Source organism: Gordonia sp. LMA484 (assembly GCF_058129505.1).
The window spans coordinates 5,407,626-5,868,998 of the sequence record NZ_CM176700.1; the positions used below are offsets into that span (position 1 = coordinate 5,407,626).

Annotated in this window: 396 protein-coding genes, 3 tRNA genes and 6 pseudogenes (2 of these 405 running past the window's edge); 207 read left to right on the forward strand and 198 right to left on the reverse strand. The window is 66.1% G+C overall.

Going from position 1 to position 461,373, the window contains the following annotated elements; genetic code table 11:
• From pks13 to glf, 12 genes are all read right to left on the reverse strand, one after another.
• Nucleotides 1-3,473, reverse strand: partial view of a polyketide synthase Pks13 gene (gene pks13, locus AC4AMJ_RS24020; protein ID WP_489915178.1) — the 5' portion only. 1,936 nt of this gene lie to the left of the window's left edge; 3,473 of the gene's 5,409 nt are visible here — the first part of the coding sequence; the start codon lies at nucleotides 3,471-3,473; its stop codon lies beyond the left edge, outside the window.
• Between the two features lie 24 nt (nucleotides 3,474-3,497).
• Nucleotides 3,498-5,399, reverse strand: coding sequence for a long-chain-fatty-acid--AMP ligase FadD32 (gene fadD32 / locus AC4AMJ_RS24025; protein WP_489898668.1), 1,902 nt, complete (start codon nucleotides 5,397-5,399; stop codon nucleotides 3,498-3,500).
• 251 nt (nucleotides 5,400-5,650) lie between these two features.
• Entirely contained in the window at nucleotides 5,651-6,637 is a 987-nt protein-coding gene (locus AC4AMJ_RS24030) for an LLM class F420-dependent oxidoreductase (protein ID WP_489915181.1), read from the reverse strand.
• A 170-nt stretch (nucleotides 6,638-6,807) separates the two neighbouring features.
• Nucleotides 6,808-7,791, reverse strand: a complete 984-nt coding sequence (locus tag AC4AMJ_RS24035; RefSeq protein ID WP_489918503.1) for a cutinase family protein — start codon at nucleotides 7,789-7,791, stop codon at nucleotides 6,808-6,810.
• 18 nt (nucleotides 7,792-7,809) lie between these two features.
• Nucleotides 7,810-8,355 carry a DUF732 domain-containing protein gene (locus AC4AMJ_RS24040; RefSeq protein WP_489898665.1) on the reverse strand — a complete coding sequence of 182 codons (546 nt, stop codon included), beginning with the start codon at nucleotides 8,353-8,355 and terminating at the stop codon, nucleotides 7,810-7,812.
• A 254-nt stretch (nucleotides 8,356-8,609) separates the two neighbouring features.
• Entirely contained in the window at nucleotides 8,610-10,112 is a 1,503-nt protein-coding gene (locus AC4AMJ_RS24045) for an alpha/beta hydrolase-fold protein (protein ID WP_489915183.1), read from the reverse strand.
• A gap of 264 nt (nucleotides 10,113-10,376) precedes the next feature.
• Nucleotides 10,377-11,366, reverse strand: a complete 990-nt coding sequence (locus AC4AMJ_RS24050) for an alpha/beta hydrolase (RefSeq protein ID WP_489898664.1) — start codon at nucleotides 11,364-11,366, stop codon at nucleotides 10,377-10,379.
• 340 nt (nucleotides 11,367-11,706) lie between these two features.
• Nucleotides 11,707-14,028 (reverse strand): arabinofuranosyltransferase AftB family protein, encoded by a 2,322-nt coding sequence (locus AC4AMJ_RS24055; protein WP_489915185.1) that lies wholly within the window; start codon nucleotides 14,026-14,028, stop codon nucleotides 11,707-11,709.
• Nucleotides 14,015-14,935 carry a decaprenyl-phosphate phosphoribosyltransferase gene (locus AC4AMJ_RS24060; protein ID WP_489898662.1) on the reverse strand — a complete coding sequence of 307 codons (921 nt, stop codon included), beginning with the start codon at nucleotides 14,933-14,935 and terminating at the stop codon, nucleotides 14,015-14,017. Before AC4AMJ_RS24060 ends, AC4AMJ_RS24055 begins: the two co-directional genes overlap by 14 nt.
• Before the next feature lie 65 nt (nucleotides 14,936-15,000).
• Nucleotides 15,001-15,576, reverse strand: coding sequence for a phosphatase PAP2 family protein (locus tag AC4AMJ_RS24065; protein ID WP_489898661.1), 576 nt, complete (start codon nucleotides 15,574-15,576; stop codon nucleotides 15,001-15,003).
• Nucleotides 15,557-17,491 (reverse strand): glycosyltransferase, encoded by a 1,935-nt coding sequence (locus AC4AMJ_RS24070; RefSeq protein WP_489915187.1) that lies wholly within the window; start codon nucleotides 17,489-17,491, stop codon nucleotides 15,557-15,559. The genes AC4AMJ_RS24065 and AC4AMJ_RS24070 overlap by 20 nt, the downstream gene beginning before the upstream one ends.
• Nucleotides 17,492-18,766: a UDP-galactopyranose mutase gene (glf, locus tag AC4AMJ_RS24075; protein ID WP_489898659.1), complete on the reverse strand. Its 1,275-nt coding sequence runs from the start codon at nucleotides 18,764-18,766 to the stop codon at nucleotides 17,492-17,494.
• 155 nt (nucleotides 18,767-18,921) lie between these two features.
• Between glf and AC4AMJ_RS24080 the strand changes: the two genes are divergently transcribed.
• Genes AC4AMJ_RS24080 through AC4AMJ_RS24100 form a run of 5 tightly spaced genes read left to right on the forward strand, consistent with a single transcriptional unit; the run spans nucleotide 18,922 to nucleotide 22,749 of the window.
• Nucleotides 18,922-19,671, forward strand: coding sequence for a glycosyltransferase family 2 protein (locus AC4AMJ_RS24080; protein ID WP_489898658.1), 750 nt, complete (start codon nucleotides 18,922-18,924; stop codon nucleotides 19,669-19,671).
• Nucleotides 19,668-20,624, forward strand: coding sequence for an acyl-CoA dehydrogenase family protein (locus AC4AMJ_RS24085; RefSeq protein ID WP_489915189.1), 957 nt, complete (start codon nucleotides 19,668-19,670; stop codon nucleotides 20,622-20,624). Before AC4AMJ_RS24080 ends, AC4AMJ_RS24085 begins: the two co-directional genes overlap by 4 nt.
• Nucleotides 20,621-21,397: a PIG-L deacetylase family protein gene (locus AC4AMJ_RS24090; RefSeq protein ID WP_489898656.1), complete on the forward strand. Its 777-nt coding sequence runs from the start codon at nucleotides 20,621-20,623 to the stop codon at nucleotides 21,395-21,397. The genes AC4AMJ_RS24085 and AC4AMJ_RS24090 overlap by 4 nt, the downstream gene beginning before the upstream one ends.
• Entirely contained in the window at nucleotides 21,394-22,032 is a 639-nt protein-coding gene (locus tag AC4AMJ_RS24095; protein WP_489898655.1) for a class I SAM-dependent methyltransferase, read from the forward strand. Before AC4AMJ_RS24090 ends, AC4AMJ_RS24095 begins: the two co-directional genes overlap by 4 nt.
• A gap of 42 nt (nucleotides 22,033-22,074) precedes the next feature.
• Entirely contained in the window at nucleotides 22,075-22,749 is a 675-nt protein-coding gene (locus tag AC4AMJ_RS24100) for a GAF and ANTAR domain-containing protein (RefSeq protein ID WP_489898654.1), read from the forward strand.
• 16 nt (nucleotides 22,750-22,765) lie between these two features.
• Here AC4AMJ_RS24100 and AC4AMJ_RS24105 read toward each other — a convergent pair whose 3' ends face one another.
• From AC4AMJ_RS24105 to AC4AMJ_RS24115, 3 genes are all read right to left on the reverse strand, one after another.
• Nucleotides 22,766-24,301: a SpoIID/LytB domain-containing protein gene (locus AC4AMJ_RS24105; protein ID WP_489915192.1), complete on the reverse strand. Its 1,536-nt coding sequence runs from the start codon at nucleotides 24,299-24,301 to the stop codon at nucleotides 22,766-22,768.
• 159 nt (nucleotides 24,302-24,460) lie between these two features.
• On the reverse strand, nucleotides 24,461-25,012 hold the full coding sequence (locus AC4AMJ_RS24110) for an RNA polymerase sigma factor (RefSeq protein WP_489898652.1): 552 nt from the start codon (nucleotides 25,010-25,012) through the stop codon (nucleotides 24,461-24,463).
• An 18-nt stretch (nucleotides 25,013-25,030) separates the two neighbouring features.
• The gene (locus AC4AMJ_RS24115; protein ID WP_489898651.1) at nucleotides 25,031-25,426 is read right to left on the reverse strand and encodes a hypothetical protein; all 396 of its coding nucleotides are present in this window, start codon (nucleotides 25,424-25,426) and stop codon (nucleotides 25,031-25,033) included.
• Between the two features lie 245 nt (nucleotides 25,427-25,671).
• Here AC4AMJ_RS24115 and AC4AMJ_RS24120 point away from each other — a divergent pair, with 245 nt between their 5' ends.
• Nucleotides 25,672-26,199 carry a hypothetical protein gene (locus AC4AMJ_RS24120; protein ID WP_489915194.1) on the forward strand — a complete coding sequence of 176 codons (528 nt, stop codon included), beginning with the start codon at nucleotides 25,672-25,674 and terminating at the stop codon, nucleotides 26,197-26,199.
• Between the two features lie 34 nt (nucleotides 26,200-26,233).
• Here AC4AMJ_RS24120 and AC4AMJ_RS24125 read toward each other — a convergent pair whose 3' ends face one another.
• The 4 genes from AC4AMJ_RS24125 to AC4AMJ_RS24140 form a co-directional block, all read right to left on the reverse strand.
• Nucleotides 26,234-27,379: a hypothetical protein gene (locus AC4AMJ_RS24125; RefSeq protein ID WP_489915196.1), complete on the reverse strand. Its 1,146-nt coding sequence runs from the start codon at nucleotides 27,377-27,379 to the stop codon at nucleotides 26,234-26,236.
• Between the two features lie 219 nt (nucleotides 27,380-27,598).
• Nucleotides 27,599-28,282, reverse strand: a complete 684-nt coding sequence (locus tag AC4AMJ_RS24130; RefSeq protein WP_489915198.1) for a type 1 glutamine amidotransferase domain-containing protein — start codon at nucleotides 28,280-28,282, stop codon at nucleotides 27,599-27,601.
• Nucleotides 28,283-28,417: 135 nt separating this feature from the next.
• On the reverse strand, nucleotides 28,418-29,386 hold the full coding sequence (locus tag AC4AMJ_RS24135) for an alpha/beta hydrolase (protein ID WP_489915200.1): 969 nt from the start codon (nucleotides 29,384-29,386) through the stop codon (nucleotides 28,418-28,420).
• 131 nt (nucleotides 29,387-29,517) lie between these two features.
• Entirely contained in the window at nucleotides 29,518-30,105 is a 588-nt protein-coding gene (locus tag AC4AMJ_RS24140; RefSeq protein ID WP_489915202.1) for a TetR/AcrR family transcriptional regulator, read from the reverse strand.
• A 184-nt stretch (nucleotides 30,106-30,289) separates the two neighbouring features.
• Here AC4AMJ_RS24140 and AC4AMJ_RS24145 point away from each other — a divergent pair, with 184 nt between their 5' ends.
• From AC4AMJ_RS24145 to AC4AMJ_RS24160, 4 genes are all read left to right on the forward strand, one after another.
• The gene (locus AC4AMJ_RS24145; RefSeq protein ID WP_489915204.1) at nucleotides 30,290-31,216 is read left to right on the forward strand and encodes an acetoacetate decarboxylase family protein; all 927 of its coding nucleotides are present in this window, start codon (nucleotides 30,290-30,292) and stop codon (nucleotides 31,214-31,216) included.
• Between the two features lie 352 nt (nucleotides 31,217-31,568).
• Entirely contained in the window at nucleotides 31,569-32,789 is a 1,221-nt protein-coding gene (locus AC4AMJ_RS24150; protein WP_489918504.1) for a succinic semialdehyde dehydrogenase, read from the forward strand.
• Between the two features lie 45 nt (nucleotides 32,790-32,834).
• Complete coding sequence (locus tag AC4AMJ_RS24155) at nucleotides 32,835-33,767, forward strand: NAD-dependent epimerase/dehydratase family protein (protein WP_489915206.1); 933 nt, start codon at nucleotides 32,835-32,837, stop codon at nucleotides 33,765-33,767.
• On the forward strand, nucleotides 33,764-34,204 hold the full coding sequence (locus AC4AMJ_RS24160; protein WP_489915208.1) for a nitroreductase family deazaflavin-dependent oxidoreductase: 441 nt from the start codon (nucleotides 33,764-33,766) through the stop codon (nucleotides 34,202-34,204). Before AC4AMJ_RS24155 ends, AC4AMJ_RS24160 begins: the two co-directional genes overlap by 4 nt.
• A 636-nt stretch (nucleotides 34,205-34,840) precedes the next feature.
• On the opposite strand, the pseudogene AC4AMJ_RS24165 reads toward AC4AMJ_RS24160, so the two are convergent.
• From AC4AMJ_RS24165 to AC4AMJ_RS24180, 4 genes and pseudogenes are all read right to left on the reverse strand, one after another.
• Nucleotides 34,841-36,490, reverse strand: a pseudogene (locus AC4AMJ_RS24165) (ATP-binding cassette domain-containing protein); the annotation flags it as partial.
• Between the two features lie 116 nt (nucleotides 36,491-36,606).
• Nucleotides 36,607-38,430, reverse strand: coding sequence for an Hsp70 family protein (locus AC4AMJ_RS24170; protein ID WP_489915210.1), 1,824 nt, complete (start codon nucleotides 38,428-38,430; stop codon nucleotides 36,607-36,609).
• A 68-nt stretch (nucleotides 38,431-38,498) separates the two neighbouring features.
• The gene (locus tag AC4AMJ_RS24175) at nucleotides 38,499-39,938 is read right to left on the reverse strand and encodes a GTPase (RefSeq protein WP_489915212.1); all 1,440 of its coding nucleotides are present in this window, start codon (nucleotides 39,936-39,938) and stop codon (nucleotides 38,499-38,501) included.
• Complete coding sequence (locus AC4AMJ_RS24180; protein WP_489915214.1) at nucleotides 39,935-41,770, reverse strand: dynamin family protein; 1,836 nt, start codon at nucleotides 41,768-41,770, stop codon at nucleotides 39,935-39,937. Before AC4AMJ_RS24180 ends, AC4AMJ_RS24175 begins: the two co-directional genes overlap by 4 nt.
• 220 nt (nucleotides 41,771-41,990) lie before the next feature.
• On the opposite strand from AC4AMJ_RS24180, the gene AC4AMJ_RS24185 reads away from it, so the two are divergent.
• On the forward strand, nucleotides 41,991-43,256 hold the full coding sequence (locus tag AC4AMJ_RS24185; protein ID WP_489898644.1) for a DUF7373 family lipoprotein: 1,266 nt from the start codon (nucleotides 41,991-41,993) through the stop codon (nucleotides 43,254-43,256).
• 148 nt (nucleotides 43,257-43,404) lie between these two features.
• Nucleotides 43,405-44,769: a peptidoglycan recognition protein family protein gene (locus tag AC4AMJ_RS24190; RefSeq protein ID WP_489915216.1), complete on the forward strand. Its 1,365-nt coding sequence runs from the start codon at nucleotides 43,405-43,407 to the stop codon at nucleotides 44,767-44,769.
• A gap of 4 nt (nucleotides 44,770-44,773) precedes the next feature.
• Here the strand turns inward: AC4AMJ_RS24190 and AC4AMJ_RS24195 are convergent, their stop codons facing one another.
• From AC4AMJ_RS24195 to AC4AMJ_RS24225, 7 genes are all read right to left on the reverse strand, one after another.
• Nucleotides 44,774-46,360, reverse strand: a complete 1,587-nt coding sequence (locus AC4AMJ_RS24195; protein WP_489915218.1) for a DUF222 domain-containing protein — start codon at nucleotides 46,358-46,360, stop codon at nucleotides 44,774-44,776.
• A 476-nt stretch (nucleotides 46,361-46,836) separates the two neighbouring features.
• Nucleotides 46,837-47,694 carry an HAD family hydrolase gene (locus AC4AMJ_RS24200; RefSeq protein WP_489898641.1) on the reverse strand — a complete coding sequence of 286 codons (858 nt, stop codon included), beginning with the start codon at nucleotides 47,692-47,694 and terminating at the stop codon, nucleotides 46,837-46,839.
• Nucleotides 47,691-48,464, reverse strand: coding sequence for a lysophospholipid acyltransferase family protein (locus tag AC4AMJ_RS24205; RefSeq protein ID WP_489915220.1), 774 nt, complete (start codon nucleotides 48,462-48,464; stop codon nucleotides 47,691-47,693). The genes AC4AMJ_RS24200 and AC4AMJ_RS24205 overlap by 4 nt, the downstream gene beginning before the upstream one ends.
• 26 nt (nucleotides 48,465-48,490) lie before the next feature.
• A complete protein-coding gene (locus tag AC4AMJ_RS24210) occupies nucleotides 48,491-49,261 on the reverse strand; it encodes a lysophospholipid acyltransferase family protein (RefSeq protein ID WP_489915222.1) in 771 nt (256 codons plus the stop codon).
• Between the two features lie 29 nt (nucleotides 49,262-49,290).
• Nucleotides 49,291-50,265, reverse strand: coding sequence for an AraC-like ligand-binding domain-containing protein (locus tag AC4AMJ_RS24215; RefSeq protein ID WP_489915224.1), 975 nt, complete (start codon nucleotides 50,263-50,265; stop codon nucleotides 49,291-49,293).
• A gap of 12 nt (nucleotides 50,266-50,277) precedes the next feature.
• Nucleotides 50,278-51,357, reverse strand: coding sequence for a phenylacetaldoxime dehydratase family protein (locus AC4AMJ_RS24220; protein ID WP_489915226.1), 1,080 nt, complete (start codon nucleotides 51,355-51,357; stop codon nucleotides 50,278-50,280).
• Nucleotides 51,350-52,381 (reverse strand): carbon-nitrogen hydrolase family protein, encoded by a 1,032-nt coding sequence (locus AC4AMJ_RS24225; protein WP_489898636.1) that lies wholly within the window; start codon nucleotides 52,379-52,381, stop codon nucleotides 51,350-51,352. The genes AC4AMJ_RS24220 and AC4AMJ_RS24225 overlap by 8 nt, the downstream gene beginning before the upstream one ends.
• Nucleotides 52,382-52,651: 270 nt before the next feature.
• Here AC4AMJ_RS24225 and AC4AMJ_RS24230 point away from each other — a divergent pair, with 270 nt between their 5' ends.
• Complete coding sequence (locus AC4AMJ_RS24230; RefSeq protein WP_489915228.1) at nucleotides 52,652-54,277, forward strand: Rieske 2Fe-2S domain-containing protein; 1,626 nt, start codon at nucleotides 52,652-52,654, stop codon at nucleotides 54,275-54,277.
• A gap of 99 nt (nucleotides 54,278-54,376) precedes the next feature.
• A complete protein-coding gene (locus tag AC4AMJ_RS24235) occupies nucleotides 54,377-54,958 on the forward strand; it encodes a TetR/AcrR family transcriptional regulator (protein WP_489915230.1) in 582 nt (193 codons plus the stop codon).
• Between the two features lie 15 nt (nucleotides 54,959-54,973).
• Here AC4AMJ_RS24235 and AC4AMJ_RS24240 read toward each other — a convergent pair whose 3' ends face one another.
• Nucleotides 54,974-55,834 (reverse strand): DMT family transporter, encoded by an 861-nt coding sequence (locus AC4AMJ_RS24240; protein WP_489915232.1) that lies wholly within the window; start codon nucleotides 55,832-55,834, stop codon nucleotides 54,974-54,976.
• Nucleotides 55,835-55,937: 103 nt separating this feature from the next.
• Here AC4AMJ_RS24240 and AC4AMJ_RS24245 point away from each other — a divergent pair, with 103 nt between their 5' ends.
• The 3 genes from AC4AMJ_RS24245 to AC4AMJ_RS24255 all read left to right on the forward strand — a co-directional run bounded on the left by AC4AMJ_RS24245 (nucleotide 55,938) and on the right by AC4AMJ_RS24255 (nucleotide 59,392).
• Entirely contained in the window at nucleotides 55,938-56,363 is a 426-nt protein-coding gene (locus AC4AMJ_RS24245; protein ID WP_489915234.1) for a DUF1801 domain-containing protein, read from the forward strand.
• A gap of 177 nt (nucleotides 56,364-56,540) precedes the next feature.
• On the forward strand, nucleotides 56,541-58,625 hold the full coding sequence (locus AC4AMJ_RS24250) for an MFS transporter (protein ID WP_489915236.1): 2,085 nt from the start codon (nucleotides 56,541-56,543) through the stop codon (nucleotides 58,623-58,625).
• A gap of 248 nt (nucleotides 58,626-58,873) precedes the next feature.
• Nucleotides 58,874-59,392 (forward strand): hypothetical protein, encoded by a 519-nt coding sequence (locus tag AC4AMJ_RS24255; protein ID WP_489915238.1) that lies wholly within the window; start codon nucleotides 58,874-58,876, stop codon nucleotides 59,390-59,392.
• Between the two features lie 15 nt (nucleotides 59,393-59,407).
• Here the strand turns inward: AC4AMJ_RS24255 and AC4AMJ_RS24260 are convergent, their stop codons facing one another.
• The 3 genes from AC4AMJ_RS24260 to AC4AMJ_RS24270 are packed head-to-tail and all read right to left on the reverse strand — an operon-like array spanning nucleotide 59,408 to nucleotide 62,112.
• The gene (locus AC4AMJ_RS24260) at nucleotides 59,408-60,346 is read right to left on the reverse strand and encodes an EamA/RhaT family transporter (RefSeq protein ID WP_489915240.1); all 939 of its coding nucleotides are present in this window, start codon (nucleotides 60,344-60,346) and stop codon (nucleotides 59,408-59,410) included.
• A 13-nt stretch (nucleotides 60,347-60,359) separates the two neighbouring features.
• Nucleotides 60,360-61,616 (reverse strand): serine--tRNA ligase, encoded by a 1,257-nt coding sequence (serS, locus tag AC4AMJ_RS24265; RefSeq protein ID WP_489898628.1) that lies wholly within the window; start codon nucleotides 61,614-61,616, stop codon nucleotides 60,360-60,362.
• 10 nt (nucleotides 61,617-61,626) lie between these two features.
• Entirely contained in the window at nucleotides 61,627-62,112 is a 486-nt protein-coding gene (locus AC4AMJ_RS24270; protein ID WP_489915242.1) for an ankyrin repeat domain-containing protein, read from the reverse strand.
• 65 nt (nucleotides 62,113-62,177) lie between these two features.
• Between AC4AMJ_RS24270 and AC4AMJ_RS24275 the strand changes: the two genes are divergently transcribed.
• Together AC4AMJ_RS24275 and AC4AMJ_RS24280 are read left to right on the forward strand one after the other, a co-directional pair.
• Entirely contained in the window at nucleotides 62,178-63,461 is a 1,284-nt protein-coding gene (locus AC4AMJ_RS24275; RefSeq protein WP_489915244.1) for a septum formation family protein, read from the forward strand.
• A gap of 4 nt (nucleotides 63,462-63,465) precedes the next feature.
• Complete coding sequence (locus AC4AMJ_RS24280; protein ID WP_489898625.1) at nucleotides 63,466-63,816, forward strand: metallopeptidase family protein; 351 nt, start codon at nucleotides 63,466-63,468, stop codon at nucleotides 63,814-63,816.
• A 4-nt stretch (nucleotides 63,817-63,820) separates the two neighbouring features.
• Here AC4AMJ_RS24280 and AC4AMJ_RS24285 read toward each other — a convergent pair whose 3' ends face one another.
• Together AC4AMJ_RS24285 and pheA are read right to left on the reverse strand one after the other, a co-directional pair.
• Nucleotides 63,821-64,483, reverse strand: a complete 663-nt coding sequence (locus AC4AMJ_RS24285) for a histidine phosphatase family protein (protein ID WP_489915246.1) — start codon at nucleotides 64,481-64,483, stop codon at nucleotides 63,821-63,823.
• Nucleotides 64,483-65,433 (reverse strand): prephenate dehydratase, encoded by a 951-nt coding sequence (gene pheA, locus AC4AMJ_RS24290; protein WP_489898623.1) that lies wholly within the window; start codon nucleotides 65,431-65,433, stop codon nucleotides 64,483-64,485. Before pheA ends, AC4AMJ_RS24285 begins: the two co-directional genes overlap by 1 nt.
• 153 nt (nucleotides 65,434-65,586) lie before the next feature.
• Here pheA and AC4AMJ_RS24295 point away from each other — a divergent pair, with 153 nt between their 5' ends.
• Nucleotides 65,587-66,342 carry a DUF2470 domain-containing protein gene (locus tag AC4AMJ_RS24295; RefSeq protein WP_489898622.1) on the forward strand — a complete coding sequence of 252 codons (756 nt, stop codon included), beginning with the start codon at nucleotides 65,587-65,589 and terminating at the stop codon, nucleotides 66,340-66,342.
• 34 nt (nucleotides 66,343-66,376) lie between these two features.
• Nucleotides 66,377-67,186: a CPBP family intramembrane glutamic endopeptidase gene (locus AC4AMJ_RS24300; protein ID WP_489898621.1), complete on the forward strand. Its 810-nt coding sequence runs from the start codon at nucleotides 66,377-66,379 to the stop codon at nucleotides 67,184-67,186.
• Between the two features lie 23 nt (nucleotides 67,187-67,209).
• Here the strand turns inward: AC4AMJ_RS24300 and AC4AMJ_RS24305 are convergent, their stop codons facing one another.
• Nucleotides 67,210-67,899, reverse strand: coding sequence for a DUF4873 domain-containing protein (locus AC4AMJ_RS24305; RefSeq protein ID WP_489915248.1), 690 nt, complete (start codon nucleotides 67,897-67,899; stop codon nucleotides 67,210-67,212).
• Entirely contained in the window at nucleotides 67,896-68,840 is a 945-nt protein-coding gene (locus AC4AMJ_RS24310; RefSeq protein ID WP_489915250.1) for an AurF N-oxygenase family protein, read from the reverse strand. The genes AC4AMJ_RS24305 and AC4AMJ_RS24310 overlap by 4 nt, the downstream gene beginning before the upstream one ends.
• A 163-nt stretch (nucleotides 68,841-69,003) precedes the next feature.
• On the opposite strand from AC4AMJ_RS24310, the gene AC4AMJ_RS24315 reads away from it, so the two are divergent.
• A complete protein-coding gene (locus tag AC4AMJ_RS24315) occupies nucleotides 69,004-70,446 on the forward strand; it encodes an LCP family protein (protein ID WP_489915252.1) in 1,443 nt (480 codons plus the stop codon).
• A 105-nt stretch (nucleotides 70,447-70,551) separates the two neighbouring features.
• Nucleotides 70,552-71,097, forward strand: a complete 546-nt coding sequence (locus AC4AMJ_RS24320; protein WP_489915255.1) for a ferritin — start codon at nucleotides 70,552-70,554, stop codon at nucleotides 71,095-71,097.
• A gap of 22 nt (nucleotides 71,098-71,119) precedes the next feature.
• Here the strand turns inward: AC4AMJ_RS24320 and AC4AMJ_RS24325 are convergent, their stop codons facing one another.
• From AC4AMJ_RS24325 to AC4AMJ_RS24345, 5 genes are all read right to left on the reverse strand, one after another.
• Nucleotides 71,120-72,040 (reverse strand): DUF5926 family protein, encoded by a 921-nt coding sequence (locus AC4AMJ_RS24325; protein ID WP_489898616.1) that lies wholly within the window; start codon nucleotides 72,038-72,040, stop codon nucleotides 71,120-71,122.
• A gap of 124 nt (nucleotides 72,041-72,164) precedes the next feature.
• Nucleotides 72,165-72,971, reverse strand: a complete 807-nt coding sequence (locus AC4AMJ_RS24330) for a glycerophosphodiester phosphodiesterase (protein ID WP_489898615.1) — start codon at nucleotides 72,969-72,971, stop codon at nucleotides 72,165-72,167.
• The gene (locus tag AC4AMJ_RS24335; protein WP_489915257.1) at nucleotides 72,953-73,906 is read right to left on the reverse strand and encodes a DUF4328 domain-containing protein; all 954 of its coding nucleotides are present in this window, start codon (nucleotides 73,904-73,906) and stop codon (nucleotides 72,953-72,955) included. Before AC4AMJ_RS24335 ends, AC4AMJ_RS24330 begins: the two co-directional genes overlap by 19 nt.
• An 83-nt stretch (nucleotides 73,907-73,989) precedes the next feature.
• Nucleotides 73,990-74,325: a rhodanese-like domain-containing protein gene (locus tag AC4AMJ_RS24340; RefSeq protein WP_489900704.1), complete on the reverse strand. Its 336-nt coding sequence runs from the start codon at nucleotides 74,323-74,325 to the stop codon at nucleotides 73,990-73,992.
• 416 nt (nucleotides 74,326-74,741) lie between these two features.
• Nucleotides 74,742-75,590: a S49 family peptidase gene (locus AC4AMJ_RS24345; protein ID WP_489898613.1), complete on the reverse strand. Its 849-nt coding sequence runs from the start codon at nucleotides 75,588-75,590 to the stop codon at nucleotides 74,742-74,744.
• A gap of 53 nt (nucleotides 75,591-75,643) precedes the next feature.
• On the opposite strand from AC4AMJ_RS24345, the gene AC4AMJ_RS24350 reads away from it, so the two are divergent.
• On the forward strand, nucleotides 75,644-76,396 hold the full coding sequence (locus AC4AMJ_RS24350; RefSeq protein ID WP_489898612.1) for a VOC family protein: 753 nt from the start codon (nucleotides 75,644-75,646) through the stop codon (nucleotides 76,394-76,396).
• Nucleotides 76,397-76,418: 22 nt separating this feature from the next.
• Here the strand turns inward: AC4AMJ_RS24350 and AC4AMJ_RS24355 are convergent, their stop codons facing one another.
• Both AC4AMJ_RS24355 and msrA read right to left on the reverse strand, forming a co-directional pair.
• Nucleotides 76,419-77,489: a winged helix DNA-binding domain-containing protein gene (locus AC4AMJ_RS24355; RefSeq protein WP_489915259.1), complete on the reverse strand. Its 1,071-nt coding sequence runs from the start codon at nucleotides 77,487-77,489 to the stop codon at nucleotides 76,419-76,421.
• A gap of 3 nt (nucleotides 77,490-77,492) precedes the next feature.
• Nucleotides 77,493-78,197: a peptide-methionine (S)-S-oxide reductase MsrA gene (gene msrA / locus AC4AMJ_RS24360; RefSeq protein WP_489915261.1), complete on the reverse strand. Its 705-nt coding sequence runs from the start codon at nucleotides 78,195-78,197 to the stop codon at nucleotides 77,493-77,495.
• Nucleotides 78,198-78,360: 163 nt separating this feature from the next.
• Between msrA and AC4AMJ_RS24365 the strand changes: the two genes are divergently transcribed.
• Together AC4AMJ_RS24365 and AC4AMJ_RS24370 are read left to right on the forward strand one after the other, a co-directional pair.
• Nucleotides 78,361-78,513, forward strand: a complete 153-nt coding sequence (locus AC4AMJ_RS24365; protein WP_489898609.1) for a hypothetical protein — start codon at nucleotides 78,361-78,363, stop codon at nucleotides 78,511-78,513.
• A gap of 182 nt (nucleotides 78,514-78,695) precedes the next feature.
• The gene (locus tag AC4AMJ_RS24370) at nucleotides 78,696-79,325 is read left to right on the forward strand and encodes a superoxide dismutase (RefSeq protein ID WP_489898608.1); all 630 of its coding nucleotides are present in this window, start codon (nucleotides 78,696-78,698) and stop codon (nucleotides 79,323-79,325) included.
• A gap of 342 nt (nucleotides 79,326-79,667) precedes the next feature.
• Here AC4AMJ_RS24370 and AC4AMJ_RS24375 read toward each other — a convergent pair whose 3' ends face one another.
• Together AC4AMJ_RS24375 and AC4AMJ_RS24380 are read right to left on the reverse strand one after the other, a co-directional pair.
• Nucleotides 79,668-80,417 carry an energy-coupling factor transporter transmembrane component T family protein gene (locus tag AC4AMJ_RS24375; RefSeq protein ID WP_489915263.1) on the reverse strand — a complete coding sequence of 250 codons (750 nt, stop codon included), beginning with the start codon at nucleotides 80,415-80,417 and terminating at the stop codon, nucleotides 79,668-79,670.
• Nucleotides 80,414-82,471, reverse strand: coding sequence for an ABC transporter ATP-binding protein (locus AC4AMJ_RS24380; protein WP_489918505.1), 2,058 nt, complete (start codon nucleotides 82,469-82,471; stop codon nucleotides 80,414-80,416). Before AC4AMJ_RS24380 ends, AC4AMJ_RS24375 begins: the two co-directional genes overlap by 4 nt.
• A gap of 262 nt (nucleotides 82,472-82,733) precedes the next feature.
• Between AC4AMJ_RS24380 and AC4AMJ_RS24385 the strand changes: the two genes are divergently transcribed.
• The 3 genes from AC4AMJ_RS24385 to AC4AMJ_RS24395 all read left to right on the forward strand — a co-directional run bounded on the left by AC4AMJ_RS24385 (nucleotide 82,734) and on the right by AC4AMJ_RS24395 (nucleotide 84,964).
• Complete coding sequence (locus tag AC4AMJ_RS24385) at nucleotides 82,734-83,258, forward strand: peptidase (RefSeq protein WP_489898606.1); 525 nt, start codon at nucleotides 82,734-82,736, stop codon at nucleotides 83,256-83,258.
• Between the two features lie 114 nt (nucleotides 83,259-83,372).
• Nucleotides 83,373-84,092 (forward strand): TMEM165/GDT1 family protein, encoded by a 720-nt coding sequence (locus tag AC4AMJ_RS24390; protein WP_489898605.1) that lies wholly within the window; start codon nucleotides 83,373-83,375, stop codon nucleotides 84,090-84,092.
• Nucleotides 84,093-84,202: 110 nt separating this feature from the next.
• Nucleotides 84,203-84,964 (forward strand): SDR family NAD(P)-dependent oxidoreductase, encoded by a 762-nt coding sequence (locus tag AC4AMJ_RS24395; protein WP_489898604.1) that lies wholly within the window; start codon nucleotides 84,203-84,205, stop codon nucleotides 84,962-84,964.
• Nucleotides 84,965-84,968: 4 nt separating this feature from the next.
• On the opposite strand, the gene AC4AMJ_RS24400 is transcribed toward AC4AMJ_RS24395, so the two are convergent.
• From AC4AMJ_RS24400 to AC4AMJ_RS24410, 3 genes are read right to left on the reverse strand one after another with little or no spacing between them, the layout of a single operon-like run.
• A complete protein-coding gene (locus tag AC4AMJ_RS24400) occupies nucleotides 84,969-86,114 on the reverse strand; it encodes an MAB_1171c family putative transporter (RefSeq protein WP_489915265.1) in 1,146 nt (381 codons plus the stop codon).
• 1 nt (nucleotide 86,115) lies between these two features.
• Nucleotides 86,116-86,634 (reverse strand): hypothetical protein, encoded by a 519-nt coding sequence (locus AC4AMJ_RS24405; RefSeq protein WP_489915267.1) that lies wholly within the window; start codon nucleotides 86,632-86,634, stop codon nucleotides 86,116-86,118.
• 27 nt (nucleotides 86,635-86,661) lie between these two features.
• Nucleotides 86,662-87,234, reverse strand: a complete 573-nt coding sequence (locus AC4AMJ_RS24410; RefSeq protein ID WP_489898601.1) for an XRE family transcriptional regulator — start codon at nucleotides 87,232-87,234, stop codon at nucleotides 86,662-86,664.
• Between the two features lie 276 nt (nucleotides 87,235-87,510).
• Between AC4AMJ_RS24410 and AC4AMJ_RS24415 the strand changes: the two genes are divergently transcribed.
• Complete coding sequence (locus AC4AMJ_RS24415) at nucleotides 87,511-88,443, forward strand: hypothetical protein (RefSeq protein ID WP_489915269.1); 933 nt, start codon at nucleotides 87,511-87,513, stop codon at nucleotides 88,441-88,443.
• Between the two features lie 5 nt (nucleotides 88,444-88,448).
• On the opposite strand, the gene AC4AMJ_RS24420 is transcribed toward AC4AMJ_RS24415, so the two are convergent.
• A complete protein-coding gene (locus AC4AMJ_RS24420) occupies nucleotides 88,449-90,101 on the reverse strand; it encodes a TM0106 family RecB-like putative nuclease (protein WP_489898599.1) in 1,653 nt (550 codons plus the stop codon).
• A 183-nt stretch (nucleotides 90,102-90,284) separates the two neighbouring features.
• On the opposite strand from AC4AMJ_RS24420, the gene AC4AMJ_RS24425 reads away from it, so the two are divergent.
• Both AC4AMJ_RS24425 and AC4AMJ_RS24430 read left to right on the forward strand, forming a co-directional pair.
• On the forward strand, nucleotides 90,285-90,977 hold the full coding sequence (locus AC4AMJ_RS24425; RefSeq protein WP_489898598.1) for a DUF6474 family protein: 693 nt from the start codon (nucleotides 90,285-90,287) through the stop codon (nucleotides 90,975-90,977).
• Nucleotides 90,978-91,069: 92 nt separating this feature from the next.
• Complete coding sequence (locus tag AC4AMJ_RS24430) at nucleotides 91,070-91,699, forward strand: histone H1-like repetitive region-containing protein (RefSeq protein ID WP_489915271.1); 630 nt, start codon at nucleotides 91,070-91,072, stop codon at nucleotides 91,697-91,699.
• 58 nt (nucleotides 91,700-91,757) lie between these two features.
• On the opposite strand, the gene AC4AMJ_RS24435 is transcribed toward AC4AMJ_RS24430, so the two are convergent.
• From AC4AMJ_RS24435 to lysX, 6 genes are all read right to left on the reverse strand, one after another.
• Nucleotides 91,758-93,845, reverse strand: coding sequence for an ArnT family glycosyltransferase (locus tag AC4AMJ_RS24435; protein ID WP_489915273.1), 2,088 nt, complete (start codon nucleotides 93,843-93,845; stop codon nucleotides 91,758-91,760).
• Between the two features lie 261 nt (nucleotides 93,846-94,106).
• Nucleotides 94,107-94,907 carry a cyclase family protein gene (locus AC4AMJ_RS24440; RefSeq protein WP_489915275.1) on the reverse strand — a complete coding sequence of 267 codons (801 nt, stop codon included), beginning with the start codon at nucleotides 94,905-94,907 and terminating at the stop codon, nucleotides 94,107-94,109.
• A gap of 14 nt (nucleotides 94,908-94,921) precedes the next feature.
• Complete coding sequence (locus AC4AMJ_RS24445) at nucleotides 94,922-96,097, reverse strand: PQQ-dependent sugar dehydrogenase (RefSeq protein ID WP_489918506.1); 1,176 nt, start codon at nucleotides 96,095-96,097, stop codon at nucleotides 94,922-94,924.
• Between the two features lie 207 nt (nucleotides 96,098-96,304).
• A complete protein-coding gene (locus tag AC4AMJ_RS24450; RefSeq protein WP_489915277.1) occupies nucleotides 96,305-97,858 on the reverse strand; it encodes a succinic semialdehyde dehydrogenase in 1,554 nt (517 codons plus the stop codon).
• Nucleotides 97,859-97,868: 10 nt separating this feature from the next.
• Nucleotides 97,869-98,435, reverse strand: coding sequence for a ribonuclease E activity regulator RraA (gene rraA / locus AC4AMJ_RS24455; protein ID WP_489915279.1), 567 nt, complete (start codon nucleotides 98,433-98,435; stop codon nucleotides 97,869-97,871).
• A 54-nt stretch (nucleotides 98,436-98,489) separates the two neighbouring features.
• The gene (gene lysX, locus AC4AMJ_RS24460) at nucleotides 98,490-101,888 is read right to left on the reverse strand and encodes a bifunctional lysylphosphatidylglycerol synthetase/lysine--tRNA ligase LysX (protein ID WP_489915281.1); all 3,399 of its coding nucleotides are present in this window, start codon (nucleotides 101,886-101,888) and stop codon (nucleotides 98,490-98,492) included.
• 59 nt (nucleotides 101,889-101,947) lie between these two features.
• On the opposite strand from lysX, the gene AC4AMJ_RS24465 reads away from it, so the two are divergent.
• On the forward strand, nucleotides 101,948-102,160 hold the full coding sequence (locus tag AC4AMJ_RS24465) for an RNA-binding S4 domain-containing protein (protein WP_489898590.1): 213 nt from the start codon (nucleotides 101,948-101,950) through the stop codon (nucleotides 102,158-102,160).
• A 386-nt stretch (nucleotides 102,161-102,546) separates the two neighbouring features.
• Here AC4AMJ_RS24465 and AC4AMJ_RS24470 read toward each other — a convergent pair whose 3' ends face one another.
• Nucleotides 102,547-103,389 carry a cutinase family protein gene (locus AC4AMJ_RS24470; protein ID WP_489900702.1) on the reverse strand — a complete coding sequence of 281 codons (843 nt, stop codon included), beginning with the start codon at nucleotides 103,387-103,389 and terminating at the stop codon, nucleotides 102,547-102,549.
• A gap of 176 nt (nucleotides 103,390-103,565) precedes the next feature.
• On the opposite strand from AC4AMJ_RS24470, the gene AC4AMJ_RS24475 reads away from it, so the two are divergent.
• Nucleotides 103,566-104,000, forward strand: a complete 435-nt coding sequence (locus tag AC4AMJ_RS24475) for an SRPBCC family protein (RefSeq protein WP_489898589.1) — start codon at nucleotides 103,566-103,568, stop codon at nucleotides 103,998-104,000.
• Nucleotides 104,001-104,026: 26 nt separating this feature from the next.
• Here the strand turns inward: AC4AMJ_RS24475 and AC4AMJ_RS24480 are convergent, their stop codons facing one another.
• The 4 genes from AC4AMJ_RS24480 to gltB all read right to left on the reverse strand — a co-directional run bounded on the left by AC4AMJ_RS24480 (nucleotide 104,027) and on the right by gltB (nucleotide 112,723).
• Nucleotides 104,027-105,235, reverse strand: coding sequence for a TetR/AcrR family transcriptional regulator (locus AC4AMJ_RS24480; protein ID WP_489898588.1), 1,209 nt, complete (start codon nucleotides 105,233-105,235; stop codon nucleotides 104,027-104,029).
• Nucleotides 105,236-105,449: 214 nt separating this feature from the next.
• On the reverse strand, nucleotides 105,450-106,643 hold the full coding sequence (locus tag AC4AMJ_RS24485; RefSeq protein WP_489898587.1) for a cation:proton antiporter: 1,194 nt from the start codon (nucleotides 106,641-106,643) through the stop codon (nucleotides 105,450-105,452).
• A 13-nt stretch (nucleotides 106,644-106,656) separates the two neighbouring features.
• Complete coding sequence (locus AC4AMJ_RS24490) at nucleotides 106,657-108,111, reverse strand: glutamate synthase subunit beta (RefSeq protein WP_489915283.1); 1,455 nt, start codon at nucleotides 108,109-108,111, stop codon at nucleotides 106,657-106,659.
• The gene (gene gltB / locus AC4AMJ_RS24495; protein WP_489915285.1) at nucleotides 108,104-112,723 is read right to left on the reverse strand and encodes a glutamate synthase large subunit; all 4,620 of its coding nucleotides are present in this window, start codon (nucleotides 112,721-112,723) and stop codon (nucleotides 108,104-108,106) included. The genes AC4AMJ_RS24490 and gltB overlap by 8 nt, the downstream gene beginning before the upstream one ends.
• A gap of 382 nt (nucleotides 112,724-113,105) precedes the next feature.
• Between gltB and AC4AMJ_RS24500 the strand changes: the two genes are divergently transcribed.
• Nucleotides 113,106-114,092 (forward strand): alpha/beta hydrolase, encoded by a 987-nt coding sequence (locus tag AC4AMJ_RS24500; RefSeq protein ID WP_489915287.1) that lies wholly within the window; start codon nucleotides 113,106-113,108, stop codon nucleotides 114,090-114,092.
• Here the strand turns inward: AC4AMJ_RS24500 and AC4AMJ_RS24505 are convergent.
• Nucleotides 114,076-116,262, reverse strand: a complete 2,187-nt coding sequence (locus AC4AMJ_RS24505; RefSeq protein ID WP_489915289.1) for a DUF2254 domain-containing protein — start codon at nucleotides 116,260-116,262, stop codon at nucleotides 114,076-114,078. The two genes, AC4AMJ_RS24500 and AC4AMJ_RS24505, sit on opposite strands and share 17 nt — an antisense overlap.
• Nucleotides 116,263-116,357: 95 nt before the next feature.
• Here AC4AMJ_RS24505 and AC4AMJ_RS24510 point away from each other — a divergent pair, with 95 nt between their 5' ends.
• The 3 genes from AC4AMJ_RS24510 to AC4AMJ_RS24520 all read left to right on the forward strand — a co-directional run bounded on the left by AC4AMJ_RS24510 (nucleotide 116,358) and on the right by AC4AMJ_RS24520 (nucleotide 118,906).
• On the forward strand, nucleotides 116,358-116,996 hold the full coding sequence (locus AC4AMJ_RS24510) for a response regulator (protein ID WP_489898582.1): 639 nt from the start codon (nucleotides 116,358-116,360) through the stop codon (nucleotides 116,994-116,996).
• Nucleotides 116,980-118,245 (forward strand): sensor histidine kinase, encoded by a 1,266-nt coding sequence (locus AC4AMJ_RS24515; RefSeq protein WP_489915291.1) that lies wholly within the window; start codon nucleotides 116,980-116,982, stop codon nucleotides 118,243-118,245. Before AC4AMJ_RS24510 ends, AC4AMJ_RS24515 begins: the two co-directional genes overlap by 17 nt.
• A gap of 181 nt (nucleotides 118,246-118,426) precedes the next feature.
• Nucleotides 118,427-118,906, forward strand: coding sequence for a hypothetical protein (locus AC4AMJ_RS24520; protein WP_489898580.1), 480 nt, complete (start codon nucleotides 118,427-118,429; stop codon nucleotides 118,904-118,906).
• A 68-nt stretch (nucleotides 118,907-118,974) separates the two neighbouring features.
• Here AC4AMJ_RS24520 and AC4AMJ_RS24525 read toward each other — a convergent pair whose 3' ends face one another.
• Nucleotides 118,975-119,841, reverse strand: a complete 867-nt coding sequence (locus AC4AMJ_RS24525) for a LysR family transcriptional regulator (protein WP_489898579.1) — start codon at nucleotides 119,839-119,841, stop codon at nucleotides 118,975-118,977.
• Nucleotides 119,842-119,935: 94 nt separating this feature from the next.
• Between AC4AMJ_RS24525 and AC4AMJ_RS24530 the strand changes: the two genes are divergently transcribed.
• Both AC4AMJ_RS24530 and AC4AMJ_RS24535 read left to right on the forward strand, forming a co-directional pair.
• A complete protein-coding gene (locus AC4AMJ_RS24530) occupies nucleotides 119,936-121,153 on the forward strand; it encodes an MFS transporter (RefSeq protein ID WP_489915293.1) in 1,218 nt (405 codons plus the stop codon).
• 36 nt (nucleotides 121,154-121,189) lie between these two features.
• Nucleotides 121,190-121,546 (forward strand): hypothetical protein, encoded by a 357-nt coding sequence (locus tag AC4AMJ_RS24535; protein ID WP_489915295.1) that lies wholly within the window; start codon nucleotides 121,190-121,192, stop codon nucleotides 121,544-121,546.
• Nucleotides 121,547-121,572: 26 nt separating this feature from the next.
• Here the strand turns inward: AC4AMJ_RS24535 and AC4AMJ_RS24540 are convergent, their stop codons facing one another.
• The 3 genes from AC4AMJ_RS24540 to AC4AMJ_RS24550 all read right to left on the reverse strand — a co-directional run bounded on the left by AC4AMJ_RS24540 (nucleotide 121,573) and on the right by AC4AMJ_RS24550 (nucleotide 124,176).
• Nucleotides 121,573-123,228 carry an HNH endonuclease signature motif containing protein gene (locus AC4AMJ_RS24540; RefSeq protein ID WP_489915297.1) on the reverse strand — a complete coding sequence of 552 codons (1,656 nt, stop codon included), beginning with the start codon at nucleotides 123,226-123,228 and terminating at the stop codon, nucleotides 121,573-121,575.
• Nucleotides 123,229-123,388: 160 nt separating this feature from the next.
• Nucleotides 123,389-123,631: a hypothetical protein gene (locus AC4AMJ_RS24545; protein ID WP_489898575.1), complete on the reverse strand. Its 243-nt coding sequence runs from the start codon at nucleotides 123,629-123,631 to the stop codon at nucleotides 123,389-123,391.
• A complete protein-coding gene (locus tag AC4AMJ_RS24550; protein WP_489915299.1) occupies nucleotides 123,631-124,176 on the reverse strand; it encodes a hypothetical protein in 546 nt (181 codons plus the stop codon). The genes AC4AMJ_RS24545 and AC4AMJ_RS24550 overlap by 1 nt, the downstream gene beginning before the upstream one ends.
• A gap of 191 nt (nucleotides 124,177-124,367) precedes the next feature.
• Here AC4AMJ_RS24550 and AC4AMJ_RS24555 point away from each other — a divergent pair, with 191 nt between their 5' ends.
• Complete coding sequence (locus tag AC4AMJ_RS24555) at nucleotides 124,368-125,168, forward strand: PIG-L deacetylase family protein (RefSeq protein ID WP_489915301.1); 801 nt, start codon at nucleotides 124,368-124,370, stop codon at nucleotides 125,166-125,168.
• Here AC4AMJ_RS24555 and AC4AMJ_RS24560 read toward each other — a convergent pair.
• The 3 genes and pseudogenes from AC4AMJ_RS24560 to AC4AMJ_RS24570 all read right to left on the reverse strand — a co-directional run bounded on the left by AC4AMJ_RS24560 (nucleotide 125,165) and on the right by AC4AMJ_RS24570 (nucleotide 128,705).
• On the reverse strand, nucleotides 125,165-125,584 hold the full coding sequence (locus tag AC4AMJ_RS24560; RefSeq protein WP_489915303.1) for a DUF779 domain-containing protein: 420 nt from the start codon (nucleotides 125,582-125,584) through the stop codon (nucleotides 125,165-125,167). The two genes, AC4AMJ_RS24555 and AC4AMJ_RS24560, sit on opposite strands and share 4 nt — an antisense overlap.
• A gap of 261 nt (nucleotides 125,585-125,845) precedes the next feature.
• Nucleotides 125,846-127,369, reverse strand: a complete 1,524-nt coding sequence (exaC, locus tag AC4AMJ_RS24565) for an acetaldehyde dehydrogenase ExaC (protein WP_489898571.1) — start codon at nucleotides 127,367-127,369, stop codon at nucleotides 125,846-125,848.
• 156 nt (nucleotides 127,370-127,525) lie between these two features.
• Nucleotides 127,526-128,705: pseudogene (locus tag AC4AMJ_RS24570) on the reverse strand (MalY/PatB family protein).
• 84 nt (nucleotides 128,706-128,789) lie between these two features.
• On the opposite strand from AC4AMJ_RS24570, the gene AC4AMJ_RS24575 reads away from it, so the two are divergent.
• Together AC4AMJ_RS24575 and AC4AMJ_RS24580 are read left to right on the forward strand one after the other, a co-directional pair.
• Nucleotides 128,790-129,596 (forward strand): LLM class F420-dependent oxidoreductase, encoded by an 807-nt coding sequence (locus AC4AMJ_RS24575; RefSeq protein WP_489898570.1) that lies wholly within the window; start codon nucleotides 128,790-128,792, stop codon nucleotides 129,594-129,596.
• Between the two features lie 56 nt (nucleotides 129,597-129,652).
• Complete coding sequence (locus AC4AMJ_RS24580; RefSeq protein ID WP_489915305.1) at nucleotides 129,653-131,677, forward strand: TPM domain-containing protein; 2,025 nt, start codon at nucleotides 129,653-129,655, stop codon at nucleotides 131,675-131,677.
• Nucleotides 131,678-131,684: 7 nt separating this feature from the next.
• On the opposite strand, the gene AC4AMJ_RS24585 is transcribed toward AC4AMJ_RS24580, so the two are convergent.
• Nucleotides 131,685-133,061 carry an NAD-dependent succinate-semialdehyde dehydrogenase gene (locus AC4AMJ_RS24585; protein WP_489915307.1) on the reverse strand — a complete coding sequence of 459 codons (1,377 nt, stop codon included), beginning with the start codon at nucleotides 133,059-133,061 and terminating at the stop codon, nucleotides 131,685-131,687.
• A gap of 188 nt (nucleotides 133,062-133,249) precedes the next feature.
• On the opposite strand from AC4AMJ_RS24585, the gene AC4AMJ_RS24590 reads away from it, so the two are divergent.
• The gene (locus tag AC4AMJ_RS24590; protein ID WP_489915309.1) at nucleotides 133,250-135,340 is read left to right on the forward strand and encodes a PhoX family protein; all 2,091 of its coding nucleotides are present in this window, start codon (nucleotides 133,250-133,252) and stop codon (nucleotides 135,338-135,340) included.
• 141 nt (nucleotides 135,341-135,481) lie between these two features.
• On the opposite strand, the gene AC4AMJ_RS24595 is transcribed toward AC4AMJ_RS24590, so the two are convergent.
• The gene (locus tag AC4AMJ_RS24595; RefSeq protein ID WP_489898565.1) at nucleotides 135,482-135,706 is read right to left on the reverse strand and encodes a PLDc N-terminal domain-containing protein; all 225 of its coding nucleotides are present in this window, start codon (nucleotides 135,704-135,706) and stop codon (nucleotides 135,482-135,484) included.
• A gap of 57 nt (nucleotides 135,707-135,763) precedes the next feature.
• Here AC4AMJ_RS24595 and AC4AMJ_RS24600 point away from each other — a divergent pair, with 57 nt between their 5' ends.
• From AC4AMJ_RS24600 to AC4AMJ_RS24610, 3 genes are all read left to right on the forward strand, one after another.
• A complete protein-coding gene (locus AC4AMJ_RS24600) occupies nucleotides 135,764-136,237 on the forward strand; it encodes a MarR family winged helix-turn-helix transcriptional regulator (protein WP_489898564.1) in 474 nt (157 codons plus the stop codon).
• 78 nt (nucleotides 136,238-136,315) lie between these two features.
• The gene (locus AC4AMJ_RS24605; RefSeq protein WP_489915311.1) at nucleotides 136,316-137,533 is read left to right on the forward strand and encodes an MFS transporter; all 1,218 of its coding nucleotides are present in this window, start codon (nucleotides 136,316-136,318) and stop codon (nucleotides 137,531-137,533) included.
• A gap of 180 nt (nucleotides 137,534-137,713) precedes the next feature.
• Complete coding sequence (locus tag AC4AMJ_RS24610; protein WP_489915313.1) at nucleotides 137,714-139,309, forward strand: DUF222 domain-containing protein; 1,596 nt, start codon at nucleotides 137,714-137,716, stop codon at nucleotides 139,307-139,309.
• A 26-nt stretch (nucleotides 139,310-139,335) separates the two neighbouring features.
• On the opposite strand, the gene AC4AMJ_RS24615 is transcribed toward AC4AMJ_RS24610, so the two are convergent.
• The 6 genes from AC4AMJ_RS24615 to AC4AMJ_RS24640 are packed head-to-tail and all read right to left on the reverse strand — an operon-like array spanning nucleotide 139,336 to nucleotide 144,633.
• Nucleotides 139,336-139,683, reverse strand: a complete 348-nt coding sequence (locus tag AC4AMJ_RS24615; protein WP_489915315.1) for a carboxymuconolactone decarboxylase family protein — start codon at nucleotides 139,681-139,683, stop codon at nucleotides 139,336-139,338.
• Between the two features lies 1 nt (nucleotide 139,684).
• A complete protein-coding gene (locus AC4AMJ_RS24620; RefSeq protein WP_489915317.1) occupies nucleotides 139,685-140,269 on the reverse strand; it encodes an RBBP9/YdeN family alpha/beta hydrolase in 585 nt (194 codons plus the stop codon).
• The gene (locus AC4AMJ_RS24625) at nucleotides 140,266-141,588 is read right to left on the reverse strand and encodes an MFS transporter (RefSeq protein ID WP_489898558.1); all 1,323 of its coding nucleotides are present in this window, start codon (nucleotides 141,586-141,588) and stop codon (nucleotides 140,266-140,268) included. The genes AC4AMJ_RS24620 and AC4AMJ_RS24625 overlap by 4 nt, the downstream gene beginning before the upstream one ends.
• 36 nt (nucleotides 141,589-141,624) lie before the next feature.
• Nucleotides 141,625-142,677, reverse strand: a complete 1,053-nt coding sequence (locus tag AC4AMJ_RS24630) for a beta-keto acid cleavage family enzyme (protein ID WP_489915319.1) — start codon at nucleotides 142,675-142,677, stop codon at nucleotides 141,625-141,627.
• A 57-nt stretch (nucleotides 142,678-142,734) separates the two neighbouring features.
• Nucleotides 142,735-143,619 carry a TauD/TfdA dioxygenase family protein gene (locus tag AC4AMJ_RS24635; RefSeq protein WP_489915321.1) on the reverse strand — a complete coding sequence of 295 codons (885 nt, stop codon included), beginning with the start codon at nucleotides 143,617-143,619 and terminating at the stop codon, nucleotides 142,735-142,737.
• Nucleotides 143,620-143,658: 39 nt separating this feature from the next.
• Nucleotides 143,659-144,633, reverse strand: coding sequence for a quinone oxidoreductase family protein (locus tag AC4AMJ_RS24640; RefSeq protein ID WP_489898555.1), 975 nt, complete (start codon nucleotides 144,631-144,633; stop codon nucleotides 143,659-143,661).
• 192 nt (nucleotides 144,634-144,825) lie between these two features.
• Between AC4AMJ_RS24640 and AC4AMJ_RS24645 the strand changes: the two genes are divergently transcribed.
• On the forward strand, nucleotides 144,826-145,821 hold the full coding sequence (locus tag AC4AMJ_RS24645; RefSeq protein ID WP_489915323.1) for an AraC family transcriptional regulator: 996 nt from the start codon (nucleotides 144,826-144,828) through the stop codon (nucleotides 145,819-145,821).
• A gap of 46 nt (nucleotides 145,822-145,867) precedes the next feature.
• Here AC4AMJ_RS24645 and ggh read toward each other — a convergent pair whose 3' ends face one another.
• On the reverse strand, nucleotides 145,868-147,211 hold the full coding sequence (gene ggh / locus AC4AMJ_RS24650) for a glucosylglycerate hydrolase (RefSeq protein WP_489898553.1): 1,344 nt from the start codon (nucleotides 147,209-147,211) through the stop codon (nucleotides 145,868-145,870).
• A gap of 74 nt (nucleotides 147,212-147,285) precedes the next feature.
• Here ggh and AC4AMJ_RS24655 point away from each other — a divergent pair, with 74 nt between their 5' ends.
• The gene (locus AC4AMJ_RS24655) at nucleotides 147,286-147,966 is read left to right on the forward strand and encodes an SDR family oxidoreductase (protein WP_489898551.1); all 681 of its coding nucleotides are present in this window, start codon (nucleotides 147,286-147,288) and stop codon (nucleotides 147,964-147,966) included.
• 4 nt (nucleotides 147,967-147,970) lie between these two features.
• On the opposite strand, the gene AC4AMJ_RS24660 is transcribed toward AC4AMJ_RS24655, so the two are convergent.
• Both AC4AMJ_RS24660 and AC4AMJ_RS24665 read right to left on the reverse strand, forming a co-directional pair.
• Nucleotides 147,971-148,360: a nuclear transport factor 2 family protein gene (locus AC4AMJ_RS24660; protein WP_489918507.1), complete on the reverse strand. Its 390-nt coding sequence runs from the start codon at nucleotides 148,358-148,360 to the stop codon at nucleotides 147,971-147,973.
• A 142-nt stretch (nucleotides 148,361-148,502) separates the two neighbouring features.
• Nucleotides 148,503-148,877 carry a winged helix-turn-helix transcriptional regulator gene (locus tag AC4AMJ_RS24665; protein ID WP_489915325.1) on the reverse strand — a complete coding sequence of 125 codons (375 nt, stop codon included), beginning with the start codon at nucleotides 148,875-148,877 and terminating at the stop codon, nucleotides 148,503-148,505.
• Between the two features lie 108 nt (nucleotides 148,878-148,985).
• Here AC4AMJ_RS24665 and AC4AMJ_RS24670 point away from each other — a divergent pair, with 108 nt between their 5' ends.
• Nucleotides 148,986-149,351, forward strand: coding sequence for a DoxX family protein (locus tag AC4AMJ_RS24670; protein ID WP_489915327.1), 366 nt, complete (start codon nucleotides 148,986-148,988; stop codon nucleotides 149,349-149,351).
• Between the two features lie 29 nt (nucleotides 149,352-149,380).
• Here AC4AMJ_RS24670 and AC4AMJ_RS24675 read toward each other — a convergent pair whose 3' ends face one another.
• The gene (locus tag AC4AMJ_RS24675; RefSeq protein WP_489915329.1) at nucleotides 149,381-150,556 is read right to left on the reverse strand and encodes a thiolase family protein; all 1,176 of its coding nucleotides are present in this window, start codon (nucleotides 150,554-150,556) and stop codon (nucleotides 149,381-149,383) included.
• Between the two features lie 96 nt (nucleotides 150,557-150,652).
• On the opposite strand from AC4AMJ_RS24675, the gene AC4AMJ_RS24680 reads away from it, so the two are divergent.
• Together AC4AMJ_RS24680 and AC4AMJ_RS24685 are read left to right on the forward strand one after the other, a co-directional pair.
• On the forward strand, nucleotides 150,653-151,123 hold the full coding sequence (locus tag AC4AMJ_RS24680; protein WP_489898548.1) for a winged helix-turn-helix transcriptional regulator: 471 nt from the start codon (nucleotides 150,653-150,655) through the stop codon (nucleotides 151,121-151,123).
• A 41-nt stretch (nucleotides 151,124-151,164) separates the two neighbouring features.
• Complete coding sequence (locus tag AC4AMJ_RS24685; RefSeq protein ID WP_489915331.1) at nucleotides 151,165-151,731, forward strand: dihydrofolate reductase family protein; 567 nt, start codon at nucleotides 151,165-151,167, stop codon at nucleotides 151,729-151,731.
• A gap of 1 nt (nucleotide 151,732) precedes the next feature.
• Here the strand turns inward: AC4AMJ_RS24685 and AC4AMJ_RS24690 are convergent, their stop codons facing one another.
• Nucleotides 151,733-152,920 (reverse strand): acyl-CoA dehydrogenase family protein, encoded by a 1,188-nt coding sequence (locus AC4AMJ_RS24690; RefSeq protein ID WP_489898546.1) that lies wholly within the window; start codon nucleotides 152,918-152,920, stop codon nucleotides 151,733-151,735.
• 62 nt (nucleotides 152,921-152,982) lie between these two features.
• On the opposite strand from AC4AMJ_RS24690, the gene AC4AMJ_RS24695 reads away from it, so the two are divergent.
• Nucleotides 152,983-153,315 (forward strand): TfoX/Sxy family protein, encoded by a 333-nt coding sequence (locus tag AC4AMJ_RS24695; protein WP_489898545.1) that lies wholly within the window; start codon nucleotides 152,983-152,985, stop codon nucleotides 153,313-153,315.
• Nucleotides 153,316-153,472: 157 nt separating this feature from the next.
• Here AC4AMJ_RS24695 and leuS read toward each other — a convergent pair whose 3' ends face one another.
• Entirely contained in the window at nucleotides 153,473-156,397 is a 2,925-nt protein-coding gene (gene leuS, locus AC4AMJ_RS24700; RefSeq protein WP_489915333.1) for a leucine--tRNA ligase, read from the reverse strand.
• A 97-nt stretch (nucleotides 156,398-156,494) separates the two neighbouring features.
• Here leuS and AC4AMJ_RS24705 point away from each other — a divergent pair, with 97 nt between their 5' ends.
• Genes AC4AMJ_RS24705 through AC4AMJ_RS24715 form a run of 3 tightly spaced genes read left to right on the forward strand, consistent with a single transcriptional unit; the run spans nucleotide 156,495 to nucleotide 158,763 of the window.
• Nucleotides 156,495-157,022, forward strand: a complete 528-nt coding sequence (locus AC4AMJ_RS24705) for an SdpI family protein (RefSeq protein WP_489915335.1) — start codon at nucleotides 156,495-156,497, stop codon at nucleotides 157,020-157,022.
• Between the two features lie 6 nt (nucleotides 157,023-157,028).
• Complete coding sequence (locus tag AC4AMJ_RS24710; RefSeq protein WP_489915337.1) at nucleotides 157,029-158,039, forward strand: bile acid:sodium symporter family protein; 1,011 nt, start codon at nucleotides 157,029-157,031, stop codon at nucleotides 158,037-158,039.
• A gap of 58 nt (nucleotides 158,040-158,097) precedes the next feature.
• A complete protein-coding gene (locus AC4AMJ_RS24715) occupies nucleotides 158,098-158,763 on the forward strand; it encodes a helix-turn-helix domain-containing protein (protein WP_489898541.1) in 666 nt (221 codons plus the stop codon).
• Between the two features lie 287 nt (nucleotides 158,764-159,050).
• Here AC4AMJ_RS24715 and AC4AMJ_RS24720 read toward each other — a convergent pair whose 3' ends face one another.
• Nucleotides 159,051-161,093 carry a CocE/NonD family hydrolase gene (locus AC4AMJ_RS24720; RefSeq protein ID WP_489915339.1) on the reverse strand — a complete coding sequence of 681 codons (2,043 nt, stop codon included), beginning with the start codon at nucleotides 161,091-161,093 and terminating at the stop codon, nucleotides 159,051-159,053.
• 101 nt (nucleotides 161,094-161,194) lie between these two features.
• On the reverse strand, nucleotides 161,195-161,842 hold the full coding sequence (locus tag AC4AMJ_RS24725; protein ID WP_489898538.1) for a YqgE/AlgH family protein: 648 nt from the start codon (nucleotides 161,840-161,842) through the stop codon (nucleotides 161,195-161,197).
• 51 nt (nucleotides 161,843-161,893) lie between these two features.
• Here AC4AMJ_RS24725 and AC4AMJ_RS24730 point away from each other — a divergent pair, with 51 nt between their 5' ends.
• Nucleotides 161,894-163,222, forward strand: a complete 1,329-nt coding sequence (locus AC4AMJ_RS24730) for an MFS transporter (RefSeq protein WP_489918508.1) — start codon at nucleotides 161,894-161,896, stop codon at nucleotides 163,220-163,222.
• On the opposite strand, the gene AC4AMJ_RS24735 is transcribed toward AC4AMJ_RS24730, so the two are convergent.
• Entirely contained in the window at nucleotides 163,182-163,763 is a 582-nt protein-coding gene (locus AC4AMJ_RS24735; protein ID WP_489915341.1) for a hypothetical protein, read from the reverse strand. The genes AC4AMJ_RS24730 and AC4AMJ_RS24735 overlap by 41 nt on opposite strands.
• Before the next feature lie 66 nt (nucleotides 163,764-163,829).
• Between AC4AMJ_RS24735 and AC4AMJ_RS24740 the strand changes: the two genes are divergently transcribed.
• Entirely contained in the window at nucleotides 163,830-164,921 is a 1,092-nt protein-coding gene (locus AC4AMJ_RS24740) for an aminotransferase class V-fold PLP-dependent enzyme (protein ID WP_489915343.1), read from the forward strand.
• Here the strand turns inward: AC4AMJ_RS24740 and AC4AMJ_RS24745 are convergent.
• Entirely contained in the window at nucleotides 164,915-166,441 is a 1,527-nt protein-coding gene (locus AC4AMJ_RS24745; RefSeq protein ID WP_489915345.1) for a glycerol-3-phosphate dehydrogenase/oxidase, read from the reverse strand. The genes AC4AMJ_RS24740 and AC4AMJ_RS24745 overlap by 7 nt on opposite strands.
• A gap of 10 nt (nucleotides 166,442-166,451) precedes the next feature.
• A complete protein-coding gene (locus tag AC4AMJ_RS24750; RefSeq protein ID WP_489898534.1) occupies nucleotides 166,452-167,057 on the reverse strand; it encodes a TetR/AcrR family transcriptional regulator in 606 nt (201 codons plus the stop codon).
• 20 nt (nucleotides 167,058-167,077) lie between these two features.
• On the opposite strand from AC4AMJ_RS24750, the gene AC4AMJ_RS24755 reads away from it, so the two are divergent.
• Entirely contained in the window at nucleotides 167,078-168,010 is a 933-nt protein-coding gene (locus AC4AMJ_RS24755; protein WP_489915347.1) for a diacylglycerol/lipid kinase family protein, read from the forward strand.
• A 15-nt stretch (nucleotides 168,011-168,025) separates the two neighbouring features.
• Here AC4AMJ_RS24755 and AC4AMJ_RS24760 read toward each other — a convergent pair whose 3' ends face one another.
• Entirely contained in the window at nucleotides 168,026-169,459 is a 1,434-nt protein-coding gene (locus tag AC4AMJ_RS24760; protein ID WP_489898532.1) for a CCA tRNA nucleotidyltransferase, read from the reverse strand.
• Between the two features lie 146 nt (nucleotides 169,460-169,605).
• Here AC4AMJ_RS24760 and AC4AMJ_RS24765 point away from each other — a divergent pair, with 146 nt between their 5' ends.
• The 3 genes from AC4AMJ_RS24765 to murJ are packed head-to-tail and all read left to right on the forward strand — an operon-like array spanning nucleotide 169,606 to nucleotide 177,468.
• On the forward strand, nucleotides 169,606-170,751 hold the full coding sequence (locus tag AC4AMJ_RS24765; protein WP_489915349.1) for an NUDIX hydrolase: 1,146 nt from the start codon (nucleotides 169,606-169,608) through the stop codon (nucleotides 170,749-170,751).
• Nucleotides 170,642-173,590 (forward strand): hypothetical protein, encoded by a 2,949-nt coding sequence (locus AC4AMJ_RS24770; protein WP_489915351.1) that lies wholly within the window; start codon nucleotides 170,642-170,644, stop codon nucleotides 173,588-173,590. The genes AC4AMJ_RS24765 and AC4AMJ_RS24770 overlap by 110 nt, the downstream gene beginning before the upstream one ends.
• Complete coding sequence (gene murJ / locus AC4AMJ_RS24775) at nucleotides 173,587-177,468, forward strand: murein biosynthesis integral membrane protein MurJ (RefSeq protein ID WP_489915353.1); 3,882 nt, start codon at nucleotides 173,587-173,589, stop codon at nucleotides 177,466-177,468. Before AC4AMJ_RS24770 ends, murJ begins: the two co-directional genes overlap by 4 nt.
• Here the strand turns inward: murJ and AC4AMJ_RS24780 are convergent.
• Entirely contained in the window at nucleotides 177,452-178,393 is a 942-nt protein-coding gene (locus tag AC4AMJ_RS24780) for a sterol desaturase family protein (RefSeq protein ID WP_489915355.1), read from the reverse strand. The two genes, murJ and AC4AMJ_RS24780, sit on opposite strands and share 17 nt — an antisense overlap.
• Before the next feature lie 145 nt (nucleotides 178,394-178,538).
• On the opposite strand from AC4AMJ_RS24780, the gene AC4AMJ_RS24785 reads away from it, so the two are divergent.
• From AC4AMJ_RS24785 to AC4AMJ_RS24810, 6 genes are all read left to right on the forward strand, one after another.
• Nucleotides 178,539-179,270 (forward strand): TetR/AcrR family transcriptional regulator, encoded by a 732-nt coding sequence (locus AC4AMJ_RS24785; RefSeq protein WP_489915357.1) that lies wholly within the window; start codon nucleotides 178,539-178,541, stop codon nucleotides 179,268-179,270.
• A gap of 135 nt (nucleotides 179,271-179,405) precedes the next feature.
• Nucleotides 179,406-179,966 (forward strand): RNA polymerase sigma factor SigM, encoded by a 561-nt coding sequence (sigM, locus tag AC4AMJ_RS24790; protein ID WP_489898526.1) that lies wholly within the window; start codon nucleotides 179,406-179,408, stop codon nucleotides 179,964-179,966.
• Nucleotides 179,967-180,110: 144 nt separating this feature from the next.
• On the forward strand, nucleotides 180,111-180,992 hold the full coding sequence (locus AC4AMJ_RS24795; RefSeq protein ID WP_489915360.1) for an anti-sigma factor family protein: 882 nt from the start codon (nucleotides 180,111-180,113) through the stop codon (nucleotides 180,990-180,992).
• 154 nt (nucleotides 180,993-181,146) lie between these two features.
• Nucleotides 181,147-182,151: a thioredoxin-disulfide reductase gene (trxB, locus tag AC4AMJ_RS24800; protein WP_489898524.1), complete on the forward strand. Its 1,005-nt coding sequence runs from the start codon at nucleotides 181,147-181,149 to the stop codon at nucleotides 182,149-182,151.
• A gap of 41 nt (nucleotides 182,152-182,192) precedes the next feature.
• Entirely contained in the window at nucleotides 182,193-182,531 is a 339-nt protein-coding gene (trxA, locus tag AC4AMJ_RS24805; RefSeq protein ID WP_489898523.1) for a thioredoxin, read from the forward strand.
• A gap of 208 nt (nucleotides 182,532-182,739) precedes the next feature.
• Entirely contained in the window at nucleotides 182,740-183,918 is a 1,179-nt protein-coding gene (locus AC4AMJ_RS24810; RefSeq protein WP_489898521.1) for an N-acetylmuramoyl-L-alanine amidase, read from the forward strand.
• 21 nt (nucleotides 183,919-183,939) lie between these two features.
• Here the strand turns inward: AC4AMJ_RS24810 and AC4AMJ_RS24815 are convergent, their stop codons facing one another.
• The 9 genes from AC4AMJ_RS24815 to rpmH all read right to left on the reverse strand — a co-directional run bounded on the left by AC4AMJ_RS24815 (nucleotide 183,940) and on the right by rpmH (nucleotide 191,221).
• Nucleotides 183,940-184,788: a hypothetical protein gene (locus AC4AMJ_RS24815; RefSeq protein ID WP_489915362.1), complete on the reverse strand. Its 849-nt coding sequence runs from the start codon at nucleotides 184,786-184,788 to the stop codon at nucleotides 183,940-183,942.
• 141 nt (nucleotides 184,789-184,929) lie between these two features.
• Nucleotides 184,930-186,012, reverse strand: coding sequence for a ParB/RepB/Spo0J family partition protein (locus tag AC4AMJ_RS24820; RefSeq protein WP_489915364.1), 1,083 nt, complete (start codon nucleotides 186,010-186,012; stop codon nucleotides 184,930-184,932).
• 99 nt (nucleotides 186,013-186,111) lie between these two features.
• Entirely contained in the window at nucleotides 186,112-187,059 is a 948-nt protein-coding gene (locus AC4AMJ_RS24825; protein ID WP_489898518.1) for a ParA family protein, read from the reverse strand.
• A 143-nt stretch (nucleotides 187,060-187,202) separates the two neighbouring features.
• Nucleotides 187,203-187,910 carry a 16S rRNA (guanine(527)-N(7))-methyltransferase RsmG gene (gene rsmG, locus AC4AMJ_RS24830; protein ID WP_489898517.1) on the reverse strand — a complete coding sequence of 236 codons (708 nt, stop codon included), beginning with the start codon at nucleotides 187,908-187,910 and terminating at the stop codon, nucleotides 187,203-187,205.
• Between the two features lie 228 nt (nucleotides 187,911-188,138).
• Nucleotides 188,139-188,828: a Jag family protein gene (locus AC4AMJ_RS24835; RefSeq protein ID WP_489898516.1), complete on the reverse strand. Its 690-nt coding sequence runs from the start codon at nucleotides 188,826-188,828 to the stop codon at nucleotides 188,139-188,141.
• A 116-nt stretch (nucleotides 188,829-188,944) separates the two neighbouring features.
• Entirely contained in the window at nucleotides 188,945-190,270 is a 1,326-nt protein-coding gene (gene yidC, locus AC4AMJ_RS24840) for a membrane protein insertase YidC (protein ID WP_489898515.1), read from the reverse strand.
• Nucleotides 190,271-190,273: 3 nt separating this feature from the next.
• The gene (gene yidD, locus AC4AMJ_RS24845) at nucleotides 190,274-190,606 is read right to left on the reverse strand and encodes a membrane protein insertion efficiency factor YidD (protein ID WP_489915367.1); all 333 of its coding nucleotides are present in this window, start codon (nucleotides 190,604-190,606) and stop codon (nucleotides 190,274-190,276) included.
• Entirely contained in the window at nucleotides 190,603-191,025 is a 423-nt protein-coding gene (gene rnpA, locus AC4AMJ_RS24850; RefSeq protein ID WP_489915369.1) for a ribonuclease P protein component, read from the reverse strand. The genes yidD and rnpA overlap by 4 nt, the downstream gene beginning before the upstream one ends.
• A gap of 52 nt (nucleotides 191,026-191,077) precedes the next feature.
• Entirely contained in the window at nucleotides 191,078-191,221 is a 144-nt protein-coding gene (gene rpmH, locus AC4AMJ_RS24855; RefSeq protein ID WP_489898513.1) for a 50S ribosomal protein L34, read from the reverse strand.
• A 498-nt stretch (nucleotides 191,222-191,719) separates the two neighbouring features.
• Here rpmH and dnaA point away from each other — a divergent pair, with 498 nt between their 5' ends.
• The 10 genes from dnaA to AC4AMJ_RS24905 all read left to right on the forward strand — a co-directional run bounded on the left by dnaA (nucleotide 191,720) and on the right by AC4AMJ_RS24905 (nucleotide 204,637).
• Nucleotides 191,720-193,237, forward strand: coding sequence for a chromosomal replication initiator protein DnaA (dnaA, locus tag AC4AMJ_RS24860; protein WP_489915372.1), 1,518 nt, complete (start codon nucleotides 191,720-191,722; stop codon nucleotides 193,235-193,237).
• Between the two features lie 1,073 nt (nucleotides 193,238-194,310).
• Entirely contained in the window at nucleotides 194,311-195,480 is a 1,170-nt protein-coding gene (gene dnaN, locus AC4AMJ_RS24865) for a DNA polymerase III subunit beta (RefSeq protein ID WP_489898511.1), read from the forward strand.
• 63 nt (nucleotides 195,481-195,543) lie between these two features.
• Complete coding sequence (gnd, locus tag AC4AMJ_RS24870; protein ID WP_489915374.1) at nucleotides 195,544-196,470, forward strand: phosphogluconate dehydrogenase (NAD(+)-dependent, decarboxylating); 927 nt, start codon at nucleotides 195,544-195,546, stop codon at nucleotides 196,468-196,470.
• A gap of 1 nt (nucleotide 196,471) precedes the next feature.
• On the forward strand, nucleotides 196,472-197,695 hold the full coding sequence (gene recF, locus AC4AMJ_RS24875; protein ID WP_489915376.1) for a DNA replication/repair protein RecF: 1,224 nt from the start codon (nucleotides 196,472-196,474) through the stop codon (nucleotides 197,693-197,695).
• Nucleotides 197,692-198,249, forward strand: coding sequence for a DUF721 family protein (locus AC4AMJ_RS24880; protein ID WP_489898508.1), 558 nt, complete (start codon nucleotides 197,692-197,694; stop codon nucleotides 198,247-198,249). The genes recF and AC4AMJ_RS24880 overlap by 4 nt, the downstream gene beginning before the upstream one ends.
• Before the next feature lie 320 nt (nucleotides 198,250-198,569).
• Nucleotides 198,570-200,645 (forward strand): DNA topoisomerase (ATP-hydrolyzing) subunit B, encoded by a 2,076-nt coding sequence (gene gyrB / locus AC4AMJ_RS24885; RefSeq protein WP_489898507.1) that lies wholly within the window; start codon nucleotides 198,570-198,572, stop codon nucleotides 200,643-200,645.
• Nucleotides 200,646-200,753: 108 nt separating this feature from the next.
• Nucleotides 200,754-203,237 carry a DNA gyrase subunit A gene (gene gyrA, locus AC4AMJ_RS24890; RefSeq protein WP_489915379.1) on the forward strand — a complete coding sequence of 828 codons (2,484 nt, stop codon included), beginning with the start codon at nucleotides 200,754-200,756 and terminating at the stop codon, nucleotides 203,235-203,237.
• A gap of 85 nt (nucleotides 203,238-203,322) precedes the next feature.
• Complete coding sequence (locus AC4AMJ_RS24895; protein WP_489898505.1) at nucleotides 203,323-204,216, forward strand: DUF3566 domain-containing protein; 894 nt, start codon at nucleotides 203,323-203,325, stop codon at nucleotides 204,214-204,216.
• Between the two features lie 210 nt (nucleotides 204,217-204,426).
• Nucleotides 204,427-204,500: transfer RNA gene (locus AC4AMJ_RS24900), tRNA-Ile, on the forward strand.
• Between the two features lie 61 nt (nucleotides 204,501-204,561).
• Nucleotides 204,562-204,637 (forward strand) — tRNA-Ala (locus AC4AMJ_RS24905).
• A gap of 246 nt (nucleotides 204,638-204,883) precedes the next feature.
• Here the strand turns inward: AC4AMJ_RS24905 and AC4AMJ_RS24910 are convergent.
• From AC4AMJ_RS24910 to AC4AMJ_RS24925, 4 genes are all read right to left on the reverse strand, one after another.
• A complete protein-coding gene (locus AC4AMJ_RS24910) occupies nucleotides 204,884-206,104 on the reverse strand; it encodes a hypothetical protein (RefSeq protein ID WP_489915381.1) in 1,221 nt (406 codons plus the stop codon).
• A complete protein-coding gene (locus tag AC4AMJ_RS24915; RefSeq protein WP_489915383.1) occupies nucleotides 206,010-206,528 on the reverse strand; it encodes a hypothetical protein in 519 nt (172 codons plus the stop codon). Before AC4AMJ_RS24915 ends, AC4AMJ_RS24910 begins: the two co-directional genes overlap by 95 nt.
• 3 nt (nucleotides 206,529-206,531) lie before the next feature.
• Nucleotides 206,532-206,960, reverse strand: coding sequence for a hypothetical protein (locus AC4AMJ_RS24920; RefSeq protein ID WP_489915385.1), 429 nt, complete (start codon nucleotides 206,958-206,960; stop codon nucleotides 206,532-206,534).
• A 460-nt stretch (nucleotides 206,961-207,420) separates the two neighbouring features.
• The gene (locus tag AC4AMJ_RS24925; protein WP_489915387.1) at nucleotides 207,421-207,615 is read right to left on the reverse strand and encodes a hypothetical protein; all 195 of its coding nucleotides are present in this window, start codon (nucleotides 207,613-207,615) and stop codon (nucleotides 207,421-207,423) included.
• Nucleotides 207,616-208,001: 386 nt separating this feature from the next.
• Between AC4AMJ_RS24925 and AC4AMJ_RS24930 the strand changes: the two genes are divergently transcribed.
• From AC4AMJ_RS24930 to AC4AMJ_RS24965, 8 genes are all read left to right on the forward strand, one after another.
• Nucleotides 208,002-209,525, forward strand: a complete 1,524-nt coding sequence (locus tag AC4AMJ_RS24930) for a type I restriction-modification system subunit M (RefSeq protein WP_489915389.1) — start codon at nucleotides 208,002-208,004, stop codon at nucleotides 209,523-209,525.
• Nucleotides 209,522-210,652: a restriction endonuclease subunit S gene (locus tag AC4AMJ_RS24935; RefSeq protein WP_489915391.1), complete on the forward strand. Its 1,131-nt coding sequence runs from the start codon at nucleotides 209,522-209,524 to the stop codon at nucleotides 210,650-210,652. The genes AC4AMJ_RS24930 and AC4AMJ_RS24935 overlap by 4 nt, the downstream gene beginning before the upstream one ends.
• Nucleotides 210,649-212,475, forward strand: a complete 1,827-nt coding sequence (locus AC4AMJ_RS24940) for an AAA family ATPase (protein ID WP_489915393.1) — start codon at nucleotides 210,649-210,651, stop codon at nucleotides 212,473-212,475. Before AC4AMJ_RS24935 ends, AC4AMJ_RS24940 begins: the two co-directional genes overlap by 4 nt.
• Nucleotides 212,472-213,566 (forward strand): 5-methylcytosine-specific restriction endonuclease system specificity protein McrC, encoded by a 1,095-nt coding sequence (gene mcrC / locus AC4AMJ_RS24945; protein WP_489915395.1) that lies wholly within the window; start codon nucleotides 212,472-212,474, stop codon nucleotides 213,564-213,566. The genes AC4AMJ_RS24940 and mcrC overlap by 4 nt, the downstream gene beginning before the upstream one ends.
• 69 nt (nucleotides 213,567-213,635) lie before the next feature.
• The gene (locus tag AC4AMJ_RS24950; RefSeq protein ID WP_489915397.1) at nucleotides 213,636-214,088 is read left to right on the forward strand and encodes a hypothetical protein; all 453 of its coding nucleotides are present in this window, start codon (nucleotides 213,636-213,638) and stop codon (nucleotides 214,086-214,088) included.
• A gap of 58 nt (nucleotides 214,089-214,146) precedes the next feature.
• Nucleotides 214,147-217,596 (forward strand): DEAD/DEAH box helicase family protein, encoded by a 3,450-nt coding sequence (locus tag AC4AMJ_RS24955; protein WP_489915399.1) that lies wholly within the window; start codon nucleotides 214,147-214,149, stop codon nucleotides 217,594-217,596.
• Nucleotides 217,593-218,162 carry a hypothetical protein gene (locus AC4AMJ_RS24960; protein WP_489915401.1) on the forward strand — a complete coding sequence of 190 codons (570 nt, stop codon included), beginning with the start codon at nucleotides 217,593-217,595 and terminating at the stop codon, nucleotides 218,160-218,162. The genes AC4AMJ_RS24955 and AC4AMJ_RS24960 overlap by 4 nt, the downstream gene beginning before the upstream one ends.
• Before the next feature lie 24 nt (nucleotides 218,163-218,186).
• Nucleotides 218,187-218,597: a hypothetical protein gene (locus AC4AMJ_RS24965; protein WP_489915403.1), complete on the forward strand. Its 411-nt coding sequence runs from the start codon at nucleotides 218,187-218,189 to the stop codon at nucleotides 218,595-218,597.
• 49 nt (nucleotides 218,598-218,646) lie between these two features.
• Here AC4AMJ_RS24965 and AC4AMJ_RS24970 read toward each other — a convergent pair whose 3' ends face one another.
• The 4 genes from AC4AMJ_RS24970 to AC4AMJ_RS24985 all read right to left on the reverse strand — a co-directional run bounded on the left by AC4AMJ_RS24970 (nucleotide 218,647) and on the right by AC4AMJ_RS24985 (nucleotide 221,956).
• Nucleotides 218,647-219,780: an HNH endonuclease gene (locus AC4AMJ_RS24970; protein WP_489915405.1), complete on the reverse strand. Its 1,134-nt coding sequence runs from the start codon at nucleotides 219,778-219,780 to the stop codon at nucleotides 218,647-218,649.
• Entirely contained in the window at nucleotides 219,777-220,508 is a 732-nt protein-coding gene (locus AC4AMJ_RS24975) for a glycosyltransferase family 2 protein (protein WP_489915407.1), read from the reverse strand. Before AC4AMJ_RS24975 ends, AC4AMJ_RS24970 begins: the two co-directional genes overlap by 4 nt.
• 608 nt (nucleotides 220,509-221,116) lie before the next feature.
• Complete coding sequence (locus AC4AMJ_RS24980; protein WP_489898504.1) at nucleotides 221,117-221,719, reverse strand: hypothetical protein; 603 nt, start codon at nucleotides 221,717-221,719, stop codon at nucleotides 221,117-221,119.
• A gap of 105 nt (nucleotides 221,720-221,824) precedes the next feature.
• A complete protein-coding gene (locus AC4AMJ_RS24985) occupies nucleotides 221,825-221,956 on the reverse strand; it encodes a hypothetical protein (RefSeq protein ID WP_489898503.1) in 132 nt (43 codons plus the stop codon).
• 145 nt (nucleotides 221,957-222,101) lie between these two features.
• Between AC4AMJ_RS24985 and AC4AMJ_RS24990 the strand changes: the two genes are divergently transcribed.
• The 3 genes from AC4AMJ_RS24990 to AC4AMJ_RS25000 all read left to right on the forward strand — a co-directional run bounded on the left by AC4AMJ_RS24990 (nucleotide 222,102) and on the right by AC4AMJ_RS25000 (nucleotide 225,173).
• Complete coding sequence (locus AC4AMJ_RS24990) at nucleotides 222,102-222,968, forward strand: DUF8176 domain-containing protein (RefSeq protein ID WP_489915409.1); 867 nt, start codon at nucleotides 222,102-222,104, stop codon at nucleotides 222,966-222,968.
• A 157-nt stretch (nucleotides 222,969-223,125) separates the two neighbouring features.
• Nucleotides 223,126-224,352 (forward strand): hypothetical protein, encoded by a 1,227-nt coding sequence (locus AC4AMJ_RS24995; RefSeq protein ID WP_489915411.1) that lies wholly within the window; start codon nucleotides 223,126-223,128, stop codon nucleotides 224,350-224,352.
• Between the two features lie 104 nt (nucleotides 224,353-224,456).
• Nucleotides 224,457-225,173, forward strand: a complete 717-nt coding sequence (locus AC4AMJ_RS25000; RefSeq protein ID WP_489918509.1) for a hypothetical protein — start codon at nucleotides 224,457-224,459, stop codon at nucleotides 225,171-225,173.
• Nucleotides 225,174-225,732: 559 nt separating this feature from the next.
• Here AC4AMJ_RS25000 and AC4AMJ_RS25005 read toward each other — a convergent pair.
• The 3 genes from AC4AMJ_RS25005 to AC4AMJ_RS25015 form a co-directional block, all read right to left on the reverse strand.
• Entirely contained in the window at nucleotides 225,733-226,299 is a 567-nt protein-coding gene (locus AC4AMJ_RS25005) for a hypothetical protein (protein ID WP_489915413.1), read from the reverse strand.
• 24 nt (nucleotides 226,300-226,323) lie between these two features.
• Entirely contained in the window at nucleotides 226,324-226,821 is a 498-nt protein-coding gene (locus AC4AMJ_RS25010) for a DUF4190 domain-containing protein (protein ID WP_489898499.1), read from the reverse strand.
• A gap of 684 nt (nucleotides 226,822-227,505) precedes the next feature.
• Nucleotides 227,506-227,679 (reverse strand): hypothetical protein, encoded by a 174-nt coding sequence (locus tag AC4AMJ_RS25015; RefSeq protein ID WP_489898498.1) that lies wholly within the window; start codon nucleotides 227,677-227,679, stop codon nucleotides 227,506-227,508.
• A gap of 124 nt (nucleotides 227,680-227,803) precedes the next feature.
• Here AC4AMJ_RS25015 and AC4AMJ_RS25020 point away from each other — a divergent pair, with 124 nt between their 5' ends.
• Both AC4AMJ_RS25020 and AC4AMJ_RS25025 read left to right on the forward strand, forming a co-directional pair.
• Nucleotides 227,804-228,334, forward strand: a complete 531-nt coding sequence (locus tag AC4AMJ_RS25020) for a peptidylprolyl isomerase (protein ID WP_489898497.1) — start codon at nucleotides 227,804-227,806, stop codon at nucleotides 228,332-228,334.
• On the forward strand, nucleotides 228,331-229,275 hold the full coding sequence (locus AC4AMJ_RS25025; RefSeq protein ID WP_489900696.1) for a rhomboid family intramembrane serine protease: 945 nt from the start codon (nucleotides 228,331-228,333) through the stop codon (nucleotides 229,273-229,275). Before AC4AMJ_RS25020 ends, AC4AMJ_RS25025 begins: the two co-directional genes overlap by 4 nt.
• A 31-nt stretch (nucleotides 229,276-229,306) precedes the next feature.
• Here AC4AMJ_RS25025 and AC4AMJ_RS25030 read toward each other — a convergent pair whose 3' ends face one another.
• Complete coding sequence (locus AC4AMJ_RS25030; protein ID WP_489915415.1) at nucleotides 229,307-229,810, reverse strand: PH domain-containing protein; 504 nt, start codon at nucleotides 229,808-229,810, stop codon at nucleotides 229,307-229,309.
• A gap of 112 nt (nucleotides 229,811-229,922) precedes the next feature.
• Nucleotides 229,923-230,213 (reverse strand): cell division protein CrgA, encoded by a 291-nt coding sequence (gene crgA / locus AC4AMJ_RS25035; protein WP_489898494.1) that lies wholly within the window; start codon nucleotides 230,211-230,213, stop codon nucleotides 229,923-229,925.
• 211 nt (nucleotides 230,214-230,424) lie between these two features.
• Here crgA and AC4AMJ_RS25040 point away from each other — a divergent pair, with 211 nt between their 5' ends.
• Complete coding sequence (locus tag AC4AMJ_RS25040) at nucleotides 230,425-231,102, forward strand: aminodeoxychorismate/anthranilate synthase component II (RefSeq protein WP_489898493.1); 678 nt, start codon at nucleotides 230,425-230,427, stop codon at nucleotides 231,100-231,102.
• Nucleotides 231,103-231,256: 154 nt separating this feature from the next.
• On the opposite strand, the gene pknB is transcribed toward AC4AMJ_RS25040, so the two are convergent.
• The 7 genes from pknB to AC4AMJ_RS25075 all read right to left on the reverse strand — a co-directional run bounded on the left by pknB (nucleotide 231,257) and on the right by AC4AMJ_RS25075 (nucleotide 240,909).
• Complete coding sequence (pknB, locus tag AC4AMJ_RS25045; RefSeq protein ID WP_489915417.1) at nucleotides 231,257-233,176, reverse strand: Stk1 family PASTA domain-containing Ser/Thr kinase; 1,920 nt, start codon at nucleotides 233,174-233,176, stop codon at nucleotides 231,257-231,259.
• A 105-nt stretch (nucleotides 233,177-233,281) separates the two neighbouring features.
• Nucleotides 233,282-234,670: a serine/threonine-protein kinase gene (locus AC4AMJ_RS25050; protein WP_489898491.1), complete on the reverse strand. Its 1,389-nt coding sequence runs from the start codon at nucleotides 234,668-234,670 to the stop codon at nucleotides 233,282-233,284.
• Nucleotides 234,670-236,175, reverse strand: a complete 1,506-nt coding sequence (locus AC4AMJ_RS25055) for a peptidoglycan D,D-transpeptidase FtsI family protein (protein ID WP_489915419.1) — start codon at nucleotides 236,173-236,175, stop codon at nucleotides 234,670-234,672. The genes AC4AMJ_RS25050 and AC4AMJ_RS25055 overlap by 1 nt, the downstream gene beginning before the upstream one ends.
• Nucleotides 236,172-237,599, reverse strand: a complete 1,428-nt coding sequence (locus tag AC4AMJ_RS25060; RefSeq protein ID WP_489898489.1) for an FtsW/RodA/SpoVE family cell cycle protein — start codon at nucleotides 237,597-237,599, stop codon at nucleotides 236,172-236,174. Before AC4AMJ_RS25060 ends, AC4AMJ_RS25055 begins: the two co-directional genes overlap by 4 nt.
• Complete coding sequence (locus tag AC4AMJ_RS25065) at nucleotides 237,600-239,069, reverse strand: PP2C family protein-serine/threonine phosphatase (protein WP_489898488.1); 1,470 nt, start codon at nucleotides 239,067-239,069, stop codon at nucleotides 237,600-237,602.
• On the reverse strand, nucleotides 239,066-239,536 hold the full coding sequence (locus AC4AMJ_RS25070; protein WP_489898487.1) for an FHA domain-containing protein FhaB/FipA: 471 nt from the start codon (nucleotides 239,534-239,536) through the stop codon (nucleotides 239,066-239,068). Before AC4AMJ_RS25070 ends, AC4AMJ_RS25065 begins: the two co-directional genes overlap by 4 nt.
• 176 nt (nucleotides 239,537-239,712) lie before the next feature.
• Nucleotides 239,713-240,909 carry an FHA domain-containing protein gene (locus AC4AMJ_RS25075; protein WP_489898486.1) on the reverse strand — a complete coding sequence of 399 codons (1,197 nt, stop codon included), beginning with the start codon at nucleotides 240,907-240,909 and terminating at the stop codon, nucleotides 239,713-239,715.
• 469 nt (nucleotides 240,910-241,378) lie between these two features.
• Between AC4AMJ_RS25075 and AC4AMJ_RS25080 the strand changes: the two genes are divergently transcribed.
• The 4 genes from AC4AMJ_RS25080 (at nucleotide 241,379) to AC4AMJ_RS25095 (ending at nucleotide 244,620) form a co-directional block, all read left to right on the forward strand.
• Nucleotides 241,379-241,464, forward strand: a tRNA-Leu gene (locus AC4AMJ_RS25080).
• A 232-nt stretch (nucleotides 241,465-241,696) separates the two neighbouring features.
• Nucleotides 241,697-242,404 (forward strand): hypothetical protein, encoded by a 708-nt coding sequence (locus AC4AMJ_RS25085; protein WP_489915421.1) that lies wholly within the window; start codon nucleotides 241,697-241,699, stop codon nucleotides 242,402-242,404.
• Nucleotides 242,405-242,611: 207 nt separating this feature from the next.
• Nucleotides 242,612-243,421: an alpha/beta fold hydrolase gene (locus tag AC4AMJ_RS25090; protein ID WP_489898484.1), complete on the forward strand. Its 810-nt coding sequence runs from the start codon at nucleotides 242,612-242,614 to the stop codon at nucleotides 243,419-243,421.
• A gap of 359 nt (nucleotides 243,422-243,780) precedes the next feature.
• Entirely contained in the window at nucleotides 243,781-244,620 is an 840-nt protein-coding gene (locus AC4AMJ_RS25095; RefSeq protein WP_489915423.1) for an SDR family NAD(P)-dependent oxidoreductase, read from the forward strand.
• A 133-nt stretch (nucleotides 244,621-244,753) separates the two neighbouring features.
• Here the strand turns inward: AC4AMJ_RS25095 and AC4AMJ_RS25100 are convergent, their stop codons facing one another.
• The 3 genes from AC4AMJ_RS25100 to AC4AMJ_RS25110 form a co-directional block, all read right to left on the reverse strand.
• Nucleotides 244,754-245,329, reverse strand: coding sequence for a class F sortase (locus AC4AMJ_RS25100; protein WP_489915425.1), 576 nt, complete (start codon nucleotides 245,327-245,329; stop codon nucleotides 244,754-244,756).
• Nucleotides 245,330-245,354: 25 nt separating this feature from the next.
• Nucleotides 245,355-245,948 carry a hypothetical protein gene (locus AC4AMJ_RS25105; protein WP_489898481.1) on the reverse strand — a complete coding sequence of 198 codons (594 nt, stop codon included), beginning with the start codon at nucleotides 245,946-245,948 and terminating at the stop codon, nucleotides 245,355-245,357.
• A 136-nt stretch (nucleotides 245,949-246,084) separates the two neighbouring features.
• Entirely contained in the window at nucleotides 246,085-247,536 is a 1,452-nt protein-coding gene (locus AC4AMJ_RS25110; RefSeq protein ID WP_489915427.1) for an RNA polymerase sigma factor, read from the reverse strand.
• 1,369 nt (nucleotides 247,537-248,905) lie between these two features.
• Between AC4AMJ_RS25110 and AC4AMJ_RS25115 the strand changes: the two genes are divergently transcribed.
• The 3 genes from AC4AMJ_RS25115 to AC4AMJ_RS25125 are packed head-to-tail and all read left to right on the forward strand — an operon-like array spanning nucleotide 248,906 to nucleotide 251,698.
• Nucleotides 248,906-249,730, forward strand: a complete 825-nt coding sequence (locus tag AC4AMJ_RS25115; RefSeq protein ID WP_489915429.1) for an SDR family oxidoreductase — start codon at nucleotides 248,906-248,908, stop codon at nucleotides 249,728-249,730.
• Between the two features lie 48 nt (nucleotides 249,731-249,778).
• Nucleotides 249,779-251,044 (forward strand): acyl-CoA dehydrogenase family protein, encoded by a 1,266-nt coding sequence (locus AC4AMJ_RS25120; protein ID WP_489915431.1) that lies wholly within the window; start codon nucleotides 249,779-249,781, stop codon nucleotides 251,042-251,044.
• Nucleotides 251,045-251,065: 21 nt separating this feature from the next.
• The gene (locus tag AC4AMJ_RS25125) at nucleotides 251,066-251,698 is read left to right on the forward strand and encodes a TetR/AcrR family transcriptional regulator (protein ID WP_489898477.1); all 633 of its coding nucleotides are present in this window, start codon (nucleotides 251,066-251,068) and stop codon (nucleotides 251,696-251,698) included.
• A 545-nt stretch (nucleotides 251,699-252,243) separates the two neighbouring features.
• Here AC4AMJ_RS25125 and AC4AMJ_RS25130 read toward each other — a convergent pair.
• Nucleotides 252,244-253,746, reverse strand: coding sequence for an AMP-binding protein (locus AC4AMJ_RS25130; protein WP_489915433.1), 1,503 nt, complete (start codon nucleotides 253,744-253,746; stop codon nucleotides 252,244-252,246).
• A 14-nt stretch (nucleotides 253,747-253,760) separates the two neighbouring features.
• Entirely contained in the window at nucleotides 253,761-254,720 is a 960-nt protein-coding gene (locus AC4AMJ_RS25135; RefSeq protein WP_489915435.1) for a phosphotriesterase family protein, read from the reverse strand.
• A 130-nt stretch (nucleotides 254,721-254,850) separates the two neighbouring features.
• On the opposite strand from AC4AMJ_RS25135, the gene AC4AMJ_RS25140 reads away from it, so the two are divergent.
• From AC4AMJ_RS25140 to AC4AMJ_RS25185, 10 genes are all read left to right on the forward strand, one after another.
• Nucleotides 254,851-256,296: a sulfatase family protein gene (locus tag AC4AMJ_RS25140; RefSeq protein ID WP_489915437.1), complete on the forward strand. Its 1,446-nt coding sequence runs from the start codon at nucleotides 254,851-254,853 to the stop codon at nucleotides 256,294-256,296.
• 101 nt (nucleotides 256,297-256,397) lie between these two features.
• The gene (gene stf0, locus AC4AMJ_RS25145) at nucleotides 256,398-257,195 is read left to right on the forward strand and encodes a trehalose 2-sulfotransferase (protein ID WP_489915439.1); all 798 of its coding nucleotides are present in this window, start codon (nucleotides 256,398-256,400) and stop codon (nucleotides 257,193-257,195) included.
• Nucleotides 257,192-258,169: a sulfate adenylyltransferase subunit CysD gene (cysD, locus tag AC4AMJ_RS25150; RefSeq protein ID WP_489915442.1), complete on the forward strand. Its 978-nt coding sequence runs from the start codon at nucleotides 257,192-257,194 to the stop codon at nucleotides 258,167-258,169. The genes stf0 and cysD overlap by 4 nt, the downstream gene beginning before the upstream one ends.
• Nucleotides 258,169-260,085 (forward strand): adenylyl-sulfate kinase, encoded by a 1,917-nt coding sequence (gene cysC / locus AC4AMJ_RS25155; protein ID WP_489915444.1) that lies wholly within the window; start codon nucleotides 258,169-258,171, stop codon nucleotides 260,083-260,085. The genes cysD and cysC overlap by 1 nt, the downstream gene beginning before the upstream one ends.
• A 150-nt stretch (nucleotides 260,086-260,235) precedes the next feature.
• Nucleotides 260,236-261,723 carry a class I adenylate-forming enzyme family protein gene (locus AC4AMJ_RS25160; protein ID WP_489915446.1) on the forward strand — a complete coding sequence of 496 codons (1,488 nt, stop codon included), beginning with the start codon at nucleotides 260,236-260,238 and terminating at the stop codon, nucleotides 261,721-261,723.
• A 446-nt stretch (nucleotides 261,724-262,169) separates the two neighbouring features.
• Entirely contained in the window at nucleotides 262,170-264,023 is a 1,854-nt protein-coding gene (locus AC4AMJ_RS25165) for a DUF3556 domain-containing protein (protein ID WP_489915448.1), read from the forward strand.
• Entirely contained in the window at nucleotides 264,020-265,444 is a 1,425-nt protein-coding gene (locus AC4AMJ_RS25170) for a phytoene desaturase family protein (protein WP_489915451.1), read from the forward strand. The genes AC4AMJ_RS25165 and AC4AMJ_RS25170 overlap by 4 nt, the downstream gene beginning before the upstream one ends.
• A gap of 3 nt (nucleotides 265,445-265,447) precedes the next feature.
• Nucleotides 265,448-266,707, forward strand: a complete 1,260-nt coding sequence (locus tag AC4AMJ_RS25175) for a PucR family transcriptional regulator (RefSeq protein ID WP_489898467.1) — start codon at nucleotides 265,448-265,450, stop codon at nucleotides 266,705-266,707.
• A 51-nt stretch (nucleotides 266,708-266,758) separates the two neighbouring features.
• The gene (locus tag AC4AMJ_RS25180) at nucleotides 266,759-267,613 is read left to right on the forward strand and encodes an SDR family oxidoreductase (protein ID WP_489915453.1); all 855 of its coding nucleotides are present in this window, start codon (nucleotides 266,759-266,761) and stop codon (nucleotides 267,611-267,613) included.
• Between the two features lie 49 nt (nucleotides 267,614-267,662).
• Nucleotides 267,663-268,250, forward strand: coding sequence for a histidine phosphatase family protein (locus tag AC4AMJ_RS25185; protein WP_489915455.1), 588 nt, complete (start codon nucleotides 267,663-267,665; stop codon nucleotides 268,248-268,250).
• Between the two features lie 348 nt (nucleotides 268,251-268,598).
• Here the strand turns inward: AC4AMJ_RS25185 and AC4AMJ_RS25190 are convergent, their stop codons facing one another.
• Entirely contained in the window at nucleotides 268,599-269,237 is a 639-nt protein-coding gene (locus AC4AMJ_RS25190; protein ID WP_489898464.1) for a TetR/AcrR family transcriptional regulator, read from the reverse strand.
• 102 nt (nucleotides 269,238-269,339) lie between these two features.
• Here AC4AMJ_RS25190 and AC4AMJ_RS25195 point away from each other — a divergent pair, with 102 nt between their 5' ends.
• The 10 genes from AC4AMJ_RS25195 (at nucleotide 269,340) to AC4AMJ_RS25240 (ending at nucleotide 280,011) form a co-directional block, all read left to right on the forward strand.
• On the forward strand, nucleotides 269,340-270,752 hold the full coding sequence (locus tag AC4AMJ_RS25195; protein ID WP_489915457.1) for an NAD(P)/FAD-dependent oxidoreductase: 1,413 nt from the start codon (nucleotides 269,340-269,342) through the stop codon (nucleotides 270,750-270,752).
• A 790-nt stretch (nucleotides 270,753-271,542) separates the two neighbouring features.
• Nucleotides 271,543-272,067 carry an MSMEG_0572/Sll0783 family nitrogen starvation response protein gene (locus AC4AMJ_RS25200; RefSeq protein WP_489915459.1) on the forward strand — a complete coding sequence of 175 codons (525 nt, stop codon included), beginning with the start codon at nucleotides 271,543-271,545 and terminating at the stop codon, nucleotides 272,065-272,067.
• A 20-nt stretch (nucleotides 272,068-272,087) separates the two neighbouring features.
• Nucleotides 272,088-272,987 (forward strand): carbon-nitrogen hydrolase family protein, encoded by a 900-nt coding sequence (locus AC4AMJ_RS25205; RefSeq protein WP_489915461.1) that lies wholly within the window; start codon nucleotides 272,088-272,090, stop codon nucleotides 272,985-272,987.
• Complete coding sequence (locus tag AC4AMJ_RS25210; protein WP_489915463.1) at nucleotides 272,980-273,303, forward strand: MSMEG_0570 family nitrogen starvation response protein; 324 nt, start codon at nucleotides 272,980-272,982, stop codon at nucleotides 273,301-273,303. The genes AC4AMJ_RS25205 and AC4AMJ_RS25210 overlap by 8 nt, the downstream gene beginning before the upstream one ends.
• Nucleotides 273,300-274,583, forward strand: a complete 1,284-nt coding sequence (locus AC4AMJ_RS25215; protein ID WP_489915465.1) for an MSMEG_0569 family flavin-dependent oxidoreductase — start codon at nucleotides 273,300-273,302, stop codon at nucleotides 274,581-274,583. The genes AC4AMJ_RS25210 and AC4AMJ_RS25215 overlap by 4 nt, the downstream gene beginning before the upstream one ends.
• A gap of 10 nt (nucleotides 274,584-274,593) precedes the next feature.
• Nucleotides 274,594-274,998 carry an AMP-binding protein gene (locus AC4AMJ_RS25220; protein ID WP_489915467.1) on the forward strand — a complete coding sequence of 135 codons (405 nt, stop codon included), beginning with the start codon at nucleotides 274,594-274,596 and terminating at the stop codon, nucleotides 274,996-274,998.
• A 429-nt stretch (nucleotides 274,999-275,427) separates the two neighbouring features.
• Nucleotides 275,428-276,483, forward strand: a complete 1,056-nt coding sequence (locus AC4AMJ_RS25225; protein WP_489915469.1) for an MSMEG_0568 family radical SAM protein — start codon at nucleotides 275,428-275,430, stop codon at nucleotides 276,481-276,483.
• A gap of 4 nt (nucleotides 276,484-276,487) precedes the next feature.
• Complete coding sequence (locus AC4AMJ_RS25230; protein ID WP_489915471.1) at nucleotides 276,488-277,924, forward strand: MSMEG_0567/sll0787 family protein; 1,437 nt, start codon at nucleotides 276,488-276,490, stop codon at nucleotides 277,922-277,924.
• Between the two features lie 21 nt (nucleotides 277,925-277,945).
• Nucleotides 277,946-278,905 carry a carbon-nitrogen hydrolase family protein gene (locus AC4AMJ_RS25235; protein ID WP_489915473.1) on the forward strand — a complete coding sequence of 320 codons (960 nt, stop codon included), beginning with the start codon at nucleotides 277,946-277,948 and terminating at the stop codon, nucleotides 278,903-278,905.
• Between the two features lie 5 nt (nucleotides 278,906-278,910).
• A complete protein-coding gene (locus tag AC4AMJ_RS25240) occupies nucleotides 278,911-280,011 on the forward strand; it encodes an MSMEG_0565 family glycosyltransferase (protein WP_489915475.1) in 1,101 nt (366 codons plus the stop codon).
• A gap of 35 nt (nucleotides 280,012-280,046) precedes the next feature.
• Here AC4AMJ_RS25240 and AC4AMJ_RS25245 read toward each other — a convergent pair whose 3' ends face one another.
• The 3 genes from AC4AMJ_RS25245 to AC4AMJ_RS25255 all read right to left on the reverse strand — a co-directional run bounded on the left by AC4AMJ_RS25245 (nucleotide 280,047) and on the right by AC4AMJ_RS25255 (nucleotide 283,249).
• Nucleotides 280,047-280,766 (reverse strand): GntR family transcriptional regulator, encoded by a 720-nt coding sequence (locus AC4AMJ_RS25245; protein ID WP_489915477.1) that lies wholly within the window; start codon nucleotides 280,764-280,766, stop codon nucleotides 280,047-280,049.
• A 57-nt stretch (nucleotides 280,767-280,823) separates the two neighbouring features.
• On the reverse strand, nucleotides 280,824-281,960 hold the full coding sequence (locus AC4AMJ_RS25250; RefSeq protein WP_489915479.1) for a TIGR03364 family FAD-dependent oxidoreductase: 1,137 nt from the start codon (nucleotides 281,958-281,960) through the stop codon (nucleotides 280,824-280,826).
• Between the two features lie 104 nt (nucleotides 281,961-282,064).
• Nucleotides 282,065-283,249: an alkaline phosphatase family protein gene (locus AC4AMJ_RS25255; protein ID WP_489915481.1), complete on the reverse strand. Its 1,185-nt coding sequence runs from the start codon at nucleotides 283,247-283,249 to the stop codon at nucleotides 282,065-282,067.
• Nucleotides 283,250-283,332: 83 nt separating this feature from the next.
• Between AC4AMJ_RS25255 and AC4AMJ_RS25260 the strand changes: the two genes are divergently transcribed.
• Nucleotides 283,333-286,695 carry a DEAD/DEAH box helicase gene (locus AC4AMJ_RS25260; RefSeq protein ID WP_489915483.1) on the forward strand — a complete coding sequence of 1,121 codons (3,363 nt, stop codon included), beginning with the start codon at nucleotides 283,333-283,335 and terminating at the stop codon, nucleotides 286,693-286,695.
• Nucleotides 286,696-287,382: 687 nt separating this feature from the next.
• Here AC4AMJ_RS25260 and AC4AMJ_RS25265 read toward each other — a convergent pair.
• The 5 genes from AC4AMJ_RS25265 to AC4AMJ_RS25285 form a co-directional block, all read right to left on the reverse strand.
• Complete coding sequence (locus AC4AMJ_RS25265; RefSeq protein ID WP_489915485.1) at nucleotides 287,383-288,534, reverse strand: Rv3169 family protein; 1,152 nt, start codon at nucleotides 288,532-288,534, stop codon at nucleotides 287,383-287,385.
• Between the two features lie 58 nt (nucleotides 288,535-288,592).
• On the reverse strand, nucleotides 288,593-290,320 hold the full coding sequence (locus tag AC4AMJ_RS25270) for a PEP-utilizing enzyme (RefSeq protein ID WP_489898444.1): 1,728 nt from the start codon (nucleotides 290,318-290,320) through the stop codon (nucleotides 288,593-288,595).
• Nucleotides 290,317-291,513 carry a hypothetical protein gene (locus AC4AMJ_RS25275; protein WP_489915487.1) on the reverse strand — a complete coding sequence of 399 codons (1,197 nt, stop codon included), beginning with the start codon at nucleotides 291,511-291,513 and terminating at the stop codon, nucleotides 290,317-290,319. The genes AC4AMJ_RS25270 and AC4AMJ_RS25275 overlap by 4 nt, the downstream gene beginning before the upstream one ends.
• Entirely contained in the window at nucleotides 291,510-291,890 is a 381-nt protein-coding gene (locus AC4AMJ_RS25280) for a PEP-utilizing enzyme (protein WP_489898442.1), read from the reverse strand. Before AC4AMJ_RS25280 ends, AC4AMJ_RS25275 begins: the two co-directional genes overlap by 4 nt.
• A gap of 117 nt (nucleotides 291,891-292,007) precedes the next feature.
• Nucleotides 292,008-292,787, reverse strand: a complete 780-nt coding sequence (locus tag AC4AMJ_RS25285) for a helix-turn-helix transcriptional regulator (protein ID WP_489898441.1) — start codon at nucleotides 292,785-292,787, stop codon at nucleotides 292,008-292,010.
• Nucleotides 292,788-292,976: 189 nt separating this feature from the next.
• Here AC4AMJ_RS25285 and AC4AMJ_RS25290 point away from each other — a divergent pair, with 189 nt between their 5' ends.
• From AC4AMJ_RS25290 to AC4AMJ_RS25345, 12 genes are all read left to right on the forward strand, one after another.
• Nucleotides 292,977-293,681: a PEP-utilizing enzyme gene (locus AC4AMJ_RS25290; RefSeq protein ID WP_489898440.1), complete on the forward strand. Its 705-nt coding sequence runs from the start codon at nucleotides 292,977-292,979 to the stop codon at nucleotides 293,679-293,681.
• A 9-nt stretch (nucleotides 293,682-293,690) separates the two neighbouring features.
• Complete coding sequence (locus AC4AMJ_RS25295; RefSeq protein WP_489898439.1) at nucleotides 293,691-295,202, forward strand: hypothetical protein; 1,512 nt, start codon at nucleotides 293,691-293,693, stop codon at nucleotides 295,200-295,202.
• On the forward strand, nucleotides 295,199-296,197 hold the full coding sequence (locus tag AC4AMJ_RS25300; protein WP_489915489.1) for a class I adenylate-forming enzyme family protein: 999 nt from the start codon (nucleotides 295,199-295,201) through the stop codon (nucleotides 296,195-296,197). The genes AC4AMJ_RS25295 and AC4AMJ_RS25300 overlap by 4 nt, the downstream gene beginning before the upstream one ends.
• Nucleotides 296,106-296,699: a class I adenylate-forming enzyme family protein gene (locus tag AC4AMJ_RS25305; protein WP_489918510.1), complete on the forward strand. Its 594-nt coding sequence runs from the start codon at nucleotides 296,106-296,108 to the stop codon at nucleotides 296,697-296,699. The genes AC4AMJ_RS25300 and AC4AMJ_RS25305 overlap by 92 nt, the downstream gene beginning before the upstream one ends.
• Nucleotides 296,692-297,300: a hypothetical protein gene (locus AC4AMJ_RS25310; RefSeq protein ID WP_489898437.1), complete on the forward strand. Its 609-nt coding sequence runs from the start codon at nucleotides 296,692-296,694 to the stop codon at nucleotides 297,298-297,300. Before AC4AMJ_RS25305 ends, AC4AMJ_RS25310 begins: the two co-directional genes overlap by 8 nt.
• The gene (locus AC4AMJ_RS25315; protein WP_489915491.1) at nucleotides 297,297-299,039 is read left to right on the forward strand and encodes a pyruvate, phosphate dikinase; all 1,743 of its coding nucleotides are present in this window, start codon (nucleotides 297,297-297,299) and stop codon (nucleotides 299,037-299,039) included. Before AC4AMJ_RS25310 ends, AC4AMJ_RS25315 begins: the two co-directional genes overlap by 4 nt.
• Before the next feature lie 92 nt (nucleotides 299,040-299,131).
• Nucleotides 299,132-299,671, forward strand: coding sequence for an acetyl-CoA carboxylase biotin carboxyl carrier protein (locus tag AC4AMJ_RS25320; protein ID WP_489918511.1), 540 nt, complete (start codon nucleotides 299,132-299,134; stop codon nucleotides 299,669-299,671).
• Nucleotides 299,664-301,106, forward strand: a complete 1,443-nt coding sequence (locus AC4AMJ_RS25325) for an acetyl-CoA carboxylase biotin carboxylase subunit (protein ID WP_489915493.1) — start codon at nucleotides 299,664-299,666, stop codon at nucleotides 301,104-301,106. The genes AC4AMJ_RS25320 and AC4AMJ_RS25325 overlap by 8 nt, the downstream gene beginning before the upstream one ends.
• Nucleotides 301,103-302,602, forward strand: a complete 1,500-nt coding sequence (locus AC4AMJ_RS25330; protein WP_489898433.1) for a carboxyltransferase — start codon at nucleotides 301,103-301,105, stop codon at nucleotides 302,600-302,602. Before AC4AMJ_RS25325 ends, AC4AMJ_RS25330 begins: the two co-directional genes overlap by 4 nt.
• Nucleotides 302,602-303,039: a Zn-ribbon domain-containing OB-fold protein gene (locus tag AC4AMJ_RS25335; RefSeq protein ID WP_489898432.1), complete on the forward strand. Its 438-nt coding sequence runs from the start codon at nucleotides 302,602-302,604 to the stop codon at nucleotides 303,037-303,039. The genes AC4AMJ_RS25330 and AC4AMJ_RS25335 overlap by 1 nt, the downstream gene beginning before the upstream one ends.
• Nucleotides 303,036-304,172, forward strand: coding sequence for a thiolase family protein (locus tag AC4AMJ_RS25340; protein WP_489898431.1), 1,137 nt, complete (start codon nucleotides 303,036-303,038; stop codon nucleotides 304,170-304,172). Before AC4AMJ_RS25335 ends, AC4AMJ_RS25340 begins: the two co-directional genes overlap by 4 nt.
• 16 nt (nucleotides 304,173-304,188) lie before the next feature.
• On the forward strand, nucleotides 304,189-305,361 hold the full coding sequence (locus AC4AMJ_RS25345; RefSeq protein WP_489915495.1) for a tyrosine-protein phosphatase: 1,173 nt from the start codon (nucleotides 304,189-304,191) through the stop codon (nucleotides 305,359-305,361).
• A 33-nt stretch (nucleotides 305,362-305,394) separates the two neighbouring features.
• On the opposite strand, the gene AC4AMJ_RS25350 is transcribed toward AC4AMJ_RS25345, so the two are convergent.
• Nucleotides 305,395-306,039: a TetR/AcrR family transcriptional regulator gene (locus AC4AMJ_RS25350; protein WP_489898429.1), complete on the reverse strand. Its 645-nt coding sequence runs from the start codon at nucleotides 306,037-306,039 to the stop codon at nucleotides 305,395-305,397.
• 66 nt (nucleotides 306,040-306,105) lie between these two features.
• Between AC4AMJ_RS25350 and AC4AMJ_RS25355 the strand changes: the two genes are divergently transcribed.
• The 5 genes from AC4AMJ_RS25355 to AC4AMJ_RS25375 all read left to right on the forward strand — a co-directional run bounded on the left by AC4AMJ_RS25355 (nucleotide 306,106) and on the right by AC4AMJ_RS25375 (nucleotide 310,012).
• Nucleotides 306,106-307,437: an FAD-dependent oxidoreductase gene (locus tag AC4AMJ_RS25355; protein ID WP_489915497.1), complete on the forward strand. Its 1,332-nt coding sequence runs from the start codon at nucleotides 306,106-306,108 to the stop codon at nucleotides 307,435-307,437.
• 17 nt (nucleotides 307,438-307,454) lie between these two features.
• The gene (locus tag AC4AMJ_RS25360; protein WP_489898427.1) at nucleotides 307,455-307,970 is read left to right on the forward strand and encodes a winged helix-turn-helix transcriptional regulator; all 516 of its coding nucleotides are present in this window, start codon (nucleotides 307,455-307,457) and stop codon (nucleotides 307,968-307,970) included.
• Nucleotides 307,971-308,038: 68 nt separating this feature from the next.
• The gene (locus AC4AMJ_RS25365; protein ID WP_489898426.1) at nucleotides 308,039-308,551 is read left to right on the forward strand and encodes an SRPBCC family protein; all 513 of its coding nucleotides are present in this window, start codon (nucleotides 308,039-308,041) and stop codon (nucleotides 308,549-308,551) included.
• Complete coding sequence (locus AC4AMJ_RS25370; protein ID WP_489915499.1) at nucleotides 308,551-309,615, forward strand: LLM class flavin-dependent oxidoreductase; 1,065 nt, start codon at nucleotides 308,551-308,553, stop codon at nucleotides 309,613-309,615. Before AC4AMJ_RS25365 ends, AC4AMJ_RS25370 begins: the two co-directional genes overlap by 1 nt.
• A gap of 10 nt (nucleotides 309,616-309,625) precedes the next feature.
• Nucleotides 309,626-310,012 (forward strand): VOC family protein, encoded by a 387-nt coding sequence (locus AC4AMJ_RS25375; protein WP_489915501.1) that lies wholly within the window; start codon nucleotides 309,626-309,628, stop codon nucleotides 310,010-310,012.
• 301 nt (nucleotides 310,013-310,313) lie between these two features.
• Here the strand turns inward: AC4AMJ_RS25375 and AC4AMJ_RS25380 are convergent, their stop codons facing one another.
• The 7 genes and pseudogenes from AC4AMJ_RS25380 to AC4AMJ_RS25410 form a co-directional block, all read right to left on the reverse strand.
• Nucleotides 310,314-312,059, reverse strand: a complete 1,746-nt coding sequence (locus AC4AMJ_RS25380; RefSeq protein ID WP_489915503.1) for a DUF3556 domain-containing protein — start codon at nucleotides 312,057-312,059, stop codon at nucleotides 310,314-310,316.
• A 60-nt stretch (nucleotides 312,060-312,119) separates the two neighbouring features.
• A complete protein-coding gene (locus tag AC4AMJ_RS25385; protein ID WP_489915505.1) occupies nucleotides 312,120-313,163 on the reverse strand; it encodes a 2Fe-2S iron-sulfur cluster-binding protein in 1,044 nt (347 codons plus the stop codon).
• Nucleotides 313,160-313,849, reverse strand: coding sequence for a TetR/AcrR family transcriptional regulator (locus AC4AMJ_RS25390; RefSeq protein WP_489898421.1), 690 nt, complete (start codon nucleotides 313,847-313,849; stop codon nucleotides 313,160-313,162). Before AC4AMJ_RS25390 ends, AC4AMJ_RS25385 begins: the two co-directional genes overlap by 4 nt.
• Before the next feature lie 29 nt (nucleotides 313,850-313,878).
• Nucleotides 313,879-315,366, reverse strand: a complete 1,488-nt coding sequence (locus AC4AMJ_RS25395; protein WP_489915507.1) for a pyruvate, phosphate dikinase — start codon at nucleotides 315,364-315,366, stop codon at nucleotides 313,879-313,881.
• The gene (locus tag AC4AMJ_RS25400) at nucleotides 315,363-316,196 is read right to left on the reverse strand and encodes an SDR family oxidoreductase (RefSeq protein WP_489898419.1); all 834 of its coding nucleotides are present in this window, start codon (nucleotides 316,194-316,196) and stop codon (nucleotides 315,363-315,365) included. Before AC4AMJ_RS25400 ends, AC4AMJ_RS25395 begins: the two co-directional genes overlap by 4 nt.
• Nucleotides 316,193-317,638, reverse strand: a complete 1,446-nt coding sequence (locus tag AC4AMJ_RS25405) for an aldehyde dehydrogenase family protein (RefSeq protein ID WP_489915509.1) — start codon at nucleotides 317,636-317,638, stop codon at nucleotides 316,193-316,195. Before AC4AMJ_RS25405 ends, AC4AMJ_RS25400 begins: the two co-directional genes overlap by 4 nt.
• Nucleotides 317,635-318,833: pseudogene (locus AC4AMJ_RS25410) on the reverse strand (cytochrome P450). The gene AC4AMJ_RS25405 and the pseudogene AC4AMJ_RS25410 overlap by 4 nt, the downstream one beginning before the upstream one ends.
• 175 nt (nucleotides 318,834-319,008) lie before the next feature.
• On the opposite strand from AC4AMJ_RS25410, the gene AC4AMJ_RS25415 reads away from it, so the two are divergent.
• Together AC4AMJ_RS25415 and AC4AMJ_RS25420 are read left to right on the forward strand one after the other, a co-directional pair.
• Nucleotides 319,009-320,511 carry an AMP-binding protein gene (locus AC4AMJ_RS25415; RefSeq protein ID WP_489915511.1) on the forward strand — a complete coding sequence of 501 codons (1,503 nt, stop codon included), beginning with the start codon at nucleotides 319,009-319,011 and terminating at the stop codon, nucleotides 320,509-320,511.
• On the forward strand, nucleotides 320,508-321,134 hold the full coding sequence (locus AC4AMJ_RS25420) for a MarR family transcriptional regulator (RefSeq protein ID WP_489915513.1): 627 nt from the start codon (nucleotides 320,508-320,510) through the stop codon (nucleotides 321,132-321,134). The genes AC4AMJ_RS25415 and AC4AMJ_RS25420 overlap by 4 nt, the downstream gene beginning before the upstream one ends.
• Before the next feature lie 62 nt (nucleotides 321,135-321,196).
• Here the strand turns inward: AC4AMJ_RS25420 and surE are convergent, their stop codons facing one another.
• Nucleotides 321,197-321,970, reverse strand: a complete 774-nt coding sequence (gene surE / locus AC4AMJ_RS25425) for a 5'/3'-nucleotidase SurE (RefSeq protein WP_489915515.1) — start codon at nucleotides 321,968-321,970, stop codon at nucleotides 321,197-321,199.
• Between the two features lie 249 nt (nucleotides 321,971-322,219).
• Here surE and AC4AMJ_RS25430 point away from each other — a divergent pair, with 249 nt between their 5' ends.
• The 7 genes from AC4AMJ_RS25430 to AC4AMJ_RS25460 all read left to right on the forward strand — a co-directional run bounded on the left by AC4AMJ_RS25430 (nucleotide 322,220) and on the right by AC4AMJ_RS25460 (nucleotide 329,427).
• Nucleotides 322,220-323,953: a PEP-utilizing enzyme gene (locus AC4AMJ_RS25430; protein WP_489898413.1), complete on the forward strand. Its 1,734-nt coding sequence runs from the start codon at nucleotides 322,220-322,222 to the stop codon at nucleotides 323,951-323,953.
• 353 nt (nucleotides 323,954-324,306) lie between these two features.
• A complete protein-coding gene (locus tag AC4AMJ_RS25435; protein WP_489915517.1) occupies nucleotides 324,307-325,398 on the forward strand; it encodes a phosphotransferase in 1,092 nt (363 codons plus the stop codon).
• Nucleotides 325,391-326,449, forward strand: coding sequence for a TIGR03857 family LLM class F420-dependent oxidoreductase (locus AC4AMJ_RS25440; protein WP_489915519.1), 1,059 nt, complete (start codon nucleotides 325,391-325,393; stop codon nucleotides 326,447-326,449). The genes AC4AMJ_RS25435 and AC4AMJ_RS25440 overlap by 8 nt, the downstream gene beginning before the upstream one ends.
• Nucleotides 326,450-326,458: 9 nt before the next feature.
• A complete protein-coding gene (locus tag AC4AMJ_RS25445) occupies nucleotides 326,459-327,310 on the forward strand; it encodes an SDR family oxidoreductase (RefSeq protein ID WP_489898410.1) in 852 nt (283 codons plus the stop codon).
• A gap of 24 nt (nucleotides 327,311-327,334) precedes the next feature.
• Nucleotides 327,335-327,691, forward strand: a complete 357-nt coding sequence (locus tag AC4AMJ_RS25450; protein WP_489915521.1) for a hypothetical protein — start codon at nucleotides 327,335-327,337, stop codon at nucleotides 327,689-327,691.
• Nucleotides 327,688-328,824, forward strand: a complete 1,137-nt coding sequence (locus AC4AMJ_RS25455) for a phosphotransferase family protein (protein ID WP_489915523.1) — start codon at nucleotides 327,688-327,690, stop codon at nucleotides 328,822-328,824. Before AC4AMJ_RS25450 ends, AC4AMJ_RS25455 begins: the two co-directional genes overlap by 4 nt.
• Before the next feature lie 9 nt (nucleotides 328,825-328,833).
• Nucleotides 328,834-329,427: a histidine phosphatase family protein gene (locus AC4AMJ_RS25460; RefSeq protein WP_489915525.1), complete on the forward strand. Its 594-nt coding sequence runs from the start codon at nucleotides 328,834-328,836 to the stop codon at nucleotides 329,425-329,427.
• A gap of 40 nt (nucleotides 329,428-329,467) precedes the next feature.
• On the opposite strand, the gene AC4AMJ_RS25465 is transcribed toward AC4AMJ_RS25460, so the two are convergent.
• A complete protein-coding gene (locus tag AC4AMJ_RS25465; protein ID WP_489918512.1) occupies nucleotides 329,468-330,085 on the reverse strand; it encodes a GyrI-like domain-containing protein in 618 nt (205 codons plus the stop codon).
• A 576-nt stretch (nucleotides 330,086-330,661) separates the two neighbouring features.
• Between AC4AMJ_RS25465 and AC4AMJ_RS25470 the strand changes: the two genes are divergently transcribed.
• The 4 genes from AC4AMJ_RS25470 to AC4AMJ_RS25485 all read left to right on the forward strand — a co-directional run bounded on the left by AC4AMJ_RS25470 (nucleotide 330,662) and on the right by AC4AMJ_RS25485 (nucleotide 336,264).
• Nucleotides 330,662-333,001 (forward strand): TPR repeat domain-containing protein, encoded by a 2,340-nt coding sequence (locus AC4AMJ_RS25470; RefSeq protein WP_489915527.1) that lies wholly within the window; start codon nucleotides 330,662-330,664, stop codon nucleotides 332,999-333,001.
• Nucleotides 333,002-334,260: 1,259 nt separating this feature from the next.
• Nucleotides 334,261-334,761 (forward strand): hypothetical protein, encoded by a 501-nt coding sequence (locus tag AC4AMJ_RS25475; protein ID WP_489915529.1) that lies wholly within the window; start codon nucleotides 334,261-334,263, stop codon nucleotides 334,759-334,761.
• 8 nt (nucleotides 334,762-334,769) lie between these two features.
• Complete coding sequence (locus AC4AMJ_RS25480) at nucleotides 334,770-335,597, forward strand: hypothetical protein (protein WP_489915531.1); 828 nt, start codon at nucleotides 334,770-334,772, stop codon at nucleotides 335,595-335,597.
• Nucleotides 335,598-335,769: 172 nt separating this feature from the next.
• Complete coding sequence (locus tag AC4AMJ_RS25485; RefSeq protein ID WP_489915533.1) at nucleotides 335,770-336,264, forward strand: hypothetical protein; 495 nt, start codon at nucleotides 335,770-335,772, stop codon at nucleotides 336,262-336,264.
• Between the two features lie 89 nt (nucleotides 336,265-336,353).
• Here the strand turns inward: AC4AMJ_RS25485 and AC4AMJ_RS25490 are convergent, their stop codons facing one another.
• Nucleotides 336,354-337,076: a GNAT family N-acetyltransferase gene (locus tag AC4AMJ_RS25490; protein WP_489915535.1), complete on the reverse strand. Its 723-nt coding sequence runs from the start codon at nucleotides 337,074-337,076 to the stop codon at nucleotides 336,354-336,356.
• Between the two features lie 326 nt (nucleotides 337,077-337,402).
• Between AC4AMJ_RS25490 and AC4AMJ_RS25495 the strand changes: the two genes are divergently transcribed.
• Nucleotides 337,403-337,747: an AMIN-like domain-containing (lipo)protein gene (locus AC4AMJ_RS25495; RefSeq protein ID WP_489918513.1), complete on the forward strand. Its 345-nt coding sequence runs from the start codon at nucleotides 337,403-337,405 to the stop codon at nucleotides 337,745-337,747.
• Nucleotides 337,717-337,848: an AMIN-like domain-containing (lipo)protein gene (locus AC4AMJ_RS25500; protein WP_489918514.1), complete on the forward strand. Its 132-nt coding sequence runs from the start codon at nucleotides 337,717-337,719 to the stop codon at nucleotides 337,846-337,848. Before AC4AMJ_RS25495 ends, AC4AMJ_RS25500 begins: the two co-directional genes overlap by 31 nt.
• Nucleotides 337,849-337,935: 87 nt before the next feature.
• Here the strand turns inward: AC4AMJ_RS25500 and AC4AMJ_RS25505 are convergent, their stop codons facing one another.
• The 4 genes from AC4AMJ_RS25505 to AC4AMJ_RS25520 form a co-directional block, all read right to left on the reverse strand.
• The gene (locus AC4AMJ_RS25505; RefSeq protein WP_489915537.1) at nucleotides 337,936-339,711 is read right to left on the reverse strand and encodes a penicillin-binding transpeptidase domain-containing protein; all 1,776 of its coding nucleotides are present in this window, start codon (nucleotides 339,709-339,711) and stop codon (nucleotides 337,936-337,938) included.
• A gap of 69 nt (nucleotides 339,712-339,780) precedes the next feature.
• Complete coding sequence (locus AC4AMJ_RS25510; protein ID WP_489915539.1) at nucleotides 339,781-340,713, reverse strand: serine hydrolase; 933 nt, start codon at nucleotides 340,711-340,713, stop codon at nucleotides 339,781-339,783.
• Complete coding sequence (locus tag AC4AMJ_RS25515; RefSeq protein ID WP_489915541.1) at nucleotides 340,710-341,594, reverse strand: LysR family transcriptional regulator; 885 nt, start codon at nucleotides 341,592-341,594, stop codon at nucleotides 340,710-340,712. The genes AC4AMJ_RS25510 and AC4AMJ_RS25515 overlap by 4 nt, the downstream gene beginning before the upstream one ends.
• A 65-nt stretch (nucleotides 341,595-341,659) precedes the next feature.
• Entirely contained in the window at nucleotides 341,660-343,414 is a 1,755-nt protein-coding gene (locus AC4AMJ_RS25520; protein WP_489898397.1) for a SulP family inorganic anion transporter, read from the reverse strand.
• Between the two features lie 287 nt (nucleotides 343,415-343,701).
• Here AC4AMJ_RS25520 and AC4AMJ_RS25525 point away from each other — a divergent pair, with 287 nt between their 5' ends.
• The 8 genes from AC4AMJ_RS25525 to AC4AMJ_RS25560 all read left to right on the forward strand — a co-directional run bounded on the left by AC4AMJ_RS25525 (nucleotide 343,702) and on the right by AC4AMJ_RS25560 (nucleotide 353,011).
• Entirely contained in the window at nucleotides 343,702-344,100 is a 399-nt protein-coding gene (locus tag AC4AMJ_RS25525; protein WP_489915543.1) for a hypothetical protein, read from the forward strand.
• 342 nt (nucleotides 344,101-344,442) lie between these two features.
• Nucleotides 344,443-345,747 (forward strand): quaternary amine ABC transporter ATP-binding protein, encoded by a 1,305-nt coding sequence (locus AC4AMJ_RS25530; protein WP_489915545.1) that lies wholly within the window; start codon nucleotides 344,443-344,445, stop codon nucleotides 345,745-345,747.
• The gene (locus tag AC4AMJ_RS25535; RefSeq protein ID WP_489898394.1) at nucleotides 345,744-346,619 is read left to right on the forward strand and encodes an ABC transporter permease; all 876 of its coding nucleotides are present in this window, start codon (nucleotides 345,744-345,746) and stop codon (nucleotides 346,617-346,619) included. The genes AC4AMJ_RS25530 and AC4AMJ_RS25535 overlap by 4 nt, the downstream gene beginning before the upstream one ends.
• A 49-nt stretch (nucleotides 346,620-346,668) precedes the next feature.
• On the forward strand, nucleotides 346,669-347,658 hold the full coding sequence (locus AC4AMJ_RS25540) for a glycine betaine ABC transporter substrate-binding protein (protein ID WP_489898393.1): 990 nt from the start codon (nucleotides 346,669-346,671) through the stop codon (nucleotides 347,656-347,658).
• A 481-nt stretch (nucleotides 347,659-348,139) separates the two neighbouring features.
• Nucleotides 348,140-349,417, forward strand: a complete 1,278-nt coding sequence (locus AC4AMJ_RS25545; protein ID WP_489915547.1) for a lipase family protein — start codon at nucleotides 348,140-348,142, stop codon at nucleotides 349,415-349,417.
• 152 nt (nucleotides 349,418-349,569) lie between these two features.
• Nucleotides 349,570-350,949: a DUF1731 domain-containing protein gene (locus AC4AMJ_RS25550; RefSeq protein ID WP_489915549.1), complete on the forward strand. Its 1,380-nt coding sequence runs from the start codon at nucleotides 349,570-349,572 to the stop codon at nucleotides 350,947-350,949.
• A 297-nt stretch (nucleotides 350,950-351,246) separates the two neighbouring features.
• Entirely contained in the window at nucleotides 351,247-352,470 is a 1,224-nt protein-coding gene (locus AC4AMJ_RS25555) for an IS4 family transposase (RefSeq protein WP_489915551.1), read from the forward strand.
• A gap of 253 nt (nucleotides 352,471-352,723) precedes the next feature.
• Nucleotides 352,724-353,011, forward strand: coding sequence for an SHOCT domain-containing protein (locus AC4AMJ_RS25560; RefSeq protein WP_489915553.1), 288 nt, complete (start codon nucleotides 352,724-352,726; stop codon nucleotides 353,009-353,011).
• A gap of 298 nt (nucleotides 353,012-353,309) precedes the next feature.
• Here the strand turns inward: AC4AMJ_RS25560 and AC4AMJ_RS25565 are convergent, their stop codons facing one another.
• From AC4AMJ_RS25565 to AC4AMJ_RS25575, 3 genes are read right to left on the reverse strand one after another with little or no spacing between them, the layout of a single operon-like run.
• Nucleotides 353,310-353,978 (reverse strand): hemerythrin domain-containing protein, encoded by a 669-nt coding sequence (locus AC4AMJ_RS25565; protein WP_489915555.1) that lies wholly within the window; start codon nucleotides 353,976-353,978, stop codon nucleotides 353,310-353,312.
• Nucleotides 353,979-354,035: 57 nt separating this feature from the next.
• Nucleotides 354,036-354,509, reverse strand: coding sequence for a luciferase domain-containing protein (locus AC4AMJ_RS25570; protein WP_489898388.1), 474 nt, complete (start codon nucleotides 354,507-354,509; stop codon nucleotides 354,036-354,038).
• A gap of 1 nt (nucleotide 354,510) precedes the next feature.
• On the reverse strand, nucleotides 354,511-354,930 hold the full coding sequence (locus AC4AMJ_RS25575) for a VOC family protein (RefSeq protein WP_489898387.1): 420 nt from the start codon (nucleotides 354,928-354,930) through the stop codon (nucleotides 354,511-354,513).
• Between the two features lie 106 nt (nucleotides 354,931-355,036).
• On the opposite strand from AC4AMJ_RS25575, the gene AC4AMJ_RS25580 reads away from it, so the two are divergent.
• On the forward strand, nucleotides 355,037-355,690 hold the full coding sequence (locus AC4AMJ_RS25580; RefSeq protein WP_489898386.1) for a TetR/AcrR family transcriptional regulator: 654 nt from the start codon (nucleotides 355,037-355,039) through the stop codon (nucleotides 355,688-355,690).
• Nucleotides 355,691-355,738: 48 nt separating this feature from the next.
• Here the strand turns inward: AC4AMJ_RS25580 and AC4AMJ_RS25585 are convergent, their stop codons facing one another.
• From AC4AMJ_RS25585 to AC4AMJ_RS25620, 8 genes are all read right to left on the reverse strand, one after another.
• Nucleotides 355,739-356,137 carry a type II toxin-antitoxin system VapC family toxin gene (locus tag AC4AMJ_RS25585; RefSeq protein ID WP_489898385.1) on the reverse strand — a complete coding sequence of 133 codons (399 nt, stop codon included), beginning with the start codon at nucleotides 356,135-356,137 and terminating at the stop codon, nucleotides 355,739-355,741.
• Complete coding sequence (locus tag AC4AMJ_RS25590; RefSeq protein WP_489915557.1) at nucleotides 356,134-356,367, reverse strand: type II toxin-antitoxin system Phd/YefM family antitoxin; 234 nt, start codon at nucleotides 356,365-356,367, stop codon at nucleotides 356,134-356,136. Before AC4AMJ_RS25590 ends, AC4AMJ_RS25585 begins: the two co-directional genes overlap by 4 nt.
• A gap of 162 nt (nucleotides 356,368-356,529) precedes the next feature.
• Nucleotides 356,530-358,152, reverse strand: a complete 1,623-nt coding sequence (locus tag AC4AMJ_RS25595; protein ID WP_489915559.1) for a long-chain fatty acid--CoA ligase — start codon at nucleotides 358,150-358,152, stop codon at nucleotides 356,530-356,532.
• A 511-nt stretch (nucleotides 358,153-358,663) separates the two neighbouring features.
• On the reverse strand, nucleotides 358,664-359,485 hold the full coding sequence (locus AC4AMJ_RS25600) for a hypothetical protein (RefSeq protein ID WP_489915561.1): 822 nt from the start codon (nucleotides 359,483-359,485) through the stop codon (nucleotides 358,664-358,666).
• An 88-nt stretch (nucleotides 359,486-359,573) separates the two neighbouring features.
• On the reverse strand, nucleotides 359,574-360,296 hold the full coding sequence (locus AC4AMJ_RS25605) for a hypothetical protein (protein ID WP_489898380.1): 723 nt from the start codon (nucleotides 360,294-360,296) through the stop codon (nucleotides 359,574-359,576).
• Nucleotides 360,297-360,435: 139 nt separating this feature from the next.
• Nucleotides 360,436-361,590: a protein kinase domain-containing protein gene (locus AC4AMJ_RS25610; RefSeq protein WP_489915563.1), complete on the reverse strand. Its 1,155-nt coding sequence runs from the start codon at nucleotides 361,588-361,590 to the stop codon at nucleotides 360,436-360,438.
• A 158-nt stretch (nucleotides 361,591-361,748) separates the two neighbouring features.
• Nucleotides 361,749-362,027 (reverse strand): hypothetical protein, encoded by a 279-nt coding sequence (locus AC4AMJ_RS25615; protein ID WP_489898378.1) that lies wholly within the window; start codon nucleotides 362,025-362,027, stop codon nucleotides 361,749-361,751.
• A 585-nt stretch (nucleotides 362,028-362,612) separates the two neighbouring features.
• On the reverse strand, nucleotides 362,613-363,599 hold the full coding sequence (locus tag AC4AMJ_RS25620) for a GmrSD restriction endonuclease domain-containing protein (protein WP_489915565.1): 987 nt from the start codon (nucleotides 363,597-363,599) through the stop codon (nucleotides 362,613-362,615).
• A 348-nt stretch (nucleotides 363,600-363,947) separates the two neighbouring features.
• Between AC4AMJ_RS25620 and AC4AMJ_RS25625 the strand changes: the two genes are divergently transcribed.
• The 3 genes from AC4AMJ_RS25625 to AC4AMJ_RS25635 all read left to right on the forward strand — a co-directional run bounded on the left by AC4AMJ_RS25625 (nucleotide 363,948) and on the right by AC4AMJ_RS25635 (nucleotide 366,673).
• Nucleotides 363,948-364,679, forward strand: coding sequence for a DUF8548 family protein (locus tag AC4AMJ_RS25625; RefSeq protein WP_489915567.1), 732 nt, complete (start codon nucleotides 363,948-363,950; stop codon nucleotides 364,677-364,679).
• Nucleotides 364,680-364,748: 69 nt separating this feature from the next.
• A complete protein-coding gene (locus AC4AMJ_RS25630) occupies nucleotides 364,749-365,393 on the forward strand; it encodes a TetR/AcrR family transcriptional regulator (protein ID WP_489915569.1) in 645 nt (214 codons plus the stop codon).
• On the forward strand, nucleotides 365,390-366,673 hold the full coding sequence (locus AC4AMJ_RS25635; RefSeq protein ID WP_489915571.1) for a glycosyltransferase: 1,284 nt from the start codon (nucleotides 365,390-365,392) through the stop codon (nucleotides 366,671-366,673). The genes AC4AMJ_RS25630 and AC4AMJ_RS25635 overlap by 4 nt, the downstream gene beginning before the upstream one ends.
• A gap of 54 nt (nucleotides 366,674-366,727) precedes the next feature.
• On the opposite strand, the gene AC4AMJ_RS25640 is transcribed toward AC4AMJ_RS25635, so the two are convergent.
• Nucleotides 366,728-368,302, reverse strand: coding sequence for a PucR family transcriptional regulator (locus AC4AMJ_RS25640; protein WP_489915573.1), 1,575 nt, complete (start codon nucleotides 368,300-368,302; stop codon nucleotides 366,728-366,730).
• 192 nt (nucleotides 368,303-368,494) lie between these two features.
• Between AC4AMJ_RS25640 and AC4AMJ_RS25645 the strand changes: the two genes are divergently transcribed.
• From AC4AMJ_RS25645 to AC4AMJ_RS25660, 4 genes are all read left to right on the forward strand, one after another.
• Nucleotides 368,495-370,117 carry a purine-cytosine permease family protein gene (locus AC4AMJ_RS25645; RefSeq protein ID WP_489915575.1) on the forward strand — a complete coding sequence of 541 codons (1,623 nt, stop codon included), beginning with the start codon at nucleotides 368,495-368,497 and terminating at the stop codon, nucleotides 370,115-370,117.
• A 58-nt stretch (nucleotides 370,118-370,175) separates the two neighbouring features.
• The gene (locus AC4AMJ_RS25650) at nucleotides 370,176-371,702 is read left to right on the forward strand and encodes an amidohydrolase family protein (RefSeq protein WP_489915577.1); all 1,527 of its coding nucleotides are present in this window, start codon (nucleotides 370,176-370,178) and stop codon (nucleotides 371,700-371,702) included.
• A gap of 767 nt (nucleotides 371,703-372,469) precedes the next feature.
• Complete coding sequence (locus AC4AMJ_RS25655) at nucleotides 372,470-373,318, forward strand: hypothetical protein (RefSeq protein ID WP_489915579.1); 849 nt, start codon at nucleotides 372,470-372,472, stop codon at nucleotides 373,316-373,318.
• Nucleotides 373,319-373,330: 12 nt separating this feature from the next.
• The gene (locus tag AC4AMJ_RS25660) at nucleotides 373,331-373,804 is read left to right on the forward strand and encodes a hypothetical protein (protein ID WP_489915581.1); all 474 of its coding nucleotides are present in this window, start codon (nucleotides 373,331-373,333) and stop codon (nucleotides 373,802-373,804) included.
• 57 nt (nucleotides 373,805-373,861) lie between these two features.
• Here AC4AMJ_RS25660 and AC4AMJ_RS25665 read toward each other — a convergent pair whose 3' ends face one another.
• The gene (locus AC4AMJ_RS25665; RefSeq protein WP_489915583.1) at nucleotides 373,862-375,130 is read right to left on the reverse strand and encodes a PucR family transcriptional regulator; all 1,269 of its coding nucleotides are present in this window, start codon (nucleotides 375,128-375,130) and stop codon (nucleotides 373,862-373,864) included.
• A 251-nt stretch (nucleotides 375,131-375,381) separates the two neighbouring features.
• On the opposite strand from AC4AMJ_RS25665, the gene AC4AMJ_RS25670 reads away from it, so the two are divergent.
• The 4 genes from AC4AMJ_RS25670 to AC4AMJ_RS25685 are packed head-to-tail and all read left to right on the forward strand — an operon-like array spanning nucleotide 375,382 to nucleotide 379,408.
• Entirely contained in the window at nucleotides 375,382-376,761 is a 1,380-nt protein-coding gene (locus AC4AMJ_RS25670) for an MFS transporter (protein ID WP_489915585.1), read from the forward strand.
• 54 nt (nucleotides 376,762-376,815) lie between these two features.
• Nucleotides 376,816-378,711: an alkyl/aryl-sulfatase gene (locus tag AC4AMJ_RS25675; protein WP_489915587.1), complete on the forward strand. Its 1,896-nt coding sequence runs from the start codon at nucleotides 376,816-376,818 to the stop codon at nucleotides 378,709-378,711.
• A gap of 11 nt (nucleotides 378,712-378,722) precedes the next feature.
• Entirely contained in the window at nucleotides 378,723-379,103 is a 381-nt protein-coding gene (locus AC4AMJ_RS25680) for a YidH family protein (RefSeq protein WP_489915589.1), read from the forward strand.
• Entirely contained in the window at nucleotides 379,079-379,408 is a 330-nt protein-coding gene (locus tag AC4AMJ_RS25685) for a DUF202 domain-containing protein (RefSeq protein ID WP_489915591.1), read from the forward strand. Before AC4AMJ_RS25680 ends, AC4AMJ_RS25685 begins: the two co-directional genes overlap by 25 nt.
• A gap of 29 nt (nucleotides 379,409-379,437) precedes the next feature.
• Here AC4AMJ_RS25685 and AC4AMJ_RS25690 read toward each other — a convergent pair whose 3' ends face one another.
• From AC4AMJ_RS25690 to AC4AMJ_RS25700, 3 genes are all read right to left on the reverse strand, one after another.
• Nucleotides 379,438-379,911: a TY-Chap domain-containing protein gene (locus AC4AMJ_RS25690; RefSeq protein ID WP_489915593.1), complete on the reverse strand. Its 474-nt coding sequence runs from the start codon at nucleotides 379,909-379,911 to the stop codon at nucleotides 379,438-379,440.
• Between the two features lie 171 nt (nucleotides 379,912-380,082).
• A complete protein-coding gene (locus AC4AMJ_RS25695) occupies nucleotides 380,083-381,303 on the reverse strand; it encodes a DUF6880 family protein (RefSeq protein ID WP_489915595.1) in 1,221 nt (406 codons plus the stop codon).
• Between the two features lie 68 nt (nucleotides 381,304-381,371).
• Entirely contained in the window at nucleotides 381,372-381,944 is a 573-nt protein-coding gene (locus tag AC4AMJ_RS25700) for a TetR/AcrR family transcriptional regulator (RefSeq protein WP_489915597.1), read from the reverse strand.
• Nucleotides 381,945-381,980: 36 nt separating this feature from the next.
• On the opposite strand from AC4AMJ_RS25700, the gene AC4AMJ_RS25705 reads away from it, so the two are divergent.
• The 5 genes from AC4AMJ_RS25705 (at nucleotide 381,981) to AC4AMJ_RS25725 (ending at nucleotide 385,726) form a co-directional block, all read left to right on the forward strand.
• A complete protein-coding gene (locus tag AC4AMJ_RS25705; RefSeq protein ID WP_489915599.1) occupies nucleotides 381,981-383,000 on the forward strand; it encodes a DMT family transporter in 1,020 nt (339 codons plus the stop codon).
• A 129-nt stretch (nucleotides 383,001-383,129) separates the two neighbouring features.
• Complete coding sequence (locus AC4AMJ_RS25710; RefSeq protein WP_489915601.1) at nucleotides 383,130-384,023, forward strand: hypothetical protein; 894 nt, start codon at nucleotides 383,130-383,132, stop codon at nucleotides 384,021-384,023.
• A 583-nt stretch (nucleotides 384,024-384,606) separates the two neighbouring features.
• On the forward strand, nucleotides 384,607-385,038 hold the full coding sequence (locus AC4AMJ_RS25715) for a hypothetical protein (RefSeq protein WP_489915603.1): 432 nt from the start codon (nucleotides 384,607-384,609) through the stop codon (nucleotides 385,036-385,038).
• A gap of 28 nt (nucleotides 385,039-385,066) precedes the next feature.
• The gene (locus tag AC4AMJ_RS25720; RefSeq protein WP_489898362.1) at nucleotides 385,067-385,330 is read left to right on the forward strand and encodes a type II toxin-antitoxin system Phd/YefM family antitoxin; all 264 of its coding nucleotides are present in this window, start codon (nucleotides 385,067-385,069) and stop codon (nucleotides 385,328-385,330) included.
• 3 nt (nucleotides 385,331-385,333) lie between these two features.
• Nucleotides 385,334-385,726 carry a type II toxin-antitoxin system VapC family toxin gene (locus AC4AMJ_RS25725; RefSeq protein WP_489915605.1) on the forward strand — a complete coding sequence of 131 codons (393 nt, stop codon included), beginning with the start codon at nucleotides 385,334-385,336 and terminating at the stop codon, nucleotides 385,724-385,726.
• Between the two features lie 202 nt (nucleotides 385,727-385,928).
• On the opposite strand, the gene AC4AMJ_RS25730 is transcribed toward AC4AMJ_RS25725, so the two are convergent.
• On the reverse strand, nucleotides 385,929-386,129 hold the full coding sequence (locus AC4AMJ_RS25730) for a hypothetical protein (protein ID WP_489915607.1): 201 nt from the start codon (nucleotides 386,127-386,129) through the stop codon (nucleotides 385,929-385,931).
• Nucleotides 386,130-386,482: 353 nt separating this feature from the next.
• Between AC4AMJ_RS25730 and AC4AMJ_RS25735 the strand changes: the two genes are divergently transcribed.
• The 4 genes and pseudogenes from AC4AMJ_RS25735 (at nucleotide 386,483) to AC4AMJ_RS25750 (ending at nucleotide 389,343) form a co-directional block, all read left to right on the forward strand.
• On the forward strand, nucleotides 386,483-386,677 hold the full coding sequence (locus tag AC4AMJ_RS25735) for a hypothetical protein (RefSeq protein ID WP_489915609.1): 195 nt from the start codon (nucleotides 386,483-386,485) through the stop codon (nucleotides 386,675-386,677).
• Nucleotides 386,678-386,686: 9 nt separating this feature from the next.
• Nucleotides 386,687-386,959: pseudogene (locus tag AC4AMJ_RS25740) on the forward strand (hypothetical protein); the annotation flags it as partial.
• Between the two features lie 150 nt (nucleotides 386,960-387,109).
• On the forward strand, nucleotides 387,110-388,357 hold the full coding sequence (locus tag AC4AMJ_RS25745; protein ID WP_489915611.1) for a TY-Chap domain-containing protein: 1,248 nt from the start codon (nucleotides 387,110-387,112) through the stop codon (nucleotides 388,355-388,357).
• Between the two features lie 221 nt (nucleotides 388,358-388,578).
• Entirely contained in the window at nucleotides 388,579-389,343 is a 765-nt protein-coding gene (locus AC4AMJ_RS25750) for a hypothetical protein (protein ID WP_489898357.1), read from the forward strand.
• Between the two features lie 671 nt (nucleotides 389,344-390,014).
• Here the strand turns inward: AC4AMJ_RS25750 and AC4AMJ_RS25755 are convergent.
• The 4 genes from AC4AMJ_RS25755 to AC4AMJ_RS25770 all read right to left on the reverse strand — a co-directional run bounded on the left by AC4AMJ_RS25755 (nucleotide 390,015) and on the right by AC4AMJ_RS25770 (nucleotide 393,062).
• Nucleotides 390,015-390,428, reverse strand: a complete 414-nt coding sequence (locus tag AC4AMJ_RS25755; RefSeq protein ID WP_489898356.1) for a hypothetical protein — start codon at nucleotides 390,426-390,428, stop codon at nucleotides 390,015-390,017.
• A 543-nt stretch (nucleotides 390,429-390,971) separates the two neighbouring features.
• Nucleotides 390,972-391,364 carry a hypothetical protein gene (locus AC4AMJ_RS25760; RefSeq protein WP_489915613.1) on the reverse strand — a complete coding sequence of 131 codons (393 nt, stop codon included), beginning with the start codon at nucleotides 391,362-391,364 and terminating at the stop codon, nucleotides 390,972-390,974.
• Nucleotides 391,365-391,390: 26 nt separating this feature from the next.
• Complete coding sequence (locus AC4AMJ_RS25765) at nucleotides 391,391-392,323, reverse strand: hypothetical protein (protein ID WP_489915615.1); 933 nt, start codon at nucleotides 392,321-392,323, stop codon at nucleotides 391,391-391,393.
• A gap of 88 nt (nucleotides 392,324-392,411) precedes the next feature.
• Entirely contained in the window at nucleotides 392,412-393,062 is a 651-nt protein-coding gene (locus AC4AMJ_RS25770; RefSeq protein WP_489915617.1) for an Ltp family lipoprotein, read from the reverse strand.
• Between the two features lie 449 nt (nucleotides 393,063-393,511).
• Between AC4AMJ_RS25770 and AC4AMJ_RS25775 the strand changes: the two genes are divergently transcribed.
• The 4 genes from AC4AMJ_RS25775 (at nucleotide 393,512) to AC4AMJ_RS25790 (ending at nucleotide 398,324) form a co-directional block, all read left to right on the forward strand.
• Complete coding sequence (locus AC4AMJ_RS25775; protein WP_489915619.1) at nucleotides 393,512-396,169, forward strand: winged helix-turn-helix domain-containing protein; 2,658 nt, start codon at nucleotides 393,512-393,514, stop codon at nucleotides 396,167-396,169.
• A gap of 81 nt (nucleotides 396,170-396,250) precedes the next feature.
• On the forward strand, nucleotides 396,251-396,472 hold the full coding sequence (locus AC4AMJ_RS25780; protein ID WP_489898350.1) for a DUF8691 family protein: 222 nt from the start codon (nucleotides 396,251-396,253) through the stop codon (nucleotides 396,470-396,472).
• Nucleotides 396,469-397,239 carry a DUF4386 domain-containing protein gene (locus tag AC4AMJ_RS25785; RefSeq protein ID WP_489915621.1) on the forward strand — a complete coding sequence of 257 codons (771 nt, stop codon included), beginning with the start codon at nucleotides 396,469-396,471 and terminating at the stop codon, nucleotides 397,237-397,239. Before AC4AMJ_RS25780 ends, AC4AMJ_RS25785 begins: the two co-directional genes overlap by 4 nt.
• Before the next feature lie 128 nt (nucleotides 397,240-397,367).
• Nucleotides 397,368-398,324, forward strand: a complete 957-nt coding sequence (locus AC4AMJ_RS25790) for a DUF808 domain-containing protein (RefSeq protein WP_489915623.1) — start codon at nucleotides 397,368-397,370, stop codon at nucleotides 398,322-398,324.
• Between the two features lie 75 nt (nucleotides 398,325-398,399).
• Here the strand turns inward: AC4AMJ_RS25790 and AC4AMJ_RS25795 are convergent, their stop codons facing one another.
• Nucleotides 398,400-399,077 carry an NADPH-dependent F420 reductase gene (locus AC4AMJ_RS25795; RefSeq protein ID WP_489915625.1) on the reverse strand — a complete coding sequence of 226 codons (678 nt, stop codon included), beginning with the start codon at nucleotides 399,075-399,077 and terminating at the stop codon, nucleotides 398,400-398,402.
• A 1,041-nt stretch (nucleotides 399,078-400,118) separates the two neighbouring features.
• Between AC4AMJ_RS25795 and AC4AMJ_RS25800 the strand changes: the two genes are divergently transcribed.
• The 5 genes and pseudogenes from AC4AMJ_RS25800 to AC4AMJ_RS25820 all read left to right on the forward strand — a co-directional run.
• Nucleotides 400,119-400,442, forward strand: a complete 324-nt coding sequence (locus tag AC4AMJ_RS25800; protein WP_489915627.1) for a WXG100 family type VII secretion target — start codon at nucleotides 400,119-400,121, stop codon at nucleotides 400,440-400,442.
• On the forward strand, nucleotides 400,439-400,732 hold the full coding sequence (locus AC4AMJ_RS25805; protein WP_489915629.1) for a WXG100 family type VII secretion target: 294 nt from the start codon (nucleotides 400,439-400,441) through the stop codon (nucleotides 400,730-400,732). Before AC4AMJ_RS25800 ends, AC4AMJ_RS25805 begins: the two co-directional genes overlap by 4 nt.
• A 5-nt stretch (nucleotides 400,733-400,737) precedes the next feature.
• Nucleotides 400,738-402,087 carry a hypothetical protein gene (locus AC4AMJ_RS25810; protein WP_489915631.1) on the forward strand — a complete coding sequence of 450 codons (1,350 nt, stop codon included), beginning with the start codon at nucleotides 400,738-400,740 and terminating at the stop codon, nucleotides 402,085-402,087.
• The gene (locus tag AC4AMJ_RS25815; protein WP_489915633.1) at nucleotides 402,087-402,605 is read left to right on the forward strand and encodes a hypothetical protein; all 519 of its coding nucleotides are present in this window, start codon (nucleotides 402,087-402,089) and stop codon (nucleotides 402,603-402,605) included. The genes AC4AMJ_RS25810 and AC4AMJ_RS25815 overlap by 1 nt, the downstream gene beginning before the upstream one ends.
• A 519-nt stretch (nucleotides 402,606-403,124) precedes the next feature.
• Nucleotides 403,125-403,283, forward strand: a pseudogene (locus tag AC4AMJ_RS25820) (IS3-like element ISMyma3 family transposase); the annotation flags it as partial.
• 50 nt (nucleotides 403,284-403,333) lie between these two features.
• Here the strand turns inward: AC4AMJ_RS25820 and AC4AMJ_RS25825 are convergent.
• The 5 genes from AC4AMJ_RS25825 to AC4AMJ_RS25845 form a co-directional block, all read right to left on the reverse strand.
• Nucleotides 403,334-404,740, reverse strand: coding sequence for a plasmid pRiA4b ORF-3 family protein (locus AC4AMJ_RS25825; protein WP_489915635.1), 1,407 nt, complete (start codon nucleotides 404,738-404,740; stop codon nucleotides 403,334-403,336).
• Nucleotides 404,741-405,167: 427 nt separating this feature from the next.
• Nucleotides 405,168-405,368 (reverse strand): hypothetical protein, encoded by a 201-nt coding sequence (locus AC4AMJ_RS25830; protein ID WP_489915637.1) that lies wholly within the window; start codon nucleotides 405,366-405,368, stop codon nucleotides 405,168-405,170.
• Between the two features lie 170 nt (nucleotides 405,369-405,538).
• Entirely contained in the window at nucleotides 405,539-406,261 is a 723-nt protein-coding gene (locus tag AC4AMJ_RS25835; RefSeq protein WP_489915639.1) for a hypothetical protein, read from the reverse strand.
• A 94-nt stretch (nucleotides 406,262-406,355) separates the two neighbouring features.
• Nucleotides 406,356-407,432 carry an HNH endonuclease gene (locus AC4AMJ_RS25840; protein WP_489915641.1) on the reverse strand — a complete coding sequence of 359 codons (1,077 nt, stop codon included), beginning with the start codon at nucleotides 407,430-407,432 and terminating at the stop codon, nucleotides 406,356-406,358.
• A 6-nt stretch (nucleotides 407,433-407,438) separates the two neighbouring features.
• Complete coding sequence (locus AC4AMJ_RS25845) at nucleotides 407,439-408,005, reverse strand: hypothetical protein (protein ID WP_489915643.1); 567 nt, start codon at nucleotides 408,003-408,005, stop codon at nucleotides 407,439-407,441.
• Between the two features lie 13 nt (nucleotides 408,006-408,018).
• Between AC4AMJ_RS25845 and AC4AMJ_RS25850 the strand changes: the two genes are divergently transcribed.
• The gene (locus AC4AMJ_RS25850; RefSeq protein WP_489915645.1) at nucleotides 408,019-408,177 is read left to right on the forward strand and encodes a hypothetical protein; all 159 of its coding nucleotides are present in this window, start codon (nucleotides 408,019-408,021) and stop codon (nucleotides 408,175-408,177) included.
• Nucleotides 408,178-408,313: 136 nt separating this feature from the next.
• On the opposite strand, the pseudogene AC4AMJ_RS25855 reads toward AC4AMJ_RS25850, so the two are convergent.
• The 7 genes and pseudogenes from AC4AMJ_RS25855 to AC4AMJ_RS25885 all read right to left on the reverse strand — a co-directional run bounded on the left by AC4AMJ_RS25855 (nucleotide 408,314) and on the right by AC4AMJ_RS25885 (nucleotide 422,042).
• Nucleotides 408,314-409,667 (reverse strand): annotated as a pseudogene (locus AC4AMJ_RS25855) (ISL3 family transposase).
• 26 nt (nucleotides 409,668-409,693) lie between these two features.
• The gene (locus AC4AMJ_RS25860; RefSeq protein ID WP_489915647.1) at nucleotides 409,694-409,984 is read right to left on the reverse strand and encodes a hypothetical protein; all 291 of its coding nucleotides are present in this window, start codon (nucleotides 409,982-409,984) and stop codon (nucleotides 409,694-409,696) included.
• A 103-nt stretch (nucleotides 409,985-410,087) separates the two neighbouring features.
• On the reverse strand, nucleotides 410,088-410,492 hold the full coding sequence (locus AC4AMJ_RS25865) for a hypothetical protein (RefSeq protein ID WP_489915649.1): 405 nt from the start codon (nucleotides 410,490-410,492) through the stop codon (nucleotides 410,088-410,090).
• A 131-nt stretch (nucleotides 410,493-410,623) separates the two neighbouring features.
• Nucleotides 410,624-413,983 carry a Swt1 family HEPN domain-containing protein gene (locus AC4AMJ_RS25870; protein WP_489915651.1) on the reverse strand — a complete coding sequence of 1,120 codons (3,360 nt, stop codon included), beginning with the start codon at nucleotides 413,981-413,983 and terminating at the stop codon, nucleotides 410,624-410,626.
• Between the two features lie 18 nt (nucleotides 413,984-414,001).
• Nucleotides 414,002-415,807, reverse strand: a complete 1,806-nt coding sequence (locus AC4AMJ_RS25875; protein WP_489915653.1) for a hypothetical protein — start codon at nucleotides 415,805-415,807, stop codon at nucleotides 414,002-414,004.
• Nucleotides 415,804-418,572 (reverse strand): DUF1156 domain-containing protein, encoded by a 2,769-nt coding sequence (locus AC4AMJ_RS25880; RefSeq protein WP_489915655.1) that lies wholly within the window; start codon nucleotides 418,570-418,572, stop codon nucleotides 415,804-415,806. The genes AC4AMJ_RS25875 and AC4AMJ_RS25880 overlap by 4 nt, the downstream gene beginning before the upstream one ends.
• 59 nt (nucleotides 418,573-418,631) lie before the next feature.
• Complete coding sequence (locus tag AC4AMJ_RS25885; RefSeq protein ID WP_489915657.1) at nucleotides 418,632-422,042, reverse strand: helicase-related protein; 3,411 nt, start codon at nucleotides 422,040-422,042, stop codon at nucleotides 418,632-418,634.
• A gap of 125 nt (nucleotides 422,043-422,167) precedes the next feature.
• On the opposite strand from AC4AMJ_RS25885, the gene AC4AMJ_RS25890 reads away from it, so the two are divergent.
• On the forward strand, nucleotides 422,168-424,819 hold the full coding sequence (locus AC4AMJ_RS25890) for a DEAD/DEAH box helicase (protein ID WP_489915659.1): 2,652 nt from the start codon (nucleotides 422,168-422,170) through the stop codon (nucleotides 424,817-424,819).
• A gap of 313 nt (nucleotides 424,820-425,132) precedes the next feature.
• On the opposite strand, the gene istB (AC4AMJ_RS25895) is transcribed toward AC4AMJ_RS25890, so the two are convergent.
• From istB (AC4AMJ_RS25895) to AC4AMJ_RS25930, 8 genes are all read right to left on the reverse strand, one after another.
• The gene (gene istB / locus AC4AMJ_RS25895; RefSeq protein ID WP_489915661.1) at nucleotides 425,133-425,891 is read right to left on the reverse strand and encodes an IS21-like element helper ATPase IstB; all 759 of its coding nucleotides are present in this window, start codon (nucleotides 425,889-425,891) and stop codon (nucleotides 425,133-425,135) included.
• Nucleotides 425,892-425,951: 60 nt separating this feature from the next.
• Nucleotides 425,952-427,502 carry an IS21 family transposase gene (gene istA / locus AC4AMJ_RS25900; protein ID WP_489915663.1) on the reverse strand — a complete coding sequence of 517 codons (1,551 nt, stop codon included), beginning with the start codon at nucleotides 427,500-427,502 and terminating at the stop codon, nucleotides 425,952-425,954.
• 407 nt (nucleotides 427,503-427,909) lie between these two features.
• Nucleotides 427,910-428,692 (reverse strand): IS21-like element helper ATPase IstB, encoded by a 783-nt coding sequence (gene istB / locus AC4AMJ_RS25905; protein ID WP_489915665.1) that lies wholly within the window; start codon nucleotides 428,690-428,692, stop codon nucleotides 427,910-427,912.
• Nucleotides 428,689-430,215: an IS21 family transposase gene (istA, locus tag AC4AMJ_RS25910; protein WP_489915667.1), complete on the reverse strand. Its 1,527-nt coding sequence runs from the start codon at nucleotides 430,213-430,215 to the stop codon at nucleotides 428,689-428,691. The genes istB (AC4AMJ_RS25905) and istA (AC4AMJ_RS25910) overlap by 4 nt, the downstream gene beginning before the upstream one ends.
• Nucleotides 430,216-430,889: 674 nt before the next feature.
• A complete protein-coding gene (locus AC4AMJ_RS25915) occupies nucleotides 430,890-431,144 on the reverse strand; it encodes a hypothetical protein (protein ID WP_489915669.1) in 255 nt (84 codons plus the stop codon).
• 58 nt (nucleotides 431,145-431,202) lie between these two features.
• Nucleotides 431,203-435,216, reverse strand: coding sequence for a DUF3427 domain-containing protein (locus AC4AMJ_RS25920; RefSeq protein WP_489915671.1), 4,014 nt, complete (start codon nucleotides 435,214-435,216; stop codon nucleotides 431,203-431,205).
• Between the two features lie 515 nt (nucleotides 435,217-435,731).
• Nucleotides 435,732-437,165 (reverse strand): hypothetical protein, encoded by a 1,434-nt coding sequence (locus tag AC4AMJ_RS25925; protein ID WP_489915673.1) that lies wholly within the window; start codon nucleotides 437,163-437,165, stop codon nucleotides 435,732-435,734.
• Nucleotides 437,162-438,235, reverse strand: a complete 1,074-nt coding sequence (locus AC4AMJ_RS25930; RefSeq protein WP_489915678.1) for a hypothetical protein — start codon at nucleotides 438,233-438,235, stop codon at nucleotides 437,162-437,164. Before AC4AMJ_RS25930 ends, AC4AMJ_RS25925 begins: the two co-directional genes overlap by 4 nt.
• Nucleotides 438,236-438,310: 75 nt before the next feature.
• Here AC4AMJ_RS25930 and AC4AMJ_RS25935 point away from each other — a divergent pair, with 75 nt between their 5' ends.
• On the forward strand, nucleotides 438,311-438,922 hold the full coding sequence (locus AC4AMJ_RS25935; RefSeq protein WP_223372938.1) for a hypothetical protein: 612 nt from the start codon (nucleotides 438,311-438,313) through the stop codon (nucleotides 438,920-438,922).
• Complete coding sequence (locus tag AC4AMJ_RS25940; protein ID WP_489915691.1) at nucleotides 438,919-440,580, forward strand: ATP-binding protein; 1,662 nt, start codon at nucleotides 438,919-438,921, stop codon at nucleotides 440,578-440,580. Before AC4AMJ_RS25935 ends, AC4AMJ_RS25940 begins: the two co-directional genes overlap by 4 nt.
• A gap of 685 nt (nucleotides 440,581-441,265) precedes the next feature.
• Here AC4AMJ_RS25940 and AC4AMJ_RS25945 read toward each other — a convergent pair.
• The 3 genes from AC4AMJ_RS25945 to AC4AMJ_RS25955 form a co-directional block, all read right to left on the reverse strand.
• On the reverse strand, nucleotides 441,266-441,457 hold the full coding sequence (locus tag AC4AMJ_RS25945) for a hypothetical protein (protein WP_489915693.1): 192 nt from the start codon (nucleotides 441,455-441,457) through the stop codon (nucleotides 441,266-441,268).
• A 66-nt stretch (nucleotides 441,458-441,523) separates the two neighbouring features.
• Nucleotides 441,524-441,838 carry a hypothetical protein gene (locus tag AC4AMJ_RS25950; RefSeq protein WP_489915695.1) on the reverse strand — a complete coding sequence of 105 codons (315 nt, stop codon included), beginning with the start codon at nucleotides 441,836-441,838 and terminating at the stop codon, nucleotides 441,524-441,526.
• Nucleotides 441,839-441,967: 129 nt separating this feature from the next.
• A complete protein-coding gene (locus AC4AMJ_RS25955) occupies nucleotides 441,968-442,147 on the reverse strand; it encodes a hypothetical protein (RefSeq protein ID WP_489915697.1) in 180 nt (59 codons plus the stop codon).
• A gap of 13 nt (nucleotides 442,148-442,160) precedes the next feature.
• Here AC4AMJ_RS25955 and AC4AMJ_RS25960 point away from each other — a divergent pair, with 13 nt between their 5' ends.
• The 3 genes from AC4AMJ_RS25960 to AC4AMJ_RS25970 are packed head-to-tail and all read left to right on the forward strand — an operon-like array spanning nucleotide 442,161 to nucleotide 447,818.
• A complete protein-coding gene (locus AC4AMJ_RS25960) occupies nucleotides 442,161-443,666 on the forward strand; it encodes a PD-(D/E)XK nuclease family protein (protein ID WP_489915699.1) in 1,506 nt (501 codons plus the stop codon).
• 1 nt (nucleotide 443,667) lies between these two features.
• Nucleotides 443,668-446,904, forward strand: coding sequence for a UvrD-helicase domain-containing protein (locus AC4AMJ_RS25965; protein WP_489915701.1), 3,237 nt, complete (start codon nucleotides 443,668-443,670; stop codon nucleotides 446,902-446,904).
• Nucleotides 446,901-447,818 (forward strand): HNH endonuclease, encoded by a 918-nt coding sequence (locus AC4AMJ_RS25970; protein WP_489915703.1) that lies wholly within the window; start codon nucleotides 446,901-446,903, stop codon nucleotides 447,816-447,818. The genes AC4AMJ_RS25965 and AC4AMJ_RS25970 overlap by 4 nt, the downstream gene beginning before the upstream one ends.
• A 74-nt stretch (nucleotides 447,819-447,892) precedes the next feature.
• Here the strand turns inward: AC4AMJ_RS25970 and AC4AMJ_RS25975 are convergent, their stop codons facing one another.
• A complete protein-coding gene (locus AC4AMJ_RS25975) occupies nucleotides 447,893-448,282 on the reverse strand; it encodes a hypothetical protein (protein WP_489915705.1) in 390 nt (129 codons plus the stop codon).
• Between the two features lie 187 nt (nucleotides 448,283-448,469).
• A complete protein-coding gene (locus tag AC4AMJ_RS25980) occupies nucleotides 448,470-449,042 on the reverse strand; it encodes a hypothetical protein (RefSeq protein ID WP_489915707.1) in 573 nt (190 codons plus the stop codon).
• A gap of 80 nt (nucleotides 449,043-449,122) precedes the next feature.
• On the opposite strand from AC4AMJ_RS25980, the gene AC4AMJ_RS25985 reads away from it, so the two are divergent.
• The 8 genes from AC4AMJ_RS25985 to AC4AMJ_RS26020 all read left to right on the forward strand — a co-directional run bounded on the left by AC4AMJ_RS25985 (nucleotide 449,123) and on the right by AC4AMJ_RS26020 (nucleotide 458,193).
• Nucleotides 449,123-450,775 carry a nuclease-related domain-containing DEAD/DEAH box helicase gene (locus AC4AMJ_RS25985; RefSeq protein ID WP_489915709.1) on the forward strand — a complete coding sequence of 551 codons (1,653 nt, stop codon included), beginning with the start codon at nucleotides 449,123-449,125 and terminating at the stop codon, nucleotides 450,773-450,775.
• Between the two features lie 838 nt (nucleotides 450,776-451,613).
• A complete protein-coding gene (locus tag AC4AMJ_RS25990; protein ID WP_489918515.1) occupies nucleotides 451,614-452,357 on the forward strand; it encodes a FadR/GntR family transcriptional regulator in 744 nt (247 codons plus the stop codon).
• A 152-nt stretch (nucleotides 452,358-452,509) separates the two neighbouring features.
• Complete coding sequence (locus AC4AMJ_RS25995; protein ID WP_489898295.1) at nucleotides 452,510-453,553, forward strand: ABC transporter substrate-binding protein; 1,044 nt, start codon at nucleotides 452,510-452,512, stop codon at nucleotides 453,551-453,553.
• Nucleotides 453,550-454,446 (forward strand): ABC transporter permease, encoded by an 897-nt coding sequence (locus tag AC4AMJ_RS26000; RefSeq protein ID WP_489915711.1) that lies wholly within the window; start codon nucleotides 453,550-453,552, stop codon nucleotides 454,444-454,446. The genes AC4AMJ_RS25995 and AC4AMJ_RS26000 overlap by 4 nt, the downstream gene beginning before the upstream one ends.
• A gap of 40 nt (nucleotides 454,447-454,486) precedes the next feature.
• On the forward strand, nucleotides 454,487-455,230 hold the full coding sequence (locus AC4AMJ_RS26005; protein WP_489915713.1) for an ABC transporter ATP-binding protein: 744 nt from the start codon (nucleotides 454,487-454,489) through the stop codon (nucleotides 455,228-455,230).
• Nucleotides 455,227-456,567, forward strand: coding sequence for an amidase (locus tag AC4AMJ_RS26010; RefSeq protein WP_489915715.1), 1,341 nt, complete (start codon nucleotides 455,227-455,229; stop codon nucleotides 456,565-456,567). The genes AC4AMJ_RS26005 and AC4AMJ_RS26010 overlap by 4 nt, the downstream gene beginning before the upstream one ends.
• Nucleotides 456,564-457,253 (forward strand): aspartate racemase/maleate isomerase family protein, encoded by a 690-nt coding sequence (locus tag AC4AMJ_RS26015; protein WP_489915717.1) that lies wholly within the window; start codon nucleotides 456,564-456,566, stop codon nucleotides 457,251-457,253. Before AC4AMJ_RS26010 ends, AC4AMJ_RS26015 begins: the two co-directional genes overlap by 4 nt.
• Complete coding sequence (locus AC4AMJ_RS26020; RefSeq protein ID WP_489915719.1) at nucleotides 457,246-458,193, forward strand: polysaccharide deacetylase family protein; 948 nt, start codon at nucleotides 457,246-457,248, stop codon at nucleotides 458,191-458,193. The genes AC4AMJ_RS26015 and AC4AMJ_RS26020 overlap by 8 nt, the downstream gene beginning before the upstream one ends.
• A 61-nt stretch (nucleotides 458,194-458,254) precedes the next feature.
• On the opposite strand, the gene AC4AMJ_RS26025 is transcribed toward AC4AMJ_RS26020, so the two are convergent.
• Nucleotides 458,255-458,752 carry a PH domain-containing protein gene (locus AC4AMJ_RS26025; RefSeq protein WP_489915721.1) on the reverse strand — a complete coding sequence of 166 codons (498 nt, stop codon included), beginning with the start codon at nucleotides 458,750-458,752 and terminating at the stop codon, nucleotides 458,255-458,257.
• 100 nt (nucleotides 458,753-458,852) lie between these two features.
• On the opposite strand from AC4AMJ_RS26025, the gene AC4AMJ_RS26030 reads away from it, so the two are divergent.
• Both AC4AMJ_RS26030 and AC4AMJ_RS26035 read left to right on the forward strand, forming a co-directional pair.
• Nucleotides 458,853-459,194: a hypothetical protein gene (locus AC4AMJ_RS26030; RefSeq protein ID WP_489915723.1), complete on the forward strand. Its 342-nt coding sequence runs from the start codon at nucleotides 458,853-458,855 to the stop codon at nucleotides 459,192-459,194.
• A 3-nt stretch (nucleotides 459,195-459,197) separates the two neighbouring features.
• Entirely contained in the window at nucleotides 459,198-460,553 is a 1,356-nt protein-coding gene (locus AC4AMJ_RS26035; protein ID WP_489915725.1) for a hypothetical protein, read from the forward strand.
• Nucleotide 460,554: 1 nt separating this feature from the next.
• Here the strand turns inward: AC4AMJ_RS26035 and AC4AMJ_RS26040 are convergent, their stop codons facing one another.
• A protein-coding gene (locus tag AC4AMJ_RS26040) for an IS630 family transposase (RefSeq protein WP_489895452.1) crosses the window boundary here: on the reverse strand, nucleotides 460,555-461,373 show its 3' portion. It continues 267 nt past the right edge of the window; the window shows 819 of its 1,086 coding nt (coding positions 268-1,086); its start codon lies beyond the right edge, outside the window; its stop codon occupies nucleotides 460,555-460,557.

Genomic DNA, 461,373 nt, shown 5'->3' on the forward strand with positions numbered 1-461,373 from the left:
TGCACGGTCACCGACGCACCCCCGGGGTGCGGGCTCAAGGTGGTCGTCAGGGTGCCCGACGACGGCGTCTCGCCGTGGGTGACGACCGCGCCCACCGACACGTCGGCCATCACCTGCGCCGCCGCGGCACGGATCAGCTCACGGGCATCGGTGACCGCGGAGGCGTTGACCTCCCAGGCGTGGCGACCGTCGGGAAGTGCGACATGAGAGCCGGGCACCTTGCCGTTCGATCCACCCGACGACAGCTCCGCCTTGAGCCAGAACTCCTTGCGGTCGAACCGGGTACGCGGGATGTCGCCGAAATCGCCTGTGCCGAACAATGATCCGACGTTGACCGGATGTCCGTGCACGTAGAGCTTCATCAGGGCGTTGACGAGACCGAAGCTCTCGTCCTCCTTGCGACGCAGGGTCTCGATCAGCTCGGCGTCGTGCAGGCCGGCCGAGAAGGTCACCGCGGCAACAGAGATGAGCACGGCCGGGTTCGGCGACAGCTCGAGGAACGTGCGGTGCCCGTTCTCCACCGACTTGGCAATGGCCTGGCTGAACCAGACGCTGTGCCGCAGGCCCTTGGTGAAGTAGTCGATGGTGTGCACCGGCTCGTGTCCGGGACGGTAGAACGTCTCGCGGTCGACGGAGCTGTAGAGACCGACGGTCGGTTTCAGTGGCTCGATTCCGGTGAGCTCGTAGGCGAGTTCGCCGAGCAGCGGGTCCATCTGCGAGGTGTGGCTGGCGCCCTTGGTCTGCAGTTTGCGACCGAGCTTGCCCTCTTCCTCCGCACGCGCGACGATCGCGTCGACCTGGGACTCCGGCCCGCCGATCACGGTGTGCGTCGGTGCCGCGTAGACGCAGATCTCCAAGTCGGGATAGTCGGCGAGGACGTCGTTGATGTCCTCGGCGCTGTACTCGACCAGCGCCATCAGGCGGATGTCGTCGCCTTGCAGCATCGACTCGCCCTCGCCCATCAGACGCGAGCGCTGGCAGATCACCCGGGTGGCGTCTTCCAGCGACAGGCCGCCACTGATGTAGGCGGCCGACGCCTCACCCATCGAATGCGGCACCAGCACACCGGGTTCGGCGCCGAAGTGCCGCAGGGTGTCGGCGAGTGCGACCTGGATGGTGTAGATGCCGACCTGACTGGTCTCGATGCCGTAGGTCTGCTCGTCGTCGACGAACATCTCGGCGATCGAGTAGCCGAGCTCGTTCTGCACGTACTCGTCGACGCGGTCGACGTACTTGGCGAACACCGGGTTCTCGGTGTAGAGCTGCTTGGCCATCTTGCGGTGCTGCGAGCCGAAGCCGGACAGCAGCCACACGGCGGATGCCGCGTCGGGCGAATCCGCCACGTACACCAGCGGATTGCTCTTTCCGTCGGCGATCGCGCGGACACCGGTGATCGCGTCCTCGTGGGTGCGGGCCATCACCACCGACCGTGACCGGCCGTGGTTGCGATGCGCCAGTGACCGCCCGATGTCGGCGAGCGGAGTGGCTTGTCCGGCATCGGATTCCAGCCACTCCAGCAGGTCCGCGGCGGCCTTGCGACGCCGCGACGGCAGGAAGCCGGAGATCACCAGCGGCACCACGGAACCCTCGGCGGCGCACGGGGCGAAACCGGCGGCCGGGTCGGTCACGACCTCCTCTGCGGGAGCATCGTCCTGCTTGGCCGCCGCGGCGAGGATCGCACGCTCGGCCTCGGTGAGGTACTCGTCGTCGTCGAGATCGAGGTCGGGGTCGTCGGTGGGCTCCGCGGGTCTCGATACGGTCGCTCCTTCGTCGCGGCTTACTCGACCAGCGGAAGGGGCGGAGGGATCCAGATCCGACGGCAGCACCTCACGCACGACGACGTGGGCGTTGGTGCCGCCGAAACCGAAACCGGAGACGCCGGCGATGGCGTTCCCGGAGTAGCGCGGCCAGTCGGCGGCCTCGGCCACCACCTTGAGTCCGGTGGCGTCGAACTGGATGTAGGGGTTGGGGCCCGAATAGTTCAGCGACGCGGGGATCTTGTCGTGTTGCATCGACAACACGACCTTGGCCAGTGCACCGGCGCCGGCTGCGGACTCCATGTGCCCGAAATTGGTCTTCGCGGAGCCGAGCAGCGCGGGTGCGCCGACGACGCGACCGCGGCCGACCACCCGGCCGAGCGCGTCGGCCTCGATCGGGTCGCCGAGGATCGTGCCGGTGCCGTGCGCCTCGATGTAGTCGACGGTGCGCGGGTCGATCGCGGCGTCGGTGTACGCGTCGCGCAGCACCTCCACCTGGGCTTCCGGGTTGGGCGCGAACAGCCCGTTGGAGCGGCCGTCGGAGTTCACCGCGGAGCCGGCGATGACGGCGAGCACATCGTCACCGTCACGTCGGGCGTCGGCCATCCGCTTGAGCACCACGAGTCCGCCACCCTCGGCGCGGATCATGCCGTCGGCGTCGGCGGAGAACGCCTTGATGTGGCCGTCGGAGGCCTGTGCGCCGACGTTGTCGAAGCCGAGCGTGACAGCCGGGGTGATGATCATGTTGACGCCGCCGGCGAGCGCGACCTCGGTCTCACCCGAACGCAGGCTGCGCACCGCCTGATGGACCGCCACCAGCGACGACGAGCATGCGGTGTCGATGGCGATCGACGGGCCGTGGAAGTCGAAGAAGTAGGAGACCCGGTTGGCGACGATGGAGGTGGCCGTACCGGTCAACGCGTATGCGGCGGTCTCCTGGGCGCCCTCGCCCAGTCCGAGCGTCGCGAGCATCTGATAGTCGTTGGTCGAGGTTCCGATGAACACCCCGACCGGACCGCCCTTGAGGTCACTCGCGGGGATGTGGGCGTGCTCGAGGGCCTCCCAGGTCAACTCGAGAGCGAGACGCTGCTGCGGGTCGACCATCTCGACCTCGCGCGGGCTCATCTGGAAGAAGTCGGCGTCGAAGCCCTTCACGTCGTCGAGGTAGCCACCCCGCACGTTCGACGACTCGATGATCTCGGCGATCCGCGGGTCCGACCGGAACTCGGTCCAGCGGTCGTCGGGCAGATCGGTGATGCCGTCGACACCGCCGATCAGCGCATCCCAGGTCGACTCCGGCGTCGCCCCGGCCTTCGGGAAGCGGGTCGCCAGACCGACGATGGCGATGTCGTCGTCGGCGCTGCGGTCACGCTGCCAGAAGGTGTCCGCACCGTCGTCGAGGCCCTCGTCGGGATCGCCCTCGATGATCCGCTTCGCCAGCATCGCGATGGTCGGGTGGTTGTAGGCGGCCGTCGCGGTGAGGATGACGCCGGTCTTGTCCTCGACGTCGGCGGCCAGTGCCACCGCGTCCCGGGACGACAGCCCGAACTCCTCCATCGGCCGGTCGTCGGAGATCTGATCAGCCGGGATACCGGTGGCCTCCGACACCCAGGAACGTAGCCAGTCACGCAACTCGGCGACGGTCAGATCGCCGGCTGTCTCCCCGGCGGTTCCGGCGGTTGGGTTGGTGGACTCTTCGGTATTCAGTTCAGACATCGCTTCCAGACTACTGTTCGGGGTTTATTCGGCGTCCGGGAACGCGGTCTGCTTGTAACCGCCGCGCAGGCTGCCGTCAATGTAGGCGGTACGGGTGGCCCGGCGGGCGATCTTGCCGCTCGAGGTGCGGGGAATCGATCCGGCCGGGACCAGCAGGATGTCGCGGGCCATCACACCGTGGCGGGCCGCGATGGCGGCGCGCACGGTGTCGGCGATCTCCTGCGGGTCGTGACGCTTGCCCGGGCCCCGCTCGGCCACGATCACCAACTGCTCGGAGGCGTCGTCGGCGTCGAACTTCAGACCACTCGTGGACTGCTCGAAGACGACGGACGGCAGCTGATTCGACGGCACCGAGAACGCGGCCACGAATCCCGGACGCAGGCTCGAGCTGGCCTCCTGGGCGCTGTATTCGAGATCCTGCGGGTAGTGATTGCGGCCGTCCACGATGACCAGGTCCTTGACGCGGCCGGTGATGTAGAGCTCGCCGTCCAGCCAGACGCCGTAGTCGCCGGTACGCATCCACGTCGCATCCGGCCCGGCGCCCTCGGTGTGGCTGCCCTCGGGGAGCTTCACCTCGATCGTGTTGTCGAAGGTCTCTTCGGTCTCTTCCGGCTTGTTCCAGTAGCCGGCGCCGATGTTGAGGCCGTGCAGCCAGATCTCGCCGACGTGGCCGTCCGGCTGCTCGGTCGAGGTGTCCGGATCGACGATCGCGGCCCACTGGCTCACCGCGACCTGACCGCACGACACCTGCGCGACGGCGTTCGGCGCGTGCTGGTCGACGACCTTGAACTGACCGGCGTTGAGTTCGTCGCGGTCGACGTAGATGACCTTGGCCTCGTTCTCGCGCTGTGTCGCGGACACGAAGAGCGTGGCCTCGGCCATGCCGTAGCAGGGCTTGATCGCGGTCTTCGGCAGGCCGTACGGCTCGAATGCGTCGTTGAACTTCTTCATCGAGCTGACCGTGACCGGTTCGGAGCCGTTGATCAGGCCGATGACGTTGGACAGGTCGAGTTCCTCGCCCGGCTTCGGCAGCCCACGGACCGCGGCGTGCTCGAACGCGAAGTTCGGCGCCGCGGCGTAGGTCTCCGCGCCGTCGCTGGCCGCCGCGAGTTCCTTGATCCACCGGCCCGGGCGCCGGACGAAGGCCTGCGGGCTCATGATGGTGATGTAGCGGCCGCCCAGTGCGGGCAGGATCACCGTGAGCAGCCCCATGTCGTGGAACATCGGCAGCCAGGTGACGCCGCGCGCGTTGCGGTCGATCTCGATCGTGTCGTAGATCTGCAGGACGTTGGCGGCGACGGCCTGGTAGGTGATCTCCACGCCGGCGGGCACGCGGGTGGAACCCGAGGTGTACTGCAGGTAGGCGACCGTGTCCTTGTTGTGGTCCTTACCGGCGACCGGCGCGACCCAGCTCGACCCGACCGAATCCGGTACCGCGTCGACGGCGATGACCCGGGGACGCTCCTTGGCGGGCAGCGGCTTGAAGAAGTCGCGGACGGCCTCGGCGGACTTGGTGGAGGTGAGGATCGCCGTTGGCTTGCAGTCGCCGAGGACGGCGTGCAGGCGGTCGGTGTGGCCGGGCTCGTCCGGCGAGAACAGCGGAACCGCGATGTTGCTGGCGTAGAGCGCGGAGAAGAAGCCGATCACGTACTCGAGCGACTGCGGCGCCAGAATCGCCACCCGATCGCCCGGCTTGGTGACCTGTTGCAGGCGTGCGGCGACCGCGCGCAGGCGCTTTCCGAACTGGGCCCAGGTCAGATCCTGGGCCTCGCCGTCGCGCTCGCGGCTGTAGTCGATGTAGCGATAGGCGAGGGTGTCCGCCTCCTCGCGCACATTGCGTTCGACATAGTCGACGAGCGTGGCGTCCTCGGTGAAATGCAGTTGTCCGTTCTCATCGAGGAACTGCTCAAATTCTGTGTTCAGCATCCATTACTCCTGTGGCCCCCACGTGGACCGCGCCTTCCCCCGAACCGTCGACACTCCCCCGATATGCCACGGCCTACGCCATCCACGCCCGTCGGTACTACCGCGGTCACGGTAGTCCAAATCGTTACCTGTTCGAAAAACTCATCATCGTCAACTGCACCTTCACACTCCCGCAATCCGGACATGACGCACTTCTCGCAAGCGGTTCAGGCCCGTTCACCTCGCCTTATGCGGTCAAGCCGTCGGCAATCCTACTCTCCCTTGAGAAGCTGGATGACGGGCGCGAACGCATCCATCTGGGTCGGGAAGACGCCGACGTAGGACATCGAGGTCCGACGCCGCACCTCACGGATCTGATCGGCGATCTCCTCGAACGTACCCATTGCCAGGTACGGCGAATGGAGGACATCGTCGACGGTGAACTCGGCGTCGCGCTCGATGTTCGGCGGGTACCCCTGGTCGAGCGCCTTGAGGGCCATCTCGGCGGTCGCCTCACGGTCGTCGGTGATGACGATGACCGCGATCGTCCAGTTCAGTTCGATGTCGTCGAACCGGTCCCCGGCCGCCTCACGGATGGCCTCGACGCGTTCGGCGGTCTTGCCGATCGTCATGTCCGACAGCCGCATCTTGCCGTCCCGGGTGGTGCTCGGCGCGACGGAGATGATGTCGGCGTGCTTGGCGGCCAGTGCGAGCATCTTGGGTCCGCCACCGCCGACGGCGATCGGCGGCCGCGGGCCCTGCCGCGGTCGCGGACTGCCCTCGAGTCCGTTGATCTGATAGAACTCGCCCGCGAAGTCGACCGTCTCGCCCCGCATCAGGCCGTCGAGAACGGTCAGCGCCTCGTCGAGGCGGCGGATGCGTACACCCGGCGACTCGAACTCGATGCCCGCCTTGACGAACTCCTCTTTCATCCAGCCCGCGCCGATACCGAGCTCGAGGCGCCCTTTGGACAGCACGTCGATGGTGGTGGCCTCCTTGGCCAGCAGCGCCGGGTGACGCCACCCGTTGGCGAGGACCGACGTGGCAAGACGGATGGTCGTGGTGGCCTGGGTGAGCGCGCCGAGCGCGGCGATCGGACCGACCTGATTGCCCAGGTGGTCGGGCACGGCGAACGTGTCGTAGCCGTACTCCTCGGCGGTCTGCGCGAGCTTCACGAACTTGCGGGCGCCACCCTCGTCCTTGTTGCCTTCACCGCCGGCGCCGAACCGGAACTTGCGCAGGTTCCCGGTTTCGCTCATCAACTGTCTCCTCATGCGCGTTCGCGCTCGTCGTGGTGGGCACGCGCCCGATCGCCCCCACACGTTAATGCAGCGTCAGGGCACCACCAAACGAATCGTGGACAGAACGTGACCGGCGACCGACAACGCCACAATTGGGACCTTTGACCCAGTCCCGCGCCGCTGTGGGCCTAATTGTGTTTCGGGTGTGGTGCGTTCTGGATCACGTCGTCGGCCCAGCCGTACATCCATTGGGTGGCGGTGGTCCCGTCCAGCGACCAGTATCGCGGCGTCGCGTAGAGGGCGTGCACCGGGTTGTTGATGGCTCCGGCGAGCTGTCCGACCGCGCCGATCGGGTTGGTGACCGACGGCGAATCACAGATGAGATCGCCTGGCGCACAGATTGACTCGACACGGTCGCGGAGCTCGCCGAAGCCGCCGTCGCGGGGACCGGTCATGGTGATGCCGGGCACCAGCTTGCCCATTCCGGCAAGCGCGACCTCGGCTCCGACACCGTCGGGAGACGGACCGATGTCGTTCTGTTCGCCCGGCTGTCGACGACCGTCGGCGATGAGTCCGACGCCCAGGACGAGGTCCTGATCGGACGGATCGAGCACCCCGCGGCCGTTACCGATGTTGCTGGCGAGGTCACCGGCGATGACCGCACCCTGGGAGAAGCCCATGATGACGTAGCGCGTCAGCGGGCAGTTCTTGTTGGTGGAGATGATCTTGCCTGCCGCCCGCTTGTATCCCTGCGTGCGTGAGACGTTGTAGTCGGCCTGCCGGTCGCCGAGGTTCGTCGGATTCCGGAACTGCGCGATGTAGGGCACCGTGTAGACGCTGGTGCGCGAGGACGGGTACTGGTCGGCCAGCTCGCTGGAGATCCGCAGCATCAGGGAACGCGGATTGGCGGTCGGGTTGTATGGGTCATCGCCCGCCGATGACTCCCAGGTGCCCGGGATCACCAGGGTCAGCACATCCGGGCAGTCGGCCGACTGGGCCTCGGGACGCTCCTTGCTCGGAGTCGTCGTCGACGGTCCCGGGCCGATCGGGATGCGGGGCGGCCCCGGCTGCAGCAGGACGATCACCAGCACCACGATCAGGATGATCGCGAGGATCGCGAGCAGGCCGAGGAAGATCAGCAGTCGTGGCAGTCGCCGCTTGGGGCGCTGCATTCTCCGTGCACTCACGTATCAGCAGTAGTGCTCGTCAGCAGCTTTGATGACCTTGTCGGCCTTGGCGTTCGCCTCGGCCACCGTCTTGGTGCCCGGGCCCACGGAGGCGGTGACGAATGCCTTGACGGTCACCGGGTCGGTGCCCTTGCGCCGCTCGTTGCACACGTATTCGGCCATGGTGAGTGCGACGGAGTTGTCGGTGTCGCCCATGAAGGTGACGTTCTGCGACTTGAGGGCGGCGAGATACGCCTGGCCCTTCGCGCCCACCTGCTGGCCGTTCGGGCCGGGGAAGCTCTTGGGGACGTCGGTGCTGGGGTCGGGTGCGGTGGCCGGCAGCGCGGTGCCGACGGACTCGGACTGCTTCTGCGCCTCGGTCGACGTCGGCGCGGCGGTCGCGCTCGACGTCGCCGACTGGGCGGTCGTCGAGTACATCGAGGTGGTGGTGACCGGATTGCTCGTGATGGGGGCGGTCGCCGTCGAGTCGTCGGCACACGCCGACACCGAACCCAGCGTCAGCGCGAGTCCGGCCCCGGCGATCGCGAGTTGCAGCAGCTTTCTGGTCATCGTCACTTTCCTCATCGCGCCCGGACGGCGTCCTCGTCGACTGCCGCCCCGGCCCACACACACGGGCTGCGGTGGGACTCGCCGCTCGACGACCCACCTGGCGTCAGGCTACAGCCTCGCGAGGTCGCCCCACGCGCAGCGACCCGCCCGACCAGCGGAAACGTCGCGATTCCTCAGCGAAGTTTCAGGCCCGACGACGGCTGCGCTCAGTTTGGCTCCGAGACGCCGCCGCGGGCCCCAGTCGGGACGGGCGGTCACTTGGTGACCTTGGCCCCGTCTTTCGCGGTCCAGACGATCTTGCCGTGCTGGAAGGTGTTGAACCGGCCCTTGCCGTCACGGGTGGGCAACTCGTCGCTGGTGGGCAGACCCAGCTTTCCGCCGGGACCGCCTGCCCCGACGTAGGCCCCGCCGATGCCGCCGCCGACGATCTTCGGGCCCTTCGGTCCGGTGATGATCCGGCCGCCACGGAAGTCCTGGGCCTTGCCGCCCGGGACCCCGTAGACGGGGGTCAGACACTCGCCCAAGGTCGATTTGTTGGGTCCGTAGGTCTTCGGGAACCCGGCGCGGCAGGCCGGGTGGTCACCGTTGAGGCCGAGCGCCGCGGCCGCCTGCGGCCACGACTGCTGCATCTCGAACTCCCAGTAGGGCCAGGTGTGGGTGCCCGACGGCCGATAGACCGCCTGCCCCGGGATGCCCAGCTGGTTCAGCTTGATCGCGAACTGTTGCGACGTGACGCGACTGAGGATCTCCAGGCCCACGCCGGAGTAGTTGGTGGCGAGCATCGGGATGTCGGAGGGCTTGTCGTGGGGGCCCACCATGCCGTTGCCGGAGGAGATGTAGAGGCTGGTGCCGCGCAGCTTGTCGGCGAGCAGATACGGATCGTGTTCCTTCCACGCCGGATCACTCGGGGGACCGAACATCTTCATCGAGTCGTAGCCGCCGCCGTCACGCAGCGCGAACTGGATCGCCTGCGGCATGCCATAGGAGGTCATCTGCAGGATGCCGGAGTACGACGCCACGTACTTGTAGAAGCCGGGGTTGCGCGCGGCCAGTATCACCGCCGCGGAACCACCCATCGACAGCCCCTGGATGCCCCGCACGTCCGTGGACCGCCACTGCCCTTCCAGGATGGGCGGGAGCTCCTGCTGCAGGAACGTCTCCCACTGGTAGTTCTTGCCCTTGTCCGGTTCCTTCCAGTTCGTGTAGAAGCTGGATTCGCCGCCGATGGGCAACACCACGTTGACGTTCTTGTCGCGGTAGAAGTCCTCGATGTCGGTGTTGATGATCCAACCGCTCTGGTCCTCCTGCGCCCGCAGCCCGTCCAGCGTGATCAGCTGCGGGAACCTCGCTGTCGGCTTGGACCACCAGTCCCGCGCCAGCAGGATCTGCACCTGGATGTCGGTGTCCATCGCCGGGGAGTGCACCCACAGGGCCACGCGACGATCGGAGTACCAGAAGGTGTTGGTCACCCGGGCCGGCTGATTGGTGGCCGCCACGGTCTTGGCCGCAGGCGGCGCGGGCGCGGCAGGCGCCGCGGGGGGTGCAGCAGGCGCCGGGGGTGCGGCAGGCGCCGGGGGTGCGGCAGGCGCCGGGGGTGCGGCAGGCGCCGGGGGTGCGGCAGGCGCCGCGGGGGGTGCGGCCGGGGCACCCGGCTGCGGTGCCGGTGCGGCGCCGGCAGGCACCCCTGGCGCCGTGACGACGAGCACCGCCGCGGCAGCACCTGCCAGACCCATCGCGACACGACGGGGGGCCGTCATGTCGCGTCCCCACCCACCGCGCGTCTGCGGACTACGGACAACTCGCCAGTTCACCCTCGGGACTCCTTCACACCACCTGAGCAACACGGCGTTCAACCAGGTGAGTGTGTAACTCTTTCCCCAAAAGTCACAGCAGCCTCACAAACAACAGAACGCCCTACGTGTTTCTTACACGTAGGGCGTTCTGTTTTGCGTGCGCCACGCTGTTACGCGTGGGATTTCTGTGACTGCTGTTGCGTGGTCAGGCGTCCGACCGGCGCAGGGTCAGCGGAAGAACCCTCGGTTCTTCGCGTTCCACAGCATGTCCTGCCAGTAGCCCCAGGCGTGGGTGCCGTTGGCGTCGTAGGTCATGACCGGCAGTCCCTGCAGCGCCGCAGCCGCCTCGAAGGCCTTGGCCTGCGTGAACGCGAGCACCTCGAGCGTCGAACCCTTGAACAGGTCGTCGAACACGTTGGGCAGGGCGTTGTACTGACCGAACAGACCGTTGCCGGAGCCGACGAAGATCTTCATCCCGTGCATGCGGTTGATGTTCATGAACGGATCGTTCTGAATCCAGCGCGGGCTCCACGGCGGGCCCCACATGCAGTCGATGTTCCACGGCTTGGGATCGACATCGAACATCGCCAGGCGCAGCGCGGCACGCATGCCCGGTGCGTTCAGGAAGTTGTAGCCCGACAGCGATGCGGCGCGGTCGAAGTTGCGGCGGTTCTGCGCACCGATGACGAGTGCGGCGTTACCGCCCATCGACAGACCGGCGATCGCGTACTTGCGGCCGGCACCGACCCGGTAGCCACGCGCGTCGAGTGCGCGGACGAGGGTGTTGGTGATGACGCAGTTCCACTTGTAGGTGTACTTCTGGCCGTTGAAGTTGCTCGGCGCATCCCAGTCCGAGTAGAAGCTGGCCGGACCACCGATGGGCTCGACGACGTTGACGCCGGAGCGCACCATCTCCTGGACGTTGGTGTTGATCTCCCAGCCGCTGTAGTCGTACTGGGCGCGCATACCGTCGAGGAGGATGACGGTCTTGTAGTTGCCCGGACGCTTCCAGGCGCGCACCTTCACGTTCGGCATGCCGCAGCCGTTCACATAGAACTGCTCGCGGCCGACCGACGTGCCCCCGATCCGTGCGTCGGCCTGTCCGGCACCGCCGACGACGCCGGCGAGTCCGATCACTGTCGCGATCGCGATGAACGCGGCGATGTACCGGTTGTGCGACCGGCCGGTCATCCGTGGCGTGGCAGAAGCTTCACGCATCGACTGATTTCTCCCTCTGTCATCCACCGGACCAGGGAAATCCTCCCCGATCCGCCGGATCCGTTTACGACACCCGGCCGCTGTCCTCCCCCGAACCGATGCCGCGAGCGAGGCGAAACCGCTCGCGCAACAGCCGATATTCGGCGTTCGGCACCGTTTCGGGAGCCTATTGCATACCCCCAACGCTGACAAACCATGTGATTGCACTCACACTCGCTCGTCAGCGAAACGTTATGTGGCCAGAGCCCGGGTGCCCTGGTCACGTTGATCTATCGACCAGGTCGGCGCGAACGTTACCGATTCGAGATGTTTCCGGGCAAACCGGCAGGGTTTACCCCGCTCAGCGTGGGTTGATGCGGGGTGGCATCTGCAGCCCACACCGCGCGATCTCGTACTCGGGGTCGCGTTCGATCCGATAGTCGGTGAACTTGAAGGCCTCTTTGAGGTTGAGCTTGAACCGCTCGAACGTCCACGGCGCCTCGAACGACTCGAATCGGGACTTCGTCTCCTTGCAGGTCAACGCGACCTGGGCCTCCCGGACCGTGTCCTCGTCGAGATAGCCGGGAAGGACCGGTTTGCGCGGATAGGCGCCGGCCTCGGCCACCACCCACTCCGACGGCAGGATCTTGTCGTGCCCGATGCGGCCGTCCTCGAGGCGTTCGGTGTGCGCGGCGAGCGGATAGGCGAGTCCCATCTGATCGATCACGCGGACGTCGAGCGGCGCATTCATGCTCGTCATGCCGAGGTTGAGGAAGTACACGGTCAGCTTGCGCTTGTCGGGCGCGATGTTGCCGGGCAGCTTCGCGATGTACCACTCGTCGTAGTTGAACGACGGGAGGATGACGCCGCCCTCGTCGTGGAACTTGTCGATCCACTCCACCATCGCCCGGACGCGCGGATAGTCGAGGTAGTCCTCGGCGGTCACCGGGTTCTCGTTGCCCATGTTGGTGACGTAGAAGCGGCGTTCGTCGACGATGCCGCTGCGGCCGATGTCGATGCCGGCGTTCGGCAGGACGTTCTCGTGGACCACGACGGCCCAGACCACCGTGGTCACCCACATCGCGCTCAACAGCAGTGAGCCGACGAGTTGCAGGCGTGTCCGACGCCGACTGTCGCCGCGATCGGGGGTTCCGTCGGCGCGATCGAGGGTTCCGTCGGCGCGATCGAGGGTTCCGTCGGCGCGATCGAGGGTTCCGTCGGCGCGATCGAGGGTTCCGTCGCCGCGATCGAGGGTTCCGTCGCCGCGATCGGGGGTTCCGTCGCCGCGATCGGGGGTTCTGTCGAGGTCAGGTTCGTCGGTGTCGGTATCCCACGACGGGCGGTCGCCGGCGGCGTCGTCGGCGGTGCGGGAGCGACCAAAGGCCTCGCGGAGATGGGCCGGGATCGTCACCGGCAGCACCATCAGCGGCAGCAGGAGCGTGAACAGTGGCACCAGCAGCACGCGGCCGTGCATGAAGTCGCCACCCTGACGGAGCCAGTAGATGCCGCCGATCAGTCCGGCGACGAGGAAGACCACGACCACCGCGGTCGGGGTCTGCAGGGCCACCGACCACCGACCCAGTCGGGACGGCAGGTTCGTGTCGGACTCGGCGGCATCAGTACCGGCGGCATCAGTACCGCCGGCGTCGGGATCGGCACCCTCGGCAGCACGTCGCTGCCGCGCCAGGCGATGACCGCCGGCGATCATGATCCCGGCGATGATCGCGAGGATCACCGGTAGCAGCAGGGCGTAGGGGCCGAAGAAGTTGCCCAGGTAGACGAAGCCCTGATGCCACTTGGAGCCGCTCGCGTCCTTGGCGACCGCAGGGTTCGGTACGAGCAGCGCGTAGTACCCCATCCGGAAGATCTGATAGCCGACCGGCAGCACCGCGGCGGCGACGATCATCGCGATCCGCATCTTCCACGACGTCGGGGCCAGCACCACCATCACCAGCACCAGGCCGCCGAGGATGGTGAGCTCCGGTCTGATCAGCGGGGCCAAACCCGCGGTGAACGCCAGGGTCACGGTGGCCGCACGCTGCCAGGCCGTCGCGCTGCGTCCCGGTCGGCGGCTCCACGCCACCAGCTGACACCACAGCACGGCCACCCAGAACACACAGAGACCGTTTTCCAGTCCGCTCGTCGCGAAGTCACGGGCGGGCGGCAGGGCGATGTAGACGATCGCGCCGAACGGCAGCAGCAGTGTGAGTCCGTCGCCGGTGATCCCACCGAGCCGCGTGCGATAGAGGCGGGCGGTGCCGTACATGGCGATCGGGATGGCCGACACCGACAAAACCAGCGCCACCCACAGGGCGACGTATTCGAGCTGACCGTCGGTCACCCACGCCCAGAACCACAGCAGATAGGTCCACGCGGTCGAGGTGTTGGCCTCCACCCGCTCGCCCGCGTTGAACACCGGACCGTTGCCGGCGAACAGATTGCGCAGCGTGCGCAGGACGATGAGTCCGTCATCGGCGATCCAGCGCCGTTGCCAGACCCCGATCGTGAAGAAAGTGGTGACGGTGACCGCGCCGATGAAGAAACTGATGGCCGGAACCCACTGCCGGGGGCCCCACGCCTTCAGCCCACGCCCGGGACGCTTCGCGGCATCGTCCGTGCTGTCGACGGAGTCGGAGATGCTGTCGGCAGATTCCTCGGCGTTGGTGACGTCAGTTGACTGCATAGACCGCGACACCCACGCATACTATCCAGGCGACGGCGAGCAGCTGCAGCACGCGGTCGCCGAGCGCGATCTCCTCGGGTTCACCGGCCTGGCCACCGTCGATGTCGACGGCGTAGCGAAGGATGGCGATGGTGAACGGCACCATCGAGACGGCGTACGCGACGTTCGTGTCGTGGCCGGAGTTCTTGTCGAAGGCCCACAGTCCGTAGAAGATCACCACGGCGGTGGCCGACAGCGTCCAGACGAAGCGCAGATAGGTGGTCGTGTAGTACTGCAGCGCCTTGCGGATCTTGGCGCCGGTGCGTTCGGCCAGCTGGAGCTCGGCATAACGCTTGCCTGCGGCCATGAACAGCGAGCCGAACGCCATCACCAGCAGGAACCACTGGGACAGCGCGATCTCGGCCGCCACACCACCGGCGATGGCACGCAGCAAGAAGCCCGACGACACGATGCAGATGTCGATGACCGGCTGATTCTTCCACCCGAAGCAGTAGCCGAGCTGGATGCCGAGATAGATCGCGATGACCACCGCGGTCTGCCAGTTCGCGACGAACGAGACCGCGAGGGAGGCCACCGCGAGGACCGCGGCGAGTCCGTAGGCCGTCGGCACCGGCACCACTCCCGCGGCGATCGGACGGAACCGCTTGGTCGGGTGGTTGCGATCGGATTCGACGTCGCGGGCGTCGTTGATGAGATAGATACTCGACGCGACCAGGCAGAACGCGACGAACGCGATCGCGACGGGTCCGAGCACATCCCCTTCACCCACGCTGCCCGCGGCCAATGGCGCTGCCAGGACGAGGACGTTCTTGACCCACTGGCGGGGGCGGACGGCCTTGATCAGACCGGTCGCCAGATTCTTCGGCGGTGCCAACACCGGTTCGTGCTCGATCGGCTCTTCGCTCATGTCCTCGGGCTCATCTCGTTCCTGGCTCGCGTCTTCGCGACGGTCGTTGGCGATGGGCGGGTCTACTACCCGCGATCGTTTGTCGCGAACAGTCTGTCACCCGCCGCGACGGCGGCCGCGCTCGCCGCTCCGATCGCCGCCCCCGCGAGGACATCGGTCGGGTAGTGCACACCGAGGACCAGTCGCGACACCAGCATCGGCGGGACGATTGCGGCGGGCAGCACCGCCGGTGGAAGCCCGGCAGCGCGACCGATGAGGATCGCGGCCGCGGTCGTCGAGGTGGCATGCGACGACGGGAAGCTCAGTCGGCTCGGCGTGGACACTCCCACCGTGATCGAAGGATGGTCGGGGCGGGGCCGGCGCACCACACGTTTGATGATCACCGAGGCCGCGTGCGCGCCGAATGCGCCGACACCGGCTTCGATCCACCGCCGCCGGGCTTCGGTGTCCCCGCGCCGGTGCGCCCACGCGGCACCCGCGCCGGCGATCGCCAGCCATCCCAGAGAATGTTCACCGAAGTGGGAGAGGCCCCGCGCGGCCGGGACCGCGCCCGGACGATCCACGAGGGCCGACTGGATCCGTACCAGGGCGTCGGCTTCACCCGACGCCGGTGCGATCTGCTCAGTCGATTCCGAAGACACGCGCCCAACTCTCCTGACTCGTCAGTTCCTGGTGCTTGTCGCGATAGGTCTCGCGCAACGTCGGGAACCGGTCCTTCAGCTCACGGACCAGCGACGCCGACTCCTTGGCCAGGGCGATCATCTTGTCGCGGTCACGCTTGCGATAGACCACACCGCGGCCGTCGGCGGTGGTGACGGTGACGCCGTCGACCCGACCGAGACTGAACCAGCGCGCCTCGACGGGCGGGTAGTTGGCCTGTGGCACCTCGTGGTGGCGCGGGTCGGCCGGGCGGGCGTTGCGGGCCATCGCCGCGGCCAGTGACTTGAGTTTCGCGACCTTGCCCTCGGGGACGTTGGTGCCCAGGTGCGTCGCCTGACCGCTCGTGCGCGGCAGCTCGGTCGCCGACGGCAGGACCACGGCGTCCGGATACTGTTTGCGCATCTCGGCGATCTTCGGCAGCGCGGTCGGCAGCAGACTCCGGATGTGGTCGGGTCCGGCAAGGAAGTCCCGGATGGCCTCGTTCTGGATGGCCACCGTCGAATACTCCAGGCACAGAAGATGTTTCGCCGTCGCTTTGACCATGGATTTCAGGATGCCGTCGATCGGGCCGTCCTTGGTGAGCGACGCCACCACGAGCCGGTTGCGCAGATGGAAGTACGCCTGCCAGTCGATGGCGTCGTCCTTGTCGCTCCACGCCATGTGCCAGATGGCGATCCCGGGCACCGTCGCGGTCGGGTAGCCGGCCTTGGCCGCGCGCAGCGCGAACTCCCAGTCGTCCCACTTGATGAACAACGGCATGGGCAGGCCGATCTGTTCGGCGCACTCCCGCGGGATCATGCACATCCACCAGCCGTTGCCCTCGACGTCGATGCGCCGGTGCAGGTTCTTGGAGTTCTCCCGGTCGCGCAGAGGGTATTTCGCGAAGTTGTGGTCGTATTCGACGAAGGGCGCGGCCGTCCACATGAACTTGTCGCGGTTGATCACCTCGCCCATGCAGTGCAGGTGGCTGCGGTCCTGCAGGTTGAGCATCTGCCCGCCGACCAGCATCGGCGTCTTGGCGAACCGCGACATGGCCAGAGCCCGCAGGATCGAGTCGGGCTCGATCATGATGTCGTCGTCCATGTACAGGACATACGGAGAGTCGGTGCGCCGCAACGCCTCGTACATGATGCGCGCATATCCGCCCGAGCCGCCGAGGTTGGGTTGGTCGAAGATGTTCAGTCGATCGCCGAGCGCGGCGGCCGCCTCGGTGTAGCCGGGGGCGTCGACCACCTTGCGGGTCCCCTGGTCGGGCATCATGACCGCGTCGATCACCTCGTCCACCAACGGATCCGAGGTCAATGCTGCCAGCGCGCTGACCGCGTCGTCGGGCCGGTTGAACGTCGGGATGCCGACCGTGACCCGTTTGGTGTCATCCCCGGTGGGGCTGTCGATGGCCGCATACCAACCGGCGGCGACGATCTCGGTGTCGGTGTCGGTGGTGATGTCGAACCAGATCCAGCCGCCGTCCTCGAACGGACCCAGGTCACATTCGAATTCGATGACGCCGCGGCCGGATTCGTCGGTGGTGATCAGGTCGCCGTCGACCGCAATCCGTGAGCCGTCGATCTTGGACCGGTAGATGTCCACGCGTGCGGTCCCGATGACCTCGACGCGCAGCACGACCGAGGTCAGGATGCTCCAGCGGCGCCAGTAGGCCGCGGCGAACGCGTTGAAGTAGGTCTCGAAACTGACCTCCGACTCGGCGCCGAGCACGACCGAGGTGCGGCTGGGGGCGTGTGCCCGTCGCGGATTGTCGCCCGACTCCACGAGATACAGGGAACGGACGTCGATGGGCTCACCCGGGCGCGGCAGGATCACCCGCTGCAGAAGGGTTTTCGCCTTCGACGCCGGTCCGGCATCGTTCGACGTGGTCTGCGCGTCGGTCACGGTCATCTACTCCGCCTCTTCGTTTCGGCCCGCTCGCTTGGCTCCCGGTGCCGGTTCACCCAGGGGCACACCGTCGGTGAGGTGCGGCGCCAGGGTGTTGTCGAACATGGTGAGCGCGCTGGCGATCGCCATGTGCATGTCCAGATACTGATAGGTGCCCAGTCGCCCGCCGAACAGCACGTTGTTCGCCGCGGTCTCGGCTTGTGCCAGATCGCGATACGCGGCCAGCTTGGCGCGGTCGTCAGGGGTGTTGATCGGGTAGTACGGCTCGTCGTCGGCATCGGCGAAACGGCTGTACTCGCGCATGATGACGGTCTTGTCGGACGGATAGTCATTCCGCTCCGGATGGAAATGGCGGAATTCGTGGATACGCGTGTACGGGACGTCGGGGTCGTTGTAGTTCATCACCGGGGTGCCCTGGAAGTCGCCGGTGTCGAGGACCTCGGTCTCGAAATCCAGGGTTCGCCAACCGAGCCGACCGGCCGAGTAGTCGAAGTAGTGGTCCAGCGGTCCGGTGTAGACGACCGGCGCGGATGGTGACGCGGCCCGCAGCTCGTCACCGACGTCGAACCAGTCGGTGTCCAGACGCACCTCGATGCGGTCGTCGGCGGCCATCTTCTCCAGCCACGCCGTGTAGCCGTCGACCGGCAGTCCTTCGTAGGTGTCGTTGAAGTAGCGGTTGTCGAAGGTGTAGCGGACCGGCAACCGGGTGATGTTGCCCGCCGGCAGCTCCTTGGGGTCGGTCTGCCACTGTTTGGCGGTGTAGTGCTTGACGAAGGCCTCGTAGAGGGGGCGGCCGATCAGACTGATCGCCTTCTCCTCGAGGTTCTTGGCGTCGGCGGTGTCGATCTCGGCGGACTGCTCCGCGATCAGTGCGCGCGCCTCGTCGGGCGTGAAGTAGCGGCCGAAGAACTGCGACACCAGACCCAGCCCCATCGGGAACTGATAAGCCTGTCCCTGATACATCGCGAACACCCGGTGCTGGTAGCCGGTGAAGTCGGTGAACTGGTTGACGTAGTCCCACACCCGCTTGTTGGAGGTGTGGAACAGATGCGCACCGTACTTGTGGACCTCGATGCCGGTCGTCGGCTCCGGCTCGGAGTATGCGTTGCCGCCGAGGTGCGGCCGACGCTCGACGACCAGGACCTTCTTGTCGAGCTGGGTTGCCGCCCGCTCGGCGATCGTCAACCCGAAGAACCCGGAACCGACGATGATCAGATCGAAAGACGCACCTGGGGTGCCGTCGACCCGACTGCTCGAGTCCTGACTATTGCCTGCCACGGAAGTTCAGGGTAACGGACCCACCCTGAGTAATCGCCGTGCACACGGCGCGGCCGGGGTGGGCCGGTGACGAAAATCCCGATCGCGGCTATCCTGGGTCATCGACCTGGAGCCCTTGGGTCCGAAACTCCATCGAAGATCGTCAGGGGCTGCTTGTGTCCGAAATCTCTCTTCCGCGCGACCGTTCCCCCATCGAGCGCGTAGCCGTGGTGGTACCCGCCCACGACGAGGAACGCCTCCTGCCCGCCTGTCTGGCCGCGCTCGAGGCCGCATCCGCCGAGGTGAACGTCGAGGTCACGGTGATGGTGGTGCTCGACGCGTGTACCGACTCATCGTCCCGGCTCATTCCGCCGACCGTCGCGACGATGTCCATCGCGGCGCGATCGGTCGGCGCCGCGCGCCGCGCCGGATTCGCCGCGCTGTTGAATCCCGACACCGACCCGCACACCTGGTTCGCGACGACGGATGCCGATTCCGAGGTGCCACCCGACTGGATCGTGTGCCATCTCGCATCCGCCGGTGCCGGGGCCGACGCCTTTGTCGGCACGGTCACGCCCAAGGACTGGGACACCTGGCCACCCGAGCTGGCACCCATGTTCGCCGAGCGCTATGGCGCCGACGAAAGCCACTACCACGTGCACGGCGCCAACCTGGGCTTCCGGGCCGAGCTCTACCGACGTGTCGGGGGGTTCGCGGCGCGAACCGGAGACGAGGACGTCGACCTCGTCCGGCGCCTGGCGTCGGCCGGCGCCCGGGTGCACCGCAGCTCTTGCTCGCCCGTGCAGACCTCGACCCGACGTGACGGTCGCGCCGACTCCGGCTTCGCCGCCTACCTGCACCGACTCGAGATCGTGAGTCAGGGGAACAACCGACGGGCGCGGGCGCAGGCGGAGGTGATCCGATGAACTGCGATGTCCCCGCCCTCGCCTTCCGCGTGGCGACCGAGAGCGGCCTCGACGTCCCGCTCCCTGCACGGGGTGAGACGGCGCAGCGGTTGCGGGTGCTGACCGATCTGTGTCACCGCGACATCTCGATGGGCCGGCTGGTGGAGGCCCACCTCGACGCCGACGCGATCCTCGCCGAGATCGTCGGCGAGCGGGTCGGCCCCGGCGAGTTCTGGGGCGTCTGGGCCGCCGAGCCACCCGAGCCGCAGGTCGTCGCCGAGAAGCGCGGTGAGGTGTGGGAACTCTCCGGGACCAAACCCTGGTGCTCCGGGGTCATCACGTGCACTCATGCGCTGGTCACCGCGCGCCAGGGAGATCAACGCGCACTGTTCGCGGTGGATCTGCATCAGAACGGCGTCCGTCCGGAACGCGGAGGTTGGGTGGCGACGGGTATGCGCGCGACCGAGACGGGCACCGCGCAGTTCGATCGGGCCGTGGCTCGTCCCATCGGGGATCCGGGCGAATACCTGGATCGACCCGGATTCTGGCACGGCGGCGTCGGGGTGGCGGCGTGCTGGCTCGGTGGGGCGCGCAAGGTGGCGGGCAGCCTCTACTCGGCGGCCGCCAAACGCCGCGACGACGACCTGGTGATGATGCATCTCGGGGCTGTCGACGCCCTGCTCGCCGACGGCCACGCGGTCCTCGAACACGCCGCGACCCAGATCGACATGGCCCCCAAGGACGAGGTTCTCGCACGACGGTTGGCCCACCAGGTCCGCTGGTCGATCGAACAGATCGCCACCGCGGTCATCGACCGGGTCAACCGTGCGCTGGGCCCCGCACCGCTGGTGCATCGCCGCGAACACGCGCAAGCGGTCGCCGATCTCGGCATCTACCTACGGCAATCCCACGCCGACCACGATCTCGTGACTCTCGGTCGACTGGCCGCCACGGAGGAACAACTGTGCCGATGACCGAACCGACCACCCGAAACGGCCTGGCGGAGACCCCGGTCGCCTCCGACGGCACCCCCGAGGCGGCGTGGCAGTGCTGGTTCGATGCCGCGAGTCCCTGGCCGACGGTCACCGTCGACGTCGAACGCCTCGTTGTGGTGGGTGCGCATCCCGACGACGAGGTCCTCGGCGCCGGCGGCATCATGGCCGCGGCCGCAGCCGCCGGAGTGGAGGTCGTCATCATCTGCATGTCCGACGGTCGTGCCTCACATCCCGGTTCCCCGACGCTGTCGCCCGAACAGCTGGCGGGCCGGCGCCACGTCGAGCTCGACACCGCCACCGAGTTGTTGGGGCTCGGCCGGCCCCGGTGGTTCGGGCTGACCGACGGGGCGCTGGAGCAGGCGCATCACACGATGGCGGGAATCATCGAGGCCGTGATCGACGAGAAACCCGACGTGGCGACCACGGTGCTGTCAGTCTGGTCACATGACGGTCATCCGGATCACGACGCGGTCGGGCGCAGTGCGCTCGAGGTGGCCCGTCGGCGCGACCTCCCGCTCTGGATGTATCCGATCTGGATGTGGCATTGGGCCGAGCCCGGCGACCCGGCCGTCCCGTGGGATCGGATGCGGACACATCACATCGATCCGGCGATACTCGCGGTGAAACACGCCGCGATCCACGCCTTCGACACACAGGTTCGCCCGCTGTCCGACGATCCGGCCGACGAGGCCGTCCTACCGCCGCACGTCCTGGCCCACCTCATCCGGCCGTGGGAGTTCGTGCTCGTATGACCGGGTCATCCGAATCGGGTGAGATGTCACGGCCGTTGCCCGACAGCTACTTTCACGAGATGTATGCGAACAGCGATGATCCCTGGGGATTCACCGATCGCTGGTACGAGCGGCGCAAGTACGCGCTGACCCTCGCCGCCCTCTCCCGCGAGCGCTATCACCGGGTGTTCGAACCGGGGTGTTCGATCGGCATCCTGAGCTCCGAGCTCGCGATGTTCAGCGACCACCTGCTGTGTATGGATCTGAGTCCGCGGGCCGTCGAACTCGCGACGCGGCGTCTCGCCCACGTCGGCAGTCGCGCGACGGTGACCACCGGCGACATCATGACCCATTGGCCGGACGGTCAGTTCGACCTGATCGTGCTCAGCGAGGTGCTCTACTATCTCCAGTCCGCCGACCTGCACACCGTGGTCGAGCGTCTGCACCGCTCGCTGAGCGCCGATGGCGAGGTGCTTGCGGTCCACTGGCGGCGCAAGGTGTCCGAGTACCCCCGATCGGGCGACGACGTCCACGACTTCCTGCTCGCCTCGTCACTGCACCATCGTGGCGGCTATCGCGACGAGGACCTGCGGCTCGACCTCTTCACCCGCGAGCCGGTCCCATCGATTGCGGCACGCGAAAATCTCGTACCCTGAGCTGTACGAATTCGGGTGGGGGATGGTGGTGGAGGAGTCGGTATGAATTTCGATCAGACAGCCCGGATGGCGGAGATCGTTCGCGAGTTGCGCGAGGAGAGCAACGACACCGAGGCGGTGCTGCGCAAGATCTCCAAGACCGCGGTCGACTCGGTGCCCGGCGCCGAGTACGCCAGCGTCACACTGGTCACCAGAGGTCAGATCGAGACACCGGTCATGGTCGGCGATCTCGCGGGCAAGTCCGACGATCTGCAGCGCGAACTCCATGAGGGGCCATGCGTGCGCTCGGCCATCGACGACACCACTGTTTTGGTCGACGACATGCGTCACGAGCAGAGGTGGCCGCGGTTCGCCGCCTCGGCCGTGGAGTTGGGCATCGGATCGATGGCCTGCTTCTGCCTCTACATCGACGGGAACGATTTCGGCGCGCTCAACCTGATCAGCACGACGACCCACGCGTTCGATGTCGATGCCATCTCGGTGGGGCAACTGTTCGCCGCGCACTGCGCCACCGCCTTCACCGCCGTTCGGGAGAAGGAGCAACTGCTCACCGCGCTCAGCACCCGCGACGTCATCGGTCAGGCGAAGGGGATGATCATGGAGCGCTACCGCATCAACGCCGACGAGGCGTTCCGACTGCTGGCCCGGCTGTCGCAGGACAGCAACGTGAAGCTGGCCGAGGTGGCCAAGCGGATCGTCGAGGCCGGACCGGAGTAGCAGCCGATCGTGGGGCTCACCCCAGCCGGTCGGACCTCGGGAAACCGATCACCGGTTGTCCGCCACGCGCCAGATAGTCCGCGAGACCCCGACCGGTCAGCGCGTGTGCGCCGGTGTTCTGGCTGAAGAACATGAGCCCGCGCTGGAACAGCTGCACCACGCCGTTGCCGTCGGGGGTCAGGTTCGGGACGCCGATGGCCTGACCGAGCGGTCCGGTGATCCCGCCGAGCTGGTCGTACTTGCCGTTGAGCGCCTGGGTACCGACGCTGAGCAGCTGCGAGGAACCCGGGAGCAGGCGGTCTGGGAGTTCCATCAGGCTGCCGAGGTCCAGCGAGCCGAGCGGCCCACCGCCGTCGGGGCCGGTGGGCGGCGTGACGATCTTGGGCTTGAGTGCCTGTCCCTTCACGGCGAACCACGACGACTTCAGCTGCAGCCGGGTGCGGGCATCTTCGCCGCTGACCTCGACCGTGCGCGCCGACCCGACCGCGCGGACCTTGATCGCCCGCCCGCTCTCCGGACCGAGGCCGTTGGCCTCGATCACCTCGAGGCTGCGCAGGGCCCCGACGCCGAACGCGGCACCGACGCTGCCGGCGCTGACCGTGGCGGTCCAGTTGTGGTTCGGCGACGCCGAGTCGCCGTCGTCGCGGACCGCCGGAAAGCGTCCGCCCGCCGTGTAACCACCTGTGGACGAAGAGAATTCGGTGAACGCAGGTTTGCCACCCTGCAGCAGGATCTGACCGGCGGTCGCATCGGCGGCGCGATTGGTCCGCGGATCCTCGCCGGCCACACCGCCATACACCTGCGAGTTCTGGGTGTCGTCGATCTTCTTGCCGCCGGCGATCGCCGCCAGCGCATAGGTCCGCGCCGCCACCGCCTGCGCCTTGAGCGCCTCGGCACCGCCGGAGTCGGCCCACTGCGGCATGCTCTCCTTCGGGATCACGCCCTTGACGTAGTCATCGATGTGCAGGCGGTTGGCCACGCGGCCGCCGTCGAATCCGAGGGCGCCACGGTAGGCCTGGTTGGAACCGCAGAATCTGAGGAACTCGCCCGGCGGTCGGCTCGGGCCCATGGTGATCGGTTCGACCCATTGCGCCGGGACCGACCGCACGACACCGCCACCGCATCCGTTGGTGATGGTGGCCGTGGCCCCGGACAGGCTGACCGCCTGTCCGGGAGCCACCGTTTGGCCACCGACTCGCATCCCGGCGTCCGCGTGCACATTCACCGAGTTCTTCCCGGTCAGAGCGACCGTGATCTCGGGCCTGTCCACCTTCCCCGCGGTGGTGCCGCCGTAATAGTGGCGCAAAATCTGAGATGCCGACCATCCCTTGCGGGCGTAGCCGTACGCACCCCACTGCCCCATCCCGCGCCCGTGCCCGAGGCCGTGTCCGATCAGCGTCAATTCCGACCCGGCCGAGAGGGTGACCCTCTCGGAGGTGAACGTCGGCGCGACCACGGCCACCAGACCGCCGACCAGCAGCACCGGGATGAACCCGATCGCAGCCAATGACAGCGATCGGGCCCGGGTGTGCCGAGGGCGTGCTCTGACCAACGTCTCGCGAGACCTTCCGTGAGCGTGAGCATCGGGAACAACACCATCCCGTTAAGGATGTTGCTGATGTGACTGTTGTGACAGTAGTTAAGAGTTGGTCAAAACGACAACCCCAGGGGATAACAACCGCATCACGAGTTGTCAGTGGGTGGCGGCGGGTCAGTTACTCCCGACGTGGTCGGCCATGATCTCCGCGAGTTGGGTGCGGGCGCGGTTGAGTCGCGACTTCACCGTCTGCACGCCGACGCCCTGGTGCACGGCGATGTCGGCGTAGGTGAGGTCGCCGAACTCGCGGAGCACGACCGCCTCGCGGAAGTCGTCGGGCAACTGGGCCAATGCGTCGCGCACGGCGTCGCGCAGGGCCACCCGCTCGTCGAACGCCGGGCCGTCCGGGTCGTCCAGCGTGACCTGCTGGTCGGGGTCGGTGAAGTCGGTGATGGTGGTGTTCGACTTACGGCTTCGCACCACCGAGAGCGCGTTGTTGGCGGCGATGCGGTGCAGCCACGTGGAGAAACGCGCCTCGCCGCGGAACTTGTGCAGGTTCTGCCAGGCCGCGACGAGCGTGTTCTGCAGGGCGTCCTCGGCGTCATGCGGGTTGCCGCAGATGTTGAGGCACACCGCCCACACATGGTTGCGGTGTGCGCCGACCAGGTCGGCGAAGGCGCGCTGGTCGCCCTCACGCGCCCGCATCAGCAGAACGGCCTCGTCCATCACGTCCCCCAACCCGATTCAGAGATCGACGTGACCGTCGTGTGAGTCGTGCCCGCCGTCATGAAAGTCGCCGCCCGGCGCATCATGGTGGTGGTCGGTCAGGTCGAGTTCCGGGTCGTCACCGTGATCGACGTCCGCGGAACCCGACGCGTCATCGGCGACTGGTTCGTCGGGGCTCGCCGGGGCGTGCTGGTGGCCGGGCTCATCGGGGACCAAGCCGTCGAGGACGTCATCATCGCCACCGTCCCCGACGTCCGGCGGCACGTCGTCCATGTCCGGCACGGTGTCGGGATCAGCCGACGCTGAGGGGTCGAACGCGGCCTGCATCGCGGTGTCCCACGCGGCGGCCGGCGGCGGTGTGAGAGTCGTGGGGTCGATGCCGAGCGAAGCCAGAATCGACGGCTCCTCCTGCATGTGACCTCCCCCCGGGTGTGAGTTCCTCGCCGTCACCAGATGGTGACCGCTCTCAGATCTGATGCTACGGGGCCGCCACGATGTTCCCGATTCGTCGTCGGGAAAAACGCCGGGAACATTCTCGCGACCTGCGTGCATCAGATCCGTGTCACGTTCACACCGACCGAGAGGACGACCTCATGTCCGGTTCCCCGTTCCAGTCTCACCACGCCACTTCCCCGACCGCCCCCGACCAGGACAGGGTCGTGCACACCACCGACAGCCAGGGGCACGACGTCATCGTGCAGTACGACGAAGCAGGAAATGTGGAACTCGTCGCCGCCGACACCGACGGCGACGGCACCATCGACACGGCGGCGGCGCGCGGCGCGGACGGGACCGTTCTGGTGGCCAAAGACTCCGACGAGGACGGTCAGGCCGACACGATCACGCACCTCGACGCCACCGGCGACATCACCCGGGTCGACTCGCTCGAGGACGGCCGCATCGTCGCATCCACCCTGGATTCCGACGGCGACGGTCGGCCCGACACCGTTGTCGCCGACACTAACCGGGATGGCATGGCCGACACCGTCGCGGCCGACACCGACGGCGACGGGCACCTGGACGCCTATGCCGCCGACACCGATGGTGACGGGCACTTGGATTCGTATTCCCACAACAGCTACGGGTCCCCGGACAGCTACGGGTCCCACGACAGCTACGGCGGCGGTACCAGCCCGCACGACAGCTACGGCGGGGACGACTCAACCGATCACAGCAACGTGCTCTGAGGCCGGCCGGTCGAACGACGCCGGATCGAGCTGGTCAGTGGGGGACCGATGCCGCCTTGCCGGTAGCCGACCGCCGCATCCCGGGTTGCGGTATCGCGGGCACCACGGCCGGCCGGAGCGCTTCGGGCACGACATAGGTGTCGGACTCGACCGTCAGCCACCCCTCGTCGACGAATTTGGACAGCTGGGAATGCAGGGCGCGCACGAGCGGCTCGCTGTACCCCAGCTTCTCCACCCAGCCGTCGATGTCGGCGGGGCTGGTGGCCGAGTTCGTACAGCCGGTGAGAATGACGGCAGCCAAACTGTCGTAGAACTGTTCGGCGAACTCTTCGACGTCGTCGGGGAACACGCTCTCGATCCAGACGGTCAATGCGCCGCGCAACGCCTCCACCGGCGCCTCTTGCCATGTCGCTGCGCTCCACTCCGGGGTGGCTCGAACCGTGTTGACCTCGATCAGTGCCGTCGCCTGCGCATGCAGCCACAGGTTCCGCAGGGGGCTGTGATTGCTCATGCTCGTGCGATCGGGCGGCATCTCGAGTCCGAGTGCTGCCGCGAGTTCGCGGGCGGCCGCCGGTCTGAGCCACCGATTCGGTGTGGTGGGTTGTCCGTCGCCGAGCCAGTCGAGCAGCACCGTGATCCGCGCCAACGGTTGGGTGGCCAACAGCGCTGCCCGTTCAACGGCCTCGTCGACGGGCGCGATCTCAGTGGTGCCCAATGACAGCCCCACCGCGGCGGTCAGCCGCTCCTGGGCGTATGTGGGTGCATCGGGATCACCGGTCCACCGACCGTGGTCCACCAGGAAAACCGCCAACATCATTCCGGCGTACGCGACGAAACGCGCCTGATCGAGCTCGATCGACCCCGCCTCGACCATGAGTTCGATGAAACTCCCCATCGCGTCGACATCGTCGATCGTCCACCCGGTGGTATCGAACTCCGGATTCTCGCCGGCGGCCGCGGCCAGCAGGATCTCGAGTTGGACCAGGAACCCGTCGAGGGACGCGGCGTCGCCGACAGAGAGCTCGGCGGCCGCCCACTCGCCGAATCCGGCCGGGATCAGCGAGGGTGGCGACGACTCGGGGCGCCCAGACAACGGCACCACGTTGGAGTCGTCCCTGGCTGCCCGCTTGGCCTTGCGACGATCGCGGTTCTGCTGCTTCTTCGACCTGTTCTTCGACATCACATCGCACTCTAGTTATGCGGGCGCCCTGCGATAAGGCTTCCAGAGGTCCACGGACGGCCCTCTCGCGACGCGCTTAACAGGCGGGTGGGCACAAGAAGGTCGCCGGCCCCAAAGGGTGCATTGAGAATCCGGCAGCGTTCATAAATCGCATCACATGAATGTGATCGCAATACTGGTAACACTGCATATTCGGTCACTGCATATTGAGCGTGGATGTCAGAGCAGTGCGGCGACCTTCTGGGCGGTTTCTTTGGCGGAGCCCGGATTCTGGCCGGTGACGAGGTTGCCGTCGACGACGGCGTAGGAGACGAACGGTAGTTTGGCTTTTTCGTAGAGGGCGCCGCGCTGTTTGGCGGCTTCCTCGGCGTTGTAGGGCACGAGCTTGTCGACTCGAGCGAGTTTTTCTTCCTGCCAGGCGAACCCGGTTATCTTCTTGCCGGCTATCAGATAGGAACCGTCGGAGAGTTGAGTGTTGAGCAGGCCGCAGTAACCGTGGCAGACCGAGGAGACGATACCGCCGCGTTCCCAGATCCCGCGGGTGATGCGTTGCAGGCCGACGCTGTCGGGGAAGTCGTACATGACGGCGTGACCGCCGGTGAAGTAGATGGCGTCGTAGTCGGCGGCGTCGATCTCGTCGGGGCAATGGGTGTTGTGCAGCAGCGCCATCTTGGCTGGGTCGGCGCGCCAGGCTTTGGCGGTCTTGTCGTAGTTGGGGAACTTCAGTGCACGCGGTTCCAGCGGTACGACGCCACCGGCTGGGCTGACGAGGGTCTGCTCGAAACCGTGCTTTTCGTAGACGTGCCAGGCGTGGGTGAGTTCGGAGAGCCACAAGCCGGTCGGGTGTTCGGGGTCGTCATAGTGGCCGACGTTGGTGACGACGTTAAGAATGCGTGTGGGCATGCTGCCCTCCCTCTGGTGTGGTGTGGCTCGGAATGTCGCCGGGTTGCCGTCGCTGAACGCGCCGGTGTTAAGTCGTGCCCGAAGCGATGCCCTGAGTCGGGGTTGCCTGACTCGGGACATCGCGAGAGCGGGGTCTTACTGCAGAGCGGTTTTCAGCGCGTCGATCGCGAGGCGTCGGGCAACGTTGGCGCCCTTGGTGTTCCGCAGGCTGTCCAGGAGTAGGAAATCGTGGACCATGCCGGCGACCCGTACCGAGGTGACGTCCACGCCGGCCTCGCGCAGCTTGTTGGCGTACTGCTCACCCTCATCGCGAAGTACGTCGGCCTCGTCGGTGATCACCAGTGTGGGGGGAAGGCCTTGCAGGTCGTCGAGGGAAGCCTGTAGGGGGGAGGCGTATTTTTCGCTACGTTGCGCTGGGTCGGTGGTGTAAGCGTCCCAGAACCATTGCATCCCAACGCGGGTCAGGTAGTAGCCCTCGGCGAACTGGAGATAGGACGGGGTGTCGAAGTCGGCGTTGGTGACCGGATACAGCAGAATCTGGGCTTTGAGGTCGATGCCGCCGCGGTCTTTGTTCATCAGTGCGAAGACCGCAGACATGCATCCCCCCACGGACTCTCCGGTGACTGCGATCCGGGAGGTGTCCAAGCCGTGCTCGGCGCCGTGGTCGAGCACCCACTGGCCGACGGCGTAGTTCTGCTCGACCTGTGTGGGGTAGCCCTTCTCTGGGGCCCTGTCGTAGACCGGAAAGACCCCGGCTGCGCCGGCGCCGACGGCGAGTTCGCGGAAGAGGCGGTCGTGGGTGTGTTCGTCGCCGAACACCCAGCCTGCGCCGTGGATGTAGAACACCACCGGAAGCGGCCCGTCGGCACCTTTGGGACGGATGATGCGGGTGCGGACGGTTCCCCACTGTCCGGTATCGACGTCAACCCACTCCTCGTCGACCTCGGGGCGTTCGACACCCTCACCGCTTTGCAAGTCGGACAGTATCTTTCGGCCCTGTTCCGGCGGCACTTCATAAATGCGGGGATGCGGATCGGTCTGGTCACACAACTCCTTGGCCTCGCGTTCGAGGACGGGGCTGATGGGGGGTGGCAGGTCAGTCATCGTGGTCTCTTCCGTGTGTTGGGCACGTGCTGGGACTCTGCGAGAGCTCGACACACGCAGATGTGTGCAGCGCTCACATGGAGGCTAACGCGGCCACGGAGGGGAGTCAACGGGGCTCCATCCGGTGCTGGTTAGTCAGTGCCCGCCGACTGGGCCGAGAGGACGGCGATGAGCGACGAACGCACTTGGGCGACGGTGTCGTCGATCGAGAGGTTGGTGAGTTTACGGTCGAGATAGAGGCAGGCCATGCCGTGGACCAGGCCCCAGCCGCCGAGGGCGAGATCGATGGGGTCGGAGTCGGGGAAGACCCCGGTGATGGCCGCGGCCAGCAGCTCGTGGACCGCGGCGGCGGCCTCGACGCGTTCTTCGCTTTCGTGGTCGCACTCGTTGCCGAACATCAGGCGAAACAGAGCCGGGCGGCGCAGCGCGAACTCGACGTAGGCCGCGCCGAGGTCGGCGAGTTCTTCCGCGGTGCGCGGGAGGCCGCGATCGCGGGACAGGTCGTCTTTCAGGTCGCGTAGCCCCTGGGCGGCGAGGGCGGATTCGAGGGCATCGCGGTCGGGGAAGTGACGGTAGGGGGCGGTCGCGGAGACCCCGGCCTCGCGGGCGACCGCCCGGATGGAGAACGATCCGCCACGTTCGAGCATGTCCATCGCTGTGGTCAGTAGCGCGGAACGCAGATCCCCGTGGTGATAGCTCTTCTTGGTACTAGCGGACATTGCCGACCCTCCTTTCCTGGTCATTGTGCTTGTCCCTCGTTTCCGGTCATCACGTGGACGGTCAACGTCCTCTCGCTATCTGGTCATCCCGGTGGGAGTCGGTCGCCCATCGAGGTCATGTTGACGCTGCACACATTGGACTCTACCTTGGATGTAAGCGTTGTACACATTCAAAGGAGTTGCGATGACACCGTCAAAGCCCGAGCCGAACAACGAGACTGTCGAGGTGGCTCTCGGCGGCCATACGGTGAGCGTGCCCAAAGGCGGGCTGTATGACCGCTACCGCATGGACACCGACCTGGACGAGGTCGCCCAGGACCCGCGGGTGCGCAGTGTCGACTTTTTCCGGACCTTGCCGAAGACCGAGGTGCAGTCGGCGATCGGACCCACCCGGACCCCGAACTTCTACTACTCGATGTCCCGGGCGCAGATCGTCTACCTCGCCCCGACGAAAGCGCTGAGATCCCGGCTCCCTGCAGAACTCGATCCGCTGCAGATCGCCCCGGGCCTCGGCCTGTTCTCGGTGGTCTTCTTCCGCTACGACGTATGCGACATCGACTTCTACACCGAGGCCACCGTCGGCATCGCGGTACGCCCCGCCCGCCATGGCAGCCTGGCGACCGTCGACGCACTGTCGGCACTGGCCAACGACGCGATGCACGCCTACGTCTTGTCGCTGCCGGTCAACACCCAGATCGCGCAGGTCCGTGGACACGACGGTTACGGATTCCCCAAGTGGGTCACCGACATCGACGTCGACATCGACCACCGCGAGGTGGCCGCGCGGGTGGCCAACGACCAGGGCGGCACCGACATCGCGTTGACGGTGCCCACACCGCAGCAGAAGACGGCCCCCAGCGGCACCAGTGTGTCCACGCTGATCTCCTACACCCAGCTCGGTGGCGCCTGGAACGCGACGCTGAGCCAGACCAACACGCTCTCCGCCGGTAGTCGGCTGCTGCCCCGCGATGTCAGCCTCGAACTCGGCTCGGGACGTCTGGCCGATGATGTGCGCTCCTTGTCGCCGATCACGCCGCTGCGCCTCGACGTGGCCACCGAGTGCCAGAACGCGCTGCACATCCCCGTCCCGGTCTCGTTCCCCGCGAAATGAGTAGCCCAGTGGTCACCTCCGCCATCACCCGACACGTCGACGCGCACCGACTGACCTCCCTGACCCGCCGCGTGCAGGCGGCTGATCCCGAAGCTGTTCTCGAGGTCACCAACGCCATGACCGGCGAGGTGCTCGGCACCATTCCGCATTGCGCGCCGGCCGATGTCGTCGCCGCTGCGCAACGCGCCCGCACCGTGCAGAAGGCATGGGCGAAACGTCCGGTCGAGGAACGGGCCGCAGTGTTGCTGCGTTTTCACGACCTGGTCCTCGACCGCCAGGATGAGGTTCTCGATCTCATTCAGCTCGAGAACGGCAAAGCTCGGCGTCACGCGTTCGAGGAGATCCTTGATGTCTGCATGGCCTCCAGGTACTACGCCAGAACCGCCGCGGACTACTTGAAACCCAAGCGCCGCAAGGGGGCGCAGCTGGTGCTGACCAAAGTGTGGGAACTGCATCACCCGAAGGGTTTGGTCGGGGTCATTTCCCGTGGAACTACCCGCTCACCCTGGGTATCAGTGATGCGCTGCCGGCACTTGTGGCGGGCAACGCGGTGCTCACCAAACCTGATGTGCAGACCCCGTTCTCCGCGCTGTGGGCCGTTGAACTTCTGGAAGAGGCCGGCATGCCGGCCGGTCTGGTGCAGGTGGTCACCGGTAGGGGAGCCGAGCTGGGCACGCCGATCATCGAGAACTCCGATTTCCTCATGTTCACCGGCTCCACGGCCGTGGGTCGCACGGTCGCCGCCCAAGCCGGTGAGAACCTCATCGACTGCTCGATGGAACTCGGCGGCAAGAACGCGCTACTCGTGCTCGATGACGCCGACATCGACAAAGCCGTCGCCGGCGCGGTGCGGGCGTGCTTTTCCAACACCGGCCAGCTCTGTATCTCCATGGAACGCATCTACATCCCCGACGTGCTCTGGGACGAGTTCACCACCAGGTTCGCCGCGGCGACCACGGCAATGACACTGTCGGCCGACATCGACTACTCCGCAGACATGGGCTCGCTGGTGTCGAAGAAGCAGCTCGACACCGTCGTCAATCATGTCGAGGACGCGCTCGCCAAGGGTGCGCGCGTACTCGCCGGCGGGCGACCCCGACCCGACCTCGGCCCGTACTTCTACGAACCGACCGTCCTCACCGACGTCGACAACACCATGACGGTCTTCGACCACGAAACCTTCGGGCCGCTGGTGTCGTTGTACCGCGTCACCGACGAAGACGAAGCGATCGCCAAAGCCAACGCCAGCGAGTACGGACTCAATTTCAGCGTCTGGACCTCCGACGAGCAGCGCGGCTACCGCGTGGCCGCACGGCTGCAGGCCGGCACCGTCAACGTCAACGACGCCTACGCCGCGGCCTGGGGATCGATGGATGCCCCGATGGGCGGGATGAAAGCCTCCGGCCTCGGCCGCCGCCACGGCGAACACGGCATCCTCAAATACACCGAGTCCCAAACCATCGCCACCGAACGGCTCATCCCCGTCGGGGCCCCCGACGGCATGAACGCCGGGCGCTACGCCCAGGTGGCGACGCTGGCGCTGCGCCTACTCAAACGCATCCCCGGCGTGTAGCGACACCGTTACGCACCCTTCGTAATCCATCGAGTTGAGGAACCCATGCACACCGTCCTTGGAGCCAACGGCCAGATCGCCCACGAGCTCACCCGCTACCTGCATGACAACATCACCCACGACCTGCGGCTGGTCAGCAGAAACCCGCGCAAGGTCCACGACACCGACCAACTCGTCTCCGCCAACCTGATGGACGCCGAGGCCACAGCCACAGCGGTCAAAGGCAGCGACATCGCCTACCTGACCGTCGGGCTGCCCATCGATTCCGCGCTGTGGGAACAGCAGTTCCCGGTGATGATGGCCAACACGATCGCCGCATGCCAACAGCACGGCACCAAGCTGGTCTTCTTCGACAACACCTACATGTACCCACGAACCTCCACCCCGCAGGTTGAAGACACCGAGTTCCGTCCCGTCGGGCGCAAAGCGACTGTCCGCGCACGCATCGCGACCATGCTGCTCGAAGAGATGGGCAAGGACACGATCGAAGCCGTCATCTGTCGAGCACCGGAGTTCTACGGACCCGGAAAAACCCAGAGTCTCACCAACTCCGCGATCTTCGACCGCATCAAACAGGGCAAACGACCGCTGGTGCCGGTCAGTGCGCACACCCGACGCACCCTGATCTGGACCCCGGACGCCAGCCGCGGCATGGGTTTGATCGCCAACACCCCCACCGCCTACGGCCAAACCTGGCATCTGCCGGTTGACCCGCACCGACTGACCTACCAGGACATGATCGAGATCGCCGCCGAGGTCACCGGCCACGATATCAACTACCTCACCATCCCCAAGAAACTCTTCGCCCTCGGCGGCCTGATCAACCAGTCCGTGAAAGAAGCCGCCGAACTGCTGCCGCGCTACCGCGACGACAACATCTTCGACTCCACAAAATTCGCCACCCGCTTCCCCGACTTCCCCGTCACGACCTACCGCCACGGCATCACCGAACTCCTCACCGAGAAGGCGGCCTCATGAGTCTCAGTTACCGGATGAAAGACCGAGCGTCGAAGCTGATGAACGCCGCACACCGGATCGTCCTCCGCGTCAGTGGCAACCGACTGTTGGCCAACCCCTTCGGGATGCCCGTCGTCGAGCTACACACTGTCGGACGGCGCAGTGGCCAGCCGCGCTCGTGCTACCTCACCTCACCGGTGCACGACGAGTCTCGGATCGTGCTGGTGGCCTCCAAGGGAGGCGATGACCGCAACCCCGACTGGTACCACAACCTCATGGCCCACCCCCGCGCCGAGCTGACCGTGCACGGACAACGACGCCACATCCGCGCCCGGGCCGCCGACCCCGACGAAAAAGCGGAACTCTGGCCGCGAATCGTCACCGCCTACCGCGGCTATGCGAACTACCAGAAGCGAACCGACCGCGATATTCCGGTTGTGATCTGCGACCTTCTGTGATGGCAGAAGGCTCAGACGCCACGCGGCCCTGGCCGGAACGCGCAATGCCAAGGCAGGAGTCACACGGCGCTGCAGGCGGTTCATCCGGACTGTTTCATCTGATGCATCATTGATTCATCCAGTGCATCATCGACGCCGAGTCCACAGGTTACCGCCTCGAAGCCACGCGACAACTAGGCCTGGCCTGGACCTCCGCAGCTCGCCGATGCTGATGAGCAAATCTCGAAGACCGCTGCCACCCAGCGGGCTTCGTGACAACGGTCATCTCCACGGAGTAGGGCCGACGTGATGCATCTGATGCAATATGCAGTTTTCGCAGCATAGGAAATCGTTATGGGCCGACCAAGGCGACGTCTGCCCTACGTCCGCACACTCCACCCGTACATTAGAGTCGTCATGCCCCGCGATTGCGAAGTTCCTTTGAAAATACCTGCGCCGTCAATTGTTTAAGGTGGACTTTGCATGGGCACCAACGCCCAGAGCAAGGGATGACCATGCTCCCAAAACATGAGAGCAACCCGAACTTCTGGCGGTGGGCACCCACCACACTCCAAGCGTTCAGACTTCTGGACGGCCGGGTGGGCACGGTCACCGTGATCGACAAGTCGAGTTTTTCCGCCGGGCGCCGCATCACCCTCATCGGCGGACCTGCAGCCTCGTCATCGTGTAGGTGACCAGGATCGTCGAGATCAGCAGCAGCGCACTGTAAGCGAGTACCGCGTTGAGGAGTGTGGGCGACCAGATCAGCGCACCGTCGACCTGTGGGGCGAGAGGTGCGATGCTTCTCAGATCGACGGCGCCGGCCGCGGCGGCGTAGCCCCAGTAGGAGGGCAGCACCCACGAGAACTGCGCGAGCACCGGCGCGGTCAGCCGAAACAGACCGCCGCAGAACACGAGTTGCGTGATCACCAGGATGACCAGCGGAGGCATCGTCTGTTCGGTCGAGCGGGCCGTGGCCGAAAGAGCCAGTCCCACCATAACGCTCACCACGGCGAGTGCGGCAACGGCGCAGAACAGTTCGACGGGAGCCGCGCCGACCACACGTGAATCCGGAATTCCCTTGCCGACAAAAGTAATCGCCACCATGGCCGCGGTCTGTGCCGCCGCGATACCGGAGAACACGACGATCTTCGCGGCCAGGTATGCGCCGGGTCGCAACCCGACCGCTCTTTCACGCTCGAAGATGTCACGTTCGCCCACCAGATCACGGATGGTGAGGGTGGTGCCGGTGAATGTGGCTCCGACGACGAGGATCACCAGGATCTGCAGCGCCTCCCCCGCGGTCTCGGCGGCGCTGTTGACACCGAAGCCGGCCGATCCGGGAATCACGAGAGTGAGCAGCCCCAGCACGATCGGCATGACGGTGAGAAAGGTCAGGTATCCCGGATCGGCCGCGACCAATCGCGCCTGACGTCGGATGATGGTGCCGCACTGTCCGATCGCGCTGCGTCGGGGGCCGTCACGATGCGGTACGAATCCGGAACGGTCCACACTCCGCGGCGTCCGCCGGGTCCCCGGCGCCGCACGGATGAGATGGCGTTGGTGGGCGAGCGCCGGATGGGCGGCGACGAACGCGAAGATCTCCGCCCAGTCCCCGGTGCCCATCGCCACGGCCAGCTCGTCAGGGCGGCCGTGGAACGCGACCACGCCACCCGGCGCGAGCAGCAATACCTGATCGCACATCGCCAGATGGGTCAGTGAGTGGGTGACCACCAGCACGACCCGCCCGGCATCGGCGAGCCGACGCAGAGTGGCCATCACCTGCCGATCCAACGCCGGATCGAGGCCTGAGGTGGGCTCGTCGAGGATCAGCAGCGACGGACCGGTGAGCAACTCGAGCGCCACCGATGCCCGTTTGCGTTGTCCGCCGGAGAGCTTGTCGATACGGGTGTCCAGGTGGTCGCTCAGGTGGAGCTCGGCGAGTACGGCGGCCACAACGGCCGCCCGCCGCGCCGCGGACATGTCCCGCGGTAGGCGGAGTTCGGCGGCGAATGCCAAGGCCTGACGGAGTGTGAGTTTGCGGTGCACCACATCCTGCTGTGGCACCGCACCGATCCGGGTCCGCATGGCGTCGTGGTCGCCGTGCACGTCCCGGTCGGCGAAGGTGACCTGCCCGGTGGTGGGTGCGGCAGATCCGGCGATGATTCTGGCGAGCGTGGATTTCCCGGCGCCGGAAGGACCGATGACCGCGGTCAGCGTCCCCGGCGTGGCGGTGAAACCGATGTCATGCAGCAGGGTCTTGCCGCCGTCGACGGTCAGGCCGATACCACGCACCGACAATCCACCGGTGTTGCCGATCGTGAGCACGGCGGGCCCCCTGAAAGATGTGCGCGGTCTGATCTCACCGGATCAGACGGCGGCAGGCCCCGGAAATGTTCCGCGGCGTGCAATCAGGCCCGGTGTCAAGCGATCAGCCCGGACCGGCTCAGGAACGTCCGGCCCTCGGCCTCGGACCCGACGCCGAAAACATTGACGATCAATGCGGTCGCCTCACTGGCGTAGTCGACGATGTAGTCACCACTCACCGACGACTGTGGACGGACCTCCGCGGCCGCGGTGCGTTGCGGATCCTCGACGAGCGTGCCCTTACCGGCGGAATAGACGCCGTTGCGGATGTTGACGATACGTTCCTTCGCCTCGGCGGGGTCGGCGTAGACCACCATGAAGTACGAGAGTGGTTCGGGGCCGGCGAGTTCGGCGAGTGAACTGTCCTCGGCGAACCGGCACATCACTTTCAGCGCGTCGTTGGAGCTGAATCCCTGTTTGCGGCAATCGGTCACCGACGCGCGCAGCGGGCCGGGCAGCAGGCCCATCAGTTGGTCCTCGTCGGTCACGACTCCGGTGGGGCCGCCGGCGGCGTCCGTGGCGGTGTCCGACGCGCTCGACTGTGCGGCCGCGCCAACGGGCGGGTCGTCGCCCCCCGAGTTCACCAGGGCGATCGTGCCGACAGCGATCCCCACCACGGCGACGACGGCGACGGCGGCTGCGGCGATCCGCCCCCACCGCCGACGCCGCTGCGGTGACCCGCCGGGCGGCGTTGTGAACTCGGGAGCCCGCACCGGCGCCGGCTGACCAGGGCCGCGCGTCGGCGGGTGCGGCGGTGCCGGCCACCCCGACGCCGGATTCCCGCGCGGCGCCGCCTCGGCGCGTGCGGTCAGCAACGCACCCTGGGCGACAACGGTTTTCGGGTCGTCGAGCGTCGCCACCGGCCCGAGATCGCCCAGCCGCTGCTGGATCAGCGGAATCCGGGAGGAACCGCCGGTCAGATACAGCGCGGTCAGTTGCCCGGCGTGGGTGATCCCCGCGTCGAGAAGCGTCGCCCGCGTCAGCTGCATCGCCTGGTCGACGGCTCGGCCGATGAGTTCGTCGAATTCGTCGCGGGTGATCTGGAGTGTCGTGCGTCCCGAAGGCGTGGGCACGGTGATGGTCGCCGACGGTGCCTCCGACAACAACTCCTTGCCACGGCGGACCGAGTCCTGCAGGGCCTGCAGTACATCGACCGGTGCCTCACGGCGCAGCCATGCCACGAGATCCGGATCGCGTTCGCCGAGCCGCTCCTCGACCCACCGCTGCACGAGCGCATCGAGGTTCTTGCCGCCCAGACCGTTGTCGCCGCGCGCCGCGATCACTTGGAAGGCGCCGTCGGCGGTGACGGTGAGCACGGCGATGTCGAGAGTGCCGCCACCGAAATCGAACACGGCGATCTTGGCGCCCGGCTGCATCGCGTGTGACCGCGAGTAGTGGGCGGCGGCAGCGCGCGGTTCGGAGATGGTGGTGATGGTCGACGGATGGATGCCGACCGCGGCTGCCGCGTCGATCAACACCCGGATCTGCTGATGGGCCCACGCCTCCGGATGCGTCAGGACCAATTGTGCCGGAGGCGCGCCCGCGTGGGCCGCCTTGCCGCGCTGGATGATCGCCCCCATGACCGCCGACACCAGGACGTGGGTCGGCATGATGTGGCCGTTCACCGTGCAGGTGGGGTCCGCGCCGATCAGGCGTTTCGGTGACGCGACGAAGGCGGCCGGATTCTGTTGCGCCGCATCGACCGCGGCATCACCGACGATGATCCGGTCGGGAGCTGCGACGAACACCGACGACGACATCAGGTTCCCGGCGTGCGACAACGCGAGCGTCTCGATGGCGCCGCTCGTCGCGCCCGAGTGCGCGGCGGCGGAGTTGGAGGTGCCGAAGTCGATGGCCAGGGTCCAGGCGGCGAAGGACATGGGTTGGTGGTTCCTGTGTGTCGGTGGCTGGGTGGTCACGATTTCGGGGCTGTCACGAGTTCGGGCTGTCAGACTGTCTGGCCGGTCAGCGGGGTGTAGGTGCGGACGAGCGTGACGATGGCGGCATCCTCGGCGGCCGAGCTGGTCGCCAGCGATCGCTGCTGGACGAGCGCCAGGCGCCGGCGAGCCTCGGTCGCCACCAGCTGCGGCGGAGCGTCGTCGGGGAGACCGACCCGCCCCGGCGGGGATGTTGCGGTGAGGATGGTGCGCAGGTCGTCGGTGATCGCCGCCAGTGGGTCGGTGCGCAGCATCCGCTGATAGTCCTCGAGCACGGCGACGGGATGCAACGAAGGCGACGATCGCAGCTGCGCGGCCAGGGACCGGATCTCATCGCGCGCCGGATGCGTATACGCCAGCTGATCGAGCCGCGCCAGGATGCGATGTGCCCGGTGCAGCACGGCGAAGCGCGTGGTCGAGGCGTCGAGGGCGTGGCGGAACCCGCCGATCCCGGAGCGCTCGACGAGCCAGGCGTTCAGGGCGGCGGCACCGCCGGTCGCGATCTGGCGCCCGTTGAGCACGCCGTACTCACCCAACAGCGCGAGTAGCTGCACCCTCAGCGCCGGGGGCACCTGGCCGGTCCATTCGTCGGGCCCGTCGCCGTCGAAGGCCCGGACGACGTCGAGCGGCCCCAGCCCGCGCAGCCGTGCCAGCGCATCCGTCAGTTGCTCGGTCAGCATCCCGGTGTGACTGGTCTGGGCCATCAACCCGGAGAGCGGGACCACGGTGCCCACGGTGGCGGCCAGCCGGTCCGCCATCCGTGCCGCGTGCTCGGTGGCGTGGGTCAGCGGGTCACGTCGTCCGAACGCCCCTTCGCCGAACGAGTCGGCGCGCGAGAGCACTCCGAGCATGTTCAGCGGTGTGAAGGGCAGCCGGGAGAGGAAGTCGATCTCGTCGGCGCGCGGCGCCGCGTCGAACAGGAAGACCGCTGCGTCGGCGTCGATCGATGCGACTCTGGTCTGCTCGAATCCATCGATCATGACCCGTCGCGTCGCGGCGTCGTTGGCGACGGTCAGAGTCGACAATCCGGGTGTGTCGATGAGGGTGAGACGGCGCAACGCCGCCGACGGGAGCCAGCGGTCCACGAACGCGATGTCGGGCGTCTCCAGGGGCAGCGGGGCCGGCCGGTCATGCGGAACCGCCACCGGATGACGCCGCCCGTCGATCCCGACGACCTCCGCGCGCGATGGCGAACCGTCTTGATAGACGGTCACCGCGTTGGTGGCCTCAAGCGCGGCCGTCTCGGCGACCGGTGCCCCGATCAACGCGTTGACCAGGGTTGATTTACCCGCTTTCAACCGTCCGACGATCACCACCCGCGGCGGCGACCACAGGATCGTCCCGATCGCGTTGGCGTGGCCGACGAGATCACCGCCGAGTGCGGCCAGCTGATGCAGGCCGCGATCGAGGGTGCTGTGGACAGGGTCGTGATTCGGATGCACGACAGTCACCGCCCGTCCGTCAGCAGCTGGTCGGCGGCGGCGATCCGCTTGTCGATGATCTCCAGGTTGGTGGTCAACCGCTGGATCGAGCGTTCGCGTGCGGCCGCGTCGGCCGAGGCCGCCTTCTGCACCTCGGCAATCGTCGTCTGCAGGTGCTCGATACTGGTCCGGAGATAGTCGCGATAGCGGATGACGATCTCGGGGCGCGACTGCGCGACGGCGCCGTCCAGCAGCCGGCCGGTGGCCGCCTTGGTGGTTGCGATGGTCTCGCGCAGCCAGCTCAGCAGGTTCGACTTGCCGGCACGGATGGCCCGGAAGCTCAGGTTGACCCCGACCCACACGGTGCCCACCACCACTCCGACGCCCATCAGCGCCGACAGCCCGAGCAGTCCGCCGAGGGTCGACCCGCCGACCACTCCCATGGTGAGCAGCGTCGGGTCGAGCAGCCCGTGACGTTTGTTGCCCACCTGATGGGCTTCGATCTTCTTGCCCTGCATGGACGTGACGATCCGCGCGCTCAGCTCTTCCCAGACGCTCGGGTCGTCGGCGAAGCGTGGCGCGATGATCTCGTCGTGCAGCCGTTGCAGGAAGGCCGAGAACGTTTCGACCATCGCCACCTGCAGATCTGCCTGCATGTCGGCGGTGAACTTCTGCTCGCTGCGGCGCAGCACCTGCATGCCGTGGGTGTTGATGTAGGTCGTCCACTTGTCGCGCACCCCGTCGAGACGACGCTCCAGGTCGTCGATCGCCGACTGCCGCAGCAGGGTCAGGTCGCGGGCCAGGTACTGCTCCCACTGCCGCGACTGCTCCTGCAGATCGGACAGGCGTGCGACGTCGGCGGTGAGGTCGGGCAGGGCGTTCGCGCCGGTGCGCACGGCGTCGAGTTCGCGGGCGACCCGTGTGCGCACCGACCGCAGACCTTCCAGGCAGGTGCGCACCGCATCCAGCTGCGGCAGTGCGGCGCCGGCGTCGAGGCGCCGGACGATCTCGGCGCGCAGCGCGGCGATCCCACTGTCTGATTCCAGCCGATCCCGGACGACCGGATCGGTCGACTCGGCGGCCATCACCGCGAGCAGGCTGGAGACCCCGAGCACGGTCACCGGCCGCTGCAGCTGGTCGGCGAGGATTCGTGAGTTCTCGTCGACGATCTCCCGCCAGCGCCGCAGGTTCTTGTCCGTCTTCGTGACGACCACGACGACCGAGTCCACGGTGGTGGTCGCCTCGCGCACGAATGCCATCTCGGGGGCCGTCAACGGGCTCGACGCATCACAGACCAGCACGAGGACGCAGGCCTGCTGGGCGGTCTGCGCGGCCAGCCGCGTCAAACCTCCGTCGAGGCCGCCCACTCCGGGGGTGTCGATCAGCGTCACGTCCGACATGCGGGCGTCGCGAACCGCGAGCGCCGCCGCCGTCGGCAGCTCCTCCACGTGGGGATCGCGGACCCGCGCACCGTCGGTGGTCACCCACTGGGCCAGGTCGGCCGCGTCGATCGTCCGGGTGCCGGTGGGCAGGAACAGTTCGGCGGCCAGCTCGGTCGGCAGGTCGGGGTCCGGGGTGACACCCAGCGTCACCGACGACGTGACGTCGACGCCCACCGGACACAGGTCCCGGCGACCGACCAACGCGTTGACCAGGGAGCTCTTGCCGCGCTGGACTTCTCCCACCACGACCACCGTGCGCTCCTGCACATCTCGGTTCAGCTTGGCCACCGCGACGTCGGCGAGAGTGTCCATCTGATAGGCGCGCAGCACCTTCACCGCGCCGTCCACCACACCGGACGCGGCGGCCGCCCGGGTCGACGCGGACTCACCCATCGAAGACTTCCCCTTGTCGGCATCCACCGGCCCCGTAGTCTACCCAGACGAAAACTCCCAGGTCATTCGCTCGGTGCACGAGGGCATGCCCTAATCTGCATCCCGAATGCCCGTCCGTTCCCGCGCGCCGCGTCGGGAACCTTTTCATCGGCCATCGCATCACACTGGGGACAGCACTTTACAGAGGACGGCGCACCGGTCGGCGCTCCACGATTCGCCGGCCGACGCTCCAGAGGGGAACGACCACATGACAAGTGTGCAGACGACTCTGCGATGGTTGGCGATGGCGGCGGCCGCCTTGGCGATCGCCGCGTGCACCACCGACGGCACGCCGACGAGCGAGGTGCACAACAAGGCGGCCACCAGCGCTGCCGAACCCTCCATCGACGTGGCCGCGCTGGACACCGGCACCTATCCGACCGATCCGCGACCACCGTTCGGCAAGGCGAGCACAGACAACATCCTGCAGGTGGAGGGCCAACGAATGGCCCAGTTCATCGTGGTCCCGTTCGAGATCGACGAGGACCTCACCAAATCGATCCTGCCGACGATGGTCATCACCGGGCGCCGGAATCTGGGTCTCGTCCTCGCGCAGGAGACGGCCGAGGTGCCTGCCAACGAGAAGATGATCGGCGGATATGTGACCACCGCGGCCACACCCGACGACAGTCTGCGCGCCGGTACCAAACGCAGCATCAACAACATGGTGGTCCGGTACCTGACGGCGGCGGACGCCAGTGCAGCGGCACAGCAGATGGCCGACTCTGCTGCTGCGCAGAGCGGCGCGAAAGTCGGCCGGCTGGCCGGGCTTCCGGACACCCTCGTCATCTCGCGGGACTCGCCCGACGGCAAGGTGATGATGGCGTTCACCCCGCACAAGACCTATGTGCTCTACCAGTGGTATCAGACGACCGCAGCGCAACAGGACAAGATCGAGCCGACGATCCGTAAGGCGCTCGGACTCCAGTCCGCGCTCATCGACCAGTTCCCGGCGACGCCCACCAAGGCCGAGGCGGCCGCACGCGGGATCACCGGCTCGTCCGCTCCGCTCGTCGACCAGAATCATGTGCTCATCTATGCCCTGCCGTACTCCGACGCCGAGCTGAAGAAGGCCGAGAGCAACGTGCCGGGTGCGAGTGTCCGTGCGGTCTACGGCCCGCGCGGGATGGCGCACACCAGTACCGATCCGGTGACCGACTTCAACGTCCTCACCGAGGTCGGCTCCACCGCCAACGCCGTCGAGCGCTCGACCGTCTACCGGGCGACGACGCCGGATGGAGCGGACAAGATCGTCGACACCTTCTTGTCGTCCAACCGCAACCAGGGCTGGACCGACATCCCGAGTCCGCCGGGACTGCCCGTGGCGAAATGCCAGAGCGGGAAGGTGTTCTACTGCATCGTCCCGGAGGGCCGCTACGTCGGAGCTCTCGCCTCGACGAGCAAAGAGGATGCCTACCAGCAGATCTCGGCGCAGTACGTGATCCTGACGAAGGCGGATCAGGGGGCCAACTGAGAGGCGGCGCTGGTGGCACCGAACCGGACCACCTGCTGACCATGCCCTTGGTCACACCAGCCCCTCAGATAACAACCGCATCACGAGTCACATCCTTTCGGCGCGCGCTGCGGGCTTAGCGAGGTCGAGGCAACCACGATGGCACACCATGCGCCGTTTCCGTCCCAACGCCCGCCCGAAGCACTCCGTCGTGCTGGCGACGGTCGCAGCCGCGATCGTCGCGAGCCCGTTCGCCGTGGTCCTGTCCGGTTCCGATCCACGCCCGACCGATCGGCATCGCGCGGTGCCGCCCACCTCGATCGACCAGGTGGGGCTCGCCGACGTCCCGTCGGTGGTGCTCGACCTCGCCGAGTCCGGCCTGTCGGCCGCGGGTGTGCGACTTCCCGAGATCGAACCGGACGGCCGAGGGGTCGGCGCAGCGGTCAAGCACATCGTCCGCGACACCCCTCTCAAGATGGTCGCATTCACCTGGGAGCGACCGGTCGATGCGTCGATGATGCTGCGCGCCAAGAAGAATGATGACACCTGGGGTGACTGGATCGACCTGGAGCCGGTCGAGGCGGCCGGTCCGGCATCGCCGGAGCACCCGATGGGCACCGAACCGGTGTGGATCGGCGATGCCAAGGAAGTTCAGCTCGCGGTGACCGACGAGGGCCTGACGATCCCCGCTGCGATCCCGGCCGCCGATTCTTCCGGTGGTGACCTCGCCGAGCTGGGGATGGGAACTGCGAGCGAGGTGATCCGCAAGCTTCTCACCACCGCGATGTCGACGATGTCGGCGAACCTCATCAGTCCGGAGGGGTTGTTGTCGCTCGGATCATCGCTGTTGACACCCCTACTGGGCGGGCCCGCGGTGGTGGCGCGGGCGCAATGGGGCGCCGACGAATCGATTCGCTGTTCGCAGCCGACGTTCTCGCCGGCGGTGCGGGGTGCGATCGTTCATCACACCGCGGGGAGCAACGACTACACCCCGGAGCAGTCCGCGGAGATCGTACGTGGCATCTACGCGTACCACGCACGCACCCTGAACTGGTGCGACATCGGCTACAACGTCCTGGTCGACAAGTACGGTCAAGTCTTCGAGGGTGCCTTCGGCGGCCTCGACCGCAACGTCGAGGGCACGCACACCGGCGGCTTCAACAAGTCGACCGTCGGGGTGTCGATGATCGGCAACCTCGATCAGGTCGCCCCCACACCTGCGATGACCAACGCGGTCGGCAGTTTCCTGCGATGGCGGCTCGGCAAGGCCGGGGTGAACGGTCTCGGCAGTGCGCAGCTCACCGCGGAACCGTTCACCGACAGCAAGTTTCCGGCCGGTGCCGTCACCAACCTCCCCGCCATCAGCGGGCACCGCGACTACAACAACACCAGCTGCCCCGGCGAATTCGGGCACGCCGCACTGACCGCGATCCGCGCGATGGCCGGCGGTGCGCCTGCCCCGGAGCCCGCGCCGCCCGCCACGCAGCCGGCCGCGAAGGAACCGGCGCAACCGGTCGCACCGCCCGCCGCCTGAGCAATCAGTCGGTCTCGTCGCGCTCGCGTCGTCGGCGGTTGCGCATCCGTTCTTGTCGTCTGCGGTTGTGTTTGGCTGCCAGTCGGGTGATCGGTCGGGTGGGTGGGGTCGGTGGTGGGGTCGGGGCGTCCGCCGATCCCGCGGGTGCGCCGGGTGGGTCGGGTGCGGCGAATCCGATGCGGAGTAGCCCGGGGAACAACGCTTCCATGGTGTTGGGGTCACCATCGATGATCAGGCCTTCGGGGGTGGTGAACTCGGTGCGTAACCGGCCACACCGGTCGCGGTACTGGTCATCGACCCAGGTGCCGAACGTTTTGATGAGGTGGAAGAACCGATCTTTGATGTTCAGATTCTCCGGCACCGTTTGCCCACCCGCGGCGGGGTGGGCGTGGTCGTATTCGGCGACATGCTCCACATCAGCCCCCGGAGCGAACGCCGCGGTGTCGGTGCCGGGGACCACACTGTAGCCATCCCGAATCCGGATGTAGGTATCCAGCGCGGTCGAGGGCCGGTACGGGTTCGACGGCAGATGCGCCGGCAGGGTGTAGGTGCCGTCCGGATTCCGCGGCGTGCCCGTGGGCACCAGAGGTTTGACGATCGCATCCGGACGCGCCGCCAACTCGCGGACGTGCTCATCAGAGATCACCCCGTGCCCGGCCATCCACCCCGCATGCGCGGCCTCACCATTCAGAGTGGATTCGTCGCACACGACATGGATGACAATCTTCGCGTCCACCGGCGGCACCGTACCCGGTTCCGGGATCTGGGCGGCACAGTCCTCACGCCCGCACCGGCATTCGAACCGGGTTCCGGACAGCAACGCGAACATCGCATCCGAGGCCCGTTGCTGCTTCGAGCGCGGATCGTGTTCACATACTGCGGCAGCCAACGCGGTGACCGCGGCGGCGGCGATGCGCACATTCTCCGCCGCCATCGAGGCGGTGATGGTTGCCATGCCGTCGGGTTGAGGGGTGGTCCACATGCGGCGCTGGGCCAGGGCGCGGCGGCGGTGTTCGCGGACCGCATCCGGGTCGTGGCGAAACACGATCCGATCGACCATGTCGCGCAGCCGTTCGGCCGACCACGCCCCGCGATGCAGATCGAGTTCGGCGGCGATCTCGGCATCCACATCGGGCATGGCGTCATGCCCGGTCAACAGGTCGGTGCGGGCGATGATCGAGGCCACCCGCGCCGGCGAGATCTGGCCGTGGCGCAGCCGTTCGGCCACCTGGGGGAGCCGATCACGCAGGGCCAGTGCGTCGCGCACCAGCTGTTCGGCTTTCGACTGGGAGATGCTCAACGCCAACGCGATCCGGGCGGCACAGTCGGCGAACCCGTCGACCACCAACAGATCCTCGGGGCGCGGCTGTTCACCGACCACACGCTGGTGTAGTTCGGCGGCCAGCTGATAGTTGTGCCAGGCCAGATACGCGACACCGCGCTGGGTGGCGGCCATCGACCCGAGCAGGTCGTTGGTGTCGGCGTCGCCGATCTGTTCGGCGTGCAGACGGCCGGTGAAGATCGTCGCGAGGTCGGGCCAGGGGGAGGCCTCACCCCACCACGGCGACAACGCCCAATCCGAACCCGACACCGCACAACACCTTTCAGAGAGATGGACACGGCGAAACCACACGTCCCACATATCTCTGAAAGTGACCGACCCCCAGTGGGGTTGGTCCGGCATCACATCACTGCTTCGATTTCGCTGGGTTTCAATCTACGACATCGGTCCGACAAGAATGATCGACGCAGGTCAGGGCGGGTATCACCGGGTCTCGATACGCATCCTCGCCTAGAGCGGCTCGGAGGCTACTCGACCAGCGAAACGGTGCCCTCGACCAGCGAAACGGCACCCCCCAGCGAAAAGGGGCGCGCCCGAATCAGTGAAACGGCACCCCCAGCGGAAAAGGAGCGTGCCCGAATCAGCGAAACGGCACCCCAGCGAAAAGGGGCGCGCCCGAATCAGCGACCCCCGGCGGAAAGGGGCACCCCCGACCAGTCACGTGGGTGCCCTTACTGCTGCGTATCGAGATCGACCAGCCTGGGGAGTGACTGCCGGTACAGCCGCTACCCGAACCACCGCTCGAGCACCTGCGCGACTCCGTCGTCGTTGTTCCCGACGGTGATCTCGTCGGCGGCGGCGAGTGCAGCCGGGTGACCGTGACTCATGGCCACCCCGTGGTCGGCCCAGGTGAGCATCTCCACGTCGTTGGGCATGTCGCCGAATGCCACGGTCGCAGAAGCGGACAGACCCGCCACACCGATGATCTCCCGCAGCCCCGATGCCTTGTGGGTCTCTGGCACCGACAACTCGATCAACCCGTTGTCGGTGGAGAAGGTGATCTGGGCAAGGTCGCCGACGGCGTCCTTCAGCAGTGCAGCCATCTCGTCGCTGCGCATATCCGGTTGCCGGACAAGCAGTTTCACCGCCGGGTCGGTGTACACCTCGTCGTCACCGACCTCGATGTGGTCGGGGTTGAGCCAGGCGTGGCGGTACCCGGAGGTCGCGACGAACGGCGGGGTCGCGGCGTCGTAGGCCGACCGACCGGCCCGCTCGGCGGCAATGCCACACCCGGGTATCCGCTGGTAGGCGCGTTCCACGAGCTTCTCCAGCGTGGCCGGTTCCAGGGTCGCCGCGGAGATCACCCGATCATGCTCGACGTCGTAGAGGATGGCGCCGTTGGCGCAGACCGCATACCGGACACGCGCTGCCGTGCCGGTGAACTGGTCGGTGATCTCGGCGATCCAGCGCGGCGGACGTCCGGTGGCGAGCACGAACTCGGCTCCCGCGTCGACGGCCGCACCCAGCACGTCGATGGTGCGGCGCGACACCCGATTCTCGTCGTCGATGAGCGTTCCGTCCACGTCCGATGCGATCAGCGTCGGAGGGCCGAAACCTTCTGCTGTCGCCAATGATTCGCTCACCGGCGACCCTGCGCCTTCTGCGCACGGGCGGCTGCCTTCGCTGCGGCTTCGGCGTCCTCGATCACATGCGCCTCCTCCGGCGTCGGTGCGGTTCCCCCGAGCCGCGACGGTACCCAGAAAACCCCGGCCGGGTGCGGTCCGTACGCGTCCTGGACCTCCATCAGCAAGGTCGTCATCGCATCGCGCAGACGGTCGGTGGCTTCGTGCGGATCCTCGTCCGGACTCACGGTGAGATGCTCACCGTAGCGGACCGAGATCGGGATGTGGGCGCGTCCCATCTGACGCTTGCCGGTGGTGGTCTTCGTCCACTGCCGCTGCGCGCCCCACACGATGGCCGGCACGATCGATACCGCCGCCTCCGCGGCCATTCGCACCGCGCCCGTCTTGAACTCCTTGAGCTCGAAGCTGCGACTGATCGTGGACTCCGGATAGACCGCGACGATCTCCCCGTCCACGAGCTCGCGCACCGCACTGCGATAGGCATCGGCGCCCGCCGACCGGTCCACCGGGACCGTCTTGGTGTGGTTGACCAGGAACCGCATGATCGCGACGTCCATCACCTCGGATTTGATCATGAACCGCGTGCGACGACCCGCCCGATACAGTCCGAGCGCCACCGGGAGGAAGTCGACGTAGCCGGTGTGGTTGACCGCCAGCACCGCACCACCCGTCCGCGGGACGTTCTCGAGTCCCGAGAACCGCAGGTCCACGGCCTGTGCCCGTGCCAAGCCGTGCGCGATGACCTCCAGGGTCCGGTAGACCGGTTCCATAGCGGCAAGAATATCTGCCCGCCGGCTCAGGAATTCCCCTCCTGGGCTTCCCGCTGCGCCCGCTTGGCCGCGCGCTCCGCCTGCTCCTCGGCATCCATCCGGTTGGCTTCCTCCAGCGTGGGGGCCGAGCCGCCCAGCCGCGCGGGCACCCAGTATTCGCCCTTCGGATGCTCCCCGTAGGCGTCCTGCAACTCGAGGAGTTTCGCGTTCATCGTCTCGTGCAGCTGTGCGGTGATCGCGTCGGGATCGCCCACCGGCTGGATCGGTTCGGCGACTCCGATCATGATCGTGACGTTGCTGCGGCCGAGATTCTTGGGATGCCCCTTGGTCCACACCCGCTGTGCTCCCCAGATCACCGTCGGGATGATCGGGGCACCGGATTCGAGTGCCATCCGCGCCGCACCGGACTTGAACGCCTTCAGCTCGAAACTACGACTGATCGTCGCCTCCGGGTACACGCCGACGAGTTCGCCCCGCTTGAGGTAGTCGACCGCGGCCCGGTAGCTCTCCGCGCCGGCACCCCGGTCCACCGGGATGTGCTTGAGCGACCGCATGATCGGTCCGGTGATCTTGTTGTCGAAGACCTCCTTCTTGGCCATGAAGCGCACCTTGCGCCGCCCCTGCAGGAACGCGGGGATGCCCGCATAGGTGAAGTCCAGGTAGCCGGTGTGATTGATGGCGATCACACCCGCACCGTCCTTGGGCACGTTCTCCACACCCGACACCTTGAATTTCAGTCCTTCGGCCAGCCACAACAGGCGTGCGGTGGTGATCACAGTGTCGTAGACGGGTTCCATGCGTCGAGCTTAGCGAGCGGGGAAGGCCCTCATCGGCGGCCGTTGCGACAATGACTGGGCGTGGAACCGAAACGATTCTTGAACGCGCGGCTGAAGTGGGCCGAGTCCACGAATCCCCACCGCGACGCCAGATAGCCGATCGTCTGGTGGGCGTATCGAGAATCCTCGAGATCCCTGCGGACGCCGTCGAGGCGCTGCGCCCACATCCATTCGGCGGGGGTGTGGGCCTCACCGGCGAACGCGCGATGGATCGACGACACCGACATGTGGAGCTGCTCTGCCAGAGACGCCACCGACAGATCCGGGTCATGCAGCCGGAACATGATCGCCTTCTTGATCCGCTCGAGCCGCTCGGTGCTCCCGAACCCACCGTCGTCGTCTCGCCCGGCGAGGTCGGCGAGCCCGGCGATCAACAGGTACTCGACGCTCCGCGCAACGGCCTCCGCCGAGGTCGGGCCCAGTTCCTCGTCGGTCATGATCGTGTCGATCATGTCGACCAGCAGGCGCCCCGCACCGCGTCGGCCGCTCACGGTCCGTGCGGTCAGATCGGCGGCGTCGTCGACGACGGTGCGCAACGACGCTCCCGGCAGCATCAGCACGAACTGGGCGAACTGGTCATCGAACAGCAGCTGATAGGGCCGGGTGGTGTCGTAGAGCGCGAAGTCACCGGGGTTCAGTGTCGCGGCACGGTCATCTTGGACGATCAGCCCGCAACCCCTGAGCTGCACGCTGACGAGGAAGAAATCGTCGGCCGCCCGCGAAATCCCCCGTGGTGTCCGGATGACGTGCTGGGGTGTCCCGCGCACGTGCGAGACGCCGAGTTGGGCCAGCGAGTGCGAGTCGATCTGGCCCTGCAGCGACCGACCGCCGTCGGGCGCCGTGCAGTCCAGCGACACGTACGTCTGACTGATCGCGTCGGTCCAGAAATCGAGGCGATCGGCGACGTCGACATCGTCGGTGCGCACCGCGCTCGGTCGGGACGCGGGTGTGCTGTTCGCGATCATCACGTGCCTCGATCACTCGACGGATCGTGCCAGTATCCCGCCGCCCACGCCGGCCAGCAACCCGGATCGGGGGTGGCAGTTCCGGTATTCGAAACGTTGATCCGCGGCAGCCACCACTGCCACCTCGTGATTGAGACGCAGCCGCGCATCCGGCCCCAGCCGACCGAGATGGGACAGTGCGGCGGCGAAGATCCGTTGATGGGTCGGATGTGACCGGGCCCAGCGCTCCAGGTCGTCGAGCCCGCGCCACATGCTCAACCCGAACGTCTTCTCCGTCGGACCACCCGATTCGTCCAGAACGGTCATGTACCGGTTTGTCAGGCAACTGACCTCACGACCGCCGCGGCCGGCGAGGAAGTCCATGCCGGCACGTAGCGACGGTTCGACGTCCTCGAGGTACATCGCCCGCTCACCGGCATCGGTGTCGGTCCAGTCCTGCCCGGATCGGATGAGGCAGAGATTGTCGAGACCCGCGACGTGTCGGACACCGTCGACCTCGTGCACCCGGAGGTCGACGCTCGAGCTCTCCAGCTGGTCTGTCTGGGCAGCCGGGATGCGGTCACGCATCCCGCCCCAATACCCGTGATCGGCGATCTCGTCACTGAGCCCGAGGGCGAGGTGGGCGACGCCGTCTCTCCGCGCCGTCGACGAGAAGAGTGTCTCGAAACGATCGCTCGGGGGTCGAATGACCTCCAGGAAGAATCCGGCATCCGACGACCGTTCCAGCCGGACCCAGTCATCGCCGCCGGCGCGCATCCACCGATCGTGAACGCCGGGCTCGGACCAGTACGCGATCACGATCTCCTCGATATGGCCCTCGGGGTCGGTACGTGTCGCGCGGTCGACGTGTCCGGGGCCATCCGGCCCGGAAACGAGCGAGTCGAGGGTCTCGACGGCGGCGATGACCGATGGTGGACGTGTACCTCGATACTGGACACCGAGCACCGCCATCACCATCTGACCGAGCTCGGGCGCGAACCTGGCCGAATACGACGGATAGGGCGGCGCGAATCCGGCGGGCTGGTGGACCGGGCACGTCCGGCTCCGCCGCAGGTGCGCGGGTATCGCACTGTCGAGTCGCGGATCAGGCACTTTCGACCGCCTGCAGTTCCGGCATCACGTCGACCAGTCCGCTCCCCCGACGCTCCGGCACCGCGACACCCGCGGTCAGCACACGGTCACCGGGAGTCTTGTCGAGCCACAACCTGGTCACATCGGGACGCGAGTAGTGCCCGGCAGGGTCGGCCGCGGCCTTCGCGAGCGAGATCATGCCGAGGTCGATGTCGGCGAACAGGACTCCCTCGGCATCGGCGGCAAGCGGTTCGGCGATCGACTGGCCATCCGGCGCGAAGATCCGTGCGTGCCCGCCGCCGGCGGTCAACATCGCCCGCTTGGCCTCGTCGGTGCACAACAGGTCGATCATCTCGTCGGAGACCGTTGCACACGGTGCGACCACAAAGCACCCGCCCTCCACGGCATAGATCCGGCTCGCGGACGTGTTGACCTCGGCACCGAGTGCGTATGCGGCACCTTCGTACAGCGAGAAACTCGGCCAGGCGCCGACATGCACCTGCTCGTTCTGCGCGTACATCGCATATTTGGACAACGGCTGGAGGTGTTCCCAACAGCACAGGGCACCGAGTCGTCCGAGGTCGGTCTCGTAAACGCTCAGGTCCGACCCGTCTCCTTCGCCGAACACCGTCCTCTCGACGTGGGTCGGCTTGAGCTTGCGACGGGTGGCGACGGTCTGCCCGTCAGCTCCGATGATCCATTGGGCGATGTACAGACTGGCATCTCGCCGTTCACTCAAACCCATGACCACGGTGATGTCGTTGTCGCGCGCCGCGTCGGCCAGACGCTGCGCCTCGGCGCTGCCATACTCCAGGGAGTTGTCGAAGTACCGCTGGGTGAACTGAAGGCTCCAGGCCGGCGCATCCAGCCAGATCTGCCACGGATAGCCGGGGAGGAACGTCTCCGGGAACGCGACCAATCGGGCACCACCGGCTGCGGCCTGCTCGATCAATCCGATGGATTTGTCGATGGTGGCGTCGAGGTCGAGGAATACGGGTGAGGCCTGGACCGCGCCGACGCGGTAGGCGGGATGACCGAGAGACATGGGATTTCCTTTCGATGGCCTGATCGGCTGCGACACCGAAACTAGCCCGAGAATTCGGCCCCGATTTGTCTGCGTGTGTCGCAAATCTTGACCGACAGTCGCAGCGGCGACGTCGGAAACACGCAGGTAACCCGCGGTAATTCAACCGATATCCGCGGACGGTCCCGCGCCCGCCTGATTCTCGGTTCGCGCGCCACCGGCGCTAGTGTGGTGGGGCGATTTGTCTCGGACCACCACCTGACCCGGTCCGAGCGTTCAGGAGGCGAGAAGTTGCAGATCACAAGCGTCGGACACGCCGGTTTCCACATCCAGACCAACGCCGGTTCGATCCTGTGCGATCCGTGGGTCAATCCCGCCTACTTCGCGTCGTGGGTGCCGTTCCCCGACAACTCGGAGCTGGACTGGAAGGCGCTCGGCGACTGCGATTACCTCTACGTCTCGCACCTGCACCGCGATCACTTCGACGAGCGCAATCTGCGCGAGAACATCAACAAGGACGCCACGGTCCTGTTGCCGGACTACCCGGTGCCGGATCTCAAGCGTGAACTCGAGGCCCTCGGCTTCCACACTTTCGTCGAGACCACCGACTCGGTGAAGACCACCGTCACGGGCGACAAGGGTTCGCTCGAGGTGATGATCATCGCGCTGCGCGCACCGGCCGACGGCCCGATCGGCGACAGCGGTCTCGTCGTCTCCGACGGTGAGACCACATGCTTCAACATGAACGACGCCCGCCCGATCGACCTGGACGTGATCGGGGACGCGTTCGGGACCGTCGACGTCCATCTGCTGCAGTATTCGGGCGCCATCTGGTACCCGATGGTCTACGACATCCCACGCAAGTCGAAGGCGAACTTCGCGGCGCAGAAGCGCCAGCGTGGCATGGACCGGGCACGCTCCTACATCGAGCAGGTCGGTGCGAGCTGGGTGGTGCCGTCGGCGGGGCCGCCGATGTTCCTCGACGACGATCTGTTCGCCCTCAACGATTTCGGTTCCGGTGTCGCCGACGGCGAGAGCGCACGTCCCGGCGACGTCACATCGATCTTCCCCGACCAGGAGACGTTCCTGGAGCAGATGCGCATCCACGGCACCGACGACGGCGAGAAGCATCGCGGGCTGATGATGATCTCCGGCTCTGTCGCCGACTTCACCGGGTCCACGCTGAACGAGATCTCCCACCCGTATCCGCCCGGCGAGGTCTTCGGCGAGAACAAGCAGGCCTACCTGGAGAAGATGAAGGAGAAGTTCGCGCCGGTCATCGCCGCCGAGAAGGCCACCTGGGCGTCGGCCGACGGTGATCCGCTGCTGCCCGCGCTGAAGGAACTCTTCGAGCCGATCATGGCCCAGTCGGACCTCATCTGCGACGGCATCGGCTACCCCGTCGGACTCGTGCTGAGCGCCGCGAGCGGGCCGGCTGCGACCGGCGCCGAGACCGTCGTCCTCGACTTCCCCAACCGGATCGTTCGTGAGCCGAAGGAAGGAGAGGGCAAGTACCGCTACGGGTTCCGGATCGCGCCGGAGTTGGTGCGGACGGTGCTGCGCGACGACGAACCCGACTGGGTCAACACCATCTTCCTGTCCACCCGGTTCAGCACATGGCGCATCGGCGGTTACAACGAGTACCTCTACACCTTCTTCAAGTGCCTCACCGACGAGCGGATCGCCTACGCCGACGGCTGGTTCGCCGAGGCACATGACGATTCGGCATCGATCGAGAAGGACGGCTGGGAACTTCAGCGACGTTGCCCGCATCTGAAGGCGGACTTGTCTAAATTCGGTGTCATCGAGGGTGAAAAACTCACGTGCAATCTGCACGGCTGGCAGTGGGATCTGCCCACCGGGCGGTGCCTGACGTCCAAGGGACACGAACTACGGGCCGAGCGACTCGGCCCCTGACCGCCGAAGAAGAACAAGACAACGAGTCCTCCAGTGGCGCAACGCTCTTATCGGGGCCGTTCAGTGACCGAACGGCAGACCGACCGTAGGGATCGGTTCATGGCCGCGGCACTGGACGTGTTCGGGACCCAGGGGTACGTCCGCGGCACCGTCTCGGCGATCTGCGCGGCCGCGGGCCTGTCGCGACGCCAGTTCTACGAACTGTTCGACAGCCGGGAAGACCTGCTGCTCGCGGTCTACGACATGATCCACGCCGAGGCCCGCCGCGCCGTCATCGCTGCCTTCACCGCCGTCGACGATCCGGAACGCTCGATCGGGGATCGCACGCGACCGGCCGTCGCAGCGTTCTTCGATTCGGTGGCGACCGATCCCCGGCGCATGCGCATCGCGTTCGTGGAGGTCGGGGGTGTGAGCGCACGCGTGGAATCCCACCGCATGCAGACCCGCGAGGGGTGGACCGAGTTCTTCGCGACGGCGGCGGAAGAGTTCGTGGGTCTCGACGGCAACGGGTCCGACTACGGATTCGCCTACGAGGCCGCCGCGTTCATCGGCGCGCTGACCGAGGCGGGCCACCTCTGGGCGAGCAGCCAGCGCCGTCCCGACCGCGACACCGTCGTCGACATGCTCGTCACCATCCTGGTGGCGCTGGCCGCGCGACAGGCACCCCCAACTGCCGGGTGAACCGGCCCTCGAAGGTCAACCCTGCGGCACCGCCGGCGACGACGCCACCACGACAGCGCCGACGACCGCCGCGATGAACGCGATCACCGCGACGGGCTGCCACCCGGCCCGCGTGGTATCACCCAACAACGCGATGCCCACGGCGCCCGGCACCACCGTCTCCCCGACGACCAGTGCGGCGGCCGCCCCGTTCACCGAACCGGTCTGCAACGCGACGGTGAAGAGGTAGAAGCCACCGGCGGCGCAGATCGCCACTGCGTAGGCGGCCGGGTCGCCGAGCAGATCCGACACCGAGAACGGGTCGAGGCCGTGGACGATCCGCACCGCGACCGCCATCACGCCGAACAACACACCGCCGAGCAGTCCGGCGACGACCGCGATCCGAGCTCCCACCCACCTGATCAGTGCGAGTCCGCCGGCGAGCAACACCATCCCCACCAGCAGCACCGTCCAGTGCAGCCACGCGCCGTCGTGGCCATGCCCTTCGTCGGCGGAGACGAGTCCCAGCACGGTCAGGGCGATCACCACCACCGCGACGGCGACGCGGTCGCGCGCGCGGAGGCGGATGCGCAGGAACACGGCGGCCAGCACGGCCGTCACCACGAGGTTCGCGGACACGATCGGTTGCGCCAGGAACAGGGGCAGCTCGCGTGCGGCCACGAGATTGCCCACGAACCCGAGGAGGTCGAGGGCCATACCCGTCAGGAACCAGACCGTGACCACTGCGGCCAGGGTCGATTGCATGGTCGGTGGCGACTCCGGCCCACCGGGATGCGTCTCCGGCTCGGCGACACTGTTCGCCCCGTACGCCTGCAACACCGATGCGGTGCCGTAGGCCAGCGCAGCGAGCACGGCCGCGAGGATGCCGATGATCATCGGATCAGTATCACCTGCGGCGGACACCGCTACTCCGCAATGGCGCCACGCCATCTGCGATAGCGTCAGACCGACACCTAGTGAAGCTGGCCAGGAGAAAGTCATGAAACCGACGGGTGGTGACCCTGCCGACTTTCTCGCCTCGGTGACCCCGGCCAAGCGCCGCCGGGACGCGGAGACAATGACGGCGCTCCTCCGCGACGTCACCGGCCACGAACCACAGCTGTGGGGATCGATCGTCGGCTTCGGTTCGTGTCATTACCGCTACCCCACCGGAACCGAGGGGGACTCGCCCATCATCGGGTTCGCGGCGCGGAAGAAGGCGACCACCGTCTACCTGCTCGACGGCTTCGACGCGCACGCCGACCAACTGGCCGCACTCGGGCCCCACGACACCGGGCGGGCATGCCTCTACCTCGCCGACGTCGACGCCACCGACAGGACGGTTCTCCTCGCCCTGCTCAGCCACTCCTATCGACGGATCCTCGAGAACACCATCGACGGCGTGGAGTTCACGATCATCGATTGACTTCCGTTTTGCCCGCCTCGGCCACCACCGCGGTGATCTGAGACGCACACCACAAATCGGCGGGTCGGGAACAACGGCCCTCGGGAACCGGTTGCCGGTGAACATGACTTGTCCCCCTCGATCAGCGGTCGTTCCATGCGAGAAGCCACGGTCACGCGACGAGGGTGGGGACCTCTGATGCGCCAGGGTCCCCTCGCCGGGCGCTATCCGGCCGTGGCCATCATGGTCACCTTCGCGCTCATCCCGTACCTGGCACTGTCGGCGGCGATCGAGCCCCTGATCCCGACGATCACCGGACAACTCGACATGTCCGCACAGGCGATGAGCCTCGCCACCGGTCTCGGCAATGCGGCGTATGCGGCCGGGACCGTCCTGGCGGTGCAACTGGCCCAACACCTCCCACAGCGACGCATGCTCCTTGTCTACGCGGTGGTGCTGGTGGTGGGCGCCGTAGTGTCGGCCGGCGCCGTCAACGGCGCGATGCTCACCGTCGGCCTGATCTTCCTCGGTCTCGCGACGAGCATGCTGCTCATCGCCGCGGCGCCGTCGCTGACGATCGGCTTCCCGAAGAAGCAGTTGCGGCACACGGCGATGATCATGAACATGTGTGTCTTCGGGGCGGTCGCGATCGGCCCGTTCATCGGCGGTGTCCAGTCGGCGGGAAATGAATGGCGACCGCTGTTCTGGATCATCGCGGGAGTCGCGCTCCTCGCGCTCGTCATGGCGGTGCTGACCTTCGACGACGCTCCGCCGGCCGACCCGAGCGCGCCGCGCGATCTCCGTGCCATCGGCCTGGCCGCCGCCGGATGCGTACTCGCGTTCGTCGGTGCGTCGCAACTGACGAGTCACGCACTCACCGATGTCGCGGTGTTCGTCCCCATGCTGCTCGGCCTGGCTCTGATCGTCGGGCTGATCGTGTACCAGTTCCGCGCCCGTCGACCGCTGCTCACCGTGCGGGCGGTGCTGACCAGCTCCATCCCGGTGGCCGGCGTGGGTCTGGCATTGTTCGCGGCCGCGGCGTCGGTCGCCGCCACCGCCCTGACCGCCAACGCATTGATGCAGGACCTGAGCGCGTTCCGGGTCGGCTTGCTGTACCTACCCGAACTCGGTGGCGCGATCGTGATGGCGGTGGTCTTCGGGATCGTCATCACCCGGCGCGCGATGCACTACCTCCCACTGGTGGGCATGGTGCTGCTGGCGGCCGGCATCCTGGTCTTCCAGCTCGCCCTTCCCGGCAACCAGCCACTGGTCCTGCTCGGTGCGTTGCTGACCGGCCTCGCGCTCGGTGCGACGGTGGCTCCTGCGCTGTTCGTGACCGGCTTCTCCCTGCAATCCAACAGCCTGCAGCGGGTGTTCGCGATCATCGAGCTCCTGCGCGCCGTGGCCGCGTTCCTGGTGGCGCCCATCCTGGCCCATATCGCATTGACGGCGGCCCCGGATCCCGCCGTCGGGACCGGTTACGCCCTCTGGATCGGATTCGGACTCGCCATCGCCGGTGCGGTGTTCGGTTTCGCGATCTACGCGTTCAGCGGTGCCCGGCCCCAGACCCCTGACCTCGATCGATTCCTCGACGGCGACGCACCGGCCTGGTATTCACCGCCCTTGCTGGCACGACTGCGCGGGACGAGTGCATCCGAACCCCACGTGGTCGCGCCGAGGACCGACCGCGCCGTGGCCGCGACGGCAGACACTGTTCGCGATCTCGGGTCGGCAGGACCGATCGTGTTCGCCTACGACGGCAGCGACCTCGCGAAGTCGGCGATCACCGCGACCGCCGATCTGGTCGCGCCCGGGCGCGACGCCGTGGTCGTCTGTGTCTGGCAACCCGCCGACGTCGGCTTCACCCCCGACGTCGGCGAACCGTTCGATGCCAACGACGCCCACCAGGTCGCTCAGGTCGCCGAGCGGACCGCCGCCCGCGGTGCGCGTCTGGCCGAGCAGGCCGGCTTCCGGGCGCGCGGTGTCACCGTCGAGTCCGCACCGATATGGCAGGGCATCGTGCGTGCCGCCCGTGATGCGGGTGCGCATGCCATCGTGATCGGGCCGCATCGTCGCAGTGGTTTCATCGGGCACCTCCAGGGCAGCGTCTCAGCAGCCGTGGCGGCACACTCCGACATCCCGGTGCTCCTCGTGCCGGCGGTGGCCTGCGGTGACGTCGACAACACGGCCGCCCTGGCCGATATGTCGCAAATGACCGAAACTGTCGGCCACCGAACGACATTCGCCACATCGTCGGTCGCCACGCAGCGAACAGACGCATAGGCGCGCCGCGACTCTCCGTCCAGGCTCCGATCTTCAGCGTCTTTTCAGGTCCGACACACCGCGCCTCACCTGCGCGGACACCGGACGATCAGCCGGGTGGGCGGCATCCGCTCGGCCCGGGGACCCGTCGACGTCGGTTTCAGCGCCTACGGTGGAGAGAGCGGGACCCTGGGGAAACCGCGCCAGGTCGGGACTCGGAAGAAGGTCGGGAACACCACACGGTCGGGAACACAACAAGGAGGCATGACATGAAGAGATCAGCTCGATTCACCGCCACCCTGCTCGCCGCCTCGGGCCTTGCCGTCGCCGGGACAACGCTGTCGGCAGCCACCGCACCCGCGGCCGAACCCGCCTCGCTCAGCATCAAGGGCGACCTGGAACTGACGCCGACGCTGCACCTGTTGCGTATCGACGCCACCGGCAATCGGACCGGCAACGGCCAGACCTCAGGCGACTACAAGGCCACCGTGCTCAACGGCAGCGACCCGACACCGATCGAGGTCTCCGGGCCGATCACCTGCATCTACGTCAAGGGTGACACCGCCTCACTGGTGTATCCGATCAGCGACATCAAGCCGCTCGGCCTGCCCGCCCAGTTCAAGGATGTCGCGGCCGTCCAGATCACCGTCCGCAAGGGCACGAACGGCAAGAGCGACATGGTGGGTGTCAATGGACCGATGATGACGAGCAGCTTCCAGGGATGCTCGCCGACGGCCACCCCGTTCGCCTTCTCGGGTGACATCACGACCACACCTGCACAGCCCTGATCCGGGGCGACCGGTTCACCGCGGCGGAGCGATCTCCCTCGGCGGATGCCCGTAGCCGGCCGGAAGATTGACGGCGTCGGCCGATTCCACCGCGGTGACCGCACCGGAGGACGCCATCACGACTCCGCCGGCGACCGCCGCGACGAACGCGATCAGCGCGACCGGACCCCACCCGGCGCGGGTGAGATCGCCCAGCACGAGAATGCCGACGGCTCCGGGCAGGACGGTCTGGCCCACCACGAGGGCCGCGGCCGCACCGTTGACCGATCCGGTCTGCAGCGCCACCGTGAACAGGTAGAAGCCGCCGATTCCGCTGAACAACAACGCATACAGGGCCGGGTCGGTGAACAGCGCACCGACGTCGAACGGCCCGAGACCGTCGACGATCCGGGACGCGATCGCCATGCAGCCGAACACCGCGCCGGCGATCAATCCGGTGGCGGCGGCGATGTGCTTGTGCAGCATGCGCATACACAGCAGGCCGAGCCCGAAGAGGATCGGTCCGGCGACCAGCACGGCCCAGTGCATCCACCGCTCGTTCTCCGTGCCCTCGCGCCCGGCCGAAACGGCGAGCAGCACAAGCGACCCCACCACCACCGAACCCGCGATCCAGTCGCGCATCGTGAGTGAGACCTTGAGGACCACCATCGCCAGCAACGCGGTCGCGACCAGTCGCGCCGAGATGATGGTCTGCGAGAGGAACAGTGGGATCAGGCGCGCCGAGAGGATCGTCGACACGAATCCCACGATGTCGAAGACGAATCCGATGAGGAACGGGACCGTGAGCATCGTCGCGAGGGTCGACCGCAGTGAAGGATGCGCCTTCGACGACAGCCGGCGTTCCTCACGGACGGCTGCGCGCTGGGCCACCTGATCGGCGCCCAACGCCTGCAATACCGCCGCGGCGGCGAACGAGAAGGACCCGATCACCGCGACGATGATCCCCGCGGTCATGGCCGGCGCCGGCTCACTGCGGGGTGAGGCGTTCGGTGCCGACGTACCGGGCGAGCTCCGGCGGGAGTAGGACCGAGCCGTCCGGTTGCTGATGGTTCTCGAGGATCGCGACCAGCCAGCGCGTGGTCGCCAGTGTGCCGTTGAGCGTCGCCGCGACCTGCGGTTTGCCGTTCTCGTCCCGATAGCGGATGGCGAGTCGGCGCGCCTGGAACGTCGTGCAGTTGGATGTCGACGTCAGCTCACGGTAGGTGTTCTGCGTGGGCACCCAGGCCTCACAGTCGAACTTGCGCGACGCCGACGATCCGAGATCGCCTCCGGCGACGTCGATCACCCGGTAGGGCACGTCGATCGCGGCGAGCATCTCCTTCTCCCAGGCGAGAAGCTTCTGGTGCTCGGTCTCGGCGTCCTCGGGTTTGCAGTAGATGAAACCCTCGACCTTGTCGAACTGATGGACGCGGATGATGCCGCGGGTGTCCTTGCCGTAGCTGCCGGCCTCACGCCGGAAGCAGCTCGACCAACCCGCGTAGCGCTTGGGTCCGGCGGACAGATCGAGGATCTCGTCGGAGTGATAGCCGGCCAGTGGCACCTCGGACGTCCCGACGAGGTACAGGTCGTCGTCGGCCAGGTGATAGATCTCGTCGGAGTGCGCGCCCAGGAAGCCGGTCCCGGCCATGATCTCCGGCCGGACCAGCACGGGCGGGACCATCAGCGTGAAGCCGTTGGCGACGGCCTTCTGCGCGGCCATGTTGAGCAACCCCAGCTGCAGCAGGGCCCCCTGACCGGTGAGGAAGTAGAACCGCGAGCCGGAGACCTTGGCGCCGCGTTCCATGTCGATCAGGCCGAGCGCCTCGCCGAGCTCCAGATGGTCTTTGGGGTTCTCGATCTCACGCGGCTCACCGACGTGCTCGAGAACGATGTAGTCGTCCTCACCGCCCGCCGGCGCGCCCTCGGCGACGACATTGGAGATCGCGCGGTGTGCCTCGGCGGCCGCGGCGTCGGCGTCGTGCTGGCGTGCGACGGCGGCCTTCACCTGCTCGGCGAGTTCCTTGCCCTTGGCCAGCAATGCCGTCTTCTCGTCGCCCTGCGCTTTGCCGACCTGCTTGCCGAGCGCCTTCTGCTCGGACCGCAACGCGTCGGCGTCGACGATGGCTGCGCGGCGTGCCGCGTCGGCGTCGAGCAGCGCGTCGACCAGGCCGGGATCCTCACCTCGGGTTCGCTGCGACTGGCGCACGAGGTCGGGGTTCTCACGAAGAATCTTGAGGTCGATCACGTCTGAAACCCTACTGGAGGCGCTCAGGCCCGGGTTCGACCCGCTCGTTGCCGGCCGGCTCGTCGTCTGGCTGCCAGAACCGCACGTAGTCGGCGCGCCCGAACATCTGGGCGGCGGCGTGCGCGGTCGGGGCCCCCGCATACGGATCGGCGCCGGCCCGCACCAGGGCCGCGACCACCTCGTCGTGGCCCTTGAACACGGCGCCGGCCAGCGGCGTCTGGCCTTTGTCGTTGGCGACGTCGGGGGCGGCACCGTGGGCGAGCAGCACCGCCACCGTGGGTGCCGAACCGTGGTACGCGGCCAGCATCAGCAATGAGTCGCCGGCCTGGTTCCGCAGGTCGACCGGCACGCCGGCATCGAGGTAGGTGCCGAGGGTCTCCGCGTCTCCGGCGCGGGCCATGTCGAAGAGTCGGCCGGCGAGTTCGGCGATGTCGTCGGGCACGGCCGGGTCGGCGCCTGCGGGGCCGTCGGGGGTCTGCGGGGTCACCACCGCCATCCTAGTGACCTCTCGCCCGCCGGCGAGGTACTCAGCCCGGCCGACAGCAGGCATGATGGATCCCGATGAACGCCGACGACGACACCCCACCGCCCGGGGCCGACGACGACTGGGTGAACGTGCCAGCCGACATCGATGGCGCAGGTGCCGACAGTGACAGCACCGACAGTGACAGCACCGGCAGCGACAGCACCGAGAGCGACCCGACCGCACACGACACCGTCCCACCGGATGCAGAACCCACGGACGCCGACGGACACGGCGACGAGGGGTCGAGACAGCGCGGCTGGCGCAGTTCTCTCCTGGCCAACCCGGTTCGTCTGATGCTGTCGGCCGTCGTCATCGGAGCCATCGTCGCCGGGGCGGTCGCCCTGGCCATGGGTGTCTTCAACGACAGCGGCAGCGTCGGCGGCACCGACATCGGTGAGAACGAGCGGCTGGCCGAGAACGCCTTCACCCAGTCGGTGCGCGGCGACTGCCTCGACTGGCCGGCCGGCGATCCGGGCAATCCGACCAAGGTGGCGTGCGACGCCACACACCGCTTCGAGGTGGCCGGCCCGCTGGACACGTCGCTGCTGCCGGGCTCGGAGTTCGGTGAGAGCGCGGTCTGGCCCGGTACCGAGCGTTTCGCCGCCATCCGCGACGAGCAGTGCCCGGTCATCGTCGACGGCTACCTCGACGGCCGGCTCGACCCGCAGGGCCGATTCTCGGTCGGGATGATGTACCCGTCGCAGGTGCAATGGGACAAGGGCGCCCGCGAGTTGCGCTGCGGCCTGCAACAGACCGGCAAGGACGGGACGGCCGACCAGTTCGTCGGGCGGGTCGCCGAGCAGGATCAGTCGTTCCAGTGGCCACCCGGCACCTGCATCGGGATCGATCCGGCGACCAAGAAACCGACCGGTATCACCGTGAACTGCACCGAGGCGCATGCGTTCCAGACCACCGGCACGGTGGTGCTCGCCCCACGCTTCGGCAACGCGGTGTCGGGCAAGCCGTGGCCCGGTGTCGAGGCACAGAACGACTACCTGAGATCGATCTGCCCGGTCCAGGCCACACGCTTCGTCGGCGGCAAGGACAAGCTGGACGCCACCACACTGAACGTGCAGTGGTCGGTGCTGTCGGAGCCGAGTTGGCTGGCGGGCAGTCGCACCGTCGTCTGCTATCTGGGTCTGCCCGACGGTGGCGGCTTCGCCACGCTCGTCGGCGATGCCCGCTCCACCCTGCTGATCAACGGCAAGCTGCCCATCCCGCCGCCCCAGGCGCCGCCGGGTCGTGCGCTGCCCACCCCGGTCCCGCTGCCGCCGGGAGTCCAGCCGAATCCGGAAGAGGTGCCGGCACCGGCCGGGTGACGTGATGGCCGTGCGCATGTCCGACGAGGATTTCGACGGGCTGGTGTCCGACGCGCTCGACACCATCCCGTCCGAGCTGACCGACAACATGTCGAATGTGGTGATCCTGGTGGAGCCCCACAACCCCGAGGAGCCCTCGATCCTCGGCCTCTACCACGGTGTGGCGCTGACGATGCGCGATCACGAGTACGGCGGTTTCCTGCCCGACACCATCACCATCTATCGCGAACCGATCCTGGCCATGTGCCACACGCGTGATCAGGTCGTCCACGAGGTCGCGGTGACCGTGATCCACGAGATCGCACACCACTTCGGGATCAGTGACGACTGGCTGCACGCCAACGGGTGGGGCTGACGGGTCAGCCCATCGGGTCGGTGACCAGCGGCTCATCGATGCGCGGGCCGAACGGGCCGGTGACCGCGCCCCACCGGTGCAGCCGCCACAGTCCGTCGACGTACTCCAGTTCGATGGAGCCCGTGTTGCGCAGGTGGGTGCCCGCAGCGAACGACGGGTCGACGCCGGCCAGCCGGGCCGCGATCAACCGGATCGCTGCGCCATGGCTCACCACGTAGACGTCGCGCTCGCTTCCGCCGACGAGGTGACGGCCGGTCAGGTCCTCGATCACCGGCAGATACCGGTCATAGACCATCGCCAGCGACTCCCCGCCCGGGATGCGTGCCTCCAGATCACCGTTGTGCCACCGCTCGACGACGTCCTTGAACACGCCGTGCGCGTCGTCGTCGGACCGATCCTCGAGCTCGCCGACCTGCACCTCGTGAATCCCCTCGACGACCTCGAGATCCACATCCCAGACCGACCCGATGAGCTCCGCTGTCTGCTGGGCGCGACGGGCCATCGAACTCACCAGCGCCACCTCGCCGCGCAGCGGATTCTCCAGACCGAATCGAACACCCTGGCGCACACCGAAATCCGTGAGGGCCGCACCGGGCAGTGCCGTGTCGAGCCGCCGCATCACATTCGAGGTGGTCTCACCGTGGCGGACCAGATGAAGACGCGCCACTAGTCGACCTCCCCCCGCCGCAGCCGGGCGAACCACTCGACGCTCTCCGACGTGTCCGGCGGACGCGCACCCGTACCGCGGTGGGTCGGCCACGATCCGAGATAGACCACCCGCTCGCACCGCCGGTGCAGCGCACGCAGGGCCTCCCCCACGGCGTCGTCATCGATATGCCCGACCGCATCGAGGTAGAAGCGGTACGACCCGGGGACGTCGCGGCGGGGCCGCGATTCGATTCGGGTGAGATCGATTCCACGCGAGGCGAATTCGTCCATCGCAGTCATCAGGCTGCCCGGCACGTTCGGGAGATCGAGGATCACCGAGGTACGGTCCGAGCCGGTGGCGGCCGGCGGCGCACCGGGAGCGCCGAGGAGCAGAAAACGGGTGTATGCGTCGTCGACGTCGGCGACACCGTCGGCGAGGACCGTGAGTCCGGAGAGCTCCGCTGCGAGCGAGGTCGTCACCGCGGCGTCGGCGCGGCCCTCGGCGACGTCGGCCGCGGCCGCCGCGTTGGACGCCGCGGTGACGAGTTGCGCATTGGGATAGAGCTTCTCGACGGATTCGCGTACCTGCGCCGCCGCCACCGGATAGGCCGCGACGGTACGCACCTCGGTCGCCGCCATCGCAGTCCGCGCGCCGATCGTGAACGCGACGTCGAGGATCACCTCCGCGAACACCTGCACGCGTCCCGCGGTCCCCGGCCCGGGCGGGACCAAGCCGTCGGCAGTGGCGGGGACGGCACCCTCCACGGAGCTCTCGATCGGGACACAGCCGAAGTCCGCCCTGCCGCTGCGCACCATGGCGATGGTCGCGGCCGGACTGCCGGCCGCGATCTTCTCGACGTCACCCACCGGCCGCGGCGCACTCTGCGCGGGCAGGCGGGTCGCCAACAGTTCGTCGAGGGCGATCTCGGTGAAGGTCCCCGAAGGACCGAAATAGGCGAACACAGACACGACAGAATCCTAGTCGAGCGCGCGGTGCGCACAGTCCGGGTCAGGATCGGTGCGGTTCGAAGTATTGACGCACTCGGACATGCCACTTAGGTTAGGGTTACCTTCATTGCACGACCCGATCAGTGTTTTGCACAGCCGAGAGCGAGAAACGAGATGACGCACGCAGTCACCGACAGTCCTTCGGACGCCGAATTGATCCAGACCGCGTGCCGCCGGATGAGCGGCGCAACCCTCGCCGTCGAGGGTGCCGAGACCACCCCGGTCAACGTGGTCCATCTGTTCGAGTCCCAGGCGTTTGTGCTGGTCCCGTCCGACGGCGAGGCGATGCTTCTCGCCGGAGAGTGCTCCGATGGGCTACCGGCCATGGTCGAGGTCACCGACTGTGCCCCGATCGATCTGCGGGAACGCGTGCGGTCGCTGGTCTGGCTCAATGGCCATCTACATGCCGTGCCCGTCAACCTCGAGCGCGATCTCGCGCTGGAGATCGCCTCCGAACACCCCGACGACGGTCTCCTCGACATCGGACACGGCTTCTCGATGCTGCGCCTGCAGGTCGGCAATGCCGTCATCGCCACGTCGTCGGGCGCGGCCTCGGTGTCGGCCACCGAACTCGCCGATGCGGCGCCGGACCCGTTCTGGGAGTACGAGGGCGACTGGATCGCACATCTCGACTCCGACCACGCCGACCTCGTCGGCCAACTGACGCGCCGACTGCCTCGGGATCTTCGGGACGGACGCGTCCGGCCGCTCGGACTGGACCGCTTCGGAATCCGGTTCCGCATCGAGGGGCCCACAGGCGACTCCGATGTCCGCATCCCGTTTCCGAGGCCGGTGGCCGACGTCTACGAACTGTCCATGGCGTTGCGCAGTCTCGCCGGATGCCCGTTTCTCAACAGTCTGCCGGAGTGAGACCCTCCCACCAGCCCGAAGTACGCTGTGCCCCATGCGTGCCTCGCTGCGAACGGTGCTGAACCCGCCTCGTTCGAACGCCGTCGCCGTCGTCACCGACCGAACCGAACGTCGCGCGATCGTCATCGAGCTCGTGATCGTCGGCGTACTCACCTTCGGATTCTCGGCGCTCTCCGCGGCGCTGTCGCTGATCGAGGCACAGTTGTCCGGCGGCATCGGGAACACCACCGTGGCACTCAATCCGTCGAGGTCCGACCTGGGCTGGATCGACTTCACCCGCCAGCTGATGAGTGCCCTGCGACTGTTCGCGATCGGCGGCCTCGGCATCTACCTCCTGTGGCGCAGCGGGATCGGCCTCGGGCGCGTCGGGCTCGGTCGCTGGGCACCGCGACGCGACATTCCGGCCGGCGTGGGGCTCGCGGCGTTGATCGGACTGCCGGGCCTCGCGCTGGTCGCCATCGCCCGCGCACTGGGCGCCAACGCTCATCTCGTGCCCAGCGAGGTCGACGGAGTGTGGTGGCGCTGGCCGATCCTCATCCTCATCGCCATCGGCAACGCGGCGGCCGAGGAGATCATCGTCGTCGCCTACTTCATCACCCGACTACGCCAGCTCGGCACATCCGAGAACGTCTCGCTGGCCGCCAGTTCCGTGTTACGCGGCGGGTATCACCTCTACCAGGGCGTCGGCGGCGGAGTGGGCAACATCGTGATGGGGCTGGTCTTCGGCCGGTTCTTCCAGATCACTTCGCGTGTCTGGCCGTTGGTCATCGCGCACGCGGTCATCGACATCGTGGCCTTCGTCGGATACGCACTCTTCGCCGATCACCTCGGTTGGGTGACCTGAGCACTCACCGGGTCCGATCCGGATCAGACCACCAACGGCTCCCGCCGATAGGGCGGGTCCCCGACCCCGACCACTCGCACCGCGCCGGACGGGGTGATCTCCGACAGTCGCGCATCGACAGGCTCACCGCCATCCACCGAGACCTGGACCGTGACGACGCGATCTTCCTTCCACCGTCGCGCCTGCTCACCGAAAACGGTTCCGGCCCAGTGATATCGGCCATCAAGTGGGTCGACGTGACCGACGATTCGCACGCGCGTGACGATCTCGTCTCCCCCGTCGCCGGAGAGCACGGCCTCGCCGTCGAAGACCTCGTCATCGATCGACGGCGCACCGGGCCAGTCGTAATCGTCGGGGCGGAATCGGCGTAGGCGACGCCGGAGTTCCCTCGGGGAGCGGCGCATGACCCATTCATCCTCGATGGGCCGGCGGACGGCCACCGACCGCGCATCCGACATCGCGAGATACTCGATCGCCGCGACGACGTAGCCGAGGGCTGCATCGTCGGCGAGGAACAACTCCCCCGGACGGTCGGCAGTGGCGACGCCGAGGTAGCTGCCGGAGGGTGCCACCTTCTCGTGTATTGCCAGACCGCTGTGGCGGCCCTCGTCGACGACCTCGATCGCCAACGGACTGCGGCTGATCCGGGCACGCAGTCGCTGCGTCAGCGGACCGTGACCGGTGAGTGCGACCCGTGTCGCGTCGGGCGTCATGGCAGGAAACCGCCACGCCGCCAGCACATCCGGGAGAGCCGACTCATCAGTCCCGCCTCCTCCAGAAATGCAGCGAGCGAGGCGAATCCGCGCACCTGGGCCTCGTGGAAGTGCGGGTTGGACCGAGCCGCCCGGGCGGCGGCGCGACCGTCGAGCCCGGCCCGTCGATACATCGACGGATTGGTGAACAGTCGCCGGAACACCGCACCCGCGATCGCATGACCGTTGCTCGCCACGAATGTCTCCCAACGGGATCGTGTCGGCTTGCGGCGCATGATGCCGTCACGGGCGAACCCGATGTGGCGTGCTTCCTCGGCGACATGAACCTGCATCAACCGGGCGACCAGCGGCTGCATCTGGGGGTCGTCGAGCATCTCGCGCTGCAGCGCGTCGAAGATCTCTTCCCCGACGAGCGCGGCCACCCACAACAGGCTGCCGCGCAGCGCGTACGGGAGCAGCGCCATCGCGGTCCGTTCCCACAACCGCATGGAGAACGGACGCGCGCCCGACCACTCGATGGCGCGACCGAACATCACCATGTGCCGGCATTCGTCGCCCATCTCCGTCAGGGCGTAATGCGTGGCGGCCGACGCCGGGTCGGCGGCCATCAACCGCGTCAGCAACGTCCGGTTGAGCAGGTTCTCGAACCAGATACCGACGGACAGGATGTTGGCCAACTCCTGCCTCGACACCTCGATGCGCTGCTCTTCGGAGAGCCCGTCCCAGATCTCTGTCCCGACGAGCGTCAGGACCTTCGGCGGCAGGAAGTAGCGGCCCGCCTCGGGGTCACGATCCCACTCCAGATCGACGATGGGGTCGTACGACCTCTTCACCGACCCGTTGATCAGGCGCTGCGCAATCGCCTCCCGCCCGCCGGTATCGCTGCTCGCCGCACCTGCGTCGCGCCGGCCGGCCCTGCCCCACTGCGTGGCCACACTCATCTCGCACCTCCTGATTCAGGAAAGCCCTGTGACCTCCGACACTAGGAGCGGCTGGTCTATGTGTCAACAATCACTGTCACACTCTGTACTGTTGTCGTCAGGGCGTGCGGTTCCGTCGGCGGGATCGGGAACGTGCGTGCGTTTGGTGCGTACATTGGTTGGGATGAACGAGCCCGAGCCGCCGATGATGCGCCGGCGCGAGGCCCCTCCGGGCCCCGCCCCGCAGCGTGGCGACCCTGCTCGACGTGGCGCCCCTGAACCCCGCCGGATGCCCCCTCCCAGCAGCGAGAACGACCCGACCCGTCGAGTTCCGCCGCGCCGCAATCCGGCGCCCGGGCCGCGCACGTCCGCACCCCCGGTCCCGCCCGAGCAGACCGCCCACCTGCGCGACCGACGGCCCGGCGACGTGCGCTATCAGCCGCCCCAGGCGTGGTCGGATGCGCCCGGGGCAGGGCCGCGCCAGGCGGGCGGCTCGAGGTATGCCCCACCCCAGAAGCCCGAACCCATCCCGGCGGGTCAGCGGTCACAGCAGGCGCCGCACCGACCGGCGCCGAGCGACTCACCCCCACGCCGCTCCTCGGGGAGCGCCCCACCTCGCACACCGGGTTCCCGGTCCGCGACTGCCGCGCCGAGCAAGCCGCGCAGGCGCCGACGCCGACTGCGGGTCGGGCGTCTGCTGTTGGTCGCGTTGCTGCTCCTGGTGGTCGCGTCTGTCGGCCTGGTCTTCTACTACGACTCCAAGCTGAACCGCACCGACGCGCTGGCCTCCTATGCCGGTCGCCCCGGCGACACCCCGGGTACCACGTGGCTGATCGTCGGGAGTGACTCACGAGCCGATCTGAGCGACGAACAACGTTCCCAGCTGTCCACCGGCGACAGCGACGGCTCGCGCACCGACACCATCATGATGGCGTACAAGCCGTCGAGCGGTGATCCGATGCTCATCAGCATCCCGCGCGACCTCTATGTCCCGATCCCCGGGCAGGGATCGCACAAGATCAACGCCGCCTTCAACTTCGGTGGCCCGCAACTGCTGGTCCAGACCGTCGAGCAGCTCACCGGTGTGCACATCGACCACTACGCGGAGATCGGCTTCGGCGGATTCGCCTCGGTGGTCGACGCGGTCGGCGGCGTCAATCTCTGCCTCGACCAGGCGCTCAACGACCCCAAGGCCGGATTGAACCTGCCTGCCGGATGCCAGGATCTCAACGGGGAGCAGGCCCTCGGGGTGGTCCGGACCCGGGCCTTCCCCAACGCCGACCTCGAACGCGTCGAGAACCAGCGCAAGTTCCTCAGCGCGCTGATGGCCAAGGCAACCAGTCCGGGGGTGCTGCTGAACCCGTTCCGGCTGATCCCGTTCGTGAACGGTGCGGTCGATGCCGTCACCGTCGATGAGCACGACCACATCTGGAATCTGCTGGGCCTGGCCTGGATGCTGCGCCACCCGATCAGGACCACCACACCCACCGGTGGTGGCGAGTACACCTCCGACGGTGACTCGCTCGCCGTCGGCGACAACACCGAGCAGTTCTTCACCTTCATCCGCAAGGGCGTGTCCGTACCCGAGGATCTGATCTCCGATCAGGGTGGGGTCATCGGCGGCTGAGCACTGGTCGTGACGGATCGGTCCGTCGCGGAATGATGGTGAGGCTCAACTCAGTTAGCCTGAACTGAGCTGATCGGACGATTTCCGGTTTCCTAGGCTGGGTCCATGACCGCCACCACCGATGAGTCCGTGTTCCACAAGCTTCTCCACGACCAGATCGGCAACGAATTCGCCGCCGCCCAGCAGTACATCGCGGTCGCGATCTACTACGACGGCCAGGACATGCCCCAGTTGGCCAAGCACTTCTATGCGCAGGCCGTCGAGGAACGCAATCACGCAATGATGCTCGTGCAGTACTTCCTCGACCGCGACATCGCTGTCGACATCCCCGGAATTCCTGTGCCGTGCAACAGCTTCGCCGACTACCGGGCTCCCATCGAACTCGCCCTCGAACAGGAGAAGACGGTCACCGAGCAGATCGTGGACCTCGCACGGGCCGCACGCGACTGCGGCGACTACCTCGGCGAGCAGTTCATGGGTTGGTTCCTCGCCGAACAGGTGGAGGAGGTTTCCACCATGACCACCCTGCAGACGATCGCCGAACGCGCACAAGGCAATCTGTTCGACCTCGAGAACTTCGTGGAACGCGAGATCAACAGTGCCACCTCGGGATCCGCGGCACCGCCGGCGGCGGCCGGAGGAAATCTCTAGGTCTCCCCCGGGCATCCCGGGGTCAGCGCAGGGTGACCTGCCGGCCCCGGATGCCGTCGCGGGACCGGAGTTCGGCCGTGCTGAGATCGTCGGTCACCGTGAGCGCGTCGCTGAGCCATTCGTCGAACTGATCCAGCCCGGCCGCCCACTCCTCGTGGTGGAGCTCGTTGTCGAGGTCGAACACCGGGACGAGCAGCCCATGGGTCCGGAACGAGCCGGCGAATCGAGAGCCCTCACCGAGGGTCAGGTGCCCCGCGGCATGCAGCCGGGCCAGCGCGTTCATCAGGTCGTCCTCCGGCTCCGGCCGAACCCAGCGGAGGTGGGCGCGTTCACCCGCGTCGACCCACCACGGGGCGCCGATGCCGCTCTTCGCGGTCAGGCGTGCGCTCGGCATGATCGAGTCGTTGGCCCGCTGCAGCATCTCGGAGATCTCGCCGGGAACGTCGGTGCCCGGCGGGAACCACCATCCGAAGTCGTCGTGGACGATGATGTCGAGCCGGGCGTCGGGGGCGATCACGTCGGTCAGCGGATCGGCTGTTCCCAGTGGCACGTAGTCGGTGTTCGGCTCGGCCGTTTCGGCCCATCGCACCGCGTCGGCGAGCTCGCCGGCGACATCGTCGGACTCCCAGTCGGTTTGCAGTGCGACGATGGCTTCCGGTCCGTCATCGGTCTCCCGGACCAGAGCCCGTACCGCTCCCGGAAGGATGGTGGCGAGGACGATGTCGCGATCCACGTCGTCGGTCAGGGACTTCGCGTCGAGGGTCGCGGTGGCCGAGGCGACGAACGCCCGCAGCGCAACGAGGTCACATTCGGCATCCATCCCGGCGAACGGTCGCGGTGGTGGCGCCATGGCCGCCAGCTGGCGTTCCTTGCGCGCGGCGACCCGCTCGGCGCGATTGCTTCCCGGCCGCGGACCGCTGCCCCGTTTGCTCTTCTTGCCCATGGCACCACCTTCTCATGGGGTGCTCTCGAGCAGATCCCGGGTTCCCTCGGCGCGATCCCGGGTTCCCTCGGCGCGATCCCCGGTTCCGTCGGCGCGATCCCGGGTTCCGTCGGCGCAGCTTCGCTCAGTCGACGGTGACGAGCCAGTCGCGGACCTTCGCCGGCCGGTTGGTGGCGAGCCAGCGGACACCGAGATCTGCGCACAGCTGTACATCGGGCAGTTCGTCGACGGTCCAGCAGTACGTCACCCGGCCCGCGGCCGCGGCGCGGTCGACCAGATCGGGATACTGCCGCAATGTCTCCACCGACGGTCCGATCCCGGTCGCACCCACCGCCGTGGCGGCACTACCCCCGAGCAGCCGGGCGGTGTCGCCGAGCAGGATCGTCGGCAGCATCGGTGCGTGCCGACGAATCCGCCAGACTCCGGCGGAGGAGAACGAGATGACGACGGCGCGACTGTGATCGGCCGACGGCGGGGTGCCGACCTCGAACTCGTGGAGCAGTGCCAGGAGTTTCTGTTCGACCAGGCTGCCGTAGCGAACCGGGTGTTTGGTCTCGATGAACAGCCGCACCGGCCGACGCCAGTCGAGCGTGAGGGTGATCAGTTCGCGCAGGGTCAGCACCGACGTCGGTTTCCCGGACGGATGCCAGCTGCCGAAGTCGAGTTCACGCAGCTGCGGCAACGACATCTCGCTGACCGCGCCGGTGCCGTCGGAGGTTCGGTCGACGGTGCGGTCGTGGACGCACACGAGTTCGTGATCGCTGGTCAGCCGGACGTCGCATTCGAGTCCGTCGGCGCCCTGGGTGAGCGCCAGCTCGTAGGCCGCCAACGTGTGCTCGGGCAATTCCTCGGAGGCGCCGCGATGTGCGACGACCGCCGGTTTGCCCGACCGCGAGATCTGTTCGGCCCCGGTCACGCGACCGCCACCCATCGGCGCGATGGCACCGGCTCCTCGTCGGCCGACCCGAATGTCGCCGTGAGTCGCTCGGCGAGCCACCACGCGAAGACGGCCGAGCACAGCGCCGAGAACGTCACGGCGGCCAGGCCATTGGCGCCGGTCTGGATCGAGCCGGAGAACCGGGCCACTATCCGGGTCACCACGGCGAGGATCGCGATGGCATTCACCAGCGTCCACGCCACCCACACTCGGGTGAGTCGGCGTCGGGTGCGTTCGGCCTCCAGGTCGTCACGCAGCATTGCGACCTCGTGCAGCAGGAGACCCACACCCGCGACATTCACCAGGGGCACCGCGGCCAGGATCGCGATCTGCCATCGTGGCCGCGGATCCCGCCGATCGTGTCGTGCGTAGGCGTCGCGGCGGAGGTCGATCACCCAGCGCGCGAACACCACGCTGGTGTAGACGAAGAATCCGAAGGACAGCAGTCCCCCGAAGATCACCAGCGTCGAGGTGAGCCAGTCACTCCACGCCGGCACCGGCATCGACCTGTTCACCACGAGCAGGATGTACCGCGCGAGATGGGCGAGGGCCGCCACCCCGAGGGCGGCGGCGAGCAGCTGCAGAGCGCGCACCAGCGCCGCCATGAGCGTCTCGCCACGCGACTCGGTCACGTCGGCCGGCACCGGCGCGTCACGCAGACCCCACCGCGGGACATAGACATAGCGCGGGATGGGTCGCGGGCCCTCGCCGGCACCCGTGCGGCGGCGCGCCGGGATCGCCTCCGGAGGACGCCGGGCGACCCACCGAACATGTCGGCTGCGATACAGCCGGCCGCTGCGGGGACCGCTGGGCGGCGGCATGGGCCGCTGAGGCGGCCCAACCGGGCGCGCAACGTCATCGCGGACGGGTGCCGCATCCCGAGGGACCGGGGGTGTCGACGACGCGCCGAGCAGCTCGGAATCGAGCACGCGCAACGGCCCACCGCATCGTGGACAGTGTTCGCGGCCCGGACGATGCGGCGCCTGGATTCGGCACCGCGGACAGAGGTCGATCATTCCGACCCTGTGCTCCCCGTCTCCACGGGCTTGCCGTGCTCCACCCACGCCAGCATGCCGCCGCGCACGCAGCTGCCCTCGTAGCCCAGTTGATCGAGGTACTGCAGCACGCGCATCGACCGTCCACTGGAATGGCAGACGACGAGGAGGTCGGCGTCGAGGTCGATCTCCCCGAGGCGGGACGGTACGTCCCCGAGCGGGATGTGCAACGCGCCTCGCACATGGCCCGAATCCCACTCATCGTCCTCGCGGACATCGAGCAGGACCCGGTCGACCTCGTCGGTGAAATCGTTCGGAAGCTCCGTCACCGGTACTTGCCGGATGTCGCCCATGCTCACCGAACCATGGTGGCACAGCGACGCCGGGGACGGCACCGCCTGTGCACAACCCCGATCCGCGCGATGTCGAGTTGACTGGCCGAACACCGGCCCCACACCACTATGCAGACCTGCATATAACTATCCACATGCCGCTTTGCAGAATTGGCCCGAAGTGTGCATCGATGACTGTCAAGCTGTGGATGAGACTGTGGAAACTGTGGAGAAACCGCCGACTACCAGCGGGTAGTGTGTGACCGCCCTCACACCAGATGTGATGCGGCTCACCGGTTCAGTTGCGCGCGACAACACATTCTTCAGCAGAGTGCAGACATGCGTCACAACCAAAGGATTTTTCCGATCGCCACAACGCCTGTGGATAACTTGGGGAGAACCATTCCCGCACATCCGTCTCGCGGTCCCGCACGCGCTCAGCGCAGGTGGGTCACGATTCCGCGATCGAGCGCGGTGACGACGCCTGCGACCGCGCTCTCCACGACCCCGTTCACGCTGACCTGCCCGCCGACGAGGCGCGCCAGGAGTGGCTTCGGCGCCTCGACGACGGTGATCTCCGCATCCGGATAGCGCTCGGCGATGACCGAGCGCATGACACCGATCGCATCGACGAGGCCGACTTCCACCGCGCGCCCACCGACCCACATGTCGCCGCTGAACAACTCCTCGTCGGGAGCACGGAGCTTCTTACCGCGCCGCTGCCGCACCCAGCCGATGAACGCTTCGTGCAGTTGCCCCTGCAGCCCCTTGAGCCATTCGACGTCCTCGGGCCGTTCCGGCGAGAACGTGTCGAGGCGGGCCTTGTTGTCGCCGGCGGTGTAGAGCCGGCGCTCGACGCCGAATCGCTGCAGGACGTCGGACAGACCGAACCCCGACGACACGACCCCGATGGAACCGATCATCGAGGTGTGGGCGGCGAAGATCTCGTCGGCGGCACACGCGATCCAATATCCACCCGAGGCGGCCACGTCCTCACAGAAGGCGAGTACCGGAACACCCTTCTCCGCGGACAGCTGACGAATGCGCTCGGCGATGTACTCGGACTGGGCGGGCGATCCACCGGGCGAGTTGATGACCACGACCACCGCCTGGACGTGCTCGGTGCCGAACGCCCGCTTGAGGACGGGCTCGAGGCTGTCGGTGGTGAGCCCGTGTCGGCCCATCCCACCGGCCCCGATCGGACCGTCGAGACGTACGACGGCGACCTGGTCGGCACGCGACCGGGATACACGCTTGGCCAGCTTCTGCCACGGTCCACCTGTCATAGCGCCGAGTGTAATGCGCCGACAGGACCGGGCCCGGACTCTAGACTTTGCGCGTGCAGATCCGATGGCTCACCGCTTTCTTGGACTTTCCGGCCGCACAGTTCGGTGCCGAGGTCACGTTCTGGCGGGCGATCGCGGGCAGTACCGTCTCACCGCCCCGAGGCGACCACCGCGAGTTCGCATCGCTGGAACCGTTCAACGGGGACCCGCACCTGCGGGTGCAACGGATCGACAAGGGACCCGGCGGAATCCACCTCGATCTGCATGTCGAGGATCTGCCGTCCGCCACGCACGAGACGATCGCCCTGGGCGCCACCATGGTTCGCGAGATCCCCGGAGCCGGGTACGTATCCTTGGCGTCGCCGTCCGGCTTTGTGTTCTGCCTGGTCGAATGGCAGGGCGAATCCGAACGGTCCCGACCCATCCGCTGGCCCGGCGACACGATCAGCCTCATCGACCAGGTGTGCATCGACGTCCCCCACGACCTCTTCGAGGACGAGATCGGGTTCTGGTCGCGCCTGACCGGGCGCGAGCCCCGATCGACCAGCCACCCCGAACTCGTCCGCCTGACCCGCGACCCCGCGCTCGCCATCGGAATCCTGCTGCAACGCAACGGAGCAGAGGACACCGCGACGACCGCCTCCGGCCATCTCGACCTGGCCGCCACCGCCGTCGAAGACGAGGTCATCCGGCACGAGGACTGGGGTGCGCAGGTGCTCGAACGTCTCCCGGACTGGACCGTGATGCGAGATCCGGTGGGGCGCAGATACTGCATCACCAGCCGCAACCCCCGGACCGGGGAGTGAGTGCGGCCCCGGCCCGCGCAGATCACTCCCCCTTCGCGCAGAATCGTTGCAGCCGTTCGACTTCGGTCTCGAGCTCGGCACTGACCCCGCGCGGCAGGTCGATCATCATGTCCGTGGTGACCGATCCGTCGACGATCGCCCAGGTCCCGGCGAGACGTCCGTCGACGAGGACGAATCCGGGCGAACGGCCGTTCGGGGTGCGGATACTGTCGTAGCGGTCGTCGTCGGCGATCCGTCGGCGATCAGCCTGTGCCACAAGGACATTGTCATAGGGAGCGAGCAGCCGGACGGGAGCCGGCACATCCTCGGCCACCACGTCGAGGCCGTCGAGGTCGAAGAGCTGTTCACCGTCCGGGCCGGTCAGCTCCACGAGCTCCCAGTCCGCCGCCATCTCGTCGATCAGCGGGCGCAGCCGGGTCAGGCCGCACCACGTCTGGATGCCCTTCACCGTCGCCGGACCGAAACCCCGCAGATAGAGCCGGATCAGGTCCTTGCGCGCCTCATCCCCGACAACGGCGGGCTCGCCCGGTCCGGCCCAGTCGTCGAAGAGCTGGTAGGTGGGCGCTCCCACACCCCGCCAGAGGCCTCGCGGGGGGATCTGCACCAGCGACAGCCCACACCGCGCGACGGTTGCCAATGTCGACGGTTGGTTTCCCGGATAGCGTTGCGCCAGTTCGCGTCCGAGATCGGCACCGGAAACCGCGCGTCCGGCCAGCAGTTCCAGCGCCGCGCCGAGCACCCGATCGACGCTGGTGCCGGTGAGTCGACGGCCGTGCAATGCCATCCCCGCGTCGAGAACCGGCTGGGCGACCGGCCGAATCCACCGCGCGTCCTCGGCGTCCAACACGAAGACCGTCGACCGGAGCAACGCCATCCGGACGACCTCACGGCCCGCGAGCAGATCGTCGAGTTCGTTCGGGTCGAAATCATCGATACGCGACCATAATCCGAAGAAGGGCGCCTTCGGTTCCTGTGCCTGCAGGCCGACACAGCGGTCCAGCACCTCGATCGCATCCTCGTCCACGCGATCGAGCAGGTACTGACGTCGCAGCAGCGTCCGGTTCCACTGACGCAGTGTGATCGATTCGGCCACCGATCACGCGGCCGGGTAGTGCAGACCGGTGGCGGCGTGGCATCGATAGCCGTGGGGATTCTTCGCCAGATACTGCTGGTGATAGTCCTCGGCGTAGTAGAAGTGGCCGTCTCCGGCCCCGGCGAGGGGCGTGATCTCGGTGGCGATCGGGCCCAGACCCGCATCGTGGAGCACCATGCCGAATTTCTCGGCCGTCGAGGAGGCCAGCTCGGCGTCCTTGTCCGACAGTGTGTAGATCGCCGACCGATACTGGGTCCCGACATCGTTGCCCTGTCGCATCTCCTGGGTCGGATCGTGTGATTCCCAGAAGATCTTGAGCACGGCCTCGAGGTCGATGACCGCCGGATCGAAGACCACCAGCACGGATTCGGTGTGGCCGGTCCGCGCGGTGCAGACCTCCTCGTAGGTGGGGTTGGGCGTATGGCCGCCGGCATAGCCGACCGCGGTGGTGTACACCCCGGGCACCTGCCAGAAGATCTCCTCGACCCCCCAGAAGCAGCCCCCCGCGAGGATCACCGCCGAGAGACCGTCGGCGAACTCACCGATCCCGTTGTCCGCCGGATCGCCCGCCCCCCGCAGCGGATGGTGCAGCAGCAGGTGTTCATCGGCCACCGGGACACCGCTCGCCCTCCCCGGCAACGCCTCGTCGGCGGAAATGAGTTCTCGCTTGTGCGATCGCGCGGAAAAAAGCTGGTCAAGCCAAGACATGGCGCCAATCGTACGCTCGCTGTCGGCCGCCACGGGTTGATGGATCTGCGCTGGTCTGCCTATCATGACCCCCACGCCGGGGTTGTGATCGTGATCACTCGCCGGCGCCGGCCAGTCCAGTACGCGGCGTCCGCGCCACGATCTCTGCCGACGAAGGGTGTTCATGGCAACGCACGCGAGTTCTGATCTCCGCCGGGCCCTCGGGCCGCGGCAGAACATCCCGCGTGCGAACTACGATGTCCGGTCTGCGTGCATCGGAACCGCAGCCAGCATCGTCGGACTCATCGCTCTGCTCATCGTGCTGATCGCCATCTGAGCGCCCGTCCCACACCTCGGTCCGCGGACCGATACTTCAACCGCACTTGAACCCGATTGTGCCGCAGTGTTTGCAATCCCCCATGTAGTGGGTAAGGGTGGAAGTACTCGCGTGACCGGCGTTCGGACGCCGCGATTGAGCGCGCAGAGTGAGTAACGAGCAAAACCTCAGAGAGGAATATCGTGGCTGAATACACCTTGCCGGATCTCCCGTATGACTATGCGGCACTGGAGCCGCACATCTCCGGCAGGATCATGGAGCTCCATCACGACAAGCACCATGCCACCTATGTGAAGGGCGCGAACGACACCCTCGAGAAGCTGGCCGCGGCCCGCGACGACGAGAGCATCGCCGGCAAGGTCTACGGACTCTCGGCAACCCTGTCGTTCCACCTCGGTGGTCACACCAATCACTCGATCTTCTGGAAGAACTTGTCGCCCAACGGTGGCGACAAGCCCGAAGGCGACCTCGCGGCCGCCATCGACGACCAGTTCGGGAGCTTCGACAAGTTCCGGGCCCACTTCACCGCAGCCGCCACCACCCTGCAGGGCAGTGGCTGGGCCATCCTGGGCTACGACACCATCGGCGGCAACCTGGTGGTCCTGCAGCTCACCGATCAGAGCGGCAACATCCCGGCGGCGATCATCCCGGTCGTCATGCTCGACATGTGGGAGCACGCCTTCTACCTCGACTATCAGAACGTGAAGCCGGACTACGTCAAGGCCTGGTGGAACGTCGTGAACTGGGCCGACGCCGCAGAGCGTTTCGCCACCGCGAGCAGCCAGGGCAAGGGACTCGTCGTCCCGGCCTGATCTCGTACCACACAACCGCCGTCGCGTTCGGACACCGAGCACGACGGCGGTTCTGCGTTATGTCACCGATCAGTGAGAAGGCCCGGAACCGTCCGCAGGGTTGCGGCGCCCTTCGTGACGCATCGCTCGTTCCTCGCGAGGCTCCTCAGGGATCGGGTGGTGACGCATCGCTCGTTCCTCGCGAGGCTCCTCAGGGATCGGGTGGTGGCGCATCGCTCGTTCCTCGCGAGGCTCCTCAGGGATCGGGTGGTGACGCATCGCTCGTTCCTCGCAAGGCTCCGCAGAGAGCGGTTGGAAGGTCTCGCGTATCGGTCACCCGCTGATCAGCGACGACCGGATGGCTCACAGCACGATCGTCAGTGTGATCGCTCCGGCACAGGCGATCCCGACGATCACGAGGACCAGCGCGTCCACCCGTCCGGGGCGCGACTGATAGGCGGTGAGGCGGCCTGTACCGCCACGGGCCGTGATCGCCTCGGCCATCTCCGAACTGCGCCGCAGCGCGCTCGACATCGCAGCGGTGACCATGTCGACGACACCCATCTCGGCAGCCGGGTGGCCGCTGCGGGCCGGGGCCGACGGGCGCAGCCGATGCGCCGCCCGCAGCATCCGCAACTCGTCGATCAGAAGCGGGAGACCACGCAGGCACAGCGCGATGGCCACCGCCCACTCGTCGACCGGCAGGCGCAGCCACCGCAACGGCCGCATCAACGTGGCGATCGCCGGCGCGACCTCGGCCATCGGCGTCGTCCAGATCACCAGGATGGAACTCGCGAGCAGCACCAGACCCAGGGTGACCGCACGGAGGTAGACCACCAGCGCCGCAGGCCCGAACATCAGATTCAGGACGCCGCCGGCCAGGATGAGGCCCCAAAACCACCATGGCGGACGGGGTATGGCGCCCAGCGGGATTCCCGCGGTGATCGCGGTCAGCACCACGACCGCTGCCACCAGCCCCAGCGCAGGCCACGAGGGCAACACCCACGTCATCAGCCCGAGCGCCATCACGACGAGCAGTTTGGTGCCCGCCCACAAGCGATGTACCAGCGAGTCGCCGGGCACCTGCCGCAAGGGAACCGTCTGCACGCTCATTCCACTGCCTCCCTGGAACCGGGTCGCAACGATTCGGCCGGTCGCGGCTGCGGCAGCATCGCGAGCGTGCCGTCGGACAGCTGGACGCGGCGATTCACCACCGAATCGAGATCGGTGAAGTCGTGGGAGATGATCACGATGGTCAACCCGTCGGCGCGCATCCGTGCCAGCATGCCGACGATCTCGGCGCGCGCGTACGGATCCACACCGGCCAGCGGCTCGTCGAGGATCAGCACCTTCGGCCGCCGGGCCAGGAGTCCGGCCAGGACCACCCGACGCATCTGCCCGCCGCTGAGCGCGTCGATCCGCCGTGCGGCCATCTCGCGCGGCAACCCGACGGATTCGAGTACCCGCGCGACCTCGGCGGTGCCGACCTCGATGCCGCCTGCCGCCATGATCTCGTCGCCGACGGTCTGCTTCTGCAGTTGCAGCCGGGCGTGCTGAAAGGCCAGTGCCACATCGCCCACCCGGCCCGCGACGGGCTTCCCGGCAAGGGTCGCGCTACCCGATGTCGGCGCGATGAGGCCGGCCATCACCCACGCGAGGGTGGTCTTGCCGGAGCCGTTGCCGCCGACGACCAGCACGCCGTCGCCCCGGTTCACCGTCACCGAGACATCCCGCAGCGCGTCGACCGCCCACGGTGATCCCGGCAGATAGGTGTACCCGACGTGCTCGAGCGCCAGCAGCGGCTCCCCGGCCCCCGGTGGGGCGCGGTGGCCGCGACGATCCAGTGGTGCCGGCACCACCGGTTCCTCGACCGCGCCGGGCCGTGGAACCCAATCCGGCGGATGCGGGATCACCCGGCCCTGATGGAGATGGATGATGCGGTCCGCGGCGGCCGCCTCCGCGCCGCGATGTGTGATCAGCACGACCGACATCCCGCGCCTGCGGGGCAGGTCGGCGAGCAGGGTGAGGAGTTCTTCGCGGCCGGTCGGGTCGACCATGGAGGTCACCTCGTCGGCGATCAGCAGCGCGGGGTCACGGGCGAGCGCGGCCGCGATCGCCAGCCGTTGCTGCTGGCCACCCGAGAGATCCGAGGTCTCGCGGCCCCCGAGCCCGGCGAGTCCGACCTCCGCGAGCAGGGCCTCGGTGTCCACGTCGACGCCGGGCGGCAGGCCCCAGACGACGTCGTCGGCGACGCGTGACCCGAGCATCTGGGTCTCCGGCCGCTGCAGCACCATCGCCGTGCCGCCGTGGCGTCCCAGCCCGGCCGCACCGGGGCGGTGCACCGATCCGCTCGTCGGCGCACGGCCTGCCAGCACCTTGGCCAGCGTCGACTTCCCCGAACCGTTGGCGCCGACGACCGCGACGAACTCGCGCTCGGCCACGGCGACCGTGACGTCGTCGAGCACCAGGGGCCCGTCGGGTCGATAGCGGAAACCGATGCCGGACAGGGTCAACGGCAACGGCGCCACATCGGACACCTCGATGTCGGAGTCGCCGGCGTCCAGGGTGTCTTCGCTCGGCACGTCGGCCAGACGCCCGATCACACCACCGAGCAGCCACCACGCCACCGCGAGCGAGAGCACGGCACCGAGTGAACCCGACACCCACATCCAGACCCACCAGTAGTCGACCATGCTGGTGCCGAGCCGGTCGACCGCGTCGGCGACACCGCCGAGTGCGGGGACACTGTCCAGCAGCTTCACCAGGCCGCCGATGGTGTTCCCGAGCGCCTCGAGGGCCAGAGTGCGCAACGGGACCAGCACGAGCAGCAGCAGCACCGACAGCCCACCGATGAACGGCGCCGCGACCAGGCTGGCGAGCATGAAGGTCCCGAGGCCACGTCCGCGTCGTTTGATGTCGCCGACGATGCCGCCGACGATCGCCGAGCCGAGCACGGTGGCCGCGGCACCGGTGCCCGCCATCGCGAAGCTCACGCCGGTGGTGGCCACCGACGCCGCGATCAGCGCCCTCGGGCGGGTGCGGGCCGCGACGAGTGCCAGCGGCACCGGCGCCAGCAGTCCGACCGCCGTTGCCAGGGGCACGACCGCCGCCACGACGATCGCCGCGACCGTCAATCCGCCGAAGATCGCGATCGATGCCATCTCCATCGGGCGCAGCGGTGCAGAACTTCTCACCTCATCCAGTGTGCCTGGTGCCGCCGACACATCCGCGCGCGGTGACGTGGCTCATCCGCTCGTTCGGACGCGGCCCGGGTTACGGCGTGTAAAAGAACCGTCACAAGAACCGTGTTCGAGTTGTCATCCGCCCGGCCGGGGTGGATTCTTCTTCCACAGGATCCACTGCGATCTGTGGGTCCTCGTCTCGGAGTTCGATCCTGGGTTCGGGCCTTGTGGCAGAGGGAGATCAGAGATGACGACTTCCATTCCGATCGGTTTGACGCCGTTCCACTTCGAGGGGGAACTCAACGGCATCCTGATCTCGGGACGCTGGCCCGAGTCCACGTTGGAGTGGACGCAGACGCTGGTCGCGTCGGTGCGGATCGCGTGCCGCCCCGGATTTCTCCCGACGACCACGATCTTCGGCGTCGTCGAGGAGCGTCCCGACGATGCCGAGGCCGACGCTGTCGGGATGATGGTCGCGGTCGGCAACGTCGTCGACGACAGCTTCGTCGAGGCCGGACGCTTCCTGACCAACCCGCCGGCGCTGGTCATGCTGCATCCCCCGTCACAGACCCGGCCGTCGCTGCCCGAGTGCTCACAGGTCGCGTCCGGCTGTGTGCTGCTGCCCGGCCTCCCCGAGCTCGGTCTGGAACACCGTGCCGGGTGGGCCGAGGCCGAGGCCGACGGCACGGTGGTGAACCTGCGCAACCAAGTCGGTATCGATCCCAACGCCGACCCCGACACGGCCGTCCTCGCGATGCTTCTGGCCGCCTGACCTGCGCAGAGAGAGTTAGGGTCGCCAAACTTTCAAATTTGAGCCTCCCACCTGCGGAAATACGGCCATGCAATCTGTTGCAGAGCCGAGTGTGGGCACCCTAACCTGGTCCACATGATTGCTGCCCTGTTGCTGAGCTTCGGCGTGATCTTCGTCGCCGAACTCGGCGACAAGTCACAGCTGATGGCGATGACCTACGCCCTGCGCTACCGGTGGTGGGTGGTGCTGACGGCCATCACCGTCGCCACCACCGCGGTTCATGCGGTGTCGGTGTTCTTCGGCCACTTCCTCGGCATGTCCATCCCGTCGGACCTCATGTCGATCCTGGCCGGGCTGGCGATGCTGGTCTTCGGGCTGTGGACGCTGCGTGGCGATCACCTCGACGACGACGAATCGAGCAAGGCCGACCGGGTGGGCAAGTCGGTGTTCTTCGCGGTCATGTCGTCGTTCTTCCTCGCCGAACTCGGCGACAAGACGATGCTCGCGACCATCACCCTCTCGACCAACAACGACTGGCTCGGCGTGTGGATCGGTTCGACCATCGGGATGGTCGCCGCGGACGCCCTGGCCATCGCGATCGGCGCCCTGCTCGGCAAGCATCTGCCGGAGCGGATCATCGCCCGCGGCGCCGCCGTCCTGTTCTTCGCCTTCGCCGCCTGGCTGCTGTGGGAGGGACTCTCCGACGCCGCGACCGTCACCGTGATCGCCACCCTGAGCGCGGTCGTCGTGCTGATCGGCATCGGTGCGGTCTACATCCGGCATCTACGCCGGAATGCGGCCGCCGACGATCGTTCTCCTGCGGCCGACGAGGACTCCCGAACGATCGCTCGGTGATTTCGGGGGCTGCAACCCGACCGTGACGTCGACGTGTCTAGGGTGATCGGTGACACGACACCCCGCACCCGCCACGCCACCCCGGCCGGTGCCGCCCGAAAGGACTCCTCATGGACGTTACCGGCTCATCCGTACTGGTCACCGGCGCAGCGTCGGGGCTCGGCGCCGCCACCGCCGCTCACTTCGCCGCCGCCGGGGCCCAGGTGTACGGACTCGACCTACAGCCCGGGATCGACAAGGCCGAACCGGTGGGCGGGGTGACGCTCCTGGCCGCCGACGTCACCAGCGAGATCGACGTGAAAGCCGCGATCGACACCATCTCCGATTCCGGCTCACCGCTGCGCGTCGCGGTCAACTGTGCCGGTGTCGGATGGGCCGCGCGCATCCTCGGGAAAGGCGGACCGCACGACCTGAGCCTCTTCCAGAAGATCATCAACATCAACCTGGTCGGGACCTTCAACGTGATGCGACTGGCCGCCGAGCAGATGTCGAAGGAGTCGGTCGTCGACAACGACGGCCAGCGCGGCGTCATCATCAACACCGCCTCGGTCGCCGCGTTCGAAGGACAGATCGGCCAGATCGCCTACGCCGCATCCAAGGGCGGTGTGCACGCGATGACCATCTCGGCCGCCCGCGACCTGGCCCGCGCCGGCGTCCGCGTGTGCACCATCGCGCCGGGAACCATCAAGACACCCATGCTCGCCGGCGTCACCCCGGAATTCCAGCAGACACTCGCCGAGGCGATCCCGTTCCCGCAGCGCCTCGGTGAGCCCGACGAATACGCGCAGCTCGCCGAGATGATCGTCGCGCACAACTATCTGAACGGCGAGACGATCCGCATGGACGGCGCGATCCGCATGGCCCCGCGCTGACCGGTCACGCGACCGGCTGCGCGGCGACCGCGCTCGACAACCGCTTCAGCGGCGCCGCATCGGCCTCGAGGTCCGCGCCGCCCGGCACCACGTCACGCACCGGCCCACGGGCCCGCCCCACGATCCGATACTCCTCGACCGCCGCCCAGAGCATGTCTGCTCGGGCGGCGTCGTCGACGATCTCGAAATCCTCGGTGAGGTACGGACTGAGCTGAGTCAGCGCATCCCGGATCTCCACGACCCGCCGATGGAACACCATCGACGGCGGCGGCGACGCACCGAGCGGCAACACCACCTCGGGTACGGCGTCGGTGACCAGCTCCCACAGCGGGAGCAGGGCCTGCGCATCGCGAAGATGTCGCCGTTTCGACGTGATGGTCCGCCACCGGGCGTGCAGCATCGGATAGCTGATCCCGATGAGGAACGCGACCACCCCGACCACCGAACACACCCGACTGACACCCAGCAGCCACCCGGCCACATACCACCTGGTGGCGGCGCCGACGATGAACACGATCTGCAGCGCGACCCCCAGGGTGAGGAACACCAGTCCGCCCAACAGCACCGCCAGCGACGTCTGCAGATAACCCGTCGCCAGGTCCAGGAAACGTCTGATGCTCCGCACGCACGCGATGAACCCGTAGGTCAGATATCCGCTGGCGATCAGCACGAACAGCGCGTAGGCGACGTTGCGGGCCGTCCACGCCGAGAGTTCCTCGGTGCGCAGGCCCACCGGCATCACCAGCATCGTGATCTGCAGACCGACGAGGGCGACCACGAGCGGCACCGCTTCGATCCCAGCGCGGCGCTCCCGGCTGGAACGGGCCGACGGTTTCCCTCCCGGGAACGTCCGACCCGCTCGCTTCGCTCCCGGCGCCGGGAAGAAGAACACGACGATCAGCGCGGCAACCCCGACGGCGAGCAGACCGCGGAAGAGCACGCGCGCGGCGCCGGTGAAGACGACGTCGTCGACGGCTGCGGTGACGTCGTCGCCGGACACCACGAAGGCGAGGGTCAATGCGGCGATCGCCACCGTCATCGCCACCGCTTGCAGGCCGCCGCCATCCCGGCGGATCTGTTCCAGTCGCCAACACAGTGCGGCGGCGAAGATCACCGCGGCGATCGTGTTGAGTACACCGACGACGATCACGCTACAACCACCCCTTGTGGCCACCCAGCAGCCGCTGGATGCCGCGGAGATCGGCGTTGTCGGTCGTGGTGCCCACGGTGTCGGCGGCGTCGGCGGCCCAACCGAGAATCAGCGTCGCGAGCATCTCGGCCTCCCACTCCCGGTCGTCGGCATAGCAGGTGCGGCGCAGGGCGTCGTCGGAGTCGCTGTCGGACGGAGCTGTGAGAGCCGACGCGGACACCGCACCCAGCATCTGATGCCCGGCGATGAGATGGGCGAACTCGTGGATCACGATCTGATCCTGATGCAGGCGCGAGGTGTTCGCCTGATAGAAGAAGTAGTCCGCGTCCTCGGCGGCCAGCCAGACACCGTTCGGCATCCCGGCGGGAAGCGGATGGGCGATCAACCGGATGGGACGTCCGCGGCGTGCGCCGTGGCGATCGCAGAGCTGCGTCACGTCCAGCGGTAGATCGAGGTCGAGACCCCTCAGCGTGTCACGACACAGCGCCCGGAGTGCGCGGAGTGCGCGTCGACTTCGCATGCCACCCGGAGTTCGGCCGCTACGGCCTCAGCTGTTTCTCGACTGCCCGCCGACGACACGGAGGCGTGCGTCCTCGGACGCGTCGGCGATCCCGGCGGCGATGATATCCGGCGGATCCTTCGGCAGGCCCTGCTGCTCACGCAGCACCTTGATCAACTCGTTGACGATGGTGACCGAGTCGCTCGACAACCCGGCCAGGCGGAACGCGGCGAGCTGCACATTGGTGTCGGCCTGCAGACGCATCAGGTCGATCTCATCGCGGGTCCGCTGGGCCGCGCGATCCTCGAGGAAGTAATGCACATCCACCCCGAACGCAGCGGCGATGCCCTCCACCGTGCGGAAGGAGGGCGACTTCGCCTTGCCCGAACGCAATTGACTCAGATAGGACTCGCCGAGACGGAAGCCGCGCTCGGTCGATCGCGCCGCGATCGCCTTGGCGCTGTACGCCCGGCCGTTCGGTCCGGGAACGGTACGGAACAGTTCCTCGAGGCGGCGGGCGAACAGACCCGGATCAACCGTTCCGATCTGCTCGTCGCCGACCGCCCCACCCTCGGTTCGACGTTCGCCATGAACAGGCATTTCCGCACCTCGTGATGTCATTGTTCTCCCCGGCAAATTCAAAGCTCCTTGAACTTGCAAACATTAAAGACCGGCGTGCATCGTCAATGCAACGCTCGCCTACGCTCAGAACGTACCCGACCACATCGTGCATGCGTATCACCTGTGCCAACGATGTAACGATTACCTAGTGTGGCATTGTTCACACTCGATCGTAAAGATCGTTTGGTGGGGCAAATCGGACGTTGCCGGTAGGTGAACTCCAGGGGGCGTCCGGCACCGCGCGTTCTCGTGTATGTAACCAGAGCAGGGGGCGGAATGACACATCGCGTAACGCAGACCACAGCACGCCGCCGCCGTGCGGGGGCGTGGGGTGCCGTCGTCGCTGTGATGGTGGTCGCACTGCTGAGTCTTGGCGTGGGCGTTGCCTTCTCGTCTCCGGCAACCGGGTCGGATTCGTCCCGTTCAGGTGAGGACGGTGCGGGCGGCGGGCACGGTTTTGGCGGGCACGGTTCTGGCGGGCAGGGTTCGGGCGGGCACGGCAGCGGTGGCCATGGCAGCGGTGGCCACGGCGGGCATGCGGAACATCCCGGGAAGGACGACCCGCCGTCGGAACCGACCGGCACCGCCGACCCGACCAAGCCAACAGAGCCGACCGACCCCACCGACCCGACGGAACCAAGCGGCACCACCGAGCCGACCGGTTCCGCCGGGCCCACAGCTCCGGAGACCACCGGCCAGTCCCCGACCACCGACGACGCAGACACGGGACGCGACGTCGTGATCCCGCCCCGACCACCGCTGTTCACCCCGAATCCACCGACTCGCGGGGTGATGCCAGGGACCGGCGGAGGGGAGCCGACATCGACGATCACCGCGACATCGACGATCCCCCGCCCTTCGACCACTCATCCGACGGCCGCCGGATCAGGTGCGGGCGGATCGGGCCCGGGCGAATCCGACACGGGCGGCTCAGACACGCGTGCCGTGCCGACCGTACCGACCGCGAGCGAGACGTCACCGGGAACCGCAGCGGTCGATCCACCACTCGCACCGCCCGCTCCCGACTCCGCGGGCGCGACTCGCGCGGCACCGGCTCCTGCGCCGGTGCCGACCGTGCACGCCGATCCGGCGACCACAGCACGTCGCATCATCGTCGGGCTGGCGCCGGGCGCGCTGCTCCTCCTCGGCGCGGTGGCACTCCTGGGCAGCGGGTCGTTCCTGGAGGCTCTCCGGTCCTCCCGGCCGTGACCGGGTCACGCGGTGCCGTGCCTCCGGAACTCGAGCACCTGATCCTCGTGCGGGACCTCGTCTCGCGCGCGCAGATCGATCCACTCGCGGAGCGCCTTCGTCGCCCGGACGTCGTCCTCGTTGTATTCGAGCAGACGCTCACGCTGTGACGGATCGACCGGTGTACCACCGAGTCCGACCGCTTCGCGGTACCAGTCCATCGACGCCTCGCCGCTGGCCTCGGCGTCGCGCCAGCCGAATCCGGCGACCGGTGCCACACGCTTGAGGCCTTTGCCGTTGGGGCACACGAAGTTGCGGCCCACCGCCTCGTAGATGTCCACCCAGTCGTCCGACGCGATGAACGCCTCGACGTCGTCGCGACTGGGAACTCCGGGTGCGCCGGCGAACCGGGTGGCCGACGAGAGCAGCCACCGGTTCTCGGCCTGTTGCGAATAGCAGTATGCGGCAAAGGTTTTCCCTGCCGCTCGGGCGGCCTCGCGTTCCGCGGACAACCAGGTCCAGAACTCGGCGAACGATCGGCCCTCATCGGCCGTCGGCAGGGGCTGCCAGGTCACGAACGCCCGATAGCGAACCGGGCGCGACGGATCGGTGTTGTCGGTCAGCAAGGTGCCCCACATATAGGCACCCAGCTCGCCGTAGCTCTCCATGTCGACGTCGACCTCGACGTCGGCGCGCGCAACATCAGGTTCGTCGAGCCGACGGATCAGCGGAATGCCGGTCAGCCAAGCGATCGCGTTGAGCACGGCGTCATCGAACCGTGCGTTGCCCGGCCATTCGGCCGGGGGGCGTCCGTCGTAGTGGGCCAGCTGATCGATCGTGGTGATGCCGGCGTCGGCCAGGATGCGGCTCTGGTTGCCGCCGACCACCAGACTCACATCTCGGCGTTGCTCGAGTTCGGGTCCACATCGCGCCCACCACGGGCAACTTCGGCACTCCCCGATCCGCAGGGGTGTGGTGGCGATGCGCTGTTCGGCGATCGCCATGCGTCGCCGGAAGGTCTCGGCGTAGTCGGCGAGCAGGGGCGCCATCTCATGGACGACGATGCAGTCGGCGTCGAGGCCGATCACCCCCGCCCGCAGCTCCTGCGGTTGTGTCGACGTCGCGAGTCCGAGCTCGACCATCATGGCGGTCAGCTGCGCGAGTCGTAGCTGGTCGCGACGATTGTTGCGACCGTTGCGGGTCGGGTCGAACGCGGGTGCCCATGTCCACACCGGGCTGGTGACGGTCCCGTTGCCGTTGCCGTTGCCCGCCTTGGCCTCGTAGCTCACGCGATGGTTCACGACGATCACGGGCACGTATCCCGCACCGTCGAGGATCAGCAGTTCGGCGTGGCCCCGACGCCCGACGTCCCGGTCGGTGGGCAGGGTGGCGTTCCAGATCCAGGCCGCCTTGTCGGCGCACGCGGCCAGCGTCGCCTCCACCCGCTCGGAGTGCGTGGACTCGGGATCGATGATCACGACGGTGCCGGGTGGCTGATCACTGTGCAGGCCGCGCACCATCTCGCGGACGCCGGCACGATGGTCGGCGGCCGCGTCCTTGCGGCGTTGCGCCTCCGGCGTGTCGGGCCGGGCCCGGACCATGTCGGGATGTGACTGGTCCAGCGACAGCCGATGTTCACATCCGGCGAGATCGCGCGCATGCAGCACCACCGTGGCCACTCGCCCGTCCTTTCCCGACCCACTCGCCGCGCGTCTGCGCTCCGCGTGCACCGACGTGTTCGCGCGGGTCCGCCCCGTACGAGCCTATGTAATGCTTGTAGCGATGCACTCGACGCCCGCTCGGTGTTTCCCCGACCGTCGGGTCCACAGAGCCGCGAAACCACACAGGAGGTAGGTCCTCAGATGGGATTCTTCTCGTCGGACGGCAAGACCCGTGCCCAGCGCAAGGCCGAGGCCAAGGCGCTCAAGACCAAGGCGAAGCTGGAGGCAAAGCTCGAGGCCAAGGGCGCACGGAAGTCGGAGAAGGCCCGTCGTCGCGCCGAGCGGAAGTTCCGGACCAAGGAGCTCAAGCAGGAGCGAAAGAACACGAAGGCGGCCGGAAAGGCGCAGGTCAAGGCGTCCAAGGCGGATGCCAAGGCCACCGCCGCCAAGGCCAAGGCGGCAGCCGACGCCCAACGGTTCAGTCCGGTGAGCGTCAAGCGCTATCTCACCGTCGCCCGTCTGGTGTCACCGATCGTCGTGCCGATCGCCTACCGTGCCGCGGTGGCCGCCCGGGGCCAACTGACCGCGCTGCAGGCGAGCCGGGCCGGCGTGTCACCGGAGGTGCTCCGGCAGTTCTCCGGGCACGGCGCCACGTTGTCGGCACGCATCAGCACAACCCGGTCGGCGCTCGAGAAGGTCGCCACCAAGGACTCCTCCGACGAGGGGGCGGCGTTCGTCTCGGCGATGGGCACCCGCCTCGACAACCTGGCGATCGCGGTCGACGCCGCCGAGGCGATGCCGTCGTCTCAGCGCCGCACCGCGCACCAGTCGATCGAGTCGGAGCTCGAGGCCATCGACGCCGACATCCTGGCGCGACTGGGCGTTCACGCCTGATCCGCGGTCGGCAGGTGAGGCCATCGATCCTCGACATAGGATGAGGCCCTGACCCGCCGCAACGATCAAACGCGCAAGGGAGCGTGACACGGATGACCAACCCCGGCCCGAACAACACCCCGAACGAGAATGATTCCGACGGTGAATCGGCCGGAGAGACGTCGAGCGAGGTGACGGGGACGTCCGCGACTGCGCCGCCCGCGACCTCGGGGGCCGCCGAGCAGAACGGGCCGGCCGGAGACGCGAGCGACGTCGGCGCGCCCACACCCGCGCCGGTCAAGAAGACGCCCGCCAAGAAGGCCGCTGCGAAGAAGGCCGCGACAAACAAGGCGCCCGCGAAGAAGGCCGCAGCCAAGAAGACGCCGGCCAAAAAGGCCCCGTCAAAGAAGGCACCGGCCGCAAAGGCCACCGCGAACAAGGCCGGCGCGAGCAAGGCCACCGCGAACAAGGCCACCGCGAACAAGGCGCCGGCGAAGAAGTCCGCCTCGACCGGGCCGTCCGGGCCCGCATCCACGGCACCGGCGTCACCGCCCTCGCGACCGTCGCCTGCCGTGGTGGACGTGGTCGCCGAATCGGATGCGCGGCAGGCCACCTTCGCCCAGTTACGCGCCGGCGCTCCGTCGGAGTTGCCGCGCGAGAACCGGACCCTGCCGATCCTCGCCGCCGGTGTGCTCGGCGGTCTGCTGCTGATCGTCGTCGCGGTCCTGCGCCGACGACGCTGACCACACACCGAAACCGCCCGTGACGCACATGCGTCACGGGCGGTTTCGTCTGTTGGGATCAGATCAGCTGGTAGACCGTGGTCCCGCCGACCGTCGTCGCGGTGTAGTTCTGCGCAACCCAGGTGGCGATCTCGGAGTTGCCGCCGGGGCCGCCCTGGCCCCCACCGACGTAGTAGGCGATCTTGCCGTCCTGCACGTACTGGATGAACTGCTGCAGCGTCGGTGCGGGGTCTCCGCTCCATCCGCCGATGGCCATCACCGCTGTGCCGGTGGCGATCTCGATGCCGGCCGCGGACTGCGAGCCATTGGTCGCCGCCGCCCAGGTGGTGTTGGTCGACTTCAGCAGGTTCACCAGTTCGGTGTTCGACGAGATGTCGCCACCCATACCGCCGCCACCCATACCACCGCCACGCCGGCCGTCCTGCGTCGTGCCGGCTTGCGCCTGACCCGTCGGGGCCTGACCTGTCGGGGCCTGATCTGTTGACGAGCCTGAGTGCCCGGTCGTCGACGACGTGGTGCCGTTTCCACCCGGTCCATTGGTGCCGCCGGGCATTCCGCCGCCCGGACCACCCATACCGCCGCTCTCCGTCGAGGTCTGCACCGCGGTCGGGATCGATCCACTGTGCGGGGTCGCGGCGGTGGCGATGGCGAACCCGACACTGCCACCGGCTCCGGCCAGCGCACCGACGATGATCGCTCCGGCCACGGCCTTGCGCCATGCCATCACGCTCCCGACCAGCATCACGATCACGCTGATCGCGGTGGCGGCGCCGATGAGCCAGCGACACCACTCGGGTCCGAAGTCGTTGCGGTTCAACAAGACGATCGACCACCAACCGGCGAGCCCGATCAATCCGGCGAGGGCGATCCGGCCATCCCAGTTGTCCCGACGGCGCCACGCGAACACGCCGCCCATCCCGATCAGCACACCGATCGCCGGCGCCAGGGCCACGGTGTAGTACGGGTGGATGGTGCCGCTCATGAAGCTGAAGATCAGTCCGGTGACGACGAGCCAGCCGCCCCAGGCGACGACCGCGCCGCCCTCCACGCGGGTGAGTCCGTTGGTGAACCGGAAGATCGGGAAGCTGCGCAATCCCAGGTAGACGGCGAAGGCGAGCGCGAGCAGCGCCACCGGCAGCAACCAGGAGATCTCGTTGCCCATCTCGGAGCTGAACAGCCGGTCGAGTCCGGTCGAGCCACCGAACGATCCACCGGCCTGCCCGCCACCGCCGGGACCGCCCCCGGCAGCTCCACCGCTGATGCGTCCCACGCCGTTGTAGCCCCAGACCAGGTCCATGAAGGTGTTGTCGGTCGACCCACCGATGTACGGACGCGCCGACGCGGGTACCAGGATCGTGGCCAGCACGAACCAGCCCGCGGACGCGATGAGGGCGACGGTCGCAGCGATCAGATGACCGATCCGCTTGAGCCAGCCGTTGTTCGCGAACAGCAGGTAGGCCAGGCCGAAGGCCGGCAGCACGAGCAGCCCCTGCAGCATCTTGGTGAGGAACGCGAAGCCCAACGCCACGCCCACCAGGGCCAGCCAGCGGCCCGAGTTGGTCCCGATCGCCCGGGTCAACGCATAGCCCGCGGCCACCATCAACAGCACCAGCAGGGCATCCGGGTTGTTGAACCGGAACATCAGTGCGGCCGCCGGGGTGAAGGCGAGCACGGCACCGGCGATCAGGCCCGCGGCGGTGCCGTGCCGCGGATCGGCGAAGGTGCGTCGCATCGCGCAGTAGACCAGCGCCACCGCGGCGACGCCCATCAGTGCCTGCGGCACGAGTACCGCCCAGCTGTTCATCCCGAACAGCCGCACCGATAGGCCGGTGACCCACAGTGAGGCCGGCGGCTTGTCCACGGTGATGAAGTTCGACGAGTCGAGCGAGCCGAAGAACCACGCCGTCCAGCTCTGCGATCCGGCCTGGGCGGCGGCCGCGTAGAACGTGTTGGCATACCCGCTGGCCGCCAGGTTCCAGAGGTAGAGCACGGCCGTCGCCACCAGCAGGCCGGTAAGCGCGAACGGGCTCCAGCCCACGGCGCGCTTGGGTCGCGGCCTGTCCGCGACACGTCGGCCTGCAGTCCCGGCCGGGGGCGGCGGTTCGCCGGGCGTCGATGCGCCCGGACGTTCCAGCACTGTGGTCATGGGGTCCTCCTGTATCGGATGTCTTGATCCCACAGTGGGCCCCGGGCCTCCCGCCAGGCTGGACGGTGCCTGGGAGAAGCCTGTGAGCGGTACCCGTCCGTCTCTGCCTGGTTCGCCTCTACCCGTCCGCCCCTGCCCGTCCGTCCGCCCCTGCCCGTCTGTCCGCCCCTGAAAACCGCCCTCAGCAGGGCCGAGGTCGGCGTATCGCCGACCTCGGCTCGCTCACGGGTGGTTTTCGGCGAACTTTGCGGGGAGAAATGCTCAGTGCACAGCCAACACCCGGGCCGGGCCACCGGTGCCGCCGGCGAAGCGGGGCGCCCCGACCACCACGGTCGCCCCGGCGGCGGGCACCGATGACAGGTTCGCCATCGCCTCGACGGCATAACGACCGGCGCCCAAGATCGCGGTATGAGCACCAACCGAGTCCTCGAGGTCGATGCTCAAGGTGTCGGTCCCGATCGCCACCACCCCGCGCTCGCGAACGAGCATCGTCACCGCGTCGGCATCGAATCCCGGCGCATCGACGCCGCCGGTCCGTGGTTGCCATCCGCTGTACAAGGCGACCAGAGCGCCCGCCGGAATCCGGCCGTGCTTCGACTCGTAGGCCTCGATGTCCTTCTCGGTCAGCGTGGTCCGCCGATTTCTCCGCGCACGTGCGGCGATGCTGATCACGGCGAGAGGTGCGAGCAGATCTCGAGCAGCAATACGGTCGACGGTGATCCCGTCACCGATCTTGTGTGCGGGCGCGTCCACGTGCGTTCCAGAGTGTTCGGAGAACGACATCCACCGCGTCGCGAATCCCGAATTGCCGGGACCGACACTCGACGTGGGCAGCGACACCACCGGCGCGCTCCCCGGCCAGAGCGGGAAATCGTTCGACAGGACGTGAGTCAGATCGACAACTTGTACCGACGGAGCCGCGTTCGCGCGACCGGACGACGATCCGATTGCGGCCATCCCGGCCACGCCACCGGCGACACCACCTGTCATCCGCAATGCGTCACGTCGCGAAAAGCGTCGAGCCTCCTCGTGGGCCTGCCGAACCACCTCGTCGTCACACATGTTTCCGCCTCTGTTCAGCCTGCTAATCGCATCCGCAGGATCCGGTCGGAGCCACCGTTGTCGGTGGTCACCAACAGCGAGCCGTCTCGATCGATGGCGAGTCCGCGGAACCGCCCATACGTGTCCTGCTGGGCATTGACGGTTCGGACGACCTGGGTGCCCGCATCGTCGAGTGTCACGAACAGCAGGTGCTTGCCCTTCTGCGCCGCGATCACCACCGCGCCGTTCAGCGCCCCCCATCCGCTCATGGGCAGGAAGGTGAGGGCCGGGGTTGCGATCGTCGGCTTCCCGGATCGCCATACGGCTCCGACCGCTCCCGGGACCCGCTGCGGGTCGGTCATCGGCACCGATTCGTCGTAGATGAAGGGCGTCCGGTCCGGCTTGTACCCGTAATTGGCTCCGGCCCGCAACAGATTCAGTTCGTCGTCGGTGTCGGTCCCCTGCTCGATCGCATAGACGCGCCCGGTCCCCGGCTGGATCTCCACACCTTGGACGTTGCGATGTCCGAGAGTGTAGATCCGACTACCCGGATTCGGGTTCCCGGCGGCCGGCGTGCCGTCGGGATTGATGTGTAATACCTTGCCGCCCAACGATTTGCGGTCCTGGGGGTTGGTCGGGATGGCATTGTCTCCGGTGCCTATCCACAGGGTGCCGTTCGCCGCGGCGGTCAGCCCGCAGCCGGCGTGGCGGCCCGCCGCAGTCAGCGGGATGCCGGTCAGCACCGTGCGTTCTCGGACCATCACCGACCAGTCGTTGCTCACACGCCAGGCGACGACGTTGATCACCTGACCGGTATTGGGCCACGGCAGCGGAAGATTCGCGACCGACCCCGGGATGCTCGGCGCGAACGCCGATGTCGTCTCTGCCTGGCAGGAATAGACGCGGCGGGTCTGTCGGAAACGTGGATCGAGCGCCAACCCCATCAGGCCGGCCTCTTTCACCGCGAACAGGTGCGAGAGATCCGCGCGTACCGTCTTGCTCTGTCCCCCGGGCATCACCGCGACGAACCTGCCGGAACGTTCACCGGTGAGGATGACGCCGTCGGGACTCAGGGCCAGGTCCCACGGGTGGTCGAGTCCGGACGCGACCGTCGACACCGACAGCGGTGGTGCGGCACTGGCCTGACCGGGCGCGCCGAGCGCGGTCGACAGCGCCGCGCAGAGGGCGCCGACCGCAGCGGCGCGGGCCATGAAAGAGCGAATCCGGCGTCCGGTCACGCAGCCACCGTAACCCCCCGACGCTCGCACCCGCGGCCGAAAACCACCCGTGAGCGGGCCGAGGTCGGCAAATCGCCGACGTCGGCCCTGCTGAGGGCGGTTTTCGGGGGCGGGCGTGAGCTGAGGGCGGTTTTCAGGGGCGGGTGCGTGCTGAGGGCGGTTTTCGGGGGCGGGCTACCCTCAGCGACCGGGCAGGTACTTCAGTGCGCGGACCGCGTACGGGGTCACCGCGCGATAGATGCCCTGCGGGACACCGGGGGCCCGGTCGATGCCGATGAAGCGTTGCTCGGCGACGGTTTGCGGCTCGGTGTACTTGAGCAGACCCTCCTCGCCGTGGCGGCGACCGACACCGGAGATACCCATGCCGCCCATCGGGGCCGCCGTGGAACCCCATGCGGCGGCGTAGCCCTCGTTGATGTTGACCGTGCCGGCCCGGAGTTGGTCGGCGATCTCGTTCGCCTCGGCACTGCTGCCGGCGAAGACGCACGCGTTGAGTCCGTAACGGGTGGCGTTGGCCAGCTTGATCGCCTCGTCGGTGGAGTCGACCGGATAGATCGACACGACGGGCCCGAAGGTCTCGTCGGCGTAACAGGTCATGTCGTCGGAGACGTCGGCCAGCACCGTCGGCTCGAAGAAGAACGGACCGAGGTCGGCGCGCCGACGTCCCCCGGCGAGCACCTTCGCGCCCTTGCCCACCGCGTCCTGCACGTGTGCCTCGGCCGTGTCCACCTGAGCCGCCGACGCCAGCGATCCCATGTCGGCGGAGAAGTCATAGGTGGCGTCGAGCGTCATCGCGGAGACGTGGGCGGCGAACTTCGCAGTGAACTCGTCGGCGATCTCCTTGTCCACATAGAGACGCTCGATCGAGATGCACAGCTGACCGGAGTTGGAGAAGCATGCCCGCGCAGCACCTTCGACCGCCCGGTCGATGTCGGCCCGCGCGGTCACGATCATCGGGTTCTTGCCGCCGAGTTCGGCCGAGAAGCCGATCAGCCGGCGTCCCGCCTGCTCGGCCAATGCCGCGCCGGTCTCCGACGACCCGGTGAACATCACGTAGTCTGTGTTCGCGACGATCGCTTGTCCGACAACAATTCCCGGCCCAGGAACCACCGCGAACAGCTCGCGCGGCAGACCCGCCTCGTAGAGGAGTTCGGCCAATGCCAGTGCGCAGTAGGGGGTCTGGCTGTCGGGCTTGATCACCACACCGTTGCCGGCCAGCAGCGCTGCCACCGCATCGGAGACCGCCAGCGTCAGCGGGTAGTTCCATGGGCTGATCACGCCGACGACACCCTTGGGCTGATACCGCACCCGCACACTCGTCGCACCGGGCAACATGCCCTTGACCTTGCGCTCGGCCAGTGTCCTGGGGCCGGTGGTGGCGTAGTGCCGCGCCGTGAGCGCGACGTCGAGCACCTCCTCCTGCGCGTAGATGCGCGCCTTGCCCGTCTCTGCCTGCGCGATGTCCATCAGCGCGGCGGCGTTGCGGTGCACCAGTTCGGAGAACCGGCCGAGCACCTCCGCCCGTTGCTCGGGGGTCTGCTTCGCCCAGCCCTCCTGGGCGGCCCGGGCCCGCGCGACCGCGGCCTCGAGATCCTCGGCGGTACCGATCGGGATGGTGGCCATCTCCGCTCCGCTGAACGCCTCCAGCACCGGGCGGGTGGGGCGGGCGTCGGCATCGTCGATGGCGACGATGGCTGCGAGGCGACGGAAGTAGTCTCCGGTGGGCTTCGGCATGGGTTCTTCCTCAGCTCTCGCTCGGGGCGGGTTGGGTCTCGACGACAGGTGTGTCGGCAGCTGTCTCGTCGGCAGCGTTCTCACCGGCAGCGGTCTCGTCGGTGAGGAGCACGATCCCGTCATCGTCGGAGTAGACGATGTCGCCGGGGTGGAAGGTCTCTCCGCCGATGGTCAGCGGGATGTCGCGGTCGCCGACGCCGGTCTTGCTGGACTTGCGCGGGTTGGTGCCCAGCGCCTTCACCCCGATCTCCATCTCGCCGATCGCCTTGGCGTCGCGGATCGCGCCGTTCACGATGATCCCTGCCCACCCGTTCGAGCGGCCGAGCTCGGCGATGATGTCCCCCACCAGTGCGGTGTGTACCGACTCCGCGCCGTCGACCACCAGCACGCCGCCGGGGTTCGGCTCGGACAGGATGGACTTGAGCAGCGCGTTGTCCTGGAAACACTTGACCGTGGTCACCCGGCCGACGAACTCCCGGCGGGCGCCGTACTGGGTGAACTGGGTGTCGCAGCTACGCACGAGGTCGCCGATCTCGTCCACGAGGTCGGCGGTCGGCGTGAAGGTCAACTCGGTCATGCCGCCCAGTTTAGGCCGAACACCGGGTAGATGTTACCGGCGGGTACAGCTAGATCACTCCTGGGGCTTCGCCAGCGGGAACGCCAGCGATTCGCGGATCGACTGTCCGGTGATCAGCATGACGACCCGGTCCACGCCGACGCCGAGGCCGCCGGTCGGCGGCATCGCGTACTCGAGCGCCTGCAGGAAGTCCTCGTCGAGCTCCATCGCCTCCGGATCACCACCGGCCGCCAGGATCGACTGGTCGGTCAACCGCTTGCGCTGCTCCACCGGATCGGTCAGCTCGGTGTAGGCAGTACCCAGCTCCACTCCCCACGCCACCAGATCCCACCGCTCGGCGACACCCGGAATGGATCGGTGCGCCCGTGTGAGCGGCGACGTCGATGTCGGGAAGTTGGTGTAAAAGGTCGGGAAGGTGGTCCGGTCCTCACCGAGGTGTTCGTAGAGTTCGAGCACGATCTGTCCGGCGTCCCAGTCCGGTCGATGGGCGATGTCGAGGCGATCGCAGATCGCGCGCAACACCTCCGCCGACGTCTCCGGCGTCACCTCCTCGCCGGCACCCTCGGACACGACGTCGTGCACGGTGCGCACCGGCCACTCTCCGGAGATGTCGATGCGTTCTTCGTTTCCGTCGGCATCGGTGCGCACGATGACCGGTGCACCGTAGGCCACGGTGGCGGCGTGCTGGATCATCTCCCGCGTCAGGTCGAGCATCTTCAGGTAGTCACTGTGCGCCTCATATGCCTCCAGGCTGGTGAACTCCGGGTTGTGGCTGAAGTCGACACCCTCGTTGCGGAAGTTGCGACCGATCTCGAAAACCTTCTCCACACCGCCGACGCAGAGACGTTTCAGATAGAGTTCCGGCGCGATCCGAAGGTAGAGGTCCAGATCGTAGGCGTTGATGTGGGTCTGGAACGGTGTCGCGTTCGCACCGCCGTGGATCTGTTGCAGAATCGGCGTCTCGACTTCGAGATACCCTCGCGCGGAGAGGAAGTCGCGCATCGACTTCACCACCGCGCTGCGGGTCGCGAGTAGTTCGCGGGTGCGCGGGTTGATCGCGAGGTCGACGTAGCGCTGCCGCACCCGCGCCTCGGGGTCGGTGAGACCACTCCACTTGTCCGGCAGCGGCCGCAGACACTTGCCGTTGAAACGCCACGCGTCGATGAGGATCGACAGTTCACCGGAGCGGCTCGCCCCCACCACACCCCGCGCCTCGATCAGGTCGCCGAGATCGACGTCGGCTCCGAAATCCGGTGTACCGGGGATCAATCGGGCGTTCTCGACCAGGACCTGCACCTGCCCCGACCAGTCGTGTACGTCGGCGAACACCACCTTGCCGAAGTCACGCAACCGCGTGACGCGCCCTGCGATGGTGACCACGGTGCCCTCCGGCGCGGCGACCGCCGCAGCGATCGAGTGCGTCGGCGCGTCCGCGGGCGGATACGGGTCGAAACCCTCGTCGATCAGCCGTTCCATCTTGGCCAGGCGCACCCGTACCTGTTCGGGACGATGCACGTCGACGGTGGTCTGATCGGCCTCGGCCGCCAGCTGGGCGACGAGGGCGTCCACGTCGATGCCCGCCGGGATCGCCGACGTCCCCTCGGTGTAGTGGCGGGCACGCCCGAATCGCGGGAGCCGGACGAATCCCTCGGTGACGATCGCGGCGAGACCCACCCGCGGCATCATCCGGCTGTCCTCGTAACAGAGGTAGCGCGGTTGCCACTCCGGCCGATACTTGGCGTTGGACTTGTAGAGCGACTCCATCTGGAAGAACCGCGATCCGAACATCAGGACCGAATACGTCGCACGCATCGCCGGCCCCGCCCCGATCTCGGCGCCGTGCTCGAAGAAGGCCCGGAACGTGGCGAAGTTGAGCGAGATCTCGGTGATGCCGTACTGCTCCGAGTTCTTGGCCAGCTCGGTCACCATGGTCTCGACGATCCCGTTGACCGAACCCCGGTCCCGCCGCATCACGTCGAGTGACACGCCGCTGCGGCCCCACGGCACGAACGACAGCATCCCGACGACCTTTTCCGCCGGGGTCCCCTCTCCGTCGACCGCCTCGACGAGGAGGCAGTCACCGTCGGACGGATCGCCCAGCCGGCCGAGCGCCATCGCGAACCCGCGCTCCTCGTCGGTGTCGCGCCAGGCGTCTGCTCGGGCGACCACCTCGGCCATCTCCGCCTCCGACAGTTCGCTGTGCCGGCGGACCCGCATCGTGATGCCGGCTCGCTTGGTGCGGGACACCGCCTGGCGCACACCCTTCATCGCGGGACCGTTGATGCTGTAGCCGCGGGTGTAGATGATCGCCTCGTCGCCGATGTTGAGTGAACCGAACCCGGCCGCGTCGAAGGCCTCCGCGCCGCGGCTGCTCGAGCCCATGGCGGCCGGATGCCAGCCGTAGCGTTCGCAGAGCGCGAGGAACTCGGCGACCGCGTCCCCCCACGACTCGGGGTCTCCGATCGGATCACCACCGGCCAGCCCCACCCCCAGCTCGACGCGATATGTGATCGCGGCGCGACCATCCGGCGAGAAGACCACCGCCTTGTCGCGCCGGGTGGAGAAGTAGGCCAACGAGTCGTCGTCGTTGAATCGTGTGATCAGCGCGCGGATGAGTCGCTCGTCATCGGCGGTGATGAGTGATTTCAGGCGCACCGACCGGAACAGCACCATCGCCGCCGCGATCAGCGCGAGCGCTCCGAAGAGTCCGAGCAGCCCGTTGACCAACGGGAGCGCGTGTCTGCCCTGAAACGCCGGTTCCTGATCCACCGCACCGAATGCGACGACCCGGTTCACCGCGTAGGGCAGCCGGTCGGCGCGGGTCAGGGTGTGCGGGAACAGCCACACCAGGCCCCACCCCAGCAGCGAGCCGATGATGAGGCCGACGATGAGCACGCCGAGTGCCCGGAGCACCGCGCCGCGTCGGACCCGGGTGTAGAACTGGCGGCGGGCGAGTAGCAGATACACGAATGCGGCGAGGTCGATGGCCAGGCCGATCCACAGGTTGATGCGGTCGTTGCCGGTGACGTCGAGCTCGTCGGCGAGCGCGGGCACCAGATAGATGGCGTTGCCGATCATGAACAGCGCTAGGTAGACGACGCAGATCCACCACGCCATCCGCTTGCGCATCGACAACGAGAAGGCCACCAGCGCCAGCACGAAGGCCCACGCGAAGCTGGTGTCGGGCAGCGTGACGATGAACGTGTCGACGTAGTCACGCGGGACGTGGATGAGACGCCGGATGATGGGGAACAGGCTCGTCAGCAGCGCGACGGTCGCCATCACCCCCACGACGGTTCCGGCGACGCGGGGAGCCGCGCGGCCGAAGCCGCGGGGCGACCGGATCTGTTCGATGAGGTCGCGTGAACGGCGTTCCGCCGCGGAGCGTTCAGGAGGCGAGTCGTCGAGTGCGTGCTCGACGACGTCCGGCCCGGGCGGGATATCCAACGTCATGGCCTAAACGTTAAGGTCCCGGCTCGCTCAACCGGCCGAGGTTGGGCAAGATGTCGGGGATGGATGACGTTCCGATTCGTGACGACTCGATCCGGTTGGGCCAGTTCCTCAAATTGGCCAATCTGATCGAGTCGGGCGCGGAGGCCAAGGGTGTGATCGCCGACGGATTGGTGTCGGTGAACGGCGAGGTGGAGACCCGTCGGGGTCGGCAGTTGACGCCCGGGGATGTGGTGGAGGTCGGCGGCCTGCAGGTGCGCGTCACCCGCGGGTGAGGCGCTACGCGTCCAGCATTCGGATGATCAGGCCTGAAGCCGGCGGAGTTCGGCCGGGGTGATGAGGCGTTCCGCTTCGGCGGGGAACATTCGTGCCGAACGTCCGCGACCGAGTCGGACTACGGCGATCGAGCTCAGCTTCGAGCTTCGGCGGGGACTTGAGGACGCATTGGACAACCTCATGACCAATCACTTCCCTGTTTGTTACATCGGACTCGATCTTCGGCTTACTGTAGTGGCTCGGAGGTCCGCACCCAAGCTCTACGACCAGTGATGTCAGTCATTCATGTACATCGATGATCGCACGCACAGCGTTACCTCGCTGGTAGCGACGCCCGCTGAGCGGAACACGGATCCTCCGGCGCCCCGGATGATCTCGCGGTGTGCTACGCGAGCCGTGCCAGGTAGTTGTGCGCCCACCCGACCGCGGTCACGCCCGGTCGCACTCCGAACGCCGCGTAGTTTCCGTGTGCCCCCGACTGCAGGAACTGGTTGAACGACCGGATCTGCTCGCGTGCGCGGGCGTTGCCGAGTTCTTCGACGATCTTGCCGGGCCCACCGAGCGTCATGAGCTCGGCGACGATGACCCCGGCCTCGCGCTGGTATTGCGCGATCTGGCTGGGCGTGGGATCACTCGTCTCGGCGAGATAGCCGGCGATGCGGGTGATGTAGTAGTCGCGGGGGACGTTGCAGTAGAGGTCGGAGGGTTCACAGATCGTGAACGCCCGCGGTGCGAGCCATCCCATGCCGTTCAACCTGGGGCCGCCGCTACCCTGTCCGGTCAGGGGTGGACCGATCAGATTGTCACGTGTGGAGCGCCGCGGATCGGCGATGAGCACGACCCCGGCGACCTGCCCCGGTCGGATCGCCGCACGACCGGTGCCGATCTCGGACGCCAGGTCACCCGCGGCGTCGGCGCCCTGGCTGTAGCCGGTGAGTGCGATTCGCGTGCGCGGACACCGCCGCAACATGGTGACCGCCAATCCGGTCGCATTGGCCACGGCCTGCGCCTTCGACTTGCCGTAGACGGCCTTCTCCCACGGAAACGCCGTCGCGTCATATCCGACGAATTGCACACGCGTCTCGGGTCCGAGGCCGGACGTGACGTCGCCCATGATGCCCGGACTCGCGCCGTTCGCCCAGGTGCCGGGGATCGCCAGAACATAGAGTCTCGGACATCCACCGGGTGCAGCGCTCACCGTCGGCGCCACGAGCACTGCGGTTCCCATCGCCACCACCACGGCCATCGCCGCTGTCACGAGTATTCGCAGCAGACGCATAGTCGCCCCTCCCAGTCGCGCCGGCACGCGTCGTCTCCAGAGTTTAGGGCGTGACCCATCCGCTGTCGGCGCGGTGCCGAATGATCAGAGAAAGCTGCTGGTCGTCTTGATGCAAAGGAGCCATTGTGGTCGACGTGACCCGGACGTTCACCGTCGAACGCACGCGCGAGGACGTCGTCGCGTACCTCCGCGATTTCGCCAATGCCGCCGACTGGGACCCCGGAACCCAACAGTGCGAGCAGATCGGTACCGACCCGATCGGCCTCGGCACCCAGTGGCTGAACACGTCGAAGCTGTACGGCGTCACCACGTCTCTCACCTACGAGCTGATGCGCGACGAACCCGACCGCCTGGTGTTCACCGGCCGGAACAAAACGGCCACGTCGACCGAGGACCTGATGTTCGGCACCGCCGGTGATGCGGCGACGATCATCACCTATCACGCACATGTGCAGTTCAATGGTCTGGCCCGGTTGGGCGACCCGCTGGCACAACTCGCATTCACCCGCCTTGCCGACTCGGTCGAGCAGCAGATGCGACGGGCGTTGACGCGCGTCTGACCGACAGGTCGCACACGAGGCGTCCGTCAGTCGATGACCGGCGACTCGAGCACCGCCTTGGCCAGGTAATGGGCATCGGCAGGCAGAGTCGGGCCGCGCAGGACGTCGACGCGGACGAGTCCGTTGACCACTCCGAGCGCGAGGTCGACGAGTGTCTGCGCCTCGTCCCCGTTCAATTCCGGGCGGCACATCTGGAGGAGCCTGCGCCATTCGCCGATGTAGTCCAGATAGGTTCGGGTCAGCGCCGCCAGTTCTTCGCCGTCGAGCATGATGGTGTGCGACAAGCACACCGCGATGAGATCCCAGTGTGCTTGTGCGAAACGGGCATAGCCGGCCAGCAGTTCGTCGAGAGCCTCGAGAGGATCGGCGGTCTGGACAAGGACATGGCCCAACTCCAACCACATCGCATCGAAGGCGCGATGGAGTCCGCAGACCAGGATCTTGCGTTTGCTGTCGAAATGGTTGTAGACACTCGGTCCGGCGATCCCGACCGCCTCACCGATGTCGTCGAGGCTCACATTGGCGTACCCGTGCACGGCAAACATCGTGATCGCCGTGTTCAGCAGCGCCTCGCGCCTGGCCAGCGGCAACAGATGTCCGACTCCGTCCACGGGTGTCGGACGGCTGTCGAAGAACGCCGGCGACTGATGCACTGGACCGCGGCGTTGGCCGGCTCGCACAACGGCATTGGCAGCCGACAGCAGCATTCGCGGACTGTCCCCGGGCGGCACCGGCAGCTCCCGGTGGCCGGGCCAGTTCACCACCGAGAGCACCGCCCACGCCGTGACATAGGGCGTCACCGAGTCGAGTTCGGCGTCGCGTGCGGTGACCTGGGTCAACCGTTCGGCGATTCGTTTGATGCGGATACGGAGTGCGTCTCGTTCGGTGGGACACAGATGGCCCTTGTCCCTACTCCAGAGCAGATCGAGGGCCTGTGAGTCGGTCGCGACATACACGAGGCTGCGGGTCATCTCGAACGGATCGTCGATGTCGGCGATGGCGTCCTCGTACCGGCCCACGGATTCGTCGAATGCGGCGACCAGCAACTCGTGCTTGTTGCGGTAGTGGCGGTACAGCGCGCTCGGCACGATGCCCACTCGCGCCGCGATGTCACTCATCCCCACGGCGTGGTACCCGGACGTCTCGAACAACTCCGCCGCGGCGGCGAGAATACGCTGTTTACGGTCCTTCGGACGGGTACGCCGGTCCGTACGGTCCGCGGGCGCTGTGGTCAATTGATTTCCTGTCGGTCGAACGCCCTACATGCCCCCAGAACTGGGGTCATCCTCACCACTGTGCCCTAGTTTTGGCATTTCGGGTACGACCGAGAGGGATCCTGTGTCGCCCGCGACCAAATCGGCATCTTGCCGGCGGCCTGGTTGCAGGTCGATAACTATTCCAGACTATTGATTCCGCGTTGCCCACCGGTGGTGTAAAGACGCGACTTTGCTACCGGGCCCCGGCATGCGGGGGCGCCACAGGTTCCTCGTGCAACAACTTGGCGACAGGGGTGTCGGTGGCGCTGTGCGCCGCGATCGAGAGAATGACCGTAGCGGTCACCAGCGCGAAAACGTCGGTTGCCGAGTCGATTCCCGACGACAACACCAGCAGTCCGTAGACCACGCTGGCGAAACCCTTGGGCCCGAACCACGCCGCGGCCAGTCGTTCGTTGCGGGGCAGACGGGTGCCGATGAGAGCCAGCATGACCGGGACGGGACGTCCCACCAGCAGCACGAGGGCAGCGAACACCCACCCGGAGGCACCGACGGATCGCAGCAACTCCGCCGTGATCAACGCACCGAAGGCCAACAGCGCCGCGTTCTTCGCCAGCTCGCTCACCAGTTCGCCGACCGGAGCGAACGACTCCGACGCCGCCGGGCTGACCGTGGCCAGCGTGATCCCGGCGGTGAAGGCCGCGATGTAGGGATTCGCCCCGAACTGCATCGAGGCGACATACAGCAAGACCGCGATGGCCAATGGCCCCACGGACGCGGCACGCGGCGTCACCCCGAACACCGGCAGACGCACCAGCGCCGCCCCGATGAGCGGCGCGAGAACACCCAGCGCCACGCCCAGCAGGATCTCGAGAACAACCGCACCCACCGAGGTCTCCTCGCCGGTGAGCTCACCGCCGAGCGTCCCGATCAGCACCAGCACCACAGGCAGTGCGAGCCCGTCGTTCAAGCCGCTCTCGATGTTCAGCAGGCTGCGCAGCCGCCCGGGCACGTCGTCGCGGCCCACCAGTGCCGCTGCGAAAACCGGGTCCGTCGGCGCCAGAATCGCACCGAGCAGCATCGAGGTGGTCCAGTCCAGCCCCACCAGCCAGTACGCCAGTGCGCTGACGACGAGAAAGGTCAGCGGCATGCCGATGAGCAGGGCGCGAGTGGGATCGGCCCACTGCGTGCGCAGTTTCGACAGCGGCGCCCGCTGGCCGTCGGCGAACAGCACGGCGAACAGGGTGGCCGACGCGATGTCGCGCACCGCGTCGGTCCCGAGGTGTTCGGCGTCGAGTACCAACGGTCCGGCCACCAGTCCGGCCGCCAGAAAGATGCCCGATGTCGACAGCGGGCTGCGGGCCGACAGGTTCGACAGCAGGACCGCAGCCAGCAACGCCACACCGAACGTCGTGGCGAATGCCGTCATCGTCTGGCTGGGATCAGCGCTGCGCGACCTGCGTCGGGTAGATCGGTGCCGGCAGGTCCGAGTGGCCGGCGAGGAACGCGTCCGCCGCCGCAGCAGCTGCGCGGCCTTCGGCGATGGCCCACACGATCAGCGACTGGCCCCGCCCGGCGTCACCGGCGACGAAGACACCCGGCTGACCGACCGCGGCGAAGTTGTCGTCGCGCTTGATGTTGCCCCGCTGGTCGTACTCGACGCCCAGCTTGTCCAGCAGGTCGGCGCGTTCCGGTCCGACGAAGCCCATCGCGAGGAGCACGAGGTCGCATTCGAGCTCGAAGTCAGAGCCCTCGACCTTCTCGAACTTGCCGTCGCGCATGGCCACTTCGTGGGCACGCAGGTGGGTGACCTTGCCGTTCTCGCCAGCGAACTCCTCGGTGTTGACCGAGTAGACGCGCTCGCCGCCCTCCTCGTGCGCCGACGACACGCGGTACATCAGCGGGTAGGTCGGCCACGGGGTGGACTCGGCACGCTCGATCGGCGGCTTGGGCATGATCTCGAACTGGTGCACGATCTCGGCACCCTGACGCAACGAGGTACCCAGGCAGTCGGCACCGGTGTCGCCACCGCCGATGATGACGACCTTCTTGCCCTTCGCGGTGATCTGGCCGTCGACGGTGTCGCCGAGCTGAATCCGGTTGGACTGCGGCAGGAACTCCATCGCCTGGTGGATGCCGTCGAGCTCGCGTCCCGGGATCGGCAGGTTCCGGCCGATGGTCGACCCGTTGGCCAGCACGATCGCGTCGAAGTCGGCGCGCAGCTGTTCCACGGTGATGTCGACGCCGACGTTGACGCCGGTCTTGAAGACGGTGCCCTCGGCCTCCATCTGCTCGAGACGGCGGTCGATGTGGCGCTTCTCCATCTTGAACTCGGGGATCCCGTAGCGCAGCAGCCCGCCGATCCGGTCGGCCCGCTCGAACAGCGTCACGTCGTGCCCGGCCCGGGTGAGCTGCTGGGCGGCGGCGAGACCGGCGGGTCCCGAACCGACGACCGCCACCGACTTGCCGGTCTTCGTCGACGGCGGGATCGGGGTGACCCAACCGTTCTCGAAGGCGTTGTCGATCAGCTCGACCTCGACCTGCTTGATGGTCACGGCCGGCTGGTTGATGCCGAGGACGCACGACGCCTCACAGGGCGCCGGGCACAGCCGCCCGGTGAACTCCGGGAAGTTGTTGGTGGCATGCAGCCGTTCGATGCCCTCCTGCCACCGGTCCTTGTAGACCAGGTCGTTCCACTCGGGGATCAGGTTGCCCAGGGGGCAACCGTTGTGGCAGAACGGGATACCGCAGTCCATACACCGGCTGGCCTGCGTCTGCAGGTCCTTGTGGTCGAAGTCGGTGTAGACCTCTTTCCAGTCCAGCAGTCGCAGCTCGACCGGGCGGCGGTCGGGCAGGTCCCGCTCGGGGTGCTTGAGGAATCCTCTGGGGTCAGCCACGTGCGGCCTCCATGATCGCTTCGTTCACGTCTCGTCCATCGCGTTCGGCCGCGTCGATCGCCAGCAGCACACGCTTGTAGTCGCGCGGCATCACCTTGGCGAACCGCGACTTCGCCTCGTCCCAGTCGTCGAGGATCGCGGCGGCGACGGGCGAATCCGTCTCGGCGCGATGCTCGTTGACGATGGCGGCCAGGAACTCCACGTCCTCGTCCTCGAGCGGCTCGATCTCGACCAGTTCGGCGTTCAGGTTCGCGGCGAGCTGGTTGTCGGGGTCGTACACGTAGGAGACGCCGCCCGACATGCCGGCCGCGAAGTTGCGTCCGGTGGCGCCGAGCACGACGACCCGACCACCCGTCATGTACTCGCACCCGTGATCACCGACGCCTTCGACGACCGCGGTCACGCCGGAGTTGCGGACACAGAACCGCTCGCCGACCACACCGCGGAGGAAGATCTTGCCGCTGGTCGCACCGAAGCCGATGACGTTGCCGGCGATGATGTTGTCCTCGGCGACAAAGCCTTCCGGGGCGTTGCGGGCCGGACGCACCACGATCCGACCGCCGGAGAGTCCCTTGCCGACGAAGTCGTTGGCGTCACCCTCGAGGCGCAGCGTGATGCCCTTCGGGACGAAGGCGCCGAAGCTGTTGCCGGCCGACCCGGTGAAGTCGATCATGATGGTGCCGTCCGGCAGTCCGTGTGCGCCATAGGCCTTGGTGACCTCGTGACCCAGCATGGTGCCGACGGTCCGGTTCACGTTGGTGATCTTCGAACTGAAGGACACCCGCGTTCCGTGATCGATCGCCTCCCGACTCTGCGCGATCAGCTGCTGATCGAGCGCCTTGTCCAGGGAATGATCCTGGACGCCCGAGCAGTAGAGATCCTGGTTCATGAACGGCGATTCCGGCGTCGACAGGATCGACGTCAGATCCAGCTTGCCCGCCTTCGACGAACCCCAGTGCGCCAGCGCCTTCTCGGTGTCGAGGGCCTCGACGTGGCCGACGGCCTCCTGCAGCGTCCGGAAGCCGAGGCGGGCCAACAGCTCCCGCACCTCTTCGGCGATGTACAGGAAGAAGTTCTCCACGAACTCCGGCTTGCCGGTGAAACGCTCACGCAGCAGCGGATTCTGGGTCGCGACACCGACGGGGCACGTGTCGAGGTGGCAGACCCGCATCATGATGCAGCCCGACACCACCAGCGGCGCGGTGGCGAATCCGAACTCCTCGGCACCGAGCAACGCGGCGATCACGACGTCGCGGCCGGTCTTGAGCTGACCGTCGACCTGCACGACGATGCGGTCGCGAAGACCGTTGAGCAGCAACGTCTGCTGGGTCTCGGCGAGACCGATCTCCCACGGCGCACCGGCGTGCTTCATGGACGTCAGCGGGGTCGCACCGGTACCGCCGTCGTGCCCGGAGATGAGCACGACGTCGGCGTGCGCCTTGGAGACGCCCGCCGCGACGGTGCCGACACCGACCTCGGAGACAAGTTTCACGTGAATCCGAGCCTGCGGATTCGCGTTCTTCAGGTCGTGGATCAGCTGGGCGAGATCCTCGATCGAGTAGATGTCGTGGTGCGGCGGCGGCGAGATCAGTCCCACGCCCGGCGTCGAACCACGCACCTCGGCCACCCATGGGTAGACCTTGTGCGGCGGGAGCTGGCCGCCCTCACCGGGCTTGGCGCCCTGCGCCATCTTGATCTGGATGTCGGTGCAGTTGGTCAGGTAGTGCGAGGTGACACCGAACCGGCCGGACGCGACCTGCTTGATCGCGCTGCGGCGCCAGTCGCCGTTCTCGTCGTGGTGGAAGCGACGCGGATCCTCGCCGCCCTCACCGGAGTTGGACCGGCCCTTGAGCCGGTTCATCGCGATCGCGAGGGTCTCGTGCGCCTCGGCCGAGATGGAGCCGAAGCTCATCGCGCCGGTGGAGAACCGCTTGACGATCTCGCTGACGGGTTCGACCTTGTCGATCGGGATCGGGTCGCGGTCACCGAAGTTGAAGTCGAACAGCCCGCGCAGCGAGGCCATCTTGGCCGACTGGTCGTCGACCATCTTGGTGTATTCCTTGAACACCTTGTACTGCCCGGTGCGGGTGGCGTGCTGCAGCTTGAACACGGTGTCCGGGTTGAACAGGTGATATTCACCCTCACGGCGCCACTGGTATTCGCCGCCGACCTCGAGCTCGCGGTGGGCGCGCTCGGTCGGGCGGTCGCTGAACGCCAGGGCGTGGCGGGTCGCGACGTCGTCGGCGATCTCGTCGAGCCCGATGCCACCGAGCTGGCTGTTCAGGCCGGTGAAGAACTCGTCGACGGTTGGCTGCGACAGGCCGATGACCTGGAACAGCTGGGCGCCGGTGTAGGAGGCGAGGGTGGAGATACCCATCTTGCTCATGACCTTGAGCACGCCCTTGCTGGCAGCCTTGATGTAGTTCTTGCGGGCGGTCGCGAAGTCGAGGTCGCCGAGCATGCCCCGCTCGACCATGTCCTCGATGGACTCGAACGCCATGTACGGGTTGACCGCCGCCGCACCGAAGCCGACGAGCGCGGCAACATGGTGCACCTCACGGCAGTCCCCGGACTCGATGACGAGGCCCACGCGGGTGCGGTTGCGTTCCCGCACGAGATGGTGATGCACCGCCGACGTCAGCAACAGCGACGGGATCGGCGCGTAGGTCTCATCGGACTCGCGGTCCGACAGCACGATGATCGTCACCCCGTCGGCGATGGCGGCGCTGACCTTGGCCCGGATCTCGTCGAGGGCCTTGCGCAGCCCTGCGCCACCCTCGGCGACCGGATACAGGCCGTGGATGTGGGCGCTGCGGAAGCCGTGCACATCGTTTTCCTCGATGCGGACCAGCTTCGCGAGGGTGTCGTTGTCCAGCACCGGCTCGGGCAGCACGATCTGGCGGCACGATTCCGGGCCCGGATGCAGCAGGTCGGCCTCGGCACCGATGGTGCCGCCGACGCTGGTGACGACCTCTTCGCGGATGGCGTCCAGCGGCGGGTTCGTGACCTGCGCGAACATCTGCTGGAAGTAGTCGAACAGCATGCGGGGACGCGCCGACAGCACCGCGACCGGGGTGTCGGTGCCCATCGATCCGATGGCCTCGGCGCCGGTCTTCGCCATCGGCGCGACCAGCAAATTGAGCTCTTCGTTGGTGTACCCGAACACCTGCTGACGCAGCGTCACGCGGTCGTGTGCCATGTGCACGTGCGGCAGCGGTTCGACGTCGTCGATGTGCACCAGGCCCTTGTCCAGCCAGTCCTGATACGGGTGCTCGCCGGCGAGCTCGTCCTTGATCTCCTCGTCGTCGACGATACGGCCGGCTGCAGTGTCCACCAGGAACATGCGGCCGGGCTGCAGACGCAACTTCTGCACGACGTCGGCGTGGTCGATGTCGAGGACACCGACCTCCGACGCCATCACGACGAGACCGTCCTTGGTCACCCAGATGCGGCTGGGACGCAGACCGTTGCGGTCGAGCACCGCACCGACGACGGTGCCGTCGGTGAAGCACACCGACGCCGGGCCGTCCCACGGCTCCATCAGCGCCGAGTGGTACTCGTAGAACGCCCGGTGCTCGGGCTTCATCGACTCGTGACGCTCCCACGCCTCGGGGATCATCATCAGCACCGCGTGCGGCAGACTGCGACCACCGAGATGCAGCAGCTCCAGGACCTCGTCGAACCGCGCGGTGTCCGAGGCACCCGGGGTGCAGGTCGGGAAGATCTTGTCGGCGACGTCGGCGGCTGTGACATTTGCCCCGCTCGCTGCGCTCCCGGCGGCGCCGAACGATGAGGCGTCGATCAGCGCCTCACGGGCGCGCATCCAGTTCTCGTTACCGGTGACGGTGTTGATCTCACCGTTGTGCGCGATGCGCCGGAACGGGTGGGCCAGCGGCCACGACGGGAACGTGTTGGTCGAGAAGCGCGAGTGCACCAGACCGAGCGCGCTCTCCACCCGCGAATCCTGCAGGTCGAGGTAGAACTCGCGCAGCTGCGGCGTGGTCAGCATGCCCTTGTAGACGAAGGTCTGGCCCGACAGGCTGGGGAAGTAGACGGTCTCGCGGCCCGGGCCGTCGGCGCCGGCACCCTTGTTGCCGAGTTCGGCCTGCACGCGCTTGCGCACGACGAACGCCTTGCGCTCGAGGTCCATGCCCTCGGCCCCGGCGATGAACACCTGGCGGAACGTCGGCATCGCGTCGCGAGCGAGAGCACCCAGCGAGTTCTCGTTGGTAGGCACCTCGCGCCAGCCCAGCAGGCTCAGGCCCTCGGCCTCGATGATCTTCTGCACACCCTCGGTCGCGGCCTTGGCGTCCTCGGAGCCCTGGGGCAAAAACGCGATGCCGGTGGCATACGAGCCCTCGGCGGGCAGCTCGAAGTCGACGGATTCGCGCAGGAACCGATCCGGCACCTGGATCATGATCCCCGCACCGTCGCCGGTGTTCGGCTCGGCGCCGGCGGCCCCGCGGTGTTCGAGGTTCACCAGCGCGGTGATCGCCTTGTCGACGATGTCGCGGCTGCGACGCCCGTGCATGTCGACCACGAAGGCGACACCGCAGGAGTCGTGCTCGTTCGCCGGGTCATACAGCCCCACGGGGCCCGGAGCATGCTTCATAAGTTCGCCTCACTCTGTGCGCGACGCTGCGCACGCATTCACCCTCGTGTGTCCTCAGTCCTCGAGGACACTTCACGTCTGTTGTTGGGGACGCCGACCATCGGCCCTGGTGAAACCCTCCCGAATCCTAGGGCTGACCTGGGAGTTCCCGGGGTCACATGGTCGTGTCCGTGCCAGCGCCGTTGCTGGCGGCGCACCCGGTCCGATCGGCTCGTCCCGGCACCACCCTGCTTACGCGAAAGCATTGTCAGCCATTTTCTCACGGCGGGTACCGAGTATCGAAATCCGGATAGCACAACTGTGACAATTGCGCAGCTCATGCTGGGTGAAACGATGCCCCGCGGGTGCCCGATCGTCTACCGTCGACGCTGTGGTCGCGTCCATGCCCGAACAACGTTGGCAACCGGTCGGCCCGGGGTCATTCCGGTCCCGTGCCGTGAACGGCTACCTTACCCGGGTCACCGCGCCGATGATGGCGGCCGGCATGCGTCGCTCGGGACCCTCACCGGCGATGATCTCCGCGATGCGACCCGGTCTGAACCGCTCCCTCGTGGCGCTGTCCCCCGTTCCCGCCGGAACGAGGATCGAGACCGTTCGGGAGATCGTCGACGACGGCCAGGTGCGCGGGGAGTGGGTGGCGGCTCATCCCGGGTCACTGACACCGGACCGGCCGGCCGATTCGACGATCGTCTACTACCTACACGGAAGTGGTTACGTCGTCTGTTCGGCCCGCACGCATCGCGGACTGGTCGCACGGCTGTCCAAGCGGACCGGTTTCTCGGCCTTCAGCCTCGACTACCGCCTCGGGCCCGAGTACGCCTTCCCGGCGGCCGGTGACGATGCGATCCGCGGCTACCACTGGCTGCTCGCACAGGGGTACCGGCCCGAACGGATCATCGTGGCGGGTGATTCCGCCGGCGGACATCTGGCCCTGGATCTGCTCGCGGACAATCATCGGCGTGGGATCGGCCAGCCGCGCGGGCTGGTGCTGTTCTCTCCGCTCTATGACCCCACCTTCGAGCTGGCCGTCGCGAACCAGCGCCGCGGGGTACATGATCCCATCATCGAAGCTGTTTCGTCCCAACGGATTCTGCGGCTCTACACCCGTGGCGCGGCGGCCGATCACCCACGGATGCGGATCACGCTGGCCCCGGAGATGGCGGTTCCGCCCACCCTCATCCAAGTGGGTGCGCGCGAGGTGATGGGCGACGACGCGCGCGCCACCCATCGCGCGCTCCGAGACGCCGGAGGTGATGTGCGACTACAGGAATGGCCCGGACAAGGCCATGTGTTCCAGATGTTCCCGTTGTTCTCCCCCGAGTCACGGCAGGCGTTGGGAGAGGCCGCCGCATTCATGATCGGGTGTTGATCCGCAACCGCCGCCCACGAATCCGGCCTGCTTCCGATCCGTACCCCTGACGGTCCGCTGCTCCGGCGAGCTGCCGGTCGAACGGCGTGGCCCAGTCGGCGGCGATCTCCTCGTCGAGCGCCGCCAGTCTCTGCTGCAGCGGTTCCTGCTGGTCTTCGCCGCACTGTTCGGACAATGTCTCGAACACTGCCCGCAGTCGTCGCTGCACCTGGATGGAACCGTGTCCGTAGTGCCGGATCTGATCGGTGCCGATCGCCACGAAGTCGCCCCAGGTGCGCCGGTGGCCACCGATCATCGTCAGGCTGTCGCGGTGTTCATCGGCGCGTACCCGCGGCGCGAGCATGAGCAGGAGATCCTCGGTGTGGTCGAGTGCCTGCACCGCGCGGCTCGGATCGTTGATCGCCGGGGACAGGGCCTTCAGCGCGACGTCCGAGATCGCTTGCAGCGCTGCGGCGGGACTCACCGACGGTCGGTGCGTGTCGCCGAACAACAGGCACGAGAGCAGTTGGTGCGGACGGACTTGTCGGTCGTCGCCGACGATCTCGAACACGCCCGCGTTGTGCGGTACGTAGTCGCCGATCCCCACCAGCAAGTCGACACGGACGCCCCAGCGGACCGCCAACCGCTGGAGCCGAACCAGATCGATCGCGAGCAGGATCCGACCGAGCGTGGGGGCGTGACGCAAGGTGACGGTCATGCTCACCGGGCGGGCGTCGTCGTCCACCGGCACATCGTCGTCGTCGGGGTGCTCGCCGTCGGTGGGGTCCTCGCCGTCGGTCCCCGTTCCGTCGTCCGGATAGAGGCGGGTCACCGCGGCCCGTCCTTCGGATTCGATCCACCGCAACAACTGTGACGAGTTCAGGATGCTGCCGACCTTGCCGACCAGGACGATGAACATGAACGTGCTGGCGAGCGTGAGGACGATCGCGATCGTGGTCGAGATCGCCGGCGCCTGCTTCTGGTCGGAGACGGTGCTGAGGTCCACCGCGACGATCAGGGTGAACGCGAAGGTCGACAGGAACAATCCGACGGATGCCCGCATCACCCGATCCTGCTGCAACATCGGGATGACCCGCACCGAGATCTGGGAGGCGCCGAACTGCATCGCCAGGGTCACCGCAGTGAAGACCAGACCGGTCAGCGTCGCCATCGCGCCGGCGATGACCCCCAGGAGCGTCGCCGTGGTCCCGGCGTCGAGCACCTGGAGGCCGAACGAATCGTCGGCCCCGATGGTGATCAGCCCGGCGACTATCGCCACCATGACCATGACCGTCGGCAATCGCCACGGTGGCGCCCGCTTCAGTTCACGTTTGGTTCGGCGCCAGCGCAGCGTCGCCGCGATGCGGTTCGGTCCCTTCGGCGCGACCGGCACGGTCGCCACGGGGGTCGCCTGCGGTGGAAGGGGTTCCGGAATCCCAAAACGCCCGGCGACCGCTTCCTGCACGACGATCTTCCATCGCACCACCGGCTCTCGGTACCTGTGCTCGCGCCGGATCGATTTCTCCATCGTGGCGGCCCGGCCCGAGTAGCGCCAGCGCGCCCACGGCGAATGCGGTCGGGCCACCCGAATCGCACCCACGAACAACAGCAGCGGGAAGAACAGGCCGATCAGCCCGGTCCAGATCTTGCCCTTCAGGAAGGTGATGGTCGCGAGTGCCACGTTCATCGCCACCGCCACCAGCGCTCCGACCCGCGTTGCGGCGTCCGCCGCATCGTTGAACTGTCCCACCGCGTCGTTCACCCCGAACGGCTGCAGCCCCACCAGGAACAGGAGACCGATGGCGATGCCGACGAAGACCGCGTCGATCGAGGTCCGGCCCTCTTCGGCCCAGTAGACGTCGCGCAGGTGCAGCAGAAGCGCGAATTCGTCGAGGACGAGCGCTGCCCCGATACCGAACAGCGCTGCGAGGATGCAGTCGACGACCGGGGTGCGGAACGGGTCCACGGCGACGAATCCGAAACCGGACAGCAGCATCAGCATCATCCCGAAGAACACGTGATGTACGTGCACACCCCCGGGCGTCACGTTGCCGGGCCACCAACTCACCTCCGCGCGGATCATCCGCACGCTGAACCGGATGAACAGGAAGGTGAGGATGAAGGCGACCAGCAGGAAGAACAGCGGCAGGCGCCCGCTCTCGACGATCGTCCGATCGAACCAGGCGCCCATGGTGGAACCCTACTGCGCGGCACGGTATCGGGCCGGTGAATCCGATGGCGGCTGATTCAGCGCCGATCGGGCCGCGACCACCCTATTCTGAGCCGATGGACCGCCTCGTGACCGTGGTCGTCGTCGACGACCATCCGTTCTTCCGCGACGGGGTGGCGCGCGGCCTGGCCCAGAGCGGACGGGTACGCATCGTCGGCGAGGCCGGCGACGGAGCGAGCGGACTCGAGGTGATCCGCCGCGAGCAACCCGACGTGGCGGTCGTCGACTACCAGATGCCCGGCATGACCGGCGTCGAGGTCGCGCATGCGGTCGCCCGCGACGCGCTCGGTACCAAAGTGCTGCTGCTGTCGGCGATCACCGACGGCCCAATCGTGTTCCAGGCGCTGCAGGAAGGCGCCGCGGGGTACCTGGCGAAGGACGCGGACCGCGACGAGATCGTCGGTGCGGTCACCCGGGTGGCGAAGGGCGAGACGGTGGTTCCCGCCGAGTTGGCCGCGGGGTTGGTCGGCGAGATCCGGATGCGGTCACAGTCGGACGCGCCTGCGTTGTCCGAGCGAGAGCGGCAGGTGCTCAACGGGTTCTCCCGCGGGCTGTCGATCCCGCAGGTCGCCGCCGAGCTCTACATCGGCGCGTCGACGGTGAAGACCCACACCCAGCGCCTGTACGAGAAGCTCGGGGTGTCCGATCGCGCCGCGGCGGTTGCCGAGGCGATGCGTCGTGGCCTCCTCGAATAGCCCGGCGCCGCTGCTCGGCCTCGCCGAGCTCGCCGACGAACGACGAATCGACACGATCCTTGTCGCTCACGCGCTGCAGGGCATCCGGATTCAGGTGTTGCTGCGCCTGCTGTTGGCCGGGTTCGTGGTCGCATCGGTGGCGTTGGAGCCGCCGATCTACTCGGCCGAACTCTGCATTGCGATCGCGATCGCCTACCTCGTGTGGTGTGGCCTGGGTGCGGTCCTCGTGCCACGCGGCGGAATGCTCGCGATCCGATTCTCCTGGCTCACTCTGCTCGTCGATCTGCTGGCGCTCATCACCGTCACGGCCGTGGCCAGTCAGTCGGACCAGATCAGCTGGACCACCGATGTTCTGGTGACCGGATTCGCCATCGTCCCGATGATCGCCGCGATCGGTATGCGTCCGTTGGTCTGTGCGGCTGTGGTGGTCCCGACGGTGGTGGCCTATTTCGTGGCGAACGTGATCGCACGCGTCCCCAATGGGCGCCCGTGGTCGGTGATCCTGCTCGACACCTTGGTCATCGCGACTCTCGCACTCGGTGCGGTCCTGTTGTCGCGGCTGCAACGTTCGCGGGTCGTGACCATCGGTTCGTTGGCGGCGCAACGCAGCCGACTGCTCGACGATGTGATGCAGATCGAGGAGCGCGAGCGTCTCGAGCTGGCCGAACACCTGCATGACGGCGCACTCCAGTACGTGCTGGGAGCCCGTCAGGAACTCGCCTCGCTGACCGATGGGCCTCCCGACCCGGAGATCGTGCAGCGGATCGACGAAGCGCTGCGGACGTCGGCGCGGTTGCTGCGCTCCACACTCGGCGAGCTCCATCCGGCGGTTCTGGAGCAGGCGGGACTCGGCGGCGCGCTCGGCGACCTGGCCGCGTCGGTGGAAGCCCGTACGGCGCTGACGATCTCCATCGACACGGTCGGCTGGCCGCAGGGTTTGCGATCGTCGGCCGACGCCGTGCTGTTCGCGTCAGCGCGCGAGCTGCTGACCAACGTGGTCAAGCACGCGCGGGCCACGACGGTCGAATTGACCGCCGAGGTCGACGATGGCCGGGCGCGCGTCGTGGTGATCGACAACGGTGTCGGCATCGACACCGGAGTTCTCGACGGGCGGTTGGCGGACGGGCACATCGGTCTGGCGTCGCGGCGGGTGCGGCTCGAAGGGCAGGGCGGTTCGCTGACGGTCGCCCGTCACCCCGCCGGGGGCACGGTCGCCATCGCCGAGATGCCGCTGCCCGAGCCCCGCTGAAACCGGATCAGGCGAGGCACCCGACCGCTGCCGGTGTCCCCCGATCGGTGAACGTCGGCGTCAACCGGTGTATCCGCTGGTCGGCGGAGTTTCGCGAGGACCTGTTCACGGGAGAGTTCTAGGTGTCACCAGGACAACCCAGTCCACACCGGACATCAACACACCACCGAGGGAGAACACCATGAACACCACCACCCGCCGCATCGCCGCCACCACCGCCGGAGTCGCCGGAATCGCCGCCGTCGTCGGCATCGGGCTCGCCGGAGCGGGCGCCGCCAATGCCGGCACGATGCCCGTCACCCACCCGGGTGAGCCGACGATCGCGATGACCATCACCAACCACACCGACAAGCCCGAACACTTGATCAGCTCCGGTACCAGCGGCAACGGCGTCTGGGTCAACGGACCGAAGCAGACGCTGGCGCCCGGTGCGAGCGAGACCATCACCGCGGTCGCCCCGCAGGGCACCAAGCTCGCGGTCAACGTCGCCTACCGGATCGGCGTCGGCGGCCCGACCGCCACCTACGAAGTCCTCAACTCGCAGTCCAACACCAACACCGGTACCAGCGGCATCTCCGGTCCACACGCCGCCCAGTACTCGTTGGACCATCACTTCACCAGCCACTACCCGGCCACCAATGTCGGCTTCGACCTGTGGTGAGAGGAGGACGCCCACTTGCCACACCCGGAACGCAGGCCCGCGACGATCACCGTCGCGGGCCTGCGTCGTCAGCCGACTCCGCCGATCACGAAGTCCCGAAACCGGGCTGCCGCATCGGGTAACGGCCGCGGCCGGAACCACGTGAGCCCGATCTCGCGGGACTCCCCCGCCAACGGGATCAGCACGACGTCACCGCTGCGATCGGCGTCGTCGACCGGCACCACACCGATGCCCAGCCCGGCGCCGACCAGCCCGGTGATGGTCGCCAGCTCGGCCGACTCGAACGTGATCGTCGGCGCGATGTCGGCGGCGGCGCAGAGCTCGTCGAAGATGCGCCGCATGCCGTATCCGCGTTGCATGACGATGAATTCCTCACCGGCGGCCTCGGCGAGTCCGATGCCCACCCGATCGGCGAAGCGATGGCCCCGGGGGACGACGAGCGCCAGCTTCTGCTGGGCGATCGCAAACCACGCCATGTCGGTGCGCATCGGTCTGGGCGACACGATCGCGAGGTCGGCATCGCCGCCGGCCACATGATCGACGACCGTCGCCGCCGCATCCTGGGTGAGGGTGAACCGCGCCCGCGGATTGGTGTCGCGGAAGCGCTTGATCAGGTCCGGCACGAGTGCGATCCCGAACGAATGCAGGAATGCCAGCCGCACCGCACCGTGGGCGGGCGTGCGGAGGTCGTCGATCTCTCGTCGCGCCGTGTCCAGCTGCACTCGGGCGCGGCGCGTGCGCTCGAGGTAGATCTGGCCGAAGCGGTTGAGCACGAGGCGGCGCCCGTGCCGATCGAACAACGCGACCCCGACGTCACGTTCGAGGCGGCCGACGAACCGGGACAGCGTCGGCTGCGACACGTGGATCTGCTCGCCGGCGGCGGTCAGGTTCTCCGCCTCGGCGATCGCGATGAACCAGTCCAGTTCGTCGTGCATCCAGCGATGCTACCTGCTGCTATTCAGATATGAATGTACTGAGCACCATCGATTCATTTTGAGCAACAGCCGGTCGGTGTGACGCTGGATCTCGATGACCACTACCGCCTCTGTTCAGCACCCGACCACCCGGCACGCACTCGGGTCGCCGGGATACCGTCGCGCCACCATCGCACTGTTCGCCGCCGGGATGACGACATTCATGGCGCTCTACTACGTACAGGCACTGTTGCCGGAGTTGTCGGATCATTTCGGCGTCTCACCAACAAGTTCAGCACTCGCCGTGTCGCTGACCACCGGATTCCTGGCCGTCGCGATCATCCCGGCCAGCGTGTTGTCCGAACGGTACGGCCGGGTGCGGGTGATGGTGACCTCGGCGCTGGCCGCGTCGGTCATCGGGATCGCCCTGCCGTGGTCACCGACGATGGAGGTGCTCCTGACCGGACGTGCCCTGCAGGGTGCCCTGTGCGCCGGGGTTCCGGCGGTCGCAATGGCCTATCTCGCCGAAGAGGTCGACGGCGCGGCGCTCGGCACAGCGATGGGCCGCTACGTCGCCGGCACCACCATCGGCGGATTGACCGGCCGACTCATTCCGGGTTTCGCCGCCGACATCGTCTCCTGGCAATGGGCACTGGAGATCGCGTGCTTGGTATCGCTCGGATTCGCCCTGGCCTTCTGGCGCACCGTGCCCGCGTCGCGGTTCTTCACCCCACAGCCGGTTTCCCCGAAGACGACCTTACGTAACCTCGCTACTCACCTGCGCGACCCCGGCCTGCTGCCGCTGTTCGTCCTGGGCTTTGTGCTGATGGGCGGATTCGTGACGGTCTACAACTTTCTGGGCTATCGCCTGCTGCGGGCACCCTTCGACCTCAGCCAGGCGGTCGTCGCCGCGGTTTTCTTCATGTATCTCGCGGGTACGTTCTCGTCGACGTACGCCGGACGAATGGCCGATCGCCTCGGTCGGCGGCAGGTCCTGATCGTCTCGGTCGCCACCATGCTCGGCGGTCTCGCGCTCACAGTGCCGGATCATCTTTCGCTGGTCCTGGCCGGGATGCTCCTGTTCACCGCAGGCTTCTTCGGCGCCCACTCGGTCGCCAGCGGGTGGGTGTCCGCGCGGGCCACCGAGCATCGCGCCGAGGCGTCATCGCTCTACCTCTTCCACTACTACCTCGGCAGCTCCGTGGTGGGTGCGCTTGGCGGACTGGCGTTCTCGGCATTCGGGTGGGCGGGCGTCGCGGCGTATGTGGGAGTGCTCGCGGTGATCGGGTTCGGATTGGCGATCGCCAGCGGGGATGCTCGCGCACCGCAATGATCTCCAGCCAAAGGACTTCCAGCTAAGGTCCGTTGGATGGATGCGATCGCTTCGAAGCAACGGAACCAGCCTGCGCCGCCGGCCGTGGTGTTCGACGACCTGATCTCACCGAACAGGCAGCCGAGTCGGCCCTGGTTGCATCTGCTCGATGACGAGATCCCTCCTGTCGTGCTGGGTTCAGAACGACCCTCGCATGTGGTGTGGTCGTCGCTGTGGACGACGCGGCTTGATGCGCAAGTTGTGTTCGACCTGAGTGCGAACCGTGGTGGCACGGACCTGCGGTGGACGTTGCTCGTCGAACCCCCGGTTCCTGACGATCGCCAGTTCCGCCACTTGTGTCAGCGCATCGGCACCCTGATCAACGCCAACCTGCGATACACGTACGGGCAGTGAGAAACCCATTGAGCTGACCCCGGAGCTCAGAACGGTGGTGGGTTCTCTTTGTTCCAGCGGTCCATTTCACGTTTCTCCGCACGCTTGATCTTCGCTGCGCGGTGGGAGCGGATGGCGTCGATGCGTTGTCGGGCAGCGTCATCCGGCGGTCGGGGCTTGCGGGACAGGGACGCGAACAGGTCGGCTCCGGTGAAGGCGTTGCCCAGGTAGGTGTGACCGGTGGGTGATTGGAAGAACACCTCGCCAAGGGGATCGTGGTAGTCCCGCCATCCGACCGCGAACGTTTTCATTCGGTGATGAAATCGGCACAGCGGCTTGAGGTTTCGTGGTTCAGTCCGCCCGCCGTCGGCGAAGGGGATGTCGTGGTCGACGTCGGTGTGGAAGGCGGGGTTGTTGCAGCCGGGGAAACTGCAGCACAGTTCGCCGGATCGAATCAGGTCGGCGACCTTCTTGCTCGGGGCATACCGATCGATCTGCACCACATCCGATGTCAGACCGGGCGCAACATAGGAACGCCGCGCCTCGGCCAGCAGCGCGCGGGCGGTATCGGCGTCGATCACCCCGTGACCGTCGAGGAACGCGGGGTCGTCATCGTGGCCGAGCAAGGTGCTCAAGTTGACCACGATGTGAAACGCCGGGCGCGGTGCCACAGCACAATCAGCCGGATCGGCCCCGGAGTCAGACGCGGCAGGCGGATGTGCGTCGGCCGCTTCGGCTTCGGTCTGGGCCTCAGCGCCTGTCGCGATACTCGTGCCGGCGCCGGTGTCGGTGTCCGAGCCACTATCGGTGCCGGTGTCAGCCCCCGAGTCGCTGTCAGGGGCGGTGTTCTCGTTGTCGGGCGTGCACGCCTCGCACCGGCAGGCGAGAGTGGCAGCACCATTCGCCAGTGCGACCAGCGCATCGGCGCGGCGTTGGCCGGCGCTGCGGGGATCGTCGGGGTGCACGGAAGCAGCCATCGCGCTCAAGCGAGCGTCGACGGCGGCTGCCTGCTCGGCGGGTAGGGCACCGCCGATGCGCGATTGCCCGGGGGTGTGGCGGTCCGGGCGCACACTGATGTTGCGGTCGGAGTCCACCAGCTCACGGCGCCGACGGGTGGCGGCGGGATCGTGGGTGGCGATGTGTTTGTCGATCATCGCCAGGAACCGCGTCATCGACATCGGTTCGCGGGTTTCGATGTCGGCGGCGATGATCTTGTCGAGCACCTCGAGTTTCTCCGGGTCGCACAGCGCGGTGCGACGCACGACTGCCAGAAAGCGGGTGAGGTCGATGCGGCCGGCGCCGAGAGTGCCACCGATGAACGGCAGCTGGTGGCGCAGTACGCTACCGGCTTCGATGAGTTCCCGCGCCCGCGCCGGTGGCACGGTCAGCGCGGCGCCGACCTCGGCGATCGCCGCCTCGAGCCCAGTGGGACCGAAACGGGCGCGGGGGTTCTCCCCGGCAGCAGCCCGCTGGGCGAGGCGCTCGAGGTTGGCCAGTGAGGTCGACCCTTCACCGAGCCCTGCCGCGAGCCGCACGAGGTGATCTTGTTCGCGTTCGTCGTGGATGAGGCTGGCGGCCTGCAACATACGGTAATCGGCGGCCGCGCGCACGGCGTTGCTGTGATGGAGCACCTCGACCAACTCCGTGGCCGAGTGCTGCTCATCGTCGGCCATCTGGGCCAACACCGGTGCGCTCGATTGCATGACACCAAGTTATCGGCACCCACCGACAAGATCGGTCCGCTCGGCCCATCCGCGACCGCCTGTGGAGAAATGCGCGACAGGACAACCGAAACCACACACCGGAGCCAACCGTACCTGCGCCGCCTGCATCAGTTGCTGCCGTCTGTAACGCCGGAGACGCTCACGTCCAGTGCTCCGTGATCGCCTCGATCACCGCGATGATGGCATCGGCGTCAGCGTCCGGCGCACCGTCCGCCTGCACGTGAACGTCCTCCCCGAGCAGGTCGATGATGTGTTCGGCGTACCGCTGGTCAGGGTCGGCCCGGGACTCCAATTCGGCGACGGCGTCCGGACCTGCGTGTGCGAGAACACTCGTGCGGATACGTGCCCGCTGGTCATCGGTGAAAGGTTCCAGAAACCGCATCAGTGCCTCCATCCCGCCCGGTTGCGGGGCCAGCATGTCACGACCTGGCCGTGATTGTTCAGCACCACCGTCGCATTGCGGCCGATGTACCGAAAGGTCGTTCCGTGTCGGCCGGCTTGCCGCACGACCCGCTGTGGATGACGGACCGCATCGCGGAGTGCGGCGTCGTTGACACCGTGACCGTCGCGACCGAGTCGGTTCTGCTGACCGTGTTCGGTGTAGCCGGTGATCTGCTTGGGCGCGGCCGGCGGTAGCGCCGGACGATGCTTGGCCGGCGGTAGCGCCATGCACCGGGCCCGCCATCTCGCCTGTTCGGCCCGCAACGCGGCGGCTTCCGCGTTGTAGGCATCTGACTGCGCCTGCTGCTGCGGTATGCGGAAAACGTGCGGCCGCGCGTTGTGCGCCTGTATGCGTGCCGCCAACGACTGCCCCTGCTGGGCACACGACGCAGACGGCGCGGCATCCGCGACGGCCGCGACCGTCGGCGCACCGGAACACAGCAGACCCACGAACAGGAGTACGACCACCCACACACGACGAGTCACCCTGGGCCACCTCTTCGATTCAGAAGTATTGCGGCAGAGGCATCTTGGATGATGCATGCCGGATACCGGCGGACCGCCGATCATCTGGGAATGACCGTAGCGGCGGCGGCGCGGCAGCGGCATCGTTCACGCGACCGATCGTCCGCCCGACCGACCCCGGGAACAAAAGGCACGGGTGGAATGATCGAGCCGTGAGCACAATCGTCTTCGTCCATGCCCATCCCGACGATGAGGGCACGGGCACCGCAGGCAGCATGATCCGAGCGTCGCGCGAGGGTCACCGGGTGGTCGTCATCTACTGCACCGACGGTGATCCGGGCGACGTCCCCGACGATCTCGCGCCCGGCGAGACGGTGGCCAGCCGACGACGCGGTGAGGCAGAGGCCTCGGCGGCCATCACCGGCACGGCACGGGTGGAGTGGCTGGGCTACGCCGACTCAGGGATGACGGGCTGGGCCCAGAACAACACCGACGGGGTCTTCGCGCGCGCGGACGTCGACGAGGCCGCGCAACGTCTGGCCGACCTCTTCGACGACGAGGGCGCCGACGTCGTCGTCGGCTATGACTGGCACGGCGGCTACGGCCATCCCGACCACATCATGCTGCACCACACCACGCGTGCCGCGGTGGAACTCGCGGCGAAGCGACCCCGCTACCTCGAGGTCACGATGAACCGGGATCTCATGCGACAGCTCTTCATCCTCACCACCGAGATGGGCATGGAGGGATTCGACCCCGACACCGCCGGCGACGACGGCAATCCGATCGGCACACCCGAGGCCGAATTGCACTGGGCCGTCGACCTCGGCGATGACGTGATGACCAAACGCGAGGCGCTCGCCTGCCACGCCAGTCAGAGCGACGTCAAACAGATCCTGGCCATTCCGGTCGAGGCCTTCCCGATCGGATTCGGCACCGAGCATTACATCGAACCCGGCCGGCCACCCGGCATGGTGCGGGGCTGGTGGCTCGACGACGTGCCGACCGGTTAGCCCAGATCGGCACCCCGTCGCGGCGGGCACGCCTCGAGCCAGGCATTCTCCGTCTCATCGAACACCCGCGAACGGGCAAGGAACCGAACGCCTTCCGGCGCTTCGAGACTGAAGCCGGCGCCGCGCCCTTTGGTCACGTCGATGATCATCTGGGTGTGCTTCCACAGCTCGAACTGGTCGCCGTTGATCCAGACCCGGACATCGGGGATCGGCTCGGCGAGTTCGATCTCGCCGACGAGCACATCCCGTTGCCCGACTCGGTATTCGCCTGCGGGATAACACATCGGGGCAGAGCCGTCACAGCATCCACCGGACTGATGGATCATGAGTCCGCCGTGCAGCTCCGACAATTTCGTCAGGAGCTGCACGGCGGCGTCTGTGGCGACCACCCGATCAGGACCGTTCTGTTCTGACACGGGGATCAAACCTCTGCTTTCTGTTACGTTGCGGCCCTTCGTGACGCTCGGCTGGCGCCTCGCTCCTCAGGGACCGTGGGGCTGCCCGCGCAAGCTCCCCCAACCGATCCCTGAGGAGGTCCGGAGCGCTAGCGCTGCGCTAGCGCAGGACCGTCACGAAGGGCCCTTCGTGACGCATCCTCGCAAGCTCGGAGGCTCCTCAGGGACCGGGGGCAGCGCATCCTCCCAAGCTCGCTGCTCAGGGACCGGGTGAGTCTTGGATCAGAAGAAGCCCTTCGCATTCTGCGCATATCCGACCAGCAGGTTCTTGGTCTGCTGGTAGTGCTCGAGCATCATGAGGTGGGTCTCGCGACCGATGCCGGACTGCTTGTAGCCACCGAATGCGGCGTGGGCCGGGTAGTCGTGGTAGGTGTTCGTCCACACGCGACCGGCCTGGATCTCGCGGCCCGCGCGGTATGCGGTCGCACCGTCGCGGCTCCACACACCGGCACCGAGACCGTAGAGGGTGTCGTTGGCGATGTGGATGGCGTCGGCGTAATCCTTGAACGTCGTCACCGCGAGCACCGGACCGAAGATCTCCTCCTGGAAGATCCGCATCTTGTTGTGCCCGTCGAACACGGTCGGCTTGATGTAGTAGCCGCCCGACAGGTGACCGCCGAGGTCGGCCGGCTCACCACCGATGAGGACCTTGGCACCTTCCTCCTTGCCGATCGCGAGGTAGGAGCTGATCTTCTCGAACTGGTCGTTGGAGGCCTGGGCACCCATCATCGTCTCGGTGTCGAGCGGATCGCCCTGCTTGATCTGACTGACCCGATCGACTGCCTTGGCGATGAACTCGTCGTAGATGTTCTCCTGGATGAGCGCGCGGCTGGGGCAGGTGCAGACCTCGCCCTGGTTGAGCGCGAACATCGAGAAGCCTTCCAGCGCACGGTCGAGGAAACCGTCGTCGCTGCTCATAACGTCGTCGAAGAAGATGTTGGGGCTCTTGCCGCCCAGCTCCAGCGTGACCGGGATGAGGTTCTCCGACGCGTACTGCATGATCAGGCGGCCGGTGGTGGTCTCACCGGTGAACGCGATCTTGCGGATTCGGTTGCTCGATGCCAGCGGCTTGCCGGCCTCCACGCCGAACCCGTTGACGACGTTGAGGACGCCGGCAGGCAGCAGGTCCGAGATGAGGCTGATCAGGTAGAGGATCGACGCGGGCGTCTGCTCGGCGGGCTTGAGCACGACCGCGTTTCCGGCGGCCAGCGCGGGGGCCAGCTTCCACACGGCCATGAGGATCGGGAAGTTCCAGGGGATGATCTGGCCGACGACGCCCAGCGGCTCGTGGAAGTGATAGGCGACCGTGTCCTCGTCGACCTCGGAGATCGAGCCCTCCTGGGCGCGCAGCGCACCGGCGAAGTAGCGGAAGTGGTCGATCGCCAGCGGGATGTCGGCGGCCAGGGTCTCGCGGACGGCCTTGCCGTTGTCCCAGGTCTCGGCGACGGCGATCTTCTCGAGGTTGGCCTCCATGCGATCAGCGATTCGGAGCAGCACCAGCGAGCGCTCGGCAACCGAGACCTTGCCCCACTGGGGTGCGGCCTTGTGAGCGGCGTCGAGGGCGAGTTCGATGTCCTCGGCGGTCGAGCGGGCGACCTCGCAGAACGTCTTGCCGTCCACCGGGGAGGGGTTCTCGAAATACTGTCCCTTCACCGGCGGGGTCCACTGACCACCGATCCAGTTGTCGTAGCGGGACTCGTAGCTCATCACCGATCCATCGGTTCCGGGCTTTGTGTAGACGGTCATCTGTTGTGCTCCTCAGTGTGTTCCGAGTTGAGGTGACGGGTTGTCACACGGGCCACGAGCGGACCCTCATGTGATCTGGTGCACACACTAGGAGCGGGGTGGTTGCACCTGCGTTGCAGCGACGTACGCAACGTTGCAACCAGACCTACGCGCTGGTCAGAGGCGTGATCGTGGCGCGACGACCGACGTGATCCGTTCCAGCGCCTTGGTGAGCAACTCCGGTGAGCACCCGACGTTGAGCCGCGCGAACCCGCGTCCCTGGCTGCCGAACGCCGGTCCCGAATGCAGCGCGACGCGGCCGCGCTCGAGGATGGCGGCCGCAGGGTCGTCGCCGAGCCCGGTCGCGCGCAGATCCAGCCACGCGAGGTAGGAGGCCGACGGACGGTGCAGCAGCACACCGGGCAGATGCCGCGCGATGTGTTCCTCGAGAAGGTCCAGGTTGCCGACGATGACGTCGAGGGTGTCGTCGAGCCAGTCGTCGCCCTGGGCGAATGCCGCCTCGCTACCTGCGCGGCCGATGATGCTGGTTCTGAACCCGACCTCCTCCGGCTGCCGGTCGATCAGTGCCCGGGCGCGTTCGGACGCCGTCACCGTCAAGGCGCACTTGGCGCCCGCGATGTTGAATCCCTTGCTCGCCGTGCGCCGCGACGCCGACGTCGCGTGCCACGTCATTCACCGCGAGGAACGGCGTGTACTCGGTGCCCGGGTGGACCAACGGCGCGTGGATCTCGTCGCTGACCACGACGGCGTCGTACTCGGCGGCCAGATCTGCCAGCCGCGCGAGGTCGCCGGGCGGATGAATCAGGCCCAGCGGATTGTGCGGATGACACAACAGCACCGCCCGCGCACCGGCGTGCAACGCCTGCTCGATCCCCGGCAGGTCCAGGTGCCAGCGGGCAGCATCTTCCCCGTCCGCGTCGAAGCACAGCGGCACCTCGCACAACTGGCCGCCCGCCTCGGGGATCAGTTCGAAGAACGGTGGATAGACGGGCGGAGTGATGATGACCGGATCTCCCGGCTCGATCGCCACGCGTAGCGCCTCCACGATCACCACGCTGACGTCGGTGGTCAGCCGCACGTCGGCGGGTTCCACATGCCAGTCCCAGCGACGTCTGGCGAAACCGCTGAACGCCGTCCCCACCTCGCCGGTGCCGCCGCAATAACCGACGTCGGATGTTCGTATCTGCGCCGTCATCGCGTCGGCCACCACCGGGGCGAGCGCAAAGTCCATCTCCGCGACGAACATCGGGATCACGTCGTCGGAGTAGGTCCGCCATTTCGCGCTTGTGCGCCGTCGCAACTCGGCGAGTTCGGGTGTCACCGTTGCTCTCGTCACCAGTCCCTGCTTACCACCGGCGATCGCGCACTCCCACCCGAATCGGACAGTGACGGGTCCGCCGACTTTGGGCAGACTGGGCACATGACCTTCACCGCACGTGATTTCCCCGTCCGTATCGGCCTCCAGCTGCAGCCGCAGCACGCTCCCGAGTACTCGATGATCCGTGACGCCGTGCGCCGCGCCGAGGACATGGGCGTCGACATCGCCTTCAACTGGGATCACTTCTATCCGCTGTACGGCGCTCCCGACGGCGAGCACTTCGAATGCTGGACCATGCTGGGCGCGTGGGCCGAGCAGACCAGTCGCGTCGAGATCGGCGCCCTGGTCACGTGCAACTCCTATCGCAACCCGGAGTTGCTCGCCGACATGGCGCGCACAGTCGACCACATGTCCGGTGGCCGCCTCATCCTGGGCATCGGGTCAGGCTGGTTCCAGAAGGACTACGACGAATACGGCTACGAGTTCGGGACCGCCGGAAGTCGCCTGAACGACCTGGGTGAGTCACTGCCGCGGATCGCCGACCGTTTCGGCAAACTCAATCCGAAGCCGACGCGCGACATCCCGGTGCTGATCGGTGGCGGTGGCGAGAAGAAGACGTTGCGGCACGTCGCCGAGTACGCGAACATCTGGCACTACTTCGTCGACGTGCCGACCTATGAGCGCAAGTCCGCGATCCTCGATGAGCACTGCGCGGCCGTCGGCCGCGACCCCTCGGCCATCGAACATTCCGCCGGTGTCCGAGCACGCACCGCCGACGATGCGGTTCGGGAGGCCGATGAACTCGTCAACGCCGGGATCTCGCTGATCACCGTCGGGTCGTCCGGACCCGACTACGACCTGTCGGCACTCGAGGCCGTCTGCAAGTGGCGCGATTCGCAGAACGGGTAGCGCGACCGGATGACGGGGGTCCGAGCCTGTCATGTCCGGCCGATAGATTGGTACGCATGCCTGCCTCTGCCACGCTCATCCGTCGGCTGGGCCTGACCCTCGTCGTCCTCGGTCTTGTCGCCCTGATCACCCCCGGTCTGTTCGCTTCCGTCCCTGCGCACGCCGAACCGCCCACCCGGTTACCCACACAGGTGGTCGACTCGGCGAACGTGCTCACCACCGCGCAACGCAACCACCTGCAGAACTCGATCGATCAGCTCTACACCGACCACGAGGTGCAACTCTGGGTTGTGTACGTGCGCAACTTCGAGGGAATGTCGGCCGAGCAGTGGGCGCAACAGACCGCAGCCACAAGCGATCTCGGCGACCGTGACGTTCTGTTGGCGGTGGCCACCGACGATCGCGCCTACTACTTCAACTCGGCCGAGGCCATCGACGAACTCGACCAGAACGCGCTCGACGACATCGCCCGCGGCGACATCGTCCCCGCGCTCAAGGACAACAACTGGGCCGGTGCCGGCGAGGCTGCCGTGACCGGGATCTCGTCGGCCATGACACCCTCGCACACCGGACTCATCACTGCGGCAACCGTCGGCGGGGTCGCGATCGTCGGCGGAGCGGGGGCGCTGCTGTACACCCGCCGTCGCAGACAGCGGCGCATCGACGCCGGTGTCGAGGCCATGCGGGAACAGGAACTCACCGGCGACCAGCTCGTCGAACAGCCGCTCGAGGTACTCGACCCGTGGTCCCGGGAGGTCCTGACCGACACCGACAACGCGATCCGCACCAGCGAGGAGGAGCTGGCGCTCGCGATCGGTGAGTTCGGTGAGGCCGAGACCGCTCCGTTCTCGGCGGCACTCGCCGAGGCCAAGAAGGGTCTGGCGGATTCGTTCGCGGTGCGCCAGCGCCTCGACGACGCGATCCCCGAGACACCGGACGAACAGCGCGCCATGCTCGTACAGATCATCACCACCTGCACCGACGTCGACGCCGCACTCGACGCCGAGGTGGAGAGCTTCGACGCCATGCGCAACCTGCTGATCAACGCCGACAGCCGACTCGCCGAGCTGACACAGAAGCTCGTCGCGGTCCGCGCACGGATCGAGACGTCGCAGACCAGGCTCGACGAGCTGATCGCCAAACACGGCGAGACGGTGCTGGCCTCGATCGAGCACAACGTCGCGCTGGCCCGTGAGGAAGTGGACTTCGCCGAGCACAGTGCCGACCAGGGACGCGAGGCGGCCGCTGCGCCTGCGGGCGAGCAGGGGCCGGCGGTGGCCGCCATCCGCTCGGCCGAAGGAGCCATCGACCAGGCGAACAAGCTACTCGACGCCATCGACAACGCCGATCGCAACATCGCTGCCGCGCACACCCGGATGCCCGCGCTGATCGAGGAGGTCGACGGCGAGCTCGCCGAGGCGGCCGCGCTCACCACCGATGGCGGGCCGGATCTGGCGACCGCGGTGTCGACCGCGACGACCGCACTGGCCAATGCCCGTGACAGGTTTCACGACGATCCGCTGGGCACCTTCACCGCGCTGGCCGATGCCGACGCGGATCTCGACGATGCACTCGACGCCGCACGGTCGGCCTCGGCGGAGCGGCAGCGGCGTACCGAGCGGCTGAACGCGGCCATCACCTCGGCGGAGGCCAGGGTCTCGGCCGCAAGCGATTTCATCGCGACCCGGCGCGGCGCCATCCAATCCGTGGCCCGTACCCGGCTCGCCGAGGCGCAGCGCCTGCTCGGGGTGGCCACCGACACCGCCGCCACCGACCCGGCAACCGCGGCCGCCACCGCACGCCGGGCGGGCTCTCTCGCCGACCAGGCGTTGATGGCGGCCCAGGGTGACGTCGCACAGTGGCAGCAGAGCCAGACCCCGCACCAGTCGGGACCGTCGGTCGGCGGCGCCGTCCTGGGAGGCATCCTCGTCGACAGCTTCCTGCGCGGCACTCTCGGGGGCGGCGGACGCGGCTGGGGCGGGGGCGGCTTCGGCGGGGGCTACGGCAGCGGTGGCCGCAGCCCCGGCTCGTTCGGTGGGTCAGGCTCGTCCGGCCGGATCGGGGTCGGCGGGCGGTTCTGACGGTCGGCTACCGCCGCGAGGTGCGGCGCAGCCGTGTGTTGACGAACTCGCCCAAGCCCCAACGGCCCAGCTCACGTCCGTAGCCGGAGCGCTTGACTCCGCCGAACGGCAGGCCGGGCAACGTGGTCCCGTGCTCGTTCACAAAGGCCATCCCGACGTCGAGGCGGTCGGCCACCTGCTTGGCCTTATCGAGATCCGTGCTCCACACCGATCCGCTCAGTCCGAACCCGACGTCGTTGGCCAACGCCACCGCCTCGTCGACCGACGACACGCGGTAGACCATGCCGACCGGACCGAAGATCTCCTCGGCGTAGGCATCCATGTCGGGCGTGACGTCGGTGAGTACGGTCGGCTGGAAGAACGCACCGTCACCCTCGATCGGTCGTCCACCGGTCCGCAGGGTCGCCCCTTGCTCGACGGCGTTGCTGACCTGGTCGGCGATGGTGTCACGGGCGGAGATCGACGAGAGCGGCCCCACGTCGGAGTCCGGATCCGACGGATCGCCCACGGTCGCGGACTCGAACCGGGCGACGAGCGCCTCGACGAAGTCGTCGTAGAACTCGTCGAGCACGATGAAGCGCTTGGGTGAGTTGCACGCCTGTCCGGCATTCGAAAGACGCGCCGCAGCAGCTATTTTCGCCGTCCGCGACAGGTCCTCCGTGTCGAGGACCACGAACGGATCCGACCCGCCCAGCTCCAGCACGGACTTCTTGAGGTGCTCCGCGGCAACCTTCGCCACCGCAGCTCCGGCCGCCTCGCTGCCCGTCAGCGAGACACCGCGAACAGCCGGATCGCCCAGTAGCTCGGCGATCTGGTCACTCGAGGCGTAGACGTTGACGTAGGCGCCCTCGGGTACGCCGACGTCGTGCAGGATGTCGGCCATCAGCTGGGAGGAGGCGGCGCAGATGGACGCGTGCTTCAGAATGATGGTGTTGCCCAGCAACAGGTTCGGCGCCACGAACCGCGCGACCTGATAGTAGGGGTAGTTCCATGGCATCACGCCGACCAGCGGCCCGACGGGACGCCGCTGTACCAGCGATTCCTGTGCTCCCTGCGGATCGAGTTGCTCATCGTCGAGCAGTTCTGGTCCATGCTCGGCGTACCACCGGTAGATGTCGGCGGCGAGTTGCACCTCGCCGGCCGCCTGTGCGGCAGGTTTGCCCATCTCGGTCGTGATCGTCGCGGCGAGTTCGTCGGCGCGCTTCTCGTACAGCTCGGCTGTGCGCGTGAGCGCGGCGGCCCGGTCGGCAACCGGGGTCTGACTCCAGTCGGCGTACGCGGCGAGCGAACGTTCCGCGACGGCGTGGACCTCGTTGTCGGGCAGGCCCGCGAATTCGCGTTCGGTCGTGCCGGTGGTGGGATTGGCCGTCATATATGTACTCACAGAACACCGTCCTTTCCGTTGACGGTCGGTGTTTCCTGATTGCGCTTGGTTGAACCCGGGGTGCGGCGGTCTCCCGCCACGCCCTGTTTGCTTCAGGTTCATGCGCACCTGCCCGTGCGTTTCACTCGCATACCTAACGTTCGGGCAGTCTCGTCCAGCCTACAGAAAGCGCCCGGGAAGGCTCTATCGTGCGTATTCCGTTGCAGTTGTTCGCATCATCAGGGGAACAGGTCGGCCGCTCCGCGCGTGCGCGGGCCACCTGTCGCTACAAATGCGGCGAGGCGTGCTGGCATCAGCCTGGCAACACCAGCGACAATCCATACTTTCGGGACATGCTGCGCGCCAGCGCATCTCGTCGAGCAGTGCTGCGATCGTCGGCCGGTGCGGCCGTCGCTGTCGGCGCCACATCCGTGCTCGCCGCATGTGGTGCAGGCGACTCGTCGGACACCTCGCCGACCTCGTCGTCGCCGGCAGACACGACCGCACCGCCGGGAATGAATTTCACACCGGTGCAACCGAACACCAAGGATGCCCTGATTATTCCCGACGGGTACCGACAGCAGGTCGTCATCGCCTGGGGCGACCCGGTGCTCCCCGGCGCGCCCGCGTTCGACGTCGCGAACCAGACGCCCGAGGCCCAGGCGATGCAGTTCGGCTACAACAACGACTTCGCCGGCCTGATCCCCGTCGACGGCGTCTCGGGACACCACTACCTCGTCTGCAACCAGGAATACACGACCGAGGAATTCATGTTCCCCGGCTACACGGGCGAACCCACCGAACAGCAGGCCCGCACCTCGATGGCCGCGCACGGCATCACGGTGGTCGAGGTCGCCGCCACGCCAGGCGGCGGAGCATTGACTCCGGTTGTCGGACAACGCAATCGGCGTATCACGGCGACGACGCCGATCCGACTGACCGGCCCGGCCGCCGGCAGCGAGTACACGCGGACAGCCGCGGATCCCACCGGTACGACGGTCCTCGGCACCATCGCCAACTGCTCGGGCGGACTCACTCCGTGGGGCACCATGCTCTCGGGCGAGGAGAACTTCAACAACTATTTCAGCAACGTCTCCGCGGTGACCGATGCCACCACCAAGGAGCGCCTCGACCGCTACTCCTTCACCGACGACGCCGACTACCACCAGTGGGGTCGTTTCGACAGCCGGTTCGATCTCGCCCAGGAACCCAATGAGGCCAACCGCTTCGGCTACGTTGTCGAGGTCGATCCCCACGACCCCGCCTCGACGCCGGTGAAGCACAGCGCGCTGGGCCGTCTCAAGCACGAATCGGCGACGATCCACGTCGTGGGCTCCGGGCCCGAGGAAGGCACGGTGGTCGCCTACAGCGGCGACGACGAGAGGTTCGAGTACATCTACAAGTTCGTCTCCGGTCGGAAGATGAAGACCGGCCTGTCTGCGGCGGCACGGTCGCACAACCTCGGCATCCTCGACGAGGGAACGTTGTACGTGGCGTCGTTCACCGGCAACGACCCGGCCGCCATCGACGGCAGCGGGAGCCTCCCATCCAGCGGCTCCTTCGCGGGCAGTGGCACGTGGCATCCGTTGCTGACCGTCAACGCCGACGGTTCGGCACGTTCGCATGTCGCCGGCATGAGCCCCACCGAGGTGGCCGTCTTCACCCGGATGGCTGCCGACAAGGCCGGTGCCACCAAGATGGACCGCCCCGAGGACATCGAACCGCACCCCCGGACCGGCAAGGTCTATTGCGCGCTGACCAACAACTCCAAGCGCGGCACCGACGGCGAGGCCGCCGCCGACTCGGCCAACCCTCGCAACGAGAACAAGAACGGCCAGATCATCGAGATCACCGACAACCACGCCGGCACCGACTTCACCTGGGACCTACTGCTGGTGTGCGGCGACCCGGCCGAGGCGGACACGTATTTCGGTGGGTTCGACAAGACGAAGGTCAGCCCGATCTCCTGCCCCGACAACGTCGCTTTCGATCCGCACGGCAACCTCTGGATCTCCACCGACGGCAATGCGCTCGACACGAACGACGGCCTCTTCGCGGTGGCGCTCGACGGTGAGCAGCGTGGCATGACCAAGCAGTTCCTCACCGTGCCGATCGGCGCGGAGACCTGCGGCCCGATCGTCGATCAGGATCGCGTGATGGTCTGCGTGCAGCATCCCGGCGAACTCGACGACCATTCCGCAGACAACCCGGGGTCGCATTGGCCGGACGGCGGCACCACGCAGCCACGTCCCGCAGTGGTGGCGGTGTGGCGCGACGGCGGCACCCCGATCGGGGTGTGACCGGAGCCTGAACCACCGTGCGTCACCACCCGGTCCCTGAGGAGCCTCCGAGCCTGCGAGGATGCGTCACCACCCGATCCCTGAGGAGCCTCCGAGCCTGCGAGGATGCGTCACGAAGGGCAACCCTCGGTCAGACTTGGCTCAGTCGCCCTTGCGCCCGATGACGAAGTAAGCGATCGGCCCGAAGTAGTTCACGAAGCTCAGGCCCACCCACAGCGGTTTCGGGCCCTTGACCTGCGCTGCCGGGCGACGCTTGAGATCGCGCAGGGCCGCGCCCTGCAGGGCGAACTGCACGATTGCGCCGACGATGATCAACGCGCGCGAACGGGGCGGGAGCTCGGAGAACCGCTTCTTCGGACCTGTCATGCACTTCACAGTAGTCGTCGCTTTTATTTCGAGAGCCTAAGTATTAGGCTTGCGAATGTGTCTGATTCCGAGGTCTCCGCGTTGGCGGTCGCACTGCGACCGACAGTGACCAGGCTCTACCTGTCCCTGCGACGTCGCACTCCCATCCAGGAGTATTCCGCCGCGCAGGCGTCCGCGCTGTCCGTTCTGCTCGACGACGGACCGATGCGCATGGGAGCACTCGCCGAACGCGAGTCGATCCGCATGCCGACCGCCACCGCGCTGATCGACGGTCTCACCCGCAACGGACTCGTCGAACGTCGTCCCGACCCCGCCGACCGCCGCGCCGTCATCGTCGATCTGACCGACCATGGCCGCGCTGTTCTCGACCAGGTGCGCGGACGTCGCGACAGCATCCTGACCGCTGCCCTCGCCGAGCTCAGCGACGCCGACCGCGCGGCGCTGGCCGCCGCCGCCCCCGCGCTGGCAGCACTCCGCGAACAACTCGATGCCCTCCCGGCACACGCCGGAGCGACGACATCGACCGAATGATCCAGAGGAACACATGACAGTCATCGACAACCGTGGGTGTCACCGACACCACCGGCCGAACACCACGAGCCCTCCCTGATGGAGACCTTTCGTCAGCAACCGCGCACGGTCTGGGTGACCGCGTTCGCCGCTGTCATCGCCTTCATGGGAATCGGTCTCGTCGACCCGATCCTCAACTCCATCGCTGAAGCGCTCAATGCGCCGCCGGAGAAGCTGACCCTGCTGTTCGGTGTCTATGTCGGCGTCCAGTGCGTGGCCATGCTGCTGACCGGTTGGGCCGCTTATCGATTCGGGCCCAAGCGGACTCTGAGCGTCGGTCTGACGTTCATCGTGATCGCCGCTTGTGTCTCGGCCTTCGCGAGCGGCATCGATCAGCTCATCATCTACCGGGTGCTGTGGGGCCTGGGCAACGCGTTGTTCATCGCGACCGCTCTCGCCTTCATCGTGTCGGCGGCCAAGGGCAGCCAGCACGGCGCCATCATGCTCTACGAGGCGGCCCTGGGCGTCGGCCTCGCCGTCGGCCCGCTGCTGGGAACCGTACTGGGCGAATGGAGTTGGCGTGCACCGTTCGCAGGCACGGCGATCCTCATGCTCATCGGCGCCATCCTGTGTGCCGTGATGCTCCCGTCGGATGGACCACGGACCAACCGCGTCCCCGTACGGATCGTCGACCCGCTCAAGGCTTTACGTAACCGCACCCTGCTGATCACCTCCATCGGTTCGGCGTTTTACACGGGAGCCCTGTTCACCGTCATCGCCTGGGCGCCGATCGCCATGGGTCTGCGGCCGATCTACGCCGGCCTCGTCTTCTTCGGCTGGGGCCTGTTGACCGCACTCGCCGGGGTGTTCATCGCACCTCGACTCGCCGACCGGATCGGGCAGAAGGGCGGCGTGATGTCGGCGATCGCGGTCTATGCGGTCGTGATGTCGCTGGCCGCGATCGGCGTTCTCGCCGGCCACGTCTGGTTGATCGGGCTGGCCGTGATCCTGTCCGGCTTGCCGTCCGGTGTGCTCAACACACTCTTCACCGGCGTCGCGATGTCGTCGGGCGACGCCTCGACCCCACGCTCCGTGTCGAGCGCCGGCTACAGCTTCCTGCGCTGGGGCGGTGCGGCCGTGTCCGCGGTGCTCGTCGCCCACCTCGCCGACTGGTTCGGTTCGGTCGCCGCGCCGTTCTGGTTCGCCGCCGCCTACTGTGTGGTCGCTGTCGCGGCCGTCAGCTTCGTCCGCAGCCAAGCCGCCGACAGCCATGAGGTCGACGAGCAGGCCGCGCTGATCGGGGCCGAGGAGTACTGAACCCTCCGACCCTCCTGAGCTGCGTCGATCATTTTTGTCGGACCGGTGTCGTAGATTGGGTGTCAGCGAAATCGAAGCAGTGATGTGATGCCGGATCGGCCCTGTAGGGGTCGGTCACTTTTCAGAGATATGTGGGACGTGTGGTTTCGCCGTGTCCATCTCTCTGAAAGGTGTTGTGCGGTGTCGGGTTCGGGTTCGGGTTCGGAGTGGGCGTTGTCGTCGTGGTGGGGTGAGGCCTCCCCCTGGCCCGACCTGGCGCCGATCTTCACCGGCGGTCTGCACGCCGACCAGATCGGCGACGCCGACACCAACGAGCTGCTCGGGTCGATGGCCGCCACCCAGCGCGGTGTCGCGTATCTGGCCTGGCACAACTATCAGCTGGCCGCCGAACTACACCAGCGTGTGGTCGGTGAACAGCCGCGCCCCGACGATCTGTTGGTGGTCGACGGGTTCGCCGACTGCGCCGCCCGGATCGCGTTGGCGTTGAGCATCTCCCAGACGACAGCCGAACAGCTGGTGCGTGAGGCACTGGCCCTGCGTGATCGGCTCCCCCAGGTGGCCGAACGGCTGCGCCAGGGCCAGATCTCGCCGGCGCGGGTGGCCTCGATCATCGCCCGCACCGACCTCCTCACCGGGCAGAACGCCATGCCCGACGTGGATGCCGAGATCGCCGCCGAACTCGACCTGCACCGCGGGGCGTGGTCGGCCGAACGGCTGCGCGACATGGTCGATCGGATCGTGTTTCGCCACGACCCCGACGCGGTGCGCGAACACCGCCGCCGCGCCCTGGCCCAGCGGCGTATGTGGACCACCCCGCAACCCGACGGCATGGGCCAGATCACCGCCTCGATGGCGGCGGAGAATGTGCGGATTGCCGCCGCCGCCGCGGTCACCGCGTTGGCTGCGGCCGCCTGTGCGCACGATCCGCGCACCACGCAGCAACGCGCGTCGGATGCGATGTTCGCGTTGCTGTCCGGAACCCGGTTCGAGTGCCGGTGTGGGCGCGAGGACTGTGCCGCCCAGATCCCGGAGCCTGCCACGGTGCCGCCGGTGGATGCCAAGATCGTCATCCACGTCGTCTGCGACGAATCCACCCTGACCGGTGACGCCGCGCATGCCGGGTGGATGGCCGGGCACGGAGTCATCTCTGATGAGCACGTCCGCGAGTTGGCGGCCCGCCCGGACGCGATCGTCAAACCTCTGGTGCCCACGGGCACCCCGCAGAATCCGGACGGCACCTACACCCTGCCCGCACATCTACCGTCGAACCCCTACCGGCCCTCGACCGCGCTGGATACCTACATCCGGATTCGGGATGGCTACAGTGTGGTGCCCGGCAACGACACCCCCTCCTTCGCTCCGGGGGCTGATGTGGAGCATGTCGCCGAATACGACCACACCCACCCCGCCGCGGGTGGGCAAACGGTGCCGGAGAATCTGAACATCAAAGACCGGTTCTTCCACCTCATCAAAACGTTCGGCACCTGGGTCGATGACCAGTACCGCGACCGGTGTGGCCGGTTACGCACCGAGTTCACCACCCCCGAAGGCCTGATCATCGCGGGCGACCCCAACACCATGGAACCGTTGTTCCCCGGGCTTCGGCGTGTCCGCATCCAACCCCCGGACCCACCCGCACCCGCCGTATCGGCGGACGCCCCGACCCCACCACCGACCCCACCCACCCGACCGATCACCCGACTGGCAGCCAAACACAACCGCAGACGACAAGAACGGATGCGCAACCGCCGACGACGCGAGGCCGACGATCAGTAGGACTACTGATCGTGGCCTCCCGCTGCCTACTCGCTCTCGTCGAGAAGGATCGGCAGTCCGACGTTGAGCGAATGGATGCCGACCGTGGTCGCCAACTTCAGCACCTCCAAAACCTCCCGCCGGGTGACGCCGAGATCGAGCGCGGCCCGGATGTGGCGACGCAGGCCCGGCGCGTACAGGTGGGTGCACGCGGCGTCGACGGCGATGCAGAGCAACTGAACCTCCCGGGGCGACAGCACCCCGCTCTCGTAGGGCTCCATCACCGACGTCATGTAGTTCTCGGTCCACTCGGGATCGAGTTCGTCCAATCCTGTCCACAGCTCGTTCCACGTGCCATCGGCCTTCATTTGCTCGACGATGCCCGGCTCCGCCATGTCACGCAGGAACTTCGGCCGTGCTGTGCTCGATCAATTCCTGTACCAACTCCACCGCACGTGGCCAGCGACCGTAGCCGGCTGCTGGGTTGAGGTGGCCCACCTTCCCGAGGTCGACCAGCCTGCTCCCCCAGGTCTCGGCCATGCCGGTGACCCGCCGGTATCCGCCGAGTGCGTCGTTGCGGCTCGCGGCCACGATGCTCGGGAACGGTAGCCGCCGACGCGGGATCGGTGGCCATCCACCGAGTTCGATGTCGGCGAGTGTCGGATAGCCCTCGGGCAGTGGGAGTTCCAGGTCAGCGGGGGTCACGAGCAGTGCCCCCTGGATGCGTCGGCTGGGTCGTTGGGCCCAATGGACGGTGGTCAGCACGCCGGCGCTGTGTGCCACGAGCAACACCGGCCCATCGACCTGCTGGAGGACGTCGTCGAGCGCAGTCACACGTGCGGCGCGGCTGAGCTTGTCACGCTCCAGCGGCGGTACGGTCAGCACGTCGTCGAGCTCGGCGGCGAGGTGCGTCTGCCAGTGATCGGCGACATGGTCACGCAGTCCCGGCACGATGACCACGGTCGGCTGCTTCGCGTTCACGCGGCACCGCCGATTGCTGCGAGCTTCCGCAGGCCCAGCGGATGCAGTCGTCGTCCGAGGACGAGCGCGGCGATCGCGATGACGTAGACGAACGGAGCCACTTGCAGCGCCCCGATCAATCCGAGGCGATCGGCGAGGACGCCGACGATGAACGGGCCCAGCGCGAGTCCGAGCAGATTGTTCGCGACGGTCAGCGTGCCCATTGCCGAGGCCCGCACCGAAGAGTGGGTCAGGTTGGCGACCATCGCCGCGGTTGGCCCCGACGATCCGGCGGAGAAGAACGCTCCGATGCCGACGAACACGAGTTGCGCTGTACCGCTGGCCATACCGAAACCGACGGTGAGACAGATCAGTGAGATGGTGCAGAAGCCGATGGCGGCGAACCATTTGCGGGTGATGTCATCGCGGCCGATCCGATCGGTCACGATGCCGCAGACGATCATGCCGCTGCCGATCAGCAGGATCACCGCCGCGGCCGCGACTCCGGCCTTGTCCGGCGCGAGACCGTAGTACCGATTGAAGAAGCTCGGCATCCAGGCCAGCAGGATTGCGGCCGTGAACATCTGCAGACCGCCGCCGATGTAGGCGCACAGCACGGCGGGATTGGTGAACAGGCTGGACACAGGTGCACGGAAGCCCTTGGGCGGTGCCGCGGACGTCCCGGCCACCGGGTCGTCGGCGGCATGGCGAGCCAGTTTGTCTTCGGTGACCAGTGCACGGAAGAGCGCCACCAGGATCAGTCCCAGGATGGCCATCGCCATGAACGACCAGCGCCAGCCCAGGTGAACGGCGATCACTCCGCCGAGCGCGACGCCGAGCACGGAGCCGAACGAGCCGCCGGCCATGAACGAACCGCTGAGCGTGGCGTGCACACGCGGCGCGAACACGCTGAGCACCACCGCGATACCGACACTGCCGTACGCGGCCTCACCGACCCCGACGAGGAACCGTGCACCCAGCATCTGCTCGTAGTTGGCGGCGACCGCACAGAGCACCGTGGCCACCGACCACAACGCTGCCATCACCACCAGGCTCCGGACCCGACCCCATCGGTCGGCCAGCAGCGACAACGGCAAGGTCAATAGACCCACCATGAGGGCGACGATGCTGGTCAGCGATGCGAGTTGGGAATCCGCGAGGGACCATGTCTCTTTGAGAAACGGGAAGACGGCGCTGAGCACCTGCCGGGACATGTAGTCCGACAGCAACAGTCCGAACGTGAGCGCGAAGACGATCCACGGGTACTTCCGGGATCGGGACGAGGCCGGCGCCGGGGTGGCGTCGTCGACCTGGTCGGTGACGGTGGCGGGGGTGGTCATGGGGTGCTCCTGGGGTGGGCTGGGAGAGAGGCCGGGTCAGCCGTGCTGGGTGAAGCCGACCTGGCCGGGGCGGCGGTTGGGGGCGTAGCCGAGCTTGGCCAACGTCTCGTCGGCGTCGCGGTAGGTGTCGCCGATGCGGTAGATCTCGCGGGCCTCCTTGCCGGTGGCCACCTCGCGTCCGAGTTCACCGGCGATGCGGACCAGCTGCTGGATCTGCTCGACCGAGGTGAACTTCTGGCCGACGCGGCCCCAGATGGTGTCCTCGTTGCCGCACCGGGTGTGCAGGCCCATCGCCATGGCCATGGTGTTGACCGGGAGCACCGACCGCATCAGCGTCTCCAGCGTCAGGCAGGCACCGTCGGGGACCCGCTGGATGAAGTTCATGATGTTGTACGGATTCGGGCCGTCGAAGCCGCCGCCGATGCCGACCCAGGTGAGATTCAGCGGACCGGTGTAGACGCCACGGCGGATGAGGCGTTCGACGGTTTCCAGCTGCGGGATGCTGGACAGCTGGAAGTGCGGCTGGATGCCCGCGGCCTGCAGGCGGCGCAGGTGCTCCTCGACCCATTCCGGTCCGGCCGGCACCGTCATCTCGCGGTAGGTGGCCGACAGTTCCGGCCGCTGCAGCGAGGTGCCGGCGATGTCGTCGTCGGTCATCAATTCCATGATGTTCATCTGGCTGGTGTTGATGGCGATGGTGACCTGGTCGGGCGCCGGGTCGAGCTCGGCCAGCATGTGGCGGGTGTCGTCGGAGAGCCACTTGGCGTCCGCGCCATCACCTTCGGGGGCGAACGAGATCGATCCGCCGACCTGCAGGATCATGTCCGGCACCGCTTCGCGCAGTCCGCCCAGCAACTCGTTGAACTTCGACATCCGCTTGCTGCCCTTGCCGTCGAGCTCACGTACGTGGATGTGCAGCACTGTGGCGCCGGCCTCGTAGCAGTCGACCGCCTTCTGGACGTGCTCATCCATGGTCAGCGGCAGATCCTCACGGAAGTCGTCGAGTTCCCATTCCGGGCCGTAGGGCGCTGCGGTGATGACCAGCTTCTCCTGGGTTTCGGGGAAGAGGGCGTCGTCGTGGAAATGCATTGGTTTCTCCTTGGATCAGGTTGTGGAGGTGGTTGTTTGGGGTTTGGGGAGGACGTGTCAGAACGGTCGGTCGCCGACGATCCCGGCGCGTTCCATCTTGCGGACGGCCGGCCAGTAGTCCTGGACGGCGTAGTGCTGGGTGCAGCGGTTGTCCCAGATGGCGATGCTGTTCTCGGTCCAGCGCCAGCGCACCTGGTATTCCGGGATCGTTGCCTGACTCATCAGGTACTGCAACAGATTTCCCGCCCCGGGGGCGTAGTCGATGCCGAAGCGAACGTGGTCGGAGGTGTGGTAGTTGACCAGATGCGTCGTGAACGAGTTGACGAACAGAATCGGGTCGCCGGTCTCCGGATGCGTACGGACGACCGGGTGTTCGGCGTCCGGGAATCGGCTGTGCAGCGCGTGTCGCTGCTCGATCGGCATCCGGGCGCCGAAGCTGGCCTCGATGCTGTGCCGTGCACGCAACCCGGCGATCTGGTGCTTCACCGCCGCCGGCAACCGGCGGTAGGCCTCCACCATGTTGACCCAGATCGTGTCGCCACCGACCGGCGGCGCCTCGACACAGCGCAACACCGATCCGAACGGCGGGTTCTCCCGCCAGGTGGCGTCGCAGTGGAAGGCGTTCTCGAAATGCTCTGGCGGACTGTCGAGGTCCTTGTAGATGCGAACCAGACCGGGATGGTCGGGGTCGCTGCCCAGGACCGGATGATCCTCGAGCGGCCCGAACCGCTCGGCGAGTGCGACATGCTCGGCGCGGGTGATGTCCTGGTCGCGGAAGAAGAGCACCTTGTGTTCGAGCAGCAGCGAGCGGAGCCGGTCGAATTGGGTGTCGTCGCGGGAGACCTCGCCGAGGTCGATGTCGAACACCTCCGCCCCGAGGGAGCAGGTGAGCGGTTGGACCCGAAACGGGGTCTCGACCGACTCACGGAGTGCGGTTGTCATGATTCGTCCTTTCGGTTCAGGCGAATTGGCTGGTGAGTTTCAGAGGGTGAAGACCGACGACCCGACACTGCGGCCGGCTTCCAGATCGCGATGTGCGGTCACGGCGTCGGCGAGGTCGTAGCGCTGGTTGATGTCGATGGTGATTCGTCCGGCGCCGACATGGGAGAACAGTTCGCCGGCGAGTGCGGCCCGCTCGGCCGGATCGGCGATGTAGTCGGCGAGCGCCGGCCGGGTGACGAACACCGAGCCGTTGACGGCCAGCTGCATCGCGTCGATCGGCGGGATCGGGCCCGATGCGGTGCCGAAGCAGACGAGGAGTCCGCGTCGCGCAACCGATTTGAGGGATGACTCGAAGGTGGTGGCGCCGATACTGTCGAACACGACCGGGACACCGGCACCGTCGGTCAGCTCCCGGACCCGGCCGGCGACGTCCTCGCGGGTGTAGATGATGGTCTCGTCGCACCCGTGCTCGCGGGCAACGGCAGCTTTCTCCTCGCTGGAGACGGTCCCGATCACCCTCAGCCCCAACAGTTTCGCCCACTGGGTGAAGATCAGTCCGACTCCGCCGGCAGCGGCGTGCAGCAGCACCGTGTCACCGGCGGCCAGCGGCCAGATGCGGCGCAGCAGGTACCCGGTGGTCAGTCCGCGCATGGTCATCGCCGCGGCGGTGTCGAAAGCGACGTCGTCGGGCAACGGGATCAGATGCTCGGCCGGCATGACTCGCTCGGTGCTGTAGGCCCCGAGGGGGCTTCCGGTGTAGGTGACCCGATCGCCGGCGGACACCGACGTGACTCCCGAACCGACCTCCTGCACCACGCCGGCGGCCTCCACACCCATTCCGGCCGGCAGCGGCGCCGGGTACAGCCCGGTACGGAAGTAGGTATCGGCGAAGTTCAGGCCCACCGCCTCGTGGGCGATGCGGACCTCACCGGGGCCCGGTGTTCCGACCTCGACTGTCTCCCAGCGCAATACGTCGGGTCCGCCGACCTCGTGGAAGCGTACGGCCTTCGCCATGTTTTCTCTTCTCCTCTCGGCCCTCGTCGTTCGAACGCGTCTGGTTGGAACGCCTTGATCGGGGCCCATCTGATGTGGCGGCCATTTCGTCCGACCGCTCACTGTGATGGAGACAACATTACGAGAGTTCGACCGCCATTGCTTTTCCTCAAGGGACACCCCGCTGTGCATTTCGGGACATACACTGGCGGTGTGAAACCCCTCGCCCGCTACGCCGCACTGAACAACTACGTGGAACTCGGGCACTCGTTGGGTCTCGATCCGGCACAGCTCGTGCGGGACGTCGGACTCGACCCCGCGAGTCTCGCGTTGCAAGATCGGTGGGTGCCCGCCGAGGCGATCGCCGAACTACTCGAACGATCCGCCGCCGCCTCGGGCCGTGCCGACTTCGGTCTCGCGCTGGCCCGGTATCGCCGCCTCGGCAACCTGGGTCCGTTGAGCCTCGTCATCCGCGAGGAGCCCGATGTACGGAGTGCGCTGCGGGTGTTGATCAGGCATCAGCACATGTACAACGAGGCGCTGCGGACGCGCCTGAGCGAGGTGGGCGGTGTCGCCACACTCGCCACCACCGTCGATGTCGGCGGTAGCGGTGACGTCCGGCAATCGGTGGAGCTCGCCGTCGCCGTCCTGTTCGGGCTGCTGCAGGGATTCATCTCCCCGCAGTGGCGTCCGCTGGGCGTCGCGTTCACCCACACTGCGCCCGACGATCCCCGCGCGCACGATCAGTTCTTCGGCACCACTGTCCGGTTCGATCAGGACTTCAACGGGATCACCTTGTACACAAAGGATCTCGATACCCCCAACGCGATGGCGGATCCGGAGCTGCACCGTTACACGCAGGAACTCCTCGACGACTTCGCAGCCTCCCCCGAGCCCGACACCGCGTATCGGGTGCGTGAACTCATCGAACTACTGCTACCGACGGGACGCTGCTCGGTCGATCAGGTCGCCCGAAGTCTCGGCGTGGATCGCCGCACCGTCCACCGACGGCTGCGTGCCGAGGGCGAGACGTTCTCGTCGGTCCTCGACTCGACCCGGGTGGGCTTGGCCCGTCACATGGTCGGCAGCGATCGCCATTCGCTGACCGAGATCGCCGACCTCCTCGGGTTCTCCTCCCCCGGCAACTTCTCCCGGTGGTTCCGGCAGCGATTCGGACAGAGCCCGAGCGAGTGGCGCCGGGCCGCCTGAGTCAGTCCAACCTGAGTCAGTCCCGCCTGAGTCAGTCCAACCCGAGTCAGTCCAGCCAGTCCAGCACCGATGCCGCGGTCCAGCTCTGCTGCATGCTGCCCAGCGGTTCGCCGGTGAACGGTTCGTAGTACTCCGCGAAGGCACCGTCGGTGGCCTGCCGTAGCCCTTCCTCACGCAGCCGCGCGGACCGTTCGGTCCAGCCGCGGCGCGCGAACGCCCAGCTGAACAGCCACGTCATCACCGGCCACACCGGCCCGCGCCAGTACTCGCGCGGACGGAAGTCCATGGAGATCGGCGACGTCGACGGCGGAACCGCGTAGCGCAGGTCGGGATGACCGCAGAAGCGTGGGCCGTCGAACAGCCGCAGCAGCGCGCGTTCACGTTCCCGGGAGAGCCCACCGCAGATCAGCGGCGCGAAGACCGCGATGGTCTCGGTGTTGATCCAGGAATCCGTCCGTAGGTCGTAATCCCGTGCCGCACCGTTGCGTTCGTTCGCCGAGGCCACCACGCCGGCGCGGAAGCGATCCGCCCACGCACGGAGGTCACGCACATCGGAACGAGGCTTCGAGTAGTCCTCGCCGATGGTGGCGAGCACATCGCACGCGACGGCGAAGATCGCGCTGACGAAGACGTCCTCGACCGCGAAGTCCATCACCTTCGGCAACAGATCGTCGTCGTAGTTGGCCCGCTTCATCTGTTCGACGAGCCACAGGTACCGGTCGTATTCGAGGTTCGACGGCCGCATCGACAGATCGCCGCCGACGTGATCGAGGTCGGCGCGGACGTAGGACGGCAGATCGGCGCCGGGCACCACATTCGCGTACGGGCGGTCCCAGCGCGGCGAGTTGTCCATCCCGGATTCCCAGCCGTGGAAGATGGTGACGCGGCCGTTGCCGTGCGGGTCGCGGGCGTGCGCGAGCCATCGATGCCACCGCACCAGCGACGCCCATCGCCGGTCGATGAACTCGTTGGCGACCGCTCGCGTCGTGCGCCCGTGACGGCGGGAATGGTCGAGGATGCGCTGGACCGCGATCGCATGCACCGGGGGCTGGGTGATGCCGGAGGTGTCCGGGGCATCCGGGGCGCAATTGGCCAGCCGCGCACATTCCCATCGCGCCGGACCCGGGAAGTAGCCGTCGCGACCGTTGGCGAACACGATGTGCGGGATCATGCCGTTCGCCCACTGCGCCGACAGCAGCGTATCCATCTCGATGACCGCCCGCTCCACCGACAGCGGCGCCAGCCCGACGGTCACGAACGCGGCGTCCCAGCTCCACATGTGGGGGTACAGCTTGGGTGCGGCGCTGGTCATCGTGCCCAGGTCATTGCCGCGCAGCAGGTACGCCGCTCGGGCTGACAACTGCGTCGGGGTGAATCCATACCGTGCCACGCGTCGATTCTGCCCTGCTGACGACGTCGTCGCGCACCGAGTGTGCGCGGATGACGCCCTTGTAGCCTGGCGGTGTGTCGACTGCTTTGATAACCGGGGCCAGCCGCGGCCTCGGCGCGGAGATCGCCCGCCAACTCGCCGGAACCCATGACCTGCTGCTCGGCGGTCGCCCGTCGGCCGAACTGGACGCACTGGCCACCGAGCTCGACGGTGCCAGCACATTCGGAGTCGAGCTCACCGACTATGAGGAGGTGGAGGCGGCGGTCGAGGCCATCTCCTCGCTCGACGTCCTGGTACACAACGCCGGCGTCGGGAGCAGCCTCGAGACGATCGCCGACACCCCGGTCGAGGAATGGCATCAGGTCCTCGAGGTCAATCTCGTGGCGGCGGCCGAACTGACACGACTGTTGCTCCCCGCACTGCGCGAGGCGCACGGGCACGTGGTGTTCATCAACTCCGGCGCCGGCCGCCGTGCGAATCCGCGCTGGGCTCCCTATGCGGCGAGCAAGTTCGGCCTGCGCGCCCTTGCCGACGCACTGCGTGCCGAGGAACCCACGCTACGTGTGACGTCGGTGTTCCCCGGCCGCATCGACACCGACATGCAGCGCGACCTCGTCGCGATCGAGGGCAACGAGTACGACCCGTCCAAGTTCCTGAAGACGTCGACGGTGGCCGCGGCCGTGGTGCACGCCATCACCACGTCGGCCGACGCACATCCCGAGGAGATCGTGCTGCGGCCGACGGGGCGCGGCTGACGCGCTACAGCTGCTTCAGGTCCGACTGCTCCCACACCGCACGCATCGACGACACCTTGCCGTCGGCGTTGAACACCATGATGTCGATCGGGGCGATCTCGAACTTCATCCCCGACGTCCCGGTGACCAGGGTGAACTCGAAGACCGCGGTATCGCCCGCGATCTTGCGCCACTTGAGCGTCGCCGTACGCTCGTCCATCCCGGTGATGACCGAGTAGAACTCGATCAGCTGCTCACGGGTGGTGCGCAGGTCCGCGCCGATCGGATCCTCGACGGTCGCGTCCGGTGCGTACAGATCGGCGATCTGCTCGGCCGTGCCCGAGTTCAGGAGATCGACGTATGCGTCGACCGTCGCGTTGATCTTCTCGCTGAGGGTTCCCTGCTCCACCGTCATCATGCGCCTTTCGTCGAAGTAGAACGTGTTCTATTTCGACGACGGTAGCACTCCCACAGGGCGAATGGATCGGAGATCCGCGGTCCGGCGTCGGGCACGGCTCGACCGCGGATCGTGTACACCCTTGTCGAATGTCTACGAGTCAGGAGCGCTGGTCGTAGGTAGACCGACTCACCTTTATGTCGGAGCGGTGGTCGCGGGCCCACTGGGCAAGTCCCACGGCATGCGGAAGCAGGGAACCTGCGAGGTCCGTGAGCCCGTACTCGACTCGCGGCGGGACCTCGGGATGCGCCGTGCGCGTGAGTAGACCGTCACGTTCGAGATTCTTCAGATTCAACGAGAGCATGCGCTGCGAGATACCGGGTATGCGCCGGTGGAGCTCGGTGAAGCGCAGCTGTCCGTCGTTGAGGGTCGCAAGGATCAGTAATGCCCATTTGTCAGCGATTCGGTCCATCAATCCGCGAACCGCCGCGCCTTGATCGCCGATGATGACGCAGAGCGTGTCGGACCGGGACATGGCACCTCCACTGGGACCGATTACACGCGTGTGCCTTTTGTAAGGCCTCTGATTCTGTCGAAGAATCAACGTGCCCACAACACGCAACCCGACAGCCGGAGGTTTCCGATGATCATCGCGTACTGGACTGTGGGTGGGCTCGTGTCCCTGTTCTACCTGTATTCGGGCGGCATCAAGGTGATGCGTTCAAAGGAACAGTTGCGGCCGATGATGTCCTGGGTCGACGCCATGTCCCTGAAGCAGGTCAGGGCGATCGGCGCGCTCGAGGTGGCCGGCGCGGTGGGCCTGATCTTGCCACCGTTGACCGGTATCGCCGCGTGGCTCGGACTTGCCGCAGCGATCTGTCTGGTCCTGCTACAGGTCGGCGGCATCACCCTGCATGTACGCCGCGGCGAACTCAACGTGCTCGGCCTGAACGTCGTGTTGCTCGCAGCCGCCGCGGTGACGGCATGGTTGGCGACGGTGTGGCTGTGACCAAACGCAGCCACACCGTGGCTGCCCTATCAGTAGATGACCCGCTCGTAGATCGTCGCGTTGGCCAGACCGCCGGCTTCGCACATCGTCTGCAGGGCGAACCGCTCATCCCGCTGCTCGAGCGCGTTGACCGCGGTCGTCGCCAGCCGCGCGCCGCTGGCACCGAGCGGGTGGCCGAGGGCGATGGCGCCGCCGTTGACGTTGACGCGGTCGAGGTCGACGCCCAGTTCCTTGGCCCACGCCAGCACCACGGGCGCGAACGCCTCATTTACCTCGAACAGCCCGATGTCGCCGAGATCGAGTCCGCTGCGGGCGAGGATCTTGCGTGTGGCAGGGATGATCGCGGTCAGCATCAGCAGCGGGTCGTCGCCCGCGACCGCGAACGAATGCACCCGCGCCCGCGGCTGCAGACCCAGTTCACGCGCCTTGTCCTCCGACATGATGAGCAGAGCGGCGGATCCGTCGCTGATCTGGCTGGCGTTGGCTGCGGTGATGTTCCAGCCGATCTGCGGGAAGCGTGCCGCCATCGCCTCGTCGTAGTACGCGGGGCGCAGCCGGGCGAGGTCCTCGAGGGTGCTGCCCACACGGATGCCCTCATCGGCAGTCAGTCCCACGATCGGCGCGATCTCGTTCTCGAACAGACCGTTCTTCGTCGCGACGGCCGCGCGGTCATGCGACCGCAGGGAGAACTCGTCGATCTCCGCGCGCGAGATGCCCCACTTGGCCGCGATCAGCTCGGCGGAGATGCCCTGTCCGACAAGACCCTCCGGATAGCGTTCGTCGAATGCGACACCGTTGAGATCGCTGGTACCCGCGACGGCCGACCCCATGGGTATGCGCGACATCGACTCCACGCCGGCGGCCACCACCACGTCATAGGCCCCGGAGAGGACGCCTTGCGCAGCAAACGCGATGGCCTGCTGCCCGCTACCGCACTGGCGGTCGACAGACACGCCGGGGACCGACTCGGGATACCCGGCCGCGAGTAGCGCTCTGCGGGCGATGTTGAAGCTCTGCTCCCCGACCTGACTGACCACACCGGTGACGACGTCGTCGATGAGCCCCGGATCGATTCCGGTGCGGTCGACCAAGGCGGACAGGCTGTGCGCCAGCAGGTCTACGGCGTGGACGTCATGCAGCGCGCCGCTGGCCTTACCCTTTCCGATCGGCGTGCGGACCGCGTCGACGATGACTGCATTCGTCATGGAACTACCTCCAAGTCAGGGCTGACTTTTGTCGGCCATAGTCACGTGATACGCCGCTGACTATGGTTCTGTCAAGTCAGATGTAGGATGGTTCACATGATGACGTTGACGGGTGCGTTGGCCGACCGGGACTCCTGGCAGGCAACGGGATGCTCGATCGCGAAGGCCTTCGACATCATCGGCACGCGGTCGGCGATCCTGATCCTGCGCGAGGCGTTCTACGGGGCGACCCGGTTCGACCAGTTCGCCCGACGGGTCGGCATCACCGACGCCGTGGCATCGGCGCGACTGAAAGAGCTGACCGAGGCCGGCGTATTCGAGAAGGTGCCCTACCAGGAGCCCGGCCAGCGGGTTCGATATGAATACCGGCTGACCCAGATGGGTCGCGATCTCATGCCCGTGGTCGTCGGCCTGATGCAGTGGGGCAACCGTTACCTACAGCCCGACGGCGCGCCGTTGCGGTTGAGCGACAACGCCACCGGGGAGTCCGTCACCGTCGATGTGCGGACAACGTCGGGAGCCGAGGTCGACGACGTCGATGTGCGGGTGGCGCGGCGGTTCCGCTGAAAGTCGCGATGAGTTCTGCCCGCGGGTGCAGTCTGACCTACATGGGCAAACTCATCTATGGCTTCAACGTGTCGGTGGACGGGTACATCGCCGACGCGCAAGGCAACTTCGACTGGTCCGAACCGAGCGACGAGCTGCACCAGTACTGGAACGACTTCGAGCGAAACACCGCCTTGTCGTTGTACGGGCGACGACTCTACGAATTGATGTCGGAGTATTGGCCGACCGCCGACCAGGACCCGGACGCGGGCCCGATCATCGTCGACTTCGCACAGGTCTGGCGAGACATGCCCAAGGTCGTGTTCTCGCAGACCCTGGAGTCCGTCGACTGGAACTCCCGCCTCGAACGCGGCGACCCGGTCGAGGTGGTGACGAAGCTGAAAGCCGAGACGGACGGCCAGATGGAGGTGGCCGGCGCGACACTGGCCGCGCCGATCGTGCAGGCCGGGTTGGTGGACGAGTTCCGGATGGTGGTCTCACCCACCGCCGTGGGCGGTGGCCTTCGGTTCTTCCCGACGCTGCCGTCGTGGATCTCCATGTCACTGGTGGAGAATCGCACCTTTCCGGGCGGCATCGTCCTGCTGCGCTATGCGGTGAAGCGGGACTGATCTACTTCAGATCCGCACTCGACTTCCCCAACACGCGCCGCGCGATGATGAGCTGCTGGATCTGCTGAGTGCCCTCGAAGATGTCGAGGATCTTGGCGTCACGCGCCCACTTCTCCAGCAGCATGGTCTCCGAGAAGCCTGCGGTGGCACCGACTTCGACGGCCTTGTTGGTGACGTCGGTGACCATGCGACCGGCCTTGGCCTTCGACATGGACGCCTCGCTGGAGTTCGGCTCTTTGTTGTCGGCCATCCATGCCGCCCGCACCGTGTGCAACCACGATGCCTCCCAGTCGGATTCGAGACGGATGAACTCGCAGACCGTCGCGTGCTGGGCGGCGGCGGGCCTGTCGTAGTCGATCGTGTGTCCGGCTTCTTCGAGCATGCGCCGCAGTTCCTCGAGCGCGGCCCGCCCGAGTCCGATGGCCATGGCCGCGACGAACGGGCGCGTGTTGTCGAAGGTCTGCATGACCCCGGCGAACGCCTTGCGGGTGTCCACCTCGGGCGAGCCGAGGAGGTTGTCGGCGGGCACGCGGGCGTTCTCGAAACGGATGACCGCGGTGTCCGACGCCTTGATGCCGAGCTTGTGCTCGAGCCGCGCGACGGTCACACCCTCGGTGGTCATCGGCACCACGAAGCTCTTGATCGCCGCCCGCCCGGCGCTACGGTCGACGGTGGCCCACACCACGACGTGGTCGGCCCGCGAGCCGGCGGTGACAAAGATCTTCTCGCCGTTGATCAGGTAGTCGTCGCCGTCCCGGGTAGCCGTCGTCGACACCGCTGCCGAGTCGGAGCCGAAGCTGGGTTCGGTGATCGCCATCGCCGCCCACACACCGGAGAACTTCTCGAGCTGTTCGTCGTTGGCGACAGCGGAGATGGCGGCGTTGCCCAGGCCCTGACCGGGGATCGAGAGCAGGAGGCCGACGTCGCCCCAGCTCATCTCGCTCGCGGAGATGAGCGAGCGCATGTTGGGACCGTTGACGACGTCGGAGGCGGGCTCGTCGGTATCGGAGGATCGTTCCTGGTCACGCGACTTCTTGGCCAGCTTGCCCAGCTCGTCGAGCTCCACCGGGTATTCGTGCTCGGCCTTGTCGTACTTGCGCGAGATCGGCCGGAAGATGTGCTCGGCCGCCAGGTGGGTTCGCTCGAGGGTCGAATCGAACTTCTTCGGCAGCTCCAGGTTGATCGCCATGACCCTACCTTACTCAGCGGTAAGTTCTTTTCCAACCCCCGTTGAGGACATACCCTGAACCGGTGACCTACGACGACGATCTCGCCTACCGGATTCGCGGCATGCTGGCAGCCGAGTGCGGTGTGGACGAGAAGTCCATGTTCGGGGGTCTGGCCTTCCTCATCAACGGCAACATGGCCATCGCGGCCAGCGGGCAGGGCGGCCTCATGGTGCGAGTCCCGCCCGATCAGACCGAGGTGCTCCTCGAGTTCGACCACACCGCGCCCATGGTCATGTCGGGCCGCGAGGCCCGCGGCTGGTTGCGCGTCTCCGACGACGGCATCCGCACCGAACGCCAGCTGCAGCGATGGGTCACCATCGGCTCCGACTACGCCCGGAAGCTGCCGCCGAAGTAGATCTCGACACGGCCCCTCGCCCGGAGCTCGGAACCTAGATCAGCGAGTCCAGGCGGGAGTCACCCACCACTGGACGCTCGGCAGGATTCACCCCCGCTCGTCGAGTAGCGAGCGAGCCCCCGGGGCGAGCCTGCGTACCGAGACCCGGTCCCGATCGCTACGGGACGACGTTGACCATCCGCCCGGGCACCACGATCACCTTGCGGGGTTCACCGTCGAGCAGGGGCACGATCTTCTCGTCGGCCAGAGCGACGGCGCGCACGGTCGCCTCGTCGGCATCCGCGGCGACGACGATCCGGCTGCGCACCTTGCCCTTCACCTGGATCGGGATCTCGATGGTGTCCTCGACGAGCCACTTCGCGTCGGCTTCCGGGAACGGACCGCGCGCCAGCAGTGACTGCTTGCCGAGCCGGTGCCACAATTCCTCGGCGATGTGCGGCGCCAGCGGGGCCAGCATCACGACCAGCGGCTCCACGGCCGCGCGGGGTGCGCCCGAGCGTTCGAAGTTCTTGGTCAGGTGATTGGTCAGCACCGTCAGCTTCGCCACCGCGGTGTTGTTGCGCAGCTCGGCATAGTCCTCGCGGACACCGGCGATCGTCTTGTGCAACAGGCGGTTCGTGTCGTCGTCGAGCTCGGCGTCGGTGCAGCGGGACGCCCCGGTCTCCTCGTCGACCACCAGGCGCCAGATCCGCTGCAGGAACCGCTGGGAGCCGACGACGTCCTTGGTCGCCCACGGGCGCGACTGATCCAGCGGACCCATGAACATCTCGTAGACACGCAGGGTGTCGGCCCCGTAGTCGCGGCAGATGTCGTCGGGCGTCACCGAGTTCTTGAGCGACTTGCCCATCTTCCCGTATTCCTGGGTGACCGGCTCGCCGTCGTAGAAATACCCGCCGTCGCGCTCCTCGACACCCTCGGCCGGCACATAGACACCCCGCGAGTCGGTATACGCGTAGGCCTGGATCATGCCCTGGTTGAACAGCTTTCGGTACGGCTCGCGGCTGGTCACATAGCCGAGGTCGAAGAGCACCTTGTGCCAGAAGCGCGAGTACAGCAGGTGCAGCACCGCATGCTCGACGCCGCCGATGTACAGGTCGAGGCCACCCGGATCGTCCGGACCGTGCAGCTTCGGCCGCGGACCCATCCAGTAGGCCTCGTTCTCCTTGGCGCAGAACGTGTCCGAGTTGGTGGGGTCGATGTAGCGCAGCTGATACCACGAGCTGCCCGCCCACTGCGGCATCACGTTGGCGTCCCGGGTGTAGGTCTGCAACCCGTCGCCCAGGTCCAGTTCGACGGTCATCCAGTCGGTGGCCTTCGCCAACGGCGGCGACGGCTCGCTGTCCGCGTCCTCCGGGTCGAAGGAGACCGGCGCGTAATCGTCGACCTCCGGAAGTTCCACCGGCAACATCGATTCCGGCAGAGCGTGGGCCTCACCGTCGGCGTCGTACACGATCGGGAACGGTTCGCCCCAATATCGCTGACGCGCGAACAGCCAGTCGCGCAGCTTGTACTGGATGGTGCCGGTGCCCGCTCCCTGGGCCTCGAGCCACTCGATCATGGCGGCCTTGGCCTCCTCGACCGCCAGACCGTCGAGGAAGCCGGAGTTCACCGCGGGACCGTCGCCGATGTAGGCCTCGGTCTCGATGCCCTGCTCGGAACCGATCACCTCGCGGATGGGCAGCCCGAACACGGTCGCGAACTCGTAGTCGCGCAGGTCGTGGGCGGGCACCGCCATGATCGCGCCGGTGCCGTAGCCCATCAGCACGTAGTCCGCGATGAACACCGGGATCTGCTCGCCGTTCACCGGATTGGTGGCGAAGGAACCGGTGAAGACACCGGTCTTCTCCTTGTTCTCCTGCCGCTCCAGATCCGACTTCGCCGCGATCTGTGCGCGATACACCTTGATCGCCTCGGCCGGACTCCCGGCGCCGCCGGTCCACCGATCGTCGGTACCGTCCGGCCAGGCCTCGGCCGTGAGCGAGTCGACCAGCTCGTGCTCGGGAGCCAACACCATGTAGGTGGCGCCGAACAGGGTGTCGGGTCGGGTGGTAAAGACCTCGATGGCGTGTCCGCCCGCGGCCGTGTCTGTTCGGCCCGCTCCCGGCACCGGGAAGGCCACCTGCGCGCCGCGCGAGCGTCCGATCCAGTTGCGCTGCATCGTCTTGACCTTGTCCGGCCAGTCCAACAGATCCAGGTCGTCCAGCAGACGGTCGGAGTAGGCGGTGATGCGCATCATCCACTGCCGCAGATGCTTGCGGTACACCGGGAAGTTGCCGCGATCGCTGCGGCCGTCCGTGGTGACCTCTTCGTTGGCGAGCACGGTGCCCAGCCCCGGGCACCAGTTGACCAGCGAGTCGCTCTGATACACCAGCCGGTGGGAGTCGATCACCGCGTTGCGTTCTGTTCTGGTCAGCGACGACCAGTCGCGCCCGGCGAATTTCTCGTCGCCGTCGAGCGTCCGCGTGCCCGAGTCGAACTCGCCTATCAGCTCGGCGACGGGACGGGCCTTGCCCTGATCGGCGTCGTACCAGGCATTGAAGATCTGCAGGAAGATCCACTGCGTCCACCGATAGAACTCGACATCGGTCGTCGCGACCCGTCGCCGCTCGTCGTGTCCCAGCCCGAGCCGTCGGATCTGGCCGAGGTAGCGCTCGATGTTCGCCTCGGTGGTGGTGCGCGGGTGCGTACCGGTCTGGACCGCGTACTGCTCGGCGGGCAGACCGAAGGAGTCGAAGCCCATGGTGTGCAGAACGTTCTTGCCGGTCATCCGCTGGTAGCGGGCGAAGACGTCACTGGCGATGAAGCCGAGGGGATGTCCGACATGCAGTCCCGCGCCCGACGGGTACGGGAACATGTCCTGGATGAAGAGCTTGTCGTCGGCGTCGGCGCCTGCCCCGCCGAATGCAGAGAGGTCGCCGGCCAGCGGTCCGACCGGGTTGGGCGCCTCGTAGGCGTGCTGGTCTGCCCAGTTGCGCTGCCACCGGGCTTCGATCTCACCGGCGAGCTCGGCGGTGTAGCGGTGGCCGGGCACGCCGACCGCGCCGGGGGCCGTCGCGGTACGGGCAGAATCAGCTGAAGTCACCCGACCAGCGTAAATCGTGGCGTGAACCACGAGCCAACGGGTGGTCGCCACGAGTGAGCGCCGACCGGTGAATTCTGCAGCTACGACGGTCGGTCGTATGGTTGTCGATGTGAACGTCCTGCCTGTTGTCGCCGCCGTGATCGTCTTCGTGCTGGCTGCGATGTGGCTGGTGGTCGGGCTGCTCGGCATCACCGGTCGACTGCGCCGCAACCGTTTCCTCGGTGTCCGCGCCGACGAGTCCATGCGCTCTGAGCAGGCATTCACCGTCGCCAACCGGGTCGCCGCACCCGGTCTGCTGACCGCTGCCGCCCTGCTGGTCCTGGGCGGAATCCTGACGCTGGGCATCGACGGATTGTGGTCCCTGGTGTTCGCCGGTGTCGCGCTCGTCGCCGCGGTGTTCGTCGTCGGCCTGGTCAGCGCCTACGGCGTCCGTGCCGCCGCAGCCGTCCCCGCCGAGGACGACGGCTGTGCGTGCTGTTCCTCACACGAGAGCGCGGCAGATCCCGCCGGCGACACCGCCGCAGCGAAGGCCACCGACGCCGACCATGCCGCCGACTGCGGGACCTCGAGCTGCGGCGCATGCACCCTCCGTGGCGTGTGCTCGGCCGAATCGGCCCAGGCCTGAGCCTCTGTGTCGTCACCGCTGAAGGTCGCTCGCGACCTCCTCAACCGCTCCCCGATCGACGGCTTCATCCTTGCCATCCTGACCGCGGTCATCGTCGCCGCATTCCTGCCCGCCCGCGGTGATGCCGCCGACGTGCTCGACTGGGTCGTCGTCATCGCCATCGCGCTGCTGTTCTTCCTGTACGGCACCCGCCTGCACCCGCGGGAGGCGCTCGAGGGCCTCAAGCACTGGCGGCTGCACCTGACGATCCTGTCGTTCACATTCGTGGCGTTCCCGATCATCGGGCTGGCGATCAAACCGATCGTCGAACCGATCGTCGGCGCCGACCTGTACGCCGGCCTGCTGTTCTTGTGCCTGGTGCCGTCCACGGTGCAGTCCTCGATCGCCTTCACCTCGATCGCCCGCGGCAACGTGCCGGGTGCGATCGTCAGTGCGTCGGCATCCAACATCATCGGCGTCGTGCTGACGCCGCTGCTCGTGGTCGCCCTGATGACCACGGAGAACGGCGTGCAGATCGATGCGACGTCGGTGCTGAAGATCGTCCTGCAGATCCTCGTCCCGTTTATCATCGGCCAACTCGCGCGGCCCTGGGTCGGTGGTTTCTTCGGCCGGCACGCCCGCGCGACGAAGCTCGCCGACCGCGGTTCGATCGTGCTGGTGGTCTACTCGGCGTTCAGCGAAGGCGTGCGTGAGGGCATCTGGTCGATCGTCGATGCCTGGCAGGTCATCGCGGTCGCAGTGATTTCGCTGATCCTGGTGGTGTTCATGCTCGTGGTCACCCGCTGGGTGCCCCGGCGGCTCGGGTTCAACCGCGAGGACGTCATCGCCATCCAGTTCTGCGGCACCAAGAAAAGTCTCGCCACCGGTCTGCCGATGGCGACCGTGCTGTTCGCCGGGTCCACGGTCGGGCTGATCGTGCTGCCCCTGATGATCTTCCACCAGATCCAGCTCATCCTCTGCTCATGGTTGGCCACCCGCTACGGCCGAGAGGCGGACGCGGCAACGGCCGCGCAGTGATCAGCTTCGACCCTCGAATGTTCACTGCGAGGAAACTAAAGTTCGCTAGACTACCCGCATGAGTGCCGACGTTTCGAAAACCGTCCGCGACACCGGCGACCCCGCACCCATCCAGCGTGAGGTCATCGGCGAGCCCCCGACCGGCGGAGACCTCGAGGCCGCGATCGCCCACCAGGTCCGGTTGCTGCGGCGCAATGCGGGGATGTCGGTGGCCGACATGGCGGCCAAGGTCGGGATCTCCAAGGCGATGCTGTCCAAGATCGAGAACGCCCAGACGTCGTGCAGCCTCTCCACTCTGGCCCGGCTCGCGGCGGGTCTCGATGTCCCGGTCACCTCGCTGTTCCGCGGCGCCGACGTCGAGCGGGAATCCATCTACACCGAGGCAGGCAAGGGTGCGGTCATCGTCGGCCGTGGCACCCGCGTCGGCCACCACTACGAACTCCTCGGCACCCTGCGCGGACAACACAAGCGCCTGGAACCCGTACTCGTCACCCTCACCGACGACAGCGAGGTGTTTCCCCGCTTTCAACACCCGGGCACCGAGTTGCTCTACATGCTCGAGGGCGTCATGGTCTACGGCCACGGCACCGCCGAGTACACCCTGAGCCCCGGCGACTGCCTGCTGCTGGACGGCGAGGGCATCCACGGCCCCCACGACCTGGTCCAGCTGCCGATCCGGTTCCTGGCCGTCACCGCCTATCCGGATAACCACGAGACGCAGTGACGGGGTGGGTGCCGGCGTGTGGCGCGCGCGTCGGCCCTTCGTGACGCATCCTCGCAAGCTCGGAGGCTCCTCAGGGACCGAGGGGGACCGCATCCTCGCAAGCTCGGAGGCTCCTCAGGGACCGAGTTGGACCGCGTCCTCGCAAGCTCGGAGGCTCCTCAGGGACCGAGGGGGACCGCATCCTCGCAGGCTCGGAGGCTCCTCAGGGACCGAGTTGGACCGCATCCTCGCAAGCTCGGAGGCTCCTCAGGGACCGGGTTGGGGACCGGGACCGAGTAGGACCGTGATCACCCCACCGGCGCCGACAGCGGCAGATTGACGAAGCTCGGCCGGGTCGGGTCGAGCTGGATGTGCTCGGGCCGCAGTTTCGACTCGTTCAGCAACGGGCGCAGCGGGAGGCCGCGCGGCAGGTTCATCGCGAACACGTCGACCCGCAGCCGATGCCCGGGCCGGATCAGCGCCTCGGTCGGCAGCAGCCCGATGTCGAGGGAGACCGGCCGGCCGGGGGTCACCCTCTGCCGGGACGCCAGCGTCAAGTCGTAGAACGGATCGATGACGTCGCCGTTGGGCGCGAACTGCGACTTCGACCGGTCGTAGTCGCGCAGTGACGCCATCACCTGACCCGAACTGATGACCTTCGACGTCCCGTCGGGCGCAACGTCGTTCAGCGTCGCCGTCCAGTAGCCGTCGGTCGCGTCCATCACCGTGTTCAACCGGACATTCGTGTAACCGGACACGCTACGCGTGGTGCGCATCGGTGCCGTGGTGAACGTCAACGCGTTGCGCTCCGCGATCCGGGCGTCGTTCGCGCAGAACGGGAAGAACGCGGTCGCGCCAGCCATCTGCTGCGCGGAGTCCCGCGAGCACAGCGTCAGGATTCCGGGCGAGATCGTCATCCGGCCTCGTGACGCCGGCACGTCGGTGGTCAGGCTGCCATCGCGAACCGCGTACGGGGCGGTGCCGCTGGGGCGGTCACCGAGGTAGAGCCGCTGCCGGGTCATGCCGGCCCGGGGGAACTGCTGCGCGGTGATCCACGAGTCGCCGACCTGCTTCAGGTTGACCGGCCCGTACGAGTCGATGCCGTTGTCGATGCCCTTGAGCCACTTGTCGAACCAGGCCTTCTGGAGTACATCGAGGCGCGGCGGTTGGGCGCGATGACCCTGCCCGCCGCCGATCGTCAGGTGATACCCGTCGCCCATGATGAGCTGTTTGCGGCCCGGCGACAACGGGATCTTGTTGTACATCCGGACTTCGCTGTTGGTGAAGAGGTCGAACCAACCGCCGTAGATGAACGTCGGCGTGCTGATCCGCTCGGCATGGTCGAGCCACGCCTGCCGTGGTTCGCCCGTCGTCGTGAGTAGTTCGCGCAGTTCCGGCGGAACCGACGCGATGTCGGGTGTCAGGAGCGCCGCGAAGAGCTGCGGATAGAACGTGAACGGGTCGGAGACGCGGTCGGCCAACCACTTCCAGTCGAAGGTGCCGTTCAGCATCGACGCCACGTTGGGGACCATCTTCGTCGTGTTGACCAAGGTGAGCCACATCGGCAGGAAGCCGGCGCCGAGAGCACCGCCGGGTGCGACGATGTCGCGGATGAGGTCGCCGCCCGGTTCCACCGGGAAGATGGCCTTGAGCGCCTTCGGGTTCTTGTTGGCGGCCTGGATCTGGTTGATCGCCGAGTACGAGACCCCGGACATGCCCACCTTGCCATCGGAGAACCGTTGGCGCGCCGCCCAGTCGATCACCTCGGTGGTGTCCTGCTGTTCCCGGTTCTGAAAGACGTTCCACGTGCCCTGCGAGAAACCGGTCCCCCGCACGTCGACGACGACCTGCGTGTAGCCGCTGCGCACGAGGTCGTAGTCGACCATGAAGGTGCGTGCGCCACCGTCCTGGAGCGCCTGGGTGAGCTGGGTGATGTCGGCGAAGTCGCGCAGCGGCGAGGACACCTGGGCGATGGTCGACACCAGCTGGGTCAGGAACGGCCCGAGCACCGGATGCTGGGTCACCGCGGACCCGACCGCGGTGATCAGCTTGGTGTACGGCGTCATGTTGACGATCACCGGAGTGCGCCTGGCCGACGCCCGCCCGGCCTTGTCGGCGGGACGGTACACGTTGGCGCGCAGAATCGTTCCGTCACTCATCCGGATCGGGACATCCCACGTGACGGCGACGCCGGGATAGGGCTGCGGCCCGTCGTGCGAGGCGACCCACCGGGCGGCGGCAGCACCTCCGGACGGCGGCGGCGCCGCTGTCGCCGCCGGGATCACCAGCCCCGACACCAGTAGCACCGATGTCAGGACACCGACAATTCCCGCGATCTTTCCCACCCGCACGCCACAAACCCCCCGGTTGTCGAACAAGCGAGGAAAAGGTAGCAGAGATTGTGGCGTGCGTCACCCCTGGGGTTCAGGATGCCGGTTCGAGGTGCCGCAGGTCAGTTGCGCGTGAGGTCGAGCGGGTGCGTGGCGAGCAGCGGCATGGGCCACGGCTGCCGCCGGAGCACCGCACCCCAGAGGTCGGTGGTGGTGGGTGCGACGATGTCCCCCGGCAGCGCCGAGGCGAGCATCCAGCTGTCCTGTTCGAGTTCGGCGTCGAGTTGGCCGATACCCCAGCCCGAGTAGCCCGCGAACAGACGGACCGATTCGAGAACGTCGGCGAGTGCCTCCGGGTCCCCGTCGAGGTCGACGAGGGCCACCCGGCCGTCGACCGGACGGATCGCGTCGTGGCCGCTGATGTCGGCGCCGTGTTTCACCACGCCGAGACACAGCGCGGCATCCTGCTTGACCGGGCCGCCGACGAACAGCGCCCGTGGCGATGCGGCGAGCTCAGACCACTGCGGGAGCAGATTGTGCACCGCGGTCTGACTCATCCGATTGAGGACGACCCCGAGACTGCCGGCCTCGTTGTGCTCCATCATGTAGATGACGGTCCGGGCGAATGTCGGCTCGAGGAGATCGGTGGACGCGAGGAGAAGGGTGCCCGGCCGGACCCGGCCGACGGACGGCAGATCCCGTGCCGCACCCGCAGCGCCCTCCGAGTAGAACTCGGGGGTCGGTTCCTCTGACTCGTCGCCGCCGGCCACCTTCACATCATGGCATGGACCGACCCTCCAGGTCGGTACTCTGGATCAGTGATGTCAGTGTCTCCGCATACCAACCCCGGTCTGCGGGGCTTCATACGCTCGCTCGGGCACTCGCCAGGGCTGGGGCGGCTGTTGGCGGTGCGCCTGACCAGTCAGATCACCGACGGTGTGTTCCAGGCAGCACTGTTCGGAGCGATCCTCTTCAATCCCGAGAGGCATGCCGATCCGCTCGCCGTGGCGGGCGGTCTGGCCGTGCTGCTGCTCCCCTACTCGATGATCGGCCCGTTCGCCGGCGCCCTCCTCGATCATTGGGACCGACGCAATGTCCTGATGTACGCCAACATGATTCGCGCTGTGCTGATCTCCCTCGTCGCGCTGTGCATCGCAACGGGTGCGAGCGACACGATCGTGCTGATCGGGGCGCTCGCGGTGACCGGTGCGAGTCGCTTCGTGGCGTCGGGCCTGTCCGCATCCCTGCCCCATGTGGCACATCGCGACGTCATCGTGGCGACCAACGCACTGTTCACCACCCTGGGCGCGGGCATGCTCGCGGTCGGGGCCGGTTTGGCCGCGGTGCTGCGCGCCCTGTTCGGTGCGGACAACTCCGGCAGTGCTCTCACCACTCTGGGCGGGGTGGCCATCGCACTCATCGCGGCCGGCCTCGCGCACGGTTTCGCGCGACTCCAACTGGGCCCCGACGAACCCGACGACCCCGGCCGGTCGGCCCTGCACGCCGTCACGGTCGGACTGCTGCACGGCGCCCGGGCCGTCGCCCGATCACGGACCGTGTCGGCGGCTCTGTCGGCGATCGGGGCGCACCGGCTCGTCTTCGGCATCAACACCCTGATGCTGCTCGTACTGAGCAAGCAGGCCGGGGCCGGCGACGGCCTGGCCGGGCTCAGCGTGGTGGCCGGTTTCACCGCCGGCGGTGCGTTCCTCGCCGCCGTGATCACCCCGATCTCGGTGGAGCGATACGGCCGACGGTTGACGCTGGTGACCGCCCTGTCGCTCGGGGCCGTCGCAGAGGTCTCACTGATCACCTTCAACCCGGTGGTGCTCTGCATCGGAGCCTTCGTCCTCGGCCTCATCGGCCAGGTCGCCAAGCTGTGCGGCGACGTCGCGATGCAGGTCGACATCGGCGACGCCGTGCGCGGGCAGGTCTTCTCCGTGCAGGACGCGGTGTTCAACATCGCCTACGTCGGCGCGGTCACGCTGGCCGCCTTCGCGATCCCGCCCGACGGGCGGTCGGTGGGGCTGCTGGTCTTCGGCGTCGTGCTCTACCTGGTCGGCGCCGTCGTGGTCCGCTTCCTGCACACCCCTCCCCATCGACATCGGTCGGTCAACGGTGATCGAATCGAGGCGACCGGTCGTCATAGCTGACGTCGGCGCGCCCGTCGCCGTCGTCGTCGACGAGCACCCGGTCGTAGCGGCCGTCACCGTCGGAGTCGACGTAGAGCCGGTACGCCACCGGGACACCCGCCCGCCGCGTGCCGACGATCTCGACGTCGGCGGCCCCGTCACCGTCGAGGTCTCGGGACACCACGACCGTCTCCCCGCCCGGGTCGGGTTGCGGCTGGGGTTTCGGTTCCGGCGCAGGACCGTCCCCCACCCGGCCCGCCGGCGGCGGGATCTCCGGTTCGCCACGGCCGGGTGGTCCGGTCCGCCGGCCCCACACCCCGTTACCCGAGTCCCGGAAGAAGGCGTCGGGTCGGCCGTCGTCATCGCGGTCCAGTGCCGCGACGTCGGCGGATCCGTCGCCGTCGGTGTCCCACATCGCATCGTCCCGCAGCCCGTCACCGTCGAAATCCAGCCACACCGCGTCCGGCTGCCCGTCGTGGTCGAAGTCGGCGTCGGCGGACGACACCCAGGACGTGGTGTGCCCGTCACCGGTCCCGAAGAGGTAGTCGATCGCCGAATCCATACCGATTCGACGCACCGCGCCGCCCGCTGGTTCCCTGCTCGACCCCGGCCGGTAGGTTCTGGGGCTATGTACGTGAGCGATCTGGGTGAACAGTGGCGCCGCGCTCGCCTCCGTCCCGAAGTCGTCCACCTCGACTCGGCCGCCGCCGCCCGGTCGTCGAATGCGGTCATCGGCACCATCTCCGCGCACCTGTGGCGGGAGTCCGAACGCGGCTCGTACGTCGCCGCCGCGGACCGTGCTGAGGAGATCGCCCGCGACATGCGCGACCTCGCGTCACTGATCGGACACACCTCTGACGAACTCGCCTTCCGAGAGAGCGCCCGCGCCGCGCTGCGCGCACTGCTCACCTACTGGAATCTGCCGATCTCCACCACCGTGTGGGTCGCCAAGAACGAGTTCGGTCCCAACCTCGTCGAGTTCGAGCGTCGCGGCTTCGCCGTCCGGCCGCTGCCCGACGCGGACATCGTCGGCCACGTCGACACCGACGCCCTCGAGAACATGCTGCAGTTCGAACAGCCGGACTTCATCCACATCTGCCACATCGGTTCGATGTCGGGCATCGTGCAGCCGGTCACCCGGATCGTCGAGATCGCGCACGCCGCCCGGGTTCCGGTGGTCGTCGACATGGCGCAGTCGGCCGGCCACACGCCGACCGTGACCGGCGCCGACGTCGTCTACGGCACCAGCCGCAAGTGGCTGGGCGGCCCGCGCGGTGTCGGGTTCGTCGCCGTCCGCAAGGACGCCCTTCGGCCGGTGGAGATCGAGAGTTCGGAAGCCTTCGTCGCCGGTCGACTCGGACTCGGGGTGGCGGTATCCGAGGTTCTCGCCGTCGGCCAGCAGCGCGTGTTCCGTGAGTTGTCGGCCATCGGCCGCTACACCCGGGAACGGCTCGACGGGATCGGCAGCTGGGAAGTGCTCGAACCCGCCGACGAACCGTCGGCGATCACGACGCTCGCGCCGCCGCCGGGCTGGCAACCCTCCGACGTGGCCGCCGCGCGCGACAAGCTCCTGTCCCTGGGCATCCTGGTGACCTGCGCCGATTCCTGGCGCGCCCCGCTCGCCACCGAACAGTCGGTGCTGCGGATCAGTCCGCATCTCGACGTCGAACGCGAGGATCTCGACAAGCTCGCCGACGCCCTGCGGACGATGGGTTACTGAGCCACCGACCCGACGATCTCCTCGACCGCCGGCCGGGCGCGCTCCGCGTCGGTGGCGACCAGCCCGATGCGGGTGCGCCGGTCGAGCACGTCGTCGGCACTCAGCGCGCCCTCGTGGGTCACCGCGAACTCCACCTCTGCCCGGGTGACGTCGAGGTCGTCGGCGATCAGGTCCAGCGGGCGCTCGACGCTCGCCGCGGACACGACCTTGGCTGCCTCCGAACCGAATCGGGCCACCAGAGAGGCCGGCAGACCAGGTCGGCGCGGTATCCCGGCCGCACCGATCAGCGGAGTGGTCGCGGTGACGCATCGGCCTGCCGTCAGACCACCGGCCTCGATCGCGGCGTCGACCGCGTCCTGGGCCATGCGGCGGTACGTGGTGAGTTTCCCACCGAGCACGCCGACGAGCGTACCGTCGGCGACCTGCACCCGATGCCGACGGGACAGATCTGCGAGATCTCCTGAGCCCGAGTCACTTTCGGCGGCGATCAACGGACGCAGCCCGGAGTAGGTACCGAGGATGTCGGCGCGGGAAACCGGTTGTGCCAGCACAGGGTTGACCGCGTCGATGAGGTAGTCGATCTCGTCGTCGGACGCTTCGGGCACATCGGGGATCGGTCCGGGCGCGTCGACGTCGGTGAGGCCGACGTACACCCGGCCCAGCTGTTCGGGCAATGCGAAGACGAATCGGGAGATCGATCCGGCGACCGGGATGGTCAGGGCACCTGCCGGATTGCCGAAGGTGGCCGCGTCGAAGACCAGGTGCGTGCCGCGACTGGGCCGCAGTCGCACCGACGGGTCGATGTCGCCGGCCCAGACCCCGGCAGCGTTCACCACCGTCCGTGCCATGACGTCGAAAGATTCACCGGTGCGCGTATCCGTCAGTCGCGCACCGGTTCCGGTGACCCGGTCGGCACGCGTGTGGGTACAGATCAGCGCGCCGAAGACGGCGGCTGTGCGGGCCGCCGCGACGACGAGCCGGGCGTCGTCGACGAGCTGCCCGTCGGTGTTGGCGAATCCGCCGCGCAGTCCGTCCCGCGACGTCGCGGGACACAATGCCAGCGTGTCGTCGACGGACAGCCGCGACGGTCCGGGCAGGACCGACGCCGGGGTACCGGCGACCCGGCGTAAGACGTCGCCGGCGCGGAATCCGGTGCGGATCAACGCCGAGGTCCGCCGGGACCCGACGTCGGGCACCACCTGTGACAGTGGCCGGATCAGATGCGGTGCGATCGCGGTCATCAGGTGATGCCGCTCCACCGCACTCTCATGCGCGATGGACATCTGGCCACCGGCGAGGTAACGCAGTCCGCCGTGTACGAGCTTGCTGCTCCAGCGCGAGGTGCCGAAGGCGAGATCATGGGCGTCGACGAGAGCCACCCGCAATCCGCGGGTCGCGGCGTCGAGGGCCACCCCGACCCCGGTGATCCCCCCGCCGACGACGAGTACGTCGAGCGGCTGATCGTTGTCCGCCAACGCTGCGAGCCACGCGCTGCGTTGGCCGGCGTTCAGCGCGGTCACCGCATCACCGTCACGTTGCCGTGGGTAGGTCTGTGTCGGGTCGGCGCAGATACGACGACAGTGCGTGATGGAGTTCGCGGCTCCACTCGTCGCCGAGGATCGACTCCACCAGCGCACGGGACTGGACCGCCGACTGGGTGATCAGCAGGACCATGGACGCCATCTTGTCCGGATCGCCGTCGCGGACCTGCCCGCGCCGCTGCCCGTGCGCGATCGCGTCGGACAGGATGTCGAGGACGCCTTGCTGACTGGCGCCGAGCCGGTCGAAGACGTACGGCGTCATGAAATCGCGTTGCGATCGCCACAGGGCGTCGACCAGCGCGTCGTCGCGCAACGCCGCGGCCACCCGGACCACGAGGTCGATCGTGGCGTCGAACTCGGCGGTCCGCAGAGGCGTGGCCTCGGTCACCGCACTCACGATGCCGAGCACCTCACGGGTCAGCAGGGCACGGGTGATCTCGTGCATGTCCGGCCAGCGTCGGTACACCGTGGGTCGACTGACCCCGGCCTCACGCGCGACCTCCGCAAGAGTCACCTTGCGACCATCGTTGCGGATCAGGCACTCCCGCGCGGCGTCGAGAACCTGGTCACCGATGTCTGGTTTACAGATTGACATGATATGTAACATCGTAACCTATGGGCTCCACACCCCACGACCATCGCGTCGGCCAGATCGCGGTTCTGGCCAACCCGCACGCGCGCAACGGCGCCGGGCGGGCGGTGGCCGATGCCGCGATCGCGGAGTTCTCCTCGCGTGGCGTGAGGGCCGAGCTCGTGATCGGCCGCGACGCGCGCGATGCGGCCGAGCAGGCCGGTAAGGCCGCCCGCGGCGATGCCGACGGAATCGTCGTGGTGGGTGGTGACGGCACGATCCGACTCGCCGTCGAGGCGACCTTCGGCACCGGCAAGCCGATCGGGGTCATACCGGCCGGATCGGGCAACGACGTCGCCCGCAACCTGCACATACCGCTCGACGACCCGGCCGCCGCGGTCGCGGTGATCGCCGAGGGACACACCCAGACCGTCGACCTGGGCCGGGTGACGTTCCCGGACGGCCGCAGCGCCCTGTTCACGACCGTCGCCGCAACCGGATTCGATGCGTCGGTGACCGCCCGGGCGATCGAGATGTCGTGGCCGAAGGGACAGTCGCGCTACACGCTGGCCGCGATGCGCGAGCTCGTCGGACTGCGTACCCGCCACTACGACGTGCGCGTCGACGACACCTCGATCGACGACGACCTCGTGTTCGCCGCGATCGGCAACACGACGTCATACGGCGGCGGCATGCAGATCACCCCCCACGCGTCGATGACCGACGGGCTCCTGGACCTGACCTATGCCGTCCGCCCGTCCCGGTTCGCCCGGCTCACCATCGCCCGGGTCTTCCCCACGGTCTTCTCCGGGTCGCACGTCGATCACCCGACGGTGCACACCATGCGCGGCCGCGAGATCGAGCTGTATTGCGATCCGCCGGCGCTGGTGTCGATCGACGGCGACCTCGTCGGTGAACTGCCCGCGGTGTTCGAGGCGGTGCCGGGCTCTGCGACGTTCTTCGCCCCGGCACCCTAATCTCCCGAGCAGGCGCTACTGCTGAGCCCACCACTCGCGCAGGGCCTCCTCGGCCTCTTCGTGCGAGAGCGGTCCGCGGTCGAGCCGCAGTTCCTTGAGGTAACGCCACGCCTCGCCGACCTTGGGTCCGGGCGGCAGCCCGAGCAACTCCATGATCGCGTTGCCGTCGAGGTCGGGACGCACCTTGTTCAGGTCTTCCGCAGCCTTGAGGTCCGCGATCCGGTGCTCGAGATGGTCGTAGTTCTCCTGCAGACGCCGGGCGCGACGCCGGTTGCGGGTGGTGCAGTCGGCGCGCACCAGTTTGTGCAGCCGGTCCAGCAGCGGACCGGCGTCGGTGACATAGCGGCGGACGGCCGAATCCGTCCAGGCGCCGTCGCCGTAGCCGTGGAACCGCAGGTGCAGGAACACCAGCTGTGACACGTCGTCGACGACCGCCTTCGGATACTTCAGGGCGCGCATCCGCCTGCGGACCAACTTGGCGCCGACGACCTCGTGGTGATGGAAGCTGACCCCGCCGCCGGATTCGTGCCTGCGGGTCGCGGGCTTGCCGATGTCATGCAGCAGCGCGGCCCACCGCAGGACGAGATCGGGGTCGCCGTCCTCGAGGTCGCAGGCCTGCCGCAGCACGGTCAGCGAATGCTGGTAGACGTCCTTGTGCTGATGGTGCTCGTCGATGGTGAGCTTCATCCCCGGGACCTCGGGCAGCACGTGCTCGGCGAGTCCGGTGTCCACCATCGCGTCGATCGCCTCGATCGGATGTTCGCCCAGGATCAGCTTGTCCAGTTCCATCCGGACCCGTTCGGCGGTGATCCGATCGATCTGCCCCGACATCTCGGTGATCGCGTCGACAACCCGCGGTGCCATGCGGAACCCCAGCTGCGACACGAACCGGACCGCCCGCAGCATGCGCAGCGGATCGTCGTTGAACGATTCCTGCGGGGTCGCCGGCGTATCGATCAGCCCGGCCAGCAGTGCGGTCAGGCCGTCGAGGGGATCGCAGAACTCGGCGGCACCGTCGGCGGTGACCCGCACCGCCATCGCGTTGATGGTGAAGTCGCGACGCACGAGATCGTCCTCGAGCGAGTCACCGAAGACGACCTGCGGATTGCGCCCCACCCGGTCGTAGGAGTCCGCCCGATAGGTGGTGATCTCGATGATCTGATCGCCCTTGCGCGCGCTGATGGTGCCGAAGTCGATCCCGGTGTCCCAGTGGGCGTCGGCCCAGCCCGACATCAGTGCGACGACCTGCTCCGGCCGCGCATCGGTGGTGAAGTCCAGATCCCCGTCGAAACGGCCGAGCACGGCGTCGCGCACCGATCCCCCGACCAGATACAGATCGTGGCCGGCGTCGGCGAAGACCTTGCCGAGCGGCACCAGGATGTCGGACAGGCCCCGTAGTGTCACTGCCGCGGACGCCAACAGGCGGGTACGGCGTTCGGGGTCGGTCACAGGATGCCAGCCTACCGTCGGCACATCCGGCGACCACAATCCTCGTGAACCGGGGCACGCACCACAGCGGACAGGTGCCGACATCACCACACCGGCCACGGCCCATCCAGGCAAACGCCAGGTGACCAACGGCTAGCATCGAGAACGTGTCCGCTGATCCGTCCACCGACCCCTCTGACGTCTCTGACGACGTCACGGCGGGCTCTCGTGGCGCTTCGGACGCCGGACCCCGACGCCGGGTGACCCCGGCAGACCTGGCCCGGGCGAACACCGCGGGATCGACCGCGACCACCGACGACTCCGGCGCGCAGGCCCGCCGCGGACGTCGGGGCCGCCGTCGCCGTGGGCGGCGACCCGCTCATCCCGCCCCGTCGGCGTCCGACGGCACCCACGACCAGGACGCCGCCGCCCCACCGCAGGCCCGGCCGGCCGAGCGCCGGGACGCACCCAAACCCGGGCCCCTGCCCAAACGGCCCACCGAACCGGCCCTCGTCGAGGGTGAACTGCAACCGACCCACACCCGGGTGTCCCCGCCCAAGCCGTCAGACCTGGTGGCGGTGACCGCGAAGATCACCAAGACCGGTCTCGCGCACGGCGTGGGCGCCGAAGCCGCGGCGGCCGGTGGGAAGAACAAGACGCGACGTCGCAACGGCAGCAGATCCGAACATGGTCACGAACGTCTGCGGACGGTCCGGGAGACGTCGGCGGGTGGACTCGTCATCTCCGACCTCGACCTGCCCGACGGCAATCTCTGCGCGGCGCTCATCGGCCGGATGGACCGACGTGGCCGGATGATGTGGTCGCTGCCGAAAGGACACATCGAGACCGGCGAGACGGCCGAGCAGACTGCGATCCGCGAGGTCGCCGAGGAAACGGGCATCGAGGGCACCGTCGTCGCACCTCTGGGAAAGATCGACTACTGGTTCGTCAGCGAGGGTCGTCGGATCCACAAGACGGTGCACCACTATCTCCTGCGCAGCATCGGCGGTGAACTGTCGGATGCCGATTACGAGGTCAGCGAGGTGGCCTGGGTGCCGCTCGACGAGTTGCCGCGCAAGCTGACGTACTCTGACGAGCGGCGACTGGCCCGGATGGCCCGCGGCGTGATCGCCGATCTCGCCGCCGACCCGAACAGGTTGGCCCAGTCCGAGGCCGAGAGCATTCGCACCGAACCCAACGCCTATGAGAGAGCCGCAGCCGCACGCAATCAGCGCCGCAACGAACCGCCAGCTCCGGCGCGGTCTCGTCGGCGTCGACGTCGGCCCCGCCGGCCACCGGCCGGCGATGCCTGACCGCCCGCCGGTCAGGCTCCGAGCTCATCTCCGACGATCCGTACACGCGTGTGCCGCGATCATCGCCGTCCTGCTGATCACTCTGCTGTCCTCGGTTCCGGGCGCCGGACTGGCCGGTGCGGCACCCGACGACGACGACGCCGTCGGCGCCTCCGGCGACTTCCTGCATCTCTCGGTGGACGAGATCACCCCCTCGATCGTGACCAGCAGCGGCGGCGCCGACGTCACGGTCTCCGGCCGTATCGAGAACATCGGTGACCGCGATCTGCACGACCTGACCGTCCGCCTCGAACGCGGCGACGCGATCTCCGACGCCGACGGGCTGCGGAGCAGCCTCGCAGTCACGCCGGTCCCGGTCAGCGCCGCCACCCGGTTCCGCCCGATCACCGCCGATCTCGCGCCGGGACAGTCGGCCCCGTTCCGTATCACCGTGGGCCTTTCCGACGGCGCCGGCGGAGGCGACGGCCTCGACATCCAGCGCACCGGCGTGTTCCCGCTGAACGTGAACGTCAACGGCCTGCCCGACTACGGCAATCCGGCCAAGCTCGCCCAGTCGCGCACGCTGCTGCCCGTGCTGTCGCTGCCGCCGGACCGCGGGCGGGCCACCGGGTACGTGGACCCGACCAGCGGAACAGATGAGAACGGGGCCGAGGACACCGACCTCGGGCCGGACGGATCGGTGTCGGCCAATCTGTCCAGCCCGTCCCGACTGACCATGCTGTGGCCCCTGGCGGCACCGCCCCAGCTCACCCCCGGTGTGCTCGGCGGCAACACCGAACCGGTCCGGCTGGTCGGCGAGGATCTCGCCCGGTCACTGTCGTCGGGAGGGCGACTGAACACGCTGCTGGCCGCCGCGCGATCGGTCGCCGGTGAGACCGACCCGGACTCCCCCGACGCATCGGCCACTGCCGGTTCATCGAGCCCGACGACCGGTTCGGAACCCACCGGCGAGAGCGGGTCTCCGTCGGCCTCGTCCCCCGCATCCGGTGAGGCCCCCGCATCCGGTGAGGCTCCCGCACCGCCCGCCCGCAGCGCATCCAAACTCGCCCGGAGCATGTGTCTGGCCGTGGACCCCGATCTGCTGGTCACTGTGCGGGCGATGTCACTGGGCTATGTGGTGTCCACCGATCCCCTGGATCCGACGTCGCCGACGACACCGGGCACCGGACAACCGGCGGCGCTGCAGTGGCTCACCGAACTTCGCGAACTCGCGTCCCAGATGTGCGTCGTGGCTCTGCCCTTCGCACAGGCAGACCTCACCTCACTGTCCCGGATCAGCAACAACGGACTCACCACCGCGGCGTTGTCCACACCGGCCGACGTCGTCGACGCGATCCTGGGGGTCCGCAGTGTCCGCGGCCTCGCGATCCCGGCCCTCGGCGCCGTCGACGCCACCGGCGCCCGTGTCCTCGACTCGGCGTCGATCGGCAAAGCCGTCACGTCCACGAGCAGCATCGCACCGGACCGAACGGCTGCGTCCGGACGCTACCGGGTGGGCAGCCTGGGCATGCAGACCAGCGAGGCTCCGATCACCGCGGCGCTCGCCGGTCTCGGCCCCGATCCCACCACCACTCCCCTCACACCCCCCGACCAGCAGATCTCGTTCGACGGCCAGTCGTCGGCGGCCCGCCGCGAGGCCGCGGTCGCCGCCCTCGCCTATCCCGCCATCGCCGCCCCGCAACCGGGCTCCGACGGCGCGCAACCGATCGCCGGCCGCAGTGCGTTCGTCGTCCCGCCCACCTACTGGGCACCGTCGAGCGACGACACCACCGCACTGTTCAGCACCGCCACCCTGTTGCTGGAATCGGGTGCCGCCAGCGCCGCACCACTGTCGGGTGTCGTGAGCCAACTCGATGCACCCGGAGGATCCGCCCGCTTCGTCACGCCGCCCGGAGTCGGCCCGCTGGGCTCGCTGGGGCTGGCCGTCGGCGACACGATCGCGACGAACATGCGCGAGCACGCCGAACTCTCGTTCCAGCTACAGGCCTCGCTGATGAGTTCCGCCGACGTCGCCGCCACTCCGGAACGCTATGTGGCACCGCTGCGGGAGGATCTGCTGCGGGCGCTGCGGACCCCGGACTCGACCGCGCCCGCGCTGCGCGCCGAGATCCGGGGGCAACGCGCCGCGCGGGTCACCGCGGTCGACGCGACGTTGCAGCGGATGCGCAACGCGGTGACCATCCTCGATCCCGGCGGGCGCTACACCCTCGCATCCGAACGTAGCCCCCTGCTGCTGGTCGTCCGCAACGATCTGTCCCTGCCGATCCGGGTACGGATCGACGTCGACGCACCGCCCGAACTCGACGTCGGCGACCTCGGGGTCATCGAGATCCCGGCCCGCGGCACCCGGCAGATCCAGCTGCCGACGCGCGCCCAGACGTCCGAGGCGGCGATCACCGTGACGATCGGTTTGACCACGTCCAGCGGCATCTCCGTCGGCTCGCCCATCCGGCTGTCGGTGCACGCCAACGCCTACGGGAAGCCGCTGTTCTGGATCACGATCGCGGCAGGTGTGGCGCTGGTGGCGCTGACGGCGCGACGGTTGTGGCATCGTTTCCGCGGACAGCCCGACCCGGCAGACGAGGACCGGCCCGACCCCGATGAACACGATCGGCTCCTGGCCGGGACCACCTATCAGGAACGTCGCCGTACCCTGCAACAGGAGGCCCCGCATCACGACGACGAGGTGCACGACAGCCAGATCGACAGCGACCTGCACGACGACAGGGCTCACGACGACAGGGCTCACGACGACAGGGCTCACGACGACAGGGCTCACGACGAGGTGCACGACGAATCGCCCACCACGACGGGCATGACCGACCGAGACAGATCATGACCGACAACCGACCCGGCGACCCGCGCCGCGCATCGCCCCGCCGCATCCCGCCGGCCGGGGCGGGCGAACCACGCCTGCGGGTGCGCGATGATCGAGCAGGCCATCCCGGGCCGATCCCTACCCGACCGCCGCTGCGGGCACCCGGTCCCGTCGCCTCCCGCGGCACCGTGACCGACAGCCCCGATCGGGCCCGCACCGCACCGACTGCCGACGAAGGCCCTGCCGAGGAGTCGTCGACCGGTCTCGCTCGCGACTCCGACTCCAGCATCCTCAAGACCAGCGGTTCGATCGCACTGGCCACGCTGACCAGTCGGATCACCGGCTTCATCCGCACCGTCCTGGTCCTGGCCATGCTCGGTCCGGCCATCGCGTCCGCGTTCCAGGCGGCCTACGTGCTGCCGAACATGATCGCCGAGGTGGTCCTCGGGGCCGTGCTCACCGCGATCGTGATCCCGGTCCTGGTCCGCGCCGAAGCCGAGGACGCCGACGGCGGCCGCGGATTCATCAACCGGATCTTCACGCTCACCCTCGTCACGCTCGGCGCCGCCACGGTCATCTCGCTGATCGCGGCCCCGCTGCTGACGTTCCTCAACGTGGGCGACGGAGACGTCAACCGGGCCCTGACCACGGCACTGGCCTACCTGCTGTTGCCCGAGATCCTCTTCTACGGGCTGTCGGCCCTGTTCATGGCGATCCTGAACATGAGGGGATTCTTCAAACCCGGCGCGTGGGCGCCGGTGCTGAACAACATCGTCCAGATCGCCACGCTCGTCCTCTATGCGCTGATGCCCGGCGAGATCACGCTCAACCCGGTGCGGATGAGCGATCCGAAGCTGCTGGTGCTCGGCATCGGCACGACCCTGGGCGTGGTCATCCAGGCGGGCATCCTCGTGCCATGGCTCAAGCGGGCCGGGGTGCATCTGCAACTGCAGTGGGGCCTCGACGCGCGGCTGCGCCGTTTCGGCAACATGGCGCTGGCGATCGTCCTCTACGTCGCGATCCTGCAGGTCGGCCTGGTCATCACCTACCGGATCGCCGCCCACGCCGACGCCTCGGGCATCAGCGTCTACGCCACCCACTGGCAGCTGCTGCAACTCCCCTACGGCGTTCTCGGCGTCACGATCCTGACCGCGATCATGCCGCGGCTCTCCCGCAACGCGGCCGCCGACGACACCCGCGCCGTCGTCGACGACCTCTCCCTGGCCACCCGCCTGACGATGGTCGCGTTGGTGCCGGTCGTCGCCTACATGACGTTCTTCGGACCGGCGATCGGCATCGCCGTGTTCAACTTCGGCAAGTTCGACGCCGAGACCGCCTCCCAGTTGGGGTCGGTGCTGGCCTGGGGCGCGTTCACGCTGATCCCCTACTCGATGACGCTGGTCCAGCTGCGCGTGTTCTACGCGCGGGAGGACGCCTGGACGCCCACGGTGATGGTTCTCGGCATCACCACCGTGAAGGTCGCGTCGTCCTATCTGGGCCCGGTCCTGTTCTCCGACCCCGAGTTGGTGGTGCGGTGGCTGGCGCTGTCGAACGGCCTCGGCTATCTCGTCGGCGCGGTCGTCGGCCATTACCTGCTCCGCAAACGCCTTGACGGCGCGAAGATGACGCATGTCACACGGACGACGCTCGTCACACTCGGGGTCTCCGTCGGCGTCACCGCCGTGGTCTGGCTGGTCGCGAACCTCTCGGGCCTGCACCTGCTGACCACCGAGGTCGGAAAGTTCGGATCCCTTGTCTACCTGCTGTTGACGGCGGTCGTCGCCCTCGGCGTCACCTATGCGGGTCTCGCAGCCGCCCGGCTGCCCGACGTCGTGTCGATCGGGATGTCGGTGCGCCGAATGCTGGGACGGTTCATCCCCGCCTTGGCACCGCCTGAGAGCGCGGTAAGAGAATCGCCACCAACGATCACGGTTCAGTTTCCGCGGATCACCACCGACGAATCGCTCCCGTACTCTGGTCAGGTACAGGTGCTCCGGCGATTCGACCGGGGTACTGCCACATGGCAGTCGTACTCGGTTCACAGCGGTGGAGCCGCGCGCCTTCGCGATGGTGGCGAGCTGCGGATCCACGCGCCCCGCGACATGCGCTATCGCAGGAGAGGAGCTCGGCGCGTGACTGACAATGAGATCGGTGCCACCCAGGACACCGAGATCATCCCGGACTCTCCGGCCGACAAGGGCGGCTCGGTGACCCTCGACGATCGGTCCGATACCCCGCCCGCAGACACGCCGGGTACCGACACGCCGACGACCGTTGTTTCCACAGGGTCTGAAACCGCTTCCGACACAGACAAATCCGACACTCCCGTGACGCGCCCGGTGCCGCGGCGGCCACGTGGGCCACGGTTGGTGCCCGGTGCTGCCGTCGCCGGTGGGCGCTACCGCCTGCTCGAGCACCACGGAGGCACCCGAGGTCTGCAGTTCTGGCGTGCCCAGGACATCAATCTCGACCGCGAGGTCGCGCTGACCTTCGTCGACGCCGACCAACTGGCACCACCCCCGCGTCGCGGTGAGGCCGCCAAGGCCACCGACGAAGGACCCCAGGCGGTGTTGTCACGCACGCTGAGGCTCGGTCAGATCTCCTCGGCCGGTGTTGCCCGGGTCCTCGACGTGGTCCGCGGATCGTCCGGCGGCATCGTCGTGAGCGAGTGGGTGGCCGGATCGTCGCTCGCCGAGGTCGCTCAGTCCGAACCGTCCCCGATCGGCGCGGCCCGTGCGGTTCGCGCGCTCGCCGCCGCGGCGGAGGCCACCCACCGATCCGGCGGTGCACTGTCGATCGATCACCCGGATCGCATCCGGATCAGCACCGACGGCAACGCCGTCCTCGCGTTCCCGGGCACCCTCGCCGGCGATGACAAATCGTCCGACGTCCGCGGCCTGGGCGCGGTGCTGTACGCGCTGCTGCTCGCCCGGTGGCCACTGGACGCGGCGACCGGTTCGCGGCTGGTGACGACGTCGGACACCACCGATCCGGTGGGCGGTCTGCCGATCGCCGAACCGGGCACCGACGCCGGCCCGATCGAACCGCGCGTCGCCCGACCGGAGACGCCCTTCGAGATCTCCGCGGTTGCCGCCCGCGCGCTCGACGGGCATCGCGGCATCCGGACCGCGGGCACCGTTCAGCACGTGCTCGACCAGGCGACGGTGCTCGACCTCAACACCGACATGCTGCCGGCCATCGACACCGATGCCGCTCCGGTGGCGATGTCGTCGGGCCGGACCACCTCGTCCGGGGAATCCGAGCAGGGCGGCCGACGCAATATGGCCCTGCTGGTCGGGGCCGGGCTGCTCGCCTTGTTCGTCGTCATCGCGCTCGTGGTGTGGGCGACCGGTCTGTTCAGTTCGGACGACGGCTCCACCAACATCGACTCGATCCTGCCGACGACTTCGGTGGGACAGCCGTCCGACGGAGCGCAGACGCCCGCGGCACAGCCGGCGGCCGGACCCATCGCCCTGCGTGGGGTCACCCTCGTCGACTTCTCCGGTCAGCCGCCGGACGGCTCGACGAACCTGCCCAACGTGATCAGTGGCGCAGCACCACCCTGGAGCACCGACAACTACCGCGGCTCAGCCGATTTCGGTGGATTGAAGGATGGTCTCGGCCTGATGTTCGATCTCGGCGGTCCGAACACGGTGAAGTCGGTGACCATCACGACCCCCACTCCCGGCTTCGCCGTCTCGATCCGCACCGCTCCGTCGGCGCAGGCGACCCTCGACCAGACGACCGAGGTCGCGAGTGGAACCGTGTCGCAACCGACCACGACGCTGAACATCGCCGATCCCTCCGCGAGCCCGTACGTGATGGTCTGGCTGACCTCGCTGCCACCGAGCGGCGGCGGATATCAGGCGCAGATCGGCCAGATCACGATGAACGGCTGACGCCGGCCCGGTCTCGATGGTTCTCGCCACGGGCCGCCTCGGGAGACCATCCCGGCGGCCCGAAGAGGTGGCCCAGTTTCGTGCGTAGTCCCGACGCGGCGCGCACATCCCGGGCGATGGCCGCGTATTCATGCGTCTGCAGCCGCCAGATGCCGTAGGTATCCACCGGTTTCGTCAAACCGTAAGTAGGACGGTGCGTCTCGCGTGCGAAGGTGCCGAACATGCGATCCCACACGATGAACGTCCCGGCGTAGTTGCGGTCGAGATACTCCGCGTCACTGCCGTGGTGTACCCGATGGTGTGACGGTGTGTTGAAGATGTATTCGACAGGGGCCCAAAGCTTTTCGATGTGCTCAGTGTGAATCCAGAACTGGTAGATGAGATTCAGCGAGTAGACCGCGAACACCAGGGCGGGTGGCACGCCGAGCAAGGGGAGTGGCAACCACATCACGATGCCGGCGCTGTTGTTCCACTTCTGCCGGAGTGCGGTGGTGAAGTTGAAGTACTCGCTCGAATGATGCGCCTGATGGGTGGCCCACACCAGACGGACGCGGTGAGCGATCCGATGCTCCCAATAGAAGAGGAAGTCCAGACCGATGAAGGCGATCACCCACGAATACCAGGCGTTAACCGGCAACTGCCAGGGCGCGAGATAGGTGAAGATCGCGGAATAGGCGAACAGCGCCAACACCTTCCATCCCGCACTCGTGGCGATGGAGACAATCCCCATCAGCAGACTCGCCCGGGAGTCGCGAGGGTTGTAACCGCCCCGCGCCGAGGGAGCACCACCGCGTTCGGACGGTCGCCGGGCCTCGGTGTGCTCGAGCTTCCACGCGGCCAGCCACTCGACGGTCACCATGAGCACGAAGAAGGGGACCGCGAGCACGGTCGGTTCCCGCATCGCCTCGGGGAGGGCGTTGAACATGTCACTCCTCGTCTCACCAGATCTGACACGGCACAGAGTCAGATATTCGGCGTCTGACAAGTTAGCGTGTCAGATAGAGTGCTGTAAAGGGTCGACGACCCGTGACCGGTATCGACGTCGCATTCGCGGACAGGAGTCAGGTGAGATGACCACGGCAGCAGGCCGACGCTATGGGGGGGCTGACGCCGAGGAGCGACGGGAACGTCGGCGCGCGGACCTGATCGCCGCCGGACTGGACCTGTTCGGCACCGAGGGCTTCCCGAACGTCCCGGTCAAACGGATCTGTGATCATGCCGGGCTCACGCAGCGCTATTTCTACGAGTCCTTCGCCGATCGGTTCGCACTGCTGGCCGCCGTCTACGACGAGTGTGTGGCGTTTGCCCGGGCCACGACCATGGCGGCCGCGTCCGACTTCCTCGTCGCCGGGGGAGCGGCATCGACCCGGATTCCGGTCGTGGCTGCCGAGGACGTGCCCGCCGTCGCCCACGCGACCCTGGGCGCCTTCATCCGCACGCTGGCAGAGAATCCCCGCCGGGCCCGGCTGATGCTCGTCGAGGTCGTCGGGGTGAACCCCGACCTCGAGCGTCTGCGCCTGCGCGCCATCCACGGATGGGCCGACCTGATCCTGTCGCTGACGGTGGGCGAGGAGCCGGCAGGGCGTCCCCAGCGACTGGCCGCGATCGGACTGGTCGGCGCGGTGACCCAGCTGCTTGTCGACTGGTACACGAGCACGGCGGGGGAGTTCGCCGGAGATACCGCCCTCGATGCCACGACCGACCCCACCACCGACCCCGCGGCCGACCTCTTCGAACTCGATGCGATTCTCGACGTCAGCGTGGAGCTCTTCGTCGCGGCCTACCAGCGCCTGCTCGTGTGACACCGGCCCCTGCCGGCGGGCGCCGGATTCGTCGGCGACACCACGCATCCACACCCTGCTGCGCTGTGCCCCGTCCTGTGGACAACGCGCAGGTCAGTGGCACGACCGCCCGCCTGGTCCACTAACCTTCATCGCATGACTCGGGGGAGTGTCGATGCGCGCAGCGACGAAGATCTCCTGCTCGCTCACGTTCGCGGCGACCCCCGCGCCTTCACCACGCTGATCGAGCGTCACCACGGCTACCTGTGGGCTCTGGCATGCCGGACGAGTGAGAACGCCGACGATGCCGCCGATGCCCTGCAGGAGGCGCTGCTCAACGCCCATCGGATGGCCGACCGGTTCCGCGCGGACGCCAAGGTCACCAGCTGGCTGCACCGCATCGTCGTCAACGCCTGCCTCGATCGGATCCGCCGGAACCGCGCCCGACTGACGGTGCCCATACCGGAATACGATGTGTTGCCCCTCGCCGACGACCACGATCAGATGGCCGCCGTCGACCTCTCGGTGTCGATCGGTCGCGCGCTCGACGCCCTTCCACCTGATCAACGTGCCGCGATCATCGCGGTCGACGTCGAGGGCTACTCCGTGAACGAAGCGGCACAGCGCCTCGGTGTCCCTGTCGGCACCATCAAGAGTCGCTGCTCGCGCGGCCGTCTGCGCTTGTCCCGCATTCTCGGACACCTTCGTGATCCCTGAGCGAGCCCCGATTTTGTTTGCATCCGGGTGGAACCGGACTGCGGACCGGTGCGTCCTACTGTTGACGCACACGATGACATCGGTCGTCCGCCGACAGTCCGCGCGGGCAGATCAGGTGGGGGAGAGAAGTGGGAGAGTGAAGCGATGATCCCGCCGGGAGCAGACCCGAATGCCGGGAGCAGTGGTCCCGAGAGCAGTGGTCCCGAGAGCAGTGGTCCCGAGAGCAGTGGTCCCGAGAGCAGTGGTCCCGAGAGCGCACACCACCAGCACGGCGCCACCGACCTTCCCCAACCGCCCTTCTCCGAGGATCTGATCGCCGACCTGCACGCGGGCGTGCTGCCGCCCGACGTCGCCGAACACATCCGATCCCGACTCGACGCGGATCCCTACGCCCGGGCGGTTCTCGATGCGCTGGACCGCACCACCGCAGATCTGCGTACCGCCCCCCTCACCCCCGTCCCGGTCCCGCCGGACGTCGCGGCCATGACACGGCAGACCCTCGATCACATCAGCTCCGAGGTCTCCGACGGCGGGCACCCCAGCGGTCACCCCGGCGGTCACCCCACTGTGGTCGACCTGTCCGCGTCGGCACGTCGGCGACGCCATCGGTGGATGGCGGCCGGCGGTCTCGCCGGGGCTGCGGTCATCGCCGCCGTCGTGGCCATCTCGATCGGTGTGGTCCGGTCCCCGATACCGGATCGTCCTCAGGTTGCCGCGCAGTCCTCCGCGCCCGCGACGATCGCCGATCTGGCTCCGGAGGAGCGGGTGGCACTGCTCGCGGTGCTGGGAAAACGCGATCCCGCACCGTTTGCGTCCGAGCAGGATCTGCGCCGCTGCACCGCGGCCAATCAGGTCCCGGCCGAGACCGTGGTCGTCGGGACCGGACCGGTGACCCTGCGCGACCGGGAAGGCGTGGTCATCCTGATGTCGACCGGCGTCGCCGGCAGATTCGACGTCCTGGTGGTCGGACGCGACTGCACGACGGGCAACCCGGCGACGATCTCGCGGACCATCATCGGCGGCTGACCTGCCGGTGTGTGCCGGCACCGCCCGGGCGTCTCATGTGACCGACCAGGCACGGCGGCGCCGTCGGGGAACATCTGCCCTTACCCTGATGTTGAGACAGCCGAGAAACGGGCGCGGAATCACCACGATCTGCGCCGTCGAGCACGGAGGACGGATGACCCAAGCAGCCAGCCAGCAGATCCACGACCTGATCATCATCGGATCGGGCCCAGCGGGCTATACCGCGGCGATCTACGCGGCCCGGGCCGAACTCGCGCCGCTCGTCTTCGAGGGCACCCAGTTCGGTGGCGCGCTGATGACCACCACCGAGGTCGAGAACTTTCCCGGCTTCCAGAACGGCATCCAGGGTCCGGCCCTCATGGACGAGATGCGCGAACAGGCCATGCGGTTCGGCGCAGACCTGCGGATGGAGGATGTCGACGCGATCCGCCTGTCCGGCGAGATCAAAGAGGTCGAGGTCGGTGGCGAGATCCACCGGGCCCGCGCAATCATCCTCGCGATGGGCGCGGCGGCCCGCTACCTCGGCGTGGAGAACGAGCAGACCCTCCTCGGTCGCGGTGTGTCCGCGTGCGCCACATGCGACGGCTTCTTCTTCAAGGACCAGGACATCGCCGTGATCGGCGGTGGCGATTCCGCGATGGAGGAGGCGACGTTCCTGACCAAGTTCGCGCGGAGCGTCACCCTCATCCACCGCCGTGACGAGTTCCGGGCATCCAAGATCATGCTGGAACGAGCCCGGGCCAACGAGAAGATCCGCTTCGTCACCAACGCCGCGGTCACCTCGGTGCTGGGTGACAACTCGGTGACCGGGTTGGGTCTGACAGACACCGTGACCGGCGAGACCAGCACGATCGACGTGACCGGCATGTTCGTCGCGATCGGTCACGATCCGCGCAGCGAACTCGTCAGCGGCCAGATCGATCTGGATCCCGAGGGATACGTGCAGGTCGACGGCCGCACCACGTACACATCGCTGCCCGGTGTGTTCGCCTGCGGTGATCTCGTCGACCACACCTACCGCCAGGCGATCACCGCCGCCGGCAGCGGTTGTTCGGCGGCGATCGACGCCGAGCGCTGGCTCGCCGAACAGGCCGACGTCACGGTGGAACCAGCGGTCGAGGGCGAGTTCGTCGTCGTCGACGCACCGGCGAACGTCTGACCGAACATCACCATCTGCACACGTCCATAAGGAGGACACCCATGGGAGCAAACACCGTCGCCGTCACCGATGCGACCTTCAAGGACGAGGTACTCGGGGCCGACAAGCCGGTCCTCGTCGATTTCTGGGCCACCTGGTGCGGCCCCTGCCGCATGGTCGCGCCCGTTCTCGAGGAGATCGCCCGCGATCATGGTGACAAGCTGACCGTCGCCAAGCTCGACGTCGATGAGAACCCGGCCGTCGCGCGTGACTTCAAGATCATGTCGATCCCGACCATGATCCTGTTCGAGGACGGCAAGCCGACGAAGACCATCGTCGGGGCCAAGGGTAAAGCTGCACTGCTGCGTGAGCTCGACGGCGTCGTCGGCTCGCCCGCCTGAGGTCTCACGACCTGGCTTTTACCCCTTCGCCGTGTGACACGGCCGACACAGCAGGAAGAATGGTGGCGTCCCGAGCGGCGCCATCATTTGGTCGTGCCGTCGCAACCTGAAAGAATGCCTGGTGTTTGCGCCGGTGCGTAGTGAGCACCGATCGGGGGGGCCGCCGACAACCGTGCCCAGACCGCACCGAACCGACGAGGAGTCGCTGATGCCGTTGTTCCGCCTCGGGGATCATGGCTCGGCAGTTGCCGAGATCCGGAACATCCTCGTCGGACTCGGGTTGCTCACGGCACACCCGGCGCCCGACAGTCTGTCCGGCACGATCAGCGGCTGGACCCCGCCCGAAGCCGTATTCGACGACGAGTGCGACCGGGCCGTCCGCGCGTTCCAACAGCAGCGCGGCCTGATCGTCGACGGCATCGTCGGACCGGCCACCTATCGGGTGCTCCGTGAAGCCTCCTATCAGCTCGGCGCTCGGGTCCTGCTCTACCGACTCTCCGCACCGATGGTGGGCGACGACGTCGCCACGCTCCAGGGGCGCCTACAGAACCTCGGGTACTACACCGGGCTCGTCGACGGCACTTTCGGCGAGACCACCCACAACGCTGTCTGTCTGTACCAGAGTGAGTACGGTCTGGCCTCGGACGGTATCTGCGGCCCGTCCACGCTTCGATCGTTGGAGCGGCTCGGTACGCGGGTCACCGGCGGATCACCACACGCGATCCGCGAGGAGGAGCATGTTCGTCGCTCCGGGCCCCAGTTGACCGGAAAGCGCATCCTCATCGATCCGGGCTCCGGTGGGCTGCACGACCTTTCGACCGGAGCACTTGCCGACATCGAATCTGCCGCGCTCTGGGATCTCGGTGCCCGGCTCGAGGGCCGGATGGCGGCGGCCGGGATGGAGACCTTCCTGTCGCACGACGGTCGTGGCCGACCGAGTGATGACGAACGCGCCCGTGTCGCCAACCTCATCGGCGCCGATCTGATGATCTCGTTGCGCTGCGGTCACTATCCGAACGAGCGCGCCCACGGTGCGGCGTCGTTCTACTTCGGCAATTCACACGGGTCCTACTCGACCATCGGCCGTAACCTCGCCGGATTCATCCAGCGCGAAATCGTTGCCCGCACAACGCTCACGGACTGTCGAACCCACGAGCGTACGTGGGATGTCCTGCGGCTCACCAGAATGCCGGTCGCGTTGATCGACGTCGGCTACATCACCAACACCCACGACGTCGAGACACTCAACGATCCGCACACTCGTGACGTGATCGCCGAGGCGATCCTCGTCGCAGTGAAGCGCCTGTATCTGCTGGGTGAGGACGACCGGCCCACCGGCACCTACACGTTCGCTGAATTGCTTGCCGCCGAACGCCTTTCGAGCTGAGTTCGGTCGAGCCAGGCAATCTTACCGCCGACGGCCCACCGGCACCTCGACACCGCGTTCGCGGCCGGCCAGATCCATCGCCGCCATCACGACCAGCTTCTCGAGTGCGTGCTCGACCTCGTGCTTCCAGCCGAGTCCTTGATCGAGCTCGAGCCGGAATCGCGGGAACCGTGGGTGAGAGGCGACCACGTCGAACCCGGAATCCTTGAGGAAGTCCGCGTCGATCAGACACTGCAGGCACAATCCTGACTGGGGGCTGTCGTGCATCGCCCGAGTGATCTCGACGATGGCCTCATCGGCCCACATCTTCAGCTCGCTCGACATCGATTCGAGAGCCCCCAGCTCGGCGACATCGTCGGGCTCGGATGGCGGCGTCGTCGCCGGAGCAGGATCGGGTCGATCGCCCCGGCGACCTTCGCCCGGTGCCCGGACGATCCCAAATGACTCGACAGCCCGAACACCGCGGCGAACGAGGTCGGTCACGACTGCATCGAGCAGAATCGGCGCGGCCTCCTCGAAACCCGGTTCTGTGCGGATCGAGGTGAGGAGCACCGCGTCGGCACTCACCGGGGAAGTGGGGAACAGGCGCGAACGCGGCACCCGGCCGGGCGGTGCATAGAAAGCGGTACCGACCATATTCCCGGTCTGCCCGTCGACGGCGACCTGCCCACAGGTTCCCCACTCGAGCAGCAGACCCGAGATCCACGCCTCTTTGTCGAACTCACTCTCGAAGCTTCCGAAGTCGCCGAAGATGCTCTTCTCGGTGTCCCGCGTCGATGACGGATCCACCTCCCAGAACACACACCGGCGAGTATGGAGCGGCAAGGTCTCGAAGGATTCGAGATCGAGACGGGTGACCGCGAGATTCATGCCGACAGCTCCGACCCGAATCCATACGAGGTACCGAAAGTGATGTGCGACAAGAGATTTCGTACTTTCACCGTCGTCCTCGCTGATAATTTGTCACTGTGACGTTACGTCCTGGTACCTCGGGATGGTGCTAACACACCGTCACGAGACACCACGTGGATCGATCTCGCCGACGATTCGCTCGAGATCCTCCACGGAGCCGAATTCCACGACAACCTTTCCTTTTCGCTTCCCGAGACTGACTGTAACCCTTGTGTCCAGTCGGTCCGACAGCCGTTCGGCGACATCCTGCAAGCCGGGCATCTGCATCGGTTTGCGTCGGGCGGGGGAGGCGTGGGGTGACTGATCTGTGTCGCCTCGGTTGGCCAGTGTGACCGCTTCCTCGGTGGCGCGGACCGACATGCCCTCGGCCACGATTCGCGCCGCGAGGGCTTCCTGGGCGTCACTCCCGGTGTCCAACGAGAGCAGGGCCCGGGCATGCCCGGCGGACAGCACACCAGCCGCCACGCGTCGCTGCACCGGGATCGGCAGCTTCAGCAGTCGGATCATGTTGGTGATCAGCGGGCGCGACCGGCCCAACCGATTCGCGAGTTCCTCGTGGGTGACCCCGAACTCGTCGAGGAGTTGTTGATACGCCGCCGCCTCTTCGAGCGGATTCAGCTGCGCGCGATGGATGTTCTCGAGCAGCGCGTCGCGGAGCATATCGGCGTCGGCGGTCTCCCGCACGATCGCCGGGATGGCGTCGAGTTCGGCTTCCTTGCCGGCCCGCCACCGACGCTCACCCATCACGATCTGATAGATCACGCCGTCGTCCGTCGGCTCCGGGAGCCGCCGCACGACGATCGGCTGCATCAGTCCGAACTCCCTGATGGAGTGGACGAGTTCGGCCAGCGCCTCTTCGTCGAAGACGGTACGAGGCTGCTTCGGATTGGGCTGGATGTGCGACGGCGGGATCTCACGGTAAACCGCGCCGATGTCGTCGACGACCGCGCCGGAGTCGGTGCCCGCCGCAGGTTGGGATCCATCGGGAGATGCGGTCGGGGGAGCGGTACCGATGCCGGCGCCGTTGGCGGCGCCATTGCCGCGGCCGATCACGACATCCGCCGCCGCTGCACCCAAGCGGGGGCCTGTCGGCGCATCGCCTTCCGGTGGTCCGGTGGGGATCAACGCGGCCAGGCCGCGCCCGAGCCCGCCTCGACGCTGTGCGGTATCTCGCTGACTCACATTCGTCCTCTCACTGCTCGTCACCACAGACCGGTGACTGCCGAACCACCACGTCTTCGGATTTTATCCGCATCGACCGACCATCCATCGCGTCCTTGGTCATGCATGGACGATTCGGTGTGCGAGTTCGCGTGACGCGTCCAGATAACTCATGGCTCCACGTGAACCCGGGTCGTACTCGATGATCGTCATTCCGAATCCGGGTGCTTCCGAGACCTTCACGCTGCGCGGGATAATCGTGTTGAGAACCTTTTCGCCGAAATGGCGACGCACTTCCTCGGCGACCTGATCGGCGAGCTTGGTCCGGCCGTCGTACATGGTGAGCACCACGGTCGATACGTGGAGCGCCGGGTTCAGGTGAGCTTGGACGAGTTCGATGTTGCGGAGGAGCTGCCCCACGCCCTCGAGTGCGTAGTACTCACACTGGATCGGGATGAGGACTTCCTTCGCTGCGACCATCGCATTGACGGTCAGCAGACCCAACGACGGCGGGCAATCGATCAGCACATAGTCGATGCCCAGATCCTTCAACGGCGCGGCCTCGAGCGCATTGCGGAGACGATTCTCTCGCGCAACCAACGACACCAACTCGATCTCGGCACCCGCCAGATCAAGGGTCGCGGGGACACAGAAGAGTCGGTCGTTGTTCGGGCTCTGCTGGATCGCATCGACCACCGACACCTCACCGAGGAGGATCTCGTACACCGAGGCGATGTCGGGAGCGCGATGGTCGATGCCCAGCGCTGTGCTGGCGTTGCCCTGGGGGTCGAGGTCGATCACCAGAACACCCAATCCGTGCAACGCCAGACCGGCCGCCATGTTCACCGTGGTGGTGGTCTTCCCGACCCCGCCCTTCTGATTGGCGATCGTAATGACTCGCGTCGATGGGGGATGGGGCAGTTCGCCGGCACCTCCCGGCGTGAGCACCTGACTGGCCCGAGCCGCTGCAGCAGCGATAGGGGTGTCGTCGAAGCCCGGGACCGGGGTGGGGGGGCTACCCCCGCCGATGCTGGTTTCACGTGAAACGCTTCGGTCCTGTTCGACCACGCCTGGACTCCTTCGCCCGACTTCGTAACCTTCGTCGACCTGCCCCGCGCGAGCATCTGGATGAGCGGCGCCCTCAGTGGCGACTGACCCGCCATCGGTCTGTCGTCTATTCTGCGCCCTCCGCGGACTCCACACCAATCCGGTTACCCCTTCCGGTTCTGTCCACGCGCCCGCTTGCGAGACGCGTCAGATTTGCCCCTCTTCGTGCCGACCACAACGGTGGTGGGCACCTCCAGAACGTCTCGGCCGCACAGTTGCACCCGCAGATCACTGATTCCCATCTTGCCCGCCGCAGCGCGGTCTCGATCGATCTCATCCACAGCCGACGAGCCCTTGATCGCCACCAGTCGACCGCCCTCCCGGATCAGGGGTGCAGACCACTTGGCCAATCGGTCGAGGGGAGCGACCGCGCGTGAGGTCACGATATCCGCACCCCCCGACGATGCGCGCACCGTCTTCTCCTCGGCACGGCCCCGGACGACTTCGATGTCCAGACCCAGTTCGTCGACGATCCGGCTGAGGAAGTCACTCCGTCGCAACAGGGGTTCGATGAGCGTGATCGACAGATCCGGCCGAGCGATGCCCAAGGGAATCCCCGGCAGCCCCGCCCCGCTGCCGACGTCGACGACCCGCTCACCGTCACCGATAGCCTCGCCGATGACAGCACAATTGAGCAGATGGCGCTCCCACAGTCGAGGCACCTCACGTGGCCCTATCAGGCCCAGGAGTACGCCGTCACTCGCGAGCGCTGCGTGGTAGCGCTCCGCTAGCTCAACCCGATCGCCAAAGACCATCGCCGCCTCCGCCGGCGTGGGCATCGACTCCGATTCGGCTGGTTCCACGTGAAACATCCTCTCATCGAGTACTGGGGTAGGGGTGCAGTGGTCGCCGTGTTTCACGTGAAACACGCACACCCCGCTCGGTGTCGCTCCACAGCATGCGCCCCCTGTTTCACGTGAAACGGTGCCGTCGTTCGGCAGAACCACACCCATGTAATTCACTGGCCCGAAAACAACAAAGTCCCGGCCGTAGCCGGGACTCTGTCGGGATTTCGTCGTGCTCGTAGCAGCGGGGGAGCCTTATCCCTTCGGAAGGACGACGACGCGGCGTTTTGGCTCCGCGCCTTCGCTCTCACTGACCACGCCATCGACCGCCGCTACGGCGTCGTGCACGATCTTCCGCTCGAACGGCGTCATCGGGTCGAGCTCTTCGCGTTCGCCGGAATCCCGCACCCGCTCGGCCACCTCCGTGCCGAGCCGAGCGAGACGATCGCGACGATCCGCACGCCACCGGGCCACATCCAGCATCAGCCGACTCCGCACCCCCGTCGACTGCTGCACGGCCAAGCGGGTCAGCTCCTGGAGTGCGTCGAGAACCTCACCCTTGCGGCCAACCAACCGGTCCAGATCCTCGCCACCATCGATGCTCACCACGGCGCGGTCGCCATCGACATCCAGATCGATGTCACCGTCGAAGTCGAGGACATCCAGCAGCTGCTCGAGGTAGTCGCCCGCGATCTCGCCTTCCTCGACAAGACGCTCTTCCTCATCGACCTCGTCGTCGTCCGAGTCACCTTCGTCCGAGTCATCCGCGTCCGACGCGTCCTCAGCCTCAGCCGGCTCGTTCGTGGCGCCGTCGCCGTCGACAGCACTTTCGGTTGCGGTGCTCGCCTCCGACGCCTCGGGCTCTGCGGTCTGCACATCATCAGTCGCCTCGTCGGCAACGTCCTGGATCTCCTGCTGATCGTGTGCAGCGGTCTCAGCTGTCATCTCACATTCCACCTAACTCTGCTTCTCATCCAACGTCTGTGTGCCGTAACCGGCGGGAGAGGGGAGTGGCCGCACTCGGCGGCCTCCGCGCGCCTGCGATCCGACCGACGGTCTCGTCAACGACGACCGCCCGGTCGGCCACCCTTCTTGCGTCGCGACGTGTTCTTGCGGCTCTTGCCCGCCACGTGTGCGGTGCCGGACTTCTGGGCGGCTGCGCCACCCGACCCACCCGCGGACCCATTCGTGGATCCCGTCGCGGTGGACGTGCCCGCGCCGGGCGACGTGGTGTCCTCGCTGCCCGCGGATTCATCTGACGAGTCGATCTCCGCGGCATCGGTGGCGGTGGACGACGACACCGCCGCAGGCTTACTCGACCGTCCGTCGGGGCGCAGCCACCTCTGGATCCCGCCGAGCAGGCCGGCTGATGAACCGGCCGCGGCCGCAGAGGTGGGTGTAGCGGAATCATCGGCCGCGCTCTCGTCGACGTCACCGTCGGATGCGGTCCTGGCCACCTTCTTCGACGGATCGGGTCTCGCGCCGGGTTTCGGCGCATTCGCCTTCTGTTTCTCCACTTTGGCGAGCTTCGCTTCCTCTTCTTCGCGCGCGATCCGCCCGAACACGAGGTGCTGCTGGCCGTAGGTCCAGATGTTGTTACTCATCCAGTACAGGAGGATGGCCACCGGGAAGAACGGTCCGGTGACGAGGATGCCCAGCGGGAAGATGTAGAGCGCCAGCATGTTCATCATGCGGGTCTGGGGATTCTCCAGCGCCGCTTCCGGCTGCCGGGCCACCGACGCCCGTGAGTTCATGTGGGTGGCGATCGACGCGATGATCATCATCGGGATCACCACGATCGCGATCTGGGTACGCGTGAAATCGATCGGGGCGCCGGGCTGCACGAACGCCTGGAACTGCTCGACCGGCTCGGTGATGAACGCCGACAGCGGAACCCCGAACAGGCGGGCGTCGAGAAAGTTCTGGACGAGTTCGGGACTGAAGGCGTAGTTGCCCACCTCGCGCGTCTGTTCCGGCGACATACCGAGCTGTCCCATGCCGGTTGCCGTCCGGTTGAAGGACCGCAACACGTGGAACAGACCGATGAACACCGGCACCTGCAGCAGCATCGGCAGACAGCCCAGCAGGGGATTGAAGCCGTGTTCCTTCTGGAGCTTCTGCATCTCCTCGGTCATCTTGACGCGATCCTTGGCGTACTTCTTGCGGATCGCCTGCAGCTGAGGATTGATCTCCTGCATCTTCTTCGTGGTGCGGATCTGCTTCACGAAGGGCTTGTACAGAATGGCGCGCAGAGTGAACACGAGGAACACCACCGACAGCGCCCACGCCACACCATTGCCGCCCGGATTGTCCGGCGTGATCCCGGCGAAGATCCAATGCCAGACCCACATGATCCAGGAGACCGGATAGTAGATGAAGTTGAGCACGGGTCAGTTACCCCTAACCTCTAACGGTGTGGATTGACGAGCTGTGAAGAGTTCGCGGAACCCGCGCTCGGGAACCGGGTCGTAGCCGGGCTTGTGCCACGGGCCACATTTGAGAAGACGCACCACCGAGAGCCACCCTCCGTACAGGAAACCGTGCCGGCTCAGGGCCTCAACCGCGTAGCCCGAGCAGGTCGGTTCGAAGCGGCAGGTGGGTAGCCGCAACGGGGAGACCCAGGTGCGGTAGAGCTCGATCAGGAAGACGACGATGCGGCGGGGCAACAGATACAGCCAGCGCGACATACCGCCACGGTGGTCGGCCTGATCGGAGTCACTCATCCCAGGACCTGACAGACGGTGCGTTCCATGGCGTCGCGCACCTTTCGGCGCGACAGCGCGTCGGCGAGCTGCTCAGCCAGCGCCACGCTGTCGAGCTCCGCGGCCGACGGCCGGGCCCGGATGACCATCATGGTCTGCGAGGTGCCGAACTGTGGCCGGCACTGCGCGAACGCCGCCCGAAGGCGACGGGCCACCCGATGCCGTACGACGGCGTTACCGACCGCCTTGCTCACGATCAGACCGAGCCAGGGACCGCCGACAGTGGCGATCCCTGTGCTGTGTGGTTCGTCGAGGTCATCCATCGACCCGCTCAGCGGCAGAACATGGATCACCAGGTCACGCGTCGTCACCCGCACACCAGATTTCAGCGTGCGATCGAAGTCGGATCTCCGTGCGATCCGATGCGCGGCAGCCACCATCGATACGACCAGCCGGCGATGGTCAGGCCATCGCCGGTGACATCGCTCCGACTCAGGCCGTGAGCTTCGAGCGGCCCTTGCTGCGACGACCGTTGACGATGGCCCGGCCGGCGCGGGTGCGCATACGCAGGCGGAAACCGTGGACGCGTGAACGACGACGGTTGTTGGGCTGGAAAGTGCGCTTTCCCTTGGCCATGGGTAACTCCTTGTGCTCCTACGTGGCTCCGCGCCGACTGCACGCGCGACCCACATCCTTCTTGGTGGTCTGCTTATCCCGGTACGGTGCCGAACTCATGTCGGTGGGATGACCTGGGCCATCGCGCAAATCCGCAACCTGGATGACCAGTCGAGACTACTGAGTACGCCACCGCAAATCAAACGAGCTCCTGGCAAGCACCGACATAGGTGACGATGCCCACAGTGCCTGGTCTGCGCGGTGCCCGATTATCACATCCCGCGCCCGGCGGATGAATCGTCCGATTCACTTTGTCGGCGGCGCTGCACTCTGTTAACTTCGGCGCAGACTCAACAAGAGACGATTCAGTGGACCCTTCCGGCCGCCAGAGCACTCGACGCACTACCCCCAGATCTGTACACAGCTGTGGACAACCATGTGGACAACTCGTGGCAGGTGCGGCATGTGACATCCTCATGACCGACGCTGGTCGTTGTTCCGGCAGGAGGGCACAGCACTGTGATGAGTGATCGTGATTCGTTTGGCGAAGTCTGGCAGAGCGTCGTCGCCGAACTCAACAACGACGCCGCCGCACATGACCACGAACCGCTCACGCGTCAGCAAAAGGCCTGGTTGTCGCTGGTACAGCCGCTGACACTCGCTGAGGGATTCGCCCTCCTGACGGTGCCGACCCCACTGGTCCAGGAGCAGATCGAACGCAACCTGCGCGACACCATCCGATCGGTGCTCAGCCGCCACCTCGGCCAGCCGGTCGATCTCGGTGTGCGGATCTCCACACCCGTTGTGGAAGAAACGGTCGCCGAGCCCACGCAGCCGCTCGCCGACCGCCTCGACGGCGCATCCGTGACCATCGGGTCTCCGAACGGCCACCCGGGAGCTGCGCCCGGCGGCGGCTTCGAGCGGCGGACCGAGCGGACCGCAGGTGCCGAGGCGTCCGACTGGTCGACCTACTTCGCCGAGCGGCCCACCGCCGGACAATCACCGTCGAGTGCCAATCTCAGCCCGAAGTACACCTTCGACACCTTCGTGATCGGTGCCTCGAACCGATTCGCGCATGCGTCCGCGGTCGCCGTCGCGGAGGCGCCGGCCCGCGCTTACAACCCGTTGTTCATCTGGGGCGAGTCCGGACTGGGCAAGACACATCTGCTGCATGCCGCCGGGCACTACGCGCAACGGCTGTTCCCGGGCATGCGGGTGAAGTACGTCTCCACCGAGGAGTTCACCAACGACTTCATCAACTCGCTGCGTGACGACCGGCGGGTCGCGTTCAAACGTCGCTACCGTGATGTCGACGTCCTGCTCGTCGACGACATCCAGTTCCTCATCGGCAAGGAAGGTATCCAGGAAGAGTTCTTCCACACCTTCAACACCCTGCACAACGCGAGCAAGCAGATCGTCGTCTCCTCCGACCGGCCGCCCAAGCAGCTGGCCACACTGGAAGACCGCCTCCGGACCCGGTTCGAGTGGGGACTGATCACCGACGTCCAGCCGCCCGATCTGGAGACCCGCATCGCGATCCTGCGCAAGAAGGCGCAGATGGACAACATCGCGGTGCCCGACGACGTCCTCGAACTCATCGCCTCCAAGATCGAGCGCAACATCCGAGAGCTCGAGGGCGCCCTGATCCGGGTGACCGCCTTCGCGTCGCTGAACAACGCCGAACTCGACAAGTCCCTCGCCGAGGTGGTGTTGCAGGCACTGCTGCCCAACTCGGGCACCCTGGAGGTCAGTGCGGCCAGCATTCTGGCCATCACCGCCGAGTACTTCGACATCTCGGTCGAGGAGCTGCGGGGCCCGGGCAAGACCCGGTCGATCGCGCAGGCGCGGCAGATCTCGATGTATCTGTGCCGCGAACTCACCGACCTGTCACTGCCCAAGATCGGTGAGACGTTCGATCGCGACCACACCACGGTGATGTACGCCGAACGCAAGATCCGCAAGGAGATGGCCGAGCGGCGCAAGGTCTACGACCATGTCCAGGAACTGACCGCGCGGATCAAACAGCGCGCCGTCTGAGCCCTCGCGCCCGTATTTTCCCGCTCCCTGAGGAGCCCGCGAACGAAGTGAGCGAGCGTCACGAAGGGCGCTCCCTCAGGATCCCGCGAGCCTGCAAGGACACGTCACCACCCGCTCCCTGAGGAGCGTCCGAGCCTGCGAGGATGCGTCACGAAGGGCCCTTCGTGACGGCCCTCCGCTAGCGCTCCGGGCCTCCTCAGGGACCGGGGGCACACCCGACACCGCTAGCGCTCCGGGCCTCCTCAGGGACCGGGGGCACACCCGACACCGCTAGCGCTCCGGGCCTCCTCAGGGACCGGGGGCACACCCCACACCGCTAGCGCTCCGGGCCTCCTCAGGGACCGGGGGCACACCCCACACCGCTAGCGCTCCGGGCCTCCTCAGGGACCGGGGGCACACCCCACACCGCTAGCGCACCACCACAGCAACCGGGGGCACACCCCACACCGCTAGCGCACCACCACAGGGACCGGGTCACACCCAACTCCACCGCCACAGCAACCGGAGTCACAACCCAACTCCACCACCCGGGCCGCAACTCTCGACTCGAACCACAGGGTTTGTCATGCGCGGATCCGCCCCCGCCGGTCTCAACGGTCACTGAAACGGTTCATCACCAGCTGTGGACAAACCTCGGGATAACCGGGCGCAACTTGTGCACGCCACGTGGACACCGACCGAACGGATGGCGAACTCCACACAGACCTTGTCATTCCCTCAACATCTGTCCACGATCCATCCACAGTTGCCGACCGCGGATGACCTGCTGGATCCGAGCTCGGTGCACAGATTCACAGGCCCTATTACTGAGATGGATCCTTCTCTAAAGAACATCTTCTAAAAGAAGGTGTTGTGCACATTGCGGTCGTCCCACCGGATGGGTCCGTCGCATCGCGGCCCACAGTTCCCCCCAACGGCTCCCCGTCTGGCAGGCTCGTTCTACAGTGGAAATCCCAGTCGGGAATCCCAGTCGACATCCAGACCGGGCAATCCCACCGATCCGTCGCCGGTATTCGGCGGACGAGGGTGGGTATGACGAGAGTCAGCAGAACAGAGAAGGGCAACCACCCAGCATGAAGTTCCGTGTCGCGCGTGACGAGTTCGCAGATTCCGTTGCCTGGGTGGCCCGAAGCCTGCCGGCCCGACCGCCGGTCCCGGTCCTCGGATGCGTTGTTCTGACCGCGGGCGACAACGGACTCGAGGTGTCCGGGTTCGACTACGAGGTCTCGGCGCAGGAGACCGTCGCGGCCGAGGTCGCCGAACCGGGCAAGGTGCTGGTGTCCGGTCGTCTGCTCGCCGACATCACCAAGGCGCTGCCCAACAAGCCGGTCGATGTGAGCCTCGACGGCACCCGCGTCGCCATCAGCTGCGGCAGCGCCAAGTTCTCGCTGCCGACGATGCCGGTCGAGGATTACCCGGAGCTCCCCAAACCGCCGACGGTCACCGGGACCATCCCGGCCCAGGTCTTCGCCGAGGCGATCGGTCAGGTCGCGGTCGCCGCAGGACGCGACGACACCCTGCCGATGCTCACCGGCGTTCGCGTCGAGATCGACGGCAACCGTGTGGTCCTCGCCGCCACCGACCGCTTCCGGCTCGCCGTGCGCGAGCTCGAGTGGGATCCCGCCGCCGGAGACACCTCCGGTGCCGTCCTGGTTCCGGCCAAGACCCTGTCGGAAAGCGCCCGGACCGCGGGATCCGAGGCCACCGGCCAGATCTCGCTGGCATTCGGCGCCGGATCGGCCATCGGCGGCGAAGGAATCCTCGGGATCCTCGGCGAGACCAAGCGCACCACCACCCGCCTGCTCGACGCCGAGTTCCCCAAATTCCGCCAGTTGCTTCCCGCCAGCCACACCGCGGTCGCCACCATCGACAGTGCACCGCTGATCGAGGCCATCAAGCGCGTCGCCCTGGTCGCCGAGCGCGGGGCGCAGGTCCGCATGGAGTTCACCGAGGGCACGCTGCTGCTCACCGCCGGCGGCGACGAGGCCGGCAAGGCCGAGGAAGAGCTGCCTGTGCAGTTCCACGGCGAGCCGCTCACCATCGCCTTCAATCCCGGCTACCTGCAAGACGGGTTGTCGGCGATCGGTGTGCCCACTGTGGACTTCGGCTTCACCACACCCAGCCGGCCAGCCGTGCTGCGCCCGTCGACCGGTGACGAGCCCGTCGCCGACGAATCCGGCGCGTACGTCGCACCTGACAGCGTCTTCACCTACCTGCTGATGCCGGTGCGTCTGCCCGGCTGATCCAGGATCATCCGCGGCCACCGTAGGAATCGCGCTCGCGCGAGCGACCGGAGGGACATCACCATGCAGCTCGGACTCGTCGGCCTCGGAAAGATGGGTGCCAACATGCGCACCCGCCTCCAGGAGGGAGGTCACCAGGTTGTCGGCTACGACCCGCGACCGGAGGTGTCCGACGTCGGATCCCTCGCCGAGATGGTTGCCGCCCTCGAGTCACCGCGAGTGGTGTGGGTGATGGTGCCCTCGGGCGAGCCGACACGTTCCACGATTGCCGAACTCGCCGGATTGCTCGGGTCCGGTGACGTGGTGATCGACGGCGGGAACTCCAAGTACACCGACGATCTGCCGCACGCCCAGAAGCTGGGTGAGACGGGCATCGGGTACATCGACTGCGGTGTGTCCGGTGGGGTCTGGGGCCTACGCAACGGGTACGGCCTGATGGTCGGCGGCACCGACGAGGACGTGGCACGTGTGATGCCGATCTTCGATGCGCTGCGCCCTCCCGGCGATCGTGCCGACGGGTTCGTCCATGCCGGTCCGGTCGGCGCCGGCCACTACGCCAAGATGGTGCACAACGGTGTCGAGTACGGCCTGATGCACGCCTACGGCGAAGGCTACGAGCTGCTCTCCGCCGAACCCCTGATCACCGACGTCGAGGGCACCCTGCAGGCGTGGACGCAGGGCACCGTCGTGCGGTCCTGGCTGTTGGAGCTGCTGGTCAACGCACTCAAGGAAGACCCGGGCCTGGCCGAGATCTCCGACTACACAACCGATTCCGGCGAGGGCCGGTGGACCGTCGAGGAGGCGATCCGGCATTCGGTGCCGGCGAACGTCATCTCCGCGGCGCTCTTCGCCCGCTTCGCGTCCCGGCAGGATCAGGGCTCGCCCGCACTGAAAGCCGTTTCGGCCCTGCGTAATCAGTTCGGTGGCCACGCGGTCAAGGACACCGGGGGACGCTCCGTCGGCGAGACCAACACCCCCGTCGTCGAGTGACGTGTTCGTCCGTGAACTGACTCTGCGCGACTTCCGTTCCTGGCGCGAGATCGATCTGACCCTTCGTCCCGAACCGACGATCTTCGTGGGACGCAACGGATTCGGCAAGACCAACCTCCTCGAGGCGGTCTACTACCTGGCAACGTTGCGCTCGCACCGCGTCAGTACGGACGCACCGCTGGTGCACAGCGGGTCCACCACCGCGACGGTGACCGGCACCGTGGAGAACACCGGTCGCGAGCTGACGGTACAGGTGCAGATCAAGGCGGACGGGGCGAACAAGGCCAGCGTCAACGGCAGTCCGTCGCGCCGGGCCCGCGACATCCTCGGGATCCTGCGCGCCGTCATGTTCGCACCGGAGGACCTGTTGCTCATCCGCGGCGATCCGTCGGATCGGCGACGGTTCGTCGACGAACTCGTCGCCCAACGCGGACCACGTTGGGCCGCAGCACGTTCCGACTACGATCGGGTCCTACGCCAGCGCTCGGCACTCCTCAAGACCGCGGGTGCCGCGCTGCGCCGAGGTGGATCCGACGCCGAGTCGGTGATCAGCACCCTCGACGTGTGGGACGGTCAGCTCGCCGATCTGGGTGGGCAGGTCACCGCGGCGCGGATCGACGTATTGCGGGAACTGTCACCGCATTTCACGCAGTCGTATGCATCGATCGCGCCGCACTCACGTCCGGCGGCACTGGCCTATCGGGCCGCGGCCGGGCCCGACGTGGTCCCCGCCGACGGGTCGCCGGCATCTGCCGAGGAGATCACCACGATCCTGCTCGCCCGGCTCGGTGAACTCCGCAGCAAGGAGATCGACCGGGGGGTCAGCCTCGTCGGGCCGCACCGCGACGACGTGGACATCATCCTCGGAAGTGACGTGGCCAAGGGATTCGCCAGCCACGGCGAGTCATGGTCATTGGCGCTTGCGTTGCGGTTGGGATCGGTCGAGCTCGTCCGGGCGGAGGGGGTGGAGCCGGTGATCATGCTCGACGACGTGTTCGCCGAACTCGACGCGCAGCGGCGGACCCAACTCGTCGAGTTCACGTCGTCGGCCGAGCAGTTGCTGGTCACCGCGGCGGTTCCCGAGGACATTCCGTCGATGATCGGCGGACGTCGGGTGGCTGTCGGTGTCGTGGAGGACAATGGGGACCGGCATTCGATCATGAGCGAGCTCGCCCCCGGGGAAGACACTGCAGGGGTGCGCGCTGCAGGGGAGGACGACGCATGAGCGACGCACCATCCGGTGATGCACGGTCCGACGTGTCACGGTCGTCGGGATATGAACTCGCGCGCAAGGCGCTGGAGGATGCCCGTGCCGCCGCCCGCGCGGCCGGGAAATCGGTCGGTCAGGGCAGGTCGTCGCCGGTCAGCGGGCAGCGTCGTGGCTCGGGACGGCGCCGGAGCTGGTCCGCGTCGGGTCCGGATGCGCGGGATCCGCAGCCCCTGGGTCGCCTGACCGGACGGCTCGCCGCCGAACGTGGGTGGCAGCCACAGATCGGTCAGGGAACCCTGTTCGGGATGTGGGGGCAGATCGTCGGTGCCGACGTCGCGGCACACGCGAAGCCGACGTCGTTGGACGACAAGGTTTTACATATCCAGGCGGAGTCGACCGCCTGGGCCACCCAGCTCCGCTACATGCAATCCACCATTCTGGCGAAGATCGCGGCCGCCATCGGTGACGGCATGGTGACGAGTCTGCGGATCACCGGCCCGAAGGCCCCGTCCTGGCGCAAGGGACCTCGGCACATCTCGGGGCGCGGTCCACGCGACACGTACGGCTGACGGTGACCGGGCGGCCCTCCGTGTCGCGGTCCGGCCACAGGAGCGAGCCAGTGAACCGCAGACGCCGGATTTGGGTCTCGGCCACAATCGGACCGGCACCGAACGAAAAAAATCGATCTGCGCGGGCGTTAGCGGCCCCGGATCCCCATTCCTGGTCGGGTCAGGCAGTAGTATGTAGGGAGTTGTCCCGACAGGGGTGGACGTCGGCAGGGTGCAAGGCCCCGCCCACATACCGTTCTCGTCCGCGTCACCGATGCGGATGAGGTCGTCGTGTGTTCATCCCTGCGGCATCACCGAGACAGAAGGAGCGGACGCACCTCGTGGCCGACACCAACGACACCAACGGGTCAGACAGCGCTGCAAAGAAGCGGAAGGCGAAGAAGCCCGGTGAGTACAGCGCCGATTCGATCAGCATCCTCGAAGGCCTGGAAGCTGTCCGCAAGCGTCCCGGCATGTACATCGGTTCCACCGGTGAGCGCGGTCTGCACCACCTGATCTGGGAGGTCGTCGACAACTCGGTCGACGAGGCGATGGCCGGCTACGCCAGCAAGGTCGACGTCACCCTGCTCGAAGACGGTGGTGTGCAGGTGGTCGACGACGGCCGCGGCATCCCCACCGACATGCACGCGACGGGAGTCCCCACCGTCGAGGTCGTCATGACCCAGTTGCATGCGGGCGGCAAGTTCGACTCCGACGCCTATGCGGTGTCGGGTGGTCTGCACGGCGTCGGTATCTCCGTGGTCAACGCGCTGTCGACGCGCGTCGAGCTCGAGATCAACTACGGCGGTTTCCACTGGGAACAGCACTATGACTATGCCAAGCCGAGCCCGCTCGAGAAGGGCGAGGCGACCCGAAAGACCGGCACCACGGTGCGGTTCTGGCCGGATTCGAAGATCTTCGAGACCACCGCGTTCAGCGCCGAGACGGTCGCCCGACGCCTGCAGGAGATGGCATTCCTGAACAAGGGCCTGACCATCACGCTGACCGACAACCGTCTCAGTGACGAGGCGGCCGTCGCCGAGGCCGAGATGGACGCCGACAGCGACGACGCCGCACCCCAGGCGATCAAGACGCCGGAAGAGAAGACGCAGAAGGCCGCCCGGGCCCGCACCCGCACCTATCACTACCCGGACGGGCTCGTCGACTACATCAAGCACCTCAACCGCACCAAGAACTCCATCCACACCTCGGTCATCGGTTTCACCGCGAAGGGCACCGGGCACGAGGTGGAGATCGCGATGCAGTGGAACGCCGGCTATTCCGAGTCCGTGCACACCTTCGCCAACACCATCAACACCCACGAGGGCGGCACGCACGAAGAGGGCTTCCGTGCGGCGTTGACCAGCACGGTCAACAAGTACGCCTATGACAAGAAGCTCCTCAAGGAGAAGGACGGCAAGCTCACCGGCGACGACATCCGCGAGGGCCTCGCGGCAGTCATCTCGGTGAAGGTCGGCGACCCGCAGTTCGAGGGTCAGACCAAGACCAAGCTCGGCAACACCGAGGTCAAGAGCTTCGTGCAGAAGACCTGTAACGAGCATCTCGGTCACTGGTTCGAGGCGAATCCGGCCGAGGCCAAGATCATCGTCAAGAAGGCCGTCGACTCCGCGCAGGCCCGGATGGCCGCGCGCAAGGCGCGAGAACTGGTGCGCCGCAAGACCGCCACCGACATCGGCGGACTGCCCGGCAAGCTCGCCGACTGCCGCAGCAATGATCCCACCAAGTGCGAGGTCTACATCGTCGAGGGCGACTCGGCCGGCGGCAGCGCCAAATCGGGTCGCGACTCGATGTATCAGGCGATCCTGCCGTTGCGCGGCAAGATCATCAACGTCGAGAAGGCGCGCATCGACCGGGTGCTGAAGAACACCGAGGTCCAGTCGATCATCACCGCGTTCGGCACCGGTATCCACGACGAGTTCGACATCGCCAAGCTGCGGTATCACAAGATCGTGCTGATGGCCGACGCCGACGTCGACGGCCAGCACATCTCGACGCTGCTGCTGACGTTGCTGTTCCGCTTCATGCGTCCACTGATCGAGCACGGCCACGTGTTCCTGGCGCAGCCGCCGCTCTACAAACTCAAGTGGCAGAAGAGCGAACCCGAGTTCGCCTACTCCGACCGCGAGCGCGACGGACTGCTCGAGGCGGGCAAGGCCGCCGGGCGCAAGATCAACACCGACGACGGCATCCAGCGCTACAAGGGTCTCGGTGAGATGAACGCCAAGGAACTGTGGGAGACCACCATGGATCCCGCGGTCCGCGTCCTCCGCCAGGTGACCCTCGACGATGCGGCCGCCGCCGACGAACTGTTCTCCATCCTGATGGGGGAGGACGTCGCCGCCCGCCGCAGCTTCATCGCCCGCAACGCCAAAGATGTTCGCTTCCTGGACGTCTGAGCCATCCCCGCCGGCCACCGAATACCGATGGTCGAGTAGCACCCGGAGCGCCGGCGCAGGGAGCGCATCGAGACCGAGACCACCGTTCGCAATCAGAGAAGGTCACGCATGACTGACACCACGCTGCCCCCGGCCGGGGGAGAGGGCGACCGCATCGAACCGGTCGATCTCGGCCAGGAGATGCAGAACAGCTACATCGACTACGCGATGAGCGTGATCGTGGGCCGTGCGCTGCCCGAGGTCCGCGACGGCCTCAAGCCGGTGCATCGTCGACTGCTCTACGCGTCCTACGACGCCGGTTTCCGCCCGGACCGCAGCTACGTCAAATCCGCGAAACCCGTTGCGGAGACGATGGGTAACTATCACCCGCACGGTGACAGCGCGATCTACGACGCGCTGGTGCGCCTCGCGCAGCCGTGGTCGATGCGCTACCCGCTCATCGACGGCCAGGGCAACTTCGGTTCCCGCGGCAACGACGGCGCGGCCGCCATGCGTTACACCGAGGCGCGTCTGACGCCGCTGGCGATGGAGATGCTGCGTGACATCGACGAGGAGACAGTCGATTTCACGCCCAACTACGACGGCAAGACCAACGAGCCGACGGTGCTGCCGTCGCGGATCCCCAATCTGCTGATCAACGGTTCCGGCGGTATCGCCGTCGGTATGGCCACCAACATCCCGCCCCACAACCTGAATGAGGTTGCCGACGCGGTGTTCTGGGCGCTCGAGAACCACGACGCCGACGACGAGACCACCCTCGCGGCGTGTATGGAGTGCGTGAAGGGTCCCGACTTCCCGACCGCCGGTCTGATCGTCGGCAGTCAGGGCATCCGGGATGCCTACACCGCCGGCCGCGGCAGCATCCGTATGCGCAGCGTCGTCGACATCGAAGAGAACAAGGGCACAACGACTCTCGTCGTCACCGAGTTGCCCTATCAGGTCAACCCGGACAACCTGATCCAGTCGATCGCCGAACAGGTGAACGAGGGAAAGCTCAAGGGCATCAGCCGGATCGAGGATCAGTCGTCGGACCGTGCGGGCATGCGCATCGTCGTGACCCTGCGCCGCGACGCCGTCGCCAAGGTCGTGCTCAACAACCTCTACAAGCACAGCCAGCTGCAGACCAGCTTCGGCGCCAACATGCTCTCCATCGTCGACGGTGTCCCGCGCACCCTCCGCCTGGATCAGATGATCCGGCTGTATGTGGCCCATCAGATCGACGTCATCGTGCGGCGCACCCGCTACCGGTTGCGCAAGGCCGAGGAGCGCGCCCACATCCTGCGCGGTCTGGTCAAGGCGCTCGACGCGCTCGACGAGGTCATCGCGCTGATTCGTGCGTCGGCCAACACCGAGGCCGCGCGCAACGGGTTGATCGACCTGCTCGACATCGACGAGATCCAGGCCGACGCCATCCTGGCGATGCAGCTGCGCCGGCTGTCGGCGTTGGAGCGCCAGAAGATCATCGACGAGTTGGCGGAGATCGAACGCGAGATCGCCGACCTGCAGGACATCCTCGACAAGCCGGAACGGCAGCGCAACATCGTCCGCGACGAGCTGAAGGTCGTCGTCGACAAGTACGGCGACGAGCGGCGCACCAAGATCATCGCGGCCGACGGCGACGTCGCCGACGAGGATCTCATCGCCCGTGAAGAGGTCGTCGTCACGATCACCGAGACCGGCTACGCCAAGCGCACCCGGTCGGACCTCTATCGCAGCCAGCGTCGCGGCGGCAAGGGGGTGCAGGGTGCCGGTCTCAAGCAGGACGACATCGTCAAGCACTTCTTCGTCAGCTCGACCCACGACTGGATTCTGTTCTTCACCACCAAGGGTCGCGTCTACCGGGCGAAGGCGTACGAGCTGCCGGAGGCCAACCGGACCGCACGTGGCCAGCACGTCGCCAACCTGCTGGCATTCCAGCCGGAGGAGCGGATCGCCCAGGTCATCCAGCTGAAGACCTACGAAGATGCGCCGTATCTGGTCCTCGCCACCCGCAACGGTCTGGTCAAGAAGTCCAAGCTCGTGGACTTCGACTCGAACCGGTCCGGCGGCATCGCCGCGATCAACCTGCGCGGTGAGGATGAACTCGTCGGAGCACAGCTGTGCAGCGCCGACGACGACCTGCTGCTGGTGTCGCAGAAGGGTCAGTCGATCCGCTTCCACGCCGACGACGAGGCGCTGCGTCCGATGGGCCGGCAGACCTCGGGTGTCCAGGGCATGCGCTTCAACGGGGACGACGAGTTGCTCTCCCTCAACGTCGTCCGCGAGGGCACATATCTGTTGGTCGCCACCTCGGGCGGCTACGCCAAGCGCACGGGCATGGACGACTATCCGGTCCAGGGTCGTGGCGGCAAGGGTGTCTTGACCATCCAGCACGACCGCCGTCGTGGTGAGCTGATCGGCGCGCTGATCGTCGACGACGACTCCGAGCTGTACGCCATCACCTCCGGTGGCGGCGTCATCCGGACCGGTGCCAAGCAGGTCCGCAAGGCCGGCCGTCAGACCAAGGGGGTGCGCCTGATGAACCTCGATGCGGATACCACCGTCATCGCGATCGCGCGCAACGCGGACGAACCGGACGAGGAGCAGAGCTGATCGGCGGGTTCCGGCATTGGTGACCCGGCTCGGCGACCGCTAGCGGTTAGTGTGGGGCATAAGAACACCGAATGAGGGATTGCCAGTGAGCTCACCGAACACACCGGACGACAAGAAGCCCACGAATGGGGACTCCGGTCCGCATGCGGCCTCCGGTCCGGGGCAGCAGGGGACTGCTCCGGGTGGCCTGGTGCCACCGTGGCAGCGCGGTCCGAACGGTACCGGCACAGGTCACGGACCCGGCGGGTCCGGCGGGTCGGGTCAGCCGGGAGAAGGACAGAACGGCACGTCTCGGCATCAGGGTCCGCCGCCGCGGGGGATCGTGACGGCCGCGGCCAGTATGTCCGGGCAGCAGGCGCCGATCACGAAACTGGACGATCCGCGTGATGGTGATGAATCGCGCGGCGGCGACTCGTGGGGCACCACGACCACGACGACCACCACCGGCGAGTCGGGCAAGTTCGTGGAGTCGCCGACGCGTCACATCGACCGTGACGATCTGCCGGCCGAGAAGCTGCCGAACCTCGACGCGATCCACCATGTCAACGAGCAGACAGCGCGGCAGCCCGCTGCTGCGCAGACGCCTCGGTCGGCGCCCGCCGAGATCGGGTCGCGGCCGTTGCGTGCTGCCGTGCAGCTGCGGCGGATCGATCCGTGGGCGACCTTCAAGGTCGCGGCGGTGCTATCGGTGGCGGGATTCCTGATCTGGATGATCTCGGTCGCCGTGCTGTACCTCGTGCTCGACGGCATGGGTGTCTGGGATCAGGTCAACAGCTCGTTCGGCACGCTGGTGACCGCTGACGGCTCCACGAGCGAGGGCGACATCATCGGCGCCGGATCCGTGTTCGGCTGGGCGGCGCTGCTGGGTGCGATCAACGCGATCCTGCTGACCGCGCTCGCAACCATCGGTGCCTACATCTACAACCTCTGTGCCGACCTCGTGGGCGGCGCCGAGGTGACCCTCGCCGACCTCGACTGAGGTCTGCACCGGGTGGGCCCGGGGCGTCGGACGCTGCCAACCCCGGACGAGCGGTCCGGTATTGCCTGAGCCGTGCCATGGTGGTCGAGTAGCCGTGAAGCGCTAGCCGAGCGGTTTATCGAGACCACTGCACCGGGCCCAACTACACCCCTCCGACCAGCCGTTTTGGTTGTTCGGCCTCCGGTCGGGTAATCTCACATCTCGGTTCAAGGGCCTATAGCTCAGGCGGTTAGAGCGCTTCGCTGATAACGAAGAGGTCGGAGGTTCAAGTCCTCCTAGGCCCACTGCGAGAGGTGTGTTGCACACCCGATTCGCACCCAGTTCGGTCACTGATCTGACCGAGTCGGGGCCTTAGCTCAGTTGGTAGAGCGCCGCCTTTGCAAGGCGGATGTCAGGAGTTCGAATCTCCTAGGCTCCACCACCGGCATATTTGGACAAGTCGCCGTCCCGAGTTTGGATAAGTCGTAGGCCACCGAGGAAATCCCGGCGCAGAGCCTCACTAATGAGATCGATTGGCAATAGCACTGCCAAATTCGAGATCCGATCGGCTGACAAGACCCGCCGACGCTCGGATCAGCTCAGGATTGCGATCTCCGCGCAGCAGTGAACCCCAAGGTTGTTGCTGTGGAGAAGAATGTGCGTCTGAAAGATGGCCCCGAGCGGCGGATCAACCGCCTGGTGATGGTCGGTCACCCTCTGTGACCTTCGCGTGCTTCGCCGAGGTCTTGGGTGCCGGTGATTTCAGCGGTGCTGTCTTCGCGATCGGGTACTCGGGCGGAACGGCGAGTCCGCGAGTGCGGAAGTGGTCGGTGATGCAGTCGTAGTTGTACGCAAACAGCGTGAAGCCGAGCAAGAAGGCGTTCTTCGCCCGACCGAAGACCCGCGTGTAGCCACGGTCCATTCGAAACTCGGTGCGCAGGGCGCTGTTGGCTGCCTCGACAGCATTCCGGCGGTGATAGTCCTTGTTCCAGTCGGTCGTGCCGTAGATGTTGCGTTGACGAATGTTCGGGAGGTAGTCGTCGCGCAGGGTGACCGACAGGGAGCAGCCGCACTTTTCGTCGTTGCATTCGGTGACGGGACGGGTCAGCCGCTCCTTCATTGACACTTGATTGTTGGGGCAGCAGATCTTGGACGGCGCATCGGTTCTGACAGGGCCACCGAACCGTTGCTTGCCGTCGGTGTTCTTACCCATTGATCGGAACGCGTAGGGCGTGCGCTCGTCGTAGAGCGACATCAGTGCATCGCGGGCCTCGGACGTCATGCCGACAGTGAACTTAGGGAGCTCCCGGAGGTGCTCGGGTAGCGCGTCACTGAACAGGGTGCCGTCGATGACGATGATGCCGAGCTCGGGGCCGGGGCGTTGGCGCCGTTGCTTTTCGGTGAGGTCGAAGACTGGTGCGATGCCGAGCTTGCGCAGGGGGCTTGTCCAGAACTCTGGCTTGGAGTTGTTGTAGGCGCGGTCGGCGGTGACGTCGGTGATGTTCTGTCCGGTCTCGTGGAGGCTTTCGATGAGCCCGATGGCGGCTTGGGCGTGGTGACTGCCGGCGGGTGTGAGGTTGGCGGCTGCGATGAATCCGGGGAGTTTGTCTTCGCCGCGCCACTGCCGCGAGTTGACGGCGAGAGTGAGGTCGTAGCCTACGAACGCTCCCGCAGGCTTGTTGTTGTGGGCCGACCGGTGTCCATCGCGCGCATCGGGGTCCGCGGTTCGTTGTAGGCGGTTATCCGAGCGAAGTACCGGCCAGATGCCGCCCTTGCGGACCGCTTTGGAATCCGCGTCTGGTTCCTTTTCGGTTTCATGGCTGGTGGGTGCTTGGTCGCTGGTGCGATTCCAGAAGGCGCGGATCCTGGCGTAAGACTCGTAGTCGGTGGAGTCGACGGCCAGGGACATGGCCCGGCAGCTGCGGCATCGTGTGCTGGAAGACGCCGTTCATGAGCTCGACGACATCGACTTCGTCGGCTTCGACGAGGTCCTTTACGCGTGCGGCAAAGCCAGTCGTCTGGTCGTAGGAGAGAGTTGTGAGGCCTAGTTGGCGGAACTGATCGGCTGTGAGGCCGAGGAAGGTCTCGTGGATCTTGGTGAACAGCATCGGCCGCTTTTCGAGCGCATTGATGAGGGCCAGCGTGAAGAACTGGAAAGGAGTGAACTCCCGGGGGCAACCATTGTTGTCCTCCATCATGACTGTGTGGAGGAGGTGGCGTGCGGGCGCGCTCAGTGCGCCGTTGAAAGCGACCCTGAAAGTCTTTGCGCTGCAGCCAGGTCCATCACCACGCTCCTTGGTCCGGTGGCGCGGGACGCTCTTCGCACTGGCCATGAGTCAGAAGTCGTAGAGGCGCGGGTCCGAGGTGATGTCCGCGGACGCGGCAAGGTCAATCAAGTGCTGGAGCAGCGGCTCGGTGAACTTCAGCGATCTGCAGCCGTAGGCGGCCATCATGGCGGGCAGCGGAGCTGATGAATCCAGCGCGTCGAGCGCCCAGGTCAGGCGCAATCGCGACATCGTCAGCGGACGCAGGCTGGTGGGGAGGTCGCAGTTCGCGATCAGCTGGGAGATCGTCTCGACCCGCGGGACCGGCTTATCACGAATGAGGAAAGCACCTGTGGGCAAGGAACGCACGAGCGTTTCGAGGAGAGGTGCGTAGCGTGTGCGGACGGGGACGACGCGGGCTGGCAATTCAATTGCGACTCTTCCCGGCGCTGCGTTGATGACGCTGTCGGTGGTGAGAAAGGCGATCTCGTCGGGTGTCAACCCTGCTCCGAGACCCAGGCCGAGGAGTGATTGGAGTACCCGGCGTCGAACGGGGCTGGATTGCGAGTCAACGCATTTGACCAGCCATCGGCACTGTTCGTCGGTGTAGGGTGGCCGGCTCTTAGAAGTTGGATAGACCGGTGCGGGTGAGTCCCATCGAGCCTTCCGAGTGACGCGCCGCCCGACTGTTCGGAGGACTGATCGACGCGTTCCGCGACTGACTGGCGAGAGATGTCCACACGCGGTGGCGACATAATGCTCGACGACTTCGGGTGTGAAGAGCCGCTCGCGCTCTCGTGAGCGCTGCTGATCAATTGCCCAGGCAAGAAAATGGGTGACTGCCAGCATGTGGTGATCGGCCGACGTGCCCGTCGCCAACCGCTGTGAGATGTCAGGCGCTGATCGTGCAGGTCGGCGCCTGATGTCGTGTGCGGGCCTGGTCGGCCCGAGTGGTGCTACGTCACTCAGCACCTCCCAATCCGCGTTCGATCGCGTCGGCGCCGACACGCGATACAGACTGCCCCTTCGCCTGGGCCAGCCGATAAAGGCGGGCAGCAAGTGGAGTCGGCAGGCGCAGCTCCACACGCGTTACGTCGCCGGGCTTGTGGATACGCGGCGAACCGAAGTGTGCGGCCGGAATATCGGCGTCCTTCATGAGTGCCTCCTACCGGGTAGTTCCGGGGACTTCCGGAATCAATGCCACCACACCTGGACGACTCGATCGTGGACGCTTTTCGGCCTTCATCCTGGCTGCATTGCACGCGTAGCGCGCACACCACGCGGTGCACGCGTTGCGCGCGGTATGCGCGTTCGGGGCGACGGAAACTGCAGGTAGAGGCTGTGCAGATACCCGCGGGTTGGCTCTCTTGGAGCGTTTACGAGCAAACCAAGGATGGCGATGTACGTCGTCGGGGCGCGCATCAGACCCCAAAGATTGCCTTTGCCGTCGGGGGTGTCGCGCCAAGGTTGTCGGCGGACTGTCCGAGCGGTGCGCTATACAGTTCTGTTCGGGTTCACCACGACTGTTTGGAGCGAACGAGAGTGATCACGGGAGAGCAGAAGAGCAAGGTCGACGCCGTCTGGGACGCATTCTGGTCGGGCGGCATCTCCAACCCGCTGGAGGTGATGGAGCAGATCACCTACCTGCTGTTCATCCGCCGACTCGACGACGAGCAACAACTCGCCCTCAACCGCGCCAACCTCACCAAGAAGCCGGTCACCGGCAACCCATTCCCGGTCGAGCGGACCGAACTGTGCTGGTCGGAGTTCAAGAACTACGCGCCCGACGACATGTTCCGCACCGTCGACGAGGACGTGTTCCCGTTCATCCGCACCATGCGCGACGAGGACTCCACCTACGCCCACTTCATGAAGGACGCGCGCCTATCCATCCCGAACCCGGGAATGCTTACCAAGGTCGTCGACCTGTTGGACAAGATCGAGATGCGCGACCTCGACACCAAAGGCGACGTCTACGAGTACATGCTCGCCAAGATCGCCAGCTCCGGACAGAACGGCCAGTTCCGAACACCCCGCCACATCATCAAGCTGATGGTCGAGATGATGGCGCCCGAACCCGGCGACACCATCGTCGACCCGGCCTCGGGCACATGTGGCTTCCTGGTCGCGGTCACCGAGTACATGCGCGATCACCACGCCGCCGACATCAACTCCGGCACAGGCGCCCGGCACTTTCACCATGACATGTTCCACGGATTCGACTTCGACAACACCATGTTGCGGATCGGCTCGATGAACATGCTGCTGCACGGCGTCGAACAGCCCGACATCCGCTACCGGGATTCCCTCGCCGAAGCCAACACCGGAGATGCCGGCGCGTACTCACTGGTGCTGGCCAATCCGCCTTTCGCTGGCAGCCTGGATTACGAGAACACCGCCAAAGACCTGCAACAGATCGTCAAGACGAAGAAGACCGAACTACTGTTCCTCGCCTTGTTCCTCCGACTGTTAAAGCCCGGCGGCCGCGCAGCCGTGATCGTGCCCGACGGAGTGCTGTTCGGCTCATCCAAAGCCCACAAGACCCTGCGCAAGATGCTCGTCGACGACCACAAACTCGACGCCGTTGTGAAGCTCCCATCCGGAGTCTTCAAGCCCTACGCAGGGGTGTCGACCGCGATCCTGTTCTTCACCAAGACCAACTCCGGCGGCACCGACCACGTTTGGTTCTACGACGTCCAAGCCGACGGCTTCTCGCTCGACGACAAGCGCACCGCGTTGCTCGATGGCGACAAGCTCGGGCCGCTCGCCGACCTCACCGACGATGAGCACGCCAAGAACAACCTGCCCGATGTCCTTGCACGCTGGGCCGAACGCGACGGCACGGAAATCAAGCGCGAGCGCACTGAACAGTCCTTCTGCGTTCCGCGGAACGACATCGAGGAACAGGGCTACGACCTCAGCCTCAACCGCTACAAAGAAGTCGTTCACGACGAGGTCGAACACCGAGCGCCGGACGAGATCCTCGACGAACTCGACAAACTCGAACTCGACATCCAATCCGGCCTTGCGGAGCTCCGCCAAATGCTGGCAGGTAGTGCCGAATGAACTGGCCTACAGCAGCTCTCGGGGACGTCTGCGCCATTACAATGGGCCAGGCGCCTCCGGGGTCGTCCTACAACGACTTGGGCGAGGGAGAGCCCCTCATCGCGGGAGCTGGTGATTTCGTCGCTGGCAAACCTCGGCCGAAGAAGTACACGACACAGCCCGGAAAGGTTGCTGACACGGGCGACATAGTCCTTGCAATTCGCGCCACAATCGGTGTCAAGGTGCTGGCGGATCGTACCTATTGTCTTGGCCGAGGCGTTGCTGGATTGCGTGCTGGCAAACAAATCGACTCACGATACTTGTGGAATTGGCTTGGGTACGCCGAAGTGTCCCTTGACGCAAAGGGCCGTGGCGCGACGTTTCGGCAGGTCAATCGGAATGACATTGCGACGATGGAGATCCCTCTCCCTCCCCTCCCCGAACAACGCCGCATCGCAGCCATCCTCGACCACGCCGACACCCTCCGCGCCAGGCGTCTGAATGTCATTAACGTTCAGAATCAACTCGATGATGCTGCCTTTCAACATTTCGCTGCTTCGAAACCCTCAGTGCCGCTTGGGGATCTACTGACCTTTGTGACGAGTGGAGGTAGGGGTTGGGCGAAATACTACGCAGATAGTGGTGAGCGTTTCATCAGATCGCTGGACGTTCAGGTGAACTCGATTTCCGATGATGACTTGGCACTCGTGGCCGCGCCAGACAATGCAGAAGCTCGCCGAACATGTACACGGCCGGGGGATGTATTGCTTACCATCACCGGGTCGCGAATTGGACGGGCAGCGGCGCTGCCCTCGAGCCTGTCGGGGTCATACATAAGCCAACACGTCGCGATACTTAGGCCGAATGCGGAGCGTCTACTACCAAGGTATTTGTCGGCATTTCTTTGTTCGGAACGGTGGGGCCAACGCCAGATTCGTTCGAGCCAGTATGGGCAGACGAAGCCCGGTCTGAACTTTGACCAGATCCGTGATTTCCGGGTCCCGCTGGCGGCAGTGGGCGACCAGCAGAATTTTTCTGAGTTCGCCGAGGCGTCGAAATGCCGCCGTGAACTGAGTCGAGAGGCTGCGGTTGTCACTGAAGCGCTGTTCGATTCTCTCCAATCCCGCGCATTCAGAGGTGAACTGTGAGCGATATCGACCAAGAGGGCGATCCGGCGGTCCCGCCTTGGCCAAAGTTCGCGCGTCCTGTCCTTGAAGTGCTGGCCGACGGCCAGATCTGGAAGACCTCAGAGCTCAAACCAACGGTCATGGATTACGTCGGACTCATGCAGGCCCAGCGCTCGGAGAAGATCAACTCGGGTCAGGGCAAGGCCGACAATAGGATTGGCTGGGCGTTGTCGTTTCTGCGTCGGGCCAAGGCTGTCGAGAAGATCAAGAACGGCGAGTCACGTATCACCGACTTCGGTCACCAGATGATGCGTGATCATCCGGTCGAGATCACGGAAGCCGACCTGCAAGCGGTACCGGCGTTCCAGAACTACCAGCCGACGCGTCGTTCCTCGGCTCCAGCAACAGATTCTGACGACCTCCCGACCTACTGGTTCGTCGGGGCCTCGTTCGGAACCGATGGACGTCCATCGGAGGATCACACGGAAGAGTTCATCCAGCAAGGTATTTGGAGCGCACACCAACCGCACAAGTACGCGGATGCAATCAAGACGATGAAACCTGGCGAACGCATCGCGATCAAAGCCGCGTTCACCCGCAAGAACGACCTGCCCTTCGATATCAACGGGATGACCGCTTCAGTGATGGCAATCCGAGCGACCGGGACGATCACGGCCAACCCGCAAGACGGCGATCAGGTTGTTGTGGACTGGGACTCGAAAGAGTCGGTTCCCGACGAGGATTGGTACTTCTGGACCTCACGCAACACCGTGTGGGGGGTCAAACCGGACTCCCCGTCAGCTCAGGCACTCATCGCCTTCACCTTCGAGGGGGAGGAGCAGGATTACGAGGAGTTCCTCACCGCGCCGTATTGGGCAGAGAAGTACTTCGACGGTCAGGCCCCTTCGGAGCCCCCAGGCGATGACGCAGCAGCCGTAGAGGAGATACCGGGCGAGGACGACTACACGATCGACGACATCGCCGCTGAGGGCTGCTTCGTTCCGCCGCCAGTCCTCGCCGGCTATCTCGATTCGCTCAGACGCAAAAAGAACCTCATCCTTCAAGGGCCCCCTGGAACAGGTAAGACGTGGCTGGCGAAACGACTCGGCTACGCGATGATCGGAACCAAGGACCGGTCGCTGATTCACGCGGTTCAGTTCCACCCGACGGTGTCATATGAAGACTTCGTGCGGGGGTGGCGGCCCGGAGGTGACGGCCGCCTCGTCTTGGCCGACGGACTGTTCCTCAAAGTGATCGGGGCAGCGAAGAGTCAGCCGGACGCGACACACGTCCTGGTGATAGAGGAGATCAACCGCGCCAACCTCGCCCAGGTGCTGGGGGAACTCCTCACACTCCTCGAAGCCGACAAACGGAAGGGCTCGGAGGCGCTGAAGTTGGCATACTCGAAGCCTGAGGATGACCTTGTCTACATCCCCGACAACCTCTACCTCATCGGCACGATGAACCTCGCTGACCGGTCGCTGGCAATCGTCGACTTCGCGTTGCGTCGCCGCTTTGCGTTCGCTGACCTGCGACCACAGTTCAATGACGCATGGCGTGCATGGGTACATCAACGCAACGGCATCGACGAGTCGTTCCTGAAAGCTCTGGCCATCAGGATCGAGGCGCTGAACCAGCGCATCGCCAGCGAGCGATCGCTGGGCGAACAGTACTGCATTGGCCACAGCTTCTTCACTCCCGCAGGAGAACTGATCGTCGACGATCCACACGCATGGTTGAGAGGCGTGGTGGACCAGGAGATCCGGCCGTTGCTGGCGGAGTACTGGTTCGACGATCCCGTGAAGGTCAGCGAGGAGGCGGCCACCCTGATCGGACAGTCGTGACCGAACCGGGCGTCATTGTCAGCGGCGCGTCACGGATTCCTGTGCGCAACTTGTGGCTGCTGATGCTGTACGCCTCGAACTTGTTTCAGCGCAACGACTCTCTCCGCAGAAGCGACGTCGAGGAGAACCCAGACGATCTTGTTGAACTCGTAGTCGAGGTTCTCGTCATTGCGGTCGAGCGCAGACTACAGCGCAGCCTCGGACAAGGCTATCGTCAGCGCGAAGCGGTCTTGACCCGAGTCCGGGGCCGCATTGATGTGCTGTCCACGGAGTCGAAGCTGCTCTTAGCTCAAGGGCGTGTCGCCTGCAGCTTCGACGAACTGACTATCGACAACCCTCGAAACCGGCTGTTGCTGACTGCACTCAGCGTGGCTGTGCGTTCGGTGAACGACCGGGAACTGGCGCGTCGAGCGCAGGCACTCGTGGTGGTCCTTACCCAGTCAGGTGTTTCGCCGCGGCCGATCGATCTGCGTGCCGCGAAGAGTGTGACGCTCGGCCGAAACGAGCAGGACGATGCCGAAGCGATCGCTGCGGCGAAGCTGTTGTTGGAGATGATGATTGCAGCGGAGGGACCAGGGTGTCGAACCAGTCGGGACCCCGAGCGGGAGGCAGCAACTGTCCGAAAGCTCTATGAAAGTGCGGTTCGCGGCTTCTATCGCGCCACCCTGCCCCGTCCGTGGCACGTTGCGGCTGGAGAAACGCACCATCGGTGGCCGACTGTGAACCCGAGCCCAGGAATCACCACCGTCCTACCGATCATGAAGACCGACATCGAACTCGAGCACGGTGACCGCCGAATCATCATTGAGACCAAGTTCGCCGATGCACTGAAACCGGGCCAGTACGGCGGCGACCCTCGTCTGAACCGCAACCACGTGTTCCAGCTGTACGCCTACGTGCAGTCCCAGGAGTGCCGAGACTCCCTCGGGGCAACCGCTGAAGGGGTTCTCCTCTATCCGACCGTCGCCAAGCACCTCGACGAGTCCGCGATTATCCAGGGACATCGGTACCGGTTCATGACCGTCGACCTGACCGCGAGCGCGCTTCACATCAGGGCGAGGCTCCTTGAGGTCGTTGGATCGACTGCATAGGGACCGCTCTGTCGGCACGATCTGCTAGCTTGATTGGCTCTGCTCACTCAGACCCGGAAAGGTCGAAACATGAGTACATCCACTGTGAACGAGACGGAGCGTCGCACCGAAGTGTGTTGGGCGCTGTGGGCGTTCGCCGACCAGGACACGGGGCTGGTGATGCGCGTCAGCGGCCGGTCATATGTTCTGTCCGGCACTGCAGATGAACGCCGCCAGGCGCTACGCTCCCTGTCCGAATCGGACTTCTACGCGGTCGAATGGAAGCGGGTCCCGGAGAGGTTCTCAGTTGTCGGGCCGGCCGGCAACACGATCCAGGGTGCGATCCTCGTCAGCCAACTGGACGACGCGGCGGCCGTGTTCGCCGAGGTGCTCGAGCAGATTTCACCACTTCCACCACAGCTGCGGTCGCTCCAGGGCCAGTATCAACCGTTTCGATTCAAAACACCCGATGACCCGCATTACCTCCTCACTGTCGTGGTCGAGTCCGAGGATGGCCGGCTGGTCGCCCAAATGACGAGCTGACATGCGCGGTTGAGGTAGGTATAGGTAAGCGGACGGAACGCACGTGGAGGGAGGGTGGATGGCCGGCAACTTCGACTTCTTACAAGGCGAATGGCCCCAGGTACACGCATCGGCGAAGAACGCCGAGCGGGATGCGCTGTTCGACAGCCGTTCCACCTGCTTCTACGCGCGGCGGACCGCAGAGGCGGCCGTCAAGTGGCTCTACACCGTCAATGGCCTGGACAAGCCGTACAAGGACGATCTGTCGGCCCGCATCCACGACCCGGCGTTCCAGGCGCTCGTGCCGGGCCCGGTGCAGACGAAACTGGACCTGATTCGGCGGGCCGGCAACCACGCCGTCCACGACGACCGCCCGATCGGGCAGGAATCCGGCATCCGCCTGCTTGAAGAACTGTTCCACGTTCTGTCGTGGCTGGCCCGCACCTACGCCACCCAGCCCGAATCTAAGCCGACACCAGGGCAGAAGCTCGACCGCGCCGCACTCCCGAAGCCGGGCGGCGGAGCTGCCGTCGCCAAAACGGTGGCCCAGCTGCAGAAACTCGGTGCCGAGCTCGAGGCCAAGGATGCCCAGCTCGAAGAAGCCGCCAATGTGCGCGCTGACCTCACCGAGCAGCTGCTGGCGCGCGACGAGCAACTCAAGGCGGCCGACGCCACCCATGCCAGCCTCGAGGAGCTGGTCGCCCAGCTGCGCGCCCAGGTCGCCGCCGCACACGCTGCGGCAGCCAAGCATGCCGACACCCACGACTACGACGAAGCTCGCACTCGCACCGACATCATCGACCTGTTGCTGCGGGAAGCCGGGTGGGATGTCGACGCCCCGCGGGTGCGGGAGTACCCGGTGACTGGGATGCCCGATGGAAAGAATGGTTTCGTCGACTATGTGCTGTGGGGCACCGACGGAAGGCCCCTGGCCGTGGTGGAAGCCAAACGCACCTCGAAGGATGCGACCGTCGGACAACACCAGGCCAAGCTCTACGCTGACTGCCTCGAGCAGATGCACGGCCAGCGTCCGATCATTTTCTACACCAACGGTTTCGATACCTGGCTGTGGGACGACGAGAACTACCCACCACGGGAGGTCGAGGGCTTCTACACCCGCGACGAGCTCGCCCTGGAGATCCAGCGCCGCACCACCCGCAAGAAACTCGCCGACGTCGACATCAACACAACGATCGTGGAACGCCCCTACCAGGCGAGGGCGATCCGCAACGTCACCGAAGGCTTCGAGATCAACCGCCAACGCGCCGCGTTGCTGGTGATGGCCACCGGATCCGGTAAGACCCGCACGGTGATCGCGCTTTCGGACATGCTGATGAGGGCTAACTGGGCCAAACGCATCCTGTTCCTAGCCGACCGCAAGGCTCTGGTGAAGCAGGCGGTCAACGCCTACAAGACTTTTCTGCCCGATACATCACCGGTCAATTTGCTTACCGAGAAGAACACCGACGGCCGCGTCTACGTGTCGACCTATCCGACGATGATGGGGCTGATCAACGAACTCGACAACGGCCGGCGCCGCTTCGGCCCCGGGCATTTCGATCTGGTCGTCATCGACGAAGCCCACCGATCCGTGTACCAAAAGTACCGGCGGATCTTCGAATACTTCGATTCCTACCTCCTCGGGCTGACCGCCACTCCCAAAGACGAAGTCGACTACAACACTTACCAGCTGTTCAACCTCGAAACCGGTGTCCCCACAGACGATTACAGCCTCGACGAAGCGATCAAAGACCGCTACCTCGTACCACCACGGGCCGTCACTGTGCCACTGGCCTTCCCACGCCAGGGCATCAAGTACGACGACCTGTCCGACGAGGAGAAGAAGCGCTGGGAAGGCGAGGACTGGGGCGAAGACCTCGACCCGGACGAGTACCCCGACGAAGTGTCCTCGGAAGCGGTCAACAAGTGGCTGTTCAACACCGACACCGTCGACAAAGCCCTCGAAGTGCTGATGACCCGGGGCCACCGCGTCGCCGGCGGCGACCGGCTCGGCAAGACCATCATTTTCGCCAAGAACCAGAAACACGCCGACTTCATCGCACAACGCTTCGACCGCAATTACCCGCAGTACAACGGCCAGTTCGCCGCCGTCGTCACCCACGCCGTGTCCCACGGCCAAGACCTGATCGACAAGTTCTCCCAACCGGATACGAGCCCGCACATCGCGATCTCCGTCGACATGCTCGACACCGGTATCGACGTCCCCGACGTCGTCAACCTGGTGTTCTTCAAACCCCTACGGTCCAAGACCAAGTTCTGGCAGATGGTCGGGCGCGGCACGCGCTTGCGCCCGGACCTGTACAGACCCGGGCAAGACAAGACCGACTTCTTCATCTTCGACCTCTGCGGCAACGTCGAGTTCTTCAATGCGCACCCGGCACCCGCCGAGGCACGCCTGCCGGCGTCACTGTCGGAGCGACTGTTCACCGTCCGCACCGACTTCGTCTGGGCGCTCGACCGAGCCCACACGAATGCGGAACTGCGCGAACAGGTCACCGACCTACTGCACACTCAGGTCGCCGGCATGAACCTCGACAACTTCCTCGTCCGACCGCGCCGGAAACAGGTTGAGGTCTACCGCAACCGCGCCGAATGGGAGTCGCTGACCGAACAGAAGGTCCGCGACATCGTCGACCACCTCGCTGACCTGCCCACCACCGTCCGAGACACCGACGAAATGGCCAAACGCTTCGACCTCATCGTCCTGCGCGGACAACTCGCCGTCATCGAAGCCGACAACACCACCCTCGAACGGCAAGAAGACAAAGTCCGCACCATCGCCGACGGACTCCTCGAACAACTCACCATCCCCAAGATCAAAGCCAAGGAAGAACTCCTGCGCGAGGTCGCCTCTGAGCCGTGGTGGGAAGACGTCAGCCCCGAGATGCTCGAAGACGCCCGCAGACAGCTCCGCTCCCTCGTCGGGCTCCTCGAGAAGACGAAGCAACCGGTCGTCTACACCGATCTGCAAGACACCTTCACCGGCGACGTCACTGAGGTCGGCATGCCACATATGGCGACTGGTACCGACAAGGAGCGCTTTAACGCCAAGATGCGCGACTACCTGCGACGGCAACCGGACAACCTCGCGCTGCAGAAGCTCAGGACCGGGAAGCTCTTGACCCAGGCCGACATCGACTCGCTCCAGGAGCTCCTGTCCCGAAGCGGTGCTGGCTCACCGGAGGAATTGCAACAGGCGATCGCCGACGCTCACGGCCTTGGACGCTTCATCCGATCGCTCGTAGGGCTGGATCGGGAGTCGGTCAACGAGGCGTTTGCCGAGTTAATCAACGACGTGAATGCGACTGCCGACCAGATCCACTTCATCGGTCTTGTCGTTGACTACCTCACTCGCAACGGCGCGATCGAGATCGCACATCTGTACGAACCGCCATTTACGGACAACGCCCCGCAAGGCCCAGACCAAGTCTTTCCCCCGCCCAGACTCGCGAGTCTCGTCCACATGATTCGAGCCATTGACGGTTCAGCGCACCCGCTGCCGGCGTGAAGGAGAAGATCGAAGTGTCAGTTGAGGATAAAGCAATCGAACTCGGCCGCATCCTTCGCCTGTTGGAAGCCGATGACGAAGTTGTCAGCGATCGCATTGCAGCGTTGAAGAACGCCGCAATAGAAGAATACCTGCAAATGATGCTAGGTGAGCGAGTATTTTCTCGTGGATCAGATATCAGGGAGTATCGGCTACTCTTGTTGATTCAGCACGGCTTTTGGAGTGCCGTGCCCGACGACATTGAAGTCAGTCGATTCTTCCAGACGACCATTTCAGAAAGTCGCTCCTTGGTGAGAGCCGTGCTTGCTAAATACCAATATCTGCTGCAGAGTAGAATGCGGGATCAGATTAAGGCGATGCTGGGCTCGTCTGGGATCGATACGGATAGTGGTGAGTACTATACCGTGGCGTTGAGATCGACCGCATTATTGCAGGAGATCGAGAAGCTCACCGCTTCATTTGCCGAGCCAGTACCAGCTATCCGGAAGAAGCCGGGATCTACGATTCTATACCTCGTGCATACCGACACAATGAAAGCTTTGAAGGTTGAACTGTCGAATAGCTAGAGGACTGGGAATGGGGGGCGAGTCATGAGCAGCGATCTCTTGACTGCAGCCTCGTTGTTGCTGGCTGCCATCGCCATGGTCTTTTCGGTCTGGTATCCCGAATTAAGCAAGACGTCATCAGGTGACGTCAATTTGACCGAGGCTAACGAGGTCCTTCACGTCCGTGCTTACCCACTAGTGATTGCTGCAGCGATAGCAATCGCCGTGTTGGCACCGCCTTTCGTCGATGTTGTTAGGGAGGCGTTCGATGCACTCAAGAACGGAGGATATGATTATGATGCAACCAAGGCAATATTCGCTGTTGTTTGGATGATCCTCCTGGGATTCGCGATTATTCTGACTCGCTTGGTCTGGCAGGTTCGAAGGACTACTCGCGCTCTGCGCGAAAAGCATGATGCAATTCTTGCCACGCAAGCTGAGATTAACGGCATGTAATCTCGATTCCCGTGGCAATGTAAGAGAATTTCCAGATTGATGGGTGCTGCTAGCGCCCTAGCGCTTCGGCCAGCATTTTTCGGTCATGCTTCGTTCCCGGCAAACTCCCTCCTGAATGCACAAGTATCTCGGATCGCAAGAATGTGAGGTCGAACTCTTTGCCTCGCGGAAAGGTTTGCACCAACCAGCTGAAATGTCCAGCCACCCGAAGCCAAAACGAGGCACCTTCTAAGTCACCTAGTCGTCGGAGTGAGTCCGACAGTCGCGCCGCAGCGACGTACATCCCGCGTGCGTGAAGAACTGAGTGAGACGTACGAAACTGGTGTTTGAGATTTTCATGGCCCGTGTCAGTATCGCCTTCAAGCAGTGCGGCCTCTGCGATCGCTCCGTATATGCTAGCGATTGCGATAGTGGCACCTGCGCTACCGTCGTGGCCGCCATCCGACGTGGCGAGCTGTCGAACTCTTGTATAGTCACCTGATTTGTTGAGAGCCGAATACAATCTGAACTTAACTTCGAGTTCATCCAAGTTATTCTCTGGCCGAAGGTCCTCCAAGACTGCTACCTCTTCTGCGGGAGTCCCATGCTGTCGTATGAATCTGACGAGGGACACACCAAAGCGTGTCGAATCCGAATCCGAAAGGTCCATTCGAGGGTATTCGAGGTAAAGAAGCTGGGAAGCTTGATCGGCGATCGTACTGGTAGTACCTGCATAAGCACTAAAGTCGGTTATTAGTCGCGCAATGTCCAACCGGAGATCTGATGTGCCGGCGGCGTCTCCGAGGTCGGTATAAACTCTTTCAAGATGGAAAAGAACTGAAAGATAGTGACCCGATAATATACTATCGGTTCGTGCGGATTGATGGAGTAGGAACTGAGTTGCTTGTACGGCGTTACTGGACGCCGCAATTTTGCTGTCTAGCGCTTTCATGCGTATTGCTCGATCCCGAGCCTGCTGAATAATAGCCACGTCCGAAAAGTCATATAAACCATGAGGAAAGCTTTGGTGACAACTCGCACATAGCGGAACGAGATTGTCTGAATGATCGGGCCCGCCCTTAGACCTGAAGACAATGTGATGAACATGAGTGTTTCGAGATCCGATATCGCGATGACATATGGCGCAGCACCCTTGAGTTGATTCGAGAGCTTCGCGCCGTGCGCGAGCTGGAATGCGACTCATCGTTCCAAGAGAGAGTGTCGTACGTAGGTGGAATCTAACTGGATTCCGCGACTCCGGAATAGGCGGTCCAAGTCGTGTGCGACGCGTTCGAGATACAAAAATGGCGAAGTAATCAGGCGGCTTTCGCCGACCTTCCGAGGTGGGTAAGGAATCTCCACATCGGTTATCAAGTAATCGTTCCACGCTGCAAGAAGTATTTGTTCCTGAGTGTAGGTATGGTCGGAGTCAATTTGAAGAGCGGCTATTTCCGGGCTGAATGCACGGAGGCCGGTTTGGCTGTCGGAAATTTCGAATCCAGCGAGATGAGATATTAATTCGCTAAGGTAGAGGTTCCACCAGTACTTGATGTCAGTCATGCCTTCGGGCTGACGATGAAGTCTATTGCCAAGTACGAGTCCACCACACCGAACATAGGTCTCAAGTATGCGGCGCACTGCCAACGCAGTGTGTTGTCCGTCCGCGTCGGCGTGAACGATTACGTCAGGGGCGAGTTGCAACGCGCGCTTCATGCCAGCGCGAAATGCCGCGGCCAGTCCTCGTGTTTGTGAGAGGGAGAGGACTTCTGCGCCGGCCGCACGTGCTGCAGAGGGAGTGGCATCGTCAGAGTGGTCGTCAACGACCACAATGTGCGCTGTCGTGGTCCTGGCGAGTTCAGCTCCAAGATCAGTGAGAACTTCGCCAATAGTTGCCGCTTCATTGCGTGCAGGGACTACTAGAACAGAGTGCATTCCTTTACGGTACCGGGTAGGCGTGTCGACGCCCGGCGGCAATGGATGCCAGTTCACAAGACTCACGGTGTTTACCGCTGTTCAATAAAGCCTCCCACCACGACGGGGGCTTCGTGTGCCTCTGCTATCGCACGTCAGTAGGCAACTGATCGTCACCTCCACGGTGGTGATCGAACCTGAGCTACCCCCGCGATGCGGGTCGCGAGGCCTTCGAGGCGTATGAAGTCGGACACTCGGACACTCAGTCTTCCGGGTAGCAGGCTCGCATCCTCGACCGTTCTCCCGTTTCGCTTGGCCCCATGCGTAGGCCTAGCCTAGCTAGCTAGACGTAAGCGATTCTGGGCTGATCCGTGGTTCTGGCCAGGGCGGGCTGGATTTGACCCTTCAACTGCGAATCCGCAGCCGTCGGCCTGTCGTGTGCCAAGGCGGCATTGTCCGTGTGCCAGGGGCCGTGTTCGCGTTCGCCCGGCCCGGATCAGCGGCTATTCCAAACATGCCCCACCCACCCGTACCAGCGGGTCCACCTCACGGCGAACGACCCACCTCACCGCAAGTGAAGTGGGTCGCCACGGATCCGATGATCGCCTCCAGAATCGCCTACCGATCTCCTAGCTGTAGAGCAAAGGCCGATGCAGGTCGAGGTAGACGACGTCGTCGCCCATCAGTCGCATTTCCTCCTCGTACAGAGACCGCAGGTCGTCGGGAATATCCAGCTTCTCGTGATCACGAGCCTCCGACTCGGAGGTGAAGTAGACCGCCTCGACGAATTCGTCCCCGCTCCCGCTGCACAACGTTCCGCCGATTATCTCGGGGCGGACTTCGTGCAAACGGTCGCCGGCTTGATCGAGCATTTCACGCATGCGGCCGATGTCGCGTGTGTGGCCCTCCATGATCTGGACGAACCCGGCATCGTCAGAGCCGCCGCCCATCCACTCGGTCACGTCCGGACAATCCATGAACGTCACTTCACCGTCGAAGCATTTCTCTGTCTCCGACCACCACGCACCCTGCTCCGGGCGCTCACTGTTGCGTCGTGCCGCGTCCTCGGACTCGAAGCGGGCCAGTGCGACGAAGGTGCCGTCGTCGCACGTTCCCGCGGTGGTTCCGAGGTAGCCGGTGGCACCCGGCCTCAGATCCCGATCCCAGCGATCAAGGCATTGCCGGAGCCCGTCCTGGTCGGAAACCTTTCCCTGAATGAGTTGGATGAACATTATGTGCCTCCTTGCGGATCACCCGCAGTGAGATCAATGGTGGTGGCCGACCCGTCGCAGGTCTCCGTCGTGAAGCGACGGCCCGTGGCCGCAGCCACTCCGTGATCAATCGTGCTCCGCGCGGCGAGGGGTGGCAAGGTCTGCACACAGTCGTCCCTTGCCAGGATCGGCACGCGTCGTCTGGGTGGAAGAAACCTCGTCGGCGATGACGCCGCCGCGCCGCGGCTTGTCATCCATCGGGATGAATGTGACCAGACCTGACTGTGCTACCAGGGAAGCTCCGCGATCCCGATGTGCTTCCGTAAAGCGTTTTCGATAACCTGCTGCCAGCATTGTCGGGGGTGCAGTACAGGGGAGTGCTGCGAGTCGGGGGGTGAGAACCATGGCATCTGGCTGGTTCGACGACGTTCCCGCATGGCCTGCCTCCGAACAGACACCCGCGAACGAGCTGGCACGGGCGCTCGTGACCGCCGGATTGGTGGGTGCGGTCCCGAGTCGCGGCAGCCATTCGCCGGAGCCGTCATGGGGAGACTCCACTCCGACCGCGTCGATTCCCGTCGTTACGGATCCGGAGGTATCTGAGCGGATCCCCACTCCGACCGAGGACGCCCCGCATCCACCCGACGCATCCCGTGAGGGTGCCGGCGACCCCTTCGAGCAGATGCTCGTACGAGCCGTCCCTCCGAAGCGCAGCAGCGGGTCGCCGCGCTTGTGGAAAGACCATCGCAGACCGATCCTCGGGGCCACGGTCGCGGTCGTTGTGTTGACAGTGGCGGCCGCGGTCACTGCGACGCAAGTCGGCGGTGGCGACTCTGCGCGGGAGACCACCACCCAGGCTGCAGGACCCACGTCGGCGACCATCTCGCCGACCCCGGCAGACGCCTGCTCGGCGATGGTCGATGGCGCAGTCACCACGGGCCACGGGCCGGGCGATCAGAAGTCGGGCGCCGGCGCGATTCTCGCCTTCAATTACGCCTATTACGTCGAGCGCTCCGCCGCCGCAGCGCGTTCCGTTGCGGCGCCCAATGCTGTCGCCACCGCGTCGGTTATGCAGCAGTACATCAACCAGCGGGCCCCCGGCACCGAACACTGCCTCTCGATCACCGACCTGGGGAAGGGAACCTATTCGGTGGTACTCACCGAGATCCCGCCCGGGCCCGATGCGGAGACGATCGTGTACCGCCAGCAGATCAAGACCATCGAATCGCGCGGCAAGTTCTGGATCGCCGCGATCACTTCCGAAGAGTAGCCACGGCCGACAGACCGGCTGCGTGCACGCAGCAACGATTTCATGTCCACGTGACCTGCACTGAGGTCACATCTGAAGGGGAGAGCAGTACATCATGAGTCAGCGGGGGACACGGAAACGTGTTGGCGGAGAGGGGCAGCGGCGCACGCCGCTGTTGATGACGGTCACATCGGCGGCATTGGCAGCGTCGATAGCGGCAGGAATGGGAGCCGGCCTTGCCCAGGCGGCGCCGGAACAGGGCGGAACCAGTCCGAGCGACACGGCACCACAGCAGGGTGGCACGACGCCCGGCCAGACCGCGCCGGAGCAGGGTGGCACGACCCCGACACCCGAAGTGGCCCCCGTGGCAGTTCCCGGGCCCGGTTCGCTGCCCGCGCCGCCGCAGGAAGCGCCGTATCAGCCGTACGTCGAGCCGAGCACGTACGAGGCCCCGACCTACGACGACGCCTATGACCCGGTTCCCGAGCAGCCGCTGACCGTGCCGAAACCGACGGCGCCGGTGCGCCCGATCGCGCCTCCGCCCGAGAAGATTCGTGTGGGCAATTTCATCACCGACATCCCGAAGGGCATGTCCGAGAGGGACGTCAACTCCCTTAACGCCTGGTCGGCGTACGGCGAGGCCAAGATCGCCCAAGGGCTGATCTCGGTGGGCGTGCCCGCCGATGAGGCGTCGCGGCAGGCGGCGTCGACGATCATCGGTGCTCTGACGGGTGGCACCGTCGGAGCGGTGACGTTGGGGATTCCGGCGGCGGTCGTGGGGGCGGCTGGTGGGGCGGTGATCGGTGCGGGAGTCGGCGCTGTTGCCGGAGGCATCTACAACGCGGTCGTCTTCCCCTATCTCATCGCTCCGAGTGCAGGCGGCATAATCGCCGCCGGCGCTGCGGCCGGCGCAGGCATCGGCCTGGCAGCCGGAGCGGCCATCGGCGCTGTCGGCGTCGGCGCGGCCGGTGCAACCGTGGGGGCCGCGATCGGCGGAACGGCCGGCGGCGCTCTTGCTTACGCGCTCGGTGCCGGCGACCCAGGTGCGAATCCGGCCGAGCCCTGGAAGCAACGGGATCCGAAGGCCCCCAAGGCCAGGCCCCTGCCCAACCCCGGCGCCAACCAGTTCGAGTTGAAGCTCTCGCCCGAGGATGCGCAAAACGCCGGGCTGCCGGCGGTCGACTATGTGGTCAACGCTCGCGGCGATGTTCACGCATCGGTTGCCGGGATGCACGTGAACTGGTCGGTGGAACAGGCCATGGCGCCGTACGGACTGTTGGGTGCAGGTGCGCGCGGCGCAGAGAACTCGGCACGGCAGGGCACCAAGCAACGCTCCACGCAGGCGCAGAGTGCGATCCCGGGGCTTCACGTCGCATGGCCACAGGAGAGCGCGCCGGCGCACTGATGAGTTGAATCGGGTCGCCCTACACTGACTGTGGCCCGGACGTCTGGGCCACAGTCAGCCTAGGTCGTGATACGACCCGACCGAGACAGAGTTCGAGAGTGACGATGAGCGAGGACGCCCAGGGACCAGGGGTTGCGATTGCGCCGCCGGACACCGCCGAGCGCAGCGTGGTGGTCTGCGGTACGGCCGGCGGTGTAGGCACATCGGTGGTGTCCGCGCTACTGGCCGAATATCGCGCAGGCACCACGCTCGGCGGAACGTCGTGGTGGGTCGACGCTGCCGGTAACGACGGTGACCTCCATCAGCGACTGCGGGCGACCGGTGACGAAGCGCTGCTGCGGACCGAGCTCGGCACAGGGCTCTTGCCGGCTCCCGATGCCTCCATCACCGATGTGGTGCTGCACAGTTGGCGCTTTGGTTCGGTCCCGGTGGTCGATGCCGGCGCCCGTCCGCTGACTGTGCTGCCGGAGTTGTGTTCGCCCGAGTTGAACAGCGTGACACCGGTTCTGGTCGTTGGGCCGCGTCCCGATCTGATCAATCGGTCCCGCGAGGTGTTCAGCGAGTGGGAGGCGGCAGGGGTGCTCAGCCGTACGGTGATGGTCATTTGTTGCCAGGTGCCGACTTTGAATCACCAGGCTCTGACGCAGATGCTCATCGATGTGGTAGCGGGCCGCGTTGCCGGTGTCGTCGGTCTCGAGTACGAGCCGGTGATCGGAGAGGGAACTGCGTTGGACAAAGCAGCGCAGCAACACTTTTCGTCACAGACATGGGCAGCGGTAAGAGACTTGTACTCAACAACATCAAGTCAACGTTCGCCGTAAAGCCATCGCAACATTCGGGGGAGTCAGTGGAGAAGTTCTGTCTATCACTGGTAATCATCGGCGAGCTTGGCCTTGCCCCTTCCGGGGAGCTGGAAGCGTTGCTGCCCAACCCTTGCCGCGACTGACCATATAGCGAAAACCTCGGAACCTTCGGTGACCATGACTTCTGCCGGGGCGTCATGCATGTCGGATTGGCAACAGCACCCGGGAAGCGAGGCGTGATCCGGCTGACGCTGCGGTCCGACGGGTTTGTCGGGAATGGTCCCGGGTGGAAGCGAAATCCGAAGTGCCGGGTACTGCTCATCGAGGCCAGTACAAGCGCTGCGAGCCCCTACAAGGAGACCTACATTCCAGCCACGTTCGGACACAAGGCCGGACAAACGGTAGTCCGGGATATTGCGACTGGATCGGGTCCGGTTAACATCGGTGCCTTGGTTCCGTAGCTAAACTGGCGCCTCGATACCCAGATGTGACTGGGCCTGTGAGCCGTGCTCTCAAATTCGACACAAGCATGTGACTGGCTCAAAAGCCAGCCGGATGGCTTTGTTCACCACCGATCTCACGGCACGATCAAGTAGACCGAATTCCCGAAGCTGACCCCGAGGCCGCCGAAAGCAAGATTGTGTAAACCGGAACCCGGGTGCAGCGTCAGCCTGACCGGCTGTCCGCCGTGCGGGCCGGCCGCGACAATTCGTCGCCAACTCGGAGCTGCGGACAGAAAGTCAACGACGGCACTCATGTTGATCTTGCACACCGGATGACGCCGCCACCCGGGACCGTCCCCCGTGAACGATCGCGGTGTATACGTAATGAATGCCTTGCCAGGTTGTTTGGGATCGACCTTGATCCCAACGTGAATCGCTCCTCGGCATCCGCTGTGTGCGCCGACCGCCCAGATATCATCGCTGTACTGGCTTATCCGCGGCGCCTCATACGGTCGCGCCTGCGCCGCGCCCACACCGTCAAGTGAAACAGACAGCACCGCAGCAGAAGCCGCGATCAACACCACGAAACGTCGGAACACGCGGGGCCTTTCGGATCGGTTGTCGGCACAGAACGCCTGATCTGTGTCATCGTAGCCAACCACACTCGAACTGCCGCAACCGCATCGGGCAGTGTCATTCATTCGAAGGACACGAGCAGGCTGCGCTCAGGAACCCTGTCCAGCGATCCAGAAATACGTCACCAACGCGAGCACGAAGACCACGATGTACAACCAGCCGATCCAGATGGCCACGCGCGCAAAGGGTTCACCGAGCTCGCGCGTGCGTGCGATGGCTGAGCGCGCGCGGTAGCCGAGAAAAAGGCCGATGGGGGCGGTGATACCCAGGATGGACAGCACCAGGGCCCAGATCGCCATGCGGTTCGTGCCCCGCGACCGAGCGGTGCGGGAGGGCCGGGCGGCCTCGGTGCGGGTCCGCGTGGGCACGGGCTCCTCCGGAACGTCTTTGTCGGGGTTAGTGTTCGAGTAGGCCAGCGTGCGACTCGACTCGCCGCCGTCGCGGGTGGGCGTCGAGGAGTCGACCGACGTGAGACCGTCGGCCTCCTCGTGAAACGGCGGGGGCCGGTTGACAGTGGTGTCGGCGTCCGAGCGGGGCTCGTGGGGGACCCGGGTCGTCGGCTCGGCGACATCCGGACCCTGGGGCAACGCGGTGACACGGGTCGGGGTTGCGCTGGGCGAGAGCCCGCGCGGAGAGCCGCCGGGTCGCGGCCCGCCGGCCTGAGGTGGTCCGGCCTGCGGAGGTGGACCTGATTGTGGGGACTGGTGCGGTGCACCGGGCTGCGGCGGGCGGGCGCCCCCCGGCGGCGGTGGGCGGCGTCCCGGAGGAGGTCGGTAACCGGGGGGAGGAGGGCCGCCCCGACGGGGTGGTGCGTTGTGGCCGCCGGGTCCCGAGGTGTTCCACGGGGGCACGCCACCACCCGGTGGCGGCCCACCGGTGGGCATCGGCGGTGGGCCGCCGGGTCCGCGTGGCGGGGGTTGCGTGCGCGAGGGCGGGGGACCACCGGGTGGTGCCACCCCCGGTTGCGGCGGCCGTCCACCCGACCGGGGCTGCGGAGGAGGGGTCGGGCGTGCGGGACCGGAGCCAGACGATGGTGCCTGAGCACCCGGTGCGGTCACAGGAGCCGTCGGACGACGCTCCCATGGGGCCGACACCGGAGTGCCGGCCGTCGCGCCACCATCATCGCCGGTCCCATCCCGGGACCCACCGGGATCGGTGGGAGGACGTGAGGTGTCGTCGGAGGTCACTGTTCCAAACTACCGTTGTCGATGCATGGTCCGCGCAGCTACCGATGTGTGCACGGTCGCGAAGCGGCAAGAAGCGAGGTCAAACTACTGGGTGGATGCCGGGTCGTCACCCGCGCGAGCGAGCTCCTCGACCCGCGGGACCGTCGCGGAGATCGGCGGGGGTTCGCGCCGGGAACGCCGGACGACGGCCACGGTGATCGCCGTCGCGAACAGCGAGGCCAGGACCGAGACTGCGGCCCACACGTACTTGTTCGACATGCCACCAGCGTGCCAGCATCCGTCGCGGACTGTCACCCCGGGCGCGTGGGACGTGGCGCACAGCACCTGACAACACCGCGTTGTTCGCTGAGGGCCGATCCGCCACCACAGGAGAAGTGGTTGGATGGAAGGCGTGACTACTCAGAAGCAGACCGCGACTCTCAAGACCAATCGCGGCGACATCGTTGTCGAACTCTTCCCGAACCACGCCCCCAAGACCGTGGCCAACTTCGTCGGCCTCGCGGACGGCTCCAAGGAGTACAAGCAGCCGAACGCTTCCGGCGGCAACAGTGGCCCGTTCTACGACGGCTCGGTGTTCCACCGCGTCATCGAGGGCTTCATGATCCAGGGTGGCGACCCGACCGGCACCGGCCGCGGCGGACCCGGCTATCAGTTCGCCGACGAGTTCCACCCTGAACTGCAGTTCGACCGCCCGTACCTGCTCGCGATGGCCAACGCCGGCCCGGGCACCAACGGTTCGCAGTTCTTCATCACCGTCGGCCCGACGCCGCATCTGAACCGTCGCCACACCATCTTCGGAGAGGTCAGCGACCCGGCGTCGCAGCAGATCGTCGATGCGATCGCCACGACCTCCACCGACCGGGCGGATCGTCCGCTCGACGAGGTGATCATCGAGAAGATCGAAATCAGCTGACCGGCCCGCAACATCCCGGTCCGCAGTACACCGCCGGCCCGCCGGCGGTGTGCTTTCGGCACCCCGACAGACCGACCGGGCTGGCGTGTAGCCGGTGTGGCCGGCCCGCGTGTCCCGAGTGTCTGCGTCCGGCCGCGGTCGGGCAGCACTGTGTGGCCTGCCTGAGCAACGACGGGGTGCAGCGATCCACTGTCGCCCCGACCTACGGGGACCGCGGGATCCGACCGATGGTGGCCACACCGATGGTCGCCGCGCGCCCCTATGCCACCTACGGCCTGATCGCGGTGAACGTCGTGATCTTCGCGATCTGTGCACTGCAGGCCCGTGGCTTCGACATGCTCCGGTCGCCGTTGTTCGTCGACTGGGCGTTGGTGAAGCCATGGGTCGCCGACGGCGAGTACTGGCGCCTGTTCACCGCCGGTTTTCTGCACTTCTCGGTCACCCACATCGCGGTCAACATGATCTCGCTGTACATCCTCGGCCGCGACCTCGAGATCGCCATCGGTATCCCGCGCTACCTGGGCGTGTACTTCACCGCACTGCTCGGCGGCAGCGCGGCGGTCATGGCCCTCGGTTCCGGCACGGCGATCAATGCCGGTGCTTCCGGAGCGATCTACGGCTTGATGGGAGCGGTCCTCGTCGTCGTCCTGAAGGCGCGTGTCTCCCCGGCCCCGGTGATCTCGATCATCGTGCTCAACATCGTGCTGTCGGTGACCATCCCGGGCATCTCGCTGCTCGCGCATCTCGGCGGCCTCGTGTTCGGCGCCGCGGCGACCGCAGGAATCATCTTCGGGCCGCAATGGGTGCTCTCCCCGCAACGCCGTTCGGCGTCCGCCGCCGCCCGGGTGGGGTGGATCTCGATCGGTGTGCTGATCGTGTTGGCGGTGGCTATCGGCGTCGGCGTCGGACTGTCCGCGGACAGCCACGTCCTCGTCGGCTGAGCGGCACCGCAGCCGCTCGCCGACTCCACCGCTACCTGCGCTGATCCTCGACGACGAACCCGGCGCGCCGCAGGTCGTCGGCGACCGAGTCGAGGTCGGTGCCGAGGTCCCAGCGACTGAACACCATCAGACGTGTGTCTTCGCGTAACCCGTCCGCCGGCGGGGTCGTCGGTGCGCCGGGACGCAGGAAGTCGAACTCGAGCTGACCCGTGCGACGCCCGATGCGTCGGAAATCCAGCAGCCGGATCCGCTCGATCCGATCACGCGGATAGGTGTGCGTACCGCCGAGCGTGCGGACCTCGACCGCCGGCCGGCCGGCCACAGCGGTCACGGCGAGACGTGGGCGAACCGTCAGGGCATAACCGGAGAATCCCAACAGCAGCAAACCCGCGGCGCCCATGAGGACCAGACCTACCCGGTCCGACGCGGTCACCGCTGCGCCGACCAGCAGGATCAGACCGCCGACGCCGAGTGCCAGACCGGCCGTGCGCGACGTCGACCACGCGAGTGTGGACAGATCAGCAGAGTTATCCACAGGACTTACTCACAATGGGGATGACTTACACACATGTGATTTCCACAGTGTGGATGAATTACACACATGTGAGTCGAGGGTGTTCGGCCTGGTCGGAGACAGGCCGCCGACGTCAGCGCCACCTCATGGTCATCAACAAGCCGGCAACCATCAGGGCGAACCCGATCAAGAAGTTCCACGGACCGAGGGCGTACATCCAGTGCAATGGCTTGCCCTCGGCACCCAACGCCGACGGCGTCGCGACCAGGTAGAACACGATCAGCCAGGCAAGCCCGAGCAGCATCAGGCCGAGCATGATCCAGACGTAGATGTTGCTCGACGGCCCGGCCTTCACCTTCACCGGCGTCCGGCTCGCCGGATTGATGGTGTAGTCGGTCTTCTTCCGGACTTTTGACTTCGGCATGACTTCCTCTGTAGTGCTGAACAGCCTCGGGCTGTCGGTCAGGCGCGACGGTACCGGTCCACACTCGTGTACACGACGGTCCGTCGCTCGCAGGTACTATCTGTCCACGGTATCTCACCAGGTCGCCGTCCCGGCAATGTCGCATCCTCTGCTCAGGCGCTGAACGAAAACCGCTCGACCCGGCCACCTGCGGCCAAGGTAGCCTGACTGGGTGATCCAGCCGTCTGCGCACGAGGAATCCGGGTCCGGCCGCATCCTCGTCATCGACAATTACGACAGCTTCGTCTACAACCTGGTCCAGTACCTCGGCCAGCTCGGAGTCGAGGCCGTCGTGTGGCGCAACGACGATCCGCAACTGGCCGACCCGACCGCCGCCGCCGAGGGCTTCGACGGTGTGCTGCTGAGCCCGGGTCCCGGAACCCCCCAGCGCGCCGGAGCCACCATCCCCATGGTCGGAGTCGCGCGGGACACCGGTCTGCCGCTGCTCGGCGTATGCCTGGGCCATCAAGCGATCGGTGCGGCGTTCGGCGGTACCGTCGATCGGGCCCCCGAGTTGCTACACGGCAAGACGTCGCAGGTCATCCACGACGGTGTCGGAGTGCTCGCCGGACTGCCCAACCCGTTCACCGCCACCCGCTATCACTCACTGACGGTGCTTCCCGAGACCATCCCCGACGAACTCATGGTGACCGGCCGCACCGAGTCGGGCATCGTGATGGCGATGGCCCACCGCGAGCTGCCGATTCACGGCGTGCAGTTCCATCCGGAGAGCGTCCTGACCCAGGGTGGCCATCGCATGCTCGCCAACTGGTTGGCCGTGTGCGGCATCGACATCCCCGAGTCCCGGGTGGAGGTTCTCGAGACCGAGATGGCCGCGGCGATCGGCTGAGCTGATCGTCGGCTCTTCGTGACACTCGGCTGGCGCCTCGTTCCTCAGGGACCGGGGTAGGGGTTGGGTTGGTTGCTGGTTGCCCACGGGCCGGTGACCGGGGTCGGGTTGTTGATCCGGTGCCGCGGCGGATCAGGGGCTTGGTCGGGCCGCGTCAGCCGGGCAGCAGGCTGGCCTGGCCGATCACGATCGACACCGAGCCGTCCTTGCGGATCCGGGTCCCGGCCGCCGGATCCTGATCGATCACCTTGCCGTTGTCGGAGCTGGTGATCGGGACGTTGCGGTTGGAGCGCGTCAGGGTGCTGTCCTCCCACCCCGCGGCCGTCAGCGCCGCCCGGGCCTGTGCCGGTGTGCGGCCCCGCAGATTCGGCATCACGAACATGTTGCCTCGCGACACCACGATCTGCACCGTCGCGCCCTGCTCCACCGTGGCTCCGGCGGCGGGCGAGCTGCTCACGACCTGACCGGCCGGCAGTTCGGAATCGCCGGCGACACTGACCACCTTCAGACCCACCTGCTCGAGCACCGTACGCGCGGCGTCCTCGGACTGTCCGGTGACGTCGGGGACGGTGATCTCCTTGGGCCCGTTGCCGACATGCACCACCACCGCGCCGTTGACCGGTGCTTCCGCGCCGGTCGGCGGGGTCGTGTTGACCACTTTGTCCTTGAGTTCCCCGCTCGAGTCGACCCGGTCGGTCTTCACATTGGAGAAGCCGAGAACCCGCAACTCCTCGGTGGCCTCGTCGGGTGTCTTGCCCCGCAGATCCGGCATCTGGTGGCGTTGCGGCCCGCTGGAGATGTAGAGGGTGATCTCCGCACCCTCGGTCGCCAGCACGTTCTCCGCCGGTGCGGACCGGGTTGCCGAACCGGCGGGAACGTCCAGGCTGGGTTCCTCGAGTTCCTTCACCTTGAAGCCGGCCTTCTCCAAACTGTCGTGAGCCTGCGTGGACGGCAGTCCCACCACTGTCGGCACCGGTACCTGCTGCGCCGAGTCCGAACTCCACGGCGACCAGAGGAATAGTCCGGCCACCACGACGACGATCGCCGCGATCGCGCCCAGCAGCAGACCGCGGTACCGACGTCGGCGCGGCTGCGCGTCATCACCATCGTCGTCGCGGCGATGTGAGGTGACCGGGCGCCGCGGACCGGAATCGGTGAGCAGCGACCGGCGGGGCGCCGCGTCGATGAACTCGGTCCGATCCTCATCCGACAACAGCATCGGAGCCGACGGCTTTCCGCCGGCGAGCACCTTGATCAGGTCCGAACGCAGATCGTTCGCCGACTGGTAGCGATTGGCCGGGTTCTTGCTCATCGCCTTGAGCACCACCGAATCCAGCTCGCGCGGGATCTCCGGGCGGATCGACGACGGCCATGCCGGGTCCTCGTGGACGTGCTGGTGGGCCACGGCGACCGGGGAGTCACCGGTGAACGGCGGTTCGCCGGTCATCAGCTCGAACAGCACGCAGCCCATCGAGTAGATGTCGCTGCGCGGATCGACCTTGATGCCGCGCGCCTGCTCCGGCGAGAGGTATTGAGCTGTGCCCATCACCGCCGACGTCTGCGTCATCGTCGACGTCGTGTCGCTCATGGCACGCGCGATCCCGAAATCCATCACCTTCACGGCGCCGGACTTGTCGATCATGACGTTCGCCGGTTTCATGTCGCGATGCACGATGCCGTTGCGGTGCGAGAAGTCCATCGCCGCAGCGACGTCGGCCATCCAGGTCATGGCCTGCCGAGGTGACACGGGGCCGTTTGCGCGCAGCACGTCACGCAGAGTGTCGCCGTCGACGTACTCCATCACGATGAACGGCAACGGACCGTCGTCGGTCTCGGACTCTCCGGTGTCGAAGACCTGCACGATCGTCGGGTGATTCAGCTTGGCCGCATTCTGTGCCTCGCGACGGAAGCGCAGATAGAACGTGGGGTCGCGGGCGAGGTCGGCGCGCAGCACCTTGATCGCGACGTCGCGATGCAGCCGGAGATCGCGTGCGAAATGCACCTCCGACATCCCGCCGAATCCGAGCGTCTCTCCGAGCTCGTAACGGTCGGACAAGTGGTGCGGCGTCGACATCACCTTGGCCTCACCATCTTTCGCTGATCCGGTCGTCTCGACGACCGGCCGGTGTGCCTGCCCTGGCCGCCATCCGTACCGACACCCCATCCATTATCGGCCAACTCATCCGCCCGTCAGCCCGGGAATGGTGAACGTCGGGAAGACGGGATTGTCGGCGGTCGGGGCACCCGGATCGGTGGTGTCGGGCGTCTCGGTGGTGGGTTCCTCCGTGGTCGTGGTCGGCTCTTCGGTCGTGGTGGTGGTGGTCGTGGTGTCCTTCTTCTTCGTCTTCGTCGGCTCCGGGGCCTGCTCCTCGGTGGTGACCTCGGGCTCGGCGGTGGTCGTCTCGGTGATCGTTGTCGTCGACGACGTCGCGGGCACCCCCGGCGACGACGAGTTCAGGTTCAGCAGCCAGTAGCCGATCAGGATGAGCGCGGCGAGCAGCAATGCGCCGGCCACGCCGGCGAGTACCTTCTGACCGGTGGTCCAGCTGTTGTCGTCGGCCGGCGGCACCGGGCGACTCGGGGGCCTGCTCGTCGTGCGCGCGGTCGACGGCTGCGTCCCGGGAGCCGGCCCGGTCATGGCGCGCGTCGCCGTCGGGCGCATCGCCGCGGCCGCCGCACCGGCCGCACCCGCAGCTGCGGCACCCGCGATCAGCCCGGGGCGTGGCGGGCGGTGGCCCGCTCGTACCGCGGCGACGGCGTCGGCGAACTCGCCGCCGTTGGTGTAGCGCTGTTTCGGGTCCTTCGCGAGCGTGATGTCGATGAGCTCGCGCACGTTGGCCGGCACGCTGGTCGGCAACGGCGGAGGTGTCTCCCGGATGTGCTTCATCGCGACCGTGATCGCACCGTCGCCGAGGAACGGCCGACGACCGGTGAGTGATTCGTAGCCGACCACGCCGAGCGAATAGACGTCGGACGCGGCGGTCGCCTCGTCGCCGGTGGCCTGCTCGGGCGAGATGTACTGGGCGGTGCCCATCACCATGCCGGTCTGGGTGACCGGCGCCGAGTCGACGGCCTTGGCGATGCCGAAGTCGGTGATCTTCACCTGGCCGGTCGGCGTGATCAGGATGTTGCCCGGCTTCACGTCGCGGTGCACCAACCCCTTGGTGTGCGCGGCCTGCAGGGCCCGCCCGGTCTGTTCGAGCATGTCGAGCGTGTTGGTCAACGACAGCCGACCCATGCGTGAGATGACCGAGTTCAGCGGCTCGCCGTCGACGAGCTCCATCACCAGATAGGCCAATGGCTCACCGCCACCGCGGTCCGGCGTCTCGCCGTAATCGAAGACGTTGGCGATGCCGGGGTCGTTGAGCTTAGCGGTCGTCTGCGCCTCGGCGCGGAACCGGGCGGTGAACTCGGGGTCGTGGGTGTATTCGGCCTTGAGAACCTTGACCGCCACCCGTCGATTGAGACGGGTGTCGAGGCCTTCCCACACCTGGCCCATGCCACCGGTGGCGATGAGACGCATCAGTCGGTAGCGATCGGCGATCGTGGTGCCGCTCTGCAATGTCATCAGCTTGCACCTCCCACCAGCGCGTTGATCACGGCCCGTCCGATCGGCGCCGAGACCGCGCCGCCCGTCGAGGCCGGTCCCGGGTCGCCGTTCTCCACCACCACGGCGACCGCGATCTGCGCGTTCGACGATGGTCCGAACGCGATGTACCAGGAGTACGGGGTCTCTGATTCGACGTCGGAGGTCGCCGAGTGCTCGGCGGTACCGGTCTTCGACGCGATCGACAACGCCCCGCCCGCACCCTGCGTGCTTCGCTCGGACTCCATCATCAGCGATGTCAGGGTGGCGGCCTGATCCGAGCTGATCGGTTCGTTGATGGTGGTCGGTTGGGTCGTCTGCAGGGTACGCAGGTCCGCGGCCTGCAACTTGTCCACCAGATAGGGCTGCATCCGGACGCCGCCGTTGGCGACGGTGGCGGCGACCATCGCCATCTGCATCGGCGTCACCCGCACGTCCCGCTGCCCGATGGAGGCCTGGCCGAGCGCGGCGAGATCGGGGATCTCACCGATCGTCGATTGCGTCACCGGCAGCGGGGTGTCGGGTTGCTTCTCGTCGAGGCCGAAGCGCTGCGCGGTCTCACTGAACACGGTGATCGGGTCCTTCATCTTCGAGGTCGTCAGATCGACGAATGCCGTGTTGCAGGAGTACTTGAACGCCTGCAGGAGCGACACGGTGCCGCCGGACGATCCCGGGCATGTCTCGCCGCCGTAGTTGCTGAGCGACGTGTTGGTGTCGGGCAGGACGATCGATGGCGCGGCGGTCAGCCGGACGTCGGGGGTCAGCCCGTCCCGCAGCGCCGACGCGGTGGTGATCACCTTGAACGTCGATCCGGGTGGGTAGAGCTGGTTGATCGCACGGTTGAGCATCGGCATGTTGATGTCGCCCGGCTGATTCCAGGCGGCCCAACTGCGTTCGCGCACATCCTGATCGTGACTGGCCAACTTGTTCGGGTCGTAACTCGGCGTCGACGCCATCGCGAGGATCTTGCCGGTGTTCGGCTGCAACGCGACCACCGCGCCGCGGCACCCGCCCTGGCATCCGTTGCGCAGACCGTCATAGGCGGCGCGCTGCACGCGCGGCACGATGGTGCTGACCACGTTGCCGCCGCGCGGATCCCGGCCGGAGAACATGTCCATGAACCGCTGACCGAACAGGCGGTCGTCGTTGCCGTTCAGGATCGAGTTCTCGTACAGCTCGAGTCCGGCGCTGCCGTACTGGAACGAGTAGTACCCGGTGACCGGTGCGAATGCCTGAGCACCGTTCGGGGGATAGGTGCGCAGGAACTTCAGCCGACTGTCGGTGGGCACCGACACCGCGATCACCGAACCGCGGTCGGCGGTGATCGAACCCCGTTGGCGCGCGTACTCGTCGAGCAGCACCCGGTTGTTGCGCGGATCGGACCGCAACGCGTTGGCCTTGAAAACCTGCACGTAGGTGGCATTGGCGAGCAGCGCGATGACCATCACGATCACCGCGACCGACACCCGCTGGATCTGCTTGTTCATCGGCGCACCGCCTGGGTGGGCAGCGAGTCGATGCTCTTCGGTGGTTGCCGCCGGGTCGGGTCGGGTTCGCGTGCGGCGTTCGAGATCCGGATCAGCAGCGCCACCAGGATGTAGTTCGCGAGCAGCGAGGATCCACCGTAGGACAGGAACGGTGTGGTCAGGCCGGTCAGCGGGATCAGTTTGGTGACCCCGCCGACCACCACGAACACCTGGACCGCGATGGTGAACGACAGTCCGGTCGCCAGCAGCTTGCCGAAACTGTCGCGCACAGCGACGCCGGTGCGCAGGCCGCGCATCACGAAGATCAGATACAGCATCAGGATCGCCCCGAGACCGACGAGCCCCAACTCCTCACCGATCGTCGCGATGATGAAGTCGGTGTTGGCGAACGGGACGATGTTGGGTCGACCCGATCCCAGACCGGTGCCGAACAGACCACCCGTCGCCAGGCCGAACAGGCTCTGCCCGATCTGATACCCGGCGCCGTCGAAGTCGCTGAACGGATCCCGCCAGATCTCGACCCGCACCTGCAGGTGGGCGAACAGCTGGTAGGCGACGAACGCGCCGATGATGAACAGGGTTATGCCGAGCACCAGCCAGCTCGACCGACCGGTGGCGACGTAGACCATCGTGAGCATCGTCGAGAAGATCAGCAGCGAGCTGCCCAGGTCGGAGGAGTAGGCGAGCACTGCGATCGAGACGAACCATGCCGCCAGCAGCGGACCCAGGTCGCGGGCGCGGGGGAAATCCATCCCCAGGAAGTGCTTGCCCGCGGTGGTGAACAGATCACGCTTGGACACCAGGAATGCCGCGGTGAAGATGATGATGAGGATCTTGGCGAACTCGCTGGGCTGGATCGAGAAGAACGGCGTGATGATCCAGTTCTTCGATCCGTTGATCTCCGACATCGACGACGGCAGGATCGCCGGGATGATCAGCAGCAGAAGGCCGCCGAGGCCCATCGTGTACGCGTACCGCGACAGGGTGCGGTGATCGCGGACCAGGATCAGGATCGCGGAGAACACGATGATGCCCAGCACCGCCCACAGCAACTGCTGATCGGCGTTGTGGGTGACGTCGCTGTCGTTGATGGACTCGCCGGTGGGGCCCGTGCCGAGGTCGAGGCGATGGATCAGCACCAGTCCGAGCCCGTTGAGGACCGCGACGATCGGCAACAGCAGGGGATCGGCGTGTGGGGCGTAGCGACGGACCACGAAATGGGCGGCGCCGAACAGCGCGATGTAGGCCAGCACGTACTTCAGCAGGGCCCAGGTCAGGTTCTGCTCCTGTGCGGCCTGCACGATGATCAGCGCAACCGTCACCAGGCCGATCGCGAACGCGAGCAGCACCATTTCGGCGGTGCGCCCGGTCTGCTCGGGTGGCTGGCGCGGCGGGGCGTGGACGGGTGCGGACGATTGAGTCATCTAGTGGCCCCGACAGATCTTGTTGCCGTCGCTGTCGTACTGCGGCGGTGCCTGAGGTGACGTCGTGGTCGAGCTGGTCGCCGAGCTCGCCGGCGGCGCACTGGCCGGCGCGGGACGCGCGGATGTCGGGGTGGGCGCCGGTGCAGGGGCCGGCGCGGGTGTGGGGGCCGGCGCCGGTGGCGGCACCGGATTCGGGCACAGCGGAAGGAAATTGAGCTGCTCGACCCGGTCCTGGGCGTCGGCGAGGGGCATGTTCCGGATCGAGTTGTTGACGACGGCGTTGCGGTCGAGTTCGGCCAGATCAGAGGTCTGCAGCGGGGTGCAGGTGTCGGAGGTGTTGTACTCGACGAACGCGACCTGCGGACGTTCCTGGTCGAGCCCGGTGACGCACACGCTCTCATTGGCCGAGCTGAGGTCGATGAACAGCACCTTGTCGGGGGAGCCCTGGTAGACCACCACGTCGCCGTCGACCTCACCGACGAAGTAGCTGTTGCGCACCATCGCCCGGGTCACGAAGAACCCGGCGATGAGGATGGCGATGATGGCGACGGTGACTCCGGCGAACACCCAGCGTCGCCATGGTCGGCGCGGTGGCTCGTCGTGGTCGTCGTTGATGATGGCGGGCCGCTGCGGCTGCGAGGGCGGTGGGCGCAGGGCCGCTGCACGACCGGCAGCGGTCGCGGGGTCGGGGGTGTATCCCTCGTCGTCGTGACCGGCGGCGCCGCCGACGATGGGTCGCGAATCGCCGTACTCGTCGTCGACCACATCGGCGACGATGACGGTCACGTTGTCGGGGCCGCCGCCACGGAGCGCGAGTTCGATGAGCCGATCCGCGCACTCCTTGTGGTCCGGGATCGAGCCGAGGGTGTCGGCCAGGGTCTCTTCGCTGACCACGTCGGACAGGCCGTCGCTGCACAGCATGTAGCGGTCGCCGGCGCGGGCCTCCCGGATGGTGAGGGTCGGCTCGACCTCCTGACCGGTCAGCGCCCGCATGATCAGCGAACGCTGCGGATGGGTATGCGCCTGTTCGGCGGTGATGCGTCCCTCGTCGACGAGGGTCTGCACGAAGGTGTCGTCGCGGGTGATCTGTGTCAGCTGACCGTCGCGGTACAGGTAGCCGCGGGAATCGCCGATGTGACACAACCCGATCCGGTTGCCGGCGAAGAGGATGGCGGTCAGTGTGGTGCCCATGCCGTCGAGCTCGGGCGAGTGATGGACCTGGTCGGCGATCGCCGAGTTGCCGTTATGGGTGGCGCGGTCCAGTTGGGCCAACAAGTCGCCGCCGGGTTCGTCGTCGTCGAGGGTCCGCAGCGCCTGGATCACCAGTTGGCTGGCGACCTCACCGGCCGCGTGTCCGCCCATTCCGTCGGCGAGCGCGAGCAGCCGGGCACCGGCATACACGGAATCCTCGTTGTTCGACCGCACGAGACCTCGGTCGCTTCGCGCGATATAGCGCAGTACCAGGGTCACGGGCGCAACTCGATCACGGTCTTGCCGATACGGATCGGCGTGCTGATCGGGACCTTCACCGCCGTCGTCACCTTGGACCGATCGAGATAGGTGCCGTTGGTGGACCCGAGGTCCTCGACGTACCAGTCGTCGCCGCGGCGCGAGAGCCGTGCGTGCCGTTCGGAGGCGTAGTCGTCGGTGAGGACCAGCGTCGAGTCGTCGGCCCGGCCCAGCAGCACCGGCTGGGCGCCCAGCGTTATGCGCGTGTTCGCGAGCGCGCCTTGGGTGACCACCAGGTAGCGGGCCGACCCTCGGGCGGACGTGCGTGCGCCCGAGCGTTCGCGCTTGTCGCTGCGTGTGTAGCGCGCCAGACGACTGCCGCCGGCGGTGGCGATGTCGGCGCGCAGGGTGCGAATGACCGCATACACGAACAGCCAGAGCAGCAGCAGGAACCCGAAACGGGTCAGCTGCAGCACCAAGCCCTGCATTAAGTGTTCACCTCCAGCGCCATCACCTCTGGCCCGCTCGTTCCACCCCGGGCGCCGGTCGTAGAAACGGACCCGACTGCATCTTATGGGCAGAGCACGGTTTCGCCGGCATTGAGATGTGACAGTTCAGTATCAACGCCCGGCCTCCAGGTGGAGACCGGGTGAATGACCGGTGACTACTGGAACCGAACGGTGATGTCGGAGTGGCCGACACGGATACGGTCGCCGTCGGCCAGTTCCCAGCTGCTGACCTGCAGGTCGTTGACCGTGGTGCCGTTGGTCGAGTTCAGGTCGGTCAGCATCGCGACGGACCCGTCCCAGCGGATCTCCACGTGCCGACGCGACACGCCGGTGTCCGGCAGACGGAACTGCGCGTCCTGGCCGCGGCCGATGATGTTGGAGCCCTCACGCAGCTGGAAGGTGCGGTTGCTGCCGTCCTCGAGCAGCAGGGTGATGGCGGCGGGGGCATAGCCAGCCGGACGTCCGTAGCCCTGGTCGTAGCCCTGCTGGTAGCCGTAGGTCGGCTGGCCGGCGTAACCCTGGTCGTAGCCGCCCTGCTGGTAGTCGTACCCGCCCTGGCCGTAGCCCTGGTCGGCGTAGCCCTGGTCGTAGCCGCCCTGCTGGTAGGCCTGGTCGTATCCGGGCTGTGCGTAGCCCTGCTGCGCGTACGCCGGGTCGTAGCCCTGCTGGCCGTAGGCCTGGTCGTAGCCGCCCTGCTGGTAGTCGTAGCCACCCTGCTGGCCGTAGCCCTGTGCCGCGTAGCTCGGGTCGTAGCCTGGGCGGCCGCCCTGCTGGCCGTAGGCCTGCTCGTAGCCTTGCTGATAGTCGTAGCCACCCTGCTGGCCACCCTGGTCGTACGCCGGGTCGGTGCCCCTGCGCTGGTCGTATCCGGGGTTGTTGGTCATCTTCGGGGCTCCTACTTGTCCTTGTCGGTGTGCACTTTCTGGGTGCTGCTCTGCATCTGGTCGGTGCTGGCCGGGCGAGGTGGGCCGCGGCGTGATGTCCGGATCAACCGTTCCGCGGGCGCGGAAAATCCCGGTATGTAGCGACGGCGCCTCGTCGAACTCTACGACGACGCGCCCATATGTTTGCCACCCGTTGTCGGAGATGAAGTTCTCGAGGTGCTTGGAGAACGTCTTCCGGTTCAACTCGTATTCGGCCGCAAGGTGCTTGTAGTCGGTGGAGCTGAACAGCAACGAATAGCTGTTCGGAGCGAGGATCGCTCCGTCACCGAGGTCTCGCAGACCCTCCTGTGCCTCGCGCTGCAGCCCGTTCTCGATCTCCTGCGGGGCGACCTGGCCACCGAAGACACGCGCGAACCCATCATCGACAGCTCCCTCGAGCTTTCGTTCAATTCGTTGCAGAATGCCCACCGGCGACCCTCCCTTCGCGGCTTGGTGCACACGGGCGTGGCGTGTCGCCGTGCGTATGGCCTTGATAGATGATACCGATTTTGACCATTAAGCCGGGGTTCGCGTCAATGCAGCAACGTAAGCAACATCAGCCTCACCGACGTTGCGAGTCTCACTGTACTCGCGATGTTGCCCCTGACCAGCGCTTTCACATGTATTTCCGATCACGAATCAGTGGATCTGTTCGGTGAACATGTCGTGATGTCGACGACGCGGGTCTGCTCCGGTGGCGCGGTTGGCTCCAGACCGCGTACAGGACTCGCCCCCGGTCCCTGAGGGGCCTCCGAGCTTGCGAGGATGCGTCACGAAGGGCCACCTCGCGGCACTCCGGATTTGCGCACGTCCCAGAGCCTGCGCGTCCCCCGGCAGGCCGGTTTTACTTCCGCCCGCCACCCTTGCTATCGTCTTCCAGTCTCACGCAGACAGCCACGGGCGAGTGGCGGAATGGCAGACGCGCTGGCTTCAGGTGCCAGTGTCCTTCGGGACGTGGGGGTTCAAGTCCCCCTTCGCCCACCACGAGCTTTCAGCTCAGACCGATGTCAAGGGTCAGGTTGCACTCAGCGATCTGGCCTTTTTTCGTTGCGCAGGCAGGATTCCCATTATTCGAGCCTGACGTGCGTGATTTCCAGAAATTCGGTCGATCTCGCCGAAAAGATCGTCCAAATGGTGGAGTCGCGGTGATTAAGCAATTGTTACGCTGGCGACGGAAATGAAAAAGGAAATAGTATTTGGAAAGGTGGAATCGAGTATGCGTCGTCTCGTCGGAACCGCAACCGTGGCCGCAGCGGTGGGGGCCGCAGCCATGATCTCCCCGGCCATTGCCGCGGCCGCGCCGGACACCGGCAGTCTGGGGCAGGGGTCGTGCGCGAGCGTGTCGGCGGAGAACCAGACCAACGGGTGGGGGAACACCTTCTCCGACGAACAGGGCCAGGCCGGCACATACTCTGCGACGACGGTCGTCGACAAGGACGGCTCGCTGGAGCTCAAGACCGATGCGCAGACGCCGCGGAAGGCGTCGTATCACTCGGCGAACAAGGTCAAGTTGTCCCAGGTCGTCGGCACCCCGCTCACCTTTGAAAGCAAGGGCGGCAACGCCAACTGGCAGATCCGGGCAACCGGCGCCAACACCGGCAGCAGCGACGGATTCGTGACGTTCGTGTGGAGTGCGAACCACGAGAACGCCGCCAAGAACGACGCCACCAGCTCGGATCAGTGGTGGGCGACGCGTGATCTGGGCAGCAATTTCCCGCGCGGCAAGAAGGGGACTCTGCAGGAGCTCGCGGCAGCGGCCGGCGGGAACACCGTCGTCGACGACTACGGCGTCTCCAGTCAGCCGGGCGGCAGCGGTGACCTCGTGCACGTCGACAATGTGACGTTCAACGGGTGTACCACCAACTTCATGAAGTCGGCACCCAACAGCGGGTTCGGATCCCTCGACAATCTCCTCCCGTTCTGAATCTCGAGGAAATAGAAAGCAGACCCCGATTTCGGGGTCTGCTTTTTATCCGAAATGTACGTATCGGCGGAATTCCGCTTTTTGCCCGACCTGCTCGACAGGCGCTTCGACGCGACGTGTGAGTTCGTGACACCGGGATGCGACGACGTTGATCTCGACACCCGACCACCCTGGTGGGACGATTGACCAACGTCCATGGAGGTCGCGATGAGCAAGGAATCCGGTCCCGTTCCACGCCACATCGAAACGCCAGACGGCACGAGGATCGCCGTCTGGCGAACCGGCTCGGGGCCGCCCTTGCTGTTGGTGCACGGATCCATGTCGGATCACCGACGGTGGCGGATCACGAAGTACCTCACCCCGCACCGCAGCGTCTACGCGATGGATCGGCGGGGCCGCGGCGGCAGCACGGACGGTCCGGTGTGGTCTCCGGATCGTGAGGTCGACGACGTTGTCGCGGTGGTGGAGGCCCTTGCCGCCGGATCGGGCGGGCCGATCGATGTGCTGGGTCATTCGTTGGGCGGCTATCTGGCCCTGCGAGCGGCGTCGCGCACCACGAAGATGCGGCGCCTGGTGCTCTATGAGCCGGCGATCATCGAGGAACCTCAGCCGGCGAAGCTGGTGGCGAGAATGCAGCACGCCGTTGACGACGGACGCTACGAGGACGCCGTGGATCTGATGTTGCACGAAGTGCTTCACATGCCTGACGTCGAGATCGCCGCGCTACGAGCGCAACCCAGCTGGCCGGCGCGGGTCGCCACGGCGCCGACACTACCCCGTGAGGAGAGCGTCAGTCTGGTACTGCGGCCAGGGGAGGCCGCCGCGGTTCAGGTGCCGACATTGTTGATACGCGGTGGCGACAGCCCGAAGTTCCTGCAACACGCCGTCAACATGGTCGCCGCCGCCCTGCCCGCCTGCCGAGTGGTGACCCTGGAAGGCCAGCAACACATCGCCGATCAGACCGACCCCGAGACGTTCGCAGACATCGTGGTGGAGTTCCTCGTCGGCGCGAGGTGATGGCCTCTGGTTGTGGCAACGGATGACCCGCCGGTGCCGGCCGCACCAGTCCGCGAGAGGCTGCGCACAGCAGCACACAGCGAAACCGACGGCCGACCACCGGCGTGAACGGGTGTGTGAGACTGGTGGCCTCAGACCAGCCCGAGCGCGTGCAGGACCTGATAGATCTGGTACAACCCGATGATGGTTTCAATCGATCCCATTGTGTCCCCCGACATCTCGTGATTTGGTTGTGACGCCACCGCATGAACACGGCGACAAGATCGACCCTAAGGCCGCGGCCCCGTCGGCGCGACCCGGAGTGACGACCTTCACCGGATGTTCATCGGCCCGAGAACCGCACACCGCAAAGGACTTCGATGCCGAACTCGCTCGCCGCCACCGCCATGGACCTGGTCCAGCGTCGCACGCTCTTGCCACGCGCGGTCGAGGATGCGGTGTCCGGACGCGGCCGCGACGTCGCCGGGCTGACGGTGGTGGTCACGGGGGCGTCCGCCGGGATCGGCCGGAAGGCGGCGACACAACTGAGTCGACGCGGTGCACAGGTGATCGCCGTGGCGCGCCGGGAGAGCGAACTGCGTTCACTGTCAAACGAAACCGGCTGCGGCTACCGCGTCTGTGACCTGATGAACCAGGACGCGATCGCCGACCTGGTGGCCGACCTCGCCGACCACTCGGTCGACGTCCTGGTCAACAACGCCGGGCATTCCATCCGACGATCGATCATCGACTCGACCGAGCGTCTGCACGACTACCAGCGCACGATGCAGCTCAATTACTTTGCCTCCGTGCAGCTCAGCCTCGGGTTGCTGCCCGGGATGGTCGAGCGGGGACAGGGTCAGATCGTCAACGTCTGCACGTGGGCACTGTTGGCCAACACATTCCCGAGGTTCTCCGCCTACGCCGGGTCCAAGAGTGCCCTCGCGATCTTCGGGCGCAGCCTCAATGCCGAGCGGCCCCATCCCGAGGTCTGCGCGACGAACGTCCACTTCCCGCTCGTTCGCACCGAGATGATCGCGCCCACAGTCGAATACGACGACGTGCACGCGCTGAGTTCGGACGAGGCGGCTCGCTGGATCCTGCGAGCCATCACCCACCGGCCGAGTGCTGTCGCACCGGCGGTCCTGCGAGCTCTGCTGCCCGCGATGGACTACCTCGCCCCGACTGCCGCGGACCGGGCCATCGCGTCGCTGACGTAGGAGATCCCTCTCCGTGAGGAGCGAGGGTGGGTGTCCATCCGGTCAGTGCACGCACCGCGAACGGCGACGGACCGGGCCATCGCGGAGATGTCCCGGCCCTCGCCGTTATGTCGAGCAGGTGCCGTGCCGCGGATCACCGCACCAGCGACGCGTAGACGAGGTAGTTCTCCTCGGTCGCCCGACCGTGATCGAGGAAACACGTGACCAGGATCAGCCTCCCGGGCACCGGCTTCCACACCTCGTCGTAGCGGTCGAGATGCCACTTGTCGTACGTCGCGGTGGCGTCCACCCGATAGGTCCGGGTGCCGGTGGTGGTCGCGAGCCGGATCTCTGCGCCCGGCTGCACCCGCTGGAGCGGGGTGAACACCCCGTCGCCGGTGTGAATCGCATGCCCGGCGATGTAGACGGTGTCCGCCGAGCCGGGCTTGCCGCGCTCGGACCACCACCACGCGTCGCCCTCGGTGGGTGGATCGATCTCGTCGGTCGCGACGATCGGTTTGACCGCGGCGTCGACCTGCACCGACGGCACCGTGAGGTGGATCGGATCGCCGATCGGCGCGGTCCTTGTCGCCGACGTCTCGGTGCTACCGGAAAGGAGCTGGGCTGGTTTCACGGTCCCTTCGCTTGGGCCGCATGCGGTGAGCATCAGCAGGCCGGCGGCGATCGTGATCAGAATGACGAACAGTGCGGCGAATCGACGTGTCTGCATGACTTCTCCCTGTGGCGTCCGACGATCAGCGAATGGGCCGGCGGAAGACCGCCACGGCTGCGCCGCTGCCGATGATCAGTCCGATGAGGCCGCCGGCAACTCCGGCGCCGCCCACAGAGCGCTCGTCACCGGTGTCGAAGGTGGGGCGGTCGGATGTGACGTGCGGGGTCGGCGCCGGCGTTTCCGGCACGACGGTGAGAGTCACGGGAGGCTTCGGGCACTCCGGATCCCCGGCGTTCTCGTCGCACGGGGTGGCTATCGGCTCGCAGTTCGGGTCCTCACTGTTCTCGACGCATTCGTCGCCGCCACCCGCACCGCCGTTGTCGTCGTCCGTGGGGTTCTCGTCGCCGGTGCTGTCGTCACTGTTGTCATCGGTCGTGGTGTCGTTGCCGGGGGGTGTGTCGGCGTCATCGTCCTGGGGATCAACCTGATCGTCGGCGTCGCTCGGAGCGACGGGGCCGATCGGGTCGACCTCTTCTTGAACGACGCCGAGGCCCGGCTCGAACTGCTGAGCCGGCGACTCTGCGAAGGCGATCCCCGCGCCCGGTCCGATCAGTGCGGCGGCGACGGCCGACCCCAGGATCAGGCGGCGGGTGGTGGTGTGGAAGGTGGTGTTCATGGCTGACTCCTGAAGGCTGCGAGGCCGACCGTTTCGGCCTTCAGGGGTAGGAGTCCGCCGCACCCACAGGTGCAACACTTTCCACGAAAAGAACTTCGGGATCTACGAAAGCGCAGGTCACTGCGCCCGCGGAGCGTCAGTCGATCTGCGGACCTGCGGGATCCGTCGACGGCCCGCACGCCGCGGGCGGACAGTTGCTCATACCGGGATCGGGCGCCGGCGGAACAACGGGCGCAGCCGGATCCGGGACACCCGGAACGGGTGCGGGCGGAACCGAATCGTCGGGCGCGGGGGACACCGGAGCTGCCGGGGGGCGCACGGGGCCCGAGGACTGCGCCGAGGCCGAGGGCGCCGGCGGTGAGGGTTCGACCGGCGCCGACAGCTCCGGCGGCACCGCAGGCGTCACCGGCGACCGCTCGAAGACACTGGTCGTCGGTGCCTCGCGCTCCAACGGTGGCGGTGCCACCGACCGGATCCCGGCGGTCGTCTGCGGTGCGGGTTCAACAGTCTGCGAATCGTCGACGACAGGAGTCGGGTCCGGATCGTCGCTGCCCCGAACGACGAGCGCGGCCAACAACCCACCCGCGACCAGCATCGCCATCACTGCCGCGGTCACCCACATCCACCACCGGGGACCGGCACGCTCGGCCGGTGGGTAATCCCACGCGGGCTGGCCGTCGATCATCGTCGACGTCGGCGGCCCCGCCGTCGCGCCCGCGGTCTGGCCACTCATGGTCACCGGTTCCGGCACGAACTCGGCGGCGTGCGCCTCGCCGGCATTCTGTGTGTACGCGGTCAGCACGGGGTGGGCGTCGCTGATCACCCGATCACGCAGCGCGACGGGCACTGCCATCATCGGGAGCGCCACCAGGATCGCTGCCGGGGTGAACCGATTGCGCCGTTCGCCGGTGCAGTTCGGGCAGCCGTCGACGTGTTTGGCGATCCGTTTGCGCCACAGCGGTGTGAACACGCCGTCCCAGGGTGCGAGGAGGGCGGTCAGTTCGTCGCACCCTTCACCGCCGGCCCGTGCGACGAGCAGCGTGCCCAGACTGCGCTCCAACGCCTTGCGGCTGCGTGAGGTCAATGCGGTGACGTGCGAAGCCTTGACTCCGAGGACCGCGGCGATCTCGCCGTTGTCGAGGTCATGCCGCAGACTCAGCTCGATGACCTCGCGATCTTTCGGGGAGAGTCCGTCGAGGGCCGAACGCACCAATTCCTGCACCTCGCGTCGGTGCAGGTCATCGTCGGGTGCGTCGTCGGTCGCGCGGTCATGCCATTTCTCGAACGCGGTCTCTCGCTTCGTGCCGCGCAGGTCTCGCAGACATTCGGACCGCACGATGGCGTACAGCCACGGCCGCAGCCGCGTCGCGTCGCGGAGCTGGTCGATCCGTGCCGCCGCGATCATGAAGCTGTCGTGAGTGACGTCGGCGGCCCGGTCCCGACTGCGGACCATCGAGTAGGCGAAGGTGTGCAGCGCGGAACCGTAGCGATCGTAGGCGGCGCCGAGCGCGGTCATGTCGCCGGCGCGCAGCGCCGCCACGATCACAGCATCCGGCGGCGGTCCGCCGGTCTCGAGTGGTGCGGACATCTCGGTCTCCTGAGCCCCGACTTCGGGGCCTCGCATTCGTAGTGGCATCGCGGTGCGACCGCCCGTTCGGATCACGACCTTCGTCGAAATCCGACCGGGGCCGTCGGCACCAGGAGTCCCGAACCCACGTGAATGCAACACTTCCGCGTCCGGAAGGCCGGCGCACGCCGACAGCACGGATGTTGTTGAGCAGCGGTATCTTTCGTTAACGTAACGAACCGCAAGGTGTCCGCGCGAGAAGAATAAGCGAAATCCAGACTGTCACTGCGTCATTGGAGTCAGCACGGAGACCGCCATCTCCGGACGCCCGAGGGCGTGGATGGCCTGGCGGTGAGGCCTACCAGAGGAATCCCCAAACAGCACTGAGAATTCCGTGCACGAGATTTGCGACCAGGATGAACATGGGTGACACCTCCCTTCGACGAGCAGCGGCACCCGTCCAAGTGTAATCCAGATCACACTGGGCGCGGCCAAAGTTGCTCTAAACGGACGACCCTCACGAGGCGGTCACAAGGACCGTCCCTCGGTTGATTCGTCCGTTCCAAAGGTTGTGTTACACGTCACGTCCGGGAAGGCGTCGCAACGCCAGACGCCCGGCCTCACCTCTCTCGTCGGTTACCGACCCACGGACCCGCACGACGCTCCGGAGTCCGGGAAAATATCGCGCGGTCGATGGGTCGTGCTCGATTCCGAAGAATGATGAGCAAATTGCAACGAGAGTTGAGAAGGGATGGACAACTCTCGCGCAACTGTCCAGAGATCTCGGTGAGAGCCGAGCGGTCTGTCCCAATTGCCGTCAGGTTCACCAAAGGCTGGTGAGGAATCCGAGTGCGGTCTGGACGAAGCTGGCGAGAATGCCGAACAGATCCATTGCTGGTCACCTCCTCTCCGTTGTCAACGGCCGAAATCGGCCACGAGTAATACAGGGAGATAATTGCTTTCGCTGATCCATTGTTCATCTGGTGCGATGGTGATCGCCGGGTTCTGGACGATCGCTTGATCAGATTCTCGTTGGCGAGGAGAATTTCGTTACATCGGGCCGAAGCGTTCTCCGGTGCGAATTCTCCGTCTCGCCGACTCTACTAAGCCGTCACACGAATGCGTTCGGAAATCGCATTGTTCGTCATTCGATTTCGCCGTACCTCCAAATGGCCTGATCGCAGAGCTAAGTCCCGGAGCAAGCTACGAAATAACTGCAACCAGTGTTGTGAAAACCGCAATTCCCACTGTGACCGCGTGGGACGTTTCGCCGGCGGCCGAGAACTCGGGGCCGCATACTTGAACCTGAAGGCACCTTCAAGTAGCTTGATCGACACACCCTGACGTCGACGTTGAGTCGACAGCAGCCCGACACGGCAGAGGATGCGAGATGGAACTCGACGGCAAAGTGGCCATCGTGACCGGCGGCGGAGGCGGGATCGGTGCCGCGATCGGCGCCGGCCTCGTAGCCCGGGGCGCCCAAGTGGTGCTGACCGATCTGAACCCGGAGACAGTGGCGTCGACAGAGAAGGAAATCAACGAATCGGCACCCGGTTCGGTCGCCTCCATCGCCGGAGACGCGGCCTCGACCGAGCACATCGATGCGGCCATAGAATTGGCGGAATCCCGCTTCGGCCCCGTCGACCTCTACTTCGCCAACGCGGGGATCGGCGGCGCTCCGGGACTCTTCGCCACCGATGACGAGTGGTCTCAGGTCGTCGACGTCAACGTGATGGGCCACATTCGCGCCGCCCGGCGACTGGTGCCCGAATGGATCGACCGAGGCCACGGATATTTCGTGTCAACCGCATCAGCGGCCGGCCTGCTGACCCAGCTCGGGTCGGCAACCTATTCCGTCACCAAGCATGCCGCCGTCGGTTTCGCCGAGTGGCTCAATGTCACCTATGGGGACCGGGGCGTGCGGGTGAGCTGCCTGTGCCCGATGGGCGTCGACACCAAACTACTGCGGTCCGATGAGGCGCCCGACGATGACGAGGCCCTCCTCATGCAGCGGGCCGTGGAGACCGCGGGCCGGGTATTGACACCCACGGAGGCCGCCGACACCGTGATCGAGGCGATCGGCGACGAACGATTCCTGATCCTGCCGCATCCGGAGGTCCTGGAGATGTATCGGCAGAAGGGTGCCGACTACGACCGGTGGCTGCGGGGGATGCGCAGATACCAGCAGGGCCTGATCGACACCGCCACCTCCTGAACCCAGACCGAGACACCTCAGCCAGCACCCAACCACAGGGAGACACCGATGGATCTCTTCACTCCGTCCGACCGCGCCGCGAAGTATCAAGCGCAGCTGCTCGAATTCATGGACTCGCACATCTATCCCAACGAGTCCGTGTACGCCCAGCAGATGCTCGAGTCCGACAATCCCCACGCGACGCCGCCAATCTTGCTGGAACTGAAAGCCAAGGCCAAGGAAGCCGGACTCTGGAATCTCTTCCATCCGCACCCCGAGTGGGGCCCCGGCCTGACCAACCTCGAATACGCTCCTCTCGCCGAGATCATGGGTCGGGTCGGATTCGCCTCCGAGGTGTTCAACTGCAACGCCCCAGACACCGGCAACATCGAGGTCTTCACACTCTTCGGCACCGACGAGCACAAGCAGAAGTACCTGCAGCCGCTGCTCGACGGCGAGATCGCCTCCGCCTTCGCCATGACCGAGCCGGATGTCGCCAGCTCCGATGCCACCAACGTCGAGCTGTCGATGGTCCGTGACGGCGACGAGTATGTGCTGAACGGGCGAAAGTGGTTTGCGTCCAACGTGATGCGTCCCGACTGCAAGGTCCTCATCGTGATGGGCAAAACCGATCCGGGTGCGCCGACGCACCGGCAGCAGTCGATGATGGTCGTGCCCACCGACGCACCCGGACTCACCATCGTGCGCAACCTGCCGGTGTTCGGCTACGTCGACCGAGAAGGCCACGGCGAGCTGGTGTTCGAGAACGTCCGTGTGCCCGCCACCGACGTCCTCAAGGGCGAGGGTGAAGGATTCGCGATCAGCCAGGCGCGTCTCGGGCCGGGTCGCATCCACCACTGCATGCGGACGATCGGTATCGCCGAGCGCGCACTGGAACTGATGTGTGCTCGCGCCACCCAGCGTGTCACCTTCGGCAAACCGATCGCCGAACGCGCCAACATCCAGGATTGGATCGCTGAGGCGCGCATCGACATCGAGATGGTTCGGCTGCTGACCCTCAAGGCTGCTCACATGATGGACACCGTCGGCAACAAGGCGGCCGCGACCGAGATCGCCGCCATCAAGGTGGCCGCACCCAACATCGCACTGAAGATCATCGATCGGGCGATCCAGGTCCACGGCGGCGGCGGCGTCACCGACGATTTCCCGCTCGCCATGGCCTACGCCCACATCCGCACGCTGCGGCTGGCCGACGGTCCCGACGAAGTGCACAAGCGCGCCATCGCACGCCGGGAGCTGCGGCCCTACCGTGACGGCGCCGCCACCCCGGAGACCGTGGCCGGTGTCTCCGACCAGGCGCTTGTCTCGCGCTGAGCGGCGACGAGGTGCGGTGTGATGCCGGAAGATGCCGACGACTCGGGTAAGCCGCGTCCGCTCACCGCACGCGGAGAGCGGACGCGGGCAGCGCTGATCGTCGCCGCCCGTACCGTTTTCGAGCGGGACGGTTTCAACGCGGCACGCCTGACCGACATCACCGCTGAGGCCCGCTGCGCGACAGGATCGTTCTACACCTACTTCGAGAGCAAAGAGGACATCCTCGACGCGGTCCTCGCCGAAGCTCAGGAAGAAGTGCTGCACCCGGGCATGCCGCACGACGAACCGGCATCCGAGGATCCGATCGCCTCGATCGAAGCTGCCAATCGCGCGTATTTCATCGCATACCGGCGCAACGCGAAGCTGATGATGGTGCGCGACCAGGTGGCAGGTATCAGCCCGGAGTTCCGGGAGAAGCGTCGGCGACGCGGTCAGGTGTTCGTCGAACGAAACGCCAAACGCATCGGCGAGCTCCAGGCCGCCGGCCTCGCCGACCCGGAGCTCGACCCGATGCAGGCCTCCCGCGCCCTGTCCGGGATGGTGTCCCGAATGGCCTATCACAGCTTCGGTTTGGGCGCCGACGATGACCTCGACACCCTGGTGTTCACCGCAACCCGACTGTGGGCCAACGCGTTGGGGCTGCGTCGACCCTAGACCTCTGAGGTCCCTGACGAGCTTGCGAGCGCACCCCCCGGTCCCCGCGCAGCTCGCTGCGCGATTCCCCCGGTCCCTGAGGAGCGAGCTGCGCGTTCCCCCGGTCCCTGAGGAGCGAGCTTGCGAGCGTCACGAAGGGCCCTTCGTGACGCATCCTCGCTAGCTCGGAGGCTCCTCAGGGATCGAGGTGGGTTGCTGTTGTTGCGCCGCTGTTGGATGCGTATGCGGCCTCGGTCCGTGAGGAGCGAGGGCGCGTTCCCTTGTCGGTCCATGAGGAGGAGTGAGCTTGCGAGCGCAACCCCACCGGTCCCTGAGGAGCGAGCTTGCGAGCGTCACGAAGGGCCCTTCGTGACGCATCCTCGCAAGCTCGGAGGCTCCTCAGGGATCGAGTAGGACCGCGATGCCTGTTTCTCACCTTCCTCAGGGCGCGAGTAGGACCGCGATGCCTGTTTCTCACCTTCCTCAGAGAGCGAGTAGGACCGCGATGCCTGTTTCTCACGTTCCTCAGGGAGCGGGTGGAGTCGCGACGTTAGTTGCTCGCGCTTTCAATGAGCCACGCCGCGCAAGGCGTCGCGGTCGATCGCCCGCTTGAGGATCTTGCCGGTGGCGCCCTTCGGCAGCTCGTCGACGAACTGCACGATCCGGGGCACCTTGTAGGCACTCAGTCGCTCTTTGGTCCAGTCCCGCAGGGCATCCGGATCGATCGACACGCCCGGCCGGGCGGCGACGACCGCGGCGATCTCCTCGCCGTAATGATCATCGGGAACCCCAACCACCGCGACCTCCACGATGTCGGGATGCTCGTACAGCACCTCCTCGACCTCGCGCGGGTACACGTTGTAGCCGCCTCGGATGATCAGATCCTTGGCCCGATCGACGATGCGGACGTTGCCTGCCGCGTCCATCGATCCGAGGTCGCCGGTCTTGAACCAGCCGTCGACCAGCTCGGCGGCGGTTGCGTCCGGACGGTTCCAGTAGCCCTTCATCACCGTCGGGCCCTGGATGAAGATCTCGCCCACCACGTCGGGGTCGACGGCCGCTCCCCCGGGATCGCGGATCTCCACCCGGGTGCCCGGGAGCGCCGGGCCGACCGTGCCGGCCACCGGAACACCGTGGAGATCGTGAAAGGTTGCCGCACCGGCGGTCTCGGTCAACCCGTATCCCTCCAGGATCTTGGCGCCGAACGTGGCCTCGAACGCCCGGATCACCTCGGCCGGCAGTGCCGCGCCGCCGGACCCGGCCAGGCGCAACGAGGTGAAATCGCTCGGCGCGTAACCGTCGGCCACCTGCAACATCGCGTTCCACATCGTCGGCACACCGCACGCGATGGTGATCTTCTCGTCGCGCAGCAAATCGAGAAACGCTGTGGGCGAGAACGGACTCGACAGCGACAGACTGCATCCCTGCGAGAGCGCCGAGTTCATGACTATCGCCTGTCCGAACACGTGGAACAGCGGCAGCGCAGTGGCCCACCGATCCTCCTCGGTCACCTCCATCAGCTGCCGGAACGCCACCGGGCAGGCGTTGATGTTGGCCACGGTGAGTTCGGCGCCCTTGGGACGTCCGGTGGTTCCCGAGGTGTACAGGATCACCGAGGTGTCATCGTCGGCACGGTCCACGTAGTCGGACACCGGCGCGTGGCCGTCGATGACGTCCGGGTACGGCGGGACCTCGACGAACGGCAGGCCCGCGGACTGCGCGCTCCGTCGGGCGTTGTCGGCGCACTCATGCCACGCGACGATCATGGATGTTCCCGAATCGTCGACGACATAGTCGATCTCGGGTGACGTCGACATCACGTTCATCGTGATCACCGTCGCGCCGAGCGTCTGCAGGGCGTAGTAGGTGATCACGAACTCGGCGATCGACGGAGCGATGACGAGCACCCGGTCGCCGTGGCTCACGCCGCGACCGGCGAATCCGCCGGCCGCATGCGCGATGTGGTCACGCAGTGCGCCATAACTCAGTTGCCGCCCGCCACTGCGCAGCGCGGTGCGGTCCGGACGTTCATCGGCGGTGGTCCAGATCCCCGCCACGGTGTTGGCCATCGAATTCCTCCGGGTCACTCGAAGTAGCGGCGCGGGACGTCGACGAGCATGGTGTCGATGTCCTTGTCGCTGACACCGCGCTCACGCAGTGCCGGCAGGACGTCCTCGCTGATATGGCGGTAGTTCCATTTCGGGACCGCCTGCTTCTTCGCCTCGGGAGAGAACCAGTCGATGAAGCAGGCGGCATCGTGCGCCAGCGCCATGCGATCGGCATATCCTTTCTCGACCAACGCGACGACGGTGTTGATGCGATCCTCGAACGGCAGCAGCACATCCAGCCCGAACCGATCCATCCCGAGGATCGACCCGGCGTCGGCGAGCTTCATCAGATAGTCGAGGTCGGTGCTGTCCCCGGAATGTCCGATCACCACCTTGGTCAGGTCGGCACCTTCCTCCGAAAGTACCTGCTGCGCAACGAGTCCCGACTGGGTGTGCGGATTGGTGTGCACGGTGATCGGCGCGCCGGTCTGCACGCTGGTCTGCCCGACCGCCCGCATCACACGCTCCACACCCGGCGTCAGACCCTGCTCCTCGATGGCACATTTGAGGAACGCGGCTTTCACACCGGTGTCGGCGATGCCGTCGGTGAGATCTCGGACGAAGAACGTCACCAACGGTTCCGGCACGTCGAACAGCAGGCCCGGGCCGGTGTAGTGGAACTGGAACGGGATGTCGTTGTAGGTGTACACCCCGGTGGCCACCACGATGTTCAGGTCGATCTGCTCGGCGATCCGCTGGATGCGGGGAATGTAGCGACCCAGACCCAGCACGGTCGGATCCAGGATGGTGTCCATCCCGAGCTCCTTCAGTTCGCGCAGGTCCCGGACCGCCTCGGCGATCTTCTGCTCCTCGTCCCAGTCGTATTGGTAGTTCTCCCGGTACTCCTCCCCGAGCACGAAGACGTGCTCGTGAACCAGGACGTTGCCCAGATCGGCCGAGTCGACGGGTCCGGTGACGGTGTTGACGGTGCTCATGCGGCTCCTTTGCGCGTACGAGACTCCAGTGTGGCCTGGATCACTTCCTCGGCCGACTGTATTTGAGGCTGATTTCAACTTCAAGTGGCGACGAACGGACCCGGATCAACCGGGCGTGCATCATGGACGCATGGCGACCCCCCAACCTGTCGGCACAACGGAGCCCGGCTCGGACCGGCGTGAGAACGTCCTCCTCATCCATTGGCACGACCTGGGCCGGCACCTCTCGTGCTACGGGATCGACGGCGTGGCCAGCCCGAATCTCGACGCACTCTCGGCGAACGGCATCCTGCTGACCGATGCTCATGCGACGGCACCGTTGTGTTCCCCGGCACGCGGGTCGGTGTTCACCGGCCGCTATCCACACCGCAACGGCCTGGTCGGCTTGGCGCATCACGGGTTCGAATACCTCAGCGATGTCCGCACATTGCCCGCGCTGCTGTCGGAGGCGGGCTACCGGACGGTGCTGTTCGGCATGCAGCACGAGAGCGCGGACCCCACCACGATCGGATTCGAAACCGTCGACGTCACGGACTCCCTGTGCGACTACGTCGTGCTCCGATCAGAGGAATGGCTCCGCGAGCACGTCGAATCCTCCGACGATCGTCCCTTCCTGCTGACGGCCGGATTCTTCGAGACCCATCGCCCCTATCCGCCTGAGCAGTATGAGCACGCCGATCCCGCGTCGGTGACGGTGCCGTCGTTCCTACCCGACACCGACGACGTCCGCGACGACCTCGCGGGCCTTGCCGGCAGCATCACCCAGGCCGACGCGGCGGTCGGCAGGCTCCTGCACACGGTCGCCGAACTCGGACTCGACGAGACCACCTGGATCGTCTTCTTCACCGATCACGGGCTGGCCTTCCCACGGGCGAAATCCACTCTCTACGCGGAGGGTACGGGTATCGCCTTCATGATTCGGCCGCCGACACGGCGGGGCGTGACGCCGCACCACTACGACGACCTGTTCTCCGGCGTCGACCTCGCTCCGACCCTCCTGGATCTGCTGTCGATCCCCACGCCGGACGGCATCGACGGGACATCGCACGCGACGCAGCTGCTCGCCGGCGGCGAGAATCCGGTTCGCACAGCGGTGTTCACCGAGAAGACCTACCACGATGCCTTCGATCCCATCCGGGCGGTGCGGACCAAGGAGTACAGCTACATCGAGAATTACGCCGACCGATCGGAATTGCTGCTGCCCCTTGACATCGCCGACAGTCTGTCGGCGAGGTCACTCGACACGGCGACGATCGGGCGGCCTCGGCCGCGACACGAACTCTACGATCTCCGTTTCGATCCGGATGAGCGAAACAATCTCGCCGACGATCCGGACTACACGGAGGTCCGTCGCGTGCTGCGGCGGTTGCTCGATGACTGGCGGACGTCGACCTCCGACGTGATCCCTGACGAGCACGAAGGCACTGCGGTGGCCGAGCGGTTCATGGCCGAGTTCCACGCGAAAGCCGCCGAGACGTCGTCCGACGAGGAGAAGCTGCCCTCGCGCAGACCGCGCGGATCGCGGCGCGAGCTCCATGGCGAGATCACGTCGCCCGCCGGCCGGGGCGACGGCTGATCGGCCCACAGCACATCGCCCCGAGGATGTAAAGAGTTACGTGCTGGTTGACCGTAAAAGCCCAGGTTGCAAGGGTTTTCCGCGCCGCTAGACTGATCCGCGTGTCCGACATCCCGAACTATCTCGTGTGCGCGAGCCAGCGCAGCGGCAGCACGCTGTTGGTGGAGTCGCTGGCCGCATCCGGTGTCGCGGGCAAGCCGCAGGAGTTCTTCCAGTACTTCGCGAGCTCGTCGCTGGCGCCGCAGCCGCGGGAATGGTTCGCCGGTGTCACCGACCCGGCGATCCTGGATCGGCTCGCTCCGCTGGACCGCGGCGTCATCGATGATCGGGACTGGGACGAATGGAAGGCCGATGTCCTCGATCAGGGGCGCTCCCCCAACGGCGTCTGGGGTGGCAAGCTCATGTGGAACCAGACCCCGCTGCTCATCGCGCGGTCCCGCGTCGGATCAGGCTCGCTGCGTACCGCGATCCGCTCACTCTTTGGCGGAACCGATCCCGTCTACGTGTACGTCTACCGTGAAGATGTTGTGCCACAAGCAGTGTCGATGTGGCGTGCGGTGCAGACGCGGATCTGGCGCGACGAGGACGGGCGGCACTCGGCAGGTGAGGACGGCGCGGTCTATCACGCCGGGGCGATCGCGCACCTCGCCGGTCTCCTCCTCGAACAGGATCGACACTGGCGCCGGTGGTTCGAGTCCGAGCGGATCACACCGATCCCGATAGGTTTCACCGAGCTGACCCAGGCTCCCACCCGTACCACCGCACGTGTTCTGGCGGCGATCGGACAGGACCCAGACCTCGCACCGCCACCTCCACTCAAACCGCAGTCCAACGAGCGTTCCCAGGAATGGGCGCATCGTTACCGCCAGGATGCCGCACAGAACGGATACGCATTATGACTGCAGAGCCGGAGCTGATCGCCCCGCAATTCGATGACCCGCGTACGGAGGGCGACATCGAACACGTTGCTGCGCTGCGTGTTCTGGAATCCGAGGCGGTCCATATCATCCGCGAGGTGGTCGCCGAACTGGAACGGCCGGTGCTGTTGTTCTCTGGCGGTAAGGATTCGATCGTCCTGCTCCGTCTGGCGGAGAAGGCATTTCGGCCGCATCCTCTGCCGTTCCCGATTCTCCATGTCGACACGGGCCACAACTTCGACGAGGTCATCGAGTTCCGGGACCGGCGCGTGGAACCGACCCCGGACAACCCGGCCGGCATCAAGCTGATCGTGGCGTCGGTGCAGGAATCGATCGACGCCGGTCGCGTCGCCGAGACGACAGATCCGTCGGGATCCCGCAATCGCCTGCAGACACGCACGCTTCTGGATGCGTTGGAGGCAGGCGGCTTCGACGCCGCGTTCGGCGGCGCACGACGCGACGAGGATCGCGCACGCGCCAAGGAACGTGTGTTCAGCTTCCGGGACGAATTCGGCCAATGGGATCCGAGATCGCAACGCCCCGAACCATGGTCGATCTACAACGGCCGCATCCGACGTGGGGAGTCGGTGCGCGTCTTTCCATTGTCGAACTGGACCGAGGTCGACATCTGGCGCTACATCGAACTGGAGAGCCTCGATCTGCCGTCCATCTACTACGCCAGTGAACGGCAGGTGTTCGATCGCGACGGCATCCTGCTCGCCGTCTCGCCCTACAGCCGACCACGGGACGGCGAGAGCCCACACAGCGAGTGGGTGCGCTACCGCACGGTCGGCGACCTCACCATCACCGGTGCCGTCCGCTCCCGCGCCACCACCATCCCCGAGATCATCGCCGAGATCTCCGACGCGACGGTGTCGGAACGCGGCGAGACCCGTGCCGATGACCGTACGTCGTCGGCCGCCATGGAGGACCGCAAGCGCGAGGGGTACTTCTGATGAGCACCAGAACAATCGGGGACCGCCCGGACGCTGCCGACCAGTCGCGTCGGCGCCAGATCCTGCGCATGGCCACGGCAGGCAGCGTCGATGACGGCAAATCCACGTTGATCGGCCGTCTGTTGCACGACACGGGCAGCCTACCCACCGATCACATCGACGCCGTGACGGACGAGGACGGTGTCGCCGACCTCGCAGCCCTGTCCGACGGATTGCGCGCCGAACGCGAACAGGGCATAACGATCGACGTCGCCTATCGATTCTTCTCGACCGCACGGCGCAACTACGTCCTGGCCGACACCCCGGGGCATGAGCGCTACACCCGCAACACCTTCACCGGTACCTCCAACGCGCACGTCGCGGTGCTGCTGGTCGACGCGCGCAACGGGTTACAGGTCCAGACACGTCGACACGCCCGCATCGCCGGTGTGGTCGGGGTACCGCACGTGATCGCGGCGGTCAACAAGATCGATCTGGTCGACTACTCCGCGGAACGATTCGCCGAGATCGAGGCCGACCTGACCGATCTCGCAACACAGGTCGGCATCGATCGCATTCTGGCCATTCCCGTCGCCGCCAAGGATGGCGACAATGTGGTGCACCGGTCGGTGAACACGCCCTGGTACACCGGTCCCACCCTGCTGGAGCATCTGGAGGGTATCGAGCTCGTCGCTCCGTCGCCGACGACAGATGAGCTTCGCTTTCCCGTCCAATGGGTTTCGCGTCCCACGGACGTTCATCGCCGACGCTACTACGGACGACTCGCGTCGGGGCGCCTGCAGGTAGGCGACGAGGTGACTGTCCTACCGTCGGGCAACAACAGTGTTGTCACCGCCGTGGACACCCTCGACGACGAACGCGCAGTCGCGGTCGCGCCGTTGTCCATCTCGATCGAACTGGCTGACGAGATCGACATCGGTCGTGGCGACATCATCGTCAGCGCCGCGACCACAGCTCACCGTCCGGTGCCGGCCCGTGAGCTCGACGCGACCGTGTGCTGGTTGTCGGAATCGCCTCTGCGTGCCGGAGATCGGGTCGCTCTGAAGCACGGCGCGGCGTCGGTGCGCGCGACGGTCCAGTCCTTGGAGCGACGTCTCGACCCGGAGACCCTCATCGAGCAAGTCGGTCCGAGTTCATTGGCTCTCAACGACATCGGGGTCATCACGCTGCGCACCTCCTCGGTCGTCGTAGCCGATCGCTATTTCGAGAACCGTGACACCGGTGCATTCATCCTCATCGACGAGTCCTCCAACGACACCGTCGGGGCGGGCACGATCACCGAAGCCCGGGAGGTGATTCCGGGCAATGCGACTCGTAACGACATCAAGTGGCATCCGAGCTCGCTGGGCCGACCCGAGCGATGGCAGAAGACCGGCCAACGCGGCGCGACCGTCTGGCTCACCGGACTGCCCGCGTCAGGGAAGTCGACGGTCGCCGTCGCCCTCGAACGTGCGATCGTGGGCCGCGGCCGGGTTGCCTACCTCATCGACGGCGACAACATTCGACACGGTATCTCCGACGACCTCGGATTCTCGCCCGGCGACCGCGCCGAGAACGTCCGTCGTGTCGGCCACCTCGCCAGACTGTTCGCCGACGCCGGCGTGGTGTCCATCGCCTCGATGGTGTCCCCGTTGCGATCCGATCGCGAGATCGCGCGCGAGCTCCACCGGGCCGCCGATCTGGAGTTCATCGAGATCCACGTCAGCACCCCGGTCGCCGAATGTGAGCGCCGAGATCCCAAGGGGCTGTATGAACGCGCGCGGCGCGGTCAGCTCAGAGGGCTCACCGGGGTGGACGCACCGTACGAGAAGCCGACGAGCCCGGACCTGCGGTTCGACACGACCGGAGAGGACATCGAGGAACTCGCCGGGCGCGTGGTTGCGGTCCTGACCGAACGGGGCATTCTCGATCTTTGAGCGAGTCGTCGACCGCACCGATCGGGAGGTCTCCTTTGTCCTCGGAGCACAATCACCCCATCGAACTCTGGCCCGCCAGACCGTTTCACCTGCACCGCAGCGCACATAGTGTCGTAGCTCACAGCCAGCTACGACGAAAGGGCACCGACCGTGACCGTTTCCTATTTCGCCTGGGACCTCGCGCATCGGGGGTCGGCTCCCTGCGTCCGCGACGACTCCTGTGAGCTGACCTATGCCGAGTTCGCACACCGGGTGGATGCGTGTGCGCAACAGCTGCAGACCCTCGGGGTCGGGCGCGGCGACGTGGTGGCGACCTTCCTCCCCAATCGTGCCGAACTGCTCATCACACTGATGGCCGCGTGGCGGCTGGGGGCCATCGCCACACCGGTCAATCCGGCGTTCACCCCCGACGAGGCGGAGTATCAGCTCGGGGATGCCCGAGCACGCGTCGTGGTCGGCGAGACCGCCGGCGAGACCGATCCCGACCGCATCTTCGTGCACGTCGACGAGCTGAGGGCCCAGCCGTCCGACGCATGGGCGCCACCGAGCACGCCGGCGGCCGGCGATGACGCCCTGCTCATCTACACCTCCGGCTCCACCGGCCGGCCCAAGGGTGTGCGGCTCTCGCACGCGAACCTGGACTACATGGGCTCGGCGATGGTGGCGCACTGCGCACTCACCTCCGCCGACCATGCACTACTGGTCCTCCCGCTCTTCCACGTCAACGCCATCTGCGTCAGCTTTCTCGCGCCGATCCTGGCCGGCGGACAGCTCTCGATCACCGGAAAGTTCTCCGCCTCCCGATTCTTCGACGACGTCGCGCGGTTGCGCCCCACCTTCTTCTCGGCCGTGCCCACCATCTACGCGCTGCTGGTGTCGCACCCGGACCTCGACACAGAGGCGTTGGCATCCCTGCGCTTCGCGATCTGCGGCGCCGCACCCATCTCCGCCGAACTCCTCGACCGCACCGAAAAGGCCTTCGGCATACCGATCGTCGAAGGGTACGGCCTGACCGAGGGCACCTGCGCGTCGGCCTGCAACCCGGTCGATGGCGTCCGCAAGCTCGGCACCGTCGGACCCGCGTTGCCCGGTCAGCGCATCTCGATCATCGGACCCGACGGCCGCGACGTCGCTGCCGGACAAACCGGCGAAGTGGTGATCAGTGGGCCGAATGTCATGCAGGGCTACCTGAATCGCCCCGACGCCACCGCCACCACCGTCGTCGACGGCCGTCTGTACACCGGTGACGTCGGACGCCTGGACACCGATGACTACCTCACGCTGGTGGACCGGATCAAGGACATGATCATCCGCGGCGGGGAGAACATCTACCCCAAGGAGATCGAGAACGCACTCGCCGGCCATCCCGCGGTGCTCGAGTGTGCTGTCGTCGGGGCGCCGGACGAACTGTACGGGGAGGTCCCGGTGGCCTTCGTCGTCGCCTACCCCGATCAGCCAGTCACCGCCGACGATCTCGGCGCCCACCTCAACCGACTGCTGGCAAAGGTCAAGCAGCCGAGCCAGATCCACGTCGTCGACACCCTGCCACGCAATCCCGTGGGCAAGATCGACAAGCCGGCCCTGCGCACCGAAGTGCGCACTCAGATTCGCGCGGATCTCGATACGGCCCTCGCCTAGCGGCTCGGACCTACTCGATCAGCGGGAGATTCCGGCCGGCGCTGCCCCCGCTGGTCGAGTAGCCACGTGCGAGCTTGCGAGCCCGTGGCGTATCGAGACCCACCACCACCGACGTCCCCCTCGGTCCCTGAGGAAGCGAGCTTGCGAGCGTCCCCTCGGCCCCTGAGGAAGCGAGCTTGCGACGTTCCCCCTCGGTCCCTGAGGAAGCGAGCTTGCGACGTTTCCCCTCGGTCCCTGAGGAAGCGAGCTTGCGACGTTCCCCTCGGTCCCTGAGGAGCGAGCTTGCGACGTTTCCCCTCGGTCCCTGAGGAGCGAGCTTGCGACGTTCCCCCTCGGTCCCTGAGGAGCGAGCTTGCGAGCGTCACGAAGGGCGTATCGAGACCCCCACAACCCGACCCCCACAACCCAACCCCCGAAACCGCACCCCAACCCGAAGGAGCACCACCATGGGCTTCACCCAACCCGACTTCCCACCCGTCGACCCCGACACCTTCCTCGACAAACCGTTCCTCGAACGGCTCCGTGTGCTCGGCCGCCACTGGGCCGAATACGGCTTCGGCACACCGAAAATGGTGCACGTCATCTACTTGGTCAAGGTGTTCGTGTTCTATGCCGGCGTCGGCATCACGCTCGCCACCCTCACGTCCGGGCTGAACCCGCTGCATGTCACCGACTGGTGGAATCAGCCCATCGTCTACCAGAAGGCGATCCTGTGGACCGTGCTCGTCGAGATCCTCGGCATCGGCGGCTCCTGGGGACCGCTTGCCGGCCATTTCAAACCGATGACCGGAGGGTTCCTGTACTGGTTGCGACCCAACACCATTCGGCTCCCACCGTGGCCGGGAAAGGTGCCCCTCACCAAAGGCGACACCCGCACATCGGGCGACGTCGCGATCTACGCCCTGATTCTGGTCAACCTGGTCGTGGCCATCGTGCTGCCCGGCGTCACCTCGTCGTCGCTGGATTCGGTCGTCGCCGACAACCAGGGCCTGGTCAACCCCGCGCTGATGTATCCGCTCATCGCATTGCTCGTCGTCATCGGGCTGCGTGACAAGGTCATCTTCATCGCGGCACGATCCGAGCAATATCTGCCCGCCATCGTCTTCTTCGGTTTCCTGCCGTTCGTCGACATGATCGTCGCGCTGAAGCTGCTCATCGTCACCGTGTGGGTCGGCGCCGGTATCTCCAAGCTGGGCCACCACTTCTCGATGGTGATCCCGCCCATGCTGTCGAACACACCGTGGATGCCGAGCAAGGCGATCAAGCGGGCGCACTACCGCAACTTCCCCGAGGACATGCGACCGTCAAAGGTGGCCGGTGGCATCGGCCATGTGCTCGGCACGCTGGTCGAGGTCATCACCCCGCTCGTGCTGCTGTTCTCCGCCAACAAGTGGCTGACTCTTGCGGCAGTGGTGCTGATGGTGTGCTTCCACCTGTTCATCCTCTCGACGTTCCCGTTGGCCGTTCCGCTGGAGTGGAACCTGCTGTTCGCCTACGCCGCGATCTTCCTGTTCTGGGGCTTCCCGAACTGGAACGGCTACGGCCTCACCGACACGACCATGCCGTGGGCGATGGTGGCGATTGCCGCGGGGCTCTGCTTTTTCCCGGTGCTGGGCAACCTGAGGCCCGATCTCGTGTCGTTCCTGCCGTCGATGCGCCAGTACGCCGGCAACTGGGCGTCGGCCACCTGGGCATTCGCGCCCGGTGCCGAGGACAAGCTCGACAAGTATGTCGTCCGGTCCGCGAAGAACACCCGCACCCAGCTGCTGGCGTCGTATCCGCCCGAGGTCGCCGACGTCGTGATGCACCAGATGCTGGCGTGGCGGTCCATGCACAGCCAGGGCCGGGCATTGTTCTCGCTGATGCTGCGTCACCTCGGGGACGACATCGACACCTACACGCTGCGCGAAGCCGAGTTCAGCTGTAACTCACTGGTGGCATTCAACTTCGGTGACGGACACCTGCACGACGAGAAGCTGATCGCCGCCCTGCAACGGCGCTGCAATTTCGCCCCCGGCGAGTTCACCATCGCCTGGATCGAATCCCAGCCGATCCACAAGGGTACGCAGCGATACAAGGTCATCGACGCGGCGCTCGGTGTCATCGAGACCGGCACCTACCGGGTTACCGACGCCATCAACGAGCAGCCCTGGCTCCCGAACGGTCCCATCCCGTTCGAGGTCGATTGGACGCTGGACGTTGACGCACACCGCGCACTCACGGATCCTGAGATCGTGTCCGAGCCACAGATGCGATCCAACGACGGCGCGCCGACCGCCCACAAGCAGGTGCAGCAGTGACGACAGCAGTCGTTGTCGGCGGCGGGCCCAACGGGCTCGCCGCCGCCCTGCACCTCGCCCGTAACGGCGTCGACGTGCAGGTGCTCGAAGCGGCCGACACCGTCGGCGGCGGCGCCCGCTCCGGTGAGCTGACGGTCCCCGGTGTGATTCACGATTACTGCTCGGCGTTTCACCCGATGGCCGTCGGCTCCGCGTTCTGGGCCGACATCGGACTCGAGAAGCACGGGCTCCGATGGAGATGGCCGGAGATCGATTGCGCGCACCCCCTCGACACGGGTGACGTCGGCGTACTGCGCCGCTCGCTCGCCGAGACCGCCGACGGTCTCGGCGACGACTCCCGTCGCTGGCGGCTCGCGCTGGGTGATCTGGTGAAAGGATTCGACGATCTCGGCGGCGACCTGCTGCGGCCGATCGTCAACATCCCGCGACATCCGATCAAGCTGGCGGCCTTCGGCCCGCGTGCGCTGCTCCCCGCCTCCGTGATGGCCCGCTTCTTCCGCACCGACACCGCTCGCGCACTGTTCGGCGGGGTGGCCGCGCACGCGTTCACCCGCCTCGACCGTCCATTGTCGGCGTCCCTCGGGCTGATGATCCTGGCGGCGGGACACCGCTACGGATGGCCCGTCGCCCAGGGCGGTTCCGGCGCCATCACCGCGGCGGCGGCATCGGCCCTCGGCGAGCTCGGTGGCAAGATCGAGACGGGCGTACGGATCAGCAACCGTTCGCAGATCCCCGATGCAGACCTGGTGATGCTGGATCTGTCTGCCGCGCAGGTTCTCTCGCTGTACGGAGACCAGATGCCGGCTCGGATCCGAAGGTCATACCAGCGCTACCGGACCGGTTCGTCGGCATTCAAGGTGGATTTCGCGATCGACGGCGACATCGGTTGGCGCAATCCGGAATGTGCCGCCGCCGGTACCGTCCACCTGGGCGGGGACTATGCGGAGATCGCGCGCACCGAACGGCAACGTGCGACCGGGGTGATGGCCGACCGACCATTCGTCCTCGTCGGTCAGCAGTACCTCGCCGATCCGACGCGCAGCAACGGGTCGATCAACCCGATCTGGTCGTATGCGCATGTGCCCGCTGGCTATTCAGGTGACGCAACGGAGGCGGTGATCGCGCAGATCGAGCGTTTCGCCCCGGGGTTCCGTGACCAGATCGTGGCCACGCACAGCACCAGCACCGAGCAACTCCATGGGTACAACGCCAATTATGTCGGCGGCGACATCATCGGTGGTGCCAATGATGGACTGCAGATGATCCTGCGACCTCGGGCGGCGATCGACCCGTATGCGACCGGCGTCGACGGCGTCTATCTGTGCTCCCAGTCCGCGCCTCCGGGTGCGGGCATCCACGGTCTCTGTGGCTACCATGCGGCATCGTCGGCACTGCGCTCGCTCGATGCGTCCCAGAGGTGAATGATGACGTCCCCGCTGGCACCGGAACTCGCGTCGGCGGTCACGGCGGTCGCCAAGCGCCTGCGGGAGAGCGAGCCGGCGCTCGTCGCCGAACTGTCGGACATGATGAAACGCGAGATCGATCAACTCGACTCCGACCCCAAACTGGTGGAACTGCTCGAGGCGAGTGTGCACGGCAACGTGTCGACGATCATCCACGTGCTGGCCAACGGTATTCCAGTCGATCACCTGCAACCCACCACCGCCGCCGTCGAGTACGCGCTGCGCCTGGCCCAGCGCGACGTGTCGTCCAACTCGTTGATGCGTGCATATCTGTTGGGACAGAACAGCATGACGCTGCACTGTCTGCGGTTGGTGCAGGAGCTCGGGCTGTCGTCGGACGACACCGTGACGGTGGCCCGGCACATCTCCGACATCCTCTTCGGCTACATCGAGTGGATCACCCAGTACGTCTTCCAGGCCTACGAGAACGAGCGGCGCCGATGGTTGGGCGCCGAGGGCAACGTGTTGTCGTCGACGGTCCACCAGCTGCTCGACGGTGCCGACCCGGAAGGACGTGCGTTCGAACAGGAGACCGGATATCGTCTGCAACGCAACCACATCGCGATGATCCTCTGGGAAACCCAGGGTGATGCGCGTGGCCTGAGCACGCTGGACCGGGCGGGCCGCGACCTGGCAGCGAAGCTGCTCTCCGACGGACCGCCGCTCGTCACCGCGATCGATCGGTCTACGGTGTGGGTCTGGATTCCGCTGCGGGACACGACGAGCGTCATCGAGTCCGAGTACGTGGCGCAGCGGGCCGATCTGCCCGCGGGAGTCCATGTCGCGCTGGGGCTGCCCGGGACCGGCCTGACCGGATTTCGTCGATCGCACGAGCAGGCGGTGGCCGCGTATTCGGTGGCGACGATGCCGGACAGTTCGTCCGCGCGCGTGCTCGGCTTCGGTGACCGAGGGGTCGCCGTGGTGTCGCTGCTGGCCCAAGACCTCGACTCCACCCGATCCTGGGTCCGCGAGGTACTCGGCGACCTCGCCGATGACACCGAGAACGCCGCCATGCTCCGCGAGACCCTGTCGGTGTATTTCGCCACCCGGGAAAGCCATCTGCACACCGCCGAACAGCTCAACCTGCACCGCAACACGGTGAAGTACCGGGTCGGCAAGGCCTTGGGCGCGACCTCGCCGAATCGCGATCGGATGGACCTTGCACTGGCCCTGACCGTCTGCGAATTCCTCGGGCCCGCCGTGCTCGGTCCGCGGCACTGACCACAACCCGATCCGCTTCATACCCATCCATTGCTCGAAAGGTGTCAGCTGTTGCTCTCCCATACCCTGCAAACCCTCACCGACGATGAATTCGCCGGCCGCACGGTGGTGATGTCCGGCGGCAGTCGCGGAAACGGCCTGGCCATCGCGTGTGCTCTAGCCGCACGGGGCGCGAACATCGTGCTCCTCGCCAAGACCGACACCCCGGACCCGCGCCTCCCCGGCACGATCCATACCGCGGTCGCCGAGATCGAGCGCATCGGCGGTCATGCCGTCGGGGTGGTCGGCGACCTCCGCGACGACAGCGCTGTCGCCCACGTCGTGCAGACCGCCGTCGAATGCTTCGGTGGCATCGACATCTGCATCAACAACGCGAGTGTCCTCAGCCCCACACCGACGGCGGAGCTCTCCATGAAGCGGTATGACCTGATGCAGGCGGTCAATGCGCGGGGAACGTTCGCGCTCACCCAGGCATGCCTGCCGCACCTCACCACCTCCGATCGGAGTCGGGTGATCACCCTGTCCCCGCCGCTGAACCTGTCACCGAACTGGCTGGCCAGGTTTCCCGGATACATGCTCGCCAAGTACGGGATGTCCTTGTTGACCATGGGTTTTGCCGCCGAGTTCGTTGATCGGGGCATCGCCTGCAACTGTTTGTGGCCGGAGACCACGATCGCCACCGCGGCGGTGCAGAACATTCTCGGCGGGGACGACGCGTCGGCGCACGCCCGAGATCCGCAGATCATGGCGGACGCGGCCGTGGTGCTGGCCGCCCAGCCCGCTGATGTCAGCGGTCAGTGCTTCATCGACGCCGATCTCCTGCGCGACGCCGGGATGACCGACCTGACGCGGTACGGCGGATCCGATCCGCTCGAGTACGACTTCTTCGTCGATGCCGGTCGGTGAACCACGCCCCGCTGTCGCGGTGACGACCGCCATGCGGTGAACTGACCCCATGGAACTGCTCCTCATCCGGCACGCCCTGCCGTTCCGGCAGACCGATCCCGCGGGCGCCGACCCCGACCTGACCCCGGAAGGCCACGACCAGGCGCAGCGACTGGCGAAGGCCCTCGCGAACGGCCGATACGGACAGGTGCACCGGCTGGTGAGCAGCCCGATGCGCCGAGCGGTCCAGACCGCCGACCCTGTGCGGGACGCCCTGGCAGTGGACGTCGACGTCGACGACCGCCTCGTCGAACTCAATCACGGCTGGACCACCTACGGGGCTGCGCTCGCCTACACCGACCGCACGCTGCTGCTCGATCACATGAATGCCGGACGCCTCGGCGACAACACCTTTGACACCGCGCGGTTCCAGCAGCGGGTGGTCGACGGAATGGAGGCACTGACCGGCGGCGCCGAGGACGGCGTGGTGGCGGTCGTCTGTCATGGCGGCGTGATCAATGCGTACCTCTCCCACGTCATCGGCGCCGACAAGATGTTCTTCACCGATCCCTACTACACGTCGGTGTCCCGGGTCCTCGCTCTGCCCGGCGGTCATCGGCAGGTGTTGTCGCTCAACGAGACCGATCACCTGCGCTGATCCGCAGGGTTGGTGGCGAGTACGAACGCGCGAATCGAAGAACTCGCTCACCCCCGGTCCCTGAGGAGCCTCGCGAGGAACGAGCGATGCGTTCACCAACCGGTCCCTGAGGAGCCTCGCGAGGAACGAGCGATGCGTCACGAAGGGCCTCGCACCCACCCACCCAAACTCTCGCCCACCAACCGGTCCCTGAGGAGCCTCGCGAGGAACGAGCGATGCGTTCACCAACCGGTCCCTGAGGAGCCTCGCGAGGAACGAGCGATGCGTCACGAAGGGCCTCGCACCCACCCCACCCAAATCCTCGACCTCCCAAACGGAGGCCGCCTCAGAACCCGACGAGTGTCGCCCTCACTCGGCTCCCGCGGTGATCGTCAGCCAGATCGTCCGCGACAGCGCCGCGACCAGCCGCTGATCGGAGGACATGGTGTCGCGCGGATGCAGAATGTGCTGGGTGACGCTCTGCTCGACCATCCACGTGACGGCTGCCACCGCCTCCCTGTCGACGACAGGATCGACGCGTCCGGCGGCGCGCCACACATCGACGCGAGAGGTCGCGAAGTCGATGAAGTCGTTGATTCGGCCGAACCAGAATGCGGCGACCTCGGCGTCGTAGGCGGCGACCTCGCCCAACGCGCGCATCAATGTCCAATGCTTGCGGAATTCTTCGACCATCGCGCCGATGGCGCGTTCCACTCCCGCGACCCCCGCGTCGAGCGATGCGTCGTCGGCGAACCAGGCGGTCGGAGTGGCGAAGAACTCGGCGGATGCGACGTCGGCGACCTGGATCAGCACCTCGCTCTTGTTCGGGAAGTACTGGTAGAAGTTGGTCCGCGACATTCCGGATTGTTCGGCGATCCGTTGCACCGGTAGTTCGGTGAAGCGCTCGCCGGTAGCGAGGAGTTCCTCGACGGCGGTCAGTACGCGTTCGGTTACTTCGGCCCGGCGTTCCCGCGCGTGCACACCCTGCGACCTCGTCACCGAAACCATGTCGCAGATGCTACGCCGTTCTTGACACCCCCTGCGTACAGGCATAACGTCTTCCTGACACTGTGTCGGACTGTGTGTCGGAGGTCGGCGGATGGAGGACAGATGAGTCCAGCCGTCGAGCAGTTCGATGCAGTGATCGTCGGTGCCCGATGCGCGGGCTCGGCCACCGCGATCGCCCTGGCCCAGCGCGGCCTGACCGTGCTCGTCATCGACGCTGCACAGTTCCCGTCGGACACGCTCTCCACCCATCTGCTGTGGCCGACGACCATGGCCGAGATCCAGGCCCTCGGGGCACTGCCCGCGGTCGAGGCGATCGGCGCCCCGCGCATGCCGCTGGCCGAGGCGATCCTCGACGACATCGGCTGGCGCACAACATACTCCGCAGTCTCAGGTATCGACTACGCGATGTGCGTGCGCCGCATCCAGCTCGACGATGTCCTGGTGCAGACGACCCGTGCCGCGGGTGCCGAGGTCCGCGAACGGTGCACGGCCACCGACGTCGTCGGGCGCGGCGGGCGTGTGATCGGCATCCGCTACACCGACGACGACGAGGTGGCCCATGAGGTCCATGCGCCGGTCGTCATCGGCGCGGACGGCCGCAAGAGTCTGGTGGCCGACCGCGTCGGCGCCCGGGTGCCGACGTTGGTGGCACCCAGTGGTCGTGCCTGCTATTACGCCTACTGGTCGGATGTCCGAACCGACTTGCGTCACATCGCATCCCAATGGCGGGTCGGTCGGCTGCTCGGCACCGCGTTCCCCTGCGACGGTGGGGATCTGCTGTCGTTGCTGCAGCCACCCGTCGATCTCAACGCCGAGTTCAGGGGGCGGAGGGCCAAGGACGCGTACCTCCGCGGCATCGAGGCGCTCCCCGGGTTGGCTCGGCGGCTCGACGGATGCGAGATGGTCTCGCGGGTGCGGGCATGTACCGGCATCGAGTCCTACTTCCGCCGGTCGAGCGGCCCCGGCTGGGTCCTGCCGGGCGACGCCGGACACTTCAAGGATCCGGTGACCGCGCAGGGCATCCGCGACGGACTGCGCTACGGCCGGCTCCTCGGGGAAGCACTGGCCCCGGTGCTCGGCGCGCGCGACGGTGCCGATCCCGAAGCCGTCGACTGCGCAACAGCCGCCTGGGCATCCGATCGCGAGCGTGACTGCGTCGATGTCTACCAGTGGACGAACTTCCTGGCCTCCGGACTCCCACCCTCGCCGCTCGAGTACGAGCTCTATCGCCAGGCCCAGCAGCAGCCCGGCTTCGCGGCGGTGCTGAGTGACATCTACAACCGCGTCCAGGCGCCTGCGGCGATGATGCCGGTGACCACCCTCGCCGGCACGGTGACCCGAGCCCTACGTCGGCCCGAAGTCTCCGCGCGAGAGGTGGTCGCCGACCTGCGTTTCCAGCAGAAGCGGATGCTCGCGGACTGGCTGGAGAAGCGCCGGTTCCTACGTGCCGGCGATGCGACCGGTCGGCTGCTCGGCGACGACCCTGCGGCGCATCGGGTGCCGATCACCGCCTGACCGACACGCCCCCGAACGACGCCCAGCAACCTCCCAGCAGGCGTCGATGGAGTCACAAGTACTGACGGGCAATCTCATTGGTGTCAGAGAGATCCACACCGGATCGCACACACCACGAGAAAGGCCACCGATGCCCACTCCGCAGAAGACCAACAACAACAAAACCCCGCAGGCCCCCGCGCGCCGCCGCCGTCGCGTCCGCCGGTTCGATCAGCGCTCGCGTCGTTGGATCTGGGTCTGGCAGTGAGCTGAGGCCGCGCCCCTCCGGACCAGCAACACCCACCGCGCCGTCGGCTGCAGCACGCAGTCGGCGGCGCGCTGGTATTCGTCACGTCGGCCTCGCCGACAGAACCCCGAATCTCGCCCCTTCGGTCCCTGAGGAGCCTCCGAGCTTGCGTGCGTCCCCTCGGTCCCTGAGGAGCCTCCGAGCTTGCGAGGATGCGTCACGAAGGGCCACAGCGCCAAACCTCGCCCTCGGTCCCTGAGGAGCCTCCGAGCTTGCGAGGATGCGTCACGAAGGGCCACAGCGCCAGACCTCCCGCCGACAGAACCGAAGATCCCGCCGACAGAACCTGCACCCTCGCCTTCGGCGGCCATGTTAACGGATTCGGTCGCTCAATTATTCTCCCGGTAACCACCACGAAATACGCCGGGCGTCAACTGTATCTCGTAGCCGATAAGGACTACGACCTCCGATCCCAGGGATCGAATCCTCTTGTGAGGCAGCGTCGCCTCGACTTCCGAACTGTCCGACGGACTCGACCCGTCGCGCCTCATTCTAGGAGAAACTGTGCCCACTTTCGACGAGACCATCACCGAGAACATCGCCAAGTCCCTCGGTGAGATCCCGCACCCCTCGCTGCCGAAGGGGTCGAACATCTATGGCGGCACCAAGATCTTCCCCGATTACCAGGCCGAGGACGGCGAAACCTACTTCACGTTGGTGCACGGGATCGCTCACGAGTCGTCGGTGTCGTTCGTGGCGGTGCTTCAGGCCACTCGGGCGCTGCGCAAGGGCTTCGAGTCGGCGATCTACTTTTACGGGCCCGGCGCGATCAATTGCCTTGCCACGCGCGGCTTTCCGAAGACCGGTGATTCCGGATTCCCCGGCGAACAGAACATCAACGACTCACTGGCGACCTTCATCTCCGAGGGCGGCACCGTCTTCTGTTGCCGTTTCGGGCTCGCCCTGCACGGCGGCCGTGAAGAGGACCTCATCGAGGGAGTCATCCCGGCCCACCCGCTCGACGTGCAGGACGCCATCATCCACTACGCGCGCAAGGGCGCGATCATCAACTCCACCTACATGGTGTGACCCGACCCCGAGACGAGCTCATGACAACCATCGGATCGGTCGCGGCCAACTTCACCCGCGACCTCGAGCAAAACTACGAGACCATCGCCGACTACGTGGCCCAGGCCCGCGAACGCGACGTCGACTTCCTGGTGTTCCCCGAAGCGGCGATCGGCGGCTACCTGTCGTCGCTGGGCAACCACGGTGACACCGTCAAGAACACCACCCGCTCACTGCCGCCGGCAATCAGGCTCGACGGGCCGGAAATCCAACGGGTGCAATCGATCATCGGTGACCTCGTCATCGCCATCGGGTTCTGCGAACTCGCCGAGGACGGTGAGACCCGCTACAACGCGGCCGCCGTCCTCGACGGCTCGCGGATCTACGGGAGCTACCGCAAGGTGCACCAGCCGCTGGGCGAGAACATGTCCTACGCCTCGGGTGCCGAGTACGGTGTCTTCGACACACCGATCGGACGCGTCGGGCTCCAGATCTGTTACGACAAGGCCTTTCCCGAGGCCGCGCGTGTGATGGCGCTCAATGGCGCGGAGATCATCGCGAGCCTGTCGGCCTGGCCCGCCGCACGGACGGCGACCGCCGACAACCTTCAGGACGATCGATGGACCTACCGGTTCAACCTCTTCGACACCGCCCGCGCACTGGACAATCAGGTGTTCTGGGTCGCGTCCAATCAATCCGGCACCTTCGGGTCGTTGCGCTATGTCGGCAACGCGAAGATCGTCGACCCCGGGGGCAACATTCTCGACTCGACCCTGCTCGGAAGCGGAATGGCGGTCGCCGACGTGGACATCGCCGCCACCTTCACGGCCATGCGTGGCGGCATGTTCCATCTTCGCGACCGCAGACCTGACGCCTACGGCGCGCTCACCGAACTCGATGCCACCGGAACCGCGGCGTGGCGGGACCTCGCCCATGCCTGAGATGACCGTCACGGTTCGCTGGCCCGACGGCGTCGTGCAGCACTGCTACTCGCCGAGCCTGGTCATGCACGACCATCTCGACGTCGGCGCGCAGTACACCGTCGACGAATTCCGCAGCCGCGCGACGACTGCACTCGTGGAAGCCGCTGAGCGGGTCCGCGCAAGGTACGGCTTCGCCTGCACTTCGGCGGCAGCCACTGCCGACGACATCAGCCGTACCGCCGACCGTTACGAGCATGGCGCCACAGTCGAGATCCTCGACATGCACCCACCCCTAACGACCCCTACAACCCCTTCCTCCCTGGAGACATCATGAGCGCACCCGCTCATCTACCCGTGGTGATCATCGGCGCCGGCCAGGCCGGCCTCTCGGTCAGCTGGTATCTCGGACGAGCCGGCGTCGAACACCTGGTGGTGGAGACGAAGACGCCGACGCACGCTTGGGCCGACAAACGGTGGGACAACTTCACCCTGGTGACACCGAACTGGCACTGCCGGCTCCCTGGTTACGCCTACGACGGCCCGGACCCCGACGGGTTCATGACGCGCGACGAGGTCGTCGACTGGCTCAACGGCTGGCTCGACACCTTCGACCCACCGGTGCGTGAGCACACGACCGTCACGCGACTCCGCCACATCGGCACGACCGGTTTCGAACTCACCCTGGACAGCGCAGACGCTGACGGACTCGAGCTCATCACCTGCGACCAGGTGGTCATCGCCACCGGCGGCTATCCACTCCCGGTGATCCCGCCCTACGCATCCTCGCTCGATCCTGCTGTGACGCAGATCCATTCCGAACAGTACTTCAATTCCGACCAACTGCCCGACGGCGCCGTCCTCGTCGTCGGGACCGGGCAGTCGGGCGCACAGATCGCCGAGGACCTCCATCTGGCGGGTCGAGAAGTCCACCTCGCGGTCGGCAACGCTCCCCGGGTCGCGCGGTTCTACCGCGGCCGGGACTGCATGACCTGGCTCGCCGACATGGGTCTCTACGACACCCCCACAAAGGAATACCCCGGCGGTAAAGCAGCGCAGGAAAAGACAAATCACTACGTCACCGGCCGCGACGGCGGCCGCGACGTGGACCTGCGACAGTTCGCGTCGGAGGGTATGCGCCTGTACGGAACTCTCACCGATGGCAAGGACTCGACACTGCGCTTTGCGCCAACACTCACCGCAGCTTTGGACAAGGCCGACGCCGTCTACAACTCGATCTGCGCCGACATCGACCGGTACATCGACGCCCAGAACATCGAGGCCCCGCCCGCCTCGCGGTATGAGTCGGTCTGGGAATCTGAAACCGACCCTACCGACCTGGACCTCAGCACTGCGGGCGTCACCAGCATCGTCTGGGCCATCGGCTTTCGCCCCGACTACCGCTGGATCGAGGCGAGCGCCTTCGACGGTGGCGGCCGACCGATGCAGACCCGCGGCGTCACCGGTGTCCCCGGCCTGAACTTCATCGGCCTGCCCTGGATGCACACCTGGGGATCGGGACGCTTTCTCGGGATCGACCGCGACGCCCGGCACATCGCCGAAACCGTCATCGAGGCGCTGGGTGAGTCGCATCTGCGGCTTGCGGCCGGGCAGTAGCGAGGCCCCGATGGCACGCCAGTCGATCGCGTCGGTCTTCGCCGACCGTGCACGGACCACTCCTTATGATGTCCTCGTCACCGACCGAACGGGCAGTGCGACGGCCGCGGAGATCGATGCCCGAGCGATTCGCCTCGCCCGTCTGCTCATCGCCGAAGGTGTGATCCGCGACGACCGGGTGATTCTCTCCTTGCCCAACGGGATCGGGTTCGTCGTCGCCTTGGTCGCCATCTCGCGGGCCTGCGCCACTCCGATACCGCTGTCACCGGACCTCGATGCGGCCGAGCGTGACCCGGTCCCTGAGGAGCGAGCTTGCGAGCGTCACCATCCGGTCCCTGAGGAGCGAGCTTGGCGTCGCCACCCGGTCCCTGAGGAGCGAGCTTGGCGAGCGTCACGAAGGGCCGGCCCTTCGTGACGGTCCTCCGCTGGCGCTCCGGACCTCCTCAGGGATCGGTGGTAGCGCATGCGAGCGTGACCCGGTCCCTGAGGAGCGAGCTTGGCGTCACCACCCGGTCCCTGAGGAGCGAGCTTGGCGTCGCCGCCCGGTCCCTGAGGAGCGAGCTGGCGAGCGTCACGAAGGGCGGCCCCTTCGTGACGGTCCTCCGCTGGCGCTCCGGACCTCCTCAGGGATCGGTGGGATGTCTCCTGAGGATCGAGCCTCGCCCGTGACCCCACGATCACTCCACGACTTCGCGCGCACACGCCTGCCCGCGACTTCCCGCCCCGATCACATCTGCCTCACCCATCGACCACTCCGCAACGACGCGGGCAAGATCCGCCGACGCACCCCGGCCGGCCGCGGCCACCGGGATGCATCAGCCCTCCGAATGAACGGAGTTTCCGCGTGACCGTAACGACCAGAGTGGATCTCGCCCTCCTCGGTATCCGGGGAACGCCGCCTGTCAACCGAACCGGCGGCGCCGGACCGACCGACGACGGACATCTCCGTATCGACGGCCTCAACGCCGCCATCCCGCGAAACCCCAACAGCCCGTTCGCCTTCGACGGTGACCGCGTGCTTTACGACGGTGCCGACACCGGATTGCAGGTCGAGACCATCGGGCGCCCCCGCTTCTACGACCTCACCACCGACGACGGCATCCGGTTCGAACAGATCGCCAAACTGCACGGCGCCGATGTGCTCGCCACCACCGTGGTACAGACCTGCATCCGCTACGTCGAGGACCAGCGCTGCCGCTTCTGCTCCATCGAAGAATCGCTGCGTTCGGGATCGACTGTCGCCGTGAAGAAGCCGGAGCAACTCGCAGCGGTGGCCCGCGCCGCCGTCGACCTCGACGGCGTGACCCAGATGGTCATGACGACCGGCACCTCCGCCGGCAAGGATCGGGGCGCCAGGCACTTGGCCCGGTGCGTCCGCGCGGTCAAGGCGGCTGTACCCGAACTGCCCATCCAGGTGCAGTGCGAGCCGCCGGCGGACCTGTCGACCATCACCGATCTGCACGACGCCGGGGCCGTCGCGATCGGCATCCACGTCGAGTCACTCGACGACGAGGTTCGCCGACGGTGGATGCCCGGCAAGTCCTCGGTGTCCCGCGATGAGTATCGCGCCGCCTGGGCCGAGGCGGTCCGGGTCTTCGGCCGAAACCAGGTCTCCACCTATCTCCTCGTCGGCCTCGGCGAAGACCCCGACGAGATGATCCAGGGTGCAAAGGAACTCGCCGACCTGGGGGTGTATCCGTTCATCGTGCCGTTCCGGCCGCACGCGGGGACGCTCGCCGTCGACGTCGACGGGGCGGTCGCCGCCGAACCGGCGGTCGTCGAGAAGATCAGTCGCGAGGTGGCGGCGCACCTGCAGCTCATCGGCATGGCCGGCGCCGCCCAGCGCGCCGGATGCGCCGCCTGTGGAGCCTGCAGCGTGTTGCAGAACGTGGGAGGGTGACGCGATGCTCGACGGAACCATCCTCCCGACGCAGTCGCTGCGGGATACGCGGACCGATCTGTCGATCCTGGCCGGTACCCGGACCACCACTTCGCCGTTCCTGATCCGCGTCGCCGACGACACCGCAGCGATCGCCACCTATCACGCGCTCCGCCATGCTGAATTCGTTGAACGGCAAGGGCTGTTCGAGGGATCCGATCGTGACGACACCGACGACGACCCACGCACCGTCGTCCTGGTCGCCGCCACGCCCGACGGAACCGTCATCGGAGGTGTGCGCGTCGCACCCATGACCGCCGTCGACATCGGCTGGTGGTCCGGCAGCCGGCTCGTCGTCGCCGACCCCGCGCACGCCGCTGGTGTCGGGGCGGCGCTCGTCCGGGCCGCCTGCGCCCACGTCGAAACCCACGGTGTCCTTCGGTTCGACGCCACTGTGCAAGACCGCTACGGCCCGCTCTTCGCCTCCCTCGGTTGGCACGACCACGGTCCCGGTCCCACGATCGGCGGGCGCACCCATCGCGCCATGCGCTGGCCGCTGCACCAGATCCAGCGCACCGCCGACACCACGAAGGCGCTGCTCGCCGACATCCTCGCGCCACTGGCACACCAGCCAGGAGGTCTGGGTCCCAGCGGATTTCGTGGCGATGACGGCGTGCCGGTGCCCGAGTCGGCGATCATTGCCGCCTGTGACGCGATCATCCCGGCGATGGTCGAACGCGATCCCGAATGGGCGGGCTGGTGTTCCATCCTCGTCAACGTGAACGACCTGTCGGCGATGGGCGCCCGTCCGCTCGGCTTCCTTGACGCGGTCGCCGCCCCCACCCGCTCACATCTCACCCGCATCATGCGCGGCATCTCCTCGGCCGCCCAGGCGTGGCAGACCCCCGTGCTGGGGGGTCACACCCAGGTCGGGGTGCACGCATCGTTGTCGGTGACCGCGCTGGGACGCGCCGAGGCCCCGATCTCCGCCGGTGACGGCCGGATCGGCGACACGGTGTCGGTGATCGCCGACCTCGGCGGGTCCTGGCGGTCCGGCTACCACGGCCGGCAGTGGGACAGCACCAGCGCGCGTTCCTCGGAGGAACTCGTCGCGATGGCCGGGCTTCTCGGCGAACTCCGCCCCGCCGCGGCGAAGGACGTCAGCATGGCCGGGCTCGCGGGCACCCTCGGCATGCTGGCGGAAGCATCCGGGACCGGAGCCGAACTCGACGTCGCCGCCATCCCCCGGCCTGCGGCGGCCGACATGGGCTCGTGGCTGACGTGCTTCCCGGGGTACGCGATGCTCGTCGCCGACCCCACACCGGTGGCGACCGCACCGGGCCCGACCACCACGGCCGCGTGCGGGCGCCTCACCGTCGAGCCAGGAGTACGGTTGCGCTGGCCCGATGGCGAGGTGACCAGTGTCATCTCATCGACGGTGACAGGTCTCGGAACGGCATGAACCTGAGTAGAGTTCGGTGACATGACCACGGTCACGCTGGGCGCCCTGGCGGCGCATTTCGGCCGCGACGTGGAGCGTGGTGTGTCCAAGGCCGTCGGCATAGTGGAGGCCGCGGCCCGCGACGGCGTCGACCTGCTCGTCTTCCCGGACGCATCGATCGGCGGCTACATCGGCGACCTGCGACATCCCGATCCGGACGACCTCCCGCCACCGGTCGACACCGACGGCCCCGAGCTCGCTGCCATCGCGGCCGCCGCCAAACAGATGACCGTCTGTATCGGCTACACCGAAGCGGCGAACGGCAAACGCTACAACACCGCGGTCTGCCTGTCCGGTGACGGCATCCTCGGCACACACCGTAAAGTGCACCAGCCGGCGGGGGAGTCGCTGGCCTATGCTGCCGGCGATTCGTTCGACGCCTTCGACACCCCGGTCGGACGGATGGGCATGCTCATCGACTACGACAAGACCTTCCCCGAGTCCGCGCGTACCCTCGCACTCGACGGGGCGCGGATCATCGCGGCGCTCAACGCCTGGCCCGCCAGCGTCACCGATCGCGCGGCCCGGCTGCCCGCCGACCGGCAATCGCGGCTGTTCGACCTGTACGACTGTGCGCGTGCCGCGGAGAACCAGGTGTTCGTGGTGTCCTCCAACCTCACCGGTGTCACCGGCTCGTTGCGCTTCCTCGGGCAGGCCAAGGTCGTCGGACCTGGCGGCGACGTCCTGGCCAACACTCGTTCCAAAGGTGGCCTGGCCAAGGTCGACGTCGATGTGTACCACGAGATCAGCCGTGCCCGAAGGGTTCTCGATCACCTCGCCGAACTCCGACCGGACACCTATCACGCCCGCCCCGAGAATCCCGACCCCCGCCGAGAGAACCCGGAATCTCGCCGAGAGAACCCGGAATCTCGCCGAGAGAACCCAGAATCTCGCCGACAGAACCCAGAAACTAGCCGGCCGAGCCCGATCCGGGGCAGGTGAGCACCATGCGAATTGCCCTGCTGACCTATTCCACCAAGCCCCGGGGCGGTGTCGTTCACACCCTCAATCTGGCTGAGGCGCTGAGTCGCCGGGGCGCCGACGTCACCGTGTGGAGCCTCGCCCGCGGCGGCGACGACGGCTTCTTTCGCAGCGTCGATCCCGCTGTCACACAACGACTCATCCCGTTCGCGGATCTGCCGGACGAGACCATCACCGAGCGCATCATCCGGTCCATCGACACGCTGCGTGCGGGTTTCGAACCCGACGACTTCGACGTCGTGCACGCGCAGGACTGCATCAGCGCCAACGCCGTCGGCCACTGTATCCGCACCATCCACCATCTCGACCAGTTCACCACCCCGATCCTGGTCGAGTGCCACGAGAAGGCGGTGGTCAACCCGTACGCACGAATCTGCGTCTCCCAGGCCGTCGCCGACGAGGTCCATGCCGGCTGGGGTCTGACCCCGACAGTGATCCCCAATGGCGTCGACCACGGACGCTTTGCCGGTGCGGCAGCCGATGATCCCGCCGCCGAAGCAGCGCGTCAGCGGTGGCGCGCAGAACTCGGACCCTACGTACTCGCGGTCGGCGGCATCGAACCACGCAAGGGCAGTATCGACCTGCTGGAGGCCTTCGCGACGGTGCGCGCCCACGCCCCCGATCTCTCCCTCGTCTTCGCCGGCGGAGAGACCCTGTTCGACTATCGCGACTACCGCGCCGATTTCGACCGCAGGCAAAGTGAGCTCGGCATCGAGCCGGTCGTGTTGGGGCCGGTTGCCGACGCTGCGCTACCGTCGCTGGTCGCGGCCTGTGACGTCTTCGCGTTCCCGTCCACCAAGGAGGGCTTCGGTCTCGCTGCCATGGAAGCCCTCGCGGCCGGTCGGCCGGTCGTCGCGCGCGAGCTGCCCATTCTGCGAGAGGTGTTCGGCGACACCGTCGCCTACGCCGCTGATGTACCCGCACTCGCGGCTCAGTTGCTGGCGGCGCGAGAGCCTGCACCCTCCCGCCGCGACGCCGGCCGCGACCTGGCCTGCTCACTCACCTGGGACGCCGCGGCCCGCGCCCATCTCGACTTCTATGCAGCCCACCCGTTCCCGCAACGCTGATCGGAAGCCCACTCCCGGACCGGGACCAGACGAGATCAGCCTTGCGTGGTCATCCGGTTGGTGATCGAGAACGTCACCTGATCCGGGCGATACCGGTCGTCGGAGTACTCGAACGGCCGACCTTGTGGATCGAAGCTGGTGCGCCGCTCGCGAAGCAGTGGCGCATCCGGCGAGATCCCCAGTGCGCGAGCATCCAGATCATCGGCGGCCACTGCATCCAACTCGTGGCGCATCGACGCGAACTCGACACCGTGGTCGAGGAGGTGGTCGGTGATCGACCCGGTGTCCGGATCGAAGTCGAACAGCGTCCGGCCGACGTCGAGGGTGAACCGACTCCGCTCGAGCAGGGCAGGCAACTCATCGAGAGTGCGCAGCCGGACAATCTCGACGACGAACTCGTCGTGACCGATGTGCAGCGCGTCGGCGATCTCGGCATCCGCTCGGACCCTCCCGACACTGCGTGTGTGGTTGCCGGGCGTTCGTCCGGCGGTCACCGCCCACTGGGAGAAAGGGGTGAATGATGCGAGAGTCTGTGTCGGTCGGTGGGGATGACGCACTCGCGCGGGCCGTCCACGTGTTGTGGAGATGTATCCCTCGGTCCGTAAGTTGTACAACGCCTGACGGATCGGGCCACGGCTGACCTGCCACTGAGCCATGAGCGCTGTCTCCGCAGGTAGTTCGTCGCCGGGCTGGTATTCACCGCCGAGTATCTGAGCGCGCAGCGCGTCGTGGATCTCCCGATGCCGAGGGGACATGTTCACCACAGCCTTCCCGAAGCGCAGATGTACACAAGCCCAACCTGTATACCTACCCTAACCGTCGTGGGCGGCCATCGCCTCCGTGACACTCGCCTGTGCCAGGCCCAGCCCGGTTGTCATCCCGATGCCGGTGGTGACCGTGACGATGTGGGTGTGGGGGAGGGGTTCGTGGCGGAGGAACTCGCGGCCGGCTGCCGTGCTGTAAACGCCCTGCCATCTTTCGACGACGTCGATCGTCGTGACGTCGAAGAGCTCCTTGGTGACCTCCAGCAGCGTCGCGAATCCCGCTTCGGACTGGAACGGCGACACGGTGACGTCGCGGGTGTGGGTGTCCCCGATGAGGACGGTGCCGTCCGGCTGCGGCGTGTACATCTGATGGAGATCGAGTGCGGTGTACTCGGGATGGTCGGCGTGCAGACGGTCGGCGACCCGGGTCGTCGACGGAAGCGCCTCGAAACCGCTGTACCGCAGCAACGACCAACCGGTGAACAGCGGCGTGGTCAAGGGAAAGCGCAGCGGCACATGGGCTCTCATCATGTGCAGGGCACAGCGCCGCATCGAGATGCCCTCGGCGACATCCGGGAACAGGCGGTCGAGGTCGTGGTTGACCGCGATGAACGTGGTGTCGGCGCGGATGTCCCCGCGTGACGTGCGCACCACGCCGACGTCGAACGATGTCGCGGCAGTTCGCCAGTGGAACCGCACCCCCACCGATTCCAGCCACCGCGCGACACGTGGTGCCGCAGTGCGCGGATCCACCTGGAGATCGCGAGGAAGGAAGAGTCCGCCGACGACCCCGCGGCCGTCGGCGGGTACCCGGTCGAGCGTTTCCTCGCGGCTCAGCAGTCGTGCCTCCTGTGGACCCCGGGCCTCGGTGAACTCCGCCATGACGGCATGTTCGTCCGCGTGCCGGGCGATCGCGATGGTCCCCGACTCGGCTGACCAGAACCCGGCCGCGTGTGACAGCTCGAGCCAATGTCGACGTCCCGCCCGTGCATACCCGAGGGCCTCACCTGACTGGGCGGTGATGCAGGCGTGCCCGAAATTGCGGACGGATGCGCCGGTTGGCCGACCGGCATGATCGACAACGGCCACCGAAAGACCCAGTCTGTGTGCGTGATACGCGTGAGCCAGGCCGACGATGCCGGCCCCGACGACCACGACATCGACGTGTGTCCCCGCTGCGGCCATCGTCCCTGCTCCTCGATGCAGTCAATACTTACTGCGAAGAAAGATATACAAGGTAGGTGACGGCCCTGTGGCCGGAAGGGAACCATCTGCTGAACGGTCGGAGGTCACCCCTCGTGGATCAGCAGTGGTACCAGCTGTTCGGCAACAGTCCACGCGCCGTGGTGGCCCACCATGTTCACCTCTGGCGTCGGATCGTTGAGCGTCCGGGTCAGGATGGTGTTACCGCGCGCCACCGCGACCAGGTCCCCGATGCGCTCGGCGATCACGTCAGTCACGTCCGCGCCGAACCAGTTCTCGTCCAGAACCTGTTCGCGGGGAACAACATAGGCGTCGTCGCCGGCGACGTTCTCCCAGAAGGCCTGGACATGGTCCCGGGCGCCGGGCCGCGTGTAGACCTGACGCACCCGCATCTCCCCGGCCACCGCCTCCACACCCTTCAACATCTCGTCGGTGGTGTCGATGTCAATTCGCTTGTCCGCCTGTATCATTCCATGATCCCCGGTGACTGCCAGCACGGTATCGCGGGGAAGTGCTGCGGCCAGGTCGCCGACGAGCCGGTCGACCACGCCCAATGTCTTCACCCACTGCCCAGACGCGGGACCGAAAATGTGGCCGGCCGCATCGAGATCGGGCCAGTAGGCGTAGACGAACCGATGCCGGGGCGTCGACGGTGCCAGTGCCTCGCGGACACCGTCGAGGATCTGGGCCGGTGTCTGGGCCCCGATATAGGTGCCGTCGACCTGGAACGCGGCGCGGCTGAAACCCGATCCGCGGTAGGCGTTGGGCATGACATAGGTCACCTCGACGCCTCGATCGGCCATCTCGCCGAGAACCCCGCGGCCCGGCTGAATCTGTTCGGGCACATACAAGGCCAGCGCGGAACGTCCGTCCGACCGGTTGAACGTCCAGCGTAAAGCGTTGAGTGTGCGGCGTTTCGGACCGCGGGTCTCGTCCCGTTCGGTGCGGAACGAGTAGCCGATGATCCCGTGGCTGCCGCACGAGGTACCGGCCATCAGGCTGGTGATGCTACTGACCGTGGTCGCCGGAAACCCCGCCCGCATCGAGCCGACCCGCATGGACGTGAGAGTGGGGGCGATGTCGGCATGCGCGGCGAGCAGCGCGTCGCCCAATCCGTCGATCAGCAGCAGCACGACGTCCTTGGCCGCGGGGATCGGCACCGCCGCCGAGGGCCGGCGGCGAAACGCGTCGTCGATGGCCGGTAGCACGTCGGCGAGGGTCGCATGGCCACCCCACTGCAGCGGAGGGAGCTCGTCCGTCGATTGACTCACAGGCCTCACGGTATCCGGATCGCCTGTGGACAATCCGCCGTGCCTCGACCTTCGCATCCGCCGGGCACCCTACCCTGGTCTCTATGCCCGGCTACGACCCGCTCAGCGCCACCGCGAGCGACCTCTTCGTGGCGTTCGACGACGGGGCCCTCGAACGCGGTTCGGATTATGCCGACGACGGCCGGCTCTTCGGGCTGTCCTGGGAAGCGGACGAACTGACACTGACGGCACGGTGCCGCGGGTCCAGCCGGCACGTCTACCTCGTCAAAGCTCACTTCAGTGCGGTCGGCGCGGTCCGCAGCCTGGACTCCACCACCTGCACGTGCCCGATCGGATATCTGTGCAAACACGGCGCCGCCCTGTTGTACGTCGCGATGGAGGCCGAGACGTCCGTGTCCGCCCCCGTGGCACAGATCAGCACGTTGCCCGCGCAGTGGCGAACGATGTTGGGGTCATTCGTCCGCGATGAGGAACCGGCCGAGGCATCCCCGCTCGGCATCCTGGTGGAGCTCCCGGAGCCGACCCGGTGGGCGCCCCACCCGAGCCCGACCGTACGGCTCGTCCGTCGCGGCAAACGCGGAAACTGGGTACGGACCGGCATCAGCTGGCGGAAGTTCACCGGCGGGTACCCCCACGACTCCGGACTCGCCCTGGACGAATTCGACCCTGACCACGTGCGCCCGGTCATGGCCATTGCACGCGCGCTGCTCAACATCGGATTCGGCGGCGACGACGTGTCCCTGGGTCTGGCTCCCGCCGACATCTGGGAACTCCTCGCGGCCGCCGACGCCGCCGGGGTCGAGCTGGTCGCTCACCCGTCGACCGGAACCGCTCGTGTCGAGCTCTTCTCCGGTGCTCGCATCGGCTTCCGCCTCACCCGCGTCGACGACGGTGCCCGAGTCGAGCCGTACATCCAGGTCGATCATGCGAACTGGCAGGATTCGCCGATCGGGTTGATCGGACAGGCGGAGCCGCACGGCGCGTTCACCATCTCCGACGATGCATTGCTCTTGGGGCCGTTCCAGGCTCCGGTCAACCGTCGGGCCCTCGAGGAGATCATCAGTAGCGGCGGCATCACCATTCCCGACGCCGACCTCGACGAGTTCACCACCGAACTGCTACCCACCCTCGCGGCAGTCGTCCCGGTCGCCATCGAACCCGGCGCCATCGAACCGCCGACCATCGAGGGACCGACGCCGCTGCTGACGATCCGGGTCGGCGACGACGCGTCGCAGGTCCGCTGGGACATCAGTTATCGGATCAACGGACGACGACGCATCTTCGAGACACACGATCCGGTCGCGGCCAGCACCATCCGGCGGGCCGAGGAAGAGGAACGGGCGTGGAAGACCGCGCGCCCCGCGATCGAACTCGTCGCCGCGCGGTGCTCGCGCTGGCAGGTGCAGGCCATGCGCATCCAGAGGCAGGCCCGCAGTGCCGGCTCCGGCGAGCAGGATCTCGATGCCGTCTTGGCTGACGACGTCGAGACCGCCGTCCAGCAGGCCAGCGTCGATTTGCTCTGCCGCACCTTCACCTACTCGATGACCGAGACCGCCGTACTGATCGGCGAACTGGTTCCCGAACTCGGAGACGACATCGAGGTCGAGATCCTCGGCGACCATATCGATTTCAAGCCCGCAGACCAGGAACCGACCATCAGCATCGGTGAGGACGACAGTCCGGCCGGCAACGACTGGCTGAATCTACGGATCACCGTGAAGGTCGATGGGCATGACGTCCCGCTCGGTGACATCATCCGCGGACTCGCCGCGCGTGCCACTCACCTGCTGCTACCCGACGGCACCTACTTCTCACTCGACAATCCCGAACTCCGCCGGCTCGCCGAACTGATCCAGGAGGCGCAGGACCTCGGCGAGGTCGACAACGGCCTGGTCCGCCGCGACACCTACCACGCGACACTGTGGGATGAGCTTCTCGGACTCGGTGTGGTCGACGACCAACTCGCCGACTGGCATCAACGTCTCAGTCGGCTTGCGGCCGCGACCATCCCGGCACCCGGCGGCCCGCCCGTCGGTCTGCGCGCAGACCTCCGTGACTATCAGGCCGACGGCCTCGACTGGTTGAGATTTCTGTGGCAGAACAGGATCGGCGGCATCCTCGCCGACGACATGGGACTCGGCAAGACGGTCCAGGCCCTCGCGCTGATCGCCGAGGCGTCGGCGGAATGCCCGAGCGGTGCGTTTCTCGTCGTCGCGCCCACGAGCGTCGTCGGAAACTGGATCAACGAGTCCCAGAAGTTCGTGCCCGACCTGAAGGCAGTCGCCGTGACCGCCACCGAGGGCAAGAGCGGGGTCGACTTCGCCGAGCAGATCGAGGGAGCGCAGATCGTCGTCACCTCGTACACACTGCTGCGCCTGTTGTTCCAGCAGATCAACCAGTTCCATTGGACCGGAGTGATCTTCGACGAGGCACAGTTCGTGAAGAACCACAACAGCAAGACCCATCAGTGCGCACGCCGGCTCGGTGCGGAGATGAAACTCGCGATCACCGGCACACCGATGGAGAACAACCTGATGGAGTTGTGGTCGCTGTTGTCGATCACCGCACCCGGGCTGTTCCCATCACCGAAGACATTCGGCGACTACTTTCGCAAGCCGATCGAATCCGGCAACAACCCGGAGCGTCTCGGGCAATTGCGCCGTCGTATCCGCCCGGTCATGTTGCGGCGCACCAAAGACCAGGTGGTCGCCGACCTTCCCGCCAAACAGGAGCAGGTGCTGGCCGTCGAGCTCGGGGCCAAACACGAGAAGATCTATCAGACCCGACTCAACCGCGAACGCCAGAAGGTGTTGGGCCTGCTGGGCGACTGGGACGAGAACCGGTTCGCGATCTTCCGGTCGCTCACCATGTTGCGCCAGCTCAGCCTCCACGCCGGACTCGTCGAGGAGAAGCACCACGACGTCGCGTCGGCGAAGATCGACTACCTCGCCGAACAGCTCCCCGAACTCATCGCCGAAGGCCATGCCGCACTGGTGTTCAGCCAGTTCACCGGCTTCCTCGGTCTGGTTCGCGAACGGCTCGACGAGTTGGGGATCGCGTACAGCTACCTCGACGGCTCGATGAACGCGAGTCAACGCAAGGCCGCGATCGACGAATTCAGCAGCGGCACATCGAAGGTCTTCCTGATCAGCCTCAAGGCCGGTGGGTTCGGGCTCAACCTCACCGAGGCCGACTACTGCTTCGTCTGCGACCCGTGGTGGAATCCCGCCGCCGAGGCGCAGGCCGTCGACCGCGCCCACCGCATCGGCCAGACCCGCCCCGTCACCGTCTACCGGCTGGTCTCGGCCGGAACGATCGAGGAGAATGTGGTGGCGCTGCAGGACAAGAAGCGCAAGCTGTTCGACGCCGTCGTCGACGACGGTGACCTGTTCGGCACGGTCATCAGCGCCGATGACGTGCGCGCGCTCTTCGGCGACGGCGAGTGAGCTGAGGAGCCTCCGAGCTTGCGACCGTCACCCCGGTCCTTGGGGAGCCTCCGAGCTTGCGACCGTCACCCCGGTCCCTGAGGAGCGTCCGAGCTTGCGACCGTCACTCCGGTCCCTGAGGAGCCTCCGAGCTTGCGACCGTCACGCCGGTCCTTGGGGAGCGTCCGAGCTTGCGACCGTCACCCGGTCCCTGCTCGCTCCTCGGGAACCGGTGTTTGGTTGCGGGCGTTACCCTCCGGTCCCTGAGGAGCCTCCGAGCTTGCGACCGTCACCCCGCTCCCTGAGGAGCCTCCGAGCTTGCGAGGATGCGTCACGAAGGGCGGTCCTGCGTGACGCTCGCAGGCTCGCTCCTCAGGAATCGGCGTTAGCTCGCAGGCTCGCTCCTCAGGAATCGGTGTTTGGTTGCGGGCGTTACCCTCCGGTCCCTGAGGAGCCTCCGAGCTTGCGACCGTCACCCCGCTCCCTGAGGAGCCTCCGAGCTTGCGAGGATGCGTCACGAAGGGCGGTCCTTCGTGACGCTCGCGAGGTTGCTCCTCAGGAGCCGGCGTTCGCTCGCAGGCTCGCTCCTCAGGAGCCGGCGTTAGCTCGCGAGCTCGCTCCTCAGGAACCGGCGTTCGCTCGCGAGCTCGCTCCTCAGGAATCGGCGTTAGCTCGCACGATCGCTCCTCAGGAATCGGCGCGCACGGACTACAGGAATGAGTCGTCGCCGCGCAGACCGTAGCGCGGGTGATCGCCGATGACGATGGACTCGAAGATGCCGTAACCGGTTGCGTCGCCCTCCTGCACCCGGATGACACAGTCCCGCAGCTGGTGCGCTTCGAGGACGGTCTCCCGATTCGTCATGTCGGCGTAGCGCTCACCGGACGTGTGATCGACACCGTTGTACTTGCCGTGCCGGTCGCCCTTGAATCCGAAGTAGTTGGCGGTACCAAGGTGGAATCCGGTGTCGGAGACGGGTGCGATCTCGACGGCCCGCTCCTTGCCCCACCCGGCGTCGAACCTCATGGTGCCACCCAGGAGCCGTCGAGTGGCCGGGTCGTATTTGAGGTCATCGACGGTGCCGTGCAGAGGTTCCTGCCGGCCATCGGCATGGTTGACGTAACCGGAAAAGTAGTGCACCTCGCCGTTCACCCACTGGAGGTAGTGGTGGATCTCGTACGGGTCGCCACCGTTTGCGGGTTGGAAATACATCGGACTCCAGGTGAGGATGAAGTCGTCGTTCATCCGGTTGGGCGCCTTGACATCCGGCGCCGGCTCGCCGACATCCATCCGGACACCCCAGGAGCGGTCCCGATAGCCGAGCCAGTCATCGTCGGTGATGGTGATCTTCTCGCCATCGATCTGCACCCATCCCGACACCGTGACGAACTGGTGAAAGCGTCGGAGGTCCGACGCGATGCGGAATCCGTCCGCGCCACGCTGCGCGTCCTTGCGCTCGAGAAACGGCGGCAGCAGGGTGCTGGTGAGCACCACGTCGAAACTCAATGGCTGAATGTCATTCTCGCGGAGGATGCAGCGCACCTTCTGCATCGGTTCGATGATCTCGTAGTCGATCGGGCCGACCCCGATACGCTCGGGGTCGAGATCCAGCTCGGTACTGGCACGCACGGTGATCTGCTCGACGCCGCGGGAGATGCCCGCGAAGCCGTCGATGACGTTGCGGTTCTGGTACTTGCCGATGCCGAAGTCGATCTGCAGCGATCCGTCGCGCGCGAACAGCGAGCACCAGATCTTCTCGGTCCACGAGATGTCCGCATGCGAAACGGTGGCGAAGGTCTCCGGCGTCTGGTGGATCAGGAACTCGTCAGCGGGAACGATCTTCTGCATGGGTTGGCGCATTGATTTCTCCTTGGTCGTTCTGGGCGGTCGGCAATCGACCGAAATGGGACCGGTAATGTCAGGCGAGGCCGCTGAATGCGCTCAGACGGTCGTGTCCGACAAGCGCACCGCCGAAGATCGCAGCGGCTTGATCGTCATCAGCGAGTGGCTCGGGAAACAGCGCCATGGTGCGGTCGGAGATCGCCCACTCGATCGCACCCTCGACATCGGCAAGGCGCGCGAACGGTCGAAGACCGAAGGTGTACATCTCGGTGGCCGAGAGGATTCTGCGTTCACGGTTCATCTCGCTGAACGCCTGATAGAGCTTCAGATGCTCTGCACCCACGGCCTTGGTGAGGGCATCCCAGCGATCGGGGGCCAGCACCTCGGTGCTGCCGTCGGCGCGATGGCCGATCACAGCCGCATGGGTGACCGTCGACAGGAACTGCTCGGGCTCGGTGAAAGTGGTTCCCCAGTCGTTGATCTCGAACTCGGTGAACACATCTGTCGGGAAGGTCAAGGTCAGCGTCACCCCACTGAACCCGGGATCACAGCCCTGAGCCCACCGATAGCCGAACTGGCCCGTGTCGAGACTCAGGAAATCGCGTACCAGCGTTGCCGTGCCCTCACCGTCCGGGTACGGACCGTTGTCGCAGATCCCCACTCGAGAGTCGGTGAAGTACATGAAGCAGTATCCGGACAGTGCCGCATTCAGCGTCTGGAGTTCCTTCCGGGTGCCGTCGGTGAGTTCCTGCAGATCACCCCGCAACGCGTTCACCGCTGTGGCAGGCAGGTACCGGTTGGTGAAGCCCGCATCCTTGTAGTCGAGCGTGCCGTCGCCTCGATGCGCGAGAGTCAGACGCCGCCAGAAGTCGACCACCGTGCGGACATCGTCGAGGTCGTCCCGCGCTCCCAGCTCACCCATGTGGATCAAAAGCTCTCGGCCACAGAGGTAGTGGTAGCCGACCATCCAGATCCACAACGGACTGATGAGACCGGGCTGTTCACGTAGCCGGCGCCCGATCTCCTCGGCGGGCATCGCCGCGTCGATGACGCGAATCCGTTCCGGATAGGAGTGGAAGTCTTCGATCACCGACATCGACATGTACGGCATCATCGGGAAGATCTCGGAGGTGAAGCCGGAACGTCGGGTCATCTCCGGCTTGAACGCGCGCCCCATGTGCAGGATCAGGGCATCGAGGTCCTCATCCGACAAGGTCTCCGAACACAGTTGTGCGACTGTCCCGGCGCCGACGGATGACGGGAACGGCTTGCACGCGATGTCGTCGCCGACGGTCCGGACGTAATCCCACCAATCGGTACGGGCATCGCCCGACGTCGCGTCGGTGAAATCCCGCCCCACCGGGTCGGCCCGATCGAGGGGGTCCACCCCTGATTCGCGTGGCGATGCCGCCGATGCCGCTTGTTCCGAATCATCGGATTCATCCGCCGAAGAGAGGAATCCGGTGCCGGCGGAGGTCGACGTCATGCGCAGACGATCACCGTCGGCCGGCTCCCAGCCGTCGAGCTCGACGGCGAGCAGACACGGGACGCCGTATTCCCGGGACACGATCGCCAGGTGCGAGCGGGTAGTGCCGGACGTGCACACGATGCCGCCGAGCCGCCCCAGGATGGGGGACAGGAAGGTGGTTCCACCCGACTCCACCAGTGCGATGACATCGGACAGGTCGTCCGCGAAGACCGCGATGACATCGTCGGGAGCGGCGAACTTCTGTATCCGGCCCGATACGCTGCCGAAGTCGTACGAGCTGATACCTACATGGCGGGCCGGCGCGGAAGCGGTCATCGGTCTCCTCCCAGCGGGCGGAAACAGCCGTCCCGGTCGGCCGGGACGAACACACCACCGATGAGCGCGAGCGCCGTGTCCGGGTCGCTGAAGCGCTGGTAGGACTCCACGATCGACGGACTGATGGACCAGTCGATCGTGTCGTAGCATCCGGCGATTCGGGCCCACGCCTTGAGTTTCCAGCTGTACATCTGGGTGGCGTACAGATTGCGTTCCTCGGGATCGGTCTCGGCGAGCCGCGCATACAAAGCGCGGTGGGCCTTGCGGATGTGCGCGGTCAGATCGACAACGTCACCTTGTGTCAGGGCGCGTAGCTGTCCGTCGCGAGCAGCGAAGACGCGTGCCTCGATGACCTCGGAGAGATAGTCGCTGGGCGCGAACCACGCTGTTCCCCACACGTTGTTGTCCATCGAGACCGAATTCGGCAGCCGGTAGGCGATCACGAAGTTGTGCTCGGGCAACGTTTCCCGAATGCCGTCGAGCCATGGGAAGTCACCGGCGCCGTCGCAGCAGAGTTCGCGCAGTGCCAGGAACGTCCCGTCGCCGAGATCGTAGGGTCCGGTGTCACACACCGCTGTTCGCGCATCGCAGTTCTCCAGGAACGCGTACGCGGTGAGCCGGGCGGCGAACTTCCGGAGGGTCGTGGTCGCCGTCGAATCGTTGGGTTCGAGTTGTCCGCGGATCTCCGCCAGCAGCTCATCGGTGACGATGTGCGAGCTGTTGGGCGGAGTGGCATCCATGTTGTACAGCACGTTGTCGGTGCGCATGGCGATGGTTGCGCGCCGCCAGAAGCGCAGCACGGTCAGCTGGTCCTCGAGATCGTCGGCGAGCTGCTTCTCACCGAGGTCGACGTAGAGCTCGCGACCCGTGAGATAGTGCAGAGGCATCGCCGCGAGGTTGATGAAGCTGCGCTTCGACCCGACCGGCAGGCCGGCAGCGACGAGATCCTCGGGGGACGCGTGCTCGGTGACGGTACGGATCCGATCCGGGACCTGCAGGTAGTCCTCCATCATCGACATGATGATGTAGGTGTTCATCCCGAACAGCTCCGACTCGAAGACGGTCCGTCGCGAGAGCTCGGACTTGTACGCGCGGCCGCCCTCCGCGACGAGGTCGTTCCACTCCTCGAGGGTGGGCTCATAGTCCGGGTCGTTGAGCAGTCGGCTGTCCTGGGCGTGACTCGTGATGGTCATGAGTTCACCGCCGGGGCGGTCACGATGTCGATGGTCGCTTGCTCGGCGTCGGTCAACCCCAGGTGAACCTGCGAACCGGATGGGATCTCGGTGCCGATCTCGGCGACCAGGACGCACGGCACCGCCGACTCCCGCGACAGGATCGCCAGGTGCGATTCACGACTTCCGGCGGTGCAGACGATCGCCTTGAGGTCGGGGAGGATGGGGGACAGGAACGTCATCCCGCCCTTGTGCACGAAGGCGATGGTGTCCTCGAGATCGTCGTCGTCGATGTCGAGGACGTCCGTGGTGTCCTCGAACCACCGTGCTGTTCCCGAAAGATCGCTTGTGGCAAATAGATTCACACCGGTTCCGGCGCGCGTTACGGAGCTCGTCATGTGCTGGATGTCCTTTCCACGAGGCAAGAGGCCTACGCAGACTATGAACTGCATCACAGATCAGGGGCAGTCCACTTAGGGGGACATCATCGCCGGGACGAGCCGCCGGCGAGTGGGTCAGAGGGTGGCGTCGCGGGCGATCAGCGCAAGCTCGAGGCGGGAGTGACAGCCGGTCTGCTGCAGAATCCGGGTGATGTATTTCTTCACTGAATCCTCAGCGATACAGAGTATTTCGGCGATCGACGCGTTGCTCTGACCATCCGCCACGAGCTTGACCACCTCGCGCTGCCGCCCGGTCAGACGGCCCACCGCCTGCATCTCCGGACCGGCCGGCAGTCGCTTGGTCACCGGCGCGAGCTGTTGCCCGACGAGCCGCAGCGTCGCGATCTCGTGCGGGCCGAGGTCGGTCGCCGACCGGCCGAAGAGTCCGATCAGCGCGGTACGTCCACCGGCCAGCGGCAGGCGCATCGCTGCCGCCGAACCCATGTGCCAGCGCCCGTGGAGGAAGTGATGCACGTACGCCTCCGACGATGCCGGTAGTCGACCCTGTGCCAGCAGCTCGTCGAGCGAGGCCACGGAGCTGGTCAACAGTTGTCGGACCGCGGGCGGGGAGCCGAACACGTCGTGGGTGGCCCAGCGCTCCTGATACTCCGGAAGCATCTTCGCGGTCGCGCCCTCGGTCAACGGCGCGTGGTCCTCGAACACCAGATGAAACGTCGACCCGGAAAAGAACGAGATGTTCGCCAGGTCGAGGTGGCGGGACAGCGACTCGACAAGCCCTTCGCGGAACTCGGTCAGGTTGGCGGCGTCATGGCATCCGGAGATGATCTCGAACGCGCGACGATAGTCGGCCGCGTCCAGGATGGCGGGCGGTTCCCAATGCGTGGTGGTGGCCATCGGTGCTCCTTGCTCACTACCGCCGGGAAAGTGTCCCCCTATGTGGACTACATCACATCGAGCGGTGGTTCTAGGTTTACATCACCGGCCACCGCTCGTGCCACTGAAGGCAGCTGACCTGGGAAAAGGTCAGTATCCCGCAATCCGGACCGAGCGCCGGGCCGAGTGTCCACGATCAAAGGAGCGAAGATGGCGGAGTCAGAGACCCTCGTGCCGAAGTGGGGGGTGCCGGAGACCCTGCCGCTACCCAACAAGTACAACTCGGCGATCCGCGCGCTGGTGGCACAACGCGCGGCCGACCTCGGTCTGGACTGGACCACCGACGTGTTCACCCGGTCGGCGGAACTGTTCTCCGCCGACGATGCGCGGGCGGTCGAACAGGCGGTACTCGACACCGGGTACCGGTTCGAGTTCTCCGCGACGGCGTCGCTGGACTCGGAGCCGGACAAGTACCGGCGGCCCGAACCGGAGGAGAACGGATTCACAGGCGACAGCGCCGACGAAGGTGTGCACGGTCGCGGCGACAACGTCCTGACCACCGGGGAGAACACGATCGGCACGGTGCTGCGGATCTCGCGGATCGAGCAGGTCATGGACCTGCTCACCGACGGCGTCCCGGACAACACCGTCGCCGTCATCGACGATTCGGGCGGCACACTCACCGCGCCGATCCTGGAGGGCTTCCACGGTGTCATCTGTCTCGGGGGAACCGTTCGATCACACCTCGGCATCCTCGCCCGCGAATACGGCGTGCCGACGCTGATGAACTGCCGGATCGAGGGCCTCGACGATGGTGACCGCGTCGAACTGGAGACCACCACAGCGCCGCCGGCCGCCGACGCCTACGAGACCGGCGACACCGGTCACGCCCGTATCTGGAAACTGCAGAGCTGAGGACCAACCATGGCACGCGAACTGAGCTACACCGACCTGCTCGAATCAAACAGCTTCCTGCGCAACCTGAGTGACACCACCTACTGGTTGTGCATCACCCGGACGGTGCAGGAATCCAAGCTCTTCCCGATGAACCCCTACATGTTGCTGTCGTATCTCAACAGCTTCTATCGTCTGCCGACCCTGCTGCGCGAGATCGATTCCGTGGTATCTGCCGAGGAACTCGGAGATCGCGTTCGGGAGAGCAGTTTCAAGGTCGACACCGTCAACGCGGCGTGGGGGATGCCGACGTTCTACCTCCTCGGCCGCGAGATGCTGCTGTCCTGGGGGCTGATCCGTTCCCAGGACGCTGTCGACGATGTGGTCGACGTCCTCGACTTCAGCCGGCGCTTCAATCTGTCGTACCACCGCAACGATGGACACATCACCAACAAGGAGTTCGGCGACCGGTCGCAGTTCCTGCCCGAACGCACCCTTGACGGATTCAACGACCAGCTCGTGGGGGTCTCGGCCGGTGACCGTCTGCACACCGCGACCGTCAAACTGCTCGCGACCCTGTCACAGTATGCGTTTCTCGCGCACTGCGAGTGCCGCATCGGCATCCACAACAGCGGGCCGTACAACTTCGGGGACAACAAGCAACTGCTGGTCCGCGACTTCTTCGACCTCGCCGAAGGCGACTACCCCTGGCTCGACGGCATCGCGGTCGGTCTCCCGCACAACAACCTGACCATCCCGATCGTCTTCAAGGACACCAGCTTCCGGCTGGTGGACGACTGGGCGTCCTTCGAGGCCGACCCCAGCTACGACGCCGCGAACATCGCGGCCGTCGGTATGTACACCTCGGACGCACTCACCGACGGTTACGTCCCGGTCGGAATGGACAACGCCGAGATCCTGGCCGAGACGATGGAGCAGTACCGTGAGGTCGTCACCGAGGCGACCGCGGACCTGTGGAAGCGGATGGCAACCTGGACCCGCGAGCAGATGATCGATGCCGGTGCGCTGGTATACTCCTCTGTCGGCAAGGATTTCGCACACCTGGCCGGTACGTACCGGCAGTCGGACTGGCTCGAACTCGATGGTCGCGTCCAGCGCTTCAAGACACTGATGAACGACGAATACGCCCGTGACAACCTCGCGGAGATGGTCGGATTCCTGGGTCTACCCCAGCAGAAGGCCAATCCGTACACCATGGCGCGGTATTCGGGTCTGAACCAGAACATGATCAGCGCCATCCCGTATTCGGTGCTGTCGGAGAAGGATTACGCACCCACCGTCGGTGCCGAGCTCAGCGGCTGGTCGAGCCTCGACGCCAAGAACGGACTGTGGACCACCAGCGCCGGGCGCCTGGAGATCGACGACTACAACAAGCGTGTTCAGGGCTTCACCCCGACCATCCACGACGAACGATTCCGCTACCTGGACGAGGAATGGGTCAAGTGGAATCACGGTACCGAGCGCGCAGCCGAACTCTATCGGGTGGGCCGTCCGGCCACGCCGGGACAGGACCCGCGGTGACCGGACAGCACATGCAACTCGGTGACCTGATCACCAGGGCGGCACGCGCCTACCGGGACGCGCCGGCCCTGGTGCACGGGTCGCGGACGGTCAGCTTCATCGAATTCGACCGTCTCACCGACAAACTCGGCAACGCGCTGCTGGCCCGCGGACTCGAACCCGGCGATCACGTGGCCGTCCTGATGCCCAACGGTATCGACGGTGTCGTCGCCTACTACGCCCTCGCCAAGGCCGGCCTCGTCCGGGTACCGCTCAACGCTCGCGAGACCGATGTCGAACTCGCTTACAAGATCACCGATTCGGCGTCACGCGCACTCATCACGGACGGCCGGGTGCCGGCCGAGGTGGAGATCGAGATCGGTGTCGATGAGCTCGACGGCATGATCGCGGGGGCCGATGACGCACCGTGCCGTGTGGCGCGGGATCCCGAAGCCCCGCTGCGCCTGGCCTACACCGGCGGTACCACCGGCAAGCCCAAGGCCGTGGTGCTCACCACGCGCAGCGAACTCGCCGAGGTCGCCAACTTCCTCGTCGACCTGCTGCCGGATCTCACCCCGGACTCGGTGATGCTGCATGCCGCACCGATCACCCACGGCAGCGGCGCATTCTTCCTCCCACACCTGGTGAAGGGGGCCCGCAACGTCATCCTGCCGAAGTTCTCCCCGCAGGCATTCGCCGACGCCGCCGTCGAGCAGGGTGCCACCGCGACGTTCATGGTGCCGACGATGATCGCCATGCTGCTCGAGGACGCGACGATCGACCGCGACAAGTTGCGCCTGAGCAGGCTCTGCTACGGAGGAGCACCCATCGCACCGGCCCTGCTGGCACGTGGAATCGAGACCCTCGGAGAGGTTTTCGCGCAACTCTACGGGCATGGCGGAGGCACCGCTGGCGATCACCTGCCTGCAGCCGTGGGAACACTCCCCACAGCGGCTGGCCTCCGCGGGCAAGCCGTACACGTTCGTCGAGGTCGACATCCGAGACCCGCAAGGTAACTCCTTGCCGGCCGGGACGCCGGGTGAGGTGGTCACTCGTGGACCGCACACCATGAGCGGCTACTGGCGACGACCAGAAGCGACGGCGGAGACGTTGAGCGCCGATGGATGGCTGCGCACGGGCGACATCGGACAACTCGACGCCGACGGCTACCTGTACCTGTTCGACCGGCGGCACGACGTCATCATCAGTGGCGGGTTCAACGTCTATCCCCGTGAGGTCGAGGACGCGCTCCTCACCCATCCCGCGGTCCGCGAGGCGGCCGTGGTGGGCGTCGACGACGACCGATGGGGGCAACGCGTCAGCGCGGCCGTGGTGCTCCGCGAACCGGTCGACGACCAGGTCTTGCTCGACCACTGCGCCGAGCGGCTGGCCGGGTTCAAACGGCCCCGCTACATCGAGCGATGGGATGAGCTCCCCAAGAGTGCCGTCGGAAAGTCGCTGCGTCGCACCGTTCGTGAATCGATGCAGAAACCACTGGAGGTAAGTGAACATGCTTGACACCGCAGATCTGGCCCTGCACGGGCTGACCCTGAAACAGCTGGCCACCGCCGAGCAGCTGGCCGACATCATCGACCTCGACGCCGCGGTCATCGGCGAAGCGCTCGACACCGCGGTCGGCGACGGAGCGGTGGTCGCGGCCCGCGGCTCGTACATGATCGGGCCTGCCGGCCGCAAGAAGCTCGACGACATCTACCCGACAGTGTTCGCCGACCAACGCGCCGATGCCGAATTGGTCAGTACGCTGGCCGATTTCGAGCAGGGCATCAACAAGCAGATGCTGTCGCTGATGACGTCCTGGCAGACCGTCACGGTCGACGGTGCGCAGCAGCCCAACGATCACTCGGATCCCGACTACGACGCGAAGGTCATCGACAAGCTGGCCCGTCTACACGACAAGGCCGAGCAGCTGCTGGCCCCCTTCGCCGGGGCGGACCCGCTCACCAAGCGCTTCGTCGGACGGCTCGATGCCGCACTGCACAAGGTGGACCAAGGCGACCACGAGTATGTCAGCAACGTGCGTCTCGACTCCTATCACACCGTCTGGTACCAGATGCACGAACATCTGCTGCGCATGATGGGCGAGGAGCGGGACGAATGAGTGCGGCGGTCATCGACCCGGCCGTCCTCCGGATCACCGACCTCACCGACGAGCCGGCCCGGGAACTGGTGGGCGGCAAGGCCTGGAGCCTGTGGCGGATGAGTCGACTGGGACTTCGCGTACCCCCGGCGATCGTCATCACGACGCGCTCGTGCGCCGAGTACTTCGACCGTGGCCGCATGCTGCCGGACGACGTGTTCGAGCAGATCCGCGAGGGCATCGCCTACCTGGAGGAGCAGACCGGCCGCACCTTCGGTTCCGGACCCAACCCGCTGCTCGTGTCCGTCCGGTCGGGTGCTGCGGTGTCGATGCCGGGGATGATGGACACCATCCTGAACCTCGGCATCAACGATGACACCGAAGCCGCGTTGGCCGCCGAATCCGGGCATCCGGGGTTCGCCGCGGACGTACACCGCCGTTTCGGCGCGTTGTACGGCAAGCTCGTCGCCGGGTGCCTCGACGATCTCGAGGACCTGCCGGACATCGCCGCCGTGCGGGCGGCGATCCGCGAGGACTCCGGTACCAAGATTCCCTCCGACCCGATTGCGGCGCTGCGGAACTGCGTGGCCGCCGTGTTCGACTCGAGTCAGTCGCGACGGGCGAAGGCCTATCGGGCGCACTACGGGATTCCCGACGACCTGGGCACTGCGGTGACCGTGCAGGCGATGGTGTTCGGCAACCTCGACGACGTCTCGGGTACCGGCGTGTTGTTCACGCGCAACCCGTTGTCGGGGGAGAAGGAGCCCTACGGCGAGTACCTGCCTCGGGGACAGGGCGAAGATGTGGTGTCCGGCCGGGTCACACCGCGTCCGCTGTCCTGGCTCGCCGATCAGAACCCCGATGTCCATCGCGAGCTGATCGCCGCCGCGGATCTCCTGGACACCGAGGGCCGCGACGCCCAGGACATCGAGTTCACCGTCCAGCACGGCACGCTGTACCTGTTGCAGTCCCGACCGGCCAAACGGACTGCGCAGGCCGCGGTGCGAATCGCCACGACCCTGGTGAACGAGTCGACCATCGACGCCGCAACCGCATGCGCGCGGATCTCCGCCGAGCAGATCCGCAATCTGTTGCGACCCTCGATCGATCCCGAAGCGGTGCACGGTGCGGAGCCACTGGCACAGGGGGTCTCGGCCAGTCCGGGCTACGCAGTCGGTCTGGCGGTCGCCACCGCGGAGGAAGCGCAACAGCAGCCGGGCTCGATCCTCGTGCGCGAATCCACGAGTCCCGAGGACGTGCACGGAATGATCGCGGCCGCCGCGGTGGTCACCGAGAACGGTGGTTCCACCTCGCATGCCGCGGTCGTCAGCCGCGCCCTGGACACTCCCTGCGTGGTCGGTTGTGGCACCGGGACCGTCGATGCGCTCGTCGGACGGATCGTCACGGTCGACGCGACCGGCGCGCGGATCTACGACGGGGAGATCACCGGGCGGGCAACGAATGTGGACGGCGACGCCGACCTTGCGGCGCTTCTCCGGTGGGCGCAGACCATGTCGCCGGTCCAGGTGGTCGGGACGGGCGATGCGCCCACGGTCGACTTCGACGCCGACGTCGCGTTGCGTGAGTCCGGAGCAGACCTCCCGTCGATCCCCACCGGCGTGCACACCGTGCGCGGGTCCTATTTCGAGACCGATGCCGGTGTGCGCGCAGCACTCGATGCCGGCGCCTGTGTCGTCGTCTCCGACAACCCGCTCCCGATCCACCTGGCCGCCATCGCTCACCGAAAGGCCGCATCATGAGTTCTCCGAGCAACACGACACCCACCGCCGACTTCGGCCCCGACGAGATCAGCGAGATCCTGAACACCTTTGCCGCCTCGGGCTGGTCGGGCATGCGTCTACGTGTGGGCGACGTCGAGGTATCCGTCGGCAAGGACGCGCCACCCCCGGAAGCGCCATCCCGAGCCGCGTCCGCACTCGCCCCCGCCGACCGGACGGTTCCCCCCGACCCGCCCGTTCCCGCTGGTCGAGTAGCTTCCGAGCCGCTAGGCGAGGCAGCGTATCGAGACCCCGCCCCCGCCCCCGCTGGTCGAGTAGCTTCCGCTCCGTCCGTTTCCGCTGGTCGAGTAGCTTCCGAGCCGCTAGGCGAGGCAGCGTATCGAGACCCCCCCGCCCCCGACCTCACCGGCGCCGTCCCGGTCACATCCCCGACCGTGGGAGCCTTCTGGGCCGCGCCCGATCCCGGCTCACCCCCGTTCGTGGAGGTGGGTTCGCACGTCGCCGCAGGCGATCAACTGGCGATCGTCGAAGTGATGAAACTGATGAACCCGGTCGTCTCCCCGGCGTCCGGCGAGGTGGTCGCGATCAAGGCGGTAAACGCCGAGATGGTGGAGTACGGTCAGCCCCTCTTCCTGATTCGTCCCGATGAGTAGTCCGCAAGCCCTCGTCGACGACCCGGCCGTCGCGCGCCCGGCGGGTACAGCGGTCGGATCGGTGCTGCGGCGGGTGCTGATCGCCAACCGCGGGGAGATCGCCGTCCGGGTTGTCCGTGCCTGTCGCGCACTGGGTCTCGAGAGCGTGGTGGTGGTCTCGGAGGCCGACCGCGACGGGATGGCTGCACGGGTCGCCGATCGGGCGGTCTGCATCGGACCGGCAGCGGCCACGGCCAGCTACCTCAACCGGGATGCGGTGCTGGCCGCCGCACTCGGCTCCGGATGCGACGCCGTGCATCCCGGCTACGGATTCCTCTCCGAGAACCCCGATTTCGCGCGAGAATGCGTCGCCGAGGGGCTGACGTTCATCGGTCCGAATCCGCGGATCGTCTCCGGTACCGGCGACAAGTCGGTTGCCCGCGAGATCGCCGCGAACGCGGGAGTGCCGGTGTTGTCCGGCTCCGACGTCACCACGAGCCCGGACGCCGCGGCAACAGCCGCTCTGCGGATCGGGTTCCCGGTGCTCATCAAGGCGGTCGCGGGCGGCGGCGGACGGGGTATGTCCGTGGTCACCGATGAGGTCGAGCTGCGCCGAAAGCTGCCCACCGCAGTGGCGGAGGCCACGGCGGCCTTCGGGGACGGACGGATCTACGTCGAGAAGTTCATCGGCCGCGCACGGCACATCGAGGTGCAGGTGATCGGTGACAAGCACGGCAACGTCGTGCATGTCGGCGAACGGGACTGCAGCGCCCAGCGTCGACACCAGAAGGTCATCGAGGAATCGCCGGCCCCGGGCATCTCCGAACAGGTGCGGGCTGCGATCCACCGGGCCGCGATCCAGTTCGCGCGGGCGATCGAACTCGACAGCGCCGGCACGGTGGAGTTCGTCTACGACGCCGACACCGAAGAGTTCGCCTTTCTGGAGTTCAATGCCCGCATCCAGGTGGAACATCCGGTCTCCGAAGCGGTTTCGGGCATCGATCTGGTGGCCGAGCAGATTCGTGTCGCCGCGGGGTTACCGCTGTCGTTCACACAGGACGATGTGCGTTCGGTAGGACATGCCATCGAGGCCAGGCTCATGGCCGAATCGCCGGAACGCGGCTTCGCGCCCACCCCCGGAACCATCCGAACCTGGTGCCCGCCGTCCGGGAAGGGCATCCGCGTCGACTCGCACTGCTACTCCGGTTCCGTCGTGAGCCCCTTCTATGACTCGCTGATCGCCAAGATCATTGCGTACGCGCCGACACGGGACGAGGCAGCCGACAAACTGGTCGCCGCGCTGCGCGAACTCGTCGTCGACGGCACCGACACCACGGCCGGATTCAATCGATACATCCTTGCCCACGACATCTTTCGCACGGCTTCGGTGACCACCCGCTGGATAGACCAGGTGGGCGCCGACGAATACCGCAGCATCCATGAGGAGACGACATGAGCACATACCTCGACTGTGCCGACCGTGCGGTCGGCGGCAGGCGCACCATCGACGTCATCGACCAGACCCTGCGCGATGGTCCGCAGAGCTGGTGGGGGATGCGGATGACCAAATCGATGGGTCTGCCCATCGCGGGTGAGCTCGACCGCACGGGCTTCCACACCATCGACCTGGTCGGCAGCTCGATCTTCGAAGTCCTGGTGCGCCACTGCAAAGAGGACCCGTGGGATCAGCTGATCACCCTGTCGGGAGCGATGCCGCGCACCACCGTCCGTGCGGGCACACGCAGCAACGGAATCGTCACATTCGGGCTCACCGCGGACAGTGTCATGGACCTGTGGATCGAGCGGCTGTGCGCTCACGGGATCGGAAGCTTCTGGATCTACGACGGACTGTTCAACACGGACAAGATCGCCCGGCTGACCAAGGTCGCGCAATCCAACGGCGCACAAGCCATACCGTGTATCCTGTTTGCCGACAGTCCTTTCCACACCGACGAGTACTACGCCGGCAAGACCCGGGAACTGGTGGCGCTCGGTGCCGACGGCATCGAACTCGAGGACGCCGCCGGTCTGCTCACCCCCGAACGGGCCCGCTCCCTGATCACGGCGATCAAGAAGGAGGCCGGCGATCTCCCGGTCGAGGCCCACTTCCACTCGAACAACGCGCTGTCGCCGCTCAACTATCTGGAAGCGGTGCTGGCCGGTGCGGACCGGGTACACACCGCGAGCAGGCCACTCGCCGCCGGTGTGTCGTTGCCCTCCACCGAGAACACCATCGCGAATCTGCGGTACGCCGGGTTCGACGTGAACCTCGACGACTCGCGACTGGCGGCCGTCGAGCAGCACCTGCTGAACGTGGCCAAGATCGACGATCTGCCGGTCGGCAAGCCCGCCGAGTTCTCGCTGTTCCAGTACCGGCATCAACTCCCCGGCGGCATGGCCGGAACCTTCAAGGCGCAGCTCAAGGACCGCGGGATGGAGGACCGGTTCGAGGAGGTACTGGACGAGATGTCGCGGATTCGGCAGGAACTCGGCTACCCCGTGATGGCGACACCGTTCTCCCAGCTGGTCGGAACCCAGGCGGTGCTCAACGTCGTCACCGGCGACCGATACGCCGTCGTCCCCGACGAAGTCCTGCTCTACGCCAACCGGTTCTACGGCGAACCGGTGGCCCCGGTCGACCAGAATGTCCTCGACAAGATCATGGACAGCCCCAAGGCCAAGAGCTACACCGATTGGCAACCGCCGCAACCAGAGCTTTCCGAACTGCGTAACAAGTTCGGCGGCAACATCTCCGACGACGAACTCATCCTGCGGCTGCTGGTCCCCGAGCACGACATCGACGCGATGCGTTCGACCCCGCCTCGGCAGGTCGACTACTCGTTGACCAGTCGGGAGATGGCCAACATCCGCAAACTGATCTCCACGTCGGTGGGCGCCTATCTGCACGTCGAGTCGGGGGCCTTCGAGCTGACCCTGCACGGGGACCACTGATGACGACGGCGGTGGAGCGGTCTCAGCTCACCGAACGACCGAACAAGCGTCGCGGTGGAGCAGTGGCGGGCGGATTGACGGTGGCCGAATCGCGGCCGCAGGTCGTCGACGGCCTGCTGCGCGGCGCACGCTGCACCGCGTGCGCGCACGCGGTGAGTCAACCCGATGTGCCCTGGTGCCCGGTGTGTTTCGCCGCGATCACACCGTGCGGGTTCGCGCCTGCCGGCCGGGTGTGGTCGTCCACCACGGTTCATCTGCCGGTCGGTAGGTGGGCGGCGCCGTTCGGGCTCGCTTACATCGACGTCGACGACGGACCGCGGGTTCTGGTTCACGTGCAGGTGGAGCCGCTGCCGCGCGGCGGGGAGCGGGTCGAGTTCACCTCGACCCGGGACGGCGATCTCGTTCAGGCCGGACTGGACGACGGGGCGCGCGCATGAACGCCGACGTCGCGGTATGGGGAGTCGGCACCTCCGACTTCGGGGTGATGCCGGACCGTCGGGTGGAATCCCTGGCCTGGCAGGCGGTTGCCGAGGCGATTCGCGACGCCGGCGTGACTCCACACGACGTCGACGCGATCATCGTCGGTTCCGTGTTCGGACCGCCCGGCGTCGCGACCCGGATCCAGCGGGGGCTCGGGATCGGTGCCGTGCCGATGTGGACCATCGAGAATGCCTGTGCCAGTGGCACAAGCGCTTACCACGAGGCGGTCACCGCCGTCGACCAGGGGCGGTTCCGGTGCGTGCTGGTGATCGGTGTCGAGCAGATGTCGACGCTGTTCACCGGCGCGATCGTGCCCGAGGCCACCGATCCGGAAGGCGCCACCGGACTCCCGCTACCCGGCCTCTACGCCCTGACCGCCGCCCGCTACATGGATGTGCACGGTCTCACCGTCGAGCAACTGGCCGCGGTGGCGGTGAAGAACAAGACGAACGGGATGGACAACCCGCGAGCACATCTCCGCAAGGAGCCGCCGACCATCTCGTCGGTACTGGCGTCGCGGCCGATCGCCGATCCCCTCACGATGCTGCAGTGCTGTCCCACCACCGACGGCGCCGGCGCGGTCGTGGTGGGCGCCGGACGACGCACTGCCCGTGACGTTCTGGTCGAATCGTCGGCGATGGTATCGGGTCGGCCGTGGGACCAACGCAACGACGAGGTGTGGGGATTCTCGTGTGTCCGTCGTGCCGGCGAACAGGCACTCACCCAGGCCGGACGAAGCATGAGCGAGATCGATGTGCTCGAGGTACATGACGCCTTCACGATCGGTGAGATCACCACCCTCGAGGCGCTCGGCATGACCGACGTCGGTGCGGGTGGTGATCTGGCGGTGTCCGGGCACACGGCCCGGACCGGGGCGCAGCCGGTGAACCCCAGCGGTGGACTGCTGTCCCGCGGCCACCCGTTGGGTGCGACCGGGACAGCGCAACTGGCGGAGGTGGTCTGGCAACTCCGCGGCGACGCCGAGGCGCGACAAGTGGACAGGCACGACGTCGGCATTGTCGAGACGATGGGCGGTGGGGCCGCCGGCATGGACGGAAACGCCTGTGTCGTCACGGTTCTGTCGGTGTGAAGCGAGACGAGGAGATATGAGCGAATCCGAAGTGTTCACCGTGACCAATGACGGGCCTGCCGGTCTGTTGGGTTTCCGTCCCGTGGCCGACATTGCCACCGTCGATGGTCGACGGGTGCGGCCCGGGCTGCTCTACCGCAGCGCCACACCACAATTCGTCTCCGACGCCGACGCGCGCGAGTTCACCGCGACCACGGGTCTGAGAACCATCATCGACCTGCGACTCGCGCACGAGGCGGACACGGAGGGCAGTGGTGGATTCTCGGGAAACGGGGTGTCCATCGTGAGCATCCCCTTCGCCATCCGCAAGCCGGTCGCACCGGGCTCGGCCGTCGCGCCGATGACGGGCCCGGACCCACTCGTCGGCACCTACCTCAACTACCTGACCGACCCCTCCTCCTTCCGCGCGATCGTCGACAGCCTGATCGAACCGGGCGCACTTCCCGCGCTGGTGCATTGCACCGTGGGCAAGGACCGCACCGGGGTCGCCGTGGCAGTGCTGCTCGACGCCCTCGGCGCGCTGCGTTCCGACATCGCCGCGAACTACGCGGCGCGCAGCGAGGATGTCGGGACGATGATGGAGCGGCTCTTCCAGATGACGAGCTACGGCCCGGCGGCCGGCACGTACCCGGCCGAGGCCTATCACGCGGATCCGGCGACCCTCCTGCGCTTCCTGGGGTGGGTCGACCTCATCCACGGCGGTTCCCGGTGTTACCTCGAGTCGGCCGGTATCGGCGCGGAGCAACTCGAGACACTCGCCGACCGACTGCTGGTCTCGGGCGCGGAACCGAGAACGCACCAGATTCTGCGCAGCGCGATCGTGCCGGCGCCCGCCGACGAGGCATGGGAACTGGTCGGCGACACCGCAGGCGTCCACAACTGGGTTCCCGGACTTGCCGACACGGAGGTCAACGGCGACGTGCGTACGGCGACGTTCGACGACGGTACGCAGGCGCACGAACGGATCCTTGCGCACGATGATGCGACCCGGTCGTATTCGTACAGCTATCTCGACGGGCCGATCCCCCTCGACAGCTATGAATCCACCGTCGCCGTGGGTCCGCATCACGATGGGAGCGGGTCGATCGTCGTCTGGAACGCCACGCTGCAGGCGGCAGACGAGGTGGTACAGGCCGTCACGGCGCTGTACGACGCAGGGATGGCGAGACTGGGGGACATCCTGCGGTAGTGCCGGCCGTACCTCCGACGTCGACCCCGGCGATCACCCCGCGGGCGAGCGCGCCACAGCGAACCCGTCGACCACCGATCTGAGGGTGTCGCGCCAGACCGCATCGAAATCCTTCGGTGCGACGCCGCGCCAGAAGCCGGGACCGGCGGGGGGTCGCTGTGCGGCCAGCTCGGAGGCGGCCAATCCCTGGCAGGTGGCGTGGAACGCGAAGATGCAATCGGCGTCGCCGCGGGTCGGGTGGATGAGGCCGGCGTCACGGGCGCGGGATATCCAGGCGGCCAGTGCCTCATAGCTTGCAATCGCGGCCTCGACGACGCGTGCCTGTTTGAGCGCGTCCGGAGAGATCTCGTCGAAGGTCAGGCGGAACAATGCCGGACGGGTGGTGGCGAATGCGCGAAATCCCGCTGTCCCCGCACGGACGAGATCGGCGGCCGGATCGTCGGTGGGGACCAGCGCATTGACCCGGGTAGCGAGATCGCGGTAGCCGAACGCGGCCAGGGCATCGAGCATGCCCTGCTTGGACCCGAACAGGGCATAGACCGCTCGATGGCTGGTGTCGGCGGCGTCTGCCACCCCACGCACCGACAGTGCGGCCTGTCCCTGGGCGAACATGAGATCGGCAGCCACGGTGAGCAGGTGCTCGGCGGTGGTGTCGTCATGAATTTTCGGCCTACCCATGTTGACAGCGTAGCGGAACGGCGTAACGTAACGATGTACCGTAACAGTGCTACGAAAGGTCGGATCATGGGCACTCGGGTGGTCATCGTCGGGGGAAGTATCGCCGGGCTCGCCGTAGCGGCCACGCTTGCGCCGATGGCCGACGAGGTCGTCGTGGTGGAGCGTGCCGACGAGGCCGTCGGCAGTGTGGCGCCGCAGGGCATGCTCCCGCACGCCATGTGCCTGGCAGGCAGCGCGGTTCTCGAGGAGCTGTTCCACGGATTCCATCGCGCGTTGCTCGAGCATGGCGCCGCACCTGCCGGAGAGGACCTGACGCGCATGCCGGTGTACTGGCATGCCGCCGGCGTCGCGCGACGACAGCTGATCCTGCCCGATCTCGGTTTCCCGCGGGCGAAGTGCGGACGCCGGCTGATCGAGCCGGAACTGCGGCGCCGGGTTCGCGCCTTGCCGACGGTCACCATGGTCCGTGGAACTGTGAACCGTGGTGTCCGCGATGATGTCGGCCGGTTGGTCGGCGTCGGCATCAAGAACGGCCCGTCATTCGACGCCGACCTGGTCATCGACGCCACCGGACGCGCAGGGCACTTCCGTCGCGCTGTCGACGTTCCCGAACCGCCGATCACCGAGGTCGGTGTGGATCTCAAGTACACCGGGTTCGTCATCGAGCGGCGGCCCGACGACGCGGAGATCGGCGAGCTGATCCTGGTCCAGAACACGCCGACGCTGCCACGCATCGGTGGACTCCTCCCGATGGATGCGCAGCGCTGGCAGGTCATCCTCGGCGGCTACTTCGGTGACAGCCCGCCCACGGATCCGGAAGGTGCCCAACGGTTTGCCCGGACCCTCGCGGATCCCGTCGTCGCGCCCTTCCTGCAACGCCCGTTCCTCGAGGAACCCCGCCGCTACACCTTCCGATCGAGCCTGCGCCACCACTGGGACTCTGTTCGCACGCCCGGCTACGTGGCGGTCGGCGATGCGGTCGCCAGCTTCAACCCCATCTACGGCCAGGGCATGAGTTCTGCGCTGCTGCAGGCGAAAGCGCTAGGGGACGAGCTGTCACGCGGTGTCACGCCCGGTGCCGAAGAACGGATCGCCGCACGGCTGAACGCAGTCGTGAACAATCCGTGGACGGTCGCCACGGGAGGAGATTTCGTCTACCCGACCACGCGTGGTCGTCGCCCGCCTGGCCATCGGATGGTGGCGAAGTACATCGAGCGGGTGATGCGGGCGTCGGCGGCCGATGATCGGGTCAATGCCGCTTGGACGGCAGTCCAGCAGCTTGTTGCCCCGCCCGCCTCCCTCTTTCGGCCGGCGATCGTCGGTCGGGTGCTCGCACGCCGGGAAAGTGGACTGCACATCGCCACATCTGACCCCGTGAACTGCTCAGTCCAGAGATGAGACGCTAGCCTGGACGTATGCGACGGACCTCATTCGAGAACTGGCCGTGCTCGGTGGCACGCACGATGGACGTCGTCGGCGACTCCTGGACCGTGTTGGTGCTGCGCGAGGTGTTCTACGGTATCCGACGGTTCGACGACATCCAGCGTGAACTCGGGATTGCGCGGAACACCCTCGTCGATCGACTGACGCGGCTGGTGGAGGCCGGTGTGCTGGAGCGACGCGAGTACCAGGCCGAGCCGCGGCGCCACGAGTACGTCCTCACGCCCAAGGGTGCCGACCTGTGGGGCGTGCTCCTGGCCATCACCGGATGGGGCGATCGCTGGATGGCCGATGAAGCGGGTCCGCCGGTCACCCTGCACCACACCGCCTGCGGACACGACACCGGCGTCGCGGTGGTGTGCGAGTACTGCGGCGAACCGATCCCGATCGAGGAATCCCGCATGCGTATGGGACCCGGATACCCCGATCACCTGCGCGAGCGTCCGGACATCGTCGAGCGTTTTCGCCGTGCGGGAACCGATCCAGGGTAGGCGTTGACCACCTAAGTCTTATTATGAGACGATGCAACTCACGATGATGTGAGGAAGGTGGTCCCGTCATGGAATGGACCGGAGTGCGCTATGCCGACGGCCCGACGGTCGAGGTGGACACGTGGATCGATGCGCCGCCGGAGGTCGTGTGGGACATCGTCACCGATGTGACCGTGATGCCCGAGATGAGCGATGAGCTCGCCGAGGCAGCGTGGACCGATCCGACGAGACCACCCGGCGTGGGCAGCACGTTCGTCGGCACCAGCAGGCACGACGCACTCGGGCAATGGTCGACGACCTCGCACGTCGTCGAATGGGACCCGGCCCGGCGTTTTGCCTGGGCGGTCGAGGACGCCGACACCCCGTCGTCACTGTGGCGGTTCACCCTTGACGCGGAGGACGGCGGAACGACGCTGCGACAGTGGATGCGGTTCGGGCCGGGTCGTTCGGGTCTGTCGTTCGCGATCGACGCGATGCCCGACAAGGAGCAGAAGATCGTGTTCGTGCGGATGCGTGAGTTCGAGAAAGCGATGTCGCGCACCGTTGCCGACATCAAGCGCCGCGCCGAGGCGGTGGACTGATGCGCAGCGCGACCACCGTCGAGGTATCTCAGTCACGTTCTGAGACAATCGATTTCGTCCTCGAGGCCGAGCGTCTGGGGTTGGATGTGTGCTGGGTGGCCGAGGCCTGGGGATCGGACGCCCCGTCGGTGCTGGGCTATCTCGCGGCCCGCACCGATCGGTTGACGCTCGGCTCGGGCGTGATCCAGATCGGTACCCGCACCCCGGTGGCGATCGCACAGGCCGCGCTGACGCTCGCAGATCTGAGTGACGGACGTTTCGTGCTGGGACTGGGAGCCTCAGGGCCGCAGGTGATCTCCGGGTTGCACGGTGTCGCGTTCGACCGTCCACTGCGGCGGATGCGGGAGGCGGTCGAGGTGATCCGGCAGGTGTTCGCCGGTGACAAGGTGAGCTATCAGGGCCAGACCGTGACGATCCCGGCCGACGACTCGACCAGGCCGATGCGCCTGTCGATGGCGCCGAATCCGGACATCCCCATCTACCTGGCCTCCCTGTCGCCGAAGATGCTCGAGCTGACCGGTGCGATCGCCGATGGCTGGCTCGGCACCAGCTTCGTACCCGAAGGTGCCGACGCCTACTTCGATCACCTCGATGCGGGACTGGCATCGGCCGGACGGGTCCGCGCCGATCTCGACATCTGCCAGGGCGCGGAGATCGCGGTGTTCGACGACGAGGACGAGCTGGCGCGCCACATCGCCGGTCGTAAGGGCGAACTCGCATTCAGCCTGGGCGGTATGGGATCTGCGTCGACGAACTTCTACAACGCGGCCTATTCGCGGCAGGGCTGGGCCGACGTCGCCGATGAGGTCCGTGCCCGCTGGCAGCAGGGCGACCGGGCCGGCGCCGCCGCACTCATCACCGACGACATGGTGCTGGCCACCACGCTGATCGGGACTCGTGCGATGGTGCGCCGACGTCTGCAGGTCTGGCAGGAGACCGGCGTCGACACGGTCCGGATGTATCCGGCGGGGGAGACCGTCGGGGAGCGCCTGGACAACCTCGCCATCGGCCTCGAGATGATCGCCGAGACCGGTTCGGCCACCACCGCGTCGGCCCGGCGGTAGATTCAGATGCATGCTCGATCACGTCGCACTCCAGTGCGCTGACGTCGCCGGCGCCACCGACTTCTACACAACCGTGTTCGCTGCCATCGGCGTCACCGAGGCGATGCGCTTCGAGAACGACGGAGGAGTCGTCGTCGGGCTCGCCGGGCCGGACGGCTTTCCGAAGCTGTGGCTCGGTCCACTCGTCGACCCCGGCGATCGCCCGATCCACCTCGCCTTGACCGCACCCACCAGGGCCGCCGTCGACGACGTGTTCGCGGCCGCCCGCACGGCCGGCGCGATCATCTTGCACGAGCCGCGCGAATGGCCCGAGTATCACCCGGGCTACTACGGGGTGTTCTTCCGCGACCTGGACGGCAACAACGTCGAGGCCGTCTGCCACGGATTCGAGGGGTGAAACGGGCGGATCGGGAAGTATGGGGGGCCGTCGCATAGCGACCTCTCAGCTGCACTTGACCCCGCAGCCAGCTTGGGTGGGCACCATCGAGGGTGTCGAGCCCACAGACGATGTCGGGCTCGTCCAGACCACAAGAGCTGGATGCGGCAGAGACGCCGGGCAGACCGCGACCCACCGCCGCTGAGGGGCCACACGCTTACCGAACCGTCGGTGAGTCGGGGTGTGCCGGTGACCTGAACGCGCTCGAGCTCATGCCATGTGGCCCCGTCGCAGACCTCGTGTCGCGGCGGGGTCGCAGACTTCAGTCGGCCACCTTCCGGCTCTCCGCCTGCCACGTCACGGTCACCGGCACCTCGTCATCCCACGGCTGTCTGGTGACGAGATCGGCGACCTGGACAAATCCTCGTTCGAACTCGCCGATCGCCGGGTCCACGAGCCGGTACTGCTGGGTCTGCCGATGAGCCGGCTGCGCGTCGAGTAACACGATCCGGACCTCGCCCGGCTCGAACCGGCACCGGCGCTGTAGCGAGGCGATCAACTGCTCATTGGACAGGTGGCCGTCGCCGAAGTTCCAGCCCATCGCGGTGCTGCAGATCCGCTCACCGTCGGTCAACACGTACTCCTGCTCAGGATTGCCGCGCATCGCCCGATGCGCCAACGTGAACAGCGCCCGACCATGACTGTTGAACGCGCGGAACGCATATCCCATGTACAGCGGGATCTGCGCGGCCTCGGGGCTGCCGTAGAACCGTTCGAGTTGCGCGGCGGGCATCGACGCGATCGCTACGATGTCCTTCTCGATCTTCGCCGAGGCCGACGGCTTCACACACCACAGCGAGGTGTCCCAGTTTCCCGCGTAGTAGCGCATACCAGGCAGGAACGAGACCTTGCGCGGCATCAGGTTTCCGATCACCACGGTGCCGGCGGACACGAGGAACAACACGATGGGCCACATCGACTGCAGGTCGGTCAGCCCCAGATCGGCATGCCCGACGAACAGGGTGACGACCCCGAACATCATGAAGACGTTCCACTCCAACGGAACACCCATCGGGATCGACGACAGGATGCCGCAGTGGAAGACCACCATGATGATCGCCGCGACCGCCGTCAGCCACCCACCATGGGAGAAGAACAGCACGATCGGCACGAGACCCTCGACGGCAGTGGAGAAATGCGCGATCCATCGGGATCGCCGACCGGGTCGCAGGTCGTCGGGGAAGTTCTCGAAGAACTTGCGCTTGACCTTGGGGGAGCGCCAGATCGGGTTGTTCGACATCATCGTCGCGATGACGAACGGGAAATGTTTGTTGAGCTTCGACGTCGCCGCACCCATCCAGATGCACAGGAAGATCAGTTTGGCGCCGATGATCATGTCGACACCGGTGAACAGGAACGTCACCGTCAGCGCGGCGTACACCTCGCCGCGGGCGGCGAGAAAGATAGTCTTGTCGCGCAGGCCCAGGACCGCCAGGAGAGCCAGGACGGTCCAGATCTGCCACACCGGCAGCACTCCGACCGTGGTGTCCAGCGCGGGAATCGGGCCCGTCCCGGGGGTGAACAGCGCGACCACCAGCATCACCAGGAACGCCGCGTACAGTGCGACGTCGACGACCTGACGGGAATCGCCGCGGGTGAGCGGGACGCGGCCGGGCCAGGGCGGCTGGCGGATGGTCTGCGGGCGAAGCCAATACAGGATCGACCCCAACGGCGGGAAGAAGCGGTTGTTCAGCGGCCCGAACCCGCAACCGAGGCCGACGACCTCGAACAGCATCGTGTACAGCACGACCTTCTGGAAGACGATCGGCTCGTTGTACCAGGCGGCGACGTCGAAGAAGCCGTCGATACCCGGTGTGGAGATGACGATCGCCCAGCCCACGAGGATGTAGGCCACGATCTTGCCGACATAGAACAGATGCAGTGCGACCGGGGTGCCGAAGCCGACCTCGGCCCAGTGCCGGGCCATCGGCCGGATCTTCTCCGCCCGACTGCCCTGACTCCAGGTCGGGAAGTCGATCTGGGGGGTGGTCTGTTTCAGGAATCCCACCGTTGCGAACCTAGCAAACCAAGCTAGTGCTTGGTAGGGGTTCCGACGGTACCGTTCCGTCTACTCGAAGTCGATCTCCACGTCAGCGCTCGTCGGGGTCGACTGGCAGGTCAGCAGGTACCCGTCGGCCGCATCCTCCGGTTCGAGGGCGATGCCGTCGCCGCGGTCGACCTCGCCCGACACCAACCGGGCCACACACGATCCGCAGTCGCCTTCTCGGCAGGAGTACGGTGCATCCACATCGGCGGCCAGCATGGCGTCGAGCAGTTTGGTGTTCTCCGGACATGTCACCGTGTACGTTGTGCCGTCCAGTCGAGCCGTGACCGTGGCGCATGCGGCGTCCTCGCCTGCCGGCGCGGTGTCGAGCGTGAACGGATCACCGGTCAGCGACACATAGCGTTCGACGTGCACGTGGTGGTGGTCGGCGCCGGTGGCGGCGAGGGCGCCTTCGACGAGGTCCATGAACGGGGCCGGGCCGCAGATGAAGGCCTCGTCGCCGTCGGCGATCGTGCAGTGTTCACCGACGGATTCCGCGGTGGGTAGTCCGCGCTCGTCCTCCAACCAATGCACCACCGTCAGCCGGTCCGGATACCGCCGGACGAGGTCGTCGAGGACGTCGCGGAAGATCACCGAGCAGGCGTCCCGGTTCGCATAGAAGAGGGTGACTCGGTTGCTGTGCTCGATAAGAGCCGCCTTGATGATCGACAGCACGGGGGTGATCCCGCTTCCGGCAGCGAACAGATGCAGATCGTGGTCCCACCCGTGCGGGGTGAACACCCCTGACGGCGCGAGCAGGTGCATCGTCATGCCGACGGTCGCGTTGTCGCACAACCAGTTCGATCCATATCCCTGGTGGGTGCGTTTCACCGTGATCGCCGGCCGCGGGTCGATACCGGGAGCCGTCGACAGCGAATAGCTGCGTGCGACGAATCCGGTGACCTCACTCGGGATGCGGATCGTCACGAATTGCCCGGGCCGGTAGTGATCGTGCCCGGGCCACTCGAAGGTGATGGTCCGCGCGTCGGCGGTCTCGTCCCGGACGTCGACGATGGTGGCATCGAGGCCGAGGGTGCGTGGTCGGACGGGTGCGGCAAGCTCGGTCATGACACGCGTTCCTCCGACGAGATCAGCGGAAGTGCTCGATACCACAACTGCCCCAGCGCATTTCCCAACTCGACGATCTCCTCGCGACGTGGTGTGCTGGCTGGTAGGCCCACGTGCACGTAGGCCATCTGCTCGGTCGCGCAGCCGAGGGTCTCGGCCAGCATGTGCTGGTCGCCGGCCTCGATCAGGCCCTGTTCGGCCAGCCGGTTCAGCCAGCGTTCGGTGCGCTTCACGAAGTCGCCGCGCAGGTTGAGCCAGAGCTGCTGGAATCCCTTGTTCTCGCTGGCGGCAGCTGCTTCACGCAGCAGGCGCAACATGTGCCGGTTGCGCGCATAGGCCTGTAGGTAGGTGGTGTTGACACCGATGAGTGACTCCAGTTCGCCGTGGGCATGGTCGGGCCGCAGCCGCGCCTTCGCGAGCTCTTCCAGCGACGGTTTGAGCGCTGCCAGGAAGATGTCGTCGAGCCCGGTGAAATGGCGATAGAAGTTGCCCTGAGCGGTGTTGGCCCGGTTGGTGATGTCGGAGATGCGGGTACGGGTGTAGCCGTACTCGGTGAAGCACTCCTCGGCCGCGCGGATCAACTTGTCGCGGGTCTGCTCGCCGCGGCGATTCGGCCGTTTGGGCGTCGCGCCGGTCTCCTCGACCAGGCCGGCGGCAGTGTAGATGGCGTCGATTCCGTCGGTCATCGTTGCTCCTTCGAACCTCAGTGGAGGGATCAGGCGGGTAAGGCGTTGTGTCGGATCAAGGGTGCCAGCGCGTGATCGGAGGGAAGGTCGGGTGGCAGGTAGGTGAGCAGTTCGTCTACGTAAGTGTCTCTACGATCGGCACTCCCCGCCGCATCTCCCGCGTAGATCGTGCCGCTGCTGCCGTCGACGGTCACGGTCTGCCCGGCCAGGGTGGTGGTCAACCCGGAACCGCAGCCGACCACACATGGCAGCCCGATCTCGCGACAGACCAGCGCCGCGTGCGAGGTGGTTCCGCCGACCTCGGTGACCACCGCAACAGAATCGAACATGGCCGGGACATCGGCGGGAGATGTGGACGGTCGTACCAGAATGACCTTCTCCCCGCGCGCCGCCGCATCGCAGGCGTCGTCGGTGTCGGTGTACACCACGCCCACCGCGACGCCCGGACCCGCCGCGGTGCCCCGAGCCAGCACGGCGGCGTCGGATGCCACCGCCGACTCGTTCGCCAGCACCTGCGCATGGTCCGCACTGATCCGTGACAGCGCTTCGGCACGGTCGATGAGACCCTCGCGGACAAGGTCGACGGCGACGCGCACGGCAGCGCGCGCCGATCTCTTCCCCGAGCGGCACTGCAGCATGTACAGCTTTCCGCTCTCGACGGTGAACTCGATGTCGACGAGGTCGCGGTGCTCGCGTTCCAGGACGGTGGCGATCTCCTGCAACCGATCGAACAGTTCTGGTGCGTGACTGCCGAACTCGCTGATGGACTCCGGGGTGCGCTCACCGGACACCACGTCCTCGCCCTGCGCCTGCCTCAACCACTCACCGAACAGCGCGTGCTCGCCGGTGCTCGGGTCGCGGCTGAACACGACACCGGTGCCGGAACGGTCGTCGCGGTTACCGAAGACCATCGCCTGTACCGTCACCGCGGTGCCGCCGCCTGCGCCGAGGCCGTGCCGCTTACGGTAGGCGGTGACGCGCTCGTTGGTCCAGGATCGGAACACCGCGCCGATGGCCTCACGTAGCTGTTCGAGCGGATCGGCGGGCGGCATCGCGGTCCGGTCGCCGCGGACGATGTCCCCGAAACCGGTGCAGAAGCGCTCCCACGTGTCGTCGGCCCAGACGGGATCGCCGGTGGCCGCGCCGATCTCGTCGGCCAGTTCTCGGGTGAGCCCGAGGTTGAGCACGGTGTCCATCATGCCGGGCATGCTCTGCGCCGCCCCCGAACGGACCGAGACGAGCAGGGGGAACGGGCCCGTGCCGAACCGCCTCCCGGTCTCGGACTCCAGAGCGTGCAGATGCTCGAGCACGGTCTCCCAGACGTCGGTGGGTAGTGCACCGCCGTTCTCGTGAAAGCGTCCGCACACCGGGGTGGTCAGCGCGAACGCGGGCGGTACGGGCAGGCCCAGGGCGCGCATCTTGTTGACGCTGTACGCCTTGCCGCCCAGCAGGTCCCGGTCCGCGGGTGCGGTGCCGTCGAGGGTGACGACGTCGGGGGTGGTGGGGATCGGACTCATCGGGATAGTCCCTTCGTGGTGGGGGCCGTACGAGGTGAGGTCAGTGGGGCGGGCAGCAAGGCGGCGCGGATGGCGGTCAATCCGCCTTCGACGGGAAGGTCGACGCCGTTGATCCAGGCGGAGTCGACGGACAGCAGGAAGTCGACGGCGGCCGCGGACTCGGCGGCGGTGCCGTGTCGGCCCACATGGGCCGCGGACCGGGCGATCGCGTCGGCGCCCATCGAGGCCTCGAAGTCGACGAGGATCGGGGTCTCGGTCGGTCCCGGACTCACCGAGTTCGCCCGGATCTGGCGCAATTGCAGTGCAGCCGAGAGGGATACGGTCCAGTCGACGACCGCGCGCTTGGAGGTGTCATAGGCGGCCGCGCCGTCGATTGGATGCTCGGCGAGCCAGTCGTCCAGACCCTCACGATCCGTGACATTCAGCAAGGCCGCGACCGCGTCGGACGGCAGTGTGTTGCGGTGTGCCGCAATCGAGGCGACATTGACGATGCTCGCGCCCGGACCCATCCGTTCGAGGACCCGGAAGGTGAGGGCACGCATGCCGAGGGTGTTGACCGCCAGCACGGTTCCCGCGGGGGCGGTCCCCGGTACGCCGGCCACGTTGGCGAGCGCGTCGACGTGATCGGGCAGGTGGAGATCGGTGATCGCGTCGAGATCCGACAGGTCGCAGGACGCGGATCGCACGCGGGTGTCCGGACATTCGGTGAGGTCGATGCCGAGGACATCCGCGTTCGGCTCTCGGTCCAGGATGCGCGTCACCAGCGCCAGCCCGATCCCGGATGCGGCGCCGGTCACCACATAGGTGCGGCCGCGGGCGTTGCTGCTCATGCCATCACCGCTTTGATCTCGGTGAACTCGGCGAGGCCGGTGGCGCCGAGTTCCCGTCCGTACCCGGAGTTCTTGACGCCGCCGAACGGTACGCCGGGCCGTTCCCGGGTCTTGACGCCGTTGATCTTGACCTGCCCGACGTCGAGTTGATCGGCGACCTCCACGGCGTGCTCCGCACTGGCCGACCACACCTCGGCCGAGAGTCCGTAGACGCAGTCGTTGGCCAGTTCGATCGCCTCGGCCACCGAGTCGTAGTACTGGACGACGAGCACCGGACCGAATATCTCCTCTCGGACGGTTCGGGCATCGGGCCCGAGGTCGGTGACGACCAGCGGGTCGACGAAGCACCGCGAGTCGCCGATCGCGACGCGCTCACCGCTTCCCGCGACGACCCGTGCGGTGTCTCGAGCGAGGGCCGCGTGCTCGAGCACACGCTCGGTCTGCCGCCGTGACGCCAACGGACCGTGGGTGGTGGACGTGTCGGTCGGGTCACCGAGCGTGACGGCGCTCAGCGTTTGCACCAATGTCGATTCCACGGTGAACGTGGCGGCACGCGGGGCGAGGATCCGGGTGGTGGCGTTGCAGGCCTGCCCCGAGTTGACCAGGCCACTGGCCAGAACCCGCGGCAGGACCGTCTCGAAGTCGGCGTCGGGCAACACCACCGCCGGCGACTTCCCGCCGAGTTCGAGAGTGGTGCGGGTCAGTGCGCCGGCGGCCGCGGCAGCGACGGACTTTCCCGCGCCGACGCTCCCGGTGAAGGAGACGTGGGCGATGCCGGGATGGCCGGCGAGCGCGGTGCCGGTCACCGGGCCGGTGCCGTTGACGATGCTGAACGCGGCTGCCGGAAGCCCGGCGTCGAGGAAGCATCGCCGGATGAGCTGGGCATCGAAGGGTGTGGCCTCGGACGGCTTGAGGACCACACTGCAGCCGGCGGCCAGCGCCGCGGCCACCTTGGCGACGATCTGGTGGACCGGCATGTTCCACGGGGTGATCGCGGCGACCACCCCGGCCGGTACCCGGTGCAGGGTCGCACCGTTCATCGGCTCGTCCCATGGGAACTGCTCTGCCGCATCGGCGATCGCGTTGAGGACCGCGACCGGCATCACCTGCTGCGTGGCGACAGCCAACGTCGTCGGCATACCCATCTCGGCGGTCACGGTGTCCGCCACCGACTGCCCGCGCGCCGTGAGGATCTCGGCGGTACGCCGCAGGACAGTGGCGCGGTCGGCGGCATCGACGGCTGACCACAACCGGAAACCCTTGTCGGCCAGCGCCACCGCCTCGTGGACCAGTGCCGCATCGGCCTCGTGCGTGACGCCGATGACGGTGTCCGTGTACGGGTTGACGACGGGGATCTCATCGCCGGTCCCGACCGTGCGGTCGACGATGTGTGCGGCCGGCGAGACCAGGCCGGCGGGTCGGGCACTCTGAACGCTGGTCATCCGCGCTGCCCGATGGTGACCGGCAGTGTCTTGATGCCACGGAAGAAGTTGCTCTGCAACCGGTTCGGCTCGCCCAGAACCTCGATCTGAAGGTTGCGCTCGATGATCCTGGTGAAGAACAGTCGGGCCTCCATCTTCGCCAGGTTGGAGCCCAGGCAGGCGTGCGCACCCCATCCGAACCCCAGGTGCTCGTTGGGGAAACGGTTGCCGATGAACGTTTCCGGGTCGTCGAAGACGCGGTCGTCACGGTTGGCCGAGCAGAACCACATGACGACCTTGTCGCCTGCGGAGATCTGTTTCCCGTGCATCTCGAGATCGCGTGTCGCGGTGCGCCGCATCGACAGCACCGGTGAGACCATCCGCACCATCTCCTCGACGACCACACGGATCTTCGCCGGGTTCTCCCGCATGAAATCCCACCACTGAGGATTCTCGGCAAGCAGATTCACGCCGCCGGACAGCAGGTTTCGCGTCGTCTCGTTGCCCGCGACCATCAGGATCAGGTAGTACGCGTCCAGGTACCCGCGCGAGAGCGGGACACCGTCGAGTTCGGCGGCGGTCAGCACGCTCACCAGGTCCTCGGCCGGGCACTCGCGGCGCAGTTCTCCAGGGCGCGGAAGTAGCCGAACACCTCGTCGCGCGCTGCGATCGCCGTCTGCGGCCCCTCGGAATAGTCGGGATCCTCGCTGGCCATCTGATTGGTCCAGCGCAGCAGGTTCGGGCAGTCCTGCAGCGGCGCGCCGAGCAGGCGGCCGATCATCACGAGCGGTAATTGCGACGAGACGTTGGCGACGAAGTCGATATCGGTGCGCCCGGTGGTGTCGTCGAGCAGACCGTCGATGACGGCGGCGATGTCCTTCTCCAAGGACTTGAGCTTCACCGGCCGCACATGGGGCGTGACGATGCCGCGCAACGGTCCGTGCTCCGGCGGGTCGACGTGGTGGATGCTGCGGGCGCCTTCCCCTTCGGCCCGTCTGCTGGCGATCTGAGTGCCCTGCGTGACGGTGAAATCCTCATGATTGGACGCGACCGCCTTGACGTCGTCGTAGCGGGTGACCGACCAGAACCCGGGGCCGTCGGGTTCGGCGTTCCAGTGCAGCGGGTCGTTGTCGCGCAGGTGGGCGAACAGCTCATGGTCGGTGCCGGCGGCGAAGGGCCGTAGGTCCATGAGGTCGATACTCTCGACGCTTGTCATCTCGGCTCCCGGGGTGATGCTCGGAGGAATCTGGTTTGCGACTGCCCTTTCACTAAATCATAGACTATGGTGTGCTGTGAACCACAAAAGTAAAACAATCTTGAACGCGTCACCACGAGGTACGGGCCTGGCGGGCCGGTCCCCAAAGTGACTGACCATTCGCAATTGGAGTGCCGTGTATCCACCAGCCATCGCCGCCGACCGACCCGACGCCGTCGCGTTCGTGATGGCCGGCTCCGGGCAGTCGATCACCTACCGCGAGCTCGACGAACGGTCGAATCAACTGGCCCACTTCTGGCGGGAGCACGGCGTCGCGGCCGGAGACACCGTGCTGATCGCGATGGAGAACAACATCCACTGGCCGGTTGTGATGGCAGCCGGCATGCGCAGCGGGCTGTATGTCACGCCGGTCAACTGGCATCTGAAGCCGGCCGAGCTGGCCGCCCTCTTCGACGAAGCGGCCCCGCGGGCGATCGTGACCAGCAGGACCGTGGCTGACGCCGTGGCCGAGGCCGTCGACGGCAGTCCCGCCACCTCCGCGGTCACGATCTGCGCCGACGGCCCTCATCCCGGCTTCGTGACCTTCGCCGACGCGCTGGCCGGGCAACCGGTCACCCCGATCGCCGATGAACTCCTCGGAGCGCGCGTCCTCTACAGCGGCGGCACCACCGGCCGGCCCAAGCGCTTCGCGCAAGACCTGCTCGGCGTGCACCCCGCCGACGCACCGCGGCGGCATTCCGGACTCGTCGACAAACTCGGTATCGATGCGGCCACGCGCCTGCTGTCTCCGGCACCCAACTATCACGCCGCCCCCTTCACCTTTGCGCTGATCACCCTCGCCGCCGGCGGAACAGTCGTATGCATGGAACGATTCGACGCCGCGGCCGCGATGACGGCGATCGTCCGACACCACGTCACCCACTCCCAATGGGTGCCGACGATGCTCGTGCGGCTACTGCGTCTGCCCGAACGGGAACGTGTCGAGCTGTCGCCGACCCATCGGGTGGCTGTCACCTCCGGTGCACCCTGCCCCGTGGATGTGAAGGACCAGATCCTCGACTGGTGGGGGCCGATCCTGCACGAGTACTACGGGGCTTCGGAAGGCTACGGGCACACGTATATCGGTCCCGACGAGGTCCGCAGTCACCCCGGATCGGTCGGGCGCCCCCTCGGCTCCACGCGCGTGCGCATCGTGGATGCGGACGGCGCGCCCGCAGTCGAGGGCGTACGCGGGCGAGTGTGCTTCGAGAGCACCACACCCCAGACCTACGACAGCGCCGGCAACACACCGGCCCTGCGCCAGATGGGTGACATCGGCTACCTCGACGACGGCTACCTGTATCTCGTCGGGCGCGAGGGATTCATGATCATCTCCGGCGGCGTGAACATCTATCCCGAGGAGATCGAAGAGGTACTGCTGAGTCACCCCGACGTGATCGACGTCGGCGTGATCGGCATCCCCGATGCGGAATTCGGTGAATCGGTGAAGGCCGTCGTCGAGACCCGCCCGGGCGTGGTGCTCACCGAGCGAGACCTCATCGAGTTCTGCCGGGGCCGTCTCGCACACTTCAAGGCACCACGCGTGGTGGAGTTCACCGACGACCTGCCTCGCCTGACCACCGGAAAGCTCGACAAGCGAAGTCTTACAGCACGTTTTGCACAAGGAGAGAGAGTATGACCACCACCACCGACAACGATCTCGTCGAAGTGATGCACGCCTTGCGGGTCAAGGGACTCACATCCGATGCCGTACTCGCCGCGATGACCGGACGTTCGGTCGACGACCTCGCGTCCGTCGTCGGCGAGATCGTGGACGCCGGTTGGGCCATGCGCCGTGAGGGCCGGATGGCAGGCACGATGCTCACCCCGGCCGGACGGGAGAAGTACGTGGAGTTGCGCGGCGAGCACGGCCTGGACGACACGCAGATCCGGGCGGTGACGGCATTGTACGAGGCATTCCTGCCCATCAACACCGACTTCAAACAGATCTGCGGCGCCTGGCAGATGCGCGACGACACCACCCCCAACGACCACACCGACGCCGACTACGACGCCTCGGTCGTCGGGGACCTGTCCGACCGACACCAACGGATCGTCGAGATCCTCACCACCGCATCAACCGACATGCCCCGCTGGGCCCGCTATCGCGACCGTCTGGACGATGCGCTGGCCAAGGTCCGCAACGGCGACAACGCCGCCTTCGCGCGGCCGATGTATGACAGTTACCACGACATCTGGATGGAACTGCACCAGGACCTCCTGCTCACCGTCGGCCGCGAACGCGGTTCCGACGACGAGTAGCCGCTCGCGTCCGGTTCGCCACCGCCCACCCCGACCCTCTCAGGCTCGGGGTGGGCGTGCGCTCAACGAATTCCCGCCACCAACTCCGGCACGTCGCCGCTGAGCGCTCCCAGGTCCGCGCCCACCGAACTCAACGGGGTCACCGACACATATCCGTCGGCAACCGCAGCGCCATCAGTCCCCGCGAGGAAGCCGGACGACCGCTCCACCCGGCGCAGCACCAGGTCGTCGTCTGTCCGCACGACACGCAACGTGAACATACTCTTGGCGCCGAGATCGACGACCTGAACACCCTGCAGCGCAGCATAATCGAGATCCGGCACATTCACGTTGAGGGTCAGCGGCGCAGTCGAGTCGCCGCGTGCCGTGAACCAATCGACCAAACCTCGGGTCACCTCGGCGGCCGTGTCGAATCGATGTCCGGGGGCGAAACCGGTACTGATCGCGAGTCCGCTGACGCCGGCGACACGGGCGGCCAACACGGCGCCGACGGTACTGGAGAACAACACGGATCGGCCCGTATTGTGCCCGGGGTTGATGCCGCTGACCACCAATTCCGGAGGTGGGCCGAAGGTTCCGGAGCAGAACGCGATCGCGGCGAGCGCGGGCGGGCAATCGAGCGCGAACACCGGCGTGTCACCGAGTTCGTCGATCCGCTTTTCGAACAAGGGGATTCGCGAGCCGTCCTCGATGGTTCCCAGTGAGCTGCCGCTGCCACTGCGCTCGGTCAGGGGCGCGCCGACGGTCACATCATGGCCGTCCGCGAGCAGCGCCCGGGCCACGGCGACCAGGCCAACCGAGTCGTACCCGTCGTCGTTCGTGACCAGTACACGCATCATCGACTCCTCCCGGGCGGAATCGCCCTCACATCGATAGTGACTCACTCGTCACAAGATTGTCCAGCGAACAGATCGCCGTAGAACGCCAAACTGGAGCTGGGTAATGGAAACAGCACGTCAGACCATCTTGACAGAGTGAGGGGCATCACACAATAATGTGACTCAACGTTCGCTAATCAGCGAGCTGTCGGAATGACGAAGATGCGGCACCACCGAACTCACCGCGACACGGAAGGAGGCCGCCAGATGACCGACTGGCCCCTCATGGATGACACCTCGAAGCTCTTCCCGCTGTACTCACGCGCGAATGTCGGTGAGATCTTCCCGGATCCGATCACCCCGCTGAACGCATCGCTGGGGTTCCAACATTGCCTCGAGCCGGGGTGGCGGGATGCCTTCGTCGCGTGCGGAGTCTGGGATTCGGATCTCTACGACGAGACCGTCGACTTCAACATTCTTCCCGCGTTCGGCAGCTACCTGTACATCAACATGTCATTGATGCGGCTGTTCGGTGTCCGGGTACCGGGAATGTCGGCAGAAGCCGTCGACCTTCAGTACTTCGGCGACATGCCGGGCATTCCCAGCTACGAGAGCGAGAAGCGGGACTTCGACGAAAATCCCGAATACGAGGCCAAGGCAGGTGCGTGGCTGGCTGAACAGGTGCTCGGCGCCACCGATCTCGCTGCCTACGACGCCGATCGTGTCGAGGTCGAGGAGGTCCGCCGGACCCGACCGGATCTGGGCACCCTTACCGATGCCCAGCTCATCGACCGGATGCACTCGTTCGAGGTCCTGCTGCGCCGACTCTTCAAGCATCACATCGAGGCCAGCCTCAAGAGTGGGGTCGGGCTGGGCGCCATCGCCCAACTTGCCGAGGCGGTCGGCAAACCCGAGCAGGCGTTGACGCTGGTGGCCGGGCTCGGCAACGTCGACTCTGCCGGCCCGTCACTCGGGATGTGGAAGCTCAGCCGTCTGGCGCAACATCCCGACATCGCGGCCCTGTTCGACTCCGGCACCAAGGGTCTGTACGCGAAGCTCGTGAAGTCGGATTCGTCTGCAGTACAGGAGTTCCGAACCGAGCTGGACCAGTTCCTCGCCGACTGGGATTTCCGCGGGCCTGCAGAGTGGGAGATCCGGGCGATCACCTGGGGCGTGGATCCCGACCTCGCGCTGGCCACCCTCGACCGTATGCGCAGTGTCTCGGAGAGCGAAGCGCCCGAGGCGAAGGCGGCCGAACGGTCCGCACAACGCGACGAGGCGGTAGCGGCCATCCGCGAGATGTTGGCCGCCGACGCAGATGCGTCGGCCCAGTTCGAGGCGGTCCTGAATGCGTCGGCACTATGGATGCGCGGGCGCGAACGGGGCCGGACCACCGCGGCGATGCTGATGCACGAGATCCGTCTGTCCGGACTGGAACTCGGTCGCCGCTATACCGAGAAGGGTGCGCTCGCATCGCCCCGACAGGTGTTCATGTTGTTTGCCTCGGAACTACCCGACTTCATTCAGAACCCGGCGGACTACACGGCCACGGTATCCGAGCGCGAGCGCAGCTACCTCGACCTGTTCGACCGCAAGCCACCGTTCGTCGTCGACGGCACACCGCCGCCGGTGGTGGAATGGGCTCTGCGCTCGGATAGTTCGGCCACCGTGGCGGGTGTAGGGGAGACCATCACCGGCGTGCCGGCCTGCGGCGGAACTGCCAAGGGACGCGCACGGGTGATCACCAGCCCCGACGACCCGTCGGCACTCGAACCCGGCGACATCCTCGTCGCTCCGATCACCGACCCGTCCTGGACACCGCTGTTCGTCGCCGCCGCGGCCGTCGTGGTCGACGTCGGTGCGCCGTTCTCGCACGCCGCGATCGTCAGCCGCGAGCTCGGCATCCCGTGTGTCGTCTCGGCCACCGATGCGACCAAACGAATCACCGACGGCGCGATCGTCGAGGTCGACGGCACGACCGGCACCGTCACCCTCGTCTGAGGCCGATCACGAAGGCGAGGGCCGCGAAGCCTCCGCCGAGCGTGGGGAATCGAAGCCCGGCCGGCCCCGGATGCCCCTGGATCCCGGGGCCGGCCGATCCACCCCACCCGCCGACAGAACCCGAAATCTCGTCGACAGAACCCGATCTGTCGTCGACAGAACCCTCAATCTCGCCGACAGAACCCGAAATCTCGTCGACAGAACCCGATCCGTCGTCGACAGAACCCTCAATCTCGCCGACAGAACCCGATCCGTCGCCGAAAGAACCCTCAATCTCGCCGACAGAACCCGACATTTCGCCGACGGCACCCAGTGTCGGGTGCTCAACCCTGCCACCTAACCGGGAGTTCCGCATGCATGCATCTGACGTCTGCGCCACCTGGCTCGACGACATCCTCCACCGCGACGGGCTGCTGGCCGACACCGTGTCGGTCACCGCCGTCGAGAGCAGCCCGATCGGCACCGGTCAGGTCGCCGACAGCGTGCAGATCCGAGCCACCTATTCCGGACCCACCACGGCCCCTGCGTCATTCGTTGCCAAGCTCAGTTCCGACGACGAGCGGAGTCGGTCGGCCGGACGCACCGAGCTCAACTACCTGCGTGAGGTGCGGTTCTACCAGGAGATCGCCCCGCGCGTCGATGTCCGTGTCCCCTCGTGTCATCATGCCGAGATCGATTCGAACAACACCGAATTCATTCTGTTGCTGGAGGATCTGAGTCCCGCCCGGCAGGGTGACCAACTCATGGGCTGCACTATCGCGGAGACCGAACTCGCGGTCCGTCAGGCTGCTCGACTCCACGCCCCGTTCTGGGGATCGGCCGAATTGGTGGGCAACCCGTGGCTCGACATCTCGGACACCTACTGGGAGCGCTTCGCCGAGATGATGCCGCTCTGGTGGTCAGGATTCCGCGAGCGCTACGCCGACAGACTCGGCAACGACGACCTCGAACTCGGGCAGTCCTTCACCGACAACATCCGCGGTTACTACAACGCACTACGGGCTGCGCCGTTCACCGTGCAGCACGGCGACTTCCGTCCCGACAATGTGCTCTTCGATGCCGCCGGCGGCGACGTCCCGCTCGTCGTCCTGGACTGGCAGACGGTCATCTTCGCGCCCGGCGCCGTCGACATCGCCTACTTCATCGGCGGTGCCCTCGACACCGAGACACGCCGCGCCCACGAAGCCGACCTGATGCGCGCGTACCACGATGAGCTGACCGCGCAGGGCGTCACCGATTACACCGCCGACGATCTGCGGAGCCACTTCGCGGTCGGTACCTTCCAGAACTTTGTGATCGGGGTGGCCGCCGCGATGCTCGTCGCCCGGACCGACCGTGGCGATGACCTGTTCGTCTCGATGGTCGCGAACTCCCTGGCCCACGCGCGAGACCATGGCGCACTCGACGTGATGCTCCAGATCGCCGGGGAGGTGGCCCATGTCTGAGCGCTCCGACATCGGCACCGATCGGCTCGGCTTCTACACATTGGGCGGCCACGTCGAATCGCCACGCGACATGCTCGACGAACTCGCTCTCGCCGAGTCGATGGGCCTCGGCCAGGCGTTCATCTCCGAACGGTTGAATGTCAAAGAGGCGTGCGCACTCTCGGGCGCCGCCGGCGCCACGACGTCGACCATCGGCATCACCACCGCGGCGACCAACATTAACACGCGCCACCCGGCGATCACCGCGGCATTCGCGACGACCATGCATCGACTGACCGGTGGCCGCTTCGCCCTCGGCATCGGCCGCGGCCTGCGCCCCCAGATCGCCGGCCTCGGATTGAGCCAGACAACGACCGAACAGATGGAGGAGTTCGCCCACCTCATGCGACGGTTGTGGCGCGGCGAGGTCATCAGAGACTACGACGGCCCACTCGGGCGCTTCCCGAAGCTGGCCCTGGACCCGACCTTCGACGAGCAGATCCCGCTGTGCACCACGGCCTTCGGGTCACGCACCCTGCAGCTGGCCGGACGCGCATACGACATGGTGGTACTGCACACCTTCTTCTCCGACGACACCACCGCACGGGTCGTCAAGGAGATCCGCAATGCGGCCGAGCAGGCCGGACGCGATCCGGCGGCCGTCAAGGTGTGGTCGTGCTACGCCACGGTGTCCGACGAGATCGACGAGCAGACCTTCCTGAAGAAGACCGTCGGCCGGATTGCAACGTACCTGCAGGTGTACGGAGATCTGCTCGTCGAGACCAACCGTTGGGACCCTGTGGCGCTGGAACGGTTCCGGGCGTCCGACGTCGTGCAGGAACTGCCCGGGTGGGCCGACGCGGTGGGTGACACCGCGACGTTCGACCGGCTGCGCACGGTCGTGCCCGACGAATGGCTCGACTGCGCCGCCACCGGCACCCCCGAACGTTGCGCCGACCTCGTCCGCAACCAGTTCGACCTCGGCGTCGACGGCGTGATCATGCACGGCGCGACGCCTACCGAGCTCGCCTCCACCGTTGCCGCGTTCACCAGACAACCACAGAAAGTATGAGTTCCGCCCATGGTCGAATCACAGATCCGGACACTGCTGCCCGCGGACGCCTTCGCCGACCACACCGTCGTCATCTCCGGCGGAAGTCGTGGCATCGGGCTGGCCATCGCGTGCACCCTGGCCCACCGGGGCGCCAACATCGTGCTGCTCGCCAAGACCGACGCTCCTGACCCGCGGCTCCCCGGAACCATCCACAGCGCGGTCGCCGAGATCGAGAGTGCGGGCGGAAAGGCGATCGGCGTGGTCGGCGACCTGCGCAACGGCGATGACATCCAGCGCGCCGTCGACACCGCCGTCGACCGCTTCGGCGGGATCGACATCTGCATCAACAACGCGAGTGTGCTCAACCAGTCGAAGACCCCGGACCTACCGCTCAAGCGCTTCGATCTCATGCAGAGTGTCAACTCCCGCGGCACCTTCGCCCTCACCCAGGCCTGCCTACCGCATCTGGCCGACTCGGATCGAGGGCGCATCCTGACGCTCTCACCGCCGCTGAACATGTCGCCGGACTGGCTCGGATTGTTCCCGGGTTACATGCTCGCGAAATACGGCATGAGCCTGCTCACCCTCGGCTTCGCGGCCGAGTTCGCCGATCGCGGGATCGCGGCGAACTGTCTGTGGCCGCAGACCACCATCGCCACCGCAGCCGTCCAGAATCTGCTCGGTGGCGCGGAGGGCACCAGACATGCCCGCGATCCGCAGATCATGGCCGACGCGGCGGCGTTCGTCCTCGCGCGGCCGACCTCGGAGACCGGCGAGTGCCTGATCGACGCCGACGTCATCACCGCCGCCGGTGTCCGAGACATCTCGGTCTACGGCGGAGCAGAGCCCGTCGACCTCGACTTCTTCGTCGACGCCTGAGAAGCATTGACCCCAGGAGAACACATGTCCGACAGCCCCACACGTCTCGTCGAGCGGTACCTCTTCGAACTCTACAACGCCCAGAACGGCGACCTCGTGCATGAGATCTGCGGCGAACCCATGGCGCGGCACTCCGCGGGTGAGGTCACAAATCTCACGCGGGCCGAGCAGATCGAGAGGATCACCAAGGATCTCGCCGCTCACGACCCACACTTCACAATCGTCACCCTGGTCGGCGACGACTCGTTCGCCTCGCTCACTTGGAATGCGGAACGACGTGCAACCGGCGAAAAACTCTGCGGCATAGAGATCTTCAAAGCATCCGGCGGCGTCATCACCGACGTCTGGAACTCCAACTACTTCGAAGGGTCATGGTCATGAGCACAGACATCAGCGGAGCCGACCCCTCCGTCGCCCCGGAACCCCGACTGATCGAGGTCGTCGACGACATCGACGACGCATGGATTCAATCGGTTCTGCGCCACTCCGGGATTCCCGATGCGACCGTCACCGGTGTCGCGGTGACCCCGATCGGCGCAGGCAACGTCAGCGACACCGTCCGGGTGGCCGTCGACTACGCCGGCGAACCCGGTGACGCACCACCGGCGTTGGTGGTCAAACTCCGGCCCAGCAACGCCGACGTCCACGCCCACGGACTCCGCAGCGGTGCCTATCATCGCGAGATCGGCGCCTATCGGTCCATCAGTGAGCGACACGCCTGCCGTATCCCGTTGAAGTACTGGGTGACCGGCGATGAGACCACCATCAACCTGGTCATGGAGGACCTCAGCACCTCGTCGACGCCCGGGGATCAGGTGGCCGGCGCAGGCCCCGACGCTGCCGAGGCTGTCATCGTCGAACTGGCCCGCCTGCACTCCGCGTACTTCCCCCTCACCGACGAGACCGCCGATGGCTGGATGATCCGGCTACCCGACGTATGCGACTACTGGTCAGACGCGGCGGGCCGAGGCGCCGCAATCGCTCTGGAGCGCTTCGCCGACGACCTGCCTCCCGAATCGCTGGAGGCGATTCAAGAGGCCACCGACCTGGTACGGGACTGGCATCTCCTCCCGCACCGGCGGCTGACGTTCACCCACGGCGACCCGCGAGTCGACAACGTCCTCTTCGATCAATCCGGTGGCGACATCGCCGCCATAATCATCGACTGGCAGGTCACCGGGCTGCGGAATCCGATGTACGACGTCGGCTACTTCATGTCGGGTAGCGTCGACGTCGCCGATCGCCGCGCCCACGAGCTGCGACTCATCCGGCGGTATGTCGAGGTCTTCGGTGAACGTGCGACCGGCTACGACTTGGCCACCGCCACATCGGATTACCAGATTCAGGTGCTCAGCGGGCTGTACATCTCACTCGCCGCGCTGGACGTCCTCCCGGACAACCCTGTGGTGAATCGGCTGATCCTCGCGTTGCTGGAACGCAACTGTGCCGCGGTCATCGACTGGAGATCGGTTGCAGCGCTGCGCAACGTGACACTCGCCTTGGGCGTGGGGTGACGCCCGCGCATGGAGCTGCTGTTGATCCGCCACGCGCAACCCTTCCATCTCGCCGATCCCGCCGGGGCCGACCCCGATCTCACCCCAGCGGGTGAGGAACAGGCCAAACGACTGGCCCACGCGCTCGCCGACGGTCGTTACGGAACGGTCGGCCGGGTGATCACCAGCCCGATGCGACGGGCCGCGCGGACGACGGCTTTCGTGGCGGAGGCGCTGGGGATCGACGGTGTCGTCGATGAGCGTCTCGCGGAACTCGATCGGGGCTGGACCAGTTATGGGCTGGATCTCGACGCCTATACCGAGCGGCATGCCCTCTGGCGTGACATGAATGCGGGACGCGTCGGCGTCAACTCGTTCAACCCCGCCGCTTTTCGGGCGCGGGTCCTCGCGGGATTCGACGCAGCGATCGACGCTGACGCCGAGGGCGTGGCCGCCGTGGTCTGCCATGGTGGCGTCATCAACGTCTGTCTGGCCGAAGTGATCGGCGCGGCAAGGACATTCTTCACCGACCCGCACTACACGTCGGTGACGCGGATTCGAGCAGACGGGGACGGATACCGCGAAGTGCTGTCGGTCAATGAGGTCGATCATCTGCGGGGGTGATCGTCCGGGCAAGTGGTGGTAGCGAGTGGTCTCGAGACCCTCACGCATCCACCACCGGCTGCCGCAGAATTGTCCGCAGCTTCGCCGGCTCGACGCGGCGCGGATCGCTGAGATAGATCTCGTGATGCTTGCCCGTCATCCGCAGACCGGCATCGGGGATGAACTCGCGGTGGAGGCGTTCGAGGATTCGTGTCTCGTCGTCGTACGAGCCGATGTGCAGTGTCTGGACGCAGCGGCCCTCGGACATGGTGCCCAGGCGCACCTTGCCGAGCGCCGCGGGCCGGTCCTTGGCCGCGACGGCGTCGATCGCGGCGTCGACCATCGGCTGATCGATCCAGTCCGGTGTCATGATCATGACCGTCCAATCCCATTGCGACTTGTCCCGATTGGTGGTGAACGACTCCATGTCGGCGGCCCACCACAAAGCCTCGAGCGGCGGTACGACGTAGTCCCTGTCCAGGTCGTTCTTGCTCGTGAACTTCAGCCGGTAGGCCACCGGGTACAACGCCTGAATGGCTTTGGCGTAGTCCGCCGCCGTGTTCGGGTCCCCGTGGCCGTCCACCATCAGGTACTGCATGGGAGGGATGTCGAGGACCCGGAACTCGTCGTGTTTGGCCTTGTAGGAGTCGAGGGTCTTGAAGTCGGTCTTCATCGGGATATTGTGTGGCGGTCGAGCCCATGTGCGCGCCGATTTCCATCGCCTGGGCCCGATGGTTGATGCGAGCCGGTCAGCGCATCGCGCTCGACACGGCCACGTTTTGTGACCGGCATCACGGCGGACTCCCCGGAACCGAACACAGATGCGGTGCGTCCTATATTGGCGAAACGGATAAACACGTGTGTGAACACTGGCGGGGGCAGATGACGACACCGAACGTGCAGGTCGATCCGGCTGAGTTAGAGGCCGCGGGATCGACGATCGCTGAACTTGGCAGTTCTGTGAAGGGCCTGGGATCGGGCTCATTCAGCTCGCTTGCCAGCTCACTACCAGGTATTCCGAGTCCCAACGGGGCTGCGAGTGGTCTGACGGGGTTCGAGACCTCCGAAGCGATGAGCCACTCTGCTGATGCCGTCAGACAGACCTTGGCAACCATCTCCGGTAGGTGCGAACAGTTCGCGGACGCTCTGCGAACCGGGGCTCATTCGCTCACGTCTGCCGATGTCATCGCGGCACGTCGGCTACGCGCTGTCGGAGACCTGAACAAGGACCCCGACGCCTGAGCTCATGACACAGATGACACGAACCGTGGTCGAACACGCCGACCTGAGCCAACTCGGTGAGCTCGCCGGCTCGCTGACTCCGGTGAGCGATGGCATCAGTCGTGCGGCCGACTCGATCCAGCGGACGATCCACGGGCTGAATTGGCATGGCCAGGCCCGGGCCGATGCGACCGGACGTGCCGACAGCGAGAAGACGCAGATGCACCGGGTCAGCGATGCCGTCGCGACGTTGCGGACCGCACTGACCGATGGGCAGGCTGCCATGACGCCGATGGTCGCCGATCTGAAGTCGTCGGCGCGCAATCTCGAGGCGGCCGGCTATGACGTGGCCGACAACTGGACCGTGACCGACGGGTACAAGTACGGGCTGGCCGAAGCGTTCGCGGCCGGGGACAGCGACGAACAGGCGCGGATCGCCGAGTTGAAGCGACAGCGTGCGGAGGAGGCCAGGAACGCCACGGTCCGGCTGACCCGGCTGGCACACGAGCTCGAAGCAGCCGACACAGCCTGCGCGACCGCCGTTCGGGCAGCAAACGGAGAAATCGGCTCGATCGCACCGGTGGCCGCTGGACTGTTGGGTGGGCAGGCTGCGACAGACCTGCAGGCATTGCGGTCAGGCAGTGCGACCAGCGAGCAGCTCGCACGACTACATGCCGCCACAACCTTGACGCCTGAGCAACTGGAAGCCCTGCGCGAGGGCCGGCCCGCCTACATGTCGCAAGGCCAGTTCGACTACCTCAAATCGTTGATGCGAGGTCTCGACGGTGTGAGTCTGCAAGAGATGGAAGACCTCGATCAGCGCGACCCGGGCGAGCTCGGCGACGCACTTCGGCTGATGTCGATGCCCAACCTACAGACGCTCGCGGGCGAGAGGGGCGGCGTGGGACAGATGCCGGTCGGCGTCCGGACTCTGTTGCAGGACAAGCCGACTCGCATCGACACTGCGGTTGTCGGGCCCACGATCCAGTCGTACCTTGATGTGCCCCGTCTGGATGACTTCCGTTCGCTCAACGGCATCCTGAGCCGCAGCGATCAGGGACTGCGTCTCGGGGCCGACATCGATTGTGGCCTGCTCAAGCAGGCCTCGGAGATCGGTAGCGGGCTCGGACCCCGCGGATCGGGCAACTACTACGGGAGCTACGACCATCGGATCGATGAGGGTGAACTCCGTCAGACCGTTGATGCGATGTTCCACAACGGCTCTGGCGATCACCAAGCGGTGACGGATTTCCTCACCGGCAACAACATGAATGTCACTGTCACCCCCGGCAGTCACTATAACGCCGACAGTCACGTGCTCGACCTGCTGGAGACGAAGTGGGAACCCGACGAGCTCGGCGCGAAGTCGGTGGTGAGTTGGCTAGGTGATTCTGCCGGCAGCGCCGGCCATGAGGGTGTCTTGGCGGGTAGATCGATGTCCGCGCTGGCGGACACGATGGTCAACCACAGCCACGACCTCATGACAATCACTGCGGGGGAACGCACCTACACCACATTCGGACAATTGAATCCGGAGCTGGCCCAGACAATCGCGCGGAGTACGACCCCTTTCATCGGCAACTATTTCGATCTTCCAGACTCGATGCTGGTCAGCTCGCACGCGGATCGTCTCGGGAGTGTTGATGACTTCTCGAAGGTATTCGGCGTGCTGGCCACCGATGGAACTGCCGGCGGCATGCTTGTTCACAGCTCGTCCGCGTGGGAGAACTACATCGGGCATGAGTTCGGTGCTAACCCGGCGCAATCCGGGTTAGGTATTCCAGCTGGTCAACTCCACCGAGCTGTCGAGACTGGTATCGACCAGATGGACCGGACCCTGGGTGAAAATTATCAGTGGAACAATACTGTCGACTACACTCGCCGATCGGATGAGATCGATGGTGTGCTGGGACTTTTGCAGGGGTCCGGAGTCCCGGGTCTGTCCGAGGCCGCCACTATTGCAGGACCGTCGGTCAAGAGCCTGGAACTCGGCCCACCGCCCGGTGATCCTGCAGAAATCAAACCGTGGGACTCACAGGTTCAGAACTATCACGAAACGCATCGCGGGCTGACTGAAGGCTTGCCAAGGACCTACACAATGTTGAAACCGTACCTTGAAGACCATCAGGAGTTAGTCAACCACTCGTGGCACGCTGATGGCGGGTTGCCCATTGACTTCTTTAATGAGAATGGAGATTTGGATTGGGAAAAGGCATCAGCAGATCCAATTCGTTTCCAGAGTTTCTTTGATTTGACCGAACTGGGGGATAAAGAGAACGACTTCACCGACAATGCGGGGGCGCTCGGCGGAGGGCCACGCATCGACTATACCAACCACCCAGAACCGGATGATGCCAGTAGTGGACCTAAATAGATGTGTACGATACATTTTTGCGATCACAATTCCTCTAATTCTTGCGGCAGCGATTGCAGGTTGTGGCAGCCCATCGGAAGGAGATATCAGTCGATCCGCGCCAGCTTCGTCGGATGCCGCCGATGATTCCCGTGCCGGACTCCGTCTGCGCGTAGTTTGGAGTACCGACGGCGCAGTTGATTTGGATGAACCTGTCGCGACCTTCATACGAGCGGCGTACGAGTCGGACTTCATCGCCTCAGTTTCCGGCGACCCAGAATTGGCGTTTCCCGGCTATCTGAATGCGCTACAAGACCAGTCGGCGATGAGTCGTTACGACGACGGGGGCGGCATGTACCTCTGGTATGGATACAACTATCGCACCAAGATAGCTGGGGTTGAGCGGGATGGCTCCGGCGAGCGTGCGCGTGTTTGTCTTATGGAGCGGATTGAGCTGCCGCAATCGATGCAAGCGACTAAGCGAGTCACGGCATCAGGCCCGAGGGTGGTGCTGATCTCCTTTGTTCCTGGCGGGGCAAACCCTCCGGGGTATCAACGCGGGCCGGCGAGCATGCCATCCACGAATGTGTTTGGAGGATGGCGGATCACAAAGATTCAACGTACCTGGAAGGACGGAGACCCGGACAAGCCCAATCCAGTGAAGGAATGTGGCCGAATGGCACCGGCCGCAGACGCGTTGCGTTCGTATCCGGGTTGGCCTTCTCCATAGGCTTGGCCAACGGCCAAGCTCTGCCCCGGTCACTCCCACATCCATCCCCCATACGCCCCGCTCTCCCAGGATCGGCATGTTGCGAGACGACTGATATTCTGTTCCTGTAGAACGGCTCTCGAATTGCTCATCCTCGGACGAGAGCCTGATAGGAAAGCCATTTCGCTGTTCAGCGTTTTCATCGATTCCACACCACTGGGCTACGACAAGATGGCGTTTCAAGAGAACTATTCGGAGGAGAGCGGGGGAACACGAGTTGACCAGAGCGTCCAGGCAGAGCCGGAAGAGGCCGATGGGCCACCTCGCTAGATCGCGTCGAGCGTTCGCGGTCAGTGCTTGTCTGGCAGTGGGATTGGCGACCATGCTCGGTTGCTCCCCGGCGTCACCTTCTGAGAGCCCAAGCCATTCGCCATCGACGCGGCGCCCACACAACTCATTGCCCGAGAACGTACATCTTCGGGTTCGATGGTCCGATAGGGGATCGGTTTCTCTCAGCTCGTCCGATGCAACGTTCATCCGGGGCGTCACCGAATCCGACTTTCTTTCAGAGATGATGTCGAGTGCTGATTTCGGATACCCGGGTTACGCTGCTGCTATATCGGATGATGCGCTGCTCGAGGACTATTCCTCATTCGGCGGTCGGTACTTGAAGCATACTTACGACTACCGTGCCAAGGCTGCAGTGATCGAAGCCCGTGGTGACAACCGGGCTTCTGCCTATGTATGCCTGGCGGGGCGTAGCGGCTTCTCTTCCACCACCTTTCCTCCAACCCTGTCGCCATCATCCCCGCCGACCGGCAGCGAGACCAATCCCGGAGTGATGCTGATCAACTATGTACGGACAGGTGACGCGCCACCTGAAGACCAGCACGGTCCCGCTGATATGCCGCAGGCCAATGTATTTGGCGATTGGATGGTCACAAGTATTCAGCGGTCATGGGCAAAGGAAGATCCGACAAAGCCGGATCCTGGTCAGATGTGTGGTGACTTGGGTGACCTGACTGCGCCGGGACCGTCTTTTCCCGGCTGGCCCGCCGTATCTGGCGAGTAGGAGGACTGGTGACAATCAGTCGGTCGGCGGATCGCGGATTGATCGAGATGACCAGGCGACTCCGAGAAGTGCCGATGCTGCGCCACGTTGATGCAAGACGAGGATTGACGATCGTCGCTGCAGGTGTCTGCTGCGCGCTGTTTCTTGTCGCCTGCGGTGATGGTGAACCGGACCCGTCGGTGGGTAAAGACTCGCCAGTCCAGAGTGAGCCCAACCGCACTGGCCCCGAGAATCTCCGAATGCGTGTCAGATGGTCCGATGACGGCGCGATGCCCTTGGACACATCTGATGCCACGTTCTTGAGAGCCATCTTCGAGTCGGACGCAATTGCGACGATCGAAGGTTCCGCGTCGGCCGGCTTCCCCGGGTACAGTGACGCGCTGGCGGACCCTGATGCAAGGTCGCGCTACGAGGGTAGTGGAAGCCCCGCGAGGAAGCACACGATTGATTACCGGGCGAAGGTCGCGCGTATCGACGAGACCGGAGGCAACACCGCGGCTGCTCTGGTGTGTTCGGCTGGGCGAAATGCTTTTTCCGACAGCGAGTTCCCGCCGATGATCTCCGCGTCCGATCCGCCACACGGAACTGAGGGGAATCCAGGCGTGATGAAGGTGACCTTTGAACGCGGCGAGCAAGCGCCTCCTGAGAACCAGCATGGCTCATCAATAGTGCCTGGCACCAAAGTCTTTGGTGATTGGCAGGTTTCGCTGATACAGCGGACCTGGGCGGCGGACGACCCAGCACGTCCCGATCCTCGACAGCTCTGTGGAAACCTTGGCGATCTGACCGAACCAGGGACTTCACTGCCGGGTTGGAGTCCTGAAAGCGGAGTCTGAGCCATCCCAGATGCTCCCGAGCTCGAGGTGAAAGTTCTGTCGAGGTCGCTGACATCGGAGCGGGCGGCCAGCGGCCCGCAAGCCGGGTACTCTGCTCGCAGCTCTGTCCGGGGTCGGCTGCGGCAGGAGACCGACGCGTGTCAATCCACACACGCCTGGGTACCCCACCCCGATGAACGTCACGCAGATCAGCCCCTATCGACGCCAACTCCTCGCCACTTACCTACGCATGCACCTGATCGGCTCGGCTGCCGGCATCCGGTTGGCCGAACTACTGGCCGGTGATCCGTGGACGGAGGGTGAGCTCGGCGGATTGCCGGAGGAACTCGCCGACGAGGCCACATTCGCCCGACAGTGGGCGGCCTCGGTGAGCGGACTATCCGAGAGGTGGGTGCCCCCGACGTTCGCGGTGACGGCGGCCGCGCGTCGCGTGATCGCGCCGCTCAAGCCCACCCGCGGGCATTTCCGCCGAGTCCTGGCGCTCGAGGCGATGCGGTCGTTGCTGCTGGCCAAGAAGGCGATGTGGGAACTGGGGCTCGCGCTTGACGACGACGTCGTCGACCGTCAGACACGCGAGCAGCTCCGCGCGTACGACGACCATGCCCAACGGCAGGCCGCGACCCTGCAGTCGCTGCACCAACGTGCGTCGTCGGAGATCTTCACCTGACGCGCGAACGCGCACCCCGACATGCCGAACGGCGATGGCCGGCAGTCGCAACGACGATCCCTTCGGCGGACGGGTCGAGTCATCCGCACCTATCCCGGCGCCGTGAACACCTGGAACATCACCTCACGCCGCACGATGAATCCCAGCTGCTCATACAGCCGGATGGCACCGGTGTTGGTGGCGGCCGCGTGCAGGAACGGTGACTCATCGCGCAGTCGAATACCATGTGCGACAGCGTGGATCAGGCGAGTAGCCAATCCCTGACCGCGAAACTCGGGATCGGTGCACACTGCACTGATCTCGGTCCAGCCGGGCAGATGCAGTCGTTCACCGCCCATCGCCACCAGTCGTCCGTCGCGGCGGATGCCGACATAACTGCCGAGTTCGATGGTCCGTGGCCGGAAGGGTCCGGGCTCGGTGCGCCGGACCAGATCCATCATCTCGGGCACGTCGGCGGCGGTGAGCTCCACCGCCTCGTCATCCGGGGCGTCGTCGACGACGTCGGCCACCATCTGAACACCCGGCATGCTCATCGTCACGCCCCAGCCGACCGGCGGGGCGACGGTCACGACGGGCAAGAACATCGAATGGCCGGAACCGACGAGTGTGGCCGCGGCGGCCCAGTCCGCTTCCGTCGGGTCATCGGGGAGGGCCGCCATCGGGCACACATCCGTCTGGTAGCGCACAGCGTTGCCGTATCGCTCCGCGAACACGGCGTGAGGTCCGGTCAGCGCGGCGAGCGCTGGGTTGTCCAGGAAGTCGTGGTCAGGGTGCAGCGAACCGGGTGCTGCTTCGGAATAGCTGGTGACCACGTCCCGACGATACCGATCAGCACCTGCTCCGATCGAGCCAAGTCCGGGTGGTTCCGATAGGTCGCAGGCGGTCGACGGCCTACGCTCGAAGGACATGGCAGACGGAGAGCGAGATGGACACGCGACGGATTCTCACCACAGCGGCAGGGTTACTGGTCACGGTGCTGCTCGCGGGTGGGTGCACGTCGGGTGGCGATTCGGAGCCCGCCGGCCCAGGTCAATCGGGCACTGCGGCAACCAGCGCGGCATCGAGCGTCGCCACCGATATCGCTCCGCTTCCCAGCGCATCCTCATCACTTCCGACCGCCGACTGCACCGACCAGGGGATGAACCCCGCCGACTGGAACACCGCCGAGGACACCGCACCCCCACGAAGCCCAACCACCGACGGGGGCATCGACACCGTGACGCCGAGCGCCGGTGACTGCTTCGACCAGGTGGTCGTGCGAACCGACACCACCTCCGACGTCGGTTTCTCGGCCCGATACGTCCCCCAGGTCACCCAGGACGCCTCCGGCCGGCCGGTCCCGCTGCAGGGCGGGGCGTTCCTGCAGCTCTCTGTCTTCGCTCCGGTTGCCGATCCGAACCTGTTCCGGGGTTCGGGTTCCTCGCCGACGACACCTATGAGACTCTGCGGCAGATCGCTTTCGCCGGCTCGTTCGAGGGTGTAACCACGTTCGGTGTCGGCGTCGATCATCAGGTGCCGTTCGCGGTGGAGTCGCGAACGGCAGACACCGGCGTGACGGAAATCGTTCTGTACCTGGCCCATTGATCGTCGTCGGCATTGGTCAGGGAGCCATGACCACCGCGCGCCGTGAGCAGATCCACCGCCGCGTGAATACGCGACTGATGCGCGGCATCATCGCATCAGCGGCCGAAGGAACTCGCCGGTCATCGCGACGGCCGGCTTCGACGATCCGCCACCCACCACCAGCGCCGCGAACGCGAGGTCGCCAACGATACCGGCGAACCAACCGTGCGGGTGAGAGTTGTCGCCGTACTCGGCGGTTCCGGTCTTGCCTCCGAGGCCCGGGACATCGCGCAGCGCAGTCGCCGTCCCCGACGTCACGGTCTGCCGCATCATCGCGCGCAGGTCGCGGACCACCGCGGCCGGAATCGTCTGCGGTTGGCTGTTCGCCGTGGTCTGTCGTCCGGCGATCAGCGTCGGCGTCACGGTTCTCCCGCGTGCCAGGCTGGCCTCGGCCACCGCGAGCCCGAACGGGCTGACCGTCACAGTGCCCTGACCGATACCATTCTCCACCCGTTGCGCGGCGCCGGCGGCTGTGGTGACCGAGCCGGTGACGGTGGTGATCCCCGGAATCACGTAGTCGACGCCGATCCCGAATTGACGTGCGGCTCTGGGCAACGCGTCGTCGGGAAGGCGGTTGGCGAGTGCACCCATGGTGGTGTTGCAGGACTGGGCGAATGCGGTGGCCAGGGGCACGGTGCCCAGGTCGAAGTCGTTCTCGTTCGGGATCGTACGACCCTCGATGGTGGTGCGACCGGGGCAGGGCAGCGGCGTCTGCGGTCGCACCGCGTCGGCCTCCAGGCCGGATGCGGTGGTGATGGTCTTGAAGGTCGACCCGGGCGGATACAGCCCCGACAGGGCGATGGCCCCGGATCTGTCGGCGGCCTCATTCTGGGCGACCGCGACGATCTCGCCGGTCGATGGCGCGATCGCGACCAGCACCGCAGGCCGACGCTGCGATCGCACCGCCACCTGCGCCTGCTCCTGGATGTCGCGGTCGATGCCGGTGCGGATCGGCACAGTATCCTGTGGTGCCACCTGTTTGATCACATGTGTGGGTGTGCCGGCATCGTCGACGATGCTCACCGACCATCCTGCCGTCCGTGAGATCGATTCTCGCCATGCATCTTCCAGTCCGCTCATGGCGGGGGAGTGCAATGTCTTGGTCGCGCTCAGCAACGCTCCTCGCGCGGAGAGGTCCACGCCGTCGACCCCGGCCAGAGCCGAGTGAACGGTGTCCAGATCCGCACCGCGTAGCCGGATGACGGTCTGCGTGTCCCCTGGGGAAGTCGCGAACTGACGGCGGATGTCGGCGCCGGTCATGCTCGGCTCCACCTCCCGCAGTACCTGCGCGAGTCGGTCGGCGGAATCGAGGTGGGCACGCTGCAGGGTCACCGACGACACCGGTTGCCACGTCATCAAAGGGCGCCCGTTGCGGTCGAGTACCGACGTCCGATAATCCATGTCGTCGCTGTACGACAACGTCTGGCCGTCACGCAGACGGGAGTGCAGTACGCTCGGCGCCCAGCGTACGGCCCACCCGTCGCCGGCTCGCTCGAGACCGACCGTCGTCTGGTAGTCGGCGGTGCGGGTGCCGCGGATGATCCAGTGGTAGTCGATGGTGCCGGTGACCTGTTTGTCGTCGACGATGCGCGGTGACGTCCGCACGGCCGCCCGCGTGCCCATCCCGTCGAACATCGACCGCAGCGCCGTCTCCGCCGCAACTGGATCGGAGGTTTGCGCCGCGGCGGCGTCGATGTCCCGGTGAGCGACGGCATCGGCGAACCGATCGAGCACATCGTCGGGCGAATCCGAACGGAGGAAGCAACCGGTGGCCACGGTTGCGACGACCAGGCAGACCACCAGAACCCTCACCGCACGCGTCATGGGTTGCAGCCAAGCGTGACCGGGCGGGCGACGCAAAGTCCCGACATGCCTCCTGGCGATAGCGAATCGCTATCGCCGCAGGCCATTCGGGATGCTCGGAGCATCCAGCGGCATTCGTAACTCGGTGACCACCGTGTGTGCGACGTCGCCGATGGCGCGGTCGACCGCCGGCAGCGATGGGTCGGCCCGTGCGCTCTTGGTGAACACCGCGACGGCGACGGGATGCTCGTTGGGGAACTCGACGACTCCGATCTCGTTGCGGATCGCCGCCAAGGTGCCGGTCTTGCCGGCCACCACCACGTGCCGGTACGGAAACCCTGCGGCCAGCCGCGCGGTGAGCACCTGCGCGCGCATGGCCGACCGGATGAACTCGCACGACAGTGCCGAAGCGGCACGATCGTCCCAGACCGAGGCGAGCAGGTCAGTGCAGTCGCGCGGGGTCGACGCGCTGGCGTACGCGGCGTCATAGGCGGACACCGACGCCTCGACGTCGGGATCGGTGAGCACCGCGAACGCCTCGGCGACCGTGCTGGTACCGGTCTCGCTCTGCAACCGTTCGTGGACCTCGCGCATACCGCCGACGATCCGGGTGTCCGCGGCACCGAGCTCGGCCAGGTCGGCGAGCACCGCGTCCAGGCCGACGCGATGCAGGATGACGTCGGCGGCCGCATTGTCGGAGACCGTCATCATCGACGTCGCCAGATCGCGCCAGCTCATCTGGACCGGATCACGCAGCAGGCCCAGGCCGGTGGCGCCGGCCGCCCACCTGCGGGGATCGACGCACACGGTGTGACCGAGGTCGATGTCACCACGGTCGGCCATGCGGCACAACGAGATCAGGAGCGGCAGTTTGTACACCGAGGCGAGCACCACCGGGGTGTCGGCGCCGTAGGAGTACTGGAGGTCGGGACGGCCGAGGGTGACCGCGTGCAGCCATCCCGCGCAACCGGCGTCCGCGAAGATCTCCCGTACCGTCCGATCCAGGTGTGCGCGGGCGGTCACGGGCGGGCGCCGGCGGCGTGTTCGGTCAACGCGGCGGTGAGCGTGTCGGCGACCTCGGCGTGCTCGGCGGGACGGTGAATGACAGTGAGTCGCAGCACAGTTGCCTCGGCAGCCACGCTGATGCAGCGAATCTGGCTGACCGCGCTGAGCGTGTCGGGCTGGGTGGTGAGTCCGAACCCGAAGCCGCCGGCCACCGTCGCGGTGAGTTCGGGCTCCGAACTCACTGCTCGCAGAGGCGGATCGAGCCCGAGTTCGCGGAAGCCGTCGACCAGTTGGTCGTGCGCGGGTGGGTTCCAGGAGCGCGGCGGATGGCAGAACGTCAACCCCTCGAGTTGTCGCAGCCGGGGGCGTGTCGACGATACGGTCGGGTCGTCGGCCGGCAGCATCACCTGTCGGGCGACGCGCACGACCGGCCCGGTCGCCAATGTGCCGGTGACACAAGGATGGTCGACGACGGCCACATCGAGGCCGCCGGCGAGCACCTGATCGACCAGCGACGTCGCGGGCGCCGCGATCATGTCCTGACTGGGGGCCACCGCGCCGATCTCCCGTGCACAGCGCGCGGCGGCGGCGCCACCCAGCTGCGGGACGACGCCCCAACGCAGCACCTCGGAACGCTCGGCCAGCCGACGGGCCTCGCCGGTGAAGCGTGTCGCATCGTCGACGAGGAGCCGTGCGCGAGGCAGGAGTTCGCGGCCCGCGGTGGTGAGGTCCGCCCCGCGGGAGGTCCGGCGGATCAGCTCCACGCCGAGTTCACGTTCGAGACGTCGCAGTCCCTGCGACACCGGCGGCTGGGTCATCTCCAGACGTGCCGCGGCATCACCGAAGTGGCCTTCTTCGGCGACGGCGACGAAGAAGCTGAGGTGACGGATGAGGTCCACCGCGTCAGAATGGCACAGCAGCGCCGACCAGCCGCGCGCACCGGACTGCCGCGTGTCCTGCGAGCTCAGCTCGGCGGGTCGTCGGGATTCGGTCCGATGTCGGTGCGCCACTGCCCGGTGATCTCGTCCACCTTCGCGCCCGTGGTCGGTGCGAATCGTGAGTCGTCGAACCGAGGCTTGCCGTCGACCTGCAGGTGATAACGCGCGAGCTGGTCACGCACAGGATCTTTCATCTCGGCGAAGATCAACGTGATGTCATGGGTGGTCAGGTAGTCGTCGAGTTCGACGATCTCGTCGACGGCGGTCGCATCGATCTCGGTGATCGGCTCGGCCGCCAAGATCACCGTGTGTACCTCCCGGCCCTCGTGGTGGGCCTTGCGGACCTCGCCGCGCACGTAGTCGTCGAACATGCCGCCATTGGCGAAGAACAACGGTGCGTCGAAGCGCAGGATCAGGACCCCCTCGATCCGCTTCGCCTGGGGATACCGGGTGACGTCGTGATAGCCGCGCAGGCCGGGGATACGCCCGAGTTCGGTACGGTACGGCCGCCAGGCCTGATTGATGAAGGCGATGAACGACAAGCCGATGGCCACCAGGATGCCCTGCAGCACGCCGATGGCGGCGACGCCCAGGAACGCCGCGATCGACAACCATGCCTCGATCGGGTTGGCCCGGAACAATGCCGCGACACTGTGCACGTCGATGAGCGACAGCACCGCCGAGATCACCACCGCCGCCAGCGCGGCCGACGGCAGGTATGCGGTCACCCCCGGCGCGGCGAAGATGAACACCACGATCAGTACCGCGCCGATCAGCGGGGCGAGTTGTGTGCGCGCACCGGACTGTTCGGCGACCGGGGTGCGGGACGAGGACGCCGAGATGGCGAATCCGCTCAGGAATCCGGTGGCGATGTTGGCGGTCCCGATCGCGGCCATCTCCTTGTTCCCGTTCACCGAGGTACCGGCCCGGGCGGCGAACGTGCGCGACAGCACGCTGGTGTCGGCAAAGGCGATGAGTGCGATGCCGACCGCCGGTCCCGCGAGGTTGACGGCGTCGTCAAAGGTGATGCCGCCGAGCGCCGGTGTCGGGAATCCGCGCGGCATCGCGCCGGCCACCGGCATGTCGTCGCTCCAGCCGAAGACCGCGACCACGACGATCGCGCCGACCACCGCGATCAGCACACCCGGAATCGTCTTGCGCCACAGCTTGAGCCCCAGGATGACCGCCAAGCAGACCAATCCAATGGCGGTGGGCAGCCATTCGATCTCACCATTGGCGATGCCCTTCACGATGTCGACGGCCTCGCCGATCACCGAGTCGCTCTCGATGCTGAACCCGAGGAGTTTGGGGATCTGGTCGAGCAGCACCACCAGCGCAATGCCGTTGAGGTAGCCGATCCGGATAGGTTTGGACAGCAGATCGGTGACGAACCCGAGCCGCAACAACGCACCGAGAATGAGGACCGCACCGACCTCGATGGACAGCAACCCCGCCAGCGCGATGCGTTCGTCGTCGAAGGCGGCCAACGGGATGATGGCGGCCGCGATGATCGGCGCCAACGAGGAGTCCGGCCCGAGGACCAGGATGCGCGACGGCCCGACGAGTGCGTACACGACCAGCGGGACGATCGTCGCATACAGACCCGTGACCGGGGGCAGACCCGCCACCTCGGCGTAGCCCATGCCCGCCGGGATCAGCAATGCGGTGAGTACGATGCCGGCGACGATGTCGCCGCGCAGCCAACTCCGGTCGTACGAGCGCAGGGTGCCGAGTCCGGGGAGGAACCGGGCGAAACCGGTGGGCGGGGCCGCTTCGGGCATGCAGAGATTAGATCACTTCGCGTAGGTCGCGGCGGCGGATACGGCGGCGGTTTGCCGCGGCGGTACGGGCCGAAGCCATTGCCTGAACTGGCTGCGCGCCGACTGGTGGTCACGATTGTCCCCGTGGGTGACGTCTGAGGGAAATATCCCTCGGACGTCACGCTGGGGGACGATTGTCGCCACTGCGGGAAACCAGTCATGGATGAATGGAAACCACAGCACCTGTCTCAGCTGGGCGAGCTGCCGATGACCGGATGGGATCACGATCGTCCGGGACACTGATGGGTATGGCCGATGATGAGGAGCCACACACCGGACTCGGCGACCGCGACAGCCGCGAGCGTGTCCTGATGATCGTGCTCGCGGTGGTCGGGGTGGTCATCACGCTCGTCCTGTCGACCCTGCCGATCGTCGCGGGCGTACCCCACAGCCCGCTGTTCGCGGGGATCGTCGGTGCGCTCAACCTCGCCGGGTACGCCTCGATCGTGTTGGTCGCGGCACAACCGCCCCTGCGGTCGGGGCTGGTCCGCCGTATCGCCTGGACCGTCGTCTGCATCTCGATCATCGCCGCGATCTGGGCGGTGACCGGCATGGAGGCGGGTGGCCCGAGCTTCCTTCTGGCCATGTCAGGGTTGATGGCCGCGGTGATCCTCGGCGTCGAACGAATCATCAGGAGTTCGAGATAACGCCATCGCGCCAGCAGAGTGGTTGCGTTAGCACAGATTCCGTCCGGCTGTAGTCGAATCATGTTCCTGCGTAAGCGCCATACACGGTGGTCTGGTCGACGAGCAAGCTGCGAGCGCGATTTGCACTGAATGCCCGAAATGGGGTGCAAAGGTGTCGGTGTGGCAAATGGGACTCGGCCGGGTCACAAACCGGACGCAATCGTGTGCGGAACTAAGCACATGATTATCGTGAGATGAGAACCGACTGACAAGTGCCGGTCACCGGAACAACCGACGCCGTTCCCGCCCCTGATGTGTGTGCGGACGGCCACCCCGGCATGTCCGGGGTTGGAAAGGGAGACGTTGACGACTCCAGCCCAGAGTGAAACCTCGATAGCCGACGCCGCGCCGGGCGCGCCGGCCGTCCGTGCCGAACATGTCTACAAGGTGTTCGGGCGACGCGAGGACGAGATGGTCCGCCGCATCGAACAGGGCGAGGACCCTGCCGACCTCGGGTCGCTGGGAACCGCGGCCGTCATCGATGCCAGCTTCGAGGTCGCACCGGGTGAGATCTTCGTCGTCATGGGGCTGTCGGGGTCGGGTAAGTCGACGCTGATCCGCACCCTCAACGGGTTGTGGACGCCGTCGGCGGGCCATGTCTTCGTCGGTGACCTCGACGTCGCGGCGGTGTCGGAGAAGCAGCTGCGTGAGATCCGCCGCACCAAGATCTCGATGGTCTTCCAGCATTTCGCGCTGCTGCCGCACCGCTCGGTGCGCGACAACGCGGCCTACGCGCTCAAGGAGCAGGGGGTCGACAAGAAGACCCGCCTGGAACGCGCCGATCACTGGTTGCACATGGTGGGACTGAAGGGGTGGGGAGACCGCTATCCCAGCCAGCTCTCCGGCGGCATGCAGCAGCGTGTGGGTCTGGCCCGCGCGTTGGCGGCCGAAACCGACATCCTGCTGATGGACGAGGCGTTCTCCGCGCTGGACCCGCTGATCCGCCGGGAGATGCAGGACCAGCTGATCGAGCTGCAGTCCAGCCTGGGCAAGACGATCGTGTTCATCACCCACGACCTGAACGAGGCCATGTACGTCGGCGATCGGATCGCCGTGATGCGCTCGGGACGGATCGTGCAGATCGGCACCGCCGAGCAGATCCTCACCGAGCCGGCCAACGATTACGTCGCGAAGTTCACCGCCGAGGTGGATCGTTCCCGCGTGCTGACCGCCGGCTCGGTGATGGAACCTGCCGCCGCCGTCGTCGAGCTGGACGCCGGCCCGCGCGGTGCGGTCGACGTCATGCGGCAGCATCAGACGGCCGGGGTATTGGTGGTCGACGGTGATCGCAAGCTCGTCGGCTATGTCACCGACGACGATGCGGTCGCCGCGGCAGCATCGGACGCGGGCGATCTGTCGGCGCTGGCCCGGCGCGACGACCTCATCTCGGTCACCGAGTCCACCCCGATCGCGGAGCTGTTCGCGCCGTCGGCCCAGTCGCCGGTACCGCTGGCCGTCACCGACGACGATGGACACCTGCGCGGCGTCGTGCCGCGGGTGGCATTGCTGACATCGATGGCGCCGCCGGACGAGCCCGACCACACCGAACCCACCGAGGTCGCCCCGCCCCCGGAGGATGCCGGCCAGAACGGGGAGGACGCGCGATGAGCAACTTCGATCCCGTCAATCCCCGTATCAACCTCGGCGACTGGGTGGAGAGCGCCTTCGACTGGCTCACCGTGCACGTCTCGTGGCTGTTCGACGCGATCAAGACGTTCATCACCAACTTCTACGACGTTCTCAACAACGCACTGTCGAGCCCGCCGTACTACGTGATGATCCTGATCTTCGCCGGGCTGGCACTGCTCGCGGGCGGACTGCGGCACGGCTGGAAGCTGGCATTGTTCGCCGTCATCGGGTTCTACTTCATCCGCGCGTTCAACCAGTGGAACAACGCGATGGCCACCATCGCGTTGGTGCTGGTGGCGGTGATCATCGCGTTGGCCTTCGCGATTCCCATCGGCATTCTCGCCGCGAAGAACCGCGTGGTGTCGGCGATCGTGCGGCCGGTGCTCGACCTCATGCAGACGATGCCCGGCCTGGTCTACCTGGTTCCGGTGATCATCGTGTTCAGCATCGGGCCCACCCCCGGCGTCGTGTCGACCATCATCTTCGCGATGCCGCCCGGTATCCGGTTGACCGAGTTGGCGATCCGGCAGGTCGACCCCGAGGTGGTGGAGGCCGGACAGGCATTCGGGTCGAGCCCGTGGCGCATCCTGCGCCAGATCCAGATCCCACTCGCGATGCCGACGATCATGGCCGGCGTCAACCAGGTGATCATGCTCGCGCTGTCGATGGTCGTCATCGCCGGGTTCGCCGGTGCCGGCGGCCTCGGTGGTCAGGTCAACCAGTCGCTCCAGACCCTCGACCTGGCGCTCGGCGCCGAGGCGGGTCTTTCGGTGGTGATCATCGCCGTCTACATGGATCGGCTCAGCGCCGCGATCGGTAACCGGGGAAGGGTGGGCTCCATGCAGCAGTGACCGGCGCCATCGCCGAACAACGGAATTCGAGGAGATTGAGGGAGTCGAGATGAAGCGGAAACTAGGGGCGATCGTAGCGGCGCTCAGCGTCAGCGCGCTGGTGCTCAGCGCTTGTGGCGCATCGAATTCGAATGAGAGCAGCAGTGGTGATTCCGGTGGTGGCGGCAACGACCTCGCCAGCCAGTACTCGGACTGCTCACTGACCGACGGCGTGGCCGACGCGAGCGGGAAGTCGGAGGGCAACACCGACATCATCATCGGTGCCTTCAGCGGATGGGACGAGTCGACGGCCACCGCCTATCTGATGAAGAACGTGCTCGCCGACAACGGGTACAACGCCCAGGTCAAGACGCTCGATGCGGCAGCGGCGTTCACGGCGACCGCCAACGGCGACGTCGACGTGCTCACCGACGTCTGGTTGCCGACCACCCACAAGACCTATATCGACAAGTACGGGCCCCAGATGGAGGCGCTCGGCTGCTGGTATGACAGTGCGAAACTGACCATCGCGGTGAACGATTCGTCGCCGGCCAAGTCGATCGGCGATCTCAAGTCGATGGGCGGCGACTACAACAACACCCTCGTCGGCATCGAACCCGGCGCTGGTGAGACGGGCGTGGTCAAGAACACCATGATCCCCGACTACGAGCTGCAGAACCTCACCTTCCGCACGTCGTCGACCGCCGCCATGCTCGCCTCGCTGAAGAGCGCGGAGGCCAGCAACTCGAACATCGCGGTGACACTGTGGAAGCCGCACTGGGCCTACGCCGCCTTCGACATCCGCGACCTCGAGGACCCGAAGGGTGCCATGGGCGGTACCGAGGGGATCTGGAACTTCGGCACGAAGGGCTTCGGTGACGCGTCGCCGAAGGCCGCGCAGATGTTCAACAACCTGATCCTGCCGGATTCGGATCTGTCCCAGCTCGAGGACCTGATGACCCAGAAGTATGGCGGCACCAACCCGGATGCGGCCGTCGTCGAGTGGCTCAACCAGCACCCCGACTTCGCCAATCAGCTCATGAGTGGCGAGTTGAAGTAGGTACTCCGGTCCCTGGGGAGTGAGCTTGCGCGTCACCCCGGTTCCTGAGGAGCGAGGTTGCGTGTCACCCCGGTTCCTGAGGAGCGAGGTTGCGTGTCACCCCGGTTCCTGAGGAGCGAGGTTGCGTGTCACCCCGGTTCCTGAGGAGCGAGGTTGCGTGTCACCCCGGTCCCTGAGGAGCGAGCGTGCGCGTCACCCCGGTCCCTGAGGAGCGAGCGTGCGAGCGTCACGAAGGGCCGCCCCGGACGATGTCCGGGGCGGCACCTTTGTCGGGGGCGGGCTCACCGAACCCTGTGCCGACAGCCCACATCGCGGAATGTTGCGGTGCCGCAGAACGTTGAAACCCCATGTAAGAGACGGCTTTGGAGTGATGCGGACCACATGGGCGCGTTGCCAGAGTCAGGCGGCACCGGGGCAGCCATTTTTGTAGTCCCGGACTGGCGTGTGCCCGAAGCTCGACGGCACCGGAACGGGGGATCAGATGGTTGCAGTATCGCCACAGACAACGGTGGTGGACGCCACGCCGATGTTGCTACCTGCCCTGGACCCGTTCTACGACGCTCCGGACGCACTCGACACGATGCGTCCCGGGCAGGTGATCCGGTCCCGGCAGGTCGAGCTCAAGGACTATTGGGCGTCCCATCACCGCAGCCAGGCGTGGCAGCTGCTGTATCGCTCCACCGATCTCAACGGGGACGCCAGTGTGGCAGCTACCACCGTGGTACTGCCGCGCAAGCGCGCTGACAGTGGCGACTTCCTGCTGCTGTCGTTCCAATGTGCGATCGACGCCGTCACCTCCCAATGTTTTCCGTCGTATGCGCTGCGCAAGGGTGCCGACTCGGCTCGGGCCATTGCTCCGTTCGAGTTCCTGGTGGTGCGTCGTGCGCTGGCCAAGGGCTGGGCGGTGTCGATCCCGGATCACGAGGGCATGCTCGGCGCGTGGGGCGCTCCCCGCGAACCCGGCTACCGTGCGCTCGACGGGGTCCGCGCGACTCTCGAGTTCGCCGGCCGGCGACTTCCCGCCGACACTCCCGTCGGGCTGTGGGGTTACTCGGGTGGCGGCATGGCGACCTCCTGGGCGGCGGAGATGGCCCCGCAGTACGCTCCGGAACTGAACATCATCGGGGCGGTGCTCGGATCCCCGGTCGGCGACATGGCGTCGGCCCTCATGCGGCTCAACGGTCGGATGCACGCCGGACTGCCGGTCATGGCGATCGCAGGGTTGCGCCGCGTCTACCCGGCGCTGGACCGCGCCATCGAGGAACATGCCACCGAGACGGGTCGACGAGAGCTCGCCGCGATCGCCGAACTGCCCACGATCGATGCGATCCGGCAGTTCAAGGACCACGACATCGACGACTACCTCGACGTCCCGATCGCCGACATCATGGCCCAGCCCGAGATCGTCACGATGATGCACGACCTCGAACTCGGCACTCACGCTCCGGAGATCCCGCTACTCGTGGTGCAAGCGGTGCACGACGAGGTGATCGATGTCGCCGACATCGACGCCCAGGTGCAGCGCTACCGCGACCACGGCGTGTCGGTGACCTACGTGCGGGACCAACTCAGCGAGCACTACACGCTGCTGCCGCTGTCCGGGCCGATCGCCGTGGGTTGGTTGGCACACCGGCTCGAGGGACGCCCACACAAGGACCGCACCGTAACGACCGTGGCCGGACAGCATGCACCCCGATGGTCGATGCGATGGTTGCCAAGGCGTCGTCGAACGATGTCGGCGTCGTCGGCCATGAACTGAACCGCAGACTTTCCTCCCCCGGGTATCACCAAGGCCTCCAGACGCTTTCGCGGATATGGCGATACCCGGGGGAGGAACGCCCTCGAGAGCTCTGTTGTCAACGTGACGATCGCGACACCGCCGACGAGGCCGCACGGGGCTTACCGTAGGTCATGGCCAGTACAAAGTCGTACTCGCAGTTCATCGCCCTCGATGCCGATGCCTTGTGGCGGGTCCTCGGTGATCCGTCGCGGCTCCCGCAGTGGCACAGCGGATATCGCTCCGTCGTCATGGACGGTCCTGTCGAGGTGGGTGGGCGCGGATCGTACGTCCAGTCACGTCGATTGGTCGGTGCCTTCCACCGACGTCTGGCCCCACCGTTCACCGTCACTGTCTTCGACAGGGCACGCCACTTGCAACTGACGCAACCAGAACCGGTGGGCGCCACCCTCATCGACTTCCGGATCGAACCGGCCGACGGCGGTTGCGTCGTCACCGAAACGGTGACGACCACAGCACGATCGGGCCCGATGAGCCGACTGACCCGGTCGGGTGTCCCGCAGCTGACCGATCGAACCGACCTCACCCGGCTCGCACGACATGCCGGACTCGCTCCCGCCGACGACGCGCTCACCGTCGTGCTGGCCGGCGGCAGCGGCGCCCTCGGCCAACACCTCGCCGCCGACCTCGCCTGCCGTGGTCACCGGCCGGTGATCCTCACCCGCACAGCCGATCCCGCGTCGTCATTCGAACAACTGACGTGGGATGGCCGCACCATGGGGGACTGGGCGCGCACGCTGACCGCAGATCGGCCCACCGCGGTGGTGAACCTCGCGGGCAAGCTGGTGGATTGTCGTCCGTCCGAACGAAATGTGGCGCTGCTGCGCGACAGCCGCGTCGACGCCACACGCGCCCTGGTCGCCGCGTCGAAGCTGCGTCACACCCCTGTCGACCGTTGGCTACAGGCGAGCACCACCGCGATCTGGAGCGACGCCGGCGAACAGTGGTGCACCGAGACCACGCCCGTGCCCGATGGGCTGCCGCAGATGACGGGTGTCGCCCGCCCGTGGGAGGAGGCGGCGGCGGGTGCGAACACCGGCCATCTGGTGACCCTGCGGACCTCGATCGTGCTCGACGGGCAGGCCCCGGCGATGAAGCGGCTCACCGATCTGACCCGCGCCGGCCTCGGCGGCCGCGTCGGTTCAGGACAACAGTGGTTCAGCTGGATTCACGTCGATGACTGGCTCGCGATCGCACGGGCCGCACTCGGTCTCGACCCGGAGGTCACGATCCCCGATGGCGTGGTGGTCGGTGCGAGTCCGCATCCGGTCCGCAATGTCGAACTCATGGCGGCGTTGCGTCGAGCCCTGCACCGGCCACCCGCGCTGCCGACCCCCGGCCCGCTGCTGCGCCTGGGCGCCGTAGCGCTGCGCACCGACCCCGCGCTCGGCCTCACCGGCCGTCGCGCAAAGTCGGAGGTGCTCGCCGACGTCGGATTCGAGTTCCGGTTCCCGGAACTCGACGCAGCGCTCGCCGACCTGCTCGGACGCTGAGCCACAAACAGTTCGAGGCCGGCACACCGGCTCGAGGGACGCCCACACAAGGACGCGCGGCGACGACCGTCCCCGGACAGCATGCGCGGTGGCCGCGGCGATGGTGGCCGCGACGGGCACATGACGGCAAGGACACGACGCCGCCTGCACCGGCACGAACCACGAGGGTGTAGCCGGACCGAGGCACCCGAAGCCGAGGGCGGAACTTGCCCCGCAATTGTGGACCAACGTCCCTCGACAGTGCTCATTAGACCCAATACCGTTCAGTTAAGATCACAGCCGTGTAAGTTATGAGTTATGCCGCGTGCTGGGTGGGTGAAGCCTGAGTCGGATCGACGATTGTCGGATTTGGTGTCGGTGGGTGTGTTGACGCGGACGTTTGCGCCGGATCTGGTGGACGAGGTGATCGCCGAGGTGGGTCGGACAGAGGTGCGTCATCGTGCGCTACCGGCCCGGGTGATGGCGTACTTCTCCATCGGGATGGCGTTGTATGCCGAGGGCTCGTATGAGGATGTGTTGTCCCAGCTCACCGATGGTTTGTCATGGGCCTCGGGGTGGCAGGAATCGTATCGGCCGCCGAGCAAGTCGGCGATCTTTCAGGCGCGGACCCGGCTGGGGTCGGCGCCGTTGGCGGCGTTGTTCGACCGGGTGGCGACACCGTTGGGCCGTGAGTCGATGCCAGGGGTGTGGCTGGCCGGGCGACGACTGGTCGCCGTCGATGGAACCTGCCTCGATGTCGCCGACACGCCGGTCAACGACGAGTATTTCGGGCGGCCCGGGGTGAACAAGGGTGAGCGGGCAGCGTTCCCGATGGCGCGGGTGGTGGCGCTGGCCGAGTGCGGCACGCACGCCATCTTCGCGGCCGCGGTGGGCACCTACACGCAGTCCGAGGCGGTCCTGATCGAGTCGTTGTTGGCGCGTATGCAGTCGGGGATGCTGGTCACTGCCGATCGCGGAGTGTTCTCGTATGCGTTGTGGCGCAATGCTATAGCGACCGGGGCGGACCTGCTGTGGCGAGTCAAGACCTCAGCATCGGGGCCGAAACCACGACACGTGAAGGACTTGCCAGACGGTTCGTGGCTGGCGGACTTGCAGCAGACACACTCGGCCGCGGCGCGTCGCGCAGCGCCGATGCTGGTCCGGGTCATCGACTACACCATCGATGACGGACGCGAGAACGCCGAACAGTACCGGCTGCTGACCACAATCCTCGACCCGGGCGAGGCCAGTGCCGTCGAGCTTGCCGCGGCCTATACCGAGCGGTGGGAGATCGAGATCGCCTTCGATGAACTCAAAACCCACCAACGTGGACCCCGAACCGTGCTCCGTTCGAAATCTCCTGACCTTGTGCTGCAGGAGATCTGGGGCCACCTGTGCTGCCACTACGCGATCCGATCACTGATGGTCGAGGCCGCCAGCCTCGCCGGCCACGACCCTGACAGGGTCAGTTTCGTTGCTGCACTGAGGATTACCCGCCAGTCGGTCGCCCACCAGGGCGACTTTCCCCCCTCACGACCCTGACGTCTGCCACCGTAGCTGGAAAACCTGCCTACGCCGCCTGGCCCGTCGGCTCAACCCCAGGCGACGCCGCCGAGCCAACCCACGCGTCGTCAAACGCAAATACGTGAAATGGCACGTCAAACGCGCCCACCACGCCTCCTGGCCTCAACCGACACAGGCACCGATCTACACATCCGCACCCCTTAACTGAACGGTATTGTCATTAGACCCGCGCACGCTGGAGGCATGCGCTGCCGCGGGAAGGAGTCCGGCGATGAGGTACGACGACGACCACATGTGGGGCACCAGCTGGGGCTGGGGTGACTGGATCCTGATGACCGGACTGATGGTCGTGTTCTGGGCGGCCGTGATCACCGCCATCGTTCTCGGTGTCCGATACCTGACCAGTTCTCGTCGATCGGCGGGCGGTCCGTCGCCCGTCGAGCCACCGCGCTCGGGCCATTCGCATGCCGAGGAAGTCCTGGGCGAACGGTTCGCGCGCGGCGAGATCGACGAGGACGACTACCGCAAACGCATGGCAACGCTGCGCGAACACCGGTGAGCTGCGTTCGCTCGGCGAAACGCCGAGGCGCGCAGCACAGTTCGTCCCCCGGGTATCGCTCCGCCCATCCGGTGACCCTGCGGACCTCGATCGTGCTCGACGGGCAGGCCCCGGCGATGAAGCGGCTCACCGATCTGATCCGCGCCGGTCTCGTGCCTCGCTGACTCCGGGGATCTTCTGGCCAGGCCGAGTTCCGAGATCACCTGGAACCCACGTTCCGCCGCACCGCGAAACCTGGTGGCGCGTCTCGTGCAGCCCGATCTCGCAGGTTTTCGTCGCCGCGGGCCGGAACGGTTTCTTACCGCGTTTGCTCGGCAAACCCTCGGGCCCACACCGACCCGACCGTCCGCCGGTACTTTCGCCCACCGGTCGCATTCAGGATGAACACCACCGGTGCCGGGATCTGTTTCCGCAAGCCGCGGCGCTCATTCTCGTCGGCGCCGTCCTGCAGCCAGGCGACCAGTTCGCCGAGATGCCCGCGGTGCTTCTTGATCACCGTCTTGACCGCGGCGCGCATCTCCGGGGTGTCGCTGTAGCCGGCCGAGATCGGCTCGAGGTCGAGCTCCTCGTGTGCCAGGTGCCGCAGCAACACACCGGTCAGTTCGGTGACCGACGCACGCGCGGCCGATGCCGCTTCGCCTGTTGCGGCCGAGGCGAACTCGTCCATCCGGGCACTGGCTTCGTCCAGTGTCGCGCGGATCACTTCGTGTTCGCCGTCGAGGTCGCTGACCATGGGCAGGTCGGGGTCGAGCTTCTGCAACGTGGGCCAGAAGATGTCCTCTTCGTACGAGTGGTGATTGTGCACTTCTTCGGCCAGGTACTCCCATGCGACTTTGAGCCGCTGGGCGCGGTCGGGTGCGGGCGGGTCGAAACCGGCCAGCGCGGCGTCGAACCGGGCGAGGTCACGGCGAAAGGCCGCGTGCACGACGGTGTTCATCGTCTTGTGTGTGGTGACGGGCTTGGTCATGATTCTGCTCCAGCGGGGTGCAGGATGGGGGTGGTGTTTGGGTGGCCGAGGATTTCGTCAGCCGGAGAGCGCACTCGTCGCGAACTCGTAGGAGCAGCGGACGAAGCCGGTGAGAATTGACGCCTCGTCGTTGTCACGGGGGGCGTAGAGCATCACGAACGTGTGTGGGACCTGACCGGTCGCCACCAGAATGTGTGGTTCTGCCCAGCCTGCCGACGTTGCGGCCTTTGCCTGGGTGATCGGCAGGGTGACATGAAAACTGTAGTCGCCGTCGGCATGTCCATGGGCGAACTCTGTCCCGACGAAGAACGCTTCGGGCGGGCCGACGGCTTCGTCGAGCGAAAGGGTCAGTGCGCGAGCACCTTCGACGGAGATCTTGGACTCGCCGTCGGTGACGCCGGCCCAGGTGAGCGCTTCGTCGAGGACCGCATCCATCAGATCGCGTGATCGGGGTTGCTGATCAATCTGGCTGTGCGGGATGTCGCTGGTGGTGGACGGTCGCGGACCGCGCCGCTGCGGGATGGTGCCCATCTCATGCGCCGGTCCAGATGAGTTCGATGGGGATCCCGTCGGGGTCGTGCAACTGGACCATCACGGCCGGCATCGGGTCGTCGAGCTCCTGGACCGGGTTGTGCGCTACGCCGAGGCGGTCGAGATGCGCCGTCCACAGGCGTACCTCTTCGGGCGACGACAGCGCCAGCGCAAGGTGATCCAGACCGGTCCGACGCGCATCGAACAGCTGTCGGTCGGCGTCGTGATGGTGGTCCAGCCCGAGGAAGAAAGTGCTGCCCGGCCGTGTCATCACCACCGCGTATCCGGTGTCGTTGTCGTGTTTCTCAACGAACGCCCGAGCCAGTCCGAGTGTTCGCGTGTACCAGGCTTCGCTCGCGTCGACGTCGCGCACGGTGATGCCCAGGTGGTGGTAGCCGAAAAGAGGGGGTGCATCGGTCACGGTGACTCCTCGAGGGTGGGTGCTAGAACCACATAGTGTAATGTCGTTCTAGTGTGGTACTGAAAACGCTAGAATGTCGTTACACCATTGTCAAGGGAGAAATTTGATGGCGACCGACCAGCGTGCTACACGCCGTTCGGCGAAAGCCGAAAAGTCCCGTGCCACGCGTGAGCGGATCATCGCGGCAGCGACGTCGCTGTTCGTGGAAAGCGGCTATTTGAGCAGCACCATGGCGGCGATCGCCAAGGAGGCCGGGGTGGCGGTGCAGACGCTGTATCTGTCGTTCGGCAGCAAACCGGCGATCCTGAAGGCGGTTTTCAACACGGCGCTCGCGGGTGCCGACTCGGCCGACGGCATCTTGGAACAGGAGTGGGTGACCGAGGTCATCAGCGATCCGGACGGACCCACCGCGCTCCGGCGGTTCTGTGCGCACTCCGGCGAGATAATCAGTCGTGCAGCGCCCGTGTTCAATGTGATGCGCATGGCCGGCGCCGATCCGGACGTGGCGGGACTGCTCGACGAGAACAAGCAACTCCGGACACGCAGTTTCGGGATGGTGCGCGACGCTCTGGTCACGCGGCCCGGATTCTCGCCGACGCTGAGTCCGCATGACGCGCTTGGTGTTCTGTATGCGGTGGTGAGCGAGGATTCCTACATACTCCTCGTCCACGAGTACGGGTGGACGTGCGAGCGGTGGATCGAGTGGATCACCGAAACAGCGGTGGCACAACTGTTTCCACACGCGACACGTCCGGCCTGACACCTATACGCCTCGAGCATCGCCGCCGGTCGTGACCCGATCCGAACCTCATCGCCGGGTGTCGATGACCGGCGTGAGGGTCCCGTCTCGGACGACCTTGTCGCTCGTCGCAATGGTCAGGCCTCGGCGCGTGGCCTGGGCAACGATCATGCGGTCGAAAGGATCTCGGTGATCCCAATTGAGCTGTCCGGCAGTCGCTGCGTCGTTGGAGTCGATCGCCAGATCAGTTGCTGCCATGGCCGTCACGGTAGCGTTCCAGGCCGACAACAGTGGCGCAGCGTCGAGTCGGCCCATGCGCGTCTTGATCGCGATCTCCCACGCCGACGCTGCGGAAACGTACAGCTCGTTGGCCGGATTCTCGAGGAGGTCGAGCGCGCGACGGCCGAGGCGGTCAGGATCGTGCACAAGCCATAGAAACGCATTCGTATCGAGAAGGATTGCCGTCACAAAGCGGCCTCCCACCCGACCAATTCTTCATCGGGCAGAGGGGCATCGAAATCGTCTGGGATCACGAGTCCGGGAAACTGGCCGAATCGGCGAACACCCGCGTCGGCGGGGGAGAGCACGGCCACTGCACGCCCGTGGTTGGTGATGGTGACAGGTTCGCCGGTTCGCTCGACTTCGGCCAGCAGCGCATTGAGCCGCGCCTTGGCCTCGGTGCTGCTGACCGTTCTCATGGCACGACCATACGCCTGTCGGACTAGTTCGAATAGTCCATTCTCGCCCTGGTCACAAACCAGTTCGTCCCCCGGGCATCGCTCCGCCCGCCGACTGAACCGTCGGGGGACGTAGCAATACCAGGCGGACGAACGTCGCTCACAGGCGCAGACAGCGCAACCTCAGAGTCGTGTGACCTCCAGGTCACCTTCCTGGTACTGCGAACGCAGCCGCTTCTTGTCGAACTTGCCGACGCTGGTCTTCGGGACCTCGTTGATCACGGTCCAGTTCTCCGGCAGCTGCCACTTGGCGACCTTGTCGGACAAGAAGTCTCGCAGGGTGTCGGCGGTGGCGTCGGAACCTTCGCGCAGTACGACGGCGACCAGCGGCCGCTCATCCCACTTGGCGTCCGGGATGCCGATGACGGCGGCCTCGATGACGTCGGGGTGGCCCATGACCGCGTTCTCCAGGTCGACCGAGGAGATCCACTCGCCGCCGGACTTGATGATGTCCTTGGTGCGGTCGGTCAGCGTGAGGTAGCCGTCGGGGGTGATGGTGCCCACGTCACCGGTGCGCAGCCACCCGTCCTGGAACTTCTCCGGGGCGTCGACGCCGTAGTAGGCGCCGGTGATCCACGGGCCGCGGACCTCGAGTTCGCCGACGGTGTCGCCGTCGTTGGGCAGCACCTCGCCGAGTTCGTCGACGAGTCGGGCCCGCACCGACGCCGGGAACAGGCCTTGGGTGTAGCGGTAGCGCCAGCGCTCTTCGCCCTCGGTGCCGGCAGGCGGGCGGGCCACCGATCCCAGCGGCGACGTCTCGGTCATGCCCCACGCGTGCAGCACCGTCACGTCGTGATCCTCTTGGAAGGTGTGCATCAGTGACGGCGGCACGGCCGACCCGCCGATCAGCACGTCGTGCATGCAGGAGATGTCCTGCGGGTGTGCTTCCAGGTACTGGTGCAGGCCCTGCCAGATGGTGGGCACGGCAGCGGCGAAGGTGGGCTGCTCGGCGGCGATCAGTGCGGCGAGCGGTTCGGGCTGCAGGAAGCGGTCCGGCATGATCAGCGAGGCGCCGATCATGAACGCCGCGTAGGGAAGACCCCATGACATGGCGTGGAACTGCGGCACCACCGCCAATGCCCGATCACCCTGCTTGAGGGCGGGTCCGTCGGTCATGCACACCTGCATCGAGTGCAGATAGATCGAACGGTGCGAGTAGACGACACCCTTGGGGTCACCGGTGGTGCCCGACGTGTAACACATTGCCGCAGCGGAATTCTCGTCGACCTCAGGCCAGTCGAACTCGGTGGGCTGATCAGCGATCAGCGTCTCGTAGGCGTGCACCTGCACACCCTCCGGCGCCTCGACACCGTCGGCGGAGTCGCCGGTCACGATGATGTGCTTGACGGTGCTCAGCTGCGGCAGCTGCGGGTTGAGCAGGGGCAGAAGGGTGGGATCGACGATGATGACGTGGTCTTCGCCGTGGTTGGCCACGAACACGAGCTGTTCGGGGAACAGTCGGATGTTCAGGGTGTGCAGCACCGCACCCATCGACGGCACCGCCAGGTATGCCTCGAGATGCTCGGCGTTGTTCCACATGAACGTCGCCACCCGCTCGTCGCCGGTGACACCGAGGCCGCGCAGCGCGTGAGCCAGCTGAGCGCAGCGGCGTCCGACCTCGGCGTAACTACTACGGCGCGCACCCGCGCCGGTCCACGTCACAACCTCGGCCTTGCCATGAAACGTGCTGCCGTGGCGCAGCAACTGCGCGATCGACAGCGGGACGTCCTGCATCGTGCTCAACATCTATCTCTCCTCGATCTTTGGTTGTGCCCTTGGAAGGCTATGCCCCACGGCGACGGCCCGACACCGGCATGTGCACCAGCCTTGCACTCGTCGCCCGTCGGCTGGGCAGATTTCGGCGAAAGCCCGGTGAACGCCGACCCCTCAACCGGCGCGTGGTTGCCGCGATAATCTGCTGCTCGGCCGAAGGTGAGCCGAGTGTCCCATCAATTGTCCCGCCTCCGGATCACGCAGGTCTTGACCCCACGGGACACAACCTTGACAGCAGAGGACGCCCGCGCCCAACGCGACCCTTCGTGACGGCCCTTCGCTAGCGCTCCGGGCCTCCTCAGGGATCGGGTGGTGGACCCGGTGCCCGCAAAGCCTCCCGAGGAATGAGCGTCACGACCCCGGTGCCTAAGGAGCGAGCGTGCGAGCGTCACCACCCCGGTGCCTGAGGAGCGAGCGTGCGAGCGTCACCACCCCGGTGCCTGAGGAGCGAGCGTGCGAGCGTCACGAAGGCCCACCGAACCCCTCAGCCCCTCGGCACCCACCGCTTCCCGGTCGCCCGAGCGATCACGTCACCGGCCTGCGCAGCCACCTCGTTGAACCGCTCGGTCCCTGCCGTGCGCGCCGCGTTCGCATCCCCGCTTGCCGCCCACGTCGTCGCCGCGACATCCGCCGCGTCGGTCGCGCCGGCCATCATCAATTCGGGTGCCTGGAACAACACGGCCGATCCGACATCGATCGCGTCGAGGACCGAGGCTTGCGCCGGCGTCGTCGGGGTGGCGATCTGCGGCGGGTTCGGCACGATCGGCGCGTGGAGCGCGTCCACGATCTCGGCTCGGCCGGTGTCGAAGGCTTGCCCGACCGCAGCGGGCGGTGCGCCCGACCGCGCGGTGTCGGCGACGTGCATCATCTGGACCACCGCGACCTCGAGTGCGTTCTGGGCGCGCGGCAACACCAGGCCGAGGTCGTTGCCGATGATCCCCGACATCGCCGAATTGGCCGGGCCGGTCACCGACGCCAACGCCATCCCCCGTGCCCTGTCGACGGATCCGGTGCGCGCCAGCGCCGCGAAGTACACGCCGGGCGAGCGCACCAGTGCGACCGGTACGTCGATGACGAAGTCCAGCATGTGTGGACAGATCAGCGAGCAGTAGGTCAGCTGGTTGTTCGCGAACGCCAACGCGATGGCACCCGGCGGCGGCGCGGCGACCTGCGGGTACGCCTGGTCGGCTGCCGGCCGGGGCGAAGTCACGACCGCCGCCGTCGACGGACCGGCCCCGACGATCAGCGCGGCCGAGGCCGCCAGCACCACGATCAGTAACACGCCGGCACGTTGGCTCATCTTCATCGGGGCTCCCAAGGTCGATGGCCGATGATCCCCGCGAGTGTGCGACCTCGAGGCTGAAAGAAGCCTGAACGCGATGGGGCCGCGTCGACTACCCAGCCGTCGCGATCCCGAGGCTCGGGAAGAAGAAGCAGGTCGCGTTCTGCCGCTGCACGGTCCCGTAGATCGCGGAGAGGACTGTGCCCGAGCCGGTTTCGACGAGTCCACCGCGAACGCCGCCCTGCGGGATCTGATTGAGGGCCGGCTTGAGGGTTCGGTCGAGGAGCGCGTTGACGACGACTGCGGGTATGCCCGCGTCGGCGGCACGCTTCTTCACTGCGTCGAGGATCGTGTCGGTGAGTCCGCTCATCGGGGCGCCGATGTCACCCTTCAGGGTGCTGGTGTTCAGCCAGGCGACGCGCATACCGGACTTGTTCGAGGATTCGTCGGTGATTCCCGTCGGGACGAATCCGTACAGGATCTCGCCCTTGCGGACGGCGTTGAGGTCGATGTTGCCGGCGGACAGGTCGCCGAATCCGGGTGTGTAGGGACCGGGCACCGCGCCACCGATGGCGAGCGGGAAGGTGAGGTCGGTGCACGCGCCGACCGTCGGGGTGAACGGGGTGATGCCGAGCTGCTTGAGGATCGCGTTCGCGGTCTCGATGTTGTCGATGACCGATGCCGCGGGGACAGGGTGCGCGTTGATCCAATCGAGTGCCCGCGCCGGTGTGAGCTGCTCACCGGTCGATGGTGCGGCGGCGGCGACGCCGGCCGGTGCGAGCAGTGCGCCACAAACAGCGGTTGCGGCGACAAGAGTGCGGAGACGCGCAAGCATAGGGGACATTCCCTTCACATCGGTGAACGATCTTCCACACCGTAATGTGCCAGACGCGGTGAGGTGATGCGGGGTGAACGCCGATGTTGTGGCCTTGGGTCACACGATGACTCGCACCGCCGATGGCGGCGCGGTCCGATCAGCGGCTGCTCGGGCTTGCCGAGACGAGGACCCTGCCGGTGGATGGGTCGTCGGCGCCCACCAACGTCCGCAGCCTGTTCTCGGTGATGATCTGGATGCGTTGACCTCGGCGTTTGCGTTCCCGCACTGCGTACAGCTTGCGGCCTTCGGACCCGCCGACGGTGTTGGCGATCCGTGGGGCACGCACCAGCACGGTGGTGTCGTCGGTGACGGCACGCTGAACCGTTGCCCCGGCATCCTGGATCAGTTGGCTCATCTCGTGCTGGGTGCCGGTGTCGAACTTTCCCGTCACCACCACGTGGTGGCCACGCAACGACGACGGGCTGCGACTGTTCGTGCGCATGTCCACCCACTTGAGTTCGGCCAAGGCGTCGCGTGCCTCGGTGGCGTCGACGTAACGCATCCCGCGATGGGCGGTCGCATGCCAGATCCAGCATTTGAGGTCTTCGGGGGCGTCGACGGTCCGAATCCGAGCGATGTCGACGTTGGTCCAGTCCTCGCCGGTCAAGAGCGCGCTGGCCAGTAGTCCGACCTGGAACACGTCGAGCCAGGTGGCCCAGTGGCGTCGGTCTTCGATGTCGGCGGGTGAGTACGCGGGTGTGTAGGCGTCGATGGGTGAGCGCTGCGGGGTCAGCGAATGCTTCGAGATGCCGAAGTCGCCGAGCACCAGGTGTCCGTCCCGGAGAAAGACATTGTCCGGTTTGATGTCCCGGTGGGTCACGCCGGCCGCATGCATGAGCGCGAGGACTTTCAGGATGCGGAGGATCTCGCGCCGGACATCGGTGGGCGACCACCCGGCCCACTGGCCGTTCTGGATGCGATCGGCCACGGTGCCCTCGTGGAGATACTCCGACACCAGCACGTAGCGGGTTGGTGTCCGCGAGCCGGTGCTGAACGCGAACGTGTCGAGCAACTCGATCACCTCGGGGTATCCGGCGAGCAACCCGCCGAAATGGGCCTCGCCATGCCAGTCGCTGGCAGAACCGCACACCTTCACACACACGGTGCGCCGCTTGCGGTCGCTGCGTTGCGCCAGCTGATGCGCCAGGTAGACCTGCCCGTACCCACCGTCACCGATCCGCCGTTCGATCCGGTAGCGGCGGCCTTCGTCGCTGGTGATCACCTGGCCGATACGGAGACGCGGTGCGGTCATGAATTCACGGTAGCCGCTTATGAATCCGTGCCGATCGGGAGTCCGGGTTCGGGCTCGCGGCTGTCGACGCATCAGACGATGTCGTCGGGGACGCCGACCCGGCACGACCCACCACGGCCACCTCCCTGGGAGGTGGCCGTGGCGGGTGGACGGATCGATCAGTTCAGCGACCGCTGGTCGACCGGCGGGTTGCCCACCAGGTGGGAGTTGTTGTATCCGGTCTGGGCGCCGTTCGCACCGCCCCGGAAGTCGTGCTTGACGTCACCCTGGGTGCCGAACGCGCCGAACGCACCCGCGCCCGAACCGGGTGCCGGCTTGGACGACTCGCACCCCTGCGACGACTGGTCGCAGTACGCCGCCGACGCCGTCCCGACGCCGAGGGCGAGCCCGAGGACTGCGCCGAGTCCGACGACGCCTGCCACGATCTTTCTGGCCATACTCTTCTCCTTCTCTTCTTCGGATCGGACGATCCGCAACGCTCACCTCCCTGAGGTCGGGGGATGGGCGCAGCGAAAGGGCCGATCAAAGACTGGGGACATCACCGTCTGCCGGCGATCGTCGTCCGCACTTCAGATGCGGACACGCCCGTCGGGTGTCACGCTGTGGCGTGCGTTCTCCGGAGCGCGCACGGTGAGACCGGTCGAGGTTTGATGATGTCAGTCGGTGGAGCCGGTCTGCTCAGACGACACCGATGAAGTCAGTTCTGTTGTGAGAAAGCGTGATCGGCGATCCGGATGCAGGAAGTGAATCGCGGTCGCCAACCGGCGCGGGTCGGCGAGGAGCGCGGGTCGTCGGATGGGACGCGCATCCTCCTCATCCGCAGAGTCACCCGGGCTCCGTCTGTGATCCGCCAAATCCGTTCATCGGGAACGGAAACCGTATCCACTGGCCATATCGCGAGTGCACTGGACGTCGTTATCAGGACAGTGGAAGTCAGGACGAAGGTCGTCACCGGTTAGATGGAAAGGTCCCGGCTGTTACTGGGTAGAAGGTCCCGACCTCCCGCGGACCGACATTGCGCATCACACGCACGCCACCCCATCACCGTCGCCGTCCAACCGGGCGGAATAGCCGGGTTGACCCCGATGGAGCGGAGCGGCGCCGGCAGCCCGCACCGCGGCACAGTTCCGGTAGTACACCCCCGCGTCCGGCGCCGGGGCCACGTCACGCGGGGTGGTCGGCGTCTGTACCGGTGGGGCGGGCGGCGCGGTGCCCTCGCCGTGCCCAGAGGTGGCTGCCGCCGCGGGAATCATTGCGCCACAAGATGTCAACACCCGCTGCATCGCCGACTTCTCCGCGGTGGTCACCCAGAGCCGGTAGGTGGCCTTGACGTCGATCTGCCGGGAAACGTACGTACAGCGGTAGGACTTGTTCGGTGGCAGCCAGGTGGCGGCATCGCCGGCACCTTTCTGGCTGTTGGTCGGGCCGTCGGTGGGCTGCAGGTTGCGCGGGTCGTTTGCCAGGTCGCGGCGTTCATCGGCAGTCAACTGCTGTGCGCCCTTCTGCCAGGCGTCCATCAGCGCGACGACGTGATCGATCTGGACGGCGTTCGACGTGCCCTCGCCGCGGGTGAACGCGATGGCGCGACCGGTGTACGGGTCATGCAACGTGCCCGACAGCACCACGCAGCCGTGGGTACCCGGCTTGATCACCAAATCGTCCAGGGATTTCAGCAGATCGTTGCGGGTGTCGCAGCCGTTGTGTCCGCCGGCGACGGTGACATCGTCCGACCAGGGCTGCCCGAACTGGGCACGCTCGTAACCGGTCTTGGGTGCGCGGCCCTTGACCGGGAGCGTTTCCAGTGTGGTCAATGCGGCAGTGGCGGCCTGCGCGAGCGGCGTCGATGGGGCGGGGGCGGCGGATGAGTTCGTCGGTGCCGGCTGCGGGGTGCTCGATGACACCGAGCCGCCAGCGGCCGACGGACTCGCTCCATCGTTGGCCGGCCCGCATCCGCTGACGCCGACCGCCACCAGTGTCGCCGCGAGCGCGCTGCCGACCTTCCATCTCATTGCGCACCGTACGGGCGGGGCAAGTGGCGAACTCATCAACAGTGTCTCCAGGCGGCGATCGACAACAACCCAGTCAAGCACGGATGGCCGAACGCCTCAAAGAGCGTCGGTGCGTACCGGCGATTCGCTTGTGCGACGAAAACCGTTGTCCAACACAGAGCCGTCGCAGGAGCACGCGATTGCGACCGTCCATGCGATGAGGAAAGCCTATGCAGTGCGACGATTCTCACGTATCGGTTTCCGGCCCACTCCCCTAAATTAACCAAATAGTACATAACGAGGAGTGATCCGATGTCGGCCCGCAACAGCGATGGCGCTGTGACCGTAGTGACAGATATCCCAGGGACGGTGGGTCCGTTGGAGGTCTCACGGACGGGGTCGGCGCGCCCAAGCGATGCGGATCTCATCGCGCTGGCGATCGGCGTCGAGGCCGATCTTGAGGACCCGGGCCTCTGGTTCATTCCGGACGGATATCGAAAGTCATTGGCATTGTGCCTGATCGATGCCGTCTACTCGGCCGGCGCGTACGACACGTCGACGGCGAACGTGGTGGCCTGCTACATCGCCTACCGCGCCGAATGTGGTGGCGATGCTTACACCGACAGCTTGGATGACCTGCTCTCGACATTCGAAGTCCTTGGTGGATATCACAATTGGGCCTACCGAATCGGAAATCAGTGCCGGGCGACGGCGGGCACCCCGATCAAGGCGGAAGCGGTGTGGCAGCTGGCCGAACGGTTCGTCGCCCAGGGTGTGAACACCACCGACGATCTGCGCGTCGCCGCTGCTGACGGGCGACTCGCCGATCTGAAGAAGACGTGGTGCGCGACACCTGGACAACGCACCGGCATCGCCTGGGATTATGGCCTGATGCTCGCCGGCGTTGCCGGAGGGCGGGTCAGCCGACTGGTCGCCCGATACGTTGCGCGGGCGCTCGACCAAACCTCTGTGGACACGGCGTACGCCGCAGAGCTGATGGCGGCGCTCGCCGAACGGCAAGGCTGGGACCTGATCGCCTTCGACCACAGTGTGTGGCTGTTCGAGTCCAGTCGACAGGCCAGTCGCGCGGGCCGTCGCTGAAACGCTGGCTCAACGTCCCGTTGGGGGATGACCATTGCCATCTCTGACCACTCGGTCTACATTTAGACCATGCGGTCAAAGAGTCCGAGCGGGCGAACCTTCGCCGACGAAGCGCGCCGACAACAGCTCGTGTCGTGCGCCGTCGAGCTGATCGCCGAGGTCGGCTATCCGTCGGCCTCGCTCGCGAAGATCGCCGAACGAGCCGAGATCGCGAAGAGTGCTGTGCTGTATCACTTTCGCGGAAAGGATGAGCTGGTCGCCGCGATCGTCGAAGCGGTGTTCACGGCGTCGGCGACGGTGATCGTGCCGCGCGTCGTCGCCGCGGAATCCCCGACGGCACGACTGACGGCGTACATCGACGCCAACGGCGAATTCCTGGATGGACATCGACGCGAGGCGATCGCCCTCTACGAGATCTCGATCGGGTACCGCGACGGCGCCGGCCGACGGTTCGACCAAGCCATCCAATCCTCCGTCGATCAGGACGGGGTGCCGCCGGAGTTCGCGCTCCTCGATCCGGTCACAATCCTGGCCGACGGCATCCGCGGTGGCGATTTCACCACGTCAGCCGACCCCGCCGTGTTGAAGAACATTCTGCGCGCCAGCCTCGACGGCGCGGTCAGCGAACTGTCCCGCGACCACACCTACGACGTCATCGCGCACACCGACGCCGTTCGAGACCTCTTCCTCACCGCGATCGGAGCCCACAGATGAGTCCACGAATCACGATCCTGGCGTTCGGCACGACAGGCGATGTCGCGCCGCTGACCGGCCTGGCCGCGCGTCTGCGCGACGACCTCGGGGCCGCGGTGGCGATCGCCGCGCAACATCCGTATCGGCGGATGATCGCCGACGCCGGATTCGAGTTCCGGTTGCTTCCCCGTGACACCGAAGCGGACACCCGTGCCTCGACCTATGGACAGGCGATGGTGGACGGTCGACGACTCAAGCCCTCCAAGGACGCCCTGGCCGGCATGCGCGACGACCTGGCCGGCGTCGGCGAAGCCATGGCCCAAGCGGGTGAGGACGCCGATCTCCTCTTGTGCGAAGGGCCCGTCGGGGGCCTGCTCGGCTGGCACGTCGCCGAAGCCCTCGACGTGCCGAGCGCCGCGCTGATGCTGCAACCATCCAGTCCGACCGGTGATTTCGCGCCCCCACCACTGGGCACACGGTCCTACGGCCGGATCGGCAACCGCGCCGCCTGGCAGCTCGCCGCCGTGGGGGAGAAGCTGTTCACCCCGCTCGTCGACGACCTGCGCGCCGGCCTGGGATTGCCGCATCAGTCGCGGCGCAACTACCAGCGCCGCAAGCAACAGGCGTGGCCGCAGCTCTACGGATACAGCCGGCATGTGGTTCCACGGCCCGCTGACTGGCCCGATCACGTCCACGTCACCGGTTACTGGTGGCCGACCAAAGATGTCGAATACGAACCCTCACAGGATCTTCGGGACTTTCTCGATGACGGTCCCCCGCCGATCTTCATCGGGCTGGGCAGCACGGCGATCAGCAGCGGAGCACAGCTGAGCCACCTTCTCGCAGAGGCTCTTCGTGCGAGCGGTCAGCGGGCGGTCATCCAGCACGGCTGGGCCCACCTCGACACCGACGGTGGTCGCGACCTCTGCAGTGTGGGTGAGATTCCCCATCACTGGCTGTTCCCCCGTGTCGCCGCGGCCGTGCATCATTGCGGTGCCGGAACCACCGCCGCCACCCTGCGTGCCGGCATTCCCAGCGTGGCGCTCCCGGGCATCATGGACCAGCCGTTCTGGGCGCAGCGCTTGCATCAACTCGGCTGTGCCCCAACACCGATCGCACGTGCCACCGCGAACGTCGACGAACTCGCCGGAGCCCTGACCGCGGTGGCCGAGGACAGTTCGGGGTACCGGGAGGCCGTGGGACGCATGTCGTCGATGATCACTGCCGAAGACGGCGCGGGCGCCGCAACCCGCATTGTCGAGGCCCTGCTCGACACCCCGAGGTCTGCGGCGCACACCTGACCGAATCGGTGGCGAAGCGGGGGAGCCGCGAACGTTCATATGCTGCCCTCGCCGTCATGGCGCGGTTCGTCGCCACCCTGGATAGCTTGTTGAACCGCCCGGATTGTCGCCCCTCGCCACCGCGATCTCCGCGGCCACGATCAGCGCCCCCGTGGCACCGCTGTCCTCCGGGACGGGCCCGCCCAACAACGTGGTGATGCGATCCAATCGTAGGTAGAGCGTCTGTCGGTGGATGTTCAGCGCCTTCGCCGCAGCGACCCGAGAGCCGTTGCGGTGCAATGCCACCAGCGTGTGCAGTAGCTCGCCGCTGCGATCTGAGGTGAGCAGTGGACCGAGCACTGTGTGCAGGAACCCGTCGACCGCTGCGGTGTCGATCTCGCGGAGGAAATGCGCGACGGTGACGTCGCGGGACCGAACCACGAAGTCGCGAACCGTCGCCGACCGGGCGGCGGTGTGAGCCGTCGGCATCGACGCCGACAACCCGAGGATGTCGTCGGCAGGTTCGGTGATCCCGATCCGCAACGAACCCGGCAGGGCCGTCGACGTCAGCCGCCGCATCAAATCGTCGACGACGCCCGCGCGTTCGCGGCGAGTAGGGAAGCGGACGATCGAGCGATGCATCCCGTCGCGGACCTCCGACAGAACGGGAAACTCTCCGGTCCGTAGCACCTCGGCGAGCTCGGCGGTCTGAAGCGGCCCGCCCGCCGAGATCGCGACCACGCCGACGAACAGTGCTGGGCCGTCGAGACCGAGTTCGGTTGTGGCCAGACGCATCGCGCGGGCATGGTCGGCGCGGGTGGCCTCGGACCGGCCTGGTTCGGCGGCATAGGTCAGCAGCCGGAACACCTCGCGAACATGCTGATCCGACCGCGTCATCGGATTACCGCGTAGCACCGCCAACGCGAGGGGTTCGGGCGCGCGGCGGCAGGCAGCGGCGATCATCTGGAGGTCGACGCCGGCCCGGGGTAGCACCTCGAGCGTGGCGATGGTGACACCCGCCGATTCGATCGGTGCGACCCGGGCATAGCCACGGGGCCGCGCCTCCGGCACCTCCGCCGCAGCGATCACCGCGCCGGCGGCGGATCGCACGGTGATGCTGCAACCGGTCAGGTCGCGCAGTGCGGTCACCATCGCCGTCACATCGCCCTCGGCGGCGAGCAGCCCGGCCAGCGTGTGGGTCACCTCGTCGTTGAACCGCAACTCCCGCACCGACTCCGCCACCAGTCGGCTGTTGATGGCCCGGGTGACGTCGACGAACCGCACGACTTCGCCGAGCTCGATGAGCGGGAATCCGCGAACGGTCGCCTGCTCGATGATGGCCGCCGGCACGGAGCCGAGTCGGGGCGCCTCGATGGCGAGACCGGCCGCCCCGACGTCGGCGAGAGCGTCGATGTAGGCCCGCTGCTGGTCGGCGGCGATGTCCCCGAGCAGCACTCCGGAGATCAACAGCAGTTCACCGCCGGTCAACAGTTCGGCGATGTCGAGGACCTCACTCGTGTGGACCCAACGCAGCGTGTCGCCGAGACGATCCCACCCCGCGAGCACCACGGGGCGCGCCGCCGACAACGCGGGGTCGTCGAGAACGTCCCGCATGGTCAGCGACCCGGGTGGCATCGGCGAGGAACTCATCGATGTCCTCTCCGGTCAGTCCCGCTCCCAAACGAGTGAGCAGAATGCAAGTATTGAGCATCAGACTATATCCATTCTGTACATACCGCTGGGACCGTACGGGCACGAGGATGGGTAGCAGCGCAGCGTCGCGCCGACCGCTGAACCGCATCGGACCTGATCGAGGTCCCGCTTTCCGACAAGGAAGAACCCATGCCCGCAACCGACGCCGCGCCCTCCGCGGTGGCCACCGAGCCCGCTGACACGCTCGCCGTGCACGAGGCCGACCTCGAACCCATCCCCGAATCCGCCAAGATCCACGACGTCCGCGGGCAGTTCTGGATCTGGGCCGGCGCCAACATCGCCCCCATCAACTGGGTGCTCGGTGCCCTCGGTGTCGGGATGGGTCTCGGCCTGTGGGAGACGATCGCCGTGCTCGCCGCCGGCAACCTCATCGGCATGGCGATCTTCGGGGTGTTTGTCGTCATCGGGCAACGCACCGGTGTCACCGGCATGGTGCTGTCGCGGGCGGTCTTCGGTCGCCGCGGCGCCTACCTGCCCGCGGCCGTGCAGGCCGTCGTGTGTATGGGCTGGTGCGCGGTCAACACCTGGATCGTGCTCGATCTCGTGATGGCGCTGCTCGGCAAGATCGGCCTCGTCGACGCCGATGCGGCCAACAACGGTGCACGTATCGCGGTGGCCGCGGTCATCATGACGATGCAGGTGGGCATCGCCTGGTTCGGCTATCGCGTCATCTCCGCCTTTGAACGCTGGACCGTGCCACCCACCGTGGTGATCCTCCTCGCCATGACCGCTGTCGCATGGACCGGCCTCGACGTCGACTGGGGCCACGGCACCGATCCCGCGCTGACCACCGGCGGTCACTGGGGCGCCATCACCGCGGTGATGACCGCCATTGGCATCGGTTGGGGCCTCACCTGGCTGGGCTATGCCGGCGACTACTCCCGCTTCGTGTCCCGCGACGTCCCGGCCCGAAAGCTGTTCCTGGCCAGTGCACTCGGCCAGTTCATCCCGGTCGTCTGGCTGGGAGCGCTCGGCGCCACCTTGGCGACCCTCAGCACATCCGACGACCCGGGCACGATCATCGTCGACGCCTACGGTGTGCTCGCCATCCCTGTCCTGCTGCTCGTCGTGCACGGCCCGCTGGCGACCAACATCCTCAACATCTACACCTGTACCGTCTCCACCCAGGCCCTCGACATCCGCATCGACCGCCGCATCCTCAACGTCGCGATCGGATTGGTCGCGATGGGTGTGGTCACCTTCTTCGTCCTCAACGGCAACTTCGCCACCACCATCGACAGCTGGCTTGTTGGCATCGTCGGGTGGGTGACCCCCTGGGCCGCAATCGTTCTGGTGCACTGGTTCTATGTCGCTCGACGTCACGTCGACCCGGAAGTGTTGTTCGCCAAGCCCACCGGCAGCACCCTGCCGATGGTGCGGCCGACTGCGCTGGCCGCGCTCGCGATCGGCATGGTGTGCACGTGGCTGTTCATGTACGGCATGCTGCCGGTGCTGCAGGGCCCGATCGCCACCGCGCTCGGCGGAGTCGACCTCTCTTGGCTCGCAGGCGGAATCGCCGCCTCCCTCTCCTACTTCCTGCTGGAGCGCCTGCACCGCCGCCCGATGGTCTCCAACCTCACCGGCGACATCGACACCGTCGCACCGGTCGCCGGTCGAGACTCCACCCCCGCTGGCACCCCTGCTGGACGAGCTGCACCTTCCGCTGGCCGAGCTGCACCTTCCGCCGGTCGAGTCGCACCTTCTGCCGGCCGAGCTGCACCTTCCGCTGGTCGAGTAGCGGCGAGGCGCTAGCCGAGCTGCGTATCGAGACCCCGGAACCGCCCACCCACACCCCACGAGGACAACCGATATGCGCACCAACCTCTTCATCGACCGCGCGACCATCCTCCCGATGGACGACGACAACGGCGCCACCCCGATCACCAGCTCCATCCGCATCCGCGACGGTGTGATCACCGAGGTCAGCGCCGACCTGGTCGCCGAACCCGACGAGGAAGTGATCAGCGGCAGCGACCGGCTGGTCGTGCCCGGTTACGTCAACGCTCACACGCATTCCTGGGAGGCGCTGTTCCGGGCGCGGCTGGACAATCTGCCGCTCGAGCACTGGATGCTGTTGTCCTATCCGGTGCTTGGGCTTGACCCCATCTCCCCGGACCTCATCCGGCTGCGCAGTCAGCTGGTCGCCATCGAGTCACTGCGCAACGGCGTCACCACCCTGGTCGACGACGTGCTGGAGATCCCAGGACAGTCGGAGGGGCAGCTGGCCGCGGTCTTCGAGTCGTATCGCGACATCGGCATCCGCGCCAATATCTCCGGGCATGTGATGGATCATCCGTTTGTCGAACACTTTCCGTTCCTCGCCGACGTCATAGACCCCGGGTTGCGGAAACAGCTGGACGCCCTCGCGCTCACTTCGGCCGACGACTACCTCGCCTACGCACGGTCGGCGGCCGAGCGGTACCGCGACTATGCCGACGGCCGGCTGCGGTTCATGGTCGGGCCATCGGCGCCCCAACGGTGCGGCCCGGACCTGTTGGCCGGCAACAGCGCACTGTCCCAGGAATTCGATCTCGAATTCCACATCCATGTCTTGGAGACGCGGACCCAGGCGGTCACCGCGGAAGAGTTCTACGGCAAGACGATGGTCGGCTACCTCGAATCGTTGGGTGTGCTGAGCGAGCATGTCACGATGGCGCACGGTATCTGGATGACCGACGCAGATCTCGACATCCTCGCCGCCACCGGGGTATCGGTGTCGCACAACCCGATCAGCAACCTGAAGCTCGGATCGGGTATCGCGCCGTGGCGCAAGTACATGGCCGCGGGCATCAACGTCGGCCTGGGAACCGACGGGATGTCCAGTTCGGACTCCGCACGGATGTCGGAAGTGGTGAAGACGGCGGCATTGCTGCACAAGGTCACCGGGCCGGACTACCGGCAATGGCCGACCGCACAGGAAGTGTTGACAGCGGGCACCATCGGCGGTGCACGGTCGGCGCGGCTGGGTGACGTGGTCGGCAGCGTCGAAGTCGGCAAGCGGGCCGACCTGGTCATCTACGGCATGACCTCGCTGGCGTTCACCCCACGCAACCGACCCGAGCTGCACCTCGTCTACAGCGAGAACGGGTCGTCGATCGAAACCGTCATCGTTGACGGCCAGGTGGTCCTCGACAACGGCGAGATCACCACGATCGACGAACGCGACGTCCTTGACGAGCTACAGGCCCGCGGCCCCGAGATCCGTGCCTGGCAGGACGAACTCGAACGGCTCAACCGCGCACTGCTCCCTGCCTTCGACCGGCAGTATGCGCGGACCATGGCGCGCGAGGTGCCGGTCAACCGGTACAGCGGAGCGGGGGAGTGTTGGGTGAACTGAGGTCATTCGGGGTGACGCAAAGCGTCCAGGGTGGGGGAGGATATCGGCGAAAGCGGCAGTCGCGTGGGCGGGAAGCTGCCTTGATCTCCAGATGATCGTTCCACCAGCACGGCAGAAATCCATCGTTTGGCGTGTTCTCTGTGTCGGGAGACCGCGATAGTGTCAGGTCGACAGTGACGAAGTCTGATGATTGGGCTGCCATGAACGTGCGACGGGCAATGACGATCGGGTGTGTGGCAGCAGGCATCGTCGGTGTCATACCAGGTCTCTCAGGTACGGCGGTTGGCTCTGCGTCGCCGGTGATCGCGGTTGATACCGCCGGCTACGCGATACCGGGAAGCCCGGGCTATTACCGGTGGCAGTACGCGTTCTCACCGCAGCGTGAATGCGCAATCTATCCGATCGCCGGTGGCACCGCTGTTCAATGCTCGGTGGCCTTCCCGGCTGGGACGCCGTCGGTCAGCAGCCCGCCATTCCACGGACCACCGAATGCGGTCCAGATCGTGAACGGAAAGGTGCTCAACACCATCACCGAGGGTGGCCCGCCGGGAGCTCGAGTTCTTCCCGCAAATCACCGCATTACTGTGGGCGCCGTGTCGTGCACCGCGCTGGCCCGCAGCGGTATCGACTGCTCGTCTCGGGGGAGAGGTTTCCGATTCGCAGAGGGCGTGCTGACCAAGCGATAGCGAAAGCACGTACTCGCTACGGACTTCTGGCGAACGGTCGCCGGTAACCCGTCAAGTACACTCCGTCGAGTGGAGTCGAGAATGGACGAACTCCAATTGAATCGAGACGAACACGCACTCTTCGTGCGAATACCTTGTGACGGTGACCCGGTTGGCAACACTGTCACCCGCACGGCGCTCGGATGGTCGAAGGTTCGATACGGAAGGGCGCGCCAAGGGCTTCTCGACAAGGAACTTGTGCTCCGTGCGCGCGGGCGCGGTGGAGCCCTGAAGCGTGCACCTGTCACCAAGGACGCCGACGTCGAAGCCGACCATACCGCCAGGTTTGCGACGGTGCGACCGCCGCTTGCTGAAGCAGACCTGTACGGACCAATACTCTCGACGTTGCGTGACGAGTGGGCCGAGGATCGCGGATTCCAACCCCTGGCGATTGAAGAGACCGCGCGACAGGGCAAGAGGCGGACCGGAGGAGCCCGGACAAGACCCGATCTGGTTGCGATCGGGCTCAAGACCTTCCGGCATGTGCCGCACAAGCAATTCGAGATCTTCACCTTCGAGGTGAAGTCGATGCAACAGGTCAATTTGATTGCGGTCTTCGAGGCACTGGCACACAGGCGCGCATCAACGCACGCCTACATACTCGTCGAAATTCGGACCGAGCTGACTGATGTATACAAGGAAGCCCTGGACACCGCAACAGCGACCGCCCATGAGCATGGGATCGGAGCGATTACGTTTGACGACCCTGCTGACTACGAGACATGGGAGGAAGTCCTCCCCGCGCAGCGTTTCGACTCGCCGCCGGAGGCGATGAACGAATTCATCGAGGCTCAGATCTCACGGCAAGGTCAGACATCAATCGCAACCGCTATAGCAGCCATGCGAGGCGAACGTCGGAGGTCCGCATCGGTCGGTGAATCTCGAGGATGACGAGGAGTTCCGATGACACCAGAACACATTCGACCGGTCGATCCAACTGTTGAGCTCCTCAGCCTGCCCGCCGGCCGGAGCGCCGTGGCGATCGAGCGATTCTCGGTGTACGCCTGCCCGCAATCCCATCACGCACCGGCCAGCCGCTACCTCGCACCGCGGTTGCCGGACGGTGGAGAGATCCCGCGTGTCTACAAGGTGGATCGGGTTTTCGATATCGGGACCGCGAACCTGGCGGCGCACCTTCGCGATATTGCTGACGAAGATGCGGTGCGTGGCCCCCACCGCAGCGCGCAGGTACGCGATTTCTGTCGTGACCAACTGGGTCTAACGGACGCTGGCGACGAGGAGCTCCGTGTGTTCGTGCTGGCGCCGTTGGCGATTGAGTTACCTCACCGACCGCGGCCAAGGGCAAATCAGCCCTTCAAAGCACATCGATGGACCCTGGCCGACTTGCTCGACACCACAACGACTTACCTCCCGTGACGCTCACCGACCGCACGGGTCGACCGCATGACGACCTAGCTGTCGCAAGATGCCGCGTCATTCATTGCCGGCGTGATCCCCAAACACTGTGCCCCCACCCGACTCCGCCCGCACCACCGCCAGCGCCGCCCCGAACGCCATCACGCCCTCGAACCCACTCGGGTCGATCCCGCTCAACGACGCCACCTTGTGGAGCCGGTTGTTGACGGTGTTCGGATGGACGCCGAGTGTTCGAGCGGTGCGGGCGCGGTCCATGTCGCAGCGCAGGTAGTGCTCGAGGAAGTCGATCAGTTCGGGGAACGGTTCGATGGGTTCCAGCACGCGGCGAATGTGCGTGCCGGCCGGGCTCGGGCGGGTCAGCTGATAGGGGAGTGCGACGTCGGCGAGCCGGTAGATGACGCGCTCGGCGTGGTGTCCCGCCGACAGTCGCAGCACCTCCGACGCCAACCTCCCCGCCGACGGCACGTCCGCGATGGGCACGTCCTGCACCAGCCCGGCCCGAATCGGGACGTCCACCGATGACCGGATGCGTTCGACCAACTCTTCGGCGACTTCCTGCGCCGACGACCGACCATCCGAGTCCACCGGCATGAGCAGGTGCCCGCCCGCCGGGCCCAGCGTGGTCAGCGTCTGGTTGGTGCGATGGAACTCGGGCAGCGAGAGGATCTTGCGCATCTTCCGACGTCCGGCCACCAGCCGCCCGGTCGCATCCTCGATGAGTTCGTCCGGTGTCGACGAGATCTCCAACGCCAGCACGTGGTACGCCTCGGCCAGTGCGATCCGGAAGCGGTCGGCGTAGGGGCGGGCTTCCTGCCCGTCGAGGATCATGCGCGCCACCAGGTGCCCGGCACTGCTCTTCTCGCTGTCGAGGATGACCTTTTCCTGCTCATAGGCATCGACGATGGTCGCCGAATAGGTGCCGAACAGTGAGATCAGCGCGGTGCCGAGGTAGGCCATCTGGTCGGTCTCATCGGGTCGGGCGACCACTGTCGCCTCGGCCCAGAAGCCTTCGAATCCGCGTTGCCAATTCCGGATCACCACTGACAGCGGCACACCCTCGTCGGCGCGCTGCACGGCGATCGCTCGCGCCGGCCGCAGGTCGTCGTCACTGGGTGTGGCATTCGCGCGTAGCGCCCGGAAGATCGCCACCATGTTCGTCCGCGCCACCCACGGCACCTCGGTGAACCGGATCTCCGGCGGCAGGGCGCGGAGCGCCTCGGACGTCGCCCAATCCGAATGCTTGACGATCTCAGCCGCACGACCCTGCAACCGATTGATCAGATCGTCGATCCCCTCCGGTGGTGGGGTTGGCGTCAGCGCGGTCATCTCCGTCCTCCCACTCTTGTGCGATCGCACATCCAAATGCGGAGCTTCCTGTGCCGGCGCGCCATTGCGATGGGCGATAGCCCACCTTACCGTGGAGACGTAGCAGAAATTGTGATGTGAACCACGATGATGTCGCCGTACAGCTTGCGCCACCGAACAGCTCCGAAGCGCCGGCGTCGGTGCGTACCCGCTGCCCCACCTCCCGGGCGCCGATCCCCAGGCGCGACCACGAGAACACGCAAGGAAACACGATGGACCAATCGACCACCCGTCCACCCAGTACGACGGCGACGCTCACTCCCGAGCCTGCGCAGCCGGACCGGCGCGGCCGCACCGATCGCGGGCGGATGACCATCGGCGGCGCCCGCGCCTGGGTGATCACCGCGATGTTGATGATCCTCATGATGATCAACTTCGCCGACAAGGCGGTGCTGGGACTGGCCGCCACCAGCATTCGCGCGGAGTTCGGGCTCACCGCCCAGCAGTACGGCACCATCTCGAGTGCCTTCTTCCTGTTGTTCAGCCTGTCCGCGTTGGTGATCGGCCATCTCGCCGACCGCTTCAGCACCCGCAAGGTGCTGCTGGTCCTGGCGCTGATCTGGTCGGCCGCGATGCTGCCGGTCATCGGCCCGGCGGGATTCCTGGTCATCCTGGCCTCCCGCGTGGTGCTCGGTGCTGCGGAAGGTCCGGCGTTCGGCGTGGCGCAGCACGCCGTGCACAAGTGGTTCAAGGACGCCGATCGCAGCATGCCGACGGCGTGGCTGACGGTTGCGACGTCGCTGGGCGTGATCGTCGGCGCACCGACGCTGTCGTGGCTGATCGCCGCCCACGGCTGGCGCTCGGCGTTCATCGCCGTCGCGGTCGTCGGTGTGGTGTGGAGTGCGGTGTGGTTGGTGGTCGGCCGTGACGGCCCGATCGATGTGCACACGACCACTGCCACCGCCGACGACGCCGTCCGCCCCGTCGATCGTGTGCACGTGCCGCTGCGGAAGATCCTGGGCTCGCGGACCTGGATTGGCTGCGCGCTGAGCGCATTCGCCGGGTATTGGGCGGTGGCGCTGCTGATCGCCTGGGTGCCTGCCTACCTGACCGACGACCTCGGCTACAGCAAGGCGACCACCGGAACTCTCACCGCGCTTCCGTGGATCGTCGGAGTGATCGGTTTGCTCGCACAAGGTTTCGGCACCCAACGCCTGATGCGCAAGGGCGTCTCGAGCCGATGGGCTCGCGGTGTGCTGCCCGGCGCCATCGCCGTGGTCTCGGGTATCTGCATCCTGCTGGCGATGGCTGTCCACGGCAACGGCGCGATCATCATCTTCCTGTCCATCGGGCTCGGCCTGTGCGGCGTGGCGTTCGCCGCGGGCGCCGTGGCCTGCGGGCAGATCGCACCCGTCGGGCAGCGCGGCGCCGTCCTCGGAGCTTTTGTCGCCGTCTACTCACTGGCCGGCGTCATCGCGCCGTACGTCGCCGGTGTCCTCATCGACCGCGCCGGGAGCGACCCCACGTCCGGATACACGGCAGTCTTCGCGCTCACCGGCGCCATCGTGATCGTCGGCGGACTGTTCGCCGTGACCCTGATCAGCCCGGACCGAGACGCCGCCCGACTCGCGGCCGCCGCCCGCCCGGCCTGACCCCACCGCTCACACCGCAACCTTCCCCACATCTGACCCTTGAACGGAGAACTTTTGTCTCACAACAGCAAACCCGCCACCTCCCACACTGCCGCCGTCAACGAGGCCGTCCTCGACGCCCTGCCCTTCGAAGATCGGCGGGCCTTCGACGACGCCCACCGCGGCTTCATCGCCACCCTGGACCCGATGGTGATCACCGACGACACCGGCCGCATCGTGTGGGATCTGGAACGCTTCGCCTTCCTGCAGGATGAGGCCCCCGCGACCGTCAACCCCAGCCTGTGGCGGATGTCCCAGCTGCACACCGCACACGGCCTGTTCAAGGTCGCCGAGCGCATCTACCAGCTCCGCGGCTTCGACATCTCCAACATGACCATCATCGAAGGTGACACCGGCTACATCGTCGTCGACCCGCTCACCTCCGTCGAATGCGCCCGCGCCGCAATGGAGCTGGCGTACGAGAACCTCGGCCACAAACCGATCCACGCGATCATCTACACCCACAGCCACGCCGACCACTTCGGTGGCGTCAAGGGCATCATCTCCGCCGACGACGTGACCAGCGGCGCCGTGCGGATCGTGGCGCCCCTCGGGTTCCTGGAGCACGCCGTCAGCGAGAACGTGTACGCCGGCAACGCCATGATCCGCCGGGCGCAGTACATGTACGGACAGAACCTGCCGGTCAGCGACAGTGGTGTGGTGTCTACCGGTCTGGGCATCGCGCTGTCACAGGGACAGATGAGCCTGCTGCAACCCACCGACGTGATCTCCGGCAGCGGTCAGGAACTGGTGCTCGACGGTGTCCGGTTCGAGTTCCAGTACACCCCGGACTCCGAAGCGCCCGCAGAGATGCACTTCTACCTGCCCGACATGCGCGCACTCTGCTTGGCCGAGAACGTGTCTCACCACATGCACAACCTGTACACGCTGCGCGGCGCGCAGGTGCGTGACTCGTTGGGCTGGAGCCGCTACCTCGACGAGGCGCTGCAGCGCTACGGTGCCATCTCCGACGTCATGTTCATCTGCCACCAGTGGCCGGTGTGGGGCTCCGACGCGATCTGCGACCTGCTCGCCGAGCAGCGCGACCTCTACCGCTACATGCACGACGAGACACTGCGGCTGGCCGCACACGGGCACACGATGGTCGAGATCGCCGAGATGATCGAACTGCCCGAAGGACTCGCCACCTCTTGGGCGGCCCGCGGCTACTACGGGTCGCTCAACCACAACGTCAAGGGCGTGTACCAGAAGTACCTGGGCTGGTTCGACGCCAACCCGGCCACTCTGCATCCGCATCCGCCGGTCGAGACGGGCAAGCGGTATGTCGAGTTCATGGGCGGCGCCGACGAAGTGCTCCGCAAGGCGCGCAGCGCATTTGACGACGGCGACTACCGTTGGGTGGCGCAGGTGGTCAATCATGTGGTGTTCGCGGACCCGGACAACACCGCCGCACGCGAACTGCAGGCCGATGCGCTCGAACAGCTCGGCTACCAGAGTGAGTCGGCGCCGTGGCGCAACTTCTACCTGACCGGCGCGCAGGATCTGCGCCAGGGCGTGCGTACCGACGAGTCGGCGTTGGGTGCCAACGAGGTCGTTGGCGCGATGACCGTCGACATGCTGCTCGACTACCTCGCCATCCGGGTCAACGGCCCGAAGGCCAGTGGCCGCAAGTTCACTCTGCTGCTTGATGTTTCCGACATCGGCGACACATGGCGCGCCGAGCTGACCCATGGGGTGCTCAACTGCACACCCGCTCAGCCCGACTCCGACGCCGACGCCACGATGCGACTGACCAAGCCGGCCCTGACCGGTTTGGCACTCGGCGCCGTGCAGCTCGCCGACGCGGTCTCGGCCGGGATGGTGGAACTGTCGGGGGACGAGGCGCTCGCGTACGACCTGTTCGCCCTGCTGGACACGTTCAGCCGGTCGTTCAACATCGTCACCCCGTGAGGTCGCGGGCGATGTCGGGGGCAGGCGAAGGCATCACGTTCGACGACACGACCCAGGAGCCGGTGCCGGACGCCGAGCCCGACTACCGGTTCACCCTGGCCAACGAGCGCACCTTCCTCGCCTGGATACGCACCGCCCTCGCGTTGCTGGCCGCCGGTGTCGCCGCCGAGGAGTTGATCGGCGGCGGCACAGGCAATGTCGATCACTCGGTCCTCGCGGTGACGTGCGTGGTGGTGGCCACCGTGCTGTCGTTGGGCGCGTTCTACCGGTGGCGCCGGCTGCAGGCGGCGATGCGGCGCAGTGACCCGCTGCCGCCGGCCACCATCGTCCGTGTCACCGTCGGGGGAGTGTGCGCCATCGCGCTGGTATGCGTGGTGGTCGTGATCCTGTGACGACGACCCTCCGCGATCCCGGACCACAGCCGGAGCGCACGCTCTTGGCTTGGCGCCGAACAACATTGACCGCAACTGGGGTTCTGCTGCTGTGCAGTCAGGCATTGTTGGGCCATCACACCGCTGCGAATGCGGTGGCCGTCGTACTGAGTGTTGTTGTCGTGGTTGCGTTGTGCGGTGGCATGGCGCAACGGGCGCGGCGATACCGGGTCGATCCCCGGTGTGGCGAGGAGGCGTCGTCGGGGATGCTGATGCTGATCGCGGTGGGGATCGGGTGTGTCGGGGTGACGGTGCTGGCCGGGTAGACGGCGGCGCGGCTGCCGAGCTCGGCGCCTCACCCGGTCAGCGAGAACGGGTGCACGCTGTTGATCGGGTCGGTGAGCGTCAGGAACGACGGATGGGTGACGCCCCATTGCCCCCGCAGCAGGGTGATGGTCTGGACCGCGGCCCGGTGCAGCTGTTTGCGGCCGAACTCCCGGATGAATTCGTCCTTGCGGGACAAGTGTCGCCAGTCGAGCGCCTCGAACGTTCGCTGCGTTTGTTCCCACGCCGGTTGTTGTGAGCCGACCACTGCACTCTTGGGCACCGTTGCGCGGATGCGACCCGCCCGGTTGGCCCGGAAGGCGACGAGGAGCTGGTCGCGGTTGCCGACGGGATGGGCCAGATCGATGAACTCGAACGACCCGAATCGCAGATCGCCGAGACGCGCGGCGAGATCTTCGGTGAACTCGCGCCAGGATTCGGCGATCTGGTCCTCGTATCCGCCGACTCCGTCGAACTCGTAGTCGTCGTAGGCCTCGGTGGTCATGGTCCTCCTTGGTCGGTGGGCGGACCGGCAGCTGCCGATGACAACGAAGATACGAGCGGGGTCCGACATGTTCTGCTGATGTGCGATGTCGCCGATCCGGGGCGGCGATCAGCGCAGAGACATTCGAGAGTTGTTCGGAGCCATCGACAGGCTGATCGACCACCGCCAGTGTCAGGGCAGGCCTGCCTTGTCGAACTCGGCTTGCATTCGCGGCCGGTTACGATGGTCGTCCCGCAATTCTGCGATGAAGGTGTCGACGTTGTCGGCCCGGTCGGTACCTTTGGCCAGCTTCCGCATTCGTTTGAGGAGCCGGGCGGCGGCCTTGTAGTGGCTGACCCCCGTGTGCTCGAGCTCGGCGTAAGCCAGCTCGGTGATGGGGCCCAGCACGGCGAGCGGGTCGATCTTCTCGTATGCCTTGATGAGATCGAGCCACAGCGCCCCGTCGGTCAGAGACAGGGCGTGCGCCTGCTCCCACGCGCGGTGCGGATCGCGCAGTGTGGTGAGGGTGAACAGGACCGCCTGACGTGGGTCGTCGTCGAGCGCCGTGGTCACTTCGTCGGACACTGCGGCCCACTCGTCGCCGGCGGCGGCATACAGACGCGCGGCGGTCGCCGACGTCGGCCACCGCCGGAACACCTCGAGGCTGACGTTGAGCAGATCGTCCGGCCGATGCGCGGCCACCAGGTCACACCATGTTGACGACGCCGCCAACGCCTGATGTCCCGTGTCGTGCTCGGTGGCGCGTTGTGCCCACTCGATCGCCAGGTCGTATTCGTCGATCTCGGCGAGTGCCTGCGCGGTGTCCTCCAACCAGACGGCCCGCTGCTGGTCGCGGGCGTGCGTGCGGATGACCGCGTCGATATCCCGGTAGAAGATCGCGAGACGACCGTCGTTGTACGCCAACAGGAATCGGGTATGGCGGTCGGGGTCGTGCCAACCCTCCGGCTCCGGTGGCAAACTCGCCCGGATGTCGTCGAGTCGCTGACGATAGCGCTGCATCCCGACATCGGCCAGCGCCTGCGCGTAGCCCACCGGGTCGATGGTGAAGAAGTCGCAGCCATTGTGGAACTGGAACTTGATCATCCAGTCGACCAGTTTGGCCGGCGAGACGAGCGCCGGACCGGACAGATCGGCGTGTAGCGCCAATAGGCTGCGAATGGCGTCGCCCATGATTCCGCTGGAGTCGTCGGCACGCATGATCACCTTCTGCGCCGACGCGATCGCTTTCTGCGTGACGTCGAAGACCTCGGCGGGATCACCGTGCGCTGCCGCCTCCTGCAAGATGGCGACTGCGTCCTGCATCCGGGCGCCATGCGCGTTGGATGCCCGCCAGGTGTGCAGGTCGGCCCGCGTCCGGATCAGAGGGAGTGCGTCGTCGGCGAGTTGGGTCATGTTCACCATTGTGACCAATGGGCGTCTCACCTGGCCGGGGCTGGTCGAGTCAGTGCGGACAGGGCGACTCACGCCCGCCCGAGCAACTCCACCGCCATGTCCCGCGCGCGGTCGAACGCGTCCGCGGTGACCCCCATCCCCGACGTCACCAACGCGCCCTCGTGCACCAGCAGCAGACGCTCCGCCACCGCGTCGGCGTCAGCGTGGCCGGCATCGGCCGCGATACCGGCGAACAGCCCCAACATCCACTGCTTCTGTCCGACGATGACCGGATAGGCCGGATGGGTGGGGTCGCTGATCTCGGCGTGCGCGTTGATCATGCTGCAGCCCTTGTGTCCGCGCTCGGCCATCCAGTCCCGCCCGGCGTCGAACACCGCGGCCAACCGGCGCTCCGGCGACGGGCCGGCCGCGTCCAAGCGGTCCTGCAGGTACTCACGCCACTGTGCGTCGCGGGCCCGAAGGTACTCGACCACCAGCTGTTCCTTCGACCCGAACCGGTCATACAGGGTCCGTTTGGTGACCCCGGCCTCCGCGGCGATCGACTCGACTCCCACCGCGTGGATGCCGTGCTCGTAGAACAAGTCGGATGCCGCGGTCAGGATCACCCGGGCCTTGGGGGTCCACTCGACTTCGGTACTCACCTTGCAAATACTACACCGATCGGTAAAGTCGGCGACATGCGAACTTCACCGATCGGTATACCTGCGGGCTGGGTGACACCCGTACTGTCTGCGTTGTTCGTCGTGTGCTGGTCGTCGGGATTCATCGGCGCCAAGCTCGGCGCCGCCGACGCCCCACCACAGACCGTGCTGATGTGGCGGTTCATGCTGATCGCCGTGGTGCTCGGAGTGGTCGTCGGGCTGCGGCGACGGCGCGCGTCGGTACCGCCGATGTCGTTGCGCCAGTGGGGTATCCAGATGGGGATCGGCGTGTTGTCGCAGGCGGGCTACACAGGTGCCGTGTACTGGGCGATCGCGCTGGGTGTCAGCACCGGCACCACCGCGCTGGTCGACGGGATCCAACCGTTGGTGGTCGCCGCGCTCGCCGGGCCGATCCTGGGTGCGGTCACCCTCGGGCGGCAGTGGTGGGGGCTGCTCGTCGGCGCGGCGGGCGTGCTGGTGGTGACCGGCACGGATGCGACCGCCTCGGGCGCGCACGCGCCGTGGTGGGCCTACCTCGTACCGCTGGGCGGCATGGCCGCGCTGGTGGCGGCGACTTTCCTGGACCGACGCGCACCCGCCACACCGCCACAGATGCTGGCGCTGGCCATCCATTGCGGGACGTCGGCGGTGCTCTTCGCGGTGGCGTGTGTGGCGACCGGCGAGGCGATACCGCCGATGGCGGGGAGCTTCTGGATGGCGGTCGCGTGGCTGATGTTCGTGTCGACCGTCGGCGGCTACGGCCTCTATTGGGTAATGCTCGCCCGGGTGGGTGTCACCTCGGTGAACTCGCTGTTGTTCCTGATGCCGCCGGTCACGGCGGTGTGGGGTGCGGTCATGTACGGCGAACCCTTCACCGTCACAACGGCTCTCGGATTAGCGATGGCGCTGGGCGCGACGTGGGTGGTCAAGCGGTCGGCGCGGCCCGAGCCGGCGGCGCGAACGGAGGAATCCGGTGAACTCGTGAAGGATTCCGGCATCGATCAGGGGGCGGAGGTCTCTTTCCGGCGTTCGACTGCAGGTCATTGTCGGGCGTAAGTGAGGGTATGGCTCGGTGGTCCCATCACGTGTCGCGAGCCGAGGCGCGCTCTCGGGCTCGCCGCATCACCAGGTGTCGCCTCACCTTCCACGCATCGGTGAGCTCGTCGATCGTGCTGTACTGGAGAAGTGATCAAGCTCCTCGTGATTGTCGTCGTTGCGGCGGCGATCGCGGTTGCGCTGGTCGTGATCGGCTCGATGATCGTCAACGGTGTGAAGTCGCTGGCCACGGGTGTCGGTGACCTGGTACGGCGGGTCGGATCGTCCACTCCGCAGCAACCAGCCCTGCCGCCTGCGGACACCGATCCGGAGGGCGATGCGGCGGCGGACGACCCACTCGGGCGGCTGGCCGACGACCTGCGGGCGGCGCGGGCCCGCCGGTGGTCGCGGTGTCGCGCGATCCAGGAGCGCGCCGAACCCGCCGAGTCGCATCGCTACCGGCAGCTCGCGCTCGACTGCTGGCATCAGAACTCCGACGGTGGCACCGAAGAACCCGACCGGCTCCGCAACGACTCGGTAGGGCAGATCGCCATCACGGCGGGACTGGTTGCCGACCGGGTGAGCGACTACCCGGCCTGGCAGCTGGACTTCTTCGACCGACACGGCGTGCGCGTGGACCTCGGGGCCGAGGTCACCGCGCTCACGACGTCGGCCGCCAACGTCCGCCACCAGATCGACATCCTGGGTGACGCTCCCGCGGATCTGAGCACCGACGACGAGGTGGTCGACACCTACACCGCCAAGGCGCTGCTGTTGTCCCGGCGACTCGATGGGCTCGTCGAACGGGTCGGCGCGCTGGCCGAGTACCAGCAGATCGTGGCCAGCATCCAACATCGTCAGGACAAGCGGGAATGGCTCGACCGGGTCAGCGCCATCGACGAATTCGAGAACGAGGTCGACGCGCAGTGGGACAGCTCCGAGGCCGACCGCATGCGCAATACCGCCGACGAGTCGGACATGCTGGCCTCGATCTACCTGGATGCGCTTGCCCCGCTGGCGAAAACCCTTGGGCGGGAACAATGACCGGCACTGACGTGTGAATGTCTGTCACCTCCGAGAGAAATCGCTGCGCCTGCGCAGGAGGTCGTCTGTGCAAAGTTCGATTGTGAAGCAGCCCGCCGACCCGACGTGTCTGGTCATCCGACCGGCTAGAGGTTGCCATTCTTTCGGAATGCGCATCACGACCGCGCGCTCGTGTCCGACAGACCTGATACATGTCGACGATGTACTCCACAGAGGCGAGCAGCTCGGCATGATCGGTCAGGTCGCTACAGAGCTGTACCCCATTCACCAAGCGCGCGGCGTACCCGCGTGCCTTGGTAGATCCAGGTCGCGGGCATCGTGGCTTGTCGCGGTGGTCTCCTTCTGCTTGGTGACTACACCGACGTGGATCACGGTCGCCGCCATTACATATGCTTGCCTCCGATTCTCGCCGAGTCCGTGGCCTGCGCTCCCGCTGGTGTCGGTGTCTGTCCTCGTGTCGGTTTACACTTTGTACCGACTGGACGGGGATACCAGCCGAAACGCACAGTTCAGGCGGGCGGTCACCGTCGACTCGGATTACCTGGTGACTCCGTCTGCTCGGAGATTGCAAATCTGCAGATTCTTGCTCGCGGCCAACCTGGCTGCCAGCACTGCCACGACAATTGCCTTTGCGCGAATCGACATTCTGGCTTTTCATTTGACTGCTGGAGCCGCTGTCGCGCTCTATCTCGCCCTTCAACACCAACATGGCGTCCCAAGAGCAACTCGAGTACCCATCAGTCTGTTTGCCGCGTATCTGACCATCGCGTTCATGCTGATCGCTGCCGCCGGTTCGTTTAGTTCTCCGGGGTGGCGCGCAGGAATCGTGGCCGCGACGATCGCGGTCGCCCTGCCAATGGAACCCGAGCTGTTCCACGCCAACTTCGGCATCGCAATCACTGCGACATCTGCGAAGAATCAGATTCGTAAGCTTGAGCACGCCTGGCTTCGGCCGGAGATGCCTCGTGAGGCCGGCGCGATCTCGCGAAAGGGCACTAGAAGTGTCTCGCGCTGAGAGAGCATTATGTACTACGATGTAGCACATGTCGGAAGTAGGCATCCGTGCCCTCAAGCAAAACGCGTCGGCAGTGGTTGCTGAAGCTGCTGCTGGCGAGACGGTGGTTATCACCGATCGAGGACGGCCTGTAGCCCAGTTGACTCCGATCCCGACGTCGCCGTTACAACGTCTGATCGCTGCGGGCGCCGCCCGTCCACCTCGACGGGACATATCGCAGCTCCCAATCCCCGAGGTCGGCCCTCCGTTGTCACGCGAACTCGCAGCCATGCGAGACGCCGAACGGTATTGAGCCTTGGCCTGGTACATCGATACTTCAGCGCTCGTCAAGATGGTCGTCCGCGAGCTTGAGTCACCGGCATTGTTTGGCTGGATCACCGACAACAGGGTCGAGCTGGTTTCGGCCGATCTTGCTCGAGCGGAGCTACTCAGAGCTGTTCGGCGGACCGCAGCTGACCGCGTCCAACAGGCACGGGCGACCCTTGACTCGATCACCCTGATTTCCGTGTCGACCCGGATCTTCGACGCCGCAGGTCACCTCGATCCGTCCATCCTCCGCACCCTCGACGCTCTACACCTGACGGTCGCGCTCGAGCTCGGTGATGATCTCGAAGGAGTCGTCACCTACGACGACCGGATGGCTGATGCAGCACGTGCGCTCGGCATGACTGTCATTGCGCCGAACTGACCTTGTAGGTCGCGATGCCCACCGTGCGCACAACGCCGAGAACCAGAGCATGATCAGGGTGAATCCACCTCGGCGCTAAATGCTCTCGCTCTGACCTTGTCTGACTATGACAGCCATTCGAGGCGCGCGTTCGGTCCTCGTAGAGGAGGAGTCGCCCGCCGAAAGATGGTGTTCGCTCATCGCGCAACCAGAGGGCCGCCCCTCACCTCGCCCGCACACTCTCCGGCGCGCCCCACCCCGCCCCGGTACCGTCGACATGTTCGACCTCGGCCTCCCAGGGCACCGCATAGTCGCCCGCCACGAGGTCACGCATGAAGGTGTACGGGCAGTCGCCGACACCGCCGGCGACAGCCGTGTACCCGCGGTGACCCAGTTGGTAGATGTTGTTCTCGACTCCCCACATCCGTCGGGCGTCGTCGGCGCGGGGCGGAACGACTTCCGCGCTGGCGCTGGTTGCCGAGCGCCACGCCGCTGTCGGCGCCTACGTCGACACCCACCCGGGCGAGGTGGACCCGGCTGTGGGACAGATCATCTCCCGCACTGGAGGTATCAGCGCGTCGCAGATGGTCACCGATCTGGCTCGCCTCGACGATCTCCGCACGCAGAGCATGGCGCTGCTCGCCGACTGCGACGCGCTCCTCGTACCGACCGCGCCCGGGCAGCCGTCGGCGGTCAAGGTCGCCGACGATCCGATCGGGGGCAACGCCTGGCTCGGCACGTATACGAACTTCACGAATCTCTTCGAACAAGTGCGGCGTGGCGGTGCCTGCCGGCACCGTCGGCGAGGGACAGTTCGGCGTGACCGTCCTGGCGCCGGCGTTCCAGGATGCGGTGGGCCTGGACATCGCCCGACGCGTCCACGAAGCACCCGCGCGGCGCGCCATCGCGGCGGGTATTGTCGTTTCGGGTATTGCGCTGTTCGTGTGGTCGGTGATCAGTGCCTTTCTCTGAAGGCGCTGCTTGTTGTCCCGGCGACTCGATGGGCTCGTCGAACGGGTCGGCGCGCTGGCCGAGTACCAGCAGATCGTGGCCGGCATCCAACATCGTCAGGACAAGCGGGAATGGCTCGATCGGGTCAGCGCCATCGACGAATTCGAGAACGAGGTCGACGCGCAGTGGGACAGCTCCGAGGCCGACCGCATGCGCAATACCGCCGACGAGTCGGACATGCTGGCCTCGATCTACCTGGATGCGCTTGCCCCGCTGGCGAAAACCCTTGGGCGGGAACAATGACCGCGATCATCGGGTGACGGTGCAGAACCAGTAGTCGTTGTACTCTGGGCCTGACCGTTGACGAGATCGGCACCCCTGTGGATAACCCTGTCCAGCCGGCGAAGCGTGTCGGTCACCATCCCTACCGTGCCTGTCACAGGGTCATCGCCGATGACCGACAGCACAGGGGAGGGTGCAATGACCGGTGACGCCGGATTCGATGAAAGTGTGCGCGCCGCATGGCGCGAGTTCAATGAGCGTCTCGTAATGAAGTTGGCGACGCTGGCACGCGGCGAGTTCGTGGAGGTGAGCGAATCGGGTGGCACCGGTCGTGCGTTGCTGATCTTCACGGTGACCGGCTCGGGCCGGATCCGGTGCACCGTCGGCGACCTGGCCCTCACCAACTTCTGGCCACGAGAACAGATGGCGGTCGCACGAGCACAGCGCACCGCGCTGACTCGGCTGGGTTGGCGACAGTTACGCTCGGGCAGGTACATTCGCGAGGCCGGCAAGCGCAGCGTCGGCGACCTCGCGGCCGTCTCGGCCGACGCGCTGCGAGACGTGTGGGAGATCATGCACCCGTCGTTCCTTCATCTGCACGATCCCTTCGGCCCGGAAGCCAAGGCGCGCAGAACAACCGCAAAGCCGAAGGAAATGGTGATCACCCTCAGCGGCAGTCCCACTCCCGGGATCATGCCCGACGACGCCGAGCACCTGCTGGAGATGGTCCGCGAGACCCTGGCGACCACCTCTGGTCAGAACATCGAGATCATCGACCGGAAGATCCGCTTCGACGACGACAACCGACTCGAGACCAAGCTGCTGGTCTCCCCGCACGCGATGCGCCTCGAATTCTGCACCATCGTCGGACACTGCACCCCCGACATGGAACTGATCGGCGCGGTGATCGCCGAGCACTCATCGCGCTGGCCGGACATCTCGATCGTGGTCACCAAAGACCACGTCTTCGCCGTGCGGGCGCTGGAGTGCGCCACCTTCTTTCCCACGAACCTGCTGACGGCGATGAAGGCGTGGCACGAGTTCTGCAGCGCGGGTGCGGTCGACATCATCGAACAACTCCATCCCGAGACAACCGGCCAGTTCGGGCCGCCGTATGGGCAGATGCCCCACGGTCTGGTCGAGCTGATCAAGGAGTTCGCCGCCAACCCGTGCGCGCTCACGCCCGATGCGATCGCGCGACGCACCAAGGCCAACGCGCCGATGCTGCGCCGGTATGCGCGCACCTGCGACGAGTGGCTCGAGTACTGGCCCGAGGGCGAGGTGGCCGACGGATGTCCGGACGTTGCTCAAACGCCACCGCAACGGCACGAGGTGCAACGGTTCCTACCGGTCCTGCTTCCTGCGATCGGGGCGGCCGCGGAGCTCAACGTGGGCCGGGAGATGCGGCGGGGACGGTGAGCCCGCGTGTCCCGTGTACGTCGAGTGAACGACCAGTTCGGCGCTGGGCGCAGCCGCTATGGCACCATGTCTGCGAGTAAGCGCCGTTCGGGGGTGGATGTGGGCAAGTGTCATGGCGTGTACCGCGTGGACTCATTCGGTGTCAGGGCGAGAGTCCACTTGAGTTCCGCTCTCGCCCTGTCAGTCTCCGGTGCCGCGCATGCCTTGCCGCAGGAGCAATCGTGGAGGTAGGCCCTGCCACGAGCAGGTACACATTCCGCTGGACGAAGCACAGCGATTTCGTTTATCGCCCGTCCCGTGAAGCGACGATTGTTCTGCTCGGTTTTGCCGTCGCCATGTGTGCGTTGTCCATGGCGATGTCGATGCCGATCATGGCGTTCTCAGCGCTCTCGATGGCCTGGCTGCCGATCGCCACATGGATTCCGTTGCGAACGAAGCTCGTACGACGGGACGACCACGTCGACGTCTACCGGCAACCTTTGCACCGGAATGGGGTGCTCCAGATCACAGTCATGATGGCGATGATGTGTGGCGGGATGATCGCCGCGCCTTTCGCCGGGTACGGAGGCGCCGGGCGAATGTTCGTTCCGGCGGTGATGGGTGTGGCGCTCGTCCCGGTCCTTCTTGTCGTCAGTTACCGAGACCGCGGGCCGTTGACCCTCTGGCAGGGTGGTGTCGAGTTCGGGAACGGTGACGGGTTCGAGTTCGGTCTCACGACTGTGAATGTCGTCGTGCTGAGAAACGGTGTTCCTGCCATCGAGTTCACGACGACAGGGTCGTCGAGGCGGCCGCGTCGACTTATGCATCGCCCGTACAACATTGACTTCAACACGCTGGCATCCACCATCCAGCAACTGCAGCGGTGGCATGCGCAGGGGCGGCATACGAGCCCAGCCGAGATCGAGGCGATGCTGACTGTCCGGCCTCCCGATGTGCACGTCGGCGAGACCGTTCAGTTGGTCATACCGATCACCGCTCGCCCGTGACCATGGTTATCGAATTGGCCGCGGCGCGCCGCAAAATGGTGGTCTTGTCGGGTCAGTTTCCGAGCATCCGACGACCTGTGGCGACCGTTCACGCGATTGCCCGAATTCAGAGACAGCCGAACACGATGAAGTTGACACCGAGCTGGCGTCGCACTGCCCAGGGATTACGTGCGCTGCGAGGGTTGAAGCCGACGATACCGGCCTGCCCGATCAGGCGGCTCGGCCTGATCGAACCGCCTGTGGCGCTTACACAATGCGCATCCGCCGCGACCGAGACGAATCATGGTTGGTCGCGTTGCCCTCCAGGTGATGATTTGCAGCACAGCTGAAGAGCACAAATGTACGCGCCCAGGCGACGCGCTCACCCATTGGGATTATCGGCTGCGGCTCCACTTTGCTCGATGTGAGGTGGGTGGAATCCGCCGTGCGGCGTTGAACGGCTCATCCTCGGTGCAGTGCCGGTGCCCTCAGGCTGGGCGTGGTCGCCCTTCTTCCGACGCCAGACCCGGCCGACCCCGGGGATGGCACCCATCGAGAGAATGGACGTCGCCGGCTTGACCGGTTCGGAACTTCGTCATCGCACGAACTCGTCGGCGTGCACGGCGAGGGCGTGATCTGGTGTTGGATTGCCTTACGGCTGGTGAACAGAATGATGAGGGCTTGTGCGATGGTCACTGCGCACCTTCGTAGTAATAGTCGGCCCATTCCGGCGTGACCTGCGCACCCCGGATGATCTCCTTGGCGAACTGGTCGGCGCTGTAGTCCGTGTTGGCATAACCGTTCCGTGCGAGGATGCCCATGAGAGTCGACTGCACGACGTGCGCGAACTGTTGCGGCGTCATCGCGTACGGGCTGACATTGCCGAGCACCGAGTCGATGGCGTAGCCGCCCTGCTGTCGCACGGAAATCGGATAGGTGAACGTGCTGCTGCTGGTGGAAACGCTGGTGTCACCGCTGCTGCTGTCACTGCTGTGAGCTACGGCGATACCGATCCCGATGAACACCAGGACGAGCAGGATCATGAACGTGCCACCCAGACCCCAGAGGAGGTTCTTCTGCTTGACCGGCATGGTGTTGGTTGTCATCTCTCTATCTCTCTGCTGTTGGCCGGTCGGTAGTCCGCTTGAAGGACGATTGGGTCGACCTAGCCCGATCGATGCCCCACCGACCCATTCGATGCGGCTGCCGCGGCACCAGATCGCCGAACGTGTCGTGTCCCCACTGCTTTGCCGAACACGGCTGGGGCATCCTGGCGTGCAGCAAGATCTGATCGACAAGTGCAGGTACGTGTTCGTCGACTCGACGCGACTGAAATACGTTGTACTTGTGTGTGATTCAGTTCGTCGGGAACCGAGCGCGTGATACACCGCGGCCACGAACGGAGCCCTCGACGGCCACTGGTAGGTCCCAGCATTTGATATCGAATGACAGCGTTCACAACTCTTATCGATGAGCCGGAAGATGGCATTACAAATTCGCGGAGAATTGAGTCCAAGGTCCCGTCAAACCGGGCCCAAGGTCCTGATCGCTTGTAGCGCAGTAATTAGATAGGTCAAAGACTCACAGCAGATGCTACGCCGCGGACCGAACGAACGCTGCTTCGTACCATAAAGCCATGGACGAGACCACTACTCCTTCACCCGCCGCGAACTCAACCCCTCCGCAACCCGCTTGCCCAGCAGCTTCACCACCGGATATCGGTCGATCTGCTCGAGCGTCAATTCGGCTGTGGGACTGGTGATGCGAGCCAAATGGTCGGCATCGATGTCCGGAACCTCCAGCGCGACCTGGCGTGCTTCGACGACGTCGATGTTCTCGTGCGTCCAGATGAAGTCGGCATCGCGATGATGATCTTCGGTGACGAACCAGTTGGCGATGAAGATGGACCGGTTCGGGATCAGGGTCCACACCTTGCGTTGATCGATCGTCGCTCGGGCGGACGGTTTGGTCGCCGCCAGCCACTCCAGCGCATCGTTCTGGACGTTCACGAGACGCCAGAACTCCCATCCATGACTCGGCATCGACCTCTCCTCTCGTGACCGCGTGCTCAGACGCCGCCGACGATGTGCGGTGTGGGCGGGGTGAAGCTTGTGTTGTCGGGCAACGGATTCGCGCCCTTCTCCTCGCCGATCTGGCGCACGGTCTTCACACCGTTGAACACGCTGTCGCCCTGGCGTGCGAGTGAGTCGTCGTACCACTGGAACCACGGGTATCCGTGGCGGCGGTACTCCTCGATGGTCAGCGGTTCACGGTGCGGCAGTTCACCGGTGAGTGATTGCCACACAGTCGAATTGACGAGCCGCAGCCGAACCTCGGAACGTGCTTCCAGAGTCCAGTTCTCCCGGGGTTCGATCGGCGTGGCGATCGACTGCTCAATGGCTCCGCCCGCACCGAGACCCATGCCGGTCGGCACCGCAGCGCAGATCTCCATGACATTGTGCAACTTCGGCCGCTCCGCCCACACGTCGGCCTTCAGCGGGACGACCGAGAACCGGACGAGACCGTCGTCGGTGCCGGTGAGTTGCTCGGCGGCCGAGTAGCCGTCGCCTAGCGGCATCGCGACGAACTGGCGCACGGTGGTCGCGTTGACCCGGAACCCGTCCAGCCACGGCTGGGTGGGCACCTCGAAGTAGTCCTCGGTCTGAAAGTCCGGCTGCGGCGAGTACGTGTCACCGGTGACCGCGTTGATCCCACCGACACCGACCTTGACCAGAAACGGATACCCCTCGGGTGCGGTGAAGTCGATCCACGTTGCCTCGGATTGCCACAAGGGGAGTACCGCGTCTGATCCGGCGATACCGTCGGCGTCGATCTCGCGGGTGGAGCGGATGTCGAGAGCACCGAGGCTCGGCGGCAGCCCGTAGGTGGTCGCGTCGTCGGGCACCCGCAAGGTCCGATGGAAGGTGATGCGCAAAACGGCGTCATCATCCACATCGGGGAACGAGAAGTCGATGGCCTTGGGGCCTGCGATGACGGTCATGGGGCTCCGATCTGTGAACGTGCTGGTGGCCAGCGTAGGAGAGGGGTATGACAGATCGGCGATCCAGAAACGCAGCCGACCTGCTCGCTTACAGGCCGAGCTGGTCGGCGGCGTAGGTCGCTTGCTCGACGGTGAACTGGTCACCGGCATCCGAGGTCAGTTGATCGATCAGGCCTGAGCGGGACATGCCGGTCATATCCAGATACGCCTTGCCCGCCTGCACGGCTTCCTCATTCCAGTCCACATCGCCCTGCTCGATGTAGTTGACCGCAACGGTGGCATCCTCCACGGAGAACCCGTCCCCGGCATCCGAGCTGAGCTGGCCGATCAGTCCCTGCTTGGACATGCCGGTCATGTCCAGGTACGCCTTACCGGCGCGGACGGCATTCTTCTGGCTGCTGGTGAGACTCGGAGCCTGCTGGGTCACCGGCGCCGGTGCCTCGGCGGCAGACGTTTCGACGGCCGGGGTCGCCGTGGCCGGAACCTGGGCGACGGCATCCTGCTGCACGGCCGGCACGTCGGCCGGGTTGGTGGCGGAGGCGCTGGTCGGGGAAGCGCTGACCTCCTTCGTCTCGGTGTCCGATCCGCCACCCATGGCGGCGCCGATGCCGCCCAGGATGACGAAGGCAGCGATGCCGCCGACGACGATCTTTCTGCGACGACTCCACCCCTTCTTGCCCTCGGGCGTCGTCGGCGGTGCCCACTGCGCGGTGGGCAGGTCGTTGTTGTGCTGTGTCATCGTTGACCTTTCGTAGTTTTCGATGTGCTGATCGGCGATCGGGTGATCGCTTGCCGCGCAGCACATCGTCCTCAGCGTCGAGATGGCTCTGATCCGAACATGGTTGTGCGCGTGGTTATCACCGCAGAGCAAGAGTTTGGTGACAGCCGCCACGCGGACCGTGAGGTCCACGTTCATGGGATCGGCGGCAATGGGGATATTCGCTGCGATCTCTGACATGCTGATTACAAAATAGGAGGAGGGTCTGACAAGAATGGGCGGCTGATACGCCGACGGGCTTATTAGCGGGGTATGGCAGATCGAGCGCGCAACACTTGCCGAGTCGACACCTCGGTGCTGCACTGAGCGAGTGCCGTCGTCGAGATCGTTGCGCAGAGTCCACCGGCCGGGCGCCGCCCGTGTCTTCCGGTGCGTATGCGCCGGCCACGCGTGATCGAGCGGATCGCCGCATGGACACCAACGACATGCTCCTCGTCGAGACCAAGCTGCATGCCCCGCGGCGACGCCGGGACATCGTCGAACGCGCCCGTCTCGTCGAGCGCCTCGGGCACGCCGACCTTCCGCCCCTCGTACTCGTGTCCGCGCCCGCCGGATTCGGCAAGTCGACCCTGCTGACCGAATGGCTCAGCGCCACGGACACTTCCCGAACAGCCTGGGTGTCACTGGAACATCGCGACAGCGACCCGACGGTGTTCTGGTCCTACGTCATCGCCGCACTCCGCACGATCGACCCAGAGGTCGGTGCGGGGGCTCTGTCGACCCTGCGGTCCTCGCCGACCGCGTTGGACAGCGTCGTCGGGTCGATGGTCAACGACCTCGCCGCGCTGTCGGATGACGTCGTCCTGGTGTTGGACGACTACCACGTCATCGAGTCCGTCGAGATCCAGGAATCGATGCGCCTGCTGGTGGACCGTCTGCCGGCACAGGTCCATCTGGTGGTGTCGAGCCGGGCGGACCCGCCGTGGCCGCTGGGCGGGATGCGTGCGCGCGGGGACCTGCTCGAGATCCGTGCCGCCGACCTTCGCTTCACCGTCGGCGAGGCCGCGACGTACCTCAACGACGCCGCCGGTCTCGCGTTGACTCCGCTCGACGTCGAGGCATTGGCGGATCGCACCGAGGGATGGATCGCCGCCCTGCAGCTCGCCTCGCTGTCGTTGCGTGGCCGCGACGACCCGTCCGGATTCATCGCGGGATTCGCCGGGGACGACCGATTCGTCGTCGACTATCTCGTCGACGAGGTGCTGACCCGGCAACCCGACGACGTGCGCACCTTCCTGCTCGAGACCTCGATCCTGGGTCGCATGACGGCCTCGCTGTGCGCTGCGGTCACGGGCCGCACGGACGCCGGGGCGACACTCGATGTGCTGGAGCGGTCGAATCTCTTCGTCGTCGCGCTCGACGATCGTCGCAGCTGGTATCGCTATCACCATCTGTTCGCCGCCGTCCTGCGTGCTCGCCTCGACGTCGAGCATCCCGGGCGGGCAGCCGTGCTGCACCGACGGGCGGCCGACTGGTTCGAGACACAGGGAGACCGGCCCGAAGCCGTCCGCCATGCCCTGGCCGCGCAAGACTTCCCGAAGGCAGCCGAACTCATCGAACTCGCCGTCCCGTCACTGCGCCGGGCCCGCCAGGACGTCACCCTGCGGGACTGGCTCGACGCGCTGCCCCCGGAGCTCCTCGGCGACCGACCCGTTCTCGAACTCGGCTGGGTGGGCGCGCACATGGTGACCGGTGACGTCATGGGCGTCGAATCCGCCCTCGACCGCATCGAGGCCTGGCTCGATCCCGAGCGCAGCGACGGGATGATCGTGCACGACGCCGACGAGTTCCGTCGATTGCCCGCGCAGGCCGCCATGTACCGGGCCGCCCTCGCGCTGCTGCGCGGTGACCTGTCCGCCACCATCACCCACGGCCACCGCGCCGCCGACCTCAGCGCCACCGACGACCACCTCGGCCAGGGTGCCGCCGCAGCCCTCATCGGACTCGCCGCATGGGCGCGCGGTGATCTCGACACGGCCGCCCACCAGTACACGGCCGCGATCGCGGCGTTTCACGACGCCGAACACTTCGCCGACATCCTCGGCTGCTCGCTCGGTCTCGCCGACATCCAAACCGCCCAAGGCCACCTCCGTGCCGCCGAACGCACTCTGAACACCGCCCTGGATCTTGTTGCCGCACAAGGACCTTTGCGCGGCGCCGCCGACATGCACATCGGTCTCGCCGAAATTCACCTCGAACGCAACGAGCTCGACGAGGCGACCGGGCGCCTACAGGCGAGTCTCGCGCTCGGCGACGGCCGGGCGCTCGGTCAGCATGCGTATCGGTGGCGCGTCGTCGACGCCCGGCTCCGCGCTGCCGCCGGACAGTACGACGACGCGCTCGCGTTACTCCGCGACGCCGAGCGTCACTACGACACCGACTACTCGCCCAAGGTCCGCTCGGTGTCCGCCACCATCGCGCGGGTGCAGCTGGCCGCCGGTGACCTCGACGCGGCACGACGGTGGGCCGTCGACTCGGGCCTGTCCGCCGACGACGACCCCGACTACCTCCGCGAGTACGAGCACCTCACCCTCGCCCGCATCCTGCTCGCCTCGAACCGAGCCGTGGAGGCCACCCGGTTGATCGAACGCCTCCGGGGCGCCGCCGAGGATGGCGGCCGGATCGGCAGCCTCGTCGAATCGCTGGTGCTGCTGGCCCTGGTCCGTCGGGCAACCGACGATCCGCGCGCACCGGAGGCGCTCGACGAGGCGCTCATCCAGGCCGCACCGGAACGCTTCGTGCGGGTCTTCCTCGATGCCGGGCCGGCCGCTATCACGCTGCTGCACAACGCCGCCCGCCACAGCCGAGCCGTCGACCAGGCGGCTGCCATCCTCGCCGCCGGCGATGCCCAGGCCACTCCGACGCGGCACGCCCTGGTGGACCCGCTGACGAGTCGGGAACGCGACGTGCTGCGTCTGCTACGCAGTGAGCTCACCGGCCCCGAGATCGCGGCCGAACTGGTCGTCTCGCTCAACACCGTCCGCACCCACACCAAGAACATCTTCAGCAAGCTCGGCGTGACCAACCGCCGAGCCGCGGTGCGCCGCGCCGACGAACTCGGCCTGTAGCCGCCGACCGGCGAAATTCACCACCCGAATTCACCAGGTGTGGTGAGGACTACTCACCACATCGGTTTCTATGTTCGATCCGTGCAGTACGAGATCAGAGTCGCCGGACACCTCGACAGCCACTGGGAAGCGTGGTTCGACGAGCTGAGCATCACCCGCGCACCCGACGGCAGCACCTGCCTGCGGGGTGACGTCGCCGACCAGGCTGCTCTGCACGGCTTGTTGCAGAAGCTGCGTGACCTCGGCATCCCGCTGATCTCGCTCACACCGACCGACACCGTTTACGAAAGGAATGAACCATGACCATCTCCCTGACCGCGACGCCGTGGGCGTCGATGGAGCCGGCGCGCAAAGCCACGTTCGCCGCCGGCCTGTTCTACATCGCCACCTTCGTCTTCTCCATCCCCGCACTGGCGCTTTACGACGGCGTCGTCAACGACCCGAACTTCGTGCTCGGCGCCGGCGGCGACCAAGGCGTGCGGTGGGGTGCGCTCATCGAGATCCTCACCGCCCTCTCGTGCATCGGCTCCGCCGTGGCCCTCTATCCGGTGCTCCGCCGCTACGGTCCCGGCCGGGCCATCGGGTTCGTCGCCAGTCGCACCCTCGAGGCGGCGATGATCTTCACCGGCGTCCTCGCCGTCCTCACCGTCTACACCATGCGACAGGAGCTCGCGGGAGGCGACGCCACGGCGCTCAGCACCACCGCCAGAGCCTTTGTCGCCGTCAAGGATTGGACCTTCCTGCTCGGTCCGGGGATCATGCCGGCCATCAACGCTCTCTGTTTCGCCACGATCGTCTACCAGTTCCGCTTGGTGCCGCGCTGGATTCCAACACTCGGCCTGATCGGCGCCCCGCTGCTGCTCATGTTCGCGACGGGTTCTCTTTTCGGCGTCTGGGATCAGGTGTCGAGCGTCGGAATGCTCGCGGCCGTGCCCATCGCGGTGTGGGAGTTCTCCGTCGGCATCTACATGATTGTCAGGGGTTTCCGGATGCCGGGCGCCGACCACGACGGCCACGTCGAAACGGTTGTTCCGGTCGCTGTCCGCGGCCCTTCTGACACTCGTCACTGATCGGGATGGCGATGCGGCCACAGCGCACCGCCATCGCTATCCACCCCGAGAGTCTCTGAGGTCGGCCGGTCCACCAGCAGTGTGGGCATACTGGTCGGTGACTCGTGCTTCGTATCCTGGAGGTTGTTGTGGCTGGTGGCCTCGTCGCTCTGCTCGACGACATCGTGACCCTGACCAAGGTGGCCGCGGCGTCGGTCGACGACATCGGTGCGGCAGCCGGTAAGGCCAGTGTCAAGGCGGCCGGTGTGGTCGTCGATGACACCGCCGTGACGCCGCGGTATGTCCACGGGTTCACCCCCGACCGTGAACTGCCGATCGTCCGCAAGATCGCCATCGGGTCGATTCGCAACAAGCTGCTGATCATCCTGCCGGTCGCGATGATCCTCAGTCAGTTCCTCCCACGGGCGCTGCCGTATCTGCTGATCGCCGGCGGACTGTTCCTGTGCTACGAAGGCGCCGAGAAGGTGTACGAGGCCTTCGGCGGAGGACATGGACACGGGCACGCCGACGAGGTGCCCCTGGCGGCCAAGGGTCCGGAGTTCGAGAAGGCGATGGTCAACGGCGCGATCCGCACCGACCTCATCCTGTCGGCGGAGATCATGGTGATCTCCCTGTCGTCGGTCGAATCCGAACCGTTCCTCACCCGATTGCTGGTACTCATCGTGGTGGCCTTCCTCATCACCGCGCTCGTCTACGGGGTGGTCGCGGTGATCGTCAAGATGGACGATGTGGGACTGTCGCTGGCGCAACGCAAGTCGTCGGCGAGTCAGCGAATCGGACGCGGCCTGGTCACGGCGATGCCGAAAGTCATGTCCACTCTTACTGTGGTCGGCATCGCTGCCATGCTGTGGGTCGGCGGCCACATTCTGATCGTCAACGTCGGTGAGGCCGGATTCCATTGGCCCGCCGACCGTCTGCACGACCTCGAGCACTGGTTCCACGAGTTGTCCCACGGGTTCGGCGGCGTCCTGTCCTGGACCGCGGGGACGGTGGTCTCGGCGCTCGTGGGATTGGTGATCGGCGCGATAATCGTGGCGATCATGCACTTCATCCCGAGGCGCCGGGAGCGCAGCGAGCGGGCCTGATTCACACGGCGCCGTCCCAAGGGAGTGCCCACCGAGTCACCGGTGTGATCGCCGCACGCACCACCCTGTGACGGCTTAACGCACGAGCTTCAGATTGAACATCGGTGTGCCCAGCGCGCCCATAGCGCGCAGCCACAGCGGTAGGTACATCTCGGGGCCACGGGCGGTCTCGATGCCGCCGAGGTCGAGGACATCGTCGTGGCCGAGCGACTCGATCAGCCCGACCACGATCGCCTTGGCCGCTGAGTCATTGCCGGAGACGAAGACGGTGGTGCTGGCGCCCAGGGCCGACGGGTTGACCATCACCGGCGCACTGAGGGTGTTGAGGCCCTTGACGACCTTGGTCTCGGGGAACGCGCGCTGGATTTGCTCGCCCAGTGAATCGGTGTTGTCGACGAAAAGCGTGGGAGGGAAGCCGGAAGAAGGATCCAGAGGGTTGGAGATGTCGAGCAGGACCTTGCCGGCGAGGTTGTCGGCACCGGCCTCACCGAGCATGTCGAGCGCGGCGGCACCATTACCGGCGAACACCACCAGCTCGGCACCGGCGGCCGCGTCGGCGAACGAAACCAGGGCCACCGACGGATGGTCGGCGTGCCAGGCCACGAACGGCGGATTACCCATGCGGTCGGGATCGGTACGGGCGAGCGTGGCAGACGGGTCTCGGGTGCCGATGGCGACGGAGTGGCCCAACTCTGCGAGGCGACCCGCGATCGCGCGGCCGACCATGCCGGTGCCGAGAACTGCGATGTTCATGGCGTTTCCTTTGAGATGACTGTGTCTTCGGATGTGTTCTCATCTCATCTTGCCGAGTCGGCGATTGCCAGGAAACCCCTGCGCGCGGCGATCCCTGGTGCTGCTGAGAAGTCTCAGCGTCAGATCGCCGAGAACCTCGATACCACCCAGCCAGCGTCAGTCTCCAACTCAATTTCGCCCCGTTCTCGACCGCGTCGCCAGCGTCGACGACCTACATGAGCACGGCAAGGATGCGATTGTTGAGTACCGGGTGCTTCCGCCGCACGGAAGTGGTGCAGGAGTTCGTGTCCGGGCAGGCAAGACACTCATCCTCGGACTGCAAATGGCGACGGTCAGATGGCTCATCGAGCTGTGCAAGAGAACTCGACAGAGTCAATCGTCAGGTTCGGTACGCACGATTTTTGCTTGATGGTGGCGCAGTTGCGTGGACCTTGCCGGTGCTGACCGGCGTTCGTAGTGCAGGTCTGAGTGTGCTCACCGGTGTTTAATGGGACTCGGCCAGCTCATGCACCCTCATGGTATTCGGCCAAAGACTTTTTCCGGTTTCACCACCGCCAGATGCGACCTCAACTGTCGCGGAGTCGGTTCCCGCTGTCCGTACTGCGTCGACAATCCGTTTGCTGATCCGTTGGTCGCCTAGGCTGACCCCTTCTGACACCTGTCGCTGATCGGTCAGTGCTAGCCAGTGATTGACTCGTGGATGCCAGTGACGGGCAAAGAGACGCGAGTGGAGAGTGTCGAAGCCTGCGCAGCGTTGTTGTTGGCGACGGGTTCTGCGCCGGTCCGTCGCCCGACTGAGTCCGCGCAGAGAACCGACCCAAGGAACGAGTGCTGCCCGTGATGTCAGGCGATTCGTGCCGGTGCTGCCGGAGGCGATCGGGGTGGTGGCGGAGCTCACTGTGGCGTCGGAGATGAGGCGGGGGAGGTGAGCGATGGGACGCCGGGTCTACTCGTTGAGCGACACCACCTCCGCGGGGGCAAGGTCATTTGCCTGAATAGCTCTGATGGCCATGGCAATCCAACTGCGCGTACGATGCGTTCATGACGGTCGGGGGGTCGGCAGGTCCACACGTGGATGTGGTGCCGGAAGAAGTCGCCAAGGTGGGCCAGTCCATCGGGCAGGCCGCAGATCAGTTGAGTAAAGCGCTGACGGCGACCGGCCGCGATGTCGAGTCACTTCTGTGCGCGGGGTGGACCGGGGACGCGGCCAGAGCGTTTGGGCACGGGTGGTCCGACTGTGCCGACGGAGGACGGCAGATCCTTCACGCCCTTGCGACGTTGTCCGCGCGTCTGCATGCGGCGGCGGGCGACTATGAGAACGCCGATCATGAAGCGGCATCCGTCGACGTCTGGCTCGACCTGTGAGCGGCGAATTCCAGGTCGACCTGGACCAATTGGACGCAGTCGTCGCGCGCATGGCGAACTACACGAAGTTGCTGGCCGATCAGCTCGCCCTGATCGATCATCAAGCCGGCACCTTGGTCTCGACATCCTGGTCCAGCGAGGCGACGCAGGCATACATCGACGCCCATCGACAGTGGGTAGCCGGAGCGGAGGAGTTCGCACGCGGCGTCGACGAGATGAGAACCGCCGCACAGCATGCGCATGAGCGCTACACGAAAGCGCACCAGATCAACTCACGGATGCTGCGGTAGTCGATATGGTCAACGTCGACCCGCAGACCTACTTCACAGCAGGCAGTGCCTGTCGGCAGATGGCCGGTGACGTGAGTGCGCAACTCGGCCTGCTGCGTGTATCGCTGAACCAGTGCGGCGGCATGGCCGGCGACTACCCAGAGGCCCACACCTGGGGTGGCAACTATGACACCAAGACGAAGGATTTCCTGAATTCAGCCCAACTCCTGGTGAATGCCCTGGAGAACTTCGGAGATGTCGTCAACGTGGCGGGCCACAACTGGGCCGTCGCCAACTACGAAGCCAATCGAAACCCGAACAAGGGTGCGCCGCCAATAGCGCCCGCGCGGTCGCGCGGGCCGTTGTACACCGGCGCCATCGCACTTCCGCCCACCTCGGTCGGTGGCAACGGCGACGGACTCGACACCGACGTGCCAGGTCTCCTGGAGAAGATCGGCATCCCGGTGCCCAACGGCGACACCGGCAAGCTGGACAAGGCCTCCGCCGCGTGGAGCGATTTCGCCGCGCATGAGCACATCAGCAGTGCTGGAGACTCTCTCCAGCGCCTGCACGATTCCTTCGACGCGATCGAGTCCGATGATGCGCGCAGCGTCCAGGAGCATCTGCAGAACCTGAAGTCTGCGGCGGGCGGCGTCGCCGAGTATGCATCGGCGATGGCCGCTCCGATGAGCAGCCATCGCAGCGCGCTCGGCGACCTGCGGACTTCGATGAGTGGTCGTTCGCACGAACTGCTGATGGCACTTGGTGCGCTGGCCGCGACGGTGGTGGTCGGGCTGGTCCTGCTCACCGTGTTCTCCGGCGGGTTGGCTCTCGCCGGCGCAGACGAAGCGGGCGCAGCCGCCGGAACAGCGTCGGGGGCCGCGATGATCGCCGAAGCGGCAACCGCGCTGCGGGGGATGATCACCGGCAGCCGCCTACTCGTCGTGCTCGCCGGCGCGGGTGCTGCCGGGGCGGGAGCGTTTGCCGGAGCTCACGGTCTCACGGCAACAGGCGCCTTGGAGCACCTCGCGATGCTGACCGCTGAGACGATAGACGAGTCAGACGACGCCCCCAAGTACGTGCCGAGTCCCAAGCACGACACCAGCATGCCCCATCATGGCCGGCAAGGTACTCCGATGGACCTCAGCGACGAAGAGGCGCAGGAGGTCCTCGACAACTCGGTAGCGTCGGGTAAGCAACGATATGGGGTGCGGGATGGGAAAGTGTATGTGTTTCAGCCAGATGGCTCCGGTGGCTATCACGGTTATCCCGCGACGAGCCCCCGAGACGTGCCTGGCGAGGCGTTGCAGCGGCTTCGAGATCACGGCGACATCACGACCGCACAACTCAAGAAGATGTTGAGAGGCGACTATTGATGACCACTGAGAATGACCTGCGCCCGCGACACCTGCGCTTCGTCGAAGAGTCATCCCGGCGGCAGGATTCACGATTCGGAACGATGTGTCCGGAGCTCGCTTTGGTTCTCCTGGAAACCTCTGAACACCCGCGCGAGGTCTTGTTTCAGGCCGATCTTCTCCTTGAACCGATGCTTGAGTGGCTCCGGGATAGTGAAGCGGCGATACGTGATGATCCTCCGGCGATCACCCAGCAATCAGGGGAGACGGTGGGAGTGACTCTGGCTCGTGCGTACGACCTGATCGACGACAACATGGACGTCGATGTTGCGTTGTTGGTATATAAGTCGCTCTATCATTACAACTCCCATCACAACTTTGGTTTCGGTGCACCCGGGATGGAGATTCCGCGAGTCCTGATTGGTCGCGGTGAGCACGGTGTCGAGGTCTGCAACTGGATCGACAATGCTGCGGAGGACCATCCGTGGCGCCACGTTGTGGATGTTGATGATTTCTTTGCACACCTACCTGCCCTGTGACGGAGCCATCGGGAGCAGTGTGCTCTCGGCGCCGATGCAGAATGAGATCGGAAGGTGCCGGACAGGATCACGCCCGTCAGCGGCAGCGGATGCGGGCCCAACGCGGTGTCGGCCGGGAAGATGACCGGAAACGCGGTGAACAGTGTGCCGATGGACGTACCGTTCGTGGTCGCCAGCATGCCGACGATGAGGAGGGCGGTCCCGGGGATAACCCAGGGATCCGCTGCGCTCCACGTCCGGACTCCGGGGCAACCTGCGCCTTGTCGAATACTGGAACAGCGACGACTCCGACGAGTGATCTGTCCCGGTGTTTCCGCAGGCTCCTCTCAAGTGAGGATGAAGCCTATGGCAGCGGGATCGAAGTTGGGGTATCGATTCGATGTGCACTGTGCTCTCTGCGCATGGGTGGAGCATCGCCCCGTCCGCGTACTGCGTGGATATCAACCGCGGCCCGGGCGCCTGTATGTTGCGCGACGCGCCCGTCAGCGACGCGATTCAGTCGCTGCGCAACCGACAGCCGCCGCGCGGGTCCTCGGTTCATGCAAGGCGTGGATAGTGTTGCGTGGCAGAGGCATAGATGTCGCTCGATGCACTGTTGAGCGGGTTATGTGGCAGATGGCATGGCGTGGCGCGAGTAAGAAGAAGCGGGTACGCACAACCGTGCCCGACTCGGGTGCGCAGCCAAGACGTGTCGGCACCTCGGAGTGGTAACCCGCGCCGCCACCAGGTCAGGCGTGTCGGTCGATCGGATATCCGGTCACCCCAGCCCGCGCCACCGCGATCGCGGTCGGACTGAGGCGCAACGGAGCCGGCCGGCGACGCGGCGGTGACATCGCAGAGAGTGCGTCGTAGGCGTTGCCGTTCATGCGCTGCACATCGTATTGATCGACGGGCGCGCCGGTGGACAGGCGGTAGTCGAGCGCGTTGAGTAGTGCCGCGAGGTGCCCCATCGGGAGTTCTCCGCCCTCGGTGGTGGCTGCGTAGAAGAGAATCAGCAATGCGGCATCGCGGCGGAACGGGTCGTCGGCGTATTTGAGGACGAGCCGGCCGGCTATGTGGTTGGCCAGGCCGACGGGGTCGTCGATCACCGTGGCGCCGGCCTTAGTGAGCAGCAGACGGCCTTTCAACTTGCGCAGTAAGCCCAACCGCTGCAGCGATTCTCGAAAATGCAGCACCGGCCACGCGTCGATCTCGCGGGTCTTCGAATGAATCCAGTCCCGCATCTCCGGCAGTACCTCACTGGCAGCCGCGACGTCGACGGGCTTCAGATAGCCCGCCGCCGTCAACGGGATGCCCTCGCCCTGCGCCCGCCGCAGGAACCAGATGTGGGGATCGAGATCGAGCGAGAGTTGTTCGGGTGCAATTGATACAGCAGGGCCAAGGAGGCGAGCCGCCCGCGCCGACAGGTCGCCGGAGGTGTCGACGTGCTGGAGCTGGTGAAGCATGTCGACCAATCGCCTGGGCACGCCGGTCAGGGGTAGCTGGGCGACCGGATCGGTCATCGTCGTGTTGACGGCCGTGATGTCGAAGTGCGCCGGGTCGGGTACCACCGTCGCCAGGTCCTCGGCGCTGAGGAGATGACCGCAGTCCTCGGGCGGTGCCGCACGGGCCCCGTCGACGCAGATGGCCAGCGGGGTGCCGTGCTGTAGTGGCTCGATGCTTTCGAGGCGAAGGGTCAGAGCCCAATGGTCGCCGTAGTCGTAGACGTAGGTCATGATGTCGCCGGGCTCGTGCATCGTCTCGTCGAGCCGCACCGACAGCGCCGGCTCGCCGTCGTCCCCTTCGACATAGTCGTAGTCGCACAGGAACAGCTCGCTCGTCCGACCGAACGGGTCGCCACCCAATGCGAAGCGGTATAGATGATAATCCCACCAGCCGAACGCGCCTTGGATCGCGCGGTGCACGAGGTCCAGTGTCATCTCCGACCGCAACTCGACGGTGCGCCAGATCGGCGGCGCCGAGTCGTCGAGGTCGATGCGGACCCGGAACACCACAGCATCGCGCATCCGCGGCTTCCGGAAATGGCCGCGCTGCTGCGGTTCCGGAACCTCACCCACGCCGGCCTGGGACGGATGTAGGCCGCCGAGGATTACGTCAAACCGTGGGCGTGCACCGTCGGACGGGGTGTCGGTCATGGGTCGAGGATAGGCTGTGGCAGCCGGCCCGGCGGCCGTCAGCCCGGGTCGGACAGATCGGGCACGATGGTCAGGTGGTGACGCCCTCGTCCCGCCAGGCGGCCGGGATTCGCCGGAGGAGTCGTCGGCGCCGGCCTGGAGCGGTAGCCCAGCGGATGGACCGACCCGTGCGGGTCACGCAACGTCAGCGACCACGGATATGGCACACACCACCACTCCCGCAGGAACCCGACACTTTGCCGTGCGATCTCGCGGTGGGCGCGCCGTCCGACCTGTCTTATGTACCTGCTCCTTCAGGGCTGGTAGTGCCAACCGGCGGCGGCCAACAGCAGACGATACGACGTATGCTGGTCCCGGTTACCCTGTGGCAGTGCGCTATTGGGGACTGCGCAGCGTACCCGCCCGGAGTTGATGGCGGCGAACGTGATCAGCTGTCGGCCCCGGCCTCGCTCGGGAACCCCAACTCGATGAACTCGAACACGCCGGTCTTGAGGTCGTCGAGTCGGGCGGCGAGATCCTCGGTGAAGTCGAGCCAGGGCTCGGGCTCGTCATCATCCTCAAAGCCGTCGAACGGCATGGTGTGCCCCTGGTCCTCCGGGCCCGGACGGAATCGGGTCCGGGCAAACATTGGTGATGGGCACGCTACGCCGAGGCAATGACATCGCTGGAAGTCGAGCGTGGACATACGCCGACTCTTTCTGGCGCCCGTCATTGACGGTCACGCGTGCGGCGGTGCCCGATCAGACGTTTGCGGGAAGAGCGACCGATGCTGCGGCGGGCAAAGTCGTAGCGCCGGCGTTAGGCGAGCGCAGCCTCCCGCCTGACTGCTGCCGCTATGCCGTCGAAGCGCACAGGCGACACTTTCAGTACGCGCGGCAGCACCGACAGAGCGATGCTGCGTTGTTTGCCGAGTTGGCGGTTGATTGTTCTGGTGGCGACGACGTAGAACTCCCACTGATCGAGCCGAAGCGGATCGGCCGCCGCACGGTCCTCGGCAGTGTGGACGCAGAACACGTATACGTCGGCCTGCCGCATGGCTGATGACTCGTAAGTGTTGCTTTCGGCGTGCCAGCCCACTGTCTCGGCGATGTGAAAACGCCTCGACGACGGCTGCGTGACACCCCAGCTCTGCAGGAATGCCGTCGATTTCACCTCGATCGTGATGCCATCGGCCGTCTTGAGGTCGAACGCGTCCCACTCGCGTCGGACGCTCTGGTCGACGCATCCGAGCGCCAAACCGACGATGTACTCGGCGAGCTGGCCGCGCAGCGCGTTCGACAATAGGTCTGAGGATGTCCAGGACCAGAAATCACTGAGTGTGGAAGCCTGCGCAGCGTTGTTGTAGGTGAAGGGTTCGGCGCCGGTCCGGCGCTCGACCGGCTCGGTGATGTCGGGAGTCACGACCTCACTGTGGCACGCGTTCGCAACGCTTCGGTGGTGAAAGCGGCGTCCCAACGCGCGATCCTGCGACCGCGGATTGTCGAGAAATGACCTGTCATTCCTCCTGATGCCGTCGGTCACGGGTTGACGTTGCCGCAACGATGGAGGGCGGTCGACCGGTCGAGCCTGTCCTGTCCTCGGCCGGTGCTCTTGTCACTGACTTACCAGACGGATCTCAATCGATATACCATTCGAAGTCGACCCGGCCCAACACCCCGATGTCTCTGCGGCCCAACCAAACCGGTGTGCTCTCCGGTTGAGTGGCATACAGCCCGCGCGCCGCGGACACCACCCGATCGAACTGGCTGGGCCAGTTGATGTCGGCGGCGAGCGCATCGAGCACCGACTGGCCGCGGTCCAGTGCGCGGTCGACGTGGGTGGGGGAGGGCAGCAGGTCGGACTTGTTGGAGTTGCAGGCCGGGCAGGCCAGCACCAGGTTGGCGAGGCCGTCGATGCCGACGCGCGACCACGGCAGCACGTGATCGACGTGTCGGGCGGTGGTCAGTCGTGCGGCACAGTAGAAGCAGTGCGGTCCGAACGCGCTCGCCAGGATGTCGCCGGCCTTGAGTAGCGAGACGCGGTCGGCGCCGAAGAGGTGGTCGGCGATATCGGGGCCCTCGGCCAGCAGGGTCTTGTTCATGCGGCGCACGTCGTCGACCCAGGCGAGCTGGAACGCGGGCTTCAACAGCGGGGCGAGGCGGGCCAGCGTCGTGCAGACACCGGGGTACAGCTGCAGCTTGTTGCCGCGATCGGCGATGACCCGCAGGGAGTCGGTGCCCATCCACGAGTCGTCGTAGAGGAAACGTTCGTGGTCGGTGGCGGTGGTGACGTTCTGCAGCAACTTGAGCGGGTACCGGACCAGCGTGCGTTTGACGGTGGTGTGCGCGGTGCGGTCGGCGTCGGACCCTTCGGCGACCACCAGGTCGACGGTCGGTGTGCGGTGCGAGCGGGTCAGCTCTGCGCGCAGACCGGCGACGGTGGTGAAGATGACCCCGCGGCCGTCGGTGGATTGGCGCAGCTGATGTCCGTCGAGCGGTCGCATCTGACGCCAGTACAGCTCGATGACCCGGGCGGTCAGGTCATCGAGATCGATGTCGACAGCGGCGCGCGGATCATCAGGGACGGATTCGACGCTTAGATCTAGCAGCGCCATCAAGACGGCGAGCTTGTAGGTCGCCGTGCGTCGCCCACCCTCGAGGAGGGAGACCAGCTTCTGACCCAGGGTTAGGGGGTCGGAAGGCGGGTAGGTCATGGCGGCCTACGACGCGATCGCCGGAAACACCACGATCGACCCGTCGGACTCTCGCGCAATCTCGATGGCGACATCGGACGCGTGACCCGCGTCCGCGACCCGGCCACCGAGGTCGCGGAGCCGGTAGGAGGTCTGCAGGAGTTTGTCGACGTCGGCTGCCCGGAACGCGAAGTCCCGTACGCCGTGTGAGCGGTCGATTTCCAATGTCGAGAGGCGGCGGAGAACCTGGGCGATGTCGTTGTCGAGTTTGTCGACATTCTTCTGGTCGGCCTGCAATGTCCGGACGAAACTTTCGAACGGGTTGCCCTCGTTCAACTGGGCGTGCTCGACGGCCTGAAGGACAACGACGCGGCGTTTGAGTGCGATCGCCAACTCGGCCAACTCCAGATGTGCCGCGAACGTGCCGGAAGGTTCGTCGATGCCGGGGAATGCTTGTCGGACGACTGCCAACTCCACCCGGCCATCGGGGAACTTCCCGAGTTCCTTCTGCCACTTGGTCAGGCGGCGGTTGGCAGCAGCCCATTGCCTTGTCGATCGCGTTGCGGCACGCGTCGAGCTGGTTGCGTTCTTCATCGAGCTTGTCCTCGTGGAGTTGCTCGAGGAGCTCGGTGATCCGTTCGATCGCCGCCTGCCGTTTCTGATCGGCGTGCGCGCTGACGCCCACCGCGACGGCCATGAGCACGAGCGGTGCGGCGACCGTCAGCGCGGTCGTGCCGGCGGCGGCGACTCCGGCCGTCGCAGCTGATCCACCGGCTGCGCTTGCGGCGACCGCCTTGCCGGCCACCGGACGAAGGTGGCGCAATACGCGGTGGACACCAAATTGAGCCAAGTCAGGACTTGGGCACTTTGGGGGCTCTTCGAAGTTGTCCGGGCAATTCTGCTCAGCAGTGGAATTGCTGGATGCTGGCCCGCTGGACGCGGGTGCAGTGGAATCGTATCCGGCGCCGTGAGTTCTCGGTGTTGCGGAACCCGCAGGCGATGCGTTTGACCTGCTTGACCAGCCGGTTGTAGCCCTCGGTGCGGGTGTTGGTCAGCCTGGTGTGCAAGAACGCCAGGATCGCCGGCCACCACGTCTCGATCGTGGTCGCCAACCGGGTGATCTCGGGAATGTCGGCATCAGCACACCAGCAGTAGAACCGATAGAGCCGGCGGCGAATCTCCGCATCATCGGCGCCGTCACGGGCAGCGGAAAGGAGTTGGCGCAGTTCCTCTTTCGCGATGTAGGCCGATAGGATCTGCGCACTGGGATCATGGTCGATCAACGCGTTCCACATCTTGGCAAATGACCTGTCCGACAGTCGTTCTCGCGCACTGAGCAGACGTCGTCGGTTGGTCCATTCGGGATCCTGTTTGCGGCCACGGCGGCCGTGGGTGTCGAAGGTGACCCGCCGTCGCACGGCGGTGACCATGTCGTTGGCGAGCTTGACCAGGTGGAAATGATCGACCACCAGCTGCGTTGGGCAACAACGTGTCGGTGACCGCGGCAGCGTAGGCGGCCGACGGGTCGATCACCACGTGGCTGATCTGGTCGCGGAACTGTTCGGACTGCGCGGTGAGCCAGTCGGTGACGGCCTTGCTGGTCCGGCCCTCGACCTGACCCAACAGGCCCTGAGGGCCACCGAGATCGACGAATCCGGTGTCCCACGGGTCCACACGTACCCAGCGGCGTCCGTCGGCGTCGCGGACCCAGCGGGGCTTGCCGCGGCGGGTCTCGTCGATCCCGAGGACACGCACCGGTTGCGGGTCATCGAGCACTCGGTCGGCATGTTCGACGAACGCAGCGTGTGCGGTCGGCCAGGACACGCCGGCACCGGCGGCGACCTCAACCACCGAGCGGGCGGCGTCGCCGACATCCCGGCCGATCTGGGTGCGCAATCGAGTCGTTGCTCGGCGTCGCGGTGGGACTTGCGGGATCGATTCGGTGAAGGTGGCGCGTGCGCAGTCCGGATTTACGCACCGGTAGCGGGTCTTGTGCCACTGCAACAGGATTGGATCATCGCCGTAGCGAATATCGCGGGGTCGGGTGACCGCGTGATCCTTGACCGACGTCGAGATCGTCCGACAGTCCGGGCAGCGCGCGGCGTCGGGATCGACGGTCACCACATCCACCACCCGGACCCGGTCGACCTGCCTCGACACCCCTCGGACCTCGAGTCCTTCCAGACCCAACAACAACGACGTAGCATCAGCCATGCCCCTGGTACTCCTCACCGAAATCGGAATGTGTCGCAACATCCAGATTTCCGGAGACCAGGGGCGTCTCACGTCATCGACACGCCGGCCCGCTGACCAGGCATTGCCCGCTCAAGCTCGAAGAGCCCCCAAAGCTGACCGAGATTCACCTTTACATCATGGAAGTTTGAGTCGAAAGTTGGTGTGGTTGTTTTCAGTTCGATCTGAACAGCTTTCCCAGGTCTGCCAGGCAGCCACCGTACGTCGATATCCTCGCCTGCAGTAGGCCACCATAAGGCAAATTTAGACCGATATCGGTAGGCCAGATACTGGCTTGTCCAATGTTCTAGTGTTTTTTCCGGAACTGAAACCTTCGTCATGCTGTCCAATCATGCAGAAGTTCTGAACGATGTCGCTGCCTATTCTCAGACCAGCATATGCCGCCATCCGCTGATCGTAGTGAATCGAGTCCATTGCCGAAGTTTAGAGTTCCGTTTCTTCTAGCGAGGATGCGGCGGATATGTCGTTCGTAAGTCGCTCTATCAGCGCTCCTGGGATGCTGCCCTCGTGGTCGATGCAGTACACAAGGGTATTGACATCTACGTCAAAGTCGACTGCACGAGCGAGTAGGCAAGCGACGGTGACGGCGTCGAGCTGCGGGCGGTCTATTAGCCCTTCGTCAATCAGGCTGTTAATGCCCCAGCCTGCCGCCACCATAAGACCCGATGGGGTCATGCCGGCCGCTCGGTACGCGGAGAGACTCGCAGACAGGACCGCGTTCATCGCAGTGCCGTAAGGCAGGGTCGCGTCGTGTATGGAGAGCTCCCGTGTGATCTCGAATAGCGATTCGGCGACGGAGGTCGCCAGAATGTGTGCGTCAAAGTCCATAAGCATCCTTACTGTTCGTTTCTCGACGGGACAACTCTTCGCCAATACTCTGCACTATCTCGTTGGCGACAACTTCCGACGATCTTTCGTAACTGACCTGGTCTTAGCAAGGAGTAGTTGGGATCGGATCATTAAGTGTCTTCAAACCCCGACTGCTCAAACCGCAGCGTGCGGGAATTTTCCGAAACCGTGCGCACCGTGCCCTCGGAAAACCCAAGCGGGTCCGTTGCCTCGATCTCGATGGTCACGCTCACTTCGGCGTCGCCGTCACGCAGGTGAGCGAGCACCTCATCGGCGATATTCTTGAAGTCCAGCGCAATCCGATCGGCATCGAGCGTCTTGACGCCAAAGAACCGAGTATTACGTGGCGCGGGCGGGGGCTTCGGTGTCTCGAAATCCTCGTCGGTTCGACGGACGTCCGTATCGGTGTCCTTGTCGTTCGCATCTCCCCCGTCACGCTCGTCTGCTTTGGACTCAACGTCACGCTGGGCTGACGCACGATCCGGTCTAACAAGCAGCAGCGAGTCGGTTGGTGCCGGCGCGGGGTCCTTGTCGCCCGGAATCCACAAACCTATGTAGCGGTCCGCGCTTTCGTCATAGTCGGTTGCGAGCGCGTAGGCATCGGTCTCCCAGATCATCGGCAGCTCGACGACGCCTTCGTCGAGCACCCGTCGATCGCGCAGTCGCGGCATGTAGGTGTACTGGCTGTACAAGCCCCACAGCGTCCCCAACGACACGTGGCCGTCTTTCCAGATCTGCGGCACCTTGTTGATGGACAACCGGATCGTGGCCGCCGCCTGGCGGGTAGACAGGTCTCCGTCGTTGCCGAGCCGACGGCAGGCGCGTTCGGCGAGCGACTCGGACTGGCCTTCGACCTTGACCTCGCGGATCACGAATGGTGCGCTGATGTCCTTCTGCGCAGACGGCACGAGTGCCCACGTGAACGTTTGCAGCAGGCGAGAACTCGTGGTCTGGGCGGCCTGGTCCCTGCGTTGCGCTGCTTGGTTCTTCTGGTTTTGAGTGAGGTCGAGATCGGTCTCGTTGTCGAGGACATGTTTCCATCCGAGGTAGTCGCGGACCGCGTTGTCGAGCTCTTCAAGACGAGCCTCGTCGGCCGCGAGGAAGATGACCATGTTGCGGTGCGTTCGACTGGCGCTGCCCCTCTGCTCGGTTGCCTTCTGTGCGAACTCCTTTGCCGGCGAATCTGTACCCCGCTTGTGCGCAACCTTGGGGTGAAGGACGACAAGGCGTGCTTCGTCAATATCGGGAATATCGGCGTTGACCTCGGGGCACACGTGAATCCCGGCGAAGTCGCCGCGCGACCGCCCTTGCGTCTGCAGACGCTGCACGATCTCGGCCCACACGTCTTCTTTGTGCAGGCGCTCGGCTTGGTCTTTTGCCGTACGGGTGATGTTTGCCTGCAGGTCGTACCAATACTTGCCGGAGCCGGAATAGAAGTAGGTGGCGCGGTCCTGCAACTGGTTGAGCGCGGAGTGGAAGTTGCCGGGAACATCGCCCGGGATTGCGGTACCGAGGAACACCCGTTGTGTCGCAATCCCCTTGCTCGAAGCACCAGGGGCGACGGTCGGAGCCGCACCGAAGAACACGGTACGGGCGAGTCGCTTGGTCAGCGACCGCTGGCCGAACAGCGGCTTGTCCTTGTCGACCCGCGCAGGTTCGGACTGCGGACCATCCACATCGGCATCGATGATCGCTTTCCACGAATCCTGTAGGTACTGGGTCAGTTCGGAGTTCACTTCCGACGTGGCGAGCGGAATTGATCCGGGCATGATGAGCGGTGACGCATCCTCGCCGGTCCACAGGGCGTGGATGACCGTCGACATCAGCCGCAAGACACCACGGGTTCGTTGGAACCGCTCGAGGGAGGACCATTCCTCGTACAGGGTGTCGAAGAGCTCGGGATGGATCGGGTAGGTCTGCTTAATGCGATCCTCGTAGGCAGTGTCGCGCGACTCGCGCGGGAAGTCGTCGGTGTACTTGCGGTACATTTCGACGTACGACCGCGCGGTTGAGTTGATTGCGGCGAGCGCTGCTGCGTCGGGCTGGGTGAACAGTCGTTGCTTGACGATGTGGTACGCCTCGGTGGAGGAGGCGGGCCGCCACTGATCTGCCACACGACGTACGACGTTCTGCAGACGCTTGAGGGCTTCCAACCCGTGGGTGCCGCCGACTTCCTCGGCATTCCCGATGACTGGCTTGGAATCGTCGCCACTCTCTGACGCTGGGATTGAAATTGCCAGCAGTATCCCGGACGTACCTTTCGCGGCTTCGGTCAGCGACTGAGCGAACGTGAACTGGTCATCGAAGGTGCCGCCGGCCAGGTCGTCGCGGCCAACGAGGGATCGCGCATATGCCACCCACTCGTCGACCAAGATCACTGCCGGTGAGTACGCCGCGAGGAGGTCGTGAAGCGCCTGGCCGGGCGGCGTGCGGTCGGCGTCGGCTTTCGCCACGATGGCGTAGGCCTCTTTGCCACCGAGCTGCCAGGCAAGCTCGCCCCATACCGTGTTGACGTGAGTGTCTCCATGCAGCACACCGGAAGGGCTGAGGTGGTTGCCCACGATTGCGACGCGGTTCGCTTTGTCGCCTGTGTACCCGCTGGCCACCAGCAGTTCCTGCACGTCCTGCGGGAAATCGCCGGCCGGCAGACCTGCGGCAACGTGCCATAGCGATAGCATCGAGTGCGTTTTGCCGCCACCGAAGTTGGTCTGCAAGTTGATGACCGGCGATGAGTTGTCGTCGCCGGACAGGCGCCGGACAGCGCGGCCAATCAAATCCTGCAGTCCCTCAGTTAGATAGGTTCGCCGGAAGAACTCGACCGGATCGGCGTAGTCGGCGTCGACCTCACCGCCACTGGCGACTTTATAGAGATCGGCGGCGAACTCAGAGGCGTGGAAGTTGCCGGTGGCGACGTCCTGGTGGGGCGGTAAGACATCCCGCCACGGCTTGAGGCCGGTCGATTCAGGATTGTCGACCGCCGCTTTGAGGGCCTTCTTGTCGGCTTTGTCGGCGGTAACACGGCGCAGGTTGAGGCGGATCTCCTTGACCTCGTCGCCTTCCTTCGCGGCGCCGATCAGTCGGAGCAGCCGCTCGCCGGTGTCGAGTGCGCGGTATGCGTCGTCGTCGCTGAAGGTGCCGTTGTGTGCCCAGGAGTTTCGGGCTTCACGAAGCTCGCTCGCGTAGGTCTCACCGGATCGGCCCAGTTCACTGTTGAACGGGTACCAACCCTGTTTGATACCACCAGTGATGTTGCCCTCGGTGAGCATCCGGAACTGGACCTGAGGGTCGCGGGGATCGTAGGTCCGGTCACCAGCTGAGTTGTTGCGCTGGTCCTTTGCCTGCACCAGCTTGACCCATTCGGCGCCCTTGGCACGGTCGGCACGCCCGATCACCGTGGAGATGAAGTCGTCCAGGGCTGGTGCCATCGCCTGGAACATGCGGTCGATGCGTTCACGGTTACTCGTCGCCATCGTCTCTCCCGTTCTCGTTCAGTTGGTGTGCGTGTTGGTCAGGTGATATCCGAGGTACCCGATGAACAGTGTCGGAATTGCGGGGTGCCCATCGAAAATATGCATCCGAGGGCTTGCCATCCCGATCCGGGCCAGCTTGAAGTGGGCCTTCATCTCGACCTGCTCGCGTGGGTCAACGTCTGTCGGGACCGGAAAGACTCGTTCGTCTCCGAACTGCTTCATAGTCCTGCCGGTTTCCGTCTCGCCGAACTTGCCAGGCGGGAAGGTCTGGAATCCAGATGGCGTGTTGTGGAGGTACTGATCCAGGCTGCCGTCCCACTTGGATGCTGCGCGCGCTCGTGCGTAATCAGCCATTGCGAGCACCGCGTCCCAAGCGGTGCGCAGCGCCGAGTCGTTCGTGTCGAGCTGATTGAGTCGGGCTACTTCTGACGTGTCACCGGTGAAGCAGACCGAGTCGATCTGGTCGATGCGATCGAGTAGTTCGTCGAAACTCTGTGGCCGCGACACTCGGAACTCAGGAGGCACGTCGAGGTACTGCGACTCGTAGTCGCCGGACTCCTTGAGCCTCGATTCCAGCCATCTGGCGCGATCGCGTATCTCGTCGACGTCGATCCGTGCGAGCTCGGTCTCGAGCTGCGAGTCCTTAAGTTCATTAAGCAGCTGTTGGTTCTGGTCCTCTAGCTGTTCGACACGCGTCTGCAGGAGATCGACCCGGTTCTCAAGTGACCGGACTCCGGCGCGCTCAGGATCGCTCCTGCGGATTCTGCTAACGAATTCGGTCAGCGTCCGTTCGGTGATCTCCTTGAGACCCAAGACCCGCCGTACGAGAGTGATTTCCTCATCGTGCTGTGGCGGCGCAGTGGCCGCGACCTCTTCAGGGGGCGAAGCCTCATGGACCGATGGTTCGGTCGCATCTTCGGGCTGGGAATTCTCTAGGCTTTTGACAAGTCGACGATTCTCTAATCGGTCATACCGTCGACGCATTTTCTGAACCGTGGCGTCCGGCGGACGGGTGGACGCCTGCTGACGCGCGATCTCCCCGAGTAGATATTGGATCGCCCTGTCACCCTTAGAGCCCAGACTTCGTGTGCCCAATATTCTATGGCGTCGAGCGTCGAGCGCATCGTCCCAGGTCACGCCTGGCTGGTAACTGCGGATCGCCCAGACAGGTGCCGCGAGCTGGTCGCCGACCCGTTGCCGAAAGACCTCCGTACTGTGTGGGTCTAGGACGATGACCTGGGCCAGCCCATATACCTCGCGTGCCCACTGATCGACCTTCCGGGCGAAAGCGTCGACCGGGATATCCGCCACATTGTTTGTGCCGGCGACGAAGACCAACCCGTGGCGGCGATCATCCTCGAGTATCGAGACGAGCCGATCAACGGATGCCGAACCGAACAACTGGTGGCCCGAGGCGAACTCGAGCTGGCCATCGCGGAGCGGCAGGGCCTGCATCAGGTACCGCGCGAGGCGCGGCACTTTCACGAATCGCGCCTGGCTGTTGCGCACAGACAGCGAGATCCACCCGCCTTCATCGGCGCTGCCATCGGCTACGACTTCGGTTGACCACCTCCCGGTGCTGCCCCCGTCCTCCTCCAGCTCGATGCGAATGGTCGTGGAGTCATTGTCGATGCGCCGTACTGTGAGGCTCGCGCGGTCATCCTCGTAGTCACCGGACTCTCTGAGATCGACATCGAAGTCCTTCTCGCGCAGCCATGCCGCGAGCTGCGGGATCGCGCCATCAAGAAGGCCTTCACCTTCCGCACACCGCATGATGGTCACATAGTCGCGCGACCTATCGGTTTCGATCGCTGCGGCCGTCACAGGTCATCTCCGTCCTCAAAGTCGAGGCTCGTCTGGCCGGTTGTAGCCGCGGGGGTACGCGCAGATTCCAGGATCTCCGGCCAAGTGGTCACCAGCGCATTGAAACTCAGCGCGTCTTTGGTCCAGCCGTTGGATTCGGCGATGCGGAACAGCAAATGAGCGAGTTCCTTCACCAAGTCGGACTCGATAGCCCCGTCAGGGCGATTCAGAGCATCACGAAGGAAGTCGCCGGTCGGTGCGATGCCGTCACGTTCCAGGGTCTTGATGAGGTGGTGCAGCGCTTCCCAGTTGCTGGTGTGCTCGTCGGTGAGAATGTCGTATTCCCAAGGCAAGTCGCTTGGCTTGAGGAGCTGCACTTTTCCTGCGCGGCTGGTCAGGATCTCGCTTCGGTCCATGACGTCGACGCTAGTGTTGCGGGCCCGGGCGAGGTTGTCGGCATCGCCGAATTTCCCGACACCGTAGCCATGTTGGCGATACCATGCGATCGCGAAACGGCTTGTCGAGTCGAAGTCGCCTTCCTGCTCATTAAGGACCTGATCAAGAATCTCGTTGATCCGGGTCAGCGCAGATCGCACCGTCATCTTCGAGCCATCGGGTTCCAGCACAGCTGCGTAACGACTGAATACCGCCATTCCCGGGCCGATCGCTGCCTGTGGAAGGTCAACCGGGGCTATCTGCCCTTGCTGCAACTTGCGCAACGCGTCAGGCAGTTCGTCCTCAAGTGCGGAGATGAAATCGCGGCGGCCCGTCGTTACGGCGTGCTGAGTTCGCGGTCGGAGAGACAAGACAATCGAGGAAGCAAGGGCATTGGCTCCACTAGCCACCATCCGGTTGCTGAGTTCTGAACGATTCGGCCACGTCGATGTTATCTCCCAGCCTGATCGCATAATCCCCTCTAGCAGCGTTTCCCATCCAGTCGAAGCGGTTCCGCCGAGATCAGATTCAGCCTGTTTAAAGGCGTACCATATGGTTACCGGAAAATCGGTTGACGCGGTTAACCGAGCCTTGGCGAAGACGTTGCGGAATCCCTCTTCAAAGAAGTCGCGCGCGGCATCCTTGCTGTGGTGGCGGTATTCATTGGCGACTAGCTCCTCAGACTTCGGTACCAGCATCGTCGATAGCAGGTCTGGATAAGTATCTCGCAGGGTGCGACGTAGCCACACGTAGAAGAAGTCTGATAGATCGGAGTACCCAATGTTGTCGTAGTAGGGCGGATCGGTGGCTAGTATTGCGTCTGAGTAAGAAGCCGAGGCTGCATCCTGCTGGCGCGCGATACCCACACTCCGAGGTGTCAAAGCCGCGATTACTTTCGCCACCCATGCCCACTGGTCGCGCATGTTTCCCGAAGAGTTCGAAAGCGGATTGGCTTCGCAGAAATCCCATATCATGGGGATTGCTTGTCTAGAGAAAAGATGCCCAATACCTTCATTTTTTACATCCGACCGCCATGCGCAAAGAGCATTGTGGTAGTCCGACGCCTTGGAGACTCCGAATCCCAGTAGCGTGGCAACGCCATCCGCATACTCTGTTGTACCGCCGTCGGTAAGGATCTGTTCGCGTGCGTTGGCAACGAGGTCACTGAACGTGGTGAGCGTAACAAGTTGACGTGCGATGAATAAATCAGCCCACCTAGTCATTCCGTATGCCTGGATTCGAAATCCGAGCGCCTTCGGAGGGATCTCAGTAGTCGGCGTGTCCATCGGGTTGGCGACCACTGCGGCGATTTCATGTGCTTCTGTGGGCGGTAAATACACGCGCTGGCGGACTCCTTCGGCTACTACAGCCATCAGCCGCCTGTTAAGACGCTGCGCGCGGCCCTGTGCTCGGACATACTTCAAGTCGACCGCTGTTGCGCAAGCCAAACAGTGAGCTCCATTGCGTCCAACGGTTCCGTCACCAGTCTTCGGCGGTGTCGTGGCGAGTTTATGTCCGATGTCGAAGCGCACGCTTTGGCCTGACGGATGTGAAGAATCTGGCACTACCTCTGGAACAATGTAGGCTTCTTTACCCTTCTTCTTTCCGAGCCACCAGGAGCGAACGAGCGGCATTTCGATACCGCAGGCGGGGTTCGGGCATGTGACGGTGCGTGCCCAGATCCAGGCGATGACAGTGGCTTTGGTGCCATCAGGCAGCGTGGCTTTGGGATAGAGGTGGCCAATGCGTTTTTCAGCTTCGTCGCGCATCCATTGCCCGTAGGCGCGGACATCGGCGGCGAGTCCTTCGGCACCTTTCCATTGTCGGATTTCGGAGTCGGCAAGTCCGGGGTAGATCGGTGGTTGGTCGCGGAACTTCGGTGGGATCTCGATGAGCGCTTTGTTGATAAGTACGGCGACGGGGTTGAGATCGGAGGCATGGGCTTCGAGTCCTAGCCGTTGAGCTTCGAGCGGAATGGTGCCACCGCCGGCGAAGGGGTCGAGAATGGGTGGCGGGTTGCCGTTGGTGGATTTGAGAATCTCGGCGTGGGCTTCGGCGAAGAGCTTCTCGTCGCGGATGTTCTCCCAGACGACGAGGCGTTCGATGAGTTTGTGGAGGCGGTCGCGTTCTTTGCGTTGAAGCTCTTCAGTGGGGAACTCGTCGGGCCGTGCGGACGGGTCGTCAACGAGCTGAGCGAATAGGACGGCGCGTGCAGCCGCGAGCGGTCGGCGTGCCCACCACAGATGCAGTGTGGAGGGGTGGCCGTGGCGGATGGACTTCTCGCGAGCGGATTCGCGGTTGATAGCCTCCAGCGGGAGGGCCACCTCGATGAGCTTCTTCTTCGTCGTCACGTCTGCGTGCCTATCCGTAGCGTTGTCGTGCGTACTCGGGTCGCCCGTTCACCCTTGGGCTAGAACGGCTGTTTACCTTTGGACCAGGTCTTGTTCCAGTCACCGCGGATGCCGGTGCTGTCAAACCCGCCGAGGTCGGTGCTGGCGAAGGGGTCGTCGATGTAGCGAACCTCGTCGTACTGCGCACCGCGTGGGTCGACGCGGACCAGCGCAAGGCGATACAGCGGTGCAGCGTTCTTGCCGACCATAACTTCGTTGTGGGTGACGAAGAAGTAGTCGGCGCCGTCAATGCGTGCCTTGACTTCGATGCGGTAGCTGTCGCCGTCGGCGTTAGTCGACAGGATGTCGAAGCCCTTGTTGTTGAAGGCTTGTTCGACTGGTTTCCGCCCGAGTTGGCGTTCACGAGCCAGGACTAGATCGACTCCACGGCGTTCCACTGCTTTGGTTTCGGTCGCATGCACGGGCGCGTTTGCGGGTACGTCCTCTTCGAGCATTGCTAGCGGTAGCACGAGGGCTGCGGTCAGCAGGTTCGGCGGTTGGGTCGACATCAGTTCCTGCTGGTCGAGGAGGGTAAGCCTGGAGCGGAGGCGATGGTCGATCTCGACGGCTTTGCGGTTGAGGCTGTCCGAGGACTCCTTGGGTTTGTCGCCGGCGCGTTCTTTGTCGGCAGCGACCGCGGCATCGAGGAGAAGGCGTTCAGACTCCCCATTGAGGCGCTTGGTGACAAGTTCGCGAGTCTTGGCGAGTTCGGCTGCTCGTCGCGGTCGCACCTCGTCGAGGTAGTCAGGTAGTCGGTGGGCGATGATCCAGCTGGTGGCCTTGTCTTCGGCTTCGCCGAGCCAGGTCTGAGTGCGTGCAGAGGTGACCGCGGGGCTGTCGGGTGCGGCGACGCAGTCGAGGTATGGGGCGGGCCCCGCCGGTGTAACGGTGCCGTGCCTGTCGACGTAGGCATAGTTGAAACGCCTGGCCACTGTTGCGCTGGTGGCGTCGGTGACCTCTTCTATGACTCCAACGAGGAGGTGGGGCTCGTCGAGCTCGGCAGAGACCAGCACGGTGCCGGTGTTCAGTGCCCGTCCGAACTGGCGGATGGCTTCGTCCATCACCGCGTCGTGCAGGGGGTGGCCCGGTGCGAGAAGATCGGCGCGGGCGAGATCGTCGGGCTGGACACGGCTCAGGTCGAAGCAGACGCGGTCGTAGCGTGTGGCGATCGGCCCGTGCTTGCTCGCGCGGATGTGGGCAGGCACGTTGGCGATCTCGTAGCGGCCTTGTTCGCGTCGGGCGATGCGTCCGCCAAGCCGGGTGAATGCGGCTTTGAAGGCGAGCTCGATGTAGTGCGGCTGCAGGCGGCGCGCGCGGGCCTCATCCATGGCGGCGCGGAGTTTGGAGAGCTCGGCGTCAGCGAGATGGTCCGATGCCAGCGCCCGTTCTTCGAGAAGTTCGCGCAGACCCTCACCAACAGACTGATCAATGACCTCGTGCATCTTGGCCTTGATATCAGGCCGTTCGCCGTACTGGATGGCCTCCTTGAGTAGATCCCGCAGCGGCCTGTCGGTGAAGGCCTCACCGAGAACATCGAATACCTTGCCGCCATAAGCTTTTCGCTGCTCGTCGATCTTCTCGAGAAGCCGCGTGAAGACCGCGCCTTCGCGGGTGTTGTGGGCGACGATGTTCCACAGTCGACATACTTCTTCCTGGCCGATGCGGTGGATGCGGCCAAAGCGCTGCTCGATGCGGTTCGGGTTCCACGGCAAGTCATAGTTGACCATGAGGTGCGCGGCCTGGAGGTTGAGGCCCTCGCCGGCGGCGTCAGTGGCGATCAGAATCTGGCAAGTGTGGTTCTTGGTGAACTCTTCGGTGATCTGTCGTCGGTCCGCCCGGCGGACCCCGCCGTGGATAGAGCGGACGGCGTCGGGATTGCCCAGCAGTGTGCCGATCTTGCGCTGAAGGTACTCAAGGGTATCCCGGTGCTCGGTGAAGATGATGAGCTTGCGGGGTCGGCCGTGGCCGTCGTTGGTGAGTGCGTGATCTTGCAGGATCGTGGAGAGCTCGGACCATTTACGGTCGGTGCCGCTGTCGCGGACCCGTCGCGCCCTTTCGGTGAGATCTGCGAGCTCGACCAGCTCGGCGTTCAGCTCCTCGACAGTTTGCGCTGCGGTCGCGGCGTCGAGCAGTTCTTCTTCGAGGTTCTCGAGTTCTTCGGAGTTGTAGTCATCGGCATCGATGTTGTTCTCGTCGATCGTCGGTTCGGCCTCGCGGAAAGTGCCGTTCTGAATCTCAGCCTTGCGGCGCTCGAGCCGTGCTGTGCGCCGACGGAGGCTTCGGTAGATCGCCTCGGGGCTTGATGCCAGGCGCCTCTGCAGCACGGTCAGCGCGAAACCGACAGTGTTCTTGCGTTTGCCGCCGACGCGGTCGGCGCGGTTCATGCCTTCGCGGACGTAGGTCGTGACCTGCTCGTAGAGATCGTATTCATCGGCGGTGAGTTCGTAGGGCACCGTCTCGGCTACTCGCTCGGGAAAGAGCTTCTTCCCCTCGAACGTGAGCAGGTCTTCTTTCACCATGCGGCGCATGATGCCGTCGGTGTTGGCAGTCTTGGTGTTCTTGCCGGCGAAGCGGTCGCGATCGAGCAGGGTGAGGAACAACTGGAAGTCCTCCTCTTTGCCGGAGTGCGGAGTTGCGGTCATCAGCAGCAGGTGGCGAGTGATGGTGCCGAGCATTTCGCCGAGCAGGAAACGCTTGGTCTTCTCGACCTTGCCGCCGAAGTAGTGGGCACCCATGCGGTGGGCCTCGTCGACGATGACCAGGTCCCACTCGCTGCCGTTCAGTTGGTTTTGGAGCACGTCATTGCGGGAGAGTTGGTCCATGCGAGCGATGAGCAGGGGGTGGCCTTCGAAGGCGTTGAGGTCGACGCTGCTGTCGATGAGCTGATTGGTGAGCAACTCGAACCGCAGACCGAACTTGAAATACAGCTCGTCCTGCCACTGCTCAACAAGGCCGCCCGGCGCCACGATCAGGCATCGCTGCACGTCGTCGCGCAGGATGAGTTCCTTGATGTAGAGACCCGCCATGATCGTCTTACCTGCACCCGGATCGTCGGCGAGCAGGTAGCGCAGCGGCGTACGCGGCAACAGTGCTCCGTAGACGGCGCGGATCTGATGAGGTAGCGGTTGCACGTCGCTCGTCGCGACCGCCAGCATCGGGTCGAACAAACCGGCCAGCTGGATGCGCTGCGCCTCTGCCACCAGCTTGAAGTCCGAGGCCGAAGCGTCAAACGCACGGCTGCCAGTCGTCGCGACCGAGAGGGCATCCTCGTCCTTGCGGAACACAACCTGCTGGCCAAGCGCGCCCGCCGTCGTCTTGTAGGTCAGTTCGACCGCGTCGTTTCCATGTGCCTGCGCGGCGATGACGGTCACCACCTGGGCTGGGATTAGCCCCTCCACACGGAGCCCCGGCTTGAGGTGTTCGAGCAGCATTCGTGTCCTCCTGGTCGATAGCCTCGCCACGTTAGTCGCAGACTCCGACATTCTCAGGGTCTTAGTCATTCCGGATCCGACTTTCGCTAATCTTCGCACCAACATCGGATTGGGGAATCGGGCGTATGGGACGAGACGATCGGGCGCGCATCAAAGCACTCGCACACACGGCTTCGGAGCTGATTAAGCAGGCGAAGGAGCTGCGCGCGCTCCGCAAACAGATAGAGGACGGGGCGGCGACGGCGGAGGCGGGGCTCCGAGAACGCGTCGTCGACCTCGAGTTCGGAAACAAGCGCGTCAGAGTTCTACCCCTACGACAGAGCGACGCCAATCTCCTGGCAAGCATCGACAGCGCGGAACAACTCGGGGTGCTGACGGCCAGCGACCTCTCGATGATCGACAGTCTTTGCAACGACGTCGAGCGTGCAGTCAAGGATGCACGCGGCTCAGCCGGCGCCCGCCGAATCTTCATGGGGAAAGGTAAGAGAGAAGCGGGCCTGCAAGCGGGCGAGTTTCTCGAGCGATACCTCGTGTGGGCCGACGCTGAAAAAGTGCCTGATCGCCTGCCCAGGCTGATCGCGTCCGCCAAGGAAAGCAGCCCAATCGGCAATATCCGCGCATCCTTCTCTGCCTGGATAAAGCAATCGCGGGAAATCCGCGCATGGGGTGACGGCACTGTGGTCGATGGGGCGCCCGCCCAGGGCCTCGGTGGCGCAGTGGCGGCCATCAAGCATGCTGCTGACGCTGAGACTCAAGCGAAAGCCGCCGCACTCCAGGCCGGCAACGCAGTGCGGCACGCTGAAACCGAGAAACTCATCGACGAGATGCCTGTCGAGAGGCTCAAAGACGCCACCCGCGACCGGCTGCGCGTGGGTGCTCTGACCGACGCCGACATCACAACTGTGGGACAGGTGATGAGGTACGGCGCAGTGCTTGAAGAGCTGCCCGGCGTCGGACCCACCACCGCCACTCGTATGCGCGGGGCTGCCCAGACCCTGTGGCAGACCACCTACGAGGAAATGCCTGTCCGTATAGACATCAACAACCGGACGTCGCAAGGCACAAATCTGCTCTCGGCACTGGGCAGCTGGAGAGCACTGCGCGCCGGGCAGCCAACAGGCCGGGAAACCGAGCTGTTAGAGCCGATGGCGGCACTTGCCGGGGCCGCGTCCGAGCAGCCGGCGCTCCTCGCTGTCTTCTCGAGACGCGACTCCTACACCGCAGACGACCTGACTCAGGACATGCAGACACTCCAAACTCGCGCACAGTCGATCGGCGCAGCCACGAACCCGGCATCAGATCCCTGGGACGGGTTCGTGGAGCACCCCGCCGACTACTTCGCGCTGCTGTCGGAACTCGGCCTGCTGACCGAAGACGAAAACAGCATCTTCGGCGATCTCCCCCAAGAGGTCATCGAAGCGGTGCGCCAACAAGAACTCGACGGCAAGCACCTCAAGGCGTCGCTGCGTGGGTACCAGAGCTTTGGCGCGCGATTCGCACTCGTGCAGAAGAAGGTAATCATCGGCGACGAGATGGGTCTTGGCAAGACTGTCGAGTCGATCGCAGTGCTGACGCACTTGCGCGCTAAAGGCTCGCATCACGCACTTGTCATCTGTCCGGCTGCCGTCGTCACAAACTGGATGCGCGAGGTGGCCGCAAAGTCGACCCTACGTCCGCACCGGCTTCACGGACCTCAGAGGGAAAGCGCACTACGCCAATGGTCGCGAACCGGTGGAGTTGCTGTGACCACCTTCGAGACGCTCGCGTGGTTGAGCAGTGAAGATTTCTCGACGGATGGCATCGGATGCGTCATCGTCGACGAGGCGCATTACATCAAGAATCCGCATGCACAGCGCTCGCTACGCACGGTGAAGATCATCAACGACCTTCCTCGCGCAATGCTGCTGACAGGCACCCCGCTCGAAAACCGGCTTGATGAGTTCCGCAACCTTGTCGAGTACGTGCGACCAGATCTCGCCATCGATGCGACCGAATTGTCCCCCCGGCGGTTTCGCCAGCAAGTCGCACCTGCCTATCTGCGCCGCAACCAGGAAGACGTCCTCACCGAGCTCCCGGAACTGGTCGAGGTCGAAGAATGGTTGCCCCTATCGGCCGAGGACATGAACGCCTATCGCGCGGCAGTGTCAGAAGGAAACTTCATGGCCATGCGGCAAGCCGCGATGACGCAAGGCAATAAATCACAGAAGATGGCCCGGCTGCTCGACCTGGTCGAAGAAGCGGAGTCCAACGAACGTCGCGTGATCGTGTTCTCCCACTTCCGCTCCGTCCTCGAGGAAGTTGTTCGGGCACTGCCCGGCAAGGTATTCGGACCGCTGACCGGGTCGGTACCGGCTGCCCGGCGACAGGAAATGGTGGACAAGTTCTCCGCGGCTGGACACGGCGCTGTGCTGGTGTCCCAGATCGTCGCCGGCGGCGTGGGCCTCAACATCCAGGCCGCGTCCGTGGTGGTCATCTGCGAACCCCAGCTCAAGCCGACCACCGAATGGCAGGCCATTGCTCGCGCGCGACGGATGGGCCAACTCGAGACGGTCCAGGTTCACCGCCTCCTCACTGAGGAAGGCGTCGATCTCCGCGTTACCGAGATCCTCGCGCGCAAGAGGGAACTGTTTGAAGACTTTGCACGGGTCAGCGACATCGCGGACAGCGCGCCGGAAGCTTTCGACATCTCCGAGGCGGAACTCGCGCGGGAAGTTATTGCGGAGGAGCGGGAGAGGCTGTTCACCAAGGAGCGGTCAGCACGTGACGCGGTCGTGTAGGTCTGCAGGATTTCGAGCTATGTTGAGCCAACGTGGTTCGGCTAAGACTGTCGTAGTCGTCAGTCATGATCCGGGTCATGACTCAATGGATACCAGTGATCGGTGGGCTCACGACCGCTTTGATTGGCGCTCTCGCGGTTCTCTTGCGGGCTCGCTCCGAGATGTCAGCCAAAGGCAACTGGGAGCGCATCAAGCTCCTCCAAGAGATCAGCGAGAGGTTGGCTGTCGACGGTCACGAAATTCCCCAGGGGTTTCTGTCACGTAATTCCCCACGTTCGGGTGTGCTGTGGCCAGCGTAGCTGGCCCGGGGTGTTCAGCCGTTCTTGGCGCGTCCGGGCCGTTTGCGGGGCCGGTAGGACGGTCCGTCCATCAGGATCTGGTGGCTGGTGTTGATGAGCCGGTCAAGCAGGGACTCGGCCACGACCGGGTTGGGAAACAGCGGGTACCAGTCTTTGGGGGCGCGGTTGCTGGTCAGGATCAGTGGTTTGCCGGCGATCGCGCGGTCGGAGACGAGGTCGTAGAGGTCGTCGGAGCCGGTGGTGGTGTGCTCTCGCATGGCGAAGTCGTCGATGATGAGCACGGCGGGGCGGGTGTATTCGCGCATGCGTTGCCCGATGGTGCGATCGGCGTGGCCGCCGGCGAGATCGGCGAGCATGCGGGCGCATTTGACGAACCGCACGTCGTGGCCCCGTAGGGCGACCTGGTGGCCAAGTGCTTGTGCCACATGTGTTTTCCCTACACCGACCGGGCCGTAGAGGATGACTGATTCGCCGGCGTCGAGCCAGCGCAGGGCGGCCAGGTCGCGCAGCATCGCGGCCGGGAGTTTGGGGTTCGCGGTGAAGTCGAAGTCATCGAAGGTGGCTGATTGCTCGAACCGGGCCCGACGCACGCGGCGCGCCAGGGCGGCGGTCTCGCGGCGGGCGATCTCGTCCTCACACAGCACTTGTAAGAACTCCAGGTGCCCGAGTTCGCCGGCGCGGGTTTGGGCCAGTCGGGCGTCGAGGGTGTCGAGCATGCCGGTCAGTTTCAGCGCTTTGAGTGCGGCTCGCAGGCTGGGATCATGAATTGTCATCAGAGTGTCCTTGTTGTGAAAGATGTTGGCAGGTAGTGGAAGTAGTGTTGAACGAAGGACCTATTGGCCGACGGCTGCGTCGAGGTCTTCGGTAAAGGCGGCCGGGCCACGCAGACACGCCGGTGGCGTGGGGGCCGGCAGCGTGGGGGTGTCGTCGTGTTCAGTGCCGGCGACCAGGATGCCCTTGATGGTGCGGGCGCCGACATCGCCGACCGCGATCGCCCGCGCGCACGCGGCGTTGATACGGTCATCGGGGTACTTCGTGCGTAGGCCCACGATGGATTGCACCGCGCGCAGCCGGTGGATGGCGTTGACCTGTGAGAGTTCGTCGACCACGGCCACGGCGTGCTCACCGATCTGTTCGGCCTGCCCACGGCACCACACGACGGTGCGCGACTGGTGAGCGATCTTATGTGGCGGGTAGTGCTCGAAATGGGTTGAGCGGCCGTTGAGGTGGAGCACGTGGGTGGCCACCACATGATCGTCGGCGAAGACCTGCACCATGTCCCCGCAGGTGCGTACGCGCACGTGGTCGCCGATCAGCCGCCACGGCACCGAGTACAACGCCTTACCGGCTTTGACATGACAGTCCGGGGCGACTTTGCCTACGTGGTAGGTGACGAGTTCGAAACGACGGGATGGCAACGGTGTCAACGTGTCTCGTTCGTACTGTTCGAACAGCGAGACCGGCATCATGCCGTCGATCCCGCGGTGAGAGTGCCGTCCATATACCTGAAGGCACCACTCGATGGCGGCTTGCTGCATCTGCGAGACGCTCTCGAAGTCGCGGCCCCGGAAGAAGGAGTCCCGGATATAGGGCATCGGACGTTCAATGCGCGCTTTGTCTTTCGGTTTGAACGCGCGTGCCGGATCGATCAACACACCGTAGAACGACGCCAACTCGGCATAGGCGCGGTTGAGTTGCGGATCATAGAGATCGGGTTTGGTCACCCCGGTCTTGAGGTTGTCACACACAATCCGCTCCGGGACGCCGCCGAAGAACTCGAACGCCGCTACATGTGAAGCGCACCAGGAGGTTTGATCCATCTTCACCACCGGCTGCACGAACAACCAGCGCGAGTAGGCGAGAATGATCGCGAACGCCCATACCGTGACCCGCTTGCCCGTGTCCGGGTCGGTCCACATCCCCAACTTGCCGTAATCGACCTGGGCTTCCTCACCCGCCGGGATCGGCCCCCGCGGCGGGGTCGCCTTGGCCTCTTTGACCTGATCTGCGAAATGCGTTGCCATATAACGCCGTACCGACGATTCCGACACATCCACACCATGATCATCCCGCAGGCGTTGCGCGATCGTCGCGATGGTCACCGCGGCCTTGAGCTGATCAGCGATCCACTCATGATGAGCCGCGATCCGCGGCCACGTCACCGCCCGCACCGACGGATCGACCACCTCCGGGAACCAGTCGGCGATCAACGCCCGCCACACCGACTCATCGAACACGCCATCGGTGCCCGGGCTCATGCCCGCCGCGACCGCCGGCGCCAGAAACTTGCGGATCGTTTTGCGATCGATCCCCAACGCCGCCGCAATCTGAACCTGCGAGCGCCCGGCATGCCAATGCCGGAACAACTCCAACAACTGCATCATCGTCCACGTCCTCCGTGCCACCTCGGGCCCCTTCCCAAGACCCCAGGAGGAGGCCTTGGCAGGAGCGAACCTGTAGCAGCACCCCAACCCCCGCAGACACGCCCCAGGGTGGGGAATTACGTGACAGCAGGGTGGGGAATTACGTGACGGACAACCCCATCAACCTGGGGAATTTCATGACCGCTGACAGTTGGCTGAGGACGACCTGCGCTCGTGGATTGATCAGTATGCGCATTTACTGATTCGGTCCACTGCAATAAGTTCGACCCGGGTGAAGGCGGGTCGATTCTATGTCAAGGGACATCGGGAAGTGCCCATAGGTGGACATGGAAACTGCCCGTAGACGGTCACGAAGGGGTGCCCGGTGGCGGACACGAATCTGCCCACAGATCCGCCACCGGGGATGGTCAGTTCAGGGCGGTGACCCCCTGCCCGGCGAGTGCTTGGGCCAGGCGCACGGAGTCACCACTGGTCTGGCACAAGTGAGCATGGTGCAGCAGCCGATCCACTGTGGCGGTCGCCAGGGTTTTGGGCATCAGCTCGTCAAAACCCGACGGGTGCAGGTTGGAGGACACCGCCACGGATTTACGTTCGTAGGCGGCTTCTACGACCCGATACAGGCCCTCGGCAGCATCGCTACCCACGGGGAGCAGGCCAACGTCATCAATTACGACGAGCTCGGCACGCACGATCTTGGCGATGGCCTTGCCCAGGGTGTCGTCGGCGCGGTGCGCGCGCACCAGGGTGCCGAGTTGCTCGAGGCTGAACCACGCCACGGGCATGCCGGCTTCGATCACTTTCTGCCCGAGCGCTTCGAGGAAGAATGTTTTGCCGGTGCCGGCGGGCCCGCAGACGACGAGGTTCTCCCGTCGCTGGACCCATTCGAGGGTTTGCAGGGCGTGCTGGGTGGGTACCGGGATCGATGAGGCGGTCTCGTCCCACACGTCGAAGGTCTTGCCGGTGGGGAAGTTCGCCGATTTGCGCCGTGAGGCGAGCATGGAGCGGGCCCGGCCGGCCGATTCCTCGGCGAGCAATGCTTTGACGACTTCGGCGGGGTCCCAGCGCTGAGAGCGGGCGGTGGCGAGCACATCGCCGGCGATGGCGCGGGCGTGCGGGAGCCGCAGTTGCCGCATCAATGCCTCGACCTCTGGGGGCAGCACGGTGTGGGGTGCGGGTGTGGCGGCGGTCATCGTGTTTCCTCCTCGGTGGCCTCATTCTCATCGATAGTGTTGGTGCCCAACATGTTCCATCCCTTCGTTCCCTGGGCCAGGGACGTGGTTTCTGAGGCGTGATGCCGCGTCTGGTCGAGCCCTTTGGCGGCGAGGACCGAGTCGAGGTCACCGGTGGCGAAGCGGCCATGCACCGCGGCATTGCCCAGTGCCCAGTCCACATCTGCCGCCCCGTGCAGCGCGGCCAGGGAGACGGCGTGGCGCATCTTCTCCCGCATCCGTTCGGTACCGACGGAGGCGGCTTCTTTCAGCCACAACCCGGCGCCCTGGCCGATCGCCAGGAATGTCTGTTCTTCGGCGGTGCGGGCCCGAATCCGATAGTCGCCTGGTGTTTTCGGCTGATGTCCGGGGAAATGTGCGTCGTCGATCGCGGGGGTCCCGCGAGTGGCGCGGGCATGCCGGGCGACCTCGACCGGGCCGCCGGCATCGAGAGCACACACGATCACCTCGTCGGTGGTCGGATGATGACGCACCCACACCGATTGACCCAACAGTGTTGCCGGAACAGAGTATTGGCAATGTTCGAAGGCGATTATCGGCGTGTTCTTGGGAACCTGACGGGTCACCCCCAACCCGGCGGTATGCGGCAGCTGCGGAATCGGATGCAACCGCATCCGTTCGGCGGCGAGCATCTCCACCGGCCGCCGACCGGTGGTGCGGTGCTCGCGGTCGTTGACCTCGACCATGAACTGCTCACACGCCGCCACGACCTGGGCGAACGAGTCGTAGGCCTCGAGCAGATTGGTGTCGGTCGGCACGATATCGGCCTTGGCCAGCTTGACCGCGTTTTCCACCCCGCCCTTGGTCGCCGGGTCCGCCGGCTCGCAGGTGAGCACGGTGGTGCCGTAGTAGCGGCTGAACGACACCGCGTCGCGGTTGCGGACCGGGACCCCGGCGATATGGCCGGTGGTGACGGTCTTCTCGTTGTCGGTCAACACATAGGTCGGTGCGCCACCGATGATGCGGAACGCCCGGTCCAGGCCGGCGAACACACTCGGCGCGGTGCGGTCTCGCAGCGCGATGACCACCCGGTAGCGGCACCACGCCAGCCACGCCACCAACAACACGACCTTGCGGCCATCAACAACCGGCCCGTCACCGAAGTCGTACTGCAGCCACAACCCGGGTTCGGTGATCCACGGACGGTGTACCCGCGTATTACCTAGTCGCCATGAAGCTTTCACTTCTGCCACCGCACGACGTGTGGTACGTTCAGTGCCGCTATAGCCCAGAGTGACAAGCTTTTCGTGCGCCTTGTCGGCGCGGATCTTTCCGTTCGTGTCCTGCACCCACCCCTCGATATGCGGCAGGAAATCGTCGATCAACCGGGCGCGACGCACCGCCGGCGCCAGCCCAGCAGCACGATCGTCCACCGCCCGCTTGACCGTGTGATGGCTGCACCCGCACAACTGCGCAGCAGCCCGATACGACCCCGTCAGGTCGTAGGCATTGAGTATGTCCATGAGTTCTCCGTCAGACTTCAAGAAGGGTCTCTCCCGTGCGTGAGTTCGATACGACTAGGCATCGCCATCGAAACCACGGGAGAGGCCCGCACAGCGCAGACGCGCCGTCGGATGAGACAGGTGCAGGCAAAATCGTGTCCGCCAACGGGCAGTTTCGTGACCGCCAGTGGGCAGTCCTTATTGGCCGTCAGCGGGCACTTTCGTGACCGCCCATGGGCAGTTTTTCATGTCCGCTGACAATTCTATGCAGTCTTTGTTCCTGCCGGAACTGTGGCACTTGCAGGTGGTTGCATCGGCCTTGCTGGTGTAGTAGTAGACAGTGCCGAGATTACGTCGATTGCCACGATCATGTTTTGGGCGGGATTGGCAGCGACGCTATTGTGTATGTTTATCCCGTTGGCGCCCGATCTCCTTCCGGGAGTGCCACGCAAACAAATGAATGGCGAACTTCTCGCGCTCCGAAAGGATATTCTCGACTCCTACGCTGGTGTCGGACGCGAAAGAGGTACAACAATCGCATCCGATATGTTGGCGGCATTCAGTGCGAGCCGGAAGGAGAAAACTGAATCTGCCAGGAATGAACAGAAACTCTTGAAAGCGGAAATGCTCGAGGAAGGGAAGTAGGGGCACAGATCAACCAGGAGGCGCGATATTGCCTGGGCTAGGCAAGTCCGGCGTCGTTGCTGCACCCATCGCTACCCCGCACGGGTCTCTGCGGCCTCGTAGCTCATGCGCGAGGCATTGCTGGGGTCACGCTTTGGCGAAACAGGAAGAGCCAGATTGTCTTGCGCGGCGAGAGAATCCTCGTACCGATCACGGTCGTCCGTGTCGATCAGCGCGGCCACATGGTGGGCGTATTTGAGTGCTAGTAGCGATGTTGCTTCTTCGACGAGGGTGAGCCGCAGTGCGATCCCGCTTCCGCTAGCAACGACATCGGTCGATGGATACATGACTTCCGCGACGACCTGTGAACTGCAGGGTGTTTGAGATGGGAGTATCACACGCAAGTCAGTCCCGAATAGACGCAGCATCACCTTGCTCTCCGTAGTGCTTGTCAAATGCGAACCTGCTCTGGAGCTCGCCAGACAGCGGTGTGAGCAGGCGGAACGTTACCAACATCGGCTGAGATCCCTCATGGCTGAGCGGTACAGCCCTACCGACGTATGTGAATGGAGCGCTTGAGTTCCTCCGCATCCAAATCTCGATCGACTTTCCGGTCTGGGGCGCCTCGAGGATCTCCCGCCCCTTCTTTCCCTCCGGTTTTGTGGAATTCTGCGAGCTCCACACGAACAGGTCGGTATCTTCGAAATGCTCGATGTATTGGGTCCGGTCTGCGCGCTTCTCTAATGTCACGAACAAGATCGCGTGTTCCGACAGGGACACATGACCCGAACGCCAATTGCCGGGATTGTATACTTCGCCGTACAGGGCGGGCACGTCCATGCTCTTGAACTGCTCACCGATGCGCTCGGCGAGCGGGTTGAGATCGTCCTCGTTGAGCGTGGTGATCAAGCGGGCAGCCGGCAGCATGTCGGTTCTCGGCTCGACGCTGGGCGCGGCAGGATCGCCTGCTTCGAGCAGATATCCATCTGCCCTGCGCCGCAAGACCTTCAAAGCCACCTTCGAAGACCCTGCTTCACCACCGGCGCCCAGGATCACTGGTTGGTCGACATAGTCGCTCATCGAGCCGCCCGTGATCCACTCGAACAGTAGCGGCTCACCGTGCCGGATTGCCGTGCCGTCTGCGCTCACAGAGTGATCGTCTGCGAAGCACACGAAGTTGTTTGATCGGGATAGATCGCGGCCTTGCTTGTGTTGGACGGGAATCTCCGTGTGAAACGACGTGTCCGATCGCTGCCGGGCGACAGGGTCGCATGCCGACCGATAGTCGCCGAACAGTGGCACATACTCGACCTCCACGCCGCTGGAGTGGGAAGATACAGCCCGCAGCGTCAATGTTCCGTCAGCAAGGTCAAGCTCAACAGTATGGGCGGTTCCAGGGTGCCCAGCAGAAGGTCCAAACCAACCTCGGAGCATGTCCGGCAGGGCGTTTGTGGCAACGCCTTCCCGCGTGGCGAACGCGAGCAGACCGGTAGAGAATGTTCCTTCGTACTTGATGCCGTCAGCAATGAACTCTGCGGTGCCGGACGGCAGATCTGGATACTTGCGTCGATCGAGGCGGATGACTGGGGCACCGTCGGCGAACGCGAGTCGGCACGTCCAAGTCCGAGTCGCAGTCTGTTCGTCGTTCAATACGTACCGGGCAAGCCTGTACTCGATCAGCTCCGCTGCCATGGCTTCGAACACCCCACGGATGTCGGTGTCAATGGTGAATGAGGGCACGATTCGGTCCGACTCGAGGCGAAAGAGGAAATCCGTTCGCGCGCTGTTCCCCTCCGCACCAGTGAGGTGCGCTATAGGCCACTTCAGCCAGTACCGGGACCATTTGTCGGCCGGAGCGCCACGGAGGTCTGGGAACTGGCTGCTCGGCACTTCTCTGGATAGCCGAGGGTCCGTCAGAAGTAGATTTCGTGAGGTTGCTGCATTTTGGGAGACGTCGTCGCCGGCACAGAAGGTTCCGTCGTGCAGTAGCGCCCTCATCGCAATGAGCTTGTAGCACTTCGTGATGCTCTCGACTTGGATCGCGCGCAGGGTGTCGCCATGCGCCTCAAAGGCGGCAGCCTCGCGGTCGCCGAGCAGGTCAATCGCGCGGAGGAATGCGAACCAGCTACCGTGTCTGGAGACGACCGCTGATGGATCGTGGCCGGCGCGGAATGCCTGGGCAGCGGTTGGGCGCAGGCCCTCCTCTTCGAAGTACGAGCGGCAGTATTCCTCGATCGCATCCCGCGGGGTGGTGCGCGCCAACGTTCGAAGCATGTCGACGACGGTGAGTTCGTAGTCGACCGAGCACCCGTCGGGTAGGCCGAAGTCCCCCTCTTGCATGGCCTGCAACACCTGCAGAGTGGTCGGAGCGTCGCGCTGGCTCAGGCTCAGGAGCGTTCGAGGTTTCAACAAGAACGAACGATGGTTGCCGATGAAGTCGACAACGGTGAGTTCACTCTTTCCTTCCACGGTGCGCAGTCCTCGACCGAGTTGCTGGAGAAAGATGATGGGCGACTCAGTTGGTCGGAGCATCAAGACAGTATCGATGGTGGGTACGTCGAGTCCCTCGTTGAAGAGGTCGACAGCGAACACGACGTCGAGGTCGCCGTCGCGCAGTGCATCTATAGATTCGTTACGTGGTGCGCTCGTCGGGCCACTGTGAACCGATGCAGATCGGATACCGCGATCCTGAAAGTACTCGGACATGAAGTCGGCGTGTTGCTGTGACGCACAGAATGCCAGTGTGCGCGCGCCGCGATGGGTCTGCCATTCATCGAATGCGGCCTGGGCGCGCTCCTGTGTTTCGATGGCCGCTTCCAGTGCCGCGGGATCGAACTTGCCATTTCGCCAAGGAATTGGCTCGAAGTCAACTGGGTCTGGAACACCCCAGTAGCGAAACGGTACAAGCTCGGATCGCCGGATACCTTCGACGAGTCCGCAGTCGAATACCAGGTTGTCGGCGCATAGCGAGAGCAGGTCCGCACCATCCATCCGATCAGGTGTGGCCGTGAGGCCGAGTAAGAACTGCGGGACAAAGTGGTCCAGCACAGCCCGGTAGGTGACGGCTGCAGCATGGTGGAACTCATCGATGACGACGTAGTCAAAGGCGTCCGGTGCAAACCGGTCGAGATTGCGTGAAAGCGTTTGCACCGAAGCGAATACGATGTCTGCGTCGGCCTGCTTCTCGCCGCCGAAGTACAGACCCAACGTCGCAGTCGGTATGGTCTGGCGAAAGACATCTCTGCTCTGCCGCAAGATCTCTTCGCGATGAGCGATGAAGAGTGCGCGCCGAGTGCCCGTTTCCGCCACGTCAAAAGCAGCCAGCCAGGTCTTCCCTAAACCCGTTGCCAAAGTGACCATTCCTGCGTGGAATCCGGCATCCCTGGTACGGGCTAGTGCCTCCAACGCCTCCTCTTGGATTGGTCGTGGGGACGGTGGTTCGTCGGGTTGGTCGGCAACTTCGACGTCCTCGGGCACATGTGGTGGTGCTGGTCTGTAGTCGAGGATGAAGCGGTCGCTGAGCGGTTCGCATCGCTCGTCAGACCACAGCAGCGTGAAGCGCCTTCTCAGTTCCGAGATCGAACCGACGAGAAGATTCCATTCGATTCCTCCGGCCAGTCCCGAACCGCTGAGATTACTGCTTCCCACAAATGCAGACTCGGGTCCGTCAATGGTTGAAGAATAGAACAAGTAGGCCTTCGGATGGAAACTTACCTGTGGATCGTGAAAGATCTTCACGCTGAGCTGAGTCGGATAATCCTCCATGAGGTCCAGCAGGCGCGCCAATGCCAGGGGCTCCGTCAAGCCGAGGTAGTCGGTCGTGAGAACACGGATCTGTGCGCCACGGTCGAGGGCATCGACCAAAGCGCCCAGCACGTGCTTCAGCCCGGACATTTTGATGAAGCTGACCACGATGTCGACTCGGTCAAATGTAGCGCGACGCAGGTGGTCGACGAGTTCAGGGAGGAGAAGTCGCACCTGTCCGTCGATGAGGACCGCGGAACTAGGGGATAGATCGGAGTCGTTGGCCGCGGACTGGGCTAGATAATTTCCACGGCTTGGGATTACGTGCCGCACTCCACCTCGTGGGTCCGGTATGTCTCCTGTGTAGCGAGGGATCACGTGGATGTGCAGGTGGTCAATCGTTTGGCCGGCGGCCTGGCCAGCATTGAACCCGACGTTGAACCCGTCCGCGGCATGTTGCGAGAGTATGGTTGCCCGAACCTCGTCGACCAAGGCGAACAGGTCGACCTTCTCCTCCGCCGTTGCCTGCCACCAGTCGCTGATTTGTCGTCGTGAGATGACTAAGGCATGCCCCGGGCTCACAGGAAACGCATCCAACACCGCGAAGGCAGACCGATTGGCTGCAATCCATTCGGTACGTGGAATGTCGAAGAAGGGCGATTCCGATGGGATCATCGCGGGCTATCCGAGCAGGTCCCGTCCTGCAAGACCTGGTTACCATTTGCCAGCGATTCGTAGGCCTCTGTGGGAAACATCTGCGTCACGGTATCGAGTAGATCACGAGGCACCGACAGCGAAGCGACGACATCGGGGACCGGCGACAGCGCCATGTATCCACTCAGCGAATTGAGTACGTAGCGAGCGCACTACGCGGATGTTGACGGCGTTCTCGGACGACCGCCTGTACTGCCATCCGACGGGCGAGTCGTGGGCGACCTCCAGGTTCTTCCTGGCACCCGGTTACGGGAGAACGACTGACGTCGAATGGCTCCTCCCACCAATGGAAAGCGCCGCACTGGGGCCGACGCGGATGGGAGAGTCGAGTCGTGGCAGAGGCCATGGAACCGGCTTGGGAGACGTCCGCAAGTGACGAGGCTCAAGAAAGTTCCCCAGGTGTGCTCACTGAAATTCCCCACCTGTGGGCGGCTTCTACTGTAGCGACCTTCGGGTGGGGAACCTGCCACCTCATTTTAGGTCCACAGCTCCTGACCACCGACCTTGGGTTCGGCCGTTCTTGCCGCAACGTCCACCGCGATTCGCAGCACGTCTCCGGGCTTTGTCCCCATGGCCTTGATTGCAGGAAACCATCCCCAGCAGAAGGTGTGCTCGGCGCCAAGCTTCACCGTCGCGACTGTCGCTCCGTCAAACTCGACCTTCAATGCATCGCCAGCGAGCATGTTCTGGATCTCGGAGACGAACGTCATCACTCCTGTGTTCATGAACGAGGTTGTGACATCCATGGTTTGGACGATCCGACCGTCGTGCGCCCACGCCCAAGACTTTCGTCGCGGCTCCGCCATCGACCGTGCCTTCGCAGCTTGTCGGATCACCTGCACCGCTGCGGGGTTCGGTGTACTGCCGCGGAGGCCCCACACATTGGAACCGAACTTCTCCATCCACTCCGCGTAGGTGGTCCACACCCCGTAGGTCCCCTTCGAAATACCTGCGTCAATACACGCCTCCTCCAGCGACCGGCGGTCCATCACCTGGTACGGCGACTCCTTGAGAACATCGATCATCGTGGCGGAGATACTGCCCTGGACGTGGTGATAGTCGAGCGGTTCCACCGGCCGCACGAGTTCGCCGTCGACGACGAAATACGGACTGTCTTCGAAGAACACCGTCATCGCGGCGACGGGCGGAAGTACGTCGATCTTGCGGAACTTCCACATGCGCCGCGCGCCTTCGTGGATCGAGGCCACAGTTTGCGGGGAGTTGACGGACAGAATCGACCGCGCGGTATTGACGAGACGGTTGGCATGCAGTCCATCGTTGTCCTTCTCAACCCACAGCCATTCTCCCGCCCAACGGACGCTCGGCTCGCGCCTGAGGACGATCTCGATGTCGGCGCATTCGAGCGGGATGCCGGGGCTGGCGAGGTCCTGACGGATCTCCTCGACAGTGGTCAAGCCATGGGCGCTCGTGTGCTTGCTCGCTGTCGACAGCGCCTTCATCAGCGGTACCTCCGACTCCTCGACGACCCAGCCGTCCATACAGACAAGGTCGGTTCCGACAAGTCCGGTGGGTGAGGTTCCGGTGATGCCGAGGATGTTGAGGAACGCCGCACCGGTGAGAGTTGGACGCGTCAGACCCAACGAAGCCAGGTGATCACCGATCGGTTCGGGTACCGGCGAATCTGCAACGAGGACATTGGCGATTTCCATTGCTTGTGCGACCGCGACGCCCTCTAGGTGCGGCTTGATCTTCGCCACGACTTGGCGGACACGCTCCCGGGTGACACCGATCGCGGCGCCCGCTTCATCGAGCGTCGCGGCCTCGCCGGCGGTGCCGACACGCATGGTCATGGCTTTGAGCCAGGCCTCGGATGGCGCTTTTGTGAATGCAGTCGTGTATGCCTGCACGATCGCGGCCTCGACCTCGTCCTCGAACGTCGGCTCTGTCATGACGACGTGCCCTCCCCTTCTGTGGTCATGATGGCTGCTGTGCCGGCGAGGACGTTCAGGGCCAGTGTCACGCGGGTCCCGGCAGACACACCCATCTCAGTGAGCAGCGGGCCGAAGCCCCAGATTCTCGCATTCCGCACCGTCACATGTGTCGGCTTCGTCACCGACGCGACGCTGAACTCGCGGCCCTCAACGATCTCCGACACCGCTCGGGGCACCGCGACAACTGGGCTCGGGCCGCGCGGAACGGAGAACTCGATCTGGAGCGACCCGTCCGCGCTCCATGCGAAGGACGTCGGACGGCTGCGCGCGGTGCGGCGCGGCTCGGTCGCTCGAACATGCTCGTCGGCGGCAGCAGGCCGCCGGCCCCGCAGCGCCCACCGTCCGCGACTGACCCGAGTAACTGCTGGGTGCATGCTCAAAGCGGTGGCGACGGTCGTCGGCTTCAGCCCCGCTTCTTCGGCCGAATCGAGCAGTACCTCTCGATCGACGCCACCCGGCTCGTTGGTGAGGGCTCGCGACAGGAACCGGCCGACCTTATCCAGGTCCTCGGGGGGCACTGCACCGACGATAGGCGGTTCGCCGGCGCCGGATCGGGCCGAAACGGTCAACCCGCCGACATCGTTCGCCCAGTCGCGAAAAGCGTCGATGTTGTCGGGTAGCGGTGAGTACGGCGGTTTGCCCCCTGCCCGTGCCCAGGCGTTGAGGACCTCGTCGTACGGGAGCGGGCCGGTCATAGTGAGCAGTCGACGAACCGCCCGGGCGGTAGCGGGTGAGTCGGCCGACGGCTCTCGAGGCGCCCGAAGCGTAAGCGACGAACTCACTGAGTTGCTCGCGCTTCCCGCCGGCAGGTCCATCATGCGGAGCAGGTCCTTGCGCGCTCGACGGACGGTCTCCCGCGAGACGCCGAGATCGGCAGCGATGGCATCGAGAGTCTCGCGATCTTCGCGGCCGGTGTCCAGGCCGGTGGCTCGCAGGGCCATGGCCACTTTGGTCGACGACCAGTTCCGAGTGACGTCGAGCGCAGCACGACGCAGCCCGTCGATCTCGGAGCCATGCGTGGACGTCACATCTACATCTTGACACAGGGTAGCAAGTGTGCGAGGGTCTCAGTCGGTAGTAAGTGTGCGAGCGAAAGAAGGCGGATGAGGCTGACCAAGAAAGACGTGGCGGTGATGGCGCTCGCCAAGGTCGGCGGCGCCAGCACTGTGGTCGACACCGAGGATGCCGCGATTGCGGCCCACGCGATCGACCGCGACGCCTTCGGGTGGAAGAAGTACCCGGAGCGCGTCGATCTCGACGCCGTCCGCACCACGCTCCGCCATGAGGGCGAGGCGAAGAACCCTCGCATCGAAGGATCGGTGCAGAACGGCTGGCATCTCACACCGCACGGCCTCGCGTGGATCGAGGCCAACCGCACCCTCCTCGGCGACGGCGAGATCACCATCGCCGCGACTTCTGCGGCCACGCAACGTTGGCGAGCCGAGACCCGCGAGACCGGATCCGCCGTCAATCGGGTGCGCACCTCCGAGGCCTTCCGGCTGTGGAGTCAGGGCAAGGAGTTCAACTCCCGACAGGCGGCAGGGGTTTTCCGCATCGACGAGTACACCCCGAGCAAAGACCGCACACGCAAAGCCGCGCAGCTACAGGAGCTGACGCGCGGCCACGACGACATAGAAGCATTCATGAAGACTGCGATACCGGCCGCGCTCGACCTTCGAGCACCCGTAGGTCGCCAGCAGAAGGGCAACGAATGAACAGCAACCTTGTGGTGAAATCCCACGTCGGCCGCGACATCCTCCAGTCCGCGCAACTCTTCAAGACGCCGGAAGCCGCCGTCTGGGAGTACGTGGTCAACTCCCTTCAGTACGTCGAGCCGAACGTGGTCCCGCATGTTCGCGTCGCTGTCGATGTACCGGGCAAGAAGATCACCATCGAGGATAACGGTTTCGGGATGGACCGCGAGGACCTCCAGCATTTCTTCACCATGCACGGAGAGAATCAGCAGCGCCGCGTCGGCGTTCCGGGTCGAGGGAAGTTCGGCACCGGCAAGTCGGCGGCCTACGGGATTGGCTCGAGCCTGATGGTCTCGACCACCAAGGACGGCAAACGACAGACGGTTGAGCTCACCCGCAAGGCCATCGACCTCTCCGATGGCACCTCGGTCCCTGTCGAGTTCATCGAGGACAACGTCGACGCATCCGGTAACCCCAACGGCACGACGGTGACGATCAGCGGTATCAGCGTCCGCCTGGCCAAGGAACCCATCGTCGCACTCATCGAACGCCACCTTTCGGCATTCCAGGGGAGCCCGATTGTCACGGTCAATGGCCGCCTCTGCGAGATCGTGCGCCCGAAGCCCGCGATCACCAAGGTCTTCAAGCCAACGCCGGCTCAAGCCGCTGTAATGGGGGACATCGAGCTCACCGCGATGGCAGCAACAGCACCCCTCGAAGACAGCCATCGTGGTGTGCAGATCACCATCGGTACCGACAACCTTGTTGCCGTCGAGACGGCCGGTGTCGACGCCAAGGAATACGGAAAGCTCCTCTTTGGTCATATCGACTGCCTCGCGCTAGACGACGCAAAGTATGATCCTGTTGCCGCGTACACGAACGACCGCAGCATGAAGCTCAATCCTGCGCATCCCGTGGTACAGGCACTCATCCCCTTCATCGGCGCCAGTCTCGAACAGCTTCGGCAGGAGCTCGTGGAGGAGGGCCGGAAGGCGAAAGCAGACGCGGATCGCAAGCGCCTCAAGGAAACGACGAACAAGATTGAGGAGATCCTCAACACCGATCTCAAAGACTTCCGTGAACAGATCGAGGGCATGGGTAACAACACCCGACGTCGTACCCCGGTCGACGGCGAATCGGGGGGCGACGAAGAGCATCCGACGGACAAGGTCGTGGTCCCGGAGGGTACGGAGGCCGGCCGCGCGGACGGTGTCGGCGGCGAGAGTGTCGACAAGCCTGTACCCGGAGGCGGCACGCCTGGTGGTGGCGGCGGGGGGAAGAGCGGTGGCGACAACGCCTCACCGGCTGCAGAGTCCGACGTCGACGGCGATGAGAAGATCGCGCCGGCAGGTGCGGGTCACCGCCGTCCCCGCGGTGGTCTGACCATCGACTACGACCACTTTGGCGCAGACTACGACCGTTACCACTGGGAGCAGGACGAACGGAAGATCATCATCAACCTGGACCATCCAGTGGTCAAGGCCGCCAAGGGGTTACCGGATGATGAGGCCACCTACCGTCGGCTCATCTATGAGATCGCGTTCACCGCCTACGCCGTGGCTCTGGCGGACTTGCAGTTCGAGCGTGACCCGGCGCTGAACTCCAGCGACGCGACCTACGAGATCCGTCACGCCCTGCGGCGCGTGTGGGCACACGCCGGCGCGCTGTACGCAGTCTGACCAGATTCGACTCATCACATTGCTGCGAGGAGATCGAGGGCGGTGGCCTATTTGGTATCCATCGCGCTGAGACGTGTGCGAACCGCGTCGATAAGGTCGTGTGCGAACCGCGTCGATTAGTTCGTGGGGCAGATGCAATTTGAGGGCGCGGCTGGCGAACGATCCGTTATCGCCCTAAGACTCGTCCTCGTCATTCTCATCTTCGCTTCGTCGAAGTCGTCCTCTGTGCGGCGGCGTCATCGTCTTCCCAATATCTCTGGTGATCCATGGCGACTGACGCTGCGGCAAACAGCTCGACGTCTGGTGAGGTGACATCCGGGCGATCGCCCTGCACAAGGCGCTGAGAATCGGAGTGCACACGAGCCAGTCGATTGAGGGTCGCGGCGAACTCGCGATCGGTGGGTCGTTACATCGAGTGCAGGTGCGCCTCGGATCGGACGCGTCGCTGACGCGACCAGAGATGTTGTGGAGAACGAGGTACCTCTTCTTGAGTTGCGACCGCGCCGAATTGGCCACACGAACTGAACTCCACCTTGATGTCAGGCCTGGCAGGCATCATGACCCCATGCCCACCGCGCTCGCACGCCTGACGGAAGTCGCCACTCGCCTGAAGGCATGTTCGCCACTTGCCCCGGCCACGATAGCCGTCCCCAGTCACGCTGCTGGCCGCGACGTCCTTCACGAATTAGCGCGAGCGCACGCCGTCGTCAACACGGATGTCCTCACGTTGCATGGAGCCGTATTGGATCTCGCTACCCCAGCTCTCGCGCCTCGGCAAGCACTCCCGTACCCACTCCTGGAAGCCGCGATCCAACGCGTTCTCGCCGAAGCACCAGGCGTCTTCGCCGACGTCGCCGATGAGCCGATCACTGCCCATGCTCTCGCCAGTGCGGCCTGGGAACTCACCGCCGTCGCAAATCCGACGATGGACTCGTCGACCCCTCTAGTCGCCGACCTGCTCTGCATCTATCGAGCAGCCACCGACCGGCTCACCAGCTCGTACTACCTCCAACACGAGGCCTACACGGCCGCCGCCGAACGTCTCGACGAGCTCGGCGCGATCATCGTCTACCACCCAGTTGCCAACACACGCGCTGAACAGGTTCTCCTGCGCGAGCTCCAAAAGCGCGGCGAAACCATCGAACCGACCGTCGACGTCACGCCGACGCAAATCGTGCACACCTCTGACGCCGACGACGAGGTCCGAGCCGTCGTCCGACTCGTCCGCAAGCACCTCGCCAACGGAGTGCCCGGTCACCGCATAGGCATCTTCTACGGCAGCGACGACCCCTACCTGCCGCTACTCCACGAACACCTCACTGCCGGCCACATCGCATTCACCGGACCCGAATGCCACGCCCTCGTCGACCGCCCCACCGCCCGAGCGCTACTCGGTCTGCTGGAACTCGACCACGACACGATGCCGCGACGAGAACTCTTCACACTTCTCGCTGACGGCGCGATCCAACGCCCCGACCTCGACGACCAGCCCATCTCCCAACGCCGCCGCCGACCTCGCCGCGATCCGCGCAGCGCGCATCCTCGACGCCGTCACGGTTCGGCTCACCGCTCACCGAGGCATGCACGGAGACTCGGGAGCAGGCGTCACCATCGGGCCGATCGACTCGGGCGTCGGACGCAACCTCGACGTCAGCATCGCAATCGGCGCCGCCGAAGGCATCATCCCCACACCACGACGCGACGACCCGTTGCTCCCGCCAGAGCTGACCGGAATCACCGCCCGCGACCACATGGAACGCCAACGCCTCGCCTTCGCCAGTGCTGTCAGCTCGGGCCGTACCGAACGGATCGTCACCTTCCCCCGCGGCAACCTGCGGGGCGGCGCCGAAAAGGTGCCTTCGCGCTGGCTTATCCCCGCGATGGCTCAACTCGCCGGCCGCGACGTCAACGTCGTCAACTGGCAACGCGAGACCGAGAATTGCCCAGCAATCGTTGCGGTCGAATCGTTCGACGTCGCCGCCCAACGCGCCGACGACCGCATCGGCGCATCCGCCGCCTCCGACACCGAATGGCGGCTCCGCGAACTCGCCTCCGTGCCCGCCAACCGACGCCGCGGCACCCTGCACGACCCAATCATCAACCTCGGCATGGCAATGCGCAGCGACCGCCTCAATGGCCGCTTCACCCGGTTCAACGGCAATCTGTCGACGGTCAAAGACCTCATCACCACTTTCGACCACCCGGTATCACCGACCGGGCTCGAACTCTGGGTGCAAGGCCCCTACCAGTACTTCCTCGAACACATCTTGCGGTTGCGCGCCCTCGCCGACCCCGACGAGATCGCCCAGATCGACGCCCTCACCCGCGGCACCCTCATTCACACCATCCTCGAGCGCTACGTCCTCGCCACCATCGACGGCGCCGAACTCGACGTCGGCCGCCTGCACCTTGTGGCCCAGGAGGTGCTCGACGAAGCTCAGGCCGACAGTCCCGGCTGGCTGGAACAACTCTGGGCCAAAGACCGCGGCGCCATCGTGCGCGACCTCGACGACTGGTTCGGCCATGACCACAACGACCACGCCGACGGCTGGCAACCCACCCACGCCGAACAGAACTTCGGCACCGGTACCGGCACCGATCCCGAGGTCACCCTGACGCTCGGCGACCACAGCATCCGCTTCCGCGGGCAGATCGACAGAATCGACCGACACAGCGGCGGCCGCATCCGCGTCACCGACTACAAGACCGGCAAGAGCGACAAGTACCGAGATCTCACCAACCTCACGCCGACCAACTCTGGACTGCAATTCCAGCTCCCCGTCTACGGCCTGTTCGCGCGCACCCTCGGCGACGACGTCGAAGCCCGCTACTGGTTTGTCACCAGCAAAGGCAGATTCGACTCCATCGGCTACCCGATCACCGACGACGTCATCGCCACCCTCATCGACGACATGGACCTTGTCCACCGATCCATCCGCGCCGGCCACTTCCCACCCAAGATCGAAGACACCCACTGGGAACTACCCGTCATCGACCTCCTCGGCCGCGCCGGACTGCGCCGCGCCTGGGCCGCTCTCGAAGGCGTCGACGAGATCGCCGACTACGTACGGAAGTACGGAGGCTGACATGACCACCGAGCCCCTCGCCGACCAAGCAGCCCGCGACCGCATCACCACCGACACCGCCGCCACCCTGTTCGTCGAAGCCGGCGCCGGCAGCGGCAAAACCCACTCGCTGGTCGGCCGCATCTGCCGACTCGTGCTGCAGGACGGCATCGACCTCGACCAGGTCGCCGCCATCACCTTCACCGAGAAAGCGGCCGCCGAACTCCGCGAACGCGTCCGCGTCGAACTCGCCAAGAACGACACGGAACGTGCGCACGCCGCGCTCGAACAGATCGACACCGCCGCCATCGGCACCCTGCACGCCTTCGCCGCCCGAATCATCAGCGAACACCCCCTCGAAGCCGGGGTACCTCCGCGCATCGCTGTCGTCGACGCGATGGGCTCGCAGTTGTCGTTCGAACGACGGTGGCGCCGCATGCGCACCCGCCTCTTCACGGACGCCGCCCCACCCATGCTGGTGGACGCCATGGGCATCATCATGGCTGCCGGCGCCTCACTCGACCAGATGCGTGGACTCGCCGACGCGCTCGACCGCAACTGGGACCGCCTCACCCTCGACGACAACCCACACGGCATCGCCCCCGCCGACATCGATCGCATCCTTTGGGAAGCGGACACCATCACCGACAGGATCGACGACTGCAGCGACCCGGACGACAAGCTGGCCCAGCAGCTCGGGAAGATCCGCGAATGGCGCATTCTCGTTGCAGCAGAGCGGGATGCGACCGGCTGGATTCCCATGGCGGCGCTGTGCCCGGGACCCGGCAACGGTGGTGCTGGCAAGAACTGGCACGGCGGTGCGGCGCAGGTCAAGGAGATCAAAGGGTTCATCAAGGCGTTGCGCGACGAGATCTGCCCCGACGTCGTTGGCACCTACATCGACGGCGCTGTTCGTGTGGTGGTGCGGCATCTGTCCGAGATCGTCCTCGACGAAGCGTGCGAACGACAACGCAGCGGACAGCTCGAGTTCCACGACCTCCTCGTGCTCGCCCGCGACGTGCTCGGCAAACACGACGTCGCCGCAGCCGCGCACGACCGCTACCAGCGGGTGCTGCTTGACGAATTCCAAGACACCGACCCGCTGCAACTCGAGTTGGCGCAGCGCATCGTCGCCGGCCACGACGAAGCGGGTCGACTGTTTACCGTCGGTGATCCGAAGCAGTCCATCTACCGCTTCCGCCGTGCCGACATCGCTGCCTACTTGGCTGCTCGTGACCGCACCCCGGCCGCCGACGTCGTGCAACTGACCACCAACTATCGCTCCACTCGACCGGTCATCGACTGGATCAACACGGTCTTCGGGCGGCTCATCGTCGCGGATGACCACGTCCAGCCGTCCTACACGCCGCTGCATCCCGCGCCCGGCAGACCGAGGTGGGACCTCGATTGGGGTCCACACCCCTTCGTGTTTCCCGACAACGACGAACCCGTTGACGACGAGGACTCCCTCTCACCCGCCGAAGCTATCCGGGCACGCGAATCCCGTGATGTCGCGCGGATTATCGCCACCGCCGTCGAAAAGGGCTGGCACAGAGAGTCGCTCGACGACGACAGTACCTACCGGCACGACGCGCTGCGATGGAAAGACATCTGCATCCTCATCCCGTCGCGGACAGTGCTGCCGTTTCTTGAGAAGAGCCTCGACGCGGCGGGTATCGAGTTTCGTTCGGAAGCATCGAGTCTCGTGTACTCGACGCAAGAGGTGCACGACCTGCTGGTGACCTGTCGGGCGTTGGCGAACACCGCCGATGAAGCCGCGCTGGTCGCCGCCTTGCGTACCCCGCTGTTCGGCTGCGGTGACGATGATCTGCTGCGTTGGAAAGCTGCGGACGGGCGGTGGAGCATCTACGCGACGCCGCCTACGGATGAATTGGCTGACTCGCCGGTGGCGGCCGCGTACGCGTACCTGCGGGAGCTGTCGTTCGGGCTCGGCGATCTGAATCCGGGTGCGCTGCTCAGCCGGTTGGCGACCGACCGCCGGGTCTTTGAGGTGTCGATGGACTCGCCCCGTCATCGCGACGTGTGGCGGCGGCTTCGGTTCGTCATCGATCAAGCGCGTGCCTGGTACGCCGAAGACCGCGGATCGTTGCGCGATTACATCGACTGGGCCGACACCCAAGCCGACGAGAACGCGCGCGTTGCCGAAACTGTTCTCCCGGAGATCGGCGTGGATGCTGTGCGCATCATGACGATTCACGCTGCCAAGGGTTTGCAGTTCCCGATGGTGGTGGTTGCTGGGATGAGCGGTGGCTTCCGCACCCTGCCCGAACCGCTGCTGTGGGATGACGACGGCACGCTGCAGGCGTGCGCGTCGAAATCGGTGATGTCGAAGGGATACAAGGCGGCGGCTGCCGCGGAGAAGGATCACGCGGAGGCCGAGAAGAAGCGGCTGCTCTACGTGGCGTGTACCCGCGCGGAAAGTCATCTCGCGGTGTCCGGGTACGTGGGCAAAGGTGCGTCGTGGGGTGCGACGCTTGCGCCTGGGATCGACGGTCTGTCGAATTCGGTGCCGGCGCTCATCGAGCCTGTGCGGCGTGACGACGAGCCGATCGAGCAGTTCGAGCGTCAGTCGTGGGACGAGTGGTCGGCGGAGACGGCCGCGATCGAGGTGACTTCGGCGTTGCGGGCGTCCTACTCGGCGACTCGGATCGTGCATGGTGAGGACAGTGCAGAGGTTGCCCTGCTGGAGGGATATCGCGGCGCTGGTCTCCTGACTGTGCCTGCAGAAGAACGGGTTTCGGCAGGCACGGCGAGCACGGACAGCGGTACATCTCTGGGTTCGGCGCTGCACGCGGTGCTCGAGCTGATCGAGCTGGGTGCGCCGATCGACGACGCTTTCGAGACCACCGCTCGTCGTGCCGCGGTCGTGGCCGGCATCGTCGACGTTGAGCACTTTGTCGCGTTGGCACGATCCGCGCTGGAGTCCGAACCCGTCCAGCGAGCCGCCGTACGTGAGCATTGGAAAGAGATGCAGCTCGCTGGCCTGGGGCCCGACGGAGCAACGGTCGTCGAGGGCATCGCGGACCTGGTGTACCGGGACGACGATGGCGGGCTTGTGATCGCGGACTACAAGACCGATGTTGGCGTGAGTGCGCATACGCTCGAGGCGTATTGGGCGCAGTTGGCGATCTACGCGGATTTGCTGCGGAATGCGACGGGGGAGCGAGTGACTCGGTTGGAATTGGTGTTCTGTCGGGTGGGGCCGGCGGCGGTAGTGGCGAGGAGGTTGCACGGGTGACGGCGCAGGAGGAGTTCGATCGCGAACTGCGGTTGGAAGCGATGGGATGGCTCACGAGGCGTACGCAGGATGGGCTTGAAGCCATCCGATCCGATGAGCTTCTGGAGTTCTCCTTCAACGGCAGTCCCTTTCGACTCATGGACGCACAGCGTGGAATTCGAAAGCCGAGAGAGCTTGAAAGTGCGCTCTCGATCCGTACGGTCTACAGCCCGGACGAGGCGCGACGGCCGTACGCCGACGAGATCGCTGACGACGGCTCAATTACCTACAAGTGGCGGGGCGACGACCCGAGCCATCCGGAGAATCGCGGGCTTCGTCGGGCAATGGAACTCGGGCAGCCCTTGATCTGGTTCTTCGGAGTTGGGACTGCCCTCTACAAGCCGGTCTATCCCATCTACGTGGTCCGGGAGGAGCCGGAGCAACACCAGTTCATTCTCGCGCCGGACGATGTCGCGCAGATCCTGCGTGCGGGCGAGCCGGAGAGCGAGCAACTGCGGCGCTACGTGCAGGTCGAGTCGAAGCGGCGTCTTCACCAACCCGTCTTCCGGGCAACCGTTATGCGTGCCTACGAGACTCGTTGCGCTGTATGCGCACTCAAGCACGGTGAACTGCTGGACGCCGCGCACATCGTCCCGGATTCACACGAGTCGGGCATCGCGTCGGTTACCAATGGGCTGGCGCTGTGCAAGATTCACCATGCAGCGTTCGACAGGCACATTTTAGGCATTCGGCCCGACAAGTACGTTGTCGAGATACGTAAAGACCTACTTGACGAGATCGACGGGCCGATGCTCCAGTATGGGCTGAAGGAAAGACACGGCGAGCAACTGATGGTGGTGCCGAAGTCTCGGCGCGACCGACCCGATCGGCAACTACTCGAGATCAGTTACGAGCGATTCCGGGCTGCGAGTTAGGAGACTGCGCCGTCGCAGGGCCGCTGTTGAGCAGGTTCAACGTCGGGGTTGCTGCGGACTTCGCCAGGGCGGCCCTACGACTTCGGCCCCTGGTGCGTCACCGCAGGAGCCCCCATGCAGCCGGATTGGTAGTAGAAGTTCTGAATCGTCGCACTGTTGTAGCCCTGGTCAGATAGCGCATTGCTGATCAGGCGCGAGGCTGCGCAGTATCGACCAAGATGGGCGTTGAGCGACCTTGTGGCCTGCACGGCAGTCTTGTAGCCCGCGGCGTACTCGATGGCCTCATCGTGTGACAGACGGTTCATCGTCAAGTCACGGTATGCGTACTCGGCGACCTCGATATCGCTGCTTGCGTCAGTCACCGAACCGTTGAGCTCCAACGGCGACACGGCCTGTGCGATACCCGGTGTGCCAATCGATACTGCGCCAGCAAGAACAATTCCGGCGATCCAACGCTTCAACACAGGCTTTCTCCTGACCATCAAGCCGCACGAACGAGATGATCTTCGCATTGAGCACTGGCTTTGCGACAGCGCCGGCCCGTCATTCGAACAGCTGAATGTTGAGCCATCCCGTTGCTCCATGAAGCTATAGAGGCCGCTGAATGCGAATGCGGTCGATGCGCTGTCGGTGACGACAGCCCCTGCGCGATCAGTCCATGACGCCCGCATGCATGAACAGGGCTTTGTCGATGTCGCGGATCGACCAGGGCTGTGCCGTCTTCTCCGTCATCTCGGTTGCCAGTTCCGCGACGCTGGTCATGTAGGCGCGGTAGAAGCCGTTCGGGTGGTCGTGGCCGAGGGTTACGAGAGCAGAGGCTGCGCGCCGGTCGTACACCGCCATCCGGTCGGGCGCGCCTGCCGCAATGATCGTCGAGGCGATTGCTGCGCCGTTGCGGCACCCCGGAAGGTGCAAGAGCGCGGTGCGCGCCTGACCGGCCGCCTCACCGGTTGCCAAGGACGTATCGCGAGCGCGTGCAATTGCGTCACGAGTCAGTTGACGGACCTTGGCGTCGGGTGTCTGGTTGAGCTCAGTCGCCCAGCGGGTGCTGAGGTTGAGTCGCTTCCACAGCATCAGGGCACCGATGTCGGACTTGCCGAGTTCGCCGGACTGCTCGGCGCGCGCGATCACCTCGAGGAAGACTTCGTCGTACGGCGAGTCGGCATTCTCGTCAGGGTACTGGGATCGAGCTTCGGACAGCTCCGCGATCATCTGGTCGTCCATTTGCCGAACGTACGCGTCGCTACGTGTGGCTTCGTAGAGTTTGGGCGTTTGAGGTCGCACCGAGACGATACCGTCACCCCGTGCCCCACGAAGTCCCGTCGCAACCCCGATTCGCCTCCACCAGCGAGGAAGCCATCTGGAAGCTGCTCACCGAGCAGCTCCTCGATGATGATCTGATCATCCACGGCCAGCGCGTCACCGACCACGACAAGGACCACGAGATCGACATGGTGGTGGCCATCGACGGTGCCGGCATCATGTGCCTGGAGGTCAAGGGCGGCGAGGTGTGGCACGACGACGGATGCTGGTGGCAGTCGCGTGCCGGGCAGCCGCCGAAGCGGATCGACCCGGTCGAGCAGGCGCGAGGCGCGTGCTACGCGTTGCGGAACTATGTGGAGGACGATCCCGAGTGGACGCAGGGCCGTATCCGCTGGGACCACATGGTGGTGCTGCCGCACTCCGAGGTGCCCGCCGACTTCTCACTGCCGGACTGCCCACGGTGGAAGATCATCGACCGCACCCAGCTCGATCAGCTCATGCCGCTGGTCCGCAACGTGCTGCTCAAGAAAGGCGGCGACCTGCCGACCATCGACACGACCGGTATGACCCAACTCCGCAGAACGCTGAGTGGTCGGGGGCTCCCCCAACGCGACGTCGTGGCCCGGGCACTCGAAAACGAAGACCACGCAGACGCATTGACCTCGCACCAGGCCGTCATCCTCGGCGCGATCGAGAAGCTTTCGCGGGTGGAGATCCGCGGCGGCGCGGGCAGTGGTAAGACGTTCCTGGCGCTCGAACAGGCCCGGCGGCTGTCGCGCGCTGGGCAGCGGGTCGCGCTGGTCTGCTACTCCCACGGCCTCGCCTCCTACCTCGAACGCATCACCGCCACATGGAAGCGGCGGGATCGGCCGGCCTATGTCGGCGAGTTCCATGCTCTGGGTATCCAATGGGGTGCCGCGGAGGGACCCGACGAACAGGAACGCACCCAGGAGACTGCCGAGTTCTGGGAGAAGACCCTGCCGCACCAGATGCTTGAACTCGCCGAACAGCTCGACCCGGGTCGTCGCTTCGATGCGATCGTTGTCGACGAGGCCCAGGACTTCGCCGATGAATGGTGGAAGCCGATGCTGGCGTGCCTGCGCGACCCGGACACCGGCGGCATCTACGTCTTCAGCGACCAGGCGCAACGAGTCTTCGACCGGCAGGGCTCGCCACCGGTCCCGTTGGTACCGCTGGTGCTCGACCACAACCTGCGCAACACCCGTCAGATCGCCACGGCCTTCAGCCCGCTCGCCGATCACCGCATGCAACTGCGTGGCGGAGAAGGACCCGATGTCCGGTTCGTCGCATGTCACTCGGACGAGGCCATGGACGCTGCCGACGATCAGATCGACCTACTCCTCGACGAGGGCTGGCGACCCGAAGACATCGCGCTATTGACCACCGGCAGCCGTCATCCCGAGCAGAAGGAACGGCAGGACGCCGGCAGCATCTCGTACTGGAACACCTTCTGGGACGACGAGCAGGTGTTCTACGGACACGTTCTCGGTTTCAAGGGTTTGGAGCGGCGGGTCATCGTGCTGGCCCTGAACGAGTCGAAACCTCGTGACCGGTCGAGAGAGCGCTTGTACGTTGGGCTTTCGCGGGCGCGGGATCAGCTTGTGGTGTGCGGGGATCCTGAGTTCGTGCGGGAGGTCGGGGGAGAGGATGTGGCGCGGCGGTTGGGGGTGTGAGGGGGAGGCGGCAATCGCGCCCGGCGTGTCCAACAGGGTGACTGCGCTCTAGCCGGTGTAGTTGCCGTGCTGCGCCCGCAGACGTGCACATGCGTGTGATCCGACACAACGTTGAGCGCGGAGACACCTTCGCGGATGTTGTCGATGACGATGCCCCGTCGGCTGTCCTATTGGCCGGGATACCGGGTGCCGAAGATGCTCCGATGCCGTTGGACTGGTTGTCCTGACCCCAGGAGCCTGGCCGCAAATGGTGACGTCTCCTGTGGCCGCGAGCACGCGAACCCGCGGTCGTACCGAAGGGCCAGTGCAGAACTCGCGTTGCATCCGGTCGCCCCACCACTTTGGCGAGGAGAACTGGCGTTGATCCTCAGGTAGTGAGGGATGAGGACGCAGACGATCGATAGGAGGCCCCACCCGGCGCCCTGCTATCCGTCCGCGATGGCGGCGACGGTGTCCTTGTCGTTGACGATCCGGACCGCGGCGGCCAACGAGTCGTGCAACTGCTACTTGGCATGTCCGCGGGGAAGGCTGTCTGGGTGATCGCTGCAGCGGCCGCCTGCAGCGCAGCGACGGTGTGAACCCGTTGGGAGTGAACGGCTTCAGATCAGCCGACACGGCCTGGTGCGGTCAGGTCGACCCCTGATTGCCACGCTCGGTGGGGGACCAGGTCCAGGCCGCGGTGGCGCCGAATTCGTGCTGGAAGTCGAGAAGCGGATACGACATGGCTGGAGGGTTGTGAGGGAACGATCGACCGCTCGCGACCACCGACCGGTGCCGTGGTCATGTTGCCACCCCAGCACCCACTGGTCAGACCAACTACCCTCATCCCGTGCCCGAGATGCCCCAGGTGCCCGGCGGCGGCCGCAAGTACATGCAGGTCGTCAACCAGGTGCTCACTGCGATCAGTGCCGGCCGGCTCACCCCGGGGGACCGGTTGCCCAATGAGCGTGACCTCGCGGCCGAATGCGGTACGTCGCGTCCCACGGTCCGCGACGGCCTACTCGCGCTGGAACTCTTCGGAATCGTGGAGATCCGTCGCGGCTCCGGCTGCTACGTCACCGAGCGCGGCCATCACATGCAGAACCCGGCACTCGGACTGCTTGACGCCACGCCGCAGGAGCTGCTGGAGGCACGGCTGCAGCTGGAACCGACGATGGCGCGGATGTGCGCCGGACGGCTGGATCTCGATCAGATCCGCAGGATGAATGCCCTGATCGACGCCTCCGATGCCGGTGACGCCACCTCTACGCATGAGCGGGGATTCGGCAACTACTTCCAGCTCAGCCAGGCCTTTCACTCCGAACTGGCCGGCTACTGCGGCAACTCGGTGATCGCCGGGATGACCCGCCAACTCGTCGACGTCGCCTCCCACCCGATGTGGACGTTGCTCAACGGATCGAGCACCGCCACCAACCAGCCCGACGTGCAGGCCGACGAACACCGCCTGATCCTCGATGCCATCGCGCTCGGCGACGAGGACCGTGCCGCTGAGGCGATGGAAGACCACCTGTGCCGCATCGGCGGTGACCTCTTCGGTGGCGACGGACCACGTATCGGGCGGGCACGCCGGCGACGTGGGTAGCCATCCGCTAAACGCCGCAGGCAAAATTGGTAAGACCACTTGCGTAATCAAGCTTGATTTTCGCGTTACGGACGGGCAAACGCGCCTCCCTACCGTCGTAGACGTCGGCTCACGCCGGATCACGTCATCACCCGAGATGGAGGAGCGCACCCATGCGCCGAGCACGAATTACCCGACGACTCACCACCACCCTGGCCGCGACCGCCATCGCCGCATCCACCGCGTTCGTCGCCGCCTGCGGCAGCGATGCACCCACCGACGAGATCGTGGTGGCCTCACCCCAGTGCGCCCACTGCCTGTCCATGTCACTGCTGCCGGACAAGATGCCGGGCGAGAACGTCACCTACCAGAACTTCACCAAACTGTCCGACCTGAGCACCGGTCTGGCGTCCGGCAAGATCAACGTCGGCCAGATCGACTACACCGCACTGGTCAGCCTCATCTCCAAGGGCCTGCCGATCGTCGCGATCAGCGGACAGGTCAACGGTGGCTCCGACTTCGTCGTCAGCCCTGAACTGGGTCTCAAAGAGGGCGACTGGGCCGGATTCACCGACGCGGTCAAGAAGGCCAAAACCGATGGGCACCCGCTGAAGATCGCCTCGCAGTTCGGCACCGTGCAGGACATCGAACTGCGGCTCGAACTGCCGACGAAGGGCATCGACGCCAACAACGACGTCGAGATGACCAACGTGCCCTACGAGGGCATGGGCCAGGCGCTGGCCAATCACTCGGTCGACGCCGCCATCCCCGCCCAGCCGTTCGCCGCCGAGATCCTCGACCAGAAGTTCGGTCAGCACTTCGACTACCCCTACGACCAGGCCGCCGGTGACCTCACCAACGTCGTGGTGGTCAGCCAGGACTACCTCGACCAGCAGCCCGACCAGGTCAAGGCCGTCGCAAAAGGTATGCGCGATCTGGTGCCCTACCTGAAGACCCCAGAGGGACAGCAGGACTGGGTAAACGCCATCAAGAAGTACACCAACGTCCCGGAAGCGGCGATCAACCAGGCCATGCCGCAACTGTCACCGAGCATCGAGATGCCGTTCACCCAGATCAAGGCGATCGCCGACGCCATGTACGCCCAGAAACTGATCCCCGCGCCGCTGACCGACCAGCAGATCCGCGACCACGTCAACTACTCCATGCTGGCCGGCGCCACCGGGCAACCCGCGCAGGCCCTGGGTGACGCACAATGAGCGAGGCGATGCTGCTGACCGAGTCGCAGCCACAGACCGGCGTTGAACCGATCCCCACACCGACACCGCGCAACGTCCGGCGCAGCACCGGCTCCACCTCAACCATGGTGCGCCGCATCGTGGTCGGCGCGATCGTCCCGATCCTCATCCTGGCCGGATGGGAGCTGGTGGTGCGCGCCGAGATCTTCCCGAAGGCGCTGATCCCGTCACCGTCGATGGTGTTGGCCACGCTCAACGACTGGGCGACCAGCTCGCAGGGTGGCATGTTCTACAGCGGCAAGCTGTGGGTCGACATCGCCGCCACCCTCGAACGCGTCGCGATCGGCTACCTGTCGGCCGCCGTCGTCGGCGTCCTGCTCGGTCTGCTGATCGGCGTATCCCGCTGGGCCGATGAACTTCTCACACCCACCATGCGCATCCTCGGGCCGGTGCCGCCGACCACGTGGATTCCGGTGTGCATCGTCATCCTGGGCATCGGGTCGGTCACCAACTACTTCCTCGTGTTCCTCGGCGCGGTGTTCCCGATCGCCGCGTCGAGCACGGTGGCGGTATCCGGGGTGTCCCGGGATCTGGTGCGGGCCGCCCGCATGATGGGCCGCAGCCGATGGGGCACCACCTTCGCGGTGGTGCTGCCCGCGGCGCTGCCCGGCATCGTCGGCGGCCTGCGCATCGGCCTCGGCCTGGCCTGGATGATGGCCGTCACCTCCGAGATGCTCGCCGTGCACTCCGGCCTCGGCTACACCATCTGGAACTGCTACAACTACCTCGACTACCCCGGTGTGTTCGCCGCCATGATCGTCCTCGGAATCTGCGGTCTGGCAACCGATATGGCGCTGCGCGCGATCACCAACTCGGCGCTGCGCTGGCACACCGCGACTGGAGTACGCGCATGACCCCCCGACCACCACGTCCGCGTCGGTCACCCTGCACGGCGTGACCAAGGAATACTGGCAGAAGGGACGGTGCACCACCGCGCTGGCCGACTGCACCCTCGACATCAAACCGGGCGAGTTCTTCTCGCTGCTCGGGCCGAGCGGCACCGGCAAGACCACCCTGCTCAACCTGCTGGCCGGCTTCGAACGCCCCGACTCGGGCAGCGTGCGGGTCGGCGATCACGAGGTCCGCGGACCCGGACCGGACCGCGCCGTGGTGTTCCAGGCGCCGACGCTGTACCCGTGGCTGACCGCCGCCGGCAATGTTGCCGAAGGGCTGCGGCACCTGAAGCTGTCCCGATCGGAACGCAAGGCGCGAGCGGTACAACAGCTTTCCGAGGTCGGCCTGGAACACGCTGCCGGGCGATATCCACACCAGATGTCCGGCGGCATGGCGCAACGCGTCGGTATCGCACGCGCGTTGGCGATGCAGCCCGACGTCCTCGTGATGGACGAACCGTTCGCCGCGCTCGACGCCTACGTGCGTCGCGAGATGCAAGAGCTCGCCGTGCGGCTGCAGCAGGAACGACAGGTCACCACCCTGTTCGTCACCCACTCGATCGAGGAAGCACTCGTCCTCAGCGACCGCATCGCCACCATGGCCGACGGCCAGGTCACCGAGATCTTCGAGGTCGACTCACCGCACCCGCGTGACGCCACCACGCCCGAGTTCAACAGCCTGCGGCGGGCCATCGCCGATCGCATCGAAGCCGGTGTTCGCGCAGAACGTGAGCGGGTGCAGTGACGACGACCCAGACCGTCGCCCACGCACTCTCGAGCTGGGAGGAATACTCGTGGACGAACGCCTTCGTCCACGTCGACCCAGACGCTGTGCGCGACGAAGCCACCGTGGCCGACGGCGGTGCGTTGCACGGTGACCTGTTCAGCGTGAAGGATCTGTTCGCCGTCGCCGGGGTACCGTCGCGGGCGGGCAGCCTCGTCCTCGACGACTTCCGGCCCGACGCCGATGCCACCGCGGTGAGCCGCGTCCGGCGGGCCGGCGCGGTGTTCTTCGGGAAGACGAATTGCGCCGAATTCGGTTTCGGCATCGACACCGACACCCGCCTCGGCGGCCGTGTCCTGCACCCAGACAACCCCGATCTGTCGCCTGGCGGGTCGAGCGGCGGCGACGCTGTCGCGGTGGCCACCGGCATCGTGGACTTCGCGATCGCCGGCGACTACGGCGGCTCCATCCGCTGGCCCGCCCAGTCCGTGGGCATCTACGGGTTGCGGCCCGGACCCGACGTGCTGCCGCGGGACGGCCGCATCGGTGGCCTCGGGGCGACCCGCGACAACCCCGTCGGCTTCGGCCGCGCACCCTGGCAGCTGGCGGGACACCTCGAGGTGCCCGGCGTGATGGCCCGCACCCCGGGCAAGATCGCCGACGTGCTGCGCGCATCCTCCGATCTCGCCACCACCGGCGCCGTACGTGGCCGCGTCCTGATCACCGCCGCAACGGAGATCGCACCCGTCGGCGACGACGTGCGGGCGACTCTCGACGCCGTCGCCGATCAGGCGCGGGCGCGGGGCTTCCAGGTCGACGAGGTCGACGGCCTGTTCCGCGACGCGTGGCAGACCTACGCCTTGCTGCGGCAGCGCTTGGACGATCATGCCGCCGTCCGTGCACTCGCCGGCGGCCGCGAAGACCTGCTGTGCAGCGACACCCGCGCCGTCATCGAGGGGGCGCCGCGAGACATCGTGGTGGACAGCACTGTTCGCGACGCCTGGGCGACCGCCGCGCGGATCGCGCGGCGGCTGCGTCAGCGCCTCACCGGCTACGACGCGGTGATTCTGCCGTGCGCCCCGACGGGAGCTGTCGGCTTCGCCGAACGCATCCGGGTCGGCGCCACCGAGATGAGTGGCCACCAGCTGATGGCACACCTGCGTGCGGTGTCGTTGACCGCGCTACCCGCGTTGTCGATGCCGGCCGGACGCGGCGCAGACGGCCGGCCCATCTCCGTGCAACTGGTCGGCGGTGTCGGTACCGAACTGACGCTGTGTGCATTGGCCGAGCGGTTGGCGCCCGAACATCCGGCACCGCGGTCCTTGGCCGTCGCCCACGGAAGGGAGTGTCGCGCGTGAGCACCCCACGAATCGGGTTCGTCGTCCCATCGTCGAATCCCACCATGGAACGGCTCCTCAACTCCACCGGACTGCTGTCGGCACTGGGGATCTCGGCGGTGTGCACCCGGGTGCGCGTGCGGTCGGTGGGGGACGGCGCGGCACAGCAATTCGATCCAAACGTCATGGCCGATGCCGCCGACCTGCTCGCCGACTGCGAATGCGACGCCATCATGTGGGCGGGCACCACCGGATTCTGGCTCAGCGAACAGGCCGACGACGACATCGCCGCAGCTATGGCCGCACGCACCGGCGTCACGACGTCGACCACCCACCGCGCGCAGCTGGCCGCGCTCGCCGACGTGGGTGCACAGCGCATCGGTCTCTACACTCCGAACGCGGATGCGGTGCATCGCCGCGTCGTCGACCAGCTGACCGCCAAAGGCTATGTGGTGGAGGTCGACAAAGCCGGCGGCATCACCCGCAACATCGAGTTCGCGAAGATCCCGCAAGCCGACCTCGACGCGACGGTCAGCGCGCTGGCCGGCCCCGAAGGTCGACCAGTCGCGGTGATCTCCACCAACGTGTCGACCACCGTCGACCACGCGGTCGACTCGGCCATCGCGAGCGTATGGTGGGCCGCGCGACTCACCGGCGCCGCCGAGTGGACCTACCGGCAGGCGCACGAGGCGGCGCGCCATGGCTGAGCCCTACCCCCGGAACCTGCGTGGCTATGCCGACCGACGACCCACCTGGCGATGGCCCGACGGCAAGTCCGTTGCGGTCAGTGTGGTGCTCAACTGGGAGGAAGGCGCCGAGCACAACATCCTGCACGGCGATGAGGTCTCCGAGAACGCGGGATGCGATGTGGCTGACGGCTACCCGCGGGTCGGCGCACGGGATCTGCGTACCGAGTCGATGTACAACTTCGGCACCCGCGTGGGTGCGTGGCGCCTGCTGGACCTGCTCGACGAGCGTGGAGTCCCCGCGTCCGTGTTCGCCTGCGGTATGGCAGTCGAACGCTCCCCGGAGCTCGCTGCCGAGATGGCATTACGGGGCCACGAATTGTGCGGGCACGGCTATCGCTGGATCGACTACCACGACATCGACGAAGCCACCGAACGCGACCACATCGCCCGCACTGTCACCGCCATCACCGACGCCACCGGTCAGCGACCGATCGGCTGGTACACCGGACGCACCAGCCCCAACACCCGACGCCTCATCGTCGAGGAGGGCGGCTTCCTCTACGACAGCGACGCCTACGACGACGAATTGCCTTACCACGAGCATGCTTTCGGACGTCCACACCTGGTGCTGCCGTACGCCTTCGATACCAATGACATGCGTTTCGCCACCACCCCCGGGCTGTCGACCGGACGACAGTTCGGCGACGAACTCATCGACACACTCGACGAGTTACTCGCCGACCCGTCCGACACACCCCGCATGATGAGCGTCGGCCTGCACCTGCGGCTGGCCGGTCGCCCGGCCCGGGCGCGGGCACTCCGACGATTCCTCGACCACGCAGCCGCACAGCCACAGGTGTGGTTTGCCCGACGCGTCGATATCGCCCGGTGGTGGCTGGATCAGGAGTGTGCAGACGAAGTCGCCGTGAATCGGATTGCCGCGGAGGTATCTCGATGACGAGAGCGACCGTAACCGGGACGCAATCGTGCCTACCTGCCGTCCACAATCAGGATCGAACTCAGAGCCCGAGCAACTTCCGCTTGGCAGCCGCGAACTCTTCGTCGTCGAGCACGCCTTGCTCTTTGAATGCGACCAGCCGTGCGAGCTCCACATTGAGGTCGACAGCCGATGCCGGCGTCGCGGGCTGCGGCGCTGTTACCGCAGATGCGGCCGGAACACCGGTGTAGTTGACGTGCTGTGTCTGCATCTGGGTCCGCAGACGTCCGCGTGCTTGATGTGCGACGTGGTTGAGCGCGGCGACACCTTCGCGGAAATTGTCGATGTCGACGAGCTCCACACGTTCACGCATACCGCTTCCGCTGCGCACTGTGAACAAGACGATGGTGCCGACACCACGAGCCTTCTGGGTCATGGTCTGCGAGGCGTCGACGTCGTGGATCTCATGTGTGAGGATCTGTTGCGCCTTCGTCGAGAGGGTGCCCTTCTCGAAGAACAAGTGATGCCGCCATGACCACGACGGTCCGCCGAGAACGCTCGTCGAACGGCGCGAAGACACCGATCACGCTAATTTGCGTGGAACCGATCGGCGCCGCGGTGCGTCCAAGTCCACATCACGATGCTGCAGCGTCCGATCACATGACGACAGAGGGGGCCTCATGGGGAATGGTCGAGTCGAAGCGGATCTCGATGATCTGGTGGTGACGGCGGTGAGATTTCTCGGGGTAGCCGAGGAGGCAGGTCGTGCATTCGAGACACACCACAGCGCGCTGTCGGAGGCAGCGTCAGGGCTGTTCAGCGCCAGTGGCCGAGCCCTGACGCAAAAGGCGGACGGCTGGCGCCAGCGGGGAACAAACCTCGCGGCGATGGTCGGCGACCACGGTACGAACCTGCAGCGGACCGCCTGGCGGTACGGCTCGACCGATGCCGCCAATGCGATCGGTTTGCGACCTCAGCACGCCGGAGGGGACATGAGTGGTCGTCCCGAACTGCGGTTGTGACCGATGGTGACGTTCGGCGAAGTTCTCGCGTTCGACCCCGAACAGATCGCGGAGGTGTTCACGATCTGTTCGGCACAGCAGACGACATGTTCGACCCTGGGTGCGACCCTGAAGGAGCTCGACACCTTGCACACCTGGGACGGGGACGCGGCCGTCGCCGCGCGTGACTCGGCCCGCCGAGGTCGCGTCGATATCGACGCCCATGGCAACGAGACCTGGCAGGTCGCCGCTGCGGCCAGGGACTGTTATGTGGAGGGACTGGGACTGTCGCGCGAAGCCAAGGCGGTGCAAACTGACGCCACCGCCGCAGGCCTGGTCATCGATCCACAGACCAACCAGGTCAGCGACCCGCATCCCCCCGACCTGTCCCACGCCTCGGCCTCCGACAGGCAGGCCTATCAGCAGAAGGTCGACGATATGCAGGCCCGCGTCAACCGCGTGATCGTGCACGCCGAGACTTTCGACGACGACCTCGCCGCCGCGATCAACACTGCGAACGGGTCGCTACCGATGACACCACCTGGTGATGATCCCGAGACGAACCAAGCGGCCCGCAAGGCCAATCAGGTTGCTGCCTTTCGGGCGCTCTACGGTCGAGACCCGGCGAGCGACAACGACTGGAGACTGGCTGCGATGGTCGACCCGCACAGCTACGACCCGAAGAACAAGGGCGTGTCACCCACGATCAGCGTCCTGAGGATCAAACCGGTTCCTGGACAGGGCATCGTGAGTACCGGACTGTTCATTCCAGGTGAAAAGGTCGTCGGCGGCGTCGATCCAACCGACCCGGGTTTCGTACGGCATCTCGGGGACAACCGAGGATTCGACGAGAACTTCTCACCGGAAGACACCCGCGTCGCCTATGTCGTCGACTACGAGAACGGGTTGGTGATTGCGCGACAGAACCCGTCGGTCAACTCCAACACCGGCGAGGTCAGGGTGGGCACACCCGAGGTCTCGGCGAAACAGCTGTCCGACGGCACTGTCGCGATCGACTACAAGGCCGCCGACCCGTTCGCTCCACCCGGATCGGCGAGCGCGGGCTGGTCGGTGAACGGACAGACGATCGTCACCCCCGGCGACGACGGCGCACGAATCTCGGGCGATGTCACCGACTTCCCGTCGATGGAGACCTACCAATACCTCCCCGACGGCGAGACGAACACCTTGCACCGCGATGACCTGGGGGACCACACCGAGTGGGGGCCGCTCGGAAACCTGCCGCTGCACCACGAGTTCGGAAAGTGGATCGACGACGTGGACCGATTCCCACAAGGTGTGACTCTCGCCCCGGGCAGTCAGATCCCACGCCCGAACGGCGACATCTCCGGCACGTACCCACTAGTGGTGTGTATCTGAATTAGTTGGCTACTCGTTCGAGTGTCGTGCGTGCGCGGGCGATTTTGGCCAGGATGGATTCGGCGGTGGCGGTCCACACGTAGGGTTTCGGATCATCGTTGTGGGCGTTGAGGAATGCCTCAATGCTGGCGATCAACTCGGGCACGCTGCCAAAAATGCCGCGGCGAATGTTCTTGTCGGTCAACTCCCGAAACCAGCGCTCGACCTGGTTGAGCCAGGACGACGATGTCGGGGTGAAGTGGAAGTGAAACCGTTTGTGCCGATCCATCCATCGCTTCACCTCGGGATGTTTGTGGGTGGCGTAGTTATCCAGAATCAGATGGACCTCCAACCCCGCCGGCACCTGCTTGTCGATAGTGTTGAGGAACTTGATGAACTCGTTGTGGCGATGACGCGGCAGGCACTGACCGATCACCGAACCGGTCAGCACATCCAACGCCGCGAACAAGGTCGTCGTGCCGTTGCGTTTGTAGTCGTGGGTCATCGTGCCGGCCCGCCCCTCCACCAGCGGCAACGACGGTTGCGTGCGATCGAGCGCCTGAATCTGGCTTTTCTCATCCATACACAACACGATCGCGTTCTCCGGCGGGTTCACATACAGTCCCACCACATCGATCAGCTTCTCCTCGAACCGCGGATCATTCGACACCTTGAACGAGTCGACCCGATGCGGTTTGAGGTCAAGATCAGACCAAATCCGTTGCACCGTTGAAGGACTCACACCCACCTTCTTCGCCATCGTGCGGCACGACCAATGCGTGTGCCCCGGCGGCGTGGTCGTCTTGGTCAACCTCACGATCTCGGCGATCTTCTCCTCACT

Coding starts and splice junctions, on each gene's coding strand:
- fadD32 (WP_489898668.1), bottom strand. CDS start 5,399: ATGCTGAACACAGAATTTGAGCAGTTCCTCGATGAGAACGGACAACTG.
- AC4AMJ_RS24030 (WP_489915181.1), bottom strand. CDS start 6,637: ATGAGCGAAACCGGGAACCTGCGCAAGTTCCGGTTCGGCGCCGGCGGT.
- AC4AMJ_RS24035 (WP_489918503.1), bottom strand. CDS start 7,791: ATGCAGCGCCCCAAGCGGCGACTGCCACGACTGCTGATCTTCCTCGGC.
- AC4AMJ_RS24040 (WP_489898665.1), bottom strand. CDS start 8,355: ATGACCAGAAAGCTGCTGCAACTCGCGATCGCCGGGGCCGGACTCGCG.
- AC4AMJ_RS24045 (WP_489915183.1), bottom strand. CDS start 10,112: ATGACGGCCCCCCGTCGTGTCGCGATGGGTCTGGCAGGTGCTGCCGCG.
- AC4AMJ_RS24050 (WP_489898664.1), bottom strand. CDS start 11,366: ATGCGTGAAGCTTCTGCCACGCCACGGATGACCGGCCGGTCGCACAAC.
- AC4AMJ_RS24055 (WP_489915185.1), bottom strand. CDS start 14,028: ATGCAGTCAACTGACGTCACCAACGCCGAGGAATCTGCCGACAGCATC.
- AC4AMJ_RS24060 (WP_489898662.1), bottom strand. CDS start 14,935: ATGAGCGAAGAGCCGATCGAGCACGAACCGGTGTTGGCACCGCCGAAG.
- AC4AMJ_RS24070 (WP_489915187.1), bottom strand. CDS start 17,491: ATGACCGTGACCGACGCGCAGACCACGTCGAACGATGCCGGACCGGCG.
- AC4AMJ_RS24085 (WP_489915189.1), top strand. CDS start 19,668: ATGAACTGCGATGTCCCCGCCCTCGCCTTCCGCGTGGCGACCGAGAGC.
- AC4AMJ_RS24090 (WP_489898656.1), top strand. CDS start 20,621: ATGACCGAACCGACCACCCGAAACGGCCTGGCGGAGACCCCGGTCGCC.
- AC4AMJ_RS24095 (WP_489898655.1), top strand. CDS start 21,394: ATGACCGGGTCATCCGAATCGGGTGAGATGTCACGGCCGTTGCCCGAC.
- AC4AMJ_RS24100 (WP_489898654.1), top strand. CDS start 22,075: ATGAATTTCGATCAGACAGCCCGGATGGCGGAGATCGTTCGCGAGTTG.
- AC4AMJ_RS24110 (WP_489898652.1), bottom strand. CDS start 25,012: ATGGACGAGGCCGTTCTGCTGATGCGGGCGCGTGAGGGCGACCAGCGC.
- AC4AMJ_RS24115 (WP_489898651.1), bottom strand. CDS start 25,426: ATGCAGGAGGAGCCGTCGATTCTGGCTTCGCTCGGCATCGACCCCACG.
- AC4AMJ_RS24125 (WP_489915196.1), bottom strand. CDS start 27,379: ATGTCGAAGAACAGGTCGAAGAAGCAGCAGAACCGCGATCGTCGCAAG.
- AC4AMJ_RS24130 (WP_489915198.1), bottom strand. CDS start 28,282: ATGCCCACACGCATTCTTAACGTCGTCACCAACGTCGGCCACTATGAC.
- AC4AMJ_RS24135 (WP_489915200.1), bottom strand. CDS start 29,386: ATGACTGACCTGCCACCCCCCATCAGCCCCGTCCTCGAACGCGAGGCC.
- AC4AMJ_RS24140 (WP_489915202.1), bottom strand. CDS start 30,105: ATGTCCGCTAGTACCAAGAAGAGCTATCACCACGGGGATCTGCGTTCC.
- AC4AMJ_RS24145 (WP_489915204.1), top strand. CDS start 30,290: ATGACACCGTCAAAGCCCGAGCCGAACAACGAGACTGTCGAGGTGGCT.
- AC4AMJ_RS24155 (WP_489915206.1), top strand. CDS start 32,835: ATGCACACCGTCCTTGGAGCCAACGGCCAGATCGCCCACGAGCTCACC.
- AC4AMJ_RS24160 (WP_489915208.1), top strand. CDS start 33,764: ATGAGTCTCAGTTACCGGATGAAAGACCGAGCGTCGAAGCTGATGAAC.
- AC4AMJ_RS24170 (WP_489915210.1), bottom strand. CDS start 38,430: ATGTCCTTCGCCGCCTGGACCCTGGCCATCGACTTCGGCACCTCCAAC.
- AC4AMJ_RS24185 (WP_489898644.1), top strand. CDS start 41,991: ATGACAAGTGTGCAGACGACTCTGCGATGGTTGGCGATGGCGGCGGCC.
- AC4AMJ_RS24190 (WP_489915216.1), top strand. CDS start 43,405: ATGCGCCGTTTCCGTCCCAACGCCCGCCCGAAGCACTCCGTCGTGCTG.
- AC4AMJ_RS24205 (WP_489915220.1), bottom strand. CDS start 48,464: ATGGAACCGGTCTACCGGACCCTGGAGGTCATCGCGCACGGCTTGGCA.
- AC4AMJ_RS24210 (WP_489915222.1), bottom strand. CDS start 49,261: ATGGAACCCGTCTACGACACTGTGATCACCACCGCACGCCTGTTGTGG.
- AC4AMJ_RS24215 (WP_489915224.1), bottom strand. CDS start 50,265: ATGATCGCGAACAGCACACCCGCGTCCCGACCGAGCGCGGTGCGCACC.
- AC4AMJ_RS24225 (WP_489898636.1), bottom strand. CDS start 52,381: ATGTCTCTCGGTCATCCCGCCTACCGCGTCGGCGCGGTCCAGGCCTCA.
- AC4AMJ_RS24235 (WP_489915230.1), top strand. CDS start 54,377: ATGGCCGCGGCACTGGACGTGTTCGGGACCCAGGGGTACGTCCGCGGC.
- AC4AMJ_RS24240 (WP_489915232.1), bottom strand. CDS start 55,834: ATGATCATCGGCATCCTCGCGGCCGTGCTCGCTGCGCTGGCCTACGGC.
- AC4AMJ_RS24245 (WP_489915234.1), top strand. CDS start 55,938: ATGAAACCGACGGGTGGTGACCCTGCCGACTTTCTCGCCTCGGTGACC.
- AC4AMJ_RS24250 (WP_489915236.1), top strand. CDS start 56,541: ATGCGCCAGGGTCCCCTCGCCGGGCGCTATCCGGCCGTGGCCATCATG.
- AC4AMJ_RS24255 (WP_489915238.1), top strand. CDS start 58,874: ATGAAGAGATCAGCTCGATTCACCGCCACCCTGCTCGCCGCCTCGGGC.
- AC4AMJ_RS24260 (WP_489915240.1), bottom strand. CDS start 60,346: ATGACCGCGGGGATCATCGTCGCGGTGATCGGGTCCTTCTCGTTCGCC.
- AC4AMJ_RS24270 (WP_489915242.1), bottom strand. CDS start 62,112: ATGGCGGTGGTGACCCCGCAGACCCCCGACGGCCCCGCAGGCGCCGAC.
- AC4AMJ_RS24275 (WP_489915244.1), top strand. CDS start 62,178: ATGAACGCCGACGACGACACCCCACCGCCCGGGGCCGACGACGACTGG.
- AC4AMJ_RS24280 (WP_489898625.1), top strand. CDS start 63,466: ATGGCCGTGCGCATGTCCGACGAGGATTTCGACGGGCTGGTGTCCGAC.
- AC4AMJ_RS24295 (WP_489898622.1), top strand. CDS start 65,587: ATGACGCACGCAGTCACCGACAGTCCTTCGGACGCCGAATTGATCCAG.
- AC4AMJ_RS24300 (WP_489898621.1), top strand. CDS start 66,377: ATGCGTGCCTCGCTGCGAACGGTGCTGAACCCGCCTCGTTCGAACGCC.
- AC4AMJ_RS24305 (WP_489915248.1), bottom strand. CDS start 67,899: ATGACGCCCGACGCGACACGGGTCGCACTCACCGGTCACGGTCCGCTG.
- AC4AMJ_RS24310 (WP_489915250.1), bottom strand. CDS start 68,840: ATGAGTGTGGCCACGCAGTGGGGCAGGGCCGGCCGGCGCGACGCAGGT.
- AC4AMJ_RS24315 (WP_489915252.1), top strand. CDS start 69,004: ATGAACGAGCCCGAGCCGCCGATGATGCGCCGGCGCGAGGCCCCTCCG.
- AC4AMJ_RS24320 (WP_489915255.1), top strand. CDS start 70,552: ATGACCGCCACCACCGATGAGTCCGTGTTCCACAAGCTTCTCCACGAC.
- AC4AMJ_RS24325 (WP_489898616.1), bottom strand. CDS start 72,040: ATGGGCAAGAAGAGCAAACGGGGCAGCGGTCCGCGGCCGGGAAGCAAT.
- AC4AMJ_RS24330 (WP_489898615.1), bottom strand. CDS start 72,971: ATGGGTGGCGGTCGCGTGACCGGGGCCGAACAGATCTCGCGGTCGGGC.
- AC4AMJ_RS24340 (WP_489900704.1), bottom strand. CDS start 74,325: ATGGGCGACATCCGGCAAGTACCGGTGACGGAGCTTCCGAACGATTTC.
- AC4AMJ_RS24345 (WP_489898613.1), bottom strand. CDS start 75,590: ATGACAGGTGGACCGTGGCAGAAGCTGGCCAAGCGTGTATCCCGGTCG.
- msrA (WP_489915261.1), bottom strand. CDS start 78,197: ATGTCTTGGCTTGACCAGCTTTTTTCCGCGCGATCGCACAAGCGAGAA.
- AC4AMJ_RS24365 (WP_489898609.1), top strand. CDS start 78,361: ATGGCAACGCACGCGAGTTCTGATCTCCGCCGGGCCCTCGGGCCGCGG.
- AC4AMJ_RS24375 (WP_489915263.1), bottom strand. CDS start 80,417: ATGAGCGTGCAGACGGTTCCCTTGCGGCAGGTGCCCGGCGACTCGCTG.
- AC4AMJ_RS24380 (WP_489918505.1), bottom strand. CDS start 82,471: ATGGAGATGGCATCGATCGCGATCTTCGGCGGATTGACGGTCGCGGCG.
- AC4AMJ_RS24385 (WP_489898606.1), top strand. CDS start 82,734: ATGACGACTTCCATTCCGATCGGTTTGACGCCGTTCCACTTCGAGGGG.
- AC4AMJ_RS24390 (WP_489898605.1), top strand. CDS start 83,373: ATGATTGCTGCCCTGTTGCTGAGCTTCGGCGTGATCTTCGTCGCCGAA.
- AC4AMJ_RS24395 (WP_489898604.1), top strand. CDS start 84,203: ATGGACGTTACCGGCTCATCCGTACTGGTCACCGGCGCAGCGTCGGGG.
- AC4AMJ_RS24405 (WP_489915267.1), bottom strand. CDS start 86,634: ATGCGAAGTCGACGCGCACTCCGCGCACTCCGGGCGCTGTGTCGTGAC.
- AC4AMJ_RS24410 (WP_489898601.1), bottom strand. CDS start 87,234: ATGACATCACGAGGTGCGGAAATGCCTGTTCATGGCGAACGTCGAACC.
- AC4AMJ_RS24415 (WP_489915269.1), top strand. CDS start 87,511: ATGACACATCGCGTAACGCAGACCACAGCACGCCGCCGCCGTGCGGGG.
- AC4AMJ_RS24425 (WP_489898598.1), top strand. CDS start 90,285: ATGGGATTCTTCTCGTCGGACGGCAAGACCCGTGCCCAGCGCAAGGCC.
- AC4AMJ_RS24430 (WP_489915271.1), top strand. CDS start 91,070: ATGACCAACCCCGGCCCGAACAACACCCCGAACGAGAATGATTCCGAC.
- AC4AMJ_RS24435 (WP_489915273.1), bottom strand. CDS start 93,845: ATGACCACAGTGCTGGAACGTCCGGGCGCATCGACGCCCGGCGAACCG.
- AC4AMJ_RS24440 (WP_489915275.1), bottom strand. CDS start 94,907: ATGTGTGACGACGAGGTGGTTCGGCAGGCCCACGAGGAGGCTCGACGC.
- AC4AMJ_RS24445 (WP_489918506.1), bottom strand. CDS start 96,097: ATGGCCCGCGCCGCTGCGGTCGGCGCCCTCTGCGCGGCGCTGTCGACC.
- AC4AMJ_RS24450 (WP_489915277.1), bottom strand. CDS start 97,858: ATGCCGAAGCCCACCGGAGACTACTTCCGTCGCCTCGCAGCCATCGTC.
- rraA (WP_489915279.1), bottom strand. CDS start 98,435: ATGACCGAGTTGACCTTCACGCCGACCGCCGACCTCGTGGACGAGATC.
- lysX (WP_489915281.1), bottom strand. CDS start 101,888: ATGACGTTGGATATCCCGCCCGGGCCGGACGTCGTCGAGCACGCACTC.
- AC4AMJ_RS24465 (WP_489898590.1), top strand. CDS start 101,948: ATGGATGACGTTCCGATTCGTGACGACTCGATCCGGTTGGGCCAGTTC.
- AC4AMJ_RS24470 (WP_489900702.1), bottom strand. CDS start 103,389: ATGGGAACCGCAGTGCTCGTGGCGCCGACGGTGAGCGCTGCACCCGGT.
- AC4AMJ_RS24485 (WP_489898587.1), bottom strand. CDS start 106,643: ATGACGGCATTCGCCACGACGTTCGGTGTGGCGTTGCTGGCTGCGGTC.
- gltB (WP_489915285.1), bottom strand. CDS start 112,723: ATGAAGCATGCTCCGGGCCCCGTGGGGCTGTATGACCCGGCGAACGAG.
- AC4AMJ_RS24500 (WP_489915287.1), top strand. CDS start 113,106: ATGCCCGAACAACGTTGGCAACCGGTCGGCCCGGGGTCATTCCGGTCC.
- AC4AMJ_RS24505 (WP_489915289.1), bottom strand. CDS start 116,262: ATGGGCGCCTGGTTCGATCGGACGATCGTCGAGAGCGGGCGCCTGCCG.
- AC4AMJ_RS24510 (WP_489898582.1), top strand. CDS start 116,358: ATGGACCGCCTCGTGACCGTGGTCGTCGTCGACGACCATCCGTTCTTC.
- AC4AMJ_RS24520 (WP_489898580.1), top strand. CDS start 118,427: ATGAACACCACCACCCGCCGCATCGCCGCCACCACCGCCGGAGTCGCC.
- AC4AMJ_RS24525 (WP_489898579.1), bottom strand. CDS start 119,841: ATGCACGACGAACTGGACTGGTTCATCGCGATCGCCGAGGCGGAGAAC.
- AC4AMJ_RS24530 (WP_489915293.1), top strand. CDS start 119,936: ATGACCACTACCGCCTCTGTTCAGCACCCGACCACCCGGCACGCACTC.
- AC4AMJ_RS24535 (WP_489915295.1), top strand. CDS start 121,190: ATGGATGCGATCGCTTCGAAGCAACGGAACCAGCCTGCGCCGCCGGCC.
- AC4AMJ_RS24540 (WP_489915297.1), bottom strand. CDS start 123,228: ATGCAATCGAGCGCACCGGTGTTGGCCCAGATGGCCGACGATGAGCAG.
- AC4AMJ_RS24545 (WP_489898575.1), bottom strand. CDS start 123,631: ATGCGGTTTCTGGAACCTTTCACCGATGACCAGCGGGCACGTATCCGC.
- exaC (WP_489898571.1), bottom strand. CDS start 127,369: ATGACCGTCTACACAAAGCCCGGAACCGATGGATCGGTGATGAGCTAC.
- AC4AMJ_RS24575 (WP_489898570.1), top strand. CDS start 128,790: ATGACCTTCACCGCACGTGATTTCCCCGTCCGTATCGGCCTCCAGCTG.
- AC4AMJ_RS24580 (WP_489915305.1), top strand. CDS start 129,653: ATGCCTGCCTCTGCCACGCTCATCCGTCGGCTGGGCCTGACCCTCGTC.
- AC4AMJ_RS24595 (WP_489898565.1), bottom strand. CDS start 135,706: ATGACAGGTCCGAAGAAGCGGTTCTCCGAGCTCCCGCCCCGTTCGCGC.
- AC4AMJ_RS24605 (WP_489915311.1), top strand. CDS start 136,316: ATGGAGACCTTTCGTCAGCAACCGCGCACGGTCTGGGTGACCGCGTTC.
- AC4AMJ_RS24615 (WP_489915315.1), bottom strand. CDS start 139,683: ATGGCGGAGCCGGGCATCGTCGAGCAAATGAAGGCCGATGGCACGTGG.
- AC4AMJ_RS24625 (WP_489898558.1), bottom strand. CDS start 141,588: ATGACCACCCCCGCCACCGTCACCGACCAGGTCGACGACGCCACCCCG.
- AC4AMJ_RS24630 (WP_489915319.1), bottom strand. CDS start 142,677: ATGCATTTCCACGACGACGCCCTCTTCCCCGAAACCCAGGAGAAGCTG.
- AC4AMJ_RS24635 (WP_489915321.1), bottom strand. CDS start 143,619: ATGACAACCGCACTCCGTGAGTCGGTCGAGACCCCGTTTCGGGTCCAA.
- AC4AMJ_RS24640 (WP_489898555.1), bottom strand. CDS start 144,633: ATGGCGAAGGCCGTACGCTTCCACGAGGTCGGCGGACCCGACGTATTG.
- AC4AMJ_RS24660 (WP_489918507.1), bottom strand. CDS start 148,360: ATGACGGTGGAGCAGGGAACCCTCAGCGAGAAGATCAACGCGACGGTC.
- AC4AMJ_RS24665 (WP_489915325.1), bottom strand. CDS start 148,877: ATGTCCCGGTCCGACACGCTCTGCGTCATCATCGGCGATCAAGGCGCG.
- AC4AMJ_RS24670 (WP_489915327.1), top strand. CDS start 148,986: ATGATCATCGCGTACTGGACTGTGGGTGGGCTCGTGTCCCTGTTCTAC.
- AC4AMJ_RS24675 (WP_489915329.1), bottom strand. CDS start 150,556: ATGACGAATGCAGTCATCGTCGACGCGGTCCGCACGCCGATCGGAAAG.
- AC4AMJ_RS24680 (WP_489898548.1), top strand. CDS start 150,653: ATGATGACGTTGACGGGTGCGTTGGCCGACCGGGACTCCTGGCAGGCA.
- AC4AMJ_RS24685 (WP_489915331.1), top strand. CDS start 151,165: ATGGGCAAACTCATCTATGGCTTCAACGTGTCGGTGGACGGGTACATC.
- AC4AMJ_RS24690 (WP_489898546.1), bottom strand. CDS start 152,920: ATGGCGATCAACCTGGAGCTGCCGAAGAAGTTCGATTCGACCCTCGAG.
- AC4AMJ_RS24705 (WP_489915335.1), top strand. CDS start 156,495: ATGGTTGTCGATGTGAACGTCCTGCCTGTTGTCGCCGCCGTGATCGTC.
- AC4AMJ_RS24715 (WP_489898541.1), top strand. CDS start 158,098: ATGAGTGCCGACGTTTCGAAAACCGTCCGCGACACCGGCGACCCCGCA.
- AC4AMJ_RS24730 (WP_489918508.1), top strand. CDS start 161,894: ATGTCAGTGTCTCCGCATACCAACCCCGGTCTGCGGGGCTTCATACGC.
- AC4AMJ_RS24735 (WP_489915341.1), bottom strand. CDS start 163,763: ATGGATTCGGCGATCGACTACCTCTTCGGGACCGGTGACGGGCACACC.
- AC4AMJ_RS24740 (WP_489915343.1), top strand. CDS start 163,830: ATGTACGTGAGCGATCTGGGTGAACAGTGGCGCCGCGCTCGCCTCCGT.
- AC4AMJ_RS24750 (WP_489898534.1), bottom strand. CDS start 167,057: ATGTCAATCTGTAAACCAGACATCGGTGACCAGGTTCTCGACGCCGCG.
- AC4AMJ_RS24755 (WP_489915347.1), top strand. CDS start 167,078: ATGGGCTCCACACCCCACGACCATCGCGTCGGCCAGATCGCGGTTCTG.
- AC4AMJ_RS24770 (WP_489915351.1), top strand. CDS start 170,642: ATGAGAGAGCCGCAGCCGCACGCAATCAGCGCCGCAACGAACCGCCAG.
- murJ (WP_489915353.1), top strand. CDS start 173,587: ATGACCGACAACCGACCCGGCGACCCGCGCCGCGCATCGCCCCGCCGC.
- AC4AMJ_RS24780 (WP_489915355.1), bottom strand. CDS start 178,393: ATGTTCAACGCCCTCCCCGAGGCGATGCGGGAACCGACCGTGCTCGCG.
- AC4AMJ_RS24785 (WP_489915357.1), top strand. CDS start 178,539: ATGACCACGGCAGCAGGCCGACGCTATGGGGGGGCTGACGCCGAGGAG.
- sigM (WP_489898526.1), top strand. CDS start 179,406: ATGACTCGGGGGAGTGTCGATGCGCGCAGCGACGAAGATCTCCTGCTC.
- AC4AMJ_RS24795 (WP_489915360.1), top strand. CDS start 180,111: ATGATCCCGCCGGGAGCAGACCCGAATGCCGGGAGCAGTGGTCCCGAG.
- trxB (WP_489898524.1), top strand. CDS start 181,147: ATGACCCAAGCAGCCAGCCAGCAGATCCACGACCTGATCATCATCGGA.
- trxA (WP_489898523.1), top strand. CDS start 182,193: ATGGGAGCAAACACCGTCGCCGTCACCGATGCGACCTTCAAGGACGAG.
- AC4AMJ_RS24810 (WP_489898521.1), top strand. CDS start 182,740: ATGCCGTTGTTCCGCCTCGGGGATCATGGCTCGGCAGTTGCCGAGATC.
- AC4AMJ_RS24815 (WP_489915362.1), bottom strand. CDS start 184,788: ATGAATCTCGCGGTCACCCGTCTCGATCTCGAATCCTTCGAGACCTTG.
- rsmG (WP_489898517.1), bottom strand. CDS start 187,910: ATGTTTCACGTGGAACCAGCCGAATCGGAGTCGATGCCCACGCCGGCG.
- AC4AMJ_RS24835 (WP_489898516.1), bottom strand. CDS start 188,828: ATGACAGCTGAGACCGCTGCACACGATCAGCAGGAGATCCAGGACGTT.
- yidD (WP_489915367.1), bottom strand. CDS start 190,606: ATGAGTGACTCCGATCAGGCCGACCACCGTGGCGGTATGTCGCGCTGG.
- rnpA (WP_489915369.1), bottom strand. CDS start 191,025: ATGGTGGCTGCCGCGCATCGGATCGCACGGAGATCCGACTTCGATCGC.
- rpmH (WP_489898513.1), bottom strand. CDS start 191,221: ATGGCCAAGGGAAAGCGCACTTTCCAGCCCAACAACCGTCGTCGTTCA.
- dnaN (WP_489898511.1), top strand. CDS start 194,311: ATGAAGTTCCGTGTCGCGCGTGACGAGTTCGCAGATTCCGTTGCCTGG.
- gnd (WP_489915374.1), top strand. CDS start 195,544: ATGCAGCTCGGACTCGTCGGCCTCGGAAAGATGGGTGCCAACATGCGC.
- AC4AMJ_RS24880 (WP_489898508.1), top strand. CDS start 197,692: ATGAGCGACGCACCATCCGGTGATGCACGGTCCGACGTGTCACGGTCG.
- gyrA (WP_489915379.1), top strand. CDS start 200,754: ATGACTGACACCACGCTGCCCCCGGCCGGGGGAGAGGGCGACCGCATC.
- AC4AMJ_RS24910 (WP_489915381.1), bottom strand. CDS start 206,104: ATGTCCCTGGCCGTCGACTCCACCGACTACGAGTCTTACGCCAGGATC.
- AC4AMJ_RS24915 (WP_489915383.1), bottom strand. CDS start 206,528: ATGGCCAGTGCGAAGAGCGTCCCGCGCCACCGGACCAAGGAGCGTGGT.
- AC4AMJ_RS24925 (WP_489915387.1), bottom strand. CDS start 207,615: ATGAAGGACGCCGATATTCCGGCCGCACACTTCGGTTCGCCGCGTATC.
- AC4AMJ_RS24935 (WP_489915391.1), top strand. CDS start 209,522: ATGAACTGGCCTACAGCAGCTCTCGGGGACGTCTGCGCCATTACAATG.
- AC4AMJ_RS24950 (WP_489915397.1), top strand. CDS start 213,636: ATGAGTACATCCACTGTGAACGAGACGGAGCGTCGCACCGAAGTGTGT.
- AC4AMJ_RS24955 (WP_489915399.1), top strand. CDS start 214,147: ATGGCCGGCAACTTCGACTTCTTACAAGGCGAATGGCCCCAGGTACAC.
- AC4AMJ_RS24965 (WP_489915403.1), top strand. CDS start 218,187: ATGAGCAGCGATCTCTTGACTGCAGCCTCGTTGTTGCTGGCTGCCATC.
- AC4AMJ_RS24970 (WP_489915405.1), bottom strand. CDS start 219,780: ATGAGTCGCATTCCAGCTCGCGCACGGCGCGAAGCTCTCGAATCAACT.
- AC4AMJ_RS24975 (WP_489915407.1), bottom strand. CDS start 220,508: ATGCACTCTGTTCTAGTAGTCCCTGCACGCAATGAAGCGGCAACTATT.
- AC4AMJ_RS24980 (WP_489898504.1), bottom strand. CDS start 221,719: ATGTTCATCCAACTCATTCAGGGAAAGGTTTCCGACCAGGACGGGCTC.
- AC4AMJ_RS24985 (WP_489898503.1), bottom strand. CDS start 221,956: ATGGATGACAAGCCGCGGCGCGGCGGCGTCATCGCCGACGAGGTTTCT.
- AC4AMJ_RS24990 (WP_489915409.1), top strand. CDS start 222,102: ATGGCATCTGGCTGGTTCGACGACGTTCCCGCATGGCCTGCCTCCGAA.
- AC4AMJ_RS24995 (WP_489915411.1), top strand. CDS start 223,126: ATGACGGTCACATCGGCGGCATTGGCAGCGTCGATAGCGGCAGGAATG.
- AC4AMJ_RS25000 (WP_489918509.1), top strand. CDS start 224,457: ATGAGCGAGGACGCCCAGGGACCAGGGGTTGCGATTGCGCCGCCGGAC.
- AC4AMJ_RS25005 (WP_489915413.1), bottom strand. CDS start 226,299: ATGAATGACACTGCCCGATGCGGTTGCGGCAGTTCGAGTGTGGTTGGC.
- AC4AMJ_RS25015 (WP_489898498.1), bottom strand. CDS start 227,679: ATGTCGAACAAGTACGTGTGGGCCGCAGTCTCGGTCCTGGCCTCGCTG.
- AC4AMJ_RS25020 (WP_489898497.1), top strand. CDS start 227,804: ATGGAAGGCGTGACTACTCAGAAGCAGACCGCGACTCTCAAGACCAAT.
- crgA (WP_489898494.1), bottom strand. CDS start 230,213: ATGCCGAAGTCAAAAGTCCGGAAGAAGACCGACTACACCATCAATCCG.
- pknB (WP_489915417.1), bottom strand. CDS start 233,176: ATGTCGACGCCGCACCACTTGTCCGACCGTTACGAGCTCGGAGAGACG.
- AC4AMJ_RS25050 (WP_489898491.1), bottom strand. CDS start 234,670: ATGACATTGCAGAGCGGCACCACGATCGCCGATCGCTACCGACTGATG.
- AC4AMJ_RS25055 (WP_489915419.1), bottom strand. CDS start 236,175: ATGAACAAGCAGATCCAGCGGGTGTCGGTCGCGGTGATCGTGATGGTC.
- AC4AMJ_RS25060 (WP_489898489.1), bottom strand. CDS start 237,599: ATGACTCAATCGTCCGCACCCGTCCACGCCCCGCCGCGCCAGCCACCC.
- AC4AMJ_RS25070 (WP_489898487.1), bottom strand. CDS start 239,536: ATGCAGGGCTTGGTGCTGCAGCTGACCCGTTTCGGGTTCCTGCTGCTG.
- AC4AMJ_RS25085 (WP_489915421.1), top strand. CDS start 241,697: ATGCGTCGTCTCGTCGGAACCGCAACCGTGGCCGCAGCGGTGGGGGCC.
- AC4AMJ_RS25090 (WP_489898484.1), top strand. CDS start 242,612: ATGAGCAAGGAATCCGGTCCCGTTCCACGCCACATCGAAACGCCAGAC.
- AC4AMJ_RS25095 (WP_489915423.1), top strand. CDS start 243,781: ATGCCGAACTCGCTCGCCGCCACCGCCATGGACCTGGTCCAGCGTCGC.
- AC4AMJ_RS25100 (WP_489915425.1), bottom strand. CDS start 245,329: ATGCAGACACGTCGATTCGCCGCACTGTTCGTCATTCTGATCACGATC.
- AC4AMJ_RS25105 (WP_489898481.1), bottom strand. CDS start 245,948: ATGAACACCACCTTCCACACCACCACCCGCCGCCTGATCCTGGGGTCG.
- AC4AMJ_RS25110 (WP_489915427.1), bottom strand. CDS start 247,536: ATGTCCGCACCACTCGAGACCGGCGGACCGCCGCCGGATGCTGTGATC.
- AC4AMJ_RS25115 (WP_489915429.1), top strand. CDS start 248,906: ATGGAACTCGACGGCAAAGTGGCCATCGTGACCGGCGGCGGAGGCGGG.
- AC4AMJ_RS25120 (WP_489915431.1), top strand. CDS start 249,779: ATGGATCTCTTCACTCCGTCCGACCGCGCCGCGAAGTATCAAGCGCAG.
- AC4AMJ_RS25125 (WP_489898477.1), top strand. CDS start 251,066: ATGCCGGAAGATGCCGACGACTCGGGTAAGCCGCGTCCGCTCACCGCA.
- AC4AMJ_RS25130 (WP_489915433.1), bottom strand. CDS start 253,746: ATGGCCAACACCGTGGCGGGGATCTGGACCACCGCCGATGAACGTCCG.
- AC4AMJ_RS25135 (WP_489915435.1), bottom strand. CDS start 254,720: ATGAGCACCGTCAACACCGTCACCGGACCCGTCGACTCGGCCGATCTG.
- AC4AMJ_RS25140 (WP_489915437.1), top strand. CDS start 254,851: ATGGCGACCCCCCAACCTGTCGGCACAACGGAGCCCGGCTCGGACCGG.
- cysD (WP_489915442.1), top strand. CDS start 257,192: ATGACTGCAGAGCCGGAGCTGATCGCCCCGCAATTCGATGACCCGCGT.
- cysC (WP_489915444.1), top strand. CDS start 258,169: ATGAGCACCAGAACAATCGGGGACCGCCCGGACGCTGCCGACCAGTCG.
- AC4AMJ_RS25165 (WP_489915448.1), top strand. CDS start 262,170: ATGGGCTTCACCCAACCCGACTTCCCACCCGTCGACCCCGACACCTTC.
- AC4AMJ_RS25175 (WP_489898467.1), top strand. CDS start 265,448: ATGACGTCCCCGCTGGCACCGGAACTCGCGTCGGCGGTCACGGCGGTC.
- AC4AMJ_RS25185 (WP_489915455.1), top strand. CDS start 267,663: ATGGAACTGCTCCTCATCCGGCACGCCCTGCCGTTCCGGCAGACCGAT.
- AC4AMJ_RS25190 (WP_489898464.1), bottom strand. CDS start 269,237: ATGGTTTCGGTGACGAGGTCGCAGGGTGTGCACGCGCGGGAACGCCGG.
- AC4AMJ_RS25195 (WP_489915457.1), top strand. CDS start 269,340: ATGAGTCCAGCCGTCGAGCAGTTCGATGCAGTGATCGTCGGTGCCCGA.
- AC4AMJ_RS25205 (WP_489915461.1), top strand. CDS start 272,088: ATGACAACCATCGGATCGGTCGCGGCCAACTTCACCCGCGACCTCGAG.
- AC4AMJ_RS25210 (WP_489915463.1), top strand. CDS start 272,980: ATGCCTGAGATGACCGTCACGGTTCGCTGGCCCGACGGCGTCGTGCAG.
- AC4AMJ_RS25215 (WP_489915465.1), top strand. CDS start 273,300: ATGAGCGCACCCGCTCATCTACCCGTGGTGATCATCGGCGCCGGCCAG.
- AC4AMJ_RS25220 (WP_489915467.1), top strand. CDS start 274,594: ATGGCACGCCAGTCGATCGCGTCGGTCTTCGCCGACCGTGCACGGACC.
- AC4AMJ_RS25230 (WP_489915471.1), top strand. CDS start 276,488: ATGCTCGACGGAACCATCCTCCCGACGCAGTCGCTGCGGGATACGCGG.
- AC4AMJ_RS25235 (WP_489915473.1), top strand. CDS start 277,946: ATGACCACGGTCACGCTGGGCGCCCTGGCGGCGCATTTCGGCCGCGAC.
- AC4AMJ_RS25240 (WP_489915475.1), top strand. CDS start 278,911: ATGCGAATTGCCCTGCTGACCTATTCCACCAAGCCCCGGGGCGGTGTC.
- AC4AMJ_RS25245 (WP_489915477.1), bottom strand. CDS start 280,766: ATGTCCCCTCGGCATCGGGAGATCCACGACGCGCTGCGCGCTCAGATA.
- AC4AMJ_RS25250 (WP_489915479.1), bottom strand. CDS start 281,960: ATGGCCGCAGCGGGGACACACGTCGATGTCGTGGTCGTCGGGGCCGGC.
- AC4AMJ_RS25260 (WP_489915483.1), top strand. CDS start 283,333: ATGCCCGGCTACGACCCGCTCAGCGCCACCGCGAGCGACCTCTTCGTG.
- AC4AMJ_RS25265 (WP_489915485.1), bottom strand. CDS start 288,534: ATGCGCCAACCCATGCAGAAGATCGTTCCCGCTGACGAGTTCCTGATC.
- AC4AMJ_RS25270 (WP_489898444.1), bottom strand. CDS start 290,320: ATGACCGCTTCCGCGCCGGCCCGCCATGTAGGTATCAGCTCGTACGAC.
- AC4AMJ_RS25275 (WP_489915487.1), bottom strand. CDS start 291,513: ATGACCATCACGAGTCACGCCCAGGACAGCCGACTGCTCAACGACCCG.
- AC4AMJ_RS25280 (WP_489898442.1), bottom strand. CDS start 291,890: ATGACGAGCTCCGTAACGCGCGCCGGAACCGGTGTGAATCTATTTGCC.
- AC4AMJ_RS25285 (WP_489898441.1), bottom strand. CDS start 292,787: ATGGCCACCACCACGCATTGGGAACCGCCCGCCATCCTGGACGCGGCC.
- AC4AMJ_RS25290 (WP_489898440.1), top strand. CDS start 292,977: ATGGCGGAGTCAGAGACCCTCGTGCCGAAGTGGGGGGTGCCGGAGACC.
- AC4AMJ_RS25295 (WP_489898439.1), top strand. CDS start 293,691: ATGGCACGCGAACTGAGCTACACCGACCTGCTCGAATCAAACAGCTTC.
- AC4AMJ_RS25310 (WP_489898437.1), top strand. CDS start 296,692: ATGCTTGACACCGCAGATCTGGCCCTGCACGGGCTGACCCTGAAACAG.
- AC4AMJ_RS25315 (WP_489915491.1), top strand. CDS start 297,297: ATGAGTGCGGCGGTCATCGACCCGGCCGTCCTCCGGATCACCGACCTC.
- AC4AMJ_RS25320 (WP_489918511.1), top strand. CDS start 299,132: ATGCGTCTACGTGTGGGCGACGTCGAGGTATCCGTCGGCAAGGACGCG.
- AC4AMJ_RS25325 (WP_489915493.1), top strand. CDS start 299,664: ATGAGTAGTCCGCAAGCCCTCGTCGACGACCCGGCCGTCGCGCGCCCG.
- AC4AMJ_RS25330 (WP_489898433.1), top strand. CDS start 301,103: ATGAGCACATACCTCGACTGTGCCGACCGTGCGGTCGGCGGCAGGCGC.
- AC4AMJ_RS25335 (WP_489898432.1), top strand. CDS start 302,602: ATGACGACGGCGGTGGAGCGGTCTCAGCTCACCGAACGACCGAACAAG.
- AC4AMJ_RS25340 (WP_489898431.1), top strand. CDS start 303,036: ATGAACGCCGACGTCGCGGTATGGGGAGTCGGCACCTCCGACTTCGGG.
- AC4AMJ_RS25345 (WP_489915495.1), top strand. CDS start 304,189: ATGAGCGAATCCGAAGTGTTCACCGTGACCAATGACGGGCCTGCCGGT.
- AC4AMJ_RS25350 (WP_489898429.1), bottom strand. CDS start 306,039: ATGGGTAGGCCGAAAATTCATGACGACACCACCGCCGAGCACCTGCTC.
- AC4AMJ_RS25355 (WP_489915497.1), top strand. CDS start 306,106: ATGGGCACTCGGGTGGTCATCGTCGGGGGAAGTATCGCCGGGCTCGCC.
- AC4AMJ_RS25360 (WP_489898427.1), top strand. CDS start 307,455: ATGCGACGGACCTCATTCGAGAACTGGCCGTGCTCGGTGGCACGCACG.
- AC4AMJ_RS25365 (WP_489898426.1), top strand. CDS start 308,039: ATGGAATGGACCGGAGTGCGCTATGCCGACGGCCCGACGGTCGAGGTG.
- AC4AMJ_RS25370 (WP_489915499.1), top strand. CDS start 308,551: ATGCGCAGCGCGACCACCGTCGAGGTATCTCAGTCACGTTCTGAGACA.
- AC4AMJ_RS25375 (WP_489915501.1), top strand. CDS start 309,626: ATGCTCGATCACGTCGCACTCCAGTGCGCTGACGTCGCCGGCGCCACC.
- AC4AMJ_RS25385 (WP_489915505.1), bottom strand. CDS start 313,163: ATGACCGAGCTTGCCGCACCCGTCCGACCACGCACCCTCGGCCTCGAT.
- AC4AMJ_RS25390 (WP_489898421.1), bottom strand. CDS start 313,849: ATGACCGACGGAATCGACGCCATCTACACTGCCGCCGGCCTGGTCGAG.
- AC4AMJ_RS25395 (WP_489915507.1), bottom strand. CDS start 315,366: ATGAGTCCGATCCCCACCACCCCCGACGTCGTCACCCTCGACGGCACC.
- AC4AMJ_RS25400 (WP_489898419.1), bottom strand. CDS start 316,196: ATGAGCAGCAACGCCCGCGGCCGCACCTATGTGGTGACCGGCGCCGCA.
- AC4AMJ_RS25405 (WP_489915509.1), bottom strand. CDS start 317,638: ATGACCAGCGTTCAGAGTGCCCGACCCGCCGGCCTGGTCTCGCCGGCC.
- AC4AMJ_RS25420 (WP_489915513.1), top strand. CDS start 320,508: ATGACCACCACCACCGACAACGATCTCGTCGAAGTGATGCACGCCTTG.
- surE (WP_489915515.1), bottom strand. CDS start 321,970: ATGCGTGTACTGGTCACGAACGACGACGGGTACGACTCGGTTGGCCTG.
- AC4AMJ_RS25430 (WP_489898413.1), top strand. CDS start 322,220: ATGACCGACTGGCCCCTCATGGATGACACCTCGAAGCTCTTCCCGCTG.
- AC4AMJ_RS25435 (WP_489915517.1), top strand. CDS start 324,307: ATGCATGCATCTGACGTCTGCGCCACCTGGCTCGACGACATCCTCCAC.
- AC4AMJ_RS25440 (WP_489915519.1), top strand. CDS start 325,391: ATGTCTGAGCGCTCCGACATCGGCACCGATCGGCTCGGCTTCTACACA.
- AC4AMJ_RS25445 (WP_489898410.1), top strand. CDS start 326,459: ATGGTCGAATCACAGATCCGGACACTGCTGCCCGCGGACGCCTTCGCC.
- AC4AMJ_RS25450 (WP_489915521.1), top strand. CDS start 327,335: ATGTCCGACAGCCCCACACGTCTCGTCGAGCGGTACCTCTTCGAACTC.
- AC4AMJ_RS25455 (WP_489915523.1), top strand. CDS start 327,688: ATGAGCACAGACATCAGCGGAGCCGACCCCTCCGTCGCCCCGGAACCC.
- AC4AMJ_RS25460 (WP_489915525.1), top strand. CDS start 328,834: ATGGAGCTGCTGTTGATCCGCCACGCGCAACCCTTCCATCTCGCCGAT.
- AC4AMJ_RS25470 (WP_489915527.1), top strand. CDS start 330,662: ATGACACGAACCGTGGTCGAACACGCCGACCTGAGCCAACTCGGTGAG.
- AC4AMJ_RS25475 (WP_489915529.1), top strand. CDS start 334,261: ATGATGTCGAGTGCTGATTTCGGATACCCGGGTTACGCTGCTGCTATA.
- AC4AMJ_RS25485 (WP_489915533.1), top strand. CDS start 335,770: ATGAACGTCACGCAGATCAGCCCCTATCGACGCCAACTCCTCGCCACT.
- AC4AMJ_RS25495 (WP_489918513.1), top strand. CDS start 337,403: ATGAACCCCGCCGACTGGAACACCGCCGAGGACACCGCACCCCCACGA.
- AC4AMJ_RS25505 (WP_489915537.1), bottom strand. CDS start 339,711: ATGACGCGTGCGGTGAGGGTTCTGGTGGTCTGCCTGGTCGTCGCAACC.
- AC4AMJ_RS25520 (WP_489898397.1), bottom strand. CDS start 343,414: ATGCCCGAAGCGGCCCCGCCCACCGGTTTCGCCCGGTTCCTCCCCGGA.
- AC4AMJ_RS25525 (WP_489915543.1), top strand. CDS start 343,702: ATGGCCGATGATGAGGAGCCACACACCGGACTCGGCGACCGCGACAGC.
- AC4AMJ_RS25535 (WP_489898394.1), top strand. CDS start 345,744: ATGAGCAACTTCGATCCCGTCAATCCCCGTATCAACCTCGGCGACTGG.
- AC4AMJ_RS25540 (WP_489898393.1), top strand. CDS start 346,669: ATGAAGCGGAAACTAGGGGCGATCGTAGCGGCGCTCAGCGTCAGCGCG.
- AC4AMJ_RS25545 (WP_489915547.1), top strand. CDS start 348,140: ATGGTTGCAGTATCGCCACAGACAACGGTGGTGGACGCCACGCCGATG.
- AC4AMJ_RS25550 (WP_489915549.1), top strand. CDS start 349,570: ATGGCCAGTACAAAGTCGTACTCGCAGTTCATCGCCCTCGATGCCGAT.
- AC4AMJ_RS25555 (WP_489915551.1), top strand. CDS start 351,247: ATGCCGCGTGCTGGGTGGGTGAAGCCTGAGTCGGATCGACGATTGTCG.
- AC4AMJ_RS25560 (WP_489915553.1), top strand. CDS start 352,724: ATGAGGTACGACGACGACCACATGTGGGGCACCAGCTGGGGCTGGGGT.
- AC4AMJ_RS25565 (WP_489915555.1), bottom strand. CDS start 353,978: ATGACCAAGCCCGTCACCACACACAAGACGATGAACACCGTCGTGCAC.
- AC4AMJ_RS25570 (WP_489898388.1), bottom strand. CDS start 354,509: ATGGGCACCATCCCGCAGCGGCGCGGTCCGCGACCGTCCACCACCAGC.
- AC4AMJ_RS25580 (WP_489898386.1), top strand. CDS start 355,037: ATGGCGACCGACCAGCGTGCTACACGCCGTTCGGCGAAAGCCGAAAAG.
- AC4AMJ_RS25590 (WP_489915557.1), bottom strand. CDS start 356,367: ATGAGAACGGTCAGCAGCACCGAGGCCAAGGCGCGGCTCAATGCGCTG.
- AC4AMJ_RS25595 (WP_489915559.1), bottom strand. CDS start 358,152: ATGTTGAGCACGATGCAGGACGTCCCGCTGTCGATCGCGCAGTTGCTG.
- AC4AMJ_RS25600 (WP_489915561.1), bottom strand. CDS start 359,485: ATGAAGATGAGCCAACGTGCCGGCGTGTTACTGATCGTGGTGCTGGCG.
- AC4AMJ_RS25605 (WP_489898380.1), bottom strand. CDS start 360,296: ATGCTTGCGCGTCTCCGCACTCTTGTCGCCGCAACCGCTGTTTGTGGC.
- AC4AMJ_RS25610 (WP_489915563.1), bottom strand. CDS start 361,590: ATGACCGCACCGCGTCTCCGTATCGGCCAGGTGATCACCAGCGACGAA.
- AC4AMJ_RS25615 (WP_489898378.1), bottom strand. CDS start 362,027: ATGGCCAGAAAGATCGTGGCAGGCGTCGTCGGACTCGGCGCAGTCCTC.
- AC4AMJ_RS25620 (WP_489915565.1), bottom strand. CDS start 363,599: ATGAGATGGAAGGTCGGCAGCGCGCTCGCGGCGACACTGGTGGCGGTC.
- AC4AMJ_RS25630 (WP_489915569.1), top strand. CDS start 364,749: ATGCGGTCAAAGAGTCCGAGCGGGCGAACCTTCGCCGACGAAGCGCGC.
- AC4AMJ_RS25635 (WP_489915571.1), top strand. CDS start 365,390: ATGAGTCCACGAATCACGATCCTGGCGTTCGGCACGACAGGCGATGTC.
- AC4AMJ_RS25640 (WP_489915573.1), bottom strand. CDS start 368,302: ATGAGTTCCTCGCCGATGCCACCCGGGTCGCTGACCATGCGGGACGTT.
- AC4AMJ_RS25645 (WP_489915575.1), top strand. CDS start 368,495: ATGCCCGCAACCGACGCCGCGCCCTCCGCGGTGGCCACCGAGCCCGCT.
- AC4AMJ_RS25650 (WP_489915577.1), top strand. CDS start 370,176: ATGCGCACCAACCTCTTCATCGACCGCGCGACCATCCTCCCGATGGAC.
- AC4AMJ_RS25655 (WP_489915579.1), top strand. CDS start 372,470: ATGGACGAACTCCAATTGAATCGAGACGAACACGCACTCTTCGTGCGA.
- AC4AMJ_RS25660 (WP_489915581.1), top strand. CDS start 373,331: ATGACACCAGAACACATTCGACCGGTCGATCCAACTGTTGAGCTCCTC.
- AC4AMJ_RS25665 (WP_489915583.1), bottom strand. CDS start 375,130: ATGACCGCGCTGACGCCAACCCCACCACCGGAGGGGATCGACGATCTG.
- AC4AMJ_RS25670 (WP_489915585.1), top strand. CDS start 375,382: ATGGACCAATCGACCACCCGTCCACCCAGTACGACGGCGACGCTCACT.
- AC4AMJ_RS25680 (WP_489915589.1), top strand. CDS start 378,723: ATGTCGGGGGCAGGCGAAGGCATCACGTTCGACGACACGACCCAGGAG.
- AC4AMJ_RS25685 (WP_489915591.1), top strand. CDS start 379,079: ATGCGTGGTGGTCGTGATCCTGTGACGACGACCCTCCGCGATCCCGGA.
- AC4AMJ_RS25690 (WP_489915593.1), bottom strand. CDS start 379,911: ATGACCACCGAGGCCTACGACGACTACGAGTTCGACGGAGTCGGCGGA.
- AC4AMJ_RS25695 (WP_489915595.1), bottom strand. CDS start 381,303: ATGACCCAACTCGCCGACGACGCACTCCCTCTGATCCGGACGCGGGCC.
- AC4AMJ_RS25705 (WP_489915599.1), top strand. CDS start 381,981: ATGCGAACTTCACCGATCGGTATACCTGCGGGCTGGGTGACACCCGTA.
- AC4AMJ_RS25720 (WP_489898362.1), top strand. CDS start 385,067: ATGTCGGAAGTAGGCATCCGTGCCCTCAAGCAAAACGCGTCGGCAGTG.
- AC4AMJ_RS25730 (WP_489915607.1), bottom strand. CDS start 386,129: ATGTGGGGAGTCGAGAACAACATCTACCAACTGGGTCACCGCGGGTAC.
- AC4AMJ_RS25745 (WP_489915611.1), top strand. CDS start 387,110: ATGACCGACAGCACAGGGGAGGGTGCAATGACCGGTGACGCCGGATTC.
- AC4AMJ_RS25755 (WP_489898356.1), bottom strand. CDS start 390,428: ATGACAACCAACACCATGCCGGTCAAGCAGAAGAACCTCCTCTGGGGT.
- AC4AMJ_RS25760 (WP_489915613.1), bottom strand. CDS start 391,364: ATGCCGAGTCATGGATGGGAGTTCTGGCGTCTCGTGAACGTCCAGAAC.
- AC4AMJ_RS25765 (WP_489915615.1), bottom strand. CDS start 392,323: ATGACCGTCATCGCAGGCCCCAAGGCCATCGACTTCTCGTTCCCCGAT.
- AC4AMJ_RS25770 (WP_489915617.1), bottom strand. CDS start 393,062: ATGACACAGCACAACAACGACCTGCCCACCGCGCAGTGGGCACCGCCG.
- AC4AMJ_RS25775 (WP_489915619.1), top strand. CDS start 393,512: ATGGACACCAACGACATGCTCCTCGTCGAGACCAAGCTGCATGCCCCG.
- AC4AMJ_RS25785 (WP_489915621.1), top strand. CDS start 396,469: ATGACCATCTCCCTGACCGCGACGCCGTGGGCGTCGATGGAGCCGGCG.
- AC4AMJ_RS25795 (WP_489915625.1), bottom strand. CDS start 399,077: ATGAACATCGCAGTTCTCGGCACCGGCATGGTCGGCCGCGCGATCGCG.
- AC4AMJ_RS25800 (WP_489915627.1), top strand. CDS start 400,119: ATGACGGTCGGGGGGTCGGCAGGTCCACACGTGGATGTGGTGCCGGAA.
- AC4AMJ_RS25810 (WP_489915631.1), top strand. CDS start 400,738: ATGGTCAACGTCGACCCGCAGACCTACTTCACAGCAGGCAGTGCCTGT.
- AC4AMJ_RS25815 (WP_489915633.1), top strand. CDS start 402,087: ATGACCACTGAGAATGACCTGCGCCCGCGACACCTGCGCTTCGTCGAA.
- AC4AMJ_RS25825 (WP_489915635.1), bottom strand. CDS start 404,740: ATGACCGACACCCCGTCCGACGGTGCACGCCCACGGTTTGACGTAATC.
- AC4AMJ_RS25830 (WP_489915637.1), bottom strand. CDS start 405,368: ATGTTTGCCCGGACCCGATTCCGTCCGGGCCCGGAGGACCAGGGGCAC.
- AC4AMJ_RS25840 (WP_489915641.1), bottom strand. CDS start 407,432: ATGACCTACCCGCCTTCCGACCCCCTAACCCTGGGTCAGAAGCTGGTC.
- AC4AMJ_RS25845 (WP_489915643.1), bottom strand. CDS start 408,005: ATGAAGAACGCAACCAGCTCGACGCGTGCCGCAACGCGATCGACAAGG.
- AC4AMJ_RS25860 (WP_489915647.1), bottom strand. CDS start 409,984: ATGACGAAGGTTTCAGTTCCGGAAAAAACACTAGAACATTGGACAAGC.
- AC4AMJ_RS25865 (WP_489915649.1), bottom strand. CDS start 410,492: ATGGACTTTGACGCACACATTCTGGCGACCTCCGTCGCCGAATCGCTA.
- AC4AMJ_RS25870 (WP_489915651.1), bottom strand. CDS start 413,983: ATGGCGACGAGTAACCGTGAACGCATCGACCGCATGTTCCAGGCGATG.
- AC4AMJ_RS25885 (WP_489915657.1), bottom strand. CDS start 422,042: ATGCTGCTCGAACACCTCAAGCCGGGGCTCCGTGTGGAGGGGCTAATC.
- AC4AMJ_RS25890 (WP_489915659.1), top strand. CDS start 422,168: ATGGGACGAGACGATCGGGCGCGCATCAAAGCACTCGCACACACGGCT.
- istB (WP_489915661.1), bottom strand. CDS start 425,891: ATGACAATTCATGATCCCAGCCTGCGAGCCGCACTCAAAGCGCTGAAA.
- istA (WP_489915663.1), bottom strand. CDS start 427,502: ATGATGCAGTTGTTGGAGTTGTTCCGGCATTGGCATGCCGGGCGCTCG.
- istB (WP_489915665.1), bottom strand. CDS start 428,692: ATGACCGCCGCCACACCCGCACCCCACACCGTGCTGCCCCCAGAGGTC.
- AC4AMJ_RS25915 (WP_489915669.1), bottom strand. CDS start 431,144: ATGTATCCATCGACCGATGTCGTTGCTAGCGGAAGCGGGATCGCACTG.
- AC4AMJ_RS25920 (WP_489915671.1), bottom strand. CDS start 435,216: ATGATCCCATCGGAATCGCCCTTCTTCGACATTCCACGTACCGAATGG.
- AC4AMJ_RS25925 (WP_489915673.1), bottom strand. CDS start 437,165: ATGACAGAGCCGACGTTCGAGGACGAGGTCGAGGCCGCGATCGTGCAG.
- AC4AMJ_RS25935 (WP_223372938.1), top strand. CDS start 438,311: ATGAGGCTGACCAAGAAAGACGTGGCGGTGATGGCGCTCGCCAAGGTC.
- AC4AMJ_RS25940 (WP_489915691.1), top strand. CDS start 438,919: ATGAACAGCAACCTTGTGGTGAAATCCCACGTCGGCCGCGACATCCTC.
- AC4AMJ_RS25945 (WP_489915693.1), bottom strand. CDS start 441,457: ATGGGCAGTGATCGGCTCATCGGCGACGTCGGCGAAGACGCCTGGTGC.
- AC4AMJ_RS25960 (WP_489915699.1), top strand. CDS start 442,161: ATGCACGGAGACTCGGGAGCAGGCGTCACCATCGGGCCGATCGACTCG.
- AC4AMJ_RS25965 (WP_489915701.1), top strand. CDS start 443,668: ATGACCACCGAGCCCCTCGCCGACCAAGCAGCCCGCGACCGCATCACC.
- AC4AMJ_RS25980 (WP_489915707.1), bottom strand. CDS start 449,042: ATGGACGACCAGATGATCGCGGAGCTGTCCGAAGCTCGATCCCAGTAC.
- AC4AMJ_RS25990 (WP_489918515.1), top strand. CDS start 451,614: ATGCCCCAGGTGCCCGGCGGCGGCCGCAAGTACATGCAGGTCGTCAAC.
- AC4AMJ_RS25995 (WP_489898295.1), top strand. CDS start 452,510: ATGCGCCGAGCACGAATTACCCGACGACTCACCACCACCCTGGCCGCG.
- AC4AMJ_RS26000 (WP_489915711.1), top strand. CDS start 453,550: ATGAGCGAGGCGATGCTGCTGACCGAGTCGCAGCCACAGACCGGCGTT.
- AC4AMJ_RS26020 (WP_489915719.1), top strand. CDS start 457,246: ATGGCTGAGCCCTACCCCCGGAACCTGCGTGGCTATGCCGACCGACGA.
- AC4AMJ_RS26030 (WP_489915723.1), top strand. CDS start 458,853: ATGGGGAATGGTCGAGTCGAAGCGGATCTCGATGATCTGGTGGTGACG.
- AC4AMJ_RS26035 (WP_489915725.1), top strand. CDS start 459,198: ATGGTGACGTTCGGCGAAGTTCTCGCGTTCGACCCCGAACAGATCGCG.